General features: G+C 60.0%; 364 protein-coding genes, 3 tRNA genes, 1 rRNA gene, 4 pseudogenes and 1 riboswitch. Of the genes and pseudogenes, 205 read left to right on the top strand and 167 right to left on the bottom strand.

Annotated elements, in window-relative coordinates; all coding sequences use genetic code 11:
* The first annotated feature begins 192 nt into the window (after positions 1-192).
* From BLP65_RS04410 to BLP65_RS04390, 5 genes are all read left to right on the top strand, one after another.
* A complete protein-coding gene (locus BLP65_RS04410; protein ID WP_092993007.1) occupies positions 193-2,175 on the top strand; it encodes a hydantoinase/oxoprolinase family protein in 1,983 nt (660 codons plus the stop codon).
* A 48-nt stretch (positions 2,176-2,223) separates the two neighbouring features.
* Positions 2,224-3,405, top strand: a complete 1,182-nt coding sequence (locus tag BLP65_RS04405; RefSeq protein ID WP_092993005.1) for a DesA family fatty acid desaturase — start codon at positions 2,224-2,226, stop codon at positions 3,403-3,405.
* Positions 3,406-4,047: 642 nt separating this feature from the next.
* Positions 4,048-4,926 carry a hypothetical protein gene (locus tag BLP65_RS04400; RefSeq protein WP_092993003.1) on the top strand — a complete coding sequence of 293 codons (879 nt, stop codon included), beginning with the start codon at positions 4,048-4,050 and terminating at the stop codon, positions 4,924-4,926.
* A 600-nt stretch (positions 4,927-5,526) separates the two neighbouring features.
* Positions 5,527-6,918: a Shedu immune nuclease family protein gene (locus tag BLP65_RS04395; protein ID WP_092993001.1), complete on the top strand. Its 1,392-nt coding sequence runs from the start codon at positions 5,527-5,529 to the stop codon at positions 6,916-6,918.
* Positions 6,919-7,405: 487 nt separating this feature from the next.
* Positions 7,406-7,849: a hypothetical protein gene (locus tag BLP65_RS04390; RefSeq protein ID WP_092992999.1), complete on the top strand. Its 444-nt coding sequence runs from the start codon at positions 7,406-7,408 to the stop codon at positions 7,847-7,849.
* A gap of 524 nt (positions 7,850-8,373) precedes the next feature.
* Here BLP65_RS04390 and BLP65_RS04385 read toward each other — a convergent pair.
* Positions 8,374-9,354, bottom strand: a complete 981-nt coding sequence (locus BLP65_RS04385; protein ID WP_092992997.1) for a transposase — start codon at positions 9,352-9,354, stop codon at positions 8,374-8,376.
* Between the two features lie 137 nt (positions 9,355-9,491).
* Positions 9,492-10,319, bottom strand: a complete 828-nt coding sequence (locus BLP65_RS04380) for a MipA/OmpV family protein (protein WP_092992995.1) — start codon at positions 10,317-10,319, stop codon at positions 9,492-9,494.
* A 244-nt stretch (positions 10,320-10,563) separates the two neighbouring features.
* Between BLP65_RS04380 and BLP65_RS04375 the strand changes: the two genes are divergently transcribed.
* Positions 10,564-11,019 (top strand): hypothetical protein, encoded by a 456-nt coding sequence (locus BLP65_RS04375; protein WP_092992993.1) that lies wholly within the window; start codon positions 10,564-10,566, stop codon positions 11,017-11,019.
* Positions 11,020-11,460: 441 nt separating this feature from the next.
* On the opposite strand, the gene BLP65_RS04370 is transcribed toward BLP65_RS04375, so the two are convergent.
* Together BLP65_RS04370 and BLP65_RS04365 are read right to left on the bottom strand one after the other, a co-directional pair.
* Positions 11,461-12,765, bottom strand: coding sequence for a type II toxin-antitoxin system HipA family toxin (locus BLP65_RS04370; RefSeq protein WP_092993266.1), 1,305 nt, complete (start codon positions 12,763-12,765; stop codon positions 11,461-11,463).
* Positions 12,755-13,087 carry a helix-turn-helix transcriptional regulator gene (locus tag BLP65_RS04365; protein ID WP_092993263.1) on the bottom strand — a complete coding sequence of 111 codons (333 nt, stop codon included), beginning with the start codon at positions 13,085-13,087 and terminating at the stop codon, positions 12,755-12,757. The genes BLP65_RS04370 and BLP65_RS04365 overlap by 11 nt, the downstream gene beginning before the upstream one ends.
* Before the next feature lie 495 nt (positions 13,088-13,582).
* Between BLP65_RS04365 and mrcB the strand changes: the two genes are divergently transcribed.
* Positions 13,583-15,877 carry a penicillin-binding protein 1B gene (gene mrcB, locus BLP65_RS04360; protein ID WP_092992991.1) on the top strand — a complete coding sequence of 765 codons (2,295 nt, stop codon included), beginning with the start codon at positions 13,583-13,585 and terminating at the stop codon, positions 15,875-15,877.
* A gap of 70 nt (positions 15,878-15,947) precedes the next feature.
* A complete protein-coding gene (locus BLP65_RS04355; protein WP_092992989.1) occupies positions 15,948-16,376 on the top strand; it encodes a tetratricopeptide repeat protein in 429 nt (142 codons plus the stop codon).
* A 303-nt stretch (positions 16,377-16,679) separates the two neighbouring features.
* On the opposite strand, the gene BLP65_RS04350 is transcribed toward BLP65_RS04355, so the two are convergent.
* Entirely contained in the window at positions 16,680-17,108 is a 429-nt protein-coding gene (locus BLP65_RS04350; RefSeq protein WP_092992987.1) for a MarR family winged helix-turn-helix transcriptional regulator, read from the bottom strand.
* A 70-nt stretch (positions 17,109-17,178) separates the two neighbouring features.
* Between BLP65_RS04350 and BLP65_RS04345 the strand changes: the two genes are divergently transcribed.
* Positions 17,179-17,739, top strand: a complete 561-nt coding sequence (locus BLP65_RS04345; RefSeq protein ID WP_092992985.1) for a Yip1 family protein — start codon at positions 17,179-17,181, stop codon at positions 17,737-17,739.
* 75 nt (positions 17,740-17,814) lie between these two features.
* Here BLP65_RS04345 and BLP65_RS04340 read toward each other — a convergent pair whose 3' ends face one another.
* Positions 17,815-18,375 (bottom strand): flavin reductase family protein, encoded by a 561-nt coding sequence (locus BLP65_RS04340; protein WP_092992983.1) that lies wholly within the window; start codon positions 18,373-18,375, stop codon positions 17,815-17,817.
* 277 nt (positions 18,376-18,652) lie between these two features.
* Here BLP65_RS04340 and BLP65_RS04330 point away from each other — a divergent pair, with 277 nt between their 5' ends.
* Entirely contained in the window at positions 18,653-19,252 is a 600-nt protein-coding gene (locus tag BLP65_RS04330; protein ID WP_139181417.1) for an SPOR domain-containing protein, read from the top strand.
* A gap of 63 nt (positions 19,253-19,315) precedes the next feature.
* Here the strand turns inward: BLP65_RS04330 and BLP65_RS04325 are convergent, their stop codons facing one another.
* Together BLP65_RS04325 and BLP65_RS04320 are read right to left on the bottom strand one after the other, a co-directional pair.
* On the bottom strand, positions 19,316-21,292 hold the full coding sequence (locus BLP65_RS04325; RefSeq protein ID WP_092992977.1) for a M48 family metallopeptidase: 1,977 nt from the start codon (positions 21,290-21,292) through the stop codon (positions 19,316-19,318).
* A 126-nt stretch (positions 21,293-21,418) separates the two neighbouring features.
* The gene (locus BLP65_RS04320) at positions 21,419-21,667 is read right to left on the bottom strand and encodes a GlsB/YeaQ/YmgE family stress response membrane protein (protein ID WP_092992975.1); all 249 of its coding nucleotides are present in this window, start codon (positions 21,665-21,667) and stop codon (positions 21,419-21,421) included.
* Between the two features lie 350 nt (positions 21,668-22,017).
* On the opposite strand from BLP65_RS04320, the gene BLP65_RS04315 reads away from it, so the two are divergent.
* Positions 22,018-24,798 (top strand): UPF0182 family protein, encoded by a 2,781-nt coding sequence (locus BLP65_RS04315; RefSeq protein WP_092992973.1) that lies wholly within the window; start codon positions 22,018-22,020, stop codon positions 24,796-24,798.
* 55 nt (positions 24,799-24,853) lie between these two features.
* Here BLP65_RS04315 and BLP65_RS04310 read toward each other — a convergent pair whose 3' ends face one another.
* The 6 genes from BLP65_RS04310 to BLP65_RS04290 all read right to left on the bottom strand — a co-directional run bounded on the left by BLP65_RS04310 (position 24,854) and on the right by BLP65_RS04290 (position 30,731).
* Positions 24,854-26,878, bottom strand: a complete 2,025-nt coding sequence (locus BLP65_RS04310) for a CocE/NonD family hydrolase (protein ID WP_217631893.1) — start codon at positions 26,876-26,878, stop codon at positions 24,854-24,856.
* A gap of 12 nt (positions 26,879-26,890) precedes the next feature.
* Positions 26,891-28,210 carry an ATP-grasp domain-containing protein gene (locus tag BLP65_RS04305; protein WP_092992971.1) on the bottom strand — a complete coding sequence of 440 codons (1,320 nt, stop codon included), beginning with the start codon at positions 28,208-28,210 and terminating at the stop codon, positions 26,891-26,893.
* Positions 28,211-28,337: 127 nt separating this feature from the next.
* A complete protein-coding gene (locus tag BLP65_RS04300) occupies positions 28,338-28,655 on the bottom strand; it encodes a GYD domain-containing protein (protein WP_092992969.1) in 318 nt (105 codons plus the stop codon).
* Between the two features lie 49 nt (positions 28,656-28,704).
* Positions 28,705-28,962: a hypothetical protein gene (locus tag BLP65_RS04295; RefSeq protein WP_092992967.1), complete on the bottom strand. Its 258-nt coding sequence runs from the start codon at positions 28,960-28,962 to the stop codon at positions 28,705-28,707.
* A gap of 129 nt (positions 28,963-29,091) precedes the next feature.
* Positions 29,092-29,226, bottom strand: coding sequence for a hypothetical protein (locus BLP65_RS17280; RefSeq protein WP_281180143.1), 135 nt, complete (start codon positions 29,224-29,226; stop codon positions 29,092-29,094).
* A gap of 95 nt (positions 29,227-29,321) precedes the next feature.
* On the bottom strand, positions 29,322-30,731 hold the full coding sequence (locus BLP65_RS04290; RefSeq protein ID WP_092992965.1) for a cryptochrome/photolyase family protein: 1,410 nt from the start codon (positions 30,729-30,731) through the stop codon (positions 29,322-29,324).
* Between the two features lie 147 nt (positions 30,732-30,878).
* On the opposite strand from BLP65_RS04290, the gene BLP65_RS04285 reads away from it, so the two are divergent.
* On the top strand, positions 30,879-31,316 hold the full coding sequence (locus BLP65_RS04285) for an RT0821/Lpp0805 family surface protein (protein WP_092992963.1): 438 nt from the start codon (positions 30,879-30,881) through the stop codon (positions 31,314-31,316).
* A 188-nt stretch (positions 31,317-31,504) separates the two neighbouring features.
* The gene (locus BLP65_RS04280; protein WP_139181416.1) at positions 31,505-32,245 is read left to right on the top strand and encodes a hypothetical protein; all 741 of its coding nucleotides are present in this window, start codon (positions 31,505-31,507) and stop codon (positions 32,243-32,245) included.
* On the opposite strand, the gene BLP65_RS04275 is transcribed toward BLP65_RS04280, so the two are convergent.
* Positions 32,234-32,725 carry a Slp family lipoprotein gene (locus tag BLP65_RS04275; RefSeq protein ID WP_092992959.1) on the bottom strand — a complete coding sequence of 164 codons (492 nt, stop codon included), beginning with the start codon at positions 32,723-32,725 and terminating at the stop codon, positions 32,234-32,236. The genes BLP65_RS04280 and BLP65_RS04275 overlap by 12 nt on opposite strands.
* Before the next feature lie 2 nt (positions 32,726-32,727).
* Complete coding sequence (locus BLP65_RS04270; RefSeq protein WP_092992957.1) at positions 32,728-33,270, bottom strand: Slp family lipoprotein; 543 nt, start codon at positions 33,268-33,270, stop codon at positions 32,728-32,730.
* 272 nt (positions 33,271-33,542) lie between these two features.
* On the opposite strand from BLP65_RS04270, the gene BLP65_RS04265 reads away from it, so the two are divergent.
* From BLP65_RS04265 to BLP65_RS04250, 4 genes are all read left to right on the top strand, one after another.
* Positions 33,543-34,001 carry a (2Fe-2S)-binding protein gene (locus BLP65_RS04265; RefSeq protein WP_092992955.1) on the top strand — a complete coding sequence of 153 codons (459 nt, stop codon included), beginning with the start codon at positions 33,543-33,545 and terminating at the stop codon, positions 33,999-34,001.
* A gap of 1 nt (position 34,002) precedes the next feature.
* The gene (locus BLP65_RS04260; RefSeq protein WP_092992953.1) at positions 34,003-36,105 is read left to right on the top strand and encodes a xanthine dehydrogenase family protein molybdopterin-binding subunit; all 2,103 of its coding nucleotides are present in this window, start codon (positions 34,003-34,005) and stop codon (positions 36,103-36,105) included.
* Positions 36,102-37,112: an XdhC family protein gene (locus BLP65_RS04255; RefSeq protein ID WP_092992951.1), complete on the top strand. Its 1,011-nt coding sequence runs from the start codon at positions 36,102-36,104 to the stop codon at positions 37,110-37,112. The genes BLP65_RS04260 and BLP65_RS04255 overlap by 4 nt, the downstream gene beginning before the upstream one ends.
* Positions 37,113-37,173: 61 nt before the next feature.
* The gene (locus tag BLP65_RS04250; RefSeq protein ID WP_092992949.1) at positions 37,174-37,767 is read left to right on the top strand and encodes a nucleotidyltransferase family protein; all 594 of its coding nucleotides are present in this window, start codon (positions 37,174-37,176) and stop codon (positions 37,765-37,767) included.
* A gap of 99 nt (positions 37,768-37,866) precedes the next feature.
* Here the strand turns inward: BLP65_RS04250 and tsaD are convergent, their stop codons facing one another.
* Complete coding sequence (gene tsaD / locus BLP65_RS04245) at positions 37,867-38,871, bottom strand: tRNA (adenosine(37)-N6)-threonylcarbamoyltransferase complex transferase subunit TsaD (RefSeq protein ID WP_092992947.1); 1,005 nt, start codon at positions 38,869-38,871, stop codon at positions 37,867-37,869.
* Positions 38,872-39,005: 134 nt separating this feature from the next.
* Between tsaD and rpsU the strand changes: the two genes are divergently transcribed.
* The 5 genes from rpsU to BLP65_RS04220 all read left to right on the top strand — a co-directional run bounded on the left by rpsU (position 39,006) and on the right by BLP65_RS04220 (position 43,729).
* Positions 39,006-39,221 carry a 30S ribosomal protein S21 gene (gene rpsU / locus BLP65_RS04240; protein ID WP_092992945.1) on the top strand — a complete coding sequence of 72 codons (216 nt, stop codon included), beginning with the start codon at positions 39,006-39,008 and terminating at the stop codon, positions 39,219-39,221.
* 22 nt (positions 39,222-39,243) lie between these two features.
* A complete protein-coding gene (locus tag BLP65_RS04235) occupies positions 39,244-39,693 on the top strand; it encodes a GatB/YqeY domain-containing protein (RefSeq protein WP_092992943.1) in 450 nt (149 codons plus the stop codon).
* 177 nt (positions 39,694-39,870) lie between these two features.
* A complete protein-coding gene (dnaG, locus tag BLP65_RS04230) occupies positions 39,871-41,637 on the top strand; it encodes a DNA primase (protein WP_092992941.1) in 1,767 nt (588 codons plus the stop codon).
* Between the two features lie 139 nt (positions 41,638-41,776).
* Entirely contained in the window at positions 41,777-43,585 is a 1,809-nt protein-coding gene (gene rpoD / locus BLP65_RS04225) for an RNA polymerase sigma factor RpoD (RefSeq protein ID WP_092992939.1), read from the top strand.
* 68 nt (positions 43,586-43,653) lie between these two features.
* Positions 43,654-43,729, top strand: a tRNA-Ile gene (locus BLP65_RS04220).
* A 59-nt stretch (positions 43,730-43,788) separates the two neighbouring features.
* On the opposite strand, the gene BLP65_RS04215 is transcribed toward BLP65_RS04220, so the two are convergent.
* On the bottom strand, positions 43,789-44,790 hold the full coding sequence (locus BLP65_RS04215) for a phage integrase (protein ID WP_092992937.1): 1,002 nt from the start codon (positions 44,788-44,790) through the stop codon (positions 43,789-43,791).
* Positions 44,763-45,173 (bottom strand): hypothetical protein, encoded by a 411-nt coding sequence (locus BLP65_RS04210; protein WP_092992935.1) that lies wholly within the window; start codon positions 45,171-45,173, stop codon positions 44,763-44,765. Before BLP65_RS04210 ends, BLP65_RS04215 begins: the two co-directional genes overlap by 28 nt.
* Before the next feature lie 440 nt (positions 45,174-45,613).
* Between BLP65_RS04210 and BLP65_RS04200 the strand changes: the two genes are divergently transcribed.
* The 15 genes from BLP65_RS04200 to BLP65_RS04125 all read left to right on the top strand — a co-directional run bounded on the left by BLP65_RS04200 (position 45,614) and on the right by BLP65_RS04125 (position 56,773).
* Positions 45,614-45,838 (top strand): MerR family transcriptional regulator, encoded by a 225-nt coding sequence (locus BLP65_RS04200; protein ID WP_092992931.1) that lies wholly within the window; start codon positions 45,614-45,616, stop codon positions 45,836-45,838.
* Positions 45,839-45,840: 2 nt separating this feature from the next.
* On the top strand, positions 45,841-46,335 hold the full coding sequence (locus tag BLP65_RS04195; RefSeq protein WP_092992929.1) for a hypothetical protein: 495 nt from the start codon (positions 45,841-45,843) through the stop codon (positions 46,333-46,335).
* A 201-nt stretch (positions 46,336-46,536) separates the two neighbouring features.
* Complete coding sequence (locus tag BLP65_RS04190) at positions 46,537-46,752, top strand: hypothetical protein (protein ID WP_139181415.1); 216 nt, start codon at positions 46,537-46,539, stop codon at positions 46,750-46,752.
* A gap of 433 nt (positions 46,753-47,185) precedes the next feature.
* Positions 47,186-47,380: a zinc finger domain-containing protein gene (locus BLP65_RS04185; RefSeq protein WP_092992925.1), complete on the top strand. Its 195-nt coding sequence runs from the start codon at positions 47,186-47,188 to the stop codon at positions 47,378-47,380.
* 123 nt (positions 47,381-47,503) lie between these two features.
* Positions 47,504-47,761 carry a ribosome modulation factor gene (locus BLP65_RS04180; RefSeq protein WP_092992923.1) on the top strand — a complete coding sequence of 86 codons (258 nt, stop codon included), beginning with the start codon at positions 47,504-47,506 and terminating at the stop codon, positions 47,759-47,761.
* A gap of 33 nt (positions 47,762-47,794) precedes the next feature.
* Positions 47,795-48,133 (top strand): hypothetical protein, encoded by a 339-nt coding sequence (locus BLP65_RS04175; RefSeq protein ID WP_139181414.1) that lies wholly within the window; start codon positions 47,795-47,797, stop codon positions 48,131-48,133.
* Between the two features lie 9 nt (positions 48,134-48,142).
* Entirely contained in the window at positions 48,143-48,382 is a 240-nt protein-coding gene (locus tag BLP65_RS04170) for a hypothetical protein (protein WP_092992919.1), read from the top strand.
* Between the two features lie 23 nt (positions 48,383-48,405).
* Positions 48,406-48,612 carry a major capsid protein gene (locus BLP65_RS04165; protein WP_092992917.1) on the top strand — a complete coding sequence of 69 codons (207 nt, stop codon included), beginning with the start codon at positions 48,406-48,408 and terminating at the stop codon, positions 48,610-48,612.
* A gap of 80 nt (positions 48,613-48,692) precedes the next feature.
* Positions 48,693-50,189, top strand: coding sequence for a thrombospondin type 3 repeat-containing protein (locus tag BLP65_RS16615; RefSeq protein ID WP_217631892.1), 1,497 nt, complete (start codon positions 48,693-48,695; stop codon positions 50,187-50,189).
* A complete protein-coding gene (locus BLP65_RS04150) occupies positions 50,189-50,515 on the top strand; it encodes a DUF2523 domain-containing protein (protein WP_175452432.1) in 327 nt (108 codons plus the stop codon). The genes BLP65_RS16615 and BLP65_RS04150 overlap by 1 nt, the downstream gene beginning before the upstream one ends.
* A gap of 13 nt (positions 50,516-50,528) precedes the next feature.
* Positions 50,529-51,554 carry a zonular occludens toxin domain-containing protein gene (locus BLP65_RS04145; protein WP_092992911.1) on the top strand — a complete coding sequence of 342 codons (1,026 nt, stop codon included), beginning with the start codon at positions 50,529-50,531 and terminating at the stop codon, positions 51,552-51,554.
* Positions 51,555-51,634: 80 nt separating this feature from the next.
* Entirely contained in the window at positions 51,635-52,891 is a 1,257-nt protein-coding gene (locus BLP65_RS04140; RefSeq protein ID WP_139181412.1) for a hypothetical protein, read from the top strand.
* An 872-nt stretch (positions 52,892-53,763) separates the two neighbouring features.
* Positions 53,764-53,979 (top strand): helix-turn-helix transcriptional regulator, encoded by a 216-nt coding sequence (locus BLP65_RS04135; RefSeq protein ID WP_092992907.1) that lies wholly within the window; start codon positions 53,764-53,766, stop codon positions 53,977-53,979.
* Between the two features lie 234 nt (positions 53,980-54,213).
* Entirely contained in the window at positions 54,214-54,885 is a 672-nt protein-coding gene (locus tag BLP65_RS04130) for a toprim domain-containing protein (protein ID WP_175452431.1), read from the top strand.
* A 235-nt stretch (positions 54,886-55,120) separates the two neighbouring features.
* Positions 55,121-56,773, top strand: a complete 1,653-nt coding sequence (locus BLP65_RS04125; protein ID WP_245688231.1) for a DUF927 domain-containing protein — start codon at positions 55,121-55,123, stop codon at positions 56,771-56,773.
* Between the two features lie 1,354 nt (positions 56,774-58,127).
* Here BLP65_RS04125 and BLP65_RS04115 read toward each other — a convergent pair.
* Entirely contained in the window at positions 58,128-62,453 is a 4,326-nt protein-coding gene (locus BLP65_RS04115; protein WP_092992899.1) for a tetratricopeptide repeat protein, read from the bottom strand.
* 440 nt (positions 62,454-62,893) lie between these two features.
* Entirely contained in the window at positions 62,894-63,592 is a 699-nt protein-coding gene (locus tag BLP65_RS04110; protein WP_092992897.1) for a M48 family metallopeptidase, read from the bottom strand.
* 393 nt (positions 63,593-63,985) lie between these two features.
* Between BLP65_RS04110 and BLP65_RS04105 the strand changes: the two genes are divergently transcribed.
* The 3 genes from BLP65_RS04105 to BLP65_RS16610 are packed head-to-tail and all read left to right on the top strand — an operon-like array spanning position 63,986 to position 65,729.
* Positions 63,986-64,801, top strand: coding sequence for a TIGR04255 family protein (locus BLP65_RS04105; RefSeq protein ID WP_092992895.1), 816 nt, complete (start codon positions 63,986-63,988; stop codon positions 64,799-64,801).
* A complete protein-coding gene (locus BLP65_RS04100) occupies positions 64,801-65,295 on the top strand; it encodes a hypothetical protein (RefSeq protein WP_092992893.1) in 495 nt (164 codons plus the stop codon). Before BLP65_RS04105 ends, BLP65_RS04100 begins: the two co-directional genes overlap by 1 nt.
* Before the next feature lie 26 nt (positions 65,296-65,321).
* Positions 65,322-65,729 carry a hypothetical protein gene (locus tag BLP65_RS16610; protein WP_139181411.1) on the top strand — a complete coding sequence of 136 codons (408 nt, stop codon included), beginning with the start codon at positions 65,322-65,324 and terminating at the stop codon, positions 65,727-65,729.
* Between the two features lie 183 nt (positions 65,730-65,912).
* Here the strand turns inward: BLP65_RS16610 and BLP65_RS04090 are convergent, their stop codons facing one another.
* The 4 genes from BLP65_RS04090 to BLP65_RS04075 all read right to left on the bottom strand — a co-directional run bounded on the left by BLP65_RS04090 (position 65,913) and on the right by BLP65_RS04075 (position 74,847).
* The gene (locus tag BLP65_RS04090; RefSeq protein WP_092992889.1) at positions 65,913-69,221 is read right to left on the bottom strand and encodes a type I restriction endonuclease subunit R; all 3,309 of its coding nucleotides are present in this window, start codon (positions 69,219-69,221) and stop codon (positions 65,913-65,915) included.
* 19 nt (positions 69,222-69,240) lie between these two features.
* Positions 69,241-70,533 carry a restriction endonuclease subunit S gene (locus tag BLP65_RS04085; RefSeq protein ID WP_092992887.1) on the bottom strand — a complete coding sequence of 431 codons (1,293 nt, stop codon included), beginning with the start codon at positions 70,531-70,533 and terminating at the stop codon, positions 69,241-69,243.
* On the bottom strand, positions 70,526-72,991 hold the full coding sequence (locus BLP65_RS04080; protein ID WP_092992885.1) for a type I restriction-modification system subunit M: 2,466 nt from the start codon (positions 72,989-72,991) through the stop codon (positions 70,526-70,528). The genes BLP65_RS04085 and BLP65_RS04080 overlap by 8 nt, the downstream gene beginning before the upstream one ends.
* Before the next feature lie 485 nt (positions 72,992-73,476).
* On the bottom strand, positions 73,477-74,847 hold the full coding sequence (locus BLP65_RS04075; RefSeq protein WP_175452430.1) for a tyrosine-type recombinase/integrase: 1,371 nt from the start codon (positions 74,845-74,847) through the stop codon (positions 73,477-73,479).
* A 624-nt stretch (positions 74,848-75,471) separates the two neighbouring features.
* On the opposite strand from BLP65_RS04075, the gene BLP65_RS04070 reads away from it, so the two are divergent.
* Positions 75,472-76,413 carry an MBL fold metallo-hydrolase gene (locus BLP65_RS04070; protein WP_175452429.1) on the top strand — a complete coding sequence of 314 codons (942 nt, stop codon included), beginning with the start codon at positions 75,472-75,474 and terminating at the stop codon, positions 76,411-76,413.
* Positions 76,414-76,465: 52 nt separating this feature from the next.
* On the opposite strand, the gene BLP65_RS04065 is transcribed toward BLP65_RS04070, so the two are convergent.
* Positions 76,466-77,845: a phospholipase D-like domain-containing protein gene (locus BLP65_RS04065; RefSeq protein ID WP_092992879.1), complete on the bottom strand. Its 1,380-nt coding sequence runs from the start codon at positions 77,843-77,845 to the stop codon at positions 76,466-76,468.
* Positions 77,846-78,157: 312 nt separating this feature from the next.
* Here BLP65_RS04065 and BLP65_RS04060 point away from each other — a divergent pair, with 312 nt between their 5' ends.
* The 4 genes from BLP65_RS04060 to BLP65_RS04045 all read left to right on the top strand — a co-directional run bounded on the left by BLP65_RS04060 (position 78,158) and on the right by BLP65_RS04045 (position 83,925).
* On the top strand, positions 78,158-78,430 hold the full coding sequence (locus BLP65_RS04060; protein ID WP_092992877.1) for a hypothetical protein: 273 nt from the start codon (positions 78,158-78,160) through the stop codon (positions 78,428-78,430).
* Positions 78,431-78,510: 80 nt separating this feature from the next.
* Positions 78,511-80,478 (top strand): sensor histidine kinase, encoded by a 1,968-nt coding sequence (locus BLP65_RS04055; protein WP_092992875.1) that lies wholly within the window; start codon positions 78,511-78,513, stop codon positions 80,476-80,478.
* Between the two features lie 124 nt (positions 80,479-80,602).
* Entirely contained in the window at positions 80,603-81,898 is a 1,296-nt protein-coding gene (locus BLP65_RS04050) for an ATP-grasp domain-containing protein (RefSeq protein ID WP_092992873.1), read from the top strand.
* A complete protein-coding gene (locus BLP65_RS04045; protein WP_092992871.1) occupies positions 81,898-83,925 on the top strand; it encodes a CocE/NonD family hydrolase in 2,028 nt (675 codons plus the stop codon). The genes BLP65_RS04050 and BLP65_RS04045 overlap by 1 nt, the downstream gene beginning before the upstream one ends.
* A gap of 156 nt (positions 83,926-84,081) precedes the next feature.
* Here BLP65_RS04045 and BLP65_RS04040 read toward each other — a convergent pair whose 3' ends face one another.
* The 6 genes from BLP65_RS04040 to BLP65_RS04015 all read right to left on the bottom strand — a co-directional run bounded on the left by BLP65_RS04040 (position 84,082) and on the right by BLP65_RS04015 (position 89,495).
* Positions 84,082-84,987, bottom strand: coding sequence for a cytochrome c3 family protein (locus tag BLP65_RS04040; protein ID WP_217631891.1), 906 nt, complete (start codon positions 84,985-84,987; stop codon positions 84,082-84,084).
* A complete protein-coding gene (locus tag BLP65_RS04035) occupies positions 84,984-85,562 on the bottom strand; it encodes a hypothetical protein (protein ID WP_092992869.1) in 579 nt (192 codons plus the stop codon). Before BLP65_RS04035 ends, BLP65_RS04040 begins: the two co-directional genes overlap by 4 nt.
* A gap of 3 nt (positions 85,563-85,565) precedes the next feature.
* On the bottom strand, positions 85,566-86,816 hold the full coding sequence (locus BLP65_RS04030; protein WP_092992867.1) for a 2Fe-2S iron-sulfur cluster-binding protein: 1,251 nt from the start codon (positions 86,814-86,816) through the stop codon (positions 85,566-85,568).
* 34 nt (positions 86,817-86,850) lie between these two features.
* Positions 86,851-87,603 (bottom strand): cytochrome b/b6 domain-containing protein, encoded by a 753-nt coding sequence (locus tag BLP65_RS04025; protein WP_092992865.1) that lies wholly within the window; start codon positions 87,601-87,603, stop codon positions 86,851-86,853.
* A 41-nt stretch (positions 87,604-87,644) separates the two neighbouring features.
* Complete coding sequence (locus tag BLP65_RS04020; protein ID WP_092992863.1) at positions 87,645-88,967, bottom strand: ferredoxin reductase family protein; 1,323 nt, start codon at positions 88,965-88,967, stop codon at positions 87,645-87,647.
* Between the two features lie 159 nt (positions 88,968-89,126).
* A complete protein-coding gene (locus tag BLP65_RS04015; RefSeq protein ID WP_092992861.1) occupies positions 89,127-89,495 on the bottom strand; it encodes a PepSY domain-containing protein in 369 nt (122 codons plus the stop codon).
* Between the two features lie 743 nt (positions 89,496-90,238).
* On the opposite strand from BLP65_RS04015, the gene BLP65_RS04010 reads away from it, so the two are divergent.
* Together BLP65_RS04010 and BLP65_RS04005 are read left to right on the top strand one after the other, a co-directional pair.
* Positions 90,239-91,297: an efflux RND transporter periplasmic adaptor subunit gene (locus BLP65_RS04010; RefSeq protein WP_175452428.1), complete on the top strand. Its 1,059-nt coding sequence runs from the start codon at positions 90,239-90,241 to the stop codon at positions 91,295-91,297.
* Complete coding sequence (locus BLP65_RS04005; RefSeq protein WP_092992857.1) at positions 91,294-94,392, top strand: efflux RND transporter permease subunit; 3,099 nt, start codon at positions 91,294-91,296, stop codon at positions 94,390-94,392. Before BLP65_RS04010 ends, BLP65_RS04005 begins: the two co-directional genes overlap by 4 nt.
* A 519-nt stretch (positions 94,393-94,911) precedes the next feature.
* Here the strand turns inward: BLP65_RS04005 and BLP65_RS04000 are convergent.
* Positions 94,912-95,175 (bottom strand): hypothetical protein, encoded by a 264-nt coding sequence (locus BLP65_RS04000; RefSeq protein WP_092992855.1) that lies wholly within the window; start codon positions 95,173-95,175, stop codon positions 94,912-94,914.
* A gap of 140 nt (positions 95,176-95,315) precedes the next feature.
* Between BLP65_RS04000 and BLP65_RS03995 the strand changes: the two genes are divergently transcribed.
* The 3 genes from BLP65_RS03995 (at position 95,316) to BLP65_RS03985 (ending at position 97,574) form a co-directional block, all read left to right on the top strand.
* Positions 95,316-95,768 (top strand): bis(5'-nucleosyl)-tetraphosphatase, encoded by a 453-nt coding sequence (locus BLP65_RS03995; RefSeq protein ID WP_092992853.1) that lies wholly within the window; start codon positions 95,316-95,318, stop codon positions 95,766-95,768.
* 287 nt (positions 95,769-96,055) lie between these two features.
* Positions 96,056-96,274, top strand: coding sequence for a hypothetical protein (locus tag BLP65_RS03990; RefSeq protein WP_092992851.1), 219 nt, complete (start codon positions 96,056-96,058; stop codon positions 96,272-96,274).
* Positions 96,275-96,458: 184 nt separating this feature from the next.
* The gene (locus BLP65_RS03985; protein WP_092992849.1) at positions 96,459-97,574 is read left to right on the top strand and encodes a transporter; all 1,116 of its coding nucleotides are present in this window, start codon (positions 96,459-96,461) and stop codon (positions 97,572-97,574) included.
* 12 nt (positions 97,575-97,586) lie between these two features.
* On the opposite strand, the gene lon is transcribed toward BLP65_RS03985, so the two are convergent.
* Together lon and BLP65_RS03975 are read right to left on the bottom strand one after the other, a co-directional pair.
* A complete protein-coding gene (gene lon, locus BLP65_RS03980; RefSeq protein ID WP_092992847.1) occupies positions 97,587-99,917 on the bottom strand; it encodes an endopeptidase La in 2,331 nt (776 codons plus the stop codon).
* Positions 99,914-100,291: an Hsp20/alpha crystallin family protein gene (locus BLP65_RS03975; protein WP_092992845.1), complete on the bottom strand. Its 378-nt coding sequence runs from the start codon at positions 100,289-100,291 to the stop codon at positions 99,914-99,916. The genes lon and BLP65_RS03975 overlap by 4 nt, the downstream gene beginning before the upstream one ends.
* A gap of 218 nt (positions 100,292-100,509) precedes the next feature.
* Here BLP65_RS03975 and BLP65_RS03970 point away from each other — a divergent pair, with 218 nt between their 5' ends.
* Positions 100,510-100,887, top strand: coding sequence for a DUF2267 domain-containing protein (locus BLP65_RS03970; RefSeq protein WP_092992843.1), 378 nt, complete (start codon positions 100,510-100,512; stop codon positions 100,885-100,887).
* Here BLP65_RS03970 and BLP65_RS03965 read toward each other — a convergent pair.
* Positions 100,884-101,456, bottom strand: a complete 573-nt coding sequence (locus BLP65_RS03965) for a hypothetical protein (RefSeq protein WP_092992841.1) — start codon at positions 101,454-101,456, stop codon at positions 100,884-100,886. The genes BLP65_RS03970 and BLP65_RS03965 overlap by 4 nt on opposite strands.
* A gap of 30 nt (positions 101,457-101,486) precedes the next feature.
* Here BLP65_RS03965 and BLP65_RS03960 point away from each other — a divergent pair, with 30 nt between their 5' ends.
* From BLP65_RS03960 to BLP65_RS03950, 3 genes are all read left to right on the top strand, one after another.
* A complete protein-coding gene (locus BLP65_RS03960) occupies positions 101,487-102,272 on the top strand; it encodes an ADP-ribosylglycohydrolase family protein (protein ID WP_092992839.1) in 786 nt (261 codons plus the stop codon).
* 42 nt (positions 102,273-102,314) lie between these two features.
* Entirely contained in the window at positions 102,315-103,010 is a 696-nt protein-coding gene (locus tag BLP65_RS03955) for a rhomboid family intramembrane serine protease (RefSeq protein WP_092992837.1), read from the top strand.
* A 133-nt stretch (positions 103,011-103,143) separates the two neighbouring features.
* Positions 103,144-103,335, top strand: coding sequence for a DUF6316 family protein (locus BLP65_RS03950; RefSeq protein WP_092992835.1), 192 nt, complete (start codon positions 103,144-103,146; stop codon positions 103,333-103,335).
* Positions 103,336-103,351: 16 nt separating this feature from the next.
* Here the strand turns inward: BLP65_RS03950 and BLP65_RS03945 are convergent, their stop codons facing one another.
* Positions 103,352-104,467, bottom strand: a complete 1,116-nt coding sequence (locus BLP65_RS03945) for a carboxylate-amine ligase (protein ID WP_092992833.1) — start codon at positions 104,465-104,467, stop codon at positions 103,352-103,354.
* Positions 104,467-105,642, bottom strand: a complete 1,176-nt coding sequence (locus tag BLP65_RS03940) for a M20 metallopeptidase family protein (protein ID WP_092992831.1) — start codon at positions 105,640-105,642, stop codon at positions 104,467-104,469. Before BLP65_RS03940 ends, BLP65_RS03945 begins: the two co-directional genes overlap by 1 nt.
* 487 nt (positions 105,643-106,129) lie before the next feature.
* On the opposite strand from BLP65_RS03940, the gene BLP65_RS03935 reads away from it, so the two are divergent.
* Both BLP65_RS03935 and BLP65_RS03930 read left to right on the top strand, forming a co-directional pair.
* Entirely contained in the window at positions 106,130-107,194 is a 1,065-nt protein-coding gene (locus tag BLP65_RS03935) for a sodium:calcium antiporter (RefSeq protein WP_245688230.1), read from the top strand.
* Positions 107,195-107,241: 47 nt separating this feature from the next.
* Positions 107,242-107,661, top strand: coding sequence for a hypothetical protein (locus tag BLP65_RS03930; RefSeq protein WP_092992829.1), 420 nt, complete (start codon positions 107,242-107,244; stop codon positions 107,659-107,661).
* Positions 107,662-107,705: 44 nt separating this feature from the next.
* On the opposite strand, the gene BLP65_RS03925 is transcribed toward BLP65_RS03930, so the two are convergent.
* The 6 genes from BLP65_RS03925 to BLP65_RS03900 all read right to left on the bottom strand — a co-directional run bounded on the left by BLP65_RS03925 (position 107,706) and on the right by BLP65_RS03900 (position 115,593).
* The gene (locus BLP65_RS03925; RefSeq protein WP_092992828.1) at positions 107,706-108,365 is read right to left on the bottom strand and encodes a thiopurine S-methyltransferase; all 660 of its coding nucleotides are present in this window, start codon (positions 108,363-108,365) and stop codon (positions 107,706-107,708) included.
* A 62-nt stretch (positions 108,366-108,427) separates the two neighbouring features.
* Complete coding sequence (locus tag BLP65_RS03920) at positions 108,428-109,528, bottom strand: efflux RND transporter periplasmic adaptor subunit (RefSeq protein WP_092992826.1); 1,101 nt, start codon at positions 109,526-109,528, stop codon at positions 108,428-108,430.
* Between the two features lie 510 nt (positions 109,529-110,038).
* Positions 110,039-112,405, bottom strand: a complete 2,367-nt coding sequence (locus BLP65_RS03915; protein WP_317623049.1) for an ABC transporter permease — start codon at positions 112,403-112,405, stop codon at positions 110,039-110,041.
* Positions 112,402-113,121, bottom strand: a complete 720-nt coding sequence (locus tag BLP65_RS03910) for an ABC transporter ATP-binding protein (protein WP_092992824.1) — start codon at positions 113,119-113,121, stop codon at positions 112,402-112,404. The genes BLP65_RS03915 and BLP65_RS03910 overlap by 4 nt, the downstream gene beginning before the upstream one ends.
* Positions 113,122-113,240: 119 nt before the next feature.
* Positions 113,241-113,891: a peptide-methionine (S)-S-oxide reductase MsrA gene (gene msrA, locus BLP65_RS03905; protein WP_092992822.1), complete on the bottom strand. Its 651-nt coding sequence runs from the start codon at positions 113,889-113,891 to the stop codon at positions 113,241-113,243.
* Positions 113,892-114,507: 616 nt separating this feature from the next.
* Complete coding sequence (locus BLP65_RS03900) at positions 114,508-115,593, bottom strand: porin (protein WP_092992820.1); 1,086 nt, start codon at positions 115,591-115,593, stop codon at positions 114,508-114,510.
* 294 nt (positions 115,594-115,887) lie between these two features.
* Between BLP65_RS03900 and BLP65_RS03895 the strand changes: the two genes are divergently transcribed.
* Positions 115,888-116,829 carry a YncE family protein gene (locus tag BLP65_RS03895; RefSeq protein WP_092992818.1) on the top strand — a complete coding sequence of 314 codons (942 nt, stop codon included), beginning with the start codon at positions 115,888-115,890 and terminating at the stop codon, positions 116,827-116,829.
* Positions 116,830-116,948: 119 nt separating this feature from the next.
* On the opposite strand, the gene BLP65_RS03890 is transcribed toward BLP65_RS03895, so the two are convergent.
* Entirely contained in the window at positions 116,949-118,085 is a 1,137-nt protein-coding gene (locus BLP65_RS03890; protein WP_092992816.1) for a sensor histidine kinase, read from the bottom strand.
* A gap of 231 nt (positions 118,086-118,316) precedes the next feature.
* Between BLP65_RS03890 and BLP65_RS03885 the strand changes: the two genes are divergently transcribed.
* Positions 118,317-119,408: an efflux RND transporter periplasmic adaptor subunit gene (locus tag BLP65_RS03885; RefSeq protein ID WP_175452426.1), complete on the top strand. Its 1,092-nt coding sequence runs from the start codon at positions 118,317-118,319 to the stop codon at positions 119,406-119,408.
* Positions 119,405-122,515 (top strand): efflux RND transporter permease subunit, encoded by a 3,111-nt coding sequence (locus tag BLP65_RS03880; RefSeq protein ID WP_092992812.1) that lies wholly within the window; start codon positions 119,405-119,407, stop codon positions 122,513-122,515. The genes BLP65_RS03885 and BLP65_RS03880 overlap by 4 nt, the downstream gene beginning before the upstream one ends.
* 116 nt (positions 122,516-122,631) lie before the next feature.
* Here BLP65_RS03880 and BLP65_RS03875 read toward each other — a convergent pair whose 3' ends face one another.
* Positions 122,632-122,934: an MTH1187 family thiamine-binding protein gene (locus BLP65_RS03875; protein ID WP_092992810.1), complete on the bottom strand. Its 303-nt coding sequence runs from the start codon at positions 122,932-122,934 to the stop codon at positions 122,632-122,634.
* A gap of 218 nt (positions 122,935-123,152) precedes the next feature.
* Here BLP65_RS03875 and BLP65_RS03870 point away from each other — a divergent pair, with 218 nt between their 5' ends.
* The gene (locus BLP65_RS03870; RefSeq protein WP_092992808.1) at positions 123,153-124,424 is read left to right on the top strand and encodes an SAM-dependent methyltransferase; all 1,272 of its coding nucleotides are present in this window, start codon (positions 123,153-123,155) and stop codon (positions 124,422-124,424) included.
* Here the strand turns inward: BLP65_RS03870 and BLP65_RS03865 are convergent.
* On the bottom strand, positions 124,331-125,203 hold the full coding sequence (locus BLP65_RS03865) for a DMT family transporter (RefSeq protein WP_092992806.1): 873 nt from the start codon (positions 125,201-125,203) through the stop codon (positions 124,331-124,333). The two genes, BLP65_RS03870 and BLP65_RS03865, sit on opposite strands and share 94 nt — an antisense overlap.
* A 79-nt stretch (positions 125,204-125,282) precedes the next feature.
* Here BLP65_RS03865 and BLP65_RS03860 point away from each other — a divergent pair, with 79 nt between their 5' ends.
* The 3 genes from BLP65_RS03860 to BLP65_RS03850 all read left to right on the top strand — a co-directional run bounded on the left by BLP65_RS03860 (position 125,283) and on the right by BLP65_RS03850 (position 127,020).
* Positions 125,283-125,492 (top strand): hypothetical protein, encoded by a 210-nt coding sequence (locus tag BLP65_RS03860; RefSeq protein WP_092992804.1) that lies wholly within the window; start codon positions 125,283-125,285, stop codon positions 125,490-125,492.
* 6 nt (positions 125,493-125,498) lie between these two features.
* Positions 125,499-126,245, top strand: a complete 747-nt coding sequence (locus BLP65_RS03855) for a DUF72 domain-containing protein (RefSeq protein WP_092992802.1) — start codon at positions 125,499-125,501, stop codon at positions 126,243-126,245.
* 121 nt (positions 126,246-126,366) lie between these two features.
* The gene (locus tag BLP65_RS03850) at positions 126,367-127,020 is read left to right on the top strand and encodes a methyltransferase family protein (protein ID WP_092992800.1); all 654 of its coding nucleotides are present in this window, start codon (positions 126,367-126,369) and stop codon (positions 127,018-127,020) included.
* 103 nt (positions 127,021-127,123) lie between these two features.
* Here the strand turns inward: BLP65_RS03850 and plsY are convergent, their stop codons facing one another.
* Entirely contained in the window at positions 127,124-127,717 is a 594-nt protein-coding gene (plsY, locus tag BLP65_RS03845) for a glycerol-3-phosphate 1-O-acyltransferase PlsY (RefSeq protein WP_092992798.1), read from the bottom strand.
* Positions 127,718-127,933: 216 nt separating this feature from the next.
* Here plsY and folB point away from each other — a divergent pair, with 216 nt between their 5' ends.
* Both folB and folK read left to right on the top strand, forming a co-directional pair.
* Entirely contained in the window at positions 127,934-128,290 is a 357-nt protein-coding gene (folB, locus tag BLP65_RS03840) for a dihydroneopterin aldolase (protein WP_092992796.1), read from the top strand.
* Position 128,291: 1 nt separating this feature from the next.
* On the top strand, positions 128,292-128,786 hold the full coding sequence (gene folK, locus BLP65_RS03835) for a 2-amino-4-hydroxy-6-hydroxymethyldihydropteridine diphosphokinase (protein WP_092992794.1): 495 nt from the start codon (positions 128,292-128,294) through the stop codon (positions 128,784-128,786).
* 110 nt (positions 128,787-128,896) lie between these two features.
* Here the strand turns inward: folK and BLP65_RS03830 are convergent, their stop codons facing one another.
* On the bottom strand, positions 128,897-129,646 hold the full coding sequence (locus BLP65_RS03830; RefSeq protein WP_092992792.1) for a pteridine reductase: 750 nt from the start codon (positions 129,644-129,646) through the stop codon (positions 128,897-128,899).
* A gap of 64 nt (positions 129,647-129,710) precedes the next feature.
* Here BLP65_RS03830 and BLP65_RS03825 point away from each other — a divergent pair, with 64 nt between their 5' ends.
* Positions 129,711-130,913 carry a class I SAM-dependent methyltransferase gene (locus BLP65_RS03825; protein WP_092992790.1) on the top strand — a complete coding sequence of 401 codons (1,203 nt, stop codon included), beginning with the start codon at positions 129,711-129,713 and terminating at the stop codon, positions 130,911-130,913.
* Positions 130,914-131,057: 144 nt separating this feature from the next.
* Here BLP65_RS03825 and BLP65_RS03820 read toward each other — a convergent pair whose 3' ends face one another.
* Positions 131,058-131,285, bottom strand: a complete 228-nt coding sequence (locus BLP65_RS03820) for a hypothetical protein (RefSeq protein WP_092992788.1) — start codon at positions 131,283-131,285, stop codon at positions 131,058-131,060.
* A gap of 269 nt (positions 131,286-131,554) precedes the next feature.
* On the opposite strand from BLP65_RS03820, the gene BLP65_RS03815 reads away from it, so the two are divergent.
* The 4 genes from BLP65_RS03815 to BLP65_RS03800 are packed head-to-tail and all read left to right on the top strand — an operon-like array spanning position 131,555 to position 134,223.
* The gene (locus BLP65_RS03815) at positions 131,555-132,250 is read left to right on the top strand and encodes a class I SAM-dependent methyltransferase (RefSeq protein ID WP_092992786.1); all 696 of its coding nucleotides are present in this window, start codon (positions 131,555-131,557) and stop codon (positions 132,248-132,250) included.
* A gap of 11 nt (positions 132,251-132,261) precedes the next feature.
* The gene (locus BLP65_RS03810) at positions 132,262-133,059 is read left to right on the top strand and encodes an undecaprenyl-diphosphate phosphatase (RefSeq protein ID WP_092992784.1); all 798 of its coding nucleotides are present in this window, start codon (positions 132,262-132,264) and stop codon (positions 133,057-133,059) included.
* The gene (locus tag BLP65_RS03805) at positions 133,052-133,435 is read left to right on the top strand and encodes a VanZ family protein (protein WP_092992782.1); all 384 of its coding nucleotides are present in this window, start codon (positions 133,052-133,054) and stop codon (positions 133,433-133,435) included. Before BLP65_RS03810 ends, BLP65_RS03805 begins: the two co-directional genes overlap by 8 nt.
* A 38-nt stretch (positions 133,436-133,473) precedes the next feature.
* Positions 133,474-134,223, top strand: coding sequence for a hypothetical protein (locus BLP65_RS03800; RefSeq protein WP_092992780.1), 750 nt, complete (start codon positions 133,474-133,476; stop codon positions 134,221-134,223).
* A 259-nt stretch (positions 134,224-134,482) separates the two neighbouring features.
* On the opposite strand, the pseudogene BLP65_RS03795 reads toward BLP65_RS03800, so the two are convergent.
* Positions 134,483-134,647, bottom strand: a pseudogene (locus BLP65_RS03795) (ATP-binding protein); the annotation flags it as partial.
* Positions 134,648-135,092: 445 nt separating this feature from the next.
* On the opposite strand from BLP65_RS03795, the gene kaiC reads away from it, so the two are divergent.
* From kaiC to BLP65_RS03775, 4 genes are read left to right on the top strand one after another with little or no spacing between them, the layout of a single operon-like run.
* Entirely contained in the window at positions 135,093-136,907 is a 1,815-nt protein-coding gene (gene kaiC / locus BLP65_RS03790) for a circadian clock protein KaiC (protein WP_175452425.1), read from the top strand.
* A gap of 2 nt (positions 136,908-136,909) precedes the next feature.
* A complete protein-coding gene (locus tag BLP65_RS03785; protein WP_092992774.1) occupies positions 136,910-137,230 on the top strand; it encodes a circadian clock KaiB family protein in 321 nt (106 codons plus the stop codon).
* Entirely contained in the window at positions 137,227-138,486 is a 1,260-nt protein-coding gene (locus BLP65_RS03780; protein ID WP_092992772.1) for a PAS domain-containing sensor histidine kinase, read from the top strand. The genes BLP65_RS03785 and BLP65_RS03780 overlap by 4 nt, the downstream gene beginning before the upstream one ends.
* On the top strand, positions 138,483-139,466 hold the full coding sequence (locus tag BLP65_RS03775) for a sensor domain-containing diguanylate cyclase (RefSeq protein WP_092992770.1): 984 nt from the start codon (positions 138,483-138,485) through the stop codon (positions 139,464-139,466). Before BLP65_RS03780 ends, BLP65_RS03775 begins: the two co-directional genes overlap by 4 nt.
* Before the next feature lie 184 nt (positions 139,467-139,650).
* On the opposite strand, the gene BLP65_RS03770 is transcribed toward BLP65_RS03775, so the two are convergent.
* Positions 139,651-140,871 (bottom strand): multifunctional CCA addition/repair protein, encoded by a 1,221-nt coding sequence (locus tag BLP65_RS03770; protein WP_092992769.1) that lies wholly within the window; start codon positions 140,869-140,871, stop codon positions 139,651-139,653.
* Positions 140,872-140,973: 102 nt separating this feature from the next.
* Positions 140,974-141,939, bottom strand: coding sequence for a complex I NDUFA9 subunit family protein (locus BLP65_RS03765; RefSeq protein ID WP_092992767.1), 966 nt, complete (start codon positions 141,937-141,939; stop codon positions 140,974-140,976).
* A gap of 158 nt (positions 141,940-142,097) precedes the next feature.
* Here BLP65_RS03765 and BLP65_RS03760 point away from each other — a divergent pair, with 158 nt between their 5' ends.
* The 5 genes from BLP65_RS03760 to BLP65_RS03740 all read left to right on the top strand — a co-directional run bounded on the left by BLP65_RS03760 (position 142,098) and on the right by BLP65_RS03740 (position 147,606).
* Positions 142,098-143,462 carry an NAD-dependent succinate-semialdehyde dehydrogenase gene (locus BLP65_RS03760; protein WP_092992765.1) on the top strand — a complete coding sequence of 455 codons (1,365 nt, stop codon included), beginning with the start codon at positions 142,098-142,100 and terminating at the stop codon, positions 143,460-143,462.
* A 183-nt stretch (positions 143,463-143,645) separates the two neighbouring features.
* A complete protein-coding gene (locus tag BLP65_RS03755) occupies positions 143,646-144,431 on the top strand; it encodes a sulfite exporter TauE/SafE family protein (RefSeq protein WP_092992763.1) in 786 nt (261 codons plus the stop codon).
* 13 nt (positions 144,432-144,444) lie between these two features.
* The gene (locus tag BLP65_RS03750) at positions 144,445-145,692 is read left to right on the top strand and encodes a BamA/TamA family outer membrane protein (RefSeq protein ID WP_092992761.1); all 1,248 of its coding nucleotides are present in this window, start codon (positions 144,445-144,447) and stop codon (positions 145,690-145,692) included.
* Complete coding sequence (locus BLP65_RS03745; protein ID WP_092992759.1) at positions 145,693-146,121, top strand: archease; 429 nt, start codon at positions 145,693-145,695, stop codon at positions 146,119-146,121. It begins immediately after the preceding gene.
* Positions 146,122-146,175: 54 nt separating this feature from the next.
* Positions 146,176-147,606 (top strand): RtcB family protein, encoded by a 1,431-nt coding sequence (locus BLP65_RS03740; protein WP_092992757.1) that lies wholly within the window; start codon positions 146,176-146,178, stop codon positions 147,604-147,606.
* A 47-nt stretch (positions 147,607-147,653) separates the two neighbouring features.
* Here the strand turns inward: BLP65_RS03740 and moaA are convergent, their stop codons facing one another.
* Positions 147,654-148,637 carry a GTP 3',8-cyclase MoaA gene (gene moaA / locus BLP65_RS03735; protein ID WP_092992755.1) on the bottom strand — a complete coding sequence of 328 codons (984 nt, stop codon included), beginning with the start codon at positions 148,635-148,637 and terminating at the stop codon, positions 147,654-147,656.
* 357 nt (positions 148,638-148,994) lie between these two features.
* On the opposite strand from moaA, the gene napF reads away from it, so the two are divergent.
* The 7 genes from napF (at position 148,995) to BLP65_RS03700 (ending at position 155,281) form a co-directional block, all read left to right on the top strand.
* Complete coding sequence (gene napF / locus BLP65_RS03730) at positions 148,995-149,504, top strand: ferredoxin-type protein NapF (RefSeq protein ID WP_092992753.1); 510 nt, start codon at positions 148,995-148,997, stop codon at positions 149,502-149,504.
* Positions 149,501-149,761 carry a chaperone NapD gene (locus tag BLP65_RS03725; protein WP_175452424.1) on the top strand — a complete coding sequence of 87 codons (261 nt, stop codon included), beginning with the start codon at positions 149,501-149,503 and terminating at the stop codon, positions 149,759-149,761. Before napF ends, BLP65_RS03725 begins: the two co-directional genes overlap by 4 nt.
* A complete protein-coding gene (gene napA / locus BLP65_RS03720; RefSeq protein WP_092992749.1) occupies positions 149,758-152,304 on the top strand; it encodes a nitrate reductase catalytic subunit NapA in 2,547 nt (848 codons plus the stop codon). The genes BLP65_RS03725 and napA overlap by 4 nt, the downstream gene beginning before the upstream one ends.
* A 102-nt stretch (positions 152,305-152,406) precedes the next feature.
* A complete protein-coding gene (napG, locus tag BLP65_RS03715; RefSeq protein WP_092992747.1) occupies positions 152,407-153,282 on the top strand; it encodes a ferredoxin-type protein NapG in 876 nt (291 codons plus the stop codon).
* A complete protein-coding gene (gene napH, locus BLP65_RS03710) occupies positions 153,282-154,145 on the top strand; it encodes a quinol dehydrogenase ferredoxin subunit NapH (protein WP_092992745.1) in 864 nt (287 codons plus the stop codon). Before napG ends, napH begins: the two co-directional genes overlap by 1 nt.
* A 73-nt stretch (positions 154,146-154,218) precedes the next feature.
* Complete coding sequence (locus BLP65_RS03705; RefSeq protein ID WP_092993252.1) at positions 154,219-154,650, top strand: nitrate reductase cytochrome c-type subunit; 432 nt, start codon at positions 154,219-154,221, stop codon at positions 154,648-154,650.
* Between the two features lie 43 nt (positions 154,651-154,693).
* Positions 154,694-155,281, top strand: a complete 588-nt coding sequence (locus BLP65_RS03700; RefSeq protein ID WP_092992743.1) for a NapC/NirT family cytochrome c — start codon at positions 154,694-154,696, stop codon at positions 155,279-155,281.
* A gap of 169 nt (positions 155,282-155,450) precedes the next feature.
* On the opposite strand, the gene sat is transcribed toward BLP65_RS03700, so the two are convergent.
* The 4 genes from sat to BLP65_RS03680 all read right to left on the bottom strand — a co-directional run bounded on the left by sat (position 155,451) and on the right by BLP65_RS03680 (position 161,742).
* A complete protein-coding gene (sat, locus tag BLP65_RS03695) occupies positions 155,451-156,641 on the bottom strand; it encodes a sulfate adenylyltransferase (RefSeq protein WP_092992741.1) in 1,191 nt (396 codons plus the stop codon).
* Between the two features lie 297 nt (positions 156,642-156,938).
* Positions 156,939-157,922 carry a dimethyl sulfoxide reductase anchor subunit family protein gene (locus BLP65_RS03690; RefSeq protein WP_092992739.1) on the bottom strand — a complete coding sequence of 328 codons (984 nt, stop codon included), beginning with the start codon at positions 157,920-157,922 and terminating at the stop codon, positions 156,939-156,941.
* A 78-nt stretch (positions 157,923-158,000) separates the two neighbouring features.
* Positions 158,001-158,726, bottom strand: a complete 726-nt coding sequence (locus tag BLP65_RS03685) for a 4Fe-4S dicluster domain-containing protein (RefSeq protein WP_092992737.1) — start codon at positions 158,724-158,726, stop codon at positions 158,001-158,003.
* Between the two features lie 124 nt (positions 158,727-158,850).
* Positions 158,851-161,742 carry a molybdopterin oxidoreductase family protein gene (locus BLP65_RS03680; protein WP_399350929.1) on the bottom strand — a complete coding sequence of 964 codons (2,892 nt, stop codon included), beginning with the start codon at positions 161,740-161,742 and terminating at the stop codon, positions 158,851-158,853.
* Positions 161,743-162,221: 479 nt separating this feature from the next.
* On the opposite strand from BLP65_RS03680, the gene aprB reads away from it, so the two are divergent.
* From aprB to BLP65_RS03660, 4 genes are all read left to right on the top strand, one after another.
* Positions 162,222-162,689: an adenylyl-sulfate reductase subunit beta gene (aprB, locus tag BLP65_RS03675; RefSeq protein WP_092992735.1), complete on the top strand. Its 468-nt coding sequence runs from the start codon at positions 162,222-162,224 to the stop codon at positions 162,687-162,689.
* 60 nt (positions 162,690-162,749) lie between these two features.
* Positions 162,750-164,753: an adenylyl-sulfate reductase subunit alpha gene (aprA, locus tag BLP65_RS03670; protein ID WP_092992733.1), complete on the top strand. Its 2,004-nt coding sequence runs from the start codon at positions 162,750-162,752 to the stop codon at positions 164,751-164,753.
* 358 nt (positions 164,754-165,111) lie between these two features.
* Positions 165,112-165,999, top strand: coding sequence for a YkgJ family cysteine cluster protein (locus BLP65_RS03665; protein WP_092992731.1), 888 nt, complete (start codon positions 165,112-165,114; stop codon positions 165,997-165,999).
* A gap of 186 nt (positions 166,000-166,185) precedes the next feature.
* On the top strand, positions 166,186-166,785 hold the full coding sequence (locus tag BLP65_RS03660; RefSeq protein WP_092992729.1) for a nitroreductase family protein: 600 nt from the start codon (positions 166,186-166,188) through the stop codon (positions 166,783-166,785).
* A gap of 35 nt (positions 166,786-166,820) precedes the next feature.
* Here BLP65_RS03660 and BLP65_RS03655 read toward each other — a convergent pair whose 3' ends face one another.
* From BLP65_RS03655 to BLP65_RS03625, 7 genes are all read right to left on the bottom strand, one after another.
* A complete protein-coding gene (locus BLP65_RS03655) occupies positions 166,821-168,146 on the bottom strand; it encodes a dihydrolipoyl dehydrogenase family protein (protein ID WP_245688237.1) in 1,326 nt (441 codons plus the stop codon).
* 26 nt (positions 168,147-168,172) lie between these two features.
* A complete protein-coding gene (locus BLP65_RS03650; RefSeq protein ID WP_092992725.1) occupies positions 168,173-168,547 on the bottom strand; it encodes an OsmC family protein in 375 nt (124 codons plus the stop codon).
* A gap of 24 nt (positions 168,548-168,571) precedes the next feature.
* Positions 168,572-168,943, bottom strand: a complete 372-nt coding sequence (locus tag BLP65_RS03645; protein ID WP_092992723.1) for a hypothetical protein — start codon at positions 168,941-168,943, stop codon at positions 168,572-168,574.
* Positions 168,944-169,073: 130 nt separating this feature from the next.
* The gene (locus BLP65_RS03640; protein WP_092992721.1) at positions 169,074-169,976 is read right to left on the bottom strand and encodes a CoB--CoM heterodisulfide reductase iron-sulfur subunit B family protein; all 903 of its coding nucleotides are present in this window, start codon (positions 169,974-169,976) and stop codon (positions 169,074-169,076) included.
* A gap of 4 nt (positions 169,977-169,980) precedes the next feature.
* A complete protein-coding gene (locus BLP65_RS03635) occupies positions 169,981-170,616 on the bottom strand; it encodes a 4Fe-4S dicluster domain-containing protein (protein WP_092992719.1) in 636 nt (211 codons plus the stop codon).
* A 13-nt stretch (positions 170,617-170,629) separates the two neighbouring features.
* Positions 170,630-172,885, bottom strand: coding sequence for a hydrogenase iron-sulfur subunit (locus BLP65_RS03630; RefSeq protein WP_092992717.1), 2,256 nt, complete (start codon positions 172,883-172,885; stop codon positions 170,630-170,632).
* A gap of 3 nt (positions 172,886-172,888) precedes the next feature.
* Positions 172,889-174,175, bottom strand: a complete 1,287-nt coding sequence (locus tag BLP65_RS03625; RefSeq protein ID WP_092992715.1) for a CoB--CoM heterodisulfide reductase iron-sulfur subunit A family protein — start codon at positions 174,173-174,175, stop codon at positions 172,889-172,891.
* Between the two features lie 400 nt (positions 174,176-174,575).
* On the opposite strand from BLP65_RS03625, the gene BLP65_RS03620 reads away from it, so the two are divergent.
* Both BLP65_RS03620 and BLP65_RS03615 read left to right on the top strand, forming a co-directional pair.
* Complete coding sequence (locus tag BLP65_RS03620; RefSeq protein ID WP_092992714.1) at positions 174,576-175,388, top strand: CbbQ/NirQ/NorQ/GpvN family protein; 813 nt, start codon at positions 174,576-174,578, stop codon at positions 175,386-175,388.
* Positions 175,389-175,551: 163 nt separating this feature from the next.
* The gene (locus tag BLP65_RS03615; RefSeq protein WP_092992712.1) at positions 175,552-177,672 is read left to right on the top strand and encodes a nitric oxide reductase activation protein NorD; all 2,121 of its coding nucleotides are present in this window, start codon (positions 175,552-175,554) and stop codon (positions 177,670-177,672) included.
* A gap of 665 nt (positions 177,673-178,337) precedes the next feature.
* Here the strand turns inward: BLP65_RS03615 and BLP65_RS03610 are convergent.
* The 5 genes from BLP65_RS03610 to BLP65_RS03590 all read right to left on the bottom strand — a co-directional run bounded on the left by BLP65_RS03610 (position 178,338) and on the right by BLP65_RS03590 (position 183,081).
* Complete coding sequence (locus tag BLP65_RS03610) at positions 178,338-178,790, bottom strand: ligand-binding protein SH3 (RefSeq protein WP_092992710.1); 453 nt, start codon at positions 178,788-178,790, stop codon at positions 178,338-178,340.
* Between the two features lie 692 nt (positions 178,791-179,482).
* Positions 179,483-180,865, bottom strand: a complete 1,383-nt coding sequence (locus BLP65_RS03605; RefSeq protein ID WP_399350919.1) for a DegQ family serine endoprotease — start codon at positions 180,863-180,865, stop codon at positions 179,483-179,485.
* A gap of 404 nt (positions 180,866-181,269) precedes the next feature.
* Positions 181,270-181,593 carry a chaperone modulator CbpM gene (locus BLP65_RS03600; protein WP_092992706.1) on the bottom strand — a complete coding sequence of 108 codons (324 nt, stop codon included), beginning with the start codon at positions 181,591-181,593 and terminating at the stop codon, positions 181,270-181,272.
* A 4-nt stretch (positions 181,594-181,597) separates the two neighbouring features.
* Positions 181,598-182,575, bottom strand: a complete 978-nt coding sequence (locus BLP65_RS03595) for a DnaJ C-terminal domain-containing protein (protein ID WP_092992704.1) — start codon at positions 182,573-182,575, stop codon at positions 181,598-181,600.
* 74 nt (positions 182,576-182,649) lie between these two features.
* Positions 182,650-183,081, bottom strand: a complete 432-nt coding sequence (locus tag BLP65_RS03590; protein WP_092992703.1) for an Hsp20/alpha crystallin family protein — start codon at positions 183,079-183,081, stop codon at positions 182,650-182,652.
* Positions 183,082-183,551: 470 nt separating this feature from the next.
* Between BLP65_RS03590 and BLP65_RS03585 the strand changes: the two genes are divergently transcribed.
* The 11 genes from BLP65_RS03585 to BLP65_RS03535 all read left to right on the top strand — a co-directional run bounded on the left by BLP65_RS03585 (position 183,552) and on the right by BLP65_RS03535 (position 191,751).
* Positions 183,552-185,711, top strand: a complete 2,160-nt coding sequence (locus BLP65_RS03585) for an adenosylcobalamin-dependent ribonucleoside-diphosphate reductase (RefSeq protein WP_092992701.1) — start codon at positions 183,552-183,554, stop codon at positions 185,709-185,711.
* Positions 185,698-185,919: a hypothetical protein gene (locus BLP65_RS03580; protein WP_092992699.1), complete on the top strand. Its 222-nt coding sequence runs from the start codon at positions 185,698-185,700 to the stop codon at positions 185,917-185,919. The genes BLP65_RS03585 and BLP65_RS03580 overlap by 14 nt, the downstream gene beginning before the upstream one ends.
* A 233-nt stretch (positions 185,920-186,152) precedes the next feature.
* Positions 186,153-186,857: a TSCPD domain-containing protein gene (locus BLP65_RS03575; RefSeq protein ID WP_092992697.1), complete on the top strand. Its 705-nt coding sequence runs from the start codon at positions 186,153-186,155 to the stop codon at positions 186,855-186,857.
* Between the two features lie 252 nt (positions 186,858-187,109).
* A complete protein-coding gene (locus BLP65_RS03570; RefSeq protein ID WP_092992695.1) occupies positions 187,110-187,592 on the top strand; it encodes a GNAT family N-acetyltransferase in 483 nt (160 codons plus the stop codon).
* A 218-nt stretch (positions 187,593-187,810) separates the two neighbouring features.
* A complete protein-coding gene (locus tag BLP65_RS03565) occupies positions 187,811-188,341 on the top strand; it encodes a tetratricopeptide repeat protein (protein WP_092992693.1) in 531 nt (176 codons plus the stop codon).
* Positions 188,342-188,472: 131 nt separating this feature from the next.
* On the top strand, positions 188,473-188,997 hold the full coding sequence (locus BLP65_RS16600; protein ID WP_139181409.1) for a hypothetical protein: 525 nt from the start codon (positions 188,473-188,475) through the stop codon (positions 188,995-188,997).
* Between the two features lie 429 nt (positions 188,998-189,426).
* The gene (locus BLP65_RS03555) at positions 189,427-189,930 is read left to right on the top strand and encodes a hypothetical protein (protein ID WP_092992689.1); all 504 of its coding nucleotides are present in this window, start codon (positions 189,427-189,429) and stop codon (positions 189,928-189,930) included.
* Between the two features lie 29 nt (positions 189,931-189,959).
* The gene (locus BLP65_RS03550) at positions 189,960-190,496 is read left to right on the top strand and encodes a hypothetical protein (protein ID WP_092992687.1); all 537 of its coding nucleotides are present in this window, start codon (positions 189,960-189,962) and stop codon (positions 190,494-190,496) included.
* Between the two features lie 77 nt (positions 190,497-190,573).
* Positions 190,574-191,014: a hypothetical protein gene (locus BLP65_RS03545; protein WP_092992685.1), complete on the top strand. Its 441-nt coding sequence runs from the start codon at positions 190,574-190,576 to the stop codon at positions 191,012-191,014.
* A gap of 43 nt (positions 191,015-191,057) precedes the next feature.
* A complete protein-coding gene (locus BLP65_RS03540; protein WP_139181408.1) occupies positions 191,058-191,426 on the top strand; it encodes a hypothetical protein in 369 nt (122 codons plus the stop codon).
* A 139-nt stretch (positions 191,427-191,565) separates the two neighbouring features.
* Positions 191,566-191,751: a hypothetical protein gene (locus tag BLP65_RS03535; RefSeq protein ID WP_092992681.1), complete on the top strand. Its 186-nt coding sequence runs from the start codon at positions 191,566-191,568 to the stop codon at positions 191,749-191,751.
* 298 nt (positions 191,752-192,049) lie between these two features.
* Here the strand turns inward: BLP65_RS03535 and BLP65_RS03530 are convergent, their stop codons facing one another.
* The gene (locus BLP65_RS03530; protein WP_092992679.1) at positions 192,050-192,550 is read right to left on the bottom strand and encodes a hypothetical protein; all 501 of its coding nucleotides are present in this window, start codon (positions 192,548-192,550) and stop codon (positions 192,050-192,052) included.
* A gap of 116 nt (positions 192,551-192,666) precedes the next feature.
* On the opposite strand from BLP65_RS03530, the gene BLP65_RS03525 reads away from it, so the two are divergent.
* The 4 genes from BLP65_RS03525 (at position 192,667) to BLP65_RS03510 (ending at position 194,720) form a co-directional block, all read left to right on the top strand.
* Positions 192,667-193,155 carry a glutaredoxin family protein gene (locus BLP65_RS03525; protein WP_175452423.1) on the top strand — a complete coding sequence of 163 codons (489 nt, stop codon included), beginning with the start codon at positions 192,667-192,669 and terminating at the stop codon, positions 193,153-193,155.
* A gap of 77 nt (positions 193,156-193,232) precedes the next feature.
* Positions 193,233-193,592 carry an acyl-CoA thioesterase gene (locus tag BLP65_RS03520; protein ID WP_092992675.1) on the top strand — a complete coding sequence of 120 codons (360 nt, stop codon included), beginning with the start codon at positions 193,233-193,235 and terminating at the stop codon, positions 193,590-193,592.
* Between the two features lie 79 nt (positions 193,593-193,671).
* The gene (locus BLP65_RS03515) at positions 193,672-194,076 is read left to right on the top strand and encodes a hypothetical protein (protein ID WP_092992673.1); all 405 of its coding nucleotides are present in this window, start codon (positions 193,672-193,674) and stop codon (positions 194,074-194,076) included.
* Between the two features lie 50 nt (positions 194,077-194,126).
* The gene (locus BLP65_RS03510; protein WP_139181407.1) at positions 194,127-194,720 is read left to right on the top strand and encodes a hypothetical protein; all 594 of its coding nucleotides are present in this window, start codon (positions 194,127-194,129) and stop codon (positions 194,718-194,720) included.
* Positions 194,721-194,908: 188 nt separating this feature from the next.
* Here BLP65_RS03510 and BLP65_RS03505 read toward each other — a convergent pair whose 3' ends face one another.
* Both BLP65_RS03505 and BLP65_RS03500 read right to left on the bottom strand, forming a co-directional pair.
* Complete coding sequence (locus BLP65_RS03505; protein WP_092992669.1) at positions 194,909-195,640, bottom strand: class I SAM-dependent methyltransferase; 732 nt, start codon at positions 195,638-195,640, stop codon at positions 194,909-194,911.
* On the bottom strand, positions 195,637-196,242 hold the full coding sequence (locus BLP65_RS03500; RefSeq protein ID WP_092992667.1) for a TetR/AcrR family transcriptional regulator: 606 nt from the start codon (positions 196,240-196,242) through the stop codon (positions 195,637-195,639). Before BLP65_RS03500 ends, BLP65_RS03505 begins: the two co-directional genes overlap by 4 nt.
* A gap of 678 nt (positions 196,243-196,920) precedes the next feature.
* Between BLP65_RS03500 and BLP65_RS03490 the strand changes: the two genes are divergently transcribed.
* Entirely contained in the window at positions 196,921-198,645 is a 1,725-nt protein-coding gene (locus BLP65_RS03490; RefSeq protein WP_092992663.1) for a BCCT family transporter, read from the top strand.
* 342 nt (positions 198,646-198,987) lie between these two features.
* Here BLP65_RS03490 and BLP65_RS03485 read toward each other — a convergent pair whose 3' ends face one another.
* Together BLP65_RS03485 and BLP65_RS03480 are read right to left on the bottom strand one after the other, a co-directional pair.
* Positions 198,988-199,464: a hypothetical protein gene (locus tag BLP65_RS03485; protein WP_245688228.1), complete on the bottom strand. Its 477-nt coding sequence runs from the start codon at positions 199,462-199,464 to the stop codon at positions 198,988-198,990.
* A 342-nt stretch (positions 199,465-199,806) separates the two neighbouring features.
* Entirely contained in the window at positions 199,807-200,334 is a 528-nt protein-coding gene (locus BLP65_RS03480) for a CHRD domain-containing protein (protein WP_175452422.1), read from the bottom strand.
* A gap of 471 nt (positions 200,335-200,805) precedes the next feature.
* Between BLP65_RS03480 and BLP65_RS03475 the strand changes: the two genes are divergently transcribed.
* Both BLP65_RS03475 and BLP65_RS03470 read left to right on the top strand, forming a co-directional pair.
* The gene (locus BLP65_RS03475) at positions 200,806-202,356 is read left to right on the top strand and encodes a diguanylate cyclase domain-containing protein (protein WP_175452421.1); all 1,551 of its coding nucleotides are present in this window, start codon (positions 200,806-200,808) and stop codon (positions 202,354-202,356) included.
* Positions 202,357-202,472: 116 nt separating this feature from the next.
* Entirely contained in the window at positions 202,473-202,805 is a 333-nt protein-coding gene (locus BLP65_RS03470) for a hypothetical protein (RefSeq protein WP_092992657.1), read from the top strand.
* Between the two features lie 47 nt (positions 202,806-202,852).
* On the opposite strand, the gene BLP65_RS03465 is transcribed toward BLP65_RS03470, so the two are convergent.
* Positions 202,853-203,152, bottom strand: coding sequence for a hypothetical protein (locus BLP65_RS03465; protein ID WP_092992655.1), 300 nt, complete (start codon positions 203,150-203,152; stop codon positions 202,853-202,855).
* Positions 203,153-203,381: 229 nt separating this feature from the next.
* On the opposite strand from BLP65_RS03465, the gene BLP65_RS03460 reads away from it, so the two are divergent.
* The 5 genes from BLP65_RS03460 to BLP65_RS03440 all read left to right on the top strand — a co-directional run bounded on the left by BLP65_RS03460 (position 203,382) and on the right by BLP65_RS03440 (position 209,296).
* Positions 203,382-204,095, top strand: coding sequence for a class I SAM-dependent methyltransferase (locus BLP65_RS03460; protein WP_092992653.1), 714 nt, complete (start codon positions 203,382-203,384; stop codon positions 204,093-204,095).
* A 336-nt stretch (positions 204,096-204,431) separates the two neighbouring features.
* Positions 204,432-205,199, top strand: coding sequence for an ATP-dependent zinc protease family protein (locus BLP65_RS03455; protein ID WP_092992651.1), 768 nt, complete (start codon positions 204,432-204,434; stop codon positions 205,197-205,199).
* Positions 205,196-206,713, top strand: a complete 1,518-nt coding sequence (locus BLP65_RS03450; protein WP_092992649.1) for an inactive transglutaminase family protein — start codon at positions 205,196-205,198, stop codon at positions 206,711-206,713. The genes BLP65_RS03455 and BLP65_RS03450 overlap by 4 nt, the downstream gene beginning before the upstream one ends.
* Positions 206,710-207,732 (top strand): alpha-L-glutamate ligase-like protein, encoded by a 1,023-nt coding sequence (locus BLP65_RS03445; protein WP_245688227.1) that lies wholly within the window; start codon positions 206,710-206,712, stop codon positions 207,730-207,732. Before BLP65_RS03450 ends, BLP65_RS03445 begins: the two co-directional genes overlap by 4 nt.
* Positions 207,733-208,777: 1,045 nt before the next feature.
* Positions 208,778-209,296 carry a DUF421 domain-containing protein gene (locus tag BLP65_RS03440; protein ID WP_092993240.1) on the top strand — a complete coding sequence of 173 codons (519 nt, stop codon included), beginning with the start codon at positions 208,778-208,780 and terminating at the stop codon, positions 209,294-209,296.
* A gap of 39 nt (positions 209,297-209,335) precedes the next feature.
* On the opposite strand, the pseudogene BLP65_RS17390 reads toward BLP65_RS03440, so the two are convergent.
* Together BLP65_RS17390 and BLP65_RS03430 are read right to left on the bottom strand one after the other, a co-directional pair.
* Positions 209,336-209,647 (bottom strand): annotated as a pseudogene (locus BLP65_RS17390) (DUF3617 domain-containing protein); the annotation flags it as partial.
* A 174-nt stretch (positions 209,648-209,821) separates the two neighbouring features.
* Positions 209,822-210,043 carry a hypothetical protein gene (locus BLP65_RS03430; RefSeq protein ID WP_092992645.1) on the bottom strand — a complete coding sequence of 74 codons (222 nt, stop codon included), beginning with the start codon at positions 210,041-210,043 and terminating at the stop codon, positions 209,822-209,824.
* 407 nt (positions 210,044-210,450) lie between these two features.
* Between BLP65_RS03430 and BLP65_RS03425 the strand changes: the two are divergent.
* Positions 210,451-212,013 (top strand): annotated as a pseudogene (locus tag BLP65_RS03425) (cytochrome D1 domain-containing protein); the annotation flags it as partial.
* Positions 212,014-212,695: 682 nt separating this feature from the next.
* Positions 212,696-213,187, top strand: coding sequence for a cytochrome c (locus BLP65_RS03420; protein ID WP_092992643.1), 492 nt, complete (start codon positions 212,696-212,698; stop codon positions 213,185-213,187).
* A gap of 67 nt (positions 213,188-213,254) precedes the next feature.
* Here the strand turns inward: BLP65_RS03420 and BLP65_RS03415 are convergent, their stop codons facing one another.
* Together BLP65_RS03415 and BLP65_RS17460 are read right to left on the bottom strand one after the other, a co-directional pair.
* A complete protein-coding gene (locus BLP65_RS03415) occupies positions 213,255-213,749 on the bottom strand; it encodes a C40 family peptidase (protein ID WP_245688225.1) in 495 nt (164 codons plus the stop codon).
* Between the two features lie 29 nt (positions 213,750-213,778).
* Positions 213,779-213,868, bottom strand: coding sequence for a small membrane protein YohP (locus BLP65_RS17460; RefSeq protein WP_449649468.1), 90 nt, complete (start codon positions 213,866-213,868; stop codon positions 213,779-213,781).
* Positions 213,869-214,011: 143 nt separating this feature from the next.
* On the opposite strand from BLP65_RS17460, the gene BLP65_RS03410 reads away from it, so the two are divergent.
* Positions 214,012-214,614: a cytochrome c oxidase subunit 3 family protein gene (locus BLP65_RS03410; RefSeq protein WP_092992641.1), complete on the top strand. Its 603-nt coding sequence runs from the start codon at positions 214,012-214,014 to the stop codon at positions 214,612-214,614.
* The gene (locus tag BLP65_RS03405; RefSeq protein ID WP_092992639.1) at positions 214,615-214,911 is read left to right on the top strand and encodes a hypothetical protein; all 297 of its coding nucleotides are present in this window, start codon (positions 214,615-214,617) and stop codon (positions 214,909-214,911) included. It abuts the gene before it with no gap.
* Positions 214,912-214,956: 45 nt separating this feature from the next.
* Here the strand turns inward: BLP65_RS03405 and BLP65_RS03400 are convergent, their stop codons facing one another.
* Positions 214,957-215,889, bottom strand: a complete 933-nt coding sequence (locus tag BLP65_RS03400) for a substrate-binding domain-containing protein (protein ID WP_092992637.1) — start codon at positions 215,887-215,889, stop codon at positions 214,957-214,959.
* A 190-nt stretch (positions 215,890-216,079) separates the two neighbouring features.
* Between BLP65_RS03400 and BLP65_RS03395 the strand changes: the two genes are divergently transcribed.
* From BLP65_RS03395 to BLP65_RS03380, 4 genes are all read left to right on the top strand, one after another.
* Positions 216,080-216,640, top strand: a complete 561-nt coding sequence (locus tag BLP65_RS03395) for a cytochrome C (RefSeq protein WP_175452420.1) — start codon at positions 216,080-216,082, stop codon at positions 216,638-216,640.
* Between the two features lie 91 nt (positions 216,641-216,731).
* On the top strand, positions 216,732-217,709 hold the full coding sequence (gene lpxD, locus BLP65_RS03390; RefSeq protein ID WP_092992633.1) for a UDP-3-O-(3-hydroxymyristoyl)glucosamine N-acyltransferase: 978 nt from the start codon (positions 216,732-216,734) through the stop codon (positions 217,707-217,709).
* Between the two features lie 158 nt (positions 217,710-217,867).
* On the top strand, positions 217,868-219,022 hold the full coding sequence (locus BLP65_RS03385; RefSeq protein ID WP_092992631.1) for a GNAT family N-acetyltransferase: 1,155 nt from the start codon (positions 217,868-217,870) through the stop codon (positions 219,020-219,022).
* Positions 219,023-219,295: 273 nt separating this feature from the next.
* Complete coding sequence (locus BLP65_RS03380) at positions 219,296-220,162, top strand: putative Ig domain-containing protein (RefSeq protein WP_092992629.1); 867 nt, start codon at positions 219,296-219,298, stop codon at positions 220,160-220,162.
* 19 nt (positions 220,163-220,181) lie between these two features.
* On the opposite strand, the gene BLP65_RS03375 is transcribed toward BLP65_RS03380, so the two are convergent.
* Entirely contained in the window at positions 220,182-220,508 is a 327-nt protein-coding gene (locus BLP65_RS03375) for a YqcC family protein (RefSeq protein WP_175452419.1), read from the bottom strand.
* 162 nt (positions 220,509-220,670) lie between these two features.
* Between BLP65_RS03375 and rbr the strand changes: the two genes are divergently transcribed.
* From rbr to BLP65_RS03350, 5 genes are all read left to right on the top strand, one after another.
* On the top strand, positions 220,671-221,249 hold the full coding sequence (rbr, locus tag BLP65_RS03370) for a rubrerythrin (RefSeq protein WP_092992625.1): 579 nt from the start codon (positions 220,671-220,673) through the stop codon (positions 221,247-221,249).
* 11 nt (positions 221,250-221,260) lie between these two features.
* Entirely contained in the window at positions 221,261-221,626 is a 366-nt protein-coding gene (locus tag BLP65_RS03365) for a hypothetical protein (protein WP_092992623.1), read from the top strand.
* Between the two features lie 110 nt (positions 221,627-221,736).
* Positions 221,737-222,783 carry a PRC-barrel domain-containing protein gene (locus BLP65_RS03360; protein ID WP_092992621.1) on the top strand — a complete coding sequence of 349 codons (1,047 nt, stop codon included), beginning with the start codon at positions 221,737-221,739 and terminating at the stop codon, positions 222,781-222,783.
* A gap of 196 nt (positions 222,784-222,979) precedes the next feature.
* A complete protein-coding gene (locus BLP65_RS03355; protein WP_092992619.1) occupies positions 222,980-223,285 on the top strand; it encodes a hypothetical protein in 306 nt (101 codons plus the stop codon).
* On the top strand, positions 223,285-223,740 hold the full coding sequence (locus BLP65_RS03350) for a hypothetical protein (protein WP_092992617.1): 456 nt from the start codon (positions 223,285-223,287) through the stop codon (positions 223,738-223,740). Before BLP65_RS03355 ends, BLP65_RS03350 begins: the two co-directional genes overlap by 1 nt.
* Positions 223,741-223,775: 35 nt before the next feature.
* Here the strand turns inward: BLP65_RS03350 and BLP65_RS03345 are convergent, their stop codons facing one another.
* Both BLP65_RS03345 and BLP65_RS03340 read right to left on the bottom strand, forming a co-directional pair.
* Positions 223,776-224,303, bottom strand: coding sequence for a hypothetical protein (locus BLP65_RS03345; RefSeq protein WP_092992615.1), 528 nt, complete (start codon positions 224,301-224,303; stop codon positions 223,776-223,778).
* An 83-nt stretch (positions 224,304-224,386) separates the two neighbouring features.
* Complete coding sequence (locus BLP65_RS03340; RefSeq protein ID WP_092992613.1) at positions 224,387-224,614, bottom strand: hypothetical protein; 228 nt, start codon at positions 224,612-224,614, stop codon at positions 224,387-224,389.
* A gap of 172 nt (positions 224,615-224,786) precedes the next feature.
* On the opposite strand from BLP65_RS03340, the gene BLP65_RS03335 reads away from it, so the two are divergent.
* The gene (locus BLP65_RS03335; RefSeq protein ID WP_092992611.1) at positions 224,787-226,106 is read left to right on the top strand and encodes a GGDEF domain-containing response regulator; all 1,320 of its coding nucleotides are present in this window, start codon (positions 224,787-224,789) and stop codon (positions 226,104-226,106) included.
* A gap of 20 nt (positions 226,107-226,126) precedes the next feature.
* Here BLP65_RS03335 and BLP65_RS03330 read toward each other — a convergent pair whose 3' ends face one another.
* Positions 226,127-226,549 (bottom strand): hypothetical protein, encoded by a 423-nt coding sequence (locus BLP65_RS03330; RefSeq protein WP_092992608.1) that lies wholly within the window; start codon positions 226,547-226,549, stop codon positions 226,127-226,129.
* Between the two features lie 150 nt (positions 226,550-226,699).
* Between BLP65_RS03330 and BLP65_RS03325 the strand changes: the two genes are divergently transcribed.
* The 3 genes from BLP65_RS03325 (at position 226,700) to BLP65_RS03315 (ending at position 227,822) form a co-directional block, all read left to right on the top strand.
* A complete protein-coding gene (locus BLP65_RS03325; RefSeq protein WP_092992606.1) occupies positions 226,700-227,008 on the top strand; it encodes a DUF1540 domain-containing protein in 309 nt (102 codons plus the stop codon).
* A gap of 105 nt (positions 227,009-227,113) precedes the next feature.
* A complete protein-coding gene (locus tag BLP65_RS03320) occupies positions 227,114-227,410 on the top strand; it encodes a DUF1540 domain-containing protein (protein WP_175452418.1) in 297 nt (98 codons plus the stop codon).
* A gap of 79 nt (positions 227,411-227,489) precedes the next feature.
* Complete coding sequence (locus BLP65_RS03315; RefSeq protein WP_092992604.1) at positions 227,490-227,822, top strand: thioredoxin family protein; 333 nt, start codon at positions 227,490-227,492, stop codon at positions 227,820-227,822.
* A gap of 71 nt (positions 227,823-227,893) precedes the next feature.
* On the opposite strand, the gene BLP65_RS03310 is transcribed toward BLP65_RS03315, so the two are convergent.
* The 3 genes from BLP65_RS03310 to BLP65_RS03300 form a co-directional block, all read right to left on the bottom strand.
* Entirely contained in the window at positions 227,894-228,460 is a 567-nt protein-coding gene (locus BLP65_RS03310; protein WP_092992602.1) for a Tll0287-like domain-containing protein, read from the bottom strand.
* Positions 228,461-228,617: 157 nt separating this feature from the next.
* On the bottom strand, positions 228,618-229,208 hold the full coding sequence (locus tag BLP65_RS03305) for a CBS domain-containing protein (protein WP_092992600.1): 591 nt from the start codon (positions 229,206-229,208) through the stop codon (positions 228,618-228,620).
* Between the two features lie 227 nt (positions 229,209-229,435).
* Positions 229,436-229,855 carry an HU family DNA-binding protein gene (locus BLP65_RS03300; RefSeq protein WP_245688224.1) on the bottom strand — a complete coding sequence of 140 codons (420 nt, stop codon included), beginning with the start codon at positions 229,853-229,855 and terminating at the stop codon, positions 229,436-229,438.
* A 172-nt stretch (positions 229,856-230,027) separates the two neighbouring features.
* Here BLP65_RS03300 and BLP65_RS03295 point away from each other — a divergent pair, with 172 nt between their 5' ends.
* Positions 230,028-230,432: a secondary thiamine-phosphate synthase enzyme YjbQ gene (locus tag BLP65_RS03295; protein ID WP_092992598.1), complete on the top strand. Its 405-nt coding sequence runs from the start codon at positions 230,028-230,030 to the stop codon at positions 230,430-230,432.
* Positions 230,433-230,482: 50 nt separating this feature from the next.
* The gene (locus tag BLP65_RS03290; protein ID WP_092992596.1) at positions 230,483-231,400 is read left to right on the top strand and encodes an AEC family transporter; all 918 of its coding nucleotides are present in this window, start codon (positions 230,483-230,485) and stop codon (positions 231,398-231,400) included.
* A gap of 67 nt (positions 231,401-231,467) precedes the next feature.
* On the opposite strand, the gene BLP65_RS03285 is transcribed toward BLP65_RS03290, so the two are convergent.
* Both BLP65_RS03285 and BLP65_RS03280 read right to left on the bottom strand, forming a co-directional pair.
* Positions 231,468-232,127, bottom strand: a complete 660-nt coding sequence (locus tag BLP65_RS03285; protein WP_092992594.1) for a glutathione S-transferase family protein — start codon at positions 232,125-232,127, stop codon at positions 231,468-231,470.
* 15 nt (positions 232,128-232,142) lie between these two features.
* Positions 232,143-233,183: an NADP(H)-dependent aldo-keto reductase gene (locus BLP65_RS03280; protein ID WP_092992592.1), complete on the bottom strand. Its 1,041-nt coding sequence runs from the start codon at positions 233,181-233,183 to the stop codon at positions 232,143-232,145.
* A 222-nt stretch (positions 233,184-233,405) separates the two neighbouring features.
* Between BLP65_RS03280 and rimO the strand changes: the two genes are divergently transcribed.
* Positions 233,406-234,728, top strand: coding sequence for a 30S ribosomal protein S12 methylthiotransferase RimO (gene rimO / locus BLP65_RS03275; protein WP_092992590.1), 1,323 nt, complete (start codon positions 233,406-233,408; stop codon positions 234,726-234,728).
* A 66-nt stretch (positions 234,729-234,794) separates the two neighbouring features.
* Here the strand turns inward: rimO and BLP65_RS03270 are convergent, their stop codons facing one another.
* From BLP65_RS03270 to aroQ, 11 genes and pseudogenes are all read right to left on the bottom strand, one after another.
* Positions 234,795-235,700, bottom strand: a complete 906-nt coding sequence (locus tag BLP65_RS03270; RefSeq protein ID WP_092992588.1) for a phosphoribulokinase — start codon at positions 235,698-235,700, stop codon at positions 234,795-234,797.
* 262 nt (positions 235,701-235,962) lie between these two features.
* Entirely contained in the window at positions 235,963-237,240 is a 1,278-nt protein-coding gene (gene purD, locus BLP65_RS03265; RefSeq protein WP_092992586.1) for a phosphoribosylamine--glycine ligase, read from the bottom strand.
* 139 nt (positions 237,241-237,379) lie between these two features.
* Positions 237,380-238,942: a bifunctional phosphoribosylaminoimidazolecarboxamide formyltransferase/IMP cyclohydrolase gene (purH, locus tag BLP65_RS03260; protein ID WP_092992584.1), complete on the bottom strand. Its 1,563-nt coding sequence runs from the start codon at positions 238,940-238,942 to the stop codon at positions 237,380-237,382.
* Positions 238,943-239,088: 146 nt separating this feature from the next.
* Positions 239,089-239,346 (bottom strand): DNA-binding transcriptional regulator Fis, encoded by a 258-nt coding sequence (fis, locus tag BLP65_RS03255; RefSeq protein WP_092992582.1) that lies wholly within the window; start codon positions 239,344-239,346, stop codon positions 239,089-239,091.
* Complete coding sequence (dusB, locus tag BLP65_RS03250) at positions 239,343-240,329, bottom strand: tRNA dihydrouridine synthase DusB (protein WP_092992580.1); 987 nt, start codon at positions 240,327-240,329, stop codon at positions 239,343-239,345. The genes fis and dusB overlap by 4 nt, the downstream gene beginning before the upstream one ends.
* Positions 240,330-240,558: 229 nt before the next feature.
* On the bottom strand, positions 240,559-240,987 hold the full coding sequence (locus BLP65_RS17165) for a DUF3426 domain-containing protein (protein ID WP_245688236.1): 429 nt from the start codon (positions 240,985-240,987) through the stop codon (positions 240,559-240,561).
* 891 nt (positions 240,988-241,878) lie between these two features.
* Positions 241,879-241,977: pseudogene (locus BLP65_RS17385) on the bottom strand (MJ0042-type zinc finger domain-containing protein); the annotation flags it as partial.
* Between the two features lie 211 nt (positions 241,978-242,188).
* Positions 242,189-243,067 (bottom strand): 50S ribosomal protein L11 methyltransferase, encoded by an 879-nt coding sequence (prmA, locus tag BLP65_RS03240; RefSeq protein ID WP_092992578.1) that lies wholly within the window; start codon positions 243,065-243,067, stop codon positions 242,189-242,191.
* Positions 243,068-243,137: 70 nt separating this feature from the next.
* Positions 243,138-244,478, bottom strand: a complete 1,341-nt coding sequence (gene accC / locus BLP65_RS03235; RefSeq protein ID WP_092992576.1) for an acetyl-CoA carboxylase biotin carboxylase subunit — start codon at positions 244,476-244,478, stop codon at positions 243,138-243,140.
* A gap of 22 nt (positions 244,479-244,500) precedes the next feature.
* Positions 244,501-244,938, bottom strand: coding sequence for an acetyl-CoA carboxylase biotin carboxyl carrier protein (gene accB / locus BLP65_RS03230; protein WP_092992574.1), 438 nt, complete (start codon positions 244,936-244,938; stop codon positions 244,501-244,503).
* A gap of 22 nt (positions 244,939-244,960) precedes the next feature.
* Positions 244,961-245,407: a type II 3-dehydroquinate dehydratase gene (gene aroQ, locus BLP65_RS03225; protein WP_092992572.1), complete on the bottom strand. Its 447-nt coding sequence runs from the start codon at positions 245,405-245,407 to the stop codon at positions 244,961-244,963.
* A 263-nt stretch (positions 245,408-245,670) separates the two neighbouring features.
* On the opposite strand from aroQ, the gene BLP65_RS03220 reads away from it, so the two are divergent.
* Together BLP65_RS03220 and BLP65_RS03215 are read left to right on the top strand one after the other, a co-directional pair.
* Complete coding sequence (locus BLP65_RS03220) at positions 245,671-246,183, top strand: thioredoxin family protein (RefSeq protein WP_092992570.1); 513 nt, start codon at positions 245,671-245,673, stop codon at positions 246,181-246,183.
* Positions 246,180-247,367, top strand: a complete 1,188-nt coding sequence (locus BLP65_RS03215; RefSeq protein WP_092992568.1) for a hypothetical protein — start codon at positions 246,180-246,182, stop codon at positions 247,365-247,367. The genes BLP65_RS03220 and BLP65_RS03215 overlap by 4 nt, the downstream gene beginning before the upstream one ends.
* A gap of 133 nt (positions 247,368-247,500) precedes the next feature.
* On the opposite strand, the gene dsbD is transcribed toward BLP65_RS03215, so the two are convergent.
* Together dsbD and cutA are read right to left on the bottom strand one after the other, a co-directional pair.
* Positions 247,501-249,774, bottom strand: coding sequence for a protein-disulfide reductase DsbD (gene dsbD / locus BLP65_RS03210; protein WP_092992566.1), 2,274 nt, complete (start codon positions 249,772-249,774; stop codon positions 247,501-247,503).
* Positions 249,775-249,780: 6 nt separating this feature from the next.
* Positions 249,781-250,101: a divalent-cation tolerance protein CutA gene (gene cutA / locus BLP65_RS03205; RefSeq protein ID WP_092992564.1), complete on the bottom strand. Its 321-nt coding sequence runs from the start codon at positions 250,099-250,101 to the stop codon at positions 249,781-249,783.
* A gap of 105 nt (positions 250,102-250,206) precedes the next feature.
* Here cutA and BLP65_RS03200 point away from each other — a divergent pair, with 105 nt between their 5' ends.
* The 7 genes from BLP65_RS03200 (at position 250,207) to BLP65_RS03170 (ending at position 258,094) form a co-directional block, all read left to right on the top strand.
* On the top strand, positions 250,207-250,638 hold the full coding sequence (locus BLP65_RS03200) for an FxsA family protein (protein WP_245688223.1): 432 nt from the start codon (positions 250,207-250,209) through the stop codon (positions 250,636-250,638).
* A gap of 272 nt (positions 250,639-250,910) precedes the next feature.
* Positions 250,911-251,198 (top strand): co-chaperone GroES, encoded by a 288-nt coding sequence (locus tag BLP65_RS03195; protein ID WP_092992560.1) that lies wholly within the window; start codon positions 250,911-250,913, stop codon positions 251,196-251,198.
* 64 nt (positions 251,199-251,262) lie between these two features.
* Positions 251,263-252,915, top strand: a complete 1,653-nt coding sequence (gene groL, locus BLP65_RS03190) for a chaperonin GroEL (RefSeq protein WP_092992559.1) — start codon at positions 251,263-251,265, stop codon at positions 252,913-252,915.
* A gap of 130 nt (positions 252,916-253,045) precedes the next feature.
* On the top strand, positions 253,046-253,660 hold the full coding sequence (locus BLP65_RS03185; protein WP_217631889.1) for a UdgX family uracil-DNA binding protein: 615 nt from the start codon (positions 253,046-253,048) through the stop codon (positions 253,658-253,660).
* A gap of 209 nt (positions 253,661-253,869) precedes the next feature.
* Complete coding sequence (glnE, locus tag BLP65_RS03180) at positions 253,870-256,731, top strand: bifunctional [glutamate--ammonia ligase]-adenylyl-L-tyrosine phosphorylase/[glutamate--ammonia-ligase] adenylyltransferase (RefSeq protein WP_092993223.1); 2,862 nt, start codon at positions 253,870-253,872, stop codon at positions 256,729-256,731.
* Positions 256,732-256,940: 209 nt separating this feature from the next.
* Positions 256,941-257,864, top strand: a complete 924-nt coding sequence (locus BLP65_RS03175) for a branched-chain amino acid transaminase (RefSeq protein ID WP_092992554.1) — start codon at positions 256,941-256,943, stop codon at positions 257,862-257,864.
* 17 nt (positions 257,865-257,881) lie between these two features.
* A complete protein-coding gene (locus BLP65_RS03170) occupies positions 257,882-258,094 on the top strand; it encodes a zinc-finger domain-containing protein (protein ID WP_092992552.1) in 213 nt (70 codons plus the stop codon).
* A gap of 134 nt (positions 258,095-258,228) precedes the next feature.
* On the opposite strand, the gene BLP65_RS03165 is transcribed toward BLP65_RS03170, so the two are convergent.
* The 3 genes from BLP65_RS03165 to BLP65_RS03155 form a co-directional block, all read right to left on the bottom strand.
* Entirely contained in the window at positions 258,229-259,218 is a 990-nt protein-coding gene (locus BLP65_RS03165) for an LpxL/LpxP family acyltransferase (protein ID WP_092992550.1), read from the bottom strand.
* 330 nt (positions 259,219-259,548) lie between these two features.
* Positions 259,549-260,667 carry a glycosyltransferase gene (locus BLP65_RS03160; protein ID WP_092992548.1) on the bottom strand — a complete coding sequence of 373 codons (1,119 nt, stop codon included), beginning with the start codon at positions 260,665-260,667 and terminating at the stop codon, positions 259,549-259,551.
* A 190-nt stretch (positions 260,668-260,857) separates the two neighbouring features.
* A complete protein-coding gene (locus tag BLP65_RS03155; RefSeq protein WP_092992546.1) occupies positions 260,858-261,688 on the bottom strand; it encodes a sulfotransferase family protein in 831 nt (276 codons plus the stop codon).
* Between the two features lie 503 nt (positions 261,689-262,191).
* On the opposite strand from BLP65_RS03155, the gene BLP65_RS03150 reads away from it, so the two are divergent.
* Positions 262,192-263,244, top strand: a complete 1,053-nt coding sequence (locus BLP65_RS03150; protein ID WP_217631888.1) for a CDP-glycerol glycerophosphotransferase family protein — start codon at positions 262,192-262,194, stop codon at positions 263,242-263,244.
* 58 nt (positions 263,245-263,302) lie between these two features.
* Here the strand turns inward: BLP65_RS03150 and BLP65_RS03145 are convergent, their stop codons facing one another.
* The gene (locus BLP65_RS03145; protein ID WP_092992542.1) at positions 263,303-264,085 is read right to left on the bottom strand and encodes a glycosyltransferase family 2 protein; all 783 of its coding nucleotides are present in this window, start codon (positions 264,083-264,085) and stop codon (positions 263,303-263,305) included.
* 437 nt (positions 264,086-264,522) lie between these two features.
* Between BLP65_RS03145 and BLP65_RS03140 the strand changes: the two genes are divergently transcribed.
* Positions 264,523-265,599 (top strand): glycosyltransferase family 9 protein, encoded by a 1,077-nt coding sequence (locus BLP65_RS03140; protein WP_092992540.1) that lies wholly within the window; start codon positions 264,523-264,525, stop codon positions 265,597-265,599.
* 13 nt (positions 265,600-265,612) lie between these two features.
* On the opposite strand, the gene rfaD is transcribed toward BLP65_RS03140, so the two are convergent.
* The 4 genes from rfaD to BLP65_RS03120 all read right to left on the bottom strand — a co-directional run bounded on the left by rfaD (position 265,613) and on the right by BLP65_RS03120 (position 270,916).
* Positions 265,613-266,566, bottom strand: coding sequence for an ADP-glyceromanno-heptose 6-epimerase (rfaD, locus tag BLP65_RS03135; RefSeq protein ID WP_092992538.1), 954 nt, complete (start codon positions 266,564-266,566; stop codon positions 265,613-265,615).
* 13 nt (positions 266,567-266,579) lie between these two features.
* Positions 266,580-268,013, bottom strand: a complete 1,434-nt coding sequence (gene hldE, locus BLP65_RS03130; RefSeq protein WP_092993220.1) for a bifunctional D-glycero-beta-D-manno-heptose-7-phosphate kinase/D-glycero-beta-D-manno-heptose 1-phosphate adenylyltransferase HldE — start codon at positions 268,011-268,013, stop codon at positions 266,580-266,582.
* A gap of 581 nt (positions 268,014-268,594) precedes the next feature.
* Positions 268,595-269,539 carry a UDP-glucuronic acid decarboxylase family protein gene (locus BLP65_RS03125; protein ID WP_092992536.1) on the bottom strand — a complete coding sequence of 315 codons (945 nt, stop codon included), beginning with the start codon at positions 269,537-269,539 and terminating at the stop codon, positions 268,595-268,597.
* A 303-nt stretch (positions 269,540-269,842) separates the two neighbouring features.
* Entirely contained in the window at positions 269,843-270,916 is a 1,074-nt protein-coding gene (locus tag BLP65_RS03120) for a glycosyltransferase family 9 protein (protein ID WP_092992534.1), read from the bottom strand.
* Here BLP65_RS03120 and BLP65_RS03115 point away from each other — a divergent pair.
* Positions 270,915-271,619, top strand: coding sequence for a 3-deoxy-D-manno-octulosonic acid kinase (locus tag BLP65_RS03115; RefSeq protein ID WP_092992532.1), 705 nt, complete (start codon positions 270,915-270,917; stop codon positions 271,617-271,619). The two genes, BLP65_RS03120 and BLP65_RS03115, sit on opposite strands and share 2 nt — an antisense overlap.
* Before the next feature lie 155 nt (positions 271,620-271,774).
* Here BLP65_RS03115 and BLP65_RS03110 read toward each other — a convergent pair whose 3' ends face one another.
* From BLP65_RS03110 to BLP65_RS03085, 6 genes are all read right to left on the bottom strand, one after another.
* Complete coding sequence (locus BLP65_RS03110; RefSeq protein WP_092992530.1) at positions 271,775-273,043, bottom strand: 3-deoxy-D-manno-octulosonic acid transferase; 1,269 nt, start codon at positions 273,041-273,043, stop codon at positions 271,775-271,777.
* Entirely contained in the window at positions 273,040-273,960 is a 921-nt protein-coding gene (gene lpxL / locus BLP65_RS03105; RefSeq protein ID WP_092992528.1) for an LpxL/LpxP family Kdo(2)-lipid IV(A) lauroyl/palmitoleoyl acyltransferase, read from the bottom strand. Before lpxL ends, BLP65_RS03110 begins: the two co-directional genes overlap by 4 nt.
* 114 nt (positions 273,961-274,074) lie before the next feature.
* Complete coding sequence (locus BLP65_RS03100; RefSeq protein WP_092992526.1) at positions 274,075-274,599, bottom strand: hemerythrin domain-containing protein; 525 nt, start codon at positions 274,597-274,599, stop codon at positions 274,075-274,077.
* Between the two features lie 46 nt (positions 274,600-274,645).
* Positions 274,646-275,221: an isochorismatase family protein gene (locus BLP65_RS03095; RefSeq protein WP_092992524.1), complete on the bottom strand. Its 576-nt coding sequence runs from the start codon at positions 275,219-275,221 to the stop codon at positions 274,646-274,648.
* 19 nt (positions 275,222-275,240) lie between these two features.
* Positions 275,241-276,569 (bottom strand): TolC family outer membrane protein, encoded by a 1,329-nt coding sequence (locus BLP65_RS03090; RefSeq protein ID WP_092992522.1) that lies wholly within the window; start codon positions 276,567-276,569, stop codon positions 275,241-275,243.
* 175 nt (positions 276,570-276,744) lie between these two features.
* Complete coding sequence (locus BLP65_RS03085; protein WP_092992519.1) at positions 276,745-277,407, bottom strand: protein-L-isoaspartate O-methyltransferase family protein; 663 nt, start codon at positions 277,405-277,407, stop codon at positions 276,745-276,747.
* A 306-nt stretch (positions 277,408-277,713) separates the two neighbouring features.
* Positions 277,714-277,814, top strand: a riboswitch (TPP riboswitch).
* Between the two features lie 54 nt (positions 277,815-277,868).
* Between BLP65_RS03085 and thiC the strand changes: the two genes are divergently transcribed.
* Complete coding sequence (gene thiC, locus BLP65_RS03080; RefSeq protein WP_092992517.1) at positions 277,869-279,761, top strand: phosphomethylpyrimidine synthase ThiC; 1,893 nt, start codon at positions 277,869-277,871, stop codon at positions 279,759-279,761.
* A gap of 130 nt (positions 279,762-279,891) precedes the next feature.
* On the opposite strand, the gene BLP65_RS03075 is transcribed toward thiC, so the two are convergent.
* Together BLP65_RS03075 and BLP65_RS03070 are read right to left on the bottom strand one after the other, a co-directional pair.
* Positions 279,892-281,439: a bifunctional GNAT family N-acetyltransferase/carbon-nitrogen hydrolase family protein gene (locus BLP65_RS03075; RefSeq protein ID WP_245688221.1), complete on the bottom strand. Its 1,548-nt coding sequence runs from the start codon at positions 281,437-281,439 to the stop codon at positions 279,892-279,894.
* A 161-nt stretch (positions 281,440-281,600) separates the two neighbouring features.
* Complete coding sequence (locus BLP65_RS03070; protein WP_092993214.1) at positions 281,601-282,197, bottom strand: acetate uptake transporter; 597 nt, start codon at positions 282,195-282,197, stop codon at positions 281,601-281,603.
* A 550-nt stretch (positions 282,198-282,747) separates the two neighbouring features.
* Between BLP65_RS03070 and BLP65_RS03065 the strand changes: the two genes are divergently transcribed.
* Positions 282,748-283,017 (top strand): RNA recognition motif domain-containing protein, encoded by a 270-nt coding sequence (locus BLP65_RS03065; protein WP_092992515.1) that lies wholly within the window; start codon positions 282,748-282,750, stop codon positions 283,015-283,017.
* Positions 283,018-283,250: 233 nt separating this feature from the next.
* On the opposite strand, the gene BLP65_RS03060 is transcribed toward BLP65_RS03065, so the two are convergent.
* A complete protein-coding gene (locus BLP65_RS03060) occupies positions 283,251-283,613 on the bottom strand; it encodes a hypothetical protein (protein WP_092992513.1) in 363 nt (120 codons plus the stop codon).
* 201 nt (positions 283,614-283,814) lie between these two features.
* Between BLP65_RS03060 and BLP65_RS16845 the strand changes: the two genes are divergently transcribed.
* Positions 283,815-284,033 (top strand): SHOCT domain-containing protein, encoded by a 219-nt coding sequence (locus BLP65_RS16845; protein ID WP_175452417.1) that lies wholly within the window; start codon positions 283,815-283,817, stop codon positions 284,031-284,033.
* Between the two features lie 122 nt (positions 284,034-284,155).
* On the opposite strand, the gene BLP65_RS03050 is transcribed toward BLP65_RS16845, so the two are convergent.
* Positions 284,156-284,887, bottom strand: a complete 732-nt coding sequence (locus BLP65_RS03050) for a sulfite exporter TauE/SafE family protein (protein ID WP_092992510.1) — start codon at positions 284,885-284,887, stop codon at positions 284,156-284,158.
* Between the two features lie 440 nt (positions 284,888-285,327).
* Between BLP65_RS03050 and BLP65_RS03045 the strand changes: the two genes are divergently transcribed.
* Together BLP65_RS03045 and BLP65_RS03040 are read left to right on the top strand one after the other, a co-directional pair.
* The gene (locus BLP65_RS03045) at positions 285,328-285,723 is read left to right on the top strand and encodes a CZB domain-containing protein (protein ID WP_092992508.1); all 396 of its coding nucleotides are present in this window, start codon (positions 285,328-285,330) and stop codon (positions 285,721-285,723) included.
* A gap of 358 nt (positions 285,724-286,081) precedes the next feature.
* Positions 286,082-287,191, top strand: coding sequence for an AI-2E family transporter (locus BLP65_RS03040; RefSeq protein ID WP_092992506.1), 1,110 nt, complete (start codon positions 286,082-286,084; stop codon positions 287,189-287,191).
* Positions 287,192-287,195: 4 nt separating this feature from the next.
* Here BLP65_RS03040 and BLP65_RS03035 read toward each other — a convergent pair whose 3' ends face one another.
* Positions 287,196-287,723, bottom strand: coding sequence for a hypothetical protein (locus BLP65_RS03035; RefSeq protein WP_092992504.1), 528 nt, complete (start codon positions 287,721-287,723; stop codon positions 287,196-287,198).
* Between the two features lie 166 nt (positions 287,724-287,889).
* On the opposite strand from BLP65_RS03035, the gene BLP65_RS03030 reads away from it, so the two are divergent.
* Positions 287,890-289,866, top strand: a complete 1,977-nt coding sequence (locus BLP65_RS03030) for a transglycosylase SLT domain-containing protein (RefSeq protein WP_175452416.1) — start codon at positions 287,890-287,892, stop codon at positions 289,864-289,866.
* An 11-nt stretch (positions 289,867-289,877) separates the two neighbouring features.
* Here the strand turns inward: BLP65_RS03030 and BLP65_RS03025 are convergent, their stop codons facing one another.
* From BLP65_RS03025 to BLP65_RS03010, 4 genes are all read right to left on the bottom strand, one after another.
* Entirely contained in the window at positions 289,878-289,997 is a 120-nt protein-coding gene (locus tag BLP65_RS03025; protein ID WP_092992500.1) for a PLDc N-terminal domain-containing protein, read from the bottom strand.
* A 14-nt stretch (positions 289,998-290,011) separates the two neighbouring features.
* Positions 290,012-290,242, bottom strand: a complete 231-nt coding sequence (locus tag BLP65_RS03020) for a hypothetical protein (protein WP_092992498.1) — start codon at positions 290,240-290,242, stop codon at positions 290,012-290,014.
* A gap of 1 nt (position 290,243) precedes the next feature.
* Positions 290,244-290,405 (bottom strand): hypothetical protein, encoded by a 162-nt coding sequence (locus BLP65_RS16840; protein WP_175452415.1) that lies wholly within the window; start codon positions 290,403-290,405, stop codon positions 290,244-290,246.
* Between the two features lie 91 nt (positions 290,406-290,496).
* Complete coding sequence (locus BLP65_RS03010) at positions 290,497-290,703, bottom strand: YdcH family protein (protein WP_092992494.1); 207 nt, start codon at positions 290,701-290,703, stop codon at positions 290,497-290,499.
* Positions 290,704-290,919: 216 nt separating this feature from the next.
* Between BLP65_RS03010 and BLP65_RS03005 the strand changes: the two genes are divergently transcribed.
* Both BLP65_RS03005 and BLP65_RS03000 read left to right on the top strand, forming a co-directional pair.
* Positions 290,920-291,126: a cold-shock protein gene (locus tag BLP65_RS03005; RefSeq protein ID WP_092992492.1), complete on the top strand. Its 207-nt coding sequence runs from the start codon at positions 290,920-290,922 to the stop codon at positions 291,124-291,126.
* A gap of 296 nt (positions 291,127-291,422) precedes the next feature.
* Complete coding sequence (locus BLP65_RS03000; protein ID WP_092992490.1) at positions 291,423-292,028, top strand: peroxiredoxin; 606 nt, start codon at positions 291,423-291,425, stop codon at positions 292,026-292,028.
* Positions 292,029-292,091: 63 nt separating this feature from the next.
* On the opposite strand, the gene BLP65_RS02995 is transcribed toward BLP65_RS03000, so the two are convergent.
* Entirely contained in the window at positions 292,092-292,523 is a 432-nt protein-coding gene (locus BLP65_RS02995; protein WP_092992488.1) for a bacteriohemerythrin, read from the bottom strand.
* Positions 292,524-292,767: 244 nt separating this feature from the next.
* On the opposite strand from BLP65_RS02995, the gene ppx reads away from it, so the two are divergent.
* Complete coding sequence (ppx, locus tag BLP65_RS02990; RefSeq protein WP_217631886.1) at positions 292,768-294,276, top strand: exopolyphosphatase; 1,509 nt, start codon at positions 292,768-292,770, stop codon at positions 294,274-294,276.
* Between the two features lie 74 nt (positions 294,277-294,350).
* On the opposite strand, the gene ppk1 is transcribed toward ppx, so the two are convergent.
* Positions 294,351-296,432 (bottom strand): polyphosphate kinase 1, encoded by a 2,082-nt coding sequence (gene ppk1, locus BLP65_RS02985; RefSeq protein WP_092992486.1) that lies wholly within the window; start codon positions 296,430-296,432, stop codon positions 294,351-294,353.
* Positions 296,433-296,595: 163 nt separating this feature from the next.
* Here ppk1 and hrpA point away from each other — a divergent pair, with 163 nt between their 5' ends.
* The 4 genes from hrpA (at position 296,596) to BLP65_RS02965 (ending at position 303,416) form a co-directional block, all read left to right on the top strand.
* A complete protein-coding gene (gene hrpA, locus BLP65_RS02980; RefSeq protein WP_245688220.1) occupies positions 296,596-300,549 on the top strand; it encodes an ATP-dependent RNA helicase HrpA in 3,954 nt (1,317 codons plus the stop codon).
* 359 nt (positions 300,550-300,908) lie between these two features.
* Positions 300,909-301,643 (top strand): BON domain-containing protein, encoded by a 735-nt coding sequence (locus tag BLP65_RS02975; protein ID WP_092992484.1) that lies wholly within the window; start codon positions 300,909-300,911, stop codon positions 301,641-301,643.
* A gap of 583 nt (positions 301,644-302,226) precedes the next feature.
* The gene (locus tag BLP65_RS02970) at positions 302,227-302,622 is read left to right on the top strand and encodes an encapsulin-associated ferritin-like protein (RefSeq protein WP_092992482.1); all 396 of its coding nucleotides are present in this window, start codon (positions 302,227-302,229) and stop codon (positions 302,620-302,622) included.
* Positions 302,619-303,416 carry a family 1 encapsulin nanocompartment shell protein gene (locus BLP65_RS02965; protein WP_092992480.1) on the top strand — a complete coding sequence of 266 codons (798 nt, stop codon included), beginning with the start codon at positions 302,619-302,621 and terminating at the stop codon, positions 303,414-303,416. The genes BLP65_RS02970 and BLP65_RS02965 overlap by 4 nt, the downstream gene beginning before the upstream one ends.
* 158 nt (positions 303,417-303,574) lie before the next feature.
* Here the strand turns inward: BLP65_RS02965 and BLP65_RS02960 are convergent, their stop codons facing one another.
* Entirely contained in the window at positions 303,575-303,805 is a 231-nt protein-coding gene (locus BLP65_RS02960; RefSeq protein WP_092992478.1) for a hypothetical protein, read from the bottom strand.
* A 141-nt stretch (positions 303,806-303,946) separates the two neighbouring features.
* Here BLP65_RS02960 and BLP65_RS02955 point away from each other — a divergent pair, with 141 nt between their 5' ends.
* Both BLP65_RS02955 and BLP65_RS02950 read left to right on the top strand, forming a co-directional pair.
* Positions 303,947-304,777: a transglutaminase family protein gene (locus BLP65_RS02955; RefSeq protein WP_092992476.1), complete on the top strand. Its 831-nt coding sequence runs from the start codon at positions 303,947-303,949 to the stop codon at positions 304,775-304,777.
* 134 nt (positions 304,778-304,911) lie between these two features.
* Positions 304,912-305,544 carry a MarC family protein gene (locus BLP65_RS02950; protein WP_092992474.1) on the top strand — a complete coding sequence of 211 codons (633 nt, stop codon included), beginning with the start codon at positions 304,912-304,914 and terminating at the stop codon, positions 305,542-305,544.
* A gap of 128 nt (positions 305,545-305,672) precedes the next feature.
* Here the strand turns inward: BLP65_RS02950 and BLP65_RS02945 are convergent, their stop codons facing one another.
* Positions 305,673-306,308: an arylesterase gene (locus BLP65_RS02945; protein ID WP_175452440.1), complete on the bottom strand. Its 636-nt coding sequence runs from the start codon at positions 306,306-306,308 to the stop codon at positions 305,673-305,675.
* Positions 306,309-306,324: 16 nt separating this feature from the next.
* On the opposite strand from BLP65_RS02945, the gene BLP65_RS02940 reads away from it, so the two are divergent.
* The 5 genes from BLP65_RS02940 (at position 306,325) to BLP65_RS02920 (ending at position 312,620) form a co-directional block, all read left to right on the top strand.
* Positions 306,325-307,014 (top strand): ABC transporter ATP-binding protein, encoded by a 690-nt coding sequence (locus BLP65_RS02940; protein WP_092992472.1) that lies wholly within the window; start codon positions 306,325-306,327, stop codon positions 307,012-307,014.
* Positions 307,011-309,506 carry an ABC transporter permease gene (locus BLP65_RS02935; protein WP_092992470.1) on the top strand — a complete coding sequence of 832 codons (2,496 nt, stop codon included), beginning with the start codon at positions 307,011-307,013 and terminating at the stop codon, positions 309,504-309,506. The genes BLP65_RS02940 and BLP65_RS02935 overlap by 4 nt, the downstream gene beginning before the upstream one ends.
* Positions 309,507-309,595: 89 nt before the next feature.
* Positions 309,596-310,945, top strand: a complete 1,350-nt coding sequence (locus BLP65_RS02930; protein WP_092992468.1) for a YihY/virulence factor BrkB family protein — start codon at positions 309,596-309,598, stop codon at positions 310,943-310,945.
* Positions 310,946-311,039: 94 nt separating this feature from the next.
* On the top strand, positions 311,040-311,426 hold the full coding sequence (locus BLP65_RS02925; RefSeq protein WP_092992466.1) for a SirB2 family protein: 387 nt from the start codon (positions 311,040-311,042) through the stop codon (positions 311,424-311,426).
* Positions 311,427-311,453: 27 nt separating this feature from the next.
* Positions 311,454-312,620, top strand: a complete 1,167-nt coding sequence (locus BLP65_RS02920) for a cation:proton antiporter domain-containing protein (RefSeq protein WP_092992464.1) — start codon at positions 311,454-311,456, stop codon at positions 312,618-312,620.
* 132 nt (positions 312,621-312,752) lie between these two features.
* On the opposite strand, the gene BLP65_RS02915 is transcribed toward BLP65_RS02920, so the two are convergent.
* On the bottom strand, positions 312,753-313,193 hold the full coding sequence (locus tag BLP65_RS02915) for a Spy/CpxP family protein refolding chaperone (RefSeq protein WP_092992462.1): 441 nt from the start codon (positions 313,191-313,193) through the stop codon (positions 312,753-312,755).
* 579 nt (positions 313,194-313,772) lie between these two features.
* On the opposite strand from BLP65_RS02915, the gene BLP65_RS02910 reads away from it, so the two are divergent.
* The 6 genes from BLP65_RS02910 to BLP65_RS02885 all read left to right on the top strand — a co-directional run bounded on the left by BLP65_RS02910 (position 313,773) and on the right by BLP65_RS02885 (position 322,219).
* Positions 313,773-315,185, top strand: coding sequence for an efflux transporter outer membrane subunit (locus BLP65_RS02910; RefSeq protein WP_175452414.1), 1,413 nt, complete (start codon positions 313,773-313,775; stop codon positions 315,183-315,185).
* Positions 315,172-316,392, top strand: coding sequence for an efflux RND transporter periplasmic adaptor subunit (locus BLP65_RS02905; RefSeq protein WP_092992458.1), 1,221 nt, complete (start codon positions 315,172-315,174; stop codon positions 316,390-316,392). The genes BLP65_RS02910 and BLP65_RS02905 overlap by 14 nt, the downstream gene beginning before the upstream one ends.
* The gene (locus BLP65_RS02900; protein WP_092992456.1) at positions 316,385-319,519 is read left to right on the top strand and encodes an efflux RND transporter permease subunit; all 3,135 of its coding nucleotides are present in this window, start codon (positions 316,385-316,387) and stop codon (positions 319,517-319,519) included. The genes BLP65_RS02905 and BLP65_RS02900 overlap by 8 nt, the downstream gene beginning before the upstream one ends.
* A 37-nt stretch (positions 319,520-319,556) precedes the next feature.
* Positions 319,557-320,252, top strand: coding sequence for a response regulator transcription factor (locus BLP65_RS02895; protein ID WP_245688219.1), 696 nt, complete (start codon positions 319,557-319,559; stop codon positions 320,250-320,252).
* Positions 320,252-321,571, top strand: a complete 1,320-nt coding sequence (locus BLP65_RS02890) for a sensor histidine kinase (protein ID WP_092992454.1) — start codon at positions 320,252-320,254, stop codon at positions 321,569-321,571. The genes BLP65_RS02895 and BLP65_RS02890 overlap by 1 nt, the downstream gene beginning before the upstream one ends.
* 111 nt (positions 321,572-321,682) lie before the next feature.
* Positions 321,683-322,219 (top strand): protein disulfide oxidoreductase, encoded by a 537-nt coding sequence (locus BLP65_RS02885; RefSeq protein WP_092992452.1) that lies wholly within the window; start codon positions 321,683-321,685, stop codon positions 322,217-322,219.
* 123 nt (positions 322,220-322,342) lie between these two features.
* On the opposite strand, the gene pap is transcribed toward BLP65_RS02885, so the two are convergent.
* From pap to BLP65_RS02865, 4 genes are read right to left on the bottom strand one after another with little or no spacing between them, the layout of a single operon-like run.
* Entirely contained in the window at positions 322,343-323,818 is a 1,476-nt protein-coding gene (pap, locus tag BLP65_RS02880) for a polyphosphate:AMP phosphotransferase (protein ID WP_092992450.1), read from the bottom strand.
* Between the two features lie 47 nt (positions 323,819-323,865).
* On the bottom strand, positions 323,866-324,306 hold the full coding sequence (locus BLP65_RS02875) for a hypothetical protein (RefSeq protein ID WP_092992448.1): 441 nt from the start codon (positions 324,304-324,306) through the stop codon (positions 323,866-323,868).
* Positions 324,306-324,935 carry a tetratricopeptide repeat protein gene (locus BLP65_RS02870; protein ID WP_092992446.1) on the bottom strand — a complete coding sequence of 210 codons (630 nt, stop codon included), beginning with the start codon at positions 324,933-324,935 and terminating at the stop codon, positions 324,306-324,308. Before BLP65_RS02870 ends, BLP65_RS02875 begins: the two co-directional genes overlap by 1 nt.
* A 47-nt stretch (positions 324,936-324,982) precedes the next feature.
* The gene (locus BLP65_RS02865) at positions 324,983-327,709 is read right to left on the bottom strand and encodes an adenylate/guanylate cyclase domain-containing protein (RefSeq protein WP_092992444.1); all 2,727 of its coding nucleotides are present in this window, start codon (positions 327,707-327,709) and stop codon (positions 324,983-324,985) included.
* Positions 327,710-327,874: 165 nt separating this feature from the next.
* Here BLP65_RS02865 and miaB point away from each other — a divergent pair, with 165 nt between their 5' ends.
* From miaB to lnt, 5 genes are all read left to right on the top strand, one after another.
* Complete coding sequence (gene miaB / locus BLP65_RS02860; RefSeq protein ID WP_092992442.1) at positions 327,875-329,221, top strand: tRNA (N6-isopentenyl adenosine(37)-C2)-methylthiotransferase MiaB; 1,347 nt, start codon at positions 327,875-327,877, stop codon at positions 329,219-329,221.
* Positions 329,222-329,291: 70 nt separating this feature from the next.
* Positions 329,292-330,275: a PhoH family protein gene (locus tag BLP65_RS02855; protein WP_245688218.1), complete on the top strand. Its 984-nt coding sequence runs from the start codon at positions 329,292-329,294 to the stop codon at positions 330,273-330,275.
* Positions 330,247-330,726, top strand: a complete 480-nt coding sequence (gene ybeY / locus BLP65_RS02850) for an rRNA maturation RNase YbeY (protein WP_092992438.1) — start codon at positions 330,247-330,249, stop codon at positions 330,724-330,726. Before BLP65_RS02855 ends, ybeY begins: the two co-directional genes overlap by 29 nt.
* Before the next feature lie 131 nt (positions 330,727-330,857).
* Complete coding sequence (locus BLP65_RS02845; protein WP_092992436.1) at positions 330,858-331,763, top strand: HlyC/CorC family transporter; 906 nt, start codon at positions 330,858-330,860, stop codon at positions 331,761-331,763.
* Positions 331,741-333,276, top strand: a complete 1,536-nt coding sequence (gene lnt, locus BLP65_RS02840) for an apolipoprotein N-acyltransferase (protein ID WP_092992434.1) — start codon at positions 331,741-331,743, stop codon at positions 333,274-333,276. The genes BLP65_RS02845 and lnt overlap by 23 nt, the downstream gene beginning before the upstream one ends.
* Before the next feature lie 51 nt (positions 333,277-333,327).
* Here lnt and BLP65_RS02835 read toward each other — a convergent pair whose 3' ends face one another.
* From BLP65_RS02835 to BLP65_RS02825, 3 genes are all read right to left on the bottom strand, one after another.
* Complete coding sequence (locus tag BLP65_RS02835; RefSeq protein ID WP_092992432.1) at positions 333,328-333,861, bottom strand: zinc ribbon-containing protein; 534 nt, start codon at positions 333,859-333,861, stop codon at positions 333,328-333,330.
* A gap of 127 nt (positions 333,862-333,988) precedes the next feature.
* Positions 333,989-334,801, bottom strand: a complete 813-nt coding sequence (gene mazG / locus BLP65_RS02830) for a nucleoside triphosphate pyrophosphohydrolase (RefSeq protein ID WP_092992430.1) — start codon at positions 334,799-334,801, stop codon at positions 333,989-333,991.
* A gap of 57 nt (positions 334,802-334,858) precedes the next feature.
* Positions 334,859-335,920 carry a thioredoxin family protein gene (locus BLP65_RS02825; RefSeq protein WP_175452413.1) on the bottom strand — a complete coding sequence of 354 codons (1,062 nt, stop codon included), beginning with the start codon at positions 335,918-335,920 and terminating at the stop codon, positions 334,859-334,861.
* An 80-nt stretch (positions 335,921-336,000) separates the two neighbouring features.
* Here BLP65_RS02825 and rssA point away from each other — a divergent pair, with 80 nt between their 5' ends.
* On the top strand, positions 336,001-336,915 hold the full coding sequence (gene rssA, locus BLP65_RS02820; protein ID WP_092992426.1) for a patatin-like phospholipase RssA: 915 nt from the start codon (positions 336,001-336,003) through the stop codon (positions 336,913-336,915).
* Between the two features lie 231 nt (positions 336,916-337,146).
* Here rssA and BLP65_RS02815 read toward each other — a convergent pair whose 3' ends face one another.
* Entirely contained in the window at positions 337,147-337,428 is a 282-nt protein-coding gene (locus tag BLP65_RS02815; protein ID WP_092992424.1) for a hypothetical protein, read from the bottom strand.
* 150 nt (positions 337,429-337,578) lie between these two features.
* Between BLP65_RS02815 and BLP65_RS02810 the strand changes: the two genes are divergently transcribed.
* Positions 337,579-338,214 (top strand): HEAT repeat domain-containing protein, encoded by a 636-nt coding sequence (locus tag BLP65_RS02810; RefSeq protein WP_092992422.1) that lies wholly within the window; start codon positions 337,579-337,581, stop codon positions 338,212-338,214.
* Positions 338,215-338,272: 58 nt separating this feature from the next.
* Here BLP65_RS02810 and BLP65_RS02805 read toward each other — a convergent pair whose 3' ends face one another.
* Positions 338,273-339,223, bottom strand: a complete 951-nt coding sequence (locus BLP65_RS02805) for an MBL fold metallo-hydrolase (RefSeq protein WP_175452412.1) — start codon at positions 339,221-339,223, stop codon at positions 338,273-338,275.
* 260 nt (positions 339,224-339,483) lie between these two features.
* On the opposite strand from BLP65_RS02805, the gene BLP65_RS02800 reads away from it, so the two are divergent.
* Positions 339,484-340,896, top strand: coding sequence for an NfeD family protein (locus BLP65_RS02800; RefSeq protein WP_092992418.1), 1,413 nt, complete (start codon positions 339,484-339,486; stop codon positions 340,894-340,896).
* A 3-nt stretch (positions 340,897-340,899) separates the two neighbouring features.
* The gene (locus BLP65_RS02795) at positions 340,900-341,652 is read left to right on the top strand and encodes a slipin family protein (RefSeq protein ID WP_092992416.1); all 753 of its coding nucleotides are present in this window, start codon (positions 340,900-340,902) and stop codon (positions 341,650-341,652) included.
* 63 nt (positions 341,653-341,715) lie between these two features.
* Here BLP65_RS02795 and ftsH read toward each other — a convergent pair whose 3' ends face one another.
* From ftsH to BLP65_RS02775, 5 genes are all read right to left on the bottom strand, one after another.
* Positions 341,716-343,572, bottom strand: a complete 1,857-nt coding sequence (gene ftsH / locus BLP65_RS02790; RefSeq protein ID WP_092992414.1) for an ATP-dependent zinc metalloprotease FtsH — start codon at positions 343,570-343,572, stop codon at positions 341,716-341,718.
* A gap of 318 nt (positions 343,573-343,890) precedes the next feature.
* The gene (locus BLP65_RS02785) at positions 343,891-346,158 is read right to left on the bottom strand and encodes a PAS domain-containing sensor histidine kinase (RefSeq protein WP_092992412.1); all 2,268 of its coding nucleotides are present in this window, start codon (positions 346,156-346,158) and stop codon (positions 343,891-343,893) included.
* Between the two features lie 371 nt (positions 346,159-346,529).
* A complete protein-coding gene (locus tag BLP65_RS16585; protein WP_139181405.1) occupies positions 346,530-346,934 on the bottom strand; it encodes a hypothetical protein in 405 nt (134 codons plus the stop codon).
* 61 nt (positions 346,935-346,995) lie between these two features.
* Positions 346,996-347,072, bottom strand: a tRNA-Pro gene (locus BLP65_RS02780).
* 10 nt (positions 347,073-347,082) lie between these two features.
* Positions 347,083-348,051 carry a polyprenyl synthetase family protein gene (locus BLP65_RS02775; RefSeq protein ID WP_092992410.1) on the bottom strand — a complete coding sequence of 323 codons (969 nt, stop codon included), beginning with the start codon at positions 348,049-348,051 and terminating at the stop codon, positions 347,083-347,085.
* Between the two features lie 245 nt (positions 348,052-348,296).
* Between BLP65_RS02775 and rplU the strand changes: the two genes are divergently transcribed.
* From rplU to proB, 4 genes are all read left to right on the top strand, one after another.
* On the top strand, positions 348,297-348,608 hold the full coding sequence (gene rplU, locus BLP65_RS02770) for a 50S ribosomal protein L21 (protein WP_092992408.1): 312 nt from the start codon (positions 348,297-348,299) through the stop codon (positions 348,606-348,608).
* Positions 348,609-348,626: 18 nt separating this feature from the next.
* Positions 348,627-348,884, top strand: a complete 258-nt coding sequence (rpmA, locus tag BLP65_RS02765; RefSeq protein ID WP_092992407.1) for a 50S ribosomal protein L27 — start codon at positions 348,627-348,629, stop codon at positions 348,882-348,884.
* Between the two features lie 220 nt (positions 348,885-349,104).
* Entirely contained in the window at positions 349,105-350,127 is a 1,023-nt protein-coding gene (cgtA, locus tag BLP65_RS02760) for an Obg family GTPase CgtA (protein WP_092992405.1), read from the top strand.
* Positions 350,128-350,189: 62 nt separating this feature from the next.
* Positions 350,190-351,317: a glutamate 5-kinase gene (gene proB / locus BLP65_RS02755; RefSeq protein ID WP_092992403.1), complete on the top strand. Its 1,128-nt coding sequence runs from the start codon at positions 350,190-350,192 to the stop codon at positions 351,315-351,317.
* A gap of 382 nt (positions 351,318-351,699) precedes the next feature.
* Here the strand turns inward: proB and rpsT are convergent, their stop codons facing one another.
* Positions 351,700-351,960 carry a 30S ribosomal protein S20 gene (gene rpsT, locus BLP65_RS02750; protein ID WP_092992401.1) on the bottom strand — a complete coding sequence of 87 codons (261 nt, stop codon included), beginning with the start codon at positions 351,958-351,960 and terminating at the stop codon, positions 351,700-351,702.
* A 154-nt stretch (positions 351,961-352,114) separates the two neighbouring features.
* On the opposite strand from rpsT, the gene murJ reads away from it, so the two are divergent.
* The 7 genes from murJ to ispH all read left to right on the top strand — a co-directional run bounded on the left by murJ (position 352,115) and on the right by ispH (position 360,526).
* Positions 352,115-353,686 carry a murein biosynthesis integral membrane protein MurJ gene (gene murJ / locus BLP65_RS02745; RefSeq protein WP_317623048.1) on the top strand — a complete coding sequence of 524 codons (1,572 nt, stop codon included), beginning with the start codon at positions 352,115-352,117 and terminating at the stop codon, positions 353,684-353,686.
* Positions 353,687-353,901: 215 nt separating this feature from the next.
* Entirely contained in the window at positions 353,902-354,834 is a 933-nt protein-coding gene (gene ribF / locus BLP65_RS02740) for a bifunctional riboflavin kinase/FAD synthetase (protein ID WP_092992399.1), read from the top strand.
* 99 nt (positions 354,835-354,933) lie between these two features.
* On the top strand, positions 354,934-355,311 hold the full coding sequence (locus tag BLP65_RS02735) for a GxxExxY protein (protein WP_092992397.1): 378 nt from the start codon (positions 354,934-354,936) through the stop codon (positions 355,309-355,311).
* An 87-nt stretch (positions 355,312-355,398) separates the two neighbouring features.
* The gene (gene ileS, locus BLP65_RS02730; RefSeq protein ID WP_092992395.1) at positions 355,399-358,239 is read left to right on the top strand and encodes an isoleucine--tRNA ligase; all 2,841 of its coding nucleotides are present in this window, start codon (positions 355,399-355,401) and stop codon (positions 358,237-358,239) included.
* 171 nt (positions 358,240-358,410) lie between these two features.
* Positions 358,411-358,875: a signal peptidase II gene (gene lspA / locus BLP65_RS02725; RefSeq protein WP_217631885.1), complete on the top strand. Its 465-nt coding sequence runs from the start codon at positions 358,411-358,413 to the stop codon at positions 358,873-358,875.
* Positions 358,872-359,309 (top strand): FKBP-type peptidyl-prolyl cis-trans isomerase, encoded by a 438-nt coding sequence (locus BLP65_RS02720; protein WP_092992391.1) that lies wholly within the window; start codon positions 358,872-358,874, stop codon positions 359,307-359,309. The genes lspA and BLP65_RS02720 overlap by 4 nt, the downstream gene beginning before the upstream one ends.
* 263 nt (positions 359,310-359,572) lie before the next feature.
* Entirely contained in the window at positions 359,573-360,526 is a 954-nt protein-coding gene (ispH, locus tag BLP65_RS02715) for a 4-hydroxy-3-methylbut-2-enyl diphosphate reductase (RefSeq protein WP_092992389.1), read from the top strand.
* A gap of 108 nt (positions 360,527-360,634) precedes the next feature.
* On the opposite strand, the gene BLP65_RS02710 is transcribed toward ispH, so the two are convergent.
* The 10 genes from BLP65_RS02710 to BLP65_RS02665 all read right to left on the bottom strand — a co-directional run bounded on the left by BLP65_RS02710 (position 360,635) and on the right by BLP65_RS02665 (position 371,691).
* Positions 360,635-363,868: a pilus assembly protein gene (locus BLP65_RS02710; protein ID WP_092992387.1), complete on the bottom strand. Its 3,234-nt coding sequence runs from the start codon at positions 363,866-363,868 to the stop codon at positions 360,635-360,637.
* 15 nt (positions 363,869-363,883) lie between these two features.
* The gene (locus tag BLP65_RS02705) at positions 363,884-364,309 is read right to left on the bottom strand and encodes a PilX N-terminal domain-containing pilus assembly protein (RefSeq protein WP_092992385.1); all 426 of its coding nucleotides are present in this window, start codon (positions 364,307-364,309) and stop codon (positions 363,884-363,886) included.
* On the bottom strand, positions 364,306-365,343 hold the full coding sequence (locus BLP65_RS02700) for a PilW family protein (protein WP_139181420.1): 1,038 nt from the start codon (positions 365,341-365,343) through the stop codon (positions 364,306-364,308). Before BLP65_RS02700 ends, BLP65_RS02705 begins: the two co-directional genes overlap by 4 nt.
* Before the next feature lie 8 nt (positions 365,344-365,351).
* The gene (pilV, locus tag BLP65_RS02695; protein ID WP_092992381.1) at positions 365,352-365,915 is read right to left on the bottom strand and encodes a type IV pilus modification protein PilV; all 564 of its coding nucleotides are present in this window, start codon (positions 365,913-365,915) and stop codon (positions 365,352-365,354) included.
* Positions 365,899-366,378: a GspH/FimT family pseudopilin gene (locus tag BLP65_RS02690; protein WP_175452411.1), complete on the bottom strand. Its 480-nt coding sequence runs from the start codon at positions 366,376-366,378 to the stop codon at positions 365,899-365,901. The genes pilV and BLP65_RS02690 overlap by 17 nt, the downstream gene beginning before the upstream one ends.
* A 5-nt stretch (positions 366,379-366,383) precedes the next feature.
* Positions 366,384-366,794, bottom strand: coding sequence for a type IV pilin protein (locus BLP65_RS02685; RefSeq protein ID WP_092992379.1), 411 nt, complete (start codon positions 366,792-366,794; stop codon positions 366,384-366,386).
* 205 nt (positions 366,795-366,999) lie between these two features.
* Complete coding sequence (locus BLP65_RS02680; RefSeq protein WP_092992377.1) at positions 367,000-369,114, bottom strand: type IV pilus modification PilV family protein; 2,115 nt, start codon at positions 369,112-369,114, stop codon at positions 367,000-367,002.
* Between the two features lie 15 nt (positions 369,115-369,129).
* Complete coding sequence (locus BLP65_RS02675; protein ID WP_092992375.1) at positions 369,130-370,461, bottom strand: pilus assembly PilX family protein; 1,332 nt, start codon at positions 370,459-370,461, stop codon at positions 369,130-369,132.
* Positions 370,462-370,474: 13 nt separating this feature from the next.
* Entirely contained in the window at positions 370,475-371,176 is a 702-nt protein-coding gene (locus BLP65_RS02670) for a PilW family protein (RefSeq protein WP_139181403.1), read from the bottom strand.
* Positions 371,170-371,691, bottom strand: coding sequence for a GspH/FimT family pseudopilin (locus BLP65_RS02665; RefSeq protein ID WP_092993192.1), 522 nt, complete (start codon positions 371,689-371,691; stop codon positions 371,170-371,172). The genes BLP65_RS02670 and BLP65_RS02665 overlap by 7 nt, the downstream gene beginning before the upstream one ends.
* 123 nt (positions 371,692-371,814) lie before the next feature.
* Here BLP65_RS02665 and BLP65_RS02660 point away from each other — a divergent pair, with 123 nt between their 5' ends.
* The 4 genes from BLP65_RS02660 to BLP65_RS02645 all read left to right on the top strand — a co-directional run bounded on the left by BLP65_RS02660 (position 371,815) and on the right by BLP65_RS02645 (position 374,223).
* The gene (locus BLP65_RS02660) at positions 371,815-372,252 is read left to right on the top strand and encodes a type IV pilin protein (protein WP_092992371.1); all 438 of its coding nucleotides are present in this window, start codon (positions 371,815-371,817) and stop codon (positions 372,250-372,252) included.
* A gap of 6 nt (positions 372,253-372,258) precedes the next feature.
* Positions 372,259-373,380, top strand: coding sequence for a glycine oxidase ThiO (gene thiO / locus BLP65_RS02655; RefSeq protein ID WP_092992369.1), 1,122 nt, complete (start codon positions 372,259-372,261; stop codon positions 373,378-373,380).
* Positions 373,381-373,411: 31 nt separating this feature from the next.
* Positions 373,412-373,819, top strand: a complete 408-nt coding sequence (locus BLP65_RS02650; RefSeq protein ID WP_245688217.1) for a Fur family transcriptional regulator — start codon at positions 373,412-373,414, stop codon at positions 373,817-373,819.
* 328 nt (positions 373,820-374,147) lie between these two features.
* A tRNA-Thr gene (locus BLP65_RS02645) sits at positions 374,148-374,223 on the top strand.
* Between the two features lie 112 nt (positions 374,224-374,335).
* Here the strand turns inward: BLP65_RS02645 and nadC are convergent.
* The 5 genes from nadC to BLP65_RS02620 all read right to left on the bottom strand — a co-directional run bounded on the left by nadC (position 374,336) and on the right by BLP65_RS02620 (position 377,955).
* Positions 374,336-375,181: a carboxylating nicotinate-nucleotide diphosphorylase gene (gene nadC, locus BLP65_RS02640; RefSeq protein ID WP_092992365.1), complete on the bottom strand. Its 846-nt coding sequence runs from the start codon at positions 375,179-375,181 to the stop codon at positions 374,336-374,338.
* Complete coding sequence (locus BLP65_RS02635) at positions 375,181-375,525, bottom strand: FKBP-type peptidyl-prolyl cis-trans isomerase (protein ID WP_092992363.1); 345 nt, start codon at positions 375,523-375,525, stop codon at positions 375,181-375,183. The genes nadC and BLP65_RS02635 overlap by 1 nt, the downstream gene beginning before the upstream one ends.
* A 388-nt stretch (positions 375,526-375,913) precedes the next feature.
* Positions 375,914-376,702: a zinc ABC transporter permease subunit ZnuB gene (znuB, locus tag BLP65_RS02630; protein ID WP_092992361.1), complete on the bottom strand. Its 789-nt coding sequence runs from the start codon at positions 376,700-376,702 to the stop codon at positions 375,914-375,916.
* The gene (locus tag BLP65_RS02625; protein ID WP_092992359.1) at positions 376,695-377,462 is read right to left on the bottom strand and encodes an ATP-binding cassette domain-containing protein; all 768 of its coding nucleotides are present in this window, start codon (positions 377,460-377,462) and stop codon (positions 376,695-376,697) included. The genes znuB and BLP65_RS02625 overlap by 8 nt, the downstream gene beginning before the upstream one ends.
* Positions 377,455-377,955, bottom strand: coding sequence for a Fur family transcriptional regulator (locus BLP65_RS02620; RefSeq protein WP_092992357.1), 501 nt, complete (start codon positions 377,953-377,955; stop codon positions 377,455-377,457). The genes BLP65_RS02625 and BLP65_RS02620 overlap by 8 nt, the downstream gene beginning before the upstream one ends.
* Before the next feature lie 75 nt (positions 377,956-378,030).
* On the opposite strand from BLP65_RS02620, the gene BLP65_RS02615 reads away from it, so the two are divergent.
* Positions 378,031-378,954: a zinc ABC transporter substrate-binding protein gene (locus BLP65_RS02615; protein ID WP_175452410.1), complete on the top strand. Its 924-nt coding sequence runs from the start codon at positions 378,031-378,033 to the stop codon at positions 378,952-378,954.
* 25 nt (positions 378,955-378,979) lie between these two features.
* On the opposite strand, the gene zupT is transcribed toward BLP65_RS02615, so the two are convergent.
* The 4 genes from zupT to BLP65_RS02595 all read right to left on the bottom strand — a co-directional run bounded on the left by zupT (position 378,980) and on the right by BLP65_RS02595 (position 382,738).
* On the bottom strand, positions 378,980-379,783 hold the full coding sequence (gene zupT, locus BLP65_RS02610) for a zinc transporter ZupT (RefSeq protein WP_092992353.1): 804 nt from the start codon (positions 379,781-379,783) through the stop codon (positions 378,980-378,982).
* Positions 379,784-380,261: 478 nt separating this feature from the next.
* Complete coding sequence (locus tag BLP65_RS02605) at positions 380,262-380,672, bottom strand: CopD family protein (RefSeq protein ID WP_092992351.1); 411 nt, start codon at positions 380,670-380,672, stop codon at positions 380,262-380,264.
* Complete coding sequence (locus BLP65_RS02600) at positions 380,672-381,184, bottom strand: TlpA disulfide reductase family protein (protein ID WP_092993189.1); 513 nt, start codon at positions 381,182-381,184, stop codon at positions 380,672-380,674. The genes BLP65_RS02605 and BLP65_RS02600 overlap by 1 nt, the downstream gene beginning before the upstream one ends.
* Positions 381,185-381,274: 90 nt before the next feature.
* Entirely contained in the window at positions 381,275-382,738 is a 1,464-nt protein-coding gene (locus BLP65_RS02595; RefSeq protein ID WP_217631883.1) for a chloride channel protein, read from the bottom strand.
* Between the two features lie 173 nt (positions 382,739-382,911).
* On the opposite strand from BLP65_RS02595, the gene argC reads away from it, so the two are divergent.
* The 5 genes from argC (at position 382,912) to BLP65_RS02570 (ending at position 386,826) form a co-directional block, all read left to right on the top strand.
* Positions 382,912-383,943 carry an N-acetyl-gamma-glutamyl-phosphate reductase gene (argC, locus tag BLP65_RS02590; protein WP_092992349.1) on the top strand — a complete coding sequence of 344 codons (1,032 nt, stop codon included), beginning with the start codon at positions 382,912-382,914 and terminating at the stop codon, positions 383,941-383,943.
* Complete coding sequence (locus BLP65_RS02585) at positions 383,940-384,653, top strand: DUF6776 family protein (RefSeq protein WP_139181402.1); 714 nt, start codon at positions 383,940-383,942, stop codon at positions 384,651-384,653. The genes argC and BLP65_RS02585 overlap by 4 nt, the downstream gene beginning before the upstream one ends.
* 4 nt (positions 384,654-384,657) lie before the next feature.
* On the top strand, positions 384,658-385,098 hold the full coding sequence (locus BLP65_RS02580) for a bactofilin family protein (RefSeq protein ID WP_092992345.1): 441 nt from the start codon (positions 384,658-384,660) through the stop codon (positions 385,096-385,098).
* Between the two features lie 81 nt (positions 385,099-385,179).
* A complete protein-coding gene (gene erpA, locus BLP65_RS02575; RefSeq protein WP_092992343.1) occupies positions 385,180-385,521 on the top strand; it encodes an iron-sulfur cluster insertion protein ErpA in 342 nt (113 codons plus the stop codon).
* Positions 385,522-385,668: 147 nt separating this feature from the next.
* Complete coding sequence (locus tag BLP65_RS02570) at positions 385,669-386,826, top strand: citrate synthase (RefSeq protein ID WP_092992342.1); 1,158 nt, start codon at positions 385,669-385,671, stop codon at positions 386,824-386,826.
* Between the two features lie 356 nt (positions 386,827-387,182).
* Here the strand turns inward: BLP65_RS02570 and BLP65_RS02565 are convergent, their stop codons facing one another.
* Together BLP65_RS02565 and BLP65_RS02560 are read right to left on the bottom strand one after the other, a co-directional pair.
* Complete coding sequence (locus tag BLP65_RS02565) at positions 387,183-388,310, bottom strand: anhydro-N-acetylmuramic acid kinase (RefSeq protein WP_092992340.1); 1,128 nt, start codon at positions 388,308-388,310, stop codon at positions 387,183-387,185.
* A 1-nt stretch (position 388,311) separates the two neighbouring features.
* The gene (locus BLP65_RS02560) at positions 388,312-389,703 is read right to left on the bottom strand and encodes an OapA family protein (RefSeq protein ID WP_217631882.1); all 1,392 of its coding nucleotides are present in this window, start codon (positions 389,701-389,703) and stop codon (positions 388,312-388,314) included.
* A gap of 209 nt (positions 389,704-389,912) precedes the next feature.
* Between BLP65_RS02560 and tyrS the strand changes: the two genes are divergently transcribed.
* Positions 389,913-391,112 carry a tyrosine--tRNA ligase gene (gene tyrS, locus BLP65_RS02555; RefSeq protein ID WP_092992336.1) on the top strand — a complete coding sequence of 400 codons (1,200 nt, stop codon included), beginning with the start codon at positions 389,913-389,915 and terminating at the stop codon, positions 391,110-391,112.
* Positions 391,113-391,557: 445 nt separating this feature from the next.
* Positions 391,558-391,739: ribosomal RNA gene (locus BLP65_RS02550) — 16S ribosomal RNA — on the top strand; the annotation flags it as partial.

Genomic DNA, 391,739 nt, shown 5'->3' with positions numbered 1-391,739 from the left:
ACGAAAATCGCCGCGAGGGCGCGCCTCCTACCCGGCTGAGGCTCCGTGCCCGGCAGGAGGGCCGCCCCGGCGCGATGCTCTTCGTGACGAAAATCACGCCGGGGGCGCGCCCCCTGCCGGTCGGTACGGTGGTGATCGCACGGGGCCTCCGGCTAAACTACACGGCCTCTCCACAGACAGGATCATCCCACGATGGACCAGGCCTTGGGCAACCGTCTCCTGCTGGGTGTCGACACCGGCGGAACCTTCACCGATTTCGTCCTGCTCGATGGCGCAATCCTGAGGGTCCACAAGGTACTTTCCACACCCGCGGCGCCGGAGCGCGCCATTCTGCAGGGGATTGCGGAGCTGGGTATCGGTGAGGCGGATTTCCCGCGTCTGGTCGTGGTGCATGGCTCCACGGTGGCCACCAATGCGGTCCTGGAGGGAAAGGGGGTGCCTACCGTCTACATCACCAACCGTGGTCTGGGGGATGTGCTCACCATCGGCCGACAGGCACGGCAGGCCCTTTACGATCTGCAACCACCACCGGAGGCGCCGCCGGTGCCGGCGGAGTGGTGTCTGGAGACGGGCGGTCGTCTGGGTGCCGACGGTTCGGTAGTGGAGGAGCTGACCGATGCGGAACTGGCCGAACTGCAGCGCCGAATCGAGGCACTGGCCCCCGAAGCGGTGGCCATCAACCTGCTGTTCTCGTTCCTGGACGACCGCTTCGAACGGGCCGTGGAGGCCGCTATTCCAGAAGGCGTGTTTGTCTCCCGTTCCTCTGCCGTTCTGCCCGAGTATCGGGAGTATGAGCGGGGCATCGCCACCTGGCTGAATGCCTGGGTGGGTCCGCTGGTGCAGGGCTACCTGGAACGGCTGAAAAACAGCCTGCCCGGCGCGGGCCTTTCGGTCATGCAGAGCTCCGGCACCACCATCGAGTCGGCCCAGGCGGGCCGGCAGGCGGTGCACATGCTCCTCTCCGGGCCGGCCGGCGGCCTCGCCGGGGCCCGGCGGGTGGCCGCCCGCGCCGGCAGTGAACGCCTGCTGACCTTCGACATGGGCGGCACCTCCACCGATGTGGCGCTTATCGACGGCGAATTGAAGCTGACCACCGAGGGAAAAATCGGCCATTGGCCGGTTTCGGTGCCCATGGTCGACATGCACACCATCGGTGCCGGCGGCGGCTCCATTGCCTATGTGGATGCCGGCGGTCTGCTCCAGGTGGGTCCGGAATCCGCCGGTGCCGCCCCCGGGCCCGCCTGTTACGGACGAGGCGGCGAGCGCCCCACGGTCACCGATGCCAATCTCCTGCTGGGCCGCTTGCGCCCCGGGGCCTTTCTGGGCGGCGGCATGCAGCTGGATGTGGCGGCCGCGCGCGGGGCGATGGCGCGGGTCGCCAATCCCCTCGGCGTCCCGATCGGGGAGGCGGCCGAGGGCGTCCTTCGCATCGCCAATGAACACATGGCCCGCGCCCTGCGGGTGATGTCGGTGCAGCGCGGAGTCGATCCCCGCCAGTTGACGCTGACCTCGTTCGGCGGCGCCGGCGGACTGCACGTCTGTGCCCTGGCCGACGAACTCGGCATGACCCGCGCTCTGGTGCCGGTGCACGCCGGCGTGCTCTCGGCTTTGGGGATGCTGGTGGCACCGCGAGGGCGTCAGCTGTCGCACACCCTCCAGGGTCCACTGGACACGGTTCCGGAGTCCGCCATCGAAGAGGCCTTTCGGACTCTGGAGGCTGAGGGTGGCGCGGAACTGGCGGCCGAAGGAGTGGCGCGGGATTTACTCTCCATCGCTCCCAGCGTGGATCTGCGCTATGCGGGCCAATCCTATACCCTGAATGTGCCGTGGTCCGGGCGGGCCGCGGCCGCGGAGGCGTTCCATGATCGGCACCGGATGGCCTATGGTCACCGGCTCGACCTGCCGGTGGAACTGGTCAATGTCCGCCTCGGCCTCTTCGGCCCCGAGCCGGAGCTTGCGCTGGAGGGCGCCGGCAAAAACCTAGTGAGCTACTTGGATATTATCGAACTCTATGGTGTGATGGGCGAAGCGGAAGTCTGGCGCCGGGAGGACCTGGCGGCCGGACAGGTGGTGAAAGGTCCGGCCCTGGTGGTCGAAACCGTCGCCACCACCTATGTCGCCCCCCGCTGGCGCGCCCTGGTCGACCCGGTCGGCAATCTGTTTCTCGAGCGCTGATCGACGGCTATATTTGAAAGCAGTTCGGTTTTTCCGAGGTACCCGCCCATGAATAACGGATTTCTCGATCTGTCGCCCTGGGCGACAGTGGCCTACACGCTGCTCCTCACCCATATCACCATCGCGGCCGTCACCATCTTCCTGCATCGGCACCAGGCGCACCGTGCCCTGACGCTGAACCCGGTGGTGAGCCACTTTTTCCGCTTCTGGCTCTGGCTGACCACCGGCATGATCACCCGGGAGTGGATAGCGGTGCACCGCAAGCACCACGCCAAGTGCGAATCCGATGAGGACCCCCACAGCCCGCAGGTCCTGGGGCTGCGCAAGGTGCTATGGCGAGGGGCCGGGCTCTATCGCCGGGAGGCCTCGCGTGAGGATACGCGGGAGCAGTACGGCAAAGGCGCGCCCGATGACTGGATCGAGAGGCACCTCTACACGCCTTACAACTTCGTCGGCATCGTGCTGATGCTGGTGATCAATCTGGCCCTGCTGGGGCCGGTGGGCGTCGCGGTCTGGGTCGTACAGATGGTGTGGATCCCATTTTGGGCGGCGGGGGTTATCAACGGCGTGGGGCACTATGTCGGCTACCGCAAGTTCCAGACCCCGGACGCCTCCACCAATATCGTGCCGTGGGGAATCGTGATCGGCGGCGAAGAGCTCCACAATAATCACCACGCCTTCCCCAATTCGGCCAGGTTCTCCTCCCGCTGGTGGGAGTTCGACCTCGGCTGGTTCTATATCCGCCTGCTCTCCCTTCTGCGACTGGCCCGCATAAAGCGGGTAGCGCCCAGACCTGCGAAGCTGGTGTCCGGCGAAGGGGATATCGATGCCGAGGCGGTTCGGGCGGTGATCAACGCCCGCTACCAGGTCCTGGCACAATTCGGGCGCGACGTCCTGAAGCGGATCTATCGGGAAGAGCTGCGCCGCCGAAAAAACGACCGCAGTCTGAAGGCGCGTTTTCGCAAGGCACGTGGCCTGCTGTTGCGCGAAGAGCGCCTGTTGGACGAAGGTTCCCAAAGGACCCTGCAGCAGGTATTCGAAGAGAGCCAGGCCCTGAAGACCGCCTATCAGTTCCGCAAGCGGCTCCAGTCCATCTGGCAGTCGGCCGCCGGCCCCGACCAGGTCCGGACCGCCCTCCAGGAGTGGTGCCGACAGGCCGAGGCCACCGGCATAGAGGCGCTGCAACGCTTCGCCCGCCAGCTCGGGGGTTACCGGCTCAGGGACGCCTGAGCCGCATGATCACGTAGGGTGGATTAGCGGCGCCCCGGCACACACGTTGACGCCCCGCTCCGTGTGTGCGCCGCGTAATCCACCGCCTCCCCCTAAATCGCAACCCCACCCTGTAGGAGCGGCTCCCAGCCGCAATACCCCCCTTGCGATTCCCGCCCCTAACCGATAATGTCAGTCAAAACAGACGCCAGCGGAACATCAGGCGTCGGAACGAAGAACAGAACGGACATCGCCATGGAGGCCGCTCCCGGGCCCGATATCAGATCATCTACTGCACCGGCCGGCCAATGCCGACCAGGCTGCCGCCGTTGTGCCCTCAAAGCCGATGCCCTCCGGTCCGCCCGCTCAGTACACCGATTTCCTTCGCACACCCGCCAACGCGTCTGCCGGCTTTCGCACCGCCACAGGAACACGCCTCGGCGCGAACCACGTACTCGCTATCTCGGAATCCAGCGGTTACGCGGCTCACCGCCGCTTAACCGGATACGCGGTGAGCGACCGCCTATCCGTCCAAAGAAGATCGGTAGTATTCGGTGCAATTGGTTGGTTTGGCGAGGCTGTTCGACCACATCCGCGGTTGGTTGTTAATGGTTTAGGTGGTTTTGAGCCGCCGACATGTAGTTAAACGCTGAAGGAGGCAATGTGGAGTACCATCACCTAGACGATTTTATCGCTGAGCTTGAGGTGCTAGAAGGGTTCTTCACTGAGTTCGCGGCCTGCGAAGATGAAGTCCTTACCTTCGGGATGAGAAAGATTGCTAAATGGGAAAGTTACCAAAACGCAGCGCCGGGCCTGAAGATGTTTGAGACCAAGATGCATGAGTTTCTTGCCTTTCTGCGGCCTGTTGATAAAGGTCTGCACGAACGGGTCGCTACTTTGGTGTCTGGCTCCAATCTTATTGAGTCGATCGTTGGGGTGGAGGTTTCTTTGAGAATAGCAACCCAACGAAAAAGTTTGAGTTTCGGCGCAGAGTTGACCAGTAGTATTCTGTTTCAGCTACCGTATATTTCTAATTTTATTAGAAGGCGAAAGCTCTTCTCTGAGGAAGTGATTCCGATTCAAAGGCTTCTTGTGTCTATTGGTCGGCTTATCAGTCTAGTGCGGGTAGCGAAAGACACCTACATCCATCAGTGGAGCAGCGATAGCGACGTGTTTACGCCGTCGAACTTAGAAAATGAAAAAATTATTGGGTATATAGAGGCAGCTATAGATAGTGTTGAGGCAAATGCATTTTTACCGAAGGACGAAAAGAAGCAACTGAAAGAGTATTTGTCCAAGGCAAAAAGTGAGTTTGCGCAAGACAGACCGTCATGGAACAAAATTGTGGGCGCTCTTGTTATTGCTGCTGCGATAACGAGCGGAATTGCCGACTCTGACGGCGCGCTAGCAAATATCGACGCTGCGATCAAATACATATTGGGAACTTCTGTCGAGAAGCATATCCATAATCCCGTCCCTCTACTAAATGGTCCGCGGCAAAATAACCACGAGAGTAAGGCGCCAGAGGTGGTTGGGGTTTAACAAGTCCATGCACCCGAGCGCTGCAGTCGCTGCCGCTCCTGTCGCGTCGGGTTATGGCTGTCGTTAGAGCTATGGAAATAAATAGAAAAAATTTGGCGTTTATATTTCTCTTATCAATATTTAGCACGAATCTTTTCGCTGCTGAGTCGACGGAGCTTTCTGTTGACTCCAGCACGTGCTGGCTAAAAGAGCGGGGAGTATTAAGTAAAAAGAATCCCATATCTATTCAAGGCAAAAAAACTAAGAATGGCTGCCTAGCGTTTATCACTAATGATGTATTTGATAAGCGCTTCAAGTTCTGTATCTATAGCGGATTTGAAATGGCTGGTGGTGAAAATGCAGGATATTATGGGTGTTCATATTCGAGGGAAAAGGATAGTTATATGTTTAAAGCGTATATGAATTATGAAGATTTGACTAAAAAACCAGAATTAATATGCAAATTCATGTGCTACAACAAATAAGCTCTAACAAGGCGCTTGTTCGGACGCAAACTACGCTGCGCTTCGTTTGCGCCGCACAGCTTGGTCGTTGGGCGAAACGAGTCAGCGTGCGGTCCCGAGGCTGACCAGTTGGGGGAAGGACAATGGAAGGTGACTGATGGTTCGGTTAATAAGTCCTGGTGAAGCTCCTACGGGCGGAACCCTTTCAATCGAGGAGGTGCATCCGAACTGTGTTGAGGTATTCTACCTGCCGGAAGCGGAGAAGATCGCTCGCGCTAGGAGGCGCAACAAAGAACCCAGAGATTGTCGTGCGAAAATATTGCTTATCAGTGGTCAGGATCATTATCTAACAATATACCCTATTAACACGATCCCAGAGCATGATAATTTTTTGAAGAAAAAATACAAACAGGTCACCGCCATTACGCTCACGGGGTTTGAAGGTCCGGCGCCGGACAATGTCGACAACGTCTTGGGAATTCTTGAGGAGTTGCCCTCCGGGTTTGTTAAAGACTATGATTTTGGATTGGGCTTACAGAAGGACTATAGGTTCATTGTTGATGCTATAGAGGCTCTAACCGGCTGCAGCGAGATTGTCCTGACGGAAGAGCGGGGTACCGGCGTCGATGCAGATATGGCAGAAATGTTTTACATTGCCACGCGAGACTTTAACGAAGCGCGCCGATCAATCAACCGCACGACGTCGCGTGCCCAGCAAGCAGCGCGCGCTGTCAAGAGCGCCGAGACGTACAACCTATTTGCACAGAAGCTTGGTCAAAATTTAAAGCCAGTAACAGTCGGTCGTCATCCAGTTACTAAGCTGCTAACACGGTCCGCTCTGGGGGAAGTGGCCTTGGACGAGTCCGAGCAGGAGCAGTTGCTTAGCTCTCTTGCAACTCATAAAGAAACGATAGCCAGAGTGAAGCCGGACAAACTAGCGAGGCTTCACGATGATATTGAGCTGGTGACCTTGGAAGTTCTTATTGAGCGCTTTGACAGCATGCTCGACAAGAAGCATAAGGAAAGTGATTGGCAGAACTTTTTTAATGAGAATCCCTTTGTTCTGAGCATGGCGTTTGGGTACCCGATAGTAAAGGTGAAAGACCAAGCCTCTGTTGGGGGGCGGAAGCTGTCGGGTTCGGGGGACAAAATAACTGACTTCTTAGTTAAGAATAGCCTAACCAACAACACCGCTCTTTTTGAGATAAAGACTCCGCAGGCACCGCTACTGAGCAGTAGATCCTACCGTCAGGGTGTGTTTACCCCAGCGCCAGAGCTGTCGGGTTCGATTAATCAGGCTCTTGATCAGAGGTATCAGTTTCAGAGGCAGATATCCCAGATAAAGGACACCAGTCGTGTCTATGATATTGAGTCATATGCCGTACACAGCTGCCTCATTATTGGTAGAACGCCAAGTGAAGTGGATCGGCAGAAGTCCTTCGAGATGTTTCGAAGGAACTCAAAAGAGGTTCAGATAGTCACTTTTGATGAGCTACTTGAGAAACTTAAGCAGCTACATGATTTCTTAAGTGCCAAAGGCAGCGAATAAGGTTCGTCAGTAGGGCGTGTGGCCCAACTCCGAGTTCGAGGCGCATCTATCCCTTGATGGCAGTGCGGGTTTACAGAGTCTCAGAACTGGGCGAGGATGGCAATGGCTTGGGATGGGTGTCCGGGTAATACTGGTCCAAAGAAGATCGGTAGTATTCGGTGCAAATGATTGGTTTGGCGAGGGAACCTCACGGTGTCCGTGGTTAATTGTTTATGATCTAGACGGCATTGGGCCGCCTACTATAGTTATACCTCTGAAAGTGTGGTTATGGAGAAATATGAATGAATAAAATATTCATAATCGCCGCACTGTTGATAGCAGGAGCTATTGTATTTTCTCCAATAGCTCTTCATTCATATAAAATGAGTGAATGCATGGAAATCCAAATGAAAAGTATCGAAGGCTACGAAAGTCTAGGCGAACAATACGCGAGGGAAAGATGTTTTTCGTTAATTAATTCCGGCAATTAATAACTACGGTGTACGGAATGCAGGATATAAGAGGGGAATTAGAAACATATCAGAAAATTGATATCGCCATGGAATACCTTAATTTAGCTCTTCGGGAGTACATCAGCGATAAGAATATGTTTTCAGTTATACACTTAGCCGGTGCTGCTGAAGAATTACTGGGTAAAATTGTTTCTATCAATAAGAATGAAAGCGCGCTTGAGAGGGCGCGGCATTGGTTGCGAAGTTGGTATGGCATAATTGGAAAAGATACACCTCTAAATACTCATTTAAATAAGCACATATTAAATATAAAAAACGGTATTAAGCATATAAATGATTCGGGTGATCTAGAAATAGAGTTGGATCTCAATAGTGAGGCAAAAAAAGTCATACATCGTGCCATTGAAAACTTTAATCAAATACCCCAGCTTGACACTTCTGAGGAGCTCCTTGCCTACTACCAACATAAAAAAGTATAACGAATAAGGATAGGTCGCGCGAGTGAAGCGAGCCGCGACCTTATCCTGCAGTTGAACGTAAGTGGAAATAGAAATACCTGGACACCCATTGTAAGGAGAGGAAGGAAAAAGTTGCCGCGTGCCGTCGCGGGCCATTGGATTTTCATCGGATTCGAGGGTAGCGTAAGAAGGGGTCACATCCCTTGAGTGATCGGGGATACGGTATCGGATTACTGCAGCGTTCCGGGCGACAGCTCGGGCGTTATCGGCTCAGGGATGCCTGAGCGACCGGTCATGCTACCCCTGCTGCCGGAGGCGGTCTGCTTCCGGGGACGTTAAACATACCTGGACACCCATCGTAAGGAGAGGAAGGAAAAAGTCGCCGCGAGCGGTCGCGGGCCATTCGATTTTTCCCGGATTCGAGGGTAGGGCGTGCGTAAATCGGACCTGATCGGAACAATTTTGGGCCAGCAGCCGAACTCGGTGCGAGCGAAATTCGCGGGTTTGGTGATCCGCGGCGGAATAGCACGACAGTAAAGAAGGGGCTACGCCAGCAGTGTTCGGCAGGCGCCAATCCCGGGTGTTCGTCGGTAGCCGAGTTGCTGGCAGGCCTGCTTGAGGTTGTGGGCCTCGCCCACCAATCCCTTGAAGGGGCTCTCAAACTGAGTCGTCAGATAACCCCATTGCTTGGGATCGATCGCCAGGCGCTGGAGGATGGACGGGAGGTGTTCGGGGATGGCACCGCGCTTGCCCTCGTGGATAAGCCGTCCGGTGAAGTCCACCAGGTCCAGGTAGTCGGTGAGGCGAAAGGGCAAGCCCTTGGGCATCGGCTCGCGCGGGTTCCCCGCGAAGGGCAGAAGGCGGGCCGGCTGTGATGGAGTCTCATTGGGATGCTCCGCTTGCGTTGCCGCGGCGGCTCGCTCCTGAACGGAGGTGAAGTCAGACGCCTCTGGCGTCTGTGCCATCTGCGCTCGGACCGGATTGAGGTCTACGTAGGCCAGACAGGCCGCCAGCGCTTTCTCATCGAGCAGCGCCTGGGATTTGAAACGGCCGGTACAGTTATCTTCCTCATTTGCCTTGCGGGCGATCTCCTCGTTCAGACAGCGCATGAACCAGCTGATGTCCGCCAGCCGCGAACGCCATAGCTCCGCGAAGGTATCGACGACGCGCAGTTCCGCAGGGAGAAGCGTTTCCCCGCGTTCAAAACGACGGGTCAGCTCATTCCCGGAGAACAGCGCATGCCAGCGGTGAAGGACCTCTGCGATATTCCATCCCTGAGCGGCCTCGCGGTCGACGTGCAGAACGAGATGGTAGTGATTGGAAAGGATGGCATAGGCACATACGTCCAGGGCGAAGAGTTCGGAAAGCTGAAACAAGCGTTCCCGAATCCAGTCGCGGCGGTGCTCAAAGTTGTGGCCTGAGGTGGCGTCTTCACCACAAAGAAAGGCACGGCGGACGCAGCGGGCGACGCAATGGTAGTAGGGAGTGGCCTCGAGCGAGACGAGGGCTTTCCTTGGTTTGGGCATGGCATCTATTCCTTGATGGCACTGCGGGTTTACAGACTCTCAGAACTGGGCGAGGATGGCAATGGCTTGGGATGGGTGTCCGGGTAATGCTCTTCTGTCGCGCTGCCCTCGCCGCCTCAAGCTGGCCGTTAGGCGGTCTAGAATACGTAAATAAATCCGGCGCCTACTTCGGCTTCATAGTTGTTGCGTGCGATTGGGCTATCCTCAATGTCGCTACTATACCGCTCATATACCGCCTCGCCGAAAATCTGCCAATTCTCGTTAATATAATGACGATAATTGTAATTGGCCCCAACCGAGCGAAATCCTCCACTCAGATTGGTCTCATTCAGTCCCGATGCAGCTGACTGCTCTGCGTCTATACCAAAATCTTTATTGGCAAAATCGCTATCGTGAAATACCACAGCGATAGCAATTTCATGACCGGTTCCGTCGTTCTGGTCGCCGAAGCGGCGCCCCACTCCAAAAAGACCAAGACTTCCGTTATCACCGGTTACAACTCGACCATCCAGCCAATAACGCCAATCGGCATCAAAAGCACGACGTACTTGCAGCACGAGTTCAGCATCCTCATCTCGATCACCGAGACCATCCAAACGACCGTCATCGGAATCACTTTCTTCACGACCCTCATCGAGACCCACCGCGGCCTCGAATAGCCACGTACTAGAACGAAGACCACGCCACCCCAGCGCCTCACCCGCCCAGAAGAAAATATCATCACCGCTGCGCCATTGTACCGCACCAGCAGGATCGACTTCGAAGTCGTATTCATCCGACCCTTCGTACGCAGATTCGTACTCAACACCCAGGCCCAGGCCGAAGCTCCAGCCATCATTACCCCTCGTGAAGTCCTCGACTGAGGGTAAAGGCACCAAAGCTGTTTTTCCGTCCTCTGCTAATGCTGTTTGAAAGAAGAGACCATGTATGATCACCGCCAACACTGAACCAATAAGCTTTTTCATTTAGGCTCCCTCCTGATATGTCGGTATCGAACAATTTTCCAGAGTATAGGGACAATTTTGGGTCAGCAGCAGAACTCGGTGCGAGCGAAATTCGCGGGTCTGGCGATCCGCGGCGGACTATGTCCGGGTAATGCTGGTGTTGAAGGACTTGAGCCGTGTGCGAGGAAACCCGCACGCACGGTCTTAGAGGGCGGGGGGGCCGGTAACGGTCTCCTTGCTACTCGGCGGCGGCGGGAGACAAAACATGGACAATCTTTCGATAGAACGAATCATCGCTTTAGCTTCGGTCTTTTTCCTTTTGTTCATCTCAAGCGGCGCTATTGCCGCCGAAAACGGCGAGTGTCAGGCTGAGTTGGCTGGGATCTACAAAGAGATCGTTGAAGATCAAGCACGAGGCGATATCGATGCTTTCCTGAAGAAGTCTGGCGGTACGGGAAGAGCCCTTCTCGAAATGCGCCTGAATGAACGCCCTGAACTACGCTCGGGCTTGATCGACAGTTGGCGCGAAGAGGCAGAATACGCACAGAGGTTTCGGGTTAGTGACATGTATGTTTCTCCGAACTGCCTAACAGGCATTCTCGTTCTTGTGCCGAAATCTAGCCGAGGTGCCAACGAAACCTCGCCGATGCCTATTGCTGGAGAGGTTATCTTCGCCAACCATGGCGATTGGAAAATGATATTGCGGCTATGGAAGTTTTAGTGAGGTCGGAGAAAACCTTGTCATGAAGGGACTCGATCAGGAGCTGATCACGTTGAGAAGTGTTTGAGTGGGTTGGCTCCGTTATTGCGAGACTCATCGGGAATCAACTCCGTTGACCGACGGCGGCCCTAACGATCGGTGCCAGGCCACCCGCAAAAGCGGCGCCGAAGTTTCAGTAACAAGTATAGATAGGGTCCATAAATAGAATCAGAGTAACTTTTCTGGCCGGGATGACGGTTTGCCAAGCGCTGATCGTCTTGGCGGTTTCGGTATTCGCTTCGTGGCCACCGATATTCGTGACAAATGAGCGTCAATCTGCAACGCGTCGATGGGGCAGGCGTCGCAAGTAGGCCATGCCGGAGTAGCCGGTGTCGGCGTTTCCTTGCAATCGGTGTCCCGGTTGACTACCAAGTGCTGCGGTTCGGTCTATATCAGGTGGAGCTAACGGGAGCGTGCCGTATCGGCCATGGTCTTCAGGTGGCCCGCGTCGCCATCGAGGTCTTCAAAGGCGTACGGATTGAGGAATTGGCGGCCCCACAGGAACGCCCGATCCGTCACCGTGAGACCGGCTTCGACGCATACGGCATCCCAGTGATCGACGATGCTGGTGAGCTGGTGTTCCACGATGGCAATGGCCTCGGCGCGAGACAGCAGAAAATGTGCCGACGCATTCAGACAGGACGAGACCCGGCTCATGCGATCGTCACCGGCAATCAGCATGGCTTGAGTGGCTTCGTTGCCGGTCCGGCTTTGCGGACAGATATCGTAGGCCGGGGTCAGGTGAAGCGTTTGCCCGTCCCAGAAGGCCGCGTGATTCCGCGCATGATCGTCGGTATTGCCGCACAGGATGTTGAAGACGAGCCGTGAATAGAGTTCGCGCAGGGTGGCGGACGCATCGGTGAAACGGTGGCGGACGAGTTCCGCGAGGTCTTGGTAGCTGGCATAACGCGCCATCATTTCATCGAGCGCCAGCATGGTGAGCGCGGAAACCATGATCTTGCGCTGCCACCCGGCCCCGGAAGGCACGCGGTCGAAGCGCTCAATCAGAAGCACGTCTTTGTGCAGGGAGTTGGTGAGCGACACGCTCGCCACATTCAGCCCGGCCAGGGCGGCCAGGCGCATGGCGACGAACTCCGCCTTGACGACACTGTAGAGGTCGGTCGTCGAGGAAAACTTCGCAATATACTGCTTGTCGTCGTCATCGACCTGCGCCTTGGGGCGCGCACCGCCGATGGAGGTGCCGTGCTGGAGCGCCTGATCGAGTTCCGGGCTCAGCGGCATGCCCATTTCGACAAACTCGGCGGCTTGCGCAAGCTGATCGAGAGAGGCGTTCTCCGATCCTCTCGGCACGTACTCGGTGGCCGAGTGCTGAAAATCGAAGGCGCCGATCCGGTTCGAACCGGATTCCAGTAGATAGGTCAGCTCGTCGAGCTGGGCCGTGTCCGCCTTCGCCCCTCTGGTGCCGAGCTTTCTATTGATGATGACGCGCCGGCCCCAGGCATCCGGCGAGCCGTCACGGATGCAGGCCGGCATGCTCAAGCCCGGCAGCAGGGGAATGAGCCCCGGTCGCAGAGGCAACTCGGGGTCATAGAGGGGGATGGCGTTTTCCCGGGCAAGATAGCTCTTGCCGTAATTGAAAATCAGGTGCTCGCCTTCAGCGGATAGCTTGCCCGCCACGACCGGCTCGACGGCACCGGGCAGCCATACCCAGACAAAGGCTTCGCTGTACCGTCCCTCAGAACTCATCATCTACCGGCTTTCCGCGATTGCGCACGGCACCCGGCAACAAGGCCAGCTTGTCGTCCGTACGGGTGATGTGCATGGCCAGCGAGGCGCGCTCCTCATCGAACAAGGTAACGCCGACCAACGCCGCCACCTCGAACACCAGCCCGATGGCAACGCCCATGTCCCCCTTTTCGATCTTCTGGAGCGTCGCCCGCGAGATACCGGCGCGGTCGGCCAGCTCGTGCTCGGTCCACCTGCGCTGCTTGCGCCCGAGGCGGATTTGCTTGGCCAGCAAGGTCACGGCTTCGCGTGTGTACCGGGAATAGGTTCTCTCTTTTGCCATCCAGCTCGCCCCAAATTGATCGATATGATGACCATCAGGCCACTTCATGCCTATTAAACTATCCATTCATTTGGACGGCTCGTCAAGCATAATGACCACGACAACAGGCGTGAAGGCCATTAATGACCATCAATCTGGTCATTTCCTGTCCCGTTCGGCTCTTCCAGCGGCAGCCCGGCGGCCGACTCTGCAAGCACGCGCATTTGCCTTGGAGCAGCGATCTGTTCGGCGCCGTAGCTCTTCCTCAGTGTTGGCGCTCGGTACCCTGGTACTGATCATCCTGAACCACCCTCTCTCCGGAGAAAGCTCCGCTCCCTTTGGTGGATAGCGTCTGGTGATCGGCGCAGGTCGCGGCGCCCCCATGGTAGTTTTTGGCCACTTGCGGGACTAACAACACAGCAAAAGCGCCCGGTTTCGGGCAAAATCGCGTATCCCACTGACGGGAGAAACCCGCCAGGTGCGGTTTTCTGCGTTTCTCTGACACAGGTGGCGGTAGTGGCCCGGAAACAGAAAAAGAAGACTTCGAAAAAGAAAGGTGTATTGCGTCGACTTGCCGAGAACCGGTGGTTCCATCTGGGCCTGCTGGCCGTTTTCTTGGTGGGGGCGGTATTCGTGGCCTGGCTCGATTACCGGGTCCGTGACCAGTTCGAGGGGCGCCGTTTCGCGCTGCCGGCCCGGGTCTACGCCCGCCCCCTGGAGCTCTTTCCCGGCGCCAGGGTGAGCGCCGATACGTTTGTCAAAGAGCTGCAACAGGTCGGCTATCGGGAGGGGCTGCGCGGCCAGCAGCCCGGGCGCTTCGAGCGCCGCGGTGACGACTTCCGGCTGGTCACCCGACCGCTCACCTTCTGGGACGGCCCCCAGCCTTCGCTGTCGCTGCAGGTCTCCTTTGGTGACCATGGCGTGCGAGAACTCTCCGGCGCCGGCGGGCCCCTGAACCTGGTGCGGCTCGATCCCGAGTACATCGGTGGTATATACCCGGCCCACAACGAAGATCGTGTGCTGGTGAGGCTGGACGGTGTGCCGAAGGCACTGGTCAACGCGCTGCTTGCGGTCGAAGACCGCAAATTCTATTTGCATCGGGGTATCGACCCGATGGCTATGGCGCGGGCATTGGTGAGCACGCTTTCGGGGAGAGGCGTGCAGGGGGGGAGCACCATCACCCAGCAGCTGGTAAAAAACTTTTTCCTGACACCGGAGCGCACCCTGCGCCGAAAGTTCACCGAAATGGTGATGGCCCTGCTGCTGGAGGTGCACTACGAGAAAAACGACATCCTCGAAACGTACATCAACGAGGTCTATCTGGGGCAGGATCGCAACCGTGCGATCCATGGCTTCGGGCTCGGAGCGCAATTCTATTTTGGTGAGCAGCTCCGGAACCTGAGCCTCGCCGAGTCGGCGCTGCTGGTGGGGATGGTAAAGGGACCCTCCTGGTACGACCCCCATCGCCAACCCGAACGAGCCTTGAAGCGACGCAATCTTACCCTGACGCTGATGCGCCAGCAGGGCTTCATTTCCGATGAGCAGTACCTGCAGGCCAGCGCAGCGCCGCTCGGCATCATCGACAAGCCGGCCATGGGGACCACCCGCTATCCGGCCTTTCTGGATCTGGTACGCCGACAGCTGTCCCGTGACTACCGCGATTCGGACCTGCAGTCGGAAGGGCTGCAGATCTTCACCACCCTTGACCCCCGGGTGCAGGCCGTCGCCGAGCATGCGCTCACCAGCCGTCTCAACCGGCTGGACAGCAGCCCGGACCAGAAGCTGCAAGGGGCCGTGATCGTGACCGACACGCAGAACGGGGAGGTTCAGGCACTGGTGGGCGGTCGCGACCCGCGTTTCCCCGGTTTCAACCGGGCCTTGGACTCCAACCGGCCCGTCGGTTCGGTGCTGAAGCCAGCCATCTATCTGACGGCGCTCTCTGATCCTTCCCGCTATACCCTGGCCACGCTGCTGGATGACGAACCGCTGCTCTGGAAGGAAGCCGGCCGTCCGGACTGGTCGCCCAACAACTACGACCGCCAGAGTCACGGACAGGTGCCCCTCTGGCGGGCGCTTGCCGAGTCCTATAACATCGCCGCCGCCCGCCTCGGTCGCGAAGTCGGCGTACCCGAGGTGCTCGACACGGCCCGCAAGCTTGGCGTCCAGCGGGATCTGCCGCCTTATGCATCCACGCTGCTGGGGGCCGTCGCACTGTCGCCTCTGGAGGTCGCCCAGATGTATCAGACCCTTGCCAGCGGCGGATTCCGGGTGCCGCTCCGGGCCATCCGTGAAGTATTGACCCCGAACGGCAAGCCGCTGCAGCGCTATCCACTGGCTGTGGAACAGGTGGTGGATCCGGCGTCGGCCTACCTGGTTACGGCGGCTTTGCAGAGCGTGGTTAAGGAAGGGACGGCGCAGGGTCTGCAGAGCCAGCTGCCCCGGGGGCTGTCGGTGGCAGGGAAAACCGGCACTACGGACGACATGCGGGATTCCTGGTTTGCCGGCTATAGCGGGGATCGGGTCGCGGTGGTATGGAACGGTTTCGATGATAATCGTCCGACTTCGCTCACCGGTGCCAGCGGTGCCATGAGGGTGTGGGGTGACTTGATGTCCCGTCTCGATGCCGAGCCGCTTTCGCTGCCACTACCCGATACCATGGAGCTGGTCTGGACCGAACCGGCTTCCGGACTGCGAGCCGATAGCGAGTGTCCCGGCGCGGTGGAGCTACCTTTTGTCCGTGGGTCCGCTCCCACCGAGCATGCTCCTTGTGCACGCTCCAAAGGCAACTGGTTCAAAAGACTTTTCCGCTGAGCCGCTTGGCGAACAATTTTTGTAGGGCGGACGCAGAGCAGCGGCCGTTCCGGAGCAAGGTGATTTGAAGATGATAAAACCTGTACGTCGTGCTGTCTTTTTCGGGCTGATTCTGGCTTCGCTGGTATCGGGCTGCGCGATGCAGCCTCCCACACCAGCCACCACCCCACAAAATCCGGCTGTGGCGGAATTGTTGGCCGCGGCCAGTGCCGAAACCAGTGCCGGGCGGTTCCCGCAGGCCATCGCGGTGCTGGAGCGGGCCTTGCGCATCGAACCCCGAAATCCCCTGCTGTGGCAGGAGCTGGCGCGGGTGTACCTGCAGCGTGGCGATTACCGCCAGGCCGAACAGATGGCTGCCCGTTCCAATTCCTGGGTCGGTTCCAATCGTTCCCTGCTGGCGGAGAACTGGCGCATCATCGGGGCGGCCCGGGAGCAGCGGGGTGATCCGACGGGCGCCAGGGCTGCCTTCGAGCGGGCTGCGCAGCTGGAGCACCTGTAGTGGTTTACCTGGATGTAACTGCTCGCCCGGGTGATCGCGCACGGCGCAGGAAATCCGTCATCCCCTGTCACAGCCGCGCAGGCGGGGGGGTAGGCGGGGATCCATTTTGAGCGATGCTTCTGTTCTCTGGATTCCCGCCTACGCGGGAATGACGGAGACACCTGGATTCTCCATCGCCCGACCACCCGATCCCCTCTAGGTCGCCTTCAGCCGTCATCGGAGTTCGACGGGCTAAAGCCCGACCTGCATCGCGAGGGACAGGCCGGCGCGCCTTTCAAGTGCACCAATCCGCCGGGAGCGGATTTATACCCAACCCGGCCAGTGGAGTTCCTCCTGCAGCAGTCGCAGTTCCGGCTGGTGGAGCTGTGCCACCTCCGTAACGACACGGTCGCCCTTGGGTAGCAGATGGATTTCGATCTTCCGGCCGTCCCGACGGCCGGGCCGGCGCTCCACCAGACCCGCCTGCTGACAGCGATCAATGAGGGCCACTGTGCCATGGTGTTTCGCCTGCAGGCGCTCTGCGAGTTCGCCGACGGTGGCCCACTCCCGTCCCGAAAATCCCTTTAGATGTAACAGTAACTGGTACTGCAATGGGGTGAGACCGTGTTCCCGGCAGAGATCTTCACTCTGGCGCAGGAAACAGCGCAGGCGATAACGGAAGTGGGACAATCTTTCGAAATCGTGTTTGCCGAGAGAGCCGTCGTGTACGGCTTCTCCATGCGGGTTTTCCATGATGAATCCTTGACGTTTGGCACTATCGGGTCTAAATGTATCATGGTGTGATATAGATGCGAGGTCCGCCATGAAAACGACAGCGATTCTTCAGCTTCCCTTCTCCTCCGGCAGCGCGTGGGATGAAGTGCATCGCAGCCACCCATCCATCCTGTCGCTGGTAACGTTCATCGTACTGCCTCTGGCACTGATACCGCCGGTAATGCTGTACTACGCCGGTACCGTGTACGGTGATGCCTTCCTGCCCGGTTTTGGAGAAAAATCCTGGCGGTTCATCACGACCGTTTTCTTTCTGGCTGAACTGCTGACCTTCGCGGCGATGGGTTGGATGATCCATGAAGTGGCCAACAGCCGCAATCTTCCAGTGAGTGCCACTGATGCCTATCGGCTGGCGGCGCTGGCGCCGATTCCGCTGTGGCTCTCTGCGTTTGGCCTGCTGATTCCCAGTTTTGGCGTGAATGTCGTCATATCCCTGGCTGCACTTGGGCTCTCCATCAGCATCGTCTATCACGGCTTGCAGGGTTTAGCTCAGCGGCACGAAGAGGTTGAGGCGATGTCGGTCACCCATACGATCATGGGCGCGAGCGTCATGGCGTGGGGGCTTCTGCTGGCGCTGATATGGGCCTTCTGACTGAACCGAGCCAGTCGAGAGCGTGAGGCTGTAGTGTCCAAGCGGCGGGGGCCGGCGCGCTCCCGGCCCTGCCGCTTATAGCATCTCCGGCAGGAACTGCCGTCGTCGGCTGATCATCTTGCCGGAGACCATGAACACCCCATCGCCAGTGTAATGTATTGTCTGCGGGTATTTGGGCGATACCGCCGCCTGCGCCCTGACGACTTCCCAGACAAAAAAATTGTACTTCTCAACGAGGCTGTCATCGGCGAGCCGGCATTCGAAATGGGCGTAGCACTCCCGGATCAGTGGCGCCTTCACCTTTTCGGCGCCATCGGCGGTCAGTCCGAACTGGTCGAACTTGTCGATAGCGGCGCCACTGCTGTTGCCGATACCGACTACTGCGTCGGTCAGCGCTGTTGTCGGCAGGTTAATCACGCATTCGCCGCTGCGGCGGACCAGTTCAAAGCTGTGGTTGCCGGCCGATATTACACAGCCGACCAGGGAGGGCGAGAACTCCATTACGGTATGCCAGCCCATGGTCATGATGTTGTTCTGGCCATTCCAGGATGAGGAGACCAGGACGATAGGGCCGGGTTCGAGATAGCGGCGAACTCTGTCCACCGGCAGATCCTGCTTTCGAAAATTCCTTCTCATGGATGTACTCCGAAGCGGTACCCGGTGACTGAGCGCGAAACGGAAAGACGCTTTAATTGTAAACCGCACTACATGGGCATGCCCGGGAAACGTCAGGCGGGATACAGCGTGCCGTCGCTGATCTGGCGGGCGCAAATGGTTGGCGCTGTTGCCGATTTTCCTTTATCGTTTGTTAGGATTTTTCTGAAGGAGTTGATTGGTGACCTCATACCTGAAGTTAGTAGCTTTTGCGCTTTCATTGCTCATAGCCGGCTGTGCCTCCGGGCCCACGAGGGATGTGGAGTTATCGGATAAGGGCTATCACGCCATGGTGGCCGGTGATATGGAAAAGGCCGAGACGCTTCTGACTCAGGCAGTGGCGGAAAATCCGAACAATCCTCACGCATTGCTCAATCTAGGTGCGTTGTACCACAACACCGACCGTGCCGAAGAGGCCGTTCCTCTCTACGAACGTGTGCTGGAGATTGTGGCCACATCCGATAGTGAGTCGATGACCGAGGCTCGCCGCAAGGAGCTACAGCGCCTTGACAGGATTGCACGGGAAAACCTCAGGCTGATAGAGCAGGAAAAGATTGAGGCGGAGCGTGCGCTGGAACCTGAGCCCGAACCGGTGAAAGAGATTCCGAGGGCAGAAATTCCGGTGGAATTCCCGTACTGGATCCAGATTGGTGCATTCACCTCTTTGGAGGCGGCCGAACAGGTGAGCCGCGGTTTCAGGGAACAGCAGCGTCCCCTAGGTCAACGGGAGATCCGCGTGCTACGGGTGGATGGGCTGAACAAGATCAGGATCGGGCCGTATACCAGCATGGATGAAGCCAGAAACGCCTGTCACCAGCTCCGCAGCGCTGGCGTGGACTGTTTCCCCGGCGGCAACTGAGCGTATTTTCCGGCGTTCCTGCCAGCACCGGGGACCTTCAAGGGCGGGACTCTCCGGGGCGACCTACACTTCGGGCGACTTCGTGCTCTCCATCCGGGTGGCGAGCACCGCCAGTCTTTGCAGTGCTGCGCGGCGAACGGAGAGGAGGCGCTCCACGACATCCTGGCCCAGCTCCAGCCTTTCGGCGGCGGTCAGGTTTTCATCGGGTGCGCGGCGCATGACGTGCCGATGCAGTCCGTTGCGGAGTGTATTGCCTACCGGGTAGGGGATGTTGCGTAGCGCGATGCGGATACCCTTCAGCAGCCGCAGCACATCGGCGCTGTGCTCGCTGATCCGATCATTCAATGCCGGGCGTGGTGCCTCCAGGCTTTCGGCTAGCAGGACCTCCAACAGCAACAGGTGGGTTCGTAGTTCCGAAACGGTCGGGAGCAGACGGTCGGTACGTACCAGGACTTCCAGCATGCGTCGCTCCGCCGAGTGCGGATCGGACCCGGTTTCCTGTTCCACCGCTTCGCGCAGGCGTGCGGCAACCAGGCGTTGAAAACCGGCAAGTCGATCACTGAACCATTCCAGCCGTCCCTCCAGATAGCGACAGCGCTCGTGCACCTCGTTCAGGCCCGCTGACGCGTTCAGTCCGAACAGGTTCGGGTCGATTGGAATGTTGGCCTCCAGTAGTGCTTCGGCCTGGAGTGCACCGAGAAGCTCCCGATCCGATTCGCGATAGCTCCGCATCACCTCCAGCATCTTGTCCGCATGCTTGCGGGCTGTATCCCGGGCGTTGTCGGGTGCTCGAGCCGCCGGGCCACGCAGCCCCAACGGGATTAGCGGGGCGAAGCAGCCGAAGAAGAAGTTGTCGACGGCGGTGCCTGGCCCGGCCGGATCGTCGCCGAGCCGGTCACCCGTGACCGGCAGGCGCAGCTGAATGCGATAGTGAAGCAGCGTGAGCTTTCGAGCGAGGCGATAGAAGTCCCTGAACAGTACACCGGCCGGTGTTTCGCACGCCATTGCCGCCGTTTCGTGAACATGATCCCGGGGCCGGATTTCTGTGAAAAAGCGTGCGGTCTGCAAAGTGAGATCTTCCGGTAGCCGGCCATCGCGGGTCCATGACTGACGCGCAGCGGCAGTGGCGCGAACGGCCGCCGAACGTAAGGCCGAACGTCGTGCAGGCACTCTTTCCGCCGTTAGCGCGCCGCCGGCGTACGCGGCACACTCCTGTGAGAATTCCAGACGACGCGCCAGGGCGCCCTGGCTGATGCGGGCCACCTGTCGCTGTAACCACCGGCTCTCGCAGCGGGCCCGGTGGCTCACTTCCAGAAGTCCACGCGCCAGCGGCGCCAACCGGCCGGAGCCTGCCTGTCGGGCCAGCCAGCGATCCACACTGTCGTCTCCGGCCGTCGCACGGGCCAGAAAACGATTGGCGGTGGCGACAAACGAGGCACGACGGGAGCCGGTCCGGTGGGCGTAGCGGGAGAGTTCTCCGGCGAGCAGGGCTGCCAGTTGTCCACTGCTGGATACGGTTACGGCCGACAAGCCCAGGCGAAGTACGGGCCGATTACGGAGAAACCCTGGAAAGCTGTCGAATTCCACGGAAACATCCGGACCGCAGTTGAGGGTGATGCGGGAGGGCGCAGGTGCCCCCACGATTCCGCACAGGTGTTCGACAAATGCGACCAGATCCGGCTCTCGGGCCGGATCGACCGGAACGGCCAGATTTCGACGCCTTTCGATTCTCCAGAGGCCTTTGGTCAGCAGAAAAATGCCCAGCAAGAGGCCGCATAGCAATAGTACCTGCAGGGCCAATGCGGCCGGCGGAAATGGCACCAGCGCTGCCAATGCATCACCCTCGGTGAGTAGCCAGGCAACGGCTGCGGCAAGGGCCATTACGGCCGCCGCATAGAGGATTGCGAAGGCCGTAATTCCCAGTGCGACCAGGAGGAGACCGGTGCGATGCACCAATCCCGGTCGGCGGGGAGAAGGCAGGTTGTCGGTGCTTTCTCCCCCAAAGAGCTCGTCTGTGGGTGTGACCAGGGGCGAACCCATCTTGCATACTCCCAGCGCGTGGCCTCTTTTCCGGTCAGGGGTGCTTTTGCCCCCACGGGCTCACCTACACTAACCGGAATAAAGACCTGCCACCGGGGTATGGTTCACACTCCATCGGCCAAGCGGTCAACTCCTGGCGGCGCGATAGGCCCAGAGCAGAATCACCGCCCCGAGAACGGCCAGGGCAAAGCTGCCGAGACTGAAGCTGTCAACGGTTCCGAATCCCAATGCAGAACCGATGAAGCCGCCGACCACGGCACCCAGAATGCCGATAAGGATGGTCACGAAAAACCCACCCGGGTCACGTCCGGGCATCAGCATTTTGGCGATTACGCCGGCAATCAGTCCGAAGATAATCCATCCGATAAATCCCATGAGGGCTCCCTCCTTGTGAGCGATTCTCTGCAAATCATAGTCGATGCCTTGGCGGGAGCCTGTCCGAAAATAGACTGACCTACTGCGGCCAAGCCTGATTGGCCAGATTTCCCGCTCATTTTCGTTAAATAGAACCACTCGGCTTTGGCTCCTCGAGAATAGGTTCCAGACATTCTCTACTGCCGCCATCCATGGCGGCATGCGTCGCTCTAACGACTGCGTCCATGCAGTCGTATTCGCCTCAAATGAGCGAAAAATCTGACTCAATCAGTCTTGCCCTCGTGACGGTCGCTATTCCCCGGACAGGCTCCTAGGCTGAAGGGAAACAGCTTCAGACCCAAGGGAGCGCGATGTACAACCTCTTGCTGGTCGCGTTTTTGGCGCTTGGTGGCTGGCTCGCCTACAGCGGGCTGGAGAATGGCCGGCGGGGCCGTATGGCGGCCGGCCTTTCCATCCTTGCGGCAACCGCCCTGTTCTTCGGTTTGCTCTCCTTCTGGGGCGAGATGCTCTGGTTTGAGGCGGTCGGTTACGGCCGGCGATTCTGGACCATGGTCGGCATTCGTGTGGGCATGGTGGCCCTCGGGGCGACCGTCGCCGGACTGCTGGTCTGGGGCGGCGTGCGCTGGCTTGGCCGTGGCCAGCGTCTGCTGATCTGGGCTGCCATCCTGGCGGGCCTCCTCGGAGGAGGTCTTTGGGGATTCGGCGCGTGGGACGAATCACTGCTGTGGGTGACCGGCGAGGCGACGGGTGTCCGCGAGCCGATACTGGGCCTGGATGCCGGCTTTTACCTGTTTGCCCTGCCGTTACTCGCGGAACTGCATATCCTGCTGTGGCTGGTCGCGGTCATCGTCATCGGGGCCCACGGCGTGCTCTTCTGGGAGGAAATTGAACGGGGCCGGCCGGATTGGGGACGCGCCCTGGTCCTTGCCTTCGGCCTGGCGTTCCTGCTGGCCTTTGGTCACCTTCTCGATTTGTTCCAACTGCTCTTTTCAGACTGGGGCGTGGTAAGCGGCCCGGGCTGGACGGATGAATATATTCGCCGGCCCGCCTACCTACTGATGGCCATCATTACCCCGTTGCTGGCGGCACTGCCGCTGTTTCCCGCTTTCCGGCGCCGGGTGGCGCGATTCGATCGCAGCCGCCCCCCGCCTCTGGTCGCCGGCGTCATCGCCTGGGTCGGGATCGGCGTCGTCTGGATCCTGCTCCTCGGAGTGACCCCGCGGCTCATACAGTGGCTCGTTGTGGAACCCAACGAGATCACCTTCGAGCGCCCCTATATCGCCAACAACATCGCCTTTACCCGTCGCGGCTTCGATCTGGAAAAGGTCGAGCAAAGGGCCTTTCCGGTCGGGGACCAATTTACCCGCGCGCTAGCCGAAGATAACCAGGGGGTTCTGTCCGACGTGCGTCTGTGGGATCCGCGGGCGCTGGATTCGGTATTCAGGCAGTTTCAGGAAATCCGCCTTTACTATGAATTCAAAGATGTCGATATCGATCGTTACCAACTTGGTGACGACTATCGGCAGGTGATGATTTCGGCACGGGAGCTGGAACTCGACAATCTCCCGGCGCAGAGCCAGACGTTCGTCAATCGCCGTTTCAAGTACACCCACGGCTATGGGGCGGTGATGACACCGGTGAGTGAGTTCACCCCCAGCGGCTTGCCCCGGATGCTGATTAGCGATATTCCGCCGCAGTCCTCCCACCCCGAACTCGAAATCGAAGTTCCGCAGATCTACTACGGTGAGCTGACCACCGACCCCGCTGTGGCCAACAGCGAGGAGCGGGAGTTCGACTACCCGAGCGGTGAACAGAATGTCTACATCCAGTACCCCGGAGAGGGTGGCATCGCCATGCGCAACCTGTGGCGTAAGTTCGTCTTCGGCTGGATGTTCGACGGCACGCGGCTGCTGCTGTCCACCTATCCCCGGCCCGACAGCCGGATGATGTTCCATCGCCAGATCATCGACCGGTTGAATACCCTGGCACCATTCCTCGAGTACGATGCCGACCCCTATGTGACGGTCATCGACGGGCGGCTGAAGTGGATTGTCGACGCCTACACCCGCTCCTCGTTTTACCCCTATAGCGAAGTGTTTTCCTCGCGTGAATTTATCCAGGTTCGGGACCGCGGGGGGCAACTGACGGGCTCGGTAGCCGGCTACCTGTCGGGGGCCAATTACATTCGCAACTCGATAAAGGCGGTGGTGGATGCCTATGACGGCAGCGTCGACCTGTACGTATTCGAAGAAGACGACCCGCTGATCAATGCCTGGTGGCAGGCCTTCCCGGACCTGCTAAAGCCGGAGTCGGAGATGCCGGAAGCCGTTCGTGCCCACGTGCGCTACCCGGAGGGATTTCTGCTGACCCAGGGGCTGGTCTATGCCAAATACCACATGGAAGACCCGGAGGTGTTTTACAACCAGGAGGACCTTTGGGTCAGGGCGACGGAGAAATACTACGGCAATGTCCAGCCGGTAGAACCCTATTACATCATGTGGAAACGGCCCGGTAGCGAAAGCAAGGAGTTCGTTCTTATCCTCCCGTTTACCCCAAAAAACCGTCAGGTCATGATCGGCTGGATAGCGGGCATGTCGGATGGTGAGGATTACGGACGCTTCATTGCCTACCAGTTTCCGAAGGAGACGCGGGTGCTGGGGCCGCAGCAGGTGGAGACCAAGATCGATCAGGACCCGCAACTCTCCGGACAGTTGACGCTCTGGGATCAGCGCGGCTCGCGTGTGATCCGGGGCAATGTGCTGGCGATCCCGATCGATCAGACCCTGCTTTACGTCGAGCCAATTTATCTTCAGGCCGAGACCGCTGCCTATCCGGAGCTGCGGCTGGTGGCGTTGATGCATGGCGATACGCTCAGCTATGCCGAAAGCTTCGAAGAGGCCCTGGAGGGGCTCTTCAAGGGCGGGGTACGTGAGGTGCCCGGTGTCGCGCCCGGCGGTGAACTCGCGGAGCGCGCGGCCCGGGCCGGCCAAGCGTTCGAGCGATACCTGCAGCTGCAGGGCCAGGGCCGGTTCGAAGAGGCTGCGCGACAGCTGAGCGAACTGAGGCGCCTGTTGCAGTCGATGGCGGGTGAGACGGCCGCTGGTGATGATGGCGAATCGCCCGGGAATTGAGCGGACCTGCTGCGCCTGAGCTTTTAACCGGCGGCGTCCATCGCCGCCCCACTCTTCAGACCAGGTCCCTTGGTATGTGACGGTCCCAGTTCTGCGAGTAGACCCGCTTGTTGCCTTCGTAGGCATCCAGTTCCGCGTGAATATGAAAATGGGTGGTATCCGCCGTGAGCACGGTGCGAGTCCTGGTGCGTACCGACCAGTCGCCCCGGCCAAAGAAACGTTCGGTACGGGTTTCACCCCGCGGCGACCCGAAGTCGCCGTCCCGGTAGGTATACCAGTCCCAGGTTCCGGTCCCTACCGTGAGGTCGATGGCTTCAATCCAGAACTTTCCCTCATCCTTGATGACTTCCAGGGTCGATACGTCTGCGGCGAGGTCGCGGTGGACCAGCCAGTTGTGGTGTTTGGGCTCCAGCTGACGGGTGTACGGCGGCGGCGCAACTTCGGCGGGCGGAAACTGTACGCGGCCGTCCTCTTTCCGCGGCGGGCGTACCGGCAGGCTAAGCGCGCTGGGCCCGCAGTGGATGGTCAGGCACACCGCCTGTGGTGGTGGCCAGGCCAAAGGCCAGTAGGAGGTGGAGATCGACAGCCGGATGCGGTGGCCCTTCGGGAATGCCTGGGCGATGTAGTTCAACTCCACGGTTACCGAGTACGGCGTATCGGGCTCCAGTGCCTCGGGTTCGGCATGGCCGTTGCGATGGGTAAGGTTGAGCAGTCCGTAGGTGATGCGCGTCGCCTTTCCATCCGGCGCTACATCCGACAGGCGCACGGCAACCATCGCCACCGGGCGGTTGGATTCCACTTCCAGTTCGATGGAGGGAGAGCCGAGCAACTCCACGGTTTCCTCCAGCGGTCCGGTCTCGAAAATGAGAGCGCCGCCGTCTTCCTCGCGCTGGTCATGGGGCAGGTCGGGCGCAGCGGTATAGGAGCACCATTTACCGGCGAACAGGCCGACGCTCAATGGCGACTGGATGGTTTGAATGGCATCGCCACGGCGCCGCTGTGCTTCGCTCAGGGCGAGACGGCCGGGCGCCAGGGGCAGCCGCCAGATACCGATGTTCGGGGAGGGCCAGGAGGGCTCCTCCACCCAGCGCCCGGGACGATGCTTGTACCGGGTTGAGGGCGCAATGGAGTCGAGCATGTAGGCGCGCAGCGTGGGCTCCTCCATGATTCCGGTCTCCTCGTCCTTCAGCCAGTGGTCCCACCAGCGCAGTGCTTCTTGCAGGAAACCGATGGCCGGCCCCGGCACACCCAAATGGGGGTACTTGTGCCCCCAGGGCCCCACCAGTCCCAGGCGCGGTACCTCGAGATGCTCCAGCAGCCGAAAGATTGCGTTGGTATAGCCGTCCGCCCACCCGCCGACAGCCATCACGGGGCAGCGGATAGCGGAGTAGTCCTCCGCCACCGATCCGTGTTTCCAGTAGTCGTCGCGGCGCTGGTGGCGCAGCCAGATATCGAGCCAGTGACCGCTCCCCTCGAGCCGCTCCAGCCACATTTCGCGCCATCGATCGCCCACCAGTTCCGGGTCCGGCGGGCAGGTATTGATCGAGAACATGGTGGTAGCCTCGGAGAGATTATCCGAAAGCAGGCAGCCGCCCATGTAATGCATGTTGTCGCGGTAGAGGTCGTCGGTGGAACTGGCGGTAATGATGGCCTTGAGTTCCGGCGGCCTCAGGGCGGCAATCTGGAGGCTGTTGAAGCCGCCCCAGGAAATACCCATCATCCCGACCCGACCGTTGCACCAGGGCTGCTCGGCAATCCAGCGAATCACCTCGATGCCATCCTCCATCTCCTGCTGTCGGTATTGGTCGACCAGCGCCCCGTCGGATTCTCCCGAGCCGCGCAGATCCACCCGCACGCAAGCGTAGCCGTGCCCCGCAAACCAGGCATGGGTCATGGAATCGCGGTAGCGGACCAGGTCCCGCTTGCGGTAGGGGATGTACTCGAAGATGGCGGGTACCGGCTTCTCTTCAGCCTGTTCGGGCATCCAGATACGGGCAGCCAGGCGGGCCCCGTCGGACATCGGGATCAGCGTGTGTTCGATCTCGCGTATCGTATAGGGAAAGTCGCTGACCACGCGCACGGTTATCCTCCGTCAGTACTTCACCCACTCGAACTGAATATCCTCCACCGGCATCCCGTCGGCGAATTCAAAATGCAGTTTCTGCGCTAACGTCCGATACTTGTCGACCAACTCGCGCTGAGATTGGGCGCCGAGATAGATGTTGGCAATCTCGAAGCTGTAACTGTCCTGGTTCCGAAGCTCCGACAGTGACATTCCCTCCTGCACCTGCAGAACGACCAGGCTATCTTCGACGGCCGACTGCACGGCGTCGATCTCCTCTTTGTCGGGAACGCGAGTGACCACGGTATCGTTGTATTTGCGCAGCAAGAACTTGGCAGCCGTTCGGTATTTTCCGGCATTCATACAGAACTCCGGTTCCCGGCCCAGCGCAACATCGATCACTACCTGATGGTTGGAGGCCCCCTCCACCTTGATGAACTGGTCCGAGTGAGACTGTGAAATGCGCGGGTTGATCTCGACGATCGCCAGTTCATCCGTATCCTCGTGCCAGAAGAACTCCACGCACCACGCACCGTTGTCGTAACCGATGTGGGCCATCAGGTGCCTGGAGGCTTCGATAATCCGTTGCTGGACATGCTCCGGCCAGACCGAAGGATACTCATAGCGGGTGAAACTCCAGCGGTGTGCATCCTTGACGGTATCGATGAGGCCGTGGACCTTGGGCTCACCGCGAAAGCTGTAGCCTTCCACTCCACACTGCAGTCCGGAGGCGATCGCCTCGGCGATGCAGTGATTACCATCCACTTCGGCGATCTCCGGAGGTAGTTCGGCATACTTCAGTACGTCATTGAACGCATCACCGACGCGACGGATCCCCTGGCGCGTCCGTTCGATGGCATGCCGGAAATCATTCTCGTCGTCGATGCGGAACCCCAGGTGGGACGAAAATGACTTGATCGGCTTGAGCCAGAACGGAAAGGGAAGGTCAATTTTTTCCAGCGCGTGGTCATCGAAGGGATCGACCGCGCAAAAGCGCGGTGTCAGATTCGGAAGCACCTGCTGCTGCAGCAGCCTCGACCAGTATTTGTGTTCGCACTTGAGGATCGCTTCCAGCGAGGGCGAACGCAGACCGAAACGCCCGGACAGGATCGGCAGCAGAGTGCTGGAGGGGAAGTCCCAGTGTTCGATAATGGCGTCGACGCTGCCGGGAAACCCCTTCAGCCGTGATTCCGCCTCCTGCAGCATCTGATCGAAGGGGTATCGCTCTATCGAAATGGCTTCCTCACTGGTGAGCAGACAGTGGAACGTGTAATCCTCGACGTGGCGGACCTGACGGATATGTTGCAGGTGAAAATCATCGAGTCCGATAACGAAGATGTTCTTCTCCATGCGACACCTCCCTGCCTGCCGATCGCACTGTGGCGCTTGTGAATTTCAATGCCACTGAACACCTCTGAACGGACCATTGCGGCGATCGGGAGCGACCGCCCTGAAGGGCTGCGCTCCCGTGAAGCGGCTACGCGTGGCCGCCGGGCAGGTCGCGCGTCATTTCCTTGAAGTGTCCCCAATCGGCGGCAGGCCAGATCTCGCTCTGGGCGTGGCCGAAGGTGCGTACGATGGTCGATACCTTGATAGCCGCATCATTGTCTGCTGCCCGGAACACATCCATGTAGTCGTAAGGGCCGCCAACCGCGTAGCTGGCCACCCATTCGAGTCCATCCGCGCCGAGTGATTCCTGGATGCGTTCCTTGACCTGGTGTTCGAGGTTTTCCAGGTTTTCCGGGGCATCGAGAACGCTGTGGTTGAGCCGCGTCATCATCACGTAGGTCTGCATGTGTCGTCTCCCTGTCTGCATGCCCATATGGCCAATCTTTCTCTGAAGACTAGTTCAAACGCGGGGAAATGAGCGGCTCAATCTTTTGCAGGAGCCGGTCACGGGACTCCAGAATTGCCTCGCTCTTTTCCGGCGCATTCTGGACTCGATGTGCCGCACGACGGCGGATGCGTTCGGGCAACCGACCCGGCTGGCGCCCGGCGCTTGCGAGCAGCACATCCAGATTTTCACGGGATGGCTTGTCGAGTGCGCTATCGATGACTTGATCGATGCGTCTTTCGTATCGGCGCTGCCAGGGGTGGCGCATAGTGTGTCAGCCGGTTGTTTTTTATGACTTGCGTGATCGGATCCGCGGGGGCGACTGTAGCCGGTCCATCGCCCCTCGCCACAAACGGTTCTGGTGTGTTCCCGGTTCTTTGAACAGGTCCTGTACGATCTAGTGCATGACGTTATCGTTGATCGTGCTTGTCGCGGTACTGCGGAGCACCATCAACAATGCGTCGTCCTTGGTCAGGCGCGCTTCCACTGCATCGGCCAGGTCCACCAGTTCAGCCAGTTCCTGCTCGGCCATGGCTCGCTTTCAGGTTTGGGTTCTGCTTTTCAGGCTAGCTGAATTTACGCAGAAGGGGGGGCAGGACGACCACGGAAAATCGCCGCGTTGCTTCGTCAATTCCGTGTACCCCGTTTCGGGAGTTTGCGAAACCGCAGCAAGGCCCGTTCACGGGTGGTTTTGAGGTCGACCATAGGTGGAGGGTAGTTAGTCCGGGAGCAGTCGCTTTTCCAGGGCTGATGGGCCTTTTTGCCCTCCAGCCTGCGCAGCGCGGGCAGCCAGCGCCGCACATAATCGCCCTGCGGATCAAATCGTTCTGCCTGGACTACCGGATTGAAGATGCGAAACCAGGGCGCGGCATCGGCACCACAGCCGGCGACCCACTGCCAGCCCAGGGTGTTGTTGGCAAGATCCGCATCCAGCAGTGTGTCCCAGAACCAGTGGGCTCCTTCCTGCCAGGGAACCAGGAGGTTTTTGGTCAGAAAGGACGCCGTAATCAATCGTACCCGGTTGTGCATCCAGCCGGTTTCCCAGAGTTCCCGCAGACCGGCGTCGATGATGGGAAAACCGGTTTCGGCTCGTCGCCAGGCGGTCAGTGACTTCCCATAGTCGGACGCCCATCGGAATCGTTCGAAGCGCAAGTCCAGAGGACGATTCGGCGTCTCCGGGAAGTGATACAGCAGGTGATGGGCGAACTCACGCCAACCCAGTTGACGCAGGAAGCTCTCCGCTGCGGATTCCTGGCCGCTCTCTGCTGCCCACGCTTGAACGGCCGCCACAATCTGCCGGGGCCCGATCTCGCCAAAGTGCAGGTGAGGTGACAAGCGGGATGTACCCGCCCGTGCGGGGAAATCGCGGCAGCCGGGATACACCCCGAGTCCATCTTCGATGAACTGCTGTAGTCGGCGTTCAGCGGGCCTCTCTCCGGGCTCCCAATGGGCCGAAAACTTGTCCGACCATTGGCCGGGCAACGGCAGGTCGATGACTTCGTCCGGCAGATGGGGTGGCGGCGGCAGACGGGCGGGAGCGGGTCGGACATCGAGATCGAGACCCGCCCTTTGTCGAGCTCGCCAAAAGGCGGTGAAAACCCGGTAGGGCGTTCCGTCGGGTTTGCCTGATGACTCGGGGATCGTCAGCAGACTTGCTCGTCCTGATTCCCCCCGGCAGCCAAGCAGCCGCAGTGCCGCCAGGGTATTGCGTTCCGCAACCAGTGCCTGCGGTTCGTAGCGACAGTTCCAGTAAACCCGTTCAGCGCCCAGGGTCTGCACCAGTTTGGGAAGGACCTCGCTTGGCCGCCCACGGCGAACACTCAGCCGCGTCCCACGCCGGTTCAGCTCACGATTGAGGCTCGCCAGGCTGTGTTGCAGCCACCATCGTGAGGCCGCACCTTCCGCCCATTCCGTCCCTTCTCCCGGGTCATCGATATACAGCGGCAGCAGTCGGTCGCATTCGTTAGCTGCCTTTGCCAACAGAGGGTTGTCCGCCAGACGCAGATCGCGCCGAAACCAGAAAACGCCCATGCTCATGTGCTTTCATCTCCTTCGATCGATTCCCACGAAACTCCTTTAGTGATTACACCCGAGTCGGCTATGAGCTACGAACCGACGCAAAAGGTGATCGTCAGTCGGATCGCTGACTAAACTCTCGCACAACGGTTCAGGGAGGACGTGATCATGATTCGAATTTCGATTTTCACGGTGATAGCCGCTGTCTTTCTCCTGGTCGCCTGCGCCCAGGACCCGACCAGGGAAACGATTGGCACTGGCGCCGGTGCCGTACTCGGCGGCGTTATTGGTAGTGAAGTCGGCGATGGGACTGCCGGCACCGTGGTGGGTGGTGTTCTCGGCGCGGTACTCGGCCGGGAAGTCGGTCGACGCCTGGACGCCCGGGATGAAGAGCAAGCGGTACAGGCACTGGAAAACAACGAGCCGGTCTCCTGGAGCGACCGCGAAACCGGGGAACAGTACAAGGTCAATCCGACCGATACTTTCGAGCGCGACGGTCGGATGTGCCGTCGATACACCACCACCGTCAGTATCGAGGGTGAACCGCAGACGGCTAGCGGAACGGCCTGCAAGCGGGACGACGGCACCTGGGAAGTTGTCGGTTAACCCGGCGGAGGTTTGCCACGATGCTGTCCCTGTGAACCGCTCCGGTTCAGGGATGGCATCGTCGTCAAGCTTGAATGCCGCCTGTTGATCCGGGCCGGGATGATTGCATCCGATGGATATCGCGCTAGCTTTGAAGAGGGTACGCCGCCTATCCCATTGTTCGGATGGAACAGACCGGGGAGATGTTGATGGAAAACCGGGGAAATGCACCTGCGCAAATTTTTTTCCTCCTGCTGTTGTTCGAAGTTCTGTTGGTCGCAGCCCACTGGGGTGACCGGGCGCTGGGCTGGTATCTGGGGGATCCCGTCTGGATTATCCGCCGCCTGGTCGATCTCAATGGGGAGATGAACATCCCCACCTGGTTTTCTTCCTTGCAACTGGCGGCCATCGGCGGGGTATTCGGTTACATCTGGTACCGCCACAGGCGGCTTGCCGGGAGTGAAGGCCCCGTCACCAACCTGTTCCTGTTGGCAGGCCTGGGGTTCTTGTTTCTTTCGCTCGATGAGAGCGCCGGGGTGCATGAGTCGGTGAGCATTGCCTTTGAAAAAACGACTTGGCTCCCGCGCTTCTCCGGCGATCACGGACTCTGGATCCCCATCTACGGCGTGCTCGGCATCACGGCACTGGTCATCGCCTGGAGACAGATTCGCATCATCCGGGCACTGTTTCCCCGCCTGCTTACGCTGTTTTCCGCCGGTGTGGCCATCGTATTGGCCGGTGCTGTCGGGGTCGAAATCATCACCTACGAGTTCATCGAGCCCGGCTCGATGAACTATGCCCTGGCGGTCTCGCTCGAGGAGTTTTGCGAGATGTTCGGTGCCAGCGTAATCCTCTACAGCGCCTTGCGGCTACAGGGAGCGCTGGAACGGGTGCCGTTGCCGTCTGTCGCCGACACCCGACTCGGCGTCCGCCAGCCATCAGTTTCCTAGGATCACCCCGATGCCGAAGTGTACCGAAGGTCCGGATCTGCCCCTCGCTTCCGGCTGCCACAGATGCATTTGCGATGGGTGTACAACCGGATAACGGTAGAGCGCCTGACCGACACGTCCTTCGCGGGTGTCGGTCAACACGCCCACCACCGTTATCGCCCGGCCAGGTGCGTAATCAGAGAGTTCCAGGTAGCCGGTCTGGCGTACCAAAAAACGCCCGATCGGTTGGCGCCCGGTGTCGGGTCGGTTACTGGAGTCCAGGGGATAGGCCAGGATCTCCAGCCGCGTAGCCTCATCGAGATTGGTACCGCCGACGATCTGACCGCCCCATACCACTTTCTCGCCTCTGAAGGCATTGAACTCCTGAACCGCTTCGCCAGGCGTCAGGCTCGTCTGTGCGCCGGCCGTATCGAGTTCAGGCCCCGTTGCACAGGCGAACAGCAGCAGGACCGGGATCAGCAACACGAGTTTCTTCATCATCATCACCAGTAGTACGGCCGGTATCCGAAGGGCCGGTATGGGTGGTACCACGGGTCATACCAGAACGGATCCCAGAAGGGATCGTAGTAATACGGGCGGCGGACGCTTTCGGTTTCCCGCGGCCACAAATAGGAGGCCTCGACTTCAATTACCGGGAAGCGGTAATCGTACTCCCCCACCGGCTCCACAAGGGAACCGACAATCTCCCCGGTGACCGTCAGGCGCCGCCCCTGGGCGTAGACCGCCGGATCCACGAAGCCGTCGATGCGGGCCATAAAGCGGCCGCTGCTGCGATCCTCGTATTTCGGTTTCCCTGCATCGGTCAGATCCCGTGCGACGATCTGGATCAGGGTTTCATTGGCCCGGTTCTGTACGTTGGCGATGGTGCCGCCCCAGCGTACCCGGCTGCCCTCGAAGCGCTCCGGATTGCTCCGAACTTCCGCAACCGGGGGGTTACCGGCCGGTGCGGTCTGGATGGGCTCCGGCACCTGGGTCGCGCAGGCGCCGAGTGTCAATACGGTCAAAAAGAGTAAAAGCCTTGTCATGGCAAAATCCTCCCCTCGAGACTTTTCCTAAGCGTGGCACGAATCGTGACTCGCGTGAGGGGTTTTCAGTCCCGAATTCCGCCCTTTTTTTCCTCATCGGCGAGCTTCGCAGAGGGGGTTCGGAGGTGAAATCAACAGCGCTTCGCTCAGTCCGCCCCCTGCGTGGTGAACCGGTGATGCCCCGGGCCGGCTTGAAGCACCCGGCCGCTCAACTAAGCTGTTGGAATAACTAAAATTCAAGACCGCAGCATTCCGCATGTCAGGGAGATACGATGATCACCATTACCGTGAATGGGCGCGAGCAGCAAATCGATGTCGATCCACAGACGCCGCTCCTGTGGGTACTACGCGACAACCTGGAACTTACCGGCACCAAGTACGCTTGCGGCATCGCCCAGTGTGGCGCCTGTACGGTTCACCTGGATGGCGAGCCAATCCGTTCCTGTGTCACCCCGGTCGAGTCCGTGGACGGACATTCGGTGACCACCATCGAGGGGCTCTCCGGCGATGCCTCCCACCCGGTGCAGGCGGCCTGGGTGGAGGAAGATGTCCCTCAGTGCGGCTTCTGCCAGTCGGGGCAGATCATGGCCGCAGCCGCCCTGCTGGAGGAAAATCCGACTCCCTCGGATGGGGATATTGATCGGGCGATGTCGGGCATTGTCTGTCGCTGCGGCACCTATAGCCGCATTCGTCGCGCCATCAAGCGGGCCGCTTCGGCCGGGGAGGCGTGACATGAGGATCACCCGTCGCCACTTTCTCACCGCATCGATCGCCGCTACCGGCGGGATCCTGATCGGCTGCGACCTGAACGGTACTCCTACTGTCCAGGGTGCTACCAATGGAATCGAGTTCGTGCCCAACGCGTGGGTGCGCATCGATCCCGACGGCCGGATCACCGCCATCGTCGGCAGTTCCGAAATGGGGCAGGGGGTGATGACCGCCATTCCCATGCTGCTGGCAGAGGAGCTGGAGGCCGAATGGTCGTCCATTCGTGCCGAATTCGCCCCTGCCGACAAGGCCTACACCAACCCTGTCATCGGACAACAACTCACCGGCGGCAGTGCCGCCGTGCGCGGCTTCTGGCAGCCCGTGCGCGAGGCCGGCGCGGCAGCGCGCATGATGTTGATCACCGCCGCCGCCGAGCGCTGGGGTGTGGATGAGTCCACCTGTAACGCCGAAAAGGGCGAGGTGGTGCACCCGGATAGCGGTCGTCGTGCCGGTTACGGGGAATTGGCCGAGGCCGCCGCCCGTTTGCCGGTGCCGGAATCGGTGTTCCTCAAGGAGCCGGACGAGTTCCGTATCCTCGGCACCTCCCGTGCGCGCCTCGATACGCCGCAGAAGGTCGATGGCAGCGCCATCTTCGCACAGGATTTTTACAAGCCGGGAATGCTCACCGCCAGTGTGGTGCGTTGCCCGGTGTTCGGCGGAAAGGTGGGCAAGCTGGACGCCTCCGCGGCCAGCGCAATCCCCGGCGTTAAGGAGGTGGTGAATCTCGGCGATCGGGTTGCGGTCCTGGCCGAGGGCTTCTGGCCCGCCTGGCAGGGGCGCGATGCGTTGGAGATCGTCTGGGACGAGGGGGACAACTCCGGCCTCTCCAGCAAAAGCATCAGCCGCCGTTTCCGGGAGGCGCTGGATGAGGGGGAGAGCCTGCGCAGCGAAGGCGATCCGGAGGCGGCGTTCGAACGGGCCGAGCAGGTGATCGAAGCGACCTATGAGGTTCCCTATCTGGCCCACGCCTGCATGGAGCCCATGAGCTGTGCCGCCGAGGTGCGGGAGGATGGCTGCGATGTCTGGGTGGGCACCCAGGCGCAAACCCGTACCCGGGAAACCGCCAGCCGGATAGCCGGTGGCCTCCTCTCCCGCGTCCCCGGACTACGTCAGGACAGCGTGCGGGTTCATACCCTCTTCCTGGGTGGTGGCTTCGGGCGCCGCTCGGAGCAGGACTTTGTGGCCGATGCTGTGGAGTTGTCGAAGCGGGTAGGCCGCCCGGTCAAGGTGATCTGGACCCGTGAAGATGACATCCGGCACGACTACTACCGGCCAGCCACCTACAACCGCCTCAGGGTTGCGTTGGACGGTGGCGGCCTGCCCGCGGCATGGAGCCATCACAGTGCCGGTCCCTCCCACGGTGCAGCCTCTAACATGGGAGGCGCCAGGAATCTGCCCTACAGCATTTCCAATCTGGAAATCACCTACGCCTCGGTCGATGTGGGTGTGCCGGTGGGGTATTGGCGTTCGGTGGGTAGTTCCCAGAATACCTACATCACCGAATGCTTTTTCGACGAGGCGGCCGCAGCGGCGGGGCGCGATGCCTACGAGCTGCGCCGTGAATTGCTGACGGAGCATCCTCGCCACTTGCGTGTCCTGGAAACAGCGGCGGAAAAGGCGGGCTGGGGCAAATCACTACCGAACGGCCGGGCCCAAGGCATTGCCGTGGTGGAGTCTTTCGGTTCGTTCGTGGCCCAGGTGGCCGAGGTCTCGGTGAAAGACAACAAGCCGCAAGTGCATCGGGTGGTCTGTGTGATCGACTGCGGCCAGACCGTAAACCCCAACACCATCGAGGCGCAGATGGAGAGCGGTATCCTCTACGGGCTGACCGCTGCGCTCAAGGGGGAAATCACCCTTGAGAACGGCCGCGTGCAGCAGAGCAATTTCCACGACTACGAGATGCTGCGCATCGACGAGATGCCGGAGGTGGAAGTACACATTATCGATTCCGATGAGGCCCCGGGCGGTGTCGGCGAACCGGGAACCCCGCCTATAGCCCCGGCGGTCGTCAATGCCCTGTTCGCACTCACCGGCAAGCCGATTCGCCGGCTCCCCATCCGGCTGTGAACGTCGGCGGGGACCAGGAGGTGCTGGAGCGGGCCGCCGCCTGGCTCGAAGCCGGGACGTCCGTGTGGCTGGTAACGGTTGCCGCCACCTGGGGCTCTTCGCCGCGTCCACCCGGCTCGCTTATGGCGCTGACCGAGGGCGGCCTGTCGGTCGGCTCGGTCTCCGGTGGCTGCCTGGAGGCGGACCTGACGCAACGCCTCGGCAAACCCGAGGGAACGCCGCAGCGACTGCAGTATGGCGTCAGTTCCGAAGAGGCGCATCGTTTTGGTCTGCCGTGCGGCGGGCGGGTGGAAGTCATCGCCGAGCCGCTGCAGGATGCAGCCGCCATCATTCCGGCACTTGCGGCTTGCTGCGAGCGGCGGCGTGTCTACCGTCAACTCGATCTGCGAAGCGGCGTTGTCACCTGGAGGCCCGCGGAGCGTGAATCCGTCCCGCTGAGCGTCGGTGAGGCGCGGCTCGGCAAGCTGTTCGGCCCCACCTGGCGGCTGCTGATCATCGGTGACGGTCAGTTGTCACGGCGCGTCGCCGAAATGGCGGCGGCTCTCGACTATGAGGTCATCATTTGCGACCCGCGGGTGGAGGCACCGGAAGAGTGGGACTGTGCTGCCGCCCGTCTGGAAACCCGGATGCCCGACGACACGGTCCTGGCCCTGGCCGATGATCCCCGGAGCGCTGTTGTAGCGCTGACGCATGATCCGAAGCTCGACGACATGGCGCTGATGGAGGCGCTTGGCTGCAAGGCGTTTTACGTCGGCGCACTGGGTTCGCGGCGCAACAGTGCCGGGCGCCGCGAACGGCTCGCCGAACTGGGGCTCACGACCCGGCAGCTGAATCGCTTGAGCGGACCGATCGGCCTGCCTTTGGGAGGACGGTCGCCCGCCGAGATCGCGGTGTCCATCGTCGCCGAACTGACCGCCGTGAAGTACGGGGTTTCTCTCGGCCAACGGCCGGATACGCTTCTCTCCACCCATAGTGCCGACACTCACCGCAGAGGTGTTGAGGTCTAACGGGTGGGCTGTGCCCGCCGCGGCAATGCCGCCTCCGGGGGATCGCCATGGAGTGAGTACGATGACGGAAGAACTGAAGCCGATCGGCCTTCTGCTGGCTGCAGGCGCCGGCACCCGCTTCGGTGGGCGAAAGCTGCTGGCGCCGCTTTCGGACGGTACTCCTCTGGGTATCGCCGCCGCCCGTCATCTGCGCGCTGCCGTCGCCGACTGCATCGTTGTGGTGGGTCCTGCGGAGCGAACGCTAACTCCGCTGTTCAGGGCCGAAGGTCTTCGGGTGGTGGAGTGTCCCGACGCAGCGCAGGGTATGGGCCACAGCCTGGCCTGCGGCGTTGCGGCAAGCCGCTTCGCCTCCGGCTGGATTGTCGCGCTGGCCGATATGCCCTGGATCGCACCAGACACCATCCGTACGGTGGCCGCTACACTGTCAGCCGGGGCCCCGCTGGCGGCGCCGATCCACCACGGGCGCCGCGGCCACCCGGTGGGGATCGCTGCCGAATTCCGGCAAGAGCTGCAACAGATGAGCGGCGACGCCGGCGCCCGCCACCTGCTCCGGCGCGAGTCGGCACGGCTGGTGACGATTCCCTGTGATGATCCGGGTGTGCTTCGCGATGTCGACAGCCCGGCCGATCTCCCGTCGTTATCGCGCCCCTCGTGAACCGTCCGTTCATCACGGGGTCAGGGGGAAAGACAACTGTGAAGAATGCACCCTGCATTCAGAACCCCTGTAGGAGCGGCGGAAGCCGCGAAAGGCTGCTCAGACGGGGGCGAGTTCATCCATCGGCCAGCGCGGGCGGGCAGTGAAGGAGAGCGGTTCGTGCTGGCCGGCCTGCAGCCGCAGGGCACCGGCGTAGGCGATCATGGCACCGTTATCCGTACACAGTTCCGGTCTCGGATAGTAGACGCGACCTCCCTGCTCTTCCGCCAGACGATCGAGGCGCTCTCGCAGGTGGACGTTGGCACTGACCCCGCCGGCGACCACCAGCCGCGTCAGGCCGGTCTGTTGCAGCGCACGTCGGCATTTGATGGCGAGCGTCTCCACCACGGCCAGTTGGAAGGCTGCCGCCACGTCGGCTCCGGCGTTCGGGTGCTGGTGGATGGTGTTCAGCGCAAAGGTCTTCAGCCCGGAAAAACTGAAGTCGAGCCCCGGCCGATCGGTCATCGGGCGGGGAAAGCGAAAGCGCGAAACATCGCCTCTCTCCGCCGCACGGGCCAGGGCCGGGCCGCCCGGATAACCCAGTCCGATCAGCTTGGCGGTCTTGTCGAAGGCCTCACCGGCGGCATCATCCAGGGACTGGCCCAGCATTTCGTAGCGGCCGACACCCTCGACCTGTACCAGCTGGGTGTGTCCGCCCGACACCAGCAGCGCCACGAAGGGGAATTCGGGCGGATCACTCTCCAGCATGGGGGCCAGCAGGTGCCCCTCCATATGATTGATGGCCACCGCCGGAACGCCAAGGGCAAAGGCCAGGCTACGCCCTACCGCCGCCCCGACCAGTAGCGCACCAACCAGGCCAGGCCCGGCGGTATAGGCCACACCGTCGATGCTATCGAGGGTTGCGCCGGTGTCGGCCAGAAGCTTGCGCGTCAGTGGCAGGACCTTGCGCACATGGTCGCGGGAGGCCAATTCCGGCACCACGCCGCCGTATTCGGCATGCATCGGCACCTGGCTGTGGAGGACGTGTCCGAGCAGGCCCTGTTCGGTGTCGTAAAGGGCGACGCCGGTCTCGTCGCAGGAGGTCTCGATTCCCAATATACGCATGCGGCCATTTTCGCGTTACCGGATGCTGAGGACAAGAAGTTTTGCATTCTGGCTATCGGGCCATTAAACTTCCGTGTTCACCCGACTCCGGGTAAAGTTTGTGTCAAATTCTTCTACGAGGTGAAGAAGTACATATGCCTTCCGTACGTGTAAGAGAGAACGAGCCGTTCGACGTGGCGCTGCGTCGCTTCAAGCGTAGCTGCGAAAAGGCCGGCGTCCTGTCCGAAGTGCGCCGCCGTCAGGCTTATGAAAAGCCGACCGCAATCCGTAAACGCAAGAAAGCCGCTGCCGTCAAACGCCAGCAGAAGAAGCTGTCGCGCGAACAGTCTCGCATGAAGCGCCTGTACTGATTCGTCTCGGAACCGCTAAACCATGGCCGAGAACCTGAAACAGCGTCTGCAGGACGAAATGAAGGCCGCGATGCGGTCCAAGGATAAAGAGCGCCTCACGACGGTGCGCCTTATCCTGGCCGCCATCAAGCAGCGTGAAGTCGATGAACGTATCGAGCTTGATGACGCCGAGGTCCTGGCCGTACTGGACAAGATGGTCAAGCAGCGTAACGATTCCATCACTCAGTACCGGGATGCCGGACGCAACGAGCTGGCTGCCAAAGAAGAGGCGGAGCTCTCGGTCATTCAGGAATTCATGCCGGCGCCGCTGTCGGAGGCGGAGCTCGATGCCCTGATCGATCAGGCCATCGCCGACACCGGTGCCGCGTCCATGAAGGACATGGGCAAGGTGATGGGCGTCCTGAAACCAAAAGTGCAGGGGCGCGCCGACATGGGCGCACTCAGCGCCAAGGTCAAGGCCAAGCTTTCCTAGGGAGCCTGTCCGAGAACAATGGTTTTTGCAGGTTGGGGTGAGTTATGCGAACCCCAACGCTGATCTTGTTGGGCTTCGTTCCTCAGCGCCAACCTGCATTTTGGAGGCCATTGCTATTGTCGGACAGGCTCCCAGCCCTTCAGGCGGCTGAAAGCGGCCGTCAAACTTGAGGGGCATGTGGCCGGCAAGATTCCGCAGACGTTTATCGATGACTTAATCAGTCGCGTCGACATCATCGACGTGATCGATAGTCGAGTGCCCCTTAAAAAGGCCGGCCGTGATTATAAGGCCTGCTGTCCCTTCCACCAGGAAAAAACTCCCTCTTTCACAGTCAGTCCGAACAAGCAGTTCTATTACTGTTTTGGTTGCGGTGCTCACGGTACCGCTATCGGCTTTTTGATGGAGTTTGAGCACCTGTCGTTCGTGGAGGCCATCGAGGACTTGGCCTCGGCGAATGGGCTTACGGTTCCGCGTGAAGGGGGCCAGAAGGGGGCCCGGTCGGTTGCAGACAACCATACGGGAGAGCTCTATGGGCTGCTCGAACAGGCCGATCGCTTCTACCGGAAACAGCTTCGGGTTCACCCCGAGGCGGTGCGGGCGGTCGAATACCTGAAGGGACGGGGACTCTCCGGCGAGATTGCCGCGGAATTCGGTATCGGCTTCGCACCGCCGGGCTGGCACAACCTGGGCAAGGCATTGAACAGTGCCCGACCGGCTGATCTGGTAGCGGCCGGTCTCTCCATCGAAAACGATGAAGGTCGCCGTTACGATCGCTTTCGGGAACGAGTGATGTTTCCCATTCACGATCGCCGGGGACGGGTAATCGGCTTCGGAGGACGGGTTTTGGGTGACGGCACACCCAAATATCTCAATTCGCCGGAAACCCCTGTCTTCCATAAGGGTCGGGAGTTATACGGCCTGTGGGAGGCGCGGCAGGCACTCAGGCAGCTGCCGCGACTGCTGGTCGTCGAAGGATATATGGATGTGGTGTCGCTGGCCCAGTTCGGGGTCCGCTATGCCGTTGCCACGCTCGGCACGTCGGTGACGCCCGACCACCTGCAGTTGATGTTCCGCGCCACTTCGGAGGTGGTGTTTTGTTTTGATGGTGATCGCGCGGGGCGGGATGCGGCCTGGCGGGGCCTGGAACACGTGTTGCCGCTGATCGGTGAAGGTCGCCAGGTGAAATTCATGTTCCTCCCCGATGGTGAGGACCCGGACACGCTGATTCGGGAAATCGGCCGGGAAGGATTCGAAAGTCGGGTGGAGCGGGCCCAGCCGCTGGCCGATTTCGTGGTGGATCAGCTGAGTAGCCGGGCCGATCTGAGTCAAATCGACGGCCCCGCCCGACTGGTGGAACTTGCAAGGCCGCTGTTGTCAAAAGTGCCTGTAGGAGGCTACCGCAAGGCGCTGGCGGAAAATCTCGCATCACGGGCGAGAATGGGTGTGGCCGAGGTGAGCGAACTGCTGGGATTCGGGATTCCCGGGGGTCGATCTGTGCCCGGCCCGCGCAGACGACCTGCGAAAATGGGTGACGACCGTGCCCCCTCGCCGGTGCGTCATGCGATTTCCCTGCTGCTTCAGCAGCCCGGACTCGGTGCTCATGCGGGGAGTTCCACCCGTTTTGCCGGAATACCGCTTCCCGGGGCCGCTTTGTTGGGTGAAATGCTTGAACTGGTACAGATCAGGCCGCACCTATCAACTGGCGCCCTGATCGAACATTGGCGGGAGCGGCCCGAGGGACCGCATCTGGCGAAGCTTGCAGCGCGTGAACTGCCTCTCGACGATGCAGAGGCGCTGCAGCGAGAATTCGAGGAAACGTTAGAGAGAATCGAGCAGTATCGGCTCGAGTTTCGCCGTGACGAATTGACTCGAAAGCCGTTTCGGGAGTTGACCGGAGCGGAGAAAATAGAGTTGCAACAATTGCTTAGAAGCAAAACGCCGTGAAGGACTTTAAGACTCGCAGCTAACGGACGAATAAAACTCGGCAAATCCACTGGCGGATCCAAGTAGAGCGTCTATAGTCTATAATATTGCGTTTTTGCGTACGGCCCCACTCCACACGATTCAACCAGCGAGTGACGCGATGATGGATCAAGAACAGCAGTCTCAGCTTAAGCTCCTGATTGCCAAAGGCAAGGAGCAAGGCTATCTCACCTATGCGGAGGTCAATGATCATCTGCCGAATGATATCGTCGATCCCGAACAGATCGAGGATGTCATCAGCATGATCAATGACATGGGGATCACGGTGCATGAACAGGCGCCGGATGCCGATAGTCTGTTGATCGCCGGCGATGCCGTGAATACGGATGAGGATGCCGCAGAAGAGGCTGCCGCCGCTCTCGCTGCAGTGGATGCCGAATTTGGCCGTACCACCGACCCGGTGCGCATGTACATGCGCGAGATGGGTGCCGTTGAGCTGCTGACCCGCGAGGGTGAGATCAAGATTGCCAAGCGCATCGAAGAGGGCATTGCCCAGATGCTGCAGGCGCTCGCCAGCCATCCGGAAACGGTCAATGGACTGCTGCGTGAATTCGAGCAGGTGGAGCAGGGTAATCTCCGCATGGCCGAAGTCATCGCCGGTCTGGTGAATCCTGATGAAGATGAAGAGGCGGGCAAGCCTGCTGTGGCCGATGCTTCCGCGGATGACGAAGAGGCCGAAGAAGATACCGGCCTGGATGTCGAAGAAGTCCGTGTGCGTATGACGCGCATCGCCGATCTGCGTGACAAGCTGGTAGCCTCCCTCGAGAAGAACGGCAAGGACCACAAGAAGACCCTGGATCTTCGCCAGGAGCTGGTCGCGGCGTTCATGGAGGTCAAGCTCGCTCCCAAGCTGGTAGACCGTCTGGTTAACACGTTGCGTAATCTTGTGACCCGTATCCGCACTCAGGAGCGTCAGGTCATGGAGCTGTGTGTCCGGAATGCGCGGATGCCGCGCAAGGCATTTATCTCCTCCTTTCCGGACAACGAAACCAACCCGGACTGGCTCGATCAGCACCTGAAGGGTGGCAAGGAGTACGCGAAGCACCTCGAGGAGTACGCCGAAGATATTCGCCGCACCCAGAACCGGCTCGTGCAGCTGGAGAAGGAGTGCCGCATGACCATCTCCGAAATCAAGGACATCAACCGCAAGATGTCCATCGGCGAGGCCAAGGCGCGTCGTGCCAAGAAGGAGATGGTGGAGGCCAACCTGCGCCTGGTGATTTCCATCGCCAAGAAGTACACCAACCGCGGCCTGCAGTTCCTGGACCTGATCCAGGAGGGCAATATTGGTCTCATGAAAGCGGTGGACAAATTCGAATACCGTCGCGGTTACAAGTTTTCCACCTATGCCACCTGGTGGATCCGGCAGGCCATTACCCGCTCCATTGCGGACCAGGCCCGCACGATTCGTATCCCGGTGCATATGATCGAGACCATCAACAAGCTCAACCGCATCTCTCGCCAGATGCTGCAGGAGATGGGCCGCGAAGCAACGCCGGAAGAGCTTGCCGAACGGATGGAAATGCCGGAAGACAAGGTCCGCAAGGTCCTCAAGATCGCCAAGGAGCCGATCTCCATGGAGACGCCCATCGGCGACGATGAGGATTCGCACCTGGGCGATTTCATCGAGGACGGCAATGTGCTGTCACCGGTGGACCATGCCACCTCCTCCGGCCTCGGTGAAGCCACTCAGGGCGTTCTGGAGGGGCTCACGGCCCGCGAATCCAAGGTCCTGCGCATGCGTTTTGGTATCGACATGAACACCGACCACACTCTTGAAGAGGTCGGCAAGCAGTTCGACGTGACTCGCGAGCGCATTCGCCAGATTGAAGCCAAGGCGCTGCGCAAGCTGCGCCATCCGAGCCGCTCCGAGACCCTGCGCAGCTTCCTCGATTCCGAGGGAGGGTGACCTGAACCCGCACCGCCGGGTATAATCAATGCGCCCGAAGGCAAACCCTTCGGGCGCATTTGTTTGCAGGGCCTATAGCTCAATGGTTAGAGCAGTGGACTCATAATCCATTGGTTCCAAGTTCGAATCTTGGTGGGCCCACCATAAAAACAATAACTTACGATAACGAGCTAAAAATAGTTGTCCACAAAGTGTCCACCTTGTCATGCCAGTGGGTTCAGATCGAGCGCCTGGGTCAAGTGATCGGGGCTCAAGTGGGCATAGCGCATCGTCATGGTTAGGGATGCGTGACCTAGCAGCCGTTGAAGTGTCAGGATATTCCCTCCGCGTTGCATAAATGCCGATGCGAACGTATGGCGTAGCACGTGGGTTAACTGTCCTCGGGGTAGTTCCCATTCTAGATCGTTAATTGCCCGTCGAAATCCGTTGTAGGAATCTGCGAATAATCGACCCGGGCCGATATCTGCTAGGGTCCGATAGAGGCAATCGGAAATAGGGACACTGCGGTTTTTGCCGGATTTTGTGCGGCCGTAGTCAATCCGGTTGGGGTGTACCTGCTCGGCTCGGAGCGTTTCGGCCTCGGACCATCGGGCACCGGTAGCCAGGCATATACGGGCAATTAACCCGGCGTCGGCATACTCGCCAGTGTCTAGGGCGATCAGTAGGGTAATGATCTGGTCGTCGGTGAGGTAGGTTAGTTCGGTTTCATCGACTTTGAATTGCCGGAGCTTTGCCAGTGGGTTGGGCTCGTGCCACAGATCGAGGCGGGCTAGCTCGTTGAAAATGGCCCTTAAATAGGCATGTTCCCGGTTTAGTGTAGCGGGTGATGTACCGGTCTCGAGGCGTTGGGTGCGATAGGCTGAAAAGTCCGTACTGGTGAAGTCACTGGCAATGGGTGTGCCTAGATTTTGGTCCAGGTTTCGTAGTACCTGCCGCCTGCGTTCTCCGTCTTTTAGGTGGTGTCCGTGCGAGTCCCACCATAGGTCGATTAATTGCCCTAATTTCCGTCTGTCCTTTTTCTTCGGTTCCCATTCCTTGTCTCTTGTCTTGCCTGTAGTGATCCAGGCGGACCACCTTTCGGCTTCTCCCTTTGTTTTGAACTGCTTTCTGTAGCGTTTCCCGTCCCGGCCGTTCGGCCTTACATCCGCTAACCATTTCCCGTTTGACTGTTTGCGTATCACTGGAAGTCGTTGAGTTTTGCGCATGTTTCAGCGCGCTTTTGGCGGTGGAATGCATTGTCGTCGGCTGCGGCTTGCTGTCGCCAAAACTCGCAAATTCGGTATGCGTTTTGATAAGCGGGGGTAGCTTTTAGCTCGGCTTGAGCTTTCTGGTGTTCCCGTTCGAGATTGCGGGCTCGGGTCTGTTCGGCCTGCAGGTTGAATCGCGCTGTGGCCTTTTCAGCTTGTTTTTGCATCTCCATTGTGGCCAGTTGGATTTCTATCCGTAGCCATGCATATCCTGCTAGGGCGGTGATCCCATTACCGATTGCGACTCCTGCCGCTAGTACCAGTATGAGATAGGTGGTGGGCAATCGCCTGGGTTCGTATAAGTGGGCTTTTCGTTCTAGTAGGTCGTTATCAATTTCCATTGCTGTTGCACCCTCCTTGCAATTAGCCAGCTTTCCCGTCCCTTTCTGAGTCCTTTCGTATTTTCTCCAGTTCGGGGCTTATTTGTCCGGCCTGGGGAAGTGTTCCTCCTGTGATTAGCCAGTATGCGTATTGAGGCCACATCTTCACGATTGCGTCGATGTGGTCGTCTCCGACTCGGGTTGTCTTATAGAGCATGTTTGCCCAACGGTCTCGAGACATTCCCGTTCGTTTAGCCATATCGGCGGGGCCGAGTTGTTCGGCATCGAGGATTAGCTGAATACGTTTTTTGATAGAAGGCATTTATAGGCCATAAAAAACATTTGTGTAAATAATACACTGTGTACTATTGACACTATGTTAGGGGGTGTTATTATTACACTGTGTTTTAATTACACGGCCCAAAGGCGCGGACAGGCACCAAAAGGCGAGGAACCAAGATATGGCAATCACGGAATTAGCGCAAATCGAATCATCTCTGGGTGTAGTTCACCCCGAACAATTCGCAAAGCTCTGTGGCGGCAACGTCACTACCGACAAGGTGGAGCACTGGATACGCCGTGGCTATCTGCCCTCAGTGAAAATCGGAAGGGCGCGGTTGGTCAATCTGGTGGCATTGAACCGGGAACTGAGTGTTAAGCCATTCCATATGGAGAGGGAATTTTGAATATGAGCACATACCTCCCCACGGTCATCCTGACCGACGAAATCATTGAAGCCCTCCAGGTCGGAACGCTCACCCTGAACCGGGGTCAGTGGGTCACCTATCAAAGTCTAACTGGTGCAGGTGGCGGTAAAGGTCGTCTTATCAGTGTCAGTGAAAATGGCGTTCGCATCCTCTGGCGCATGGTGCACGAATCCTTCCGCTCCTTTTGCCGCCGATTCAAAAGGGCCGTTACAAAACCGGCCAGAAAACCCCGATACAAATTCATTCAACTGGCGCTAGAGCTGGTTGATCGCGTGAAAAACGTTTGGCTGCGCCGTGCCTTAGACCTGAAACGGTCGATGGAACAGGCCAAAAAGACCGGATGGGCGGTTTACCGTCAATTGTGCGACGCCATCGAACAATTGAGTGATGAAGGTAGCCCGATGGTCCGTTCGGCGGGACGGATGGGTTTTGGGTATTGCTGGCGTGAATGTCGAAAAGCCGGGGTCGTTCGATGAGTTTACGCGCTCAAAAAACCGGCCCAGTCGTATCCCGCTGGATTCTTTACTGGGGTGATTACGTTGTCGGATTCGTCCAGGGACATCATCGAGGGCAAATCTATGACGTGGTACTGGCGAATGCTGTTGAGGGTTTTATTGCGAGCCAGGAACGAACACTGGCGGCGGCGATTCAATGGGCGGAACAGGAATTAAAGAGGATTGAAAATGGCACTCCCACAAATTGAGGGCGGACTTAAAGACAAAACCCGCAAGGTTTATGCCGAAATTCCGGCAGAAAGCTATCTGAATTTCGAAATGGAAGCCTCCCGGCGCGGCGTAACTCCCTACCGGCTGGCTTCCGCGATCATAGCCGAATACCTCGCGGGTGGACTGGTCGAACAGCAACCCGGAACCGATAGGAAAGAGGGGTTTTGACTTTGACCTTCTTCCCTTGCAACGGCTCCGCCTTCGTCCCCTTGCCCGTCGCCGTCACCATCGGTCGCGGGGCCAGTGAAGCGGGACCATTGGCGGGCGCAAGGCAACGAAGTTCGGCGTGCCGCTTGGCCTTGCGCCCGCCAATGGTTCTGCTACACCAGCCACGCATCAGACCGATGGGGACGGCGTCGGGTGAGGGGACGACCCCTTGCCCCGAACCTGAACCAGAGGGAGTGGTGTTGACCTGTCCCTTATCAAAATCAAATGCGTTCGCGTCTGACGCAACAAAGCGAAGCCCTTTTTTTGCTAGCTGCCTAACAATCAATTACAGGGCATCAAGACGCGAACACCCCAAATCATTACGCCGCATCAGTCCGGCACAAAACCGGAAAAGAGTGAAAACCGAATCAGCCCAAATTAATAAGGATCAGCAATGTCGGACGAAACAAAAGACTGCCTCGAATGTGCTGGCTCTGGCGTTATTCGGGAATGGGACGACGAAGACGACGATGAAATACCGGAAGGCGAAGAGTGTCCCAACTGCGGTGGAACGGGCGAAGTTGAAATCAACTTTGTTGAGTGTCCCACCTGCTACGGCCACGGCCAGATAGATGAAGAAGCTTTTTAAGGGAAACCAATGGAAACGTGCAGAGACTGTGACGGCGAAGGGCATTAATGGGACGACTTGGGACCGCATGGCCGATGTTGGCGATGCGGGGGAACAGGGTTCGAGTTGATGGGGTAGCAGTCAATGATCCGCCTCTACTACGACAAGCCGGAAAAGAACATGACGCACGAACGTGGAACCGTCCGAAACCTGAGCGCCTACAGTCGCGGCATGTTTGCGTTCGTCCATAGCCATCCACTAGCGGACAACCCCTATCACTATCCAACTCCGGACTGGGAAGACTGGCGTAACGGCTGGAAAGAAATGCAGCGTATAGCCGCACAAAGAACCAGCGAAACGGCACGGGAAAACGGCCTGAAAATCCCGCATAGCCAAAAATAACCATCAGGCAAAAACCGAATGAGGGTCAAAGCAATGGAAAACATCATCAAAGCAAAAGTCCTTGGCGCACGTCGCGGCAAGATGGATGGTGGCGTCAAGTATGCCTCGATCTACATCATTGAAGATGTGATGAACGAGGACGACAAAAAGGGCGCATTGCCCATGAAGATGAATTGCGAATATGGGCTGCTCGACCATCTGGACGCCGAACATCTCCCCGCCGAAATGGAACTCCAGGTCAAGCTCGACATGGGCGCGGGTGGAAAGGCTGCAATGTACGTTCAGGCTGTGCGGCCCGTCGAAAAAGGCAATGGAGCGGGCGCACGAACCACCAGCGCACCGGGGAGCAACAAAACCGGAACGGAAAAATAACCGGCTGTAATGGCTTACATCGCTACATGTGAGAACTCGTGGGAAACCATTGCCGCGACGGTGGGCTCGGGAAGTAATGCCGAAGAGATCACGTTGATCTACTGCTCATCTGTCATCGCAAATGCTGACCCGCAAACCTTATCCCCTTGGCCAGATTTGACGTATGAGCAAGTCGGCCAGTTGTCCGGGGCTGTACTCACGCTGTTTGCCGTGGCGTGGGTGTTAAAAAAAGTACGGCAACAATTCTGATCCAAACCAAAAAGGTGAAAACCATGAAGACCTGGAAAAAGAAAGTAAGTGTCCTGAGCGCTGGCGTAGCTACCGCCATGCTGTCTACCGGTGCAATGGCGGTAATCGATACCACGGCTGCCGTTGCCGAAATTGATGGCGGCGCAACCGCTGTGTCGGCTATCGGTGGCGCCGCACTGGTGGTGCTCGCTGCTGCCGCCGTCTTCAAGTACGTGCGTCGGGCGCTTTAAGCGCAATGAAGGGCTGGGGCTGCATGGGCGACTATGCAGCCCCTTTTTTTTGTGGGCGGGGAATAACTACGGATAGCAAAATGGAGAAAATAAATGCCACTCGAATGGTTCGTGTTGCTCGTTCTGACTGTTGCGTTTTATATCGTGTTATCGGATTAGTGCTATTGCTGGTGTCGAATGCGGGAATGGGGGTCACAACAACTAACGGGCCAAATGAATTCACTTGGTCGTGTGTTTATAAAGGGCTAGATGCTGCCAGTGTATGTAAATCGGAAAATGACGGGGCGGCTTGTGCGCAATCGGCATATTACTATGGTGATCCGGACGTGTGCGGAACGGGGGGTGGTGCATCATATTATTGGGAGGAGTATGTTGGGCCTTCATCGAGTGGAGGGGGTGAATATAATAGGTATGTATACGGGTATGTTTGCGCGGATGGTCGGGCTCCGGTTGATGGTGAGTGTCTTGGGGATTGTCCAGAGGCAAATACTATCGCTCGGCAATATCATGGTGATAGTGGATATTCGGAGCCATATATTCCGGAGCATGATCCTTATTGTGAAATAGACGGTTGTGAGGCGTATGTTTCGGAATGGGATATTACGGAAGATGCGGACGGGACTTTTTCGATTTATGGAGAAATGAAATATACCGGCGGTCAGTGTGGTGCGGATTTAGACCATTTTAGTTTGATTTCGGACCCTGATGCGCCGGTAACTGGATGTCCAGAGGGTTATGAATTTAATGGCACAACATGTGTCGATCCGAATGGTACAGAGACGGACCCGGTACCACCTGACGCCGATAATGATGGTGTCCCGGATGAAGAAGATGCGTTTCCATATGATCCTGATGAAACAACCGATACGGATGGCGATGGAGTAGGTGATAATGCAGACCAGTTCCCGGAAGACCCTAACGAAACAACGGACACCGATGGTGACGGCGTAGGCGATAACGCCGACCAGTTCCCGGAAGACCCCAACGAAACAACCGATACAGATGGTGATGGCCTGGGTGATAACGCCGATACCGATCGTGATAATGATGGCGTTCCGGACGGGTCGGACGCATTCCCCGACGATCCAACCGAGTGGGCTGATACGGATGGTGACGGCATCGGTGATAACGCGGATACAGACGCGAATAATGATGGGATAGAGGATTCTGAGGAGGAGCCGCCGGCAGAGGGTGAGGTGACGTTTAATGGTTGTGATTCGGCTCCAGTGTGTACAGGTGATGATATTGCGTGTGGCCAATTGCAAATGGCGTGGGAAATTCGGTGCGGTGTTGATGAAATCTTTGGGGCGCCGGATGAGGCGGTTGCGGCGTTAGCCACATTGGAGACTGATGATAGTCGATATTCCGAAATAGACGTGTCGGATATGTTAGTCACAGATGGCGGATGGCTAGGTGATACGGCCAGTTGTCCACCGGCTCGCACGGTTGATGTGTTGGGCGCGGATGTTCGATTTTCATTTCAACCATTATGTGATTTGGCGGGATGGTTGAGTGCGCTCGTTATGATGATAGCGGGCATGGTCGCGGTCAAAGCGGTTGGAGAGGGGATCAACTAATGGCATTACCAGTTATTGGAATGTTTTGGGGTTCGCTGCTGACGTTGATTGCGCCGCTGGTTTATAAAGTGGTTGCCGCGTTGGGATTGGGTTTTGTGACGTATTTAGGGTTGTCATACGTCATGGATGAACTAATGAGTTATATGCAAGGTGCATTATCTGGGTTGCCGTCTGAAATGCTGGCTATGGTCGCGCTTCTTAAAATTGATCAGGCTATAGCGTTGATTGTTTCGGCGTTTTCTGTGCGTGCTGCGATTAGTGGCTGGTCAGGTGGAAAGAAAACCGGTTCTGTTTGGCAGCCACCAGGCGGAAAGTTCCCGGCATAACAGGTAAAGAAAAATGGCGATATGGTTAACTACAGGATTACCGGGTCACGGAAAAACGCTGCGAACCATCGTTGACGTCGAAGAACGGCGCATTAAAGAAGGTCGTCCGGTCTATTACCACGGCATACCGGAATTAAAACTCGATTGGCATGAATTGGCGGACCCGTTCCAATGGCACTTACTGCCGGATGGTGCAATCATCGTTATCGATGAGGCGCAGCAGACGTTTCCTGTTCGCCCGTCTGGCGCTCGAGTGCCCGAACACGTTAGCCCATTCGAGACTCATCGACACCGGGGGCACGATGTCGTTCTAGTCACTCAACACCCGCATTTGATAGATGCTCATGTGCGCAAGCTCGTTGAGCGTCATCAGCACGTAATGCGTCCATTCGGCCATTCCTATGCGGTGGTCTATGAATGGCAAGTATGTGTAGATCCGCAACGGAGAGGTGTGGAGAAGGACGCCTTAAAATCCCGTTGGAAATACCCGAAAGATGCATTCGGTGCGTATAAATCGGCGTCGGTGCATACAGTGCGCAAACGATTGCCGGGCAAGCTGCTGTTACTGCCTTTGTTGGGGGTGCTGCTAGGGCTGCTCTTATGGGTAGCTCAATCGCAGTTATCAGCCGGAGATACTGCGGATACTATGGAAAATGCCGCCAGGGACAACACAAGTGAGTCGGTAAGTTTGTTGGGTCAACAACGACCGGTATCAAATTCAATTCGTCAGGTGAACGAACCGTATCAGGGCTATGAGTTAGCCGCTATCGGTTCAATCAATGGTCGATTGATGTTCGCTGCCGAGCGGGATGGAGAATCTTACCACCTCGATCAGTACGATTTACGAAATGCGGGTTATCTGGTCGAACCGCTTTCACGGTGTTTGGTGCGGTTAGGCTATGGGCCTGTGATTCGATACGCTCATTGCCGGGGCCGCGGTGATCCACAGCATGAAAATAAACCTGCCTGGACGGAACCCCGGCCGACCGACGCGGGGCGGGAGCCTGCGAGTGGGGCGCGTCGGTCGGCTCGGGGGTAATCAGACGTGCTTGTAACACGTCTGGTCTACGAAAAGTGGTTAGGCGAATTCGCCGCCACTAACTGCATGTAGGGGGACGCATGGCTAAGGCAAAGAACTGGGATAGGTTGAGTGCCGCGACGTTGGAGCCAGCAACGGATGGGCGGATTTTCGTTTCAGGTGCGGCGGGGGGTAAGTTGTTCGATTTGTCGTCGGTTTTAGTGTGTCGGGCGGGCGTTGATACAGTCCGGCAACTGTATCGGGGCATGTTGCGGGCCGATGTGCTTGCAGAGTTGGAGGTAAGCGGTGATAACGGCGGTGAAATTTGGGAACAGACGGCGTGGGGACCGGTGCACGTGGGTCGTGCGCCAGTCGGCAGCGGGTATAAGCATAAGTTTCAGTCGAATGCCGAAGGCTTCACAGTCCTGATTAAATCCCATTTCTGTGTGGAAGATGCGCCAGGGCCTCACGTGAAGATTGAACTATCGCCGCATTTCATCGCGCAACGTGGGGTTAAGCAGATTCAGGAACAGCTAGATTTACTGGCGAATTACTTTGTGGGTGATTGGAAAGCGGACGGGGTGGCCGTGCATCTGGCAACCGATGTGCAAGGTTGGAAACCACCGGAAGACATGCGCCAAAAGTTCGTGTCACGCGCTCGGGCAGTACAGGACTGGTCAGGGATTGGAGAGGTTGAGATCGCCGGCCTACGCGATGTGTGCGTGATGTACGGGGACAGTGATACTTATCTGTGGGGTAAAGCGGATTCGCTGCAATTCACGGCCTACCGGAAAGATAAGGAAATCGTCAAACGGGATAAGGTCGACTTCTGGCACGATGAATGGTTAACTCACACTTTTGGTGGATTCGACGCTGACGCGCCTGTGTGGCGCTTCGAGGCACGTTTTCATCATCAGGTGGTGCGGGAGATTGGAAACGGAATGGGCGTGGAATTGGCCCGGTTTGATCAGGTGGCTGAACATCTGACTGACTTCTGGCGCTATGCGCTGCAACTGAACCGCCTGGACTTCACCAGCACGTTTATTAATCCGTTCTGGCAACTGCTGCGGGATGATGTTGAGTTCTATCATCCAGCATCGCGCCTGGAAATCCGGCGTACAAAGAAAACCGATACCGAAGGGGTAGGGCGTAACTATGGCAATATCCTGGGAAACCTAATCACCGTGGGCGCTCGGATGGGTTGGAATTTGGATATCCTGTGGACTCAGGTTAAGCGGCTTGGCTTCTTTCCGGATATTGTCTCGTTCTACCGTTCACGGGGCCGCAGTGAAACGGAATTGCGCGAATGGATGGGGCGGGGATTGTTCGAGCGACGATTACTAGGTAAGGCCGCATAGTGTCCACCATTTGTCCACAAAAAAGGCGCTAACAGGGATTAGAAGGCGTTAAATATGTTTGTAACGCATTGAAACAACAGGAATAGGCGTTGAGGGGCGGCTAAACAATAGCACTCATAATCCATTGGTTCCAAGTTCGAATCTTGGTGGGCCCACCATAAAATCAATAGGTTGCTTCAATTAACCAAGACGTAAGATCAGGTATTTTCCTGTTCGGTCGCAACATGGTCGCAACTTCTTCATGAGTACCCCCCCAGAGCAGCAATCTCAGGCGAAGTCCCCCACGGTGCAGGATCTGGTGGCCAACAAGGCACGGACACGACCCGAACCCGGCGCACGGGCCGTACAGACCGCATGCCGGCGACCAGAAAGCCGTCGAGCCCTCCACCAGAAGGCCGTCGAGTCCTTCGGGCTCGGCCGTTCCGTCGCGACACGGAGCTCAACAGGTAGCCTCCCCTGATGATCCACCACACCCGCCAGCTTGGCTTCGGTGAGCCGACGCAGGAAGGGCAGGTAGTTGGGGCGGAAGCCACCCCCTACCACGCAGAATCCGCAATATCCGCAGAAGTCCTCGCTTTGTTGGGTTTTTTAGCATAACCCCCAGATATACCCCTTGTGTTTGTTGCCAGACCAGTCAGGTCCAAAAAAGGGGGTTGCACTACGAGGAAGTTGATTGTAGTTTGAAAAAAGGTCGCTCGTGCGCCGGGAGGATACGGCGTTACATGGAGCGGGCGACCGATTCGCGCACCATTGTGCGCGAGCGGACTGGACGCAGGACAGCGAAACGAGTCGACGATTAAAAATCGCTCGGCCGGCTTCCTGTGTCTAGTTGCGCCCAAGAGCTGGCCGAGTCTAAGAAGAGGAGAACTCTTATGACTGGTGCGGCCAGCTGCAATCCGAATACCCTTCGTTTCCTCCGCCTCCGTGATGTGTGTAAGCGGACGGCTCTGAGTAAAAGCACTCTCTACAACTACATCGCCCAAGACCGTTTCCCGGCTGCGGTACGCCTCGGCGCCCGTGCCGTGGGTTGGCGCGAAGATGAGATCAACCGCTGGTGCAGCGATCCGACTGGCTGGACGTCGGAATAAGGAGGCTGCGACATGTCGGATCTCATGTTGGAGTTCTTGGACGCCATCCGTGACGCTGGTTTGGAGCCCCCCGCCACGGTTGAGCCTGGCAAAATCCACCGGTTTCCGGGAGAAGGCAAGTCCCGGAAAAATCAGGCAGGGTGGTGCGTGTTATTTCAGGACGGTCTCGGTGGGTGTTTCGGCGATTTTTCGACTGGGCTTTATAAACTTTGGCACCCCAAAGCTCAAGGTCGATTGTCCCGGACTGACAGGCTCGCCCTGCGTCGCCAAGCTGCCCATACCAAGGAACGGCTTGAAAAAGAACGCCGGGAAAAGCAGGCCCAGGCGGCCCGCCGTGCGGTGGCACTCTGGAACGACTCTCTCCCTGCGACCAACCTTCACCCATACCTGATGCGCAAGGGGATTACGGCTGGTATTGCGCGTATTTACAAAAGCGCTCTCGTCCTTCCGGTCACCGATACCCGCAAACGGATCATATCGCTTCAATTTATTCGAGAGGATGGCAGCAAAAGGCTACTCCCGGGCGGTCGGAAAAAGGGGGGCTTTATCCCGGTTGCGGGCGACCTTTCGATGGGACAGGTGATTATCTGTGAAGGGTGGGCCACCGGCCGCACTCTGGCCGGAGATAATCCCGATGCGCTCGTGCTGGCGGCAATCGATGCCGGCAACCTCAAGCGTGTCGCACTGGCCATCTGTAGCTGTAGTCCCCAGGCGGAGATCATTATCGCTGGCGATGACGACCGTCAGACCCGGGGGAACCCGGGTGTCCAAAAGGCGATGGAGGCCGCACATGCCATAGGGGGGAAAGCTATTTTCCCTTCGTGGCCGCCGAACGCGCCCGATGACCTGACGGACTTCAACGACCTGGCGGCACTGTGGTACGAAGCGGAGGTGGCTCATGACTAAGGGTTCCGTTAACCAGCCGACACTCCCCGCAGAACAGGTACGCCAGGAAGCTGAGGGGAAGGGGGGAGCCGAGGGGAGAACGCACTCTGACGCGGGTTTGCGCCGCCCCCTGGGCTTTTCAGTCTCGGGGGACGGGGGGGCACTAATCGAGGCTGTTACCCCGGACCCTCATCCTGACAACCCTTCCGAACCTGCGATCGATCGGCCTAGCTTTGCCGTCCACGACGAGTCGCTCATGTTGGGTGAAAAGCTCATGCCCCCGGGGCTCTATTGGCATGGCTGGGGGCGGGGTGATGATCCGGAGCCCATCGACTTCTGGATCTGTACCCCCATCCATGCCATCGCCCTCACCGAGGGCGAGTACGGCAATAATCACGGATTGTTGCTTCGCTTCAAAACTTCTAGCGGCGCATGGCGGGAGTGGGCGGCACCTCTCTCCATGCTGGCCGGGAGTGGTGAGGAAATCCGGCGTGAGCTGTTGGACATGGGCGTTCGAATCGACCCTTCGAATCGTAGCTATCTGAGCCGCTGGCTCATGGAGCAGTTTCCGGAACCTCGCATGATTGCGGCCACCCGGACGGGCTGGCATTTGGATGGCAAATCTTTCGTCCTCCCGCAGGGGACCATCGGTGACGATAGCGTGAGGTATCAATCGGAGCATCCAGAGCACGATGCCTACACGCGGCGCGGCACCCTGGAGTCCTGGCGTACCAATGTGGCTGAGCCGTGCGGGGATAATCCGGTTTTGGTTTTGGCTTTATCGGCAGCCTTTTCCGGACCGCTGTTGCGCTTGGCGAAACAGCAGGAGAGCGGCGGCGCGGGCATTCACTTTGTGGGTGACTCCAGTTTAGGGAAAACCACCGCCCTCCAGGCGGCCGCGAGTGTTTGGGGTGGTCCGAATTACGTTCGCACGTGGCGTGCAACGAGTAACGGCATGGAGGGGACTGCGGCCGCGCTGAACGATACTTTCCTGCCGCTGGACGAGATCAGCGAGTCCGACCCCCGTGATGTCGGCTCCATTATCTATGCCCTCGCCAACGGCCAAGGGAAGCAGCGCGCCAACCGCGCGGGGCGAGCGAGAAAATCGGCCCGTTGGCGCCTTGTGGCACTTTCGAGTGGTGAGCGTTCTTTTGCAGCTCATATGGGTGAGGCTGGGCGCCAGCCCAAGGCTGGGCAGGGGGCACGCCTACTTGACCTCCCTGTGACAGATCGGGCCCACGGCGTTTTCGATGAGCTCCACCAGTTTGCTAACGGGCGAGCTTTCGCGGATGCGATGAAAAGGGCGACCGACCAGCACCACGGCCATGCAGGACCTGCATTTGTGGAGCACCTGTTGGCTCATGATCGAGATTTAGCTGAATGGTGGGCAGGGACTTCGACTCTGCCTGGTTTTCAGTCGGAGAGCGGTATTGAGGGGCGGGCCGCTGCCATCTTCGCTCTGGTTGGAATGGCCGGGGAATTGGCGACCGAGTACGGCATTACCGGGTGGCGCGCCGGGGAGGCTATGGAAGCCGCAATCGAGGCCTACCAGATGTGGCGCCGATACCGCGGAGACGGATTAACGGAGGACCGGCAGATCCTTCGCAACGTTCAGGAGTTCATCGCGCGCCATGGAGATAGCCGGTTTTCAGCGATCCATTCTAGCGACTCGGTGCGAGATCGCGCTGGGTATTGGAGGGACATCGGGGAAGAGCGCCAGTGGCTACTCAACTCGGCGGGCCTGAAAGACGCCGCGCCCGGATTTGATCCGCACCGGATAGCAGACGCCCTCGATAGAGCCGGATGGATCGTCGAGCGCGAGAAAGGGAAGCGTTCCAAGAAGGTTTGGCTCGGAGGCCAGTCGAAACGGTTCTATATCATTCGCCCCGGCTCGGAGGAGGCATTATGAGTTTTGCCGAGGTTCTGAACCGGATGGGGGCATCTTACATCCCCCATGCCCCCCGGCATACCATGGCCGGGGGGACGGAAAAACAGGCGGAAATTCAGGCATATACCCCGCCTACCCCACTTCCCCCGGAGCAGTTGCCTCGCCATCCTGCCGAGTCGAGCGTTTCACTCAACGAAGCTCTCAAATTGGCGTGCGAGGGGCTCACCGTTGAGCCGAGCCAAATCCGCGAACGCATGAGCGGGTCGGACGTCAGCGACTGGCAAAAAGGCAAGATAACGGACGATGAGCTGCGGGGTTTTGCTCGCTTGGTGGCAGACCGCTGCCTTATCGAGGCGGGGAGACGTCCGTCGCACTACACCCACCCGGCAGTCTGTGCTGGCTGTGGCCCTGTCTGGCTTTGGAAACCCATGCGGGTGGAGGGGTGTCCGTGGTGCGACAACCGTCGCCACGGCAGACTCATCCCCCGCCCCGAGCAGGTCCAGTGCCGAAGCTGCAAACACTTTACCCGCACAGGAAGCCCCGGAGTCGGCCATTGCATGGTGGGACAACCGAAAACTCCCACGAATCTTTGGGAGTCGGCTCCCCGCTGGTGCAATTTTTTCGTTCCGCACCGCGGCTCCGAAAGCTAAAGGAGGTGCCTACAAGGGCTGAGCCACGGATGGCTCACTCGGCCGGAGTCAGTTCAAGTGGTAGAGAAAAGTAGAGGTCCTTGCCGAGACGACCAGCTAGGGGGTAACTAGCTGGGCGGGATGCTGTGCGGCGGATAGCCGCGCACGCGGACCTTGACCCGACAGCGGGTCTGGCAGTCGTCGGTCACTCGCTTTTCAATTGTTGCCATAAGTATGATGAGCGCTCTCACAACTCCGCAGGCGGGTCTTGCAAAGAGAGCCAATCTGTCGCTGAAGTTCCAGGACCATTCGAGATTAGGACTACCTACCTCGGACGAAGCGAGTTGATGGGACAGGTTGGCGACCTCGGTACTACGAAGAGTGAACGCCAAGCGACCCACAAAGGCGGCGCGATATTTCCGCCTAGGACCGGCCCAGGGTGGGACGCTTTTGCGGGCGCCTGAGCCGGGCCTTTTTAGAGGCCAGGGGCCGGATGAGCGTGTTCTCCGGGCCGCTTACCACCAAGGTCAGGAGCAGCCGTTTGCAAGGCCGGAGACCCATGGTCTGTCCCCATTTATGGGTGGTCGAACTGGCGCGGCGCACGGCCATGAAGGGTGTGAGGTGGCTGCTCAGGTGGGGATACGCTACTCGCGTAGCCTTAGGTCCGGTGGGCCGCGTAGCGGTCGAAGCGACGCCAAGGTCATCGTCACTCTCTACCGCGAACCACCCGGCGGGGTGGTCGTATGCTACGAGATCGGTTCGATGAGCCGCAGCAGGTGCCCCTGGACCTCGGACATGTGCGGTGTCAATGGGCGGGGACGCCGTGCCAGGTCCGCTTCGAAATGCCGCAAACCACGGCCAGCACTCTGATGCAATTCTGCACGTTCTCCAGAGGCCTCTTCGCAACGGGCGCGGATAGCCCAGGCGAACGCCACTCGGTCCTCGAAGAGCCCCGACCGGGACTCAAGCACCGAAGACCAGATATCGCAGGCATCCCGGCTGTGCCGGAGCGCCGTGTCGTGCTCCCCCGTGATGAGCAGGGCCTCGGCTAGGATCGCAAGGCAACCGGCAAATTCAGGTGCAACGACACCGCCGCGTGGACCGGCGCGGAGCTGTTCGTAGCGGGTCGTGGAGGCGCGAGCTAGCTTGGCTGCTTCGGCTGCGCGGCCATGGCGTATGAGTGCATGTGCGTAGTTGGCGCCGGTGCCTGCGGTCAATTCGTGCGAGACCATCGGACGGATCTGCTCCAATTCCGCGCTTATGGTGTGCGCCTCTTTGGCGCGCGCCACGGCATCCCCGTAGCGCCCCAAGTCGCTGAGGTGACAGGCGAGATTGCTGAGCGACATTGCTACGTCGGTGCTGAAGACATTGGGTCGGGCGGCGGCTAACCCCTCATAGATACCATAGGCCTCCTGGGTGCGGGCTAAGGCCTCCTCATACCGCCCGAGGTCGCTCAGGCAAGTAGCGAAATTGTTGAGCGACATTGCCAGTTCGGCGCGGAAAGCATCGGGTCGGGCGGCCGCCAACTCCTCGTAGATGTCATAGGCCTCCTGGGCCCGCTCCAAGGCTTCCTCGTAGCGTCCGAGGTCGTCCAGGCGATTGGCCAGGTTGTTGAGCAAGCCCGCCAGTTCGGCGCGGAAAGCATCGGGTCGGGCAGCAGCCAACTCCTCGAAGATGTCATAGGCCTCCTCGGTCCGCGTCAAGGCCTCCTTGTAGCGCCCTAGGTCGCCCAGGTAATTGGCCAGGGTGTTGAGCGAGGCCGCCAGATTGGCGCGAAAGGCATCGGGTCGGGCGGCCGCCAACTCCTCGTAGATGTCATAGGCCTCCTGGGCCCGCTCCAAGGCCTTCTCGTAGCGCCCGAGTTCGCCCAGGCGATTGGCGAGATTCTGGAGCGAGCCCGCCAGGTTGGCACGAAAGGCATCGGGTTGGGCAGCAGCCAACTCCTCGTAGAGGTCATAGGCCTCCTGGGCCCGCGTCAAGGCCTCCTCGTAGCGCCCGAGTTCGCTCAGGCGATTGGCGAAGGTGTTAAGCGAGACCGCTAGGTTGGCGCGGAAGGCATCGGGTCGGGCGGCGGCCAGGTTGCGAAACGTCACATAGACCTTTTCGGCGTATACAAGCGCATTCTCATAAGAGCCGATATTCCGCAAATTGACGGCAAGGTTGCCTTCCGCACTGGCAGCCATGGCCTCGGTCTGCCAGTCGCGGCGGGCCCTCGTTTGCAAAAGTTCTAGGGCGCGCCGGCACGCATCGACTGCTTCTTCGTGATTTCCGACGTCGCCTAGCCGCTTGCCCAACTCCAGATAGGCTTTGAAGAGCTGGACAACGGCTTTTTGGCCACGGGGCCGGCCCTTGTCCGCCAACCGATTGACCCTGACCCGCGCGGCGACGAGGGCCAACTCCCTTAAGGAAACGGTCGCGCGCGGTAGATTCAGGTGCATGGCGACCTGGTGCTGCCTGCCCTTGGGGCTCTGTTCCAGCACGGCGGCCATTATCCGGCCAATGGGATCGCCAATCTCGATGGCGATGTCCACGGCGCTTTGCGCCTGCGCCTCCAGGTGGCGCTCCAGGCCTCGGCGCAGCCACTCTTCATCGGTGGCGTTGGTGCGGGCCATACGGGTCAGGACCGTCAGGGCGCTCCTCGCCACTTGTTCGTCGGCGCCAGCGCACAGGACGACATCCAGCAGCTCGTCGTCTTTGATGAGTTCCTTTACCACGAGCCGCTCCCCTAGCAGGTCCGGACGTAGAGCGTCGATACCCCCCCGTAGTGGATAGAAGGCACCCAGCAGCCGGAATACGGTCTGCTTTTCCGCGTCGGTGCAGTGGTGAAGTATGGGCGCGGCGGCGACAAGGGCTCGCGTTGAGCCTGCGCTCCGGGTCCCGCCCGCCAGGGTGATGAGGGCCATGGTTTGGTCGACGCCATCGGCGACGAGTGGCCTGAGTTCGGCGTCCGCCGCGGCCTGGTGCCAATAGCGATGCTCCCGGCGCAATGTGGCATCCAGCAGGCCGGTGACAGTGTCGGGCTGTTCGCCGAACAGGGTGGCAAGGGCGCTTAAATGGATGAATAGGACCTGGCCGAAGTGTGGTTCGCTCAGATCGGGTACCGGGCAGCCAGCCGAATCGCGGTGCAGTCGCTCGGCGAAGGCGGCCAGTGCCTCGCGAAATACCTCCTCCCTTTCGGTACCCTCCAGTCGTACCGGCGTTAATGGATAGGGGCCAGTAACGGCGCCCCCGGTGAGAAAGCCATCGATGGCTGGATGGTCCTCCGGGAGGTGGTCCCACCAGTCACCGGCGGTGCGGGCCAGGAGCATAATGCGCACTCGATTTTCTGGGGGCGCATTTAGGGCCGCCCTAACCAGCTCGATGACCTCCTGGCGGCGAGCCTCCGCGTAGTCGACGACGATTAAGAGGCGGGGGGATATGCCAATCAGGTTTGCAGCGCGTCGCGAGAGGTCTTGGTTGGCTCCACTTTGCAGGAAGCCGGCACGCCAGCCGGCCGCCTCGAGCTCGTGGCATGCCTCCAGCATCAGCCGCGTTTTTCCCGCACCGCCGCTTCCAATGCGCAACTGCAAGGCCACCGCTGGCTGGCTGTCCGCTTGCGCCCAGTGCAGTACCTCTTCCAACAGGGGGCGGCGCGACGGGTGAAACGGGACGCTGCGCTCCTCGGCACGCAGGAGCTGACTTTCGGCCAGCCCACAGCCAGGTTGCCAGCGGGGCTCACGCAGCTCCAGTAGGTCGTCGAGCTGCGGCGGTGTCGCCTCTGCAGGGACGGAGTCCGGGGTATCTGTGGCCGGGATGCAGGCCGGCAAAGGCGCGGGGGTCCGCTCCGGGAGAGCGATGGCTAGGGCCTCGGCAACGCTCCTGGCTGCATTGGTCCAGGTGAAGCCGCACCGCTCCTTTAGCAATTCGTGCAGCATACGGGCATCCTGCTTTGCGCGCTCCGGAGCGGCAGCGATGCTCAGCAGGGCGGCGGCTACCTCATCTTCGTCCTGCTGTTGGAAGTTGTCCTCACCCTCCCCTTCCTCTTGGCCGCGCACATCGATGACCTCCAAGCAGCCGAGGCCGGCGCCACCCAACTTCTGATCGACGAGCTGATAGACGCCGGTGCCACGGCTGACCACGAGCGGTACCTGCGCTGCGACAGCCTCCCAGCCGGTCAAGCCGAAACCCTCGTGCCAGGAGAGCATCATGGCAACGCTGGCGCGGGCCAAGGACTCGAATACGGAGGCGCGGCTGTCGTCATAGGGCAGCGGCACCAGCATGAGAACGCGCCCGGCCTTTTCGGCAGCGAAACGGCGCAACGACTGTTCCTCCTCGCCTCCCGGCTCGGGGATGCCAATGACGTGAAGGCGGGCGCCCTGCAATGCGGCCGGACCACCCGGAGAAGAGGCCTTCTTGCAGGCTGTTGCGAAGCCGGCGATTGCGAGCCTCCCCTGCTTGATGCGGTCGTTCTCCGGGTCCAGGCGGCCGAAGACCATTCCATTGAAGGTACGCGGGAGTGGCTGTGGCTCGATCTCGGCGAGGCCGGGGATCAGCATGGATACCTTCTGCTCCGAGCAGCCCGGGAAGTCCAAGACGCGGTCGTACAACAGAGGCCCAACCCCGAAGACGTGGTCGGCGGCCTTGAATATGTGCTTTTGCCGATCGTACTTCTTCTTGGCCTCCTGTCCCGCACCGTGCTTATAGGACTGATAATCGATGTAGCTCATGTGGTGAATGACGGCGGAGCGGCCGAAGCCGGCGGCACCCGGCAGGGAGACAGCCAATTCGCCGGTGATGATGTCGTGCCCCACCCACCACGTCGCCCCATCGGCCTTACCTACCGCGTTAACCACATCCGTGGCACGGGAAACCTCGAACAAGCCGTGGTCGCGACTAGCGCCAATTGAGAGCAAATGTACATTGCTGCGGCGGGCGTCCTCCACGTCTTCAGGTTCAGCCTTCAGGACTACGCAGAGGACCTCGGTAGTCGGCGTCAGCAGGACGCCTAACGCCTTGGCCAGATCCGTGTTCAGTGCGTTGATGCCGCCGAACTTCGGTCCCCAAGCGTCCGTAATGAGAACAATGCGCGCCATAGAAAATGATCCGGTTATCTAATCGCGAGAATCCTTGCATACTACATGGATTGCGGCAACGCCGGAGAAATCGCCGGTGAAAAGGGGGCGGAGGGTAAATTTTGACCAGCTTTCCGTTCCGTCATTGGAACGACCGCTCAGGGTCGATAGCGGAATTCGGGGCAAGCCCACTCCAGTTTAAGGGCCCAGTGACCAGCTCCCAAGTGAAAGCGGATTTTGCTCCGAAGTGTCCCGCCAGTGTCTCATCAGGTGGAGGAAGATATTTAAAAGACAGTGACTGATGTGGGTAACTACTTGAAAAGATTTGTGCCGAGGGTCGGAGTCGAACCGACACGGGGTTGCCCCACCAGACGGGGCTGGGTTCAGGATGACTGGGACGAGCAGGAGTAGCCCGCCCTACTTCACTGCTCCCGATACAAGCCTGGGAGAGAGGCTGTCGTTCAAAGCCCTTCAGCGTCCATCCCATGCGCCGCAAGCCACCGCTTCCGTCGCTCGAAGTCGGGGAGCGCACGCTCGATTCGCCGCCAAAAGGCCGGGGTATGGTGGCCCTCATGTAGATGCGCTAATTCATGGATCACGACGTACTCGGCGACGGTCCGAGGCAGTAGGATGGTTTTCCAATGGAAGTAGAGCCAGTTGCCCTTGCCGCAAGAGCCCCAGCGGTAGCCGAGGTCCTGGACCTTTACGCCACCGGGCTTTACCTCCATGCGGGGCGTGTACTCGGAGACCTTCTGCGAGAGCCATTCGTAGCCGTGATCGGTGTACCAACGGACAAACTGGGAGCGGCCCTCAGAGGCGGCTAGATCGCGGCTCAGGTGGAACCGGCCGCCGACCAGTTTGAGCGATGCGGCGGGGTCGTCTACCAGCTTGAGGCGGTAGCTACAGCCGAGGTAAAGGAAACCCTCGCCGTCGACAAATTCCTTTTTTGGGATAGCGCGCTGGAGTTGGGCCTTCTCCGCCAGCTTGGTGTAGATCCAGTAGCGCTTCTCCCGCACGAATCGGCGCAGTTCCTCCTCGTCGGTGCCACGGGGCGCCGCCAGGACCAGCTCACCGCCCCGGTCGACGGTGATCTGCACCGTCCTCCGGCGGCGGCTCAGTCGCAGGTCAAAGGCGAGGTCGTCGACCTGGAATGCGCTCATACCTTGATCAGCTTATTGTGGTTAGCCCGTGCCAGCTCCATCAGCTTGTCTACAGTCGCGTCGAGCGTTTTCAGGGGGAGCAGGCGGCGATTGAACAGTTCTTCGAACAGGCGCCCTTTGAGGCGCTCTGGTCCGGGATGTGCGAGGTTTCAAAAAATCCGGGATCTTACTCTCGTCGAATGGCCTCCACTATATCACAGTCGCCTCGTTAAGGACCGCGTCCCGCCCGGGGGCCACGCTAAAGCGTTCTGCACGGACGAAGGACATGCCTTCCAGATAATTAACGACCACCTCAGCCTTGCATGTTTGCTCAGTTCACCTATAGGATTAGCGCTACCGGGCGGTGAATGCCCAAGGATTGCGCTCCGTCTCTAATAGGCGAAATCAGAAAAAATGCCAAACCTTCCTGAATTCGGCGCCCCTCCTCTTACGGAGGTGGTACTCGACGTTCAATTTGAGCCGCTAACGACGCTATCGATTCCGGAGATCGGCTCATTCTGGCATCGTGTGAAGGATCGTTTTACCGACATCGAGCAACATCCGCCGCTAGAACCATCCATCGAGCGAATCGGAGTGCCTCCAGAGACTCCACAGCTGCGATTCGCTCTCCGGGAAATGCCACCAATCCCGCGTATCTGGTTTCTAAATAAGAATGGCCAGGAATTGATTCAAATCCAACAAGATCGTTTCATCCGCAATTGGCGTCGGATAAATGATGTGAATGAATATCCTCGCTATGAAAGCCATGTCCGCCCAAAATTCGTCGAAGATTATGAGCTGTTCTCACGTTTCTTGGTCCAAGAGGGGATTGGCCGGCTTGTACCGACGCAATGCGAAATTACCTATATCAATCATATCCCCGCGGATGAATCCTGGCGAGAGCATTGTGATTACGCGACGATCTTTAGCTTTTGGCAAAATTTTGGAACTTCCGAGGGAATCGTCTTGGAAGATGTTTCAGCAAATCTGAACTTCCTGATGCATAAAGAAGATGAGTTCGTAGGTCGTTTGCGGGTCAACTCCCGGCCTGGCTATCGTGCCAGTGACAAGATGCCGGTATATGTCTTTACGCTTACCGCTAGAGGACGTCCGCTGGGCGAGGGTCTGGATGGAGTGATTAAATTTTTTGATTTTGGCCGCAGCGCGATAGTCGACCAGTTTACAAAAATGACAACACCATTGATGCACATGCATTGGAGGCGAAAATAATGGCTGTACCGAACCAAGCTTATACTCTAAGTAACGGTTTTGGACAGATACAGAACCGGGAATTTACGGAAATTCCGGGGCAACCAAATACCTCTCGGGCTGATGAAGCACTGACCAGCGACTGGGCACCACATTGGATCAAACGAGCGATCAGCCGGCTTGAAAGGATCGCCGCACTTCCTCAGAACTGGGACTCGTATGGCGCGCTTACTATCGCTAGTGAAAACATCAAAGTTGTTATTGAAGCTTTGATGGGACTTTGTTCGGCCGGAACTCCGGAACCGAGCATCGTCCCCACGCCTTCGGGAGGCGTTCAAATCGAGTGGCATACAAACGGGATCGATTTAGAGATCGAAGTAGTGCGACCCACTCAGATCGAAGTCCTTTTCGAGGACCATAAGAACGGAAACGAGTGGGAAGGCAGCGTAAGCTATGACTTGCGGCATTTGAAAACGCTGATCGAGGACCTGTCGGCCGAAGAAAACCCAGCCTAGCGGGGCCACGACAGAGAATTTTGGGAATGTCCGAAGATTACGTGGATGATCCGTCGATTCTGGACGAAACGCGACTCTTTAGACGCGTTATATTAGCTCCCGACCTTTGGATAGTTTGGGACAACAATCGGGGTGCATGGCGCCCTACTTCTGTTGCATTTGATAATGATCGATATGGTTCCCCCATGTCAGTTGTACTTGAAGATACTCTGGCGGAGTCCGGGCGCCCGCCGGAGAGCGCCCTTGAAGGTCATGACGACATGGCTTTAGCCGCCATTACCGCTCAGGACGCCCGGAGCAGCGAGCAAATAATAGTTCGAGATCCTGTGGATGAAGAGCCAGCGCACGGCTTAGTTGTGGGGAGCAAAAGCAAAAAGATAAAGCGTCACCTATCCCGTGCGGCGGTTTGGGTTGTTCCTCCACAGTTTGAATGAGTGATTCTGTGCGGGAAAAATCCTAGTCCTGCTGCTAAACGAATAATTCCGCCGCTTCCCGTCCTCATCGGTGCCACGGGGCGCTGCCAGGACCAGCTCGCCGTCGGTCGACGGTGATCTGCACCGTCCTTCGGCGGCGGCTCAGTCGCAGATCAAAGGCGAGGTCATCGACCTGGAATGCGCTCATACCTTGATCAGCTTCTCGTGGTTAGCCCGTGCCAGCTCCATCAGCTTGTCTACGGCCGCGTCGAGCGTTTTGAGGGGGAGCAGGCGGCGATTGAACAGTTCTTCGAACAGGCGGCCTTTGAGGCGCTCCTGATCGGGAATATGGGAGGGCTTCCAAAAATCGGGAATTCGGATCTCTCCGATGATGGTATCCACGATCTCGATCGTCGCCTCATTGAGGACCGCCGCGGTGTCACCGTCCGGCTCCGCCTTGTCGCCGAGCTTGGCCTCGGTGAGCCGGCGCAGGAAGGGCAGGTAGTGGGGCGGCAGCCCTGACGGCTCCTCTCCGGGGATTGGCTGATCCTCTCGCAACTCGTGGATCAGCCCCTCGAAGGCTTCGACCTGGGCCTCCCACTGGTCCTCCAAGTTGTGCAGCAGCTCGTTGAGCCGTTCACTCAGCTTGCCGTACTTCACCGGGTCCTCGTCCAGGTGCTTGCGGATATGGGAGCGGATGGCGTGCTCCATCTCCGAGGCCTTGGCCCGGTCGCTGACCTGGCGGCGGACATGGCTGTCGAACTCGGCATCGGTCAGCTGTACCGGCGGGATCTTCGGGTCGATGCCGAGCGAGATCACGTAGTCGTCGATGAGCTTGCGCACCTTGGCCCCGACATCCTTGCCGAGCGCCGGCGTGTCCTTGTAGCGGTTGCGGGCCACTGCATGGATGTAGGCCAGCTTCCTGGCATCAGCGGTAAACTCCAGGCCCTCGGGCCGGGGTAGGACCTCGTCCAGGGACTGGGTGAATTGCTTGAGCTTGACTGTGAACTCGGCACGCACCTGTTCGTCGGCGAGGGCGATTACCGCCTCCTCGATGTCGTCCAGGCTTTCGACCCCGTGGGCCCGCAGCACGTCCACGGCTCGCAGATGGCGGTCGCGCAGCAGCGGGATTTCGTCCTTCAGGCTCTGGAGGGCCCCTTCCACGTCCTCGGCGCTATACGCGGCTAGGGCCTCCTTCAGGTGGTTGGCCACCCCGTAGTAGTCCACCAGGATGCCGTGCTGTTTGCCGTGGCCGGTACGGTTGACGCGGGCGATGGCCTGCAACAGCTCCGCCTCCCGGATTGGCCGGTCCAGGTACATGACCCCCTCGATGGGCGCATCGAAGCCGGTTAGCAGCATGGATTTGACGATGAGGAAGGCGAGCGGGTCGGCCTTCTCCGGGTCCTTGTGGGTCATCGGCCGCTTGAAGCGCTTGATATGATCCTCCACCGCGGCCCGGTCGCTCCACCTGGCCCAGCTCGGATCGTCGTTGTTGCCACCACTGATGATCACTGCGAACTCCAGTCGCCCCAGCCGCTCCCGCTGGCGCCAGGCCTGGACGGTCGCCTGGACCCGTGCGGGCCGCTGCATCAGCGCCTCGTCGTCCATGGCCTTGTCTGCGGGGCTCAGGGCCATCGCCTCCTCCTGCAGCGCCTTGCGGGCCTGCTCGAAGTATTCCTGGTAGCGGATGGCCGCCCGGCGGCTGTAGGCCACCACCTGCGCCTTGTAGCCGTTGGGCAGAATGTAGGTGACGTAGTGGCGGAGCATGTCCGCCGCCTTCTCCTCGATGAGCTTGGGCGCCTCCAGGATATGCCCTTTGGTGGCGTACTTCTTCTTGATGGCCTCCAGCTCCTCCCTGGTCCGCTCCCGGAACAGGTCCTCGAACAGGTCATCCAGGCTGCCGCCCTCCTTGACGGCACCGGTGGCGGTGCGGCCCTCGTAGAGGATGGGCACCGTGGACCCGTCGCGCTCCGCCTCCTTGATGGTGTAGCGGTCGATGAACTCCCCGAAGATATCGTGGGTGCGCTTCTTGTCGCCCATGATGATGGGAGTACCGGTGAAACCGATGCGGGCACAGTTGGGCAGGGCCTGGAGCAGGTTGGCGTGTAGGTCACCGGCCTGGGTGCGGTGGGCCTCGTCCACCATCACCAGGATGTCCTCGCTCTCGTTGAGTACATCGAAGGGCTTGCTGACCTTGGGCGGCTTAACCGGAGCGTCCTCCGCGACCCGGCGACCCCAGCCCAGTGTCTCCTCCTTCATGGGGTAAGCCTTATCGTGCTCGCGGTACTTCTGGATGGTGGCGAACACCAGTCCCGGTCCGGGGCGTTTGATCAGGGCCTTCACCTTACTGGTCTTCTTCGCCACCTCGACGCTCTCGCCGGCCAGGCTGGCGGTCTCTGAGAGCTGCTGCTGGAGGTCCTTGCGGTCGGTGATCACCACCACCTTGAAGCGGCGCAGAGCCGGGTCGGTGCGGAGCTTTCGCACCAGGAACACCATGGTCAGGCTCTTCCCGCTGCCCTGGGTATGCCAGATGATGCCCCCTCGGCGGTCGTGCTCGCCGTCCTCCCGGCGGGTCTTGCCGATCTTGAGGCGCTCGATGGTGCGGGTGACGGCACGGAACTGCTGGTAGCGGCAGACCAGCTTGACGGTCTGGCCGCCCAGGGTGGTAAACAAGGCGTAGTGGCGGATGATGTCGAGGAGGTTGCGCCGGTCCAGCATGCCGGCGATGAGCCGCTGCTGGCTGGAAAGCTGGCTCTCGCCCAGCTCGACCGCAACTTCCGCCTCGGTGCGGGGCTCCACCGTCTTCCAGTTCAGGTAGTGCTCGAAGGCGGCGCTGATCGTGCCTACCTGGGCGTCGTCGAAGTTGGTGGCGATGACAAACTGGTTGGTATGGAACAGGGCCGGAGCGCCCTCGTTCTCCTCCACCTCGAAGGCAGCCTTGCGCTGGTTGGAATAGCGGCGCAACTGGTCCACCGCCTCAGCCATCCCCTCCGGGACGATGCGGCTCTTGCATTCGACCACCACCAGCGGAATTCCATTCACCAACAGGACGATGTCGGGGATGATGTGACCCTTGACGCTGTCGTGACCTGGCGGGCACTTCACCTTGTACTGGTTGATGACGGTGAAGCGGTTGTTCTCGGGGTGGTCCCAGTCGATGTAGCGGATTGTCTGGCCGCGGCCACCGTCCCAGTCGGGCAGGCCGTCGATGGAGATGCCTTTCAGGAGCAGCTCGGTGGCCTGCTGGTTGGCCTCCATGAGCTTGACGGCAGGAATACGGGTCAGGGCACCGACGGCCTGCGAGAGTCGCTCCTCGTCCAGCCAGGGCTTGCCTTCGCGGGGATTTATGCGGCGGACCTGCTCGCGCAGCACCTCCTCCTGGATCACCTGGGCGAAGCTGTCGCGGGAGGTTACGGCAGGGTTCTCCACCGAACCCTCGATGGTCTCCCACCCCATCCCTTGCAGTTGCTGGATGAAAGGCAGCTCAACGTCCTTATACTCAGGTCCTTGCATGGCTCGTTTTTCTTGTTAGTTAGGCGTGGGCCTGGTCGGCGGCGCCCAGCAGTGGGGTGACGCGGACGCGGCCGGTTAGGAGGTCGTCCATTAAGCCGTCTTTTGCGAGTCTGAGTTTATCGAGTTCTTCTTTAGCGTGGTCTGTCTGAGACTCATGCTGTCTCACGATCTCCAACGCTCGCACCTGCTCGCCTGTTGAAGGAATTACTATTGGCACCGATTCACAACCCGTTTTATTTAAGTACTTAATTGTCGTTTGGGTTGCCATCCGATCCATAAGGGGGCCTTCGACTCTTAGGATATGCATTAGCCACTCGGCTTCGAGCGCTCGGCTCGGTACGAATGCATGAAGCTGCTGGTTTATCACAAGATCGCAACTCGCAATCGAAGCTATTCCAAATTCTCCTACACAGCTCATAATAACGCTGCCGGCTGGTATCGTGCGTCCGACAGCTTTTTTTAGCGAAGAAGCTGAAACCGACAGCCCCAACCGGGATTGAGCGACACGATTTTCGCTCAAGTCAGTGACTGTCACCCACGGAAACTCACCACCGTCTAGCATCGGTTTGTTACGTCCGGGTACGATGCTGGAACAGACTTCTCCTGTCATTTGAGTCGTCCACTCCCTCGGAATCCGCCCCAAGGGCGAGTCTTTGTAGAGGTGCGGGGCCTGGTCGGGGGTGGGGCGGAGTTGACCGTTTTGGTCGATGCCGCGGGTGAGCAGGTCTGTGAGCAGGCCCTGCTTGATGCGCTCCAGCTTGGCGATCAGCGCCTCGGTCTGGCGGATTTGGGTGTCCAGGGTGTCGAGGATTTGGGTGATCTTGGCTTCCTCTGTCGCCTCGCTGGGCACATCAACGGGCGCGGATAGGTATTCCTCAAATTTGAGGTTTATGATCCCCGTCGTCTGCTGCTGAAACGCTAGTATTTGGCTCTGGTTGTAAAACCAGTGGAGTTTCCAAAAGACGAACTTTGAATCATGCTCCTTCTTGGGACGCAGCGTTTTAAAGAAATTCGAGCACAGATAGTCTCCGGTCCCCGCCTTCGATTGGTCAAAGTAAGCGACTCGACCAACCGGTTTATCCGTACTGCCACCCGACGCTTCAAGTAGCGTATCGCCGTCCGCCAGCGCCTTACGAGCAATCGTCGACGGTGCTATCCGACGTGGCGCCCCACCTCCAATGATATTCCCCTCGTTATCAATATCGGTAGCTCGCAGCACCCGTGCGGTCGTCGGCTCAGGACTATCGCCCCAGTCGCCCGCGAACGAGTCAGCCAAAAGCTCCCGTATCTGAACCGAAGCCCATTCAGACATACCCCAGCCCCCCCAAGAACTCCCGCAAGTGTGCCGCTGCCGCGTCCCGCTCAGCCTCGATGTCGGCCAGAGTCACCTGGTACTTGTCCCACCAGGTCTCAAAGGCGCCGAGAACTGCCTGCCGCTGGGCGCGGGTGTAGCGGGCCAGGATGGAGGCCATGTCATCGTGGAGGATGGTGAGCGACAGTTCCGCCGCCTTGTCCTCGTTCAGCGCATCCACCGCCTCGTTCAGGTGCGCCTCGAAGCTGGCGGTCTTGGCCTTGAGCTGTTTGTTGACCCGGGTGCGCTCGACCTTCCAGGCCTTCACCTGCTCGTCCGTGGGCGCGTCCTCCGCCGCCTCATCCTCATCGGCCTCTTCGTCCTCGTCCGGCGCGGCCTCGGCGGCCTTGATCTGGCTGTCCCGCTCCGCCTTGCGGGTTTGGAGCTGTTCCAGCTCCTCCACGTAGTCCGCCAACAGGAAGGTGATCAGCTTGTGGTCGAGGGGGTTGGATTTGTCCTGCTTGTCCTCCAGGGCGGTGGTGATGCTGGTGCGCCAAGCGTCGATGACCCCTAGGGCGCCACGGGCCTGGAGGGCGCGGAAGTCGTTCTTGGTCTGATCCCAGAAGCCGGCGATGATGCCTCTGACGGAATAGCTGTCGAGGATGGCGACGGGCTCCAGGGCGGCGCTGAAGCTCGCCAGCAGCTCCTCGCGGAGCTGGCTCAGGCGGCTGCCGTTGCTTTCCAGGGTATGGGCCAGGGCCGCGATGCTGTGGCTGTGCTCCGTCCACCACGCCTCGAAGGCCTCCTGGAGGGCGGTCTCCTTGGCGGTGAGGCCGGGGTTGCCCTCGATGGCGGGCTTGAGGTCGGCCTTGGCCTCGAACTCGGGCCTGAAGTCCACGTAGTCGGGCTCGTCCGTCTGCGGGGTGACCCTAGCAGTGAATAGCTCCATGGGGTCGAGCCCATGGGCGTCGAACAGGGCCCGCTTAGCCTCGATCTCCTTGACCGGCACGCCTCCCTTTAGGTGCGCCCGCACATCCTGGGGCTCCGGGGGTGGGGCGTTGTCCGCGTAGCGGCGGATGTTGAGGTTGTAGTCGTTCTCCGCGAGCTGCTCGTTGCTCACCACGGCGGAGAAGCCGGGCACATCGGCGAAGTGGTCGAAGGTGTGGACAATCTTCTCGATGTGCTCGGGCAGCAGGTAGTTCTGGGCGCGGCCCTCGTAGTATTCGCGGTCGGCGTTGATGAATAGGACCTTGCCCTTACGCTCGGCCGGTTTGGCTCCCTTGGCCCGCAGCACCAGGATGGCCGCCGGGATACCGGTGCCGTAAAACAGGTTAGGCGCCAGGCCGATGACCGCCTCGATGAGATCATCCTGGATCATGCCGGCGCGAATGCGCTTCTCGTCGCCGCCACGGAACAGCACGCCATGGGGCATGACGGTTCCCATCATCCCGTCGGTCTTGAGCACCGAGACCATGTGCTGGAGGAACATCAGGTCCGCCTTTTTGGCGCCCAGCGGGACGGAGCCGTAGCGGAAGCGCTCGGGGAACTTCGGGTGCCAGTCTTTTTGGCTCTCCCTGTCCGAGGGGCCGTAGGCGATGGAAAAGGGCGGATTGGTGAGGATGCGGTCGAATCGCATCAGCTCGCCGCCCTCGATGTGCTGGGGCTCTCCCAGAGTGTCCTCGTTGCGAAGATCCGCGCTGGGAATGCCGTGGAGCAGCATGTTCATCTTGGCAATGGACCAGACCGAACCTGCCGCCTCCTGGCCGTAGAGCCCGAGCAGGCGCGGATTGTGGCCCTGCTCCTCCACGTACTCCTTGGAGAGGATCAGCATACCGCCGGAGCCGCAGCAGGGGTCATAGACGCTGTGGTTCTCCTGGGGCTTCATCAGTCGAACCATCATGCGGACCACCGGGCGGGGGGTGTAGAACTCGCCGCCCTTTTTGCCGGCGGAGTCGGCGAAGTCGCGGATCAGGTACTCGTAGGCGGCCCCGAGCAGGTCCGGGAACTCGAAATCCTCGTTACGCAGGCGGTAAGTGCCGAAGTGGACGATCAGCTCGCGTAGTTTGCGATCCGCCAGCTTGGAGGCCCCCACCTTCTTGGTGAAGTCGATGTGCTCCAGCACCCCATCCAGGCTGGAGTTATGCTCCTCCAGGCCGGCCAGGGCCTTGTTGAGGTAGTCGCCGACGTTCTGATGGGCCTCGTTGAGCAGGAATCCCCACCGCGACTGTTCCGGGACGTAGAAGGTCTCCCGGTGCCAGTTCTTCATGTTGGCGATCTCGCGGGCCTGAGACTCGCTCTCGCCGCGCTCGACCTGATCGGCGACTACCTGCTCGTATCGCTCCTGAAACACGTCTGAGCAGCGTTTCAGAAAGAGCATGCCAAAGATGTACTCCTTGAACTCGGAGGCATCCATCTTGCCACGGAGGATGTCGGCGGCACGGAATAGGTGGCGTTCGAGCTGGTTGAGGGTCAGGGGCATGGAGGTTGAATCGTCCTTTGTTCCAAAGGTATCGCTATCGGAGCGGGCTACGGGTTGGTTAGGTTAGGGTATCACCGAGCGTCAATCCTCGGGTAGAGGCAGGCCCGCCGCCGAGTGGCGTTCCAAGAAAGGGGTGGTCAGTCCGCTGGAAGTTCTGGCATGAACCGCAATCTATCGGCTCGGGACGGGTGTGGGTGCCCCATCGCGCCGGTTGGCGCACTAGGGGCAGGCCTCCACCACCAGGGGCGTCTCCATCCATATGGGGCCCCACCGGGCGCACCTCGCTTTGCATAAGTGCCGTCCGCTCGCGCCGCCTCACCCATATGGGCCGCCAGGCTACGCTCGCCGCTGGAGCGACGTTGGAAGGAAATCGGAGTTGCGGCCTCTTTGACGGTAGAGGGTTTTAGAAATTTCGACGGAGCCTGGAAGGAAGGGAAGAAAGTGAGGACTATTACCAAATCACTCAGGTGGCGAATGCCCAAACATCAGGCATATTTCTCCCGGATACCCCGGACGTTTTTAGCCGGTTTCTTTTCCAGCCACTTGTGCCACCCTTCCAGTGCCACCCGCTTTTCTTTCATGTAGTCGTGCCGGTCATAGTGCCGAGCCTGTACGCCCCCAAGTCCGTGGCTCTGAATCTGAGCCCGGAGGTCGCTTGATATCCCCATGCGTGCCAGTTGCGTTTCCGTCGTTCGCCGCAGATCTTGTAAATTGAAGGGTTCCGATCCATTGGCCGTCACTATCTCGGCCGACAGGAGTCTCACAAATTTGCTTACAGTAAACAGGGTCAGCGGCACGTCGCCACGGGAGGAAATTAAAAGTTTGGTCTCCAGGTTTTCAGCACGCGTAACCAGTCGGTCAAGTATAGCGGCGGCCGGTTTGACGACAGGCAAGACGTGGACACGCGGTTGCTTCCTTCTGCCTTTCGGGTCGTAGAGAGTTATTGTCCGGGAGTTGGGATCGTAATCGTGTACTTGGGCCCGCAAAAGCTGTGAGGCGCGTTGTCCGCCCAAAAGAAACAGCAGGCGTACTACATCAGCAGGCAAGGTCGTGTCTGCTTTCAATCGCTTCCAAAGGCCGCGCAGTTCGGCCTCGGTAAGCGCCCGGTCTCTCGCACGGTTGTACTCGGTAAGTGCAGCGGTATCGGCGGCGGGATTGTGTTCGATATTGAAGGCGATCAGCACCGCAGGTGCCGTCGCATCCCCTTCGGCCCTCAAAGCCAGCGCATAGGCAGCACGCAGAAAGGACCGCAGTTTGCCAGCCGTCCGCCCCTTTCCTGCTTGCACGACTCGCCTCAGCACGGTCGTCAGTTGGCGGCGGTTCACGTTTCTGGCCGGTGCCGCTGCTATTTCGGGAAACGGGTCTTTAACGTGGCGATTGAATACCCCCCGTGCGTTCTTGGCGGCGGCTATCTTCTCCTGGCGAACCAGGTGTTCACAGTAGGTGTCGAACAGCGCTGTTAGCGTGTACCGCTTGGCCTCAACCTCGGCGCGCTGCTTGGCTTCAGTTTCATGCCGTTTAGTCTCCTCCCGCGCCAGTCTTTGCCGCTCCTGTTCCCTCTTGTGTTCGCGAAGGTCAGCGGTCGGAGCATCCTTTCGCAGTTCGTGCAGTTGTGCAGCGTACTCGTCCGCCGCTTCGCGCGCACTGGCGACAGTCGTTTTGGGGTAAGGACCGATAGGCAAATAGACCGAACGGCGTTTCTCCTTTGTATACCGGTAATACCAGTGGGCACTGTCTCCACTCACTTTCAGGGTCAGGGAACCCCGACCACGGCCCCTACTCTCAACCAACCAGCGGGTGCGACCCGTTCGCTTGCCGAGTTCGGCCTTAACTTTCGCATCGGTGAGATTGCCCATGTTCCGCCTCCAAGATTCCGCCCCTACCGGCTGGTCGCAACATGGTCGCAACTTCTGGGCAGGAATTAGGTAAATCATATCGGACGCCAATGGACTATATCAAGCGCTATACGTTTGTTTTTATGTACTTTGTTGTTGCGACCCGGATGTAATCGGACTGCAATGGACTTCGGTTTACGTGACTCATAATCCATTGGTTCCAAGTTCGAATCTTGGTGGGCCCACCAAATCCTGCATCCTGCACTCAGGCCACTCTGTCCCGATCCGATTCGAATCGTCCCCGGACGGACCTCCTGTCTGCGAGTCACCTTCCCCACCTGCCGGCATCAGCGGCGACCCACCTTATGATGTTTTTAAATGCAGGGCATAGATGCTATCCGAAGGGATGCACCAATGCCGTGCGAGGGCAGGATGCGCGGGGCGGCCATCATTCGTATTCATGGAACACCCTTTCCCTTACTAGAGGCTTGTGTCGCCTGCCATGAGACCTTCAAGCTCACCGAGTGGCCCGATAACAAGACCTATACACGGCCTGAACCGATACCTTTGGACCTGCCGTCGGGTGTAACCATTCGCGAATAGAGTAAACTGGCAGCGAAGCCTTCCCCCTCAGAGAGAGAACAGTTGAAAACTATTCGGTTCGTTCAATCCCTTTTTGTCCTATCGGTGATATCGCTGGTCGGTGCGGGCGTCGCTGCGGAAAACGGCGACGCATTGTGGTTGCAGGAGGTCGATGAGCATGTCTATGCAATAGTCGGTCCTTACGGCAATCGCACGCCGGAAAACCTTGGCAACAATGCCACTTTTGGTTTCGTGGTGACGGAAGCCGGCGTGGTGCTTATCGACTCCGGCGGCAGTTACCAAGGTGCCGCGGCTATCGATACATTTATTCAACAGGTCACCGACCAGCCGGTAAAGGTGGTGGTCAACACCGGCGGACAGGATCATCGCTGGCTCGGTAACGGCTACTTCAAGGAGCGCGGCGCACATATCATCGCCAGCGAGGCGGCGGTGGAGGACCAGCGTAGTCGCCTGCAAGACCAGAGATTCATGCTGAGTAATCTGGTAGGTGAGAAGGGAATGGCCGGAACAGAACCCGTCTATGCGGATGAGGTTTTCGCCGACAAAACCGACTTCACTCTGGGTGGCACTGCTTTCGAACTTCAGCATGTCGGCCCGGCCCATACCCCGGGTGACAGCCTTGTCTGGCTGCCGGCACAGCGCGTGGTTTTCACCGGCGACGTGGTCTATGTCGGGCGACTACTCGGAGTGATGTCCCACTCCAGCAGCCGCAACTGGATCGACGCTTTCGGAAGCGTAGCTGAACTGAAACCGAGGGCAGTGGTTCCGGGACACGGTCCGGTAACCGATCTCAGCCGAGCCAGGGCGGACACCCTGGAATACCTGGTGTTTCTGCGACAAACGGTGGGTTCTTTCATGGAAGCCGGCGGCAGCATCACGGAGATTGGTACGCTGGATCAATCACGCTTCACTTATCTTGAGGATTACGAAGCCCTCAAGGGCCGCAACGCCCAGCAGGTATACCAGGAGATGGAGTGGGAGTGACTTATTGCCTGACGCACTGGGATACGTCAGGCCGGTACCCCCTCTTTCCGACTCACAGATAAGGGGTGAATAGCCACGCCAATCCATCCCGCAACCGTATCGGCCACGGACGCCCGTCCACGTCGGCCAGGGTCAGTCGTTGTGAGCGTGCCAATGCGGTATCGAAGTGCTCGTACAGCCCGCCGATGCACTCCTCGTCCAGTACCTCTACGACGAGCTCGAAATTGAGGCGCAGGCTGCGGGAGTCCAGGTTGGCCGAACCGATCTGGGCATAGTCGCTGTCTACCAGGAAGAGCTTGCTGTGAACGAATGATCCGGGCTGGTAGTGCACGCCGATATCCCGTTCCAACAGTTCCCACAGCATATTGCGCATGGCCCAGTCCACGTAGGGCAGGTTGTTCTTGGCGGGCAGGATGAGGTCGACGCGTACGCCACGCAAGGCAGCGGCCTGCAAGGCGACGATGAGTTCGCGGGGTGGGAGGAAGTACGGCGTCATGATGGCAATTCGCTCGCACGCAATACCGATGGCACCCACCAACATCAGAGGAAGACGGTCGAGATCTTCATTGGGACCGTCGAGTACCATGCGGCAGGTCACTTGCCCGGTCTCGGTCGGGAGTATAGCCGGCGTGATCACCTCGCCGGTTACGACGCGCCAATCTTCGGCGAAAGCCTCCGTGAGGTCGCGTACCACGGGACCTTTGAGGCGGAACTGAATATCATGCACACGGCCTCGCCTGGGCCCGGCACTGCAGTGACGCTCGGAAATATTCATGCCCCCTGTGAAGGCGATTCGGTCGTCGACAATCAGCAGTTTGCGGTGGTTACGCAGGTTGATGCGGAATCGGGGTGGCCACAGGCGGGGCGGCAGAAAGCGTTCGGCCCGTACGCCAACAGCACGCAGACGCGGCACCGCTCGGCGTGGCAGGGAGTAAAGCTCCCCGATGCCGTCGATCATCACGCGCACGTCGACGCCTCGCGCCACTGCGGATGAAAGCGCATCGATAAAGGCGGTGCCGGCCTCATCCGCATCGAAGATATAGGTGCTCAGAAGGATGCGCTGTCGTGCCCCCTCGATGTCCGCCAGCATGGCGGGAAAAGCACTCTCTCCGTCAAAAAGCGCCTCCACGCCGTTGCCGGCGCGGCGCGGGTGGCCGGTAACGGCATGACCGAGACGGTCGAGTGGATCGGTGCCCACCGGCTGCTCGGCACCCGCAGTGTGGGTGGCAGGTTTCAAAGCCCGCGCACGGGTGCGCACCCGGTTCACGCCGAAGAGATAAAAGACCAGTGCGCCGAACGGCGGCAGCGCGAGGATGAACACCACCCAGGCCAGCGCTGAGCGCGGCTCGCGCTTGAAGAACAGGGCTTGACGGGCCGCCGCGAAGGTAATGATGATAACCGCCGCGAACAGGATAAAGTTGATGAATGTCATGTGTGCTCCCGCCCGATGGTGATATCGGCCGGTAGTGACGGGGGAAATCAAAAAACGGCGATCCGCCGTTTTGTCGCTTTTTCGCCTAACGTATAGATGCTCTCACGGAACTTGTCTTCACACCTACCGGCGTCGACAGTACCATCTGTCCTGTCGAGTCACTCTCCACCGGAAAAACAGCCACTGTCTCCGACAGATTCATCCGATGGCGGATCGATCTCCTGCCGATGACTTCACGCGTTCCGGCCACCCCTTTATGATGGCCCAATAGCCCCATTCCCTTGACGTAATCCAGCAAGAAGTCGACGCGATATGAAAATGGTTCTGATGTTGGTGGGCGGTTGTGTGCTTCTGGCCGGCCTTCTGATTTTTATGCGCTATATGGCCCTGAAAAGGGCGGCAAAAGAGCAGGAGGAGGCCGCCCGGGCTCTGCCGGAAGATGAGGTGCAGTGTTTCTCTTGTGGCCTGGTAGTACCCAGGGAGAAGGCCCTGGAAAAGAAGGGCCGCTATTTCTGTGGTGTGAAACGCAACGACCGTGACGGCAATCCCATCCAGCGGGCAAGCGGTGACGGTTCCGGCAGCTAATCCGGATCTGAACATCGCCGCCTGAAGCGATATCAAATGCCGTAATCAGCAATTGCAGCAGAGCCATATACCGGTGCTGCATGCCCTTTTTGGGTATGCTGTGGTGCAAGGTATCCAGTTCGGGAGCCGGTGAGGTGGATGGGTTGAGTGAAGACCGAATACGGGCACTGGAGCGCGAGGTGCTGGATCTGCGGGAGGCTCTGGACGCGTCGCGTGAACGGGAGCAGCGTTACCGCAGCGTATTCGACTCGATGATAGAGGGCTTCGGCCTGGCCGAGATTCTGCTCGATGACCAGGGCCGTCCTTGTGATTATCGCTTTCTGGAGGTGAACGAGGCCTTCGGGCAGCTGGTCGGCGTGCCTCCAAAGGTCGCCAACGGCAAGACCGTGCGTGAGTTGATCCCGAGTATTGAAGCGTACTGGATAGAGACCTACGGGAAAGTGGTCCGGACCGGTGAGCCTGTACGCTTTGAGAACTATGCCGTGGCACTGGATAAGTGGTTCGAGGTGACGGCGTATCGAACCGGTCCCGGGCGCTTCGCCCACCTGTTTGTCGATGTGACGAAACGCAAGCAGGCGGAGCAGGCATCGAGGGAGAACGAGCAGCGGCTTCGGTTGGTCACCGACAGCCTGCCGGTGCTGATCTCTTACCTTGATGCCGGGGAACGTTACCAATTCAACAATGCGGCCTATGGAAAATGGTTTGGTCTGGCGCCGGAAGAGGTGAAGGGCCGCACTTTGAAGGAGGTTGTTGGCGAGCGGGCTTACGAGACCCTCAAACCCTATGTACAAAAAGTGCTTGCGGGGGATACGGTGCGCTTTGATATGGTCGTGCCGTACCGACGGGGAGGGACGCACGAGATCGAGGCAGTTTACGTGCCACACATCGGCACCAGTGGTGAAGTGCTGGGCTTCTATGCCCTGGTGCAAGACGTGAGTGAACTGAGTAAACACAAAAAGGAAAAGGCGGCACTGAGAGTCAGCGAGGAACGGCTGGCCCTGGCCCAAAAGGTGGCGGGTATCGGTTCTTTTGACTGGGAGGTGCCGGAAGGGCAGGTGGTGTGGACTGAAGGGCTGGAGCGCTTGTACGGCCTGGAGCCGGGAGAGTACCGAGGCACCTATGAAGACTGGCTCAGGCGGATCCACCCGGATGATCAGGCCGCAGCAGAAGACTCCGTAAGGAGGGCTCTCGAGCAGCGCCAGGAGTGGCGTACCGAATTCCGAATCCTCCGCAAGGATGGCGCCGTCCGTTGGGTCTACGCCCTCGGCAGCCCGATCTTCGATGAGTCACGACAGCTGGTTCGGTTTCTTGGTATCAACCTGGATATCTCCGAGCACAAACAGGCCGAAGAAGCCTTGCGCCGGGCCAATGCGGAGCTGCAACAATTCGCCCACGTGACTTCTCATGACCTGAGAGCACCTTTGCGAGCTGTCTCAAATCTTTCGAAGTCGCTTGAGGAAGACCTCGGCCCCCGGCTCTCGGACGAAAACCGCTATCACCTGCATTTGATCCGTAAGCGTAGCCAGGCAATGGAAGCCTTTATCCGGGCGCTCCTGGCCTATGCCGAAGCTGGTGGGCAGACCGTTCAGGTAGAGACCGTCGACAGCAAACAGTTGATAGCATCTGTTCTGGCAACCTACGAGAAACCTCGGGAGTTCCAGGTTCACATTGACGAAGGCATGCCCCGTCTGATCACCGATCCAGTCAAGCTGCAACAAGTGTTTGCCAACCTGATTGGCAACGCCATCAAATATCACGACCGGCCCGATGGCAGGGTTCACGTGTCTGTCCGCGAGCTGGACGAACAGTATGAATTTTCCGTAGCCGATGATGGGCCCGGTATTCCGCCCGAGTACCAGGAGCGTATCTTTCGGATGTTCGAGCGAGCTCCCGGACGTACAGAGTGCGAAGGATCGGGTATTGGCCTAGCGGTGGTGAAAAAGCTTGTCGAGAGCGTCGGTGGAGATATCGAACTCCAGTCGGAGCCCGGCAGGGGTTCGACCGTTCGATTCACATGGCCAAAGGTGATTGAGCTGGAGAGCGATTGAGCTGTGATGCCGGGTTTCGCATACGGAGACCCCTCCATCAAGACGCGAATACTTCGGGAGCGGCGGGAAGCCGCACTCGGCATCTGCTATTCGTTGAGTGGGACCATAGCCTGTCGAGGTAGGGATGGTGAAAAACATCTTCATTGTCGGGCTGGACGACTTTCACCGTAAGCTGCTGAAAACGATACGCAACAGCGAGCAGTATCGGTTCCACGGACTGCTGGATTACGAGCAGGTCGTGCTTCCGGCCCACTACCCCATCGACGACATGATCGCGGCCGGGAAAGAGCAGCTGGATCGGTTCGATGGCCGGGTCGATGCCATCATCGGCCACTGGGACTTTCCCACCACCACGCTGCTGCCGGTCTTTCGCGAGCATTGCGGCCTCGATGGACCCTCTCTGGGTGGTGTCCTCATTGCCGAGCACAAGTACTGGAGCCGTCTGCGGGAACGGCAGGTCGTGCCGGACTGTACGCCGCGATTCGAGGCGGTCGATCCGTTCGCCGATGATGCCGCGGAGCGCATCGGTCTGGAATTCCCCTTCTGGCTCAAGCCGGTTATCGCCTTCAGTTCGGTACTGGCATTTTATATCTCCAGCCATGCAGACCTTGAATTTGCCCTTGCCCGCACCCGGGAACGGATCGGCGGGTTCGGCGAGCCCTTCGGCAGATTGCTGTCGATGGCGCATATGCCGGCTGATATCCCCGTCGAAATCGACGGCTATCATTGCATCGCCGAGCAGCCCATCGGAGGGGAGCAGTGCACCGCGGAGGGCTACATCCAGAAGGGAGTGCCCCACGTCTACGGTATCGTCGACTCTTTTCGCGAGCCCAATCTTTCGTCCTTCTCTCGCTACCAGCTGCCATCCAGACTGCCGCAGGAGGTGCAGAGACGTATTATCGATTACACCAAACGGTTAGTGCCGAATCTCGACATCGACAATACCCCGTTCAACGTCGAGTACTTCTGGGACACGACAACGGATCGTCTCTGGTTGCTGGAACTCAACACCCGTATCTCCAAGTCCCATTCACCGATGTTCGTCGACATCACCGGCGCGTCGAACCACGAGGTGGCCGTGGAGGTGGCGCTGGGCATCGAGCCTCAGTACCCGCGCCGCGAAGGCTGCTGCGCGACGGCGGCGAAGTTCATGCTTCGCCATTTCCACGACGCGCTGGTTACCCGGGTGCCCACCGAAAGGGAGCTGGAAGAGCTGGAGGAGGCGTTTCCGGGGACCAGCATCGAGATCGCTGTAAAACAGGGAACGCGATTGTCGGAGATGCCGGGTCAGGAGCCTTACAGCTACGAAGTGGCGGTGGTTTTCATGGGAGCCCCGGATACCAGGACGCTGTTGCAGGAGTATGAGCAGCTCAAGGCCCGGCTACCCCTGGAGTTCCACGACAGCGTCGCAAGCGCGTAATGAGATCGGTCAGGAATTTTCCCCATAAGGTACGGACCATTGAAACGGCCTGGATTGCGATGGCCGACGGTGTTCATCTGGCGGCCCGGATCTGGCTGCCGGAGGGCGCCGAAAGACAACCCGTGCCTGCAATCCTGGAGTACATCCCCTATCGACACCGGGATAACACCCGCAGCCGGGATCAGCGCATGCATCCCTACTTCGCCGGTCATGGCTATGCGGCGGTCAGGGTGGATATCCGCGGCAGCGGTAATTCCGAGGGGACCCTCGAGGACGAGTACCTGGAAAGCGAGCTGCAGGATGGCGTCGAAATTATCCGCTGGCTGGCCGAACAGCCCTGGTGTGACGGCAATGTGGGCATGATCGGCATCTCCTGGGGCGGCTTCAACGGCCTGCAGATTGCAGCGCGGCGTCCTCCGGCGCTCAAGGCCATCGTCTCGGTCTGCTCCACCGATGATCGTTATGCCGACGATGTCCATCACATGGGGGGGTGTCTGCTGGGCGATAACCTCTCCTGGGCATCGACCATGTTCGGCTTGAACTCGCTGCCGCCGGACCCGCAGGTCGTGGGACGAGACCGCTGGCGCGAGCTGTGGCATCAACGCCTTCGCGGTAGCGGTCTGTGGCTGGAAAAATGGCTGCGGCATCAGCGGCGCGATGACTACTGGAAACACGGCTCCATCTGCGAAGACTGGAATGCCGTGCAGTGTCCCGTCATGGCGGTTTCCGGCTGGGCGGATGGCTATACCAATGCGGTTTTCCGGTTGCTCGAGCATCTGCAAGTGCCGCGGCTGGGGCTGGTCGGCCCCTGGAGCCACAAGTATCCCCATGAAGGAATCCCCGGCCCGGGGATCGGCTTTCTGCAGGAGTGTCTGCGCTGGTGGGATTTCTGGCTGAAAGGACGCGACACCGGCATCATGGATGAGCCGATGCTTCGCGCCTGGATGCAGGAAAGTGTGCCGCCCACCACCCGGTACAGGCATCGGCCGGGGCGCTGGGTGGCCGAGGAGAGCTGGCCGTCACCGGCCACCCGTTGGAAAGAGTATTTCCTGGCTCCGGGCCGGCTCGCCGCTGGCGAGGGCGAGCGCCGGCGGACCGGTGCGGTGCAGACGCTGCAGTCCCCGCTGAGTGTCGGCTTCTTTGCCGGCAAGTGGTGCTCCTACTCCGCCGCGCCTGATCTGCCCCACGACCAGCGGGAAGAGGACGGGGGAGCGCTCATCTACGAGAGCGCTCCGCTGGAAGCGCCGCTGGAATTGCTGGGCGCCCCGGAGGCGGAGCTCGTGTTGGCGGCCGACCGGCCGGTGGCCATGGTCGCTGTGCGACTCTCCGACGTCGCGCCGGATGACAAGGCGACCCGTGTGACGTATGGGCTGCTCAACCTTACCCACCGGGACAGTTCCGAGCATCCGCAGGCCCTGGTACCGGGCGAGCGCTATCGAGTGCGTGTGAAACTCAACGACATGGCACAGGTGTTTCCACGCGATCATCGGCTGCGCCTCTCGCTCTCCACCTCCTACTGGCCGCTGGCATGGCCTCCACCCGAACCGGTTCGTCTCACGCTGTACACCGCGGAGAGCCGTCTGCGGGTTCCGGCCCGTCCCCCTGCGGAACGTGATCGGGCGGTCCACTTCGAAGCTCCGGAAGGCGCCCGCCCCCTGGCAAAAGCGGTGATTGAAACGGGTGAGCACCATTGGCGCGTGATTCGCGATCTCGGCACCGACTACTCCACGCTGGAGGTGGTCAATGATGACGGGGTGGTCCGTTTCAAGAAGCTCGACCTGGAGATGCAGCGTAAAGCCGTGGAACGGTATTCCTACCAGAATGACGACTTTTGCTCGCCGCAAGGTGAGACGGTCTGGCACTGGTGCTTTCACCGGGACGACTGGGATGTGTGCACCGTCACGCGGACGACCCTCACCTCGGACCCGTCGCACTTTTATATTCATGCACAGCTCGATGCCTACGAGGGCAAAAAACGGGTCTATTCGGATAACTGGGATCTGGCGATCAAAAGGGATCTGGCCTAGCAGGATTGCTGATCCCCCTCAGGGAGAGGTGATCAGCAGAGGCAAAGCCTTCGGCATCTTGGGTGGTGGCGACATTCATATTCATCGCCTCCTGTGTCAGCAGGATCTGGTCGGCCTTCATGCCGGCGAAGGGCGTTACGGGCTAAAGCCGACCTGCTAGTCATCGTCATCATCATGCCACTCCCGATAGTAACGATAGGACCGGCTCTCCGGTGCACCGCGATTGCGCATGCGCCATTCGGCCTCATCCTCATCGCCACTGCGGTGGCACTCCACGCAGATCTCGAAGTCGTGGATTCCCTCCTCGAGGTGCTCCTCGCGCACATTCCACGGTGAGTGCTCGTGGCAGCTGTAGCAGGTATAGGCACTGTAATCGTTGCCTTCGTGACAGGTTGCACATTCAGTATTGTGATCACGGTCGAAGCGGAAGTATTCATCGTGGTCAAAGGTCGCCGGACTCCAGGCGCCGGTGTCATGGCACTGGCCACAGTTGTCCTCGGTCTTGCTGTGCAGGTCGTCCTGCGGAGCGGTATGACAGCCGGTGCACTGCTCCAGGGTCGCTGCCTCCAGGTCGTCGTGGTCGAAGGTCGCCGGCGACCAGCGTTCGGTGACGTGGCATTGCCGGCAGTCGTCCGTGAGTTTTTTATGCAGGTCTTCCGTGGGCGCAGTGTGACAATTCGCGCAGGTTTCCCGTGTCTCCGGCTTGAGCAGGATGTGCGAGAAGCGCTGTGCGGTGCGCAGGGTGGCGACACCCCGGTGCTCACTGTGACAGGCCACGCAATCCTTTTCCCGCAGGTCCTGGTGGAAGGTGGCATCTGTTTTCGGGTCGGCAATGGGTTTGCCCGCCGTGGTCAGGTTCCCGATCTCGGCCACCTGGTGGCACTCGGTGCATGCGGCGGAACTGGCTCCGAGCAGCGGGACATGGCACGCAAAGCAGTCGGTTTCGATGTCGCTGTGGCCCTGCTTGACGGGTCCGGGACTGATCATGAACTCGGGATAGACGAACAGCAGTCCGAGCACGACGGCCAAATTGATAAGGATGATCCTGATAACGATCTTCATTGCCAGCGCCAGAAGAGGAAGATACTGAGGATATGGGCGAGTCCCAACACCAGGAATACCAGGGTGATGGGGAAGTGGATCGCCCGCCACCGGTTCATCAGGTCGACGGTGACGGCGTCCCAGAACATCTGTTGTTGCAACTCTTCTCCGTTCATCCCCTGTTGCTCGAATGCGGCCTTCTTTGTGGCCAGATGACGCCGCGAGCGGTTGAGTACAAACCTGCCGGTCAGCCCGCTGATGATGTTGACCAGCATGGCGGCCGTTGCCAGCCAGGGCAGGATGGCGTTGAAGTGCACCCCGGCGTGGATCAGGATCATCAGCGCCCCGAGCAGGGTCAGAGCCTCATGCAGGCGGAGCAGGGTTCCGGGTTTGCCGGATCGGATGACCTTGCGCTTGCGCATCGAATAGAGGAATGACAGCAGGATGATGAGGGTTCCCGGGATCCCCAGGTAGCGTCCAATCCACACCAGGTCGAAACGGTGAAGCAGCCCGTCGGCCACATAGGTGCCTCCCAGCAGCAGTCCGATCAGCAGCAGGAAAGGTACAATCTCTTGACGTAACAGTGAACGGTTCATGGCCTATGCAGATAGTGTCAGGTCGCCTTTGGGGGTCGAAATACAGAGCAGGCACGTGCCCGGCTCCACATCGGCCTCCGGCGGTTGTAGATAATCCAGGTCGCCCTCCTTTACGGCGGTTTGACAGCCGCCGCAGGCGCCGGACCGGCAGCCTGAATTCACCTCGATACCGTTTGCCTCGGCAAACTCCAGCAGTGAGCCGGCATTCGGGTCCCACACCAGGTGCTTGCCGCTGTTGGCGAAGGTCACCGTGGCCGGCTCGCCGGGTGCGGCCACTGCCGCGCGCTGGCGTCTCTTGACCGACGCAGGACCGAAGGCCTCGTAATGAATCTTGTCGGGGGGGATACCCCACGCTTCGAGATCCGGTACCAGGGATTCCATCAGTGCCGGTGGTCCGCACACGTAAAAGGTCTCCACCTGGCGCGGGAGGGTGAGGCGCAGCAGATCGATGTCCACGCGCCCGTGGCGTCGATAGGGCCCGGCGACATCCTGCTCACCCGGGCGGCTATAGCTGACCTGCAAATGCAGGTTGGGATGACTCTCGGCCAGTTCCTCCAGACGGTGCGTCATCACCTGTTCGGTCCTGTCACGCACGCCATAGAACAGCCAGATCTCCCGCTCGCTACCTTCGTGCAGCAGCGTCTCGACCATGCTCAGCATGGGGGTGATACCGATGCCGCCGCCCACCAGGGCGATCGGCGAGGGACCGCGGTCGTTCAAATAGAAGGGGCCTGCGGGGGCCTTGGCCAGGAGCTGGTCGCCTTCCTGTAGGCTATCGTGCAGATGGCTGGAGACCCGTCCGGGGGGCACATCGGTGCGGCCGGCTGGCGCCGGCACCCGTTTCACCGTCACCCGGTAGTGCTCCGGCCGTGGTCGATCGGAGAGCGAATAACAGCGCGTTACAGGGCGCGGCTTGCCGTCCTCCGGCTCGAACACTTCCAGTTGCAGGGTGAGGTATTGGCCCGGCTGGAACGGCGGCAGCGGAGCCCCGTCCGCAGGGACGAGGTAGAACGAACAGATCGTGTGCGCGTCATCCTCATAGACCTTTCGTTCCACCCGAAAAGGGCGAAAGCCGTCCCAACCAGACGCCTTTTCCGCGCTGCCTGCCCCCGGCGATGCGACGCTTTTTTCTGTCGCGCGCTTGCGTAGCGAAGCATACTCACGGCGATGGCGAAGCAGCACAATCCCGGCCCACACTGCGGTCTGCGCAGCGATCGCAAGCACGATGAATCCTGTCAGCGAGGCGAGTGTCATTGGGCGGCCCTTTTCCTCCTTCCCGGCTCCCTGTTCATTTTTCGATCGACTCTTCAGGGGTGTCCACCGGCTGCTCCGGAAGGACTTTTTCGCCCGTGAACATGGCCGAGATGATCCCGACGCGACCCTTTACTTCGGTGACCACCACGCCGGCGACGTGCAGCGCCACGGCGCCGAGCAGGGCAAAAAAGACCAGGATGTGAAGGCTGATGAACGGGCTGCGGAACTCGCGCATCTCCGCCCAGGCGGCCGCATCCACCATCGATTTGTCGCCGGGGATAAGGCTTGCGGGTTCAACACCGGCGGGGGCAACCCACTGTGCGATCCAGGAACCCAGCGGCGGGTAGTAGAGATCGGTGCCGGCGAGTACCAGCCCCGTGATGGCTTGCGCGAACAGCAGCAGGAACAGCACCAGTACCATCAGTCGGCCCAGGGGATTGTGACCGAGGTAGTGGCGGGGTTTACCGTTACGCAAGCTATCCAGATAGGCGCGCAGTTCGGGCAGAAAGTCGCGACTGAACGGCAAGGTGGCGCGCCAGCGCGCGAAGTGACTCCCCCTGAACCCCTGCACTATGCGCCAGAGCAGATTCAGGGCAAACACATAACCGACCCATACATGCAGCTCCTTGAGCCAGATCTTGGCATCGCCGGAGATGCCAAGGGCCTTTCCGTTATAGATCACCAGACCGATGCCCAGCAGTGCCAGCACCGATACCACATTGATCCAGTGAAACCAGCGTATGCCGCGGTCCCACACCCGATGTACTACGAACTCTGCATGTTGCATAACGTTCTCCTCTATGTGGATGATTCCGATGCGTCGACCGTTCAACGCATCTCAAACGCTTCCTGGTGAAACCGGACCCGGTTGCCCGGCCACGCCTGATGCAGTCCGCCGCGCAGGGCTTCGCCGAGGCCGCGTGGCCCGCAGAACCAGACCTCCGCCCGCTTTGCGTCCGCTGACTCCGTGGCCAGGGCCTCTGCTGTCAGACGGCCGCTCTGCTTGTCGTGCACGTGCAGCCGGACCTCGGGCAGCCCGGCGCACAGGGCTTCCAGCCGCTCCACGAAGGGATCGGCAGTGCGGTCACGCACGCAGTAGTGAAGGTCCGCTGCGACCGCAGTGGCACGGTCGCCCTGCAGGGATTCCAGCCAGGCCAGAAAGGGTGTGATACCGATTCCGGCCGCGATCCAGATTTGCCGTGCCCGCCGGTTGGCGCGATGGTAATCGAAGCGGCCGTAGGGTCCCTCGACCTGAACCGGACTGCCCGGTGACAGGTGGCGGGAAAGCTGGCGGGTGTAATCCCCAAGTGCCTTGATGTCGAAGGTGACGGTGCGATCGCCGTTATCGGCACTGGCGATGGTGAAGGGGTGTGCACCTTCGCCGATATCGAAGGTGACGAAGGCGAACTGACCGGAACGGTGACCGCGCCACTGTTTATCCAGACGGCACTGGACTTCGACGACATCGGGCGTCGGATTCCGTACCGAAACGATACTGCCGCCTACCTTCCGCTTTCGGCCGATTCTTCCGGTCAGTGAGAGCACACTGGCCACGCTTCCGCCCGCGAACAGAACGGTCAGCAGCAAGCCGATGGGCTGGTTCCAGTAGCCTGCCGGCGCCAGCACCACCGCGTGAAAGACAACCAGCAGATAGAGCACCGGCATGGCACGGTGCAATGGCCGCCACAGCCGGTAGGAAAACTGTTTCCACAGGGTGATCAGCAATAGGGCAAACAGCACATAGATCACCCATTCGCCCAGGTCTTCGCCCAGGTCACGGAGTGGTTCGGCAAAGGCCGACAACTCGTCACCATCGACGTGGCCGGCACCTCCCGCCAGCGTCTCGGCCACGTCGTCTGCCATCTCGAGCAGCCAGTGTGCGGCCGCAAAGCCGACTGCCAGGATGCCGCTCCACTTATGCAGCCGGTAGATCTGGTCCATGCCGCCAAGTGGCCGCTCCAGCCATGCGGGACGGGTGGCCAGGATCATGGCCAGGGACATCAGGCAGATGGACCACAGGCCGGTAAGGATGAGTCCTTCGTGGTACACGGTCCACGCCAGAGAGCCCACTGCCTGATGGCCGGGGGAGAGTATCTCCCAGCCCCACGCCAGGGCGATGATGGCGAGAAAGCTGGCGAGAGTGATTCTCATGGCGTGTCCTCCTGCGTGATGCGTGTACGGAAAGAGATCGATTCGTCACCTGTCTCCACCGCAGGCAGTCCTCTTGTCATATGCGTCTTGAAAGGACCGGGAAGAGGCCCGGGAGCCCGTCCCCTGTACTCAAGGGATGGGCTCCCGGATTGCAGTGCGCTAGCGATTGGCGCCGTTGTCGCGCAAATTGCCATCCCGGTAACGCATGTCGAAGCGGTTGCTACGGCGCTTGTCGCCTTTGGCGCGGGCATTGACCACATCTCCGCTAATCGGGTCGACCTGCAGCTTGGCCCGCTGTCCGTCGGGGCTGATGGCCTTGACCTCGTAGCCGTTGTCCTCCCGCTCGATCTCGTCGATGTCGCGGTAGCCGGCGGCAATCACCTTGTCGTAGATCGCAGGGATCGTCAGCCAGTTGTCGGCCTGGACGGAGCGCGCCGGAGCAGCGGCGGCCCCCGGTGCGGCAAAGGCGGTCCCGCCTACGGCAGCGGCACTCAGGGCAATGGCGAAAATGGCATGTGATGTTTTCATGGGGTGCTCCCTGTGAGTGTGGCGGTGGCCTGATAACCACCATGAGCCACAGTCTGCAGCACTTGCCTGAATTCACCCTGAAAATACGAATGAAGGGCTGGTAACCACGGGGTACACGGGGTAAAGCAGGTCGTTCGGGTTTTTTCTCCCCCGTGCGCCCAGTGTCCCCCGTGGTTCGAAATTCAAGGGGTGAATCGTTGAGTTCTTCAAGAGGAGTCCCAGTAATGCAGCAATCCCTATCCGCAATGACGGCTAGGAGTTCGTCATTAATTGGGGGCAACCTAGCGGCGGGGACGGTTCGCAATGACAGAGGGAAGTTCGTCGTTGATTCGCGGCCGTAACGGCGGGCGGTACTTTTGATGAACTTGCCCCTGCTGTCATTACGAGGAGCCCCGGCGACGAAGTAATCTCCTGCTCCCAGAATCCCAGATTGCCCCGTCGCTGGGGCTCCTCCTGATGAACTTCCCCGCCGCTGTCGAGGAGAGGCAACGGGGCAATCTGGTACTTGGCACTACGAGATAGCTTCGTCGCTGAGGCTCCTCGCTATGACAAGAGGGAAGTTTGGTTGATTGATGTCGTAGCGGCGGGCGGTGCTCGTAACGATCAACCGCCCGTTCCCAAGCCGCCGCTCGTTTACTACACTGCCTGCCTACTCACAGACGGGCCTCCCATCTTTCGATGAAGCTCCGATTACCGATATGCGGCTGTTCCTTGCGACCCGGCCGGCACCCGGAAGAGGCAACATGAAGCCAAACCGATGGAAAATGATTGCGCTCCTGGCATTTGGCCTCGGGCTGACTGGTTGTAGCGAATCGACCGGTTCGCCCGAACAGCAGCATGAACCGGGTGAACAGGCCGCTCCACCGCAGCGGGTCGAGACTGCTCCGGTACAACTCTCCCTTGCGCCATGGGAGGCGGTACGGATCGGGACGCTGCATGCCAGGCGTCAGGTGCGTATCAGCAATCAGGAGGAGGGGCGTCTCACACAGCTGCCCCTGTACGAGGGTGACCGGGTCGAGGCGGGTGAATTGCTCTTTGCGCTCGACGACACTCTGCTAAGGGCTGAGCTGAGAAAGGCGCAAGCGCAGCACCGCCAGGCCAAACTGGACCTGAGGCGGGTACGCGAACTGCAGGACAAGCGGCTGGGCACCGAGGATGAACTGGCCCGGGCCGGCACCGCGCTCCATATTGCCCAGGCCGAGGAGGAGCTGCTGACGACGCGGCTGGGATACACCCGTGTCGTAGCCCCGTTTGACGGGGTGGTGGCGGCCCGCAAGGCCGAGCCGGGCGACTCCCTGCCTCGCTACTCCCATGTGCTGACACTGATCGACCCGAGTTCACTGGTCACCCGGGTGACACTCTCCGAACTGCTGTTGCCGGACCTGGCCGCAGGACAGGCGGCGGAGGTCACCATCGATGCCCTGGGTTCGGAGTCGCTACCGGCGCGCATTCTTCGTGTGCACCCCATCATCGACGCCACGTCACGACGAGGCCTCGTGGAGGTGGCCCTGAAAGACCCGCCCGCCGGCGCCCGCCAGGGGCAGCTCTGCCGCGTTACGCTACGCGGCCGCAGCACGCCGCAGCTTACCGTTCCCTATGCTGCGTTACGACGGGATGCGGCCGGAGAGTTCGTGGTCGCCATCACCGAGGGTACGGCATCACGTGTGCCCGTAATCAGCGGCAGGAGCGTGGACGACCGCATCGTCGTAACCGGTCCACTGGAACCCGAGCAGCCGGTGGTCATCAAGGGATTCCTCGGGCTCAAGAATGGCGCCGCCGTCGAGTCCGGGGATACCCCATGAAAATGGGTCAGGCCAAAGGTGGCGGCCTCGCCGCGTGGTCGATCCGGCACCCGGTGGGAGTGAGCATGATCGCCCTGGCGGTGGCCGTGCTCGGGCTCTTCGCCCTGGGGCGGCTTTCGGTGGACCTGCTGCCCCACATCATTTATCCGGAGGTCCGCGTCCGTATCCTCGACGCCGGGGTGCCGGCCAAGGTGATGGAAGACCGGGTTACCCGCCAGCTGGAGGAGCAGCTGGCCGTCACCGAGGATGCCATTGCCGTCCAGTCGCGCAGCAGCGAAGGGGCCAGCAATGTCGACCTGTCCTTTGAATATGGCAAGGATATCGATCTGGCTCTGCGTGATGCCAGTACCCGCCTCGATCGCGCCAAGCGCTTCCTGCCCGATACCATCGATACACCCATCATCTACAAGCGTGATCCCTCCCAGATCCCCGTTCTGGAGTTGGTGGTCGCCAGTGGTGCGCGCGACCCGATCGCGTTGCGTGACTGGGTGGATTACGACTTTTCCAAGCTGTTCCTGAACCTGCCCGGTGTCGCCTCCGTGGAGGTGGGCGGTGGTCTGACCCGGGAGATCCAGGTGCTCCCGGACCAGGAGCGCCTGGCCGCCCTGGGAATCACCGTCTCCGATCTGGGAGACGCGTTGCGGGAGGGAAACCGGGAGATGCCGGCGGGGCGCCTGACCATGGAGCGACGCGAACTGGCGGGGCGCACCGCGGGTCGCTTTGCCGATGTGGAGGCGCTTGCCGCGCTGCCTCTGCGACTGCCCGGCGGTGATACGGTGCGGGTGGACGAAGTCGCCCGGGTTATGGATACCCATGCCGATGAGCGTCTGCGCGTCCGGCTCGACGGTGTGCCGGGGATCAAGGTATCGATTCAAAAGCAGCCCCGGGCCAATACCGTCGAGGTGGTGGATGCGGTTAACCGGCGCCTTGCGGAACTCACTGAGCAGCGCTTGATCCCGGCCGACGTCAGCATTCGCCCGGTTGCCGATCAGGCGCAGCATGTCCGTAATGCCCTCGACAACTCCACCCGTGCGGCGATCTCCGGCACGCTGCTGGCGATGGCGGTGGTCTACCTGTTTTTGGGCAATCTGCGCCGCACCCTCATCGTCGGCAGCGCCATCCCCCTGGCGGTGATGGTCACCTTCGTATTGATGGGCCTGGGTGGGCTCACCTTCAATATCATGACGCTCGGTGGACTCGCGCTCGGTGTCGGAATGCTCGTGGATAACACCATTGTCATGCTGGAGAACATCCAGCGTCACCAGCGCGCTGGCGAGTCGGACCTGGAGGCGGGTACCGGTGCGGCAGCGGAGATCAACAGCGCGGTGGTGGCAGCCACCAGCACCAACCTGGCCGCGGTATTGCCTTTTCTGTTCGTCGGCGGGCTGGTGGGCCTGCTGTTTCGTGACCTCATCATCACTATCTCGGCCGCCATCGTCGCCTCTCTGGTGGTGGCGCTCACCTTGGTGCCGGCGTGGGCCGTAAAGGTACGCACTACCTCCACCGGCGGTGTGCGCCAGCGGATCGACGCCGGAGTGGACCGGATGCGAAAGGTCTATGCCAAAGGGGTTTCGTGGCTGGTCGCCTCGCGTATCGCGCAGGGGATGCTGATGATCGGGCTGGTGGCGGCCCTCGGGGCCTCGCTGCCGCTGTTTACCGGCAGCAAGCAAACCTTTCTGCCGGACATCGACAACGGCCAGATTCGGGTATCGGTCCGGGCGGACCCCGGCGTCTCCCTGGAGGAGATGGACCGCAGTGTACGGCGCATCGAAGCGGTTTTGCAGCAGCAGCCGGAGACCGAATCGGTGTTCACTACAGTGGGCGGATTTGTGTTTGGCCGGACCGAGCGTGAGGTCACCAACCTCACCATGCTTTCGGTGCAATTGGTGCCCCGGGCTCACCGGGAGCTCAGCAGCGGCGAATGGATCAAGCGTCTGGAGAGCGGGATGGAGGCGTTGGCACTGGCCGGTGTCAAGGTGCATCTGCGGACCCGCGGCATTCGCGGAGTGCGCATCAGTCGCGGCGATGATGATGTCTCGCTACGGATCCAGGGTCCGGACCTGGACCGCCTCGCCGAGTATGGCGAACAGCTGGTTGATCGGCTCGGTTCGGTGTCGGGGCTGACCAATCTTGAACACTCGCTGGAAGAGAGCCGGCAGGAGTTGGCCATCCGTATCGATCGACAGCGGGCGGCAGAACAGGGGTTTAGTGCCGAGGATATCGGATACGCTGCGCGCCATGCCCTGGCCGGCGAGGTGGTGACCGACTTCCTCGATGGTGATCGTGCCTATGACGTGCGGCTGCGCATTCCGCACCGCGACATGCGCACACCTGCAGACCTGGAGCAGCTGGTGCTGTTTGCCGGCGGCGACAGCCGACCCCTGCGGCTCGGCGACGTGGCCGACCTGGAACTGGTGGTCTCCCCCGCCGAGATCCGGCGGGATAACCAGCGCCGCATGGTCGAGGTGACCGGCTCGGTAGCGGGCGGCGCCGTCGCAGGGGCTGTCTACAGTGCCATCCAGTCGGAACTCGAGGGCTTCGAGTTGCCGGATGGCTACACGGTATACGACGGGGGAGGATTCGAGGCGCTCCAGGAGGGGCGGCAGCTCGGCAGTCTGCTGCTGGGACTGGCCCTGTTCCTGGTGTATGTGGTGATGGCCGTGCAATACGAGTCGTTGCGCAATCCGCTGGTCATCCTGCTTTCCGTTCCTTTTGCAGTGATTGGCGTGGCCGCCGGTCTGACCCTTACCGGTCTGCCGCTGTCGATGCCGGTGTGGCTTGGCATGATCATGCTGGCGGGCATCGTGGTGAATAACGCCATCGTGCTGGTCGAATACGTGGAACTGGCGCGCAGCCGGGGTGCCGGCGTACGCGATGCGGTGGTCGAAGCCGCCCGCCTGCGTCTGCGGCCCATTCTTATGACCACGCTTACCACGGTAGCGGGGATGCTGCCGCTGGCCCTCGGTTGGGGCGAAGGCGCCGAATTGCTCCAGCCACTGGCGATCACCCTGATCGGCGGGCTATCTGTCTCGCTGCTGGTCACCCTGGTGCTGATCCCGGTTCTCTATCAGGCCCTGCATCCGGAGCCGGTCTGAACCGGAGTCACTACGCATGACCACAGAGGATAGAGAGAAGTTTTTGCGCAGAGGGCCGGGCTCCTGAAACGAGTGGAGCATGACCGGATTGAGAGGCGTGCCCCCGCAACGATTTGTATTAGGACCTACAACGGTAGGGGGATTCCGGTAATTCGGCGGCGCATTTATTTCCAGGCCCCACGACGGCAGGGGGATCCGAAATGCGTCGGCTTTTGGCAACTTCGGTGGGATATCGAGAATGCGCCCTACGAGCGCCGATAACCTGTCGGGCGCATTTCTTCCAAATGCACCTCCACGAATGACCGGAGACGCCGCACACGAGGATGCCCCCGGAACGGCTCAATTCTTCAAATGCACCGTTTCGCCAAACGGTCGGCGCTGTGGCGCACTATTTTCCGGAACACAACGGTTGGGTGGATCCCATGGTGAATGTGCCCGACCCACTCTGCGCCTTTTGAACGGCGCACGCTTTGTCCCTTTGTTATCGCGGTGGGCTCTGTGGTGTATTCCGGAATCAGGCTACCCGAGGTGCCGCTTGAGCCAGTCGTTCATGGCCTCGTAGCCATAGCCCATCCAGGGTTTGTCGAGGGTTACGACATAGGCAAGGTCATCCTTTCCGAGCAGTGGTTGCAGTTGATTGAAGATCGTATCGGGTGAAAGGTGGGTGTTGATGGCGAAGGCCGAGCTGGAGAAACGCATGGCATCGTACTGTTCAAGAAGCGCCTGCACCTGCGGTTGGTTGCGGCCGGTCTCGAGATCAAAGGCGACGAGCAGTGCACTCATGGAGTTCTCCCATTCGATGAGTCTTTGCCCCAAAGGATAGTCAGGGCGAGGAGGAGTCGCCTTCCGGATATTGCCTCGGAGGTGGCGGTTTTGGACCCAGGGTGTATATCGAGAGGTAGGCCGACAAACAAGGTATGCCCATGGCACGGACCCTTTCCGCCGGCGTAGTAGTGGTTCGCCGTTTCAAAGGCTCGTGGTGGTTTCTTTTGCTGCGGGCCTATCGGAACTGGGATTTTCCCAAAGGGAGGGTGGAAGAAAATGAAACCCCGATGCAAGCGGCGTTGCGCGAGGTAGCGGAAGAGACCGGCATCGAGGACCTGCGGTTTCCCTGGGGTAAGGTCTATTCGGAGACGGCTCCGTACCGACGTAACAAGGTGGCTCGCTACTACTTGGGCGAGACACGGCAGGAGCGGTTCGAATTGCGTGTCAATCCGGATCTTGGCCGTCCCGAACACCACGAGGGGCGCTGGTGCACCTCTTCTGAAGCGGCGCGTTTACTACCCGACCGACTTCAGCCGGTGTTGTCGTGGGCCGTCGCGATGATAGAAAGGGGTGAAGTGAAAAACCCGGATCACTCTCGCTCGCGCTCCTGATGAACTTGCCATCCCGGCTGTTATTACGAGGAGCTCCAGCGACGAAGTAATCTCTAACTCCCAACAGCAAGATTGCCGCGTCGCCGAGGCTCCTCGCAATGACAGATAAACGTTTTTCATTGATTCAGGCCTGTGCAGCAGGGGGTACGGTTCGCAATGACGGCTAAGAGTTCGTCACCGATTCGGGGCGCGCAGCGGCGGGTACGGCTCGTGATGTTTATGGCTGACAGGCTGCTAAACTCAGGTTACAAAGGGAACCCATCCACGGAAAAGCAGGAGGCTGAACTATGGCTACGGAGCAAGATACCGGAATGCATGACGAGCACTACGACATCGTCAGCACTCTTTACCACGCCCTTCAGGGCGCCGATACCTGCAAGAAGTACATCGCCGATGCGGAGAAAGACGGCGACCAGGAAGCGGCCGACTTCTTCCATGAGGTCCAGGACCAGAATCGCCGGATGGCTGAGAAAGCGAAGCACCTGTTGGTAAAGCGGGTCCACTAGGAAAGCCGGGGCCCGGCAACACTGCCGGGCCTCTTCCCTTCCTAAAGCAGAACACTCCTCCTCGCAAAGTGCAGGAGTTTGTCAAACCCGCCTGAAACGAGCAGAATTTAATCATCAACAGGAACGCGGATATAAGAATAATCCGGCAGGATGCTCGACTTTTTCCTCAAGATAGCTACCTGCCATGTCGAAAAACTTCTCCCGCCGATGCCCGCCCGGCTGGGCCCATGCACACCTGTGGCTGCTTTGGTCTGGAATGGCCTTCGGTAACACAGCGGAAATGCTGTCGGCCGGTGTCAGCCACCTTCGCTATCAGTACACCTCAGCCGAAACCGACGAGTATTTCGATGCCAGTGGCGGCCGCCGCTCCCTCGGAGCTGTCTACGACGAGACGTTGAAGGAACACGGGCTGTCCACGGAAGAGCCCTCCGTCTACCGTGTGGATACCGACGGGCGGTTCACCCAGATTCGGCACGACCTCTATTTCGAATACGGCATCACTGCGTCACTCAACTTCGGGCTCTGGACACACTATCTCGACCGGCAGCTGGAGTACTCCGCCAGTCTCGATCGGGAGGCGGGCTGGAGTGCGCTGCCGGAGCCCCTGCAGGTGGGAATTGAGGGGGTGGTAGCGGTGGCAGACAATGCAGCTGATGGCTCGGCATCCGCGTGGGGGGACACGGTGATCGGCCTCAAGCATCGGCTGATAGGTGAAGATAACGACGACCCTTTTCGCTTCGCCTATACGCTCGGTGTGCGACTGCCGACCGGGCATGTTGCCGATCCCCTGCAGCCCCGCGACATCTCGGTGGGGGATGGTCAGACCGACCTGGGCATCTGGTTTGCCTGGGACTGGGAGCCGGGTGAACGCTGGCTATTCAACCTCCATACGCGTCATGAGTACCAGTTCAAGGGGAAGGAGGACGAAGCGGACCCCACGGGGACACGAAAGCTTTCCAGAGAGTTCCAGCCGGGCCTTTACCACTACGTGGAACTGCTCGCTTTCCGTCGCATTCCGCGCCCTGGCTTCAATGGTTTTGTGGCACTGAAAGCCATTTACGAGACCCAGGCGGTGCGACGGGAGCAGCAGTACGATGCCGCGACTGAACAGTATCGGGGTGCCTTGCTGGCCGTCGACCATACCGACAGCATGCTGCTCCGCCTGGAGCCGGAGATCGGGTTCAATCTCTACCCCAGCGGGATCCCGGTATCGGTCCGCCTATACTACGGTCTGCCCCTGCGCGGGAGAAACAGCCTGGCGGCCGAATATGTGGGGCTGCGTTTCGATCTGTTCTGGTAGCGACGGCACCTGCTATGCCGCCCGCAGACGTTCGGAAAGCTCCGGGATGGCGGCCGCCAGTACATCCTCGATGCGTTCGGCAAAGATGAACTCCATTTCATTGCGGACACTGTCGGGCAGTTTTGCCAGGTCGTCTTCATTCCTTGCCGGCAGGATGACCCGCTTGAGCCCGGCGCGCCGTGCAGCCAGTACCTTCTCCTTGACCCCTCCTACCGGCAGCACTAACCCGGTCAGGGTGATTTCGCCGGTCATGGCGGTGTCGCTGCGTGTCGCATACCCGGAATAGAGAGAGGCGACGGCCGCGGCCATGGTGACGCCGGCCGAGGGGCCGTCCTTGGGGATTGCCCCGGCCGGCACATGGATGTGCACGCCCGCTTTGGGTGTGCCCACACCAAAGTCTTCGCCGTGCGAGAGGATGTAATTGCGCGCCGCCCGCGCCGACTCCTGCATCACTCCGCCGAGCTGTCCGGTGAGCGTCAGCCCTTCGTTCTCCGGAAGCTGAATGGCCTCGATATAGAGGACATCCCCGCCGCTTTCGGTCCAGGCCAGTCCGGTAGCCACGCCTGCCGGCAATTGCTGGCGTGCCTGTTCAATGAAGAATCGCGGCGGTCCCAGCCATTCCGTCAGTGTGTCCGGGTCAATGGCCGCGGGTTCCTTGCCCTCGGCAATGTGCAGCGCCACCTTGCGTGCCACGCGGCCCAGCACCCGGGTAAGATTGCGCACCCCCGCCTCGCGGGTATAGCGGCTGATGAGCGCTACGATGGTCTCATCAGAGAGCCGGAACTGCTCCTCAGTGAGTCCCGCCTGGCGGCGCATCCGATCCACCAGATAGCGCCGGGCGATCTCCAGCTTTTCCTGATCCGAGTATCCCGACAGGCGGATTACCTCCATGCGATCCAGCAGCGGTCCCGGTATGGTATCCAGCGTATTGGCGGTGGTGATGAAAAACACCTTGGACAGATCAAAGGGTAGGTCCAGGTAATTGTCCCGGAACTCGAAATTCTGGGCCGGGTCCAGGATCTCCAGCAGAGCCGATGCGGGGTCGCCGCGGAAGTCACGCCCGACCTTGTCCACCTCATCGAGCATCAGCAGCGGGTTGGTGACTCCCGCACGGCGGATCGCCTGCATGATGCGTCCCGGCATCGCGCCGATGTAAGTCCGGCGGTGGCCGCGCAGTTCCGCCTCATCGTGCAGACCGCCAATGGAGAAGCGCTCAAACTGCCGACCCAGGGCCCGGGCAATGGATTGTCCCAGCGAAGTCTTGCCGACGCCGGGTGGACCCACGAAGCAGAGGATGGGCGCCTGCGCCTCCGGGTTGAGCTTGAGAACAGCCAGGTGTTCGAGGATACGTTCCTTGATATCCTCGAGGTCGAAGTGGTCTTCGTCGAGGATCTCCCGCGCCCGTCCCAGATCGAGCATGTCATCGGTGCTCTTCTGCCACGGCAGATCGAGGATCAGCTCCAGATAGGAGCGTGCCACCTGGTATTCGGGCGAACTGGGCGGGATACGCTCCATGCGTGCCAGCTCCCGCTCCGCTTCCTTGCGAACCGGAGCCGGCAGTTCCACTTCTTCGAACTGGCTGCGCAGTTGCCGGGCCTCTGCCGCCTGCGGGTCGGTTTCACCGAGCTCCTCCTGGATGGCCCGCAGTTGCTGGCGAAGCATGTACTCACGCTGCTCACGTCCCACCTCGGTAGCTGCTTGTCCGGCGATCTCCTGGCGAAGTTCGGCCACCTGCAGCTCATGGCGCAGGTAACCGAGTAGCAGTTGCATGGCCTCGATGTTGGATGCGGCTGTCAACAATCGTTGTGCCTTGGCCTTGTCCAGCTCGAGCAGCGATGCCAGCAGGTAGACCAGGTGCATCGGATCGCCTATCTGTACCGCCAGTTGCCGCACATCGTACTCCTGCATGATCTGGGTTGTGCTTTGATAGCTGGCCGCCAGACTGACCAGTTCACGCTGCAGGGCGTCGACTTCCGTCCCTTGCTCGATGGCAATCGGTGCGGGTTCCGTTCGAACCTTCAGGAAATCCTCATTCTCCTCGACATCCACGAGACGAATGCGCTCAATTCCCTGGAGGACGACTTCTATAGTGTCTTCGGAACGCGCCATCTGACGAACGGTGGCGCGTGTCCCATATTCAAAAAGGTCATCGCCACCGGGGTCCTGGACCCTGGCGTCACGTTGGGCGAACACGGCGATGCTTTTCTCTTTGCGGGCCAGTGCCACCTCCAACGCCTTGACCGAGGCAGGCCGGCCTGCGGAGAACGGCGCCAGAACGAACGGGAACAGCGGGGTCTGGCGCAGCGGGAAAACCGGCAAACTCTCCAGGGTATGGTCGTTCATGACGTGGTTCCCTCCTCGATGATGTGCACCAGAAACATGCCGCAACGGTATTCGGTCTCGAGCCGGGCACCCTCTGCCTCAATCGGTAGTTCCACCGTCCGCTCGAAATGGCTGTAGGTGATTTCGAGCGTGTGGGGCTCGGCACCTTTACTGCACTCGAGGTCGACGCGGCTGCCGCTCAGTCGTAACCAGTGGCCCTGCAGGAGTACCTGGACGGCTTCCTCCTCGACGCCGGCCAGTTCAAACTTCACCATCCAGCCGTAGCCGGTTCGATAAATGTCTGTAGGCGGACGCCAGCGCAGGGGTTGGATGCGACGCTCCGCCGAGACCCGCATGCGGCGGGTCAGCCAGAATTGCTCCTTGTGTCGCGCCATCGCGGCATCCCTCCCCGGGGGCTGGCGTTGAGTCTTACCCTGAGCTTAGATCGCGGCTGGCGGGTCGGCATACCGTGCCGGGTTCGTAAATAAACCGCTATTCTTTGCTCACAGGCCATTCGTCATTGTGGAGTTCCGCTCCACAGCGGATCGGTTCGGTCACCGACGTCGGGTGAATTCGAGCCACGACAGGAAACAGCACCAGGGGAGCACCGCCGATGGATACCGAAGAATTCCTCACCCGGATTCAGGAGCGGGCCGGGCTCGGGGATGCCTCGGCTGCGCTGCATGCCGGACGCGCCACCATCAGTACCCTTGCAGAGCAACTCACGGGTCAGGAGGCCAGTTATCTGGCGTCTCTCTTGCCGCCGGAACTGGCCCATCTACTGGAGGCTCCGCTGCTGGAGCGGGAAAGGCTGGACCCTGAAGTCTTCTTTCAGCGGGTGAGCGAGCGGGAAGGGGTCTCACTGGAGCAGGCTCGGGAGCACGCCCGTGCCGTGCTCGGCGTCGTGGCCGAGTCCGTCCCTTCCGAAGAGGAGGAGCCGGAGGCAGGCAATACCGCCGGGAGCCGCCCACCCGACGGTCGGTTACACTAATCTCGCTGGCGAGGTTCCTCGGGCAGTTCCAGATCGAAAATACCCTGCAAGGTCCGACGCATCTCGTTGATGGTCAAATGCCTGGGCAATCGCGCATCTTCCCAATGCTGACAGGTGAGACGGTGGACATCCGGCTGACGCGGCGAATCCAGGAACATTTCGGTGGACATGATGAAGAAAGCCGGGCCGCCCACGTCATCGCCGACGCCACCCACGCCAACGCCGGCGAGTCGCAGCGGTTCGTCGCGACGCACAGCCCAGTCCATGCGCCGCACTCGTTCGACGGTGAACGTATCGGGTTGAACGGTGCGGGGGCGGTCGAGCTTGCTCCACATCTCGAATTTGCAAAAGGCCTGATAGCGGTCGGCATTCTGGTAGTCAATGACTCGACCCTGCTGAATCCAGACACTGACCTCATTGCCGGGAATCGGGATCGGTTGCAGTAGTTCGAGACGCGAACCCTTCGGCGGAGCATAAAAGGGTTGATCCGGCGAAGGCGCGGGAAACAGCTGTGCACAAGCTGTCGTGATTACGACCAGCAGAGAGACAGAGAGGAAGCGCAGGACCATGGATCACCTCCAAAGACATGGGGTAACGAAATGATAGGTGCCATTGCCGGTGATATCATCGGTTCCGTGTTCGAGGCGTCCCCCATTAAATCCGGCGACTTTCCGCTGTTCTCCCCGGGGGCACGTTTTACCGATGACAGCGTGCTGTCGGTGGCGACCGCGGAAGTACTGATGTACGAGGGAGATTACGCCGAGGCCTATCGGCGCTGGTTCCGGAAATACCCCGACGCCGGCTATGGTCGGGGTTTTCGACAATGGGCCGCCACCCCCGGTGCACCAGCCTACGATAGCCTTGGTAATGGTTCGGCGATGCGAGTGGCGCCCGTAGGCTGGGCCTGTTCCGAGCTGGAGAGCGTCTATCGGGAGGCGCGGCGCAGTGCCGCAGTCAGCCACAATCATCCGGAAGGTATCAAGGGTGCTCAGGCGATTGCGGTGGCGGTTTTCCTGGCTCGGCAGGGGGAAAACAAGTCCGTCATTCGCCGCCATCTTGAAAAGGTCTTCGGTTATGATCTGAAGCGATCGCTGGCGGATATCCGGCCTGACTACCGGTTCGACGCCACCTGTCCCGGCTCGGTCCCCGAAGCGATGATTGTGTTTCTGGAAGCGGACGACTTCGAGTCGGCGGTGCGCGGTGCGGTCTCCCTGGGCGGTGACGCTGACACACAGGCCTGCATGGCCGGAGCCGTCGCCGAGGCGTATTACGGTGGTGTCCCTGCAGATATTCGCGTTGCCGCGCTGTCGCGACTCGACGCCGAGTTGCTGGAGGTCGTCGAGGGGTTCGTTGCCCGTTTTCGGGTCCCGGTGGTTCGGGGGTGAGCTTCCACACTACACTGGAAGAAAGCAACGGCGGCCTACTCCATGATCCCGCTTCGTGACGACAATCCGACCCGCCGCCCGGCGGTGGTTACTGTTGCCATCATTATCGCCTGCGTAGTCGTCTTTGCGTGGCACTTCTCGCTCTCGGAGAACGGGCGGCAGGCATTTGTGTACAGTTTGGGATTCATCCCGGCAACGCTGTTTGGTGACCGGGAACTGCCTCCTGAGCTGCACCTGGTTCCCGCCGAGATGACGCTGTTCACGTCCCTGTTTGTCCATGGCGGACTACTGCATCTGGTGGGGAATATGCTTTACCTGTGGATTTTCGGCAACAATGTCGAGGATGCCATGGGTCACGGGCGTTTTATCGTTTTCTACCTTGTTTGCGGTCTGGCGGCTTCGATGGCCCAGGGTCTGATCAATCCCGGTATGGCGCTGCCAATGATCGGAGCGAGTGGTGCGGTCGCCGGCATCCTTGGCGCCTATCTCCTGCTGCACCCGACCGCCCGGGTGCTGGTAGTGATTCCGATCTTCATCTTCCCCTATTTCGTTTATCTGCCTGCGGTTGCGGTACTGGGGCTCTGGTTCCTGCTCCAGTTCATCAACTCACTGGGCGCCAACCCCGATGAGCCCGGCGTGGCGTGGTTTGCCCACTTGGGGGGGTTCATTGCCGGGATGCTGCTGATCCCGCTCTTCAAGGGGCGAAATGTCCCCCTGTTTTGGCAGAAAGGGCGGTAAAGGGCAGAGCACCCGCCAAGTGGACCGAAAGGCTCCCTTCCAGAAATGCGGTCGCTCCGGGGCTCGTAAGATCGGAGGCGACAAGCCATGGGATTTCCGGTTAGGATCTGAGCTTTAAACACGGAGTGTTGCAATGAACGAGAATCGCGAAGGCGAATCGGGTCCGGCGCCGTTTCGCTCCGGCCGCATGTTCAGCATCGGTGCCGACTGGTACTTTTCAACCCGGGAGGGCGATCGGGGACCATTTCCAACCCGCGAGGAGGCGATAGCGGAGCTGGCACTGTATATGCGGGACAAGGCGACCGAGGACGAGCGCATCGGCTAATCTGCGATCTCCGGCTTCAGTGGCGGGTCAGATCCTCGGCCAACTCCGCCACGGCATCCGCGACCACCTCCCTCAGCGAGCCGGCACGGGCGAATACCGCTCGCTGGCGCAGATAACTCGCGCCGCCGTTCACCATTTTGGTAACACTCTCCAGCCAGGCGGTTTCACCGAACGCCCGAGCCGCGGGCTCGATGGTCTTCAGCATCTCCGTGGCGATATCGGGCAGGGGACGGGTATCGCCATGCTCATTGATGATGAGATGGGCATCGAGACCCAGGTGAGCGGCGCGGTAGGCATTTTCCACTTCAGCCCAATAGGGCAGCTCCGGCAAGCATTCATGTCCGCGTTGCCGGTGCTGCAGGTGGCGGGAAAGGCTGTGAACCAGGGCAGCCAGCGCGACCGTCGCGTGCACCGTGCGCTGGCCGTCCATAATGCGCACCTCCACGGTGCCGAACTCCGGTTTTGGCCGGATATCCCAGTGCATGTCCTTGAAGGTGCGGTAGACGTTTGCCCGCCGTGCCGCGCGCCAGATGGCCTCGAATTCCGGCCAACTGCGCAGCGGCGGTGGTGTGCCGTAGCTGTGGGCCGCCAACAGAATCCGGGGCCGGTAGGCGGCGAACCCCGAGTCCACGCCCATGTAAAACGGCGATGCGGCCGAAAGCCCCAGCAGTACCGGCAGATACGGTCTGAGCCGGCGCATCAGCCAGATCGCTTCATCCCCGGAGGGTACACCGATGTGCACGTGAGTGGCGCACACCATCTGTATCGCCCCTGCATAGCCGGTTTCCGCCTCCACATCGTAGTAGCGCGGCTTCGGGGTGACCTTGCCCAGGCGCGTGCGGAACGGATGCGTGCCCCCGCCGCACAGCTCCAGTCCGAGTTCATGGCACTTGTTGCGGATAAAGGCCACCCGTTCCCTGAGGTGTGATTCCAGGGCATGGCAGTCCTCCATGGCCCGGGATACCACCTCCACGGTGCTCTGGATGTATTCCGGCTCGATATGCGCATGACCCTCGGACATGCGCTCGAGCAGGGGGAGAATGGCATCGGCCATATCGAGGCTGTCTCCGTCGAGGAGCTGAAGTTCGTACTCGACACCGATGGTATCCGCGGTCGACCCGTTGAAGCGCATCAGGCCTTCCCCCGCAAATCACGCATGGTTTCCCGCGCGACTTCCTCGAACCACAGGGCGCCGTACTTCAGCACCTCTTCATCGACACTGAATTCGGGGCTGTGCAGGGCCTTGGGGGTATCTCCTTTTCTCAGGGCACCGAAGCGCACGTAGGCCCCTGGTACCTGCTCCAGGTAGTAGGAAAAGTCCTCGGCTCCCAACGTCGGGTGTTCATCCTCGAAGGTCGCCTGTTGGCCGACGACGGTGAGTGCCGCACGGCGTGCAATGGAGGTCTCCCGGGGTGTATTGACCAGCGGCGGGTAGCCCTCTTCCAGGTCGAGATCGATACGGGCACCGTGCAACTCCGCCATCGCCCCGGCCATGCGTCGAAGCCCCTCCAGGACATGGCTCCGAACCTCCCGATCGGTGGTGCGAATGGTGCCTTCCATTTCCCCGTCCTCGGCAATTACATTGGCGGCACTGCCGGCCGCTGCACGCCCCACCGTGACTACCGTGGGGTGGAGGGGGTTGGCGCTGCGGGAGACAAGGGTCTGGAGTGCGGTGATCAACATGCCGAGAATCACCACCGCGTCGGTGGCCTCGTGGGGTCGGGCGCCGTGACCGCCACTACCGGTGATGCGTACGTGGAAAATATCCGACTGTGCGGTGACGATGCCATCCTTGACCATAATCTCGCCCGTGGCGTGATGGTGGGTGACATGGCCTCCAAAGATGGCCTGCACACCAGCCAGCGCTCCGGAGTCCAGAATCACCCGGGCACCGCCACCCTGCTCCTCGGCGGGTTGAAACACGACCCGCACTTCGCCGGGGGGCGGGTCGGTCTTCAACAGGGCCGCCGCTCCCAGGAGCATGGCCATGTGGGCATCGTGCCCGCAGGCGTGCATGCGTCCCCGGTTCTCGGAGGCGAAGGGGAGATCGGTCTTCTCTTCGGCGGGAAGTGCATCCATTTCCGCACGCAAGGCGACCACCGGTCCCTCATCGTCACCCACGATATGCCCGACGACACCACCGCCGGGGCCGGTGTATTCATAGGGCACACCCAGGCGTCGAAGTTCCGCCATGACCATGCGCGCGGTCTCGACCTCTTCGAAGGCGAGCTCCGGGTGACGGTGGAAGCTGCGCCGGAGTTCCATTACGTGGGGAAAAATGGCTTCTACAGCCTGCCAGCGGTCCATGTCACCCTCCCTGGTTCCGTATGGAATCCCTTGGGAAAAACCATAGCCTGCCAGCCTTCACCCGTATTCCGCGCCTGAGGATAGCGGCTTACTTGCCTCTTCTCTTCTACGTTCGTGTACTGTTGCATGCTTGGCGATACTTTCAGAGCCCCCCAAAAACGTCAGGACAAGGCGTAGCGCGCAGGCAATGGTTATTCCCTTGTCAAGCGCTGCACGAATCCGCCGGGAGCGGATTCGGACAGCCGCAGGCTGGCCCGAAGGGTGGACTCCAGGGATGGAGTCCGCAACGCCGTCATGGCGTTTTTGGGGGGCTCCCTTCGGGCGAGCCGCTGGCCGGTCATCTGCGGCGTTGCGTTTCTTGGGCCGCTCCTGCGCATCCATGCGCCCGCGGCATTTGTGCGTCCCTGCACTTCAAAGGGCCCGCCATTCCTGCGCAAGCGCGCCTAGCATCTGGCCGGCCAGCGGCTCGCTGAAAGCACCGCCAAGCATGCAACAGTACACTAGACCTATGGATGCGTTCTCACTCGCCCGGATGCCGATAGCGATCGTCATCGTCCTTTTCGCTGTCGCCACGGTGGTGATTACCCTTGCCGGGATTCGGCTGGCCCGAATTGCCGATGCCCTGGCGGATCTGACCGGGATGGGGGAGGCGATTTTCGGCGCCGTGCTTCTGGGTGGGAGCACATCGCTGTCCGGCATCGTGACCTCCGTGGTGGCGGCCCACAGCGGCTATCCGGCGCTGGCAATCAGCAATGCCATCGGGGGTATCGCCGCACAAACCACATTTTTGGCGATTGCCGACTTTACCTATCGGCGCGCCAATCTGGAGCACGCCGCTGCCTCTATCGAAAACCTGGTTCAGGGGGCGCTGCTCATTACGCTGCTTTCGATTCCGATCCTTGCCATGGCGGGGCCACCGGTACACTTCCTCGGAATCCATCCCTTGTCCCTGGTGCTGCTGGCGGCCTATCTGGCCGGGACCAGGCTCATTGCCAGGGCCCGTGCGGCGCCTCTCTGGCGGCCGATGCACACCCATGAGACACGGGAGGATGAGCCCACCACACGAGCCGAGGAGCACGTCTCGCTACCACTGCTGTGGCTGGTGTTTATCGCGCTGGCGGCCATACTGGCCGCCGCCGGATACGCGGTCGCCCTTACCGGTATGGCGATCGCCGATCGCACCGGTCTCTCGGAGGGGATCGTCGGCGGTCTGTTTACCGCCGTGGCGACCTCGCTGCCGGAACTGGTCACTGCACTGGCCGCGGTTCGCCAGGGCGCATTGACCATGGCGGTCGGCGTTATTATCGGTGGCAACAGCTTCGACGTCCTGTTTACCGCCTTTTCCGATTTCGCCTACCGGGGGGGCTCCATCTACCACGCCATCACCGGCGACCAGCTGTTCACCATTGCCCTGACAATACTGCTCACCGGCATACTGTTGCTGGGCCTGCTGCGCAGGGAGCAGACCGGCTTTGCCAATATCGGCTTTGAAAGCGTACTGGTATTGTTGATCTATGTGGCGGGAATGCTGACATTGGGCATCGTTGGCTGAGACCGCCGCTATACTTTTTGGCAGGAACGGGCCCCAGGAGATGAACCATGGAAATGACTGCCGAACGAGTGGACGCCAAGGTGATGGACGTGGTGACTACCGCCATCGAGGAGTTGGGTGGCCCGGGGGAAACGGTCCGGCACCATGACCAGGGCATTCTGCCGGCCCTGGTGGAATCGGTTTATGCCCTGATTCTCCGGGAGGAACTCGGGCAGTCCAACAAAGCCATTGCCGAATTTCTCGGCATCAGTATCGGGGCGGTCGAGAGTATATTGGCCGCACCCATGGAGTCGCATGAAGCGCGCCTTCACTATCGCGCCGACGAGATGCCGGAGTTTGATCGTCATGTCGACCCCGACTGGAGCGGTCGTCCCGAAACGGCAAGGCTAGAGCCGGAATACCTGGCCGGCGCCATGGCGAAATTTGCGTACGGGGTGGTGCAGCGCCGCGAAACGCGAAGCCACTGAAGCTGGCGGCACTTCCCTGTGCTGTACCGTGTTTGGCTGGTAAGTCACCTTCGGGAATAAAGGCGGAACACCGTCTCCTGCAGTCGCGTCAGCCCTTTTTCACGAAAACGTGGAGCTTCGTCCAGGAGATCGAAGACGGTCAGCCGCTCGATGTCACAGCTATCGCCATAGAGGGTGTGAACTTCCTGCTCCCCGATGGAAAATGGCGGCCCGTCCATTTCCCCCTCGGGGTATTCCATCGTTACCAGTAATGCCTCAAGCCTCCCGGGAAAGAGTACCTTGAGGTGGTCGGCGTAACGCTTGCGCATGGCGGGCGGTAACGCCACCAGCGAGGCACGGTCATAGACACCGACGACCCCTTTCAACCACTCGGGTGTCAGGTCAAAAAAATCACCACAAAGGATCTCCAGGTCATCGGCTCGATACCGGGTGAAAGGGCCGGACGGCACAACCTCTGCCGGGATATCGTTCTCGGCGAAAAAATTCTGGACGGCCAGCGGACTGATCTCCACCCCCAGCACCTCGTAGCCCTCCGAGAGCAGCCAGAGCATGTCGAGACTCTTGCCGCACAGCGGTACCAGGACCCGGGCTCCGGGCGCCAGCTCCAGACGATCCCAGAAGGTCTGCAAATGGGTATTGACCTCCGGCTGGTGAAAACCGATCTCGCCGCGCACCCAGCGGTCATGCCAAAATTCTGCATCCATAAAGACTCTCCTCGTCATCGGTAGGTGAACGCCTCGGCGGTTGGCGGCAGCGACGCTGTCTTCTATTCGCGCATCGCAACCCGGGTGCCGTCTTCGATGTCACTGTCGGGATGGGTGATGACCTGTTCGCCGGCGGATAGTCCATCGAGAATTTGTACCGCCAGCTCGCCCCGGCGGCCGACTTCTACCTGCCTGAGCTGGGCACGTCCTTCGGCCATGACGAAGGCGGCCCACGCTTCACCGCGGCGAAACACCGCGCTGGCGGGTGCCTGCAGTACGTCGTCGCCCTGCCAGAGGATGAAACGGGCCTCTACTCGATAGCCGTCGCCGAGTTGCTGCCACTGGTTACGTGGCGAAGTGATATCGGCAATCACCCACACCCGCTGCTCCTCCACTCCGAGGGCGGAGACCTCGGTAAAGGCTGCTGGCTCGACGGTGCGCACCTCTCCCTCCAGATCGATACCACCGCCCCAGCGTTCGAACAGCACCGGCATGCCCGGGCTCAACCGGACTGCATCGGAGGAGAGCACGTCGATGGCTGCCTCCAGCCGTTCGGGGTTGCCGATGGTCAGGATGGGTTCACCCGGGGCGACTGCGCCGGCACTTTTGTGGGCGATTTCGAGCACGTTGCCGTCGGCTGGGGCGATCAGCGGCACTTCGTCGGTGGCATCGCTGTCGGGCCGGCTGGCCGCGGCCAGGGCGGCAGAAAGGCGGGCGCGGGCCTGTGCGGCGATGCTTTCGGCCTCGTTGAACTGGCTCTCGGAGACATCCCCCCTTTCAAACAGCTTCCGGATGCGTGCCAACTCCGAGCGGGCGAATTCGTGGGCAGAACGGGCTTCCTCCACCGCGGCCTGCGCCTGCTGCAGGTTGCGCGGGTCGAGCAGAACGGGCGGTTGCGGTCGCAGTCGCAGCAGCACTTCACCCGCGCTGACGGCGTCACCCTCTTCGAGCATCAGGCGCGGTGCATATCCATTCGCCGGCGCACCGATGACGAAGCGATCCTTCACCCGGGTGCGCCCCTCATACTCCAGCGTCACTCGAAGCGGTGCCCGTATCACCTCCGCCGCCGAGACCACCACCGGCGTGGGTCGAAAGGCAAAGAGCAGCAGGCCGACGATCGCCGCAGCCAGTAGCAGTAGCCCGATTTTTTTTCGAAAGGACAAGCTCTTGTTTTCCTAATCCGGATTATTCACCGCTAAGACGCAAAGAACGCAAAGTTTTGATGTCGTCATTTTCCTGGGTCACACGCAGGGCAACCGCATACTTTGAAGCGAGTGGTGTAAGTCCTTGATAGCAGGTCGTGGGCAGCAGGGATGCTGCACTCGAGCGTACATGGACGGAAGAAAAACTGCTCCTGCGTTTTCTTCACTTCCTACATCCCTGTAGGTCGTATTCACAGCGTACCTGCTATCAAGGACTTACACCGCTCGCAGGCACCAGAGATGTGAGTATGCGTTCACCCTGGGATCACACGCGGTTCTGCTGTTTCCGATGGTTCTCGGCCCTATGTGAGAATAAGCCATTAATCCTTTGCGCTCCTGGTGTCTTCGCCTACACGGATGTAGGTGAGGGGCGTGAGCAGGAGCGGAAGCTTTGCGTTAATTAAAAGTAAAGGCAAGGAGCCTTGTCGGCCTGAAGGCCGACCTACAGACCTACACCTGCACCTGTCGGCCTTACTCCCTGGTCTTCAATACCGCCACGAGATCGAGCCGGTAAAGGCGGCGGCGCATGATCTCTCCGGAGAGGAGTGCCGCGATTAGCACCACCATCGCGGAGAAGCCGTAGGTGCTCGCCTCCAGTACCAGCGGTATCCGGTAGAGTTCGGAGGTGAGGTTCTCGGCGATCAGCCAGGCGAAACCATATCCAATCGCGAACCCCAACGGAATGGCCGCCAGCGTCAGCATAGCCAATTCACCTAACAGGATGTAACTGATTTCGCCCCGGGTAAAGCCGAGCACGCGCAGGCTTGCCAGCTCGCGTGCATGTTCCGAGAGGGTGATGCGGGCGCTGTTGTAGACCACCCCGAAGGCGATACTGCCGGCCAGCAGCACATTGACGAAGGCGAACACCAGGATGGTCTCTCCCATGGTCTCCTCGAAGGCATCGATGGAGGCATCGCGCTGGGCTATGCCCAGGATACGCGGGCGTTGCTGGAGATCGTCGAAGACACCCTGCAGGCGGGCGGAGTCGACGGCGAGAAATGCGCCTGAAATCACATGCCCCTCTTTCATTAGCCGGTTGAGGGCGTTGATCTCCATATAGCCCGAGAGGCCGATCAACTCGTTCACCAGCCCGACTACGGGTACGGAGCGTACCGGCCGGGCGCCCTCCAATACTTCGACGCTGATCGAATCCCCCGCCTTCACTCCGAGCTGCTCCGCCAGGTAATCCGTGAGCAGCAGGCCCTCCGGGGGCAATTCGATGGGTTGCAGATCGGCCCCAAGTGCGCGGTAGAGATCGCCGCCGTTCTCAAAACCCTGGATTGCGGTGCGCCAGGTGCGGTGGCCGGCACGCAGGCGCACCCCCACCGCGCGGAACGGTTCCGCCCGCAGCACCCCCGGCAGGGTCGCGAGTTCGAACAGCGACTGACGGGCCGTCGGGTCGGTGAAGGTGACCATCAGGTCCTGCCGCTGGGAGAGGCCGAACTGCAGATCGATCATGTAGTCGATGGCATCCTCCTGAAACAGGCCCACCATCAGGATGGCACCGGCCATGGCGATACCCAGCACCGACAGCAGGGATTTCAGGGGGCGGCGCTCCAGATGCCGGATAATCATCCGGCTGGGCTGGTCGAAAAAGCGCTGCGCGCCGATCCGTTCGATGATGGTGGGCCGGTAATCCCCCGGCTGCTCCGGCCGCATTGCCTCGGCCGGCGGCAGGCGCACTGCCCGATTCACCGAGCGCAGCGTGCCGATGAGCGCGGCGGCGGCGGCGACCCCGACGCCGCTCAGCGCCACCTGGGGGGTCAGCACGTACTGAAGGAATGGAAAGCGAAAGAAGTCGCTGTAGATCCCACTCATGCCCCGCCCCAGCCAGGCGCCGAGGCCCAATCCCAGCAGGGAACCGAGTGTCACAAACAGCATTACCAGACCGACGTAGTGGATGCCCACCTGCAGGTTGCTGTAGCCGAAGGCCTTCAGCACCGCGATCTGGTCCCGCTGCTGATCGACGATGCGCCCGATCACCACACTGAGCAGAAAGGCCGCCACACCGAGGAAGATGATCGGTACGATGCGGGCCATGGCCTTCAGCCCGGCCAGCTCCTGGGAGAGGTATTCGTGGGAGAGCTGGTCGTCACGGCCGAAGGCCCCCGTGCCGCCGTAGCGCTCCAGCAGCCGATCGAGCCGGTCGATCACGCGGTTCTCATCGGTGCCCCCCTCCAGGCTCAACGAAACGCTGTTGAAGGCCTGCTCCATGTCCCAGGCCGCCGCGAGCGGCTCGTTGCGCATCCAGAGAATGGCGTAGCGCTCGAAATCGGGGAACAGATCGCCGGGGCGGATCTGATAGACGAATTCGGGCGAGAGGGCGATGCCGCTGATGCGCAGCTCGCGGCGTTTGCCGTTGATGATGGCCTGCAGTGCGTCGCCCGGCTGCAGCCCGTGTGCCTCGGCAAAGGGCTCACTGATTGCCGCCTCGTTTGGGGAGTAGGGCTCGGGCAGGCGCCCTTCACGCATGTAGAGCCGGTTGAGGGCCGGCTGGCCGGTATCGGGGATCGAGACCGTCTGCGCCGTCACCGGATCGCCGAACCCCGGCACCTGCAGGGTGGCGCCGCCGATGGTCCGGGTCTGTACCTCGGCGACCCCGGGAATCTCTTCGATGCGGCTGGCGAGCGTGGTCGGGGCACGTTTGATTTGGGCGAAGACCTCCGCAAAGCGGTACTCCTGGTAAAAGGCGCTCTGGGTCTGTTCCAGGGAGTCGATGGTGCTGTAACTGATAATCCAGGTGGCGACGCCGCCGGCGATAACCATGGCAATGGCCAGCGCCTGGCCACGCAGGCTCCAGAAGTCACGCAGCAGTTTGCGATTGATGGCGCGGATCACCAGGAGAGCTCCGCCGGCTGAACCTTGGTCTCGTTGCGCTCGATGGTGGTGATGTGCCCATCGGAGATATGGATTACGCGATCGGCCATGTCGGCGATGGCGGCATTGTGGGTGATCACCGCCGTGGTGGTGCCCAGCTCCCGGTTGGCCCTCAGCAGGGCCTCCAGCACCACGATGCCGGTCCTGGAGTCCAGCGCGCCGGTCGGCTCGTCGCAGAGCAGGACCGAAGGACGCTTGGCGATGGCACGGGCAATGGCCACCCGCTGCTGTTCGCCGCCCGAGAGCTGGGCCGGGAAGTGATCGAGCCGTTCCGAAAGGCCGACCACCCCCAGCGCCTCTTCGGGCGTGAGGGGGTTACGGGCAATCTCGGTGACGATGGCCACGTTCTCCCGTGCTGTGAGACTGGGGATCAGGTTGTAGAACTGGAAGACAAAGCCCACGTAATCGCGACGGTAGGCGGTGAGGGCCGCGTCATCGCTGCGGGTCAGCTCCGTATCGCCGTAGAAGACCCGCCCGGAACTGGCCGTATCCAGTCCGCCGAGGATATTGAGCAGGGTCGATTTGCCGCTGCCCGAGGCGCCTAGCAGCACCACGAACTCACCCGCGTAGAACTCCAGATCGACCCCGCGCAAGGCATGGATCTCCACCTCGCCGACACGATAGGTTTTGGTCAGCTGTTGGGTGCGGAAGACCACGTTGGAAGCGAGCTCGGGCACGGCGACAGGGACTTTCGTTTGAATTGCTTCACTATACGGAAAGATGCCGCCGTTGTTGCACGATCAGGAGCCACCCCGGCGATTCCCGTTGGTCGGCCTTCAGGCCGACATCCTCCGCATCACAGACCGGGCTGCGGCACGGGATAGGGCACGTCGATTCCTCCCAGTCCACAATAGCCGGAGGGGTTCTTGGCCAGGTACTGCTGATGGTAGTCCTCGGCGTAGTAGAAGGGCGGGGCTTCACGAATTTCGGTAGTGATGCTGCCGTATCCGGCCTCTTTCAGTGCTGCCTGGTAGCGCTCGCAGCTTTGCTGTGCAAGCCGCATTTGTGTTTCCGAATGGGTGTAGATGGCGGAGCGATATTGAGTGCCGATGTCGTTGCCCTGGCGCATACCCTGGGTTGGGTCATGGCCCTCCCAGAAGAGCCGCAGAAGATCCTCATAGCTGATTCGTTTCGTGTCATAGACGATGCGAACCACCTCGGCGTGGGCGGTCTTTCCGCTACAGACTTCCCGGTAGGTAGGATTGCGGGTATAGCCGCCGGCATAGCCCACCATGGTGGAGTAGACGCCTCCGGTTTGCCAGTAGCGACGCTCGGCACCCCAGAAGCAGCCCATCCCGAAAATCGCCAACTCCATTCCCTCGGGAAACGGTGGGACGATGCGGTTGTCGCTTACGTAATGGGTTTCCGACACCGGGACCGGCTCTTCACGACCGGGAAGGGCCTCCTGGGGCGAGGGGATTTCCTGCTTGTTGGGAAACAGCGTCATTGACCTCTCCGGATTGCGGACTTCCCGCCAATTATGGCAGGACATCCGCCCATTTTCCCCGGGCCGGGAGAGATGCTTCCGCTTTAATCGGCACGCCCCTTTCTGAAGAGCTCAACAATTCACCTCTTGGATTTCGAACCACGGGGAACACGGGGGAGAAGAAACCGATAACCTGTTTTACCCGTGGTCCCCCGTCCTTCATTATTGATTCGGGCCTACGCAGCAGCAGGATGCGGCTCCTGAAGTGCCCCCGCTGTCATTACGAGGAGCCCCGGCGATGAAGTAATCTCCTGCTCCCAAAACCCCAGATTGCCGCGTCGCTGGGGCTCCTCGCAATGACGGCTGAACGTTCGTTATCGATTCGGGGCCGCGCAGCGGCGGGTACGGCTCGCAATGACAGCTAAAGGTTCTTCACTGATTCGGGTCTGCGCAGCAGGGGGTGGCTCCTGAAGAACTCACGATTCACCCCTTGGATTCGAACCACAGGGAACACGGGGCGCACGGGGGAGAAAAAACCGAATAACTTGTTTTTCCCCGTGGTCCCCTGGTCCCCGTGTACCCCGTGGTTACCGTTCTTCATTGTCGAGCGCAGCGGCGGGTGGGGCTCGCAAGGGGGTCAGAAAGTGTAAACCGCCCCTACCGAGAAGGAGGATGGACTGCCGCCCGGCTCGGTTTCCAGCTCGTCGCCATGACCGCCATCGATGCCCTGGTAGACGGCGTTGGCGTCGTTATCTGTGGTGCTGAAGGCGGCGTAGATCTGCGTCGCCTTGTCGAGTTGGTTGTGGAGACCCACGGCCAGCTGACTGGCACCGGAAGCACTCTGGTCTTCGTTGTCATCGGCCACCATATACTGGAGGCGCAAATCGGTCGCCTCGGTGAAGCGGTAGGCGGCGTTCAGTCCGTAGGCATCACGTTCGAACACACTGTCGTCGCTGTCGGTGGATTCATAGATGGCACCCGCCTTGAAACTGTTCATCGTGTAACTCGCAGCCAGACGCAGGTTGTCCACCTCTTCCGCGCCATTGACCGGATCCAGCGACCAGCGCTCCGCCGCCGCCCCGATCATCAGCTGCTCCGTGTTGTAGGTCAGGGATGCGCTGGCGAGGTCGAAGTCGTTGTCATCCAGGCCGCCACTGGTGCTCTCTGTCGGGTTGCTGGCTGAATACATCGCTTGCAGTTCCAGTGCATCAAACTGATTGATATAGAGCAGGGCGTTGTCGGCGCGGTCATTCAGGACATTGCCGTATTCGCCGCGAGCGCCGCTATAGGCACCCAGGATGGCGCGGCGATCGCCGACCGTATCACTGAACATGCCCCAGCGGGAGCCGAGTTTTTTGGAGGGCGTATCGTGGTGGCCGACACGGACTTCACCCAGCGTGCCTTTCAGTCCCAGGAAGCTGTTTCGTGAAGCAAATTCACCGCCACCATCCGCGATGTCGACGCCCTGTTCGTATTGCCACAACAGGGTGGGTCCGGTGTCGATATCGTGCTTACCCTTGAAGCCGATGCGGGTCGAGTTATTGGACACACTGGCCTGACTCTCTTCGCCACTGGCGTCGGGGTCACTGAAGTCCAGGGACATGTGTGCCTTGCCATACAGCTCGAGTTTCTCGCCGGCCAACTCAATCCCCTGGCTTATGGCAGGAAGCGAGAGAAAGATGGCACTGCCGACAGTACCGACAAGGTATTTTGATCTATTCATTTGGGTATCCTGACTGAACAAACTGAAGTTGCGGGAAAGCGGGTGGCCAGTTGCCCATGCCTGCAATCACCCTAACCTCGAAGGGATGCTACTAACCTCTAAACCTTAGGACACGTAACACGGGAGGTCGAGTGCTGGGCCACCGGACCCTCCATGCTGGTGGGAGATGTTGCCGTTATGCCACCGGGCCGGTGTGTGCCACTGAAGATTGCCTGCCCGGCCCCGTGACGGTCGCTATTCCTGGACACGCTCCTAGACTTTCCGCACCAGTGATTGGACAGGGAGGTCGGCAACATGATCGGGAAACAGCGGGTGCTCGGAGCCGTTTTAGCGTTGGCCGCGGCAGGTGCCGCCGCAGTTGAAGGGGATGTCTACGTCGCACTGCAGGCCGACGGCGCCGTAGCGCATCTGGGGGAAAAGGTCGACCGCTGGCAGGCAGGGGCGCACATGACCTACGTTACCGTCAGTCCCGACGGCGCTACGGTGTTGGCCACCAGCACCGAGGAGAATCGCGTCTACGCCTATGACGCCGATAGCGGCGAACCCACCGGACGCCTGGAGGTAGGCGAGAGCCCGAAAGGGGTCAAAATCGGACCGCGGAATCGCTGGGCGGTGGTTGCCAACGAGGGTGCGGACTCGGTCAGCATCATCGATGTGGAGGCTATGGAGGTCTACAAGAGCGTCGAGGTCGGACTGAAACCCCACAATACGGTATTCGCACCCAATGGCAGGACTGCCTATGTCACGCTCCAGGGCGGCGACGCCATCGCGGTGCTCGACATGACGGCCATGCAGAAGCTTCGTGAGATCCCCTTGAAAGACCAGCCACACAATATCGACATCTCGCCCGATGGCCAGAAACTGTATGTGACCAGTATTGGGCGACAGCAACTAGTAGTAGTGGATGCCATCAGCGGCAGGGAACAGGCCCGAATTCCTATCGGTACGCCCCACTATGGCGTGGATGTCACGCCCGATGGTCGGTTTGCATTTGTCAGTGGTGTGGGAGGGACGACGATAAGCGCTATCGATCTGCGGCAAGGGCGCACTGTCGGGCGTGTCGAGGTCGGTCCCGGGCCGCACGGCCTGCGTACCGATACTGAAGGCAAGCGTCTCTTCGTAGCAGTCACCGGCAGTGGTGAAGTCGTGGTGGTCGACACCGAACGCCTGACCGTGACCCGCCGAATTCGGGTGGGCGAAGGGCCTTTCTGGGTGGCTGTGCCGGGCAATTCCTGACCGATTGCTCCGTCCGTGCACCATCAACGGCGCGTCTCACCGCGTCTCACCGCCTGTCCTTCAAACGATGATGAGTGGCTTGCTCGCGTGCCGGTGGGCACACTTCCAACATGCGCCTCTCACGGCTGATGTTCTGCTCTGATTATCTTCGGCCAGGTGAAACGGAAAGTTGAGCCCCGGCCGGACACCGATTCCAACGTAATTCGCCCGCCGAAACGCTCGACCAAGCGTCTCACAACTGCCAGGCCGACTCCGGTACCCGGCTTTCGGTTTGGTCCGTGTTGAAACATCTCGAAGATCCGCTCCTGGTACTCTGGAGGAATGCCGGGACCATCGTCTATTACCGAGAACTCGTAGCGGTCTCCGAGGTCTCGAGCAGAGACCCACACGTGACCATCCGGGCGCTGGTGGTGCTCGATGGCGTTTCCGACCAGATTGGCAAAAACCTGCCGCAAATGCAGGCGGTCCGTCTTCAGGCGGGGCAAGTCCGGGGCAACCGTGATCGTGAAGGTTTCGGGAACACCATGAGTTTCGATGATCTCCCGTACCAACTCCAGGCTCTCCACCTCCTCGACCTCGGCAACTTCGGTGCCCGCCCGGGAGTAGTCGAGCATGGCGTCGATAAGGTCATCCATCAACTGGACCCGTTGCCGTAGCAGCCGCATATGTTCACGACCCGCGTCAGAAAGTTTCCCGGAGACCTCCTCTTCGATCCAGCTGGACAAGCCATGTACTGCACGCAATGGAGCTTTGAGATCGTGAGCGGCGATATCGGTGAAACGCTGTAACTCCTCGTTTGCGCGTTGCAGGGACTCCTCATGCCGTTTGCGTTCGGTAATATTCTCCAGCATGTGCAGTGAGTGGACCGAACCCGGTTCGCCGGCCTCCCGGTATAACGCGAACGAGCGCATGCGCAGTATCCGCCCGTCGGACTCCCTGATTTCCTCTTCTTGCACCCCCGGCTCCACCAGCGCCTTCAGGCAACCAGCTGTCGGGCCACTGCCCGCTGGCAGAACCTCCCAGTAGAAATGCCCGAGCACCTGTTCGCTCGCGAGTTCCGCCAGTTCCAGATAGGGACGATTGGCGTATACGATCCGTCCATCACGATCATGCAGGAAGACCGGATCGAGGAAGGTTTCTATTGCGTCTCCCAGAACACTCTGGAGCCCGGTGGCTTGCTCAAGAGCACGTAGACACTCCGCGAGTTCGCTGCCGAGGGTCTCAACCTTGCGTTTGAGCTTGTCGGTTTGGGGCATATCTTCCTATGAACGCTTGTCTTTCAAAGGTGGCAGGAGAGGCCTGTCTCGATACGTCAGTAGTTACCGCACGCTCCTGCAAGGGTCAATGTCGAGGTCCAAAAGGTTCAGCTCCCTTCACAGCGACACCTTTTGAACAAATAGCATGCCTGCGACTCCCGGTACACTGCGGCGGCTTGATCGGGTATGGGGAGGCATCTTCACTTAAGGGAACTCTTTGAGAGATTCCCGATGAGGACCAAGGCGAAGGTATCCATCGCCGTTGGCGTGGCTGTTCTGGTGTTGGCGGCGGGCTGGCTGCTGATGACCCGGGGACCGGTCGATGGGGGCGGTGCGCCCGCCGAGATGCAGAGACCGCCGCCGGTGGTGGAGGTCGCTACTGCGCGGCGTGATCGGGTCGAGGTGAGCGTACAGGCGGTCGGCACTGTAGAGGCGGCGGAACGCACTGACATTACCTCCCAGGTCACCGGCAAGGCTGCGGAAATCCGTTTTTCGGAAGGTGGGCGGGTCGAGGCCGGCCAGGTTCTCGTGACACTCGACTCCGGCAGGGAGCAGGCGGCCCTGGATGTCGCCCGGGCAGAGCAGCGCGATGCCGGACGTCAACTCAACCGGCTTCAGGGGCTGGAAGCGGGCGTGCAGATCTCTCCGGCGCAGATCGATGAGGCAGAGGCACGGATGGCGACGGCACGGGCACGGGTGGCGGAAGCCGAAGTGGCTCTCAAGGAGCGGCAGATCACGGCACCGTTCGCCGGCAGTGTCGGGCTACGCAGAGTCAGCCCGGGGGCACTGATCGAGCCGGGTGCCGTGATTACCACACTGGCGACCACCGGTGCGTACAAGGTGCAGTTTGAATTGCCTTCGGAGCTGCTAATGCAGCTGAAGCCCGGGCTCCCCATCGAGATCGATGCGGGCGTTGAGCGGCGCCTCGTTGGAAGCGTGGTGCATATCGACAACATCATCGATCCCGCAACCCGTTCGGTAGCCGTGGAGGGGGGGCTCGAGGCCTCGGGCGAGTGGTTGAAACCGGGAGCCTTTGTCGGAGTGAAGACCGTCGTGGATAGCCGTGCCGATGCCGTGCTGATTCCCGAGGAGGCGATCGTTTTCGAGGGCGGTGAAAGCTACGTCTATGTGGTGGGAAGCGAGCTGCAGGTCGAGCGTCGGTCGGTGCGGATCGGTGTGCGCCAGCCCGGCGAGGCGGAGATCCTCGAAGGCCTGGAACCCGGCACCCGGGTAGTGGTTCGCGGTGTGCAGACGGTGCAGTCCGGTCAGCGCGTGCAGCTGGCCGGAGATGAACAGGGCGGCCCACCGCCAAAGGCACAATGATCCTCTCCACCGCCAGTATTCAGCGCCCGGTCCTGGCGACGGTAATCAGTCTCCTGCTGGTGGTCACCGGAATCGCCGCCGTTCAGCAGCTTCCGGTACGCGAATACCCCGATATCGACCCGCCGGTGGTCTCGGTGACTACGCTCTATCCCGGCGCCTCGGCGGAGGTGGTGGACCGGGAAGTCACCGAGGTGATCGAGGAGCAGGTGAGCGGCATCCAGGGCATCAAGCGCATCACCTCCACCAGCCGGGATGTGGTCTCCGAGATTTCGATTGAATTCCAGCTCGCCGAGGATCTGGATGCCTCGGCCGCGGAAGTGCGTGACCGGCTGGGCCGCGCCCGACGCAATCTGCCCGACGAAGTGGAGGAGCCGGTGGTCTCCAAGGTATCGGCGGATGCGCAACCGGTGATGTGGATCACCCTGACCTCTGATGAACGTTCGGCCATTGAGTTGAGCGAATATGCCGAGCAGTCCCTGGCCGACCAATTGTCGGTGGTATCCGGCGTGGCGAGAGTGATTGTCGGCGGTTCGCGTCGCAAGGCCATGCGCATCTGGCTCGATGTACAGGCCATGGCGGCTGCGGATGTCACGGTAGGGGATGTGGCCAACGCCCTTCGCAGGGAAAACCTGGAATTGCCGGCGGGACGCGTGGAGTCGACGCAGCGGGAGTTCACGGTACGCACCCTGACCCGCATGCAGACACCCGAGGAGTTTCGCGAGTTGGTGATCCGTGCAAGCGGAAACTACCAGGTCACCCTGGATGATATTGCGCGGGTGGAGATCGGGCCGGAGTCCACACGTACGGCGGTGGCCGTGAACGGGCAGACGGCCGTCGGCCTGGGCGTGGTGCGGCAATCCAAATCCAATACACTGGCGGTGGCCAGTGCCGTCGAGGCGCGGCTGGATCAGCTGCGGGAGGAGCTTCCGCGCGGTGTGGACCTGTCGGTGGCCTATAGTGAGGCGGTCTTTATCCAGGGCTCCATCTTCGAGGTCCTGAAAACCATGGCGATAACGGCGGGCCTGGTGGTCGCAGTGATCTTCATGGCCCTCCGGTCACCACGCGCCACGCTGGTGCCCGCCGCCACGATTCCGGTCTCGCTAATTGCCAGCTTCCTGGTGCTCTGGTGGCTGGATTTTTCGATTAACACGCTCACGCTGCTCGCGCTGGTACTGGCCATCGGACTGGTGGTGGACGACACCATCGTGGTGCTGGAGAACGTTTACCGACGCAATGAAGACGGCGAACCGCGTCTGCTTGCGGCCGTGCGCGGCAGCAGTCAAGTGGCCTTTGCGGTCGTCGCCACCACGCTGGTGCTGATCTCGGTGTTCGTGCCGCTGGCCTTCATTCCCGGTGATACCGGCAGGCTGTTTACCGAGTTCGGGATCGCCCTGGCCGCCGCGGTAAGTTTCTCCAGTCTGGTTGCGCTGACTCTTGGCGCCATGCTCTCCTCGAAACTGGCCGGCACCAAGAGACAGAAACCGCATGGTCGCCTGTTTCGGACCTCGGAGGCTGCCCTGGAGGGTATCTCCCGGGGGTACTGCCGCGCCCTCAAGGGCGTGGTGGATCGGCCCCTTCTGGTGATGGTGGTCGCACTGGTGATCAGTCTGCTGGCCTGGTTCGCGCTCCAGGCTCTGCCGAGGGAGCTTGCCCCAATCGAGGATCGGGGTGCGATCATCATTCCCGTGGAGGCGCCCGAGGGCGCCAGCATGGAGTATACGCAGGCGATGGTGGATCGCATCGAGGCGATCGTCCAGCGCTATGGTGGTGACGGTCCGGTCGACAATGTGCTGAGCATCGTCGCCGCCGGGCAGGAGGGAGCGGGTGCGGTCAATCAGGCCTTTCTCATCGTCGACATGAAGCACTGGGACGAGCGTGATATCCCCCAGCAGCAGCTGCAGGCGGAACTGTTTCCGCAATTGCTGATGCTACCTGGCGCCCGCGCCTTTGCCGTGAATCCGCCCTCGCTTGAGCAGGGCGGTTTCGAAGCGCCGGTGCAGGTGGCGATCGGCGGCCCGGATCACCAGACCGCGGCCCGTTGGGGGCAGATGCTGCTGGAGCGGGTGGAGCAGATACCGTTTTTGGTCGACACGCGGCTCGACTACAACCAGCGTCAGCCGCAACTGCAGTTGCGGGTAGACCGGCGCAGGGCGGCGGACCTGGGTATCGATGCCCGCACCATCGGCGAGGCGCTGGGTATCCTCTTCGGTGGTCAGGACATCACTGACTTTATCGAGGATGCGGAGATCTACGAGGTGGTGGTGGAGGCGGAATCCGGCGATAGCGATACGCCCGACGACATCAATAACGTCTTTCTCCGTACCAGTGACGAGCGTCTGGTGCCCCTTCGCAGTATCGTCTCTCTCACCGAGGTGGGGACCCCTACCGAATTGAGGCGCGTCGATCGCTCGCCCTCGGTCACTTTCAATGCCTCGCTCGCGCCCGGCATCGCCTATGGTGACGCCATCGACAGCCTCGAGGCGACCATGGCGGAGACACTGCCGCCGCAGGCACGTATCCGCTGGATCGGTCAGGCGGAGAATTACCAGGAGGCGGGGAGCGCCGTGGTGTTCGTCATGTTGATGGCGTTGCTCATCGTCTACCTGATTCTTGCCGCCCAGTTCGAGAGCTTCCTGCATCCGCTGGTAATGATGCTCGCTGTACCGCTGGCCTTTACCGGTGGTCTGTTCGCCATCTGGATTGCCGGTGACAGTTTCAACATCTTCAGCCAGGTGGGTCTGGTGCTGCTCATCGGGCTGGTGGCAAAAAACGGCATTCTGTTGGTGGATTTCGCCAACCAGATTCGTGATGCGGGGGAGGATGTCCGCTCTGCTGCGCTTCGTGCCGGCGAGGTCCGGCTGCGCCCGATCCTGATGACCTCGGTGGCGACTATCTTCGGTGCCTTGCCGCTCGCCCTCGCTACCGGACCCGGCGCGGAGGGGCGCACCACGATCGGTATCACCGTAATCGGTGGCATGCTGCTGTCGACCCTGCTGACGCTGTTTGTCGTCCCCACGCTTTATGCAGCTGTCGCGCCTTATACCAGGCCGGGTAATTACCTCGCCAGAAAGCTGGCCAGAGAGGAGCGAGAGCATCGTCGAAAGTGAGCTGGCAGCCTGTCCCGAGAGCACCGTTTCTTGTAGGTTGGGGTGAGTTATGCACACCCCGGCGCTGATTTTTTGGGCTTCGTTCCTCAGCGCCAACCTACATTTCGGGGCCATGGCTATTCCTGGGTCCGGCGCCCGACACTCTCCACCTTGTCGCTCAGCGACTGTTCTTTGTCGGTGCGGGTGCCAACGCTGATGAGGGTCTGGATGCGCGGTGCGCCCATCTCGTGGACCCGCTCATGACAGCGCTTGATTGCCTCGAAAACCCTGTCCCACTCCCCTTCGATATTGGTGCCATTGGCGTGTAGTTCCGTTTCCAGTCCCGCCTCGTCGAGAATGGTTTTACAGGCAGCAATATAGGCCGAGACCGAAACATCGGTGCCGATCGGGATTACCTGAAGATTGACCAGTGCGTTCATCGTGCCCTCGCGGTGAAATATGAACGCGAAGTGTAGCTCAACCCGTGATTACCTTGACTAACGGCCGCTAGTGTCGAAACTTCTGGGATAAGTGATCGCTTTTTGCGCACGGCCTGTTCGAATGCCGACACCAATTTGCGGGTATTCAGGTAGTTCCATCCAGTTCGGGCATGTGCTCGCGGAAGGGAACTAACGTCAACTTATCAGCGGAAGGACTGATGCAGAAGCTTTTTCTTCGGACCCTCGAAAAGAACCTGCGCCGCGGCAGCGTCGAGGTGCATCTCCCGAACGGCGAGCGTCACCGCTTCGGCCAGGAAGAACCAGAGGTCTGCTGGCGCTTCGATGACCAGCGGGCGACCGGCCGCATCGTGCGTGATCCGGAATTGGCGCTTGGTGAAACCTATATGGATGGGGCGTGGGACACCGATGACCTGGCCGGCCTGCTCGTCACACTTATGGAGAATTTTCCACCGCCAAGGGGACAGATGGCGCGCCTTACGACCGCTCTCTTCGACTGGTTTCGTCCCAACCGGATCGGCCGCAGTCGTCGCAATGTCGCCCATCACTATGATCTCGACGAAGGGCTGTTTCGTACTTTTCTCGATGAGGACCTGCAGTACTCCTGCGCCTATTTCGAACAGCCGGAGATGGATCTGGAGGCGGCCCAGAAAGCCAAATGCCGGCATATTGCCGAAAAGCTGTTACCGGAGCCGGGTCAGCGGGTACTTGACATCGGCAGTGGCTGGGGCGGAATGGCGATTCGGCTGGCGGAAGAGTTCGATGTCGATGTCACCGGACTGACGCTCTCTACCGAGCAGCAGCGGGTGGCGACGCAGCGCGCCCGGGAACGGGGTGTTGCCGATAAAGTACGTTTTCACCTGCAGGACTATCGCGAGCATGCCGGCCAGTACGACCGCATTGTCAGCATCGGCATGTTCGAGCACGTGGGCCGTGCCCAGTACCCGACCTATTTTCAGCAGGTAAAACGCCTGTTGGCAACTGACGGGGTAGCCCTGATTCACTCCATCGGTTGTTTCACACCCACTGGCTCCAACCCGTGGATACAGCGTTATATTTTTCCGGGTGGCCGTATCCCTACACTCTCGGAAATTGGCGATGCGGCGGGTACGGGCGGACTGGTTACGGCCGACGTGGAGGTGTGGCGTCTGCACTATGCCCGCACCCTTGCAGAGTGGCGGGATCGCTTTCAGCGGCAGCGCGATGCTGTGGTAGAGCGCTTCGGAGAACGTTTTTACCGCATGTGGACTTTCTATCTGGCGAGTTGCGAGGCCGCCTTCCGCGTCCGCGATATGGCCGTGTTCCAGTTTCAGCTGTCACAGCGCCTGGATACCGTGCCGCTGACCCGCGATTATCTTTACGCCCGCCAACCAGCGGCTCAGAGCAGGATCAGTGCCACTCCCGCCACCATCAACGACCCTGCCGCCAAATGGCGGGGCAAACCGCGTTCGCTGAACCAGATGGCACCATAGGCGATGCCGAACAGCAGGCTGGTGCGCTTTACCGCCACCATGTACGCCACCTCGATGCGGTCCAGCGCCAGAAAATGGGTCACGACCATGGTTGCCATAAACAGCCCCACCAACAGGTGAATTCCCGGCCGGCGGACCAGCACCGACAGTCGTGAAGGGCGCGGGAAGGCGAACAGCAAAACGGCCACGCCTCCCAGTACCACGAAGTAAAAGGGCCCGAAACTCAGCGGGGTCGCATACCCCATGGCCGCCTTGCCAACCACCGATGTGACACTGTAGATCAACGCCACACCCAGCATCGTCCGTGAACCGCGCTCTCGAAGAATGGCGCGAAACGGCTCCAGCCACGCCTGCAGGCCGAAACCGTTGCTGCGGCGCACATTGAGCAGCCAGGCGCCTGCGACCACCAACAGCACACCGGCGAAACCCTCCATGGAAACGGTCTCGCCCAGGATCAGCCAACCGGTTCCGATGTTGAAAACCGGGGTGAAGGCCAGGTAGGGCACCGTCAGGTGCAGCGGTGCATCGCGAATGGCCGTCATGTACAGCCACATGGCTGCCAGTTCGAGGGGGATCAGCAGGAGCACCAGCCCCCAGAACAGCGGCGGGACCGGCGGCAGTGGGTGCATTATCGCCAGCGGCACCAGCAGTAGTCCGGCTACCCCGAAGCGCACCAGCACCAGTTCACGGCTGGAGTACGCATACAGGAAGCGCTTGGTAACGGCATCGGCGGAGGCCAGTGCGAAGGCAGACAGCAGGGCTAGGGGAAACCATTCCATGAATCGCAGTCTACCGTACTGACAAATGGCCGGTGTTTTTCCATAGTTACGGTAGTCGAAACCGGTACGGGAGCACGGGATGAGCGATCACAGAGAGGAACTGATGCGGGAACGGCTCGAGTTGGCCGAACAGTACCGGGATTACATCGCCCAAAACGGCTTTAACTACCGGGAGTACATTACCCCTTCACCGGGCAGTTTCACCGAGCGCTATAAGCGACGGAGCGCAGCTATCGATGCCGTGCTTGCCCCGGAACTCAGGGATCCGGGCGAGGAGCCTGAAGGATAGAGTGGCGTGGCGCACGCCTACATCGGCACCAGCGGCTGGAATTACAAGGGCTGGAAGGAGGGGTTCTATCAGGGTGTTCCGCAAACCCGCTGGTTGCGTCATTGCGTCGACAGCTTTACCGGTATCGAAATCAACGGCACCTTCTACCGGCTGCAGTCACCGGAGACCTTCCGCAAATGGCACGATGTCGCATCTCCCGAGTTTCGCTTCACCATGAAAGGACACCGTTTTGTTACTCACAACAAAAAGCTGAAAGATAGTGCGGATTCGGTGGCGCTGGAACGGGGGCGTGCAGAGCCGATGGGGGAAAAACTGGCGGCGGTGGTCTGGCAACTGCCGCGAAGCCTGAAAAAGTCGATGGAGCGTCTGGAGGCCTTCGCCGGCAGTCTCGATACCTGGCCCCGGGTCCGTCACGCCATCGAGTTTCGGGACAGCAGTTGGTTCGATGAGGAGGTGGCCGAGTGCCTGGCCCGGCACAGGGTTGCGGTGTGTCAGTCCGATGCCGCCGACTGGCCGTTGTGGGACGCTGTGACCACCGATGTGGTCTATATCCGCCTGCATGGCCACACCCGTACCTACGCGTCCCGCTACAGTGATTCACTGCTTGATGAGTGGGCCGGAAAAGCGCGCAAATGGCTGCAGGAGGGGCGCGATGTGCATGTCTATTTCGACAATGACAGCGAAGGCCACGCGCCCTGGGACGCCCTCCGGCTGCTGGAGCGTGTCCGTGAGTCGCACGCACAACGGACGTGAAAAATCTGTTTTCTCGTATTCCCGTGGAACCCCTGGTTATAACCGGCGAAGCGGTGCATTTGGAGAATGCACCCTACGCGACTCCATCGTGATTTCAGCGCCTTCGTAGTAACCTGCAAGGATGCAAACTGAAAACGCCGTTATTGTGCTGGTGGTCGGCTGGACCGCCTACTTCGCCCTGCATTCGCTGCTGGCTTCCCTGAAGACCAAGCAGTGGGTGGCCCGCCACTGGCCCGGGGCGATCCGCGGCTATCGTCTGTTTTACAACCTGCAATCCGTGGTGCTGATCCTGCCGCTGTTGGTCATCACGCTTTTCTATCCCGCACCCTGGTTGTGGCGCTGGGAGGGACTCGCCGCCTGGCTCGCCAACGGCCTTGCCCTGGCAGCCCTGCTCGGCTTTTTCTGGACCACACGCTACTACTCAATGGGCGAATTCCTCGGCACGCAGCAGTGGCGTGGGCACGAGACCCGCGTCGAGGATCAGGAGGGCTTTTACCTCTCTCCACTGCATCGGTGGGTCCGCCATCCCTGGTACTTTCTCGGACTGGTCCTCCTCTGGACCCGTGACATGAACGTGCTCTTTTTCACCACCGCCGTGATGATCAGTCTCTATCTGTTCATCGGCTCCAGGATGGAGGAGCGCAAGCTGATCACCTATCACGGAGACGTCTATCGCGAGTACCGGCGCCGCGTACCGGGCATTATCCCGCTGCCCTGGAAGCACCTGTCTCAATCGGAAGCGCGCAAGCTGGTGGAAAGCGCAAATCGCCCGTAGGGCGCATTCTCCAAGTGTGCCGTTTCCCTCGGTCCGGAGCCGATCGGCTCTCCCTACACCCGCTGGTTACAATCTACAATCGGGCTCTACGTGATTTCATCCATCATTCCTGCCCGATGTGGCTCTCCTTGCCGGCCAGCAGATTGCGGATATTCGAGCGGTGTCGCCAGATGAGCAGTGCAGCCATGGCTGTGAGCATGCCAACCAGGGCAGGCTGGGGCGAAAACCAAAGGGCGTAGACGGGAGCCAGTGCGGCGGCGGTGAGCGCAGAAAGAGAGGATATCCGGAACACCTTGGCCATCACCAGCCAGGTCGCGAGGGCGGCCAGAGCCACCGGCCAGGTGAGCCCCAGCAGGACACCAAAAGCAGTGGCCACCCCTTTTCCACCGCGGAACCCGAAGAAGACGGGGTAGAGGTGGCCGAGGAATGCGGCCATGGCTACCAGGGCCAGGGTTGCGGGTTCCGCCGTGAACAGGCGCGCGATCAGCACCGGCAGCAGTCCTTTCAGAAAGTCGCCGGCCAGTGTGGCCGCGGCGGCCTTTTTACCGCCAAGCCGCAGTACGTTGGTGGCGCCCGGGTTGTTCGAGCCCTCGGTGCGGGGGTCCGGCAGGCCTGCCAGTCGGCAGACGAGAATGGCAGTGGATATGGAGCCCAGTGCATAGGCCAGGGTGATCAGGGCATAGTCGGCGGCTGCCATAGGAGACGGTCCGTTGCGGGCGTGCGGGCATTATAATGCCACGGCGAAGAATCGAGGTACAAAATACGAGATTCGAGGGAATGTGCGGGCTTCGCCCGCGTTTTATCGATTAAGCATGGGTGCGGCGCACTCAGCCCCTCGTATCTTGCACCTCGAATCTCGCACCTGGTTTGGGGTATCCTCGCCGCTCCGCCTACACAAGGACATTGCCGGCTGATGACCGACATCATCTATCTGAACGATCTCAAGATCGACACTGTGATTGGCGTGTTCGAGTGGGAACGCCGTATCAAGCAGACCATCTCGATTGATCTGGAGATGGCCACGGATATTCGAAAAGCCGCACAGAGCGACCATATCGACGATACCCTCAACTACAAGGCGGTTGCCAAGCGCCTTATCAGTTTTGTGGAGGAGAGCCGTTTTCAGCTGGTGGAGACGCTGGCTGAACAGGTCGCCGCAATCATCATCGAGGAGTTCGATGTCCCCCGGGTCAAGGTGCGCATCAATAAAAAGGGTGCGGTGCGTTATGCGGGTGACGTCGGCATCATTATCGAGCGCTCAAAGGGGTAGCATGCCGCGGGTTTACGTCAGCATCGGCAGCAATATCGACCGTGAGGCCAGTATCCGTGCCGGTGTGTTCGCCCTGCGCGAGCGGTTTGGGCCGCTGATTCTCTCCTCGGTGTATGAGAGCGAAGCGGTGGGTTTCGAAGGCGACAATTTCTTCAACCTGGTCGCCGGATTCGACACCGCCGAACCGGTGGAGGCGGTCGCCGCGGGCCTGCGGGAGATTGAGGACAGGAACGGCCGTGACCGAAGCGGCCCCCGCTTCTCCTCGCGGACCCTCGACCTGGACATGCTTCTCTACGACGATCGGGTCTGTGCCGACCCCCAGATCCCGCGCTTCGAGATCCTCGAAAACGCCTTTGTTCTCTGGCCCCTGGCCGAAATTGCCCCGGAAACGCTGCATCCGCAGGAAGGGGTTCGTTTTATCGATCTCTGGGTGCGTTTCGACAAAGAGAAGCAGCAGCTCTGGCCGGTAGAATTCGATTGGGGTTTTGACGAGTAAAGCCCGCCCCATGGTGACACGCTGCCATAGGTCGGCCTTCAGGCCGTGATTGGCGTTCGACGGGCTAAAGCCCGACCTACACGACCGTTGCTGTAGGTCGGCCTTCAGGCCTAAGAATTCAGGGAGCGGCCTCCGTCGACGGTCAGGACCTGGCCGCTCATGTAATCGGCGTCCCGTGTCAGGAACAGGACCGTCTTGGCGATATCCCGCGGGCTCCCCTGGCGTTTGAGGAAGGTCCGGGAGACGATGCGCTGTTTGGTGACCTCGTCCATGTCGTTTTCCGGCCAGAGAATGGCACCGGGCGCGATGGCATTGACCCGCACATCGGGCCCGAGTTCGCCGGCGAGCGACTTGGTGAGCATCACCAGCCCCGCCTTGGCTATGCTGTACACCGGGTGGCCCTTCAGGGGGCGATCGGCATGGATGTCGACGATATTGATGATACAGCCGCGAGATGCGCGCAGGTGGGGTGCGGCAGCCTGGGCGAGAAAAAACGGGGCCTTGAGATTGGTGCCAATGAGGTCATTCCACTCCTCTTCACCGACTTCGCCGACGGCTGTCGGATAGAAGGTGGAGGCGTTGTTGACGAGTACATCGAGGCGTCCCCAGGCCTCCTTTGCGTCCCGCACCAGCGCCGAAAGCTTCCCGGTCTGGTGAAGGTCGGCCTGAACCAGCACGACCGACTCCTTGCGTTCGGCGTTGAGCTCTTCCTGGAGGGCGTGTGCGCCTCTTCGCGATCCGCGATAGTGCAAAACGATATTGGCTCCCGCCGCATGCAGGGTGCGGGCAGTGGTGGCACCGATGCGGTGAGCGGCGCCGGTGATCAGGACGACCTTGCCGTCGAGTGTTTCGTTCTCCAACGTGCTTCTCCCCTTCTTTCGGATTTGGCAGACTTCTCACTTGTGCGCTATGGAAGCCTGAATCATGTTCTCTAACTCGAATCCCGATCCCCGCACGGCCGCTCGTTCGCTGCAGGAACTGCCGCCACCCGACCCGGCTGCCGCCGCCGTTAGTGACCGGCTCTGCGCCGCGATCCGCGAGGAGATTCGCCGCGCCAAAAACGCCCGTGTGAGCTTCGCGCGCTTCATGGAACTGGCCCTCTATGCCCCCGGCATGGGTTACTACAGCGCGGGAAGTCGCAAGTTCGGCGAGGCGGGTGATTTTGTCACCGCCCCCGAGCTTACACCTCTTTTCTCCCGCTGCATTGCCCACCAAAGCGCCGAGATCCTGGGCCGCACCGGGGGCGATATCCTTGAGTTCGGGGCCGGTTCCGGGGTCATGGCTGCCGACGTCCTGGCGGAACTGGAGCGGACCGGCAATCTGCCTACAGCATACTGGATACTCGAGGTGAGTGCCGATCTTCGGGAACGGCAGCAGGAGGCGCTGCGCTTGCGTGTCCCGCATCTTGTTGAACGGGTGCAGTGGCTGGAGAGTTGGCCCGAAATCTTCGAGGGCGTGGTGCTGGCCAATGAGGTCCTGGACGCGATGCCGGTGCACCGCTTCCGGGTCGCCGCCGATGGTGTCGAAGAGCAGTTTGTAGGCCTTGATGGAGAGCGGTTTTCGGAGATTTGGGACCGCCCTGATGATGCAAGGGTGGAACGCTCTATGGAGGACCTGGTGAGTGAGTGTTCGCTGACCGAGGGCTACGTGTCTGAACTCAATCTCGCGGCCCGGGACTGGACCCGGCAACTCGCCTCGGTGCTAAAACGAGGTGCCGCGCTGGTGATTGATTACGGATTCCCACGTCGGGAGTTTTACCATCCGGAACGTAGCGAGGGGACCTTGATGTGCCATTATCGCCATCGCTCCCACCAGGACCCTTACCGGTATGTCGGTCTGCAGGATATCACCACCCACGTGGACTTTACCGCGATCGCCGAGGCGGCCCACGATGCCGGTCTGCGGGTGGCGGGATTTACCAATCAGACGAACTTCCTGCTGGCGAACGGGTTGGCGGGGATGGCGGAGGACACCAGTGACAGGGGGCGGCTGGATAAGGCCGCAGCGATCAAACGGCTGACCCTGCCGGGAGAGATGGGCGAGTTGTTCAAGGTCCTTGCCCTGACCCGTAGCCTGGACGGAGTGCTTACGGGCTTTACGTGGCGGGACCATCGCGGACGCCTCTGAGAACATCGTTTTTGTAGGTTGGGGTGAGTTATGCGAACCCCACGCTGATTTTGTTGGGCTGCGTTCCTCAGCGCCAACCTACATTTTGGCGCCCATTGCTATTCCCGGGCAGGCTCCTGGACCTGCCGCACTCGTGGCTGCCTGTCACTCGTCCGGGCGCGAGAGTTGGATCCCGGAATCGGCCAGCTGTTCGCGGCGTTCGCGCAGCAAGACGTCATAGGTGCGTGCCAGAGATTTTTCATAGGCACAGTCGCCGGTGATGCCGATGTCGCGCAGGCGCGCCTCCAGATAGGCGATCTCCTCGAGCATTCGGGTCTGGTGCTGAGTGGGGCTGACCGGTAGCTGACGATAAAAATGGGCGGTGTTTTCCATGATTCCCTACCTTGTTTTTGATCTTCCTGGCAGGAGTTCGAAAGACCCTGCCTCTCGCGAGGGGCTGGGGTGGGGAGCATCCTGACCTCCCCGGGCAAGAAAACTTTTTCGAATACCTGTTAGAGGTATAGACCCACCTTCGGATGTTTTCCTGAGTGAAGGATCGATCTGGCGACTCCGATTTCCACTGTTGCCATCGGGTCCCGGTTCTCTTGTAAGGTTGATCGGGTAAACTACCCATCTGGCGAAGCGATACATCGAGGAAACTGATGTCTGAACGGATGAAAGAGACCCGGGAAATGCTGGCCCGCCACCATAGGGATGGCGAACGCTTTGCCCAAATGATGAAGGAGAGTTTCGAGCGTCGCTTTGACGAGGCGTTCTGGGCGGATTGGGAGCAGTGGGTCGTTCCGGCCTACTCCGAACGGCCGGTGATCCTTGATCTGGGTGCGGGCCCCGGCATGTTCGTCAAGGCGGCTGCCGAACGCTATCCCGCGGCTCGTGTGGTCGGCGTGGAGTGTGCACCTTACATGCTGGATGCAGCCGAAACGCTCCCGGACAACGGCGAACTGCTCTGTCAAGACCTGCATGACCCGCATTTTCCCCTCGAAGAGGCCTCCGTCGATGCAGCAGTGGCCTCGGTCGTGCTTCACGAGATGAATCAGCCGGTGCGTGCGCTGCAGGAACTCACGCGCTGCCTGCGGCCAGGTGGCCGCTTACTGATTCTCGACTGGGTGCGGGCTCCGCTCGAAGTCTACGTGCGTAATCAGACCGACGAGGGGCGACTATTCGACCCTGAGACCCCCGTCGACGAATTGGAGGACCTGTTCGTTCACTTTGTCGAACACAACCGCTTCTCACGTGAAGACCTCTACTACCTGCTGCATCGGACCGGTTTTGCCGTCATCGACAGCACAGTGACCCGTGAAGGTCGCTATGGGCGGCTCATCGCCCAGCGTCGCTGACGGAGACGACGATGGATCTGGTTCAAGCTGTGCTCCTGGCGTTACTCCAGGGCGTGACCGAGTTTCTCCCCGTCTCCAGCTCCGCGCATCTGATTCTCCTGCCCGCCCTCACTGGCTGGGAGGACCAGGGGTTGGCATTTGATGTCGCGGTCCACGTCGGCACCCTCGCAGCGGTTGTCTGGTATTTCCGCGGCGAGTTGCGCCCGATGATCGTGGATTGGGGTCGTTCGCTGTTGGAGCGGCGCCTGGTGGGGGAAAGCCGGCTTGCCTGGGGGGTCCTTTTTGGCACCGTTCCCGTTGGCGTGGCGGGTCTGGCCTTCAAGGACGTGGTGGAAACGAGCCTGCGCTCGCCCCTGGTGATTGCCGCCACCACTATCATTTTCGGGGTGCTCCTGTGGTGGGCCGATGCCCGCGGGCAGCGTCTTCGCAGTGAGCACACCGTAGGCTGGAAGGATGTACTGGTGATCGGCGTCGCCCAGGCGATCGCCCTCATCCCCGGCACCTCGCGTTCGGGGATCACCATGACAGCCGGCCTGATGATGGGGCTTGATCGGCAGGGCGCCGCCCGTTTTTCGTTTCTGCTGTCCATCCCGGTGATCGCGATTGCCGGGGGACTCAGTACCGTGGAGCTGATCGGTGCCGGTGAGAGCGTCATCTGGACGCCCTTGCTGGTCGGTACTGCGGTGGCCGCTCTTAGCGCCTATCTTTGTATTCACTTCTTTCTGAAACTGCTGGAACGAATCGGCATGATGCCGTTCGTCATTTATCGTCTGCTCCTTGGAGGGGCTCTGCTGGCTGTGTATGCGTGATCTGAATCGCAAGGGACTGTGGCTCGGCATCGGCTGGCTGATTGCGGCGATGATGGCCTGGGTCTCTCTCATGTCGGCTCCGCCGAGCTTCGGTTTCAGCCTGAGCGGCAGTGACAAGGTACAGCACGCTTTGGCCTATATGGTGCTTACCGGATGGTTTGTGCAGCTGTACCGTAGCTGGCCTCCGCGCCTGCTCTATGCCGCACTGTTTACCGCCATGGGCATTGGGCTGGAGTTTCTGCAGGGACTCGGGGGCATTCGGCATTTCGAAGTGGCCGATATGCTCGCCAATACCACCGGCGTCCTGCTGGGATTGGCTCTCGCTCTGACCCGGTTCAACAATGTGATAGAGCTGATTGACGACCGAATCGGTTGAGGCTGGCGCCATATTTTTTTGCCACGGAGGGCATTGCAATGTCCGAGACCATCGAACACGGGAACATCTATTTCCTCTATCGCCCCAGGGTTGGCGTTGAGCAGGTGGAGGGCCTCGAGGACGTACAGCGGGTCTATATGGTGCTCAGTCCCCAGGGCAAGAAACGTTACCGCCTGCTGGTAATGGGCCGGAAACGGTTACCGGAAATCCATGACGGCGGGGAGCGGTACTGGGGCTTCGTGGGCGGAGTCGAGGAATCGGCCGTAAAGCTGCGAAAGGAGTTCGAGGCAGAGACCTACGAGACCAAGACCCGGGGAACGCGGCAGGTTCCACCGGCCCGGCCCGCCGGAGAAGGGGTCTATGCGCTGGTCGAGCACGGTGGTCACACCCACCTCGCCTATGCGCTGGAACTGCCCAAGGAGCCTGACGAGGTCCAGAAGGAACTCAACATCGCACCGGAGGCGAGCTTTGTCGTCAGCGTCAAGAATCCTGATAAACCCTCCCCACCGAGTGCCGGACTCGGCAGGCGCCAGCAGGCCCGATTCCCGAAGCACCTGATGGAGAAATTCCGCGACCGTCGCTTCATCGAGATCGAACCGCCCGACTATCTGGATTATGAAGGTGCCGAACTGATGATGATCGGTGCGCGTGAGGATGCCGAGCGAGAGCTGGAGATCGATCTGGATCCGCAAGATGAAGACGTAAACAGTGCCGAGATGTTTTCCGATCTGCGCATCCGCAAGAGCCGACACCCCATCGAACCCCTCTTCGAGGGCCGCTGGGAATAGCGCAGCCGCGCAGCGGGAAGCAGGGATGCGGATGCCCATCTCTGCTTCCTTTTTTGAGCCGATAGCAAGCCGCTTGGGTCGCCCTAACGTTGTCGCTGGTACGAAGGCGAAAGGTCGGCGGCGACCGGCAGCTATCGACCCACCACCGTCATTTCCGAGAAGACGGGAGTTCATACCCGAATGGCCGCAAACGACCCAAAGCCGCCGCGTGCATTGACGTTGGCAACGTCTGCTTAGCGACTTTAAGTGGCCATAAAAACTATTTCGGCCACCGTATCCGAAATACCGCGCCTCGCGGCTGGTTGTCGGTGACGTCGATCTGGCCGCCATAGCTGCGCACCAACTTCCGAACCACGGCCAAGCCGATTCCCGTATGCTGCTCGCCTGGTTTCTTGTCCAGCGACGTGAACATTCGAAATACCCGCTCTCGCTCTTCCTAGGGGATGCCGGGCCCGTCATCGGCCACATCGGTGCGCCAGTATTGGCCTTCTTCCTGGCTACGAATCCAACAAGTGCCCGTCTCCGGCTGGTCATGGTGTGCGCCGCCCGTGCACTTCAAAGATGCCGCACGCTCCCCCTGACTGCGCCGCTAGTTGGCCCAAAATCCAGGCTGTTGCGGGATCACAGAAAGCCCCTGGTTTGAGCAGAGAAACGTATGGTATCGATAAACGTCCGAGGCTAACCCCTCGACACGCTGTCCAAGTCATTAAAAAAGCGAGACAAGCGGAAAATCGGCACCCGCTTCAACTCCCCCTTATATCCGGTATTCACGCTCGCCGTATCCCCGGGCGGCCTCCCGCGCAAGTGGTGTCGGTCCCCCAGCGGCCATTCACTACACTTGCCTTAGCGCGAATCGACAGGAGTCCATCGTGAGCGAGTGCACCGAACCGCATCCGGCCAAGGAGTTGGTGAAGGTCCCCACCGGTATCCCCGGTTTCGACGAAGTCGCGGACGGTGGTCTGCCCAGTGGACGTATTTCGTTGGTGCTGGGCGGTCCGGGGACCGGTAAATCCGTGCTCGCCCTGCAAACGCTGGCCAACGGGGCCAGGGATGCGGAAGAGCCCGGGCTCTTCCTCGCCTTCGAAGAGTCGTGTGCAGAAATCCGCACCAATGCCGCGAGTTTCGCCTGGGACCTCGCCGGGCTGGAGCGCGATGGGAAGCTGGTCTTTGTCGATGCGCAATTCTCGCCCGAGATGACACGGGCGGGCACCTTCACGCTGGAAGGGATGCTGACCACGCTGGAGGCGAAGGTACGGGAGATGGGGGCGAAGCGGGTGGTGTTCGATTCGCTCGATGTGCTCCTGGAAATGCTCCACGACCCCGAATTGGGTCGCCAGGAGCTGCGCCGAATCCGCGATTGGCTGAGAGAGCAGGGACTGACCGGGATCCTGACCAGCCGCATCGAAGCGGTCGAGCAGGAAAAGCCCCCCATCACTAACCCGTTCATCCTGTTTCTGGCCGATTTCGTGCTGCTGTTGCACTACCGGGTGACCGACCGAGTTGCCCTGCGCGAGCTTCGCATTCTGAAGTACCGCGGTTCGGCCTTCGAGCAGAACGAATTCCCCTTTACCATCGGCCCCGAGGGCATTGAGGTCGGTAGCTTCGGGCTGCGGCGGCTCGATTACCCCGTCTCCAACGAGCGGGTCTCCAGCGGCATTCCGCGGCTCGATACCATGCTCAACGGCGGTTATTTTCGCGGTTCCAGCATCCTCATCACCGGCGCGCCGGGAACCGCCAAAACGACCCTCTCGGGCGCCTTCGCGCAGGCAGCCTGCCGGCGCAAGGAGCGCACCCTCTATATCGCCTTCGACGAGTCGCCCAATGAGATCGTGCGCAACATCGCCTCGGTCAACATCCGGCTCGCCCCTTATATGGAGACCGGCCTGCTGCAGATGCATGCGCTGCAGGGCGGGGCACGCAGTGCCGAGGAGCACCTAATACGCATAAAGGCGCTCATCGAAGGCTACGAGCCCCGCTGCATAGTGGTTGACCCGATGTCGGCGCTCGCCCACGGCGGCGGACGCCTGCCCGGGCTCGCGGTGGCCCAGCGGTTACTGAGCCTAGCCAAGAGCCGAGGTATCACCCTCCTGGGGACCAGCCTCATGGAAGCGGTCGACCCCACCATCGAGGCGGCCAAGATTCGGGTTTCGACCATCGCCGATACCTGGATTCACCTCACCTACGTAGCGAGCGGTGGCGAGCGCAACCGCGCGCTGACTATCGTCAAAGCGCGGGGCATCGGCCACTCCAACCAGGTACGGGAGATGGTGCTGAGCAATGAAGGGGTCAACCTGAGTGATGTTTATGTCGCTCAGGGCCAGGTACTGATGGGGGCGCTACGGACCGAACGCGAGGCCCAGGAAAAAATGGAACAGGCGCGGGTGCGCACCGAAACCGCCCGCAAGCGGCGGGAACTGGAGGCGGCCGAGGCGGAGGCGGCGGCACGGCTGCAGGCGCTGGAGTGTGAGGCGGAGATCCGGCGCAAAGAGACGCAGCGCCAGTTGGAGGTAGAACGGGCTTCGCTGCAACGGGAACTGGAGGCGCGGCGCATTGAACTTGAGCGGCTTGAACAGGAGCAGCAGCTTCGTGAGTCGATAACCGCCGAACGGCGGGGGATGGTGCGTACGATGCGTCGCGCGGACACGGATGAAGAGTCTACCAGACCCGGTCCGGGTGAGGAGTAGGCATGGATGAGCCCGCCAACGCCTCCGAGAGAGCAGTCGACAAGCCCATGCGCCTGCGCCTCTACATCCTTAGCAACACGGCCCCTTCCGAGGCGGCACTCGCCAACCTCAATGCCGTTGCCGAAACGCACAGGGTCCGGCACTTCGAACTGGAGGTGATTGACGTACGCGACGAACCATTACGGGCCCTGAACGAGGGGGCACTGATGGTGCCGACCCTCATTATCATCACCGATAAGGGCCAGCGCGAGTTGTTCGGCGACCTCAGCGACACCGACTTGCTCCTGAAGGTGCTCGGCCTGGACGCGCCGCACGAAACATGAACGACGAGCGGCCCGAAAGGAGCGAAATCACCGAACAGCTACGCCGCGAGCGCGAGCTGTCGGAAAAGGCGCTTAATCACAGCACCGATGTCATCTTCGCCTTCGACCACGACCTCCGCATCACCGTTTGGAACGCGCCGGCCGAACGGCTGACCGGCGTCAACAAGCCCCACGCGTGGGGACGGGGTGTGGCGACCATCCCCCGCTTCTTTGCGTTGACCGGAGGCGAGGCGAGTTATCGGCGGGTACTGGCGGGAGAGAGCCTGCGGTTGCCCGAGGCGCGCTTTTTCATCGAAGTCCTTGGCGTCGAAGCGGTATTGGAGGTTTTCCTGACCCCGTTACGGGATGCCTCCGGCAGCGTCGAGGCGGGGCTTGGCATTATTCACGACATCACCCGCTACAAGCGTGTAGAAGAGGCGCTGCAGGAGCACGAGGCAAAGCTCCAGGAATCTAATACCCGCCTCTCCCGGACACTGGAGGAACTGCGTACCGCGCAGGAGCAGGTAGCCCAGACCGAAAAGATGGTGGCGCTCGGCACCATGGCGTTAGGGGTGGCGCACGAGTTAAGCAACCCGCTGATGGGCGTCATGGGCTTCGTCGGCTACGCACGGCGCAATCCCGGCTCCCCGAGTGCCGGCGAGGCCCTCGGGAAAGCCGATCAAGAGCTGGGGCGCATGCGCGATCTCATCAAAAGCATGCTGGGCTTTGCTCGACCCACTGAGGGCGAAATAACGGATGTTCCGCTGCCCGTACTGCTCCAGCACACCTTATCGCTGATCGGGGCTGACCTGAAGGTGCGGCGAGTCGAGGTAGAGACCGATTTGGAAGAGGGCCTTCCGCCTGTTCGGGCCAACAGGTCTCAGTTGGAGCAGGTGCTGCTGAATCTGCTCCTGAACGCCCGCGATGCGCTCGACGGTGAGCCCGAAAAGCGAATCCTGGTGCGCGCCTGGAGTGAAGATGCAGCGGTGGTCATCGAGGTGAATGACACCGGCCCGGGCGTTCCGGAGACCATTCGAGAGCGCATCTTCGAGCCATTTTTCACCACCAAGCCTCTGGGCGAAGGAACGGGCCTGGGTCTTTCGGTCAGCCGCACCCTGGTCACTGAAACGGGTGGAGAGCTGAGCTTGGTAAGCGCCCCTGGGGAGGGGGCGCGCTTTCGCATTCGCCTAAGGAAGAGGGATAAAGCTGTCTCCGACTCATACCGGGCGGAAGATGAAACGGCAGTGGCGAAGCATACCCGAGGAAGAAGCCTGTGAGCGACGAGACCAAGCAGACACCCAAAATCATCGAGCAGCTGCGCCGCGAGCGCGAGCTGCTGGACGAGATCCTCAACCACAGCGCCGACGTCATCTTCGCCTTCGATCGCGAAGGCAATGTCACAGTATGGAGCGCCCCGGCTGAACGAGTCACTGGAGTGAGCAAGTCCGACGCGTGGGGCCGGCCGCTGGCGAACATCCCCCCCTTCTTTGCGTTAACCGGGGGCGAGGCGAGTTACCAGCGAATACTTGCGGGAGACAGCCTTAGGCTGCCCGAGCGGCGCTACTTCATCCCGGCCTTCGGGGTTGAGGCGGTGTTGGACGTATTCCTGACCCCGTTACGGGATGCCTCGGGCGGTGTCGAAGGGGGACTCGGTATCATTCACGACATCACCCGCTACAAGCGCGCGGAGGAGGCGCTGACCGCGAGCGAGGCACGGCTGCGCGAGGCCAATACCGTCCTCGCCCACGAGGCGATGCATGATGCCCTCACCGGCCTGCCGAACCGACGTGCAATGGAGCGACGAATGGAGGCGGAGTGGCGGCGCACGGCCCGCCACGACCGCGAGCTGTCGCTGCTGATGATCGACATCGACCACTTCAAGGCCTACAACGACCACTACGGCCACCTGCAAGGCGATGAGTGCCTGCGCCGGGTGGCGGAGGCCCTACAGCGCAACCTCGGACGGCCGGCGGATACGGTTGCCCGCTACGGCGGTGAAGAATTTCTGGCACTGCTGCCCGAAACGCCGCTGGAAGGGGCACGGCAACTGGCCGAGACGATGCATCAGGCCGTCGCTAGGCTTTCTATTCCGCACGAGACCTCGCCGGTCGCCCCGTATGTAACCATCAGCATCGGCGTAAGCGCCTCTCGGCCGCGGCACTCATCACCTGATACCGTCCGCAAGCGGGCCGACCAGGCGCTATACCAAGCTAAGGAAAAGGGGCGCAACCGCGTAGAGGTCGCCAAGACGAAGTAGGCCGTGATTAGCAGTCGAAGGGTTCGATACCGGGCGTCCGTTGTCCTGTATAGACCCGCCAGCCGTTCGAACTCCGGCTATGGCAGTTACTGGCCGAGAGCAGCCATCCATGGCCTGGATTCCCGCCTTCGCGGGAATGACTGTTGGCCGAATACAGTGCTATGAGGCGTTGCAAGGCACACCGTTATATTCTCAAGAAAGTCTTAACGGCTTCGATACGGGCTTCACGGAGTCTTTCGCCGATCTCGGCGCCCCGGTAGCCCTGGTCGACGATGGCCTTGGCGGAGACGCTGTTGGCGGCTTCGAAGGCGCGGCGGAAGAGGGCGGGTTGGGGGAAGTCTCGCTCCTCGAAGCCGGGGCGTCCGCGAGAGTCGGCTTCGCAGGCGAGAAGAAACTGTTCGACTCGTTCGGGGCGGCGGAAGGCGTCGATGGCCTCGAGGGTCTTGATGAAGGTCGCGGGGCGCAGCTCTTCGGCGCGGTGGTAGACGCCATGATGTCTGGTGACGACCAGGGCTAGATCGCGGTACTCCCTGGGAGTGCGTAGTCGTTCGCAGAGTCCCTCGACCAGGGCAACGCCCCGCTGTTCGTGAGCGTGGTGACTGGGCCATTCGGTCTCCGGGGTCGTGCCCTTGCCCAGATCGTGCACCAGAGCCGCAAAGCGCACCCGCGGGTCGCTGGATAGTCGGGCCGACTGGTCGAGGACCATCATTACATGCACCCCGGTATCCTCCTCGGGGTGATGCTGTTTGGGCTGGGGTACGCCGAAAAGCGCCTCCAGCTCCGGGAAGATCCTGCCCAGGGCTCCGCAGCCGCGCAGTACTTCGAAGAAGCGGGAGGGCGTCTCTTCCCGCAGGGCGTTCTCAAGCTCCTGCCATACCCGTTCCGGCACCAGGGCATCCACCTCGCCCGCCTCTACCATTTGCCGCATCAGTTTGTTGGTGGTGTGAGCCACCCGAAAGCCCCACTTGCCGTAGCGGGCCGCATAACGGGCAACCCGCAGGATGCGTACCGGGTCCTCTGCAAATGCAGGCGAGACATGGCGCAGGCGGCCGAGTTCGAGGTCCTCTCTCCCGCCGAAGAGATCGATGAGGTTTCCTTCGCTATCTTCGGCCATGGCGTTGATGGTGAGGTCGCGGCGTTTGAGGTCCTCCTCGAGGGTCACATCCGGTGCGGCGTGGACTTCGAATCCGTGGTAGCCGGGAGCCGTCTTGCGTTCGGTTCGCGCCAGGGCATACTCCTCACCGGTTTCCGGATGCAGAAAGACCGGAAAGTCCTTGCCTACAGGCTTGAAACCTTTTTCCAGCATCTCTTCCGGCGTGGCGCCGACCACTACCCAATCCCGATCGCGGGGCTGTTGCCCGAGAAGTTTGTCGCGGACCGCTCCGCCGACCAGATAGACCTGCATGTAACCCACCATGTATGTAAGGGATGACCATTCTTTTGCAAAGCAGAACCCGGAAGACGACTCACCATCCGTGTTCGCAACGTGTCATGGGCGCTATGGACGTTAGCGGTGGCGCGAGCGCAGGCGGATGAGATGGGTGCGCTGATCCCGTTTGCCGAGATACGTCGGCACAATACTCTCCACGGATGCGGGGGTAATCCCGAAGATTTCGGGAAAAGGCCCATCGCAGACGTTGTCCCGCTGCATGGAAAGGTAGTTGTCCTTCGAAAAGGGTTTGCCCGGCACTCGCTCCAGGAGCGTCGCCTGCATGCGGGAAAGGAAGTCGTTGAGGCCCACCACCTTTCTTTTCAATTCAGAGGCTTGCGCCGTGTACTCCACCAACTGCTGCAGGGTATAGGCGTGCGGCCCGCAAAGCTCGTAGCGCTGACCGTAGGTGCGTGCATTATCGATGGCCCGGGCATAGGCTTCAGCGACATCGCCGACATAGACAGGCGCGAAGCGCGCCTGCGGACACGCCAGCGGAAAGATGCCGGGCGTGCGGCGCAACAGTTCGGCGAAGCGGTTGAAAAAGGAATCGCCGGGACCGAAGATCACCGAGGGGCGGAAACTGGTTACGCGAATGCCGGCCGCTGAGTGCACCACGTTTTCGCCTTCTCCCTTGGTGCGCTGATAGTGACTCGTCCCATAGGCCGAATCGGCCCCCAGGGCACTCATGTGCAGCAGCCTCGGAATGCCTTTGGACAGGCAGGCCTCGACCAGCCGCCGTGGAAAATCCACGTGGACCCTGCTGAAGCCTTTGCCGTCCCTGCCGCGTTCGTTGAGGATGCCCACCAGGTTGATAACGACATCGATTCCCTCAAGCGCCTCATCGAGGCCCCTGGGGCTGGAAATATCCGCTTCCGTCATTTCCAGCGAGGGCAGAACCGAGAGGTCGCGGTGGCGTTCCGGGTTTCGGGTGACCACCCGCAGGTGATGCCGGTCGGCAGCGAGCCGTCTGAGCAGGTGACTGCCGACGAACCCGGTTCCCCCGAACACGCAGATCCGGTGCGGATAGCGTTGTGGTTCCATATTGATGGCACTCCCTTTAGCCGAAAGCCGTAGCGTGTCACCTGAACACTATACTAGGATTTCTGCCTTATCCCGGTAAACACAACCATCCCTCGCTTCAGAGGTGCGGTTGCCCGGTATGTGATACTACTGCTGAACCTAAATACGGGGAGAATGGCATGGCATTTACTTCCGTCAATCCGGCCACCGGCAAGAGACTTGCTGAATTCGCTTATTGGGATGCCGAAAAGCTGGATTCAGTCTTGCAACAGGTCGCCGATGCCACGCCCGGCTGGGCGGCGACCCCGGTCAAGGGGCGCGCGCTCCTGATCCGCCGTCTGGGCGAGACACTGCGGGAGCAGCGGGAGCAGCTCGCGGCCATCATCACTCGTGAAATGGGAAAGTTGATCGGTGAGGCGCGAGGGGAAATCGACAAGTGCGCCTGGCTCTGCGACTACTACGCCGAATCGGGCCCGGGCTTTCTGGCAGATGAGACCCTGGAGTCCGATGCGACCCGCAGTCTGGTAGCCTACCAGCCGTTGGGCACAGTGCTCGCGGTAATGCCCTGGAACTTCCCCTTCTGGCAGGTATTTCGTTTCGCGGTACCCGGTCTGCTGGCGGGCAACACCGGCTTGCTCAAGCACGCCTCCAACGTACCCCAGTGCGCCAAAAGCATCGAGAACCTGTTTATCGAGGCGGGTTTTCCCGAGGGGGTTTTTCGTTCGCTGATGATCGGCGCCTCTCAGGTGGAGGGGGTGATCGCCGACCTGCGGGTCCAGGCGGTAACCCTGACCGGCAGCGATTCGGCCGGACGGAAGGTGGCCGCTGCTGCGGGAGCCCATCTGAAAAAGAGTGTCCTGGAACTGGGTGGCTCCGACCCTTTCGTGGTACTGGAAGACGCCGACCTCGATGGCGCCGCCCGGGCGGCCGTCACCTCCCGCTTCCTGAACGGCGGACAGAGCTGCATCGCGGCCAAGCGTTTCATCCTCGTGGATGCGGTGGCCGAGAACTTCCTGGCACGCTTCAAGGCAGGCGTCGAGGCCCTTGTCCCGGGTGACCCGATGACGGAGCAGGCGACGCTGCCCCCCATGGCCCGCACCGACCTGCGTGATGACCTTCACAGGCAGGTCATCGCCAGTATCGAACAGGGTGCGGAGGCCGTCACCGGCTGCCGGCCACTGGAGGGAGAGGGTGCCTTCTATGCCGCCTCGATCCTCGACCGGGTGGAGCCGGGCATGCCCGCTTACAGCGAGGAGTTGTTCGGACCGGTGGCCATAGTCCTGCGTGCCCGCGACGAGGCCGATGCCCTGCGGATCGCCAATGACTCTCCGTTCGGGTTGGGGGGCAGCGTATGGAGCGCAGATACCCAGCGGGGCGAAGCCTTTGCGCGTGCGCTGGAGTGCGGCTGCGCGTTCGTCAACGGTATGGTAAAAAGTGATCCGCGCCTGCCCTTTGGCGGCATCAAGCAGTCCGGCTACGGCCGTGAACTCTCGCACCACGGCATCCGTGAATTCGTCAACGCCAAGACGATCTGGATCAGGTGACGGTGAGTGGCGAGTTGCTAGTGGCGAGTAGCTAGGAAGTGAGTGGCTAGTAGCGAGGAGCTAGGATTTTTTATCCTATCCACTCTCCACTCTCCACTCTCCACTTTCCACTTTCCACTTTCCACTTTCCACTTTCCACTTTCCACTTTCCACTTTCCACTTTCCACTTTCCACTGCCATACAATGCCCGATATTTACCTCTATCTCGCGGTCGGAGCCTTTGCCGGCGTTCTGGCCGGTCTGTTCGGCGTCGGGGGCGGGCTGGTCATCGTCCCCGTGCTGGCTTTCGCTTTCGCACGTGCGGGAATGGCACCGGAGGTGCTGATGCATCTGGCAATCGGCTCCTCACTCGCTACGATCGTATTTACATCCCTCGCTTCCGTGCGTGCTCACCATCGTCGCGGGGCCGTGCAGTGGCGGCTGGTTGGACGTCTCGCGCCGGGGATTGTGGTGGGTGCCTTGCTGGGGGCGGTGATTGCTGATTGGTTGCCTGGTACGGGACTGCGACGTATCTTCGGCATCTTCGAACTGGCCGTTGCGGTTCAACTGGGGCTGGGGCTGAAGCCCGCCCCGCACCGCACACTGCCGGGCACTCCGGGGCTGTTTGCAGCGGGTGGCGTCATAGGTACCGTTTCCGCAATTGTGGGGATCGGCGGTGGCACCCTGACGGTGCCGTTTTTGACCTGGAATAACGTGGCGATACGCAACGCCGTGGCCACCTCCGCGGCCTGCGGAATGCCTATTGCCCTGGCCGGTGCGCTCGGCTTTGCCGCAGCCGGCTGGGGTGAATCCGCGCTTCCTGCGGCAAGTACCGGTTACCTGTACTGGCCGGCGATAGGGGGCGTGGTTGCCGCCAGCATGCTGTTCGCTCCGCTCGGGGCGCGCCTCGCTCACGCCCTGCCGGGTGACGTCCTGAAGCGGCTGTTTGCCCTGTTCCTTGCCGGACTGGGCGTCTACATGCTCACTTGAAAGCCGGGGATCTATGCGAGTCGGGTCATGGTTGCTTCTGCTGATGCTGCTCAGTAGTGCCGTGGATGCCTCCGAACGGATCACCGATATCCGCTTCGAGGGCAACCGCGTCACCAAAGACCGCATCCTGCTGCAGGAGATGACGGTTGCAGTGGGTGAGACTGCCGATTCCGAGGCCATTGAAAATTCGCGTCAGGCCATCATGAACCTGGGCCTGTTCGAATGGGTTCGTTGGGAACTGACTGATGTGGCCGAAGGCCAGTTGCTGACCATCTCCGTTAAGGAAAAGTACTACGTGCTGCCTCTGCCGCGGCTCGACGGTGACCCCGATGGAAGTTACAGCTATGGTGCCGAGCTGCGCCTGGACAATATCGGCGGTGTCAACCAGCGGCTGAAAGTGACCCTGGATACCTCGGATCATGTGAATGACGAGGACGCACTCAAGCGTGAACTTTCAGCGGACTACAGCTATCCCCGAATCGAAGGGACCTTCTATAACCTGGATGCCGATTTTAAAATCGAGCGCACGGACTTCGACGTCACTGAAGATAGCACCGAGGCTCGCTATCAGCGCGAATATCGGCGGATTGGTGTTGGGATATCACGCTGGCTGGATACCCTCGGTCCCTCCCGTGGCTGGCGAATCGGTGGTGGATTGACTCTGGAGCAGCGGGATTTTTCGCGGCTCTCAGGCGCGAGTCTCCTGGAGGATGACCAGGCGGTGACACTTAACGGGTCGATCCTTTTCGATGCCCTGCAGGACCACGGTTACTACCGCAGCGGTGGCGTCACGGGTTATGAGACGAATATTGGCCTCAAGGAGCTGGGCTCCGACGATTTCTATAACCGCCACACCGTTTTCTATCGTCGTTATCATGCCTATGGCGATGGCCACAACCTCAATTGGCAGCTGCGGTTCGGGATGGCCAACGGCCGCAAGTTCGGGGCGCTGGCCTACCACATAGGTGGCGCGGATACCCTGCGCGGCTACGATTCCCTGGACGGTAATGCCATGGTGCTCGCCAATATCGAGTACCTGAAACCCGTTTGGCGCAGGCTGCGAGCCGTATTGTTCGCGGATATCGGAAACGTCTATCCGGACGTTCTCGACACGGATCTTACCGAACTGCGCGTCGGTGCCGGATTCGGACTGCGCTGGGACGTGACGTGGTTTGTCGATCTGTCCCTGCGAGTGGACGTGGCATACGGTTTCGATGCCGGGGAGGTTGAGGCCTATGGTGGCACCAGTCGGACCTTCTGAATGAAAGCGGCAGACTCGGCGGGTTACGAGCTGTTTCCCCACGAGGCGGATATGGGCGTGCGGGGCTGGGGAGACAGGCCCGACACTGCCTTCGAACAGACGGGACTCGCCATGACTGCGGTGGTGACCGATCCGGTATCGGTCCGTCCGGAGACTCAGGTGACGATCCGCTGCGAGGCCCCGGATCTGGAACTGTTGCTGGTCGACTGGCTGAACGCCCTCATTTACGAGATGGCCACACGCCATCTGCTGTTCAGCCGGTTCGATGTCCGCATCGAGGGGCCGCGCCTGTCCGGTAGTGCATGGGGGGAACCGGTCAATCGGGAGCGGCACGGCCCGGCGGTCGAGATCAAGGGGGCTACCTATACGGCTTTGCGGGTTTATCGGGAGGCCGAACGCTGGGTTGCGCAGACCGTCGTCGATATTTGAGCGAAAGGGAATGCCCGGCTGGTTTCAAGCATGCGGCTACCAAGAGGGACGGCAATGGCCATTTCCGGTCTGGAGCGGCGCTCCGAGCATGAATGGGTAATTCCGCAGACGGGGCCCATGCGGGTTCCGGCGGTGATCTACGCCAGCGAATCGCTGGTCAACGCCATGGATGCCAAGGTCTTCGAGCAGGCCTGCAATGTCGCCTCGCTGCCCGGTATTGTGGGCGCAAGCTATGCCATGCCGGATGCCCATTGGGGCTACGGCTTTCCGATCGGTGGGGTGGCAGCGTTCGACCCGACGGCGGGCGGAGTGATTTCAGCCGGCGGAGTGGGATTCGACATCTCCTGCGGTGTTCGGACACTGCGAACCGGGATGACCCGGGCGCAGCTCGAAGCCGGCAGGGAACGCCTTGCCAACGAACTGTTCCGGACCATCCCGGCAGGCGTCGGCAGTACGACCAGCTACCGGCTGACCGGACGGGAAATGGATGACATGCTGGCGGGGGGAGCGCGCTGGGCCGTGGAGAACGGGTTTGGGCGGCCGGAGGACCTCCTGCGGGTGGAGGAGCACGGCTGCATGGAGGGGGCGGAGCCCTCGGTCGTCTCGCAAAGGGCCAAAGAGCGTCAACGCGATGAAATGGGAACGCTGGGGTCGGGGAACCACTACCTGGAAGTCCAGCGTGTGGTGAATTGTTACGATCCGGAAGCGGCGGCGGCTTTCGGGCTGGCCGAAGATGACATCGTGGTGAGTATCCACTGCGGCTCCCGGGGGCTCGGCCATCAGATCGGTACCGAATTTCTCCGGGAAATGGTCATCGCCGCGCCAGGTCTGGGCATTGAGCTGCCCGATAGGGAGCTTGCCTGCGCCCCCATCGAGTCGCCCCTGGGGCAGAGATACCTGGGCGCAATGCGGGCCGGCATCAATTGCGCCCTCGCCAATCGACAGATCCTCACCCAAATGACCCGGGAGGTCTTCGCCCGCGTGTTTCCCGAGGCGCAGCTGGAGCTGGTCTATGACGTCTCCCACAACACCTGCAAGGCGGAACCGCATTATGTTGACGGCCGTTCGCGTGGTCTGTTCGTTCACCGGAAAGGGGCGACCCGGGCTTACGGACCCGGCCACCCGGAGCTCCCCGAAGAGTACCGGAAGGCGGGGCAGCCGGTGATCATCGGCGGCTCTATGGGCACCGCCTCGTACATCCTGGCCGGCACGCAGGAGAGTGAACAGCGTGCGTTCAGCTCCGCCTGTCACGGTGCCGGCCGTGCCATGAGCCGGCATGCGGCCACCCGTCAGTGGCAGGGTCGGCAGGTGGTTGACGAGCTGGCTGCGCGGGGGATCATCGTGAAGAGCCGCTCGTTGCGTGGCGTGGCCGAGGAAGCCCCGGGCGCCTATAAGGAGGTGGCTGGTGTGGTGGAGGCGACGGACCGGGCCGGCCTTGCGAGAAAGGTGGCCCGGCTCGAGCCAATGATCGGTATCAAGGGTTAGGTCGACTTGCTGCGGTACGTTTGTGGTGCAATTGAAGATGTACTCGACTAGCCGCCCGTCATCGACATGAAGCGCACGATCCGCCCCGGCTTTTCGTTGAACTCGTGACGCTCCGGCTTCAGCGCAATAGCTTTGAGTATGTGCGCTCTGATTTCGTCGTGAGTGGCACCATTCCGCAGGTGTTCCCGCAGTGGGTAGCTGTGATCCTGGCCGAGACAGGTATAGAGGGTCCCGTCGACGCCAAGCCGAACCCGGTTACAGGTGTCGCAGAAGTGCTGTGAGATGGGGGTAATGAAGCCGATCCGGAGATCGGTGCCGGTCACCTGGACATAGCGGGCCGGACCGCCGCCCGGCATGACTCCGGGGACCAGGTCGAAACGCTTCTCCAGGCGCTCCCGAACTTCCCGAAGGTCGAGAAACATTTCGCTCGCTTCCCGCCCGGTTTCGCCCATCGGCATGGTTTCGATGAAGCGCAGGGTAAAACCATGCTCAAGGCAGAAGTCGGTCACTGCCTCCACCTCGTCGTCATTGATGCCGCGCATCACCACCATGTTGATCTTGATGGGATCAAAGCCCGTCTCCCTGGCGGCTCGCAGGCCCGCCAAAACCTTGTCCAGGCGACCTCCGGTGATCTCCTTGAAACGCTCCGGACGGAGAGAATCGAGGCTGATGTTGAGCCGTCTGACGCCTCCCTCGTACAGGGCCTTGGCATCACGTGCCAATTGCACCGCATTTGAGGACAGGGAGAGATCCTCGATCCCCGGCAACGCCGCGAGGCGGGAGGTCAGCTCAGGCAAGCCTTTGCGCACCAGCGGTTCCCCACCTGTGAGTCGTACCCGTTTCACGCCCAAATCGGCGAAGGCGGCCATTACCTTTTCGATTTCATCGAAGGTCAGCCAGTGTTCCGGCGCTTCAAAATCGCGGAAGCCCTGGGGCATGCAGTAGAAGCAGCGGAGATCGCACCGATCCGTCACGGAGAGGCGAACGTATTCGATGGTGCGCCCGAAGGTGTCAAGCAGCGTTTTGTTCATCACACCGAGTATAGGCTTCGCCCTATTTGCCAGCAACAAAGTCCCCGGGCAGGGCGCGGGCTTCACTTGCGACGGGCACACGCCGCAGATGCGTGCCGGCTGGCTGAGCAACCCGGTTCCCCTTCGGAAAATAGGGGGTATCTGTGTACCTCGTGCGTGATACCACCTTTGCGGTAGATATCCCCTATGCCCTTGAAACCGTTATGGGATTTGGTGATGGCCGCCTGTTTTGCTCGGATTTAGACACCTTCCATTGGCTTGATTTACATCAAGGTCTGGAGGAGGCTGGGGTCCTAATGTCGAACCCACACGGTTCATGCGGTTTATGCCAGTTAGTTGAGCGGGAGTAAAGCGATCATGGAAAAAACCATCAGCCGCGCACAGTTTCTGCGTGGAGATTTCAGCGGTGCGAAGCGGCCGATTCGCCCCCCCGGGTCGGTCGATGAAGCCATTTTCGTCTCCCGCTGCAGTGGTTGCGGCGATTGCATCAGCGCCTGTGAAACCGGCGCCCTGATCAGAGGGCGAGGCGGCTTTCCCGCTCTCGATTTCTCCCGTGGCGAATGCATCTTCTGCAGCGCTTGCGCCGATGCATGCCCCAAGGGCGTGATCACTTCCGATCCCGAAGTATCAGCCCAGTGGGACCTGGTCGCGCACATCGACGGCAATTGCCTGGCAAAGGGGGGCGTTATTTGCCGCACCTGTGGCGAACGGTGTGAGCACGGCGCTATCCGCTTCCGCCTGGCGGTGGGCGGGGTGGCGCTGCTTCAGTTCGATGCGTCGGCCTGTAACGGATGTGGTGCGTGTGTTGCGCCGTGTCCAACCGGGGCCGTCGCCGTACGCAAATCTGCCGAGGAGAGTCCGTCATGAATATCTGTGGCGTTTTGGTCCACGCCAGACCCGAAAACCTTGAAGTCGTCAGCGAACGACTGCTGATGGTCGATGGCGTCGAAGTACACGGTTCCAACGAGGATGGCCGTATGGTCGTGACTCTGGAACAGGACGACAACGACCGGATGGCCGATGCACTGCTGGATTTTCAGAGGCTGGAGGGCGTCATTTCAGCGTCGATGATCTACCACCATTCCGAAGAAACCGAGGCGTATGCCGAGGAGGTCACACAATGAAACAGACACGGCGGGAATTTATAAGAAATACGGCCGTTACCACCACCGCCGCGGCTGCGGGTATTACCTTGCCCGGGCTCAATGGGGCGCTGGCCCAGGAGGATGACGGGATCCGCTGGGACAAGGCGGCATGCCGTTATTGCGGCACCGGTTGTTCGGTGCTGATCGGCACCAAGGGCGGAAAGGTCGTCGCCTCTCAGGGCGATCCGGATGCACCCGTCAACCGCGGCCTGAACTGCATCAAGGGTTATTTCCTTCCCAAGATCCTTTACGGTAAGGACCGTCTCACCCAGCCCCTGCTGCGCAAGAGCAACGGTAAATACGACAAGAACGGTGATTTTGAACCGGTATCCTGGGATGAAGCCTTCGACGTGATGGCGGCACACTGGAAGCCGGCCCTCAAGAAGAGCCTGGAGGAGAATGCCGGTAAACCGGCCGACCAACTGACTTCGCGTGTCGGCATGTTCGGGTCCGGCCAATGGACGGTGTGGGAGGGTTATGCCGCGTCCAAACTGATGAAGGCCGGCTTCCGCTCCAACCACCTCGATCCGAACGCCCGTCACTGTATGGCCTCGGCGGTCGGTGCCTTCATCCGCGCCTTCGGTATCGACGAGCCGATGGGCTGCTATGACGACCTCGAGCACGCCGATGTGTTTGTGCTGTGGGGCGCCAATATGGCGGAGATGCACCCGATCCTCTGGTCGCGACTTACCGATACCCGTCTGACCAGGCCGGGTTGCGAAGTACATGTGCTCTCCACCTACGAGCACCGCTGTTTCGAGCTGGCCGACAACGGCATGGTCTTCACTCCGCAGACCGATCTGGCCATCGGCAACTACATCGCCAACTACATCATCCAGAACAAGGCCTATGACCAGGCGTTCCTGGACAAGCACGTCAACTTCACCAAGACCCCGACCGACATCGGTTACGGCCTGCGCCCCGAGCATGCTCTGGAAAAGGCCGCCAAGAATGCCGGCAAGGGCAAGCTCAGCAAGATCTCCTTCGAGGAGTACGCCAAGTCGGTCGAGCCCTACACCGTGGAGCACGCCTCCGAACTCTCCGGCGTGCCGAAGGATCAGCTGCTGCGCCTGGCCAAGGCCTATGCCGACCCCTCGAAGAAGGTCACTTCCTTCTGGACCATGGGCATGAACCAGCACACCCGCGGTGTCTGGATGAACGGGCTGGTCTACAACATCCATCTGTTGATGGGCAAGATCTCCGAACCGGGCAACAGTCCGTTTTCATTGACCGGGCAGCCTTCCGCCTGCGGTACCGCACGCGAGGTGGGTACCTTCTGTCATCGTCTGCCCGCCGATTTGGTGGTCGCAAAGCCGGAGCATCGCGCATTCTCCGAAAAGGTCTGGCAGTTGCCCGAGGGGACACTCAACGGCAAGGTCGGCTACCACGCCGTTCTCATGCATCGCATGCTCAAGGACAGCAAGCTGAACACCTTCTGGGTCATGTGCAACAACAACATGCAGGCGGCGGCCAACCTCAATGAGGAATCCCTGCCCGGCTGGCGCAACCCGGACACGTTTGTCACCGTCTCGGACCCCTATCCGACGGTTTCGGCCACGGCCGCCGACCTGATCCTGCCCACCGCGATGTGGATCGAGAAGGAGGGGGCCTACGGCAACGCCGAGCGCCGCACCCAGTTCTGGCGTCAGCAGACCAGTGCCCCGGGTGATTCCCGATCCGATCTGTGGCAGCTGATGGAATTCGCCAAGCGCTTCAAGATGGAAGAGGTGTGGCCCGCAGAGCTGCTGGACAAGGCGCCGGATTACAAGGGCAAGACCCTCTATGAGGTGCTCTACGAGAATGGCCAGGTCAACAGGTTCTCGAAACAGCAGGTCACCGACGATCGCGGCAACAAGTACGACAACGACGAAATGGAACACTTCGGATACTACCCCCAGAAGGGGCTGTTCGAGGAGTACCGCCTGTTCAACTCCGCGCCCGACATCATCAAAAAGGGTCACGAAATGGCCCCCTTCGAGGCCTACCACAAGGCACGGGGTCTGCGCTGGCCGGTTATCGATGGCAAGGAGACCCTGTGGCGCTTCCGTGAGGGCTACGACCCGCACGTGGCGAAAGGGGATGGCGTGAAGTTTTACGGCAAGCCCGATGGCAAGGCCAACATCATCACCGCGCCATACGAGCCTGCGGCCGAGAGTCCGGACAAGGAATACGACCTGTGGCTCTCCACCGGCCGTGTCCTGGAACACTGGCACTCCGGTTCCATGACCCGGCGGGTACCGGAGCTCCACCGCGCCGTGCCGGATGCGGTGATCTTCATGCATCCCAACGACGCCCGCAAACGCAGGCTGCGCGACGGTGCGAAGGTAAAGGTGGTATCGCGCCGTGGCGAGATCATCACCCGTGTCGAGACCCGTGGTCGCAACCGGCCGCCGGAGGGTCTGGTGTTTGTGCCCTGGTTCGACGCCAGTCGTCTGATCAACAAGGTCACACTCGATGCCACCGATCCCCTTTCCAAAGAGACCGATTACAAGAAGTGCGCGGTCAAGGTGGTGAGGGCGTAGGTGGGACCGGAATGCCGGCGGCCGGGTAAGAGCGGTCGCCGGCATCACCAGTCAATCTGAAAGCGTATCGGAGTGGGCATAGCCACTCAGGTGATTGCAGCAATGACGGATACCGTACGCAGCGAACGCCGCCCGGATAAGGGCAACAGGGCCACCAGTCGCCGCCGGTTCATTGCCGATGTGGCAAGGACCGCCTGTGGTGTTGGCCTGTTGGGTTTGGGTATCGGCTTGTACTCGCGTGCCGGCGCTCTGCCGGCGACTGCGATTCGGCCGCCCGGAGCTCTTCCGGAAGAAGAGTTTCTCTCCGCCTGTACCCGTTGCGGGTTGTGCGTGCGGGATTGTCCCTACGATGTGTTGCAGCTCGGCCAGCTGGGTGATCGGATACCGACCGGCACTCCCTACTTCGTCGCCCGTGAGAACGCCTGCGTGATGTGCGAGGACATTCCCTGTGTCCCGGTGTGTCCCACCGGAGCGCTGGACCATGATCTGACCGACATTAACGAGGCGCGCATGGGCCTGGCAGTGGTGGTCGATCAGGAGACCTGCATCGCCTTTCTCGGGCTTCGCTGCGAGGTGTGCTTCAACGTCTGTCCGGTGCGAGGCGAGGCCATTACCGTGGAACGGCGGCCCAATCTGCGTTCGGGCAAGCACGCCCTGTTCATTCCTGTCGTGCATTCGGATGCGTGTACCGGCTGCGGTCTGTGTGAACAGGCATGCATTCTGGAGGAGGCCGCCATCAAGGTTTTACCCCAGCATTTGGCCAAAGGTGAACTGGGCAGCCATTACCGGGTCGGCTGGGAGGAAAAGGCCAAGGCCGGTAAGGCACTGGTTACCCCCGACACGGAGCATCGTTACAACCTCCCGGAGGGCATGCGCTATGAACATGCCGGTGAGGGTCTGGTGACGGACGAGCCGACAACACCGTTTGCGGCTGATCCCCTCGATACGCTTAACCGCGATCTGGACGGGGGTGAGTGATGGCCGGATACCAGCGTCTCGGTGCCGATGCCATTGCGGCCAAGGGCTGGTTACAGGCCCATCGATGGTTGCTGCTGCGGCGCCTGAGTCAGGTCGGCATCCTCGTGTTGTTTCTCCTGGGGCCGTGGGCGGGGCTGTGGATTATCAAAGGGAACCTGTCGTCGAGCCTGTTGCTGGACAGCGTACCGATGACCGAACCGATGGTGTTTTTGCAGATGCTGGCCGCCGGCTTCATCACCCCGGTGGCTACGGCGATTACGGGCGTATTCATCGTCACCGGTTTCTATCTGGTGGTGGGAGGCCGCGTCTACTGCTCCTGGGTGTGTCCGTTGAATATGGTCACCGATGCGGCCAACTGGCTGCGGGAGAGGCTGGGCATCAAACCCGCCACGCGATTCTCGTACCACGTCCGTTACTGGATGCTGGCGATGGTGTTGCTGGTGGCGCTGGCATCGGGGGGCATGGCGTACGAACTGATCAATCCGGTCTCGTTGGTCCACCGCGGCATCATTTTCGGGAGTGGAATGGTATGGGCCGTCGTGCTCGGGGTGTTCCTGTTCGACCTGTTTGTCGCCAGGCGCGGCTGGTGCAGCCGTATCTGCCCGATGGGGGCAACCTACGGATTGATCGGAAAGTTCAGTCTGATGCGGGTGCGGGCCGACCGGCGTGAGGCTTGTAATGACTGCATGGAGTGCTTTGCAGTCTGTCCGGAGCCCCAGGTCATTCGACCGGCGCTCAAGGGCGCCGAGCAGAACACAGGTCCGGCCATTTTGGCTGGAGAGTGCACTAACTGCGGCCGTTGCATCGATATCTGTTCGAAGGATGTCTTCAACTTCGGTACGCGTTTTCAAGTAAAGCAGTGACAGGTCCTGGTATGGCTGAATCGCCTGCCCGGACCTTCTGATAACGACCGGTAACTAGATGGTGGAGGTTCTCATGAAAAAAACGACACTGATCGTAGTGATGGGACTGGCGGGCTTCATGGCGAACCCGTCCACAGCAAGTGCGGAGGTCCGTTCACTGAGGGGCGATTTGGATATCACCGAAGATTCCAGACCCGCCACGGCAGTAAAGCCCATCGCAGAGCGGGGCGGCTTTGATCGTAGCTACAAACTGCAGCCGCCGATGATCCCGCACAGCATTGAAAAAGACCAGATTACGCTGAAGACCAATACCTGCATGCGCTGTCACAGCGAGGAAAACTACGAGAAGGAGGAGGCGCCCAAGGTGGGGGAGAGCCATTTCCTCTCGCGCGATGGAAAGACGATGGAGAAGATGTCCTCCCGTCGCTACTTCTGCAACCAGTGCCATGCGCCGCAAAGCGATGCCCCGGAGTTGGTGGAAAACAGCTTTCAGGGAGCAAAGTAGGTCCACCGGCCCAACGATTATTCAGCGATGAAAGGTATTCAGTATGTTTGCTAAATCCGCGGTCACTTTATTGATTGTCGGTATCGTGGTTGGTGTTGCCGGCTGGGGTGGTTTCAACTGGGCGATGGAGGCGACGAACACGGAGTCTTTCTGCATTTCCTGTCACGAGATGGAGGAGAATGTGTTTCAGGAACTTCAGGAAACCGTCCACTTCACCAATCGTACGGGTGTGCGCGCCACCTGTCCGGACTGCCACGTTCCAAAAGACTGGAAGCACAAGGTCGTGCGCAAGATCAAGGCAAGCAGTGAGCTCTACCACAAACTGATGGGCACCATCGATACGCCGGAAAAATTCGAAGAGAACCGGCTCGATATGGCCATGCGCGAGTGGGAACGGATGAAGTCCACGGATTCACGTGAGTGCCGCAACTGTCACAAATTCGAATCCATGGACCTGGGGAAGCAGCAGGCGCGTAGTGCGGATCGCCACGACCCGCACTACTGGGATGCGATTGACGGCCTGTCGCCGAGCAAGACCTGTATCGATTGCCACAAGGGTATTGCGCACTCGCTGCCGGCGGGCTGGGAAGATGCTGTTGCCAGCCACCCGATACTTTCGACGGATGAATGAAAACGGCAGTGGCGAGTGACTAGTGGCGAGTAGCTAGTGAGTGGCAAGGTTTGTTGTTGGCCACTGGCGGGATGGGTGGAGCGGTAGCGAAACCCATCGCCTTTATTGATGACAATAAAAAAGGGGTGCGCCGAAGCGCACCCCTTTTTTTGTACCTTACGACCTGGTATCAGGCGTTCTGGTAGTAATCGATGAGGATCTTGGCCACTTCCGGACGCGAGAACTCCTTGGGCGGGGCTTCGCCGTTGGCGAGCATTTCGCGCACCTTGGTGCCGGAGAGCAGTACGAAGTCCTCCTTGGTATGATCCGGGGCTTCGCTCATCATGACCACCTTGTTCAGCTTCTTCGACCAGGCGGTATGATCGGCGCGGAAGATCTCGATTTCCAAAGCGCCTTTGGGCACTTCTTCATCGAAAATGGTCTGCGCGTCGAAGGCGCCGTAGTAGTCACCCACACCGGCGTGGTCGCGGCCGATGATGAAGTGGGTGGCGCCCATGTTCTGGCGGAACACTGCATGCAGTACCGCCTCGCGCGGACCGGCATAGAGCATGTCGAAACCGTAGCCGGTGACCATGGCGGAGTTCGGCGGGAAGTAGAGTTCGACCATCTTGCGGATGGCGGCATCGCGCACCGGGGCGGGAATGTCACCCTTCTTCAATTTGCCGAGCAGCATGTGGATGACCAGTCCGTCGCAGCCGAGTCGCTCCATGGCCATGTGGCAGAGCTCTTCGTGGGCCAGATGCATCGGATTGCGGGTCTGGAAGGCAACCACCTTCTTCCAGCCATGCTCCTTGATCTCGTTGCGGATCTCGACAGCGGTGCGGAAGGTGTCGGGGAAATCCTCCGCGAAGTAGGAGAAGTTCAGCACCTTGATCGGACCGGAAAGCACCATGTTGCCCTGGCCGTTGAAAGCGGCAACGCCGGGATGCTCGCTATCGGTGGTGCGGTAGACCTTCTCGGTAATTAAGGCCATCTGTTCGGCGCTGGCTTCTTCGGCATTGTCGATGTCCATCACCGCCAGTACCGGATTACCCTCGACGTTCGGATCACGCAGGGCAACGCGTTTGGCGCCGTTCAGCGCATCGAACTGTTCCCTGGTGGTGAGATTCAGCACCGGTGTCGGCCAGAAAAGACCCGACGCCGTATGCATGTTCTCCGCCACACTCACGGCATCGGCCAGGGTCATGTAGCCGGTGAGCGGGTTGAAGTAGCCGGCCCCCAGCATCACTGCGTTGGCAGCAGCGGCAGAGGAAAGCTGCATGGAGGGCAGGCTCTCGGCCTCGCGCTTCAAGGCGTCGTGCTCGTCCGGGTTATAGACGAACAAGGGATTCAGCTCGTCGGAACCGTGCGGTTTGATCATCACGTTCTCCTGTTTTGGGTTTTATTCCCGGCAATCACCCGCGGCGCGGGTCCGGTGTTTCGCAATTTCGAATTAGCAGCAGTGTTGTTTCGGCGGCATTCCTGTGGGGATTCCGTCTACGTCGACACAGGACAATGCCGGAAAATATACACTACAGGTCAGGGGGTTTAGTAATAGGAGAGAATGATAGGGATATAAAACAGTTGCGAGTGGCTAGTGGCGAGTGGCTAGGCCGCGTAGGGTGGCAGCACGCACCGCCCCGCTTTTCCTAGCCACTAGCCACTAGCTACTAGCCACTTAGATCGTCTGATAATATAGGTTCTGGGGGTGGTTCGCCTGGGCAAAGAAGTACCAGCGCTCGAACAGCAGGCCTACGTACTGGCTGATGAAGGCCGCCGCAAGCAGGCCCAGGCTGTCGGTTCCCATGCCGATGGCAAGCAGGATGAGCGGAACCGCAAACACCAGCACCAGGAAGATCCATTTTATCGACTTCAGAAAGGCTGCGGTTTTGCCGTGGAAGTATTCCCGGGTATTGAAGGAGCCGCCCATCATGCCCATCGCCTTTTGCTCGATATGGTTGTGACGCACGCCGATAGCGGTCTGCAGGGTGGACTTGTGCTTGATGCGTGCGTTGCGAATCAGTGAGGCGGTGCGCGTACCCAGTGCAGCCAGGGTGAACAGAATCGCCCAACCGCCGAAGAAATTCACCAGTACCGGGGCCTGCCAGGCGGCGAAGGCAGTAGCCAGTGTAAAGCCGGAGGCAATGCCAAGCAGGGTGTAGTTGAGTACGGTCAGCGGACTGGCCCACTCCTGGAGAAACTTGATGGCGGCGTAGATCATGGCTGTGGAAACGAACAGGGCAAATACGAACAGGGTGGTTACCGTGCCGATGACCAGGGTGAGCTGGCCGGCGATATCCACATCGAACAGGTTCGCCTCCCAGCCGAGATAGTGGAGCAGACCATAAAGAAACACCAGGGCGATCACGGCGGGGATGAAGACAATCTCGCGTGACAGCCAGGAGGTCCGCCACTGGGAAGCGGCCCGCCAGGCCCGCGTGATGACAAAGGATGGTTTACCCAGGTGGAATACCGACGCGCCAAGCCCGGCCACCAGAAACAGCAGCGCCAGGAAACTGCCCGCAGCAAAAAATTCACGGGAGTCCTGAACCGGCAGCAGCTCGAGCGCCGAGTAGCTCTGCAGGGTAAACAGGGCCAGGAACAGGCCCTGTCCCACGCCGATGAAGGTGGTCAGAAAGATTACTGAAAATGCGGGATGCATCTTTAACTCCAGTTTCTAGTAGCTAGTATCGAGTGGCTAGGAAACACCCCTAGCCACTAGGAACTCGCGACTCGCCACTTACATGAGCCAGTCGTCCAGCGTGACTTCCTTGCTGGTTTCACGGCGGATGTCTTCCTTCTTGAGCGGGTTGTCCGAGCGCACCAGCTCATCCTCGTGGATGGTCTTGCGGGTTTTGCGCCGCGGCAGGTAGTGGTTGGCCGGCTTGGTGCCCCACTCGGGCATCAGCTGGTAACCACCCTGCTCGCGGATCGCCACCGAGACCTCCGAGTCCGGATTATGCACATCCCCGAACAGACGGGCACTGGTCGGACAGGCCAGTACGCAGGCGGGCTTGCGCTCGGATTCGGGCAGCGCCTCGTCGTAGATGCGATCCACGCAGAGGGTGCACTTCTTCATGACCTTCTGGTATTCATCCAGCTCGCGGGCGCCGTAGGGGCAGGCCCAGGAGCAGTATTTGCAGCCGATACATTTGTCGTAGTCCACCAGGACGATGCCATCCTCGGCACGTTTGTGACTGGCGCCGGTGGGGCATACCGGAACGCAGGGCGCATCTTCACAATGCAGGCAACTCTTCGGGAAGTGAACTGTCTCCGTAGTCGGGAATTCCCCCACTTCGTAGGTCTGCACGCGGTTGAAGAACGTTCCGGTCGGGTCCTTGCTGAACGGGTTATCGTCGAACATCGGACCGGCGGGACCCGAGGTATTCCACTGCTTGCAGGATGTCACGCAGGCGTGACAGCCCACGCAGACATTCAAATCGATAACAAGAGCCAATTGCGTCATAGCCAAAACCTTTATTGAAACTGTTAACCGCCAAGGACGCGAAGAGCGCTAAGCTTTCGTGCGTTCTGTCGCGATTGCCTCTTTGGACTTGGCGCTCCTTTGCGCCCTTTGCGGTTAGATCTCTTTAACCACGCTTCTCGAACAGGCCCGCAACGTAGTTCAGCCAGGGGCGACGTTCCCCCGTTCCCGGGACCTGCGGCATGGGCGTGAACTGCGGCCAGCTCACCTTCTCCTCGTCGGGGCCGGCCGGGTAGACGCGCACCCGCACGTCGTACCAGCCCGCCTGGCCGGTGACCGGGTCGGAGTTGGAGATGTGCTTGCCGGCGTCGTGGGCGGGGAGTTCCTCGGCAATTACGTGGTTGAGCAGAAAGCCCTGGCGGGCCTCGTTGGCGTCGTCGTCGAGGTTCCAGGCACCGGAGGCCTTGCCGACAGCATTCCAGGTCCACACCGTGCCGGGTTCGACCGCCTCGGAGTAACGGGCCATGCAGCGCACCTTGCCGTGCATGGACTCCACCCACATCCAGCCGCCATCCTCGATCCCGGCCGCCTCGGCGGTTTTCGGATGGAGGTGAAGGAAGTTATAGGTGTGGATCTGGCGCAGCCATGCATTCTGGGAGTCCCAGGAGTGGTACATGGCCATCGGCCGCTGGGTGATGGCATTCAGCGGATAGGCCTGCTTGTCCGACAGTTGTGATTCCAGCGGCTCGAAGTAGAACGGCAGTGGATCGAAGAACAGATCGATGCGCCGACGCAGGTTGTCGGGCGGCTGCTTGCCCTGGGTCTTGCCCTGGGCCGCGAGACGGAACTTCTGCAGCACTTCGGAGTAGATATGGACGTTGATAGGCTCGGCATAGCGGGTCATGCCGTGCTCCTGGGCCCACTGCAGATAACCCTGGTTCCAGTTGCGCATGTATTGATAGGACTTGGGCAACTCGTGCTGGAAGACGCAGTTGTTCTTGGCGTACATCTCCCACTGATTGGGATTGGGCTCGCCGCGGATCGACTTCTCGCCACCTTTTCCGCGCCAGCCGGCCAGGAAACCGATACCGGAGCCCGGGGCGGTCTCGAAGTTGGTGACGAAATCCGGATAGTCGCGGAACTTGCGGGAACCATCCTCATGAGTGAAAGGCGGCAGCTTGAGGCGCGAGCCGAGTTCGATGAGCACCTCCTGGAAGGGCTTGCACTCCCCTTTGGGCGGCACCACCGGGATACGCACCGAGTCGACAGGCCCCTCGAACTCGGAGATCGGGCGGTCGAGCATCGACATGACGTCGTGCCGCTCGAGATAGGTGGTGTCGGGCAGGACCAGGTCGGCGTACGCCACCATCTCCGACTGGAACGCATCGGCTACGACCAGAAAGGGGATCTTGTACTCGCCGTTTTCGTCCTTGTCGTTAAGCATCTTCCGGACTTCGTCCGTATTCATGCTCGAGTTCCAACTCATGTTCGCCATGAAGATGAGCAGCGTATCTATAGAGTAGGGGTCGCCCCGCCAGGCATTGGTGATGGCGTTGTGCATCATGCCGTGCACCGAGAGCGGGTGCTCCCAGGAGAAGGCCTTGTCGATGCGGACCGGCTGCCCCTTGTCATCGACGAACAGGTCATCGGGATCGGCCGGCCAGCCCAGCGGCATGCCGTTCAACGGCTGCCCCGCCTTAACGTCCTCGGGACCGGTAGGGGTCTTCGGACAGGGCGGAATGGGACGCGGGAACGGCGCCTTGTGACGGAACCCGCCCGGGCGGTCGATGGTGCCGAGTATCGACATCAGGATCGACATGGCACGGATGGTATGGAAGCCGTTGGAGTGAGCCGCCAGGCCGCGCATTGCGTGGAAGGCCACCGGGTTGCCGGTGACCGATTGGTGTTCGTTACCCCAGGTGTCGGTCCAGGCGATGGGTAACTCGATCTTCTCGTCGCGGGCGGTGATACCCATTTCGTGAGCCAGCCGGCGGATGGTCTCGGCCGGGATACCGGTAATGTCAGCCGCCCACTCGGGGGTGTACTCCTCGACCCGCTCCTTGAGGAGCTGAAAGGAGGGTTTCACCGGCGTGCCGTCGGAGAGCCGGAAATCGCCGAGCAGGTAGGGGTCGGCGCCCGGGGTGTGGGTGGATATCGGCTTGTTCAGCTCGCGGTCCCACCACAGCTTGTTCTGCGGATCGAAGCAGCCCTCTTCGGGCGGCACTTCAAAGCGCACGAACATGCCGTGCTCCGGGCTCTCCTCGTTCAGGTTCACCAACTCGGCGGCGTTGGAGTACTGGATCAGAAATTCGCGATCGTAGAGGCCGGTCTTGATGATCTCATGGGTCAGCGCCAGCATCAGGGCGCCGTCGGTGCCCGGTTTGATCGGGATCCATTCGTCGGCAATGGCGGAATAGCCGGTGCGCACCGGGTTGACCGAAATGAAGCGGCCGCCGTTTCGCTTGAACTTGGACAGGGCCATTTTCATCGGGTTCGAGTGGTGATCCTCGGCGGTGCCGATCATCACGAACAGCTTGGCCCGGTCCAGGTCGGGGCCGCCGAATTCCCAAAACGAACCGCCAATGGTATAAATCATCCCCGCGGCCATGTTCACCGAGCAGAAACCACCGTGGGCGGCGTAGTTCGGCGTGCCGAAGTTCTTCGCAAACAGACCGGTCAACGCCTGCATCTGGTCACGGCCGGTGAAAAGGGCAAACTTTTTGGGGTCCGTCTCGCGGATGTGGGCGAGCCGCTCCTCGAGCATTCCGAATGCCTCGTCCCAGGAGATCGGCTCGAATTGGGCGTCGCCACGGTCGGCACCGGCCTTGCGCTTCAGGGGGCGGGTCAGGCGGGCCGGGGAGTACTGCTTCATGATTCCCGAGGAGCCCTTGGCGCAAATCACCCCTTTGTTTAACGGGTGGTCGGGGTTGCCCTGGATGTACCGCACTTCGCCATCCCGGAGGGTGACGCGGATGCCGCAGCGGCAGGCACACATGTAACACGTCGTGTTTTTGACTTCGGTGCGACCCTCGGTCGCATTCTTCGCCATGTCGCTCATAAAACTTCACTCTTCGGGGGTTTTCGACCGGGGACCGGGAACCTGTTGACCATCCGCTGTCCATCCCACCCGCGACCGAAGAAAGATTATTAGAACCTGATAATATTACTAATATATCAGACGCATCTGTCCTTTCTCTATACCCTTTGTGGATAGAGTCTAAAAAATATGGCAAGATCAGCATACTATGAACATCAAGCTTTTTTATGGCCCCGCAAGATAGTTTTGTTTGGCGGGCCTCGGCTGAGTCGATAAGGTAGGCACACCCGGCATAAGCGGACCGTTCGGATTCGCGGAAACGCGCCCGAAGACGGGCTGTGGAAAATAGCCGTGCGAATCGAGAAACAGTGCCTATACTCTAGAGCGTTTCCTGGCGTCGGGATTACGACAAATAGAGCCCGACGGCCCTTCGGCATTTCCGACCGAATGCGGTTCCTAAACGCAGCAGTTAAAACCCTGAAATAAAGGAGCGACAACCAATGCCAACATTTGTACGTACCGACAAATGCGATGGCTGCAAGGGTCAGGACAAGACCGCTTGCATGTACATCTGCCCGCACGACCTGATGAAGCTGGACAAGGATGGCTCGGAAACCGGCCATGCCATGAAAGCTTTCAACCAGGAGCCGGAGCAGTGCTGGGAGTGCTACTCCTGCGTGAAGATCTGCCCGCAGCAGGCCATCGAGTGCCGTCACTATGCTGACGTCGTACCGCTCGGCGGTTCCGTGCAGCCGCTGCGTGGTTCCGACTCCATCATGTGGACCATCAAGTTCCGCAACGGCACCCTCAAGCGCTTCAAGTTCCCGATCCGTACCACCCCGGAAGGTTCAATCGACCCGTACGGCAACAAGCCGGAAGCCGACTACTCGAAAGTTACCGACCTGGGCTTCTTCAATGAAGCCAACGGCTACCGCAAGGGTGATCCCAGCGAGCTGCTGAAAGTCTGATCACCGCGCTGTCATTGGGGTGTAACGATTCAAAATTTCGAATTCTGAGGATATAGAAGAATGGCTGGAGAATTTGGTAATCCGGAAATCGTCGAAGAAGAGGTTGATATCCTCCTCATCGGCGGCGGTATGGCATGCTGTGGTGCCGCTTACGAGATCATGCCGTGGGCGAAGGCTGCCGAGGGCGAGCTGGGCCGCGAGTTCAAAATCAAGTTGGTCGACAAGGCCGCTATGGACCGCTCCGGCGCCGTGGCGCAGGGCTTGTCCGCCATCAACACCTACATCGGCACCGAGCAGGATCCGGCCGATTATACCCGCATGGTCTCCAACGACCTGATGGGTATCACCCGTGACGATTTGGCCTACGACCTGGGCCGTCACGTCGACGAGTCGGTGCATCTGTTCGAAGAGTGGGGCCTGCCGATCTGGAAGACCGACGAAAACGGCGAGCGTCACGATGGTTCCAAGGGTCTGCCTTCGCTGGCCGACGGCGGCAAGCCGGTCCGTTCCGGCAAGTGGCAGATCATGATCAACGGCGAATCCTACAAGTGGATCGTGGCCGAGGCTTCCAAGAAGGCTCTGGGCATGGACCGCATCCAGGAGCGTGTGTTCATCGTCAAGCTGGTCAACGACAAGAACGATCCGAACCGTATCGCCGGTGCCGTTGGTTTCAACGTCCGCGAGCACAAACTGCACGTCTACAAGTTCAAGGCCTGCCTGCTGGCCGCTGGTGGTTGTGTCAACATCTTCCGTCCGCGCTCCGTGGGTGAAGGTACCGGCCGCGCCTGGTACCCGGTCTGGAATGCCGGCTCCACCTACTCCATGGCTGCCGAGGCTGGTGCCGAGCTGACCATGATGGAAAACCGCTTCGTGCCGACCCGCTTCAAGGACGGTTACGGCCCGGTTGGTGCGTGGTTCCTGCTGTTCAAGTCCAAGGCTGCCAACGCCTACGGTGAGAACTACCTGGTCAAGAACGCCGATATGCTCGACCAGTACCCTCCGTACGGTCAGGCTGCCGTCCCCGCCTCCTGCCTGCGTAACCACGTTATGCTGAAGGAGATGAAGGAAGGCCGCGGTCCCATCTACATGGACACCGTGACTGCGCTCGCCAACCTGCGTGAGACCCTGTCGCCGCGTGAAGTCAAGCACCTTGAAGCCGAGGCCTGGGAAGACTTCCTCGACATGTGTGTCGGCCAGTGCGGTATCTGGGTCGGTGAGAACATCGAGCCGGAGAAGAAAAACTCCGAGCTGATGCCGACCGAGCCCTACCTGCTGGGTTCCCACTCCGGCTGCTGCGGCATCTGGACCTCCGGTCCGGAAGACGTCGGTGCTCCGACCGAAGAGACCGAAGCGGGCGTGCCCGACCACCTGCCGAAGGGCTGGAACTGGGGCTATCGCGGTATGACCACCGTGCAGGGTCTGTTCACCGCCGGTGACGGCGTGGGCGCATCCGGCCACAAGTTCTCCTCGGGTTCGCACGCTGAAGGCCGTATGGCTGCCAAGGCGATGATCAAGTTCGTTGTGGATAATAAAGACCACACTCCCGAACTCGACACGCCGGTCGACCAGCTGATGGAAGAGATCTACCAGCCGGTTCGCACCTATCTCGAGCACAAGGACTACAGCACCGCCATCGACGTGAACCCGAACTACATCACGCCGAAGATGCTGCAGTTCCGTCTGCAGAAGATCATGGATGAGTATGTTGCGGGCGTTGCTACTTACTACAACACCAACGACAAGATGCTCGAAGTCGCCGAGTACAAGCTCGAGATGTTGAAGGAAGATGCAAAGAAAATGCGGGCCAAGGACCTCCATGAGCTGCTGCGGGCGTGGGAAAACTACCACCGCATCCTCACTGCCGAGGCCCACATGAAGCACATCCAGTTCCGTGAAGAGAGCCGTTACCCCGGCTTCTACTACCGGACCGACAAGAACTTTGTCGACGAGGAGAACTGGCATTGCTTCGTGAACTCCATCTACGACAAGGAAAGCCAGAAGTGGACCGTGTTCAAGCGCGCCCACGTTGATCTGGTCGACAAGTCCAAGCTGTTCAAGAAGTAAGCGAACAGCCTGAGATGGCTTGAAGGGGCCGGGTGGCATTGCCACCCGGCCTTTTTTATGGAAAGCGCAATTTGCAGGCCGCAAACGCCCCGGTGACCGAAGGCAGGCTGCCGTTTTTCCGAATCGGCCGGATGTGGCAAAATGGACTTGATTGACAACCCTGCTGCGGTTATCCTCTGCGGATTCTGTCTCATGGACTTTCCACACTGGAAGTCACGACACGCCGCAGATATCCTTTGCCGGATGTTCCGATACTACGCACGCCCCCGCTTGTCTCCTGTCCGCAGAAGGACATTTCCTCAGACGGCCGTACTCTCGGCTCGGGTTGTGCGACCCGCATTTTCCTCGAGGTGTAGCCATGGTTGATAACAGCTCTTCCCCGTTTCAAAGCCCTGTTGTGCCGGAGATGTACGACGGCGACAAGAAAATCAGTTTTGCCTGCTACAAGGGCATTCAGTGCTTCAATGCATGCTGCAAATCGATCGATATCACGTTGACGCCTTACGATATCGTTCGGCTGAAGCAGCGCTTGGGCATGACGTCGTGGGATTTCCTGCGCGAGTACACCGTGCCGTACGAGCTGGAGAAGGACGGTATCGCCGCTGTAAAATTCAAGACCCGGGGTGAGACCACCGAGTGTCAGTTCATGACCGAGGAGGGCTGCTCCGTATATGAAGATCGTCCGACGGCCTGCCGCTATTACCCGGTTGCACTCATCGCCATGCGCAGGCAGGACGAATACACCGACACCAACTCCTTTGCGGTCGTCAAGGAGGAGCACTGTCTAGGGCACCGGGAAGAGCGCGAGCTCACCATTGACGAGTACCGGGCTGAACAGGGCCTCGAGGACTATGACGAGTTGGCCCGCGGCTGGCGACAGTTGATTCTCAAGAAGAAGTCATCCGGCCCGGCCATCGGCAAGCCGTCGCTGCGCAGTCGGCAGCTGTTTTTCATGGCCAGTTACGACATGGATCGGTTCCGGGAGTTTGTTCGCTCCGAGGGATTTCATCGCTCCTTCAAGATCGATGACGAGCTCTACCAGACCTTGCTTGAGGACGATGTCGAACTGATGAAGTTTGGGTCGCGCTTTCTTCAGCAGGTGCTCTTTGGTGAAGAGACCATTCCGGTGACCGAAGAGGCACGCGAGGCGCTGGAAGAACGTGAACGTCAGGCAGCAAGGGAACAGGCCGAAAGCTCTGAGGAGAAGGCCTACGATCCTGCCAGTGAGCCTGTCGATATCGCCTGACATCTCCCGTTCCGATTCACACCTGGAAGCCGCGATGTATCACGCCATCGCGGCTTTTTTTTGGAAGTTGAATGACCCTGTACCAGGGCTCTCGGCGACACGGCCATCGTCGGACTCCCCTGCGCGTGCAAAACCTCCCTATCCGGCTATTTTTCAGGTGTTGAAAGCCTTTGCGGGAGAGAACTGATGGGAATTTTCGACCTTGGGGATGTGCGTCACCCAGACTACCCTATCGACCCGATATTCCGGGATCGTTGGTCGCCGCGCGCTATGTCGGGCGACCCGGTGGAGCGTTCCGAACTGATGTTGCTGTTCGAGGCCGCGCGGTGGGCGCCGTCCTCCTACAATAATCAGCCGTGGCGTTTCGTCTACGCGCTTCGCGACTCCGTCGGATGGGAGCGACTCTTCGGCTTGCTGGTGGAATTCAACCAGAGCTGGGCCTCGGGTGCCGGGGCGCTGGTACTGATCGCCTCGAAACAGACGTTCGATAATGGCAAAGCCGCGGTAACCCATGCGCTGGACGCGGGCGCGGCCTGGGAAAATTTTGCCTTGCAGGGTTCGCTCAACGGCCTTGTGGTGCATGGCATGGAAGGGTTCGACTATCAGCGGGCACGCACGGAATTGGGTGTGCCGGATGACCATGACGTGCTGGCGATGGCGGCGATCGGTCGGCCGGGGCGGGTGGAAGAGCTGCCGGAGCCGTTACGGGAACGTGAGGTGCCGTCCGACCGCAAGCCGGTTTCGGAATGGGCATTCGAGAGTCGCTTCGGAGGACCGACCCGGTAGGCCGACCCCTCTGCCTGCCGTTTCTCCACAGCCTGCTAGACCAACGAACGGATGGTGTAGGTCGGCGTCGGGTAGACATAGAGCATCTCGCCGAGGTCGTACCGCGTGAGGCCGTGGCGCTGGGCGAGGGCGAAAAGGTTGATCAGATTATCGGCATGGGGCATGTACAGGTGGGCTCCCAGCAGCCGGCCGCTATGTTTTTCGTAGAGCACTTTGGCCGTACCGGGTCCTTCCGCTTCGATACGCAGCAACCTCCAGTCGTCCATCACCTGAAAGACGGTGTCGTAAGCGATCCCCAGCCTATTGGCTTCGGTTTCCAGCAAGCCCACCTTGGCCAGTGGCGGGTCTGTGGAGACCGCCATCGGTACGCTCGAGTAGTCTGCTGACGAGCGCGGCCCGTGCAAAAAGTGGTCCGCTGCCAGGCGCCCTTCGTAGCCGGAGACCGACGTCAGCGGCATCCGACCGTGGGCATCGCCCGCGGCCCAGACGCAGGCATTGGTGGTGCAAAGATAGTCATCGACTTTGAGCCGTGAGTCTTCCGTTTCGATTCCCGCCGCTTCCAGCGCGAGGTTCTCAATCGACGGGATCCGGCCGGCGGCATTCAGTACATACCCGACCCGCAGTGGCTCACCCCGGTTGACGATCACACGATATCCGTCCGGTACGGTCTCAATGGAGGTGGCTTCCGTCTCGAAATGAAAGCGCATGCCTAGCGCGTCACTATCGGCGAGCAGACGATAGACGAGATCGGCGTCCATTGCCGTGAGCAGTGCATTTCCCCGAATCAGAAGATGCACACGGACACCGAGTCGGGCGAAGAGCTGACCGAGTTCCATGGCAACCACTCCTCCGCCGATCACCGCTATCGACTCCGGCAACTGGCGAAGGTCGAGAGCATCGGCGGAGGTCTTGAGGTGCTCGAAGCCTTGCAGTGTCAGCGGGCGGGGGTGCGAACCCGTGGCAATCAGTGCGCCGTCAAAACTGATCTCCTGCCCCTGTATCGAGACCACGTTCGGCGCTGTGAAGCGCGCGTACCCTTCCCGCAGTTCGACGTTCGGCATTGCTGCGAGTAACTTGCGCGTCTGCTCCGGTACCGGATCGGTAAAACCGTGCTTGCGGCTGATGACCCGGGACCAGGTCAGCTCGGGCTGCGCGGCAGCGAGCCCGTGTAGATCCGCCTCGCGGCAGCGCTGATAGATCGTGGATGCCCGCACGAGGACCTTTTTGGGGTCACAACCGGCCAGCGAAGAGAGTCCGCCGGGAGGCCCCGGATCGACGACGATGACCTGCTTGCCTGCCTCGGCCACGGTCCGCGCCGCTTCCAGACCCGCAGAACCGGCACCGAGCACGACAAAACCCACGTGTTCCAAGCCCTACCTCCGTTACGTTAGCGATCGACGCGGGTCTTTACCGTCGGGGGCTGAGCGAGCGTGTGGTGCAGAGCGCAGTGTTCCGCCGCCCGCTGGGCCGCCTCCAGCCGGTCCGCGGGGAGATCGGGCCAGACGATGCTCATATCGATATCCGAAACCCGCATCGGGTGTTCACTGTACTGCCACTGCAAACGGATGCGGATCCCTGCCGGATCCACCTGTAGATGCGCGGCGTAGGCGGTCAGCACCGAAAACGTGCAGAGTCCCAGTGAGGTGGCGAACAGTTGCAGAGCACTGAAGGGGGCTTCAGGATCTGTTGGTTCAACATCGAATCCCGCCTGATAGAGCTCCGTCAGTTCGATATCCGTTTCGGCGTACTGGATAACTTTCACGGGTCGGACAGGCTCCTGGCGCTGCTATTCGACTGTGATGGTGACGCTGTCTTCGACGCCCAGATCTGCGTGAGCACGGTTCAGAAGCGTTGCCCGGATCCGGTATCTTCCCGGCTCGAGTTCCGCGAATTGATGGCTTCCTTCAGGCTCCTTCACCACCACCGGCGGCCGTCCCTCCAACTGTAGCTCAATGTAACGTGCCTTGAAGCCCAAGGTGGCCTTGTACTCGATCTCGACGGCCGTGCCGGGTGGCAATTTCTGGCCATCTACCGGTGAACTGATGCGCACGGAACTCTTCTCCGAAAGCTCGGAGGTCCTGACCACCCCGGGATCGGCTGCCAGCGGCAGGATAAAGAAAAGAAGCGTTAAGGCAGCATGGGAAGGGTGTGGTGCCATCGGGGTTCCTTTGTGGGAGAAGAGCAACAACTAACTGAGTAGTACAACAAGGCTCTTCAAGCAAAGGAGTAAAAAAAACGCCCCCTTGCGGGGGCGTTGAACGTCTTCATTTTTGGTTCGTATTTATTGTTTACTTTTTGGTAACGTCTTCCAGCTGTTTGGCGGGAATGATCTGTCCGTCCAGTGCCGACTCCTTCGCCGACTTGCCATAGGCCACCGAGATGAGCTGACTGTAGTAGACGACCGGCATCTCGAATTTGGTCTTGAACGTCTTGTTGATCTCCTTCTGGTAGGACTCGACGTTCATCTGGCACAGCGGACACGGTGTGACGATCATGTCGGCGCCGCCATCGTAGGCCGCCTCGATGATGTCCTTGACCAACGCGTGGCCTTTTTCCGGTTCGGAAAACATCAGCGCGCCGGAGCAGCAGGCCACCTTCTTGTCATAGCGGTCCACCGCCTGCGCTCCCATGCTCTCGATCATGTGGTCGAGGTACTTGGGATTTTCGAAGGACTCGCCGGCGATACCGAACGGGCGGTTGGTCTGACAACCCACGTAGCCGGCAATCTTGATGCCCTCCAGCGGCTTCTGAACACCACTGGCCAGCTCGTCGAACCCGATGTCCTCGATGAGCGCCTCGACCATGTGCCGGGCCTTGGGCTGCTGGCCTTCGATCTTCAGGCCAATTTCGTCCAGTGCCGCATTGACGCCTTCGCGCACCTTGTCATTCTCTTCGATGCGTTCCTGTGCTTCGCGGGTGGAGAGCCAGCAGGCGGCGCAGGTGGCGATCATGTCCTGGTCCGGGTTCTGCTGCGCCGAGAGCGCCACGTTACGCGCCGAAAGCGCGATACGCGGGACCTCGCCGCCGCCGGCATAGCCGATGGAGGCGCCGCAGCAGTTCCAGTCGTCGATTTCGTTCAGCTTGATATCGAGCGCATCGCACATCGAATACGTGGAGCGCAGATAATTGTCGGCCGACGCCTTCTTCTGCGACGAGCAGCCGGGATAGAAGGAGTATTCTTTCTTCGCCATCGGGTTAACCCTCCTTCCCGTCGAACCGGGTGATTTGCTGGTCCTCGAATTCCTGCGCTTTCTTCAGCATCTTCTGGATACCGCTGGTGTCCTTGCACTTGTGGCCACCGAAGTACTCCATTGCGTTCATTCGCTGGGTCTTCATCATGGCCATACCCAGTTCCCGACCCGCCATGGCGTTCTTCACACCCTGCGCGAAGCCGTCCTTGAAGTAGAGGCCCACGCCTATCTTCAACTCGTTGACCCGGCCGGTTTTGGACAGCGAATCCCAGAACATCTGCCCGAACTCGGCCGTGGGCTGCTTTTTCGGCACCAGGTTCAACCGCTTCGCATAGGTGGCGAGGCCGTGCATGATGTGGGTGATCGGCAGACCGCGCGGGCAGCGTGCCATGCAGTTGTAGCAGGAGGTACACATCCACATGGAATCGGACTTGAGCACTGCCTCGCGCTCATTCGCCCGGATCATCATGAAGAGCTCCTGCGGTGGGTGCTCCCAGTGAGGGCCGAGCGGGCAGGAGCCCGAACAGACACCGCACTGCATGCACATCTTGACCCAGTGCCCTTCCTCGACGTTGGCCTCGACCTCCTTGAGGAAGCTGCTCCGATACTTCTCGATCATCGCCTGATTGAGGTTGCTCATTGATGACGACTCCCTAGAACTTGAACGGGCTCATGCCGATTTCATCGACGATCATTTTATCCATGTCGTTGATGAGTTTCGGTATGCGCTGGATGTCGGCGATCGACACTTCGTAGGTCTGAACACGCTCTTTTTCGAGATTGAGCTGGTTCAGCGTGTCGTCGATCTTGCTCATGCGGTAGTGAGCCATTTCAGACCCTTTGACGAAGTGGCACTGGTAGTTGTCGCCCTTCTGACAGCCCATCAGCATCACGCCGTCATAGCCGCTGTTGAGGGCGTCGGTGATCCAGATGGTGTTCACCGAACCGAGGCAGCGGACCGGAATGATACGGGCCCAGGGGCTGATCTCCTCGCGGTTCATGCCGGCCATGTCCAGCGCCGGATAGGCGTCGTTTTCGCAGGCAAGAACCAGGATGCGCGGCTTCTCGTCGAATTCGTCGGGGATGTCGACGTTCTTCAACTGCTGGCCAACGGTCTCCACCGAGTAGTTCTCGAACGAGATTACGCGTACCGGGCAGGCGCCCATGCAGGTGCCGCAGCGGCGGCAGCGTGCCTCGTTGTACTGCGGGTAACCCTTCTCGTCCTCGTCGATGGCGCCAAACGGGCACTCCACCGTGCAGCGTTTGCACTGTGTGCAGCCTTCCTTGCGGAAGCTCGGGAACGACAGGTCGCCGGAACGCGGGTGGGCGGCACGGCCCTGCGCGGCATTCTCACAGGCCTGAATCGCCTTCATGGTAGCCCCGGTGGCGTCTTCGATCGCCTGGGCGGTATCCATCGGACGACGCACCGGGCCGGCGGTGTAGATGCCGGTACGACGGGTCTCGTACGGGAAGCAGATGAAGTGCGAGTCGGTGAAGCCGTGCTTCAGGTGCGGGACATCGGTACCCTGCCGGTAAGACAGGTTGAGAATCGAGTCCGGCGCCTTGGCCAGCTCGGCCTCCAGCTTGATGACCTTCTCCTCCTCGCCCTCTTTCTTCTTGGCCTCATCCAGTTCCAGCTGCAGGTACGGGTTGGGGCCGCTGGCCGGCACCATGCCGGTAGCGAGCACCACCATATCGGCACTGGCGGCGGCCTCTTCATCGAGGATCAGGTCCTTGAAGTTGACCTTGAGATCGCCGCTGGTATCGACCGAGGTGCATTTGCCCTTGGAGAAGGCGACACCCTTCTCCTGTCCGGCACGGTAAAAGTCCTCGCCCGTTGCACCCGGGGTACGCAGGTCATCGAACAGGATGGTGGCATCGCCACCGGCATCCTTTACGTACATGGCTTGCTTGATGGAGGTGGTGCAGCAGTGGCCGGAGCAGTAGTTCAGGTGACCCGGCTCATCGGAACGCTGGCCCGCGCACTGCACGAAGACCACATTGCTGACTTCCTTGCCGTCCGACGGACGCTTGATGGTGCCGCCGTTTGCAGCCTTGGCCAGCTCCTCGAAGCCCACCTGGTCGACCACGTCGGGGCTCTTGCCGCCGCCGAGATTGTCGAGCTGAGTGATGTCGTAGCGGCGGAACCCGGTGGCCTGGACGATGGCACCGATTTCAATGCTGTTGGTGGAGCCGCTTTCGGTGGCCAGTTCCGCCTTGAAACGTCCCGGCGCGCCCTCGGTACCGGCGACCGTGGTGTTCAGGTGGACGGTGATGTTGTCACTGGCGTTGACCGCCTCGATAAGCTCACCGATTTCGGAATCCACATAGCCCTGCAGGCCGTTCTTGCGGGGCACGCTCTTGTAGAGCTTGCCGACCTGCCCGCCGAGCTCACCACTTTTCTCTACCAGGTCGACCTTGTAGCCGGCCTTGGCCGCTTCGATCGCCGAAGTGAGGCCGGAGATACCGCCGCCAACCACCATCAGGTGGCGGTTGAGACTCTGCTCGCCGGAGCTTTCCGGAAGCTTCATGTGTTTGACTTCGGCGCAGGCCATGCGCACGTAGTCGTCGGCCATCTCCTGTGTGGTTTCCCGGACCTCATCGTTATCCGGACGGACCCAGATGACGCCTTCACGCAGATTGGCCCGGCTCATGGCTACGCCATCGAAACGGAATGCGTCGGTCTTGGCGCGGCGCGAGCAGGCGGCGATGACCACCTTGTTCACGCCCTCGTTGTCGATGTCGTCCTGAATCATCTTCACGCCTTCGGCGGAGCAGAGGAATTCATGCTCCTTGGCCTCATTGGCCTTGCCGTCGCGCTTGGCGATGGTGGCGAGCTGAGATGTGTCGAGGCGCTCGCCCAGGCCGCAGCCCTGGCAAATATAGGCTCCAGTTTTGTTCTCAGACACTGCTTAACCCTCCTGACCTGCAACTCGATTGACCACCTGAATGGCACGCAGCGCGGCCGCGGTGGCATTCTGGGTGGCGCGGTTGACATCCAGCGCGTCGGAAGAGCATCCGGCGCCGAAGATGCCGCCATTGGCGGGGTCGAAATCGATGAAGTTGTGTTCGTTGATCGCCGTCCCCTCGGGGAAGACCCCGGTGGGTACATTCGATTCCATACCGATGGCCAGCACCACCAGGTCGTGCTCGTTGGCGTAGCGGTTATAGCCCTCGGTATCCACGCCGTTGAGGATCAGGTTGCCGTTGTCCTTGTTATCGACAATGTTGGCGACCTTGGACTTCACGAACGACACGTTCTCGTCTTCCTGTACCTTCTGGTAGAAGTCGTCGATACGGTCGATGGCGCGGATATCGATGTAGTAGATGGTGCTCTTGGCTTCATCACCGAACTGCTCGCGAACGTAGGTGGTCTGCTTCAGCGAGGCCATGCAGCAAATCCGGGAGCAGTGCTTCAGGTGATTCTTGTCGCGGGAGCCGGCACACTGGATGAAGGCGATGTTCTTCGGCTCTTTACCATCGGAAGGGCGCTGGATGCGGCCGCCGGTGGGGCCGAACGGGTCCATCATGCGCTCCAGTTCGACATTGGTAATGACGTTGTCGAAGCGATCGTAGCCGTAAGGCTGGATCTTGGCGGCATCGTAGGGCTTCCAGCCCGTGGCCCAGATCACCGAGCCAACGTTCAGCTCCATGTCCTGTTCCTGCATCTCCAGATCGACTGCATTGTATTTGCAGGCGTCCTTGGCCTTCTGCGCGTCGTCGGTGCCGATGATGCGCGGGTCGAGGACGTAACGCTGGGGATAGGCCATCCGCGAGGCCAGGTAGGCCCCCTTGCGTTTGCCGAGCCCGAAGTTGTGTTCGTCATCGAACTCCGCTTCCACCGCTTCACCGCACTCACCACACGCGGTGCAGTTTTCGTTGATGTAGCGGGGCGCAACCTTGACGGAGACGTTGTAGTTGCCTTCCTCACCCTTGATGTCGGTCACTTCCGCCATCGTGACCAGCCGGATGTTCCGGTTGGCCTTCAGACGGCGATACTGGATTTCCAGGCCGCAGGTGGGGATACAGAGTTTGGGAAAGTATTTATAGAGTTGACCAACCCGACCACCAACGGATGGCGACTTTTCCAGCAGGACCACCTGCTTGCCGCATTCGGCCGCCTCCAGGGCAGCCGTCAGGCCGCTGATGCCGCCACCCACGACCAGAATGGTCTGGTTGGTTGCGATTGCCTCAGACATTGATTTTCCTCCATCAAGGACGATGCTTTTTTGAGAACTCTACAGACCGTGGAGGTTCAAAGCGCGGGTCTGTCTGGTCCAGTCATGCCAAATCGGCTGGAGCTTTAGTCGGCTTACAAGTGGCTTTCAGCCGGACTTAAAACGGGTATGCCAACCTGAGTAGTGTCGCGGAACACGCGCAGTCAGTGTCCGCACCAACGCACGGTTCCGGCGCCGGACTTCGAGCCCGTCACGATACCGTGTTTGGCGCTAAATGCCCATTTTTTCGCATCGAATTTTCCAATAAGCGAATAGAATGTTTGTATGTTTTTCCGAAAATGTGATACTTGGCAGCCTTCCCTAAATAGTTAACCATAATGCTTGGTTTTTGCGACTGCAGATCAATTTCACGAGGTGACATGTGGCGGTGAATACGCTGAAGACCGAGGAGTATTTCGTTCAGGAAGAACCCTTTTACCATCCGGTGTCGGATGAAGTGACCGTATTCGAGGCGGCCTACCGGAATCATCTGCCGGTTCTCCTGAAAGGTCCGACCGGTTGCGGCAAGACCCGCTTTATGGAATACATGGCCTGGCGCCTCCAGCGGCCGCTGATTACCGTCTCCTGCCATGACGACCTGACCGCCACCGACCTGGTTGGTCGCTACCTGATCAAGGGTGGAGAAACGACCTGGGTGGACGGACCCCTGGCCCGCGCCGTACGCGCCGGAGCCATCTGCTATCTCGACGAGATCGTCGAGGCGCGCAAGGATACCATGGTGGTGATTCATCCTCTAGCCGACGATCGCCGGGTGCTGCCGATGGAGAAGCGCGGCGAGCTGATCGCCGCCGAAGACGCCTTCTGCCTCACCATCTCCTACAACCCCGGTTACCAGAGCGTCCTCAAGGACCTCAAGCAGAGTACCCGTCAGCGGTTTGTGGCCCTGGAGTTCGACTATCCGGGGTCGGACACCGAAACCGGGATCGTCGCCAGGGAGTCCGGCGTTGCGCCCGAGGTGGCCGCGCGGCTGGTGAAATTCGCAGGCATGACCCGCAACCTCAAGGGGAGCGGCCTCGAAGAGGGTGCCAGTACCCGCCTGCTGGTTCATGCCGGCAAGCTGATCGTCTCCGGCATCGACCCGGTCGTCGCCTGTCGCACCGGTATCGCCCAGGCGCTTACCGACGACCCGGAGATGATCATCGCCGTTAACGAGCTTTCCTCATCTGTATTTTAATGGGAGTAACCGCAAAGGACGCAAAGCCTGTTCTGGCAGGAGGCCCGCCCCGGGGCGATGCTGCAAAAGGTCAATCCCGGCGGGGGCACCCCTTTGGCCTGTGCAGCAAGTCGCGAAATTCCCTTGACGCGGTTTTCTTTGCGTCTTTGCGGTGAATATCTGTATGAAACCGAGACTTGGCATCGAAGAGATCACTGCCCGGCTGGATGAGCTGCTGGAGGTGGAGTTCAGTTTCCGGGACACATCGGAATCGGCCAGCTCCATTGCCGCACTCGATCGCCAGCGGCAGGACTTCATTCTCGATCTGGTCGCCCGTGTCGCCAGTACCAACGTCGAGATTGCCCATCGCCTCTCCGGTCACGCGGTTCGCGTGCTTGAGGCTACCGACGAGCGCATGGTCGAGGCCTGGGCCCTGCACGCCACCGACACCTATGATCGGTCCGGCCTTCGCCCGGGTCTTCAGGTGATTGTGGAGGTCGATCGTTTCATCAAGTTCGGGCGGGCCCGCGCCACCGGAGCGGTGCTGGAGGAAGCGGGCGGGGTGCTGCTGCACTTTGTCCACGGGCTCTCCGGGCGCCCCCTCAAGCTGGAGGAGGCGGATGAGGCCTATACCGACACCGAGACCCTCTATCTGCCGCCGGTACTGTCGCGACTTCCGGATTCGAAGGACAACTTCAGTCTTTACAAGGCGATTACCGCCATGCTGTGGGCTCAGACCCGGTTCGGTACCTTCAGGACCTCGGTCATCAATGCCCTGCGATCACACCCGTCTCCCGGCCCCCTGCTACGGCTCTACCATGCCTTGGAGACCGTGCGACTGGAAGGGTGCATCAGTCGCGAACTTCCCGGTTTGTGGCGCGAAATGCTCCGAATAAAGGATACTTTGGGTGAGGTTCGGCCGCTGGAGTGGGTCACTGTCAGTGAACAGCTGCTGCGGCCCGGTGCGGATTCCGCGGAGAGCCTTGCGCTGGCCTGCGAACAACTCGGCCGGCTGCCCGTACCCTCTCCCTTCAGTTATCAGGGCGTGCTGCATCTCGGGGAAGTGGCCGCGCGGACAGCCGAGCGGGTGGAGCGGGAAAAGGCCCTGTTTCGCGTCTCCCTGCGCGACCTGCTGGAGGAGAAATCGGAGGAGGAGAAGGCTGAAGCGGAACAGCAGCCCCCCCGGCGCTTTTCCAGCCTGCCACCTGAAGCATCGGAACAGGAGAGCCCGCTGGATACTGAACTGCTGCTGGACTCCGAGCCGATAGCGCCGCCCGAGCATATCCGCAACCTGATGAGCTCCATCATGCTCGATCTGGGCGAGATCCCGGATGAATACCTGGTGCCGGCAGGCCCCGGCGACTACGACCCGCGCCTGTTCGAGGATGAACACAAGGACCCTGATGAAGTATGGCTCGGCACCTATCACGAGGAGGGCGCCGATCTCTACAACGAGTGGGACTATCGCCGGCAGCACTACCGCAAGAATTGGTGCGTGGTGCGTGAAAAAACCGTGGAGCCGGTGGATGACGGTTTCGCGGGGCAGGCGCTGCAGAAGTACAGTGGCCTGGTGCGTCACCTGCGCAAGACCTTCGAGGCCATGCGCGACGAAGACCGGGTGGAAAAGCGTCAGCCGGATGGTGACGACATCGATCTCGACGCCCTGGTGGAGGCCCTTGCCGACGTCCGCAACGGGGTGGAGATGACCGAGCGTGTCTTCACCCGCCTGCACCGTACCGAGCGCAATATCGCAGTGGTGTTCATGGTCGACATGAGTGGCTCGACCCGGGGCTGGATCAACGATGCCGAAAGGGAGTCGCTTTTGCTGCTGTCCGAAGCCCTTCACACGCTCGGTGATCGCTTTGCGATCTACGGCTTCTCCGGCATGACCCGCAAGCGCTGTGAGATCTATCGGGTGAAGGGGTTCGAGGAACCCTATGGCCCCGAGGTGCAGCATCGTATCAGCGGCATCCGTCCCAAGGACTACACCCGCATGGGCTTTGCCATCCGTCACCTCTCGCGGATCCTTTCGGAGGTGGAGGCGAAGACCCGTATCCTGGTGACCCTCTCCGACGGCAAGCCGGATGACTATAGCGACTACCGCGGCGAGTACGGCATCGAAGACACCCGCCGTGCCCTCATCGAGGCGCATCGCGAGGGGATCCACTCCTACTGCATCACTATCGACACCGAAGGCCCCGAATACCTGCCGCACATGTACGGCCCCGTCGGCTACACGGTGGTCGACGACGTCCGCCGCCTGCCCTATCAGGTCGCCGATATCTACCGGCGTCTGACCACGTAGACGGCGAAGCCACAGAGAGCAAAGAGTACACAGAGACAATTTGAGCGAATCCAGGCGAACCACGGGGAACACGGGGCGCACGGGGAAGAAAAAAACTTGCCCCCGTTGTCATTGAGCACTACCCGCCGCTCCGCAGCCCCGAATCGATGATGAACTCTTAGCCGTCATTGCGAGGAGCCCCAGCGACGCGGCAATCTGGGGTTTTGGGAGCAGGAGATTACTTCGTCGCCGGGGCTCGGCTGTGGCATCCTCGAGAATAGGTTCCAGACATTCTCTACTACCGCCATCCATGGCGGCATGCGTCGCTCTACCACCTACATCCATGTAGGCGTCCTCGTAATGACAGCGGGGGCAAGTTCATCAGGAGGAGCCCCGGCGACGAAGTGATCTCTACCTTCGACCCCGAGATTACCGCGTCGCCGGGGCTCCTCCGAAGAACTTAACGATTCACCCCTTGAATTTCGAACCACGGGGAACACGGGGCGCACGGAGGAGAAAAAAACCGAACAAATTGTTTTACCCCGTGATCCCCGTGTACCCCGTGGTTACCCGTTCGTCGATGATTCGCAACTTCTGCCGACGAGCCAAAAAAAGAGGCGCCTTTCGGCGCCTCGAATAAGCCTCCGGGGGGAGAGGCTTCGGGGTATCGACCGATGGCGTCAGGGTTAGCCGACCGCGTACATCTGCTTGGCCTTCTGCGCTTCGCGTGCCTCTTCGGGAGAGTAGGCGGCACCGGACCAGAGCATTTCGTAGGCGATCTCCTCGTTGCCGTTCTCGCACAGCGCCAGCACATCCTTGAATAGCGGCTGGAAAGTATCGGACTTGTGCGACTCCTCATGCTCCTCGAAGGTGTTCCAGAAGGTGATGATGAGCGCCTCCTTGCCCTTCAGCGGACTCTCCACCGCCTGACCGGCCGTCGAGCCCTCATTGGAGATCGCACCACTGTTCAGTGCCACGAAGCCGCCGACGAAACCGGTTTCCGAGTGATAGGTCTTGACGTTCTCACAGAGCATAGCCACGCGCTCTTCGAGGTCCTCGACGCTGTATTCCGGCTTGAGGATTACGCGGTTGAGCGTCACCACACCGTTGTGGGGGAAGTTGTTAATCAGGCTTGCCATATCTGCACCTCCTGTCGGTTCCAGGTGAGAAGTAATTAATAACCGACTTATTTACTAATATATATGCCTCACAAGATTTGTCAACTATCCCCATAGATAAACTTTGGGCAAGTAGATGGTCGGCTGCATCCCTTAATGCCCGAATGGCAGAGTCGCCCGGCGCGTCCCATACACCACGGGGGACACAGGGCGCACGGGGGAGGATATGACCCGAAAACGGCGCAGCCCATCCACGGCCACCGAATCGTAGGGCGCATTCTGAAAATGCGCCGCGGCAATGCCTCCTTGAATTTTGAACCACGGGGGACACGGGGCACACGGGGAAGAAAATACCCTAAAAACTGGTTTTACCCCGTGGTCCCCGTGTACCCCGTGGTTACCCGCTCTTCATTGCTTCGGGTCTGCGCAGCAGGGAGATACGACTCGCAACAACTGAAGGAATGAATGCTGCCCCGGCTCAGTCCCATCCGCAGCACACCGGAGGTAGGGAGCATTCTCCAAATGCGCCGAGCCAATGCATCCTGAAGAACTCAACGATTCACGCCTCGAATTTTTGAACCACGGGGAACACGGGGCACACGGGGAAGAAAATACCCTAAAAACTGGTTTTACCCCGTGGTCCCCGTGGTTACCCGCTCTTCATTGCTTCGGGTCTGCGCAGCGGAGGATACGACGGACCGCTCCTGCGGCGGCTAGCGGATCAGCAGGTACAGCGCACCGTTCCCCCGGACGATATTCAACAGCAGGCTGTTGCTACCCTTCACGGCCCTCTCCAGTTCCTGAAGGTTGGTCACAGACTGGCGATTGGCCTGGGTGATCACGTCGCCGGGACGCAGACCGGCCTTCCAGGCAGCCTTGCTGCGGTCGACCTCGGTCACGAGTACCCCCTCCACCTTGCCGGCGAGCCTGGAACCCTCCGGTAGGTTGCCGAAACTGGCTCCCGCGAGCCGCGGGTGCAGCTTGCCGGCCTGGACCGCGGCGGTAGCGGGTTCCCGAATCACCGCTTCGAGGGTCCGGGTTTCGCCATTGCGGACCACCTTCAGGTTCACCCGCTGGTCAATCCGCAACAAGCCGATGGCGTTGCGGACATCGGTGGCACTGCGCACCGGCCGACCATTCACCGCCACCAATACATCGCCGGCCTGCAGCCCCGCCTTGGCCGCGGGGGAATCCGGTGCGACCCGGGTGACGACTGCCCCGGGCCGGTTCTCCAGCCCGAACGCCTGGGCCAACTCCGGGGTCAGATCCTGGGCCTGTGCACCCAGATGGCCGCGGCGGACCTCTCCGTATTCCACCAGCTGTTCGGTGATTTCTCGGGCCATGTTGATGGGGATGGCAAAGCCGATACCGATGTTGCCGCCGCTCTGGGAGAGGATGGCGGTGTTGATGCCCACCAGTTCGCCGCGCAGATTCACCAGGGCTCCGCCCGAATTGCCGGGGTTGATGGAGGCATCGGTCTGAATGAAGTCCTCGTACCCCTCGATCCCGAGCCCCGAGCGGGAGAGGGCGCTGACCATGCCGGAGGTCACCGTCTGTCCCAGTCCGAAGGGATTGCCGATGGCGACCACGAAATCTCCCACCCTGAGCTGGTCGGAATCGGCAAAGGGCAGGGCGGTGAGGCCATCCTGCTCCACCCGGAGTACGGCCAGATCCGAGTCCGGATCGGACCCGACCAGTTCGGCTTGAAGGGTCCGGCCGTCCTGGAGATTGACCGCGATCTCGACGGCGCGGGCGATGACGTGATGATTGGTGACTACATAGCCGTTTTCCGCATCGATGATCACGCCGGACCCGAGGCTCTGGGTGTAGCGTTCGCGTGGTTGTTCGGGGACGTCGAAAAAGTGCCGGAAGAAAGGGTCGGAAAACAGCGGATGCTGGCGCTGCGGGACCCGCGTGCGGGTAAAGATATTGACCACAGCGGGGACCGTACGCTCGATCATCGGAGCCAGTGTCGGTAACGGCTCGCCCTGGCTGTCGCTGGCAGGCAGTGCCGCCGTGACGCTCTGTGGAGTGGAAACAAATGCAAGCAGTACGGCGGTTGTGAATGCCGCCTGGAAGATTCTTTTCATATCCATCGCCTCAATGATCGACTTTGAGTTGGAATTCGCCGCGCCGGCCTGCCGTCGGCCGGCGGATCGGACCCGTTTGATGACACCGCAACTCCTTTGCGAGCCGTACCCGCCTGCTGCGCAGGTTCGAATCAATGAAGAACTGATAACCACGGGGTACACGGGGACCACGGGGAAAACACGTTTTTCGGGTTCTTTTCTCCCCCGTGCGCCCCGTGTTCCCCGTGGTTCGAAATCCAGGGGGTGAATCGTCAAGTTCTTCAGGAGTTCTTCTACATCCCCGTTAGGAAAAGGAGACAGCCGTCTGCGGCTGGAGTTCCCGGGTTTCACCACAAAAATGGCGAAAACGCCTAGGAGCCTGCCCGAGAATAGACTGACCTGCGTGACGGTCGCTATTCTCGGACAGGCTCCTACCGATCCTCGTACCGCTGCTCAAGGGCCCGGATGCGGTCGCGCAGTTCCCGGACCTCGTCCAACAGGTCCAGGGCCAGGGCGATGCCGGGCAGGTTGATCTCCATATCCTGCTGTAGCCGCCGTGCTGCCTGCACGCGCCGGACCGCGTTGGCAGAGAACGACCATCGCGTCGGTTCCTGGCCGGAAGGCTCGATGAGACCCTCATCGACGAGCTGGATGACGTATTCCGCGCTGACATCACAAGCCCGGCATAGCTCGCCGAAGCTCAGTCGGTCTTCCTCTTCCAGAATGGTGATAGTGAGGTCCTTGTGATGCGCCATCGTTTCACTCTCCCAGGTGTGCCCTCGGGTCGAACGGCATCTCCCGCGCCATTTTCTTGTAGAACTCCCGCTTGGCGTCGGTATCGGCAGGCGGGGTCATGATCTCGAGTACCACATACTGATCGCCCGGTGGTTTTCCCGGCATACCACGCCCGCGCAGGCGCAGCTTTTGACCGCTGCGGCTCCCCTCGGGGATGTTCATCCCCACCTTGCCACCGAGTGTCGGCACCTGCACTTTGGCGCCCAGTGCCGCTTCCCAGGGCGTGATCGGCAGATCGAGATGGAGGTCCTTTCCCTCCGGGCGATAGAGCGGATGGGGTTCGAAATGAACCTCCAGATAGAGGTCGCCCGCTTCGCCCCCCGCCATTCCCGGCGAGCCCTGTCTGGCCAGGCGAATCTGCCGTCCCTCGGTAACGCCCGGCGGGATGCGTACCCGCAGCGAGCGGGTCGTGGTCACGACGCGACCCTGCGGGTCGACCTGCGGACTATCCAGATGGATGAGCTTTTCACCGCCGTGGTAGGCGTCTTCCAGTCGGATGGTGACCTTGGCGTGATGATCCTCGCCGCGTGTGCGACGAAAGCCGCCGCGTGCTCCCCCGGGCCGCTGTCGGAAGCTGTCACCAAACGGGCTTCCGGCGCCAAACATGTTCTCGAAAAAGTCGGAGAAATCGCCCTCGCCACCTCTGCCGGCGCCGGTGAAGCCGCCGCCGGAGAATTCAAAGCCGGAATCCCAGCCGGGAGGGGGCCGGAAGTCCTGTCCCGACTGCCAGTCGCTACCGAGGCGGTCATAGGCGGCGCGCTTCTCCGGGTCCTTGAGCACCTCGTAGGCCTCACCCAGTTCCTTGAAGCGCTCCTCGGCATTCGCCTCCTTGCTGACGTCGGGATGGTATTTGCGCGCCAGCTTTCGGTACGCCCGTTTGATTTCATCCTGGGACGCGCCGCGTTCGACACCGAGGATTTTGTAGTAGTCCTTATATTGCATGGATACTGCGCTCTGGAGTGGTGAAAGCATAGGGCCGTGGCGGGCCGGGATTCCCCGGCACCGCCCGGCAGAGTCTAGCCCTCGACGGTAATCTTGCGGGGCTGGACCTTTTCGTGCTTGGGAATATGCACGATCAGAACGCCATTTTCGCACTTGGCCGATATTTTGTCCGTACTTGCCGTATCCGGCAGGGTGAAGCGACGAAAGAAGTTGCCGTAAGCGCGCTCCATCCGTTTATAGCCCTCGCGCGACTCCTTCTTCGAGGACTCGCGTTCGCCCTTGATGGTCAGCATCCCGCTTTCGGCATGGATCTCGATCTCCTTGGGATCCACGCCGGGGACATCCGCCGAGATGGTGAAGCTGTCCGGCTCCTCGCGGATATCCACTGCCGGCGCCCAGTCGCTGGTGGACATCGGGCTTTCACCTTCGCGGCCTTCATACATGCGGTCCATCTCGCGGCGGATCTGGTCCAGCATGTTCCACGGGTCGTACTGCGTCAGTGCCATGGTAGTCACCTCCTTGAACAACGGATAACGTCGGTTGCTCTCCAGATATAGGTATCGCCGATGGCGACTTCAAGCCCCTGTAAAAAGGGCGGGTTACGGGTGCTCGGATGGGTTTCCAGAGGTGCTGTGAAGGAGGTTAGCGAAGACTCACTCGGCGTGAAACGTGCCCTGGAACGCCAACATTAGCGACACAATATATTGGGTTTTGGTGGTCTTCCAAAAAACTATCAGTAAATAGCAGCACCTATCTTCCATTGCTATAGAAGAATCTTTGGAATGAATCACAAGCAATTGATTTTCAAGGTTTTACGTTATCCGGGCTTTGTGATGCGCCTGCACGCCTGCAGCAGTTGACACCCCCCTGAAGAAGTCCTAACCTACATCGTATTGCCACAATATCTTGTGGTTGACAATCAGTTGCCCAACTACCTCGCAGACACAACAAAAAAGGATTTAGGGGGAAACCACCTGTGACCAAGCCCGTACAGCTCAAGGCTGTCAAAAACACCCAAGTCACCGAAATACCCTTCCAGGCCGCCTCCCTCGACATCTGGGACAAGAAATACCGGCTGAAGACCAAGAGCGGCGAAGTGATCGACCAGGAGCTCGACGACACCTTCAAGCGGGTCGCCCACGCCCTCGCCGAGGTCGAAGAGAGCAATGCCAATAAAGAGCACTGGTACGAACGCTTCCTGTGGGCGCTGCGCCACGGCGCCATCCCGGCCGGCCGCATCACCTCCAATGCTGGCGCGTTGGCTTACAAACCGGCCACCTCCACCATCAACTGCACCGTTTCCGGGACCGTCCACGACTCCATGGACGACATCCTGCAGAAGGTGCACGAGGCGGGCCTGACGCTGAAAGCAGGCTGCGGCATCGGCTACGAATTCAGCACCCTGCGTCCCAAGGGTGCCTTCGTCGCCGGCGCCGGCGCCTACACCTCCGGTCCGCTCTCCTTCATGGATATCTACGACCGGATGTGTTTTACCGTCTCCTCCGCCGGCGGTCGCCGCGGTGCGCAGATGGCCACCTTTGATGTTGGCCACCCGGACGTTATGGACTTCATCCGCGCCAAGCGCGAGGATGGCCGGCTGCGCCAGTTCAACCTCTCGCTGCTGGTCACCGAAGAGTTCATGGAGGCCGTAAAGGCCGAAGCGGTCTGGAAACTCGCCTTCCCGCTCACCGCCAAGGAGGTCGAGATCGACGCCATCGATATCGAGGATCCGGAGCAGGTGGTATGGCGCGAATGGCCCACCAACGACGACTTCCTCACCAACGGTGAAGGCCTGGTGGCCTGCAAGGTCTACAAGAGCGTCCCGGCCCGCCGGCTGTGGGACCTGATCATGACCTCCACCTACGACTTCGCCGAGCCCGGGTTCATTCTCATCGACCAGTACAACGAGATGAACAACAACTGGTTCTGCGAGAACGTTCGGGCGACCAATCCATGCGGAGAACAGGGACTTCCGCCTTACGGTGCCTGTCTGCTCGGTTCGGTGAATCTCACCAAGTTCGTGCTCGACCCCTTCACCGACCAGGCCCGCTTCGACTGGGAGAGCTACCGCGAGGCGGTGAGCGTCTTCACCCGCATGCTCGACAACGTGGTGGAGATCAACGGCCTGCCGCTGCCCGAGCAGCGCGCCGAGATTGAAAGCAAGCGCCGTCACGGCATGGGCTATCTCGGCCTCGGCTCCACCCTGACCATGCTGCGCATGGAGTACGGTGACGAGAGTTCGCTGGAGTTCACCGAGCGGGTCACCCGCGAACTGGCCCTGACCGGCTGGCGTACCGGCGTCGAGCTGGCGAAAGAGAAGGGCCCTGCCCCGATCATGGAGCAGGAGTTCACGATCACCGCCGACATGCTGCGCCGCCGCCCGGAGTTGAAACGCGATGGCATCAAGGTAGGCGACAAACTGCCCGGCCGGGTCCTGCATGCGAAATACAGCCGCTACATGCAGCGTGTCGCCGAGGTGGATCCGGAACTGGTGGAAGCGATGGCCGAAACCGGCTGCCGCTTCACCCATCACAGCTCCATCGCCCCGACCGGGACCATCTCCCTCTCGCTGGCCAACAATGCCAGTAACGGCATCGAGCCCTCCTTCGCGCACAAATACTCGCGCAACATCATCCGCGAGGGGCGTAAGACCAAGGAGAAGGTGGACGTACTCTCGTTTGAGCTGCTCGCCTACCGCGAACTGATCAACCAGGCTGCCGACCCCTACGCCCAGGAGGACGACAAGAAGCTGCCCGACTACTTCATCACCGCCGAACAGGTGACGCCCAAGCAGCACGTCGACATCCAGGCCGCGGCCCAAAAGTGGATCGACTCCTCCATTTCCAAGACCGCCAACGTCCCCACGGAGTATCCATTCCAGGACTTCAAGGACATTTACCTGTACGCCTACGAAAAGGACCTGAAGGGCTGCACGACCTTCCGCTTCAACCCCGAAGCATTCCAGGGTGTACTGGTCCAGGACAAGGATCTGGAGGCCACCACCTACCGCTTCGAGCTCGAAAACGGCAAGACGATCGAGTTGAAGGGCAACGAAGAGGTGGAATACGACGGCGAAATGCACACCGCCGCGAATTTATATGACGCGTTGAAGGAGGGCTACTATGGCAAGTTCTAACTTCGAGATCACCCTGTCCCGCTTCCGGGCCCTGGATGGAAAAGAACTCGAAGTGGTGGGCTTCGCCGAGCGCGCGTCCGAAGAGCGCCCCGAATATGTGGTCGCCCGCCACCGCGACAACAAGCGTCGCATCGGCGTCTACGAAGACCGCACCGAGGCCGTCGATGCTTTGACATCGGACTTCGGCCCGCTTCGTCAATTTGCTTAACTCGGACCGGTAGGAGGGGCGCCCTCGCCGCGAATGCAGGACGGCTCGTCGCCCCAAACCCGGTAGGAGGGGCGCCCCCGCCGCGATAAACGCAGGAGGGGGCGCCCTACCGCAATCTAAAGCGAATGGCACGTCACCCAAACAGAACAGGTAGGAGCGGCGGAAGCCGCGATAAACACCCTAACGAATAAAAATTCCGACGAAACGCACCGTCGGGCGGAGGAAAAAGGAAGATGACCGTAAAAATCGAAACCAAAATCGTCAGCTATGGCGTCGTCAAACAGGAAGAGGAAAAGCCCGCTCCCAAGGTCGCTGAACCCAAGCAGGACGAAACCCACGCCAACGTCGTCCACCTCACCGAAGAGCTCGAGCGTCCCGAAATGCTGCTCGGTTCCACCTACAAGGTGAAGACGCCGCTCTCCGAGCATGCCCTGTACGTCACCATCAACGACATCATCCTCAACGCCGGCACCGACCACGAACTGCGCCGCCCCTTCGAGGTCTTCATCAACTCGAAGAACATGGATCACTTCCAGTGGATCGTCGCGCTCACCCGCATCATCTCCGCCGTGTTCCGAAAAGGCGGCGACGTCACCTTCTTGGTCGAAGAGCTCCGCTCCGTGTTCGACCCCAAAGGCGGCTACTTCAAGAAAGGCGGCAAATACATGCCCTCCCTGGTGGCCGAAATCGGCGACGCCATCGAATGCCACATGCGCATGATCGGCCTCATCAAGGACGAAGGCCTCGACGAACACCAGAAGGCCCTCATCGCCGCCAAGCGCAAAGAGTACGAAGGCGCCGTCAATAATGCCGAGGCCAAAGACCCGGGCGACTTCCCCGACGGCGCCCAGCTCTGCGGCAAGTGCCAGACCAAGGCCATGATTCAGATGGATGGGTGTTTGACCTGTTTGAATTGTGGGGATTCGAAGTGCGGCTAGTCAGGGTGCACTGAAAGGGACAACGGACTAAACGCTAAGACGCAGAGACGCTAAGGACGCGAAGATGGGTAGAGTTAGTTGGGACAAACTGAATTGATGAGAAGCCGGACTTCGCACCGAAGGTGTGGGGGTTCGGCTTTTTTTTCGGCTTTTGGCCGGAAAAGTGTGTGTTATATGGAATCCGTATAACACGGGAAAATGCGGATTCCGTATAAACCACTGTTAGCTTCTAGTAAGTTTAGGGAAATGTGAATGAATATAGAATTTCGTGATGCCGGGGCAAATGACTGCGAAGTAATCGGGTTGTTGGTGATGCAACTTACGAAAGAGATTTCCGAGCGCACGTCATCGCGACATTTTGATATCGATATCGATAACACCATAGGGCTTTGTCGAGCGTTATTGCTAGCAGGTCAATACAAGGCAATCCTTGCCTATGCAAAAGAACGTCCGATTGCCGTGGCTACGTTGGCTGAGACATTCGCTCTCTATGCAGGGGGTAAGATTGGAGTAGTTCAGGAGTTCTATGTTGATCCAGACTTCCGATCGAAAGGAGTAGGTCGAAGGTTGATCGACGAGATCCGGGATCTTGGCCGCAAGCACGGCTGCTCGTGCATCGAATTGACTTCGCCACCACTCCCAGAGTTCGAGCGTACATTGGGGTTTTATGAGCGGAACGGGCTGGCACCGGTTGGGGGACGCAAAATGCGACAGTATCTTGAGACTTTAGGCTAACAAACCGGTGAACCCGGAGGTTCGATGCGCTTCGCGGTCGGGTTCCTGGCGGCGCGGGTTACCGGAAGCGTCAGCGCGGGAAAGATAAGGAAATATTGGTGAGAATCTCGTGCTCTTACGCCAGTTACGTTGATTCAGCTTCCCCTGCCACCGGAAATATTAAGCGGGGGCTTTCAATCCGTCGTAGTCTCGTCCGCTTTCTTCTGACGATCACTCTAATGAGTGGCCCCGTCGGGGGTAGTGAAGCGAAGTTGCGCTACTGCGAGGCAGGCAAAATCGAAAATCGTCCGGCTCTGGCTGCCTGCTTCCGCACAGGGGAGTGCGAGGAGGCCATAAAAATACAACTCCAGCGGACCGAAGTCGGAGACGGGGCTGAAAGTCTTTTGCTAGGAGAGCTTTACATGAGGACGGGAGAAATCCAAAAAGCCGGTGAGCGACTTGGTGCCGCGGCCAAGAGCGGCTGCATTGAAGCGATGATGGTCTATGCACAGCTTTTACGGGATGGAAAAGGAGTCGATAAGAACCCCGAGCAGGCCGCGCATTGGTTTGGAGAGGCAGCTAAAGCGGGGGCGGGTACGGCAGCCAAGTTGCTTGGTTCGCTTTATCGCAATGGCGAAGGTGTCGCAAGGGACAAAGCAAAAGCTCTCGACTGGTTCTTGATTGGTGAGTGTCTTAAGAGTAGAAGCGTGAACAGGTCAGACGCCGCTGATTACGAATTCTGCTTGGAAACTGTCGAGTCAGAGAAGTGACCAAAAAACCTCCTGGGTATGAGCGGCTGTGGCAGAAAATGTGTTCGGCTAACTTTTTGCTTCACCCGACCGCGTGCCGCTAGGCGGCCCCCGTCGGGTGAGCTTGGACGTTATGACTCACAAGGAAAGAAATGAGAAAATATCAATTAAGCTGGATTTTAATTAGTGTTCTCTTTTGTGGTGCTGCAAATGCAGAAAGAACTCCAGGACCAGCTGCTAAAGAAGCAGGTGATCTCGGGCTTGTAATTGTTGCATCCGATACACCTAAATACATCGAAGAATGGCTATCTACACCTTCGAGCCATGGAGTAACGATAAACAGACTAAAGGTGGCAAAGCCTGATCAACTTATCGTAACGGCGTTCTTGGTTACAGGGATGTCAGCTAACGATGATGGTAATTATGAGTTCAGCGTCTCATTGTACATTCTTGACCCAAATGAAAAGCCAATCTTTGGGCGGCGTAATTATGCCAAGGGGAAAGGGAAGCTACCTTCTAAACCAATGCTGACAATGGCCGATTCTGCATTAGATCTCATATTTGAGGAAAGTGATCCAGAGGGAACTTATACAATAGTGGCTCAGGTTGTGGATTTAGTAAATGGAAAAAAAGCTAGTGATTCATATAGCATCAAATTTATCAAAGGTGAGTTATAGCAATGCGCTCCAGCCGATTCGTCGCCGCGATGCGGCTCCTCTTAGCTGAGCTTAGTCGTTAGAAGGGCAAAAAAATGGACTTGAAGCAACTAGAACAGGAAGCAGCTGCGGACGTCAGAAAGCATTATGGACGATTGAAAATTGTTCCATTGATCGTGGCGTATCAGTTGTGGGTGGTGGCCATATACCAGAGCTCGGGTTGGTTGTCCACTGTTGCTGCCAGCATGGTAACGGGGTGCTGGATTATTGGGTGGCCCCGCGGATTCCTCCGGAACGTAGCGCTCGTAATTGTCTTGGGGATTGTGGTACCGGTAATTCTGGCACCATCCGGAGTAGCCAAATGACCGTTCTAACAACAGCTTGGAGAGCGACCTCGGGAAGCGCTGTCGCGCTGCCATCGCCGCCTCAAGCTGGCCGTTAGGAGGCTCGATGCAACGCTTGGCGGTTTTACTCGGAGCGGTGGTTATCGGGAAAGCTGTGGCGCAAGGCTCCTTGGTACTCCCGTTTTGGGATGCCAGGGGCAATCAGTATTCCACGGAGACTTTTGGTTCCCAAATTCGCGACAAATTCCCGGGCGCTGAGCCTGCTCTCATGCTTGTTGTAACCGAATCGACTGAAACCCCGGAATTCAAAGAACAACTGTCAAATATCGCGGATATGGGACATCAGATTGAGGAAATTCAGCTGCTTATCGCGGTGGCGTCGGTGTCGCCCGCACCGCATGATGGTTATTGGCTTTCGGAGAAAGCAGCAAAGTCGCTACTGCCAGAAGGCAGAAGCTTCAAGCTGTTTTTCATCGGTGGCGCAGGGGAGGTTTGCTCGGAAACAGTGGAGCCCGCGAGTGCATCAGAAATCCGCCTCCTGACAATGAGCTGCACGCGACGCCGGGAAGCTTCGGCGCTTTTTTACACGCTCGGCGTGCGGCGCGCGTGAGCAAACCGTTATGCGATATGGAAAGACCAATGAGACGAGTGACTGTGCTGGTATATGCCTTGCTAGTACCTATCGTGTCCTTTGCCTCAGAGACATCTTCGGACTGTCTGGCTAGAAAGTACGGCAACTATGCACTGGCGAAGGAAAAATGGCAGAGGGCTGTTACAGAGCTTATCGTTGGGGTCGCGCCTGAGTACAAGGAAGTCGCGGAAATATATTTGCGTGACCAACTTAGAGCTATCGAACGGGCGAAAATCGCCGTGGAATTCTTGGCACGAGAAGAGCTGGAGCGACTGAGAATCGGAATGTCCCTCAATAACTGGCTTGCCCTTGATGAGTCTCTTCGGCAGAGGGTGGCAGCGAATGAACAAAGGTATGCGCGACTCCTCGAGTTACAGAAAGCCGCACTACGGCGCGCCCCGCACCCAGACGGGGACGGCCTCCGCCAATTGATGCGGTCTGAAATAGCAGCTTCGGATGAATATAGGGCGCTGCTAAAAACGTTTTCTAAAACTGTTCGAGAAATTGAAGATAGCCAATGCCAAAAGAGCATAACAAACCGGTGAACCCGACGCCGGAAGGTTACGTAGCATTACTCGAAAAACTTCATTGGCGGCGCGGGTTACCGGCAGCGTGAAAAGCTATGGAAAAGCTGTTTCGTACTCTGCTGGTAATTTCGCTCGTTTTGTACCTCGTTTGGGTGGGTAGTTTCTACTTCGCTCATTGGTTGTTCTCGCCGCAGGTAGCCAATGCGGTTGTTCATACCGGTGCGGAGTCATTGCTCCAAATGCCCGAGCCGTTGTTATGGATGCTGCCGGTGCTTTGGCTGATCGCGGCAATTGGGATGTGGCAGTTCGCCCAAGGAGCGCGGACATTCTATGTGGTACTTACGGCTTCGAGCCTTGTCGTTGCCGCGATTTCGGGCGTGCTGATTCAAAGTCCAGCCCAAACGGTATTAGCTGATGTGGTTTCGTTATGCGACGGTGCCATCATCGCGATGGCCTACCTCACGCGGTTGGATGCAAGGTTCAGAGGGGACGCTTCTAACATACCATTGCAACCGACCGCTGGAAGCGGCGGCTGAATGGGACGTTAGAGCAAAGAACATGAAGGGTAGGAAGCTAATATTGACCGCCATTTTCGTTCTCGGCCTGGTGGGTGGCCCGTCAGCGTTGGAGTCGGCCAGATCGGCCGTGCCGCCGATAGATTGGAATGCGATTCCGTTCGCGCTGATTGGGGCGATAGTTGGGATGCTTCTTGTCTTGGGGATGCAAATTGCAAGAAGAAACCCCAAACCAGCACGTGTCGCGATCCAGGCATTTGAGGGAATTTCCTCCGGCGTTCTCGGCGCAGGATTAAGCGCTCTTGTAGTGTCGGCATTGAAATACGGATGGCTGCCTTCGGGCGTCTTTTTTGCGGCCTTGGGAGCCGGCTTATTCGCGGGAGTGGCCTTGGCCGCTCTGCTGTTTCGCTGGAGGTACAGAGATGTGCTCTAACAAGCCCATCAACTCCGACAGCCAAAAGCTACGCTCGTCCGTCTCACCGCTTTCGGCTGCGGGTTATGGGAGGCGTTAGGGCGCAATGGCTAGGAAGTATACAGGCAAGCATGTTGTGCTTACCCTCGCTGGAGTTGGCATGCTTGCGTATGCAACGTTTAAGGTGTTTATCGCTCCAGCCGCTTTCGACAGGGAGATCGAGTTCCACGTGTGGAATCTTTACCTGCGCGGCCAGGAAGCGTTGATCGTGGGCTTGGCGTACATGTTTCTTTCTTTAACGTTGATTTTAGTGGGGTTGGTAGGCGATGGAGATGAGAATTCATAGCCCTAACTCGGCGCTTCACCCGACTGCGTGCCGCTACGCGGCCCGCGCCGGGTGAGCTTGGATGTTAGAGCCAGAACGAACATGGACACCCAACGTAAGGAGACGAAGAGAAAAGCTTTCGCGGTGGCGATGACGAGCCTTTTTACTCAGAGCTGCGGTTTTTCCCTAAGTTACGGTAACGGCATGCGCAAATATGGACATGCTTAGATGATTTCTGGCGCCATAGTCCGAACTCGGCGCGCTCGTAGTTCGCGGGTCTGGCGTCCGCAGCGCAATAGCGCGATCGGAAAGGAAAGCGTTAGGCCAACAGCGTTCGGCAGGCGCCAATACCGGGCGTTCGTCGGTAGCCGAGTTGCTCGCAGGCTTTCTTGAGGTCGTGGATTGCACCTACGAGACCCTTGAAAGGGCTCTCGAACTGGGTAGTCAGATAGCCCCACTGCTTGGGATCGATCGCCAGGCGCTGGAGGATAGAAGGTAGGTGCTCGGGGATGGCGCCACGCTTGCCCTCGCGGATGAGCCGTCCGGTGAAGCCCACCAAGTCCAGATAGTCGGTAAACCGAAAGGGCAGGCCCCTGGGCATCGGCTCGCGCGCGTTGCCGGCGAAGGGAAGAAGGTGGGCCGGTTGTGACGGGATGTCGTCCGTACGGTCAGCCTGTTTTGCCGTCGCGGCGCGCTCCTGAACGGAGGTGAACTTAGCTTTGCCACGGGTTGGGGGTGATCCCAACAGTTGCGCAAAGCTCGCCGCGAGGAAAAAGGTGAAGTACAGTGAAAGGCCACGGAGTTGGCAAGGACGGGCCATCGCGCGTCTGGTTGGAGCGGAAGACGATGATAATGGAAGAACATGAGGGATTCCTCGGCTTCAGGTGGTGCAAAAATAAGCCGGTAAGAAGTTTCGGAGGGGGAGGAGTGACTGGGATGGATCGGAAGCTATCGAGGCGCCGGACGGGCGCGAACGGAGGTGTTCTGGTATTGGTGTTGCTGCTGGCCAGCGGTGCGGCCGGGGCCGGAAACCTCTACCGCTGGACGGATGCCAATGGCGTCACCCACTTCGGCGACAAGCCCGGGCCCGGCGCAAGCGCAGTGGAGGTCGGGCCTTTGAACGGCTACCGTGCGCCACCCGTTCCGGCTTCGTCGCCGGACCCCAGGCCGGAGAAGGCTGTAGGTCAACCAAAGGTGGTCATGTACGGAACCGAATGGTGCGGTATCTGCAAAAAGGCGCGTGCCTATCTTGGCCGTAACGGCATTTCGTACACGGAGTATGATGTGGAGAAATCGGCAAGAGGCAAGCGGGACTACCGTCGCATGAACGGGGCGGGGGTGCCGATCTTTCTGGTGGGTGGCCAGCGGCTGAACGGCTTTTCAGAAGCGCGTTTCGAACGTCTGCTGGATACCGGGGACCAGTAGGCGGTGAAGCGTGCAAATACCAAGGGCCGGTTTTCGCATTGGTTTTATCATGAACCATCTTATTGACCGGACCCGCCATGGAACAACACAAACTGGTCCTGCCTGAACACCTTAACCACTACGGCTATCTTTTCGGCGGCAACATGCTCAAGTGGGTCGACGAGTACGCGTGGATAGCCGCCAGCCTGGAACACCCGGGCTGTAAGTTCGTCACCATCGGTATGGATGGGGTGGAGTTTCGCAGGGGGGTCAGCAAGGGGACGATACTCCGCTTCGTCATCGAAAAGGCGGAGCAGGGGAGTACCTCCATTCGATACACGGTAAAGGTCTTCGCCGATGATATCGAGACCGGTCGGGAAGAGAATGTCTTCTCCACCCATGTGACTTTCGTCTGTTTGGGCGATGAAGGGAAGAAGATACCCATCCCGTGCGACTGACCTTTGCGATCGATTTGCTGATCGCCTCGAATTAGCCGTGGGATCAACTTCGACCCGTGAACCAGTCATTGGCTATAGCATGATGACGAAAAAACAACGTAAATTGATTGAGATATGGGGGGTGTTGTTTACCTTCCTTACGATTGCCCTTCTTCTAGTCGATCATCCTGCCCTTGCGCGTGCCATGTTTATACCTCTTGTGATTTACGGCATATTAAATTGGCAGAGCATTCGTAGCCTTGAGGGTGTGGGGCCGACACCGATAGAGGTTATTGAGGGCAGCTCAAAAATACGCATGTGGCTCATTGCTGTGTGTGGAATAGAAGTCATCGTGGCGATCTCATTTCTGATGACAGGCAGCAACCTTGATAAGTACCTTGGGATTTGGTCACTTCTCGCCGCGTTCCTTGCACCCTTGCTCCCGGCGCTGATTGCTAGTCAGTTACTCCTGTATCGACGCCTCGGCAAGAGTGCCCTTGCTTGAGGTAAAAACAAACTGAAGGGTAAAGCCTTTCCTCTTACATGGTAGAAATGGTGAATACAGGGAAATACCTTGGATTTTTTATTGTTCTGATTGCTTTTGCGTTACTACTTGTTAGTGGGCAAACCAATGCCGATCAGTACGCTGGACAGACAATAGTCTTTGCCCCGGACAAGACCAACGAAAAGCCTGTCATTTTGTCGTTTCAAGGAAAGCTTTATCAGAGAAATGCAACTTTCGAACGGCTACAGAAACGTGGCGCTGAACCTACGCGAGAAGAGATGTTTGTGATAAATCTTGTCGAGACCAACCGCTCCGGGACCGAAGAGCAGATTCTGTCGCTGTGGAAACCGTCCGAACGGTCGGCCATGCGGAAGCAGGTCAGTAATCCCAGGATGTTCAACAGGAATCGATCTCTTTATAAAAATATTAAGACATCAAGCTTCGTCGCCATGGTTAACTACGGGGATTTTGTGCTGAGTTATGTCGAGCATGAACTCCGGGGGGCGGGCCCTTACCTAAAGATGTATCCGCTGTTCGTTTCGGGAAAGGATGTCTATCTGAGTAATGCCCTCATGGGAGATTTTTTCTACGAAAAGATTGCTTCTCAGTTGGGAGATTACCTCGCATCCAAAAAGCAGAAGTGAGTCCTATTCGGTTAACGGCAAAATAGCAGAAGTGTCAGTCTTTTCTCTTGCATCCGTCTTCGCAGAAAAAAGGACAAAAGTTCGGTCTTTCCTATTATATTTGTGCGCCCGGTCATCCATTAGCCGCCTTATTCGCTCTCGCCCGGTGACGGGACTCGAACGGTATATTGTCCCTGGCGGTTTACAGGCTATGTGGCCGCGTTGCCGGTTGCTCGTTCCACACCGGCAAACCGGCCATAGGCCATGTTGCCATGTAGTCGCAAGTCCGAGACCCTGGCCACTTTCTCGATCAGTCGACTTAGTTCGGGCGCGGTACGAGGTAAGGCGGCCTCACCCTTGCGGTGGAGCGCCTGTAACAGACGATCGCCTCTTCGATTCGCCAAGACCAGAGATGTAAACCAGGCCTGCGGGGATACGCGTAACAGTTCGGTGGCAACCGCCGAAACCTCATCGAACAGATGAAGCATGCCCCAGGCCGCGGCTGCGCCGAAGCTGGAATTGCGGAACGGCAGGTCAAATATATCGGCCTGGATGAGCAGGATATGGTCAGGTATTTTGCCGAACTGCCGGATGAGCCGTTCACGGGCCTGGCGGAGCATGGCCAGAGAGCGGTCCAGGAGTACCAGCGGGCGGTCGGTGACGGTCGCATAGACGGGCGCGGTGAAAACCAGGCTGCCACAGCCGGCATCCAGGAACGGACCGTGGGATTCCTTTAGGGCGTACCGGGCTGCCGAGGCGTAGGCGCGGGGCCAGTTTCCCCAGGCAAACCGGTTGTAAAGCGGGTTACCTACGACCCGGTCGTAGAGTCGAGCGATCCGGTCGTACGGATGATCGCGAAGATCCTCGGGCAGTACGGTGACGATGCCGTCCTCAAGCCGCTGGAAGCGGATTTCCGGTCGAATAAAGGCGGTTGCGGTCATTTCCCTTTATTGTCCTTTGGGCCCACGACAGTGTGCAGGCTGACAAGGCGTCGAAAGCGTTTCACCAGCTCTGCGGGTTCGGGCTTTTCGGAGCGCAGCCCTTCGATAACGAGCGCGATGTAATAGGCCAACAGAGCCTCAATCAGGGTGGAGACCGGATACCCCGGATCGAGCTCTCCACACCCCTGTGCGGCCAAAAGCTCCCGCTTCATCGACCCGGTAAACGTCTGTAGCTGCTGGTCGAAGCGCTGGCCCCATTGGCCTCTCATCATGAGCGACTCCTTGACCAGCACACGGCTCAATGCAGGCTGTCGGGCGTAGTATTCAAACAGCGGACGAACCAGCTCGCCCAGCCGTACATCCAGCGGAGCCCCCTCGGGAAGCGAATGCCTCTGGAGAATCGCTTCGATATCTTCGTAAATCGCTTCGCCCAGCAGTGAGATCTTGTCCGGGAAATGAAGATTGACGGTTCCCGTGCCCACGCCGGCTCGCACGGCTACCGCTCTTATCGTGGTCCCCTCGAATCCTTTTTCGGCGAACAGCTGTTTGGCTGCCGAAAGGATTGCTTGCCGGGTTTGGGTCATCTGCTGTTTTCGTTTCATAGCACCTGAACATGTTCACTGAACATGATCATAAAGCGTAAAATTATTCTGTCAATCGGGTTCCAGCAGGAGGGGCATCTAGAGGACAAGGTCAGGCCATCCCTCTTGCGGGTAGTGAATAATAGGAAACCTATGCCGTTTTTCCACGGCGCAGGTAGACTCGCGCAGCAAAAGAGGGTCTACCAGCCGAGTCCCTGGGAGCAACTCAAGGGCCAGGTCTATTTGGGCTCCGAGACGTTCGTGGAGAAAATGCAGGCAACAAGGACTTGAGCGAAATCCCACAGAAGCAGTGCCGTGCGCCGCCCAAATCGCTGCGCCATTACGCCAGGAAGTTTCCCGACCGAGGTTCCGCTATAGCGGCTGCTTACGCGAGTGGCGGATACAGCCTTAAGGAAATCGGGGAGCATTTCGGGCTGCACTACTCCTATATCCGTCGGATAATAAATCGGCAAGGAATGCAAAAGGAAAGACCTGGACCCTCCATTAGACATTAGACGGAACAGTTCCATTTGCCGTTGGTAGTTCGTTCCTTACTTTCCGTTACTATCTGTTACTCCTTTCCAGTTGATTAGCAAATACTCATTCAGCTAACGTGTACCCAATCCGATTTGGCCCCAGATAATAATCTTCCTTTTTCGAATCCCGGCATCTTCTCCAATAAGAACAGAGAGATGAATAATGCTCAGCCAATCCCAATCCGGTCCGCTCAAGGGGATGAACCCTCGGGTTACCATCATTGCCACTTTGACCGTGGTGTTTGCCGCTATCGCCGGGGTCTTCCATAGCGAGCGTACCGCAGCGGTCATCAGCAGTGTGCGCGCCACGCTAGATCCGATGCTTGGGTGGTATTACCCCCTGCTGGTGGCCTTTTTGCTGTTTTTTATGTTGTGGCTGGGAACGGGCCGCTACAAGAACGTGCGGCTGGGTCATGATAGGGAGTTGCCGGAGTTTACCTTCTTTTCATGGATTACCATGCTGTTCGCGGCCGGCACCGGCATCGGGATCATCTTCTGGGCGGTGGCCCAGCCGATTCTTCAATTTCAGTCGAACCCCTTCAGCGGCGAAAGCACAGCGGCAGAGGTGGCGACCATCGCGATGCGCCTCTCCTTTTTTCATTGGGGCCTTCATGCCTGGGCCATTTTCTCATTCGTCGCCATGGTACTCGCCTACTTTGCCTACCGGCATGATCTGCCCCTGACCATCCGCTCGGCGCTCTACCCGTTCCTCGGTGATCGTATCTACGGACCGATTGGCGACGTCGTAGATACCCTGGCCGTGTTCGGTACTGTGTTTGGTATCGCCACCACCCTGGGTCTGGGCGTGCAACAGATGAATGCAGGTCTGGGTTTCGTGTTCGGGTTGCAGTCCTCAGTGGAACTGCAGCTTGGCATCGTCGGTGGACTGATGCTCATTGCTACCATTTCAGTGGTTTCCGGTGTCCATCGGGGAGTGCGGATGCTGTCCGTTGCGAACTTCTGGATCAGTCTGGGCGTGGCGCTATTTGTGCTGTTCTTCGGACCTACCCAGTACCTGATCAGCTCGACCGTTCAGGCCACCGGGGATTACCTCCAGAACCTTCTGAGCATGGCCTTCTACACCCACGCGAATCATAATAGCGATTGGCAGGCGGATTGGACCATTTTCTTCTGGGGCTGGACCCTGGCCTGGTCTCCGTTTGTAGGCATGTTTATCGCCCGCATCTCCCGCGGCCGCACCCTGCGGGAGTTTGTCATGGGGGTGCTGCTCGTCCCAACCCTGATCAGTATCGTCTGGATCGGACTGCTCGGCGGTACCGCCCTGCATCAGGAGCTGTTTGGCTCGGGTGGCGTAGTCGAAGCGGTCAACCGGGACGTTACCTCCGCCCTTTTCGTGACTATCGAAAAGATGGAGCTCGGAACCCTGGGCATCTTCGTCAGCGCGGTGGTGAACATTCTGATCGGTACCTACCTGGTCACGTCGGCTAATGCCGGCACTCTCGTGGTCACTACCATCCTCGCCGGCGGCGATCCGGAACCGCCGACCGCGCATCGTATCGTCTGGGGGATAGTTTTGACGCTACTGACCGGCGCATTACTGCTTGCCGGTGGACTGGAAATCCTTCAATCAGCGGTCATTACCGCTGCCCTGCCGTTTTCGGTGGTCATTATCCTCATGATCATGGGAACCCTTCGAGCCCTCGAAGCCGAGGCCTTCGCCCCGCTGCCGGGCGTGCGCTCCGAGACGCCACACGAGCTCTGGATCGTGCCCGCGGAAGCCGGCGAGGAGGCATTGGCCTACGCGATCAAGCAGCCGGGCTCCGCCCAACCCGGGGAGGGAGGACAGGCCTCGACGACTCTGGAGGACGAAACCGTTCCAGCAAAACAACGGACGAACCCGGCTCTTGAAGACCCATCCATAGCCTAGTGGTCCATGCGGAAAACAGTGTGGCACTCCCCGCTAGTGTAAAGGGGACAGGAGTCTAGGGTCAGGGCTTTCCTCTTGCATTGGTTTTCGCGGGCTGGCTATGGCACGACCGTGGTCAGGAAGATATCTGTCGGGATGATGAAGACCGGCGCCTGCTCCTCGGCATCCTCGTGAAGTTGTGCGGGCGCTTCGATTGGGTGGTGCATGCCTACTGTCTGCCGAGCGGGAGTACTGCGACGTGGCGCATCACCTCGGCGACTGCATTGCCCTTCTCGTCCACGTTTGCGTTTCCTCCGGGATTTCGGTGGTAATCCGGCCCGATTGGTACACCTGGTAGTGTCTTCAGTGATGCCTTCGGACTCCAATACCAATGAAATTGGAGCCACCGGCTTCGGCCACAAGCCCGAACACGCCGGAGCGGTGGTGGATACGAGCGAAGCCGCTCCAGTTCCGCCAAGAGGGTGGTGCGACGGTGATATCGAGGAGCAGGAATTGTAGCAAGCGGGAAGGCTCCCGGCCCCGGCGCTCCTCCAGCGACGGGTCCCGGAAGGCATAGGAGGGCCCGGTACCGAGAGCCACACTGGTTCGCAAATGCTGTTGCCAGGGGAAACCGTACCAGCGCGCCGAAACGATACCGTTTACCTCAATATGCTGCTGCATCCCCCAATGGTGCGCAGCATTCACCTCCCACTCAAGATGGGCGTTGGAGCCGAGGGTCGCGAAAACACTTCCGCCTCCGATCGCGGCAAGCCGTGACGGCTCGAAGTCGGTATGCAGCTGTACGATCTCAAGGAACCTGGTGTCGGTAAATTGGGCCAAATAAGTATGAAAGAACCAATTTCCCCGAATATCAGCTGCACCTACCCACGCGGGTGCTGTGATACACAGGGCCATTGCGGATAACACCAGCCGTCTTTGGTTTGGTATCCCGATTCGGGGAAAAACACCCATTACTTTATCCAAGCCGTTCCAGCCCAAAAGTATAGAGCGCCGTGCCGGAAGGAGCGTGCGCCGCTTCGGTATACCGTATTGCCAGCGGAGGCGGCTAATGGGTGACCCCCGGCATGCCCCCGGCCCACCCCCGCGGTTCATCGCCGCTGGGATTAAACCTCTGCCGAGGATGTGCCTCCGGATTGGTCGTTTCAGAATGGCCCGGTCGCGTTATTTGCTCTTTCCGAATTCGGGGAAGATCTGTGCCCGCAACTCACCGTCCGGATACGCCTCTGTATGGACATTCACGTAGATGTCGTTTTCAGTAATCGCATTGAACAGTGAGGCGATATTGTTGATGGGTACGCCGCACGCCTCCTGCTGTTCACCCGCGAGCGTGATGTCGTTGCTGGTGAAGGTGTTTTGCTCTTCGCCTTCGGTGACCAGCGGCACGACGACAGGGCCGTTCTCTCCCGCGGGGGCGCAGTGGAGGTGGGCACTGGTGACGGCGGTATTGGTGTCGCTGACCTCGAGCCGGTAGTTCACTTCGCTTAGCTCGTCATTGAAGCTAATGGTCAGCTCGCCCCGTCCCTCGCTTTCGATCGCCGGAACGACCTGAGCTTCGCTCAGAGCCAGCTCGAATTTGGCAAACTCTCCCTTTTCACGCTCCTGCCCGCGTTCGCGCAACTCGTCGTCCTGGCCCATGGCCATTGTGGGCAGGGCCAGTAGGGCTGCCATTGCAAATACGTTTTGCTTCATGCCGAACTCTCCTTTTGCCAAACACCTAAAGCAACCAAAGCCGATAACACCAGATTGGCAATCCGTAATCGTTCGGACATCCTGCCTGGTGAGCCGTCGGACGGGGGCGGAGCGTTTTAGGGGCTCCGAGTTGGTTCGTCGGTGCGGACTCGGACTCGGCCCCTTCATGCAGAGAAACCGTCCGGCGAGGAACGCCTCGATCATCTCGACTTGGACCAGTTCTTGACGGCTTAATGTGCAAACCCCTATGTCACACCCTTTCCTCTCGCTTTGGAGGCCAAGGGGCACTTTATGGATAGAGCGACATACAACTTTTGCGCTAAAATCTTAGGGGTCCTCCATTGCCTGCGTGGCAGTGCCTAGCCGCCATTTTCCTGATTGCGCGGGAAGCATCGGTAAATTATGTCGATCAAGAGTGGGAAATAACAAAAAACCGGACATGGTCTGATGGCTCTCACCAACGAGACTACTATGGCCCAAAACCACACCAGGAACGCCGCGACGTCATCGGACTACAGAACGATGCGCGGGTATCTGTTCGTGCTGGCTTTCGGTGGGGCTGTTCTGGTGATGGCGGGAGTACAAACGGCGGGGCTTCTGGTCAGCCAGCGCCTGGTTGCAGATAGCTATAAGGTCTTGCAGCGTCAGCTCTCAGCCAGTTATGAGCGGGACGTGGCGGGTGTTCTGGAGCATCAGCTCGCCTATCTGCATATGCTGCTGCGAAATCCCGCGGTTATAGGGGCGATACGTCGTGGCGACAGGGAAGCGTTGATGCGGGAGATACAGTGGCAGTATGAACTTAAGCGGCAGGAAAATCCCCATGTAGAAGTTCTCCACTTCCATGGCCCTGACAACCGCACACTGTTGCGCGTACATCAACCGGAAAACTTCGGCGATGATTTGACGACACTGCGTCCGATGATTGCCGATGCCAATCGCACGCGTGAATCACGGACCGGTTTTGAGATCGGCAAGAATGGCATTAGTTACCGGGCGGTGGTCCCGATCACGGATGGCGGTGATCATCTGGGGGCGCTCGAACTGGGGATTAATATCGCCTATTTTACGGAGCGACTGGCCGAGATTTTTGATGTGCAGGTCGGGGTGATCTTTCAAGGTGCGGCGATGCAGCCTTTTGTGGCTCAGCACGGTGATACCGAACTGCTGCCGCTCGGTAACGATAGCTTTGCCTTTTCGGCCATGGACGCACTGGTACGGGAGGCGGGACGCCACTCGCAACAGAGCCGCGCCAATCTTATCCCTTTCGACTATCAGCAAAAGCGCTATGTCGCGCATAAGGTCTTTGGTATCAACAGCTACCTGGGTGAGAAGGTGGGTACTTTGCTGGTCGTCGCTGATGTCAGTGAGCAGGTAGAGGGGATCTGGCGGCACACCATGTGGAGCAGTGCCGGTTGGCTGACACTGCTGATGCTGTTGCTTTTCGGTCAGTATCGGATCTTTTCGCGCATGCAGGCGTCGATCCACAAGCTTGCCTTCTACGATCAGCTGACCGGGTTGCCTAACCGTAGTCTCTTGCTGGATCGGCTGGAGCGGGCAGTCCTGAACAGTGCTCGCAACGGAGAGTACCTGGCTCTGCTGTTTATCGACCTGGATAATTTCAAACAGCTCAACGATACACGTGGCCACCACGTGGGCGATAGTCTGTTGCAACAGGTGGCAGAGCGTTTGCGCGGTTGTGTGAGGGCCAGTGACACGGTCGCACGCCAGGGCGGTGACGAGTTCGTGATTGTGCTGGAGGGGCTCAGCCATGAGTTGGAAAAGGCGCTATTGCAGACCCATAGCATTGGCGAGAAGATCGTCGCGGTCCTGAATGAACCCTATTTTCTGGAGGATGACCTGGAGCACCGCTGTACCTCCAGCATCGGTGTGGCCCTCAGCATTGGAGGCAAGGTGGACGTCGATGAACTCCTCAAGCGCGCCGACATTTCCATGTATCAGGCCAAAGCGGAAGGGCGAAATCAGGTGACGTTCTTTCAGTCAACTGAAGCCGGAATCCCGTGATAATCGGCTCTGTCTTCTTCTGTGCGATCACGGGATGTTTCGCGAACAGGAATAGGCCTCTGTAAGTCGTGCAAGAAATGCAAGAGAAAAGACCTGACACTCATGAAGTGACCCCCATGAAGATATTGAAAGCGAGCATCGATAGCTGGGGTACGGAGCGATTCTCTGCCGTGCTCAAGTCAGAACTGGAGCAGCTGCGCAGTGGTGTGCTGCCGATTGCTCACGCCGTGGAAAAGGGCAACCGTCTTGATGAGAGTGACCTTGGCGTTATCATCAATGAAGTCAGCGATGATGAACAGCATATCTACGCCCGGGTGGGAGTGTTTTTCGCACAGATTGTTGAGTGCGTGACCTGCGGTGGCGGTAGTGGTGCTCGCGACGAAGCGTACTGCGAACTGCTGGTTACCATTGACAAACGAACCGGAAAGGCGGATTTCAAAGCACTTTGAACGCAGGCATTCAAAGGGATTGGTCGTAGAAGATACGTGGTGGTCGATCAGAGCACCTTGCGCGGGGCCCACTCGCGGAATTCGCCGGTCTCGTAGATGCGCAACTTGTTGCTGCGGGGGAACTCGCGCTTTACCACCGTCTTTAGCAGCCGCTTGAGGTCTTCACAGCGCACGCACACGCGGGCCTGCTCGAAGCCCTCTTCCATGAGGCGGTAGTCCGCCTCTCCCTCGCGTACCAGCACGAAGCCCCGGTCGCGTTTGTAGCTCCGCACCTCCAGGGCATGGCCGAGCGGCAGCACTGCGGCCCGGCGCATCACTTCGGCGACGGCGTTGCGTTTTTCGATCACGTTTGTGTTTCCTTCGGAGTCCCGGTGGCCCTCGCTCGGCCCGGAGCCGGGAGGCGTGCGGGCGAGTCGGTCATCGGAGCTCTTTGTTGTCAGTGGGTGACGATCCTATCATGCGGTCAGGAGGCGCCGCCGCTGGGCAGCGGCCATGCCGCAAGAGCAGTACGGGGGCTGTTATTCTTCTTGTCCTCATCCGCTATCATTTTCTGAAACTCCTCTGGAAGGTGACCCGATGAAAGGTTTTCTGCGACTTCTCCTTGTTCTGCTCTTTATCGGTGGGGCTTTTGCCGGGCCTTCGGGGGTGGTTGCTGAACAGGAGGCCCAACCGCGGGTCGATCCCTCCATCAACGTCCCTTACCGGGACCCGGATTTTGATTCCTGGGTGAGGACCTTCGAGCGTCCCGGGCGAGAGGTCTACGACAGGCGCAAGGAGATTGTTGAGGCGACCGGCCTGGAGGCTGGTCAGGCAGTCGCTGACATCGGTGCCGGGACGGGGTTGTTTACGCTGATGTTTGCCGAAGCAGTGGGATCGGAAGGGCGGGTCTATGCCGTCGACATTTCGCGCTCGTTTATCCGCAATATCGAGCGTCGCGCCGAGGAGAGGGAATTCGACAACGTCGAGGGAATCGTCAACAACCAGCGATCGGTGGAATTGCCGGCCCGTGCCGTGGACATGGCCTTCCTCTCGGACACCTATCACCACTTCGAGTACCCGCACGAGATCCTCGCATCCGTGCATCGGTCGCTCCGGCCGAACGGCACCCTTGTGGTTATCGATTTTCGAAAAGAGGGGGGCAGCGGCTGGGTGCAGGGACATGTGCGTGCAAAAAAGACGACAGTGATCGAAGAGATTGAGTCGGCGGGTTTCGAATTGATCGAGGACAGGGATTTTCTGGAAAAAAACTATTTTCTGCGATTCCGCAAAGTGGGAGACCTCAGCCCATAGCCTCACGGCCGATGCGGTGTATCGATTTTTTACCTGAAGTTGTGAACTGGTTCCGAAATACGTCTCCCCAAGAGAATCTCGATCCGTCTTCGGAGCGGTTGTTGGCCAATCGGTCAAATGAACCTCCGGGATTTCCCGCGTCTCTCCTGTCCACCGTTTAAAGAAAGTAATACTGCTATCAGGTGCTGCCACGGATAACGAGACTCACCACCGCGCGTACAGGGGATGAAAGTGGCGTTCCGTGCGCTCGGTTTGGGACAGTTTGCCTAACCGACTGCTAAAGTGGCGAGATCATGAATTTTTGGGTTTGAACGGTCGGTTGGCGAATCATAAATAATGAAAACGTTTTTTCTCTTGCTGTGCAGTGTTGTCGTGGCAAGCGCCGGTTGTGCAGTGGACAAGGAAGCCGTAAAGCGGATGGAACAGGAGCAGCTCCGGCACTCCTGGTTGCTCGCCGAGCAAAGCTCCGTGCTGATGGGACAATCGGCTTTGCTGGAAAAGCAAATCGAGAAACAGCAGCAGATGATTGAATTGCTGGCTGAACTTGAACACTTCCGGGAGGAGCAGTTCGAATGGAATCGTCTAACTGCTGCTGAGAAGGCCGCGCCTGAACCCGCGGCGGCGCGGGAGACCACTCTCGTGCTGAGCGAAGAAGGCAAGGCGGTATTCGGGCGCAACGAGTGGGCCTGGCTGGAACTGCTGGATCGAAACCTCAAGGCGCGTGTCGATACGGGAGCACTTTCGTCCTCTCTGAATGCCGTGGACCTGCAGCCCTTCGAACGCGACAGTCGGGACTGGATCCGGTTTCGTCTGCCGGATGAAGAGCACCCGGATGGTGGCGAAATTTACGAAACTCCGCTTGTACGCTATGTGAAGATCCGTCAGGCGTCTTCCGATGAACTTGAGCGGCGGCCGGTGGTTCGTCTCAATGTGCGCGTGGGCGGATTATCCGACGAAACGGAATTCAGTCTTACCAATCGTGAAAACATGCTCTATCCCGTGCTGCTGGGGCGTAACTTTCTGCGCGATGTCGTAGTCGTCGATGTGGCGCGCAAGTTTGTGCAGCAAAAATATACTCCCGAACCAATGGACGTGCCTGAATGACGACCGGCCGTGGTCCGTTTTATCTGCTGGTTACCCTGCTGCTGATTACGGGTAGTCTGCTGACGTGGTATCGATATGCCATGTTCGATGTCCCGTGGCTGCCGGGAGAGAAAAGGCAGATTTGGTCTGTTGAGGCGCAGGTGGATTTTGTCGCGCTCGGCGAGCCGGTGAAGGTATCGCTTGCGATTCCCGACTCACAGCGCGGGTTCGAGCGTGTCGGCGAGCATACAGCGAGTCCGGGATACGGGCTTGCCTTTGTCGAGAACGGGCAGGGCCGCCGGGCTGAGTGGTCGATTCGCAAGGCGCAGGGGCAACAGACGCTCTACTATCAAGTGGAGATGCTGGTTGACCCCGACACGGTGGGAGCCAGAACAGCCGTGGCGCCACGCATGTCCGCGGTTCGTCTTGACGGCCCCCACGCCACGGTTGTGAACCTGATCCTGGAACGTGCGCGTGAGCGCTCCGCTGGCCCTTACACACTGGCCCGCGAGCTGATCCATGAATTCAATCGCCAGAGCCAGAGCGCGAGCCTGCTGACGCAGGTGAAGCCACGTGGCGCATGGCTGGTCGATATGCTTCATATGGCAGGCATTCCCGCCCGGGAAGTGCAGGCGTTGAATCTAGAGGATGGCCGGCGCCGCCAGCAAGTCGTCAACCTGCTGCAGGTTTTCGAGGGCGAAAACTACCAGCTATTCGACATGCGTTCCGGAAAGTCGGGACAGCATACCAATCGCTTGCTTTGGGAATATTACTCGGCGCCGCTGCTGGATATCGTCGGCGGCCGGAATTCGCGACTCAGCTTTTCCATGATCGAACAGGAAGTGCCGGTCAACCGGATGCTTGAGGAGGGCACGTTTCCCGCTGCACAGAACCTGCTCGACTTTTCCATTCACAGTCTTCCGCTATCCGAACAGGCGCTGTTCAAGGGGATCCTACTGATTCCCGTGGGCGTGCTGATCGTCTCGTTTCTGCGCATTATTGTCGGTGTGCGCACCTCCGGCACCTTCATGCCGGTGCTGATTGCCATGGCCTTCATCCAGACCAGCCTGCTGACGGGGCTTGTGGGCTTCATTCTCATCGTCGCTGCCGGGCTCATGATCCGCTCCTACCTGTCCAGGCTGAACCTGCTGCTGGTGGCCCGTATCTCGGCCGTGATCATTTCCGTGATTATCATGATCGCAGCCTTTTCCGTACTTTCGTTCCAACTGGGGCTCACCGAGGGACTGAAGATTACCTTCTTCCCGATGGTCATTCTGGCCTGGACCATAGAGCGAATGTCGATCCTGTGGGAGGAGGAGGGCCCCAGGGAGGTGCTCACGCAGGGAGGCGGTTCGCTACTGGTCGCGTTGCTTGCTTATCTCGTGATGAGCAATGACATGGTCCGTCATTTGACCTTCAACTTCCTCGGTTTGCAGTTCCTGTTCATGGCAGTTGTCCTGTTGATCGGCAATTACACTGGATACCGCATGCTGGAGTTGCGACGCTTCCAGCCGATGCTTGGCGGACGCGCATGATGGTGTGGCAGCGGCTGAGTCGTCTGCTGCCGTTCCGGCATCTTTCAGCGCAAGGCATCCTCGGTATGAACCGGCGCAACATCTCCTATATCAGTCGCTACAACCCACGCGCTCTCTATCCTCTGGTGGATGACAAGTTGAAGACCAAGCGCCTGGCGTTGCATCACGGTGTCACCACGCCGGAACTCCTAGGGGTGATTGAACATCAGCATGACGTGACCCGCGCGGGAACGCTGGTTGGCGGTCTGGGCAGCTTTTGCATAAAACCCGCCAAGGGTTCCGGCGGCAAGGGGATCCTGGTGGTCTCGCGCGTAGAGGAGGGGGTCTTCTATCGTTCCAATGGCCAGGAGTTGACCCTGCGTGATCTGGAACGGCACGTTTCCAACATCCTGGCCGGCCTGTTTTCGCTGAGTGGTTCCCCTGATGTTGCTGTGTTCGAGGCGCTGATCGAAGCGGACGATTCACTGCGGGACTACTCGTTCGAAGGCGTGCCCGACGTGCGGATCATCGTGTTCCGGGGATTTCCCGTGATGGCGATGATGCGGCTTTCCTGCGCTGTGTCACACGGCAAGGCAAATCTGCACCAGGGGGCGGTCGGGGTCGGTATCGATATCGCAAGCGGCGCTGCGGTGCGTGCGGTGCAGCAGAACAAACCCGTCTTTTTACATCCGGATACCGGCAGGGATCTGCAATCGTTGCGGGTCCCGCAATGGCCTACGCTACTCGAACTCGCCTGTGCCTGCGCAGATATGACCGGCCTGGGCTATCTGGGGGTCGATCTCGTACTGGATCGGCGGAACGGCCCAATGCTGCTGGAGCTGAATGCACGGCCGGGGCTGACCATTCAACTCGCAAATGGTGCAGGACTGTTACCGCGACTTCGCCGCATAGAAGCGTTCCCGGAGGCGCCGCGCATGACGATTGCGCAGCGTATTGCGTACGTTCGCCAACACTTTGCATCGGCCAGTGCAAAGCCGGAATCTGCCACCGCGCACTCCCTGGAATCGCTTCCGGGATAGTCGCCGCGCGCCGGAGCAACTTTCCGGATCGGACAAGAGATCTTTAGAGCTCGCCGCAGCAATCAGTCTCCGCATCCAGTGCCTCTAACAGGACAACACCCAGTGCAGTGGCTTCGGGTAACGGGAGACTGACGCGCGTGCGATGTTTGTTCGTTCGATCACGAAAGGAGACGTATCTCTCTCCGGGACCTGTAGGAGCGCCGATGATTAAAAGGCCGGGCCGGCCGCGGACCGATCATCGGTGACGGCCGGACAAAGCCCGGCAGTCGAACGGATCAGAGCAGCGCGACCCACAGCAGGGTAGCGGCAGACACCATGCCGAGGGCGCCCATGCCCAGCAACGTGCAGACGGTGAAAATATTGGACGCACTTTTGATGGTCGATTCCATTGGTTTCCTCTTTTGCTTTGGGATCGCCGGTAATATAGCCAAAAACTGGAAAATGATCCTTGATGTATGGTAAGGCAGGCCAAAAAAACAGGGCCCCTTATCGTGTTTTTGTGCAAGGTGTGCGGATGGTGGCTAGTGTACTGTTGCATGCTTGGCGATACTTTCAGAGCCCCCCAAAAACGTCAGGACAAGGCGCAGCGCGCAGGTAATGGTCATTCCCTTGTCAAGCGCTGCACGAATCCGCCGGGAGCGGATTCGGACAGCCGAAGGCTGGCCCGAAGGGCGGACTCCAGGGACGGAGTCCGCAACGCCGTCATGGCGTTTTTGGGGGGCTCCCTCCGGGCGAGCCGCTGGCCGGCCATCTGCGGCGTTGCGTTTCTTGGGCCGCTCTTGCGCATCCATGCGCCCGCGGCATTTGTGCGTCCCTGCACTTCAAAGGGCGCGCCATTCCCTGCGAAACGCGCCTTGCATGATGTGCATGGATGCACAAATGCCGCGGGCGCATGGATGCGCAGGAGCGGTCTGGCCGGCCAGCGACTCGCTGAAAGCACCGACAAGCATGCAACAGTACACTAGTCTCACGATTCAGGGATTTTCGATAACAGGATGATGCGGCGACATCTCGGAGAGAGGCAGGAGGCCAAGTGGACGAGTACATGCTGGGCAGTGGATCGGCTCTGCTTCGAACCGCGGTGATCGGGGTACTGGCCTACATCAGTCTGGTTTTCCTGCTCCGCATTTCCGGTCGGCGCACCCTGTCCAAGATGAACGCTTTCGACTTTGTGGTTACGGTCGCACTCGGCTCGACACTGGCGACTATTTTGCTCAATCAGAATGTGGCCCTGGCCCAGGGGGCGCTGGCGTTTGCCCTGTTGATCGGTGTGCAGTATGCAGTCACCTGGTCCAGTGTCCGTGCCCGCTGGTTCCGTGGGCTGGTCACCGGTGAGCCCGCGCTATTGCTCTATCGCGGAAGCTTTCTGCAGGCGGCGCTGGTATCGGCCAGGGTGACTGAAGACGAGGTTCGGGCAGCGGTACGATCCGCCGGGGTGGCGACACTGAACGAGGTTGAGGCAGTTGTGCTGGAAACCGACGGATCTTTTAGCGTAGTCCCCCGAAACGGGGGCTCCGGGGAATCGAGCCTTACCGGCGTCGAGCGGCCGCGCGCAGGGGAGTAGGCGGTCGGGGCTTGCAAAGGTGACTTCGCCTTCGCCACTGGAGGGTGGTTCGTCGGCGCACTGATACCGGATCCTGATGGTATCGCCGCTACGCTCGATGATTTCCTGAGTGCAGTAGCCATCCCTTTGCGGCATCTCTCCACGCGCGGCTTTCTCTTCGCTGACGCAGAGCTTTACACTCTGGCCGGAGGGCCCGAACTGGACGCCTTGAGCCTTTATCATCTGTTCCATTCTCTTGCGTTGTTGGGGCGGCATGTTCGCCAGTTGCTGCTGTATTTCGCGCATGGCGCTTTCCACCTCTCCGCTCTGCGACGTTACGGTGAAGTGGTGTTTCCACAAGCCCGGACGCATATCCGGTTGTGCGAGTGCCTCGGAACCGATGATGCAAATGGCCAGTACTGCGGTCAGGGAAAATCCCGATTTCACGTCGAATCTTTGTTTCAGCGTGTCGCCTCTTCGACAGGATAGATGGGCCGGCGCCGGATGCCTCTGTTGCAATTGGATGGTGGTTCATCTGTCCTGATTCTAGCGGCGGCTCAAATCGATGCGCATCCGCTTGAGCGCCTCCCAGACAGGGAGGGCGAAAAGACCGCCGACAATACCGGCGACAAAGCTGGGGATATTGGTGTTGAAGATCGCCTGCCAAATCTGCCCGAACAGAAAGCTGGCGATCAACATCGCGACGATCGTGATCAGGATTCGCTGCCAGAAGGGCAGACCCCGGGTGGGCTTGGTTTGCTCCTGCATTCCCTGTTCCGCAGTTTAAAGACGGGCTGAACCTCTTGTATAGCCAAAGAGTAGCCGGCGTTCCCGCCTCCTGCCCAGGCGCCAACCAGAGAAAGCGTTTCCTTTTGAACGCTGATAATAGTGATTTACCTGGCGTCTGGCGGTGCCTCGAGCATGGAGCCCGCAAATTCCGCTGCTAACCTAACGGTAGGCTGTTAGAAAACCATCCGCACCGGAAACCAAGGGAAGTCTCGCCCATGAAAAGGACGCAGTGTAACGTCGCACGCCGGGCCCTTGCCGCCCTCATCGCCCTGAGCCTGCCCATGCTCCTTCTTGCTGCGGAGAAGAGCCCGCCTCATCCGGATACATCCGAAAGCGAACTGATGTACAAGGGGGCTCCGGTCGATGTGCCCTCGGAGGAGCGCGAAGTTATCCGCACCGACCCGGACATGAACCAGGCGGAGTGGAACCAGGCCAAGGAGATCTATTTCCAGCGCTGCGCCGGTTGCCATGGAGTGCTGCGCAAGGGCGCCACCGGCAAGCCGTTGACCACCGACATTACCCGTGAGCGAGGCCTTGACTACCTGAAGGTTTTTATTAATTACGGCTCTCCCGCCGGCATGCCCAACTGGGGCAGCTCCGGTGAGCTGAGTGAGGAACAGGTGGACCTGATGGCCCGCTTTCTACAGCACGAACCACCGCAGCCTCCCGAATTCGGCATGGAGGCGATGCGCGACACCTGGAAGGTGCTGGTGGCGCCGGAGAATCGTCCGAAAGAGAAGCAGAATGACCTGAACATCGATAATCTGTTCTCCGTGACGCTGCGGGATGCGGGCCAGGTCGCTCTCATCGATGGTGATTCCAAGGAAATCGTCAACATTATCGAAACCGGTTATGCCGTACACATCTCGCGTTTGTCCGCCTCGGGGCGCTACCTGTACGTTATCGGCCGTGATGCCAGGGTGGACTTGATTGATTTGTGGATGAAAGAGCCGGCCAAGGTGGCCAGCATCAAGATCGGCATGGAGGCCCGTTCGGTGGAGACCTCCAAATACAAGGGATACGAGGACCGTTACGCCATTGCCGGTGCCTATTGGCCGCCGCAGTATGTGATTATGGATGGTGATACCCTGAAGCCGCGCACCATCGTCTCCACCCGCGGCATGACGGTCGATACGCAGGAATATCATCCCGAGCCGCGAGTTGCGGCCATCGTATCTTCCTACCAGCACCCCGAGTTCATTGTTAACGTCAAGGAGACCGGCAAGATTCTTCTGGTGAATTACGAGGACATCGAAAGTCTCCAGACCACCACGATCGGTGCCGCCCGTTTCCTGCACGATGGCGGCTGGGATGCCTCCGAGCGTTATTTTCTCACTGCCGCCAATGAGTCTCACATGGTCGCGGTGGTCGATTCCAAAGAGCGTGAACTGGTGAAACTCATCGACGTCGGGCGGACGCCCCACCCGGGACGCGGGGCTAATTTCATCGACCCCGAGCACGGTCCGGTATGGGCTACCGGTCATTTGGGTGACGCCTCTGTTGCCTTGATCGGCACTGACCCTTCAGGGCACCCCGACAAAGCCTGGAAGGTGGTACGCACGCTCCAGGGGCAGGGTGGCGGCTCGCTGTTTCTGAAGACGCACCCGGAGTCCGGCAACCTGTGGGTCGATACGGCCCTGAATCCGGACGAAGAGATCTCCCAGTCGGTTGCCGTGTTCGACATCGATAACCTGGATGCCGGCTATGAGGTCCTCCCCATCGCCGACTGGGCCGACCTCGGGGAGGGCCCCAAGCGCGTGGTGCAGCCGGAGTATAACGTCGCCGGCGACGAGGTCTGGTTCTCGGTCTGGAACGGCCAGGACCAGACCTCTGCGCTAGTGGTGGTGGACGACAAGACCCGCGAACTGAAGAAGGTTATCAAGGACAAGCGCCTGGTCACCCCGACCGGCAAGTTCAATGTCTATAACACCCAGCGGGACGTCTACTAGGAGCCTGTTTTCGGAAAGGCTCCCAGGAGCCTGGAGCGATCAGCCCCATGTCGTAGTTGCCAGCTGTGGCCAGCGCGGATCGGTCGAGGCTCGGACGAAAGCACGTTTTGGCCGCCACATAGTGGCCGAGTCGGCATTCGGTGACGCCTGCGTTGTATCAGAGAGCGGGTGCGTCAAGGCCGGCCCGGCGGGTCCGCTCGAAACCGTGCACGCCTCCTCCTGGCCTTTCTGTCGGATTCCTCTGTTGAACGCGGCGGTTCATTTCCGGCTCCAACTCTGTCCGCCATCGGGCACCGTGCCCGGTACAGACGTGACTCCAGGTGCCGACGGGTGTAGCCAGCAAGCACTCAAGTTCCGGGAGTGTATAGCCCTCGATATTGCAAATAAGGTTCCCTGCGGCAGGTCTGGTTCGAATTGGCAGCCGTTTCCACTTGTGCATTGTTGCATGCCCGAAAGGTCGCAATCTGAGCCGGATTCCAGAATCGCAGCCAGCCTGGAAATCTGTGCGCTTGTGGCGATAGAAAGCGGGAACGAATCGGAATTGAAATCGTTCTACGGTATGTTAGTCAAAAACATCGATCGACCAGAGGCCTGTTCGCGGCACCTTGACGGACTGCATCGAATAAACATCGGCAGCGAGCCGGGCCCTGCGTCCATTTTGTGAACCGGGAGAGTATTCATCATGAAGAGCAAGAAAGGCCTGTTTCAGCGCACATCGTTCGCAGCGGCTTTGCTGCTGTCTGCCACTTCCGTGGTTAGTGCGCAGGAAACAGTGACCGAGCGGTTGTCGCCCGAGACGCGGCAGATACTGGTTGAAGAGATGCAGTTGCTGGCGTCTGCCATGGGGCCACTGCACACCGCCATCATTACCGGAGAGCACCACGCGGTTGCTGAGCGGGCGCACGAGATTTACGACAGCTTTGTCCTCAAGCAGAAGCTCAGTGCCGCTCAGCGGAAAGAGATTGGTACTCTCCCCCAGCATTTCATCGAGGCCGACAGCGAGTTTCACGAGTTGGCGGCGCATCTGGCCGAGGCGGGTAAACAGGAAAATCCGGCACTGGAGCGTTTCTATTTCGAAGAGATGACTCGCTCCTGCCAGAGCTGCCACCAGGATTTTGCCGGGGGACGGTTCCCGGGTCTGGTCGGGGGCACCAAAGACACGCACAGCCACTGATCAGCTGCGCAGCGGTTCGGAGCGGGGAGGAGTGTTGTAGTCCGCGCGATGCTGTCCGGCCGGGCGCTTAGCGGAAGCGCCCGGCCTTGATCAGTCGTGCCTGCCAGTACGGGTTGGAGAGTGACTCGTAGCTGACATGCTTTCCGCTGGAAGGGGCATGCAGAAAACGCCCTTTTCCGGCATAGATGCCGACGTGTGAGGGTTTGCCGTCGATACGGAAAAAGAGCACATGCCCGGGTAACAGACCGGTCTGGCCCACCGGATGGGTGGCGGCGAACTGGGCAGCGGTGGTGCGCGGTACCTCGAAGCCCGCCTGGCTGTAGGCATACCAGACGAGCCCACTGCAGTCGAAGCCGCTTCGGGGTGAATGGCCACCGTAATGGTAGGGCTTGCCGACTTGCCTTTCGGCGATACTTATCACCGGATCATCAGGGGGGGCACTCTGCTGTGTTGGCTGAAGAGTGCAGCCAACCAGGAGCATTCCGGCCAACAGTACGGAAATCGCGGTTCGCATTTCCACCATCATCCCCATGCCATGGCGAAAAGCGTTGAACCGGTTCACGAATCGTTCCAGAAAATGGCTCTGCCCGGCTAAAAGATAAGGGCGAGCAGACCAATCACTACCAGCAGCCCGATAAGAAAGATGATGAACGCACCCCATCCCAGTGCCTTGAAAACCATTCCCTTGCCCCTCCGGTTTGTCTGCCCTCGAGTCTAGTGCACTTTACCAGGCAGGCAACCGTCTTTCCCCGTGCATCTATAGTCCACAAGGTCAGCCGCTGATAAACTTGGACTCGCTTCCGGCTTGAGGAAAATCGCGCTGCATGGTTGAAGCCGCACTCGACCCCGCCCCGACGGCGGCCCTCCCGCGAGAGGGACGAATACCCGGAAACAGGGGCATCTGGGTTGGCATTACCTGTGTGTTTGTCGAGTTCGCGATGATGTTCACGATCTATTTTATCGCCCGTGCCCATCATCCCGAGGCCTTCCACGAAGGACCCGGCCGACTGTCCAGTGCTGCTGGCACTGTGATCACACTTCTCATGGTTACCAGCAGCTATTTCATTGCCTGTTCCGTGAAGTCGATTGGCCTCGGCCGCAGTCGTAGCGCGGTAAGGTGGCTGGTTGCCGGTTTATTGGTCGCCTTGCTCTATCCGCTGGTGAAATATCTGGAGGTTAGCTGGAATCTCGGTAACGGGATAGAGGGTGATTCGGGCATTTTCTTCACCACTTACTACTATCTGACGCTCAATCACCTGGTGCACGCCTCGTGGGGCATTCTGGGGATGCTGTTTGTGTTGGTGCGCCTCGTATTTGGCGGTTATTCGGCCGAGGAGCATTCGGGGATGGAGGCGCTGGCCAGTTACTGGCACGCGACCGACATCATCTGGCTGGTTATTTTCCCTCTGTTTTACGTCCTGGCATAAATGAGAGAAAAACCGCTCAGTTTTGCTTTTCTGACCATGGCCTGGCTGGCGCTGGTTGCGTTGACACTGCTCAGTCTGGGGCTAGGCGAATGGTTTGGCGCGGCACCCTGGCTGCCGCTGTTGATGGCTGCCGTCATGTGGGCCAAGGGAATCATTGTTGCCGGATGCTTCATTGAATCTGGTGTGGCACATCCGTTCATCCGGCACCTGGTTCGTATCTTCGTTGCCCTGTCGCCGCTGGCTTTGGTGATAACCGCCTTTTTCGGTGACGACATCGCCCGTTGGTCTGCTCTTTAGGCGAGTGGTTGCGGCTGATTAGCTGTTTCGTCGCAAAATGTCCCCTCAATGCCCGCCGATAGTATAGATGCCGCTGTTGCTCATTACTTCCAGGGAGCTGACGTAATTGCGGCTGGCCTTCATTAAAAGCAGGGCGCCACGATGGAAGGGCAGAGTGCCTGCATTCTGAATAGTGCGCTGGCCCTCAACAGAGAAGGTAAAATCGACAAACCTGCTAAGCAGGGGGTCGGACTCATAGTCCTGTGGAGCAACCAGAAACAGGATGCGGTACAGGGGATATTTGCCTCTTTTGAAAGTGATGAGAGAGGGGTCGACGCCCTCGAGATCGAGCATCTTCAGGGCTCGTTGTCGGCTACTGCTAATCCCGCTGACGGCGAAACCGTCCGGATCGCCCTCGACCGCCTTTTCAATCTTTCCAGAGGATTGCAGTACAGTTGCCCGTTGGGCGAACGGCTGATCCGGATTATCGAAAAGCTGCTGGCGAAGGGTAAGGCCGACACCGGATATCTTGCCTTTACGCACGTAGAGGTTGATGGGCCGATCCGGGCTACCTCCCAGCTCTCCCCAGGTGGTGATCTTCCCGGTCAGAACGTCCTTCAGTTGTTCACGAGTGATATCGGAGACCGACTGATTCTCCGGATGTACGGTGACGACTAGCGCATCCCACCCGATCGGGATCAACTTGAGCTTCTCTTCCGAGGAGATCGCACCATCGCCGCTTGCGTTCAGCAGCGGTAACCGGCAACTTCCTCCTAACTGGGCTTTTCCGGAGCTGATGGAGCGCAGGCCGAGGGTTGCACCGCCACCTGCGAGGTCAAATTGGGCACCGGTTTCGTTCTCGAACGCATCTGCGAGCGCCTGCATATAGCCGAGTTTCGATATACCGCAACCGACCCAATTCACGGTATCATCTGCTCGTGCCATGTTCACAGTAACAGTGAGCGAAATGATAACGCCCCAGAAAATACCTCTATCCATGTTATTCCCTCTTGCGATTTTGACTCTTTTTCAGAATCCCGAAACACTCTAGAGCATGTTAGGAAAAGGTCAACCGGAGTATAGCCGGCAAGTGCTTATTGGTGCGGATTTCCTTAAGGAAGCATTCAGCTCTGGTTCAGAAACCCGCGTTAGAATAAGGCATCCAAGGCTTCAGAAAGAGAACAAAACCATGAACTGGAAGAGAGCGGCCCTGTGGGCCTGTGTTGCATCACTGACGATGACGGCAGCGGCGATGGCGGAGAAAGAGCAGCTGCCGAACGGGACCCGGGAGTTGCCGGGTGTTCAGAAGGCCGCCGATTTTGTACCGCCTGCGTCTCCGGATTACAGGGATGCATGCGGAACATGTCACTTTGCCTATCCGGCGGGGTTGCTTCCCCCGCAATCCTGGGAGCGGATATTGACCGGCCTGAATGACCACTTTGGTGAGAAGGTCGAGCTATCAAGGCGCGAGCTAAGTAACGCTCGCCGTTATCTTTTGAACAACGCTGCCGGCCGGGGGCCTCATCCATTGCCCTACGAACTGCTGCGCTCGCTCGGTGAAGAGGTGACGCCGCTTCGGATTACCATGATTCCGTATTTCGTTGAGAAACATGCCGGCCTTCCGAGGGAGGCGGTTCGGGGTAATCCGCAGGTGCGCTTCCTGAGCCACTGTGATGCCTGTCACACCCGTGCCGACGAGGGTCGTTTCTCCGAAGATGAGGTTGAAATCCCGGATTTTACGGACCGCTAACTACGTCGAGTCCGGTATTCGCCATCCCGGGGTGTAACCCGGTTCTTTCGGGTGCCAAGTGCAGGGCCGACAAGGCAGGAAGGGGAATTGGATGAGTTACACGTTAGCCGAGATTGGTGAACACTTCGGTCTGAAGATCGAGGGCGATCCCGCCCTGATGATCGAGGGGCTTTGTGGATTGACGGATGATCTGTCCGGGCGCCTCTCCTTTGTCGGATCCCCAAAGCTCCTGGAACAGGCGGCGCAATCGCGGATTGATGCCTTCATCACCAGACCGGAACTGAAAGTGGAGGGCAAAGCCAATCTCTACAGTGACGACCCGGAGTATGCCATCGCGCAGATTGCGGAGTGGTTCAGGCCGGCGCCCATGCAGCAGGACGAATGGATTCATCCCAGCGCCGTTATTGGCGATCACGTCGATTTGGGCAGAAAAATACGCATTGGCCCGGGGGTCGTTATCGGTCGCCATGTGCGAGTAGGCGACCATACGGAGATCCTCGCAGGAACCGTCATTATGGACCACGTTTCCCTTGGCGAAGACTGCCTGATCAACCCGAATGTCACGATCCGCGAGCACTGCAGCATCGGCGACCGGGTGATTCTGCAACCGGGAGTGGTTATCGGCGGAGACGGCTACGGCTATTTACTTCGAGATGGCGAACACAAGAAAATTCCCCAGATAGGCGGCGTGATCATCGAAGATGACGTCGAGATTGGAGCCAATGGCGCCGTCGACCGCGGTCGGTTCCTGCCGACCCGTATCGGGCGGGGCACAAAAATCGACAATTTCGTCCACGTGGCTCATAACGTGCAAGTGGGGGAGCACTGCCTGCTGGTTTCGCACGTTGCCATTGCCGGCAGTACGAAACTGGGCAATCACGTCACACTGGCCGGTCAGGTCGGCTTGGTTCACCACATTGAGATTGCGGATGGAGTCATCGTCCTTGGACAGTCGATGGTTACCAAGAGCATCAATGAGAAGGGAGTCTGGGCCGGCAGCCCGGCGCAGCCCGCCGAGCTGTGGCGACGCTCTGTGGCGCTGGCGTATAAGCAGGCAAGAAAGAAATAACAGCGCTCGGCATAAGGTCGGGAATGAGTGCCGGGCGGTTTGGGGATGCCTGTTCGTGCTCGTAGAAATACGAATGGTGCGGCGGAAGGGTTCGTGCCTAGACTTTTGCCGGCGCTGCCCTTGCCAAACTGCGGGGGCGCAAACAGGGATGTGTATTAATGCAGAAGTACATCGTCACCGAACTGACTGCCGGGTCACATCCACCTCAATGGCTGATTTCCGGGTGGGAAAGGTTGGTGCGGGAGCATGGAACGATTCGCTTGTTTCAAACCCCGATGTGGGTTTTGAATTATTGGCAGTTTCGTTATCGCGAAGCGACGAATCTTCGCCTGTTGGTCGGTAAGGATGCAGATCAAATAATCGGAATCATTCCGTGGGTGATCCAGTCCAGTCGCTCCTTTCCTTTTTTCTCGACGTGGCGCACCGTGCATGCCGTCGGAGAGTACGATGCCGACTGGATCTGTCATCCCGATTACCGGGAAACATTCGTCCGGATGGCTTGTGATTACTTCACGCGCGAAAGGCGCAGCTGGTTCCGATACCTGCATAGTGCAATGCGAGAGGACTCCGGTGTCCTTGAGCCCTTGAAGATAGAGTGCCAATCCCGCGGAATCCCCTTTCGATACGAGCCCTCCCGAGAGATTCCTTTTCTTGAAACAACGGACCCGCGTCTCATCGAGCAACGATTGGCCGGGAAGTTTCGGCAAGAGCTCGGCAGGAAGGCGCGGAAGCTCCAGCAACTTGGGCCTGTTTCCTTCGAAAACATCGCTCCCCGCGATGCCGAGTCTCTACGAAGCGCTCTCGGTGAACTTTTTACCGTCGAGGCCTCCGGTTGGAAGGGTCGGGCGGGGACAGCGATTGTTCTTGATCCTCACACGCAGGGATTCTGGCGTGCGTTTACCGGCGACGCCGCCGAACAGGATCTGTTGATGCTGCATTTCTTGCGCCTGGGCGACAAGGCAATCGCTGCACAACTGGGGGCGGTATTCGGGGGAACCTATTACAGCCTGAAGCTGGGCTATGACGAGCAGTTCAGGTCTTATGGTCCTGGTGCCCTGATGATGCGGCACACCATTCAGTTCTGCATCGATGATCCGGCCATATCGACCTACGACTTTACCGGACCGGCGATGCCATACATGAAAGGCTGGACCAGCCGCACCCGCCGGGCAGGTATGGTGACGCTCGGTACCCCGCGGCGCGGAGTCCCACCGTTATTTCAACTCCGCTGGTATGGACGAAAAAAGCTGACCGCGGCACGGGAATTCGGAAGGGCAATCCGCCCCACTCGCTCTGATGCAAGGGGCGTGTAATTCGGAGTCATGTTCTTTCGTTTGCGGTACTAAAACCGGCAGTTTGGGTTGATGTCCTGCTGTCACCCAATCCTGACATCAACCACGTTCGCCCTGTGAACGGGTTCCATCAGGGTCGCCAACCCTATCGCAAATCAGAAGAACTCCTAACTCAATGCGACTGACCGCACATCGAAACATTCCCGGCACTTTTATTCTGCACGCCTCATTCAGACGGCAAAGGGCGGTGCCGCAATCATTTCTCCAGGGAGGGCGATTTCTGGAGGTGTGCGAATGTTTCCCCTGCGTTTGTCGGGTCTGGTCCTGGTTTTAAGTAGTGCGGTGGTTTTGTCCGCCTGTGGCGGTGCTGGCGACACGGAACCACTCGATCCTGCATTCCAGGAACCGGTTGTCGAAGATGGAAGTGCTGGCACTCCGGCCGGTTTTGAGGACGACGACAGTACGGACAGCATTGATGTTACCGACGGCACGGACAGTGCCGACAGTACGGACAGTGCCGACAGTACGGACAGTACCGACGTCGATACCGATGCCGAACAGGTCGATGACAGTTCCGATTCCGGAATCGATGACGCTGTCGATGCTGAACCGGTTAACCGGGCCCCGACCATCAGTGGCACACCATCGACCGAAGTGACCGAAAACAGCGAATATCGGTTTACCCCCACGGCTTCCGATCCTGACGGGGATGACCTCTCCTTCGTTATCGAGAACCGTCCGACCTGGGCACAGTTCGACAGTGCTACCGGCACCTTGAGCGGTACACCGGGCTACGACAATGTGGGGACAACCAGCGGGATTGCGATTAGCGTGACCGACGGCGCACTGACAACGTCCCTGGAATCTTTTGATCTCACGGTTCTCGATGATGGCATCGGAAACGGGACCGCTGCTATCAGCTGGACGCCCCCGACCACACGTACCGACGGCAGCGCACTCACGGACCTTTCAGGATACCGCATCCATTATGGTCAGCAGTCGGGCGAGTACACGGAGATCGTTGAGATCGATGCAGGAATCACCTCCCACGTCATAGAGCAATTGGATGAGGGGCAGTGGTACTTCACCATGACTGCTCTGGACGGCCAGGGAATGGAAAGCGATTTTTCGGAGGAGGGACAGAAGCTGGTCGGGTACTGAGAACGGGTGACCTGCCGCATTAGCTCCGGTTGATGAAGTTATCGAACTGTTTGATAAGGAGCAGCAGCATTCCCGTATCGCAAGTAATTTCCCGAAAGGCATGCTCGGCGAGCGGAAAGATATCGGAACGGGAGGGCCAATCTTCACCAACTTCGACGATCGCCTTGGTCTTCGGAATAAAGACCCACTGCAGCCACTGATGGAATTGCAGGGTGTCATAGCAGAACGGTGCTAGGCTCGATAAGGCCTCCTCGGAGGGCGGATCCGCCTCCCACAATCCGATACGGTGCATTTCTGCCTCGATAGCCAGCAGTAGATCCGCAAGTTGATGGGTTTCGCTGTTCATGATTCCTGATTGAAAACGATGCATTTGGCGGGACTGTCTCATGGTAACACCGTGGTTGCAGAGTCACCATGCAGGCGCTGTCGCTGTCCGACGGAGGAGTGTAGACCCGGAGAGTGGCCACGGGTGAAAATAGCGTGTCTTTTCCGTAACAGAGGACATGTGATGACCCGAACCATCAAAGGAACCCGGACCGAGAGAAACCTGTTGACCGCGTTCGCGGGTGAATCGCAGGCCCGCAACCGCTATACGTACTTCGCCGCAGTGGCCCGCAAGGAGGGACTGGTTCAGATCAGTCATATTTTTGAGGAGACCGCTGATCAGGAAAAGGAGCACGCCAAACGCTTTTTTAAGTTTCTGGAGGGTGGCGAGGTAGAGATTAGCCATTCCTTTCCGGCGGGGAAAATGGGTAATACCCTGGAAAATCTTCATGCCGCGGCCGAGGGGGAGAACCATGAGTGGGCGGACATGTATCCCGCCTTTGCACGGGTGGCGAGGGAAGAGGGATTCGATGATATTGCCGCTGTCTTTGAGGCGATTTCTGTTGCGGAAAGGCAGCACGAGCGTCGCTACCGGATGCTTGCCGAGAACCTCGAGGCGGGTCGCGTCTTCCAGCGAAATGGAAAAGTAACCTGGCGCTGCCGCAATTGCGGCTATCTTCATGAAAGCGAAGAGGCACCCGAGGTTTGCCCGGCCTGCAATCATCCCCGGGCCCATTTCGAACTGCTGGCGGAAAACTGGTGATGGAGGGGAGAATGCGCGCGATACTTTTCTGGCTGGTCCTGTTGGGCTGTTCGAGCACTGTGCATGGCGCTGACTACCTGCGGGATAAAAGTGAGGTACGTTCTCTCCTCGAGGGGCAGATACTCCAGGGCACCTATCTTCGTACAGGGTCTGCCTACACCCTGGAGTTTGCAGAGGACGGCACCCTGCGTAACAGTTCCGGAGCAGAGGGCCGCTGGTGGGTCAATGACCAAGGCCAGTACTGCCGGGAGTGGCTGAGTGGCCGCTTGAAAGGCAATAAGGCCTGTCTCGATCTGATGGCCGAGGATGACGGCGGCATCGCCATCTATTCCCGAGGGAAAAGAGTGGCTGAAGGCCTCCTTACCGGAAGTCGATAGCGTTACTCGATAGCGCCTATCCGCAATTTTTCGGATAGGCGGCTGTCCTGTTGCCTACTAGTCTCATTGACAAGCGTACGCGCCGATCGGATGGTGCAAGGAGGCTTGCGATGAAACGGAAACAACTGGCCGTCGTGGTAGGCGCAATTCTGGGGCTATCACTCGGTGTACCTTCCTATGTGTTCGGGCAGGAGCAGGGCGTGAGCGACCCTGCTACCGAGCAGCAGCCGACGTCGGAGCAGACGTCCGGCGACATCATGAACATGACCGTCAGCGAGCTGAAAGGCGAGACCATCTATAACGCCGCGGGTGAAGAGCTCGGATCCGTTGACAGTGTCGTGACAGACTTGGATCAACAGCTCAGTGTGGTGCTTTCGGTTGGTGGATTCCTGGGGATCGGTAGTACCAAGGTAGCGATTCCAGTTTCGCAGCTGCATCGCACCGGCGATCGGATTGCTACCAACACCTCAGCTTCTGCTGACGCCTTGGCCGAATCCTCCGCCTTCAATGAAAACGCATACGACGAAGTCTCTGGCGATATGCGACTGGCAGATGCCACTCAACAGGATCAGGTCGCCCAACAGGAACAGCAGGCTCAACAGGAACAGCAGCCTCAACAGGAGCAGCAGGCCCAACAGGAACAGCCGATGGCGGCTCAGCCGCCGACGGCCGAGGTCGAAGCAGAATTGGCGGCATTCGAAACGCTGGACACGGATAGCGACGGCTTTATCAGCAGGCAGGAGTCTGGAGTGAGCAGGCCCTTGTCGGAGAAATGGCTGTCAGTCGACATTGATGCCGACGGCCGGGTCGACGAGACCGAATTCAGTGCCTTTGAAGCCGGTTACCGTGCTCACGTCCAGGCGCGGCAGGGGACCTCACAACAGCAGTCCCGGGGACAGCCGGAATCAGACACCCGGGACTCTCAAGAGCTGGCAAGTTTTTCCGAACTGGATAAGAACGACGACGGCTATTTGAGCGAGCAGGAAGTCGAGGAACATGAGCGGCTCGCCGAGAACTGGGAACAGGCCGACGCCAATAACGATGGCCAACTCGATCAGGCGGAATTCAGCGCTTTCGAGAGCGCCCTTCGACCTGACCGGTCCACACAACGTGAGCGGCCCGAAGATCGCCCGTCCAGCGGCTTGGGGCAGGAGTAATCTTACTAAATTCATCTGTTAGGTGAATGCCCGGCTCAGGCCGGGTTTTTTTTTGTTTGATGATCTTCGCTGTGATCTGCACGGAGAAATGTGGCAATTTCGGGCAGGGCATTTATACTTTGCTAGTCGCTATGCCTAAAACAATTCTCGTGATATAACTGCTATGCAGTTCACAAAAATACAAAGGAGTGACCACATGGATCCCACGTTTGATGTACCGCAAGTAATTACCTTCGCCGCCATTGCGGTCATGGGCTACTGCTTGTGGTTGGTATTCAACCTGAAGGGCCGTATCCCCGGAGGTATCGTTGGCAAAAGCTGGGACACCTTACTGTGGTTAGTGGGCTTATTTGCTGTGGGCTATATCAGTACGCCCTTTTTTAGCGCCATGCCGGAAAGCATCTTGCGGCTTGTCGTCGCCTGTATCTTCTTCTTTGGCGCAATTTACGTCTTGATCACTGTCAAGCTGATCTATCGCGTAATCCAGGAGGTAATGGACTGATGGACAAGGCGGCCATCGTCCGCAAAACCCACAAGGGGGAAGAAGAGCTCCGCTCGCGAGCCCACGGTCTCGCCAAAGAATTGCGGCATGTCCTCATTCTGGTGGATGGGCGCTCTTCGGTCGAGCAGTTGGCTGAGAAGGGGGGAGAGGACTGGGATGTGCAGGGTCGGTTGGTAGAACTGGCCCGGGAAGGATTTGTCAGTATCGACGGCATGTCAGCTGAGGTGCTTGAATCCGATATCGCAGGCATTCGCGACCAGCTGGTACTGATTGCCCAGGATGTGCTGGGTGAAGATGCCACAAAAGTAGTGCAGAAGCTCAATGCCGCTCCCGAGACCCGCGAGGGATTGCTCAAAGTCACTGCCCAATGCAAGAAGCTGGTACTGCTGCTGATCGACGAAGACAAGGCGGAGGAACTCGAGCGCCGCTGTCAGGGGGCACTCGCGGTCCTCTGAGTTGGTGATTGGCGACGGCCTGGTTCGGAGGGCGTTTACAAGCGGTTGTCGCGGAGATCGCGCATGGCAGCGTACTGCTCAAGCGGGATTCCGGCGCTGACAAAGTCGAAGGCGTCCGGGTAGCCGCTGGCGGCCTCCGCACGCTTTTCGGCCTCCCTGCACCATAAGGTCGCCCAGGCTGCGGGGTTGGAATCGGATCCCGACGACTCCAATGCCGCCGCCCGCGCCAGTGCCTGACGGAAACCGCTGCGGGAAAGGTTTCGGTGCACAGCAGCAACAGCGGCCGGATCCCGTCGCCGCACGCCCTCGGCAAGGGATTCGGCAGCCTCGTCGACCACAGCTTGTGAGGCAGCTTCCAGGTGCTCTGCAAGACGCTCCCTGATAGCCGGGTAAGCGCTTGATGCCTTGTCTCCCGGTTCGGCAGTTTCCGCCAGGAACGTCTGCAATGCCGCCAGCCCTGCCACTGCCCGGCGTGCCGTCGCGGAGGAGCGGCGCAGTCGTTCGCAGAATGCGTCAATGCCGTCAGGCGTGATGGTTAACCGGAAAGGCTGGTCGGGTTTCATCGCTGGTCCTGCCTGCGGCGCCTTGCGGTGTTTCCACGCAAACCTGTGCTGCGCACCGGCGGGCCGGAGGCCCGCCGGGAAAGTTACCGAGGGGCGGGGGTTTCGGTGAATTCTTCCCCGGATGCCGGGGGAAGCCATGCAATATCGATGATAGCGCGGTTGGCCTGGAATGGCACGCGAGACCTGCAGCCGGGGCACTGGAACTCCCGGTAGTCGCTACGCGCATCGATCATTGCCATCCCCAGCCCGACGGTTCCCTGCGTTCCGCAGGAGGGACAGACAATGTCTTCTGTTTTTCTGATTCCCGACATGGCGGCTTTCCTCTCTTCGAACCACTATGCAACAGTAGCAGAAGATGTCCAATATTTTTGGCAAGATTTGCCGGGAACTGGTACCGATAATGCGTGAGTTAACGCGAAATATTCTTGTTTAGCGTTGATCACGTCCGACCCAGGGCAGTGTGACGGACGGAGGGAAATCGCGATGGGCCGTGCAATCCTGGTGGTAGACGGGTCCAGCGTGGCGCAAGCCGTGCTGAGGTCGTACCTTAGAAAGGAACTAATGGAAGCAGAGGTAGATATCGCCGCTACCGGTGAACAGGCCCTGCAACTGCTGGAGGCGCGTCAGGAGCCGTTTGGCCTGATCACTACTGCGCTGCAGTTGCCGGATATGGATGGCCTCGATCTCTGTTTGCATATCCGGCAGAGCCGTCGGCACGGCCGGGCGCCTGTCGTGGTGGTCTCGTCAGACGCCGATGAACGGCTGAAACGCGGTGGTTTTCAGGCCGGTGTCACGGAATACTTCGATAAATCCCGCGGTATCGAGGCCCTGGGCGGCTTTATCAAGGAGTTCGTGCAGCGTAGCCCGGGATATGTTGGTCGCGTTCTCTATGTGGAGGACTCCAGGACCGCATCCGCCTGGGGGTGCAGGGCCATGGTGCGCCAGGGACTGGACGTTGAACACGTCACCTCGGCGGAAATGGCGATGCAGCGCTTGAACGAAGCGGACAGTGGGCTTCCCGACCTGGTGGTGACGGACTACTTCCTCAGTGGCAAGGCGACGGGCGAGGACCTGCTGCGCTACGTTCGGCAGGAGTGTCGATGTTCACCCCAGGAGTTGCCGGTACTGGTAGTCACCGGAAACTCCCATAGCGGACGGCATGCTGAAGTCTTGCATCGCGGTGCAAACGACTTCATCGAAAAACCCATCATTGAAGAGATCCTCATCGCACGTATTCGTTCGTTGCTCATGGTCAGCCAGACCTTTGCCACCATGAGGCGCCAGAGCGAGGCGATGCGCCTGATGGCCTTCAGCGACAGCCTCACGGGGACTCGTAACAAACGCTACTTGCTCGACTTCGGTGAGGAGTTCATGGCTGACCGCAAGGGATCTGTCGTGGTACTGCTGAATGATATCGATCACTTCAAGCACATTAATGACACCTATGGACACCTCACCGGTGACCGGATTCTGGAGGCTATAGGCCGTCTGTTGCGAGGCATGTTCCCCGAGTCGGAAGGACACCTCGTTGCCCGGTTCGGAGGCGAAGAGTTCGTCACGCTGCTTGGCGCCACCGCGCCAGACGAGGGTCTCCAGGCGGCGGAGAAATTCCGCCACGCACTTTCCGAACTGCATCCCGAGGGGATAAAGGTAACCACCACCGTGGGTGTCGCCGATACCGAGCGGCACGGAACGGATCTTGCTCGGCTTATCGCTATGGCCGATGAGGCCCTTTATCAGGGGAAAACGGCCGGTCGTGACCGTGTCCATTGCGCGCTGACAGAACCGCTTGAGCTAGTTTGACCCATGCGTCTGTAGCGGTCTCAACTCCAGTTCCGCGTGCAGTCCAGGTGGCCCCAGACCCGCTCCATTCCCGGGAGCCCGTCTTCCAGCATGATATTCACCGGTGCCTGCCCGAATTGGCGGTTGTTCGGGTTGGAGAGCCAGAAACCCGGCATGAGCGGATTACGCGGAAAGATCAGGTGTAGCGCCTCCTGGATGCCGATGATGTGGCGAGCGCGATCAATGAGCTCAGCTTCCTGGGGAAATGGCGTCGTACCCTGGCGGTACTGATTGAGATGACGCGGGCGGGTATCGCCAGGCATACCGAGAACGGCGAGTTGCTGTTCGCCATCCAGTTTCCAGTCGTCGAGGATAGCCATGACGATGGGCGCCAGCCGGCGGCGCTCTTCATAGTTGAGTTCCAAAACCAATCTTTCTCTGTCGGGTCCGCAGTAGCGGGACATGAATTTCACTCCATTATCGGCTGCCATTTGTAATGGGTCAAAATCGATGTGTGTACGCCGCAGATGCGGAGGTGGAGGTTTTTACCCAAAAACTTGGTTCGTTGAAGAGGGAGAACTACGCTCAAACATAAATTCAACGATTGGTTCACCATGGAAAAGTGCATCGAGACCAGCGACGTCGCGCGCTGCTCTGTCCCCGAGTGCGTCTATAACCGAAGCGCCCGCTGCTATGCCGGGGCCATTACTGTCGGCAGCGGCGATCTACCGGAGTGTGACACCTTTCATACAGCCAATGACCGGGTCCCGCCGCGGCCCCATACTGCCGGCGTAGGTGCTTGCAAGAGCAACGAATGCCGCTACAACGATGATTACGAATGTACTGCGGAGCGGGTCTACATTGGCTGGGTCGATGACTTCCACTTTATTGGGTGTCTCACCTATGCGCAGACGGCGCGGTAGAAAAGTACCCCGCGGCGGGGCACCACGTCTTCGGGTACGTTCAGCGGTCGATAGGCTGCTAGACTTCGGTCTGCAGGGAGTTAACACGACAAGGAGATGGTTATCATGAAGATTACAGTCGAAATGCCAAATGTGTCGGAGTGTCAGGTTTCCGAGTGTGTCTATAACCTTGAGCAGGCGTGTCACGCACGTGCCATCACCGTGGGCGATGGCGTAAAACCGGGGTGTGACACCTACTTCAAGGCCGGAAGTCATGTGAAAAGGGCCTCCGAGATCGCCGGCGTCGGGGCATGCAAGGTCAATGGCTGCCAGTACAACGACGATTTCGAATGCCAAGCCGCAAATATCCAGGTGGGTTTCGCCGGAGACAGCATCGACTGCCTGACCTTCTCGCCGCGATAGTGATCAGCGCCGTCCCTGAATTGACTGCGGGGCGGCGCCTTTCCATAATCGGAGTGACCCTCGGACACGCAAGCGGCCCATGCAATCCCTCACTTCTTCCCAGCAGTTCGACGCCTTCGTGGAGCAGCATCCCGCCGTTTTAATCTACTTTTCGAGCTCCGGCTGCGGTGTTTGTAATGCGCTCAAACCGCGGGTGCGGGCAATGGTGGAGGAGGAATTCCCTGAACTGATGCTGGCCGAAGTGGATTGTGAAGCGAGTCCCGAACTTGCGGCCCAACACGGCGTCTTTACAGTACCGACCGTGACCGTCTGGTTCGAACAGCATGAAACCACCCGCAAGTCACGGGCCTTCAGCATCGGTGAACTTCAGATGGAGATGGAGCGACCCTACGCGCTGATGTTCGAGGTGTGAACCGAACACCCGAAGTGCCACGAGAAAAAAGAGAGGGGGGCCGAAGCCCCCCTTGCTGGTGTCAATGATGTTTACAACGGCTTCTTCAGGGTAAAGGCGCCGCGGATATCCCCGGCCTGGAAGCCTCGCGCCTCATCGGACGGATACAGCTCGTCGAGCTTGTCCGCGACGGCAGGTGACAGTTCGGCTCCGTGGCATTTCAGGCAAACCTCGCCGGTCGGGATGGCTTTCATGAAGCGAAAGACCTTCTGGCCGTCCTCTTCGACGGTTTCATGATAAGCCATAGGCTTGACCGGCTCACCCGCCGCTTTTCGTGCCTCGAACTTCTCCAGTACTCCTTGCTCCCAGGCATCGGGGGCATTGTCGGGATTACGCAACTTGAGGCTGGTCCGGGCGACGCTCCAGCCGCTGTCGTCCGTATGCTTCTTTGCAATTGCGGGTGCCACCCGATTGCAGACACCGATAGCATTGACCGGTCCGCCGGCTTTCATAGCGGATTTTAGCTCGCCTTTCAGGTCGCCCATGAATTGCTTGATAATCACTTTGCTCTCACCCGCCAGCTCGCCGGTATGGTCTTCGGCAATGGTAGTGCTGAATGGCAGGCAGCAAAGCAGCGCTGCACCGAATGCTCGCTTCATCAGTATTCCCCCTTTTCCTTCCCTTTTATAAGTGAACAAAGATAAACGGTGTTTGCCACGGAATTCAAGGTGTGAGGCGTTTCAACGCTGCATAAACTCGGCAGACCTCCCTGTCGCTCTTCTGCAGCCGGCCTACCGGTGTGGGTACGATGGACTACTAGGCCAGGGCGGCCTCCAGTTCGGCAAAGGTTTTGGCGATCTCAGTGGTCTCGATTGCCACACCCAACTGCTTGCCAATCTGTTTGGTGGAGAAAATGCCACGGACGCTCTGCCTACCGTCTGCGTCCCGATCCACCACCAAAGCGTGTTGACGACCGACCCGTTTGAGGGTTTCCACGATGTCGCCGACCCGCGCCGTGTTGACGTCCTCCAGATAAAGCACCTCGATCCGTTCGCGCGGGGTCATGATATCGCGTACGAAAATATCCTTGCGCTTGCCGCCCACCTCTTTCAGGTACTGCATGGGGCGCTCCCCCTTCAGATCGGTGGAGGTGATGATGCCGAGAATGCTGTTGTGCTGGTCCGTCACCAGGAGCAGCCGCACGTTACTGGCGATCATCCGTTCTTCCACGGCTTCCAGTGTCGCGCAAGGGCCGATGGTCATGGCGGCGACCTGGGTCAGATCCGTCATCACCTCGAGGGCCGCACTCTCCCTGCATACCCGTTCGGGAAGGCGCTGTGACGGACGATGATAACCGGTGTCGGAATCGAGACTGCTATAGGGTAGCGGACGATAAATACTGGTCATGGGCGACTCCTTCCATCGATTTTGTGCTTGTCAGTAGCGACATTTAATGAATAAGTCACTCCGTCTGTGATTGCAAACACTTATATTTGTTGCGTTCATTAATGTTTTGAATATTAAGGTATAGAGGAATAGTGATGCTGTGCGGGGGAGGTGCGGCGCGGCGGGAGAGGGAGTGGGAAAAAGCAAAAGGCCGGGATTCCGGCCTTTTGCCTGGTGTCGGGACCTGCCTATTTGGTGACCGCGTCTTTGAGTGCCTTCAGCGGGGCAACCTTGATGACGTTGCGGGCCGGTTTGGCCTTTACGGTGATCTCTTCGCCGGTGAACGGCGAAAGCATTTTGCGGGACTTGGTGGCCGGTTTCTTGATACGACGGATCTTTACGCCGCTATCGGGAATGGTGAACTCCCCGGAGCCGCGCTTTTTCATGTGCCCTTCGATCAGGTTGGACAGGGAACCGAAGACTGCAGCAACGTCTTTTTTGGTCAGGCCCGTATCTTCAGCAATCGAGTTGATGATCTGGGTCTTGGTCTGCTTGGTGGGAATCGCCTTCGCATTGGGTTTTGCGACGCTTTTCTTGACGGTGGCTTTCTTGGGGCTGGCCTTCGGGGCGGCTTTTTTCTTCGCGGAAGTCTTCTTCACTGCCATCATTGTTTCTCCGTCATCATGAATCGAGAACAACTCCGATGAGCTGTTTCTGACCCGATTTTGAAGTCGAATAATGCAAATGACAAGGAAAAAACAGGGTTTTATCGCTTTTTAGCTTCTTTGCCATGGATGAGGGATGTGGTTAGATTGCCGTTTCACCGACCGGAGGACGAACGTGATCACGACCTTGGAAATCGAAACACCTGGACAGGGTCTGTACCTTTTTACCGACAAGGTGGCAGCGCTGGTCGGTCAGTGGGGGATGGAAGACGGGCTTTGCACCCTGTTGATACAGCATACGTCCGCAAGCCTCGTCATCCAGGAAAACGCTGATCCCTCGGCGCGTCGGGACCTGGAGAACTGGCTGAACCGCTTGGTGGCAGAAGGTGATGCGCTGTTCAGTCATATCCTGGAGGGGCCGGATGATATGCCCTCCCACATCAAGTCGGCCCTCACGGCCACCAGTCTCGGTATTCCGGTCATCAGCGGTCGTCTGGCGCTCGGTACCTGGCAGGGAATTTATCTTTGGGAGCATCGGCACCAGCCCCAGCTGCGCCGGGTTGTTGTGCATGTGGGCTAAGGCCCGGTTGGTGTTTTCGGCCACGGGTTGCCAAAACCGGGACGGGTTCCATGATTGATGTCGTGATCCAGGCGGGCGCCCTGATACTGCTCGGCGTGCTCTGGCGCGTGTGGTCGCCGAGTGGTCTGGAGGGGGATACCCTGCGGCACAGCCTGACCACCCTGGTCTATGTATTGCTGCTGCCGGCACTGGCGCTGGTGGTCCTGTGGAAGGCCCCGTTGGGGACAGAAGCGCTCACGGTGGCGGGTCTGGCCTTTGCCGGTCTGGCGGTCGGATTCGGGAGTGCCTGGGCCTGGTATCGGTTTCGCTCCGTTTCGCGCCCCCAGATGGGTGCGCTGCTGCTTGCCGCGACCTTTCCCAATGCGACCTATATGGGACTCCCGGTGCTGGAGGTAACCCTGGGGCCCTGGGCACGCAGTATTGCCATTCAGTATGACCTGTTCGCCTGTACACCCGTCTTGTTGAGCGCCGGGGTGCTGATGGCGGCCCGGTATGGCGATGCGGTTGAACCCATCCATCCGCTACGGATGCTGATGCGTGTGCCGCCGCTGTGGGGGGCGCTGGCAGGTGTTTTGCTAAACCTCGGGGGCGTACCCCTGCCCGATTTGCTCGACGGTCTCCTCGAGCTACTGGGTAGCGCTGTCGTGCCTCTGATGCTGTTTTCCATCGGGCTGGGCCTGCGCTGGATGGGAAGCGGAACACGCATGCTGGGCCAGCTCTGGCCGGTGCTGGTGATCCAGCTGCTGCTGACGCCGGCGGTGATTTGGTGGGCAACCGGCATGCTTGCGATGGGAGAAGGCCTCCGGGCCGGTATTGTCCTGGAGGCGGCGATGCCGAGCATGGTACTGGGCATCGTCCTGTGTGATCGCTACCGTCTGGACGTGGCGCTCTATGCCATGGCCGTGACGCTCAGCACCGCATTGAGCCTGATCACGTTGCCCTTCTGGTTCGGGATGACGGGCGCCTAGTTGAAAACGCCCCCTCCCTCGGGGAGAGGGCGTTTTCCAGCGGCCGCGGGGAACCTCATCGTGCTGCTTATTTCTCGTCGAACAGCTCCGCCCCATAGCCTTCACTGTTGGCAATATGCAATCGGAACAGTTCCGAAAAGTTATCGATTACGGATTCCTTTACCGTGTCTCGGGCGAGCAGACGCTGCGACCAGGCCTCCACTCTGGGAAGTCCCTGCAGCAGTGCTAGCGGGTGCCAGTTTTCGAGCAGCTGGCTTCGCATGAAAAGGGGGGCATAGGCGGCATCGATCAGGTTGAAAGTGTCGCCGTTGAAGAACGGCCCGGCGATATGGGTTTCGAGTTTGGCCAGATTGTCTTTCAACGCCTTCAGTTTCTGCTCGAAGCTCTCTGCATCCGGTGACCGGATCATCTGGAACTGGCCCATGAAGAGCTCCGAACCGAATTCCATCCACGCCCGGTTGAGCGCCTTGCGCAACGGATCGGACGGATGCAGCGAGGGTGGATTGACCTCGTCGAGGTATTCCATGATGACCGCCGACTCGAAGATCGACTGCTCGCCCACCCGCAGCACCGGTACCTTTCCGAGCGGGGATATCTCCTTGAACCAGCCTGGCGGGCTATTGAGATCGATATAGGTGATGTCGTAGTCGACGCCCTTCTCCTTGAGAAGGATTACCGAACGCTGGACGAACGGACAGAGCTTGAAGCTGATCAACTGCGGTTTCATCGTGCCTCCTGCAGATTACGGACTCGGATTGGGATAGCGGGAGTGAATGGCCTCGATCCCCTCGAGAACTTCCGGTGGCAGGGCGAGGCCGGCACTTTCAATATTGCTCTTCAACTGCTCCATGGTCGTGGCGCCGATGATGTTGCTGGTGAGAAAGGGGCGACTGTTCACGAACGCCAGGGCCATTTGGGCCGGGTCCAGGCCGTGTTCACGGGCAAGCGCAACATACTCCCGGGTAGCTGCGATCGCCTGCGGATTACTGTAGCGGTCGTAGTCGGGCCAACGTGTGAGGCGCGCCCCCTCGGGGTGTCCCTCCAGGTACTTTCCGGAAAGTACCCCGAACCCCAGCGGCGAATAGGCCAGCAGTCCGGTCTGCTCCCGGTGGGCGACTTCGGCCAGACCCACCTCGAAAATGCGGTTGAGAAGGTTGTAGGGATTCTGCACCGAAACAACGCGCGGCAGACCCAGGGTTTCGGTCAGCTGGATGAATTTCATGGCCCCCCAGGGCGTTTCATTGGAGAGGCCGACGTGGCGAATTTTTCCCGCCTTGACCTGATCGTCCAGGATAGAGAGGGTCTCGACGATGGGCACCGGAAGATCGTTTGGATCGTGCTCATAGCCGCGCTTCCCGAAGAAGTTGGTGTGCCGATCCGGCCAGTGCAGCTGATAGAGATCGATGTAGTCGGTCTTGAGCCGCTTCAGGCTGCCGTCCAGGGCCTTGACGATATTGTGCCTATCGAGCCGGGTCTGGCCGCCCCGGATATGGCTGATCCACTCGCCGCCGCGGCCCACCACCTTGCTGGCGAGGATGACCTCTTCGCGGCGGCCGGTCTGCTCCAGCCAGTTGCCGATGATCTCTTCGGTTCGGCCGTAGGTCTCGGCGCGCGGCGGAATCGCGTACAATTCCGCTGTGTCGACGAAATTGACCCCGTGATCGAGGGCATAGTCGAGCTGCTGGTGGCCCTCGGCCTCGCTGTTCTGCTCGCCCCAGGTCATGCTTCCCAGGCAGATGACCGAAACCTTGATGTCGGTACGTCCCAGACGGCGGTACTCCATAGCGGTTTCCTTTTGCAAGCGGCGTCAGGGCACCGCAGGTGCTTGTGTGTTTGGTTCAGGAACAGGGCGAACGCAAGGGAGCACGTCAAACGGCAGCCGGCTCTCCCGACTTGAAACCAATCCGGGTTCCCCGGTTCAAAACACGGTATCTTTGGCTCCCGGGGTGCAACCCGGGCCATTCGTATGCCTGTCTCTAACCCAAAATAGTGTAGCCAGCATAGCATGTCCAAGACCATACCCAAGGTAGGCTTCGTGAGCCTTGGCTGTCCCAAGGCCACAGTGGATTCCGAGCGGATCCTCACCCAATTGCGAGCCGAGGGATACCAGCTCAGCTCCAGCTATGACACCGCCGATCTGGTGGTGGTCAACACCTGCGGTTTTATCGACGCCGCGGTGGAGGAATCGCTGGAGACGATTGGTGACGCCCTGGCGGAGAATGGAAAGGTGATCGTCACCGGATGCCTGGGTGCCCGCGATGATACGATTCGGGCGGCCCACCCGCAGGTACTGGCGGTGACCGGACCTGACGCTCTCGATGAGGTGATGGAAGCGGTCCATGCCCATCTCCCGCCACAGCACGACCCGTTTACCGATCTCGTGCCACCCGGCGGGCTGAAGTTGACCCCGCGTCACTACGCCTACATCAAGATCGCCGAAGGCTGTAACCAGAGCTGCAGCTTCTGCATCATCCCGGGTATGCGGGGACGACTGGTCAGCCGCCCGGTGGGTGAGGTCCTGGATGAGGCGGAGCGCCTGGTGACAGCGGGGGTTCGGGAGCTGCTGGTGGTCTCCCAGGACACCGGCGCTTACGGAGTCGATGTGAAATACCGCACCGGGTTCTGGCAGGGACGTCCGGTGAAAAGCCGCATTACCGACCTGGCGCGGGGGCTGGGATCCCTGGGTATCTGGGTCCGCCTGCACTATCTCTACCCTTACCCGCACCTGGATGAGCTGCTGCCGTTGATGGCCGATGGGCTCATCCTTCCTTACCTGGATGTCCCTTTCCAACACGCCAGCCCGGGCCTGTTGAAGGCTATGCGACGGCCCGGCGATGTGGACGGACTGCTGCGACGCATCGACGGCTGGCGGGCCGCCGTACCGGACCTGACCCTGAGGAGTACTTTTATCGTCGGGTTCCCCGGCGAAACGGATAGCGATTTCGAACGGCTGCTGGAGTTCCTGCACGAGGCGCGTCTCGATCGGGTGGGGGCATTCGCCTATTCGCCGGTGGAGGGTGCCGCCGCCAACAAGCTCCCCGGAGCGGTTTCCGAGGAGCTCAAGGAGGAGCGGCTGGAGCGGTTCATGGATGTACAGGCGGCGATTAGTGCCGACCGGCTTCAGGAGAAGGTGGGGCGGCGCCTGACGGTGTTGGTGGAGGGGGCCGACGAGGAGTATGTCTACGCCCGTTCCAGGGGCGATGCTCCGGAGATCGACGGCATGGTGGTGGTGGATACCGATGCCGACGTCGAACCCGGCGAATTCCTCGAGGTAACGATCACTGCAGCCGACGAACACGATCTGTATGCGGTCCCGGTCCCGGACTGATTTTCGCGGCCCATAAAAAAGGCCCGCTGTGCGGGCCTTTCGAAGTCCCTGCCTATCGCCGGAAAATCAGGCGAGGTCGCGCATGGAACGGCTTTTTTCGATGATGCTGTGCATGATCGGCGCCAGGATGATTTCCATGGCCAGGCCCATCTTGCCGCCCGGCACCACGATGGTGTTGCGACGCGACATGAACGAGTCGTGGATCATGCTCAGCAGATAGGGGAAATCCACACCGAATTTCTTCGGATCGCGGAAGCGGATGACTACCAGGCTCTCGTCCGGCGTGGGGATATCGCGGGCGATGAACGGGTTGGAGGTATCCACGGTCGGCACACGCTGGAAGTTGATATCGGTGCGTGAGAACTGCGGGGTGATGTAGTGCACGTAATCATCCATGCGCCGCAGGATAGTGTCGACGATCGCCTCGGCACTGTAGCCGCGCTGGTCGTTGTCCCGGAAGATCTTCTGGATCCACTCCAGGTTGACGATGGGCACTACGCCGATCAGCAGATCGGTGAACTGTGATACGTCGATCTCACCGTCGGCGGCGCCGCCATGCAGTCCTTCGTAGAACAGCAGGTCGGTACCGGGCTTGATCTCTTCCCAAGGGGTGAATTCACCCGGGCCGAGGTCGGTACCCAGACGCTGATTGTGCTCGGCGGCCTCTTCGTCGCTATGCAGGTAGTAACGGCGACGGCAGGCACCGGTATCGCCGTAGGACTTGAAGGTTTCGGCAAGGGTGTCGAAGTGATTCGCCTCGGGTCCGAAATGGGACAGGTTTTTGCCCTCTTCCGCGAATTTGGCGATGGCCTCTTTCATTTCCTTGCGGTTGTAACGGTGATAGCTGTCACCCTCCACCACCACCGGGTTGATACTTTCACGGAAAAAGATGTGTTCGAACGCGTTCTTGACCGTTGTCGTGCCGGCACCGGATGACCCGGTCACCGCAATGACGGGATGCTTTTCAGACATAAGTGCACTCCTTCAGAGCCAATTTTTTTGAGGAAAATAACGTGAATAGCCAGACCGGATTTATTGGGTAATCGAAAAGGTCATACCGGCGAATCGACTTATTTTATATGACATCCGGCGCCCAAGTCTCGGCAAATCCTGCCAGAATGGCGACTGGGCGCCAAGATCGAAGACCAAGTCATTGATTTTGTTACGAGGCTGTCCTCGAGTGACGCTCATCCAGGGGCGTCGGCGCTAACATTGGTGTTGCAATGCGTGGGCACTATTCCCGGTTTATTGCGCGATAACCGATATCGTGGCGCAGATAAACCCCGTCCCAGCGAATACCTCCGGCTGCACGGTAGGCTCGTTCCCGGGCGGCCGATACCGTCTCGCCCAATGCGGTGACGCAGAGTACCCGCCCGCCGCTGGTGACCACGGTACCATCTTTTTCAGCGGTGCCGGCGTGGAAGACCTTCACATCTTCGGCATCGGCGTCCTCGAGCCCTTCGATGATGTCGCCTTTACGATAGTTGCCGGGATAGCCGCCCGCCACCATAACCACACCGAGGGATGCCCGTGTATCCCAGCGGGCCTGTTCACCATCCAGACGGCCGTCGAGGGCGGCTTCGCAGTGGGCGACCAGATCCGACTGCATGCGCAGCATGATCGGCTGGGTTTCCGGGTCGCCGAAACGGCAGTTGTATTCGATGACTCTGGGTGTGCCGTCCGGGGTGATCATCAGGCCGGCGTAGAGGAACCCGGTATAGGGATGACCCTCGTCGGCCATGCCCTTGACCGTCGGCAGGATGACTTCAGCCATGATGCGGCGGTCCACGGCCTCGGTAACCACCGGGGCGGGGGAGTAGGCCCCCATTCCGCCGGTATTGGGTCCGGTATCGCCCTCACCAACCCGCTTGTGGTCCTGACTGGTGGCCATCGGCAGCACATGCTGCCCGTCGACCATGACGATGAAGCTGGCCTCTTCGCCCTCCAGAAACTCTTCAATCACCACCCGGTGGCCCGCCTCGCCAAAGGCGTTGCCCGAAAGCATGTCGCGGACAGCCGCTTCCGCCTCCTCCAGGCTCTGGGCAACGATAACCCCCTTGCCGGCAGCCAGCCCGTCGGCCTTGACGACGATGGGCGTCTCCCGCTCATGCAGGTAGTCAAGCGCGCTGTCGCAGTCGGTAAAGGTGCGGTAGGCGGCGCTGGGGATCCCGTGACGGGCAAGAAAATCCTTGCTGAAGGCCTTTGAGCCCTCCAGCCGGGCGGCCGCGCCGGTCGGCCCGAAGCAGCGCAGGCCGGCGTCCCGGAACTTGTCGACGATCCCCTGCACCAGCGGTGCCTCCGGGCCAACGATGGTCAGATCGGCCTTATCCGCCGCGAAGGCCAAAAGGGCGGGTATGTCCTCTGCCGCGATGGCTACATTCTCCAGCTTCGGCTCCCGCGCCGTGCCGGCATTGCCGGGGGCGACGTAAACACGCTCCACCCGCGGCGATTGCGCGACCTTCCACGCCAGGGCGTGCTCACGGCCACCGCCGCCGATTACCAATACCTTCATCAATTAAACTCACGCTGTTAAAGAAGGGGACGAGGGTCGAGATACGAGGTACGAGGGAGTGAGGCGCTTGCGCCGCTTTATTGAAATGAGGCGTGAGCACAACCCCTCGTATCTCGTGACCTCGAATCTCGTATCTTTCTTAGTGTCGGAAATGGCGCATGCCGGTAAAGACCATGGCGATGCCGTGCTCGTTGGCGGCCGCGATGGCCTCTTCATCGCGCATCGAACCACCCGGCTGAATCACGGCGCTGATGCCGGCGGTTCCGGCGGCGTCGAGACCGTCACGGAACGGAAAGAAGGCGTCGGAAGCCATCACCGAGCCCTTCACGTCCAGGTTGGCGTGTTCGGCCTTGATGGCTGCGATACGGGCCGAATTGACGCGGCTCATCTGACCGGCGCCGACCCCTACGGTCATGCCGTCCCTGCCGTAAACGATGGCATTGGATTTGACGAACTTGGCCACCTTCCAGGTGAAGAGCAGGTCTCGCATCTCTTTCTCGCTCGGTTCGCGCTCGGTCACCACCTTCAGGTCACCGGTCAACAACTGATCGGCGGTCTGGACCAGCAAGCCGCCGTTCACGCGCTTGAAGTCGAACCGTTCGGCAGGAGATGTGGACCACGTGCCGCACTCGAGCAGCCGAACGTTCTGCTTGGCACTGACTGCCTCGGCCGCCTCGGGAGTCACCGCTGGTGCAATGATCACCTCGACGAACTGCTGGTCGACGATGGCTTTGGCGGTTTCGCCATCCAGCGTGCCGTTGAAGGCGATAATGCCGCCAAACGCCGACTCCGGGTCGGTCTGGAAAGCGCGTTCATAGGCCTCCAACAGGTTCGCCCCCACCGCAACTCCGCAGGGGTTGGCATGCTTGACGATGACGCAGGTCGGCGCGGCGTCGAACTGCTTGACGCACTCCAGGGCCGCGTCGGTGTCGGCGATATTGTTGTAGGAGAGTTCCTTGCCCTGAAGCTGACGGCTGGTGCTGATGCTGCCGGCTTCGGCCTGTTTTTCCACAAAGAAGGCCGCCTTCTGGTGCGGGTTTTCCCCGTAGCGCATTTCCTGCACTTTGTGGAACTGACTGTTGAAGGTCCGCGGGAAGTCCCCCAGCGTACCATCGTCGCGAATCCGGCCCAGGTAGTTGGCGATGGCGCCGTCGTATCCGGCGGTGTGCTCGAAGGTCTTTACCGCCAGGTCGAAACTGGAGGCGCCGGAAATGGCGCCGTCATTGGCGTCCATCTCCTCCAGCACGCGCTGGTAGTCGGCGGCATCCACCACGACGGCGACATCGCGGTGATTCTTGGCCGCGGCGCGCAGCATGGTGGGGCCGCCGATGTCGACATTTTCGATGGCATCCTCCAGTGTGCAGTCCGGCCTGGCAACCGTCTGTTCGAACGGGTAGAGGTTGACCGCGATGAGGTCGATAGCGCCGATGCCGTGTTGGTTCATCACTGCATCATCGGTGCCGCGCCGGCCCAGAATCCCGCCGTGGATCCTGGGATGCAGGGTCTTGACGCGACCGTCCATCATTTCCGGGAAGCCGGTGTACTCGGAGACCTCGATCACCTCCACGCCGTTCTCGGCCAGGAGCCGGGCGGTACCGCCCGTGGAGAGGATCTCCACGCCACGGCTCTTTAGCTGCTGGCCGAATTCCACCACACCGGTCTTGTCGGACACGCTGATCAGCGCGCGCTGGATCTTGTTCATTGCTGTTCCCCAAAAAGATAAAAGCAATCAGCCGCAGAGGCCACAGAGTGTTGATAAACGGGGAATACCGGCCGCTCCCCTGGCCATCGGTTTTTCGCTATGTACTCTGTGGCTTTGCGGCTACTGGTAGTATTCCGAACAGGCTCCTAGTCGTTCAGCCCGTAAATCTTGAGTTTTTTGCGCAGGGTGCCGCGGTTCAGTCCGAGGATTTCCGCCGCACGGGTCTGATTGCCCCTGGCGTAGCGCATCACCATCTCGAACAGTGGCTTCTCCACCTCGTTCAGCATCAATTGATAGAGGTTGGCCGGATAGTGTCCCCCCAGATCCTTGAAGTACTGCTCGAGGGCCTCGCGTACGTGCCCATTGAGTGGAATGTCGGCTCCCCCGTTGCCATTCTCCTTCATGCCGCCATCTCTCCGTCAGCGATCAAGCGATTGAAAAACTCATCGACCATTTGTCGTTGTTGTTCGGCGCTGTCTTCCCGGTTGACGGCCTGTCGAAACGCCGCGCCGTGGCGTTGGCCCTTGCTGTACCAGGAGATGTGCTTGCGTGCCATGCGAACGCCGGTGTACTCCCCGTAAAAGGCGTAGAGATTGTTCAGGTGGCCCAGCAAAATGTCCCGTATCTCGGCCAGTGAAGGCTCCGGCAGTCGTTCACCGGTGCGCAGGAAATGCTCCATCTCGCGGAAGATCCAGGGGCGGCCCTGAGCTGCCCGGCCGATCATGACGGCATCGGCCCCGGTGGCATCCAGTACCTGGCGAGCCTTTTCGGGGGTGGTGATATCCCCGTTGGCAAATACGGGGATTGTCAGCACGCTTTTGATGGCGGCGATGGTGTCGTATTCGGCATCGCCAGAATAACCATCGGCACGGGTGCGGCCGTGTATCGCCAATGCCTGAATCCCGGCATTTTCGGCGATACGCGCGATCTCGACCCCGTTTCGGCTCTCCCGATCCCAGCCCGTGCGGATCTTCAGAGTGACCGGCACATCGACGGCGCCCACCACGGCATTGAGGATCCGGCCCACCAGCGCCTCGTCGCGAAGCAGGGCCGAACCCGCCTGGACATTGCAAACCTTCTTGGCCGGGCAGCCCATGTTGATGTCGATGATCTGGGCCCCGTTTGCGACATTGAAGCGGGCTGCATCTGCCATCATTTGCGGGTCCGCGCCCATAATCTGGACGGAGCGCGGCTCGTCTTCGCCCCGGTGGTCGGCCCGGCGACGGGTTTTTTCGCTACCCCATAGCAGTGAGTTGGAAGAGACCATCTCCGAAACGGCCATTCCGGCACCCAGCTCACGACACAACTGCCGGAACGGGCGGTCCGTCACCCCCGCCATGGGGGCGAGGATCAGAGGCGTGGAGAGGTGGTACGGTCCAATTCGCATTGCAGGGGTATTTTGATACGGGAACCTTATATGATATCGGCTTCCGCAATCGACATAAAGCCTGCGGGTGGACGTGAATGCTCACTTTCCTTGCGATAGTTCTGGTGGGCCCGAGAAATTGGCAGAACCTGCCGGAACGGTTTGCTTACAGCACAGGGACAAAGCAACAAGGGCCCGCCGGTGGGGAGGGGCGCTTGCGCAATGGTCGGAAGAGTGAAAACTGCCGCCGTTACCGGAAATCGAATTCGAAGCTGACTGCCTGTGAGCCGGGATCAACGACCTCCAGCAGGAGGTGGGCCTCTTGCCCTGCGGCAAACAGGCTGTCCGGGTTTCGTCCCGCGAGATATTCGGCCGGGACGAAGCGGCGGGAGGCCACGGGACGCTGTTCGATGTCCATCATGACGACTTCCACGTCCGGAAAGGGCTGCGGGAATTCGGCGCCATTCAGCAGGGTCGCGGTGATCAGCAGAGCGCCGTCGCGTTGTGGATGCGACTGTACGGCGTGGTCGGTCAGGTCAATGGCCGTGAGTTCGCGGCGCGGCGGCAAATCACACTCTGCGATCTCGCACATCATCTCCAGGTAGGGACGCCACTGCGCCTGGAGTGCCAACTGATCGCGATGGAAGTAGGCGTATTGTCCCCCGAGGGCGACCATCATCAATACAACGCCGAGGCTCCAGAGCAGCGTCGCCCCAACTCCCCTTCCTCCGGGCCGGGTTTGCAGTTGAAGCGGGAGCTCCTCGTGCTCCGGTCCTGCCGAGTGCGGGGGGGGCTGGCGGTGTTTCGATGCCCGGATCTTAGGAGCCCCTTCCGAGGGGGGCGGCAATGTCTCTGCCGCCGGTTCGGGATCCCGGGACCGGAGTTTCACGGGCTCACGGGCACCGGGTCTGTCCTCGGAGGTGGTTGCGGCGGCGTCACCCGCTAGTCCGGCTTCGTTAACCGGGTAAACTTGGGCACCAAGGTCCTCTTCGGTCAACGAGTCCCAACCCGGACCTGGCTCGTCGAAGGTATGCGGGGACGGCCTTTTGGTCCTCGGTTTACTGGTTGACGATGTCGCTGCGGGGACCGGCTTCTGTTTTGTCTCTCTGTCTCTGTCCGCATCCTTCCGGGGCGCCGACGGCGGACCGGCGGTCCCTGCCCGGGTGGTTGTCCGATTTTCCGGGTGATGACGGATTTCCCCCGAAGCTTTCCCGAACGTTGCAGCCCCTCCGGTTTCCGATGACAGCGTGCTTTCCCGGGGATCAACCGTCGCCGGGTGTTCCGGCGCGTGCGGAGTTTGAACGGGATTCTCCCCGGGTGGTGGGGAGAGGATGGTTTCCGGTGGTGAAGCGGTTTCCCGGGGCTGAACTGCCGCCTGGCGCTCTGGCTCCCGTGGGGTCTCCCCGGGAAGCTCCCCAGGAGAGGACGGCCCGGTTTCCGGTGGGGCGATGCGGGGCCCTTCCGGTTGCAAAGCCGGCGTGACGGGTTCGGGCGGGGATGTAAGGGGCAATTCATCTGCCGCCATGCCTTCGAGTTCCCGCAAGGTGCGGTGGGCAAGGGCGTCAAATATCGCACTGCAGCGGCCACAACGTACCTTGCCGGCAGCCGCGCGCAATTGCGGTGTACCGACTCGAAAAACGGTCTGGCAGTTGGGGCACTGGGTATACATGCGTTAGCGGGTTCTGAGCGACTGCAGCCGAGCCGATTGTAGTCCAATCCTTCGGTGGACGATATGAGCGACCGGTGCAAGGGTATCGTCGCTCCGGGTCTCCGACTTTCCGCCGTTTGCGGTGCCTTTACCGTTTCACGCTATAGCAAGGCCGTTTTCGCTGCAATTGCCCCGCACCATTGTGTCGTGCGGTTGGCATCTTCGTCGTGATTCAGGTCCGGGTCCCACTGAGCCGGACCCACCCATCCTGTTCCACCGAGGGGCCCACTTCGAATGCGGGACGGTAGGCGGCGGCGACGGCATCGGCCTGGTCGGGGAGGATGCCCGACAGCACCATGGCTCCGCCGGGCCGCACCAGCGCTGACAGGGTGGGAGCCAGTTCGATCAGGGGCGTGGCGAGGATGTTGGCCGTCAGCAGGTCAAACTGCATCGGCGGTAGCTGTCCGGGCAGGAGGGGCTCGATGAGGGCTTCGCAACCGTTTCGAGCCGCGTTGTCGGCGGTGGCGACAAGGGCCTGCGGATCGATGTCCACCGCCCGGATATGGCTGGCCCCCAGCTTGGCAGCGGCGATGGCCAGGATTCCCGAGCCGCACCCGTAATCCAGCACCTCTTTTCCGTTTAGCGCCTGTCCGTCGAGCCACTCCAGGCAGAGCCGGGTAGTGGCATGCGTGCCCGTGCCAAATGCCAGGCCGGGATCCAGCAGGATGTTGACATCCCCGGGGCTTGGCGGCTCGCACCAGCTCGGCACGATCCAGAGCCGTTCGCCAAAACGCATCGGCTTGAAGGTGTCCATCCAGGCGCGGGTCCAGTCCTTGTCCTCCAGCGGCTCTACCCGATGCGGAGGTAGTGGTTCCGGCGCGTACTCCCGCACGAGGCTCCCCACAAGGGCGTCCATATCCGTGTCAGCGGGGAAAAGGCCAATCACCCGGGTGTGACTCCAGAGCGGGGTGGCTCCGGGGAGCGGCTCGAAAAGCGGCTGGTCGGCACTGTCATTGAGAGTGACGGCGGCGGCACCTGCCTCGCTGAGCTGCTCCGACAGCCGGTCGGCACTTTCGGCATCGGTTTCAAGAATGAGCTGTAGCCAGGGCAATTAGCAGTTACCGATTTTCAATTTCAGATTCAACTGCAATTCCCGACTCCCAATCTCCGATCCCCAATCGCTACAGCCCCAGCTTTTTCTCGAGATAATGGATGTTGGTGCCGCCGGCCTGAAAGGCAGCGTCCTTCACGAGGTCCTGATGCAACGGTACATTGGTCTTGATGCCCTCGATGATGACCTCCCGCAGCGCCGTGCGCATCCGGGCCAGCGCCGATTCACGGGTTTCTCCGTGCGCTATGAGCTTGCCGATCATCGAATCGTAATAGGGCGGTACGGTGTAGCCGTTGTAGATATGTGAATCGACCCGAATACCCGGGCCGCCCGGCATATGCAGTTGGGTGATCTTGCCGGGAGAGGGCATGAAATTGGCCGGATCCTCGGCATTGATGCGGCATTCGATGGCGTGTCCGCGGACCTTGATGTCCTCCTGCCGATAGGAGAGAGGTAGTCCGGCAGCGATACGAATCTGCTCCTTGACGATATCCACACCGGTAACCATTTCCGAAACCGGATGTTCCACCTGTACCCGGGTGTTCATCTCGATGAAATAGAATTCGCCATCCTCGTACAGAAACTCGAAAGTGCCCGCACCGCGGTAGCCGAGTTCCACGCAGGCGTTGGCGCACCGGGAGCCGATGCGCTCACGCGTCTCATTGTCGATGCCGGGTGCTGGCGCCTCCTCGATGACCTTCTGGTGGCGCCGCTGCATGGAGCAGTCGCGCTCGCCGAGATGGATGGCATTGCCCTGGGTATCAGCCAGTACCTGGATCTCCACGTGGCGTGGATTCTCGAGGAATTTCTCCATGTAGACGGTAGCGTTGCCGAATGCGTTGGCTGCCTCGGTCTGGGTCAGGGAGATGGCGCCCAGCAAGGAGGCCTCGGTATGGACGACCCGCATGCCGCGGCCTCCGCCGCCTCCGGCTGCCTTTATAATGACCGGATAGCCGATCTCCTCGGCAATGCGAATGTTTTCATCCGGATCTTCACCGAGCGGGCCATCGGAGCCGGGCACGCAGGGTACGCCCGTCTTCTTCATGGCCGCGATGGCCGAGACCTTGTCGCCCATCAGGCGGATGCTTTCCGACCTCGGGCCAATGAATACGAAGCCACTCTGCTCCACCCTCTCGGCGAAATCGGCGTTTTCGGAAAGGAAGCCGTATCCGGGGTGAATGGCGGTGGAGTCGGTGACCTCAGCGGCGCTGATCAGGGCCGGGATATTGAGGTAGCTTTCGGCCGAAGAGGCCGGCCCGATACAGACGGACTCGTCGGCAAGCCGTACGTGCTTGAGGTCGCGATCGGCATCCGAATGGACGGCTACCGTCCTGATGCCCAATTCGTGGCAGGCGCGCAGGATGCGCAGCGCGATTTCACCGCGGTTGGCGATTATGATCTTGTCGAACATGGGTCTTTCCGCTTCCCGGCTTTTATTCAATGACGACCAATGGCTGGCCGAATTCCACCGGCTGTCCATTCTCTACCAACACGGCCTTTACGGTGCCGGTCTTGTCGGCCTCGATCTGGTTCATGATCTTCATGGCCTCGATGATGCAGAGGGTATCCCCCGCGTTCACCCGCTGGCCCTCTTCGACAAACGCCTTCACCCCGGGAGAGGGAGAGCTGTAATACGTGCCGACGATCGGTGAGGTGACCTGATGACCTGACGGCATTTCCGGTTCGGCCGGCTCCGGTGCGGGAGCGGGGGCCTCTGCAGCCGGAGCCGCTACCACGGGTGCCGGCGCCGGTGCCGCAGAGTGGGTATTGCGGCTGATGCGGACCGATTCTTCACCTTCGTGAATCTCGATCTCGGCTATACCGGATTCCTCCAGCAGTTCTATGAGCTTCTTGACCTTGCGGATGTCCATCGTGCGTTGAACCTGTAATCTGTTAAGCCTGTTCGGAGATGCGGCACAAAGCCGCCTTCAGTGCCAGTTCGTAACCGACGGCGCCAAGGCCGCTGATTACCCCATGGGCGATATCGGAAAAATAAGAGTGTCGCCGGAAGGCCTCTCGCGCGTGCACGTTGGACAGGTGCACTTCGATAAACGGGATGGCCGCTCCGGAAAGCGCATCTCTCAGCGCCACACTGGTATGGGTAAAGGCGGCCGGGTTAATGATGATGAACTCGACCCTCTCATCGAGGGCCCTATGCACCCGTTCCACCAATTCGTGTTCGGCATTGCTCTGGAAGCTGGTGAGTTCATGACCCCCATCGCGGGCGATTTCGGCGAGCCTCGAATCGATGCTCGCGAGGGTATCGTTGCCGTAAAGCGATGGCTCCCGAGTACCCAGGAGATTAAGATTGGGGCCGTTGAGCACCAAGAGCTTGGCCATAATGGAGTTCCAACATCCGATACTGGTAGAAATGCCGTCAATAGCGCCCCATTTCGGCACTGATACCGGCGAGTTGTTAGCATTGTCGCGCTCTTCGTATCATTGTGCCCCATGATAATTTCCATGTCCAGATAACTAGAAATGCGGGTCATTTCCATGCGGATTGTCGCAAGATTCACTCTTTTTCAGTGTGACCGAGGTCACGGTTGGTGTCCGCACGAATAGGCGGTTATCCTCCTGTGAAGAAAAACGGTGGAAAAATCATGCGTAATCGAGCTGAAATTCGTCGCTATTCGCGCTTGTTCGTTTTACTCGGTCTTCTGGTCTCCACAGCCGTGTGGGCTGATCCCCCTGCCGGATATCCGTTCGTTGCCTACGATGAAGGGCTTCGCCAGGCCGATTCGGAGGGGAAGCCGGTCTTTCTCTATTTCGGCCGTTACGGCTGCGGCTGGTGTGAGAAGACCAACAAGGAGTCGTTTTCTGATGAGCGGGTTCGGCAGGCCTATGAAGAGCACTATGTGCTGGTCTATGTCGATGCGGAAAGTGGCAATCGTTTGACCCTGCCCAATGGCGAGAGGTTGACGGAAATGGAGCTGGGGGCGCGGATGAACGTCTTCGCCACGCCGGTGTTCGCCTATCTGGAGAAGGATGGGGAGATGATTTTCAAGGCACCCGGCTTCAAGACGGCGGAGGAGTTCCTGGCATTCGACCGCTACGTTGCCGGCGGGCACTACCAAAAACAGGAACTCCTGGAGTTCCTGCGGGGGGATTCATGAGAAGCCTGCTGGTGCTCGTGATGGGCCTGCCCGTTGTCGGGCTGGCCGACTGGCAGTTTACCGAACCGGTGGTGGTCAGCGGGAAAGGGGTGGAAGGGGTGTTTCCTCACCTGGAAGCGGCCGGCAGGCAGAGTATGGCGATCACCGGGGACGGCGTCGTTGCCCTGGTTTGGGAAGATAACCGCAGTGGGCAGCCCGGGATCTATCTGGCCACCAAAGCACCGCGCACCGAGCACTTTACGTCGCCCCAAGCGGTCAACCGCACCGGGTCGGCCTATGAACCAGCAGTTACCACCGTCGATGGCGGCTTCGTGGTCGCGTGGGAACAGGATGGGAAGGTGCTGGCCCGGCGCATGGATAGCGAGGTCGGTCCCATCGCCACCCTCAGTGAGGCAGGGGCCCAGGTTACCCTAGCCACCGATGAGAAGGGGGATGTCCACGCGGCCTGGTCCGAGCAGGAGGGCGGCGTCGGTCGCATCACCGTTGCCGGACTGCTCTTTACGGCAGAGGGTCCGGCACTGCGCGAAAAGCGGCCCGCCGATGCCGAGACACCGCGAGGTTCGCAGCTCTATCCCACGCTTGCCCCCGTGCCTGGCGGTCCGTTGCTCGCCTGGGAAGACCGGCGCCATGGCCATACCCGGCTGTATACGGCCCGCCCGGAAGAGGGCGGCGCCTTCACCGAGCCGAAAGGTCTCAACGAGCTGCCGCCCGCCGGCAGCGCCAGATTCGGGCGGGGCTCCGGTGTGACCCGCGTTGCTTTGGCAAGTGAAGGCAAGCTCCTGGCGGCGACCTGGATGGATAAGCGCGAGTTCCGGGGTGGCTATGACATCTATGCCGCGGTCAGCCGGGACGGCGGCCAGAACTTTGGCCCCAACGAATTGACCCAGGATCTGTTCGGCGAGAATCAGCCCCAATGGCACCCCGACGTTGCGGTTTCCGCCCGGGGCCGCATCGTCACCGCGTGGGACGACCCCCGCGACGGTACCCCGGATCTCTGGCTAAGCTGGCGTACCGGAGAGGGCGAGTGGAGTTCGGATATCACCTTCGAAGGCGGGTCCGGGCCCGGTGCCCAGACCCATCCGGTGATTGAATTCGAGGGTGAACGCCTGCACTTGGCCTGGCTCCACCGTCCGGAAAAAGGACCAGTCGAGATCCGTTACAGCACGGCTGAATGGGTTGAGTGACGGAATTGAAGTGCGGTGCATTCTTTAGAATGCACCGGCTTGTCCGTGGTCGCAAATCGGGCTCAATCCCGACACAAGACTGACGGCCGGAAGGCAGACCTGCAACTGAAGAACTACGACGCTCCGTAATTTCTCACTGCTTCCCGATCGCCCGCTCCACATGCGGCGCGAATTTCTCCGGTTCCATGAAGCCGACGACGCGGTAGTTGCGTTTCTCCTCGCCATTCCCGTCCCAGAACAGGATTGCCGGTGGCCCAATCAGCCCCAGCTCCTTGAGCAGGGCCTTGTCCGCGTCGTCATTGGCGGTGACGTCGGCCTGGAGGAGTCGGGCTCCGGACAGGGCAGCGATAACCTGCGGGTCGGAGAAGGTGTATTTCTCCATCTCCTTGCAGGTGACGCACCAGTCGGCGTAGAAGTCGAGCATCAACGGCTGACCCTTTTGGGCGGCGGATTCGATCGCCCGCTCCAGATCGGCCACGGTTTTCATCGATTCGAATTCCAGGTGCGCCGGCTGGGCACTGATTGCACCGCCCGCGGCACCGGCGAAGCGCATATGATTCAGCGGGGCGAGTGGATCCCGCCCGCCACTGCTCACACCGATAAGTACCAGAACACCATAGATCAGCAGCGTAACGCCCAAGCCCTTGAACAGCCGTCGCCAGCCGGAGGCGCCCTCGTGAACCGGCTCCAGAGCGCCCATGTAGATGGCGGAGACGATCGCCAGCAGCGACCACAGGAGCATGGCGACCCAGCCGGGAAGGATACGCTCCAGCATCCAGATGGCTACCGCCAGCAGCATGACACCGAATACCGCCTTGACGGCATCCATCCAGCCGCCGGCTCGTGGCAGCAGCTTGCCGCCGGCGGTTCCGATGGCGATCAGCGGGGCGCCCATGCCCATGGAAAGGGCGAACAGGGCGGCACCACCCAGCCAGGGGTCTCCAGTCTGGCCGATGTAAATCAATGCGCCCATCAGTGGCGGTGCCACGCACGGGCCGACGATTAGTGCCGAAAGCAGCCCCATGATGGCCACCCCGGTCAGCGAACCGCCCTGCTGTCGGTTGCTGACTTCGCTCAGCTTGCTCTGCCAGCGGGAGGGCAGCTGGAGTTCATAGAAGCCGAACATCGACAGTGACAGCAATACGAACACGGCCGCGAACGCGGAGAGGATCCAGGGATCCTGGAAGGCGGCCTGCAGATTGGCGCCGAACAGTCCGGCAATTACCCCTGCAACCGTGTAGGTGACCGCCATTGCCAGCACGTAGACCGACGACAGGGTGAATGCCTTGCGGGTGGTCAGGCCATCGCCCTGGCCGACAATGATGCTCGACAGGATCGGGATCATCGGGAATACGCACGGGGTAAAGGCGAGCAGTAGCCCCAATACAAAGAAGGTACCGAGAACGAGCGTGGTGCTGCCGGTGGCCAGGGACTGAGCCAGGCTGTCCTGCTCGGAGAGCGGCTCGTCGCTGGGTGGTGTGATCGGGGCCGGCTCCGCTTGTGTCGATTCTGATTCTGAATCGGACTCCGATGCCGTCGCTGTGCCGGCCGGCAGTTCTAGTACCGCCTCTTTCTTCATGGGCGGATAACAGATCCCCGCATCGGCGCAGCCCTGGTATCCGGCTACCAGCATCACATCGGTCGGTTCCAGGTTCTCGCGGTTGAGGGGAAGGCGGACCTCAACCTCATCATAGAAGACCTGGATGCGCCCGAAGAACTCGTCATTCTTCTCCTTGCCAGCGGGAATCCGCGGGGTACCCAGAGAAACCCCGTCGCTGTCCCGGAGCTCAAAGTTGAGTTTATCGCGGTACAGGTAATGTTCCGGCTCGATATCCCAGCGGGCGACAAGCGTATTGCCATCGACCACCACTGTGGAGAAGACGAAGGCCACATCCGGATCGAGGACCTCGTCCTCTCCCCCGAAACTACCGCCGCCGGCCCCGCCAAGGGTCTCGCGTGCATTGGAAGCGGCCGCTGATTCTGCGGACGCCAGGCGAACCGTCGCCTTCTGGCGATGCGGGGGATAGCAGACCCCAAGGTCGGCACAGCCCTGGGAGCCGGCATCGATGGTGAGCGAGTCGGGAGCCCCTGCGGCGCGCTCTATGGGGATTTCGGCGCTAACCTGTCCCCGGTAGGTCTCCACCCTGCCAAAAAATTCGTCATTTTTGACCTTTCCGGGCGGAAGGGAGGGCTCGCCGAGGCTCACGCCTTCGGTTTCGCTCTTGAAATCGAGCTTGTCGCGATACAGATAGTAGCCATCGGCCACTTCCCAGGTAGCGCGTACTGAATCGGGACCGGTGGCCTCCAGGCTGAACCGGAAGGCCTCTTCCGGCGCCAGCAACTCCTCCTCGGCAGGGGCAATCAGTGGCACAAGCAGTGCCAGCAGGGCAACGAAGCGACTTGTCATTTTGTTCTATTTTCCGGTTTGTTCATCAATCCAGCGTAAATAATCATCGAGTCCCGATTCGATCGGCAGCGCGATCACCTCCGGCAGCTCGTAGGGATGACGCTCGACGATGGTTTCTTCCAAACGTGGGTAGAGGTCGGCGCGGCTCTTTATAAGAAGGATGAACTCCGCATCATTACAGACTTCGCCCTTCCACTGGTAGTACGAGCGCATGCCGGAAATCGTATTGACGCATGCGGCCAGCCGATGATCGACCAGATAAGCAGCCAACGCGTCGGCGGAATTTTGGTCGGGACAGGTGGTAATCACCAGGCGGTATTCACTCATGGCTCGAAGATAACCGAATGAATGTTTACAGGTAAAGTGTTGTCGAACCCGTTATACTGACAGCTCCGTCGAGCAAACATTCATTTCTCCGACCGGAAGATTGGCGTGTTCCGAATTCTGTTTCTACTGTTTCTTGCTATTCCCCTGATCGAGATCTACATCCTGATTAAGGTAGGCTCTGCGATTGGGGCCCCGTTCACCATTTTTCTGGTGGTATTCACCGCGGCGCTGGGGGCGCTGCTGCTGCGGTTTCAGGGGCTCTATACCCTCCAGCGGGCGCGCACGGCCATGGAGCGTGGTGAACTGCCCACCATCGCGATGCTCGAGGGCGTTGTACTGGTGATCGCCGGGGCGCTGCTGTTGACGCCGGGTTTCTTTACGGACGCCATCGGGTTTTTGGCCCTGGTGCCGCCGCTTCGCCGCAAGTTGATTTGGAAGATTATCGAGCGCGGAATGTTCGGTCCGCCCGGCAGCGGGCCCGGCCAGTACGAACGCGGTCCACGTACGATTGAAGGCGATTTTCACCGGGACGATTGATTTTCCTGAAGTTTTCCTGCCTCTCCGAGACCACTTTCACCCATCCCGATGATGTGCCGACCCGGACATTAAGGCGATCACACCGGCTTTTTCTTGCTGAACGGATTAAAAACCCGGGTTAACTGCGGCTATATTTTTTTCTGTCGTCCCTTGACTCTCAACGATGTGGACATATTATTAGCACTCAACCGAGGTGAGTGCTAACAGCGCCACACTCGGTCACTTGTTTCAGGCTCTCAATTTCAAAAATTGCTTAGGAGAGAGGAAGAATAATGAGCATTCGTCCTTTGCATGATCGTGTTCTCGTCCGTCGCATGGAAGAGGAACGCACCACGTCCGGCGGTATCGTGATCCCGGATAGCGCCGCCGAAAAACCGAATCGTGGTGAAGTACTGGCTACGGGGAACGGCAAGGTTAACGACAAGGGCGATGTGCGCCCCCTCGACGTCAAGGAGGGCGACACTGTCCTGTTCGGCCAGTACGCCGGCCAGAAGATCAAGCACGAAGGTGAAGACCTGTTGATCATGAGTGAAGACGATATCCTGGCGATCCTCGACTGAGCGAGCGCCACGTCTTCTCTACCGATAGTCAGGTTTTCCAGGAATAGTCGAGAGGTAATACAGAATGACCGCGAAAGAAGTACGATTTTCCGACGATGCCCGTCACCGTATGCTGCATGGCGTCAACATCCTGGCCAATGCAGTCAAGGTGACCCTGGGCCCGAAGGGCCGCAACGTCGTGCTCGAGAAGAGTTTCGGCGCTCCGACGATCACCAAGGACGGCGTCTCTGTCGCCAAAGAGATCGAGCTGGAAGACCGGTTCGAGAACATGGGCGCCCAGATGGTGAAAGAGGTCTCCTCGCAGACTTCTGATGTGGCCGGCGACGGCACCACCACAGCGACCGTGCTGGCGCAGTCTGTGCTCACCGAGGGCATGAAGGCGGTTGCTGCCGGCATGAACCCGATGGACCTGAAGCGTGGCGTCGACAAGGCCGTGATCGCCGCTGTCGAGCAGTTGCGCAATCTCTCCAAGCCCTGCACCGACGACAAGGCCATCGCCCAGGTTGGTACCATTTCTGCCAACTCCGATCTCTCCATTGGCCGCATTATCGCCGATGCCATGGGTAAGGTGGGCAAAGAGGGTGTGATTACCGTTGAAGAGGGGCAGTCCCTGGAAAACGAGCTGGATGTCGTCGAAGGCATGCAGTTCGACCGTGGCTACCTGTCGCCCTACTTCGTCAACAACCAGCAGTCCATGTCCGCCGAACTGGATGACCCCTACATCCTGCTCTGCGACAAGAAGATCTCCAACATCCGCGAACTGCTGCCGATCCTGGAAGGCGTCGCCAAGGCCTCCAAGCCGCTGCTGATCGTTTCCGAGGATGTGGAAGGCGAAGCGCTGGCTACCCTGGTGGTCAACAGCATCCGCGGTATCGTCAAGGTAGCCGCCGTCAAGGCGCCCGGCTTCGGCGATCGCCGCAAGGCCATGCTGCAGGATATGGCCGTCCTTACCGGTGGCCAGGTGATTTCCGAGGAAGTCGGACTGACCCTGGAAAAGGCCACCATCGATGACCTGGGCCAGGCCCGCAAGGTGCAGGTCACCAAGGAAAACACCACCGTAATCGACGGCGCCGGTCGCGCTGAAGAGATCGAGGCCCGGGTCAATCAGATCCGTGCCCAGATCGAGGACACCACCTCCGATTACGACCGTGAAAAACTGCAGGAGCGCGTGGCCAAGCTGGCCGGCGGTGTGGCAGTCATCAAGGTGGGTGCCGCCACCGAGATGGAGATGAAGGAGAAGAAGGCCCGCGTCGAAGACGCCCTGCATGCGACTCGCGCCGCAGTGGAAGAGGGTGTGGTGCCTGGCGGTGGTGTTGCGCTGGTCCGTGCCCTTGAAGGCATGGCCGACCTGAAGGGTGACAACCATGATCAGGACGTCGGCATCAGCATCGCCCGTCGCGCCATGGAAGAGCCGCTGCGTCAGATCGTGGCCAACTCCGGTGATGAGCCCTCTGTGGTCATCAACAAGGTTCGCGAAGGCGAAGGTAACTACGGTTATAACGCTGGAACCGGCGAGTATGGCGACATGATCGAGATGGGCATCCTGGACCCGACAAAGGTGACCCGCTATGCGTTGCAGAACGCCGCTTCCGTGGCCGGTCTGATGATCACCACCGAAGCCATGGTAGCCGAGGTACCGCAGAAGGATGAAGGTGGTGCCGGCATGGGCGACATGGGCGGCATGGGTGGTATGGGTGGCATGGGCGGAATGATGTAAGCCCCTGCGCTCGATCACAGTCGCTGACTGAAAAAAACCCCGCCGGGCTCGCCCGGTGGGGTTTTTTTTGCTTGCTCCGTGTCCCTGTGGTTTTCCATTCTATCCTTCGCGTATGGCCAGAAAACCGCCAATGTCTGCCGTGCCGTTTGTCCCCGACACCCGTGATCTGGGACGGCTCAGGGCCGCCGCGGCAGAGTGCCGGGGCTGTCCCCTGTATGAGAATGCCACTCAAGCGGTGTTTGGTGAGGGGCCGGAATCGGCGGAGGTTGTATTTCTGGGTGAAAAGCCCGGGGACAGGGAGGATCGAACCGGCAAACCGTTTGTCGGCCCGGCGGGTGGTCTGCTGGACAAGGCGCTGGAGGCGGCAGGCATCCCCCGCGACAAGGCTTACGTCACCAATGCGGTAAAACACTTCAAATGGGAGTCACAGGGCGGGCGCCGTTTGCACAAGAAGCCCACCGAACGCGAGATCGCCGCCTGCCGGCCCTGGCTGCAGGCGGAAATGGCTGTCCTGCACCCCAAGGTCCTGGTATGCCTGGGGGCGAGTGCCGCGGTCTCCGCCTTCGGACGCCACGTCCGCCTCATGGATTTTCGCAGTACCTTTTCCTCCACTGACCTGGCCGAAGCCACCTTTGTGACTCTGCACCCCTCCGCGCTACTGCGCATTCCCGACCCCGACCAGCGTCACCAGGCAACCGAGCGCTTCATCGCCGATCTGCGGCAGGTGGCGGAACGCCTGGGTTAGTAGTCACACACCGGCGGAACGACGGTTAACCACTGAGAACACAGAGGGCCTCCCGCGATTGTTGCATCCCTCTGTGCTCTCAGTGGTAAGCCCCAAGTCGGTGGTACGTCCGTCCGCTGTTCCCCGACCCCGGAACCGCTCTTCGCCTGTTACAATCAGGTTTTTTCGGCCCGACGGTGTGAGCGGTGAAAAAGGTCAATACCTCCTCGATGGAAGCACTTCTGGAGGGACTTCCGGAGTCCCTGGGAGAGCGGGTTCTGACCCATTGGCGAAATTATCTCGAGGCTGCGGACCAGCCGATCGAGCCCTCGGCGGAACTGGCAAGGGTGTGGGCGTTCAGCGATTTCGTTGCTCGGAGCTGTAGCCGGAATCCCGACCTGCTGCAGGGGCTGCTCGGTAGTGGCGATCTGGAGCGGTCCTATGGGGAGGGTGAGCTTCGGCAGCGGCTTGATGCGGCGCTTGATGGCGTTTCGGACGAGAACGACCTGGGGGGACGCCTGCGCCGCTTCCGGCGGCTGGAGATGACTCGCATCGCCTGGCGTGATCTGGCCGGCTATGCCGATCTTGGCGAGGTGACCGCGGATCTTTCCGCCCTGGCGGAGGCCTGCATCGACGGCGCCCTGGTTCGGCTGTACGAATGGCAGTGCGAAGAGAAGGGCACGCCCTGCGGCAGCGATGGCAGAACCCAACAGTTGGTGGTGCTGGGCATGGGCAAGCTGGGTGCCCGGGAGCTCAATTTCTCCTCCGATGTCGACCTCATCTTCGCCTACCCCGAGGAGGGCGAAACCCGCGGCGGTCGCCGTAGCACCTCCAATCAGGAATTTTTCGTCCGCCTCGGCCAGCGGCTCATCACCGCCCTGGATCGCTCCACCGCGGAGGGTTTCGTCTTCCGGGTCGATATGCGCCTGCGCCCCTTCGGCGAATCCAGCACCCTGGCCCTCAGTTTTGATGCCATGGAGGCCTATTACCAGGTCCACGGCCGGGAGTGGGAACGCTACGCCATGATCAAGGCCCGACCGGTGGCCGGCGATCGGCAGGCCGGCGAGGAACTGATGGCGATGCTCAAGCCGTTCGTGTTCCGCCGTTATGTCGATTACGGCGCCTTTGAATCCCTGCGCGACATGAAAGGAATGATCGAGCGGGAGGTGAGGCGCAAGGGACTGGAGAACAACGTCAAGCTGGGAGCTGGCGGCATTCGTGAGGTGGAATTCATCGGCCAGGCCTTCCAGTTGATCCGGGGCGGTCGCGAGCCCACCCTTCAGCGCCGACCCATCCTGACGGTTCTCGAGGCCCTGCGCGGCTTTCAGTTGCTGCCGGACTTCGCCGTTGACGAGCTCGTCGACGCTTATCTATTCCTTCGCAATACCGAGCATCGCCTGCAGGAATTCGCCGATCAACAGGTGCACGATTTGCCGGAAGATGACGCCGGCCGGATGCGGGTCGCGCTGGCCATGGGCTATGTCGACTGGTCGGCATTTGAAGTCGACCTGCGCCAGCACATGCGCCGGGTCCACGAGCATTTCGAGCAGGTCTTCGCCGCACCACAACGGGAGCATGCCGAAAGCGACATCCTGGACACCAAGGGCGTGTGGGTGGCGACACAGGACGATGAGCAGGCACGGGATACGCTCAAACAGATCGGTTTCAATGAACCGGCACAAGCACTCAAGGCGCTGGCCAACGTCCGCGAATCCCACAGCTACCGCGCACTGTCGGCCCACGGCAAGGGGCGCATGGACCGGTTGATGCCGCTGTTGATTGGCGCCGCCGGGGCGATGGACGAACCCGAGACAGCCCTGGAGCGCTTGCTGAGCCTCATCAGTGCCGTTGCCCGGCGCACCGCCTACCTGGCGCTGCTGGTCGAGAACCCCATGGCGCTTTCCCAGCTGGTGAAGCTTTGTGCCTCCAGCTCCTGGATTGGCCGGCTGCTGGAGAAGCACCCGCAGCTGCTGGATGAGCTGCTCGATCCGCGCACGCTGTATGTGCCTCCCAAACGCGATGAGATGACCAATGAGCTGCGCCAGCGGCTGATCCGTATCCCGCCGGACGACCTCGAGCAGCAGATGGATGCCCTGCGTCACTTCAAGCAGGCGATTCTCTTGCGGGTAGCCGCCGCGGACGTCTCCGGGGCCGTGCCGTTGATGGTGGTTTCCGACCACCTGACCGCTCTGGCCGAGGTCATCCTCGACGAGGTCCTGGAACTGGCCTGGCGGCACATGGTGGATCGCCATGGCCGTCCCCAGTGCGGTGATGAACTCGCCTGCGACAAGGGCTTTGCCATTATTGCCTACGGCAAAATGGGAGGAATAGAGCTCGGCTACGGCTCTGATCTGGACCTGGTCTTCGTCCACAGTGGTGCCAGTGAAGGGCGTACCACCGACGGCGCCAGGCCGGTGGACAATGCCGTCTTTTACGCCCGCCTGGCCCAGCGCCTGGTACACCTGCTCAATACCCGCACCGCCGCGGGTGAGCTCTATGAAGTGGACATACGCCTGCGCCCGAACGGTGCATCGGGGCTGTTGGTGACCAGTGTGGAGGCATTGGAGGATTACCAGCGTGAACGCGCCTGGACCTGGGAGCACCAGGCTCTGGTCCGTGCACGGCCGGTGGCGGGAGATCCCGGTATTGCCGAACGCTTTCAGGCCGTGCGCGCCGAGGTGGTGAGTCACAAGCGGGAGGTCGGGAAGCTGCGCCGGGAGGTTCGCGAGATGCGCGAGAAGATGCGCGCCAACCTTCGCAAGGATGGAAGTCAAGGTTTCGACCTGAAGCAGGACCGGGGCGGTATCGCCGATATCGAATTTATGGTGCAATATGCCGTTCTGGCCTGGGCCCATACGTACCCTGACCTCGTCGAATTCACCGACAATATCCGCCTGCTCGAGCGGCTTGCCGAACGGGACCTGATTCCCGCGGTCGATGTCAGCCTGCTGACTGACGCCTTTCGGGCCTATCGGGCGCGCGTGCATCAGTTGACGCTGCAGGACCGGCCTGCAGTGGTGGGTGCCGATGAGTTTGCCGATTATTCCGATGGTGTTGTGCGCATTTGGCAGGGGTTGATGGAGCCGGGCTGATTTAGCAACAGCTTTAAACCGCAAAGGTCGCAAAGAGCACAAAGAAATCTGACTAAAGGTGGGTTGCCGGGGTAAATAGCGTAGGAGCGGCTCTGCCGCGATAAGATTCCACGCCGAGTCCGGAAAACCGCGGGAGCGAGTCCTTGGCGCTCTTTGCGACCTTTGCGGTTAAACGTCCTAGAAACCGCTGTATCGAGGAGAACGAGACAATGTCGATGGATGACCGCGACGGTGTCATCTGGTTTGACGGGGAGATGGTCCCCTGGCGGGAGGCCCGGACACACGTGCTGACCCATACGCTCCACTACGGCATGGGGGTCTTCGAAGGGGTTCGAGCCTATAACGCCGATAAGGGCACGGCGATTTTCCGTCTGCAGGATCACACCGACCGATTGTTCCGTTCGGCGCATATCCTCAACATGCCGATGCCCTATGACAAGGCAACCATCAACGAAGCGCAGCGGGCAGCGGTGGCTGAGAACGGTCTCGAATCCGCCTATCTTCGTCCCATGGCCTTTTACGGTTCCGAGGGGATGGGTCTGCGTGCCGACAACCTCAAGGTGCACGTGATTGTGGCAGCCTGGTCCTGGGGATCCTATCTGGGCAAGGAGGGCATGGAGAAGGGGATCCGCATCCGTACCTCCTCCTATACCCGGCACCACGTGAACATCACCATGTGCAAGGCCAAGGCCAATGGCAACTACATGAACTCCATGCTGGCGCTGCAGGAAGCGCTGGCCTGCGGTTATGACGAGGCCATGCTGCTGGACAATGAAGGCTATGTGGCGGAGGGTTCCGGAGAGAATATCTTCATTATCCGCAACGGCGTGATCTACACCCCGGATCTGACTTCGGCCCTGGAGGGCATCACTCGTGACACTATCGTTCAGCTGGCGGCCGAAATCGGGGTCGAGGTGCGCGAAAAACGCATTACCCGCGATGAAGTGTACATCGCCGATGAGGCCTTCTTCAGCGGCACCGCTGCCGAGGTAACCCCTATCCGCGAAGTGGACAACCGTGCCATCGGCGAAGGCCGTCGCGGCCCGATTACCGAGCGTCTGCAAAGCATGTATTTCGATCAGGTGCTCGGGCGACGCGACAGCCATCCGGAATGGCTCACCTACGTGCGATAAGAACAGAGGGAACAGCTATGAGCTCTGCCCCGCTTGAGCAGCAACGGACACTGAAAACCTCGAACACGGAAAGCTTCTATGAGGTGACCGAGGCGGATCTGCCGGTGCATTGCCCGATGGAGGGTACCACCTTGTGGAATTCCCATCCCCGGGTCTACCTGCCTCTAGAGGAGACCGGCGAAGCGCGTTGCCCCTATTGCGGCGCGATCTATCGACTGAAGCGGGATTAGAACGGGCGTTAAAGCGCTGCGAAACCCCTCGTGTTCAATCTTGCAGCGCCTCGATAGGGCTTGCACCACAGAGGCGGAAGTATCCGGACCGATAGTCAAGGAGTGACTTGAAGGCCATCTGCGAGGATGATCGGCTACGAGTCTTTTCTTGTGTATTGTCCTCGACGCAACCCCTGGTAGGGCGAAACCTCACCTTGCGGTCGGGTCTTGAACAGCCGGAACTGCCACATATACTGTTCCGGCGCCAACTTGATCAGCGCCTCATTGGCGGCACTCATCCGCTTCAGGTCCGCCTCCTCTTCGCCGCTCGGGTAATTCTCCAAGGCTGGCAGACACTTGGCTACATAGCACTTCTTTTCACGATCCCAATAACTGGTCAGCGGCACCACAGCCGCCTTGCTCACCTTCGCCAACCGTGGCAGTGCCGTGATGGTCGCTCGGGGAATGCCGAAAAACGGCACAAAACGGCTGTGTTCCGCGCCCAGATCCTCATCGGCCAGATAGTAGAAGCTTATCCCGGCCCGCAATGCCCGAATCCCCGGTCGTAGCCCCTCCTCGCGGCTGATGAGCCCCCCACCAGCAAAACGTATACGCCCACGGGCGATGAACCAGTCAACCAATGGATTCTTGGCCCGGTTGAACATCCCGACAACGGGTATCTTGCGTGAAATTGCCAGCCCGCCCGCATCCAGGAACAGACTGTGGGTCACCAGTAGCACCACCCCGCGACCAGCGTCCAGTTCTCGCTGAACATGCTCCAGCCCTTCCAGCCGAATTAAACGCTCAAGGTAAGCGGAACTGCGCCACCAGAATACGCCATAGTCCAGCACTGACTGTCCCAGCATGCAGAAACACTCCCGCACCATCGAGTCTCGTTCGGAGTCGCTTTTTTCCGGGAAACAGAGTTGTAGATTAATGGAGCTAATCCCGCGCCGCTTGTCATTGAAACGGTGCATAAGCAGTCCTGCTCTTCGGCCGATCCCGTGTCGAACCGGACGCGGCAACCAACTCATTAGCCACAATAGTCCAAGTGCGGCCCAAGTCGGCCAGAAGCGGGGAGACAGAAATTCGGCCCTGAAGGGGCCTGGGTATTTGGATGCTACAGAAGCTTGTGAGGGTGCCATTTAAGGAGAAATCCGAGAGAATCGCGAAAGGTATCATCTTCCCAACGCAGCCTGCACATTATCATACCCAGCCGATCTAAGTACCAGCCAGTGTTGTCACGGAATCGTGAGTCGCATCGATAGCCAAAGCGCTACGATATCTTGGAACCAAGGCGCAGAGTGCGGGGTCGAGCTCTTTGGGTAAACGTGTGCATCTGTGGGATTCTAGGCTCGAGCGCAAATGGTTTGGTTGGGAACCCGGAACCTCGAGGCCCACTAAACCCAATCGACATCCGGGATGTGACGGTCTGATACTGGTGGCGTACTAATCACTCAGACTCGGATGGCAGATCAGGCTAAGGGCTCCAGTATTTCGGTATAGAGTTTAAGCGTCTTTTCGACGCTTTGCTGGACATTGAAACATTCGCCAATCCTTTGTTGTGCCTGCCGCCCCATTTCCAACCGCTTGTAGTCGTCTTGGAGCAGTTTCGTGAATGCCTCCGCAAGGGCTTTCGGATCGCCAGGCGGAACAACCAGACCACTTATGCCCGGTTCCACTAGTTCAGGACTGCCTCCAGCATCGGTTACCACGGGTGCAATTGCCTGCGCCATTCCTTCGATCACGGCTCGCGGCAGGCCTTCGCGACGTAACGAAGGTAGTGTGATGATATCAAACTCGCCGGCAATGCGAGCAGCCTCGGGGTGGAAGCCGATAAGATGTATGCGATCCTTGCTGGCGCTCTTCTCATAGGCCGCGTATATCGATTTGTCGAGCACACGGCCCACCAGCACAAGATGTGGTCCCAAGCCACGGGGAATCAACTCCATAGCCTGAATCAGTTCGATAATACCTTTGCGTTTTTTCAGCCTGGCTACACAACCAATGGTCTTTGCACCTGAAGGTATGCCAAGATCCGGCAACAGTTTCTCATCGTGCTGATGCTGATACCACTCGATCCTGTGTCCTTTATAGATAGTTACAACTTTTTCAGGTTTAAATAAATTGAAGAAAAAGAGAAATCTTTTTTTCAGGAAAAACTGGCGGATTCCCTCGCAAACACAAACCATTCGTGTGATGCGAGGATTCAGGAATGAAAGCCATGAAAATGGATCCCAATAACTGAGGTTGCCGATGATTCCCCGGTAAGCAACAACAGGGGTGCGCATACCCCAGGATGCCAAGGTATAGTTGACTAGCAGCATCTTGCTAAACACGTGCACCAGACTGAATGACTCGTTTTCAAGAAGCTGACGCAAATTGCGTATAGCAGCGAAATCCACTTTCGAACGTATGCGGATCGGAATTACGCGGATCCCTGCCTCCTCCAGTTCCAATCGGCCCGGAGCATCGGGTCGACATATCACAGTGGCGTCGACCCCGGCCCCATGTAGGCCAATAATCATGTTCCGCTCACCCCGATCAGTTGTGTTCAATACATAGAGTACTTTTATGCAAGTGCCGTCGGGCATGATAAGTATCCTTCGATAAGTTAGATCGCCAACCTGTTTCGTTGACAATCCTGAAGTATGATCGGAACGCGTCCATTTTGGGAGAGCGTTATTAGCCGCACTGGCGGCGAAAAAATCACGTTTTTCGGGTCGAACCGCCTGATTTTATCGATCCAGCTATATGATTGCCGTTGAGGGGCCCGCAACGACTTCAATCCAGCGGATAAGCATCCTTTAGCAAATCGATATCTTCAATAACCGCATTGATTCTTCTGACCTGATCCGCTGAAAGCTCGCTGCGCCAACGCTCATCGATTTTAAGCTCATTAATATTCTTCATGTAGTTTGAAGTGCTGCTGTGAATAAAATGATGCGTCTCATTTGCCTGTAGAAGCATCTGTGGTTCAAACGCTGTTCCTATAAATTGGCACACTCGTTTAAGTTCTCGTTCGGGATACATGCAAAGATCCTCATATCTCAGTGCGAGAACATTACTCTTTCTGCCTCGTGTTAATTCTTGGTATCTTTTCATCCATTTTTTATAACGAAACAGAAAGCGATCGAGTCCTTTGTTGTTTGTTCTCAGCAAGGAAGCGCCAACCCCTCGAGGGTCGCGCAAGAGCACAATAAAGCCTGCACTCTCCGATTTCCAGTTAGAATGGGAAAAATAGCCCGTCATCGTGCGGAATACTTTGGTCTTGGAAAGATCCACGATTGCTTCGTTTTGAGACGCCGTTCGAAGCGAACCATAAAATTTGGGAGTGAATTTCCTATAGTTTAAACCGTATTTTTGCTTGATTGTCGGGAGATGTTGTCGCCAGAATTCACACTCCTTTATCCGATCGCCGCAACTGCATCGTAAGTCTTTCTTTAATGCCTCTTTTATGCGCATCAGCTCCCCAACGCATAAAATTCGAGAATGCATATTAAGCATTCTTCCTAAAAGCGTTGAGCCGCTGTGAGAAAAACTTAGAACAAACGTCAAGGGGTGGTGTGCCGGCACAGACGGAGTACTGTCTATCTGTTCTCTCTCTCTTTTCATCAATAATGCTCATTTAAGCGTTTGGTGATCGTTGCGCTGCGCTTGGCATGGATATCCTCTTCAAAGACGTCACCAAGAAATCTGAACGTCGTCTCGGTCGAATCCTTCGCGCATCGTCTCGTTCATGACAGGCCTCCCGTGAAGAAAACTCGGTGCTTAGCCTGCCAGAAAAAGGCGCGTAGCGGGATCGAGTCTCCTTATGCGGCGATCGACTCTGTTGCTGACCATCGAATAGTTCTCATCTCGGGGCGAACGGCCGCGAAAATGAGGGGATCCATGAGGCCTGAACCAACTCTAAACGCCACCGAGCGTTTCGGTCATCGGCAGCCAGGCAGCACGTGATTATTGCCAGCTTGCGAATGGGCTGCCGCGGGCAGAAAACCTTCCCGTGCGTCTTGGTGCCACGAAGTCCCGGCTTTTACGAACACTACTACGCAATATGCGCAGCAGGGAATCTGGTAGAATAATCAGCCGGCGCGATTTCTACAATCGGAAAAAGACCCTTGAAGTATTTACTCTATGCGGAACAGGATTATGCTTACTCCATCCTGCGCCCCCTACAAGACGCGATACGCGAGCGGGGAGGTGAAGCGCGTTGGTTTTTGGCCGGGCGTTCCATTCATCCTGAGTATCTGAAGGCGGACGAAGCCCGCTTGACGACCATCAAAGACGTCAAGAAGTGGGCTCCAGACGCTGTTCTCGTGCCGGGAAACAGTGTGCCTCAGTTTATCCCGGGTCTGAAGGTGGCTGTTTTTCACGGGTTTAACGTTGCGAAGGCTGGTCGCAGCGACAAACGAGGCCATTTTAACATTCGCGGGTGTTTCGACCTATATTGCACCCAAGGTCCAAATACGACACTTCGGTTTAAAGAGCTGGCAAAATCCTACGGATTCTTTAGGGTCGTCGAAACGGGTTGGGCGGCGGTCGACCCGTTGTTCCAGGATACTGCTGCTTCAGGCTCTGCAGCCGGTAACAAAAAGCCGACGATCTTGCTCTGCTCTACCTTTACCCCTCGCCTAAGCTGTGCGCCCCACCTTGTGGACACGATCAAAACACTCCGAGACCAGGGCAAGTGGCATTGGCTGGTTCAATTTCACCCTAAAATGGACGCAGCCACAGTGAATCAGTACAAAGCCATGGAAGGTGAGCACCTCGAATTCTTCGAGACGGACGCCATTATTCCTCTAATGAAAAGAGCGGATGTCATGTTGTCCGATACTTCGTCGGTGATGCTTATGTTTATGCTTCAACGAAAACCGGTGGTGACTTTCCGTAACCGAAGCCGGGGAAGTCGTGCACACCTGTTGAATGTGGAGGAGCCGGCGGAAATCGAAAAAACCATAATGCACGCGTTGACGAAACCCCCAGAGCTGATGGAGTGCATCGAACACTTTGTCGCAGACTATCACCCTTATCAAGATGGAAAATCGAGTGAACGCGTTCTGAACGCGGTGGAGAATATCGCCAGAGCAGGTCTGAAAAACAGGAAGGCAAAGCCATTGAATCTACTGAGGACGCTGAAAGAACGTAGAAAACTGGGATACTGGGGTTTGTAAATCTCCAACTAAACAGTGACCTGCCTAACGTCCAGTTTCAATATGTGCCGGTTGGATTCTAATCGGATTTATTTTCACGTGTGAGCAGCCACAGGCCTACATGCTTGTTGAAGTTTCCCTGGGCATAGTTCATCGCCACAATGAAGCCGATGCGGCCATCAAGAAAACCGCCCCGAATTACGTATATCCAGAAGAAAGTCCATATCGCGCGCATGAAAACCAGTGAAAGGCTTCGGTTTCGTTTACCGCGATCATAGTATTTCTGACTCCCGAGCCATGCATATTTGGCGTTTTTCTCAAGTGCATGGCCGTAATCCCTCGCTGTGTAGTGCAAGAGATATCCCTGTAACTTACCGACCTTCCCGTGCTTGTGTTGAATGGCTTCGTGCACCTGATCCATGGTGAAGCTGGCGTTTTCCCTTAAAAACAGACGTAATGGGGCGCGGGCGCTGCGGCCGAAACGGAGACGCGCGCCATGGCGAATCACGGCCCACTGGAGCTTGAAAGCGACCTCTTCGATGATTGGCTGTTCCAAAAGAGTCTTCAGTGCCTGCTGGGCTGTTTCGTCCAATGCTTCGTCTGCATCGATGGACAAAACCCATTCCTGAGTGGCTTTATCAAGAGCGCGCTGCTTCTGCGGGCCGTACCCCGGCCAATCCGTAACCCAGACTTTATCGGTATAGCGCTTGACGATGTCAATAGTTCCATCAGTACTACCACTGTCCAATACGATAATTTCGTCGGCTATTTCCCGCACCGATCGTAGACAACGTTCAATCCGGTCCGCTTCATTCAAGGTAATGATACATACCGACAAGGTATGCGGTCTGACGGAACTCATGTTGTTGACCCCTCTTGTTGTTTGAACAAAGTGAAACCGGTCTCTGGGGGAACTGCGAAGGCGAGATGTGGTTCTCTTTTCGAGGCAATGCTGACCTCTCGAGCCGGAGAGAGGCCTCGGTTCTTTGACTTTGGTTGTACAAGCATCATCTGGGCCTCAGGGGAAGGGCGGCCGATAATTGAGCCAGGCGTGGCCTCTGGTCCGGCACCAACGAGCGATCAGCGGCGACGTGACGAGTAATCCGGATAGTAGCGTACTGCGTGTTGTAGCCCGGCATCAATAACGCCATGCGGTTTTGCAAAGTGGAATCGCCAGGGCGTTGCCCGGTTGCGTCGTTTAACTCGGGTAGTTGGGCACTACACCGAACCGCCCGGTGCGAAATGGCTGGCTATGCTGCCGTATGGTAAGATTCACCGTCCTCCGCTTCGTCTTTTCTCATGAACGGAAAGAGTCTCGAACAGCTGGCTGTGCGGCCGCCGGATTCAGTCTGCCTGCTGCGCCTGTCGGCCCTGGGCGACATTACCCATATGGTGCCGGTGGTGCGTACGTTACAGGCCCATTGGCCCGACACCCGGATCACCTGGATCATCGGGAAGCTGGAATATTCGATGGTCGGAGATTTGCCGGGAATCGAGTTCGTCGTATTCGATAAGGGTAAAGGATGGCAGGCGTACGGCGATCTTCGTCGTGCGCTGCGGGGCCGCAGCTTCGATCTGTTTCTGCATATGCAGGTATCTCTGCGGGCCAGCCTTGTGAGCCTTTTGGTGCGCGCACCGATAAGACTTGGTTTTGACCGGGAACGAGCGAAGGATGCTCAGTGGTTGTTTACCAATCAACATATCGATGCACGACAGCGCCAGCATGTGCTGGATGGTTTTTTCGGCTTCGCCGAGGCGCTGGGAATCCGGGAGCGGGTGATGCGCTGGGATATTCCGATCCCCGAAGCAGCTCGTCGGTTCGCGGCCGAACAGGTCCCGACGGAGCGGCCGGTGCTGGTGATCAGCCCCTGTTCCAGCGATCGCTTTCGGAACTTTCGTAACTGGCCGGCCGAACGCTATGCGAGGGTGGTCGATTACGCCGCTGAACGGTACGGCATGCAGGTGGTGCTGACCGGTGGCCCGAGTGAGCTGGAGCGCGAGTATGGTGAAGCCATTTGCGCCCGGGCCCGCCATACTCCCATCAATCTGATCGGCGCGACCAATCTCAAGCAGCTATTGGCAGTGCTGGAGCGGGCGCGGGTTATCCTTTCCCCCGATTCCGGGCCGGCCCACATGGGCACGGCCGTCGACCGCCCGGTCATCGGGCTCTACGCCACCTCCAATACCCTTCGGACCGGCCCCTATCTCAGTCAGCGGTGGGTGGTGGACCGCTACCCGGAGGCGATACGGGAGAAGTTCGGGAAGGAGTTGGAGGCATTGCCCTGGGGCATTCGGGTCCGCGATGCCGAGACAATGAGCCGGATCCATGTGGCAGACGTGATAGCAAAGCTCGATGCGGTGATGGCGGAAGGGTAGCGGTTGGTTTTGTTTACCCGCAGGGGTGTTGCTGGAGCCAAGCCAAGTAACGATGCACCCCCTCCTCCACGGTGAGGAATTCCCGCTCGTAGCCAGTGGCACGCAGGAAGCTGAGATCCGCTTCGGTGAAGCTCTGATAGCGGCCCTTTAGGTGTTCGGGAAAAGGGATATATTCGATACGGCCGTGGCCGTGGTAGGCAATTACCGCCCGAGCGACGTCGTTGAAGGGCTGGGCGCGCCCGGTACCGCAGTTGAAGATGCCGCGCTTTTCCGGATGGTCCAGAAACCAGAGATTGACGGCCACCGCATCGTCGACATGGATAAAATCGCGTCTCTGGCCGCCGTTTTCGTAGCCGTCGCAACCCTCGAACAGGCGGATCGTCTCCCCCACTCGGAGCTGATTGCTGAGGTGGAAGGCGACACTCGCCATCGATCCCTTGTGCTGCTCCCGCGGGCCGTAGACATTGAAGTAGCGCAGGCCAACGATGGGACTCCCGGCACCCGGGAGCAGATGACGGACGTACTGGTCAAACTGAAACTTGGAGTAGCCGTAGACGTTGAGCGGCTGTTCGTGCTCGCGCTGCTCGCGGAAAACGGGTCCGGCCCCGTACACCGATGCGGAAGAGGCGTAGAGAAAAGGCACCTGCCGTTCCAAACAGGCGTGCAGCAGTTGTTTTGAGTACTCGTAATTGTTGCGCATCATGAAGCGCCCGTCCCACTCGGTGGTGGACGAGCAGGCGCCCTGATGAAAGAGGGCCTCGATGTCCGGATTTAGCCCTGAGGTCGTCACCTGCGTCAGGAAGTCATCCTTGTCCATATAGTCGCGGATCTCGCAGTCGGCGAGATTTCTGAATTTGGCACCGTAGCTGAGGTCGTCCACTACCAGTATATCGGTGTGTCCCCGGTCGTTCAGGGCCTTGACCAGATTGCTACCGATGAAGCCGGCACCGCCGGTGATGATGAACATCGTTCACTATCCCTTAGTCGCGGTTTTGCTCCCGGATGTTCTCGACGATGCGGGTTGTCGAACAGCCATCGACGAAGTCGAGAATAACGATCTTGCCCCCCGCTTTTTGTACGCAGGGGCCGCCGGCGATCTCCTCTGGGCGGTAATCGCCGCCCTTCACCAGCGTGTCCGGCAGTAGCTTGCAGATCAGACGTTCGGGGGTCTCTTCCGAAAAAGGAATGACCCAGTCGACGCTCTCCAGAGCGTTCAGCACTACCATTCGCTGTTCTACCGGGTTGATGGGGCGGCCTTCCCCCTTGAGTTTTCGTACAGAGGTGTCGTTATTGACAGCGACAATCAGTCGATCGCCCAGCGCCGCTGCCTGCTGCAGATAGGCGACGTGACCGGCGTGTAGAATGTCGAAGCAACCGTTAGTCATAACTATTCGCTCACCGTGGGCCCTGGCATCGCGCACAATCCCGACCAGCGCCTCCTCATCCATTACTCCACGGCTGAGCGGCTCCTGCTGCCGCATAGCCTGACGCAGCTCCGGAACCGTTGCGGTAGCCGTGCCCAGTTTGCCGACCACTACGCCGGCGGCGAGGTTCGCGAGGCTGGTTGCCATTTCAAAACTTGCACCGGCGGCGAGCGCACCTGCGAGCGTGGAGATCACGGTGTCGCCTGCTCCGGTGACATCGAACACCTCCCGGGCGTGGGTCGGAAGGTGCAGCGGCGGCTCATCCTTGATAAACAGGCTCACACCACGCTCGCTGCGGGTCACCAACAGTGCCTGGATCTCCAGTTCCCGCCGCAACTGCTCGGCGCGCAGCTCCAATTCGTGTTCGTCACGACAGATCCCAACCACGGCCTCGAATTCGCCAAGGTTGGGGGTAATGAGCGTCGCGCCGCGGTAACGCTCGAAATCGGTACCCTTGGGATCGATCAGTACCGGTTTCCCGGCGGCGCGTCCTGCCGAAATCAGGGCCCGGGCTGAGCGCAGGGTACCCTTGCCGTAGTCAGACAGGACGATCACGTCGGTGTCGGCGAGGCGATCCTGGTAATGGTCGAACAGGCCTTCCGCGCTGTAGCCGGGAAAACCATCCTCGAAATCAAGCCGAATCAGCTGCTGATGCCTGCTAATCACCCGTAGCTTGGTTACCGTGGGGAATTGCCCCTGCCGCTCGAACCGGCAGGTGACGCCCTGGGTTTCCAGGTGCAGCTGCAATGAATCGGCTGCCTCGTCATTGCCCGTCAGGCCGATGACGGTGGCCGAACCGCCCAAAGCCACGATATTGAGGGCGACGTTGCCCGCGCCGCCGGGTCGCTCCTCGACGTCGCCGACTCGAACCACCGGGACCGGAGCTTCGGGCGAAATCCGCGAGGTATCCCCGTGCCAATAACGGTCAAGCATCAGGTCACCAACGATGAGAACGCGTGCGCGGGAGAAATCGGGAAGTTCAAGCTTCATGGCAGAGGTCTGTTGGACCAACTATGCAAAAGAGGCATTTGAGGCAGCAGGTCGCCTCCGGCGCCAGGTAAAACCCGAGACATCTGGAATTGACCGCAGGCACTGGAATTCCGACCGGTCATGGCAGCCTTCAGTAAAGATAATTGTTGTTCCATTCCGAACAGTCCGGTGATACAGCCGGCAGCCCCGAACAACCCGTATGACTGCTCATTGAACATAGCCGAACACTCCGAGTGCGGGTTCGTGACCTCTCAAGTCTCGTTAATATAATAACTCAATACGTCTGCATAATGGGCTGAGAACAGCATCTTGCGTGCAGATGCTACATGCGAGTCCTGACCAGGACAACCTCACTCGAGCCCCAAAAAGGTGTAACGACTTGTGATTGGAACGCTAGGCTTTTCCAGCCTTGTTCCTGTTTGCGTACTGATATTGGTGTCCGTTTCTATACATCGAGCACCATTGATCCGAGAGTGTCGGTAAGAGCGTAACGGGTTTTCTGCTGGAGGTTGAATTGACGGTGCTAACCCGCCGATTTGAAGCCGGAGTTTATAAATAAGGTGGTGCTTTTCGGGCTCGGGTCAAGCGAGCATCTCCCTGAAATATTCGATCGTGCGTTCCAGCCCTTGCGCCAGTTTTACCCGTGGCTCCCAGGCGAGCTGTTCGCGGGCTAGATCGATCACAGGCTGTCGCTGCTTTGGGTCATCGAAAGGGAGTGGTTTGTAGTCTATTTCCGAGTGGGAACCGGTCATCTCCACGACCATTCCGGCCAGTTGGGAAATCGTGAATTCGCAGGGATTGCCGAGGTTGACCGGACCCGTGATCTCGTCGTTGGAATTCATCAGTCTTACAAATCCATCAACCATGTCATGGACATAGCAGAAAGAGCGCGTCTGATTTCCGCTGCCGTAGATGGTTATGGGTTCGTTCTTGAGGGCCTGTACGATAAAGTTCGAGACCACCCTGCCGTCACCGGGGTGCATGCGCGGACCGTAGGTATTGAAAATTCGAGCGACCTTTATTTTCAAGTGGTGCTGGCGGTGATAATCGAAGAACAGGGTTTCGGCGCACCGCTTTCCCTCGTCGTAGCAGGAGCGGTGGCCGATGGGATTGACGTGGCCCCAGTAGCCTTCCGGCTGGGGGTGCATCTCCGGATCGCCGTAGACCTCTGAGGTAGAGGCCTGCATGATTTTGGCATGCGTTCTCTTTGCCAGTCCCAACATGTTGATGGCACCGTGTACGCTGGTTTTGGTGGTCTGCACTGGATCGTACTGATAGTGGATCGGTGAGGCAGGACAGGCCAGGTTGAAGATCTCATCGATTTCAACGTACAGGGGAAAGGTCACATCGTGGCGCAAAAGTTCGAAGTTGGGATGCGGCAGCAGGTGCAGGATGTTTTCCTTGCTGCCGGTGAAGAAGTTATCCATGCAGATAACATCATGACCCTCGGCCAGCAGCCGCTCGCAAAGGTGCGAGCCGAGAAAGCCGGCTCCTCCGGTGACCAGTGTCCGTTTTCTGGTGTGCATTGTGTTTCTTCGACCACGATCCAGTGTTTTGCCGAATTGTTTCGGATTTCACCCGAAAACAGATGCTGCTGTCAGGTCAGTTTAGACAGGCGCGGTTCTCCTGCTCCTTCGGACCTGATAGCGAGGCACCGGCCCCTCATCCATGCCGCTATAAGCATAGCAATTGGTTTGACGTTGTTGCGCAACGGCGAAACGGCCAGGCGTTCGCCTCCGACTCGCTTTTCCGGTGAGGTTGAAAACCAGGAGTGACTTCTATCGAGTGCGACCGGTGTCAGGACGTGTAGAGGGGACAGGAAGGCAAAATCAGGCGGTATTCTGTTCAGCAGATTGTGTCATTGCCCGATCCAGGGTTTCGATGACCTCTTCCGGGGTGATGCGCTCCATGGTTCCCGGAGTGCGTACGCGCGCACCCCACCGAACCTGTTCCGGTGGTTTGCCGTAGCGCTCCTGAACCGCTTCGGCGTACCTGCTGACGACCAGATCCGGGCTCCCGTAGGGCCCGGCCCGTTCCGGGTTGGTGGTGGCGTAGAGGCCGATGACCGGGGTACCGGCAGCGTTAGCCAGATGGGCCGGCCCGTTGTCGGGGGCCAGCACCAGAGTCGCACTTTGGAGAATGGCGAACAGTTGCTTCAGGTCGGTCCGGCCCACCAGGTTCAGAGACTCGTGGCGCATTAGGGTGGTGATTTCCTCCCCGTACCGGTTTTCCGTGCTGCTCAGGCCCCCGGTAATGATGATCCGCATGCCGTGATGCTCCGCCGCATGGTCGGCGACAGCCGCATAGCCTTCCGCCGTCCAGTTGCGATACGCCTGACTGGCACAGGGGCTAATCACGAGGGTGGGTTGTTCGTCGGGGATTGCCTGCCGGGAACAGGTGCGGGCGTATTCCGGGATGGAGATATCCCAGCGCATGACTCGCTCGTTGATGCCGAGCGCTTCACTTAATCCGAAAAAGCTGTCGATGACGTGCTGCCGGGGCCGGTAAGGAATCCGCTGGTTGGTGAAAAGCCACTGGAAATCCCTTGCCCGTCTGCGGTCGAAACCCAGTCGAACATCGGCTTTCACCAGCAGGCTGACCAGGCTCGCGCGCAGGGACATCTGCATGTGCAGCAGTACATCGAAGTGTCGACCAGAGAGCTTGCGCCTGATCTCGGCGAAGGCGCTCCATCGCTTCGCCTTGTCAAAGGTGATAAATTCGATCCCTTCAATGTCCCCCACCAGGGAGTGTTCGGCCTTGCCGATGATCCAGGTGATCTGCGTTTTCGGCCAGTGGGCCTGCAGCGTACGGATCACGGGCAGGACGTGACTGACATCCCCGACTGCCGAGAGGCGGAGCAAACAGAGCCGCTCCGGCGGCGAGTTTAACGGCAGCTTGTTCATGAACCCAAAATATCTCAGGAACGGAAAAGAACACATCCTATACGATGCCGATACCCCTGACCAAGTGGAAGGGGCTTTCTTCGAGCCGGAGGTGTGGCAACGGCGTAATGACCTGATTGGCACTGCCCAGGGCCGCGGCGCAGCGGTGTTTGTACGCGGCGACGGTGGCGAGTATGTGTTGCGGCACTATCGTCGGGGCGGGGCTCCGGCCAAAATCTCCCACGATTGTTATTTCTGGCTGGGCCTGGGGCAGACTCGTGCATGGCGCGAATGGCATTTGCTGGTCTCGTTACACCGTCGCGCCCTGCCCGCGCCGCGTCCTGTTGCCGTCCGGGTGATTCACGCCGGGCTCTGTTACCGGGCGGACATCGTCACCGCCCGCATTCCGGGAAACTCGCTAGGCCAGCTTCTGCGCCATGAGGAGGTACCCCCGGAGACCTGGAAGGCCGTTGGCATCTGTATCCGCAAGTTCCACGACGCAGGCGTCTACCATGCCGATCTCAATGCGAACAACATCCTGGTGGCGGAGAGCGGTGAGGTCTTTCTGGTCGACTTCGACAGGGGGCGGTTCCGTCCATCCGGGGGATGGCGGCAAGGAAATCTCGAGCGTCTGCAGCGCTCGCTACGCAAGCTCTCGAACCTCGATGTCCGCTTCACCTACAGCGAATGCGACTGGGAACACCTGCTGGTCGGCTATCGCTGAACGGTAGATGTGTGGAGGCTCGCTCTGGCAAGGGGTCTTCACCGCAGAGGCGCAGCGTAACTTCGGAATCAGGGTGATTCAGCATCCCTCATAGTCTCACCGCTGTCCCTGGCGGTGTGCGGCCGACCACCGGACATCAGTAACTTGCACCCAACCTATGCGGTTGCCTGCCTCCGGAATACCTCGGGAAGACAGGTTTCCAGCTCGTCCAGGTAGCGCTCTGCGATATCACACCTTTCCTGTACAGTACGCCGCGCGGCCTCTCCCATGGATTCGCGAATCGCCGGCTCTTGCAGGAACCGCCGGAAAGCACCGGCGAGTTCTCCTTCGGATGCGATCTGGCATATCGCCGCTTGCTCCTTCAGCAGCGCCGTCTCCGACTGGAAATTTTCCATATGGGGCCCGACGATGACCGCCTTCCCCAAGGCCGCCGGTTCGAGCAGGTTCTGTCCCCCTTTGGGGACCAGAGAGCCCCCCATGAACACCAGAACGGCGCCCGCGATGAAGTGCCCCAGTTCACCAAAGGTATCGGCGATGTAGATCTCTGTCTCCCCACTGACCGCCTCGTCTCGACTGCGTACGGCCAGCCGCAATCCCTTCAGGTCGCGAAGAATGGCAGATAGCCGTTTAGGGTGGCGGGGTACGATCACCAGCAGATGATCATCGCGTCCGGCAGCTCGCCAGGCCCGAACCACCATCTTTTCCTCGCCATCCCGGGTGGATGCTGCGACGGCGTAGGGACGGCCGAGCTCGATAGGAGCAACCGGCCGATCCGGCTCCAGCACTGCGAATTTGATATTACCGACGCTGCGGGTGGTCTCCCGGCGGGCCCCTAACCGGATATAGTTCAGGCGATCGCTATCCGAGCGCGCGAGCACACACGCTGTCCGGGCGAGGGATCGTGCATAGAGACGACGCACCCAGGCTGCAGCGCCCAGTGTACGCGGCGAGAGTCGACCGTTGACGATGGCTAGCGGAGTGCCCGCATCGGAGCATGCCTTGAACAGGCAGGGCCATAATTCGGTTTCCATGATCAGGCCACATCGTGGCCGGAAGCGCCTCAGGAAGGCGGACACGGCCCGCGGGCGATCCAGCGGCAAATAGGCGTGTCTCACCGAGGCAGGCAGCCGGTCGCGAACCGCCCTTGCTCCGCTGGGCGTCACGGTGGTGACCAGTAGCTGCTGGTCTGGATAGCGTAGAGACAGGTGTTTGACCAGCGGCGCAGCGGCGTGGACTTCCCCTACCGAGGCAGCATGCAGCCAGAGGTCTGCCGGTTTTCCCGGGCGGTAGCGCCCGAACCGTTCGCGTCGGTACCGGCCATCCCGGTTCTGTAAGGCTTGCCATGCGGTGTAGGCGCCGAGCAGTGGCATCAGTGCCGTGATAAGGACTCGGTAACGAAGCCAGTCGCGACGCTCGGCGTTCATGAGTAGACGCGTTTCCCGCTGTCCGGCAAGGTGCGAAAGCGGCGGTGCAGCCACAGATACTGGTCGGGTGCCTTTTTCACCTGCTGCTCGATAAGCCGGCTGATGCGGGCGGTATCGGTCTGATCGTCTCCGGATGGGAAGTCCTTCAGCGCCGGTAGAAGCGTCAGATCATAACCGCTGCCGTCTTCCCGGCGAAACGGGAAAAAGGGCACGACGGCCGCCCCGCTGATGGCGGCAAATCGGGAGGTTGCGGTAACTGTCGCCGTCGGCACACCAAAAAATGGTACGAAAACGGCGTTTTTGCGGCCGAAGTCCTGGTCGGGGGCGTACCAGCAGACGCGATTGTCTTTCAGGCCGCGAATCATGCCCCGCACGTCGTGGCGCTGAACCGCCCGCCGGTAGTGGCGCTCGCGCGAGCGTTTCAGTACGGCCTCGAAGAGCGGGTCACGCTGCTGTTTGTACATGACCTGGAACGGCTGATGAAAAGAGAGCAGTCGACCGCCAATCTCCAGGCAGGTGATGTGGGCGGATAGAAGAATGACGCCCTTGCCTTGCGCCACTGCCGCCTTCAGATGCTCCAGCCCATCTATATGACAAAGGGGTTCCAACCACTCCCGGTCCCCCCACCAGGAGAGTCCGCTCTCGAAAATCGATATCCCTCCGGAACGAAATACCCGCCGCACGAGACGCTCTCTCTCTCCACCGTCAAGTTCCGGAAAGGCGAGTTCCAGGTTGGTGCGCGCAATTCGACGCCGTGAAGGCAGGAGCCGGTAGAGCAGGGCGCCGAGTCCCGCCCCGAGTCTCACTTGCCAGCGATAGGGAAGGGCTACGCAGCTACGCAGAAAGCCCAGCGCCAGCCACATCGGCCAGTGTCGAGGGGAGAGAAAGCGGATCGGGTGGAAGTCTTTATCGGACATTGGCGGCAGGCCAGCAGCGAGTAATTAGTAGCGAGTAGCTAGTGGCTAGTCGCGAGGTGGCTGGCCGGTTACCCGTGCGGTTACTCCTCGCAACTCGTAACTCGCAACTCGTCACTAGACATTCTGTCCGCGTCGGGATGCCATGGCTTTTCCTAGCCGCTTCAGCTGATCGGTGCTGAGCAGGTGTTGGGCGATGTCGAGAATGTCCTCGTTTTCCGTGGCGATGTGGTCACGGTAGGCGCTGTTGAACTCGTTGACATGCGCCTCGAAGAGGTCGAGATCCTCCAGCCGGCCCAGCCGCTCGAGTTCCGGTGCCAGTTGCTGCCAGGCCGCATCCATGCGCTCGTGGTCCTTCTTCATGCGGTGTACCGCGTCGGCGAGCTTGAGGGAGACCTGGGAAAGGAGCGGAAACAGATCTTTCTCTTCGTCTTCGTGGTGATGTTTGCCGGCGGTGCTGAAATAGCGATGCACTTTCCCGGCCGCCTTGCGGGCATCGGCATCGACGCCTTTGTCCCGGAGGTGGGCGACCAGCCGCTCCAGGGTTTCGCAGTGGCTCAGAATGCGATCGTGGCAAGCGCGCAACAGACCCAGTGGATCCTTGAAGTCGGGGGCGGCGGAGGGAAACGGGGATTCGCTCATGATTGTATTCTGCTGGAGTTTTCAGATCGGAAACGGGATGGTCAGGTTACCTGACTAGCGCGGAGACGGCCTTGAACTGTCCATGGTGAGCGTCGCGAATCCATTCGAACAGCACCGACTCGACATTGGTGACTACGACCCCTGCCTGGCGGAGGCGTTCCAGGGCGTTGCGGCGGTGCGACTCGTTTCGTGAACAGATGGCATCCTCTACCACGAATACGGCATAACCGTCGGCCTGGAGCTCCATTGCGGTCTGCAGCACACATACGTGAGCCTCCATCCCGGCAAGAATCACCTGTCGTTTGCCGTTGCGGTTCAGGGCCTCTGAAAAAGCAGGCTCGCCGCTGCAGGCGAAGCAGGTCTTCTCGACGGCCTCGAGCGTCTTGGGGAAATGCCAGGCGACCTCCTCCTCTGTGGGGCCGAGTCCCCGGGGATACTGTTCGCTGGCAATCAGGGGGATATCCAGAAGGCCCGCGGCCTGTATCAGCATCCCGGCGTTGCGGATGACCCGGATCCGGTCTTCTGCCTGCATCGCACCGGCCAGGCGGGTCTGGATGTCCACCACCACGAGCTGGCTCTCGGCGGCGTCGCAAAGGCGATTCTGAAGGGCGGGTCTGGTCATCGGCACAGGGTTCCCTTGCTTACAGCGCCAGCCACTCGTTGATCGCCTTGATGTCCTCGGGAGTCAGGGTGCCGGCTGCCTGTTTCAGGTTCAGAGTCGACAGGATGTAGTCGTAGCGGGACTGGGCGTAATCGCGTTTGGCGCGGAACAGTTCGCGCTGGCTATTGAGCACGTCGACCGCAGTTCGGGTGCCTACCTCGAACCCGGCCTGGGTGGCCTCAAGGGCCGTTTGGGCCGACTCGACCGCCTGTTCGCGCGCCCGTACCTGACTGATGCCCGCCTCGACGTTCAGGTAGGCCTGACGGGTCTGGCTGATCGTCGACCGGCGCTGCTGTTCGAGTTGTTCGCGCGCCTGGTTGTAGAGTGCGTGTGCCTCGCGGACCCGGGATGAAGTGAAACCACCCTGATAGAGCGGCACCGAGAGCTGCAGGCTAATGGTGTTGCTCTCCTCGTCTCTGCCGAAAAGCGGGGCGTCCGTGTTGTCGGAACGACTGTGCTGCGCTTCGAGATCCACGGTTGGATAGTATCCGGCCCGCTGGTTGCGGATCTCCTGGTCGGCCACCTTGGTTGCGGCGGCGGCGGCGAGCAGTTCCAGGTTGCGGTCGGTCGCGGTATCCACCCAGGCATCGATATCGGTGGGCTCGGGTGATACCAGCGGAATCTCCTCTTGCAGGGGGGCCAGTGACTCGAAGGAGAGGCCGGTAATCTCCCGAAGTGCCTCCTGTGCCACGTCCAGCTGATTCCGGGCGCCGATTTCCTGGGCCACCGCTGCATCATAGCCGGCACGGGCCTCGTGCACATCGGTGATGGCCGAAAGCCCGACCTCGAAGCGCTGCTCGGTCTGGCGCAGCTGCTGTTGCGTCGCCCTCTGCTCTGCCTGGGCAAACTCCAAAGCATCGCGGGCGGCCAACACGTTGAAATAGGCCTGGGAGACACGAAGCGCAAGGCCCTGCTGGGCACTGCCGTACTGGGCCTCGGCCTGTCGGATGCGGCTGTCGGATTGCTGGTACTGAATCCAGGAACCGTAGCGGAACAGCGCCTGGCTGAGGGTCAGCGAATAGCCGGTGGAGTTATAGTCCGTGCTACCGGTATCACCGAGGTTACTCTCCACGATTTCGGAATCGATGCGTGACCAGTTGGCGCCTGCATTGACCTGCGGCAGAAGGGCGGCACGACTCTGCGGTCTGACCTCCCGGGCTGCCTGGAAGCCCGCCGCGGCGGCAGCCAGTTGCGGATCGCTTTCGGTGGCGATCTGGTAGACCTGCCACAGGTCGGCGCCTTGCGCCGGCGTGGCCGCCGTTGCCAACAGACCGAGCACGGAGAGGGCCTTGATAAGGGGCTTCTTCATTGTAATACCTGCTATAAAATCCTGTTGGGCGAAAGTAAACAGGCGCGCGGCGACAAGGCGCCGTAAAGGCGTATAGGATGAGGCTCAATTGGGCCTGAATCAACACTCTGCGACTCGGTATCCTGTCCGATTATAGCCCGTGGCCTAGCCGGAAGTCAGCACGCCACGCCTGCCACTAGAGAACAAAGTGGTGGCTTTCGGGCGCATTGGTCAACGGCGGCACCACGGTCTCGAACAGTGCCTCCTTCTGCCAGTCGTCTCTTCCGAGGCGAGTGACCAGGTAGGCCTCCATGACCGGTTCGCGACCGATGACCGCAAACATTCGTCCCCCGATATTGAGGTCTTTGCGGATATCCTCGGTCAGCTCCGGCAGCGAGCCGGTGACGGCAATAATATCGAACGTGCCGCGTCGGCCCCAGCCCCGGGCCGCGTCTCCGGTGTCCAGCGTCACATTGTCGATACCGTGGGAAGCGAGCCGTGTACCGGCGGACTCGACGAAGTCGGCATGAATGTCGACGCTGAACACGTGCTTGCCGAGCCTGGCCAGCAGGGCGGTTACATACCCGCTTCCGGTTCCAATATCGAGGATGGTATCGGTGGGACGGACGTTCAGGGCCTGCAGCATGCGCGCTTCCACCTTGGGCTGCATCATTACCTCGCCATGCCCCAGGGGAACTGCCATATCGTTAAAGGCGAGAGAGCGGAGGGCCTGCGGGACGAAGTCCTCCCGGGGAACTTCGAGCATGAGGTCGAGTACGCGTTCGTCAAAAACGTCCCACGTACGAATCTGTTGCTCCACCATATTGCGGCGAGCGTGCTCGAAGTTCATGTTAGTCATGGCATGTCCCTGTTTATGCTGAAAAAACTGGTCAAAGGGTAAGCGTTTTGGACCCGTCAGGCAAGGTGACTGACTTCAAACGTATACGGGGCCTCCCGAAGAACTCAACGATTTACCCCGCGATTCGAACCACGGGGAACACGGGGCGCACGGGGAGAGAAAAACCCGAAGATCTTAGTTTTACCCCGTGGTCCCCGTGCACCCCGTGGTTATCGTCATTGATTCGGGGCCTGTGCAGCGGCGGGAAGGGCTCGCAAGTTAATAGCTTACCTTGAAACAAGGGTAAGCTTCATATACCTTTCGGTAAACACCGGCTAGGGGTGTCCCGGGGAATGATCCGGGGCTGAGACAGACCCTTCGAACCTGATCCAGTTAACGCTGGCGTAGGAAAGCGGTGCAGAAACACCCTTCTGCGCTCTTCTCCCCCTGCCGCAATCACCGCATCAACCCAGGGCCCGTTCATGAGCGCAATCCCCGACGAATTCCTGAAAAAGACCGCACGTCTCTCGGAAGAGGTGACCCGTCCATTTCCCCGGTCAGAAAAGGTTTATGTGACCGGCTCGCGACCCGACCTCAAGGTAGGGATGCGAAAGGTGGAGCAGGATCCGACCCACACCAGCAGTGGCGGTGAGGAAGTGAATCCGCCGATTTTCATCTATGACACCTCCGGTCCCTACACCGATCCCGAGGCGGCTATCGACCTCATGAAAGGACTGCCGGGTATGCGCGAGGCCTGGATCGAGGAGCGTGCCGATACGGAACGGCTGGATGGACCCTCCTCGGAATACGGGCGCGCACGCCAGGGCGATGCCGAATTGAAGAAGCTGCGGTTCGAGCACATCCGTCCGCCTCGCCGCGCCCGGGCAGGTGCCAACGTCACGCAGATGCACTATGCGCGCCGGGGCATCATCACCCCGGAAATGGAGTTCATCGCCATCCGCGAGAATTGCAAACTCCGGGAGATGCGTGCGGATCCGCTTTACGAAAAACTCCTGCGCCAGCATCCGGGGCAGGCTTTCGGTGCCAATATCCCGGATGAGATCACCCCTGAATTCGTGCGTGACGAGGTGGCGGCCGGAAGGGCGGTTATCCCGGCTAACATTAACCATCCGGAACTGGAGCCGATGATCATCGGCCGCAACTTCCGCACCAAGATCAACACCAATATCGGCAACTCGGCGGTGACCTCCTCCATTGAGGAAGAGGTGGAGAAGCTGGTCTGGTCCTGCCGCTGGGGGGGCGATACCCTGATGGATCTCTCCACGGGTAATAATATCCACGAGACCCGCGAGTGGATCCTGCGCAACAGCCCCGTACCGATCGGCACCGTGCCCATCTATCAGGCACTGGAAAAGGTCAACGGCAAGGCGGAGGACCTCACCTGGGAGATCTTCCGAGATACGCTGATCGAGCAGGCCGAGCAGGGGGTCGATTATTTCACCATCCATGCCGGCGTGCGGCTGCAGTATGTGCCGATGACCGCCGAGCGCATGACCGGGATCGTCTCCCGTGGCGGCTCGATCCTCGCCAAGTGGTGCCTGGCCCACCACCAGGAAAGCTTCATCTATACCCACTTCGAGGAGATCTGCGAGATTATGAAGGCCTACGACGTGGCCTTCTCTCTGGGTGACGGCCTGCGCCCCGGCTCGCTCTATGATGCCAACGACCGTGCCCAGTTCGCCGAACTGGAGACCTTGGGTGAGCTGACCAAAATCGCCTGGCAGCATGATTGCCAGGTCATCATCGAAGGACCCGGCCATGTGCCGATGCAGATGATCAAGGAAAACATGGAGAAGGAGCTGGAGGAGTGCTTTGAGGCGCCGTTCTATACCCTGGGGCCGCTGGTTACCGATATCTCCCCCGGCTATGACCACATCTCTTCCGGTATCGGCGCTGCCCAGATCGGTTGGTACGGCACGGCCATGCTCTGCTACGTCACTCCCAAAGAGCATCTGGGCCTTCCCAACAAGGAGGACGTGCGCGAGGGCATCATCACCTATCGCATCGCCGCTCATGCAGCGGACCTTGCCAAGGGCTTTCCCGGCGCCCAGCTGCAGGACAACGCCATGTCCAAGGCGCGCTTCGAATTCCGCTGGCACGATCAGTTCGCACTGGCCCTCGACCCGGACCTGGCCAAGGAGTTTCACGACGAAACCCTGCCCAAGGAGGCCCACAAGGTCGCCCACTTCTGCTCCATGTGCGGTCCGAGCTTCTGCTCCATGAAGATCAGCCAGGACGTTCGGGATTATGCCGCCGAACATGGCCTCGATTCGGAAGAGGCCATTCAGAAGGGCATGGAGGAGAAGGCCCTGGAGTTCCGGGAGTCCGGTGCCGAGGTCTATCGCAAGGCCTGAAGCCGGTTTAACGGAAAACTGCTTTCACCACAGAGGCACAGAGTGCGCGAAGTTTGATGATAATCTCCTGGCACTCTGTGCCTCTGCGGGCACTTGGCGCTCCTGCGGTTCGTTTTCGACCTTTCTGATCCTACTCGTTCTGCTCCCACTCGACGCGGTACAGGTCCTTGCGCCGGTCCCGCAGGTTGCGGACGCTGCCGTGTTCATGCAGCTCTTTTAGCGCATCCAGGTCGAGGTCGGCGATCAGGGTCATTTCCGTGTTGGGGGTCGCCTCGTCGGCGATGGCATCGTGCGGGAACGAAAAATCCGCTGGCGTGAAGATGGCGGCCCGGGAGTACTGCAGGTCCATGTTCTCCACCCGAGGCAGGTTACCGACGCTACCGGAGAGAACTACATAGCATTCGTTCTCGATGGCCCGGGCCTGGGCACAGCGGCGTACTCTCAGGTAGGCGCGCTTGGTATCGGTCCAGTAGGGGATGAAAAGGATCTGCAGCTGCTGGTCTGCCATAATCCGCGAGAGTTCCGGAAACTCCACGTCGTAGCAGATCAGGATGCCGACCCTTGCCACGTCGGTATCGAAGACGGCCAGTTTGTCCCCACCCTGAAGTCCCCACAGATCCCGCTCGTCCGGAGTCACGTGCAGCTTGTACTGACGCTCCCAGGTGCCGTCGCGACGGCACAGATAGCTGACGTTCCGCAGCATCTCGCCGTCGTATTCGGGCATGCTGCCGGCGACGATATTGACGTTGTACGCGAGCGCCAGCCGCTGCATCTCTTCCCGGATCGGATCCGTGAATTCGGCCAGATGGCGAATGGCCTCGGCGGGGTTGTCCTGGTTGAAGCGGGCCAGCAGCGGCCCGTTGAAGAACTCCGGAAACAGGATGAAATCGGTCTGATAGCCGGACACGGCATCGACGAAGTACTCGATCTGCTCAAACAGCGCATCCAGGGTCTTCATCGGCCGCATCTGCCACTGCACGGCACCGATGCGCACCCGGCTCCTTGGCCCGCCGATCAGATGTTCCTCTTCTTCATAATCGATGTTGATCCATTCCAGCAGTGTCGCGTAGGTGCCGGATGCACGGTCTTCGGGCATATAACCGGGAATGAGTTTGCGAACATGAAAGTCGTTGGAAAGCTGGAAGGTGAGGATCGGATCGAAAATCTCGCGGGCCTTGACCTTGGCAACATACTCTCCGGGGGTCATCTCATCCCGATACTCCCGGTACCCGGGAATGCGGCCGCCAGCGACGATGGCGCGCAGATTCAGGTTGCGGCACAGCTCCTTGCGGGCATCGTACAGCCGACGCCCGAGGCGCATTCCCCGGTAGTCCGGATCCACAAAGATATCGACGCCGTAGAGGGTATCGCCGTGGGGATCATGGGTAGTCAGATAGCCGTCGCCGGTGATCTTTTCGTAGGTGTGCCGATCGCCGAACTTCTTGTAATCGATGATGACACTGATAGCTGCGGCCACCACGCGTCCCTTGTCCTCGATGCAGATCTGGCCTTCGGGAAACTGACCCAATTGCGCCATGAACTGCTCGCGGCTCCAGGCCCCGCCGAGGTCGGCGTAGACCCGATCCATTATGGCTCTGATATCGGGATAGTCTTCGGGGCGCGTATTGCGCAGTTTGAGCAAGTGTTCGGGAGCGTCGGATTCGTGAGTATCGATCACCGCTTGGGGCTCCTTGGGGATGGTTCGGGAAAATGTCTGTGAGACCGGAGTTTTCGGGCACAAAGGACGCAAAGAAACTATTCGGCGGTAGCATTAGACCACTACCGAAACAGGCCGTTCGGTTTTTTTGTGACTCCGGGCTACAACTGTGGGTCCAGTCTCTACCCGGCCAACCGTTCTCTGGGGCGCGATGATACCAGACCGAGCGGAGCCACCGTGTGGCCGTAGATTTCATTGAGGACCTGGGCGAGTCCGGTATAGATGGCCAGTGCGCCACAGAGCATCCCTTCGAAGCCCGCGATGGTCTGAATCAACGGGCTTTCCAGTGCATCACCAATCGCCAACAGGAAAAAGAGAATGGTCAGGGTGGCGAAAACGGCCTGGAGCGCCCGGTTCAGGCGCAGTGTGCCGATGAACATGACGGCGGTGAATATGCCCCACATGGAGAGGTAAGACGCCATCGCAACGGCGCTGGGCTCTTCGCTGATACCCAGCTTCGGAAACATCAGAATCCCGGATAGGCTGAGCCAGAAAAATCCGTAGGACACGAACGCCGTGGTGCCAAAGGTATTGTTTTTCCGCCATTCCATAATCCCCGCCACGATCTGAGCGAGCCCCCCGTAGAAGATCCCCATGCTCAGAATCATTGCATCCAGCCCGAAGAACCCGGCGTTATGCATATTGAGGAGTACTGTGGTCAGGCCGAAAGCCAGGAGTCCGAGTGGTGCCGGATTGGCGGTGGTATCAGTGATGGTCATGGCTCCGAAGCCGGCAGTTCCCGGCTGTGGTCCCGTGGCTCCCTGTTCCAGACCTTCCATGGCGAAACCTCCCCGTTGAATGGACTCGCTTTGAGGATACGTTAGCGCAAGGGGGATGGCGGCTCAATAAGAACAAATTCAACACAGGGGAACGCCAACGGTGGTGGGCCATGAAGGCCGGACACCCGGGGAGCCCCCGGCCTGGAGAAAGTTTTTCTCCGAAGGATGGGGGACAGCTTTCGTAACGACGAAATTCGGGCCGGGTCCAGCGGTGGCACGGGAGGACAATTTTCTAGCGGTGATCTGGCGGTGATAAGGTTGTCTCCCCAGTCGACAGAGAAACACTTGCTGCTGCAGTTGTGAACCATAATTCTAAAGGCCCTGGTACCAAGACCGTGAGACGAATCGGTGGGAACGCGGGGCCGGGTGTGTTACCGTGCGCCGCCTTAGGCGGCTCGACGTCGCCCGATCTCAAATGGTGGGTGTCCTCACGTCAGGCGGTATCTCGAACCGGCTGGGGCCGCTCTTGCCAATTGTCTGGAGGAACCCCATGAAGACCCTTTTTGTCGCCAATCTCGCGCCCGAGACGACGGAGGATGATATCCGAGAGCTTTTTTCCGAATATGGAACCGTGCGCGGACTGCGCATGTCCCGGGACATCTTCAGCGGCCGCTGCCGCGGCCACGCCTTGATCGATATGGAAGGGCATGAAGCTCGTGCGGCAATCGACAATCTGAACGGCAGATCCTATAAAGGCAGCTCTCTTCGTGTCAGTGAAGAGCGCAAGTGGGCCAAAGGGAAAAAAGGCCGTCGCCGTTAGGTGTCGCCAGAAGTCCGGCTCCCGATGAAGAGCCGTCCGTAAGTCCGGCTTTGCCAGAAGCGTATCCGTACAGCTTGTTCCCCATCCAGGTAGGCGTCATCGGCCAGCGGCTAGTGGTTCGCGCCCGATCAGGCGTCTCGTAGTGCGGCTCAGCAGTATCCCCCGAGCCACCAGCCTGCCCCGGCCAGCCGGGGTAGTGACCATCCGCACTCGGTCCGAAAACTTCTTTGCGTTCACTTTTTCGCAAGCGGTGCATCCGATAGTGCGCGACAAAAATCGGCTCGCGCCCTGTCGAAAATGCTGCTTGCATACTCCAGTTGACCCGCTCCCAACAGAGTGGAGAGACCCGCGAGACAGGTGGACTGAAAGTCGTCGAGTGCTGACAGCACCACCTCGGTATTCAGCGTGGCCGTACTTTCTCGTCCACTGCCGGTGGCGACCTTTCGTTCGTCACCGGCCAGAGTGACTTGAGCCGAGCGGGGGATTACCCGTTGTTGGCCCGTTTGCTCCTGGGTGCCGAGTAGTGGTGCTGTCTTATAGTACGGTTCGTTTCTGTACTCGAATCTTTTCCCAAGCGGGACTTGATGGAATTTCACAGTGATCGCTCCTTTACGGCTATTGCAAGAACCGGGGCATCGCGCCAAGACTCTACCTGTGGGGGGCTTTCCGGCTGGTGGTCAGGCAACGAATCATACCTTGATGTCGGGAGGGCCGAGTCGCACGCAGTAGGCGTTACTGTCGGAAACTCCAAAAGAGGCTACCTTTTGTATGAAACCGCAACGATGGAGGGAACCACGATGCGTAGGTTAATGGCCTTGATAAGCGCGGGCTTTCTGGTCGCTGTACTTTCCGGGTGCGCCGCGGGCGTGGGAGCCGGTGCCGCCGCAGGTGCTTATGAATACCAGAACAAGCAGGCTCTGGAGGAACTGGAAGAGCGGTACGAGGCTGGCGAAATCACGCAGGAGGAGTACCGGGAAAGGAAAGAGAATATCGAAAGCGGATCGGTCGTCTATTGATCGGTTGAAGAAAACCGGCGATCGGCCGGACCTCCCCGATTTTTTGAGGCAACGCCAGCGATGTGCTCGAAGGATCGGGGAGCCCGGCCGATGTCCTCACGCCTCGCTGGACCGAACCGGCACTATTTGAGTAGCAGGACCGTGCCGCTGCCGAGCAGGATCAATGCGACCAGGCGCACGAATGCCTGGCGGCTCAGATTGGTATGGATTCGTCCCCCCGCATACATCCCTGCCGCCAGTAGCGGCACACCGAGCGCGGTTATCAGCAGGTTATCCGCGCTATAGAGCCCGGTGACCGTGAAACCCGTCAGCCGCATCCCTCCGTCCATCACGAAAATGGTGGCTACCGTCCCGCGAAATGCCGTTTTGCCGAGGCCGCGCAGGCCCAGGTAGATCACTGTGAACGGGCCGCCGGTACCAAACAGTGTACCGATAAGTCCGGCCAGGGCGCCCAGCGGCGCCGCCCACAGGCGGGAGCCTCGCAGTGGCGGTAGCGGAAGCAGGGAATAGACGGCATAGAGGATAACGAAGCCGCCAAGTGCTTTGCTCAGCAGCCCCGGATCGAGCTCCCGAAGTAGAAAAAGCGCAGCAAGAATCCCCGTCAGCGTGAACGGCAGCAGCGGCAGCAGGTCGCTCCAGCGGATGTGATGAAAGTGACGGACGCTGTGGCTCACCGAACCGACGTAATCGAGCAGGACGATGATAGGCACCACGAAGGGCACCGGCAGTACTAACGCCAGTAGCGGCACCGCAATCAGTGCCGACCCGAAGCCGGTGATACCACGTACGAAATAGGCGGCAAAAAGGACCGCTGCGGCGTAGGCCAGTTCGGTCGCGCTCAGAGCGTCGAGCATTCGAGACTCTCCAAACCGGGCAGGTGAAGGGGGCGCAAAATAGCCTTTTTTTGCTCCCTAGTCCACCGAAGCACCCTCTCCCTGGGTGCCCCGAACTCCCGGTGGGCCTCTCCTGGACGGTGAACAGGGGTGCGGTACCGGCTCGCAAGCGTTGCATGCAGCCCTGTGGATTGCCGGCGGTGGAATGCGAATAAACCCGTGAAATGTCCGACAATGGCGGCTCTAACCAAAATTGTCGTAAGATGGGGCGGTTTTTTGGCGGACCAGACGGGGAGGGATCAGCCGTCATCAAGAATCTTTCTGTAGTCGCTGTCCTCGTCGGCAGGGGTGCCCGTCGGTAGCGAGCTGCCAGAGAATGCAGCTGGTGTTTGCGGTTTCCGCACATGACAGCTGCAGAAAGTCGGCGCCGCCGGGCGCGTTAAACGAGGAGGCGAAACGCCATGAATAAAAAAAGCGAAGAAATCGACGGGTTCAATTTCCTCAATGCCATTGAGGCCCATGTGAGTTGGAAGATCCGTTTGGGAGACTACATCAATGGCACCAGTGAGGAGGTCCTGGATGCCGATATCGTCTGCCGGGACGACCAGTGCCCGCTGGGGAAGTGGATTTACGGTCAGGGGGGGGAGCTGTTCGGTGACCATCCCAAGTTCCCGACTGTTCGTGACACGCACATGGAGTTCCACCGCTGTGCCGGTGATGTCATTCGTCTGGTCGACAGTGGAAAGATCGATGCCGCACGTGACATGCTGAACAAAGGTGACTACGCGAAATATTCACATCGCATCAAGTCCGAATTGGCCAGGTTGAGTCTGGAACTGGATCTCTCGAAGACCTGAGCCGCTTCTCACGGCGAGTGCACCCAGCGGCTGATCGGGTGCTTCCAATGCTGTTCGCCCATTCACCAGCGCAGGGACTTTCCTTTTGCGCTCCGAGCCTGAATCTTCTGAAAGCCGAAGCCACGGAAAGGCTACGGTATCCCCATTAATCCCCAGATCCTTTTCGTCGCGGATTGTCTTCGGCCGAACAGGGCACTCGGCTGTTTTTCATCTAGCTTTACTCCTGCCGCATCCCCTCGGACGGATGCAGGGATTGCGAAAAAGAGACCGGTGGATCGACAGAACCTGTCGTCCTGATTCGTAATTCCCGCGGAGAGGTACCGCGCTGCCCCGAGTGTCTTCATCACCGGATTTGCCGATGCCGCAGCAAGAGAACGCGACTCAAGATATCCGACCGGCGCACCCGCGCTATGTGCTCGTCGGACCTGAAACGCCGTTGATTTGGCGGCTGGCGTTGGCGAGCGTGATTCTCATTACCCTGCTTACCGCGATCTACGTGGCCAGGACGGTGGTGCTGCCCATTGTGCTGGCGCTCCTGTTCAGTTTCCTTCTGAGCCCCATCGTCCGGTTTCTGGAGGGCTTCCATATCCCGACTCCGTTGGGCGCCGCGCTGGTAATGGCGACCCTCGTCGGATTGGCCGGAACGGCCCTGGTGGTGCTGGCGGAACCGGCTTCCCAGTGGGTATCCCGGGCGCCGGAGGTCGCTTCTGAACTGCGGCTGCGGCTGCATGGTGTGATGGAGGTGTTCCGCCGGCTCTCCGAATCGACCCGCTTGGTGGAACGGATCGCCTCCGGCCCGTCCGCCGCCGGCCCTACGGTGGACATCCAGGGAGGGGGGCTGCGGGGGTTTTTGCTCGGACGAACCTGGGAGTTCGTCGCCGGGCTGTTGATGATGCTCTTCCTGCTTTACTTTCTGCTCGCCACGGGGCACATGTTCCTGCGTCGCCTGGTCACCGTCATCCCGCGCTTCGGTGACAAGCGCCGCGCCGTGGTTATGGTACGGCACATGGAGCGCGAGGTTTCCCATTACCTGTTTACGGTCGGTGTCATCAACACTGTACTCGGTGTGGTTGTGGGGCTGGTCATGCACGTGCTGGAAATGCCCAATCCGCTACTGTGGGGGGCCATGGCGGGGTTGCTGAATTTTGTTCCCTACCTCGGGCCGATGGTGACCCTGGTGGTACTCACGGCGGTGTCCGTGCTCAGTTTCGACACCCTCACCGCTGCGCTCATGCGGCCCGCCGCCTTTCTGGTGTTGACGACCCTTGAGGGACAGCTACTGACGCCTCTCATTCTCGGCGCGCGCCTCATGCTCAACCCGGTGGTGATCTTTGTCAGCCTGATCTTCTGGGGTTGGCTGTGGGGTATCGTCGGGGCACTGATTGCTGTGCCGTTGACGATGATCATCAAAATCCTGCTGGATGCCATTCCTTCACTGCGTGCCGCGGGCGCGCTGCTCTCAAGATAGCGATTCAGTGGGCCTGCTGCATCAGGGTAATGGTGTGGGTCGCCGTGCGCTGCCCGCAGGTGAAGCAGGCATCGACCAGATCATCGTCAGCAGTTCCGGGCGGCTTGCCAATCAGCGTGGCCAACATGAGACGGGCGGTGTCGTGCTCGAGCGGATAGTCTCTTTGGCAGCCGTTGGTTTCAGTAAGGTCGTGCAGGGCGATAAGCAGATCGCGCATGTAGCGGATATCGGCGGTTACCCGTTCGTGGCATTCGGCGGTTTGTGGATGTCTGGCCTGGTCGTCTACCAGCGCCTCGATGGCGGTATTGCAGATGCGGCTACCGACCTCGAGCGTGATGGGAAACGCATTTGGGGTCTCCGGTACCGTTCTGCCCATTCCGGAAAAACCGGTCAGTGCGAGCAGCCAGCGGTGCCCGACCCGCATACCCTGGCGTTTCGCCTCCCAGAGGTCATGTAGCGTCTGGAACAGGTTTTCCAGTTTGTAAAGGTGGTATTCAATTGAACTGTACGGGTCTGGTTCAATTCGGGACATGGTCGGACTCTCCATCCGGGCCGCCTGTTGTCCGTTTTACGATAGCAGTCCACTGCACGGTTTCAATCCGAACTGCTCAGGGGCTTGCGAACCGGTTCGCTGTTCGCTTTTTCGGGAGCGCGTAGCCTCCCCTTGTTCATTAACTGTATTTGCCGGGGATATCGACGTGTTTGTGCTGCGTGTGGTTACGATGCTCGCTATTCTCGTTGCGGTCCCCGCATGGGCGGGTCAGGCCGATGCTTCGCAGGAAAAGCAGCGCGAGTCGTTTCGAGAGGCCCGCAGTGCTCTTGAACGGGGCGACCTGGCGGAATTCGAACGGGTATCGACAGCACTGCAGGACTACGTGCTCTACCCCTACCTGCGCTACGCCTTCCTGCAGCGCCATCTTGATTCCCGGGTCTCCCATCAGGATGTGATTGACTTTCTCGATCAGTGGGGTGATACGCCCCTGGCCAACCGATTACGGAATGCCTGGCTGAACCGACTGGCCGAGCAGGGTCGGTGGGCAGCCTATCGGCGGTTTTTCAGGCCGGATGGAAATTCGAGACGCGCCTGCTATCAGGCGCGTGCCCTGCTTGAGAGGGGAGAAAAGGTTGAGGCCATGCGCATGGCCGAACGCCTGTGGTTGGTCGGCACATCGCAGTCCAAGGCATGCGACCCGCTCTTTTCCGTCTGGATAGAGGAGGGCAATGCTACGCCGGAAAGGGCGTGGGAGCGCATCAGGTTGGCGATTGGCGCCGGGAACCCGGCGCTGACCCGTTATCTGGAACAGTTCATTCCGGTCGAGGAAAGGCCCCTGGTGGAGCACTGGCGCCGGCTCTATTCTCATCCACAGCGGGAGCTCGATCGACTGCGGCCCGGGGACGAGTGGAGCACCCCGCTTTTCGTGTCCGGGATTCGGCAACTGGTCCGACGGGATATCGAGGCAGCGGACAGGGTCTGGCGTCAACGTGCCGATGATTTCCCGTTGAGCGAAGAGAATCGTGCAGGGACAGCGCGTTATATCGCGCTTGCCCTGGCCTGGAAGCGTCACCCGGATGCGGCGGCGCGGCTAAAAGCGCTGCCGGTTGCCTGGCATAATGCAGAGAGTCGGGCCTGGCGGGTACGGACGGCCCTCTGGGGTGAGGATTGGTCGGCGGTACTGGTTGCCCTCGATGCACTCGAGCCGGAGCAGCGTGAACGGGCTGTGTGGCGTTATTGGAGGGCTCGGGCCCTGGCGATGCTGGACCGGGGTGAACAGGCAGACTCCATCTTTAGCGAGCTGGCACAGGAGCGCAGCTACTATGGCTTCCTGGCGGCGGAGCGAACAGACGTCTTCCCGCGTATCGAAACCGTGCCCCTGGCGGTTACCGCAGAGCAGCTGGAGAGCTTCGCCAGCCGGCCGGACATGCAGCGGATCCGCGAATTGCTCGCGCTCTCGATGACCCTGGAGGCCCGGCGGGAGTGGTGGGCTGCCAGTCGGGGATTATCGGATGAGGCGGTCGTTGCAGCCAAGCTGGCAGATACCTGGGGGTGGCACGACCAAGCCATTATAACTCTCGGGCGCGCACGTTTCTTTGATGACCTGGAGATTCGCTTTCCGACTCCCTATGAAACGCGGATCGATGCAGAAGCGCGACGCCGGGAACTGGATACGGCCTTCGTTTACGCCGTGATGCGGCAGGAGAGCGCCTTCTTTCCGCACGCCCGGTCATCGGCGGGTGCATTGGGGCTCATGCAACTCATGCCCGGCACCGCCCGTATGACCGCACGCCGTCTCCAGCAACCGAAGCCGGGGAAATGGGATCTTCTGACTGAGGAGACCAACATTCGGCTGGGAACGGCCCATCTGCGGCATCTCCTGGACCGCTACTCGGGCAACCGGCTCTACACCATGGCCGCCTATAACGCCGGACCGAAGCGGGTGGAGGCCTGGCTGCCGCAGGAGAGCATCATTCCGGGGGATATCTGGGTGGAGTGCCTGCCGTTCGACGAAACACGCACGTATGTCAAACGCATCTTTGCCTACACCACCATCTACGAGTGGCGCCTTGGTCGGGAACTCACACCGTTATCGGCGCACATGCCGATGCTCGGTTCGGGGCTGTCCCAAAGCGTGTTCAGGGACCCGGATAGCCGCCGGGAGGGTGCAGGGCCGAGCTGACATCACACCGTTCAGGGTTTCACGCTTCTGGGGCCGGCGATCAGCCAGACGATGAAACCGATGGCCGGGACCAGCAGTAGAAAGAGGATCCACAGTACCTTGGCTCCGGTCGAGCTCGTGTACTGCTGCATGCTTGGCGGTGCTTTCAGCGGCTCGCCCGAAGGGAGCCCCCCAAAAACGCCATGACTGCGTTGCAGCGCTTGATAAGGGAATAACCATTACCTGCGCACTGCGCCTTGTCCTGACGCTTTTGGGGAGCTCTGAAAGTATCGCCAAGCATGCAACAGTACACTAGGCTCTGGACGGTCTGCACGATGGCCCAGATGACCAAAACCAGCAAAATAAAGCCAAGCAGGCCTCCTACTTCCAGATCCATGTCAACGCCTCGCGGTTGCCGGCTGCTGCACGGCGTAATCGATGGGCGCAGCGGCACACCCGGCTCCGGATGATGGGCTGCTTTGCGCCGTCCTCGTTATCGTCGAAATCGCCATTCCGCTGATCAGCAGCATCATAAGCAGGACCAGCTTCCTGTTGGACATGACTCTTCCCTTGTGCCAAGTCTTTCCGACGAAGTATAGCCAGCCCGGCTCGCCGGGGTAGTTCTGCCGAAAAGCAGGCAAGCGCGGGCGATCAGGCGTTGAGGTCTGGAATCAACTTGCTCTCGAGCCGCGTAATGGCATCCTTCAAGACCAGCTTGCGCTTCTTCAGCCGGCGCAGTTGCAGCTGATCGGCGTAGATCGTTTCCTGCATTCCGGCAATCGCCGTATCCAGATCGCGGTGCTCCTGCCGCAGCTCGGCAAGGCGTACCTGCAGGGTGGCCTTCTCCTCCTGATGCATCATTTTCGACCTTCGCATGTGTGGAAGAAATAGTATTGAGGTCCCGCGCTGCTGTCCATGCCACGATCGAATGAAACCGTGGAATCAGCTCTCCGGAGCGACAGTGGTTGCGTAGCGAGCACCTGAACCCGTGTCTATACTTTCAGTCGCAGCAGTGGATTGGGAGAGGCCCATCCTGCCGCATGCAATCTCCGCAATTTTTCAGAGGTCGTATTCATGCGTACTGGTACTGTCAAATGGTTCAATGATGCCAAAGGTTATGGTTTTATCGCTCCCCAGGAAGGGGGGAACGACGTGTTTGTGCATTACTCTGCGATCCAGGGTTCCGGTTTCCGGACTCTGCTAGAAGGGCAGAACGTCACCTTTGATATGGAGCCCGGCCCCAAAGGCATGCAGGCACGAGAGGTCAACACCAACGCCTGATGCCAAAGGCCAGGTCCGTAGTTGTGGAGACCCCGTTCCAGGACGGGGTTTTCTCTTTGTGGTCTCCCGGAATCTCTGATTTCGGAAGAGGACCATCGCGGCGGGCGACCGGCTCTGCCTGCGGGTGGGCAGAGGCTTGAGATACCTGGAAACGGCCCTGCATTTCCGTTGTGGCTTGCGGAAAACTGCCGCAAAAACGGTAGTTGACCCGTCGACGAATCCCATTTAAGATTCGCGACCCGTAATTAGAATTAATCTAAAACGACTTTTGCGTAAGCAGTAAGGAGGTAGATACCATGGGCGTACTGGTAGGCCGCAAGGCTCCCGATTTTACCGCTCCCGCCGTTATGGGCGACGGTACCATCAATGAAGAATTCAAGTTTTCCGATTACGTCGGCGGCAAGTATGCCGTGGTGTTTTTCTATCCGCTGGACTTCACCTTTGTCTGTCCCTCCGAACTGATCGCCTTTGATCACCGCCTGGAGGACTTCAAGAAGCGCGGCGTTGAGGTCATCGGAGTTTCCGTGGACTCCCACTTTACCCATAACGCCTGGCGCAATACGCCGATCAATGAAGGCGGCATCGGCCCGGTCGGGTATCCGCTGGTCGCGGACCTGACCCACGCCATCGGTAAAGCTTTTGATGTCGAGACCCCGACCGGCGATGTAGCGTTCCGCGGCTCCTTTCTGATCGACCGGAGCGGCGTAGTGCGTCACCAGGTGGTCAATGACCTGCCCCTCGGCCGCAACATCGACGAGATGCTGCGCATGGTCGATGCCCTGCAGTTCACTGAAGAGCACGGCGAAGTCTGCCCGGCCGGCTGGAAGGAGGGCGCCAAAGGCATGACCGCAACTCCGGAAGGCGTCGCCGAGTATCTCTCGGAGGAAGCCGAAACGCTGTAAAGCTTTTTCGCATGAAAAAAGGGCCGGTCAAACCGGCCCTTTTTGTTTCGGACACTCTCTAAACTACCAGAACTTCCGCAGCCATGTCTTCTTAGCTCCGTGTTTTTGGAAATGCCTGGTGTAGCGCTTGTCAACTTTATTGATGTGGTCGAACAACCACTCTTTCAGGAACATCAGAAGCTCCATTCCCACTGAATCGTCACCGGCATTGAACTTCCCCTGGAAGTCAAGCACCTGGGCGACGATACGATCGTGGATCTCCTTGTGGGCATCATATTCTTCATAATTGAAGATACGCATCAGGGTCTCTTCCACCTCGAAATGTACCTTGGTGTACTCCACCAATTCATTCAGCACGGTGGCGATTTGATCCCTGTCCTTTTTGGCCGCAAGAGCCTCATACAGTTTGTTGATGATGCCGATAAGCCGTTTGTGCTGCTCATCAATCTCCTGAATTTCCACAGTATATTCGTCACTCCATGCCACTATGGACATAGCTGTTCTCCCCTTTTTTTTGCATTGTTACGACGTCACCGTTTAAACGATCTTGCGTCGTTTTAAGTTCCCCTGAAATTACAGGGGCATTATGGCCATAGCAGCGTTAGCTGCACAAGCCGGTGTATGCGCCGTGAGTTTCGATGGTGATGCGCCGCGGAAAGCGGTATTCGGAACGAATTTTTCACCCGAACAAAAATTATTTTCGGCGGTACAATGGCCGCTTTCTTGGCGGAGCAGCGGCATGATGGCAGCGACGGAACCGGGATCCCCCGATAGCATCGCAGCGGTCGATCTGGGGTCGAACAGTTTTCATCTGATTGTCGCGCAGCCGCTCAATGGCCACATGCATGTTGTCGATCGGCTGCGGGAAACCGTCCGTCTCGCCGCCGGTCTCGATGCCCGGGACCACCTCAGTGCCGACGCCCGCGAGCGGGCACTGGAGTGTCTGCGGCGCTTCGGACAGCGGTTGGAAGGACTGCCGCCCGGCAGCGTCCGGGTGGTGGGGACCAACACCTTGAGAAAGGCCCGGAATGCCGGGGATTTTATCGAAGAGGCGACCGCCGCACTCGGTCACCCGGTGGAGATCATCGCCGGCCGTGAGGAAGCTCGCCTCATCTACCTGGGCGTCTCCCATTCCCTCCCGGATGCCCCCGACAATCACCTGGTGGTGGATATCGGCGGCGGCAGCACGGAGGTGATTATTGGTAAACGTTTCGAGGCGCTGCACCGTGAGAGCCTCCACATGGGCTGCGTCAGCTATAGCCGACGGTTTTTCCCCAAGGGACGGCTGACCAAATCAGCCATGGACGAGGCGGTAATCGCCGCACGCCTGGAACTGGAACCGGTGGAGGCGGATTACCGTCGTTTCGGATGGAGCGATGCGGTAGGGGCTTCGGGAACCGCCAAGGCTGTGCGTCAGGTTATGGAACAGAATGGCTGGAGCGAGTCCGGGATCACACTTGCTTCCCTGCGCAGGCTTTCCGAGGCCATGATTAAGGCGGGGCATGTCGATAATCTGGATTTCAAAGGTCTCAAGGAGGAGCGCCGACCGGTTTTTGCCGGCGGAGTTGCGGTGCTGATTGCACTGTTCGAGGCGCTGGAGATCGAGGCCATGCAGGTTTCGGAGTGGGCGCTTCGCGAAGGCGTACTCTACGACCTCATCGGACGTATCCGTCACGAAGATGTGCGCGAGCGGACCATTACCGCGATGGCAAAACGCTACAACGTGGACGCGGCACAGGCGCAACGCGTCGAAAAGACCACTCTGGCGCTCCTGGAGCCTGTCGCGGATCCATGGGGTCTGGATGGCGGCGAAGCCGACTACTTGCTGGGCTGGGCGGCCCGCCTGCATGAAATTGGCCTCGCGGTGGCCCACAGCCAGCACCACAAGCACGCGGCCTATCTGCTGGAAAACTCGGATATGCCCGGTTTCTCCCGTCAGGAGCAGCAATCGTTGGCGTTGCTGGTTCGGAGCCACCGGCAGAAATTTCCTGCTGCTCGACTCAAGGGCGTTCCCCCGGCTACAGCCACATACCTGCAACGCATGGCAGTGCTCCTCAGGCTTGCCGTCGCCCTGCACCGCAGTCGCAATGATGCCTCGCTCTCCGGCGTCGGCATTGCCGTCGATGGAAAGCGCATCACACTAAAGCTGCCGAAGGGGTGGCTGGACGCGAATCCCCTTACACGCGCCGATCTCGAGGTCGAGGCAAGGTTTCTGTCCGCCGCCAACTATAAGTTCACGTTCGGGTAGGACTTCGGGCTGTCGCTCGCGCTTGACCGTTGCCGGCCTTCAGGCCGCTGGACCACTCACCGTGAGCGATTGCATTATGGCCCGACCTCTACACCCGCCAATTCCGCCAGCAGGATGAGCTGCGCGGAGCGCGGTTTTGCCCGTCCCGGCGCGGCACGCACATAGGCACCATCGCTCTGGAGCTCCCAGGCCTGCATATTGTCCTGCAGGTAATAGTTGAGCTCCCGGATGATGCGTTGCTGGAGCTGCTTGTTTTCGATCGGGAAGGCGGTCTCCACGCGGTTGAGAAGATTTCGGACCATCCAGTCGGCACTGGAGCAGTAGACCTCGGCATCGCCACCGTTTGCAAAATAGTTGACGCGGGTGTGCTCCAGAAAGCGGCCGACGATCGAGCGTACGCGGATGTTGTCGGAAATCCCGGGTACCCCGGGTCGCAGGCCACAGATCCCCCGTACCAAGAGATCGATCTCTACACCGGCCCGGGATGCCGTGTAGAGTGCGCGGATCACCTTCGGCTCCACCAGGCCGTTCATCTTGGCGATGATGTGTGCCGGTCGACCCTCGCGGGCATGTTCGGCTTCACGTTCGATGCGCTCGATAAGCCCCTTGTGCAGCGTGAAGGGCGCCTGAAGCAGCTTTTTCAGTCGGCTGCCGCGTCCGAGGCTGGTTAGTTGCAAAAACACCTGGTGCACGTCCTCGCCCAGATCGGCGTCGCAGGTCAGGAGTCCGTAGTCGGTGTAGAGCCGGGCCGTACGCGAGTGATAATTGCCGGTACCCAGGTGCACATAGTGGCGCAGCTTCCCCTCTTCACGGCGCACTACCAGAATCATCTTGGCATGGGTCTTGTAGCCCACTACCCCATACACCACGTGCGCACCCGCCTCCTGCAACCGGTTGGCCAGGGCGATATTCGCGGCCTCATCGAAGCGTGCACGCAGTTCCACCACCACCGTGACCTCTTTGCCGGCGCGGGCGGCGTCTACCAGGGCATCCACCACGGCGGATTCCGGGCCGGTGCGGTAGAGGGTCTGTTTGATGGCCAGCACGTTCAGATCGGTGGCGGCCTGACGCAGAAAATCGATCACCGGGACGAATGATTCGAAGGGGTGGTGGAGCAGGACATCCCCGCTCCGGATAATCTTGAAAACGTCCTTGGAGAGTGTGAAGGGCTCCGGCATCCCCGGTACGTAGGAGGGAAATTTGAGATCGGGACGGTCGACCATGTCCGGCAGGTTCATCAGCCGGTTGAGGTTGACCGGCCCATTGACGATGAAGAGATCGTCATGGCCGAGACCGAACTGATCGAGCAGAAAATCCGTCATCTCCGGCGGGCAGTTGTCGGCGGCCTCCAGCCGCACCGCCTCGCCATAGCGCCGGGATGGCAGCTCGCCCTCGACGGCCCGCAGCAGGTCCTCCACCTCCTCCTCATCGACAAACAGATCCGAATTGCGGGTGACACGAAATTGGTAGCAGCCCTTAACCTGCATTCCCGGAAACAGGTCGTCTACATGGGCATGGATAATCGAAGAGAGAAACACGTAGTCCTTGGGGCCGCTACCGCATTCGGCCGGCAACTGGATCAGGCGGGGCAGTGCACGCGGCGCCTGGACGACGGCCATGCCCGAAGAGCGGCCGAAGGCATCCTTGCCCTTCAGCTTTACGATAAAGTTCAGGCTCTTGTTGAGAATTTTCGGAAACGGGTGTGCGGGATCGAGCCCCAAAGGGCTCAGCACCGGCAGCAGTTCATGCTGGAAAAAATCCCGCACCCACGCCGCCTGTTCGCGGTTCCAGTCACCGCGCTTGACGAAACGGATCTCTTCGGCCGCAAGGAGGGGAAACAGTACCTCGTTCAGTACCCGATACTGTTCATCGACCAACTCGTGACTGGCGTGGCTGATGCGTTTCAGGACTTCGGTGGGATTCAGGTTATCCGGACCGTACTGCACCGACTCCGAAGCCGCCTTCTGCTTCAGCCCTGCCACACGGATCTCGAAAAACTCGTCCATGTTGGAACTGGTGATGCAGATAAAGCGCAGCCGCTCGAGCAGCGGCATATTCTCGTCCTTGGCCTGGGCCAGAACACGGCGGTTGAACTCGAGCAGGGAGAGTTCACGGTTGATATAGAACTCGGGCCTTCTAAGGTCGGGCGTATCCATGAGAATCCTTGGGGGCAGTTGCTAGTTGCGCTGTTTTACCCGATGCCTGACCTGAACTTGCGTAGGTTGCCGGGGTCTCCATCCTACGGCGGGTTGCCGATACCGGCAACCGAGCAGTCGGGTGGTATGATACCCACCTTTTGATGGATAGCTTCTATCTGGCGTGCCTGAAGTACTCGAAACACTCGAAACCCTTTTTCACGACATCCATGTCTGCATGCTGGCCGACCGTGGTCGGTTTCGCCGTCGTCTGGAAGGCCTGAAGCGCCGTCATTCACAGGGCAAACCGATGGATCGCGGCCTGGAAGCCCTGCGGCGGGACGTCGCTACTTCGCGCGCACGTCGGCAACGCCGGGCCGAAACGGTGCCAAGCCCCGATTATCCCGGGGAGCTGCCAATCAGTGAACGTCGGGCCGATATCGCCGAGGCGATTGAAAACCATCAGGTGGTGGTGATTGCGGGTGAGACCGGTTCTGGCAAGACCACGCAGATTCCCAAGATTTGCCTGGAGTTGGGACGCGGCGTCGACGGGCTTATCGGCCACACCCAGCCCCGGCGCATCGCCGCCCGCTCGGTGGCCGCCCGCATTGCCGAGGAGCTGCACACCGAGATTGGCCGTTCGGTCGGCTACAAGGTGCGCTTCACCGACCGCTCCGGTCCCGACAGTCACATCCGGTTGATGACCGACGGCATCCTGCTGGCGGAGATCCAGTCCGATCCGCTGCTGGAGAACTACGACACGCTGATCATCGATGAGGCCCATGAGCGCAGTCTCAATATCGATTTTCTGCTTGGTTTCCTGAAGCGCCTGCTCCCCAGACGGCCCGACCTGAAGCTGATCATTACCTCTGCCACCATCAATACCGAAGCCTTCTCGCGTTTCTTTGGTGGTGCGCCGGTAGTCGAGGTCTCGGGCCGCACCTATCCGGTGGAGGTTCGCTATCGCCCGGTTACCGGAGATGACCCGGACGACCGCGACCGGGACCAGCCGCAGGCCATCTGCGAAGCCGTGGACGAGCTGGGGCGGGAAAACCCGCTGGGGGATATCCTCATCTTTCTGCCCGGCGAGCGTGAGATCCGCGAAACCGCCGAGGCCCTTCGCAAACACCGGTCGCGGGGCCCTGTACCGGTCTCGACCGAGATCCTGCCACTGTTCTCGCGACTCTCCGCCGGCGAGCAGGACCGGATCTTCCGTTCCCACGCGGGCCGGCGCATCGTACTGGCCACCAATGTGGCGGAGACCTCGCTGACCGTACCCGGTATCCGCTTCGTGATCGATACCGGCTACGCCCGCATCAGCCGCTACAGCCACCGTACCAAGGTGCAGCGGCTGCCCATCGAAGCCATTGCGCAGGCCTCCGCCAATCAGCGCGCCGGGCGCTGTGGGCGGGTCGCCAACGGGATCTGTATTCGTCTCTATTCCGAAGAGGACTTCTTCAGCCGTCCGGAGTTTTCCGACCCGGAAGTGCGCCGGACCAATCTGGCTTCGGTGATCCTGCAGATGGCGAATCTGAAACTCGGGGAGGTGGGCGAGTTTCCGTTCATCGAACCGCCGGATCGCCGTTTTATCACCGACGGCTATCGGCTGCTGCACGAGTTGCACGCGGTGGATGAGGGCAACCGCCTGACCCACATTGGTCGCAAGCTGGTGCGCCTGCCCGTGGACCCCCGCATCGGACGAATGCTGATTGCCGCCGACGCGGAGCGCAGCCTCAAGGAGGTGCTGGTGATCGCTGCGGCGCTGTCGATTCAGGACCCGCGCGAGCGACCCATGGAGGCGCAGCAGCAGGCCGATGAGTATCACCACCGATTTCTGGATGAAGAGTCCGATTTCCTCGCCTTCCTGAACGTCTGGGACTATTACCACGAGCAGGCGAGACACCTCTCCAACAGTAAACTGCGCAAGCTCTGCCGTGCCGAGTTCCTCTCTTACCTACGAATGCGGGAGTGGCATGACATCCACGGGCAACTGGTGGCACTCGTCCGCGAACTGGGCCTGACACCTAACCAGGAGCCTGCGGATTATGCCGCCATTCACCGTGCCCTGCTCAGCGGCCTGTTGAGCCATGCGGCTCTGAAGGTCGAGGCCGGGGAGGATAACCGCCGGAAGGAGAATCAGAAGCGGCGCCGACCGCTGGTCGAGTACCAGGGCGCCCGCAATATCAGGCTGGCCATCTTTCCCGGCTCGGGCGTGGTCAAGAAGCCGCCCCGCTGGATCATGGCCGCCGAGCTGGTGGAGACCTCGCGCCTGTTCGGCCGGCTGGTGGCTCGCATCGATCCGCGTTGGCTGGAATCTCTGGGTAAACATCTGACCAAGCGCAGTTACAGTGAACCGCACTGGGAGCAGCGGCCGGCCCAGGTTGCAGCCTTTGAGCAGGTTACGCTGTACGGACTGATCATCGTGGCGCGCCGGCGCATCAATTACGGACCCATCGACCCGGTCCTGTCGCGGGAGATCTTTATTCGCCAGGCACTCGTGCAGGGCAATTACCGGACTAGTGCTGCGTTTTTTGCCCACAACCGCCGTCTGGTAGAGGAGCTGGAGAGCCAGGAGGCCAAGTCCCGTCGCCGCGACATTCTTGTCGATGAGCAGGTATTGTTCCAGTTCTATGACACCCGGATTCCCGAGGAGATCTACAGCGGCCACGGTTTTGAACGCTGGCGTAAACAGGTCGAGCGTGAGCAGCCGAAGCGGCTGTTTGTGACCCGGGAGGAGTTGACCCGCGGCGAGGCCGAGGGCGTGGATGCGGCGCAGTTCCCCGATCACTTGACCGTCGGTGGTGCGGAGCTTCCTCTTGAGTACCACTTCGAGCCGGGGCATCCGGCAGACGGGGTGACACTGGTGGTTCCGGTGGCGCTGCTTGGACAGCTGAGGCCCGCCCGCTTCGAGTGGCTGGTGCCGGGACTGCGTGAAGAGAAACTGATTGCCCTGATCAAATCCCTGCCCAAGTCGTTGCGGCGCAATTTCGTACCGGCGGTGAATTTCGCCCGCGCCGCGCTGCAGGCGCTGCGCGCTGATGACGCTTCGTTCACCGAGGTCTTTGCCAGGCAACTGCTTCGCATGACCGGCATTGAGGTCCCTGCGGATGCATGGCAGCTTGATGCACTGCCGCAACACCTGCTCATGAATTTCCGGGTGGTGGATGAAACGGGCAAGACTCTCGATGAGGGACGTGATCTGCTGCAGCTGCAGCAGGCGATGGCCGGACAGGTACGCCAGACACTGTCGGAAATACCTCTGGCTGGTGTCGAGCGGAAGGGGATCACCTCCTGGGATTTCGGTGAACTGCCGGAATCCGTGGAGACGCAAAGCGGTGGATTGACGCTCCGGGCCTGGCCGGCACTGGTCGATTGCAAAGAAAGCGTGGCCATTCGTCTGTTTGAATCAAGAGCCGCCGCCGAGGTAAAAAACCGCGCCGGTTTGCGACGCCTGTTCACTCTGGAGGCGCGGGACAAGGTGAAATACCTGCGCCGGGGCCTGCCGGACCGGCAGACGCTCTGTCTTCTGTTTGCGCATCGGGGTGGTTGCGACCCGTTGTGCGACGACATCATTGCCGCCGCTATCGACCGGGTGCTTTTCGCGAAGGACGAGGTGCCCCGCAGCGCATCCGAGTTCGAGGCGCGCCTGGCCGAGGGGCGTAAAACACTGGTGCCGGTGGCGGCCGAAATTGCCGGCCATGTCAAAGCGGCCCTGGAGCAGGAGCGGCTGGTTCGCAAGGCCTTGAAGGGCCCTCTGGATCCACAGGCTATTCAGACGGCGGCGGACGTCAAGGTGCAGATCGAGCGGTTGGTCTATCCCGGCTTTGTCAGCGCCACCCCTACCGAATGGCTGCCGCGGTTACCGGCCTATTTGAAAGCGGCGCATTCGCGACTGGAGAAGCTGCCGCGCAATCCCGCCCGCGACCGGCAGGCGGCGCTGGAGATCGCGCCGCTGGTGGAGCGTCTGGAAACGCGCTGGGCGGCGATACCGGAGGGCGAAAGCCCCGCACCGGAACTGCAGCGCTTTCGCTGGTTGCTGGAGGAACTGCGGGTATCCCTGTTTGCCCAGGAACTGGGAACCGTAGAGCGGGTCTCGGCGACACGTCTGCAACGGCAATGGAAGGAGTGTGTTGCCTGACGTCGTGTTCCCTAGGACTGCCATTTGCCCATAAGTCACCCCTCAGAACCCCGCAAATGGGCCAAGGCAAGGCGCGGCCCGCAGGGAATGGCCCGGCCCTTTTCAAGGGGCGCAACGCCGCATTGGGCCATTTGCGGGGTTCCCTTCGGGCGAGCCGCTGGCCGGCCATCTGCGGCGTTGCGCCCTTTTGAAAGGGAACAACCCTTCCTGCGAGGGCGCGCCTTGCATCTGGCCGGCCAGTGACTCGCTGAGGGGCGACTTATGGGCAAATGGCAGCCCTGGGAATGCGAATATCGCATGGTCGGGTCCCCCCTCTTTGACCATACTTGTCTTTAAGCCCTTCAATCGAGACGACAGGTATGAATGCCGAACACTCGTGGGTAAAAGAGGTTCGCGCGGCCCTTGAACGCGAACCCAGGATTAACCTTCACCGCAACCCCATCGACGTGGATATGGATGGGGAGACCCTCGTCCTTCGCGGGGAAACCGATTCCATCGCTGCCAAACGGTTGGCCTTTCGAACTGCCGCCGCTATTGTCCCCCGTGTCTCGGATCACCTTCGGCTTGTTCCGACCGAGGCCCGGGATGATGGCGCCATCAAGGATTCCATCGTTCTCGCCTTCGAGCAGGAGTCCGCCTTTCGTGACTGCAACATTGCCGTGAGCTGGCACAATCAGCACGAGGTGATCCGTGCCACCCAGTCGACACTCGCTTGCACCTTCCACATCACTATCCGCGAGGGCACCGTGACGCTCGAGGGTGCCGTCGAAAGTCTCTCGCACCGACGACTGGCCGAGGCACTGACGTGGTGGTCTACCGGAGTCACCGACGTAGTCGACCGTGTCCGAATCGTGCCCGAACAGCCGGATAGCGATTACGAGATTACCGATGCGGCCAATCTGGTGCTCGAAAAGGATCCCCTTGTGCACAACAGCCAGATCCACGTGGTCACCACCGGTGGCACCGTGACGCTGGAGGGACTGGTGCGCGAAGAGCAGGAGCGGGAGATGGCGGAAATGGATGTCTGGTTTCTCGAGGGTGTGGGCGATGTGGTGAATCGCCTGGAGGTGCGCCAGGGGATGCCGGCAGGTTGACACGGAGGTCAATGGAACACGAAAGGTTTCCTCTGATGTGACGATCTTCGGTCTTGGGGAGACAGGCGGTTTTACCACTGAGACCAAAGAGAACGGGGTGTAATTACACGGGGCACGGGTTCGCATTTCCCGTGTCCATTCGTCAGTGTTTCGTAGGTCGGCCTTCGAGTCCTCGGTTTTTGACGGGCTAAAGCCCGACCTACATGCTGAGTCACAAGCACCTCAAGCACCTCAAGCACCTTAGGCGCATTCATAATGCGCCGGCTCCGCTCGTTGGGGAAAGCGGTACATTTTGAAGAACGCACACAGTCAGTGCATTCGACTCCAATCCCGTGTAGGTCGGCCTTCAGGCCTTCAGGCCGTCAGGTGTCGACGGGCCAAAGCCCGACCTACATCTGAGGTCACAAGAGGACGGCGGTTCAGCCCTGGGGCACGAGTTCACACTCCCCGTATTCTCCGTGGTTCATCGGTCAGTGCCTCGGCAGGTCGGCGTCGTGCGCGGTCGAAGTGGACATCGGGCATCCCCTTTCTATGCTTAGCGACAACGGTATTGCTTTCAGAAAAAACAAAAAAGGGGTTTGTAATGAGCCATGTTGGCTACCATGAACCGTACGAAATGCTTTCACAAAATACCCGTGACATGCATCGCGCCCTGCGGTCACTGGAAGAGGAGCTGGAGGCGATCGACTGGTATCGCCAGCGGGCGGATGTCACCGAGGACGGAGCGCTGCGCGAAGTCCTGCTTCACAATATGCGTGAGGAGATAGAGCACGCAGCCATGGTGCTTGAGTGGATTCGTCGCAACGATAGTCATTTTGATGAGCAGTTGCGTACCTATCTGTTCGCGGAAGGGGACATTGCCGTTATCGAGGAAGAGACGGAAGGCGAACAAAAGGCAGGCGAAGAGGCTTCTGCCGGGTCTACGGAACCTGGTCCACGGCTGACTATCGGGGCGATGAAAAGAGGTGGTCGCGTATGAGCTATCTGAATCGGGACGCCGCAGCGTTGGATGCCCACATCTGGGAGCGCATCGACAGCGAGGCAATCGATGCGGCCCGCGCTCTGATCACTGCCCGCTGTTTTCTCCCGGTGGATGGTCCCTATGGGGTCGGACTGACAGCGGTTGAGCTGGGCGAGGACGGCTTTCATACCGAGGCCCGCGAGGGAGAGGCCGAAGCGGTGATCAGCCGCGCGGTCTCGGTTCCCATGTTGCGTCAGGCGTTCTCCCTCAGCATCCGTCGCATCGACGCACACCTGCATATGGGCCAACCCATGAACTTTGCGCCGGTGCAGGACGCAGCCGAAGCGATAGCCCGGCGCGAGGAACGCTTTATCTACTACGGCGCTCCCGAAATGGGCCTGGAGGGCCTGTTGACCTGCAAGGGTCACCATGAGGTCAAGGCCGGTGACTGGTCAAAGTTCGACAAGGCACTGGAAGATGTCCTCTCCGCAGTGAATACCCTGGATCACGTCGGCTTCCATGGGCCCTACGCATTGGTCCTGTCTCCGGCTCTCTACAACAATCTTTTCCGCCGTTACGAAGGCACGGACATGCTGCAGCTGGAGCACCTGCGGCGACTCTGCGAGCTCGGTGTGTACAAGGCTCCCATAGAGGGGGGAGCGGTTATTGATGCGCATGTCGGGCAGATCGTAATCGGACAGGACATGTCGGCAGGCTACTCCCGGCAGGACGGTATTCATTTTCATCTGTATCTGAGTGAAAGCGTAATCACGATGGTCGAGGAACCCGATGCCGTTTGTACCATCGCCTGAGCGGATCCCCCAGCAGCGACACATCCGCAGATTTCGGACCGAGTTTTCGCAAAGGAGGCATACCCTCCGTCCCACAGGAGGGCAGTGCCCAACCTGGGGGAGTCCTCGCTACACGTGATAGCCGCCGAGAGCCGGAATGTTGCCGAACGGTGCGCCTCCTAAAGCCCGATCAGTTCGGCGTGCAGTCCCTGTCGTGTCACATGGTCCAGGACCGCACGGCTATCGACGGAATCCGGATCGAATTCCACGATGAACAGGTGTTTCTGGTGTTCCGCGCAGTGTACGCGCTGGATACCGTGCACGCCTTCCAGGATGGAACAGACCTGTGAAGTGCGGGCATCGTCGAGTTCTTCGTCGATATGGAGCGTCACGTCCGCTTTTTTGACCATCGTGCCGATCTCCTGAAAAACCGTTTTCGGTTGATCGAAAAATAGCAGGCCCGTTCTACTGCGCAATGCGGTTCGCGTGGTACGCAAGTCTGTACTAACATTATTAATAGCCAATCGTTCCAGTCAACTACAGGAGAGCGCATGGCTGTGCAAAAGGCATACATCAAGGCGCTCTCTGCGGGGCGGGAACCGTTGGATCTGGCTCGGGGAGCACTCTGGGCCGCCAAGGTGGAGATGCCCGAGCTGCCGGTTACCGATTATATCGAGCGAATCGCCGCACTTGCCGAACGCGGTTTGCAGGGTCTGTCGGCCACGGCCCCGCTGGGTGATCGGGTATTCGCTCTCAATGCCCTGCTGTTCGATGATCTTGCCTTCAAGTTGGTGAGCGAGCCCGAACCGGAGGCCTGTCTTCTAGACCGGGTGATCGACGAGCGACGGGCACGACCGGCGGCGCTGGCGATGCTCTATCTGTCCGTTGGCCGACTGATGGGGCTACCCCTGAAGGGATTTCCGTTTCCGGGGCGGTTGCTGATCGGTATCGGTGAAGGGGACGAGGGCCTGCTCATGGATCCGGTCTCGGGCGGCGTTCTCCTCTCCCGGGACGACCTCGAACTGATGCTGACGTATTCGGTGGGGCCGGAGCAGGCCTCCGGGGCGATGCTCGACCGACTTTTGCAGGGGAGCGGTGACCGGTATCTGCTGGCCCGGGTACTCACCGAGTTGCAGCGGGACTATGCGCATGCGGGTGCCCTGGAGAAGGCCCTGGAGATTAGTGACTGCCTCCTTGTGATCAGGCCGCGGTCGGCGTCGGCCCATCGCGAGAGGGCGCGGCTGTTCGAACGCCTCGATTGCCACCATGCCGCCCACGCCGACTACCTGCGGTACCTTGAACTGGCCCCCAAAGCCGTGGATGGTGAAAAGATTGCCGCACGGATGGCGCGGTTGGGTCGCCTTGGCGTTACTCTCCACTGACCGGCACGTCATCCCGATAAACCCATCGGTTGGCGGTCCGTCGGATTACCACCTGATAAATACCGCCCTCCCCGGACAGGTTGCCGGTCTCTGGACTACAGTTAAGGGTCTATTCACCGATCCGCTGCGCAATCGTGACCGAACTGCTGGTCAACCAACTCGTCACCCTGTTTGTAGTCGTTGATCCTATAGGGATCGCGGTGATCTTCAGTGGTCTGGCGCGCCACGGGGACCAGGCTTTCCGGCGCTCCATGGCACTGCGTGCCACCACCCTTTCCACCTTTATTCTGGTGACCTTTTTCTTCATCGGTGAGATGCTGCTGCGCGCTCTGGGCATCGGTCAACCGGCCTTTCGGATCGCCGGCGGCATTTTGCTGTTCATGCTGGCCATCGACATGGTGTTCGCCCGCCAATCAGGGCTGCGCTCCGCCACCTTCCGGGAACGGGAGGAGGCCTTCGCCAAAGAGGACATTTCGGTCTTCCCTCTGGCCTTCCCGCTCCTGGCCGGCCCCGGAGCGATGACCACCGTCCTGCTTATGGCGGACAGCGGCAAGACCCCTGCCGTTACCACCGGCATGGTAGCGATCATCTTCGTCATTATGGGATTCACACTGCTTTCCCTCACGCTTTCCGCCCGGGTGATGGATTGGCTCGGCGAAACCGGCGCCAATGTTATCAGCCGGCTGTTGGGGCTGATCCTCGCCGCCCTCGCGATCCAGTACATTGTCGACGGTGTGCGGCAGATCGCAGTTTCTCTCGGGATCTGAATGAAACTCGCGGAGGCCATAGAAAAACGCTGATTGACCACGGGATGAACGACGTACTTAAGAACCACAGAGTGCACTGAGAGCTTCGAACGGTACTCCCATTGAATCGACAATCCCCGATCCGTGGTTCAATATTCAGTCTCCGTGTTCTCAGTGGTTTCCCTTAATAGCGGTTCCAGATGCTCCCAGACGTTTTCGAGCAGCGTCGGCTGCGCGGAGGCGGTGGCATGCATGCCGTCAGGTTGCATGAGGGCGTTGTCGCCGGCCACGCCCTCCAGCAGGAAGGGTACAAGGCCAACCTGCACCTCTTCGGCGAGTTCCCGGTAGACTGTGCTGAAACGGCGGGTGTATTCGGGACCGTAATTCGGCGGCATGTGCATGCCGACCAGGAGCACGCGGGCACCGGCCTCCCGGGCCTTCCGGATCATCATGGCCAAATTCGACTGCAGCCGTTCCAGAGGCAGGCCGCGCAAGCCGTCATTACCTCCCAGTTCGATCACCACCACTTCTGGTTCGTATTGTTCCAGCAGGGCAGGTAGCCGTTCGCGGCCGCCGCGGCTGGTTTCGCCGCTGGAGCTGGCGTTGGCGACCCGGTGTGGATAGCCGTGTTCCTCCAGCCGTCGGGCCAGCAGATGAACCCAGCCCTGTTCCACCGGCAGGCCGTAGGCGGCACTGAGACTATCGCCCAGCACCAGCAAAGCGGGCCGTTCATCGGATTCGGCGGGGCTTGCTGCTATAGTCCCGCAGACCAACAACAACAGCATGATTGTGCGTCTAATGATGAACACCGCGTCCTCCCATCCGATGATCCAGGCCCGTAATCTTGGCATGGAGGTGGACAGCCCGGAAGGGCGTCTTCACCTTCTCCAGGACATTGACCTCTCCGTGATGCCCGGTGAGGCAGTTGCTGTTCTGGGAGTATCAGGCTCCGGCAAGTCTACCTTGCTGGGTCTGCTGGCCGGGCTGGACAGGCCCACTACGGGGCAAATTTGGCTCGACGGTATCGAGATCACCGCCCTCGACGAGGATGGTCGCGCCGCTCTGCGTGCGCGACTGCTCGGCTTTGTCTTTCAGTCGTTTCAGCTGCTGCCGAATCTCAATGCACTGGAGAACGTCATGCTGCCGCTGGAACTGGCCGGCGCCGATGCGCCGCACGAGCGTGCCGCAGAGTTACTGGCAGTGGTGGGGTTGTCGGAGCGGGCTCGTCATCTACCGCACCAGCTGTCGGGGGGAGAGCAGCAGCGGGTCGCCATCGCCCGCGCCTTTGCCACCCGGCCACGGCTGCTGCTGGCCGATGAGCCCACCGGTAACCTGGATACCCGCACCGGTGCCCAGGTGATTGACCTTCTGTTTGGTCTGAATGCCGAACATGGCACCACGCTGCTGCTGGTGACCCACGACGCGGGGCTGGCCGGCCGCTGTGATCGGGCCCTGGAGCTGGAGGCGGGGCGTCTCCCGATCCCGGCATGAATGTAGTGCGGTTCGCCTGGCGCAGTCTGCTGCGCGACTGGCGTGCGGGAGAGCTGCGGCTCATTGTCCTGGCGCTGGTGATCGCCGTAGGCAGCGTCTCTGCCGTGGGTTTTTTCACCGATCGTGTCCGTGGCGCCATGGAGCGCCAGGCCGGCGAACTTCTGGCCGCTGATCGCGTGCTGGAGAGTGGGCAGTCGCTCAAGTCGGAGTGGCTGGCGCGGGCTCGTGAATGGGGCTTGGCGACGGCCCGTACCCAGTCCTTCCGCACGGTAGTGAGCACCGAAGAGAACTTGCAGCTGGTAGAGGTCAAGGCCGCCGGTGATGATTATCCGCTGCGCGGCGAGTTGCGGGTTGCTCCGGAACCGTTTGCGCCCGGTCGTCCCGTTGAATCCGGGCCTGAGCCGGGCGGGGTATGGCTGGAGGCCCGGTTGGCGGCTCTGCTGAATGTGGAGCCGGGTGATGCGGTCCGGCTCGGCAGGGAAGACTTTATCTTTTCCAGGGTCCTGGTGTATGAGCCGGACCGCGGAGGGGAGCTGTTCGCCATCGCCCCCCGGGTGATGATGCACCTTTCCGATGTGCCCGCTACCGGCTTGATTCAGACCGGCAGTCTGGTCACCTACCGCCTGCTGCTGTCCGGTGAGGAGTCGGCGCTCAACCGTTTCGGGCGCTGGATAGAGCCGCAACTGAACCGTGGGCAGCACTGGCGGGGCAGCAGCGAGGCGCGACCGGCGGTGGGTTCGGCGCTGGAGAAGGCCGAGCAGTTCCTCGGCCTGGCGGCGCTCGTCGCGGTTCTGCTTGCGGGGGTAGCGGCCGCCACCGCAGCTCACCGACACGCCCATCGCCAGTACGATGCCACTGCCGTAATGCGATGTCTGGGTGCCTCCCAGAGGTGGGTGACGCAGACCTACCTGCTGCAACTGTTTTTCCTCGGAGTCATCGCCTCGGCGCTGGGATGCCTGGTGGGTTTTGCCTCTCAGGAGGTGTTGGGACGGATCCTTGCCGAACTGTTCACCCAGGCGCTTCCTGCCCCCTCGGCGTGGCCGCTGGTCAGCGGCATGGCGACCGGGCTGGTGACCCTCACCGGGTTCGCCGTTCCGCCCCTGCTTTCCCTCAAGGATGTCCCGCCGATGCGGGTACTGCGCCAGGACCCGAGACCGGTGCGGCCCGGCGGCATCCTTGTTTATGGCGGGGCCCTGGCGGCGCTGCTGGTGCTGATGCTGTGGCAGGCAAAGGACGTGCGGTTGACTCTGTATGTGTTCGTCGGCGCAGTGGCAACCCTGGCGGTATTGGGGACGGTGGCGGCACTGCTGGTGGGCGCGCTGATGCCTCTGCGCAAACGGGTCGGGGTCTCCTGGCGGTTCGGCCTTGCCAACATTCCGCGCCGGGCCCGGCAGAGTCGAATTCAGGTGGTGGCGTTCGGGCTCGGTATCACCGTGTTGCTGCTGCTCTCCATCGTCCGCGGCGACCTGCTTTCGGACTGGCGCGACACCTTGCCTCCGGATGCACCGAATCATTTTCTGATCAATGTCCAGCCCGATCAGGTCGCAAAGCTCGAAGCCTTCCTGCAGGAAAGGGTCGGCACCGCTCCGAACTTCCAGCCGATGATCAAGGGCCGGCTTTCGGCCATCAACGGTGAGCCGGTGGTGCCGGAGGAGTATGAGAATCCGCGTGCACAGCGGCTTTCGGAGCGGGAATTCAACCTCTCCTCGGCCCGGCAACTCGCTCCGGATAATCGCATCGTCGCCGGGCAGTGGTGGGGGTCGCCACCCGGATCCGAGGCGCCTGGCCAGTGGTCGGTGGAGGAGGGCATCGCAGAGACGCTGGGGATCGAGCAGGGCGACCGTCTGCGCTTCCGGATTGCGGGAAAACCGGTGGAAGGGACCGTCACCAGCCTGCGGTCCGTCGACTGGGACTCGTTCCGGGTCAACTTCTTCGTGATTGGAACACCAGCGCTGCTCAAGGGTGAACCGGCCAGTTTCATCACCAGCTTTTTCGTCCCGGAGACGGACAAGGCCGCTCTGGCCGAGTTGGTGCGGCGCTTCCCGAACGTAACGGTGGTGGATGTGGACGCCATTATGAGCCGGGTTCGGGCCATCATCGACCGGGTCAGCCTGGCCGTGGAATTCGTATTTATGTTTACGCTCGCTGCCGGCGTCGTGGTGCTGCTCGCGGCCATTCAGGCCACCCGCGACGAGCGTCTTCGGGAGAGTGCGCTGATGCGGACCCTGGGTGCCAGCCGTCGCCAGGTGCGCGGCGCCCTGATCGCCGAGTTTCTCGCCCTTGGTCTGCTGTCCGGAGCGCTTGCAGCGCTCTCCGCGACGCTTCTCGGTTATCTTCTGGCCAGCCAGGTCTTCCACTTTCCCTATCAGCCGGGCCCGGGAGTCTGGGTCGCGGGTCTCGCCGGCGGTACATTCGGGGTGAGCCTGGCCGGCCTATGGGCGACACGGAGGGTCCTTTCGGTACCGCCGCTGCGGATTCTGAGACGGGTTTGAACCGGCGCGAACCGGGAGCAGCGCAAGGGGCCGCCAACCGGCGGACATCGATTAGCAATTTGGTTTACAGTTAGGCAAAGGGAGGCGCCATGCTTTCGAGGCTGTTCAGTCGTCTTTGGGATTTTCTGTTTAGCGGTTTGTGGGAAGTGGAGATCGAACAGCTGTCGCGTCCGCGCCGCTGGGGGATCTACTCGCTCAGGGTCGGCTACGTTCTGGTTCGGGACCTGCAGGAGGGGGCGCTGGCCCTGCGGGCCATGAGCCTGGTGTACACCACGCTGCTCTCGCTGGTTCCGCTGCTGGCAGTGAGCTTTTCGGTGCTCAAGGCATTCGGCGTTCACAACCAGATTGAACCCCTGTTGCTCAACGTGCTGGCGCCACTTGGCGAGCAGGGTGTGGAAATCACCACCCGGATCATCGGCTTTGTCGAAAACATCCAGGTCGGTGTGCTCGGTTCGGTCGGCCTCGCCTTTCTGGTCTATACGGTCATTTCACTGATTCAGAAGATCGAGGAATCTTTCAACTTCGTCTGGCACATCAAACAGGTGCGCAGCATTTCGCGCCGCTTTTCCGATTACCTGAGCGTCATCATCATCGGCCCGGTGCTGGTGTTTACCGCCATAGGCATAACCGCCTCGGCGATGAATAACGCCATTGTGCAGGCGCTGCTGGAGATGGAACCCTTCGGAACGGTGGTGGTGGCGCTTGGTAGGCTGGTGCCCTATCTGCTGATTACCGCTGCCTTTACCTTCGTTTACATGTTCGTGCCCAACACCAGCGTGAGAGTGCGCTCGGCACTCATCGGGGGCATTGTGGGGGGAGGGCTCTGGCAGATTACCGGCTATGCATTTGCCGCGTTTGCTTCCGGTTCGACCCGCTACGATGCGATCTATTCCGGCTTCGCCATTCTCATCATGTTCATGATCTGGCTCTATCTGAGCTGGTTCATTCTACTGTTCGGCGCCAAGGTGGCCTACTACCATCAGCACCCTCAGCAGATTCGGCGCGAAGCGGAGCGAATCGGCTTCAGCAATCGTCTGCGCGAGCGTGCCGGGTTGCTGGTGATGTACCTGGTGACCCGTGCCTATGAACACGGTGAAAAAGGCTGGACTCTCGACACACTCAGTCAGCGGTTGGGACTGCCCGGTGATAGCCTGGGGGACCTGCTGCTGGATATGGAGAGACGGGGATTACTGATGGAGACCGGTGCCGAAGATCCGGCCTATTTCCCCGGCCGCGACCCGGCGGAGTTACCGGTGCGGGACGTAATGGCACAGCTTCGTTCGATCGGCGAACACGGCTACCCGCTGGACAGGCGGGCCTTGTCGGTCACACCGATCGATGAGGTGCTGGAGGCGACCGAGTCGGCAATAAAGGAGAGAATCGGCGAGCTCACCATCAAGGATCTGGCCCGCCAGAGTCGCACTTCCGGCCAGTCCTGAGTGACAACGTCCGTTCCCGCCTGATGCGTTGCCTCGAATCCGGTACTATAGCCCGCTGGGCCTCGCAATCCTGAAGTCAGGGCTTCGTAGAGTAATGCCGACACTGAAGTTCTTTCACGTCATTTTCGTAACGCTGTCCGTTTCCGGGTTTTTCCTGCGCGGGGTGCTGCGTTTGAGTGCGCCCGGCCTGCTCGACAATCGCCTCGCCAGGACACTGCCGCACGTCAACGATACCCTGCTTCTGGTAACCGGCATTGCGCTGGTGGTCGGTTACGGCTGGAATCCGCTCCATCATCCCTGGCTGGAGGCGAAGCTCGCTGCCCTTCTGGTCTATATCGGGTTGGGTAGCGTCGCCCTTGGCCGTCGGGGAGAGCGCAGCCGGAAGGTGCGTGCAGTGGCCTGGCTTGCAGCCCTTGCCGTGTTCGCCTACATCGTCATGGTGGCCCTCTACAAGACACCGCGCCCCTGGTTCGTCTTCTAAGCGGATAGTGCGGGGTATTCACAGGGCATGCACGACCCGATCGTCTATAACATCTTCCTGATTTTTGCCGGTGCTGCGCTCTTGGCGACCGTGGCGCTCTTTACCCGGCAATCGATGCTGGTTTCCTACATCCTGGTCGGGGTGCTTTTCGGTCCCTGGGGGCTAGGGCTTATCGAAGAGCCGGAGGCGATCAGTGCCGCCGCCCACATGGGCGTGATCTTTCTCCTGTTCCTGCTCGGTCTGAATCTTCACCCCCAGAAACTGCTGGGGCAGCTGGGCCGGGCGGTTCCGGTGACACTGCTCAGCTCCCTGCTGTTCGCCGCGGTTGGAGGCGGTGTGGCGCTGGCGTTCGGCTTTGGGGCACGCGAAAGCCTGGTGATTGCCGCCGCCTGTATCTTCTCCAGCACCATCATCGGCCTCAAACTGCTGCCCACCACCCAGCTCCATCATCAGCGTACGGGCGAAGTCATCATCAGTGTATTGTTGCTGCAGGATCTGATTGCCATCGTTATCCTGCTGCTGTTGCAGGCTGTGGGTACCGGCGATGCGTTGTGGTGGGATATCGCCGTACTGATGATGGGGCTGCCCGTCCTGGTTATCGTCGCCTGGCTGGGCGCCCGCTATGTCATGGTCCCGCTGTTCTCCCGTTTCGATACCATTCAGGAGTACATGTTCCTGCTCACCATTGGCTGGTGCCTCGGTATGGCACAGATGTCGGCCCTGCTGGGCCTTTCTCAGGAGATCGGGGCCTTCATCGGCGGTATCGCACTCGCTGCCAGCCCTGTCAGCACATTCATCGCCGAAAGCCTCAAGCCACTGCGGGACTTTTTCCTGGTGATGTTCTTCTTTGCGCTGGGCGCCACCTTCGATCTGGGCATGGTAGGCGAGGTGTTACCGGCGGCGGCGGTCCTGGCCACGCTGCTGTTGCTGGTGAAACCTGTGGCCTTCGGCCTTTTGCTGCAGCGGGCAGGAGAAGAGCAGCTTTTGGCGCGGGAAGTGGGCGTGCGATTGGGGCAGGTGAGCGAATTTTCACTGTTTATCGTCATCCTCGCGCTGGAGTCGGAGCTGATCAGCCGCGGGGCCTCCTATACTGTTCAATTGGCCACGCTCCTGACCTTCATCGTCTCCTCCTATGTGATCATGCTGAACTACCCCACCCCGATAGCGGTCTCCGACCGGCTGCGCCGCGACTGAAGGAAATAGCCGCAGGGCGCCGAACTCTTCTGAACCTTGCTGGCCTCGGTCTCCTGGTTGGCCACGGCCAGGCGGTCAGACGACGCGTGAGCCGATGTAAGTGGGTTGGTGCCCACGCGCCGCTAAACCTTCCTACATACCGTATTGCATGCGGCCCCGCTTTTCGCCGTATGGAGCGATCTTCTCAAGCTCCTGCTGCTGCTCCGGAGTGAGGATCGCCATGATCTCCTGTCGCATCTCCGCTTTCCGTACGATCTTGTCGGCCATGCGCTGACCCTGTTTTTCGGCCAGCGGCCGGATGGTGACGGCGTCGGCGCCGCTGCGGATCGCTTCTCGTAACTCACTGCGCTCCTCTTGCCACGACTGACGATTTTTCTGCATTGCCGTGCGGCGCTGTTCGCGCAGTGCATCCAGTTGTTCCCGCTGGCTGTCGGTAAGTGTGTCGAGTTGGTAGACTGCTGCCATCGGTTTATGGTCGCCACAGCTTCCCGGACCGAACGCCAGTGCCGTCCCGGCTGTCGCTACCAGAAGTGTGCCGGCAATCAGGGCCGGCCAGTGTCGTTTTACTTTCATTTCGGATTCTCCTCGGCTTTTGCAGGCCCGCGGCAGTGCGGGATGTCGTCATCCTACCGGTGCCGCAGATCAAGTTGTTGAGCGGGAGTGCAAGGTAGTGCGAAGAAGTGTCAGCCGGACGGGGGGCAGGGAGGTGAACAGACTCAATGCATGGTCATCTCGCGCTTGAATCAAGTGTGCTCGCTTTTGAGAGTAAATCCCGGTGTCGCCACAGGCAGCGAGTCACATGAGCCTCTGGAACTTGTTGGTTTGCGGCCGTTCCAAGGCTTTGCACTTCTTTGCATTGGATTGCAGTTCACGGGGCCGGAAGGCCTGGTTTTCCCGGTAGAATGGCGGGATGGCCGCTCTTGTTGGAAAAACAGAAGAATGACCCGATTCCCCCTTGCTGCCCCTAGGAGCCTGTCGGATTATGGTGCCCGTAGCGAGCAAGGTGGGAGAGCGAGAACAAATTTTCACGATTTCGAGGAGCATAGTGGGATCTACGCAACGAGAAATCGGGGAAATTTGGGCCGCTCTCCCACCGGCGCAGTAGGAGCAGCCATAAACCGACAGGCTCCTGGCCGATGCTATTCGGGTGCCATGCGTCGTGGGCTGCGTGCAGGCACGTTGGCTGTGTTCGTGCTGTTAGGCGGCTGTGCCATCAACCCGCCTTCATCGAAACCGGTATCCCTGCCGGAGCAATTCGGCCAGACGGGCGGGGAGGTGTCGCTACAGCGTCAGTGGTGGCGGGAATTCGATGACCCGGCACTGAATGCCCTGATGGAGGAAGCACTGGCCGGCAATCCTGGCCTGGATGCCGTGCGAGCCCGTTTGCGCCAGGCCCGGGCGCTATGGCGCCAGGCCGATGCGGAGGCGTTTCCGTCTCTCGACCTGTCCGTGGGCGCCACCGAGGGAACCAATGTAGCGGTGAACGGTGTCGAAACCGATGCCGCCGCCCGCTCGGTCGGACTCACCGCCGGCTACGAAGTGGATCTGTGGGGGCGCATCGGAGCGCAGAGCCGTAGCAGTGCAATGAATGCCGCCGCCAGCGCCGAGGCCGTACAAACCGCCGCGCTGACGCTGACGGCGGAGCTGGCGCGGCAGTGGTATGGGATGGCGGAAAGCCGTCAGATACTGGAGTTGCTGCAGGCCCAGGAGGCGACGGCCGCGGAGTATCTGGAGGTGCTTCGTCTGCGTTTCATTTCCGGTCAGACCCGCGCAGCGAACCTGCTTCAGCAGCGCGATCTGGTCGCTTCCCTGCAAGCGGAACAGGCACAGACGCAGGCAGGCCTCGCCACCGCCCGCCACGCATTGGCGGCACTTTTGGGGCGTGAACCGGCGCAGGCGCCGGACAGCGGCCGTGCGGCACTGCCCGTTTTGCCACCGCTGCCGGCTACCGGCCTCCCGGCCGAACTGGTACGGCATCGTCCCGATTTGCGTCGTGCTCTCTATACCTTGCGTGCGGCAGAGCAGGATGTCGCCGTGGCGGTGGCGCAACGTTTTCCCCGACTCAACCTGACCGGTTCTGCCAGCAGCCGCAGTGCCGAATGGGATGGCCTGCTCGATAACTGGTCACGCACCCTGGTAGCCGACCTGGTTGCTCCTCTGGTGGATGGCGGACGCCGCCGTGCCGAAGTCGAACGGAGTCGTGCCGCGGTCGATGAGGTTCTCGCCGACTATCGGGAAGCGATCCTCGGTGCCTTTGTCGAAGTGGAGGATGCACTGGTTCGCGAGCGCAGCCAGCGGCGCTTTCTGGCCCGAGTGGATGAACGGCTGCAGCTGAACCGTCAGGTTCTGGAGCGTCAGCGCGATTACTTCCGCAGCGGTGACGGGGACTTTCTGAATGTGCTCGATGCCCAGCGCAATCTGCAGACCCGTGAGCGGGAGCGCATTACCGCACAACGTCAGCTGATTGAGTTTCGCATCGCCCTTTACCGGGCCCTGGCCGGCGGCCTGATCGACTTGCCGGAGCCTGAACAGAAATCGGAGACCATCGTTCATGAGCCATCCTGAGTCGCCCCCGGTTCGTCGTCGCTGGCCCCTGCAGCTGGGGCTGGTGGTGCTGCTGCTGACGGTCGCCGTCGCCGGTACCCTCATCATGATGAACAGCGCTCCCAAGGCGGTCCGAAAACCGGCGGAGAAGACTGCGCGGTTGGTGGAAGTGATGCCCGTTCGGATGGGCGACCACGTGGCCGACATCGCAGCCATGGGCCGGGTTGTGGCGGCTAGCGAGGCAACCCTCTATCCGGAAGTGGCCGGTCGCATTACCGAAGTTCATGAGCGATTTGTTCCCGGTGAACAGGTTCAGGCGGGTGAGGAGCTGCTGCGGCTGGATGATGCCGATTATCGTCTGACGGTGCGCCAGCGCCGAAGTGCCCTGGCGCAGGCCGAGGCGACCCTGGCGAGGGAACAGGGCCAGCAGCAGGTGGCGCGGCGCGAATATGAAATGCTGGGCGAACAGATGGCCGCCAATGAGCGCAGCCTGGTGCTGCGTGAGCCGCAGCTGGCCAGCGCCAAAGCGACACGGGAGGATGCGCTGGCCGCGCTCGACCGGGCGCGTCTGGACCTGACGCGCACCGTGGTAAAGGCGCCCTTCGACGGCATCATCACCGAAAAGTCGGTCGCATTGGGCACCCGTGTGAGCAATACCTCACCGCTGCTCACCCTGGTGGCCACGGAGCGTTTCTGGGTGCGGGTCGACCTGCCGGTGGAGGCGCTGCATCAAATTACGGTCCCGAATGGTTCCGAAGAGGTCGGGTCGATAGTGAAGCTCCGGCGCGGGGATTGGCCGCAAGGCATCTATAGGGAGGGCCGGGTTCTACGCCTGAACCCCCGTCTGGACGAGCAGGCGCGAATGGCGCAGGTGCTGGTCGAGGTACATGATCCGCTGGCGCAACTCCCCGAGCACCGGGGGCTTCCGCGACTGCTGATCAACGACTACGTGGAGGCGACCATCACCGGCCGGACTCTGCAGGAGACGGTGGCCCTGGATCGTGCGCTTTTGCGTGGCGGCAATCGGGTCTGGCTCCTGGAAAATGGCGAGCTGGTAATCCGGCCGGTGGAGGTGGTCTTCCGCGGTCGGGAGCAGGTCTTCTTGCGCGGGGATCTGCAAACGGGAGATCGGGTGGTGAGCACGGATCTGTCCAGTCCGGTAGCGGGCATGGCCCTGCGCACCAGTAAAACCGCGGGAGCGCTCGCCGAAGGAGAGGCCGATGAGTAACCCGCGGGACGGCATTATCGGCTGGATGGTCCGCAACCGGGTCACCTCCAACCTGCTGATGCTGATCTTCCTCATTGGCGGCCTGTTCTTCAGCCTGCAGATCAAGAAGGAGGTGTTCCCCGAGTTCGAGCTGGACAGGGTGACCATCTCGGTTGCTTACCCGGGTGCATCCCCCGAGGAGGTGGAGAGCGGCATTCTTCTGGTTCTGGAGGAGTCGATACGGGGCGTCTCCGGAGTCGATGAGATGACGGCGACAGCCTCGGAGGGCAGTGGCAGTTTGTCTGCGGAGTTGAGTGCCGATGCCGAGCCGATGCGGGTCTATCAGGACATCCGGCAGGCCGTGGATCGTATCACCACCTTCCCCGAGGAGGCCGAGGATCCCTCGATTGCCCTGGCCGAGCATAAACGCCAGGTCATGGGGGTGTCCCTGTTTGGTGAAGTGGATGCCTGGGTGATGCGCGGCTGGGCCGAAGAGGTGCGCGACCGCCTGCTGCAGGATCCCGGCATCACCGAGGTGGAGCTTTCAGGTGCCCGGGAGTATGAAGTACGGGTGACCATGGATCGCGAGATGCTGCGCCGTCACGGACTCACCCTGGGCGACGTGGCTGACACCATCGCTGCGAGTTCGGTGGAGCTGCCCGGCGGCGGTATCGAGACGAGTGGCGGGGAGCTGCTGCTGCGCGTCGCCCAGCGCGCCGACTGGGCTCGCCAGTTTGCGATGATTCCGCTGCGCACCAGCGATAATGGTGCAGTGGTCCGTCTGGAGGATGTGGCCGAGGTGCGCGAAGAGTTGGCGGAAACCGACCGCTATGCCACCTATAACGGCCAGCCCTCGATCGGGCTGCGGGTCTTTCGCGTAGGCCAACAGACACCGCTGGATGTCTCGGCAGCGGTGAAGCAGGTCATGGCCGATCTGGAACCGGAACTGCCGTCCGCGCTCGCGCTCGACGTCGATTACGACCGCTCCGATATCTACGCGCAACGCATGGAGCTGCTGCTCAAGAATGCCTTCATCGGGCTGCTGCTGGTGCTCATCCTGCTGGGGCTTTTTCTGGAGTTCAAGCTGGCGTTCTGGGTGACGCTCGGCATTCCCATCTCCTTCCTGGGTGCCTTCCTGTTCCTGCCGGCTATGGACGTGTCGATCAACATGGTCTCCATGTTCGCCTTCATCATCGCTCTCGGCATCGTGGTGGACGATGCCATCATCGCTGGCGAAAACATCTACGAATACCGGCAGCGGGGCATGGGCTTCATCGAGGCCGCTATCGAGGGTTCACGCAGTGTGGTGATGCCGCTCTCGTTCGCCATCCTGACCAACATTGTCGCCTTTCTGCCGCTACTATTCGTGCCCGGTTTCATGGGCAAGATGTTTGCGGTGATACCGGCGGTCGTTGGTACTGTGTTCCTTATCTCCTGGGTGGAGGCCGTACTGATTCTGCCGACCCATCTGGCCCACTCCAATCCCGAGCACAAGTTCGCCCTCTCGCGGATGCTCTACCGGCGTCAACAGCGTATCGCGGCGGGTCTGGCGCGGTTTGTGAAAACTCGCTATCGACCCGTCCTCGAGCGAGCACTGGGCTTTCGGTACGCCATGGTGGCTGCGGGCCTGGCGGTGCTGATTCTGGTGATTGGCTACGCCGCCAGCGGCCGTCTCGGGTTCAACCTGATGCCGCGGGTGGAGTCGGACCGCGCAGTGGTCACCGCCACTCTGCCTTACGGCACGCCTCTCGCGCATGCCGAACAGGTGCGGGACCGGTTGGTATCCGCTGCCGAACGGGTTATCGCGGAGGTGGGTGACGACCAGCTCCTGGAAGGCATGGAGACGGAGATCGATGAAAACGTTGTCGAGGTATTCGTGGAGCTGGCTCCGGAGGATGTCAGGGAAATCTCCACCTCCGAGGTGACCCGCCGCTGGCGTCAGGCCGTGGGGCCGCTGGCCAATGTGGACGCTTTGCGTTTTCAATCCAATCGCGGCGGCCCGGGCGGCGGGGCAGCTCTGTCCGTGGAGTTGACTCATCGCGAGAATGAGACGCTCAATCGGGCCAGTGAACGCCTTACCCGGCTCCTGGCCGATTACCCGAATGTTACCGATATCCAGAACGGCTACACCCCGGGCAAGGAGCAGCTCAGCTTCCGGGTGCTACCGGCCGGACGCGATCTGGGACTGACCGCGAGGGAGGTGGCCAGGCAGGTCCGCCACGCCTTCTATGGCGCCGAAGCCTTGCGTCAACAGCGCGGCCGCAACGAGATCAAGGTGATGGTGGGGCTGCCAAGGAGCCAGCGTCTTTCCGAATACGACCTGGAACAGCTGATGGTGCGTACCCCGGCTGGGGCTTACGTGCCGCTGCTTGCGGTCGTGGAGGTGGATAGGGGCCGCGCGTACACCAGTATCGAACGACGCAACGCCCGGCGTACGGTGACGGTTACCGCCGATGTCGAACCCTTTGAGCAGACCAATCAGATGTTATCGGCGCTGAAGGCCGACACCCTGCCCGATCTGGTGAGTGATTTTCCGGGGCTTTCGTACAGTTTCCAGGGTCAGCAGGCTGATACCGCCGAGGGTACCAGCAGTATGCTGGCCGGTTTCGTGATAATGCTGATCGTGCTGTACGCCATGCTCGCCATTCCCTTTCGCAGTTATAGTCAGCCGATGCTGGTTCTGGCGGCAATCCCCTTTGGCATCGTGGGGGCGGTTCTGGGTCACCTGATCATGGGGTATGGTCTGAGCATGGTGAGCGTGATGGGCGCCGTGGCGCTGGCGGGCGTGGTGGTGAATGATTCGCTGGTGCTGATCGACTACAGCAATCGCCGTCGCGATGCGGGTCTTTCGGCACACGACGCCATTGTCGAGGCAGGGGTGCGCCGCTTCCGTCCGGTATTGCTGACCACGCTCACCACCTTCGGTGGTCTGGCCCCGATGATCTTCGAGACCTCCCGCCAGGCCCGTTTCCTGATACCGATGGCCATTTCGCTGGGATACGGGATTCTGTTTGCAACGCTGATCACGCTGCTGCTGGTTCCGGCGCTCTATCTGGTCCTGGAGGATATCGGTTTGGGATGGCGGGCCCCGTCGCGGGACGAGGGCAGACATCTGGAGCCTGCCGAGATCGATCAGGGCGCTGAATAGTTGAAGGGTACGCCCTGTGTGCTCTGCGGTGAATCACATGATCGTGGTAAACAAGATGCAGAACATTCTCCTGATTGATGATGACGAGGACCTCTGCGAGCTGCTGGACGAATATCTGAGCAGCGAAGGATTCAAGGTGACCTCGGTGCACGACGGTGAGACGGCGATAGCGCGTGCCGCGGAAGGGGGCTGGGATGCGGTCATTCTTGATGTCATGCTGCCGGGGGCGAACGGCTTCGATGTGCTGAAGCGCATCAAGCCTGACCTCGGTGCGCCCGTGTTGATGCTGACCGCCCGCGGGGAGGATACCGATACCGTACTCGGGCTCGAACTCGGAGCCGACGATTACGTGGCCAAGCCCTGCAGTCCGCGGGTGCTGGTGGCCCGTTTGCGGGCACTGCTTCGCCGCAGGCAGCACGAACCGGGTGCAGCATTGCGGGTCGGCGACCTTTCACTCGACGAGGGCAGTCGCCAGGTCGAAGTCGGTGATCAGACGGTGTCGCTTACCGGTGCCGAATTCAACCTGCTGCGATTGCTGGTACGCCATGCCGGCGAGGTGGTCAGCCGGGACCTGCTGGCGGAAGAGGGACTGGGCCGGCCACTGGGGGCCTACGACCGGCGTATCGAGACCCACATGGCGCAGATCCGGCGCAAGCTCGGTGCATCGCCGGACGGTTCGCCGCGGATTCAGACGGTGCGCGGTTCCGGCTACCAGTATGTGCGGCGGGGCTGATGGGGTCACTGTTTACCAAGATCTTTCTGGCGTTCTGGCTGGCCGCCGTGCTGCTGGGTATCACGCTGTTCGCTTTGGCGCGGCTGTTCGGCAGTGAGGTCGTTGCGGAGACCGAACAGCGCCTTGCCGGTCAGGCGGTCAGTGCATCAGCCCTCTGGGAGACGGGTGGCCGTCGCGCAGTGGCCCGCTGGCTCCACAATCTGCAGCCTGGATCGCAACCGGTACTGGTGGATGCCGAAGGGCAACCGGTCCTGCGCCAGCCGCTGCCGCGTCGTCTGGCGCGCTGGTTGCCACGTCCCATGGAGTCGGGCACACACGCAGTATCATCCGCCCATGTGCTGGTCGTGGCGGCTCTGCCCGATACGTCGCCGCCGCTCTATCTGGTCAACGAAGTGGCAGCGGGGCACCTCCGCATTCTGCCGGTCTGGACACGTTTCCCCATCGCCATTCTCATTACCGGCCTTGTCAGCTTCGGGCTGGCAAGCCTTCTTACGCGCCGTCTGCGCCGGCTGCGGCAGGCGGCCCAGGCGTTGGCTGCGGGGGATCTGAACGCGCGGGTCGGGCACCACGGCAGGGATGAAGTAGCAGCCCTTTCGCGTGACTTTGATCTGATGGCGGACCGGTTACGTGACCTGCTGAAGGGGCAGCAACGCCTGCTTCGCGACGTCTCCCATGAATTGCGTTCACCGCTGGCGCGGCTGCGTATTGCTCTGGAGCTGGCGGAACGGGATGAGGCCCGCGACAAGGCGCTGGTGCGCATCGGCAAGGAGGCGGATGAGCTGGAGCGGCTGATCGCGGATGTGCTCTCGCTGGCGCGTCTTGAGTCGGGTCAGGGGCAGCTGGAGCAGCGGAAGCTGTCGCTTGGGGACCTGGTCAGGCAGGTCGCCACCGATGCCGACTTCGAGGCGCAGGCCAAGGGGCGGACGGTACGTTTCGAGGGTGGTGAGAAGCTGGTTGTCTTTGGTGATGCGGTTCTCCTGCGTTCGGCGGTCGAGAACGTGATCCGCAATGCCGTGCGTCACACCGTGGAGGACAGCGAGGTCACCGTCACACTGGGGCGAGAGGGCGAAAGCGCGCTGGTTGAGGTACGGGACCACGGCCCCGGCGTTCCCGAGGAGGAACTGGCCAAGCTCTTCCGTCCGTTCGCCCGGGTCGGCGAAGCCCGCGATCGGAAGAGTGGGGGTTACGGATTGGGGCTGGCCATCAGTCGCCGCGCCGTCGAGGCCCATGGCGGCGGGATTCTCGCGGAGAACGTCGAAGGTGGCGGGCTGCGCGTCCGCATCTCGCTCCCACTTGCTTCAACAGTCCCTGTTCACTAGCTGGGTTCGCCACTCTTTTTCCACGGGGCGTAAGAGAATAATCCCCGACCGGCCAGGGAATTCCATGGGCGGGAATGAACGTGCGCTGCATTGCGACGAAGCGGTAATTCGATGAAAGAAATGATCCGTGCACACAGGTTGGGCGGTTGGCTCAAGAGACGCGGCCCGCGCCTTCTGGGGGAATTGTTGCTGTTGCTCGTTATTGCCCTGGCTGCCGAGTGGTTCCTGACCCGTGATGCTGCGCGCGGCACCGCTCCGGTGTTCAGCGCCCGGACAGTAACGGGTGAGTCGTTCGATCTGCGCCAGCTTCAGGGCCAGCCCTCGATGGTCTATTTCTGGGCCACCTGGTGCCCCGTGTGCAACATCGAAAAAGGTACCATCGATGCCCTGGCCGAGGAGTACCCCGTGATCACGGTAGCCATGCAATCGGGTGGGGCCGATGCGGTCCGGGACCACATGGACGAGGCGGGCGTCAGCTTTCCGGCCATCGCCGATCCCGAAGGCAAGCTCTCCCGCGATTACGGTGTCACGGGCGTTCCCGCTTTTTTCATCCTGGACAGTGAGGGCGAGGTGGCTTTTGTCGCCCGTGGCTACACCACCGGTGCGGGTCTGCGCCTGCGGCTGATGCTGGCCGACCTGTTTAAATAGCCACAGAGAGCACAGAGGTTTGAAATCGTTGGGCTGGGATTGCGGAGTCCGCTGGTTGTAAAGGTCTGCTCCAGTCCCTTTTCGCCCTATGTTCTCTGTGAACTCTGTGGTTAACCAAATCCCTCAATCGAGTGCCTTCTCCAGCCGTTCGCAGTACAACCTGAGGGCCTTGATACGGGCATAGCGTTTGTTGTTGCCCTCGACGAGAGTCCAGGGGGCGTAGGTGGTGCTGGTCCGCTCCACCATGTCGGCCACGGCATGTGTGTAGGCGTCCCATTTTTCCCGGTTGCGGTAATCCTCTTCGGTGATCTTGTATTGCTTCCACGCCACCTTTTCCCGCTTCTGGAAGCGGTGCCACTGCTCCTCCTTGCTGATGTGCAACCAGTACTTGACGATGACCGTTCCGAACTCGGCAAGCTGCTCCTCGAAGTCATTGATCTCCGCGTAGGCGCGCATCCACTCGTCGCGCTGTGCAAACCCTTCGATGCGTTCCACCAGCACCCGGCCATACCAGCTTCGGTCATAGATGGTGACGGCGCCGGCACGGGGAATGTGCTGCCAGAAGCGCCACAGATAGTGACGGGCACGCTCTTCGTCGCTGGGGGCTCCGACCGATATGACCCGGTAGTTGCGCGCATCCATGGGTTTCACCATACGGCGGATGACGCCCCCTTTGCCACCGGCATCCCAGCCCTCGAACACCAGAATCGAGGAGACCCGCTTCTCTCTGGCGGCCCTGGTCAGGCGGCCCAGAAGGCCTTGATATCTCTGCAGCTCCGCCTTGTAGGTCTTCTTGGGGAGGTGTTTGTTCAGTTGCAGCTGATCCAGCCGGTTGTGTGCACTGGAGGCCACAGGTCGGTGATGCGGCTGTTCCACCGGCGGGGACTTCGAGTGCCGGTGGCTTGCCAGGTGCTGTTCGATTCGGTCGAGGATGTGCTCGCCGACCCGCAGACGTCGGTAGCGCTCATCGGCCCCCTCGACCAGCGTCCAGGGAGCCTCATCTGTGCTGGTCTCGTGGAGAACATGTTCGGCGATGGAGTAGAAGCGGTCGTAGAGCTTGAGGTGCTCCTTGTCCTGTCTGGTAACCCGCCAGGCGGTGTCCGGGTGCGATTCCAGCGTTTTCAGGCGCTTCTTCTGGTCCTTTTTCGACAGGTGCAGCCAGAACTTGATAATCAGGGCGCCGTCATCGGCCAGGGTCTTTTCAAAGCCCCTGATGCGGGCAAGCCGGGCGCCAAGGGCGGCATCGGTGATGTCACCCTTGACCCTGTGCGCGATGGGATCGCTGTACCAGGAACCGACGTAGAGCCCGATGCTGCCCTTTTGGGGAAGGGCACGCCAGTATCGCCAGTATTCGGGCCGATCCCGCTCCTCGTCGCTCTTCTCGCCGAAGGCGAAAGTGCGCAGATCGCGCGGGTCCATCCACTCATTCAGTACATTGACGGTGTCGCCCTTGCCGGCGCCGTCGACGCCGGAGACCAGGATCAATACCGGAACACCCGCCTCCCGTACCGCCTGCTGGGCCTGCAGCAGACCGATGCGCAGCTTTGGGCTACAGCACTTGAATACGCTTTTCGTGATCCTGGTACCGAATTGGGTCATCGGACAGGGCCCCCGTTTCGGGTCGATGTGCAGATCTGGCAGCTTGCCTAGCGCCTGCGGCGGCTCTGGTACTTCACCACCCACTGGCTGATTCGGGAGTAGGGGAGCTGTTCGAAGCCGTGCCAGCGCGTGAGGCTCTCCCCGACCAGAGCATCGATATCCTCCACGTGTTCGGCGTCTGCGCCTTCGGCCACCGAATTGAGGCCGAGCAAACCGCCGCACTCCACCTTCATCTCCTTGCCGTGGGGCAGCGGCCCGTCGAGCTGCCTCAGGTGAAGGGCAAAGAGGGCGTTCTCCCGCAGGTGCGCTACCAGATCACTGCAGCGCTGATGCCCCCCGGGGGACTGGCAGGCGATCGCTTCACGTTCAGCGATGAGCACCTTTTCGGAGCGAGAGCAGGCGGCGCAGCCCCGCAGGACCGCTTTGGCGAACACACACGGACGGTCATTGACTTCGTCGTGGACCTTTTTGAACTCGTGTTCGTCCATCAGTGGCTCGCTTTCATGCGCTCCATCATGCTCTTTTTGTAGGCCTCGACCTCGGCCTGATCGAGTCGGGCGGTAAGCATCTGCAACTCTCTCTGTGCCGGTTCGCTGCCATTCATCACCGCCAGGGTGAGCCACTGGAACGCCGCTTCGGTATCTTCGGCAACCAGGTTTCCCTCCGAAAGCAGTTTGCCGAGCATGTACTGGGCCTTGGGATGACCCTGGTTGGCGGCGTTTTCATATAGCCCGAGTGCCTCGGAAACTGCGGGAGTGCCCGGGTGCGCGCCTTCGATGAGCAGTTCGGCCAGCGAGCACTTGGCATCCGAATCCCCTCTCCTGGCGGCTTCCTGGAAGTATTTGCGGGCCTTGCTGGCGCTGCTGGCCACGCCGTGGCCATTGGCATACATCCAGCCGAGCAGGGTCATGGCCTCGCCGATATCCTGTTTGGCCGCGCTGGAGAGCCATTCCACCGCCTTTCCGGGGTTCGGTTTGACACCGCGCCCATTGGCGTAGAGCACGCCGAGCGTGAACTGGGCCTGTGCATCGCCCTTTTCAGCACGGGCTTCGATGTCCGGGAGCTGATCTTTCTTGAAACCTTCGAGAATGGTCTGCAGGTTTTGACTGGTACTCATGCCGTTCTATTTCCGATTGAAAACATCAAGTATATCAGAGGTGGACGTTACTGTTTGATGGTCCCGGTCGCCGGTAACGAGGGATTCCGGGAACCAGCGGCACGAGACAGCTGCGTGGACAGCTGTTGGACAATGCGCCCATCGTAGACCACTTCATAGAAACGACGGCTCTCCGCAAAAGGTGCATCGAAGGGCTGATGCTCCGGATCGTAGATCTGGACCGGCGCTTCGCGAATGATCAGCGTGTGACTGCTCCCTTCCCGGTCAGGGAAACGCGCGGTGTGCAGTTTGCTCCCGGGATACTCGAGAATCGGGTTCTCGATGGGGCGAAGTCTCAGTTCCCGGGTCAGTTTCCTGAAAGCCGATGGTTCCAGAATGATCCCGTTGAGATTGTAGACCAGGTCGGTGGCCTCCTTCTGGCCGACCTTCAGCGCATTCGGAGAGGGTTCGTAGACGGCGGCATGGGTGGTGGACAATACCGTATCGCCGTACCACTCGCGCAGTGCCCAGGCGCAGGCAGAAAGGCGGTCGGCACGGTTGATTGCCGGTGATATGGTGATGCGGGTATCTCCATCGAACAGATATCGGGGCGGTGTGTCAGTGAACGAAATGCCGATCCCCAGTTCCAGTTGTGGCAAGCCGTGGCCGGCCAGCAGTTTGTTCTGGTGTTCGAGAATGTGCAGCATCTCCACGGCCATACCGCAGGCGCGGCTTACGGCCAGATGCTCGCCGTGCGGTGTATCCCACTCGTTGAAGACCAGGATTACTGCATCGCCCTCAATGAACACTTTTTCCGCTCCATACCGCTGAACCACCTTGTTGACCGGATCGAAGAAGTGGCGGCTGAAGTGGGTGGCGGGATTGAGCCTCTTCCGGGTCAATTCCTCGGTGATCCGGGTAGAGCCGCGCACGTCGGCCTTGAGAATGGCGTGGCTGACGATCTCCGCTTTCTGATCCTCTATCTCCGACGGCGCCAGGAATTCGTGCAGGCTCCGGTTCGATCGGGACGTGCGGATGTCCTTCTCCTCGGTGAGCAAATGTACCTGGGCCGCGGCCTGCTGAACGTCATGAAACAGTTTCAGGTCCCGACGGTAGGCGGAGAAATCACGCATGAAACGAAGCAGTGTGTCGGTGACGTCCCCCCGCGCCTTGCGCCTGATCTGCAGATACGAGCGCGCCAGTTGCCGGAACGGGGGGAGTCCCGGGGTGGTTCTCAGCCGCTTCCGGATTGCAGAAAGGCCGCCCGGGTGATCCAGTGTCTTGTGCAGAATGGTGGGATTCGCCTGACCCTCATCGGTGAGTTTGGCGGCTTCGTAGGCGGCGAGGATGGTGGTCAACAGTTGGTTCTGCTCGAGTGCATTGCGCAGCAGCGCCAGGTTGAGGCGCTGGTGCCGGATCTGGCGGCGCAAGCTGCGTGCCCGATGTTTCTTTTTGGCCTGCCGCGCCTGGTATATCTGATCCCTGGTCCAGCGCACGTCCAGTAGTGCGGTGATATTCAGTGGCTGCATGAGGACCGAAGGTCGATTGAGGGCACGCTGATATTCTCGACAGGAGGCCCCCGCCTTGTCGTCATTCGGCTCGCCTGCGGTATCGACCCCCGGCTCCAGCGCGGGCAGTGCCGCGCTGTTGGGTTCGAAGACCGGGCCGAGCACGCTATCGATTCGGGCAAAGCTGTTTGGTTCGCTGTCGAGGTGCGCCAACAGCAGGTAGTACCGCACCATCACTTCATCATCGTTCGGGGATACCGCCTGCAGCAGTGGTGCATTGAACGCCTCGACCAACAGCAGCCGGGAACTGCCGAACAGGGAGAGGCGAAGCTCCGCCAGCTTCTCTGTTTCGATGCGGGACAGTGCACTGAACAGGCAATGGCAGACCTGGAAATAGAGGTGCTGGTACTGCCGGGCGCTGGCCGCTGCCCCATCGGAAGATAAGGTGATCGAGCCTGGCCGGCCGAGTTGTGAAAGGGAGTGATCGATGGCCGCATGGATCTGTTGCTGGATCAGCTTGATGATCGCCGTATAGAGCAGGTTCAGCTCTGCCGGCTGCCTGGATTTGGAGATCCGCACCAGCGCCGCCTGCACCATTGGTACGTAGGCCTCGGTCAGGCTCCGTAACTGGTGACGGGTAAGCAGACTTCGACCGTGCCGGGACTCCTTGCGGTACCGCGGCACCAGATCCGCCGTCAGTGCGTGCACCGTGCGCATGAACAGGGGACTCAGCAGCACATCGATATGGACGTTGTCGATACCGCGGGGAAAGCCGCCGAACTCGATGTATTGCTCGTGGCCGCGCTTGAGCTTGATGACCGAAACCCGGGGTGTGATCTGGCGCTGGACCAGTCCGTACACCAGCAGCGATAGCCCTAGAAAAATGGCAATATCGCTGATACCGAAGGCGATGGTGAGTTCGCTCACATCGGTCTGAAACAGTCGCAGGATCCGCCCCAGGAAGAGCTGGTCGATGACCTGGGCGAAAATGCCGCCTGTCGCCAGGTGTACACCGATGCCGGTCAGGGGCGCGGCATTCAGGAAGCCCCGGCCCAGACGAAACAGCAGCAGGAAGATCACCAGCAGACTACCAAACAGCGGCCAACCCTCGGCACTCTGCCCGGTGCGCAGATAGTCTACGAAGGAGCCTGGCAGGTGTGAGGTCGTGATCTGGAGTCCGAGATCGCCCGCCAGCTGCTGAACCGTCTCGCCCCAAGGTCCGACAACGAGACCTTTACTGGCGATTTCCAGCAAGATGACGAAAAGGGGGATCCAGGCGAAACGCATCGGCTATCGGCTAACGGTAAAGGGCATAGTCTACCGGCGGACGGGTCCGGGAGGAAATCGGCCTGCTCGCGCGTGGTGGACATCGCTTTTCCCGTATGCCGCACTTGGTTTTTTCCCGCCGCAGCCATAAACTATCGGGTTCCTTTTCGGTCAAACGTGTTATCCATGACCCGCAAACTCTACATCAAGACCTTCGGTTGCCAGATGAACGAGTACGACTCGGCGAAAATTGCCGATGTGCTCGCTATCCAGTGCGGCCTGGAGCCGGTGGACGCCCCGGAAGAGGCGGACGTGCTGCTGCTCAATACCTGCTCCGTGCGCGAGAAGGCGCAGGAGAAGGTCTTCTCGGCGCTCGGCAAGTGGAAACCGCTCAAGCAGGCGCGGCCCGATGTAGTGATTGGTGTTGGAGGCTGCGTGGCGAGTCAGGAGGGTGAGGCTATCCGTACCCGTGCCCCGTTTGTGGATCTGGTGTTCGGTCCCCAGACCCTGCATCGCCTCCCGGAGATGCTGGGTCGGGTCTGGGAACAGCACCAGGCCGTGGTGGATGTCTCGTTCCCGGAGATCGAAAAGTTCGACCGGATGCCGGAGCCGCGCGCTGAAGGCGCGACCGCCTTTGTCTCGATCATGGAGGGTTGCTCGAAATACTGCACCTTCTGCGTGGTCCCCTATACCCGTGGCGAGGAAGTCAGCCGCCCCTTCGATGACGTTATCGCCGAAATTGCATCCCTGGCGCAGCAGGGCGTTCGGGAGGTGAATCTGCTGGGCCAGAACGTCAATGCTTACCTCGGGCCGATGCATGACGGCGAGATGGCTGATCTGGCCCTGCTTATTCACTACGTGGCCGCCGTCGACGGGATCGAACGTATCCGTTTCACCACCTCCCATCCGGTGGAATTCACGGACAGTCTGATTCAGGCCTACGCCGAGGTGCCGCAGCTGGTCAGTTTCCTGCATCTGCCGGTACAGTCCGGTTCCGACCGCATTCTGGCGCTGATGAAGCGCGGGCATACTGCGCTGGAGTACAAGGCCAAAATCGGCAAGCTGCGCGAGGCGCGGCCGGATATCACCATTTCATCCGATTTCATCGTCGGCTTCCCCGGCGAGACCGACGAGGATTTCGAGGCCACCATGCGCCTGATTGAGGAGGTCGGCTTCGATCACTCCTTCAGCTTTGTCTACAGCCCACGGCCGGGAACGCCGGCGGCGGATTTGCCGGATGATGTGCCGCTCGAGGTGAAGAAAGCGCGTCTGGCCCGCCTGCAGGCGACGATCACCACGCAGGCGCGGGCGATTAGCCGTGGTATGGTGGGCTCGGTACAACGGATCCTGGTGGAGGGACCATCCCGCAAGGACCCCGACCAGCTCTCCGGGCGTACTGAAAATAATCGGGTGGTGAACTTCCCCGGGGATGGTTCGTTGGTCGGTCAGTTTGTCGACGTGCGCATCACCGAGGCGCTACCCAATTCCCTGCGTGGTGAGACGAGCGGGTCGGCCGTCGCCGGCTGGACATGAACGCGGCCACCTTCTACTACCTTTATTTGAGAGATATATTAGCTTCGTGCAAGCCAAGGTTTCCACTCCTTTGAAGGACACTCCCGATAGCCTGGACATCACCCTGGAACCCGCCTCCAACGATCGGCTCGCCAATCTGTGTGGGCAGTTCGATGAACACCTGAAGCAAATCGAGCGGCGGCTGGGGGTCGAGGTGAATAACCGCGGCAACACCTTCCGGGTGATCGGCGAGGGGGAATCGGTCGGTGCGGCCGGTGAGGTCATCAAGGGGCTTTACCGCACTACGAGTGAAGAGACCCTGACCCCCCAGCGTGTTCACCTGTTTCTTCAGGAGTCCGGTATCGAGGAGATGCTGGAGCAGCAGGATGATGTCGAGGAAGTTGTCATCCGCACCAAGCGCGGCGTGATCAAGGGCCGCGGACCCAACCAGAAAAAGTATCTCAAGAACATCCTCACTCACGACATCAACTTTGGAGTGGGGCCGGCAGGCACCGGCAAGACCTATCTGGCGGTGGCGTGTGCGGTGGAAGCACTCGAGCGGGACCAGGTGCGCCGTCTGATCCTCACCCGTCCCGCCGTGGAGGCGGGCGAGCGGCTCGGCTTTTTGCCGGGTGACCTGGCCCAGAAGGTCGACCCCTATCTGCGGCCTCTCTATGATGCGCTCTATGAGATGCTCGGTTTCGAACGCGTGGCCAAACTCATCGAACGCAACGTGATTGAGGTGGCGCCGCTTGCCTATATGCGCGGGCGTACCCTCAACGACTCCTTCATCATTCTCGACGAGGCGCAGAACACTACGGAAGAGCAGATGAAGATGTTCCTCACCCGGATCGGCTTCGGCTCCACCGCAGTGATTACCGGCGATGTCACGCAAACCGATTTGCCGCGCGGCGCATCGTCGGGTCTGCGTCATGCGATCGAGGTGCTCAAGGACGTCAAAGGCATCAGCTTCGCCTTCTTTCTCGCCAAGGACGTGGTCCGGCATCCGCTGGTCCAACGCATCGTCGGCGCCTATGAGCGTTTTGATGAGCAGGAAGCTACCGGTGGCCGTTGATCTGGATTGGCAGGTCGCTGTGGAGGCGACCGGATTGCCGGCGGAAAACAGCATCGTGCAATGGGTGACGGCCGCTCTCGGCGACAGCTCGGAGGGCGCTACGCAGTTGACCGTGCGGGTGGTCGATGAGGCGGAGAGCGCCGCCCTGAACGGGCGCTATCGGGGCAAGTACAAACCGACCAATGTGCTCTCCTTTCCGTTCGAGCCCCCCCCGGGCGTCGAGTATCCGCTGCTGGGGGATCTGGTGATCTGTGCGCCGGTCGTCGAGCGGGAGGCGCTGGAGCAGGGCAAGGGCCAGGAGGCGCACTGGGCCCACATGGCAGTCCATGGCTGTCTGCACCTGATCGGGTATGATCATGTCGACCCGGCCGAGGCCGAAACAATGGAAGCGCTGGAGAGGCGAATACTGGCCGGCCTGGGCTATCGCGACCCTTATGCGGAGCCTGCCTGATCATGGGTATACAATGGGTTTCCACTCTCCCGACAATAACGAACCAGGTACGGTTCCTGAGCGAGATACAAGATACAAGCACCGCACGACGGGCTTGTATCTTGTCTTTCGCAGGGTGACCAACGACACACATGAACGACGATCGACCTAGTAGCGCCGCCGGTGACGAGCGGCCGCAAAAAAGCTGGCTGGAGCGGCTGGGACAGGTACTTCAGCCCGAGCCCAAAGATCGCGACGAGCTTCTGCAGTCTCTCCGGGAGGCGCAGCAGCGGGACCTGATCGATGCCGATGCCTACGCCATGATCGAAGGCGTGCTGGAGGTGTCGGAAATGCAGGTTCGCGACATCATGATTCCCCGCTCCCACATGAACGTGGTGGAGCGGGATGCCTCTCTCCAGGAAATCCTGCCGATTATCATCAAGGGGGCCCACTCCCGCTTCCCCGTCATCGGGGACAATCGCGATGAGGTGGTGGGGATCCTGCTTGCCAAGGACCTGCTCCCCTTCGTTGCCAACGGAGGAGGCGGATTCAATATCCGCGAGGTCCTGCGCCCGGCGCTTTTCGTGCCGGAGAGCAAGCGCCTCAACGTGCTTCTCAAGGAGTTTCGCTCCAGCCGCAATCACTTGGCCGTGGTGGTGGACGAATACGGAGGCGTGGCCGGTCTGGTCACCATTGAAGACGTCCTGGAACAGATCGTCGGTGAGATCGAGGATGAGCACGATGTCGAGGAGGAGGATACCGATATCCTTCAGGTGGCGGACGGGCGCTATATGGTGCGTGCCCTGACCGCCATCGACGATTTCAATGAATTCTTCCGGACCGACTTCAGCGACGAGGAGTTCGATACCATCGGCGGGCTGGTCCTCAAGGGGTTCGGACATATGCCCAAACGCGGTGAACAGGTGGAGATGGGGCAGTACCGGTTTACCGTGCTCCGGGCGGACAGTCGTCGTATCTATCTGCTGGAGGTCGCTCCGCTACCGCAGGGCCGCAAGACCGACGCCGGAGATTCGGGTGAACCTCTCTCGGCGATTTGATGTTTCCCCGGGGGTGGCCGGCCTTGCGGCGTTCCTGGCCGGTGGTCTGCTGCCGTTGGCCTTCGCCCCCTTCGATATCCTGCCGCTCGCGGTCCTCTCTCCCGCCGTACTGTTCTGGCTCTGGCATGATGCTGCGCCGCGCCGTGCCGCTGGCCTCGGGTTCCTGTTCGGACTGGGGCAGTTCGGCATAGGGGTCAGCTGGGTGTTCGTCGCCATCAACGAGTTCGGCGGCACCGGGATGCTGCCCGCCGCACTACTCACCGGACTGTTTGTTGCCGCTCTCGCCCTCTATCCCGCACTGGTAGGGTATTTGGGCCGGCGTCTGGCGCCGCGGAGTGGACCTGCGACGGCCCTGCTACTGCTCTGGCCCGCCTTGTGGACCGGGGGGGAGTGGCTGCGGGGCTGGCTGTTCTCCGGTTTTCCCTGGCTGAGTCTGGGATACAGTCAGATCGATGGTCCCCTGGCCGGATGGGGACCCGTCGCCGGTGTGTATGGCATGAGCTGGGTGGTGGCCTTCACCGCCGGACTGGTGGCGTGGCTGGTTTCTGTCCCGGGTCTGCAAGTCAAAGGGGCTCGTGTTGTCGTGCCGATCCTGCTTGCTGCGGTATTCTGGGGGGGCGCCTGGTGGGTCGACCGGCTCGAGTGGACCTCTCCGGAAGGGAAGCCCCTCACGGTCTCGTTGATCCAGGGCAATTTGCCCCAGGAGACCAAGTGGGAGCCCGGAGCGATCCGGGAGCGTCTGGAGACCTACGCCGGGCTCACCCGTGAACGGCTGGGGCAGAGCGATTTGGTGGTGTGGCCGGAAAACGCAGTGACGGTCTTCTATCACGAGATTGCCGACCAGTATTTCGATCCCCTGGAGCGTGAGGCGGTCGAGACCGGCACCGATCTCATCCTGGGGCTGCCGGTCCTGGCGGAAGATGGCAGGCAGTACTTTACCAGCATGATGAGCCTCGGCTCACACCGGGATTTCTACTTCAAACAGCACCTGGTGCCGTTTGGAGAATATGTGCCTTTCGAGTCACTTCTGCGCGGCCTGATCGGCTTTTTCGATGTACCGATGTCGAGCTTTATCCCCGGTCCGGAGGGACAGCAGCCCCTGCAGGTCGCCGGTCACCGCGCAGCGGTCTCGGTTTGCTATGAGGATGCCTTCGGCAGTCAATTCGCCCGAACGCTCCAGAATGCCACGCTGCTGGTGAACGGCAGCAACAACGCCTGGTACGGTGATTCGCTGGCGCCCCACCAGCACCTTCAGATCTCCCGCATGCGGGCACTGGAGACGGGGCGGCCGATGCTTCGGGCGACCACCAACGGGATCTCGGCGCTGGTCGATGCGCGCGGACGATTGCTGGCCACTTCACCTCAATTCGAAAGGTATGTCCTTACTCACCGCGTTCAGCCCATGACGGGCACAACCCCATACGGCCTGTGGCGCAATCTGCCGGTTCTGATCTGGTTGCTGGCCGGAACCGGTATCGCCCTCGTGCTGAGCCGTAAATTCGCTCACGGGTGAGGGCGCGCCCTCGCGGCGAAGCGTTCAGGGTGCAGGGCCTGCTGTTTACCGCTACTGCTCCGCGTCGGTCAGGCGACGGAAGGTGGTTCCGTGACACTTCGGGCAGGGCGGGATGTGTCCGGGCCCATGGAAGTGCAGCTCCTCACCGCAGCTTTTGCACTGCAGGGTTCCCATCGCCGTGACTTCTCCGGTGTGCCACTCACCGAGGGCTGCGGCTCTTTCGGAGAACTGCTCCAGTTCGACCCGGGTGTGATCGACGGCATTGGCGAAGAGGTCGGCCAGGCTGCGCTCGATCAGGTTCCAGTCGAATTTCAGCCAGTTACCGAGCTCGCGTCCGCTCTCGGAGACGAAGGTGGCTGCATCCTCCAGGTCTCTGCGCAGGTATTCGGCCACCTTTGCGGATTCTTCCCGGCTCAGTTCACCAAGCTCGGTCGCGCGCTCCTGTGCATCATCGATAGCGCGCTTGAGGGTAGGGCCGGTATCGTGTTCGATATCGTCCAGGCGCTGGCGAACCCGTTCCAGCATGCGGTGATAGCCTTCGGCGAGGCGTTCGCCGAGCCCGTGGTGATTCTCTTTTTCGCTCATGTTGTCTCTATGCCTTCTATGTTAAGGCCGTGCCGACCGGGTCGTGGTGGTATCTTCAGACCCGTGTCACTGCGCCTTGGCAATATGGTCGTGGTTCAGTTTGACGGATGCGGTGGCATCTGCCAACTCACGAACCGGCGATCTTTCCTTCGCTGCGCTTTACCCGCTCCCACTCTACATTCATCTCCTGCAGAGAAGCCTCATCGAGTGACCGGCCCGCTCGCTCCAGCGTGGCCTCCATGGCGCGGAAGCGGCGTTCGAACTTGCTGTTCGCGCCGCGCAGGGCCGTTTCCGGATCGACTCGGGCCAGGCGGGCCAGGTTTACGCAGGCGAACAGAAGGTCCCCCAGTTCGTCCTGCAGTGCGCTGCTGTCGTGTTGTTCCAGTTGCTCGACCACCTCTTCCGTCTCTTCCCTGACTTTTTCAAGGGCGCCGTGGGCATCGGGCCAGTCGAAGCCGATCCGGGCCGCACGTTTCTGCAGCTTTTCGGCACGGGTGAGGGCGGGCAGGGCAACGGCGACACCATCCAGCACGCTCTGGGTTCGGCTTCCGGCCCTGGCGGATCGCTCCCGGGCCTTCTGCGCTTCCCAGGCGATGGTCTGGGCTTCGGCATCCTCCACCTCTTCATCGCCAAACACGTGTGGGTGGCGGCGCACCATCTTCTCCACCACCGTTTCCACCACATCGGGGAATCCGAAGTGCCCCCCCTCTTCGGCGATGCGGGCATGGAAGACCACCTGAAACAGCAGGTCACCGAGTTCCTCGCGTAGCTCGGAAAGCGCCTGGCGCTCGATCGCGTCTGCCACCTCATAGGCCTCTTCGACGGTGTAGGGCGCGATGGTTGCAAAGGTCTGTTCCCGGTCCCAGGGGCACCCCCCCTCGGGAGCTCGCAGGCGCGCCATCACCTCCAGCAGGGTTTCTATGCGGTTGTAGTGTTTCATGGAATTGGCTTTCGGTCCTCTGTGGTGCACATCCGATGGTCGGACACTAAATCCTTTTTACCGGTTGCGGCGGCTCCACTCCTGCAGTGCCACGCCCTCCTGGTGGGCGCCGCTGAGGACGTACTGGAGTACGCCCTGAATGCGGTAGAAATGGGCCACCGAATCGAGCCGCAGGATCTCTTCGCCACCGCGGTCGAAAAACAGCAGCGTCGGTGTGTAGAACAGCCGGAGCCTTTCCGACCACTCGCGCGCGGTCAGCCTCTCTCCATCGGGAGTGATGACGGGCGTCTCGCCCCATACTCCGAGTTGTATGGTGTCAAACTGGTCGAGAAGATCGCGGATCGCCTTGCGCTGCATGGGGCCGGAGTGCAGGACGTCGCAGGCGTGGCAGTCGGCCTGCTCGAAAAAGACGATGAGCGGACGTTCGCCGGGGAACCGGGTGCGGTCAAGATTGAACGGGGGCGGTGCAAAAACCTCCGATGGATTGAGCTCCCCCTCACGCGGGGCCAGATTCGGATCGGCGCGCTGGAGGTAACTGCGAAAGCTTTCGGTTTGGTAATGGTCGTCCGCCACGTACTCCAGGGCCGCGCGAAAGCGGTAGGCGCTATGGTATCCGGTGAGCTTGTGAGCCTGACGACCCTCGGGATCATAGAAAATCAGCGTGGGCGTCAGGTTGGCATTCTCCCGTTCGGCGAAGGCCTTTTCGCTGGATTCACGGCCCTCCGGATCGGTGACGGTACGGTCGCCGTGAATGTCCACCTCAACCACGTGAAAATTACTCTGTACGTAGCTTCGGATGTCCGGCTGTTTCAGGTCTTCCATCAGCGCCTGGCAGTAGGGGCAATATTTCTGTCCGAAATAGACAATGAGCCCTTCGCGTCCCGCGCGTTTCGCGTCGGCCAAGTCCTCCCCCAGATCGAGGAAGGTGAGTTGAAACCAGTCGGGCGTCTCTACCTGCTCCGTGAGCGGGGCGTCGTTGAACTCCCACGCCTCCTCGGCCTCTTCCGTCAGGGTCTGCTCCCAGGCATCCCATTCTGCATCCGACTCTTGCGCCAGGATCGGACCGGGCACCAGCAGTAGCAGTGCGAGGACGCCGTGTGTTACGAGTTTTGTGAACATATCCGGATAGTAAACCATCCATGGGCCTCTGTGCAGGAGTGGTCTCGAACGTATAATGGCGCAAACCAACGGAGAGGAAGATGGGCAGACCACGCATCGCACTGGCACTTGGCAGCGGCTCGGCCCGCGGGTGGGCCCATATCGGGGTCATACGCGCCCTCGCCGAGGAGGGGATCGAGCCGGAAATTGTTTGTGGGACATCGATCGGGGCCATGGTCGGCGCGGGTTATGTGACGGATAGCCTGGATCGTCTGGAGGCGTGGGCGCGCGCCCTCGACTGGTGGGACATCGTCCGCTTCATGGACGTCAAACTGGCGGGCGGGTTTATCGCCGGGGAGGCCCTGACCGAATATTTTCGCAAACACATTCGCGACCGGGATATGAAAGAGGCAGAGCGGATTTTCGCCACTGTTGCCACCAATCTAAATACCGGCCGTGAAATCTGGCTGCAGACCGGCCCCATTCTGGAGGCGGTTCGGGCCTCCATGGCACTGCCGGGACTCTTCAATCCCGTCAAGGTGAATGGCGATTTTCTGGTGGATGGCGGGCTCGTCAATCCGGTACCGGTGTCGGCGGCCAGGGCTCTGGGGGCCGACCTCATAATTGCGGTCAATCTCAACGGCGACATCGTCGGCAAGCACCTCATGCATCCGCCCCGCCTGAAGCCGGAGAAAAGTCCCGGCGAAAGCAAGGCCGTCTGGGACCAGATCGTGCAGCGTTTCAACGACGAACTGCGTTCCAAGCTGATGGGCGGTGCGGCTCCCGGCCGGGCCCCCAAGGCGCCGGGTCTTTTCGATGTCCTCGCCTCTTCCATCAATATCATGCAGGACCGCATAACCCGCAGCCGTATGGCCGGCGACCCGCCGGACCTGCTGATTGAACCACGTCTGGCCCACGTGGGCTTGCTGGAATTCGATCGCGCCGACGAAGTCATCGCGGTCGGTTACGACACGGTGAAACAGATGCGACCGGCACTGGCCCGATTTATTGAATGACGCTCAGGCCCACGACCGGATCAGGCCTTGGGGAGAACTAAAGAGAAGGAATAAAGGGCACTTCTATAAATTCGTCATTTCCGCGAAAGCGGGATCCAGCCGTTTGATTTTACTGGGCTCCCGCTTTCGCGGGAGTGACGAAAAATCAATTTTTAGAGGTTCCCTAGAGTGGGGCACCTAGAGCTGTTTGCCCCATGTCCCCTCTGATAAAGGCAAGTTTCTGCTGAGTCGCTATTTCTTTTTCAATGACTCGATCGGCACCACAACGTCGCCCTGTGGTTTCGGACCATCCTTGAATTGAGGGCGCATATCCATGGGCCTGTCGTTCTCTGCAGCCAGCTCCTGTTCCCGCTGGCTGATCAGGATCAGGCAGTCCCGGAGACCGTTGACGGTGTTTTCGCTCAAGGGGTGCTTGATACCGGGTTCGGTCGCGGTATCCTTGATGACCTCGGTAAGAACCCTCTTGACGGCACGCAGGATCTGCTCTTCTTTGCTAAATTCGGTTTCGCTCATTATCTCTCCGGACCCGGGGTCCAATTCGTCTCTGTAGATTGGCCGTCAGGATGACGTTGTATTATCCTGAGCCGGAATACGAAAAGTCTACATGAATACTCGGCTTTGTCCCAACCTGTGTGGGGCGGTCGACCTTTCAAGGAGTCCCCCATGTCCCAAGTCCCCGATGCACTCCTGTTTATTGCTCCCGGGTGCCCCCACTGTCCCGGGGTCCTGCAGGGGCTTTCCGACCTGGTCAAGAGCGGGGAAATCGGCCGCCTGGAGGTGATCAATGTGGCCGTTCATCCGGAGAAGGCGGCGGAGATGGGTGTGCGTTCTGCGCCCTGGACCCGCATTGGCCCTTTTATCCTGGAGGGTGCACAGACGCCGGGGGCGCTCAAACAGTGGGCTGAAAAGGCCCTGGGTGGTGAGGCGGGCAGCGAGTACCTGCATGAGCTGCTGAGTTCCGGCAGATTCTCCGAAGCCGAGGCGTATCTCGAGGCTGAGCCGCAACGGCTTGTGGAAACGCTGGCGATTGTCGGCGATCCCGAGGCGCCGATGCAGGTCCGTCTGGGGGCCAATGCTCTGCTGGAGAACCGGGAGGGGAGCGAGGCGTTGACGGCCCTTGTGCCCCGGCTTGGCGAGCTGTCCCGTCATGAGGACCACAGGATACGAAGTGATGCCTGTCATCTTCTGGGCCTGAGCGGCTCACCGGAGGCTGCGGCGTACCTTCGTGAAAGGTTGCAGGATGACAGCGCCGAAGTGAAAGAGATAGCGGAGGAGTCGTTGGAGAAGCTGGGCGGGTAGGGGCGGCATCCCTGCCGCTTGGGAGCCTGTCCGAGGCTATTCTCGGATTCCAGGCTTGCTATTCGAACATTGCCTGTTCGGCTTCCAGGACCGCCAGGCTGATGTGCTTGCCGAGCTCTTCGTTGAAGCCGGTCCAGTTTTTGAAGCGTGCCAGACGCTTCTCGATTAACGGCTTCATTTCAAACGGTTCCATGCCCTGTTCGTAGAACTCTTCGGCGCCGGAATAGACGCCATCCAGGTAACCGCGGTAGTCGTGCACGAATTCAACCCCGGCCGTCTGGCCGTGTCCCGGCACATAGACCTCGGCCGGGATCTGCAAGGCGGCATCGATCACCTCCACACTGCCGCGGAAGGTGCCGTCGTTCATTCCGACGATGCGTTCGTTGCAGACGTTATCGGCGAGGAACAGCACCTTTTTCTCCGGGATCTCGATCATGATATCCGTAGTGGTGTGGGCCGGTCCCGGGTGGTGGAATCGAAAGGTGGTGTCACCGAAGCTGACGGCATCGCCATCGCCCACCGCGATGTTCGGGCCACGGATCTCGGTACCGGCGGTGGCTCCTTCGGTGGAGCGATGCATGATGTCGATCCACTGTTCTCCGGCACCCTCTTCCACTCCCTTGATCATATTCGGGTGCCCGTAGATGGGGACTTGCGGGTCGGCATTGCGGAAGGCGTGATTTCCGAGCCAGTGGTCGCCATGAACATGGGTGTTGAGCAGGGCGACCACCGGTGCTTCGGTGATCTCCCGAATCTGGCGCAGAACCATCTCCCCGGTCTGCACACTGGAGCCCGGGTCGATCACAACGACACCTTCGTCCGTAACGACGAAAGCCGGATTGTTCATGAATCCCTGGTTTTCGGGTGAGGGATAGCCCTTCGGGCCGTGAATCACGTAGGTGTTATTGGCGACTTGATCGGCGGGGTAGTCCGGGATGGCGGGTCCGCGCTCTGTAGCGAACGCCGGCGCCATCAACAGCATCGCTGTCAATGCGGTTACTTTTTTCAAGGTATCCTCCTGTGGGTCTTTATATCCGGTCGATGCCGGTTTTTTTTTGGTGCTTCGATGAACCGGTGAGTCTAGCATCGGCGGTTTCAGGCGCCTACTGGGCAAATTTGGTCTGTTAGCCGACGGACACCAGCAAGTAGGATGGGGTGAGCCCCGCGAACCCCATCGAGAAACTGGCCAAAATTGGTCAATGTATTACCGAGCGGACTGCGTAGGCGACGGGCTGCTACTATTGGAGGAGTGCCTAACCGTATCAAAGCATGAACTTCCTTCTACGGCTAATCCTCGTTCTCCTGCTCGTCGCCTGCGCTTCGGCCGCTGCCCAGGATGCGGAACCGGCGGATCGGCTTGGCGTAAGGCTGGATATCGAAGGGCCTATCGGCCCCGCCACGAGCGACTATATCCGACGCTCTCTCGACAAGGCGGTGGAGCAGGGTGCACAGCTGGTGGTCTTGCGGATGGATACTCCCGGCGGGCTGGACTCGGCGATGCGGGAGATTATCCAGGCTATTCTGAGTTCCTCCATTCCGGTGGTCAGTTACGTCTACCCACGCGGTGCCCGTGCCGCCTCGGCGGGAACCTACATCAGTTATGCCAGCCATATCGCCGCCATGGGACCGGCGACCAACCTGGGTGCGGCAACGCCGGTCTCGGTTGGTGGTGGCTCCCCGCTCCCCGGAGCCGGAGAACAGGAATCGGACGAGGAACCACCGGGCAGGGACGAAGGTGACCAGCCGGCTGCGGATGAACCAGCCGCTACCTATGATGACCCGCGAATGAACAAGGTGGTCAACGACGCCGTAGCCTATATTCGCGGACTGGCCGAGCTACGCGGGCGCAATGCCGAATGGGCGGAACAGGCGGTGCGCCGGGGTGTGAGCCTCAGTGCCAGTGCGGCACTCGAGAAAAATGTCATCGACCTCATCGCTGACACTCCCGAGGAACTGCTCCGGAAGATAGACGGCCGTACCGTTACCATCAACAACGAGGAACGGACGCTCGATACCGAAGGAATGGCTCTGGTGCCCATGGAACCGGACTGGCGTAGCGAACTGCTGGCGGTCATTACCAATCCCAACATTGCCTATATCCTGATGCTGATCGGCATCTACGGGTTGATCTTCGAGTTTGCCAATCCCGGGGCCCTGGTGCCGGGAATCATTGGGGCAATCTCTCTGCTGTTGGCCCTCTTTGCGCTTCAGGTCCTGCCCATCAACTACGCCGGACTGGCCCTGATCATCCTGGGGGTCGCCTTGATGCTCGGGGAGGCGTTTGCGCCCAGTTTCGGGGCGCTCGGGATTGGCGGGCTGGCGGCATTCGTGATTGGCTCGATTATCCTTATCGATACCGATGCTCCGGGATTCGGGATATCTCCGGCGCTCATCGGCGGCGTGGCACTGTTTTCCGGGGCGCTGTTCATGTTCTTGATGAGTGCAGTCATCCGGGCGCGGCATCGGCCGGTGGTCAGTGGCAGTGAGGAGATGGTGGGGATTCTGGCCACCGCACTGGAGGATTTCGATCATGAAGGCCACGTGCATGCCCACGGAGAACGCTGGCGGGCCAGAACCGACACGCCTGTGCGCAAGGGACAACAGGTTCGGGTCATGGGTCTGGACGGGCTCTGCCTGAATGTGACGCCGCAAGAGGAAACACCGGAACAACAAGGGGAGTAGGACATGTTCAACTATTTCACACTGATCGCAGTCGGCTTTGTTGCCGTGATCATTTTCAGCGCCTTCCGGGTGCTGCGGGAGTACGAACGGGGCGTGGTCTTCCAGCTCGGTCGCTTCTGGAAGGTGAAGGGGCCCGGCCTGCGGCTGGTGATTCCCGTTATCCAGCAGATGGTCCGGGTGGATATGCGCACCATTGTCATGGATGTCCCCTCGCAGGATGTCATCTCCCGCGACAACGTCTCGGTAAAGGTGAATGCCGTGATCTATTTCCGCGTGCTCGATTCGGAGAGGGCCATCATCCAGGTAGAGAATTACTATGAGGCCACCAGTCAGCTGGCCCAGACTACCCTGCGTTCCGTGCTCGGCCAGCACGATCTCGACGAGATGCTTGCCTCGCGTGACAAGCTTAACGACGACATCCAGAATATTCTCGACAAACAGACCGATGCCTGGGGCATCAAGGTCTCCAATGTGGAGATCAAGCATGTGGATATCGACGAGAGCATGATCCGCGCGATCGCCAAGCAGGCGGAGGCGGAGCGGGTGCGCCGCGCGAAGATTATCCACGCGGAAGGCGAGCTGCAGGCCTCGGAGAAGCTGCGCCAGGCATCGGATGTGCTTGGTCAGTCGCCTCAGGCCATTACGCTGCGCTATCTGCAGACCCTGACCGACATCGCCGGCGAGAAGAACTCCACCATCGTTTTCCCGCTGCCGATGGATATCCTCGAACCCCTGCTGTCGAAGCTGCGAAAATAGACCCGTTTTTCATGCACGAGTTGCCGGGCTTCGGCTAGGCTGTTTGCTTGAGGGGTAGGGTTCTTAACGGGCACCTTCCAAGCAACTCCTTATGTCGTCGGCCCGGAGCGTCTCCTTCTTCTCAAGTTCGACGGCGAGACGCTCAAGGGCATGACGGTGCTCTTCGAGCGTACCACGGGCTCGCTTTTCCGACTCCTGCAGGAGATTGCGAACGGCTCGATCCACACTCTCTGCCGACTGTTCGCTATAGCGGCGGGGCTGGGCGATCTCGCGCCCGAGGAACGGGTGCTCTTCGTTGTCACTGAGATCCACCGGCCCGACTTCATCCGACATACCCCACCGGGAGACCATTGAGCGGGCGAGCTTGGTGGCCTGCCGAATATCGTCGTCGGCACCCGAACTGATGCTGCCGAGCATGAGTTTCTCAGCCGATCGACCCGCGAGCGTCACCGCCAGACGGTCCCGCAGGTACTCCTCGGGGAAGGTGTAGCGCTCGTGTTCGGGCAGTTGGTGCGTACCGCCCAGTGCGCGCCCGCGGGGAACAATGCTGACCTTGTAGAGCGGATCGGTGTTCGGCAGGAAGTGAGCCACCAGGGCGTGTCCGGCTTCGTGAAACGCCAGCCTTCGACGCTCCTCCGGTTGAAAGATGAGTTGCCGTTCCGCACCCATCATTACCCGATCGCGGGCTTCATCGAAATGCCTGAGGTCGACGTTTTCACTCCCTTCGCGGGCGGCAAGAATGGCGGATTCATTCACCAGATTTTTCAGGTCGGCACCTGCGAATCCGGGTGTGCCGCCGGCGATCTGTTCCAGATCTACGCCGGAGGCGAGCGGTACCTTGGCGGCGTGCAGCTTCAGTATGGCCAATCGCGCTTCGCGGTCCGGCAGGTCCAGGTTGACGTGTCGGTCGAAACGCCCGGGCCGTAGCAGCGCCGGGTCCAGCACGTCGGGGCGGTTGGTCGCCGCAAGCACCAGCGTGGCCTCCCGTCCCGTGAAACCATCCAGTTCGGCCAGGATCTGGTTAAGCGTCTGTTCCCGCTCATCGTGCCCTCCGCCAAGACCGGTACCGCGGGTTCGGCCGATACTGTCCAGCTCGTCGATAAAGATGATGCTGGGAGCATTTTTTTTCGCCGCAGCAAAGAGATTGCGTACCCGTGAGGCACCAACCCCCACAAAAACCTCGATGAATTCGGAGGCGGAGATGGTGTAGAACGGCACGCCGGCTTCCCCGGCCAGGGCCCGGGCCAGCAGGGTTTTGCCGGTCCCCGGCGGACCCATGAGCAGAATCCCTCGGGGGATTTCCGCCCCCAGGCGTCGGAATTTGTCGGGCTCTTTCAGGTACTCCACCAACTCCCGGACCTCGCGCTTGGCCCCCTCCTGGCCCGCTACGTCGGAAAAGCTTATGTTCGGTATTTCGGCTCGCTCGGTGGATCGCTCGAGAAAGCGTTTCATCTCGCCTCCGCCAGGGCCGAGTTGCCCCATCTGGCGGGCGGTTCGCCGGAAAAACCAGACCAGGAGACCGATGAACAGCAGCCAGGGCACCAGCACGATCAGCAGCCGGGTGAGAAGGCGCTCCTCCTCCGGCGGCTCGACCTCGATGGCGATATCTCCGGCTTCCAGCTGCGCCAGAAGCTCCTCGGCCCCGAACTCCGGTACCCGGGTGCTGAACATCGTGCCGGTCGTTTCCCGGGGGCCCAGTTCCGTTGGCTGACGCAGTTCTCCTTCAATATTCCGGCCCTGAAGGAGTACCCGTTTCACTGCGCCGTCCTCTACCAGGTCCCGGAATTGCGTATAGGTGATTTCTGTTCGTGGTTCATCGGTAGGGACAGAAAAGAGGGCAAACAGCAAAAGTGCCAGGGCGACCCATAGCACGATGGGGACCCATTTTTGAATCGGTGGTTGCTGTTCGTTTTCGGACATCTCTCCGGGCAGACGCAAACAGAGCGGGACTCGTATTCCTTGAGCCTATCCGAAGCCGACAGCCTTGCACAGTCCGGGGCAGGTAACGTTCGCCGTCCGGTTTACGGCGATTCGGCTGGAGACTATCGTTTAAAGGCGCCGCGAACAGCTATTGAGGCAACCTGGAGATATCCTGGAAGCCGTTTGCGATGGTACAGGGAGGCAGAAGGACATTGTGGTGACCTGCGCTGGGCTCGCCTGCGCTACTTCCCGGCGCCAGATTCCGTAGCCGATATCACCACCAGTTCGCCCCGAATATGGCTTGTTCAGAAAGTCGCTTTAACTGTCCCCTCCGAGCGTGAAATAGAAAGAAGCCCCTTGGCTTGGGACGGCCTCAACCCACACTTCTCCTGCATGGCGCTCGACGATACGCCTCGCCGTGGCCAGCCCGATACCCGAACCCTTAAAATTCTTATCGTCGTGAAGACGCTCGAATGGCTGAAACAGTTTGTGTACGTATTCCATTTCGAAGCCGATTCCGTTGTCCCTTATGACAAACACCCGGCGTCCGGAAATAAGTAGGCTTACAAAACTGATGCGAGGTTCCGGGCTATTGGAGGTAAACTTCAAGGCATTGGAAAACAGATTTTGCAACAGCAGGCGTATTAGCGTTGGGTCGCCCCAGGTTGTCATCCCCTGTTCTACATCGACACTTACCTGACGGTGCCCTGCCCCGGATCGTAGCTGGCGCACGATCTCTTCGGCCAGTCCGCTGAGGTCCACATCAGTACGTTCCAATTCGGTCCGAAAAACCCGAGACAGGCTCAGAAGACCGTCGATCAGATCACTCATTCGCAGGGTGGCGCTCTGTATGCGTTGCAGGTAGTTGTGTCCGTCCTCGTTAAGAAGTTCCCCGCAATCTTCTTGTAAAGCCCCGCTGAAACCGTTGATGGCGCGCAGAGGGCCGCGCAAGTCGTGGGACACTGAATAACTGAATGACTCCAATTCTCGGTTGGCGGCCGCCAATTCAGTCGTCCTTTCCCTGACACGCTGCTCCAGTTCGTCCTGAGCACGCAGCCAGGCACTCTCCGCTGCCTGCCGCTGTTGCTCTCGTTCAGTCACGTCGATAAGACTCAAAACCATCCCTTCCACTTCACCAGCCTGATTCGTAAAAGGTGTTAGTGTCCAATCCCAGTAAGTGGCCCCGAGGCTCGGGTGCTCAAACACTTTGGCAATCGCGCTGTGGGCTTTACCAGTCGCGACCGTCCGACCGAAAATACGTTCGTTTTCCTCATGGGGGTAAAGGTCGAAGTGGCTGCGACCGACAAGAGCTTCCGCAGGCATGCCCGTCATTTCGCAATACGCCCGATTGACTCGCAAGAAGTTAAACTCCCGGTCCAGCACTGCGATACAGACGTGAAGATTGGCAAACAATGCCTCCAGTTCTGCTGTCTTGCGACGCATCTCCTCCTGGAGACGGTTCCGCTCGCTGACGTCACGAAAAATACCCAGATAGATAGCGGTTTCGCCATCGGTAACGCGCGCGCCGCTGACCTCGACATCAACCAAGCTGCCATTTTTGCGCCGTGCTGTGTGTTGATAAAGTGACTGACCCGCCTGGTCAATATCGCGGAACGCTTCGATGACCCCCTTACGCTCTTCCGGCGGATAGAGGTCAAGCGGACCCATGGCCATCAATTCGTTTTTTGAATAGCCGAAAAAGTCCATGGCACGACGGTTGGCACCTATCAGTTGCCCATGGTCATTCGCCACCAGAATGGCGTCCGTGGCGTGCTCCATCAGCATTCGGAACCTAAGCTCTGAATCGGCTAAAGCATGTCGGGCGGCAGACAGTTCGGTGATATCCAGTGCCGTTCCGGTATAGCCGATGACTTTAGAATCTACGGCATAAAGCGGCTGCAGCCTTGACTGAACGAGGCGCATCCCGCCATCGGAGCGGACAATGGTGTGTTCGACTTCCACTGCCTGGCCGCTATCGAACAGCCACTGAATAGCCGTTTCGAGCTTTTCCCGGGAATCCTCGGGGAGGTATTCGCAAAAAAGCTCAAATGAGGGTTTGACCGATTGCGGGAACAGCCCGAGTAACTGATAAAAGCCGTCTGACCACAGACGCTCACCCGATTGCGAGTCCCATCGCCAGCTGCCGAGTCCGGCTATTAACTCGCCCCTGGCCAACTGTCTTTCGCTCTCACGGAGCTTCAAGTTTGCCATGCGCCGTTCTGTGACATCTCTGCCGACGACAAGAATCGGATCATTCCCCTCTCCAGTCGGGCGGGCGTGCCATTCGATCCATCGATAGATTTCGCCTTCCATGAGAAATCGGTACGGTTCCAAGCAGGTAACCTGCTTGTTTATCTGTCGCAAAGAAGACAGAAGGTTTTCTGCATCATCGGGATGGCACAGTGAGCTTAGTAACTGCCCATGCAGTTCCGACTCATCGTGACCGAAAAACTGCTCCGCAGCCCGATTGAGCCTCAGAATTAATCCACAAGTGTCGAGAACGAGAATGGGATCGGGAACGAGCGAGAAAACACTGAGATCCGTGGGGAGCTTGGTAAAAGAAGGGATTTGGAATTTTGCATCCATGCCGAGTTCTTCTATTCCCGCTCATATCCTCCAACGGAGTACGAGCCGATTTGTCTTTGCGCCCGTGCCTGGCTTTTCGCAATTTTCATAAGACTGCGCCTCCTTGGGTTTAGATTGACTATGCCACAGAAAGTGACATATGTCACAGATTTGTCGCGTCAACCGTGTTAGGTCATTGACGGACGGCTCTGGTAAGAAAGGAGGGAACAATTGACCACTAGATAGCTCCTAAACGGAAGCTACCGCGAAAGAGCGCGCTGACCGCGCGTGGCCGTTTTCAGCCCAAGCGTTTGTCGCACTGGCGACAGTTCCTACAGTGCGCCTTCAGCTTTGAACCCCATCGTAGCCCAAACGGTCGTTGCCTCAACGTCTCATGGGTGGAGCCGCATAGGGGCGATGCGTCGGCCCCGGTCGGTCAGGAACGCTTTCGTGCAGAAGTAACGGGTAAACGGGTGAACCAACCGTGATACCACGACGGCTTTACCCGAGCTGAACTCGTGACGGTTGGTGAATCGATTGGGCTGCGGCGGCCTGCCGAGATCCTGGATGAAGTCATTGAGGTGGTTAGCCGGCGGCCCGACTACGCCGAAGAGGCTGGGGTTGATGGTGCCCGGATTGCCACGATTGCGGCCGAGCACCGGCTCGATATCACCTGAACCCGAGCCGGCGCCATCGTGATCGCTGCTGCGGTGAACATCAGAAACTCCCAACGACAGAGAGTTTCCCGGATTCACCTTCTGCGCAGCCGTAGTGGCTTTGGAGAAGCCGGAGATCAAGATTTAATCAAATTGGGTATCTGAAGGGACAGAGGGTTTCGGGATAAACCTCTGATTGGATTGGTCGGGGTGAGAGGATTCGAACCTCCGGCCCCTGCCTCCCGAAGACAGTGCTCTACCAGGCTGAGCTACACCCCGTTTACAACTTTCAGTAGGTCCGTTCGACCGCGAACCGGGCGAGGAATATCATTGCATCCCTGTACGGCGAATCGGGTAGCACGGCCAAGGATTGCATGGCCTTTTCCGCCTCCCGTTTCGCAGAGCGCGAAGTGTACGCGATGGCGCCGGTGCTTTCAATGGCTTCTTTGACAGACTCGATCAGCTCCTTGCCGCCGTTCTCGATGGCCTCACGGATCACTGCGGCCTGTTGTGCGGTACCGTGTTCCAGTGCATAGATCAGCGGTAGTGTCGGCTTGCCTTCAGCAAGGTCGTCGCCGATATTCTTGCCAAGCTGCTCGCTGGAGGCAGCGCTGTAGTCGAGGGCATCGTCGACCAGTTGATAGGCAACCCCGAGGTGGAGGCCGTAGGCAGCCATGGCCTCGGCAGCCTCCTTGCGCCCGCTGATGACGGCACCCAGTTCCGCCGCGGATTCGAACAGCTTGGCGGTCTTGCTGCAGATGACATCCAGGTATTCCGATTCCGTGGCTTCGGCATTATGGACGTTCAGTAGCTGTTTGACCTCGCCCTCGGCGATGGTGCGGGTGGCCTCGGCGAGGATCTCCATGACCCGCATGTCGCCCACGTTGACCATCATTTCGAAGGAGCGCGAATAGAGAAAGTCGCCTACCAGAACGGCAGCTTCGTTGCCCCAGACCGCATTGGCGGTATCCTGCCCGCGACGCATCTCCGAACCGTCGACCACGTCATCATGCAGCAGTGTAGCCGTATGGATGAACTCGACCACGGCGGCCAATTCGTGATGACACGTGCCCTCATAGCCGAAAGCGCGTGCCGACAGCAGGACCAGCATCGGCCGCAGCCGCTTGCCCCCGCTGTTCACGATATAATGACCGACCTGATTGATAAGCTCGACTTCCGAATAGAGCCGGTGCTTGATCACTTCGTCGACCGCGCGGCGATCATCATCAATAAGGGAGTAGACGTCTTGGATTTGCATGCGGACCAGTCATAGAGGTGCCACACGGCCCCTTGCTCCACCCTTTACCCAGAATTCCCGCAAGCTCCCGGCACAAGGCCGCGCGCACCGCTGTAGAGCGACTTATGGGTAAAAGGCAGCCACTGTGGGACCGCCCGAAAAACGCCGCCTATTATGGAGTTTGACCTGTCGAATGGCAAACGCTAGAATTGCCGGTCTTTCGTGTCCCGATTACAAAAACGATTTGGTTTGGAGAAGACGCCAACATGTACGCGGTAATCAAGACCGGTGGCAAACAGTATCGCGTGTCAGAGGGTGAAACCCTGCGCGTCGAGAAGTTGCCCACCGAAGTGGGTGAGCAGGTTTCGCTCGAGCAGGTTCTCATGATCGCCAATGGCGACGACGTGAAAATCGGTACGCCCGTCCTGGACGGCAGCAAAGTGACGGCCACCGTGAAGTCGCATGGCCGCGGCGAGAAGATTCGGATCATCAAGTTCCGTCGTCGCAAACACCATATGAAGACTCAGGGCCACCGTCAGGACTACACCGAGCTGGAAATTACCAGCATCACCGGCTGACGACTGAGGATTTAGACAATGGCACATAAAAAAGCAGGCGGAAGTACCCGTAACGGTCGCGATTCGATTTCCAAGCGTCTTGGCGTCAAGCGCTATGGCGGTGAAGTGGTCACAGCCGGTAACATCCTGGTTCGGCAGCGGGGCACCCGCTTCCACGCCGGCGTGAACGTAGGTCGCGGAAAAGACGACACGCTGTTCGCGAAGGCCGATGGTCGAGTGGTCTTTGAGACCAAAGGCGAGCGGGGCCGCAAGTTCGTGAGTATCGTCGGCGAGTAAGACGAGCTCCGACAGGTACTGTAAAAAAGCCCCGTACAGCGGGGCTTTTTTGTTTGGGCACAGAATTGAACCACGGGGAACACGGGGAATCCGATAAGAACAGGTCCAGCGTCGTGATCGGTGCTCTTTGTGACCTCCGTATCGTCTGTTTTCTCTGTATATCATTTGCTTTCTCTGTGCGCCCCGTGTTCCCCGTGGTTAATAGTCGCCAGGTGCGAAAATGAAATTTGTCGATGAAGTCTCCATCCACGTCGAGGCCGGTAAGGGCGGTAACGGCTGCGTCAGTTTTCGGCGCGAGAAGTATATTCCTTTCGGCGGGCCCGATGGTGGCGATGGCGGTGATGGCGGCAGCGTCTACCTGGTGGCCGATGGCAATCTGAATACGCTCGTCGACCTGCGCTATCAGTCCCGCTACAAGGCAGAAAACGGAAAGCCGGGCCAGGGCAGCAACATGACTGGAAAGGGCGGCTCCGATCGGGAAATCCAGGTTCCGGTCGGTACCATCGTCTACGACGAGGATACCGAGGAACTGCTTGGTGACCTGATAAAGGATGGTCAGCGCCTGTTGGTGGCCCAGGGCGGTTTTCACGGGATTGGCAATGCGCGCTACAAAAGCAGCACCAATCGCGCACCCCGCGAATCGAGCCCCGGTACCCCTGGCGAAGACCGGACGCTGCGTCTGGAACTGAAGGTGTTGGCCGACGTGGGTCTGTTGGGGATGCCGAATGCGGGTAAATCGACGCTGATTCGTTCGGTCTCGGCCGCAAAACCCAAGGTGGCGGATTACCCCTTTACCACGCTCTACCCCAATCTGGGGGTGGTGAAGATCGAAAGCCATCGCAGTTTCGTCATCGCCGACATCCCCGGACTCATCGAAGGTGCCGCCCAGGGAGCCGGGCTCGGGATCCGTTTTCTCAAGCACCTGGCCCGAAACCGTATCTTGCTGCATCTGGTGGATGTCGCTCCCTACGATGATACGGATGCGATCGGTGCGGTACGCGCCATCGAGGCCGAGCTGGAGGCATTCAGTCCGGAGCTGGCACGGCGTGAACGCTGGCTGGTGCTTAATAAGGTGGACCTGCTTCCCGACCAGGAGCGCGATGCCGTATGTGACGACATCATCCAGCAACTGGGTTGGGAGGGTCCGGTCTATCGCATCAGTGCCATCGCTAAAATGGGCACGGACCGGCTCATGCAGGACATCATGGCCCGGCTTGAGGAGTTGCGGGAAACCGAGGGGTAAAGAAGGGTTTCACCGCAGAGAACGCTTTTCCGAACTTCCGTCATCCGGTATCTTGCCCTTCGATGAAAAATCGTCAGGAAATCGCCAAAACCCGCCGCTGGGTCGTCAAGATCGGCAGTGCATTGCTGACCGATGACGGGAAGGGGCTGAACCTCGAGGGCATCGCCACCTGGGTGGAGCAGCTGGCTGCCCTGCGCCGGCAGGGCATCGAGGTGGTCCTGGTCTCCTCGGGGGCTGTCGCCCAGGGCATGGGCCGATTGGGCTGGAAGCGGCGTCCCCACGCCCTGCACGAACTTCAGGCGGCGGCCGCCGTCGGCCAGATGGGGCTGGTTCAGGCCTACGAATCCCATTTTCAGAAGTACGACATGCATACCGCGCAGGTCCTTCTCACCCATGATGATCTATCCAGTCGCGGCCGCTATCTCAATGCCCGCAGCACACTGAAGACGCTCCTCGGCTTCGGAGTGGTACCGGTCGTCAACGAGAATGACACCGTGGTGACCGACGAAATCCGCTTCGGCGACAACGACACCCTGGGTGCCCTGGTCACCAATCTGGTGGAGGCCGAGCTGCTGGTGATCCTCACGGATCAGGAAGGACTTTTCGATACGGATCCCCGCAGCAATCCGGATGCCGGGCTGGTTTCCGAAGCCAAGGCGAATGCACCGGAGTTGACGCAGATGGCCGGCGGTGGTCACGGTGCACTGGGGCGCGGCGGCATGATGACCAAATTGCGTGCCGCTCGTCTGGCAGCCCGTTCCGGTGCTGCGACCGTGATTGCTGCCGGTCGTGAACCGGGGATTCTTGGGAAAATCTTCAGCGGCCGCTCGGTCGGGACTCTCTTGCTTCCGGACAAGGAGCCGTTGGTTGCACGCAAACAGTGGCTCGCCGGTCACCTGCAGATGCGGGGTCGTCTGATCTTGGATGAGGGCGCCTGTCGTGTACTGCGGGAGTCGGGCCGAAGCCTGCTGGCGGTAGGCGTAAAAGAAGTGGTCGGGGATTTCGCCCGGGGCGAGATGGTCGTCTGCGAGGATGAAAACGGGGTCGAGATCGCCCGCGGCCTGGTCAACTACTCCTCCGAAGAGACCCGAAAGATAAGGGGATTGCCCAGCAGCCGTTTTGAAGAGACTCTCGGCTTCGTCGACGAGCCGGAGCTTATCCATCGCGATAATCTGGTTCTTGTGGGTTAGCCACAGAGAGCACAGAGCTCACAGAAAAAAGAAACCACGGGGAGCACGGGGGACACGGGGTTTATCATGCTCCTGAAGGGAATTCTTGGGGATGGAAAAAGCGAGTTCTCCCTCACCTGGCACACAGCGGCAACGCGTCGCTTCTGGCTATCGAAATACGATATATCAAGAATGTAGGATGGGGTGAGCCCCGCGAACCCCATCGAAAAACAGCCGATAGTCGCTGCCTGCAGCAGATCTCTCTGCCGTTCCCCGTGCGCCCCGTGTCCCCGGCGGTTAACCACTGGATTCCCGGTGGTCAAAAACCCACAGACATAAAAAAGCCGGCCTGAAAGGCCGGCTTTTTGTCACGGGAGAACTACCCCGTGTATCGGTGATTTACCTAGAGCGCGCGGATACGGGCGTTCAGACGGCTTTTATGGCGTGCAGCCTTATTGCCGTGGATCAGGCCCTTGCCCGCGGATTTGTCGATGACCGGTACCGCTGCCTTGTAGGCTGCTTCGGCGGCTTCTTTATCACCGGCACGAATCGCCTTCAGCACCGATTTGACGGTGGTACGCATGGCCGAACGAAAAGCCATGTTGTGGTTACGGCGCTGGAGCGCCTGGCGGGCGCGCTTTTTGGCTTGAGCTGAGTTAGCCAACGTCTGTACTCCCTGCGTTGCAGATTCGGCACTTCGTAAAGGGCGAAAAATATACGTTCTTGGGAGCCTCCTGTCAACAGAAGAGTTTCGGTCACCGGGGAACAATCCTTTCTGAAACCTCCCCTTCCTACTCCCGCCAGGGCGGGGGTGCGGTATGATGCAGGTTATGTCCCGCTCCCTTCTGAAATCCACCGCTGTTGTCGGCGGCTTTACGCTGATATCGCGAGTCCTCGGCTTCGTCAGGGACGTGGCGTTTGCCACTGTTTTTGGGGCGGGCGCGGGAACGGACGCGTTTTTCGTCGCCTTCAAGATCCCCAACTTCATGCGGCGGCTGTTTGCCGAAGGGGCCTTTTCGCAGTCGTTTGTGCCGGTTCTCTCCGAGTACAAGAGCCGGTTCGGGCAGGAAGCCGTTCGTGAACTGATTGCCAGTGTCGCCGGTGTGCTTGGGCTGGTATTGCTCGCCCTGACACTGCTGGCGATGCTGGGTTCGTCACTGGTCGTAGGGATATTCGCACCGGGCTTCCTGGACGAGCCGGAAAAGTTTGCGCTGGCTGCGGAGATGCTGCGCATTACCTTTCCCTATCTGCTGTTCATCTCCCTGACGGCGCTCGCCGGCGGGATTCTCAACAGCTATGGGCGGTTCGCCATCCCGGCGGTGACGCCGGTCTGGCTGAATATCATCTTTATCGTTGCCGCCTACTGGGGTGTGCAGTTTTTCGCGCCGCCGGTAATGGCCCTGGCCTGGGCCGTGTTTGCTGCGGGCGTGGTACAGCTGCTGTTCCAGCTTCCTGCGCTTGCGCGCCTGGGGCTTTTGCCCCGTCCCCGTCTGAACTGGCGCCACGAGGGCGTGCGGCGCATCCTGCGGCTCATGGGGCCGGCGGTCTTCGGCTCCTCGGTGGCCCAGATCAATCTGCTGCTGGACACGGTGATCGCCTCGTTTCTGGTAACCGGCAGTGTCTCCTGGCTCTATTACTCGGACCGCCTGGTGGAGTTTCCGTTGGGGGTGTTCGGCATTGCCCTGGCTACCGTGATCCTGCCGAGCCTCTCCTCCAAAAATGCCGAAGCCGACCGGGAGGCCTTCGGTGAGATGCTCGACTGGGCGGTGCGCTGGGTGTTGCTGATCGGTCTGCCGGCAGCGGTGGGTCTGGCACTGTTGGCGGGGCCAATCCTTGCCACGCTGTTCCAGCATGGGGAATTCCTGGTGGAAGACGTGCGAATGGCCCGCCTGAGTCTGATGGCCTATGCCGTCGGTCTGGTGGGCTTCATGCTGGTGAAGGTACTGGCCCCCGGCTTTTTTGCGCGGCAGGATACCCGCACTCCGGTGGGAATCGGGGTGAAGGCGATGTTTGCCAATATGGGCATGAACATCCTTTTCGTGGTGCCGATGGTGTTCGCCGGGCTGCCGGGCCCTCACGCCGGTCTGGCCCTGGCCACGGCCTGCGCCGCGTTCCTGAATGCCGGAATGCTGTGGCGCCGCTTGCGGCAGGATGGTATCTACAGGGCCCTCCCCGAATGGGGACGCTTCGGACTGCAGCTTTTACTGGCAAACGGGCTGCTCGCGGCGTTTCTTCTGTGGACCACCCCCCCACTGGGTGAATGGATTGCGTGGGACGTATGGCGCCGCTCAAGTCAGCTTGCCCTCCTCATTGGCGCCGGAGCGCTCCTCTACATCACAGCCCTGCTAGCGGCTGGCGTCCGGCCCAAACAGCTCCTCGGCCGGCACTGAGCCGCATACCAGGCCGGCGCTGGAGACTGTAGGTCGGCCTTCAGGCCGTCTAGCGTTTGTGACGGGCTAAAGCCCGACCTACAGCCGCTAGCAATTCACTCTCGCCATTGCCCCTCGCCCCTCGTCCCTCGCCACTCGCCACTCGCCTTCCACCCATCGCCGTCCCCCGTTCCCTTGCGGTATACTGACCGATTTCCCGTTCGGCGCGTTGGTCCATGGAATTGATTCGCGGTCTGCACACTCTCAAGCCCCGCCATCGTGGCAGTGTGGCGACCATCGGTAATTTCGATGGCGTTCACCTGGGCCATCAGGCGGTGCTTGGCCAATTGGCCGAAAAAGGGGCAGAGTTGTGTCTGCCGACGGTGGTGATCACTTTTGAGCCGCTGTCCCGGGAGTATTTCGCCCCGGAATCCGCGCCGCCGAGGCTGACCCGATTTCGGGAGAAGGTGAAGGCGTTGCGGCGCTATTCGGTGGACCGGATGCTGGTGCTGCCGTTCAACCGCAAGCTGGCCGGGCTGTCTGCGGAGGCCTTCATCCGGCAGGTCCTGGTGGAGGGACTGGGTGTCCGCTATCTGGTGGTCGGTGACGATTTCCATTTTGGTGCGGGTCGGGAGGGTGATTTTGCTATGCTGCAAAAGGCCGGCCGGGACTACGGCTTCGATGTGGTCAACATGCACACCCTGAGCCTGAACGGTGAGCGGGTAAGCAGTACCCGTATTCGCGAGGCTCTGCAAAACGGTCACCTGGAGATAGCAGAACAGCTACTGGGACGTCCTTACCGGATGTGCGGCCGGGTGGTGCATGGCGACCAGCGCGGCCGTTCCATCGGTTTTCCCACGGCCAATATCCGGATGCACCGAATCGTGGCGCCGGTGGACGGGGTCTTCGCCGTGGAGATGTTCGGGGTCAAGGGCGAGCCGCTGCCCGGCGTGGCCAACGTCGGCAAACGGCCGACCGTGGACGGCACCCGTTCCCTGCTGGAAGTGCACCTGTTCGACTTCTCCGGCGATCTTTACGGCCGGCATGTGCAGGTGGATTTTCTGAAGCGCATTCGACCCGAAAAGCGCTTCGAGTCGTTTGAGGCCCTGAAGCAGCAAATCGAAAAGGACTCCAGCGAGGCCCGGAGGTTTTTCGAGAAAAGGATTTAACCGCAAAGCTTCCGCTCCTGCTCACGCCCCTTACCTACATCCATGTAGGCGAAGACGCAAGAGCGCAAAGGAGGGCTTGGGAATGCGACGAAGTGTGCGATGGAGGTAAACCGACTGGCGAAGGAAATCGTCGATAGTGCAATCGAAGTGCACCGACATTTGGGACCGGGTTTATTAGAGTCCGCTTACGAAAGCAGCTTATGCCATGAGTTAAGCATCCGGGGGCTTCCGTTTGCCCGTCAGGTGTCGCTGCCCGTAACCTATAAAGGCCAACGGTTAGCGTCAGGGTACCGGTTGGACATGGTTGTTGGAGACGCGCTGGCGGTTGAGCTGAAAGCAGTGGACCGTTTGGAGCCAATCCACACGGCACAGCTGCTGACTTACCTCAAGCTCAGCGATTACCGCTTGGGCTTGTTACTGAATTTCAACGTACGATTGATGAAAGACGGCATAAAAAGAGTCGCAAACGGGATGTGACAACGACGTGGAGGTTTTTCCTTTGCGATCTTTGCGCCTTTGCGGTTAATCCAAATTATTCTCAGCGCCTCTGCGGTGAACATTAGAATGGCTGATTACAAGAATACGCTGAATCTTCCGAAAACGGATTTCCCCATGCGCGGCAATCTGGCCAAGCGTGAGCCGGACTGGTTGGCCGCCTGGGAGGGCAAGGACCTCTACGGGCAGATTCGAAAGGCCTGCGCCGGGCGGGAGAAGTTCATCCTGCACGACGGCCCTCCCTACGCCAACGGGGACATTCACATTGGCCATGCGGTCAACAAGGTCCTGAAGGATATTATCGTCAAGGCCAAGACCCTCTCCGGGTATGACGCACCCTATATTCCGGGATGGGATTGCCACGGCCTCCCCATCGAGCTGCAGGTGGAGCGCTCCATCGGCAAGCCGGGTGTGACGGTGAAAACCCACGAGTTTCGCAGCAAGTGCCGTGAATATGCCGCGGTGCAGGTGGATGGCCAGCGCCGGGACTTCAAGCGCCTGGGCGTATTCGGCGACTGGGATAATCCCTATCTGACAATGGACTACCGCTTCGAGGCGGATATCATCCGCACCCTGGGGCGGATCATCGAGAACGGGCACCTGCACAAGGGCTTCAAGCCGGTGCACTGGTGCACCGATTGCGGCTCGGCGCTGGCCGAGGCCGAGGTGGAGTACGAGGACAAGACCTCGCCAGCCATCGATGTGCGCTTTGAGGTAATGGACGAGGGTCTGTTCATCGAACGCTGCCGTCACGTGGAGAATCATCACGGCGAAGGTCCGCTTTCGGTGGTGATCTGGACCACCACGCCGTGGACCCTTCCGGCCAACCAGGCGGTGGCCCTCAACCCCGAACTTGAATATGCCGTGGTGCAGTGCGACGGCGTGCACGAACACGGTCCGGAGCGGTTGCTGGTAGCCGAGGCGATGCTGAAGGATGTCATGGGCCGCTGGGATGTCGACCAGTACCGGGTGATCGCCTACTGCCGCGGCTCGGACCTGGAAGGGCTGAAGCTCCGACACCCCTTCTATGACCGCGAAGTACCGATCATCCTCGGTGAGCACGTCACCCTGGAGGCCGGCACCGGTGCTGTGCACACGGCCCCCGGTCACGGGCAGGAGGACTATGTCGTTGGCCTGAAGTACCACCTGCCGGTCGACAACCCCGTGGGCGGTGACGGTAAATTCCTGCCCGACACGCCCCTGTTTGCCGGCAAGTTCGTGCTGAAGGCAAACGATCACGTCATCGAAGTGCTCAAGACCGAAGGCAAGCTGGTCCATGCCAAGCGCCTGCGACACAGCTACCCGCACTGCTGGCGTCACAAGATCCCGATCATCTTCCGGGCGACACCGCAGTGGTTTATCAGTATGGGGCAGGAAAAGCTTCGGGAAGCGGCGTTGGGCGAGATCAAAAAGACCAACTGGATGCCGGACTGGGGCGAGGCACGCATCAAGGGCATGGTGGAGAGTCGCCCCGACTGGTGCGTCTCCCGTCAGCGCACCTGGGGTGTTCCCATCGCCCTGTTCGTCCACAAGAGCACGGGCGAGCTGCACCCCGAGACTCCGCAACTGATCGCGAAGGTGGCTGAGAAGGTGGAGCAGGGCGGAATCGACGCCTGGTTCGATCTGGAGCCGGCGGAGCTGCTTGGAGACTCCGCCACCGACTATGACAAGGTGACCGACACGCTGGATGTCTGGTTCGACTCCGGCGTGACCCACGCCTGCGTGCTCGACCGGCGCGAAGAGCTGCATGCGCCGGCGGATCTCTATCTGGAGGGCTCCGACCAGCACCGCGGCTGGTTCCAGTCCTCCCTGCTCACCTCAGTAGCCACCAAGGGGCAGGCACCCTACAAGTCAGTGCTCACTCACGGCTTTACCGTGGACGCCAAGGGCCAGAAGATGTCCAAGTCCAAGGGCAACGTAGTCGCACCGCAAAAGGTGGTGGGCACACTGGGCGCCGACATCCTGCGCCTCTGGGTCGCCTCGGCCGATTACCGGGCAGAGATGGCGGTGTCCGACGAGATCCTCAAAAGGACCGCCGACGCCTATCGCCGCATCCGCAATACCGCCCGTTTCCTGCTGGCCAATCTGGCCGGTTTCGATCCCGCACAACACCGGGTGGCCGGTCCCGATATGCTGCCGCTGGATCGCTGGGCGGTACTGCGTACGGAAAGGCTCCAGGAGGAACTCATCCGGGCCTACGATGGTTACGAATTCCATCAGATCTACCAGAAGGTGCACAACTTCTGCGCGATCGACATGGGGTCCTTCTACCTGGATATCATCAAGGATCGGCAGTACACCACCCAGCCCGACAGTCTCGCTAGACGCTCGGCACAGACGGCGCTCTACCACGTAGTCGAGGCGCTCTCCCGCTGGCTGGCACCGATCCTGAGCTTCACCGCCGAGGAGATCTGGAAACAGATCCCGGGTGAACGGGCCGATTCGATCTTTCTCTCCACCTGGCACGAATTCCCCGAGCTGGGCGACCTCGGCGGCATGGACCTGGGGTTCTGGGGCGAAGTGCTGGAGGTGCGGGAGGCGGTCAGCAAGGAGCTGGAGCAGTTGCGCGTGGCGGGTGGTATCGGCAGTTCGCTGGATGCCGAAGTGGACCTCTACTGCGGCCGTGAAATCCACGACAAACTGGCACGGCTTGGCGATGAACTGCGCTTTGTGCTGATCACCTCCTATGCACGGCTGCACGAGGCCGAATCCCCTCCGGAAGAGGGCGCCCACTACACACTATCCAATAACGATGAGATCTGGGTAGCCGTGGCCCCGTCGGAGCACGACAAGTGCGTTCGCTGCTGGCACCATCGCGAAGACGTCGGGAGCCACGAAGAGCACCCGGAGCTGTGCGGACGCTGTGTGGAAAACGTGGCCGGCAGCGGCGAAGAGCGACGCTTTGCCTAACTGCCGAACACAAATGAAACCACAGAGGGCACAGAGAACCCAGAGGGGAGCAATGCCTCGTAGGAAAGAGCCGTTCGGCAAAAATACAGAGGTGCGCTCGGCAGCCGAGCAATCGGCTGCCCGCGGTCTCTTATGGAAAATATGCTCTGTGTACTCTGTGGTAAAAAAACCATGTTGAAGTGGCTCTGGTTGTCGGTAGTGATTGTGGTTCTGGATCAGGGGACCAAGCTGTTGGCCAGCCATTCCCTGGAACTGCACCAGCCGGTATCGCTGATCCCTATGCTGAATCTGACCCTGATGCATAATACCGGGGCGGCTTTCAGCTTTTTGAGCAATGCGGGTGGTTGGCAGCGCTGGTTCTTTACCGGTCTGGCCCTGGTTATCAGCGCCTTCATCATCGGCTGGATACGAAAGCTCGAAGCGGGGCAGACGTGGTTGGCGGTGGCGCTTGCACTGATCCTCGGCGGCGCATTGGGCAACGTCTGGGATCGGGTTATGCTGGGCTATGTCGTCGACTTCATCGACGTCTACTACGGCCGCTGGCACTGGCCCGCCTTCAATATCGCCGATGCCGCCATCAGCATTGGCGCGGTGATGCTGGTCATCGACAGCTTTCGGGGACACCGACGGACATGAGTGAAGTCAACAAGGCCATTGCTTCCGGTTCACGGGTAACGCTGCGCTACCGGATGGTGTTGGAGGACGGGACCGTTGCCGACGAAAGTGGCGATGAGCCGCTGGAATTCACGGTAGGTGACGGAACCCTGATCGCCGGGCTGGAGTCGATGATGACGGGAATGAGGGCGGGGGAGAGCGCTACTCTCCTGGTCACTCCGGAACAGGGCTTCGGGTATCGCGACACTGATAATGTCCACCCCATGCCGAGGGAAGACTTTCCCGAGGAGTTGCCGCTTACGCGGGGCACCGTCATCGGTTTCACCTCTCCCTCCGGTGAGGAGGTGCCGGGGATGGTGCTGGAGGCGGATGATGAATCGGTGCAGATCGATTTCAATCACCCCCTGGCCGGACACACCCTCCAGTTCGAAGTGGAGGTCCTTGCGGTCGAATAGGCGTCCGCGCACTCGATCTCTGACTAGTAAGTGCATTCCTCAAAGGCTCTCGTAGGTGCACCCTTCAAATGCACCGCTGCAGTCGACCGGAGTGCGGTGCACCTGAAGGGTGCCCCCAACGCTACAATTGCAGTTCGAAAGCTACGCGGAGCCAGAGGAGAGCCTTTCTCCTCCTCCCGTGAACACACTGTAGCCCCGTGGTTCCACCTCAAGAACCCCGGCCTTCTTTGAAAACGGACTGCGATATCCGAGGAGGAACAGCCATGCAAATCCTTTTAGCCAATCCCCGAGGCTTCTGTGCCGGCGTGGATCGGGCCATCGATATCGTTGAACGGGTCATCGAGCTGTTCGAGCCCCCGATCTACGTCCGCCACGAGGTGGTGCATAACCGGTTTGTCGTGGAGCGGTTGCGGGCCCTGGGCGCGGTGTTTGTTGAAGAGCTCGATGATGTGCCGGACGACGCGACCGTCGTTTTCAGCGCCCACGGCGTGCCGCGTCGTGTCCAGGAGGAGGCCAGGCAGCGGGGTTTGCGTGTTTTTGACGCCACCTGCCCTCTGGTGACCAAGGTCCACCTCGAGGTGATGCGCCATGCCAGGGCGGGCCACGAAGTCGTTTTGATCGGTCACGAGGGGCATCCCGAGGTGGAGGGCACCATGGGACAATATGATGCCGCGAACGGCGGGGGCATCTATCGGGTCGAGAGCCCGGAGGACGTGAAATATCTCGAGATCAAGGATCCCGAACACCTCGGTTTCGTCACTCAGACCACCCTCTCCATGGATGATGCACGGGTGGTGATCGATGCCCTGCGGCAGCGCTTTCCCAACATTGCCGGCGCGAAAAAAGAGGATATCTGCTACGCCACCCAGAACCGTCAGGATGCGGTCAAGCAACTGGCGGATGAAAGCGACGTCGTTCTGGTAGTCGGCTCGCCGAACAGTTCCAACTCCAACCGCCTGCGCGAAGTGGCCGAACGTCGCGGAACTCCCGCCTATCTTATCGACAACGCCGAAGACATCCGCGACGAGTGGCTGGAAGGCGTACAGGTAGTCGGTATCACCGCAGGAGCCTCTGCTCCGAAGGTCCTGGTGGACGGCGTCATCGAACGACTGCAGCGTTCGGGTGCCGAAGTCCGGCATATGCAGGGCCGCGAGGAGAACATGGTATTCAGGCTGCCCCGGGAACTCGAAGGGGCATACAAGGGGCCAATAGGATAGCCCCTGCATCCCCGGCGGCCCGGGAGGTCGATATCTTGCAAAGAAAAGGCGCCCTCGGGCGCCTTTGTGATCTTTCAGGGCCCGGAGCCGCGTCTATGGGCTTGTTACCTAGTCAGTCCCTGGGCGGTACCAGTAAACCGGTTCACGGCGTTCCAGCTGCACGTTGGGCGGCGTCAGTACCTTGGTGCCGGAGACGACCGCCTGATACTTCTTGCCGTCGATCTCGACAATGACCGGCACCGGGGATGGCGGGAACCCGCCGCCGACCACCTTATTGGAACGGTCGCTTTTGGTCAGACCGGCGACACCGTCCAGGTTCGTGGTCGCCGTGGCATCCTCAAAATTGACGATATAGTTGCGCGCCCTGCCCAGACCGGAGACGCAACTGTTTTGGACTTCTTCATCGCTGCTGCTGTTCGGCGCATTGGTGTTGAAGAACGTACTGCCCGACAGCGTTACCGCGCTGGTCACGACCTTTTCGCCCGGGTCCTCCAGCTTGATGAACCAGCCACGTGCGGCACTTAGAAGGCTGGTTTCTGCGTCGGTGTCGCCTTCCTGGATCAGGTTAGCCGTGGCATTGTACATCTCTGCTTCCGTGATAGCCGTCCAGTCAACATCAGGGAGCGTATCCTTGAACATGTAGAAGCGGTTCTCCACCGTGGTATCCAGCGGATGTTCCCGATCGCCGGAGCCAATCAGGATCGCGTCGTATCCGTCGGCATAAACCACATCCGGTGCGTAGAGGAACTTCCGGTCGCCGCTTGCCACGCTATGATCGGCAATGGAAGCCAGTCTGTTAACGGTCCAGTTCGATGTAACGCTGTCACTGATGTCCAGTTTCCATACCTGACCACCGGTATCGCCCACGTAGACGCGATCATCGAAGCCGTCGCGGTTGCGGTCGATGACGGTGACATTGGAGGGGATCGGATAGGTCATCCCGGTGACGGTTTCGTTGTGAGCCGCCCCGGCGGGTTCGGCGCCCGCCTGCCAGATGACCTCGCCGTTGCTCGCATCGACCACGAGGATACCGCGGCCCATGGTCGCAGCACCACTCCGCGGCAGGGCATCGTCGAAGGCGGCATCGTAACCGGCACCCATTATGAGTACCGTGGTCGGTGTGCCGCCGATGTTCAGAGTTGATACCTTTGGCTCCGACCAGGTCTGCCCCAGTTCACCCCAGCCGGTATCGTTGTTGTCTCTCTTCCACAGCAGCTTGGGATCTACCGGGTTGCTCACGTCCAGGGCGTAGATCAGCCGGCCACCCCGGCGCATGCTGATGAACAGGTGGACCTTGTCCCCAGTATGAATAACGCCGTCGCCACCGGTGTCCTGATAGACGCCGATGTTGCCGTCGGCAAAGTAGGGCTTGGCCCCGCCGTCTGCCGTAATGGCGGGTCCGTTGTCGTAGAGCGTCTTCAGCTTGGGGAAGAATTCCTCCGGGATGAACCCCCATATCTCGTCCCCGTCTTTCGTCTCACCATCCTTTCCCCCGTAGACTGCGCGGAAGATACCGTCATTGGCGCCGTAGAAGGCGATGATGTCCTCTTCGTCCGCGGGATCATTGCGGTTGTAATTGATCACCGCGGGGCGGGAGTGGAGCACGTCGCCATGGATGGAGGGACGCGCTGTGGTGGCATCTCCGTTGCTGTTCTCGTTCTGCAGGTCAAAGCCCCGGACCCAATTGATGATGTTGTTGCGTTCCGTGGCATCGGCCGCCCCGAGCGCCGCCTGGGTAATGGCGGTATTCGTGTCTGCAAATATCGAGCCCGCATCCGACAGCGCATCGCCGGTACCGCAGCCGATACAGGTATACAGCTTGCGGTCGGCGGGGCTCGAGGTGGGGTCGCGGAGATTCTGGGCTACGGCCCCTTTCTCCACGATCTCGCCATCCGGGGAGTCGGAGTCGTCGTATTCCAAATGGAAGTCCCAGAAGGTCGACGGACTGGTCCAGTAGCTTACCGCATCGCTGACGATGAACCCGGTGGTGGGACTTTCGGCGGGATCTCCGTTTTTGTCCGCGAGGTAGAGGGACTCGGTATCGGGGTCTAGGGCCAGCTTGTAAAGTTTCAGGTTGCCTACCCAGTACGGAAGGGCCAAATCATCGGGACGGAATACACCCATGTAGACCTGATTGAGGTTGGTGCCGCGCACATTGACGCTGACCGGCAGGGTGGTAGATGCGAAGGCACTGTTGACCGCAGCGATTTCACGCAGGATCTCAAGAATCGCAACCTTTACCTCTTCGACGCTCTTTGCCTGGAAGTAACGTCCCCCACCCTGGTTGGCGATACTTTTCAGGAACGAGCGCTCTGCCTTGTCGGGCTTCGTCTTGACCTCGTCCGGATCGACCACGTCGATGACAAAGGTGGTGATGCCCTGCTTGTCGTCTTTACTGCTGACATCCGCCGAGCGCATGAAGCGGGCATATTCGTCGGCCCAGTTCGCCTCATAGTTGCTGGGAGTCAGGCCGATGGGATCGCTCTGCAGCTTGCCATCGAGATCGGTCAGTTCGTTTTCCGCTTCTTTGTTCTCTCCATTGTCGGGGCTGCCGTTACCAATGAGAATAACGAAGTTTCTGGCGCAGCTGGTGGCAGAGGGACTGGCGTAAACGCTTCCGTCCAATGCCGTAGTGTCATAGTCGTTCCCGTCCTCGATGCCGTGTAACGGCGCACTGCCCGCGTAATAGAGATAGGCCTCGTGGAGCGAGAGTGCATAGGGGGCACTACTGGACTTGGGAATGGCCGCTATGTCTGTGTCGATAATCGTCTTGTCGACATCGACGAGCTGGCCCAAATCGGTGTAGGTCACCTCGTTGTCATCGGTGAAGGAGGTACCATCGGTGGGCCACCCCGGTTCCGAAGAGCCTGTAATCGGACTCTCGCCCACCGAAGCGATTTGATAAATGTGGCCGTTGAACCCGCTCGACAGACTCGGGATCACATACTCCCCTTCAGCTACCGCTATCCCTGTCTCCCACTGCTGAGGCAGCAGTATCTTTTCGGCGAACTCCGCTTGTTTTGCGGAGTCTATCGGACCTACGGCGGAGGAAATCATGCCTCCTGAACTGTTCGGGGTGTAGGTCATTATCCCGGCGTTCATGGCACCGATGGTCACCGGGTCGAGCACGACCTCCGCCAGTGCCTGGTGGAGTATATCCTTCTTTCGATAGTCGCCTAACGTGCTACCCCAGTTGGCGGAGTTGTCCAGCATGAACAGGACATTCGGGACGTCGGCACTGCCTTCGGGCTGTTCGAGGAAGAGATCGATATCTTCGGCGATGGCACTCCCGGCGGCTATCAGGGTGGCGGCGAGTGCCAGCACTGAAAGGTGGGTCCTCATATTTTTTTCTCCTTGTTAGGGGCAGCTATCTGCCACCATCCGGACCTTTACGCCTTGCAAGATTTCGCTATTGGCATTGCCGGGGCCGTCGGTGACGGTTGCCCGGAACTCCCACTCGTTGTCCTCCGGCACTAGTGCCCAGCTCGCGGAATAGCCGCTGGCCGGAGTCGTGCGGCGACAGACCGGTTGGCTGACGACGACAGCCACATCCGAGGCCGTGATGGTCTCGGAAGTCGGCGTTGTGAAATTGCTGATATCGCTCAAGAATTCCCGGACGGCGTGTTCGGTTGCCAGCTCGGCGCGGGTCTGCGCCTGCATGTTGCCGACCACTCGCAGGTTCACCACCCCGGTATTGACAGCGGAGACGCCCAGTAGCGTCAGGACGACCAGCATCAACAGGCTGACGATGAGAACCGCACCCGTTTCCCGTGGTGTTTTCATTGCTGCCTCCGCATGCTGGGGTTGCTCGCGCGGACTGTGGTGCTGTAGACGTGCCGTTTATAGCGGTCGTTGAACGGCCCGACCGTGCCGTGCTCTCCGAGCGTATAGATCTTGACGTCTTGATGACCGCCGCTCGGTTCGATGTGGCGTGCCAGGATATTGACCCGAGCCGTCACGACGTTGGACCATCCATCGGCAGTGGTCGGATTGGTGACATAACTGCCGGTGGGCGAGCCGTCGCCATCGTCATCCACGCCGTAATCGATCTGCAGCATCTCGATGCCCTCGACCAGGGGTTCCCGTTCCCATGTTGGCCCGCTGCCGTCGACGGTCAGTTTCAGCCGATTGAGCGTGGGAATGGGGCTACCACCATCGGCGCTACCGTCGCAGACACTGCCCGAGGGTTCGCTACAGGGGCTTACAAAATAGATGTGGGTTGTGAAGGGATAGACCGGTGCCGGTTCGAGGGATCCATCGACATCGTCACGCCGTTCGAGTTTGAAGGTGGCGACGTCGTCCGACACTGTATGGACATCATTCTCCTGCTCCAACACCACGCCCTCACCGGTCCCCTGCACATAGAATCGATTGAGCTCCAGCGCCCCCAGGGTCCCGGCGGTGGTGGACGCGCGTCGCACCACCAGGATGTCGGTTCCGTCCAGGTGGTTGGCATCATCGAGACAGCTGAGACCGGGGCTTGTCGGGTCGTCCAACCCCTGGATCGGCAAAGGTAGGGCACTTGCCAGTACTGCTTGGGTGGTAGAGCACACATCGGGCAGAGTGCCCGGTGCGCTGCCCAGGTTGAAATGCCCCCCGTAAAAGCCGGCATGTTGAATCTCATCGGCGAGGAGTCCGAGCGCGTAGCGCCCGTTTTCCAGTTGGCGACTGGTCTTGTTGAGCTCTCCATAGCTCTTGCTGCTGTTGGTCACGACCGAAAGCAGCCCGGCGAGCAGCATCAGTCCGATGACTACAGCGACCATCAGCTCCACCAATGAGAGCCCTTGCTGCCTGGGGAGTTTTCCCGGAATTGCCATGGTTTGCTTCACTTCAGGTCCGCGATGCGGAGCGTCGCGGTTACCACGCGCCGCTTCTCTTCGTCGCCATACAGGCCGGTTCCACAGGTGTTGGAGGGTGCAACGGTACTGGAGAGGCCCTGCCAGGCTACCGCCACCGTGTAAATATCGGTGGTGGAGTCATAGCTGACGCAGCCCCGTGCACCAATCAATGTGCCGCCGGTGCTTCCCTCCATGCCCTTCAGGGCACTGCCCCAGCTTTCCAGGTCGCCATCGGCCACTGCTCGCGTGGCCGATGTGCCGTAGGAATCGCAGATGAAGGTATCGCCATTGGTGCCTACGAATGGTGCCCCGGTAGCCGCGTCGGTGATGTCGTAACAGCCTGCGGTTCCGCCATTGGCGTGGATTCGATTGACCATGTCCTGGAGTAGGATCAGGGCCTGTGTTCGCTGATAGGACTCCAGTTCTGCCTGCTGTGCTTTGGATTGCAATGCGGCGAGACCGAGCAGGCCAACTGAAATGATAATTACGGTTACCAGCACCTCGATCATCGAAAAGCCGGTCGCTCTCCTTCGTTCACGCACACGCACCATCCTTTTTCAGATTGGGGCGTCCGGTCAGGTCGAGATGGATGACGCGCTTGGTCACGGAAGAGCTGAGATTCGGATCACAGATAGTGACCGCCGGTTTGGTGGAGTTCGACAGGCGCCCATTGCCCTTGTAAGTGATGCTGAACTGGGAATTACTCTCCGCAATGGAGACGCTGTTATCTGCTTCGTACGTCTGAAGGGTTTTGCCACCGGCGGTAATCGCCCAACCATTGGACCAGTCTGAGGCGTCGGCAGAGATCGTTACCGGTTCATTGCGCTTGACCGCTTCGCTGCGGGCGTAATTGAATGTGGCAATCAGGTCGTAGGCGGCGCTCTTTACCCGCTGATTGCTGATATAGCCATTGAAGCCCGGTACCGCGAGCGTCGTCAGGATAACCAGAATCGCAAGGGTTATCATCAGCTCGATAAGTGTGAATGCAGCCTGTCCGCGTCTTTGGGTGACCATGGCCGTCACCATTCGTCGGCGGGAGTTTTCGTTCCATCGCTATCGAGTTCCAAGGTGGCCGTCCCGGCCATCTGGCTGCCTGTCTTGGGTACCGCCCGGATTAAATAGGATGGCGGTGAGGTCGTTACCGAGGGGATGGTAACGGCATAGTTGTCATCCACTTCTGCGGGGATCGTCAGGTTCAGATCGTCTGCCGTGGCGTCACCATCGTCACCTACGCTGTCCGCATAGATCATCGTGTCGAGAATGAACTGGTCCTGCGCCAGCGCGATCTCCATCATGAACTGCTGTACGGCAGAACGTTTGGCTTTCTGCACTTGCGCGGTATAGGAGGGATAGGCGACGGCCGCCAGAATGGCGATGATCGCCACGACCACCATCAATTCGATTAGTGTGAAGCCGTACTGCTTTTTCATGGGCGCGCCTCTTTAACAGCCGGACGCGCCTCCTTGCCTCCGGCGGAACTGCCGGAGACAATATCATCGAACCGAAACGGATGACGTGAAGGGGTTCACTATCCTGGGTTAGGAAAACTGCAGATGGTTTTGCTGAACTCCTTGTCTTCTCAACTTGAGAACGCAGGAACTTACTATCTCAAGAAGGCTTCCTTGCCTTTTGCCATCAGCAGGACTGGTTGGACTTCTTGATAACAATATCGAAGCTTGGATTGGCGTCAGCCCCTTCGAACACGAACTCCGAGTACTCGGTCTGGTCGTCGTCAAGTGTAAGGTTCTGAGAAACGTCCGGTGTCGGGCACACATGATTGTCGAGGGCAACACCCTGGTTATCCGGGGGTCTGTAGTTGGAGATGCGGATAGTACCGCTGCCCCCTTCGAGCCAGCAGCCGTAGGCGTCGTCGGTGTCGCGGGTACAGGATGCCTCGCCAAGACCCTCGATAATGATTTGGCCCGGCGCAAGGCTGGTCCCGCCCCCGGCGGTGACAGTTCCTGCTATAGTCACGCCATCACCGTCGGTGGGAGTTTGTACTCTTATCTCAATTTCGTCCTCTCTTTCAGTCCAGTCGTCCCAATCAATCGGCACGGTATCCGTCAAGCCGGTATTACTCTCCTCGATCGAGGCCCGCAGGGAAAATGTACCCTTGCTATCGTCCGGGATTGTCAGCACACCCCGGCTGTGGCTCGCACCATCTTCCAGGGGCTCGCTGGTCACACTGGCGCTGAGGGGGTCGCTCACGCCCCAGGAGGCCAGCTTGGTGACGTTTACTTCATGAAATGGAATTAAATGCAGGTAGGGGTCGTTCGCTTTTTTCAGACACTTGATCTCGTTGAGCAGATCCGACTCCATCCGATCGACGTAAATCCCTCGGGCGATAAAGTTAGTTGTGGTGCCTTTAGTCCGGTCCAGCGGGTCGGGCTGCTCATCGAAATCGATGGAAACGGTGGGGCGAGTATAGTTGGAATAATCGGCGATGGTGTCGCTATTGCATGTCGGCTCACCATCGATCTCATCGATGTAAGCGGTGGCGAAATCCTTTACGTATTGGGAGTAGTCATCATAGTTTACATCATTATCAAGCCAATCGCTTTGCAGGATGGTCAGGTCTTCGAGGTACCAGTCCTGCAAAATGTTCAGGTTGCCGTTGATGAATGCAAACCGGCAGGACTCCAGGTAGACGTCGTTATCCGCATTGGCGGCGAGGAGATTACCGTCGGCATCCGGGTAGGCATGGCTGTGGTCGCCATCGATTCCGGTCGGAAAGTTGTCGTTGCCATCGGTCGTAGCGGGCCGGAACGGGTCATAGAGTTTTTGATTGGTTTTGTCGTGGTGATCCTGGCAGCAAATCTCGCAGTATGTTGACTGCTGGCCCGCCTGGCCCGTGTTGATGCGTGAGCCCACCCGTTTTTGAATCAACGCGCCCAACTCGAGCCCGACGAGCGCTTGCAGCACCGGCGTAAACGCATCGGCATCGGTGCTTTCCTTGTTGCACTCGCAGTTGGCGGTGATGAAATTGGTCCTGCTTAGCATGATGTCGTGGTCGTCGTAGGTAATCTCGTCGAACCGGGTGACGGTGAATTCGTTGTTTTGCGACACGTCCGGATCGGGCAGCGTGGTTTCGCGGGTATTGGTTCCGTCATCCACGGCGACAATCTCCGGCCGGGTGCCGGGTGTGTACTCGACCTCCGGTTTTACCCCGGCGGAGGGCGGGGTCACCGTCCGCCCGGAAGAGGACGGGCTGCTGGCGGTGACGGTTCCGGTGAGGGTTTCGCTTTGGGTCGTGCCGTCCCTATCGGTCCATTCGATGGTGACGGCAGCGAGCTTGTAGTCGGGGCGCGAAGGCGCCGTGCCCCAGTTGGTCGTATCCCAGGTAGTGACCGGGCTCTGATCGACCGCACTGCCATCGGTCGCAGTGCCGGGTGGGATGTAGTAGTCCGTCACTGCCCAGGAGAGATCAAACTCGATTCCCGATAGATTTACACTCTCCGCTGCTATCAGCAGGTTTCCATCGGGATCTTCGGCGCCACCGGCATCGTCGGCGGAGATCTCGTCAAAGCCAAAGGTGCCGGCACCTCCGCTGGTGAGCTGTTCGAAGCTGCGCAGGTCGTCCAGCTTCTGCTGCCCAAGGTTGAGGGCCAGGGAGCGTGCCTTGGCTTCCGAACCGCCGGACAGGAAACCGACCTGAAGACTGGCCAGGGAGAGCAGGCCGAAGGCCACCACCACGAGGGCAATCAGGACTTCAATAAGGCCGAAGCCGGCGTGCGTTCTGCTTCTGTTCATTGCATCACCCCGATCTTATTCGTGGTAGTCGACCCAGCTGCCCGGCACCCGACCGGAGGCCGCCAGACTCTCGTTGTCGACAAGCTTTTCAAGTAGGTCCGCGTCGTAGTAGATGGTCATGGCCCCGTTTGTTGTCGGCTTCCGATCGGCGACAAAACCGCCGCGAATCAACGCGCCGCCGTTCAGTTTGATATCCCCTGCGTCATCCTCGGGAGGAACATCGAATGCGTAGACCAGCCCGTAGACTTCGGCGCCGGCATTGATATCCAGCTGCCCGTCGGCTATCACGAGGAGGACCGGGCCGGCGGATGAACCGATCTCGATCTTCAGGTCACAAGCACCCTCGATCCAGTAGAGGCCGTTTGACGCTGTATCCAGCGTTGAGCAGTCGGTCAGGAGGTGGCCGGCGGCTGTCGCCTGGTCCTTGACCTGGTTGTACTCTTCCGTTGGAATTCCGAATACATAGTCGAACATGTCAGCGGGAAAAGGATTGGCTTCACCGACGATGTCGATCCCCGCATCCCCGTCCGCCGTCAACGATTCCGGAGTGGTGCCGGGACAGGAGCCGTCGTTCAATTCGTATTCCCCCACCTCACAGGTGGTGATCGCGGTGCCGACGTCGATCGGTTGATCGGACCACATCGAGACGGGCACCCCGGTGCCGCCGCCGTCGGGGTTGGTTACGATCTCGAAGCTGCCGGAGACATTGGACGCTGCATCAATCGTCAGCGGAGATGCCGGAGAGGAGGCGACGAGTTGATAGATATAGTGGCTCTGGCGAATGGTGGCGGAGCCGGTGCCATCATCGCTTGTGCCGGTCGCGATGGTATGGATGAGTGAACCACGCATGTCTTCATCATCGTGATCATCGGGATCGATTGTGTATGCGCCCGGACCCACATGGTCGCAAGTGCCGTCTGGCGGGTCCTCGTCCTGGCATCGGGCCACCAGGTAGACACGGCGCGGTTCGTCGTCGGAGAGTTCAGCGACATAGTTCTTACTGTTGTCGTCCGGATCCTGATAGTAGACAAAATTGGCATCGAAAATATTTTGGCTGCCGTCGCCGCAGGGGAGTTCAATACTGGTACCACAGCTTACCCAGCGGGTCTCCGTGACCCACGCATTGGAGAGATCCCTGATATTGCGGCTAATGAACATGGCCCCCTCGTCGAGGCCGCGCTCTGCCTCCACGAATGATTCGGTGGCGCGTTTGTCGTTGCCGAGTATCCGCTGTGTCATCAGGCTGGTGCGGGCGCCATAGAGGGTAATCAGCGTGATCGCCACCAGGAGGATGAGGGAAACTACCAGGGTGGCGTAACCGCGTTGTGCAGACAAGGATGTCATCATGCCGGTCTGCTCCTTAAGGAGTGGTGATGCTGTCGTTACGGATCCGGATGGTCTGTTGCAGGGTTCGCGCAACCTCCGGGTCGTTGGCCAGCTGGCCGTTGATGGTGATGGTGAGCCGGCGCACATTGATGCTTTGGCCCGTGGACAGGGATACGGACGCCGGGACGAGGTCAAACTGCAGGTTCGTGATTGCTATATTCGAGGCGGTGATGTTCTCCCAACCGCCCGTGACACAGTCGGCTCCCGACTGACGCTCCTCAATGGCCTGGCTGGTAGTGTCGAAACGGAAGCCACGTCTTTCATCCGGGTGATCCTCAGTGGGTGTTTCTGTACCGTCATCGAGGTTGCCATCGCCGTCCTCATCGTAGCTGTAGAGCAGACAGTCGAAGTCGTCTGCAGGGGAGTCACCGTCGGTGTCGGCGATGATGATGGCGTCAAAGATGTTGGCGAAACCGGTTCCGACATTGGCCGGGTCATAGACCGCCGGCATGTGACCGGCCCGGCGGATATCGCGGACCATGTAGGTCATCGCCGCCGCCAGCTCCTCTTCTATTTTGGTGATCTTCAGCATGTCGGAGTTGGAGCGGACTGTGGAGGCAAACACCGAGAGGACTCCGCCAATCACCAGGATTCCGAGGGTGACGGCGATCATCAACTCGACCAGGCTGAAGCCGGCGTCGGGCAGCGAACGAAGGCGGGGGTTCATTGCTAGCATGACGGGTATCCCATAACGTCATCGTCTGAACAGAGGCGCACCCGCCCTAGTGCGCTGACGACTACTTGGGTTTCATAACCGCTGGCGGAGTTCAACCGAATGGATCGGTCGGCGCCGCCGCCCCGGTGCGCATCGAAGGCGAAATTGAAGTCGGCGGTGTGGAAGCCATCCAGGGCGATGTTGCGGAAATCGTGGGCGGTAGTGTTCTTCGGGTCGCCATCAATGGCGCAGCCTGGAGACGCTGTGCAGTCGCAGCCGCCGGCGTCGCTGAGCCCGTAACACCAAGGGTCAGTGCCGGCAGGGATCTTCAGTTGAACCGTGATATTCTGGTTCCGTTTTATCGCCTCGGAACGGGCGTACTGCAGATCCTGATAGACCTGTTCGATGGCTGCCTTGAGGCGGTGGCGTTCCAACGTGTCCTGGAACGAAGGAACACCCAGAGTGATCAAAATGGCGAGCACGGAAATTGTGATCATCAGTTCGATCAGGGTAAAACCGAAAGGGAGACGGACCATTACTGTTTGCCTTGGATTTCTCTAACGGTCAGTGTATAGGTTTTGTTAGACGAGAATCGGCCTGAAAGGACCGTTCGCCCAGTTAACCCAACCATTCGTCGGGGCAAGGAGGAGAAGAGTGACATGAGAGACCGTGGATTTACGCTGATTGAAATAATGATCGTGGTTGCGATTGTTGGAATTCTGGCAATGGTCGCGTACCCCACCTACAAGGAATCGGTACAAAAGAGTCGCCGCTCCGATGCGATGGCCGCCCTGCTGGAATTACAGCTTTCCCAAGAAAAGCTTCGAACCAGTTGCGCGTTTTATGCAGAAGACATCCAGAATACCAGCGCCTGTGGTGCAGATGCTGCGGGAACCGATGTGGCAGGTAGTCAAACCAGTCCGGAGGGGTTCTACAATATTGATATCGTCACCGGGACGGGCAGTTCCACCGGCTATACCGCGACGGCAACGCCGACCGGAGGGCAGACGGGTGACAGCTGCGGCACTTTTGCGATCAACAAGGACGGACCCGACCACTCCGGTACTTATGCTGACAGCGGCTGTTGGGGCAAGTAACTCTCCGTGTTTAATATCCTGGTTGTAGGCGGCGGTCTCATTGGGCTGCTGACGGCCCGCGAATTGGTCCGGTCGGAGGCGAAGGTCACCGTCATGGAGCGGGGTACTACCGGCCGGGAGTCTTCCTGGGCAGGTGGGGGCATTCTCTCGCCGCTCTATCCCTGGCGCTATCCGGAGCCGGTGACGGCGCTGGCGCATTGGGGTCAGCTCCGCTATGAGGGAATCTGCCGGGAGCTTTCCGATACGACCGGGATTGATCCGCAGTGGACCCGTAACGGGCTACTAATGGTCGATGTGACGGAACCGGAGTGCTCCCGTGCGAGCGCCTGGGCGTCTCGGTACGGGTACCGGTTGGAACCGTTGGACAGGGCCGGACTCGAAAACTGTGAGCCGGAGTTGGGCCAGGGCGAAAGCGGCCTCTGGATGCCCGATGTGGCACAGGTCCGGAATCCGCGCCTGCTACAGGCGCTGCGGGCGGACCTCGAAAAGCGGGGTGTCGCCTTCGAGGAGCAGTGCGAAGTTCAGGGGTTTGTCAGCGAAGCCGGCAGGATCACGGGAATTCGCACCGCTGCCGGGATTCGGCAGACGACGCGCGTGGTTGTGGCCGGCGGGGCGTGGACCGGGAGGCTGTTGGAATCGACCGGACTTTCTCTCCCGGTTGAACCGGTTCTTGGCCAGATGGTGCTTTTCAACGGTCCGCCTGACCTGTTGCACCGCATTGTCCTTGCCGGTGAACGCTACCTGATACCGCGCCGGGACGGCCGGGTGCTGGTGGGCAGTACACTGGAGAGGACCGGATTCGAGAAGGTGACTACGAAGGCGGCACTCGAGGAGCTCAAGACGGCCGCGTTCGGCATTCTCCCCCGGCTTCGGAACGTTCCGGTGGAGACGCAATGGGCCGGTTTGCGACCGGGCTCACCTACGGGAGTCCCCTTTATAGGGGAGCATCCTCAAATCCGCGGTCTGTATGTGAACGCGGGACAGTTCCGAAACGGGGTGGTCATGGGGCTGGCATCGGCACGGTTGCTGTCGGACCTGATGCTGAGACGGGAGCCTATCATCGACCCTGCACCGTATCTCCCGGGTACCACCGGTGCCTCCGCTCACGGGGGCATGGACTTTGTCTAAGACCCTATCCTATAATCGAGTTATGGAAACCATGGATCGACAAGCTGCCACCATCAAATTGCGGGAGCACGGGATTACACCCACGCAGCAGCGGGTGGAAATTGCCCAATACCTGTTTTCCCAGCCACGCCACGTTTCAGCGGAACAGGTGATGGAGCTGGTAAACGGCGGACGGCCCCGTGTCTCCAAAGCCACCATCTATAACACTCTCAACCTCTTTAGCCGCAAGGGGCTGGTGCGGCAGATTATCGTCGACCCCACCAAGATGTTCTACGACTCCAACGTCGGAAAGCATCACCATTTCTACAATATCGATACCGGTGAGTTGACGGACGTGCCGCCCGGGTCGATTCAGGTGGATGACTTGCCGGAACTCCCCGCCGGGACCGTGGCGGCCGGCATTGATGTCATCATTCGGGTTCGCGCAGAGCAGACCTGATTCCGGGAGGTTGTCCCGACAGGCGGTGAATACCCCGCAAGCTTCCGCTGTTGAGGGTTTCCCTGGCGTCGCGGCATGCTTTCATCCCCGGACATAGTCCCATTGCCAGCCTTCTGTTCTCACAACGGATATCGTTGTCGGCGAGGCCCAGCCTCGATTGCTGTATTTTACGGTTTTCCGTATACTTCGGCGCTCTCCCGCAAGGGAGAGGGGCCGGCATAGTCCAGTGGTCAGGACAATTCACAGGTCTCGAGCGGCAACGTTCTGATTCTTAATAAGAAAAGCGCGCAAGGTCGAGGCTGGACCCGTCTTGGTCTATTGAGGTTTCGCCGGAGTAGCTCAGTTGGTAGAGCAATCGATTCGTAATCGATAGGTCGTAGGTTCGACTCCTATCTCCGGCACCATAAAAGCAAAAAGGGGAAGCCAGGCGGCTTCCCCTTTTTCGTATCCGCTCCCGGTTCACCTGCGCGTTCGAAGTCCCGGCCAGGCAGGTCGAATTTTCGGGCTAAAGCCCGCCTAAACGGTAAAGCGCATCGACAAATCGACGGCGCGCAGGTCCTTCGTCAGTGCACCGATGGAGATGTAGTCCACCCCGGTTTCGGCCACTGCACGGATCGTTTTCAGCGTAATACCCCCCGAGGCCTCCAGCTTGGCCCGTCCCGCGTTCAGGCGGAACGCCTCGCGCAGTCGTTCGGGCGTCATGTTGTCCAGCAGCAGGATATCGGCACCGCTCTCCAGGGCCTCCGTAACCTGCTCCAGGTTCTCCACCTCCACTTCGACCGCTACACCGGCGGGTGCCTTCTCCCGGGCGTTCGTCACGGCGGTTTTCACCGATCCGGCCGCGGCAATATGGTTCTCCTTGATCAGGATCCCGTCATAGAGGCCTATACGGTGGTTTACCCCACCGCCGCAGCTGACGGCATATTTCTGGGCCCGACGCAGGCCGGGGAGGGTCTTGCGGGTGTCCAGGATACGGGTGCCGGTCCCCGCCACCGCATCGACATACGCGGCCGTGCTGGTTGCGGTAGCGGACAGTGTCTGCAGGAAGTTGAGGGCCGTGCGTTCACCGGTCAGCAGGTGCCGCGCAGAACCCTCCAGCGTGCAAAGGGTGCGTCCGGCGCCGACGCGGTCGCCCTCCCGTACCCACCAGTGGATCTGCAGGCTCCGGTCGAGCTGACGAAAGACCTCGTTCACCCAGGGTTGCCCGCAGATAACCGCTTTCTCCCGGGTGATGATAGTGGCCGTGGCCGGGGCGGCCTCGGGAATGAGCGTGGCAGTGAGATCGCCCCCGCCCACATCCTCCGCCAGTGCCCGGGCCACGTCATCATGAATGATGGCCGCATCGATCGCGGAAGCCGCCATCAGTTCACTCCGAGCAATTCCACATCAAACACCAGCGTTGCATTGGGCGGGATCACGCCACCGGCACCCCGGCTGCCATAGCCCAGTTGCGGCGGCAAGGTGAGTTTGCGGACGCCGCCCACCTTCATGCCTGCGACTCCTTCGTCCCATCCGCGGATGACCTGACCGCTGCCGAGTTTGAAGACCAGGGGATCGTCACGGTCCTTGCTGGAGTCGAACTTGTCGCCGCTCTCGAGCCAGCCGGTATAGTGAACGGTCACTTGCTGGCCGGCTTCGGCGGTTTCACCAGTGCCTTCCTTCAGATCCTCGATCTTCAATCCTGAATCGGTAATGCGTGCAGCCATTGGGTATTCCTCTTTGATTGAACTCTCAAGATATTTAAAGCTTACCGTAGGGCAGATTAGGCGCGCCACCACCGGTCACAAGGGCTCCGTTTCGCCCGCGCCGTAATCTGCCGTTTCCCGGCCTCGCCGACGTGGTGCATTTGAAGAATGAACCCTATGGCGTAGGGCGTATTCTGATGTGTCACCGCATTCCCACAACGCCGACAAACTTTCAGCGTACACCAATCACCGCTTCGGGCACGTCCCAAATGCGCCGACTCCGACCATCGCCGAACCGGTGCATTTGAAGAATGCACCCTATGGTGGGTGGCGCCTAATCCGCCATTCCCGGCCTCGCGACATGATGCGTTGGAAGAATCCTGCGTCTAAAGCCGCACGACTTGCATCATCACTCCGCCCGCGACGGTACCAGCGGCGCGAGAAAGAACAGTCCAGCGGCGGCGACCACGATGGCCGGCCCGGCGGGGAGGTCCCAGTGCCAGGAGCCGTAGAGGCCGCAAGCCACCGCCAGGGCTCCGAACAGTGCGGCCAGTGCCGCCATCTGTTCGGGGGAGCGGGCAAAATGGCGGGCGGCGGCGGCGGGGATGATGAGCAGGGAGGTAACCAGCAGGATGCCTACCACCTTCATCGCCACGGCAATTACCAGTGCCATCAGCAGCATAAATGTGGCTCGCACCGCCGCTACCGGCACACCTTCCACACGGGCCAGTTCTTCATGGACCGTTATGGCAAGCAGCGGCCGCCAGATAGCCGCCAGCAGGCCCATGACCAAAATCCCCCCGCCCCAGACCCAGGCGACGTCTATGGTGGAGACGGCCAGAATATCGCCGAACAGATAACCCATCAGGTCGACCCGAACACTCTCCACCAGGGCAATCGCAATCAGCCCCAGGGCAAGGGCGGTGTGGGAGAGGATACCGAGCAGCGTGTCGCTGGCGAGCCGCTTGCGTAGCTGAAGCCCTACCAGAAGCAGGGCGAGAAGGACGCAGATGGCAATAATCGCCAGGTCGACGTTTACCTCCATCAGCAGCCCCAGGGCCACACCCAGCAGGGCGGAATGGGCGAGGGTGTCGCCGAAATAGGCCATGCGCCGCCAAACCACGAAGGTGCCGAGCGGTGCGGCAACCAGTGCCACACCAATGCCGGCGAGCAGGGCGCGAATCAGGAAGTCATGCATGGTGATGATTTTTCCCTTCCCGGCACTGCCCGCACCAGCCTTCGGACTCACTGCCATCTTCGTGGTGGTGGGTATAGGGCACCAAGCCGGTCTGATTGCGGAACATGGCCCGAAACGCGGGTTCGCCCCGCACCTGCTCCGGCCGGCCGGTACAGCACATCTGCTGATCCAGGCAGAAGACCCGGTCGGTGCGTGCCATCACCAGATGAAGATCATGGGAGACCATCAGGACACCGCAGCCGCGCTGATCGCGAAGTCCGGCGATCAGCTCATACAGTTCCGTCTGCCCGTTGACGTCCACCCCCTGCACCGGTTCGTCCAGGACGAGTAGCTGCGGCTGTCGCAGCAGGGCACGGGCGAGTAGAACGCGCTGCAATTCGCCGCCTGAGAGATTGTGCAGCGAGACCTCCAGCAACGCCTGGGCGTCAACATCGCCGAGCGCACGGATCATCTGCTGACGGTCCATGCGCGAGTAGAGGCTCAGGAAGCGGCGTACGGTCAACGGCAGGACCGGATCTACGTTCAGGCGCTGGGGCACATAGCCCACGGTGACCCCGCGGGGGCGCCGCACCCGGCCCGCACCCGGCTGGTGCAGGCCGAGCATGATCCGCACCAGCGTTGATTTGCCCGCACCGTTGGGCCCAATCAGGGTGACGATCTCCCTCTCGTGTACCGCCAGATCAATATTGTCGAGAACCGTGCGGTTACCGAAGCGGACAGTGACGCCCCGTACTTCGGCGAGTAGCTGGGGATCAGCCATCGGCCGTATCCCGGCACCGGGGACAGATGCCGCTCACCTCGATGGTCTGGTGTCGCGCCTCGAAACCGCTCCGTTCGGCTCTCTCGCGAACGTGTTCCGACAGCCCCTCGTCGGCCAGTTCTGCCACCATGCCGCACTCGCTGCAAACCAGAAACTGGCCATTGTGACGGGTCTCCGGAGTACAACATCCGGTAAAGGCATTCCGGCTCTCGATGCGGTGCACCAAACCCTGGGCTAACAGAAAATCCAGGGCTCGATACACGGTGGGCGGCGCGGCCTTGACACCGGCAGCCTGCATTGCCTCCAGGATTTCGTAGGCACCGATGGGTTTGTGCTGGCTCCAAATCAGTTCCAGGACCTGCTGGCGCTGAGCGGTGAGGCGCGCACCTCGGTGCCGGCACACGTCAGCGGCACGGGAGAGCGCATCCTGAATACAGATGCAGTGATCATGCTCCCCTGCCGAGAAGGGGTCGATGATGGCCGGATGATTCATGGACTCGCTCGGTGTGGTAACTGGTATATTATAACGTATCGTATCCGTCTTTGAGCCACTTTGATGATAGTGCCCATGAAACGTCCGCTCCTGTTCGCACCCTTGCTTCTGTTGGCTTTTTCGGCGGCGGCGGAACCGCCGCCCAGGGTGGTGGTGAGTATTGCGCCGATTCACTCTCTGGTGGCGTCGGTGACTGGCGATGCGTTGAAGCCCGATCTATTGATGCCACCCGGTACTACGCCTCACAGTTATGCGCTGCGGCCCTCGGAAGCCCGTACCCTGGCTGAGGCGGAGCTGGTCATCTGGATCGGTGAACACCTGGAAAGCGTGCTGGCCAAACCCTTGGCGAGCCTCGGCGCCGATGCACGGCAGCTGGAGCTGATGGGGGCGCCCGGCGTCTCACACCTGCCGGCCCGGCGAGCCGGAATTCGGGAAAGCCGGGAAAAACAAGCGGACGGCCATGGTCATGGTTATGGCAGCGAGGACCCGCACCTGTGGCTGGCGCCGGCAAATGCCCGTGCCTTTGTCGATGCGACTGCGGCGATGCTGGCAGACGTCGATCCCGAGCGGGCGGCGGTCTATCGGGCCAACGCCGAACGGACCCGGCAACGTATCGACGCCCTCGAGAGTGACATTCGGCGCCGGCTGGATCCCGTGAAACCGCTGCCCTACCTGGTATTTCACGACGCCTACCAGCATTTCGAGCACGCTTTCGAGCTCGGTTCCGTTGGTGCGATCGTGGAGAACCCGGAGCACCCTCCCGGAGCACGCCGATTGGCGACGGTCCGACAGAGCGTACGGGAGCGGGGCGTGCGGTGCGTGTTCTCCGAGCCGCAATTCCGCTCCTCGGTGGTCGACCTCATTATGGAAGGAGGCGGTGCACGCCATGGCGTGCTCGACCCGGTGGGCAGCGAGTTGAATCCGGGGCCGGACCTCTGGTTCGAACTCATGGACGAGCTGACCGAGTCCCTGGTCGCCTGTCTGGCGCCCTCGGAATAGACTCGATAGTGATAATCCCTGCCGATTACGCCAGGTCCAGCAGGAGCAGACTGGCAGCCATCAGCGCCATCCCGCTGATCAGCCCGTAGACGGCATCGTGCCCCTGGCCATATTTCTTGGCGTTGGGGATGAGCGTGTCGAGGGCGATGAAAACCATGATTCCCGCCACCGCCGCCAGTACCGCACCCATCACGACATCCGACAGAAAGGGCATCAGCAGCAGGAAGGCGACAATTGCCCCGACCGGTTCGGCTAGCCCGGAGAGCAATGAAAACCAGAACGCGGTACGGCGACTGCCGGTGGCGTAGTAGATGGGGACCGCGACCGAGATCCCCTCGGGAATGTTGTGCAGGGCTATCGCCACGGCGATCGCAACACCGATAGTGGGATCGCTGAGGGCGGCCATGAAGGTGGCGATACCTTCGGGGAAGTTGTGGATGCCGATCGCCAGTGCCGTGAGAACGCCCACCCGCTTCAGGTGGCGGGCCTCGGCCCGCTCCATCTCCTCGACCAGCATGGCGGTGTGGGGGTTTTCGATGGAGGGGACAAAAAAGTCGATGATGCTGGTCAGCAGAATGCCGGCAAAAAAGGCGCCGGTAATGATCCAGTCGGCTTGTTGAGCTCCGGTGGCACTCGCTGCCAGCTCGATCCCTGCAGGCAGCAGTTCCAGAAAGGCCACATAGATCATGACCCCGGCGGAGAAGCCGAGGCTGGCCGCCAGGAATCGCTTGTTGCTACGGCGCGTAAATACCGCAATGGCGCTCCCGATCCCGGTCGAGAGTCCGGCCAGTGCGGTAAGGCCGAGAGCGAAAAGAATATCGTGCTCCACTCGGACTCCCCTGCAGGCGCCACCGTGAAAACATGCTGGGCATCACCTGGTCCCTTCGTGTACTCGGTCCCCTTCCGGCGTGGTGCGCGGATCCAGGAGCCCGTCCGAGAACATCGTTTTTTCCAGGTTGGCGTGTGTATGCGAACCCCAACGATAATTTTGTCGGGCGCCAACCTACATTTTGGAGTCCATCGCTATTTTCGGCCAGGCCTAGTGTACTGTTGCATGCTTGGCGATACTTTCAGAGCCCCCCAAAAAACGTCAGGACAAGGCGCAGTGCGCAGGCAATGGTTATTCCCTTGTCAAGCGCTGCAACGCCGTCATGGCGTTTTTTGGGGGGCTCCCTTCGGGCGAGCCGCTGGCCGGCCATCTGCGGCGTTGCGTTTCTTGGAAAGGGCACGCCATTCCCTGCGAAACGCGCCTTGCATCTGGCCGGCCAGCGGCTCGCTGAAAGCACCGCCAAGCATGAAACAGTACACTAAAAGGGCTTGACCACGGTCAGGATGACAATCGCGGTCAGCAGCAGCACCGGAAATTCATTGAACCAGCGATAGAAGACATGGCTGCGCCGGTTTCGGTCGGCGCGGAAGTCACTGACCAGCTTGCCACAGTAGAGATGATAGACGACCAGTACCGTGACCAGGGTGAGTTTGGCGTGCAGCCAGCCGCCACCGAAGCCGTACCCCAGCCACAGCCAAAAGCCGAAACCAAGGGCAAGCACGACCAACATGTTCATGAACCGGTAAAGCTTGTGTTCCATCAGCTTCAGGCGTACCACATCGGCCGGCTCGGTGGCCATGGCGTGATTGACGAACAGCCTCGGCAGGTAGAACAGTCCGGCGAACCAGGAGACGACAAAAATGATATGAAAGGATTTGACCCAAAGCATCAGCTCGAACTCGTGCCGTTCAACATGTCGATGATACGCCCCTCAATGAGCTCCATGTCCAGTTCTCCGAGCTTCTGCTGGACGATGCGTCCCTCGGGATTGATCAGAAAGGTGGTGGGGGTCAGTTTCACATCCCCGAAGGCGCGGGCGGCGCTGCCGTCATCGAGTGCAATGGTATAGGGAATGTCGCGGCCGCTGACCATTTCCCTTACTTGATCGGGAGGATCGTAGGACATGGCCACTCCAACCACCGCCAGACCCTGTTTGCCCAGTTCACGGTGCAGTTTGGCAAGGTGTGGGATCTCTTCGACGCAACTGGGGCAGGTCGTAGCCCAGAAGGTCCACAACACCGGCCGGCCGCGCAGGTCCGCGAGACGGAGCGGCTCACCATCGAGCGTGGTAACCGTCACATCGGGTGCCTTGTTCGCGCCCCCGGGGGTAAACCAGAGGTAACCCATCACGCCAATCAAAAACAGGGCAAAAACCGCGATGGCGATTTCCTTGGTTCTCATCTGTATCGTTACTCCGATTGTTTTCGTGCCATTGCCATTGCCATTGCTCTGCGCGAGGGGCTCTGAGTGCCACACTTCCCGCATGGTCCACTAGTCTTGTCGACCGGTTCGCCGCTGTTCCGGTTCCGTTCCACTCTCCTCCTCGAGGTCCGGACGGAAGTCGGCCGGTAACGGCGGCTCCTTTTTCACCTTCGGAGCGGTAACCTCAAGGAAGGCCGTTGCCAGCGCCCGGTAAATGGGGGTAGGGCACACCAGCCGCGATACGCCGTTCGCGATGAAGGCGGTGGCCATCAACGGGAGCAGCATCTCCTGGTTGTCAGTCATCTCCATGACGATGACGAAGGCGGTGATCGGCGTTTGTACCACCCCGGTAAAATAGGCAGCCATACCCAGGATGATAATGGCAGTAGCGGAGATTCCGGGCATCAGAGTCGCCAGATCGGCGCCCAGACCAGCGCCGGCTGCCAGTGACGGGGCGAAAATGCCTCCCGGGATGCCGCTCAGATAGGATGCGATGGTGGCCAGCATTTTCAAAAAGGGATAGGCGGGGGCGATCTGTTCGCCTTCGCTGATAATCTGCTGCGCTTCGGCATACCCCGTGCCGTAGGTGAGGTTGCCGGAGAGTAGGCCGATTACCGCTACGGCCAGACCGCACAAGCCTGCCAGCCACAGCGGGTGCGCGCGGTAGAACGGCACCAGTCGCCGCGAACCGGAAATCAGGATCTGGCTGAAAATCCCTCCCAACAGCCCACCGGCGACACCGCAGACCGGGATGGCAATCCAGTCTGCTCCATAGGTAAACAGTACGTCGGTACTGCCGAAATAGGTGTAATTACCGGCCAGGATCAAAGCGGTCATACCGGCGAAAATGACCCCGGTGAGCATGACACCGCTGGTGTTCTCCTCGAAAGAGCGGCTGATCTCCTCAATGGCGAAGACCACCCCCGCAAGCGGTGTATTGAAGGCAGCGGCAATTCCCGCCGCTCCGCCGCTCAGGATCAGGGCGCGCTGCAGGTAGTGGGGCGGATATTTCACCCAACGGCCCAGGGAGAACATGATTGCCGCGCCGATATGCACCGTCGGGCCCTCACGACCGATGGAGGCACCGGAAAGCAGTCCCAGCGTCGCCATCAGAATCTTGCCGACGGCGACGCGCACGGAGAGAATACGATTTTGCATCTCTCCCTTGGTGCGCGGGTCGAGCGCGGCGAGTGTCTGCGGGATGCCGCTCCCTTCCGCGCCCTGAAAATAGTGTCGCGTCAGCCAGGTGATGGCCATCAGGCCCAGGGGAGAAAGTACCAGGGCGGCGAGCGGATAGTCGTGGACGATGGCGGCAAATATATGGTTCGCTCCGTCCGCCATCTCGGCAAACAGGATGGCCACCACTCCCACCAGTACGGCCCCACCCCATAGCGCCATCCGTATCTGCCAGGCGGCGCTGGAGAAGAGCTTTCGACTGGAAAATATTCGCATGCGAATCATGGATTGCCAAAGAGGCGAGATAAAAAGGGAGATGCGGATGATAGCACAGGGCTGCTCGGCAGTAGTTGACATGCGATGGGGCGCCGCTGTAAGTTGGACTCCATTCAGGCGGATACAATAACAATAACTGTATTCCGACCTTATAGAGCGGCCTCGGCCGCTTCTTTTTTTCCAGCTCCCTCTTTCGTTCGTCGCCCTCACCTCTTATCATTTCCCATCCGATCTCAATCCAGAAGAACTCGACCATGGTTTCAGCGGGCATCGTCGGCGGTACCGGCTACACCGGTGTAGAACTCTTGCGGTTGCTCGCCTCCCACCCGGAGGTGGAGCTAAAGGTAATCACCTCCCGTTCGGAAGATGGTACGGCGGTGGCCGACATGTTTCCGAATCTGCGTGGCCGGGTAGACCTGCGCTTCACGACACCGGACGTGGGTGCACTCTCCGAATGCGATGTGGTGTTCTTTGCCACTCCGCACGGGGTGGCCATGAAAAGTGCTGGCGAGCTACTGGAGCGCGGCGTCAAAGTCATCGACTTGGGTGCCGACTTCCGGATCAAGGATATTCCCCTGTGGGAAAAGTGGTACGGCATGGAACACACCACACCGGAACTGGTTGCCGAAGCGGTCTACGGGCTCCCGGAACTAAATCGGTCGGGCATCCGCGATGCCAGGCTAATCGCCTGTGCAGGTTGCTATCCCACCGCGGTTTCTTTGGGCTATCTGCCGCTGCTGGAGCAGGGCCTCATCGACCTTAGGGGAATGATCGCCGACTGCAAGTCGGGAGTCAGTGGCGCCGGCCGTGCGGCCAAGGTGGCCACCCTGATGTGCGAGGTGGACAGCAGCTTCAAGGCTTACGCCGCCCCCGGCCATCGGCATCTGCCGGAGATCCGGCAGAATCTCTCCCGGATAGCCGGCGCTGATGTACCCGTGACCTTTGTGCCCCATCTGATCCCTATGATCCGCGGCATCCACGCGACGCTCTACGGTACGGTGGCTGACCGAAACACCGATCTGCAGGCTCTGTTTGAATCCCGTTATGCCGACGAGCCGTTTGTGGATGTGATGCCTGCCGGCGCTCATCCCGAAACCCGCAGCGTGCGCGGTGGCAATATGTGCCGTATTGCCGTTCATCGTCCTCAAGGGGAGGATACAGTGGTGATCCTTTCGGTGATCGATAATCTGGTCAAGGGGGCCGCCGGTCAGGCGGTGCAGACTATGAATATCATGTTCGGATTGAATGAGACGGCAGGGATCGATGCCATTACCGTATTGCCATGACCCATGTCGTCGTTCGTCCGCGAAGTCCCTGGCGTGTGCGGCTGTTCATAGTGATAGCACTTACAGCAACGCTATTATCGGGTTGGGGACTGTTCGAGTATGGTCGCTATAAGGGCGGCTTTGATGCTACTGCAGTCGCTGAGGAGCGTCGTGAACTTCAGGACATCAGCGCCACTCGCATGGCGGAGAACCGTCGCTTGCGGGAGCAAATGGCCGTTCTCAAGCGGACCCGGGACATCGAAAAGGAAGCCTATCGGGAACTCGAGGGAACGGTGGCCGAACTTCAGGATGAGCTCCTGGAGATCAAACAGGAGTTGGCATTCTACCGCGGTATCGTCTCTCCACGTGACGGTCGGGAAGGCCTCAAACTGCAGGACTTTGAGCTGGTGGCCGGGCCCTCCGCCCAACGGTGGCACTACAAACTGGTGTTAACCCAGGTTCGCAAGAATGATAATGTAGCGGCGGGCGCCATCCGGATGCAACTGGAAGGCGCGATGAACGGCAAAGCGGCCAAGCTGGAACTGTCCGAGGTGGATAGCCAGGACCGCAAGGCACTGGCGTTCCGCTTCAAATACTTCCAGGACTTTGAGGGGAATTTTGAACTGCCCGAAGGCTTCAAGCCCCGACGTGTGTTGATCGTCATCGACCCCAGCGGCAAGGGGTACAAGCGTTTTGAGCGGACGTTCGACTGGCCGGCAGAGGAGATTTGAGATCATGTGGGGTAAGAGTACGAAGACCAACGGCAAAACGGCGAAGATCGATACGCTTATCGGCCAGAACAGCGAAATTCGCGGTGATGTGGTGTTCCGTGGTGGCCTGCACGTGGATGGCACCATCTGCGGCAATATCTCTGCCGACCCGGACAGCGGTTCGGTAATGAGTCTTTCGGAGCGAGGCGTGGTCGAAGGGGATATCCGCGTTCCCAACGTGGTGGTGAACGGAGCGGTGATCGGCGATGTCTACGTCACAGAGCACATTGAGCTTGCTGCCCAGGCCCGAATCACCGGCAACGTCTATTACAAGCTGATCGAGATGGCCCGTGGTGCCGAGGTGAATGGCAGTCTGGTTCATTGCAAGGACGATGAATTGGCTTCAAAGCAGCCTCAGCTCGAGAAAGCGGAGCCCATGCTGCTGGAAGAGAATGACGATTCTTGACTAATTGAATCGGGAAATCGATAATGGGGGTTGCCGGATTTAAATTCCAACTGCCCAATCCAAGTGTTTCGGAGATAAGTTATGAGTGAAGCTGAAAGCCCGCTGAACTTTACCGACAGTGCCGCCGATAAGGTAAAACAGCTGATCGAAGAGGAAGGAAACAGCGATCTGAAACTGCGTGTATTCGTCACCGGCGGTGGCTGCTCCGGTTTTCAGTATGGCTTCACCTTCGACGAGAACCTCAACGAGGGCGATACCTCGGTGGAGAAGAATGGCGTTACTCTGCTGATCGATCCGATGAGTTTCCAGTATCTGTCTGGTGCGGAGATCGATTACAAAGAGGATCTGGAGGGGGCGCAATTCGTGATTCGCAATCCCAACGCCAGCACCACCTGTGGTTGCGGGTCTTCCTTCTCGGCCTGAGTATTCGTAAAGTTTCGGCCAAAACGGCCTTGGCGTGCAACGCCAAGGCCGTTTTTCGTTTTTGAAAACAGCAACTTGTAAACCTTCTCCCGAGGGCGGGGCGGTTTCTGGTATCCTAACGCCCTCTTTTTGGGGCTGGAGTATGGAATGAGCGAGTATCTTCCCGGTCTTGAGGGTGTTCCGGCCACCCGCTCGAATATCTCCTTCATTGATGGGGAGAAGGGCATCCTGGCGTATCGCGGGTACCCTATTGAACAATTGGCTGCCCACAGCAATTTCGAAGAAACGACATTGCTGCTCCTCGATGGTCAACTTCCGTCGAGCGATGAGCTGGAGCAGTTCGATTCACAGCTGCGCCGTAATCGCCGGGTGAAGTACAACATCCGCGAGATGATGAAGCACCTGCCTAAAAACGGGCACCCGATGGAGATGCTCCAGACGGCACTGGCGAGTCTGGGGATGTTCTATCCGAGCAATGAGTGCATGGTCGGCTCCGACCTTTGTGAGGATTTGGACTATATCCATAACATGACCGTCAAGATCATCGCGCGGATGCCGGTGATCGTGACCATGTGGGCACACATCCGCTCCGGCTATGATCCGGTCGAGCCGCGTCCGGACCTCTCTTATGCGGAGAACTTCCTCTACATGTACACCGGTGCCGAACCGGATCCCGAACTGGCGCGGATTCTCGATACCTGCCTGATTCTCCACGCCGAACACACCATCAATGCCTCGACCTTTGCGGCGCTGGTAGCAGGCTCCACCCTGGCAAGTCCCTACGGCGTCATCGCTGCAGCGATCGGCACGCTCTCCGGACCACTGCACGGCGGGGCCAACGAGAAAGTGGTGCACATGCTGCACGAGATCGGCAGCCCCGAAAATGTCTCCCGCTGGCTCGATCGCAAGCTCGCCAGTAAGGAAAAGATCTGGGGTATGGGACACCGTGAGTACAAGGTGAAGGACCCGCGGGCGACGATTCTGCAAGGCTTGATGGAGAAGCTGGCGGAGTCGCGCGGCGGCCGGGTCTCGCCTCTGCTGGAGACCGCACTGGCCCTGGAGGATGCCGCAGAAGCGCGTCTGGGTCCCAAGGGCGTCTACGCCAATGTGGATTTTTATTCCGGGATTCTCTACGCGGAGATGGGGATTCGGACCGATCAGTTTACCCCGATCTTTGCCGTTGCCCGTGCCGCCGGGTGGCTGGCCCACTGGCGTGAACAACTCGCGGACAACCGCATCTTCCGGCCTACCCAGGTCTACACCGGCGAAACGGGACGTGAATTCGTCCCTATCGACCAGCGTTAGCCGTGTTGCAGGTTGGTTTTTCAACCCGACGGAATGACGGGTTGGATATCAACCTGCAAAGGTTTACAGGCAAACACATACTTACATTTTGGTGCCAGCGAGCGGAGTAAGTCCTTGATAGCAGGTACGCTGTGAATACGACCTACAGGGATGTAGGGAGTGCAGATCATGCAGGGAGCAATTATCTGTCATCCGTGTACGCTCGACGGCAGCATTCCTGCTGCTGACGACCTGCTATCAAGGACTTACTCCGCTCGCTTCAAAGTATGCGGTGCCCTGCAAAGGTTTACGCGTACGAGTGATCCGGTACACTTCTCGCCACTAGCCACTAGCCACTAGCCACTAGCCACTAGCCACTACCTGGCGAGTGACCTTCCGGGGTAGATGGCTCCCAACGGTACCGGTTCGCCTGCGCCGGTGACCTCCGGCAGATTGCCCGGCAGGCCGCGCAAGGTCTGCCGGGCCAGCCAGGCAAACGCCGCGCCTTCGACCCACTGCGGCTCCAGGCCCCAATGGTCCGTGGTGACGATGCTGCAGCCGGGCAGACGGGCCCTGAGGCGCTCCAGCAGCAAGGCGTTGTAGGCCCCTCCACCACATATCCCGATCTCGTCCACGTCTGGCAAATGGCCGCGTATCGCATCCGCGACGCTGGATGCCGTCAGTTCGCACAGCGTGGCCTGCACGTCTTCCGGTGATTCGGCGCCGACTTGCCTTGTAACCCATTCCAGATTGAAGTGTTCACGCCCTGTACTCTTGGGCGCTGGTGCCTGGAAGTAGGGGTCGGACAGGAAACGTGCGAGCAGCTGTGGCCGGATTTTTCCCGATGCGCCCCACGCCCCTTCCTTGTCGTACGCTTCATTGCGGTGTTGCCGGATCCAGCAGTCCATCAGGACATTCCCGGGTCCGGTGTCAAACCCGGTTACGGGTTGTTTCCGATCGGTCGGTAGCAGGGTCACGTTTGCCATGCCCCCGATGTTCACCACCGCACGAGCACGGTCAGTGCGGCGAAACAGGGCACTGTGAAATGCGGGGACCAGCGGCGCGCCCTGCCCACCGGCCGCCATGTCCCGGCGCCGGAAGTCGGCCACTGTGGTGATTCCGGTGTGTTGCGCAATCCGGTTGGGGTCGCCAATTTGCAGGGTGAAGGGCGTATCGCCCCCCGGCGAGTGATAGAGCGTCTGTCCGTGACTGCCGATAGCCCTGACTTTTATCGCTTCCAGACGGGCGGCATCGAGCAGATTTTGTGCCGTATCCGCAAATGCCGAACCGAGCAGGTGGTCGAGCTCTCCCAGGCACTGCAACGGGTGTGGAGAGCGTTCGGCGGCCAGCCGGAGCAGTGCCCCCCGGAGGGCTTCCGGGAGCGGTTGGGTGTGGGTTGCGCGAATCCGGAGCGGCTCGATGGCGAAGTCGACCAGCACCGCATCAATGGCGTCCATGCTGGTCCCCGACATCAGACCGATAAAAAGCTCCGAGTCGGGGGGCATGTTATTCCGCGGCGGCGACCTGGGTGCGTTTGAGAACGTCCAGTTGCGCCAGGATTGTGCTGGCCTTTGCCTGAAACTCCGCCCGGTACTGATCAGCAATGGGCTCCGCCTTGGGCAGCTTCACGGTAAGCGGGTTGCGGTGCACGCCATTGAGGCGGAATTCATAGTGCAGATGGGGGCCGGTCGCGAGTCCGGAAGCGCCGACGTAGCCAATCGTCTGCCCCTGCTTCACGCGGCTGCCGACTCGCAGGCCGCCGTAGCGGGACATATGACCATACAGGGTCGATATGCTGCCGCCATGCTGGATAATGATGGTGCGTCCATAGCCGCCTTTCCAGCCACGGTGGATGATTTTCCCGTCGCCGGAGGCCTTGATGGGTGTCCCTGTACCGGCAGCGTAATCGACTCCGCGGTGGGGGCGCTTCTTGCCCAGTACCGGATGGTGGCGTTCACCGGAAAAACGTGAACTGATTCGGCGAAAATCGACGGGAGAGCGCAGGAACGCCTTACGCATGGAGCGGCCGTCGGGGGCATAGTAGTTGCTGCGGCCATCCGCGTCCGCGAACCGTACGGCCCGGAATACCTCGCCCCGGCTGACGAACTCTGCGGCGACGATGTTTCCCTCGCCCAACTTCTCGCCATCCAGGAAACGCTCCTCGTAAAGTACCAGAAAGCTGTCGCCACCGCGGATGTCCAGGGCAAAATCGACGTCCCAGCTGAAGATGCCTACCATCTCCATGATGAGCCGGTCCGAGAGGCCGGCATTCTTGCCGGCGGCATATAAAGAGCTGTCGATCACTCCGGCCGAGTGGGTCAGCCGGGTTTCCACCGTTTTCATCTCATGACTGACATCGAAACCGTCATCGGTACGGAGGAGCAGCATCGATTGAGTCGGTGAAAGACGGTGCTCGAGGCCGTGGAGCTCTCCGTCACGGATGTCGAATCGGAGTACCTGGCCGGGATGGATCCTGGTCAGCGACTTGGCTTCAGCTCCGGCGTTCACTACCCGGTGCAGTGCGCGGGGGCTCAGATCGAGACGGCTGAAGATCGCCGCAAGGCTATCCCCTGACTTGACGGTCACTTCCTGCCATTCGGCAGTAATCTCGGGTTGTGCCTGCTGTGGAGATTCCCGGGTCGGTTCCTCGACTGTTGCAGTCGCGCGCTCTGGCAGTGCGAGTGATTCCGTGAGTGCACGACTGAAGGCCTGTCGGTCTCCCGTCATCGGGTCGTGGCGGTTGGCTTCCGCATCCGGTCCCGGCCACAATAGACCTGCGGCGGTACCCATGGCGACGAGCACAGCGAGGGCATGGAAATGTTTCTTTTTCCATGAAGGCCGCTGTTGAGAGTCCAGCGGTTTGAAGTCGCGCGATAAAAGGTCTGTTTGTTTATTCACGGCTAGGGCTTGATCGTTTTTTTGTAAGATACCCGCCGTACCCCCGGGGGGTCAACGCGGTCTTTCAATTGTTAGACGTATTCACTGCAAGGAGACTGCAGTCAGTTGATTTTTATAGATCGCTGTGAGGTTGAGGCCTCAACTGCACATGCCACATGTAGGCTGTGCTAACCTTAGCGGCTTTTCTGAGAGCCGTGTGGAGTTTTCGGATGACGACGCTGGACGAAGCGCTTGCCCTGATTAAGCGTGGCGCCGATGAGATCCTGGTGGAATCGGAACTGGTCGAGAAGCTCAAAGAGGGCCGGCCGCTCCGGATCAAGGCGGGCTTTGACCCGACCGCCCCCGATCTGCATCTGGGGCACACCGTACTTATCAACAAACTGCGCCAGTTTCAGGATCTCGGTCACGAGGTCATGTTTCTGATCGGTGATTTCACCGCCATGATCGGCGATCCGACGGGCAAGAGCGCCACCCGCCCGCCTCTTTCGCGCGATGATGTGATTGAAAACGCGCAGACCTACGAGCACCAGATCTACAAGATACTGGACCCGGAAAAGACGCTGGTAATGTTCAATTCCAGCTGGATGAACGACATGGATTCCGCGGCGCTGATTCAGCTGGCTGCCCGTCATACCGTGGCGCGGATGCTGGAGCGTGACGATTTCCACAAGCGTTACCGTGGCGGCCAGGCGATCGCAATCCACGAGTTTCTCTATCCGCTGATTCAGGGATATGACTCGGTGGCCATGAAGGCCGATGTCGAACTCGGCGGTACCGATCAGAAATTCAATCTGCTGGTTGGGCGCCAGCTGCAGGACAGCTATGGGCAGAAGCCGCAGGTCGTACTGACCATGCCGATCCTCGAGGGACTCGATGGTGTACAGAAGATGTCCAAGTCCCTGGGCAACTATATAGGCATCACCGAACCGCCCGATGAGATGTTCGGCAAGTTGATGTCGATCTCGGACGACCTCATGTGGCGCTACTTCGAACTGTTGAGCTTCCGCCCGATGAGCGAGATCGAGGCCTGGCAGCGGCAGATTGCCGACGGCCTGAACCCCCGCGACGTGAAATTCGAGTTGGCAGTGGAGGTGGTCTCGCGCTTCCATAACGCGGCTGCTGCCGAGAAGGCCCGGGAAAACTTCGTTGCCCGTTTCCAGAAGGGTGCCTTGCCGGAGGACCTCCCCGAAGTGGAGCTGACGGCCTCGGAGGGCAGTCTTCCCTTGTGGTCGGTCATCAAGGAGGCGGGTCTGACCCCCAGCACTTCCGAGGCGCGGCGGATGCTGAAGCAGGGGGCGGTCAAGCTGGACGGTGAACGGGTTACCGACACCAATCTCGCGCTGTCTGCGGGGAGCAGCCATGTTGTCCAGGTCGGCAAACGTCGCTTTGCCCGGGTTGTCGTGACATAACGCGGAACCTTTCGGTCAAAAACTGTACTATTCTTTACCGGCAGAGAAACTGATTCTCAGCCTTTTTTGACGACAACCGGCTGATTCCGTGGTCGTTTTATCAGGTCAAGCGGTCAGACGGCCAGTTTGTCGGAAAAAAGCAGTTGACGGCGTCCCGGCTTGGCGTAGAATGCGCCGCTCAGTTGAGGAAACAAGGCCCTTCGGGGCAGCCAGGAAGGCGACGGAAGTGTCGTGAAGTGATTGACATTTTCGGTGGGGCGGGTAGAATACGCCGCCTTGCTGAGCGAGACTCAGCAGCTCTTTAACAATTCGGTCAGGTAATTTGTGTGGGCGCTCCGTCGGGGGTCGTTGCGAGAAAGCGACATCGATGGAGAGGCCAAAGCTAGTTGAGTTTGGACAATCTGTCGGCAAGGTTTTGTCAGTGCCTAACTGACAGCAAACTTTGAAACTGAAGAGTTTGATCCTGGCTCAGATTGAACGCTGGCGGCATGCTTAACACATGCAAGTCGAGCGGTAACAGGCCCTTCGGGGTGCTGACGAGCGGCGGACGGGTGAGTAATGCGTAGGAATCTGCCTGGTAGTGGGGGATAGCCCGGGGAAACCCGGATTAATACCGCATACGCTCTA

The organism is Thiohalomonas denitrificans, from assembly GCF_900102855.1.
Taxonomy (GTDB): Bacteria; Pseudomonadota; Gammaproteobacteria; order Thiohalomonadales; family Thiohalomonadaceae; genus Thiohalomonas; species Thiohalomonas denitrificans.
The sequence above is the reverse complement of the archived record's forward strand: the minus strand, read 5'-3'. Positions and strand labels throughout refer to the sequence as shown.

Excerpts from the sequence above, each read along its gene's own strand:
- BLP65_RS04410 (WP_092993007.1), top strand. The coding sequence starts at position 193 with ATGGACCAGGCCTTGGGCAACCGTCTCCTGCTGGGTGTCGACACCGGC.
- BLP65_RS04405 (WP_092993005.1), top strand. The coding sequence starts at position 2,224 with ATGAATAACGGATTTCTCGATCTGTCGCCCTGGGCGACAGTGGCCTAC.
- BLP65_RS04395 (WP_092993001.1), top strand. The coding sequence starts at position 5,527 with ATGGTTCGGTTAATAAGTCCTGGTGAAGCTCCTACGGGCGGAACCCTT.
- BLP65_RS04390 (WP_092992999.1), top strand. The coding sequence starts at position 7,406 with ATGCAGGATATAAGAGGGGAATTAGAAACATATCAGAAAATTGATATC.
- BLP65_RS04385 (WP_092992997.1), bottom strand. The coding sequence starts at position 9,354 with ATGCCCAAACCAAGGAAAGCCCTCGTCTCGCTCGAGGCCACTCCCTAC.
- BLP65_RS04380 (WP_092992995.1), bottom strand. The coding sequence starts at position 10,319 with ATGAAAAAGCTTATTGGTTCAGTGTTGGCGGTGATCATACATGGTCTC.
- BLP65_RS04375 (WP_092992993.1), top strand. The coding sequence starts at position 10,564 with ATGGACAATCTTTCGATAGAACGAATCATCGCTTTAGCTTCGGTCTTT.
- BLP65_RS04370 (WP_092993266.1), bottom strand. The coding sequence starts at position 12,765 with ATGAGTTCTGAGGGACGGTACAGCGAAGCCTTTGTCTGGGTATGGCTG.
- BLP65_RS04365 (WP_092993263.1), bottom strand. The coding sequence starts at position 13,087 with ATGGCAAAAGAGAGAACCTATTCCCGGTACACACGCGAAGCCGTGACC.
- BLP65_RS04355 (WP_092992989.1), top strand. The coding sequence starts at position 15,948 with ATGATAAAACCTGTACGTCGTGCTGTCTTTTTCGGGCTGATTCTGGCT.
- BLP65_RS04350 (WP_092992987.1), bottom strand. The coding sequence starts at position 17,108 with ATGGAAAACCCGCATGGAGAAGCCGTACACGACGGCTCTCTCGGCAAA.
- BLP65_RS04345 (WP_092992985.1), top strand. The coding sequence starts at position 17,179 with ATGAAAACGACAGCGATTCTTCAGCTTCCCTTCTCCTCCGGCAGCGCG.
- BLP65_RS04340 (WP_092992983.1), bottom strand. The coding sequence starts at position 18,375 with ATGAGAAGGAATTTTCGAAAGCAGGATCTGCCGGTGGACAGAGTTCGC.
- BLP65_RS04325 (WP_092992977.1), bottom strand. The coding sequence starts at position 21,292 with ATGGGTTCGCCCCTGGTCACACCCACAGACGAGCTCTTTGGGGGAGAA.
- BLP65_RS04320 (WP_092992975.1), bottom strand. The coding sequence starts at position 21,667 with ATGGGATTTATCGGATGGATTATCTTCGGACTGATTGCCGGCGTAATC.
- BLP65_RS04315 (WP_092992973.1), top strand. The coding sequence starts at position 22,018 with ATGTACAACCTCTTGCTGGTCGCGTTTTTGGCGCTTGGTGGCTGGCTC.
- BLP65_RS04305 (WP_092992971.1), bottom strand. The coding sequence starts at position 28,210 with ATGGAGAAGAACATCTTCGTTATCGGACTCGATGATTTTCACCTGCAA.
- BLP65_RS04300 (WP_092992969.1), bottom strand. The coding sequence starts at position 28,655 with ATGCAGACCTACGTGATGATGACGCGGCTCAACCACAGCGTTCTCGAT.
- BLP65_RS04295 (WP_092992967.1), bottom strand. The coding sequence starts at position 28,962 with ATGCGCCACCCCTGGCAGCGCCGATACGAAAGACGCATCGATCAAGTC.
- BLP65_RS17280 (WP_281180143.1), bottom strand. The coding sequence starts at position 29,226 with ATGGCCGAGCAGGAACTGGCTGAACTGGTGGACCTGGCCGATGCAGTG.
- BLP65_RS04290 (WP_092992965.1), bottom strand. The coding sequence starts at position 30,731 with ATGAGCATGGGCGTTTTCTGGTTTCGGCGCGATCTGCGTCTGGCGGAC.
- BLP65_RS04285 (WP_092992963.1), top strand. The coding sequence starts at position 30,879 with ATGATTCGAATTTCGATTTTCACGGTGATAGCCGCTGTCTTTCTCCTG.
- BLP65_RS04280 (WP_139181416.1), top strand. The coding sequence starts at position 31,505 with ATGGAAAACCGGGGAAATGCACCTGCGCAAATTTTTTTCCTCCTGCTG.
- BLP65_RS04275 (WP_092992959.1), bottom strand. The coding sequence starts at position 32,725 with ATGATGAAGAAACTCGTGTTGCTGATCCCGGTCCTGCTGCTGTTCGCC.
- BLP65_RS04270 (WP_092992957.1), bottom strand. The coding sequence starts at position 33,270 with ATGACAAGGCTTTTACTCTTTTTGACCGTATTGACACTCGGCGCCTGC.
- BLP65_RS04265 (WP_092992955.1), top strand. The coding sequence starts at position 33,543 with ATGATCACCATTACCGTGAATGGGCGCGAGCAGCAAATCGATGTCGAT.
- BLP65_RS04260 (WP_092992953.1), top strand. The coding sequence starts at position 34,003 with ATGAGGATCACCCGTCGCCACTTTCTCACCGCATCGATCGCCGCTACC.
- BLP65_RS04250 (WP_092992949.1), top strand. The coding sequence starts at position 37,174 with ATGACGGAAGAACTGAAGCCGATCGGCCTTCTGCTGGCTGCAGGCGCC.
- tsaD (WP_092992947.1), bottom strand. The coding sequence starts at position 38,871 with ATGCGTATATTGGGAATCGAGACCTCCTGCGACGAGACCGGCGTCGCC.
- rpsU (WP_092992945.1), top strand. The coding sequence starts at position 39,006 with ATGCCTTCCGTACGTGTAAGAGAGAACGAGCCGTTCGACGTGGCGCTG.
- BLP65_RS04235 (WP_092992943.1), top strand. The coding sequence starts at position 39,244 with ATGGCCGAGAACCTGAAACAGCGTCTGCAGGACGAAATGAAGGCCGCG.
- rpoD (WP_092992939.1), top strand. The coding sequence starts at position 41,777 with ATGATGGATCAAGAACAGCAGTCTCAGCTTAAGCTCCTGATTGCCAAA.
- BLP65_RS04215 (WP_092992937.1), bottom strand. The coding sequence starts at position 44,790 with ATGCGCAAAACTCAACGACTTCCAGTGATACGCAAACAGTCAAACGGG.
- BLP65_RS04210 (WP_092992935.1), bottom strand. The coding sequence starts at position 45,173 with ATGGAAATTGATAACGACCTACTAGAACGAAAAGCCCACTTATACGAA.
- BLP65_RS04200 (WP_092992931.1), top strand. The coding sequence starts at position 45,614 with ATGGCAATCACGGAATTAGCGCAAATCGAATCATCTCTGGGTGTAGTT.
- BLP65_RS04195 (WP_092992929.1), top strand. The coding sequence starts at position 45,841 with ATGAGCACATACCTCCCCACGGTCATCCTGACCGACGAAATCATTGAA.
- BLP65_RS04185 (WP_092992925.1), top strand. The coding sequence starts at position 47,186 with ATGTCGGACGAAACAAAAGACTGCCTCGAATGTGCTGGCTCTGGCGTT.
- BLP65_RS04180 (WP_092992923.1), top strand. The coding sequence starts at position 47,504 with ATGATCCGCCTCTACTACGACAAGCCGGAAAAGAACATGACGCACGAA.
- BLP65_RS04175 (WP_139181414.1), top strand. The coding sequence starts at position 47,795 with ATGGAAAACATCATCAAAGCAAAAGTCCTTGGCGCACGTCGCGGCAAG.
- BLP65_RS04170 (WP_092992919.1), top strand. The coding sequence starts at position 48,143 with ATGGCTTACATCGCTACATGTGAGAACTCGTGGGAAACCATTGCCGCG.
- BLP65_RS04165 (WP_092992917.1), top strand. The coding sequence starts at position 48,406 with ATGAAGACCTGGAAAAAGAAAGTAAGTGTCCTGAGCGCTGGCGTAGCT.
- BLP65_RS16615 (WP_217631892.1), top strand. The coding sequence starts at position 48,693 with ATGGAGAAAATAAATGCCACTCGAATGGTTCGTGTTGCTCGTTCTGAC.
- BLP65_RS04150 (WP_175452432.1), top strand. The coding sequence starts at position 50,189 with ATGGCATTACCAGTTATTGGAATGTTTTGGGGTTCGCTGCTGACGTTG.
- BLP65_RS04145 (WP_092992911.1), top strand. The coding sequence starts at position 50,529 with ATGGCGATATGGTTAACTACAGGATTACCGGGTCACGGAAAAACGCTG.
- BLP65_RS04140 (WP_139181412.1), top strand. The coding sequence starts at position 51,635 with ATGGCTAAGGCAAAGAACTGGGATAGGTTGAGTGCCGCGACGTTGGAG.
- BLP65_RS04135 (WP_092992907.1), top strand. The coding sequence starts at position 53,764 with ATGACTGGTGCGGCCAGCTGCAATCCGAATACCCTTCGTTTCCTCCGC.
- BLP65_RS04125 (WP_245688231.1), top strand. The coding sequence starts at position 55,121 with ATGTTGGGTGAAAAGCTCATGCCCCCGGGGCTCTATTGGCATGGCTGG.
- BLP65_RS04115 (WP_092992899.1), bottom strand. The coding sequence starts at position 62,453 with ATGGCGCGCATTGTTCTCATTACGGACGCTTGGGGACCGAAGTTCGGC.
- BLP65_RS04110 (WP_092992897.1), bottom strand. The coding sequence starts at position 63,592 with ATGAGCGCATTCCAGGTCGACGACCTCGCCTTTGACCTGCGACTGAGC.
- BLP65_RS04105 (WP_092992895.1), top strand. The coding sequence starts at position 63,986 with ATGCCAAACCTTCCTGAATTCGGCGCCCCTCCTCTTACGGAGGTGGTA.
- BLP65_RS04100 (WP_092992893.1), top strand. The coding sequence starts at position 64,801 with ATGGCTGTACCGAACCAAGCTTATACTCTAAGTAACGGTTTTGGACAG.
- BLP65_RS16610 (WP_139181411.1), top strand. The coding sequence starts at position 65,322 with ATGTCCGAAGATTACGTGGATGATCCGTCGATTCTGGACGAAACGCGA.
- BLP65_RS04090 (WP_092992889.1), bottom strand. The coding sequence starts at position 69,221 with ATGCAAGGACCTGAGTATAAGGACGTTGAGCTGCCTTTCATCCAGCAA.
- BLP65_RS04085 (WP_092992887.1), bottom strand. The coding sequence starts at position 70,533 with ATGTCTGAATGGGCTTCGGTTCAGATACGGGAGCTTTTGGCTGACTCG.
- BLP65_RS04080 (WP_092992885.1), bottom strand. The coding sequence starts at position 72,991 with ATGCCCCTGACCCTCAACCAGCTCGAACGCCACCTATTCCGTGCCGCC.
- BLP65_RS04075 (WP_175452430.1), bottom strand. The coding sequence starts at position 74,847 with ATGGGCAATCTCACCGATGCGAAAGTTAAGGCCGAACTCGGCAAGCGA.
- BLP65_RS04065 (WP_092992879.1), bottom strand. The coding sequence starts at position 77,845 with ATGACATTCATCAACTTTATCCTGTTCGCGGCGGTTATCATCATTACC.
- BLP65_RS04060 (WP_092992877.1), top strand. The coding sequence starts at position 78,158 with ATGAAAATGGTTCTGATGTTGGTGGGCGGTTGTGTGCTTCTGGCCGGC.
- BLP65_RS04055 (WP_092992875.1), top strand. The coding sequence starts at position 78,511 with ATGCCCTTTTTGGGTATGCTGTGGTGCAAGGTATCCAGTTCGGGAGCC.
- BLP65_RS04050 (WP_092992873.1), top strand. The coding sequence starts at position 80,603 with ATGGTGAAAAACATCTTCATTGTCGGGCTGGACGACTTTCACCGTAAG.
- BLP65_RS04045 (WP_092992871.1), top strand. The coding sequence starts at position 81,898 with ATGAGATCGGTCAGGAATTTTCCCCATAAGGTACGGACCATTGAAACG.
- BLP65_RS04040 (WP_217631891.1), bottom strand. The coding sequence starts at position 84,987 with ATGAAGATCGTTATCAGGATCATCCTTATCAATTTGGCCGTCGTGCTC.
- BLP65_RS04035 (WP_092992869.1), bottom strand. The coding sequence starts at position 85,562 with ATGAACCGTTCACTGTTACGTCAAGAGATTGTACCTTTCCTGCTGCTG.
- BLP65_RS04030 (WP_092992867.1), bottom strand. The coding sequence starts at position 86,816 with ATGACACTCGCCTCGCTGACAGGATTCATCGTGCTTGCGATCGCTGCG.
- BLP65_RS04025 (WP_092992865.1), bottom strand. The coding sequence starts at position 87,603 with ATGCAACATGCAGAGTTCGTAGTACATCGGGTGTGGGACCGCGGCATA.
- BLP65_RS04020 (WP_092992863.1), bottom strand. The coding sequence starts at position 88,967 with ATGAGAATCACTCTCGCCAGCTTTCTCGCCATCATCGCCCTGGCGTGG.
- BLP65_RS04015 (WP_092992861.1), bottom strand. The coding sequence starts at position 89,495 with ATGAAAACATCACATGCCATTTTCGCCATTGCCCTGAGTGCCGCTGCC.
- BLP65_RS04010 (WP_175452428.1), top strand. The coding sequence starts at position 90,239 with ATGAAGCCAAACCGATGGAAAATGATTGCGCTCCTGGCATTTGGCCTC.
- BLP65_RS04005 (WP_092992857.1), top strand. The coding sequence starts at position 91,294 with ATGAAAATGGGTCAGGCCAAAGGTGGCGGCCTCGCCGCGTGGTCGATC.
- BLP65_RS04000 (WP_092992855.1), bottom strand. The coding sequence starts at position 95,175 with ATGAGTGCACTGCTCGTCGCCTTTGATCTCGAGACCGGCCGCAACCAA.
- BLP65_RS03995 (WP_092992853.1), top strand. The coding sequence starts at position 95,316 with ATGGCACGGACCCTTTCCGCCGGCGTAGTAGTGGTTCGCCGTTTCAAA.
- BLP65_RS03990 (WP_092992851.1), top strand. The coding sequence starts at position 96,056 with ATGGCTACGGAGCAAGATACCGGAATGCATGACGAGCACTACGACATC.
- BLP65_RS03985 (WP_092992849.1), top strand. The coding sequence starts at position 96,459 with ATGTCGAAAAACTTCTCCCGCCGATGCCCGCCCGGCTGGGCCCATGCA.
- lon (WP_092992847.1), bottom strand. The coding sequence starts at position 99,917 with ATGAACGACCATACCCTGGAGAGTTTGCCGGTTTTCCCGCTGCGCCAG.
- BLP65_RS03975 (WP_092992845.1), bottom strand. The coding sequence starts at position 100,291 with ATGGCGCGACACAAGGAGCAATTCTGGCTGACCCGCCGCATGCGGGTC.
- BLP65_RS03970 (WP_092992843.1), top strand. The coding sequence starts at position 100,510 with ATGGATACCGAAGAATTCCTCACCCGGATTCAGGAGCGGGCCGGGCTC.
- BLP65_RS03965 (WP_092992841.1), bottom strand. The coding sequence starts at position 101,456 with ATGGTCCTGCGCTTCCTCTCTGTCTCTCTGCTGGTCGTAATCACGACA.
- BLP65_RS03960 (WP_092992839.1), top strand. The coding sequence starts at position 101,487 with ATGATAGGTGCCATTGCCGGTGATATCATCGGTTCCGTGTTCGAGGCG.
- BLP65_RS03955 (WP_092992837.1), top strand. The coding sequence starts at position 102,315 with ATGATCCCGCTTCGTGACGACAATCCGACCCGCCGCCCGGCGGTGGTT.
- BLP65_RS03950 (WP_092992835.1), top strand. The coding sequence starts at position 103,144 with ATGAACGAGAATCGCGAAGGCGAATCGGGTCCGGCGCCGTTTCGCTCC.
- BLP65_RS03945 (WP_092992833.1), bottom strand. The coding sequence starts at position 104,467 with ATGCGCTTCAACGGGTCGACCGCGGATACCATCGGTGTCGAGTACGAA.
- BLP65_RS03940 (WP_092992831.1), bottom strand. The coding sequence starts at position 105,642 with ATGGACCGCTGGCAGGCTGTAGAAGCCATTTTTCCCCACGTAATGGAA.
- BLP65_RS03935 (WP_245688230.1), top strand. The coding sequence starts at position 106,130 with ATGCAACAGTACACTAGACCTATGGATGCGTTCTCACTCGCCCGGATG.
- BLP65_RS03930 (WP_092992829.1), top strand. The coding sequence starts at position 107,242 with ATGGAAATGACTGCCGAACGAGTGGACGCCAAGGTGATGGACGTGGTG.
- BLP65_RS03925 (WP_092992828.1), bottom strand. The coding sequence starts at position 108,365 with ATGGATGCAGAATTTTGGCATGACCGCTGGGTGCGCGGCGAGATCGGT.
- msrA (WP_092992822.1), bottom strand. The coding sequence starts at position 113,891 with ATGACGCTGTTTCCCAACAAGCAGGAAATCCCCTCGCCCCAGGAGGCC.
- BLP65_RS03900 (WP_092992820.1), bottom strand. The coding sequence starts at position 115,593 with ATGAATAGATCAAAATACCTTGTCGGTACTGTCGGCAGTGCCATCTTT.
- BLP65_RS03895 (WP_092992818.1), top strand. The coding sequence starts at position 115,888 with ATGATCGGGAAACAGCGGGTGCTCGGAGCCGTTTTAGCGTTGGCCGCG.
- BLP65_RS03890 (WP_092992816.1), bottom strand. The coding sequence starts at position 118,085 with ATGCCCCAAACCGACAAGCTCAAACGCAAGGTTGAGACCCTCGGCAGC.
- BLP65_RS03885 (WP_175452426.1), top strand. The coding sequence starts at position 118,317 with ATGAGGACCAAGGCGAAGGTATCCATCGCCGTTGGCGTGGCTGTTCTG.
- BLP65_RS03880 (WP_092992812.1), top strand. The coding sequence starts at position 119,405 with ATGATCCTCTCCACCGCCAGTATTCAGCGCCCGGTCCTGGCGACGGTA.
- BLP65_RS03875 (WP_092992810.1), bottom strand. The coding sequence starts at position 122,934 with ATGAACGCACTGGTCAATCTTCAGGTAATCCCGATCGGCACCGATGTT.
- BLP65_RS03870 (WP_092992808.1), top strand. The coding sequence starts at position 123,153 with ATGCAGAAGCTTTTTCTTCGGACCCTCGAAAAGAACCTGCGCCGCGGC.
- BLP65_RS03865 (WP_092992806.1), bottom strand. The coding sequence starts at position 125,203 with ATGGAATGGTTTCCCCTAGCCCTGCTGTCTGCCTTCGCACTGGCCTCC.
- BLP65_RS03860 (WP_092992804.1), top strand. The coding sequence starts at position 125,283 with ATGAGCGATCACAGAGAGGAACTGATGCGGGAACGGCTCGAGTTGGCC.
- BLP65_RS03850 (WP_092992800.1), top strand. The coding sequence starts at position 126,367 with ATGCAAACTGAAAACGCCGTTATTGTGCTGGTGGTCGGCTGGACCGCC.
- plsY (WP_092992798.1), bottom strand. The coding sequence starts at position 127,717 with ATGGCAGCCGCCGACTATGCCCTGATCACCCTGGCCTATGCACTGGGC.
- folB (WP_092992796.1), top strand. The coding sequence starts at position 127,934 with ATGACCGACATCATCTATCTGAACGATCTCAAGATCGACACTGTGATT.
- folK (WP_092992794.1), top strand. The coding sequence starts at position 128,292 with ATGCCGCGGGTTTACGTCAGCATCGGCAGCAATATCGACCGTGAGGCC.
- BLP65_RS03825 (WP_092992790.1), top strand. The coding sequence starts at position 129,711 with ATGTTCTCTAACTCGAATCCCGATCCCCGCACGGCCGCTCGTTCGCTG.
- BLP65_RS03820 (WP_092992788.1), bottom strand. The coding sequence starts at position 131,285 with ATGGAAAACACCGCCCATTTTTATCGTCAGCTACCGGTCAGCCCCACT.
- BLP65_RS03815 (WP_092992786.1), top strand. The coding sequence starts at position 131,555 with ATGTCTGAACGGATGAAAGAGACCCGGGAAATGCTGGCCCGCCACCAT.
- BLP65_RS03810 (WP_092992784.1), top strand. The coding sequence starts at position 132,262 with ATGGATCTGGTTCAAGCTGTGCTCCTGGCGTTACTCCAGGGCGTGACC.
- BLP65_RS03805 (WP_092992782.1), top strand. The coding sequence starts at position 133,052 with ATGCGTGATCTGAATCGCAAGGGACTGTGGCTCGGCATCGGCTGGCTG.
- BLP65_RS03800 (WP_092992780.1), top strand. The coding sequence starts at position 133,474 with ATGTCCGAGACCATCGAACACGGGAACATCTATTTCCTCTATCGCCCC.
- BLP65_RS03785 (WP_092992774.1), top strand. The coding sequence starts at position 136,910 with ATGGATGAGCCCGCCAACGCCTCCGAGAGAGCAGTCGACAAGCCCATG.
- BLP65_RS03780 (WP_092992772.1), top strand. The coding sequence starts at position 137,227 with ATGAACGACGAGCGGCCCGAAAGGAGCGAAATCACCGAACAGCTACGC.
- BLP65_RS03770 (WP_092992769.1), bottom strand. The coding sequence starts at position 140,871 with ATGCAGGTCTATCTGGTCGGCGGAGCGGTCCGCGACAAACTTCTCGGG.
- BLP65_RS03765 (WP_092992767.1), bottom strand. The coding sequence starts at position 141,939 with ATGGAACCACAACGCTATCCGCACCGGATCTGCGTGTTCGGGGGAACC.
- BLP65_RS03760 (WP_092992765.1), top strand. The coding sequence starts at position 142,098 with ATGGCATTTACTTCCGTCAATCCGGCCACCGGCAAGAGACTTGCTGAA.
- BLP65_RS03755 (WP_092992763.1), top strand. The coding sequence starts at position 143,646 with ATGCCCGATATTTACCTCTATCTCGCGGTCGGAGCCTTTGCCGGCGTT.
- BLP65_RS03750 (WP_092992761.1), top strand. The coding sequence starts at position 144,445 with ATGCGAGTCGGGTCATGGTTGCTTCTGCTGATGCTGCTCAGTAGTGCC.
- BLP65_RS03745 (WP_092992759.1), top strand. The coding sequence starts at position 145,693 with ATGAAAGCGGCAGACTCGGCGGGTTACGAGCTGTTTCCCCACGAGGCG.
- BLP65_RS03740 (WP_092992757.1), top strand. The coding sequence starts at position 146,176 with ATGGCCATTTCCGGTCTGGAGCGGCGCTCCGAGCATGAATGGGTAATT.
- moaA (WP_092992755.1), bottom strand. The coding sequence starts at position 148,637 with ATGAACAAAACGCTGCTTGACACCTTCGGGCGCACCATCGAATACGTT.
- napF (WP_092992753.1), top strand. The coding sequence starts at position 148,995 with ATGGAAAAAACCATCAGCCGCGCACAGTTTCTGCGTGGAGATTTCAGC.
- BLP65_RS03725 (WP_175452424.1), top strand. The coding sequence starts at position 149,501 with ATGAATATCTGTGGCGTTTTGGTCCACGCCAGACCCGAAAACCTTGAA.
- napA (WP_092992749.1), top strand. The coding sequence starts at position 149,758 with ATGAAACAGACACGGCGGGAATTTATAAGAAATACGGCCGTTACCACC.
- napG (WP_092992747.1), top strand. The coding sequence starts at position 152,407 with ATGACGGATACCGTACGCAGCGAACGCCGCCCGGATAAGGGCAACAGG.
- napH (WP_092992745.1), top strand. The coding sequence starts at position 153,282 with ATGGCCGGATACCAGCGTCTCGGTGCCGATGCCATTGCGGCCAAGGGC.
- BLP65_RS03705 (WP_092993252.1), top strand. The coding sequence starts at position 154,219 with ATGAAAAAAACGACACTGATCGTAGTGATGGGACTGGCGGGCTTCATG.
- BLP65_RS03700 (WP_092992743.1), top strand. The coding sequence starts at position 154,694 with ATGTTTGCTAAATCCGCGGTCACTTTATTGATTGTCGGTATCGTGGTT.
- sat (WP_092992741.1), bottom strand. The coding sequence starts at position 156,641 with ATGATCAAACCGCACGGTTCCGACGAGCTGAATCCCTTGTTCGTCTAT.
- BLP65_RS03690 (WP_092992739.1), bottom strand. The coding sequence starts at position 157,922 with ATGCATCCCGCATTTTCAGTAATCTTTCTGACCACCTTCATCGGCGTG.
- BLP65_RS03685 (WP_092992737.1), bottom strand. The coding sequence starts at position 158,726 with ATGACGCAATTGGCTCTTGTTATCGATTTGAATGTCTGCGTGGGCTGT.
- BLP65_RS03680 (WP_399350929.1), bottom strand. The coding sequence starts at position 161,742 with ATGAGCGACATGGCGAAGAATGCGACCGAGGGTCGCACCGAAGTCAAA.
- aprB (WP_092992735.1), top strand. The coding sequence starts at position 162,222 with ATGCCAACATTTGTACGTACCGACAAATGCGATGGCTGCAAGGGTCAG.
- aprA (WP_092992733.1), top strand. The coding sequence starts at position 162,750 with ATGGCTGGAGAATTTGGTAATCCGGAAATCGTCGAAGAAGAGGTTGAT.
- BLP65_RS03665 (WP_092992731.1), top strand. The coding sequence starts at position 165,112 with ATGGTTGATAACAGCTCTTCCCCGTTTCAAAGCCCTGTTGTGCCGGAG.
- BLP65_RS03660 (WP_092992729.1), top strand. The coding sequence starts at position 166,186 with ATGGGAATTTTCGACCTTGGGGATGTGCGTCACCCAGACTACCCTATC.
- BLP65_RS03645 (WP_092992723.1), bottom strand. The coding sequence starts at position 168,943 with ATGGCACCACACCCTTCCCATGCTGCCTTAACGCTTCTTTTCTTTATC.
- BLP65_RS03640 (WP_092992721.1), bottom strand. The coding sequence starts at position 169,976 with ATGGCGAAGAAAGAATACTCCTTCTATCCCGGCTGCTCGTCGCAGAAG.
- BLP65_RS03635 (WP_092992719.1), bottom strand. The coding sequence starts at position 170,616 with ATGAGCAACCTCAATCAGGCGATGATCGAGAAGTATCGGAGCAGCTTC.
- BLP65_RS03625 (WP_092992715.1), bottom strand. The coding sequence starts at position 174,175 with ATGTCTGAGGCAATCGCAACCAACCAGACCATTCTGGTCGTGGGTGGC.
- BLP65_RS03615 (WP_092992712.1), top strand. The coding sequence starts at position 175,552 with ATGAAACCGAGACTTGGCATCGAAGAGATCACTGCCCGGCTGGATGAG.
- BLP65_RS03610 (WP_092992710.1), bottom strand. The coding sequence starts at position 178,790 with ATGGCAAGCCTGATTAACAACTTCCCCCACAACGGTGTGGTGACGCTC.
- BLP65_RS03605 (WP_399350919.1), bottom strand. The coding sequence starts at position 180,865 with ATGGATATGAAAAGAATCTTCCAGGCGGCATTCACAACCGCCGTACTG.
- BLP65_RS03600 (WP_092992706.1), bottom strand. The coding sequence starts at position 181,593 with ATGGCGCATCACAAGGACCTCACTATCACCATTCTGGAAGAGGAAGAC.
- BLP65_RS03595 (WP_092992704.1), bottom strand. The coding sequence starts at position 182,575 with ATGCAATATAAGGACTACTACAAAATCCTCGGTGTCGAACGCGGCGCG.
- BLP65_RS03590 (WP_092992703.1), bottom strand. The coding sequence starts at position 183,081 with ATGGCACTGACGCAGTACGACCCGTGGAACATGCTGGACCAGATCCGC.
- BLP65_RS03580 (WP_092992699.1), top strand. The coding sequence starts at position 185,698 with ATGGCAAGTTCTAACTTCGAGATCACCCTGTCCCGCTTCCGGGCCCTG.
- BLP65_RS03575 (WP_092992697.1), top strand. The coding sequence starts at position 186,153 with ATGACCGTAAAAATCGAAACCAAAATCGTCAGCTATGGCGTCGTCAAA.
- BLP65_RS03570 (WP_092992695.1), top strand. The coding sequence starts at position 187,110 with ATGAATATAGAATTTCGTGATGCCGGGGCAAATGACTGCGAAGTAATC.
- BLP65_RS03565 (WP_092992693.1), top strand. The coding sequence starts at position 187,811 with ATGAGTGGCCCCGTCGGGGGTAGTGAAGCGAAGTTGCGCTACTGCGAG.
- BLP65_RS16600 (WP_139181409.1), top strand. The coding sequence starts at position 188,473 with ATGAGAAAATATCAATTAAGCTGGATTTTAATTAGTGTTCTCTTTTGT.
- BLP65_RS03555 (WP_092992689.1), top strand. The coding sequence starts at position 189,427 with ATGCAACGCTTGGCGGTTTTACTCGGAGCGGTGGTTATCGGGAAAGCT.
- BLP65_RS03550 (WP_092992687.1), top strand. The coding sequence starts at position 189,960 with ATGAGACGAGTGACTGTGCTGGTATATGCCTTGCTAGTACCTATCGTG.
- BLP65_RS03545 (WP_092992685.1), top strand. The coding sequence starts at position 190,574 with ATGGAAAAGCTGTTTCGTACTCTGCTGGTAATTTCGCTCGTTTTGTAC.
- BLP65_RS03535 (WP_092992681.1), top strand. The coding sequence starts at position 191,566 with ATGCTTGCGTATGCAACGTTTAAGGTGTTTATCGCTCCAGCCGCTTTC.
- BLP65_RS03530 (WP_092992679.1), bottom strand. The coding sequence starts at position 192,550 with ATGGCCCGTCCTTGCCAACTCCGTGGCCTTTCACTGTACTTCACCTTT.
- BLP65_RS03525 (WP_175452423.1), top strand. The coding sequence starts at position 192,667 with ATGGATCGGAAGCTATCGAGGCGCCGGACGGGCGCGAACGGAGGTGTT.
- BLP65_RS03520 (WP_092992675.1), top strand. The coding sequence starts at position 193,233 with ATGGAACAACACAAACTGGTCCTGCCTGAACACCTTAACCACTACGGC.
- BLP65_RS03515 (WP_092992673.1), top strand. The coding sequence starts at position 193,672 with ATGATGACGAAAAAACAACGTAAATTGATTGAGATATGGGGGGTGTTG.
- BLP65_RS03505 (WP_092992669.1), bottom strand. The coding sequence starts at position 195,640 with ATGACCGCAACCGCCTTTATTCGACCGGAAATCCGCTTCCAGCGGCTT.
- BLP65_RS03500 (WP_092992667.1), bottom strand. The coding sequence starts at position 196,242 with ATGAAACGAAAACAGCAGATGACCCAAACCCGGCAAGCAATCCTTTCG.
- BLP65_RS03490 (WP_092992663.1), top strand. The coding sequence starts at position 196,921 with ATGCTCAGCCAATCCCAATCCGGTCCGCTCAAGGGGATGAACCCTCGG.
- BLP65_RS03480 (WP_175452422.1), bottom strand. The coding sequence starts at position 200,334 with ATGAAGCAAAACGTATTTGCAATGGCAGCCCTACTGGCCCTGCCCACA.
- BLP65_RS03475 (WP_175452421.1), top strand. The coding sequence starts at position 200,806 with ATGGCCCAAAACCACACCAGGAACGCCGCGACGTCATCGGACTACAGA.
- BLP65_RS03470 (WP_092992657.1), top strand. The coding sequence starts at position 202,473 with ATGAAGATATTGAAAGCGAGCATCGATAGCTGGGGTACGGAGCGATTC.
- BLP65_RS03460 (WP_092992653.1), top strand. The coding sequence starts at position 203,382 with ATGAAAGGTTTTCTGCGACTTCTCCTTGTTCTGCTCTTTATCGGTGGG.
- BLP65_RS03455 (WP_092992651.1), top strand. The coding sequence starts at position 204,432 with ATGAAAACGTTTTTTCTCTTGCTGTGCAGTGTTGTCGTGGCAAGCGCC.
- BLP65_RS03450 (WP_092992649.1), top strand. The coding sequence starts at position 205,196 with ATGACGACCGGCCGTGGTCCGTTTTATCTGCTGGTTACCCTGCTGCTG.
- BLP65_RS03445 (WP_245688227.1), top strand. The coding sequence starts at position 206,710 with ATGATGGTGTGGCAGCGGCTGAGTCGTCTGCTGCCGTTCCGGCATCTT.
- BLP65_RS03440 (WP_092993240.1), top strand. The coding sequence starts at position 208,778 with ATGCTGGGCAGTGGATCGGCTCTGCTTCGAACCGCGGTGATCGGGGTA.
- BLP65_RS03430 (WP_092992645.1), bottom strand. The coding sequence starts at position 210,043 with ATGCAGGAGCAAACCAAGCCCACCCGGGGTCTGCCCTTCTGGCAGCGA.
- BLP65_RS03420 (WP_092992643.1), top strand. The coding sequence starts at position 212,696 with ATGAAGAGCAAGAAAGGCCTGTTTCAGCGCACATCGTTCGCAGCGGCT.
- BLP65_RS17460 (WP_449649468.1), bottom strand. The coding sequence starts at position 213,868 with ATGGTTTTCAAGGCACTGGGATGGGGTGCGTTCATCATCTTTCTTATC.
- BLP65_RS03410 (WP_092992641.1), top strand. The coding sequence starts at position 214,012 with ATGGTTGAAGCCGCACTCGACCCCGCCCCGACGGCGGCCCTCCCGCGA.
- BLP65_RS03405 (WP_092992639.1), top strand. The coding sequence starts at position 214,615 with ATGAGAGAAAAACCGCTCAGTTTTGCTTTTCTGACCATGGCCTGGCTG.
- BLP65_RS03400 (WP_092992637.1), bottom strand. The coding sequence starts at position 215,889 with ATGGATAGAGGTATTTTCTGGGGCGTTATCATTTCGCTCACTGTTACT.
- BLP65_RS03395 (WP_175452420.1), top strand. The coding sequence starts at position 216,080 with ATGAACTGGAAGAGAGCGGCCCTGTGGGCCTGTGTTGCATCACTGACG.
- lpxD (WP_092992633.1), top strand. The coding sequence starts at position 216,732 with ATGAGTTACACGTTAGCCGAGATTGGTGAACACTTCGGTCTGAAGATC.
- BLP65_RS03385 (WP_092992631.1), top strand. The coding sequence starts at position 217,868 with ATGCAGAAGTACATCGTCACCGAACTGACTGCCGGGTCACATCCACCT.
- BLP65_RS03380 (WP_092992629.1), top strand. The coding sequence starts at position 219,296 with ATGTTTCCCCTGCGTTTGTCGGGTCTGGTCCTGGTTTTAAGTAGTGCG.
- BLP65_RS03375 (WP_175452419.1), bottom strand. The coding sequence starts at position 220,508 with ATGAACAGCGAAACCCATCAACTTGCGGATCTACTGCTGGCTATCGAG.
- rbr (WP_092992625.1), top strand. The coding sequence starts at position 220,671 with ATGACCCGAACCATCAAAGGAACCCGGACCGAGAGAAACCTGTTGACC.
- BLP65_RS03365 (WP_092992623.1), top strand. The coding sequence starts at position 221,261 with ATGCGCGCGATACTTTTCTGGCTGGTCCTGTTGGGCTGTTCGAGCACT.
- BLP65_RS03360 (WP_092992621.1), top strand. The coding sequence starts at position 221,737 with ATGAAACGGAAACAACTGGCCGTCGTGGTAGGCGCAATTCTGGGGCTA.
- BLP65_RS03355 (WP_092992619.1), top strand. The coding sequence starts at position 222,980 with ATGGATCCCACGTTTGATGTACCGCAAGTAATTACCTTCGCCGCCATT.
- BLP65_RS03350 (WP_092992617.1), top strand. The coding sequence starts at position 223,285 with ATGGACAAGGCGGCCATCGTCCGCAAAACCCACAAGGGGGAAGAAGAG.
- BLP65_RS03345 (WP_092992615.1), bottom strand. The coding sequence starts at position 224,303 with ATGAAACCCGACCAGCCTTTCCGGTTAACCATCACGCCTGACGGCATT.
- BLP65_RS03340 (WP_092992613.1), bottom strand. The coding sequence starts at position 224,614 with ATGTCGGGAATCAGAAAAACAGAAGACATTGTCTGTCCCTCCTGCGGA.
- BLP65_RS03335 (WP_092992611.1), top strand. The coding sequence starts at position 224,787 with ATGGGCCGTGCAATCCTGGTGGTAGACGGGTCCAGCGTGGCGCAAGCC.
- BLP65_RS03330 (WP_092992608.1), bottom strand. The coding sequence starts at position 226,549 with ATGTCCCGCTACTGCGGACCCGACAGAGAAAGATTGGTTTTGGAACTC.
- BLP65_RS03325 (WP_092992606.1), top strand. The coding sequence starts at position 226,700 with ATGGAAAAGTGCATCGAGACCAGCGACGTCGCGCGCTGCTCTGTCCCC.
- BLP65_RS03320 (WP_175452418.1), top strand. The coding sequence starts at position 227,114 with ATGAAGATTACAGTCGAAATGCCAAATGTGTCGGAGTGTCAGGTTTCC.
- BLP65_RS03315 (WP_092992604.1), top strand. The coding sequence starts at position 227,490 with ATGCAATCCCTCACTTCTTCCCAGCAGTTCGACGCCTTCGTGGAGCAG.
- BLP65_RS03310 (WP_092992602.1), bottom strand. The coding sequence starts at position 228,460 with ATGAAGCGAGCATTCGGTGCAGCGCTGCTTTGCTGCCTGCCATTCAGC.
- BLP65_RS03305 (WP_092992600.1), bottom strand. The coding sequence starts at position 229,208 with ATGACCAGTATTTATCGTCCGCTACCCTATAGCAGTCTCGATTCCGAC.
- BLP65_RS03300 (WP_245688224.1), bottom strand. The coding sequence starts at position 229,855 with ATGATGGCAGTGAAGAAGACTTCCGCGAAGAAAAAAGCCGCCCCGAAG.
- BLP65_RS03290 (WP_092992596.1), top strand. The coding sequence starts at position 230,483 with ATGATTGATGTCGTGATCCAGGCGGGCGCCCTGATACTGCTCGGCGTG.
- BLP65_RS03285 (WP_092992594.1), bottom strand. The coding sequence starts at position 232,127 with ATGAAACCGCAGTTGATCAGCTTCAAGCTCTGTCCGTTCGTCCAGCGT.
- BLP65_RS03280 (WP_092992592.1), bottom strand. The coding sequence starts at position 233,183 with ATGGAGTACCGCCGTCTGGGACGTACCGACATCAAGGTTTCGGTCATC.
- rimO (WP_092992590.1), top strand. The coding sequence starts at position 233,406 with ATGTCCAAGACCATACCCAAGGTAGGCTTCGTGAGCCTTGGCTGTCCC.
- BLP65_RS03270 (WP_092992588.1), bottom strand. The coding sequence starts at position 235,700 with ATGTCTGAAAAGCATCCCGTCATTGCGGTGACCGGGTCATCCGGTGCC.
- purD (WP_092992586.1), bottom strand. The coding sequence starts at position 237,240 with ATGAAGGTATTGGTAATCGGCGGCGGTGGCCGTGAGCACGCCCTGGCG.
- purH (WP_092992584.1), bottom strand. The coding sequence starts at position 238,942 with ATGAACAAGATCCAGCGCGCGCTGATCAGCGTGTCCGACAAGACCGGT.
- fis (WP_092992582.1), bottom strand. The coding sequence starts at position 239,346 with ATGAAGGAGAATGGCAACGGGGGAGCCGACATTCCACTCAATGGGCAC.
- dusB (WP_092992580.1), bottom strand. The coding sequence starts at position 240,329 with ATGCGAATTGGACCGTACCACCTCTCCACGCCTCTGATCCTCGCCCCC.
- BLP65_RS17165 (WP_245688236.1), bottom strand. The coding sequence starts at position 240,987 with ATGATGGTCGCCCTCGGGGGACAATACGCCTACTTCCATCGCGATCAG.
- accC (WP_092992576.1), bottom strand. The coding sequence starts at position 244,478 with ATGTTCGACAAGATCATAATCGCCAACCGCGGTGAAATCGCGCTGCGC.
- accB (WP_092992574.1), bottom strand. The coding sequence starts at position 244,938 with ATGGACATCCGCAAGGTCAAGAAGCTCATAGAACTGCTGGAGGAATCC.
- aroQ (WP_092992572.1), bottom strand. The coding sequence starts at position 245,407 with ATGGCCAAGCTCTTGGTGCTCAACGGCCCCAATCTTAATCTCCTGGGT.
- BLP65_RS03220 (WP_092992570.1), top strand. The coding sequence starts at position 245,671 with ATGCGTAATCGAGCTGAAATTCGTCGCTATTCGCGCTTGTTCGTTTTA.
- BLP65_RS03215 (WP_092992568.1), top strand. The coding sequence starts at position 246,180 with ATGAGAAGCCTGCTGGTGCTCGTGATGGGCCTGCCCGTTGTCGGGCTG.
- dsbD (WP_092992566.1), bottom strand. The coding sequence starts at position 249,774 with ATGACAAGTCGCTTCGTTGCCCTGCTGGCACTGCTTGTGCCACTGATT.
- cutA (WP_092992564.1), bottom strand. The coding sequence starts at position 250,101 with ATGAGTGAATACCGCCTGGTGATTACCACCTGTCCCGACCAAAATTCC.
- BLP65_RS03195 (WP_092992560.1), top strand. The coding sequence starts at position 250,911 with ATGAGCATTCGTCCTTTGCATGATCGTGTTCTCGTCCGTCGCATGGAA.
- groL (WP_092992559.1), top strand. The coding sequence starts at position 251,263 with ATGACCGCGAAAGAAGTACGATTTTCCGACGATGCCCGTCACCGTATG.
- BLP65_RS03185 (WP_217631889.1), top strand. The coding sequence starts at position 253,046 with ATGTCTGCCGTGCCGTTTGTCCCCGACACCCGTGATCTGGGACGGCTC.
- glnE (WP_092993223.1), top strand. The coding sequence starts at position 253,870 with ATGGAAGCACTTCTGGAGGGACTTCCGGAGTCCCTGGGAGAGCGGGTT.
- BLP65_RS03175 (WP_092992554.1), top strand. The coding sequence starts at position 256,941 with ATGTCGATGGATGACCGCGACGGTGTCATCTGGTTTGACGGGGAGATG.
- BLP65_RS03170 (WP_092992552.1), top strand. The coding sequence starts at position 257,882 with ATGAGCTCTGCCCCGCTTGAGCAGCAACGGACACTGAAAACCTCGAAC.
- BLP65_RS03165 (WP_092992550.1), bottom strand. The coding sequence starts at position 259,218 with ATGGCACCCTCACAAGCTTCTGTAGCATCCAAATACCCAGGCCCCTTC.
- BLP65_RS03160 (WP_092992548.1), bottom strand. The coding sequence starts at position 260,667 with ATGCCCGACGGCACTTGCATAAAAGTACTCTATGTATTGAACACAACT.
- BLP65_RS03155 (WP_092992546.1), bottom strand. The coding sequence starts at position 261,688 with ATGAAAAGAGAGAGAGAACAGATAGACAGTACTCCGTCTGTGCCGGCA.
- BLP65_RS03145 (WP_092992542.1), bottom strand. The coding sequence starts at position 264,085 with ATGAGTTCCGTCAGACCGCATACCTTGTCGGTATGTATCATTACCTTG.
- BLP65_RS03140 (WP_092992540.1), top strand. The coding sequence starts at position 264,523 with ATGAACGGAAAGAGTCTCGAACAGCTGGCTGTGCGGCCGCCGGATTCA.
- rfaD (WP_092992538.1), bottom strand. The coding sequence starts at position 266,566 with ATGTTCATCATCACCGGCGGTGCCGGCTTCATCGGTAGCAATCTGGTC.
- hldE (WP_092993220.1), bottom strand. The coding sequence starts at position 268,013 with ATGAAGCTTGAACTTCCCGATTTCTCCCGCGCACGCGTTCTCATCGTT.
- BLP65_RS03125 (WP_092992536.1), bottom strand. The coding sequence starts at position 269,539 with ATGCACACCAGAAAACGGACACTGGTCACCGGAGGAGCCGGCTTTCTC.
- BLP65_RS03115 (WP_092992532.1), top strand. The coding sequence starts at position 270,915 with ATGAACCCAAAATATCTCAGGAACGGAAAAGAACACATCCTATACGAT.
- BLP65_RS03120 (WP_092992534.1), bottom strand. The coding sequence starts at position 270,916 with ATGAACAAGCTGCCGTTAAACTCGCCGCCGGAGCGGCTCTGTTTGCTC.
- BLP65_RS03110 (WP_092992530.1), bottom strand. The coding sequence starts at position 273,043 with ATGAACGCCGAGCGTCGCGACTGGCTTCGTTACCGAGTCCTTATCACG.
- lpxL (WP_092992528.1), bottom strand. The coding sequence starts at position 273,960 with ATGTCCGATAAAGACTTCCACCCGATCCGCTTTCTCTCCCCTCGACAC.
- BLP65_RS03100 (WP_092992526.1), bottom strand. The coding sequence starts at position 274,599 with ATGAGCGAATCCCCGTTTCCCTCCGCCGCCCCCGACTTCAAGGATCCA.
- BLP65_RS03095 (WP_092992524.1), bottom strand. The coding sequence starts at position 275,221 with ATGACCAGACCCGCCCTTCAGAATCGCCTTTGCGACGCCGCCGAGAGC.
- BLP65_RS03090 (WP_092992522.1), bottom strand. The coding sequence starts at position 276,569 with ATGAAGAAGCCCCTTATCAAGGCCCTCTCCGTGCTCGGTCTGTTGGCA.
- BLP65_RS03085 (WP_092992519.1), bottom strand. The coding sequence starts at position 277,407 with ATGACTAACATGAACTTCGAGCACGCTCGCCGCAATATGGTGGAGCAA.
- thiC (WP_092992517.1), top strand. The coding sequence starts at position 277,869 with ATGAGCGCAATCCCCGACGAATTCCTGAAAAAGACCGCACGTCTCTCG.
- BLP65_RS03070 (WP_092993214.1), bottom strand. The coding sequence starts at position 282,197 with ATGACCATCACTGATACCACCGCCAATCCGGCACCACTCGGACTCCTG.
- BLP65_RS03065 (WP_092992515.1), top strand. The coding sequence starts at position 282,748 with ATGAAGACCCTTTTTGTCGCCAATCTCGCGCCCGAGACGACGGAGGAT.
- BLP65_RS16845 (WP_175452417.1), top strand. The coding sequence starts at position 283,815 with ATGCGTAGGTTAATGGCCTTGATAAGCGCGGGCTTTCTGGTCGCTGTA.
- BLP65_RS03050 (WP_092992510.1), bottom strand. The coding sequence starts at position 284,887 with ATGCTCGACGCTCTGAGCGCGACCGAACTGGCCTACGCCGCAGCGGTC.
- BLP65_RS03045 (WP_092992508.1), top strand. The coding sequence starts at position 285,328 with ATGAATAAAAAAAGCGAAGAAATCGACGGGTTCAATTTCCTCAATGCC.
- BLP65_RS03040 (WP_092992506.1), top strand. The coding sequence starts at position 286,082 with ATGCCGCAGCAAGAGAACGCGACTCAAGATATCCGACCGGCGCACCCG.
- BLP65_RS03035 (WP_092992504.1), bottom strand. The coding sequence starts at position 287,723 with ATGTCCCGAATTGAACCAGACCCGTACAGTTCAATTGAATACCACCTT.
- BLP65_RS03025 (WP_092992500.1), bottom strand. The coding sequence starts at position 289,997 with ATGCAGCAGTACACGAGCTCGACCGGAGCCAAGGTACTGTGGATCCTC.
- BLP65_RS03020 (WP_092992498.1), bottom strand. The coding sequence starts at position 290,242 with ATGGATCTGGAAGTAGGAGGCCTGCTTGGCTTTATTTTGCTGGTTTTG.
- BLP65_RS16840 (WP_175452415.1), bottom strand. The coding sequence starts at position 290,405 with ATGTCCAACAGGAAGCTGGTCCTGCTTATGATGCTGCTGATCAGCGGA.
- BLP65_RS03010 (WP_092992494.1), bottom strand. The coding sequence starts at position 290,703 with ATGCATCAGGAGGAGAAGGCCACCCTGCAGGTACGCCTTGCCGAGCTG.
- BLP65_RS03005 (WP_092992492.1), top strand. The coding sequence starts at position 290,920 with ATGCGTACTGGTACTGTCAAATGGTTCAATGATGCCAAAGGTTATGGT.
- BLP65_RS03000 (WP_092992490.1), top strand. The coding sequence starts at position 291,423 with ATGGGCGTACTGGTAGGCCGCAAGGCTCCCGATTTTACCGCTCCCGCC.
- BLP65_RS02995 (WP_092992488.1), bottom strand. The coding sequence starts at position 292,523 with ATGTCCATAGTGGCATGGAGTGACGAATATACTGTGGAAATTCAGGAG.
- ppx (WP_217631886.1), top strand. The coding sequence starts at position 292,768 with ATGATGGCAGCGACGGAACCGGGATCCCCCGATAGCATCGCAGCGGTC.
- ppk1 (WP_092992486.1), bottom strand. The coding sequence starts at position 296,432 with ATGGATACGCCCGACCTTAGAAGGCCCGAGTTCTATATCAACCGTGAA.
- BLP65_RS02975 (WP_092992484.1), top strand. The coding sequence starts at position 300,909 with ATGAATGCCGAACACTCGTGGGTAAAAGAGGTTCGCGCGGCCCTTGAA.
- BLP65_RS02970 (WP_092992482.1), top strand. The coding sequence starts at position 302,227 with ATGAGCCATGTTGGCTACCATGAACCGTACGAAATGCTTTCACAAAAT.
- BLP65_RS02965 (WP_092992480.1), top strand. The coding sequence starts at position 302,619 with ATGAGCTATCTGAATCGGGACGCCGCAGCGTTGGATGCCCACATCTGG.
- BLP65_RS02960 (WP_092992478.1), bottom strand. The coding sequence starts at position 303,805 with ATGGTCAAAAAAGCGGACGTGACGCTCCATATCGACGAAGAACTCGAC.
- BLP65_RS02955 (WP_092992476.1), top strand. The coding sequence starts at position 303,947 with ATGGCTGTGCAAAAGGCATACATCAAGGCGCTCTCTGCGGGGCGGGAA.
- BLP65_RS02945 (WP_175452440.1), bottom strand. The coding sequence starts at position 306,308 with ATGCTGTTGTTGTTGGTCTGCGGGACTATAGCAGCAAGCCCCGCCGAA.
- BLP65_RS02940 (WP_092992472.1), top strand. The coding sequence starts at position 306,325 with ATGAACACCGCGTCCTCCCATCCGATGATCCAGGCCCGTAATCTTGGC.
- BLP65_RS02935 (WP_092992470.1), top strand. The coding sequence starts at position 307,011 with ATGAATGTAGTGCGGTTCGCCTGGCGCAGTCTGCTGCGCGACTGGCGT.
- BLP65_RS02930 (WP_092992468.1), top strand. The coding sequence starts at position 309,596 with ATGCTTTCGAGGCTGTTCAGTCGTCTTTGGGATTTTCTGTTTAGCGGT.
- BLP65_RS02925 (WP_092992466.1), top strand. The coding sequence starts at position 311,040 with ATGCCGACACTGAAGTTCTTTCACGTCATTTTCGTAACGCTGTCCGTT.
- BLP65_RS02920 (WP_092992464.1), top strand. The coding sequence starts at position 311,454 with ATGCACGACCCGATCGTCTATAACATCTTCCTGATTTTTGCCGGTGCT.
- BLP65_RS02915 (WP_092992462.1), bottom strand. The coding sequence starts at position 313,193 with ATGAAAGTAAAACGACACTGGCCGGCCCTGATTGCCGGCACACTTCTG.
- BLP65_RS02910 (WP_175452414.1), top strand. The coding sequence starts at position 313,773 with ATGCGTCGTGGGCTGCGTGCAGGCACGTTGGCTGTGTTCGTGCTGTTA.
- BLP65_RS02905 (WP_092992458.1), top strand. The coding sequence starts at position 315,172 with ATGAGCCATCCTGAGTCGCCCCCGGTTCGTCGTCGCTGGCCCCTGCAG.
- BLP65_RS02900 (WP_092992456.1), top strand. The coding sequence starts at position 316,385 with ATGAGTAACCCGCGGGACGGCATTATCGGCTGGATGGTCCGCAACCGG.
- BLP65_RS02895 (WP_245688219.1), top strand. The coding sequence starts at position 319,557 with ATGATCGTGGTAAACAAGATGCAGAACATTCTCCTGATTGATGATGAC.
- BLP65_RS02890 (WP_092992454.1), top strand. The coding sequence starts at position 320,252 with ATGGGGTCACTGTTTACCAAGATCTTTCTGGCGTTCTGGCTGGCCGCC.
- BLP65_RS02885 (WP_092992452.1), top strand. The coding sequence starts at position 321,683 with ATGAAAGAAATGATCCGTGCACACAGGTTGGGCGGTTGGCTCAAGAGA.
- pap (WP_092992450.1), bottom strand. The coding sequence starts at position 323,818 with ATGACCCAATTCGGTACCAGGATCACGAAAAGCGTATTCAAGTGCTGT.
- BLP65_RS02875 (WP_092992448.1), bottom strand. The coding sequence starts at position 324,306 with ATGGACGAACACGAGTTCAAAAAGGTCCACGACGAAGTCAATGACCGT.
- BLP65_RS02870 (WP_092992446.1), bottom strand. The coding sequence starts at position 324,935 with ATGAGTACCAGTCAAAACCTGCAGACCATTCTCGAAGGTTTCAAGAAA.
- BLP65_RS02865 (WP_092992444.1), bottom strand. The coding sequence starts at position 327,709 with ATGCGTTTCGCCTGGATCCCCCTTTTCGTCATCTTGCTGGAAATCGCC.
- miaB (WP_092992442.1), top strand. The coding sequence starts at position 327,875 with ATGACCCGCAAACTCTACATCAAGACCTTCGGTTGCCAGATGAACGAG.
- ybeY (WP_092992438.1), top strand. The coding sequence starts at position 330,247 with ATGAGCAGGAAGCTACCGGTGGCCGTTGATCTGGATTGGCAGGTCGCT.
- BLP65_RS02845 (WP_092992436.1), top strand. The coding sequence starts at position 330,858 with ATGAACGACGATCGACCTAGTAGCGCCGCCGGTGACGAGCGGCCGCAA.
- BLP65_RS02835 (WP_092992432.1), bottom strand. The coding sequence starts at position 333,861 with ATGAGCGAAAAAGAGAATCACCACGGGCTCGGCGAACGCCTCGCCGAA.
- mazG (WP_092992430.1), bottom strand. The coding sequence starts at position 334,801 with ATGAAACACTACAACCGCATAGAAACCCTGCTGGAGGTGATGGCGCGC.
- BLP65_RS02825 (WP_175452413.1), bottom strand. The coding sequence starts at position 335,920 with ATGTTCACAAAACTCGTAACACACGGCGTCCTCGCACTGCTACTGCTG.
- rssA (WP_092992426.1), top strand. The coding sequence starts at position 336,001 with ATGGGCAGACCACGCATCGCACTGGCACTTGGCAGCGGCTCGGCCCGC.
- BLP65_RS02815 (WP_092992424.1), bottom strand. The coding sequence starts at position 337,428 with ATGAGCGAAACCGAATTTAGCAAAGAAGAGCAGATCCTGCGTGCCGTC.
- BLP65_RS02810 (WP_092992422.1), top strand. The coding sequence starts at position 337,579 with ATGTCCCAAGTCCCCGATGCACTCCTGTTTATTGCTCCCGGGTGCCCC.
- BLP65_RS02800 (WP_092992418.1), top strand. The coding sequence starts at position 339,484 with ATGAACTTCCTTCTACGGCTAATCCTCGTTCTCCTGCTCGTCGCCTGC.
- BLP65_RS02795 (WP_092992416.1), top strand. The coding sequence starts at position 340,900 with ATGTTCAACTATTTCACACTGATCGCAGTCGGCTTTGTTGCCGTGATC.
- ftsH (WP_092992414.1), bottom strand. The coding sequence starts at position 343,572 with ATGTCCGAAAACGAACAGCAACCACCGATTCAAAAATGGGTCCCCATC.
- BLP65_RS02785 (WP_092992412.1), bottom strand. The coding sequence starts at position 346,158 with ATGGATGCAAAATTCCAAATCCCTTCTTTTACCAAGCTCCCCACGGAT.
- BLP65_RS02775 (WP_092992410.1), bottom strand. The coding sequence starts at position 348,051 with ATGCAAATCCAAGACGTCTACTCCCTTATTGATGATGATCGCCGCGCG.
- rplU (WP_092992408.1), top strand. The coding sequence starts at position 348,297 with ATGTACGCGGTAATCAAGACCGGTGGCAAACAGTATCGCGTGTCAGAG.
- rpmA (WP_092992407.1), top strand. The coding sequence starts at position 348,627 with ATGGCACATAAAAAAGCAGGCGGAAGTACCCGTAACGGTCGCGATTCG.
- cgtA (WP_092992405.1), top strand. The coding sequence starts at position 349,105 with ATGAAATTTGTCGATGAAGTCTCCATCCACGTCGAGGCCGGTAAGGGC.
- proB (WP_092992403.1), top strand. The coding sequence starts at position 350,190 with ATGAAAAATCGTCAGGAAATCGCCAAAACCCGCCGCTGGGTCGTCAAG.
- murJ (WP_317623048.1), top strand. The coding sequence starts at position 352,115 with ATGATGCAGGTTATGTCCCGCTCCCTTCTGAAATCCACCGCTGTTGTC.
- ribF (WP_092992399.1), top strand. The coding sequence starts at position 353,902 with ATGGAATTGATTCGCGGTCTGCACACTCTCAAGCCCCGCCATCGTGGC.
- BLP65_RS02735 (WP_092992397.1), top strand. The coding sequence starts at position 354,934 with ATGGAGGTAAACCGACTGGCGAAGGAAATCGTCGATAGTGCAATCGAA.
- ileS (WP_092992395.1), top strand. The coding sequence starts at position 355,399 with ATGGCTGATTACAAGAATACGCTGAATCTTCCGAAAACGGATTTCCCC.
- lspA (WP_217631885.1), top strand. The coding sequence starts at position 358,411 with ATGTTGAAGTGGCTCTGGTTGTCGGTAGTGATTGTGGTTCTGGATCAG.
- BLP65_RS02720 (WP_092992391.1), top strand. The coding sequence starts at position 358,872 with ATGAGTGAAGTCAACAAGGCCATTGCTTCCGGTTCACGGGTAACGCTG.
- ispH (WP_092992389.1), top strand. The coding sequence starts at position 359,573 with ATGCAAATCCTTTTAGCCAATCCCCGAGGCTTCTGTGCCGGCGTGGAT.
- BLP65_RS02710 (WP_092992387.1), bottom strand. The coding sequence starts at position 363,868 with ATGAGGACCCACCTTTCAGTGCTGGCACTCGCCGCCACCCTGATAGCC.
- BLP65_RS02705 (WP_092992385.1), bottom strand. The coding sequence starts at position 364,309 with ATGAAAACACCACGGGAAACGGGTGCGGTTCTCATCGTCAGCCTGTTG.
- BLP65_RS02700 (WP_139181420.1), bottom strand. The coding sequence starts at position 365,343 with ATGGCAATTCCGGGAAAACTCCCCAGGCAGCAAGGGCTCTCATTGGTG.
- pilV (WP_092992381.1), bottom strand. The coding sequence starts at position 365,915 with ATGGTGCGTGTGCGTGAACGAAGGAGAGCGACCGGCTTTTCGATGATC.
- BLP65_RS02690 (WP_175452411.1), bottom strand. The coding sequence starts at position 366,378 with ATGGTCACCCAAAGACGCGGACAGGCTGCATTCACACTTATCGAGCTG.
- BLP65_RS02685 (WP_092992379.1), bottom strand. The coding sequence starts at position 366,794 with ATGAAAAAGCAGTACGGCTTCACACTAATCGAATTGATGGTGGTCGTG.
- BLP65_RS02680 (WP_092992377.1), bottom strand. The coding sequence starts at position 369,114 with ATGAACAGAAGCAGAACGCACGCCGGCTTCGGCCTTATTGAAGTCCTG.
- BLP65_RS02675 (WP_092992375.1), bottom strand. The coding sequence starts at position 370,461 with ATGATGACATCCTTGTCTGCACAACGCGGTTACGCCACCCTGGTAGTT.
- BLP65_RS02670 (WP_139181403.1), bottom strand. The coding sequence starts at position 371,176 with ATGCTAGCAATGAACCCCCGCCTTCGTTCGCTGCCCGACGCCGGCTTC.
- BLP65_RS02665 (WP_092993192.1), bottom strand. The coding sequence starts at position 371,691 with ATGGTCCGTCTCCCTTTCGGTTTTACCCTGATCGAACTGATGATCACA.
- BLP65_RS02660 (WP_092992371.1), top strand. The coding sequence starts at position 371,815 with ATGAGAGACCGTGGATTTACGCTGATTGAAATAATGATCGTGGTTGCG.
- BLP65_RS02650 (WP_245688217.1), top strand. The coding sequence starts at position 373,412 with ATGGATCGACAAGCTGCCACCATCAAATTGCGGGAGCACGGGATTACA.
- nadC (WP_092992365.1), bottom strand. The coding sequence starts at position 375,181 with ATGGCGGCTTCCGCGATCGATGCGGCCATCATTCATGATGACGTGGCC.
- BLP65_RS02635 (WP_092992363.1), bottom strand. The coding sequence starts at position 375,525 with ATGGCTGCACGCATTACCGATTCAGGATTGAAGATCGAGGATCTGAAG.
- znuB (WP_092992361.1), bottom strand. The coding sequence starts at position 376,702 with ATGCATGACTTCCTGATTCGCGCCCTGCTCGCCGGCATTGGTGTGGCA.
- BLP65_RS02625 (WP_092992359.1), bottom strand. The coding sequence starts at position 377,462 with ATGGCTGATCCCCAGCTACTCGCCGAAGTACGGGGCGTCACTGTCCGC.
- BLP65_RS02620 (WP_092992357.1), bottom strand. The coding sequence starts at position 377,955 with ATGAATCATCCGGCCATCATCGACCCCTTCTCGGCAGGGGAGCATGAT.
- BLP65_RS02615 (WP_175452410.1), top strand. The coding sequence starts at position 378,031 with ATGAAACGTCCGCTCCTGTTCGCACCCTTGCTTCTGTTGGCTTTTTCG.
- BLP65_RS02605 (WP_092992351.1), bottom strand. The coding sequence starts at position 380,672 with ATGCTTTGGGTCAAATCCTTTCATATCATTTTTGTCGTCTCCTGGTTC.
- BLP65_RS02600 (WP_092993189.1), bottom strand. The coding sequence starts at position 381,184 with ATGAGAACCAAGGAAATCGCCATCGCGGTTTTTGCCCTGTTTTTGATT.
- BLP65_RS02595 (WP_217631883.1), bottom strand. The coding sequence starts at position 382,738 with ATGTCAACTACTGCCGAGCAGCCCTGTGCTATCATCCGCATCTCCCTT.
- argC (WP_092992349.1), top strand. The coding sequence starts at position 382,912 with ATGGTTTCAGCGGGCATCGTCGGCGGTACCGGCTACACCGGTGTAGAA.
- BLP65_RS02585 (WP_139181402.1), top strand. The coding sequence starts at position 383,940 with ATGACCCATGTCGTCGTTCGTCCGCGAAGTCCCTGGCGTGTGCGGCTG.
- BLP65_RS02580 (WP_092992345.1), top strand. The coding sequence starts at position 384,658 with ATGTGGGGTAAGAGTACGAAGACCAACGGCAAAACGGCGAAGATCGAT.
- erpA (WP_092992343.1), top strand. The coding sequence starts at position 385,180 with ATGAGTGAAGCTGAAAGCCCGCTGAACTTTACCGACAGTGCCGCCGAT.
- BLP65_RS02570 (WP_092992342.1), top strand. The coding sequence starts at position 385,669 with ATGAGCGAGTATCTTCCCGGTCTTGAGGGTGTTCCGGCCACCCGCTCG.
- BLP65_RS02565 (WP_092992340.1), bottom strand. The coding sequence starts at position 388,310 with ATGCCCCCCGACTCGGAGCTTTTTATCGGTCTGATGTCGGGGACCAGC.
- tyrS (WP_092992336.1), top strand. The coding sequence starts at position 389,913 with ATGACGACGCTGGACGAAGCGCTTGCCCTGATTAAGCGTGGCGCCGAT.